At 71.1% G+C, this 349,308-nt stretch carries 259 protein-coding genes, 16 pseudogenes and 1 riboswitch (1 of these 276 only partly in view); of the genes and pseudogenes, 130 read left to right on the top strand and 145 right to left on the bottom strand.

The features are described 5' to 3' along the window. Positions 1-1,053: 1,053 nt before the first annotated feature. Entirely contained in the window at positions 1,054-1,359 is a 306-nt protein-coding gene (locus OCT49_RS33980) for a transposase (protein WP_283855625.1), read from the top strand. Between the two features lie 11 nt (positions 1,360-1,370). After that, positions 1,371-2,273: pseudogene (locus OCT49_RS33975) on the top strand (IS3 family transposase); the annotation flags it as partial. A 171-nt stretch (positions 2,274-2,444) separates the two neighbouring features. Here OCT49_RS33975 and OCT49_RS33970 read toward each other — a convergent pair. The 3 genes from OCT49_RS33970 to OCT49_RS33960 form a co-directional block, all read right to left on the bottom strand. Beyond that, complete coding sequence (locus tag OCT49_RS33970; RefSeq protein WP_502963443.1) at positions 2,445-4,088, bottom strand: acyl-CoA carboxylase subunit beta; 1,644 nt, start codon at positions 4,086-4,088, stop codon at positions 2,445-2,447. Positions 4,089-4,157: 69 nt separating this feature from the next. Next, a complete protein-coding gene (locus tag OCT49_RS33965; protein WP_283855623.1) occupies positions 4,158-4,394 on the bottom strand; it encodes an acyl-CoA carboxylase subunit epsilon in 237 nt (78 codons plus the stop codon). Between the two features lie 622 nt (positions 4,395-5,016). Beyond that, on the bottom strand, positions 5,017-5,442 hold the full coding sequence (locus OCT49_RS33960) for a contact-dependent growth inhibition system immunity protein (RefSeq protein ID WP_283855622.1): 426 nt from the start codon (positions 5,440-5,442) through the stop codon (positions 5,017-5,019). 200 nt (positions 5,443-5,642) lie between these two features. Here OCT49_RS33960 and OCT49_RS33955 point away from each other — a divergent pair, with 200 nt between their 5' ends. Then, a complete protein-coding gene (locus OCT49_RS33955; protein WP_283855621.1) occupies positions 5,643-6,146 on the top strand; it encodes an NUDIX hydrolase in 504 nt (167 codons plus the stop codon). A 72-nt stretch (positions 6,147-6,218) separates the two neighbouring features. On the opposite strand, the gene OCT49_RS33950 is transcribed toward OCT49_RS33955, so the two are convergent. The 4 genes from OCT49_RS33950 to OCT49_RS33935 all read right to left on the bottom strand — a co-directional run bounded on the left by OCT49_RS33950 (position 6,219) and on the right by OCT49_RS33935 (position 8,483). Continuing rightward, positions 6,219-6,404: a hypothetical protein gene (locus tag OCT49_RS33950; protein ID WP_283855620.1), complete on the bottom strand. Its 186-nt coding sequence runs from the start codon at positions 6,402-6,404 to the stop codon at positions 6,219-6,221. 39 nt (positions 6,405-6,443) lie between these two features. Next, the gene (locus OCT49_RS33945; RefSeq protein WP_283855619.1) at positions 6,444-6,698 is read right to left on the bottom strand and encodes a hypothetical protein; all 255 of its coding nucleotides are present in this window, start codon (positions 6,696-6,698) and stop codon (positions 6,444-6,446) included. A gap of 335 nt (positions 6,699-7,033) precedes the next feature. Then, positions 7,034-7,729: a formylglycine-generating enzyme family protein gene (locus OCT49_RS33940; RefSeq protein WP_502963442.1), complete on the bottom strand. Its 696-nt coding sequence runs from the start codon at positions 7,727-7,729 to the stop codon at positions 7,034-7,036. Positions 7,730-8,036: 307 nt separating this feature from the next. After that, positions 8,037-8,483, bottom strand: coding sequence for an NUDIX domain-containing protein (locus OCT49_RS33935; protein WP_349632819.1), 447 nt, complete (start codon positions 8,481-8,483; stop codon positions 8,037-8,039). Positions 8,484-8,638: 155 nt separating this feature from the next. Here OCT49_RS33935 and OCT49_RS33930 point away from each other — a divergent pair, with 155 nt between their 5' ends. Then, the gene (locus tag OCT49_RS33930; protein WP_283855618.1) at positions 8,639-9,400 is read left to right on the top strand and encodes an SMI1/KNR4 family protein; all 762 of its coding nucleotides are present in this window, start codon (positions 8,639-8,641) and stop codon (positions 9,398-9,400) included. A gap of 201 nt (positions 9,401-9,601) precedes the next feature. On the opposite strand, the gene OCT49_RS33925 is transcribed toward OCT49_RS33930, so the two are convergent. Both OCT49_RS33925 and OCT49_RS33920 read right to left on the bottom strand, forming a co-directional pair. Beyond that, positions 9,602-10,789 (bottom strand): S1 family peptidase, encoded by a 1,188-nt coding sequence (locus OCT49_RS33925; RefSeq protein ID WP_283855617.1) that lies wholly within the window; start codon positions 10,787-10,789, stop codon positions 9,602-9,604. 279 nt (positions 10,790-11,068) lie between these two features. After that, complete coding sequence (locus tag OCT49_RS33920) at positions 11,069-11,506, bottom strand: MarR family winged helix-turn-helix transcriptional regulator (RefSeq protein WP_283855616.1); 438 nt, start codon at positions 11,504-11,506, stop codon at positions 11,069-11,071. A 257-nt stretch (positions 11,507-11,763) separates the two neighbouring features. Here OCT49_RS33920 and OCT49_RS33915 point away from each other — a divergent pair, with 257 nt between their 5' ends. Together OCT49_RS33915 and OCT49_RS33910 are read left to right on the top strand one after the other, a co-directional pair. Next, the gene (locus OCT49_RS33915; protein WP_283856027.1) at positions 11,764-12,624 is read left to right on the top strand and encodes a phosphotransferase; all 861 of its coding nucleotides are present in this window, start codon (positions 11,764-11,766) and stop codon (positions 12,622-12,624) included. Positions 12,625-12,995: 371 nt separating this feature from the next. Then, entirely contained in the window at positions 12,996-14,729 is a 1,734-nt protein-coding gene (locus tag OCT49_RS33910; RefSeq protein WP_283855615.1) for a transposase, read from the top strand. Here the strand turns inward: OCT49_RS33910 and OCT49_RS33905 are convergent. Next, the gene (locus OCT49_RS33905) at positions 14,726-15,886 is read right to left on the bottom strand and encodes a pyridoxal phosphate-dependent aminotransferase (protein ID WP_283855614.1); all 1,161 of its coding nucleotides are present in this window, start codon (positions 15,884-15,886) and stop codon (positions 14,726-14,728) included. The two genes, OCT49_RS33910 and OCT49_RS33905, sit on opposite strands and share 4 nt — an antisense overlap. 97 nt (positions 15,887-15,983) lie before the next feature. Here OCT49_RS33905 and OCT49_RS33900 point away from each other — a divergent pair, with 97 nt between their 5' ends. Further along, positions 15,984-16,505, top strand: a complete 522-nt coding sequence (locus tag OCT49_RS33900) for a helix-turn-helix domain-containing protein (RefSeq protein WP_283855613.1) — start codon at positions 15,984-15,986, stop codon at positions 16,503-16,505. A gap of 865 nt (positions 16,506-17,370) precedes the next feature. On the opposite strand, the gene OCT49_RS33895 is transcribed toward OCT49_RS33900, so the two are convergent. From OCT49_RS33895 to OCT49_RS33885, 3 genes are all read right to left on the bottom strand, one after another. After that, a complete protein-coding gene (locus tag OCT49_RS33895) occupies positions 17,371-17,922 on the bottom strand; it encodes a glycoside hydrolase family 25 protein (protein WP_283855612.1) in 552 nt (183 codons plus the stop codon). A 146-nt stretch (positions 17,923-18,068) separates the two neighbouring features. Beyond that, positions 18,069-19,433, bottom strand: a complete 1,365-nt coding sequence (locus OCT49_RS33890) for a radical SAM protein (protein ID WP_283855611.1) — start codon at positions 19,431-19,433, stop codon at positions 18,069-18,071. Positions 19,434-19,613: 180 nt separating this feature from the next. Continuing rightward, positions 19,614-20,459, bottom strand: coding sequence for a pentapeptide repeat-containing protein (locus OCT49_RS33885; RefSeq protein ID WP_283855610.1), 846 nt, complete (start codon positions 20,457-20,459; stop codon positions 19,614-19,616). 263 nt (positions 20,460-20,722) lie between these two features. Here OCT49_RS33885 and OCT49_RS33880 point away from each other — a divergent pair. The 6 genes and pseudogenes from OCT49_RS33880 to OCT49_RS33855 all read left to right on the top strand — a co-directional run. Then, a pseudogene (locus OCT49_RS33880) lies at positions 20,723-21,193 on the top strand (hypothetical protein); the annotation flags it as partial. Between the two features lie 115 nt (positions 21,194-21,308). Further along, positions 21,309-21,533, top strand: a complete 225-nt coding sequence (locus OCT49_RS33875; RefSeq protein ID WP_283855608.1) for a hypothetical protein — start codon at positions 21,309-21,311, stop codon at positions 21,531-21,533. Positions 21,534-22,081: 548 nt separating this feature from the next. Further along, positions 22,082-23,248 carry an L-rhamnose isomerase gene (gene rhaI / locus OCT49_RS33870; RefSeq protein WP_283855607.1) on the top strand — a complete coding sequence of 389 codons (1,167 nt, stop codon included), beginning with the start codon at positions 22,082-22,084 and terminating at the stop codon, positions 23,246-23,248. 99 nt (positions 23,249-23,347) lie between these two features. Further along, positions 23,348-25,393, top strand: a complete 2,046-nt coding sequence (locus OCT49_RS33865) for a bifunctional aldolase/short-chain dehydrogenase (protein ID WP_283855606.1) — start codon at positions 23,348-23,350, stop codon at positions 25,391-25,393. 43 nt (positions 25,394-25,436) lie between these two features. Next, positions 25,437-26,999 (top strand): rhamnulokinase, encoded by a 1,563-nt coding sequence (locus tag OCT49_RS33860; RefSeq protein WP_283856026.1) that lies wholly within the window; start codon positions 25,437-25,439, stop codon positions 26,997-26,999. Then, positions 26,992-28,455, top strand: a complete 1,464-nt coding sequence (locus OCT49_RS33855; RefSeq protein WP_283855605.1) for an L-fucose/L-arabinose isomerase family protein — start codon at positions 26,992-26,994, stop codon at positions 28,453-28,455. Before OCT49_RS33860 ends, OCT49_RS33855 begins: the two co-directional genes overlap by 8 nt. Before the next feature lie 73 nt (positions 28,456-28,528). On the opposite strand, the gene OCT49_RS33850 is transcribed toward OCT49_RS33855, so the two are convergent. Then, entirely contained in the window at positions 28,529-29,626 is a 1,098-nt protein-coding gene (locus tag OCT49_RS33850; RefSeq protein WP_283855604.1) for an enoyl-CoA hydratase/isomerase family protein, read from the bottom strand. A gap of 243 nt (positions 29,627-29,869) precedes the next feature. On the opposite strand from OCT49_RS33850, the gene OCT49_RS33845 reads away from it, so the two are divergent. Next, positions 29,870-32,002 carry a SpoIIE family protein phosphatase gene (locus OCT49_RS33845; protein ID WP_283855603.1) on the top strand — a complete coding sequence of 711 codons (2,133 nt, stop codon included), beginning with the start codon at positions 29,870-29,872 and terminating at the stop codon, positions 32,000-32,002. A 74-nt stretch (positions 32,003-32,076) separates the two neighbouring features. On the opposite strand, the gene OCT49_RS33840 is transcribed toward OCT49_RS33845, so the two are convergent. From OCT49_RS33840 to OCT49_RS33830, 3 genes are all read right to left on the bottom strand, one after another. After that, positions 32,077-32,565: a GNAT family N-acetyltransferase gene (locus OCT49_RS33840; protein ID WP_283855602.1), complete on the bottom strand. Its 489-nt coding sequence runs from the start codon at positions 32,563-32,565 to the stop codon at positions 32,077-32,079. Positions 32,566-32,667: 102 nt separating this feature from the next. After that, entirely contained in the window at positions 32,668-34,050 is a 1,383-nt protein-coding gene (locus OCT49_RS39925; protein ID WP_349632818.1) for a DUF6397 family protein, read from the bottom strand. A gap of 95 nt (positions 34,051-34,145) precedes the next feature. Further along, positions 34,146-34,559: a roadblock/LC7 domain-containing protein gene (locus OCT49_RS33830; RefSeq protein ID WP_283855601.1), complete on the bottom strand. Its 414-nt coding sequence runs from the start codon at positions 34,557-34,559 to the stop codon at positions 34,146-34,148. 395 nt (positions 34,560-34,954) lie between these two features. Between OCT49_RS33830 and OCT49_RS33825 the strand changes: the two genes are divergently transcribed. Next, positions 34,955-35,320 (top strand): ArsR/SmtB family transcription factor, encoded by a 366-nt coding sequence (locus OCT49_RS33825; RefSeq protein WP_283855600.1) that lies wholly within the window; start codon positions 34,955-34,957, stop codon positions 35,318-35,320. A gap of 148 nt (positions 35,321-35,468) precedes the next feature. Here the strand turns inward: OCT49_RS33825 and OCT49_RS33820 are convergent, their stop codons facing one another. After that, on the bottom strand, positions 35,469-36,980 hold the full coding sequence (locus OCT49_RS33820) for an LCP family protein (protein ID WP_502963496.1): 1,512 nt from the start codon (positions 36,978-36,980) through the stop codon (positions 35,469-35,471). 165 nt (positions 36,981-37,145) lie between these two features. On the opposite strand from OCT49_RS33820, the gene tatA reads away from it, so the two are divergent. The 3 genes from tatA to OCT49_RS33805 all read left to right on the top strand — a co-directional run bounded on the left by tatA (position 37,146) and on the right by OCT49_RS33805 (position 38,690). Then, complete coding sequence (gene tatA / locus OCT49_RS33815) at positions 37,146-37,346, top strand: Sec-independent protein translocase subunit TatA (protein WP_148832937.1); 201 nt, start codon at positions 37,146-37,148, stop codon at positions 37,344-37,346. Between the two features lie 156 nt (positions 37,347-37,502). Further along, the gene (locus OCT49_RS33810) at positions 37,503-38,078 is read left to right on the top strand and encodes a TerD family protein (RefSeq protein WP_283855598.1); all 576 of its coding nucleotides are present in this window, start codon (positions 37,503-37,505) and stop codon (positions 38,076-38,078) included. A gap of 165 nt (positions 38,079-38,243) precedes the next feature. After that, complete coding sequence (locus OCT49_RS33805) at positions 38,244-38,690, top strand: methyltransferase domain-containing protein (RefSeq protein WP_283855597.1); 447 nt, start codon at positions 38,244-38,246, stop codon at positions 38,688-38,690. 30 nt (positions 38,691-38,720) lie between these two features. Here the strand turns inward: OCT49_RS33805 and OCT49_RS33800 are convergent, their stop codons facing one another. Beyond that, entirely contained in the window at positions 38,721-39,623 is a 903-nt protein-coding gene (locus OCT49_RS33800) for an oxygenase MpaB family protein (RefSeq protein ID WP_283855596.1), read from the bottom strand. Positions 39,624-39,844: 221 nt separating this feature from the next. Between OCT49_RS33800 and OCT49_RS33795 the strand changes: the two genes are divergently transcribed. Then, a complete protein-coding gene (locus OCT49_RS33795) occupies positions 39,845-40,834 on the top strand; it encodes a hypothetical protein (RefSeq protein ID WP_283855595.1) in 990 nt (329 codons plus the stop codon). Between the two features lie 72 nt (positions 40,835-40,906). Here the strand turns inward: OCT49_RS33795 and OCT49_RS33790 are convergent, their stop codons facing one another. The 3 genes from OCT49_RS33790 to OCT49_RS33780 form a co-directional block, all read right to left on the bottom strand. Then, positions 40,907-41,437: an MOSC domain-containing protein gene (locus OCT49_RS33790; RefSeq protein WP_283856025.1), complete on the bottom strand. Its 531-nt coding sequence runs from the start codon at positions 41,435-41,437 to the stop codon at positions 40,907-40,909. 28 nt (positions 41,438-41,465) lie between these two features. Continuing rightward, positions 41,466-41,648 carry a tail-anchor membrane protein gene (locus OCT49_RS33785; protein ID WP_283855594.1) on the bottom strand — a complete coding sequence of 61 codons (183 nt, stop codon included), beginning with the start codon at positions 41,646-41,648 and terminating at the stop codon, positions 41,466-41,468. Positions 41,649-41,755: 107 nt separating this feature from the next. Next, entirely contained in the window at positions 41,756-42,835 is a 1,080-nt protein-coding gene (locus OCT49_RS33780) for a fatty acid desaturase family protein (RefSeq protein WP_283855593.1), read from the bottom strand. A 314-nt stretch (positions 42,836-43,149) separates the two neighbouring features. Here OCT49_RS33780 and OCT49_RS33775 point away from each other — a divergent pair, with 314 nt between their 5' ends. The 8 genes from OCT49_RS33775 to exaC all read left to right on the top strand — a co-directional run bounded on the left by OCT49_RS33775 (position 43,150) and on the right by exaC (position 55,390). After that, positions 43,150-46,047, top strand: coding sequence for an SCO1167/SCO6262 family helicase (locus OCT49_RS33775; RefSeq protein ID WP_283855592.1), 2,898 nt, complete (start codon positions 43,150-43,152; stop codon positions 46,045-46,047). Further along, entirely contained in the window at positions 46,044-47,384 is a 1,341-nt protein-coding gene (locus OCT49_RS33770; protein WP_283855591.1) for an SWIM zinc finger family protein, read from the top strand. Before OCT49_RS33775 ends, OCT49_RS33770 begins: the two co-directional genes overlap by 4 nt. Positions 47,385-47,554: 170 nt before the next feature. Continuing rightward, the gene (locus tag OCT49_RS33765) at positions 47,555-48,904 is read left to right on the top strand and encodes an esterase-like activity of phytase family protein (RefSeq protein WP_283855590.1); all 1,350 of its coding nucleotides are present in this window, start codon (positions 47,555-47,557) and stop codon (positions 48,902-48,904) included. Between the two features lie 377 nt (positions 48,905-49,281). Further along, positions 49,282-50,748, top strand: a complete 1,467-nt coding sequence (locus OCT49_RS33760) for an APC family permease (protein ID WP_283855589.1) — start codon at positions 49,282-49,284, stop codon at positions 50,746-50,748. 16 nt (positions 50,749-50,764) lie between these two features. After that, positions 50,765-51,781, top strand: a complete 1,017-nt coding sequence (locus tag OCT49_RS33755; RefSeq protein ID WP_283855588.1) for an acetamidase/formamidase family protein — start codon at positions 50,765-50,767, stop codon at positions 51,779-51,781. A gap of 33 nt (positions 51,782-51,814) precedes the next feature. Next, complete coding sequence (locus tag OCT49_RS33750) at positions 51,815-52,408, top strand: N-acetylmuramoyl-L-alanine amidase (RefSeq protein ID WP_283855587.1); 594 nt, start codon at positions 51,815-51,817, stop codon at positions 52,406-52,408. Positions 52,409-52,512: 104 nt separating this feature from the next. After that, the gene (locus OCT49_RS33745) at positions 52,513-53,763 is read left to right on the top strand and encodes a GAF domain-containing protein (protein ID WP_283855586.1); all 1,251 of its coding nucleotides are present in this window, start codon (positions 52,513-52,515) and stop codon (positions 53,761-53,763) included. Positions 53,764-53,866: 103 nt separating this feature from the next. After that, entirely contained in the window at positions 53,867-55,390 is a 1,524-nt protein-coding gene (gene exaC, locus OCT49_RS33740) for an acetaldehyde dehydrogenase ExaC (protein WP_283855585.1), read from the top strand. A 172-nt stretch (positions 55,391-55,562) separates the two neighbouring features. Here exaC and OCT49_RS33735 read toward each other — a convergent pair whose 3' ends face one another. The 6 genes from OCT49_RS33735 to OCT49_RS33715 form a co-directional block, all read right to left on the bottom strand. Continuing rightward, entirely contained in the window at positions 55,563-56,615 is a 1,053-nt protein-coding gene (locus tag OCT49_RS33735) for a site-specific integrase (RefSeq protein WP_349632817.1), read from the bottom strand. A 69-nt stretch (positions 56,616-56,684) separates the two neighbouring features. After that, complete coding sequence (locus OCT49_RS39920) at positions 56,685-56,957, bottom strand: hypothetical protein (RefSeq protein ID WP_349632816.1); 273 nt, start codon at positions 56,955-56,957, stop codon at positions 56,685-56,687. Further along, a complete protein-coding gene (locus OCT49_RS33730) occupies positions 56,948-57,145 on the bottom strand; it encodes a helix-turn-helix transcriptional regulator (RefSeq protein WP_283855584.1) in 198 nt (65 codons plus the stop codon). The genes OCT49_RS39920 and OCT49_RS33730 overlap by 10 nt, the downstream gene beginning before the upstream one ends. A gap of 277 nt (positions 57,146-57,422) precedes the next feature. After that, positions 57,423-57,761, bottom strand: coding sequence for a transposase (locus OCT49_RS33725; RefSeq protein WP_283855583.1), 339 nt, complete (start codon positions 57,759-57,761; stop codon positions 57,423-57,425). Positions 57,762-57,773: 12 nt separating this feature from the next. After that, positions 57,774-59,003: an IS110 family RNA-guided transposase gene (locus OCT49_RS33720; RefSeq protein ID WP_283856024.1), complete on the bottom strand. Its 1,230-nt coding sequence runs from the start codon at positions 59,001-59,003 to the stop codon at positions 57,774-57,776. 380 nt (positions 59,004-59,383) lie between these two features. Further along, entirely contained in the window at positions 59,384-59,743 is a 360-nt protein-coding gene (locus OCT49_RS33715; protein ID WP_283855582.1) for a transposase, read from the bottom strand. 492 nt (positions 59,744-60,235) lie between these two features. Here OCT49_RS33715 and OCT49_RS33710 point away from each other — a divergent pair, with 492 nt between their 5' ends. The 6 genes and pseudogenes from OCT49_RS33710 (at position 60,236) to OCT49_RS33685 (ending at position 64,799) form a co-directional block, all read left to right on the top strand. Further along, complete coding sequence (locus OCT49_RS33710) at positions 60,236-60,541, top strand: hypothetical protein (RefSeq protein ID WP_283855581.1); 306 nt, start codon at positions 60,236-60,238, stop codon at positions 60,539-60,541. Positions 60,542-60,605: 64 nt separating this feature from the next. Next, positions 60,606-61,016 (top strand): transposase, encoded by a 411-nt coding sequence (locus OCT49_RS33705; protein WP_283855580.1) that lies wholly within the window; start codon positions 60,606-60,608, stop codon positions 61,014-61,016. Then, positions 60,935-62,095, top strand: a pseudogene (locus OCT49_RS33700) (IS30 family transposase). The gene OCT49_RS33705 and the pseudogene OCT49_RS33700 overlap by 82 nt, the downstream one beginning before the upstream one ends. 36 nt (positions 62,096-62,131) lie before the next feature. Then, complete coding sequence (locus OCT49_RS33695) at positions 62,132-62,908, top strand: IS3 family transposase (RefSeq protein WP_283855579.1); 777 nt, start codon at positions 62,132-62,134, stop codon at positions 62,906-62,908. A 147-nt stretch (positions 62,909-63,055) separates the two neighbouring features. Next, positions 63,056-64,612: an IS1182 family transposase gene (locus tag OCT49_RS33690; RefSeq protein WP_283855578.1), complete on the top strand. Its 1,557-nt coding sequence runs from the start codon at positions 63,056-63,058 to the stop codon at positions 64,610-64,612. After that, positions 64,602-64,799, top strand: a complete 198-nt coding sequence (locus OCT49_RS33685; protein WP_283855577.1) for a hypothetical protein — start codon at positions 64,602-64,604, stop codon at positions 64,797-64,799. The genes OCT49_RS33690 and OCT49_RS33685 overlap by 11 nt, the downstream gene beginning before the upstream one ends. Positions 64,800-64,879: 80 nt before the next feature. Here OCT49_RS33685 and OCT49_RS33680 read toward each other — a convergent pair. Further along, a pseudogene (locus OCT49_RS33680) lies at positions 64,880-65,359 on the bottom strand (transposase); the annotation flags it as partial. A 20-nt stretch (positions 65,360-65,379) separates the two neighbouring features. After that, the gene (locus tag OCT49_RS33675; protein ID WP_283855576.1) at positions 65,380-65,787 is read right to left on the bottom strand and encodes a hypothetical protein; all 408 of its coding nucleotides are present in this window, start codon (positions 65,785-65,787) and stop codon (positions 65,380-65,382) included. On the opposite strand from OCT49_RS33675, the gene OCT49_RS33670 reads away from it, so the two are divergent. Then, positions 65,752-66,324 carry a hypothetical protein gene (locus OCT49_RS33670; protein WP_283855575.1) on the top strand — a complete coding sequence of 191 codons (573 nt, stop codon included), beginning with the start codon at positions 65,752-65,754 and terminating at the stop codon, positions 66,322-66,324. The two genes, OCT49_RS33675 and OCT49_RS33670, sit on opposite strands and share 36 nt — an antisense overlap. 102 nt (positions 66,325-66,426) lie before the next feature. On the opposite strand, the gene OCT49_RS33665 is transcribed toward OCT49_RS33670, so the two are convergent. The 3 genes and pseudogenes from OCT49_RS33665 to OCT49_RS33655 form a co-directional block, all read right to left on the bottom strand. Further along, a complete protein-coding gene (locus OCT49_RS33665; RefSeq protein ID WP_283855574.1) occupies positions 66,427-67,566 on the bottom strand; it encodes an IS701 family transposase in 1,140 nt (379 codons plus the stop codon). A 1-nt stretch (position 67,567) separates the two neighbouring features. Further along, on the bottom strand, positions 67,568-69,067 hold the full coding sequence (locus OCT49_RS33660) for a putative dsRNA-binding protein (RefSeq protein ID WP_283855573.1): 1,500 nt from the start codon (positions 69,065-69,067) through the stop codon (positions 67,568-67,570). 911 nt (positions 69,068-69,978) lie between these two features. Continuing rightward, positions 69,979-70,184: pseudogene (locus OCT49_RS33655) on the bottom strand (flavoprotein); the annotation flags it as partial. A 98-nt stretch (positions 70,185-70,282) separates the two neighbouring features. On the opposite strand from OCT49_RS33655, the gene OCT49_RS33650 reads away from it, so the two are divergent. The 3 genes from OCT49_RS33650 (at position 70,283) to OCT49_RS33640 (ending at position 73,424) form a co-directional block, all read left to right on the top strand. Then, complete coding sequence (locus OCT49_RS33650; RefSeq protein WP_283856023.1) at positions 70,283-70,885, top strand: ester cyclase; 603 nt, start codon at positions 70,283-70,285, stop codon at positions 70,883-70,885. A 915-nt stretch (positions 70,886-71,800) separates the two neighbouring features. Further along, entirely contained in the window at positions 71,801-72,529 is a 729-nt protein-coding gene (locus OCT49_RS33645; protein WP_283855572.1) for an SDR family oxidoreductase, read from the top strand. A 229-nt stretch (positions 72,530-72,758) separates the two neighbouring features. Beyond that, positions 72,759-73,424: a nitroreductase gene (locus tag OCT49_RS33640; protein WP_283855571.1), complete on the top strand. Its 666-nt coding sequence runs from the start codon at positions 72,759-72,761 to the stop codon at positions 73,422-73,424. A 120-nt stretch (positions 73,425-73,544) separates the two neighbouring features. Here OCT49_RS33640 and OCT49_RS33635 read toward each other — a convergent pair. From OCT49_RS33635 to OCT49_RS33600, 8 genes and pseudogenes are all read right to left on the bottom strand, one after another. Next, positions 73,545-74,277, bottom strand: a pseudogene (locus tag OCT49_RS33635) (transposase family protein). Between the two features lie 529 nt (positions 74,278-74,806). Beyond that, on the bottom strand, positions 74,807-74,944 hold the full coding sequence (locus OCT49_RS33630; protein ID WP_283855570.1) for a hypothetical protein: 138 nt from the start codon (positions 74,942-74,944) through the stop codon (positions 74,807-74,809). A 636-nt stretch (positions 74,945-75,580) separates the two neighbouring features. Further along, positions 75,581-76,477 (bottom strand): ACP S-malonyltransferase, encoded by an 897-nt coding sequence (fabD, locus tag OCT49_RS33625; protein WP_283855569.1) that lies wholly within the window; start codon positions 76,475-76,477, stop codon positions 75,581-75,583. Positions 76,478-76,698: 221 nt separating this feature from the next. Then, entirely contained in the window at positions 76,699-77,088 is a 390-nt protein-coding gene (locus OCT49_RS33620; protein WP_283855568.1) for a CdaR family protein, read from the bottom strand. 477 nt (positions 77,089-77,565) lie between these two features. Next, a complete protein-coding gene (locus OCT49_RS33615) occupies positions 77,566-78,531 on the bottom strand; it encodes a LysR family transcriptional regulator (protein ID WP_283855567.1) in 966 nt (321 codons plus the stop codon). Positions 78,532-79,296: 765 nt separating this feature from the next. Beyond that, positions 79,297-82,740, bottom strand: coding sequence for a carboxylic acid reductase (gene car / locus OCT49_RS33610; RefSeq protein ID WP_283855566.1), 3,444 nt, complete (start codon positions 82,738-82,740; stop codon positions 79,297-79,299). A 137-nt stretch (positions 82,741-82,877) separates the two neighbouring features. Next, positions 82,878-84,074 carry a cytochrome P450 gene (locus OCT49_RS33605; protein WP_283855565.1) on the bottom strand — a complete coding sequence of 399 codons (1,197 nt, stop codon included), beginning with the start codon at positions 84,072-84,074 and terminating at the stop codon, positions 82,878-82,880. A gap of 159 nt (positions 84,075-84,233) precedes the next feature. Beyond that, entirely contained in the window at positions 84,234-85,040 is an 807-nt protein-coding gene (locus OCT49_RS33600) for an oxidoreductase (protein WP_283855564.1), read from the bottom strand. 336 nt (positions 85,041-85,376) lie between these two features. Here OCT49_RS33600 and OCT49_RS33595 point away from each other — a divergent pair, with 336 nt between their 5' ends. Then, positions 85,377-86,465 (top strand): NADH:flavin oxidoreductase, encoded by a 1,089-nt coding sequence (locus tag OCT49_RS33595; protein WP_283855563.1) that lies wholly within the window; start codon positions 85,377-85,379, stop codon positions 86,463-86,465. Between the two features lie 254 nt (positions 86,466-86,719). Here OCT49_RS33595 and OCT49_RS33590 read toward each other — a convergent pair whose 3' ends face one another. After that, positions 86,720-87,091, bottom strand: coding sequence for a nuclear transport factor 2 family protein (locus OCT49_RS33590; protein ID WP_283855562.1), 372 nt, complete (start codon positions 87,089-87,091; stop codon positions 86,720-86,722). Positions 87,092-87,383: 292 nt separating this feature from the next. Here OCT49_RS33590 and OCT49_RS33585 point away from each other — a divergent pair, with 292 nt between their 5' ends. Next, positions 87,384-88,208: a cytochrome P450 gene (locus OCT49_RS33585; protein WP_283855561.1), complete on the top strand. Its 825-nt coding sequence runs from the start codon at positions 87,384-87,386 to the stop codon at positions 88,206-88,208. 68 nt (positions 88,209-88,276) lie between these two features. Here the strand turns inward: OCT49_RS33585 and OCT49_RS33580 are convergent, their stop codons facing one another. Beyond that, on the bottom strand, positions 88,277-88,939 hold the full coding sequence (locus tag OCT49_RS33580; protein ID WP_283855560.1) for an NADPH-dependent F420 reductase: 663 nt from the start codon (positions 88,937-88,939) through the stop codon (positions 88,277-88,279). A gap of 416 nt (positions 88,940-89,355) precedes the next feature. Here OCT49_RS33580 and OCT49_RS33575 point away from each other — a divergent pair, with 416 nt between their 5' ends. From OCT49_RS33575 to OCT49_RS33555, 5 genes and pseudogenes are all read left to right on the top strand, one after another. Beyond that, positions 89,356-89,604: an acyl carrier protein gene (locus OCT49_RS33575; RefSeq protein WP_283855559.1), complete on the top strand. Its 249-nt coding sequence runs from the start codon at positions 89,356-89,358 to the stop codon at positions 89,602-89,604. After that, a complete protein-coding gene (gene asnB, locus OCT49_RS33570) occupies positions 89,592-91,583 on the top strand; it encodes an asparagine synthase (glutamine-hydrolyzing) (protein WP_283855558.1) in 1,992 nt (663 codons plus the stop codon). Before OCT49_RS33575 ends, asnB begins: the two co-directional genes overlap by 13 nt. Continuing rightward, positions 91,580-109,900: pseudogene (locus OCT49_RS33565) on the top strand (SDR family NAD(P)-dependent oxidoreductase); the annotation flags it as partial. The gene asnB and the pseudogene OCT49_RS33565, both read left to right, overlap by 4 nt. Positions 109,901-109,983: 83 nt before the next feature. Beyond that, entirely contained in the window at positions 109,984-111,414 is a 1,431-nt protein-coding gene (locus OCT49_RS33560) for an alpha/beta fold hydrolase (RefSeq protein ID WP_349632815.1), read from the top strand. A gap of 240 nt (positions 111,415-111,654) precedes the next feature. Further along, positions 111,655-112,582, top strand: a pseudogene (locus tag OCT49_RS33555) (IS3 family transposase); the annotation flags it as partial. Positions 112,583-112,613: 31 nt separating this feature from the next. Here the strand turns inward: OCT49_RS33555 and OCT49_RS33550 are convergent. Further along, complete coding sequence (locus tag OCT49_RS33550; protein WP_283856022.1) at positions 112,614-113,963, bottom strand: IS30 family transposase; 1,350 nt, start codon at positions 113,961-113,963, stop codon at positions 112,614-112,616. A 348-nt stretch (positions 113,964-114,311) separates the two neighbouring features. Between OCT49_RS33550 and OCT49_RS33545 the strand changes: the two genes are divergently transcribed. Together OCT49_RS33545 and OCT49_RS33540 are read left to right on the top strand one after the other, a co-directional pair. After that, on the top strand, positions 114,312-115,016 hold the full coding sequence (locus OCT49_RS33545) for a hypothetical protein (protein WP_283855556.1): 705 nt from the start codon (positions 114,312-114,314) through the stop codon (positions 115,014-115,016). Continuing rightward, the gene (locus OCT49_RS33540; protein WP_283855555.1) at positions 115,013-115,402 is read left to right on the top strand and encodes a GntR family transcriptional regulator; all 390 of its coding nucleotides are present in this window, start codon (positions 115,013-115,015) and stop codon (positions 115,400-115,402) included. Before OCT49_RS33545 ends, OCT49_RS33540 begins: the two co-directional genes overlap by 4 nt. A 59-nt stretch (positions 115,403-115,461) precedes the next feature. On the opposite strand, the pseudogene OCT49_RS33535 reads toward OCT49_RS33540, so the two are convergent. Then, positions 115,462-115,600, bottom strand: a pseudogene (locus tag OCT49_RS33535) (alpha/beta fold hydrolase); the annotation flags it as partial. Positions 115,601-115,985: 385 nt separating this feature from the next. On the opposite strand from OCT49_RS33535, the gene OCT49_RS33530 reads away from it, so the two are divergent. Both OCT49_RS33530 and OCT49_RS33525 read left to right on the top strand, forming a co-directional pair. Then, the gene (locus OCT49_RS33530) at positions 115,986-116,648 is read left to right on the top strand and encodes a hypothetical protein (protein WP_283855554.1); all 663 of its coding nucleotides are present in this window, start codon (positions 115,986-115,988) and stop codon (positions 116,646-116,648) included. A 354-nt stretch (positions 116,649-117,002) separates the two neighbouring features. Beyond that, positions 117,003-117,263, top strand: a complete 261-nt coding sequence (locus OCT49_RS33525; protein WP_283855553.1) for a hypothetical protein — start codon at positions 117,003-117,005, stop codon at positions 117,261-117,263. A gap of 503 nt (positions 117,264-117,766) precedes the next feature. On the opposite strand, the gene OCT49_RS33520 is transcribed toward OCT49_RS33525, so the two are convergent. The 3 genes from OCT49_RS33520 to OCT49_RS33510 all read right to left on the bottom strand — a co-directional run bounded on the left by OCT49_RS33520 (position 117,767) and on the right by OCT49_RS33510 (position 122,063). Beyond that, positions 117,767-118,258: an EF-hand domain-containing protein gene (locus OCT49_RS33520; RefSeq protein WP_283855552.1), complete on the bottom strand. Its 492-nt coding sequence runs from the start codon at positions 118,256-118,258 to the stop codon at positions 117,767-117,769. 521 nt (positions 118,259-118,779) lie between these two features. Next, a complete protein-coding gene (locus tag OCT49_RS33515) occupies positions 118,780-118,953 on the bottom strand; it encodes a transposase (protein ID WP_283855551.1) in 174 nt (57 codons plus the stop codon). Positions 118,954-119,051: 98 nt separating this feature from the next. After that, complete coding sequence (locus tag OCT49_RS33510; protein ID WP_283855550.1) at positions 119,052-122,063, bottom strand: AfsR/SARP family transcriptional regulator; 3,012 nt, start codon at positions 122,061-122,063, stop codon at positions 119,052-119,054. Between the two features lie 149 nt (positions 122,064-122,212). On the opposite strand from OCT49_RS33510, the gene OCT49_RS33505 reads away from it, so the two are divergent. From OCT49_RS33505 to OCT49_RS33495, 3 genes are all read left to right on the top strand, one after another. Then, the gene (locus tag OCT49_RS33505; RefSeq protein ID WP_283855549.1) at positions 122,213-122,419 is read left to right on the top strand and encodes a hypothetical protein; all 207 of its coding nucleotides are present in this window, start codon (positions 122,213-122,215) and stop codon (positions 122,417-122,419) included. Between the two features lie 692 nt (positions 122,420-123,111). Next, a complete protein-coding gene (locus tag OCT49_RS33500; RefSeq protein WP_283855548.1) occupies positions 123,112-123,675 on the top strand; it encodes a DUF2243 domain-containing protein in 564 nt (187 codons plus the stop codon). 11 nt (positions 123,676-123,686) lie between these two features. Then, complete coding sequence (locus tag OCT49_RS33495) at positions 123,687-124,511, top strand: cytochrome c oxidase assembly protein (protein ID WP_283855547.1); 825 nt, start codon at positions 123,687-123,689, stop codon at positions 124,509-124,511. An 83-nt stretch (positions 124,512-124,594) separates the two neighbouring features. On the opposite strand, the gene OCT49_RS33490 is transcribed toward OCT49_RS33495, so the two are convergent. The 4 genes from OCT49_RS33490 to OCT49_RS33475 all read right to left on the bottom strand — a co-directional run bounded on the left by OCT49_RS33490 (position 124,595) and on the right by OCT49_RS33475 (position 129,700). Further along, complete coding sequence (locus tag OCT49_RS33490) at positions 124,595-125,200, bottom strand: hemerythrin domain-containing protein (RefSeq protein ID WP_283855546.1); 606 nt, start codon at positions 125,198-125,200, stop codon at positions 124,595-124,597. Positions 125,201-125,511: 311 nt separating this feature from the next. Beyond that, the gene (locus tag OCT49_RS33485; protein WP_283855545.1) at positions 125,512-126,003 is read right to left on the bottom strand and encodes a hypothetical protein; all 492 of its coding nucleotides are present in this window, start codon (positions 126,001-126,003) and stop codon (positions 125,512-125,514) included. Beyond that, positions 126,000-128,486: a molybdopterin oxidoreductase family protein gene (locus OCT49_RS33480; RefSeq protein ID WP_283855544.1), complete on the bottom strand. Its 2,487-nt coding sequence runs from the start codon at positions 128,484-128,486 to the stop codon at positions 126,000-126,002. The genes OCT49_RS33485 and OCT49_RS33480 overlap by 4 nt, the downstream gene beginning before the upstream one ends. A 557-nt stretch (positions 128,487-129,043) precedes the next feature. Beyond that, entirely contained in the window at positions 129,044-129,700 is a 657-nt protein-coding gene (locus OCT49_RS33475; RefSeq protein ID WP_283855543.1) for a TetR/AcrR family transcriptional regulator, read from the bottom strand. Between the two features lie 216 nt (positions 129,701-129,916). Between OCT49_RS33475 and OCT49_RS33470 the strand changes: the two genes are divergently transcribed. Genes OCT49_RS33470 through OCT49_RS33460 form a run of 3 tightly spaced genes read left to right on the top strand, consistent with a single transcriptional unit; the run spans position 129,917 to position 133,276 of the window. After that, positions 129,917-131,461, top strand: a complete 1,545-nt coding sequence (locus tag OCT49_RS33470) for an FAD-dependent monooxygenase (protein ID WP_283855542.1) — start codon at positions 129,917-129,919, stop codon at positions 131,459-131,461. Positions 131,462-131,507: 46 nt separating this feature from the next. Next, positions 131,508-132,431, top strand: coding sequence for a VOC family protein (locus OCT49_RS33465; RefSeq protein WP_283856021.1), 924 nt, complete (start codon positions 131,508-131,510; stop codon positions 132,429-132,431). Next, positions 132,431-133,276, top strand: coding sequence for an alpha/beta fold hydrolase (locus OCT49_RS33460; RefSeq protein ID WP_283855541.1), 846 nt, complete (start codon positions 132,431-132,433; stop codon positions 133,274-133,276). The genes OCT49_RS33465 and OCT49_RS33460 overlap by 1 nt, the downstream gene beginning before the upstream one ends. A gap of 67 nt (positions 133,277-133,343) precedes the next feature. Here the strand turns inward: OCT49_RS33460 and OCT49_RS33455 are convergent, their stop codons facing one another. Further along, the gene (locus OCT49_RS33455) at positions 133,344-134,123 is read right to left on the bottom strand and encodes an IclR family transcriptional regulator (RefSeq protein ID WP_283855540.1); all 780 of its coding nucleotides are present in this window, start codon (positions 134,121-134,123) and stop codon (positions 133,344-133,346) included. Positions 134,124-134,198: 75 nt separating this feature from the next. Between OCT49_RS33455 and OCT49_RS33450 the strand changes: the two genes are divergently transcribed. The 4 genes from OCT49_RS33450 to OCT49_RS33435 are packed head-to-tail and all read left to right on the top strand — an operon-like array spanning position 134,199 to position 138,235. Next, on the top strand, positions 134,199-135,371 hold the full coding sequence (locus OCT49_RS33450; protein ID WP_283855539.1) for a cupin domain-containing protein: 1,173 nt from the start codon (positions 134,199-134,201) through the stop codon (positions 135,369-135,371). A 2-nt stretch (positions 135,372-135,373) separates the two neighbouring features. After that, the gene (locus OCT49_RS33445; RefSeq protein WP_283855538.1) at positions 135,374-136,201 is read left to right on the top strand and encodes a fumarylacetoacetate hydrolase family protein; all 828 of its coding nucleotides are present in this window, start codon (positions 135,374-135,376) and stop codon (positions 136,199-136,201) included. Beyond that, entirely contained in the window at positions 136,198-136,929 is a 732-nt protein-coding gene (locus tag OCT49_RS33440; RefSeq protein WP_283855537.1) for a maleylpyruvate isomerase family mycothiol-dependent enzyme, read from the top strand. Before OCT49_RS33445 ends, OCT49_RS33440 begins: the two co-directional genes overlap by 4 nt. 34 nt (positions 136,930-136,963) lie before the next feature. Next, positions 136,964-138,235: an FAD-dependent oxidoreductase gene (locus OCT49_RS33435; protein WP_283855536.1), complete on the top strand. Its 1,272-nt coding sequence runs from the start codon at positions 136,964-136,966 to the stop codon at positions 138,233-138,235. 10 nt (positions 138,236-138,245) lie between these two features. On the opposite strand, the gene OCT49_RS33430 is transcribed toward OCT49_RS33435, so the two are convergent. Beyond that, entirely contained in the window at positions 138,246-138,995 is a 750-nt protein-coding gene (locus OCT49_RS33430; RefSeq protein WP_283855535.1) for an IclR family transcriptional regulator, read from the bottom strand. Between the two features lie 69 nt (positions 138,996-139,064). Between OCT49_RS33430 and OCT49_RS33425 the strand changes: the two genes are divergently transcribed. Genes OCT49_RS33425 through dmpG form a run of 3 tightly spaced genes read left to right on the top strand, consistent with a single transcriptional unit; the run spans position 139,065 to position 141,862 of the window. Continuing rightward, complete coding sequence (locus OCT49_RS33425; RefSeq protein WP_283855534.1) at positions 139,065-139,883, top strand: 2-keto-4-pentenoate hydratase; 819 nt, start codon at positions 139,065-139,067, stop codon at positions 139,881-139,883. Between the two features lie 9 nt (positions 139,884-139,892). Further along, positions 139,893-140,855 (top strand): acetaldehyde dehydrogenase (acetylating), encoded by a 963-nt coding sequence (locus OCT49_RS33420; protein ID WP_283855533.1) that lies wholly within the window; start codon positions 139,893-139,895, stop codon positions 140,853-140,855. Then, positions 140,852-141,862 carry a 4-hydroxy-2-oxovalerate aldolase gene (dmpG, locus tag OCT49_RS33415; protein WP_283855532.1) on the top strand — a complete coding sequence of 337 codons (1,011 nt, stop codon included), beginning with the start codon at positions 140,852-140,854 and terminating at the stop codon, positions 141,860-141,862. The genes OCT49_RS33420 and dmpG overlap by 4 nt, the downstream gene beginning before the upstream one ends. Positions 141,863-142,084: 222 nt before the next feature. Here dmpG and OCT49_RS33410 read toward each other — a convergent pair whose 3' ends face one another. From OCT49_RS33410 to OCT49_RS33400, 3 genes are all read right to left on the bottom strand, one after another. After that, positions 142,085-142,621: a cysteine hydrolase family protein gene (locus tag OCT49_RS33410; RefSeq protein WP_283855531.1), complete on the bottom strand. Its 537-nt coding sequence runs from the start codon at positions 142,619-142,621 to the stop codon at positions 142,085-142,087. Positions 142,622-142,913: 292 nt separating this feature from the next. Beyond that, positions 142,914-143,330, bottom strand: a complete 417-nt coding sequence (locus OCT49_RS33405) for a CBS domain-containing protein (protein WP_283855530.1) — start codon at positions 143,328-143,330, stop codon at positions 142,914-142,916. An 87-nt stretch (positions 143,331-143,417) separates the two neighbouring features. Continuing rightward, positions 143,418-143,978: a hemerythrin domain-containing protein gene (locus OCT49_RS33400; protein WP_283855529.1), complete on the bottom strand. Its 561-nt coding sequence runs from the start codon at positions 143,976-143,978 to the stop codon at positions 143,418-143,420. 595 nt (positions 143,979-144,573) lie between these two features. Here OCT49_RS33400 and OCT49_RS33395 point away from each other — a divergent pair. The 5 genes from OCT49_RS33395 (at position 144,574) to ctaF (ending at position 154,174) form a co-directional block, all read left to right on the top strand. Further along, positions 144,574-147,693 (top strand): FAD-binding and (Fe-S)-binding domain-containing protein, encoded by a 3,120-nt coding sequence (locus OCT49_RS33395; RefSeq protein WP_283855528.1) that lies wholly within the window; start codon positions 144,574-144,576, stop codon positions 147,691-147,693. A gap of 90 nt (positions 147,694-147,783) precedes the next feature. Continuing rightward, a complete protein-coding gene (locus tag OCT49_RS33390) occupies positions 147,784-149,595 on the top strand; it encodes a thiamine pyrophosphate-requiring protein (RefSeq protein WP_283855527.1) in 1,812 nt (603 codons plus the stop codon). Further along, positions 149,596-151,794: a glycoside hydrolase family 15 protein gene (locus OCT49_RS33385; RefSeq protein WP_283855526.1), complete on the top strand. Its 2,199-nt coding sequence runs from the start codon at positions 149,596-149,598 to the stop codon at positions 151,792-151,794. 272 nt (positions 151,795-152,066) lie between these two features. Next, positions 152,067-153,785, top strand: coding sequence for an aa3-type cytochrome oxidase subunit I (ctaD, locus tag OCT49_RS33380; RefSeq protein ID WP_283855525.1), 1,719 nt, complete (start codon positions 152,067-152,069; stop codon positions 153,783-153,785). After that, positions 153,782-154,174, top strand: coding sequence for an aa3-type cytochrome oxidase subunit IV (gene ctaF / locus OCT49_RS33375; protein ID WP_283855524.1), 393 nt, complete (start codon positions 153,782-153,784; stop codon positions 154,172-154,174). The genes ctaD and ctaF overlap by 4 nt, the downstream gene beginning before the upstream one ends. A gap of 48 nt (positions 154,175-154,222) precedes the next feature. Here ctaF and qcrB read toward each other — a convergent pair whose 3' ends face one another. Both qcrB and OCT49_RS33365 read right to left on the bottom strand, forming a co-directional pair. After that, on the bottom strand, positions 154,223-155,857 hold the full coding sequence (gene qcrB / locus OCT49_RS33370; RefSeq protein WP_502963495.1) for a cytochrome bc1 complex cytochrome b subunit: 1,635 nt from the start codon (positions 155,855-155,857) through the stop codon (positions 154,223-154,225). A 253-nt stretch (positions 155,858-156,110) separates the two neighbouring features. Further along, positions 156,111-156,668: a hemerythrin domain-containing protein gene (locus OCT49_RS33365; protein WP_283855523.1), complete on the bottom strand. Its 558-nt coding sequence runs from the start codon at positions 156,666-156,668 to the stop codon at positions 156,111-156,113. 820 nt (positions 156,669-157,488) lie between these two features. Between OCT49_RS33365 and OCT49_RS33355 the strand changes: the two genes are divergently transcribed. Continuing rightward, entirely contained in the window at positions 157,489-157,665 is a 177-nt protein-coding gene (locus OCT49_RS33355; protein WP_283856041.1) for a hypothetical protein, read from the top strand. A gap of 125 nt (positions 157,666-157,790) precedes the next feature. Continuing rightward, positions 157,791-158,465, top strand: a complete 675-nt coding sequence (locus OCT49_RS33350; RefSeq protein WP_283855522.1) for a DUF6766 family protein — start codon at positions 157,791-157,793, stop codon at positions 158,463-158,465. Positions 158,466-159,339: 874 nt separating this feature from the next. On the opposite strand, the pseudogene OCT49_RS33345 reads toward OCT49_RS33350, so the two are convergent. The 5 genes and pseudogenes from OCT49_RS33345 to OCT49_RS33325 all read right to left on the bottom strand — a co-directional run. Next, positions 159,340-160,002: pseudogene (locus OCT49_RS33345) on the bottom strand (alpha/beta fold hydrolase); the annotation flags it as partial. 192 nt (positions 160,003-160,194) lie between these two features. Continuing rightward, positions 160,195-160,416: a hypothetical protein gene (locus tag OCT49_RS33340; RefSeq protein ID WP_283855520.1), complete on the bottom strand. Its 222-nt coding sequence runs from the start codon at positions 160,414-160,416 to the stop codon at positions 160,195-160,197. Then, positions 160,413-161,444: an SDR family oxidoreductase gene (locus tag OCT49_RS33335; protein WP_283855519.1), complete on the bottom strand. Its 1,032-nt coding sequence runs from the start codon at positions 161,442-161,444 to the stop codon at positions 160,413-160,415. The genes OCT49_RS33340 and OCT49_RS33335 overlap by 4 nt, the downstream gene beginning before the upstream one ends. A 186-nt stretch (positions 161,445-161,630) precedes the next feature. Further along, positions 161,631-162,305 carry an HAD family hydrolase gene (locus OCT49_RS33330; RefSeq protein WP_283855518.1) on the bottom strand — a complete coding sequence of 225 codons (675 nt, stop codon included), beginning with the start codon at positions 162,303-162,305 and terminating at the stop codon, positions 161,631-161,633. A gap of 60 nt (positions 162,306-162,365) precedes the next feature. After that, positions 162,366-163,331 (bottom strand): LLM class F420-dependent oxidoreductase, encoded by a 966-nt coding sequence (locus tag OCT49_RS33325; RefSeq protein WP_283855517.1) that lies wholly within the window; start codon positions 163,329-163,331, stop codon positions 162,366-162,368. A gap of 159 nt (positions 163,332-163,490) precedes the next feature. Between OCT49_RS33325 and OCT49_RS33320 the strand changes: the two genes are divergently transcribed. Further along, positions 163,491-163,628: a CsbD family protein gene (locus OCT49_RS33320; protein ID WP_391729310.1), complete on the top strand. Its 138-nt coding sequence runs from the start codon at positions 163,491-163,493 to the stop codon at positions 163,626-163,628. A 286-nt stretch (positions 163,629-163,914) separates the two neighbouring features. On the opposite strand, the pseudogene OCT49_RS33315 reads toward OCT49_RS33320, so the two are convergent. The 3 genes and pseudogenes from OCT49_RS33315 to OCT49_RS33305 form a co-directional block, all read right to left on the bottom strand. Then, positions 163,915-164,126, bottom strand: a pseudogene (locus OCT49_RS33315) (IS110 family transposase); the annotation flags it as partial. An 80-nt stretch (positions 164,127-164,206) separates the two neighbouring features. After that, a complete protein-coding gene (locus OCT49_RS33310) occupies positions 164,207-164,515 on the bottom strand; it encodes a hypothetical protein (RefSeq protein WP_283855516.1) in 309 nt (102 codons plus the stop codon). Between the two features lie 23 nt (positions 164,516-164,538). Then, positions 164,539-164,679, bottom strand: coding sequence for a hypothetical protein (locus OCT49_RS33305; protein WP_283855515.1), 141 nt, complete (start codon positions 164,677-164,679; stop codon positions 164,539-164,541). Positions 164,680-164,842: 163 nt separating this feature from the next. On the opposite strand from OCT49_RS33305, the gene OCT49_RS33300 reads away from it, so the two are divergent. Then, the gene (locus OCT49_RS33300; RefSeq protein ID WP_283855514.1) at positions 164,843-165,436 is read left to right on the top strand and encodes a TetR/AcrR family transcriptional regulator; all 594 of its coding nucleotides are present in this window, start codon (positions 164,843-164,845) and stop codon (positions 165,434-165,436) included. 152 nt (positions 165,437-165,588) lie between these two features. Here OCT49_RS33300 and OCT49_RS33295 read toward each other — a convergent pair whose 3' ends face one another. Further along, the gene (locus OCT49_RS33295; protein ID WP_283855513.1) at positions 165,589-166,050 is read right to left on the bottom strand and encodes a nucleotidyltransferase domain-containing protein; all 462 of its coding nucleotides are present in this window, start codon (positions 166,048-166,050) and stop codon (positions 165,589-165,591) included. A gap of 911 nt (positions 166,051-166,961) precedes the next feature. Between OCT49_RS33295 and OCT49_RS33290 the strand changes: the two genes are divergently transcribed. The 4 genes from OCT49_RS33290 to OCT49_RS33275 all read left to right on the top strand — a co-directional run bounded on the left by OCT49_RS33290 (position 166,962) and on the right by OCT49_RS33275 (position 169,715). After that, a complete protein-coding gene (locus OCT49_RS33290) occupies positions 166,962-167,456 on the top strand; it encodes a hypothetical protein (RefSeq protein ID WP_283855512.1) in 495 nt (164 codons plus the stop codon). Between the two features lie 81 nt (positions 167,457-167,537). After that, positions 167,538-167,954 carry an SsgA family sporulation/cell division regulator gene (locus OCT49_RS33285; protein ID WP_283855511.1) on the top strand — a complete coding sequence of 139 codons (417 nt, stop codon included), beginning with the start codon at positions 167,538-167,540 and terminating at the stop codon, positions 167,952-167,954. 484 nt (positions 167,955-168,438) lie between these two features. Further along, positions 168,439-169,083 (top strand): hydrolase, encoded by a 645-nt coding sequence (locus OCT49_RS33280; RefSeq protein WP_283855510.1) that lies wholly within the window; start codon positions 168,439-168,441, stop codon positions 169,081-169,083. A gap of 131 nt (positions 169,084-169,214) precedes the next feature. After that, the gene (locus tag OCT49_RS33275; RefSeq protein WP_283855509.1) at positions 169,215-169,715 is read left to right on the top strand and encodes a MarR family winged helix-turn-helix transcriptional regulator; all 501 of its coding nucleotides are present in this window, start codon (positions 169,215-169,217) and stop codon (positions 169,713-169,715) included. Between the two features lie 192 nt (positions 169,716-169,907). Here the strand turns inward: OCT49_RS33275 and OCT49_RS33270 are convergent, their stop codons facing one another. Then, the gene (locus OCT49_RS33270; protein ID WP_283855508.1) at positions 169,908-170,258 is read right to left on the bottom strand and encodes a DoxX family protein; all 351 of its coding nucleotides are present in this window, start codon (positions 170,256-170,258) and stop codon (positions 169,908-169,910) included. 304 nt (positions 170,259-170,562) lie between these two features. On the opposite strand from OCT49_RS33270, the gene OCT49_RS33265 reads away from it, so the two are divergent. Further along, entirely contained in the window at positions 170,563-171,642 is a 1,080-nt protein-coding gene (locus tag OCT49_RS33265; RefSeq protein WP_283855507.1) for an alkene reductase, read from the top strand. Between the two features lie 107 nt (positions 171,643-171,749). Continuing rightward, positions 171,750-173,264, top strand: a complete 1,515-nt coding sequence (locus OCT49_RS33260; protein WP_283855506.1) for an MFS transporter — start codon at positions 171,750-171,752, stop codon at positions 173,262-173,264. Positions 173,265-173,453: 189 nt separating this feature from the next. On the opposite strand, the gene OCT49_RS33255 is transcribed toward OCT49_RS33260, so the two are convergent. The 4 genes from OCT49_RS33255 to OCT49_RS33240 form a co-directional block, all read right to left on the bottom strand. Then, entirely contained in the window at positions 173,454-174,575 is a 1,122-nt protein-coding gene (locus OCT49_RS33255; protein ID WP_283855505.1) for a PP2C family protein-serine/threonine phosphatase, read from the bottom strand. Positions 174,576-174,607: 32 nt separating this feature from the next. Continuing rightward, complete coding sequence (locus OCT49_RS33250) at positions 174,608-175,801, bottom strand: aromatic acid exporter family protein (RefSeq protein WP_283855504.1); 1,194 nt, start codon at positions 175,799-175,801, stop codon at positions 174,608-174,610. A gap of 415 nt (positions 175,802-176,216) precedes the next feature. Next, positions 176,217-176,588 (bottom strand): hypothetical protein, encoded by a 372-nt coding sequence (locus tag OCT49_RS33245; RefSeq protein ID WP_283855503.1) that lies wholly within the window; start codon positions 176,586-176,588, stop codon positions 176,217-176,219. A 331-nt stretch (positions 176,589-176,919) separates the two neighbouring features. After that, the gene (locus OCT49_RS33240; RefSeq protein WP_283855502.1) at positions 176,920-178,626 is read right to left on the bottom strand and encodes a hypothetical protein; all 1,707 of its coding nucleotides are present in this window, start codon (positions 178,624-178,626) and stop codon (positions 176,920-176,922) included. Positions 178,627-178,826: 200 nt separating this feature from the next. Here OCT49_RS33240 and OCT49_RS33235 point away from each other — a divergent pair, with 200 nt between their 5' ends. Further along, entirely contained in the window at positions 178,827-180,170 is a 1,344-nt protein-coding gene (locus tag OCT49_RS33235; RefSeq protein WP_283855501.1) for an endonuclease domain-containing protein, read from the top strand. Positions 180,171-180,351: 181 nt separating this feature from the next. On the opposite strand, the gene OCT49_RS33230 is transcribed toward OCT49_RS33235, so the two are convergent. Both OCT49_RS33230 and OCT49_RS33225 read right to left on the bottom strand, forming a co-directional pair. After that, a complete protein-coding gene (locus tag OCT49_RS33230; protein WP_283855500.1) occupies positions 180,352-180,849 on the bottom strand; it encodes a transposase family protein in 498 nt (165 codons plus the stop codon). A 169-nt stretch (positions 180,850-181,018) separates the two neighbouring features. Next, positions 181,019-182,305: an MFS transporter gene (locus tag OCT49_RS33225; protein WP_283855499.1), complete on the bottom strand. Its 1,287-nt coding sequence runs from the start codon at positions 182,303-182,305 to the stop codon at positions 181,019-181,021. Positions 182,306-182,471: 166 nt separating this feature from the next. Here OCT49_RS33225 and OCT49_RS33220 point away from each other — a divergent pair, with 166 nt between their 5' ends. Together OCT49_RS33220 and OCT49_RS33215 are read left to right on the top strand one after the other, a co-directional pair. Next, positions 182,472-182,663, top strand: coding sequence for a hypothetical protein (locus OCT49_RS33220; RefSeq protein ID WP_283855498.1), 192 nt, complete (start codon positions 182,472-182,474; stop codon positions 182,661-182,663). Between the two features lie 593 nt (positions 182,664-183,256). Beyond that, a complete protein-coding gene (locus OCT49_RS33215; RefSeq protein WP_283855497.1) occupies positions 183,257-184,252 on the top strand; it encodes a helix-turn-helix transcriptional regulator in 996 nt (331 codons plus the stop codon). Between the two features lie 86 nt (positions 184,253-184,338). Here OCT49_RS33215 and OCT49_RS33210 read toward each other — a convergent pair whose 3' ends face one another. Beyond that, a complete protein-coding gene (locus OCT49_RS33210) occupies positions 184,339-193,209 on the bottom strand; it encodes a non-ribosomal peptide synthetase (protein ID WP_283855496.1) in 8,871 nt (2,956 codons plus the stop codon). Positions 193,210-193,582: 373 nt separating this feature from the next. Between OCT49_RS33210 and OCT49_RS33205 the strand changes: the two genes are divergently transcribed. The 6 genes from OCT49_RS33205 (at position 193,583) to sbnB (ending at position 199,616) form a co-directional block, all read left to right on the top strand. Further along, complete coding sequence (locus OCT49_RS33205; protein ID WP_283855495.1) at positions 193,583-194,053, top strand: cobalamin B12-binding domain-containing protein; 471 nt, start codon at positions 193,583-193,585, stop codon at positions 194,051-194,053. Beyond that, the gene (locus OCT49_RS33200; RefSeq protein WP_283855494.1) at positions 194,040-195,323 is read left to right on the top strand and encodes a methylaspartate mutase; all 1,284 of its coding nucleotides are present in this window, start codon (positions 194,040-194,042) and stop codon (positions 195,321-195,323) included. Before OCT49_RS33205 ends, OCT49_RS33200 begins: the two co-directional genes overlap by 14 nt. A 79-nt stretch (positions 195,324-195,402) precedes the next feature. Beyond that, a complete protein-coding gene (locus OCT49_RS33195; protein WP_283855493.1) occupies positions 195,403-196,416 on the top strand; it encodes an asparagine synthetase A in 1,014 nt (337 codons plus the stop codon). Further along, positions 196,413-197,639 carry a glutamate synthase-related protein gene (locus tag OCT49_RS33190; RefSeq protein ID WP_283855492.1) on the top strand — a complete coding sequence of 409 codons (1,227 nt, stop codon included), beginning with the start codon at positions 196,413-196,415 and terminating at the stop codon, positions 197,637-197,639. Before OCT49_RS33195 ends, OCT49_RS33190 begins: the two co-directional genes overlap by 4 nt. Continuing rightward, entirely contained in the window at positions 197,636-198,583 is a 948-nt protein-coding gene (sbnA, locus tag OCT49_RS33185) for a 2,3-diaminopropionate biosynthesis protein SbnA (protein WP_283855491.1), read from the top strand. The genes OCT49_RS33190 and sbnA overlap by 4 nt, the downstream gene beginning before the upstream one ends. 25 nt (positions 198,584-198,608) lie before the next feature. Further along, complete coding sequence (sbnB, locus tag OCT49_RS33180; RefSeq protein ID WP_283855490.1) at positions 198,609-199,616, top strand: 2,3-diaminopropionate biosynthesis protein SbnB; 1,008 nt, start codon at positions 198,609-198,611, stop codon at positions 199,614-199,616. A gap of 563 nt (positions 199,617-200,179) precedes the next feature. Here sbnB and OCT49_RS33175 read toward each other — a convergent pair. The 8 genes and pseudogenes from OCT49_RS33175 to OCT49_RS33140 all read right to left on the bottom strand — a co-directional run bounded on the left by OCT49_RS33175 (position 200,180) and on the right by OCT49_RS33140 (position 222,766). Then, entirely contained in the window at positions 200,180-204,169 is a 3,990-nt protein-coding gene (locus OCT49_RS33175; RefSeq protein WP_283855489.1) for a non-ribosomal peptide synthetase, read from the bottom strand. After that, complete coding sequence (locus tag OCT49_RS33170; RefSeq protein WP_283855488.1) at positions 204,166-206,343, bottom strand: condensation domain-containing protein; 2,178 nt, start codon at positions 206,341-206,343, stop codon at positions 204,166-204,168. The genes OCT49_RS33175 and OCT49_RS33170 overlap by 4 nt, the downstream gene beginning before the upstream one ends. Positions 206,344-206,350: 7 nt before the next feature. Next, positions 206,351-209,377 (bottom strand): annotated as a pseudogene (locus tag OCT49_RS33165) (condensation domain-containing protein); the annotation flags it as partial. Beyond that, entirely contained in the window at positions 209,296-212,043 is a 2,748-nt protein-coding gene (locus OCT49_RS33160; RefSeq protein WP_283855487.1) for a non-ribosomal peptide synthetase, read from the bottom strand. The gene OCT49_RS33160 and the pseudogene OCT49_RS33165, both read right to left, overlap by 82 nt. Positions 212,044-212,090: 47 nt before the next feature. Beyond that, positions 212,091-218,834 carry a non-ribosomal peptide synthetase gene (locus OCT49_RS33155; protein WP_283855486.1) on the bottom strand — a complete coding sequence of 2,248 codons (6,744 nt, stop codon included), beginning with the start codon at positions 218,832-218,834 and terminating at the stop codon, positions 212,091-212,093. 394 nt (positions 218,835-219,228) lie between these two features. Continuing rightward, positions 219,229-220,731: an MFS transporter gene (locus tag OCT49_RS33150; protein ID WP_283855485.1), complete on the bottom strand. Its 1,503-nt coding sequence runs from the start codon at positions 220,729-220,731 to the stop codon at positions 219,229-219,231. A gap of 5 nt (positions 220,732-220,736) precedes the next feature. Further along, complete coding sequence (locus OCT49_RS33145; RefSeq protein WP_283855484.1) at positions 220,737-221,354, bottom strand: winged helix-turn-helix domain-containing protein; 618 nt, start codon at positions 221,352-221,354, stop codon at positions 220,737-220,739. Between the two features lie 578 nt (positions 221,355-221,932). After that, positions 221,933-222,766, bottom strand: a complete 834-nt coding sequence (locus OCT49_RS33140) for a PIG-L family deacetylase (RefSeq protein WP_283856019.1) — start codon at positions 222,764-222,766, stop codon at positions 221,933-221,935. Between the two features lie 441 nt (positions 222,767-223,207). Between OCT49_RS33140 and OCT49_RS33135 the strand changes: the two genes are divergently transcribed. From OCT49_RS33135 to OCT49_RS33120, 4 genes are all read left to right on the top strand, one after another. Further along, positions 223,208-223,642 (top strand): hypothetical protein, encoded by a 435-nt coding sequence (locus OCT49_RS33135; RefSeq protein WP_283855483.1) that lies wholly within the window; start codon positions 223,208-223,210, stop codon positions 223,640-223,642. Positions 223,643-223,734: 92 nt separating this feature from the next. After that, on the top strand, positions 223,735-224,418 hold the full coding sequence (locus tag OCT49_RS33130; protein WP_283855482.1) for a response regulator: 684 nt from the start codon (positions 223,735-223,737) through the stop codon (positions 224,416-224,418). 2 nt (positions 224,419-224,420) lie between these two features. Further along, positions 224,421-225,941, top strand: a complete 1,521-nt coding sequence (locus tag OCT49_RS33125; protein ID WP_283855481.1) for an ATP-binding protein — start codon at positions 224,421-224,423, stop codon at positions 225,939-225,941. Positions 225,942-225,952: 11 nt separating this feature from the next. Continuing rightward, on the top strand, positions 225,953-226,600 hold the full coding sequence (locus OCT49_RS33120) for a hypothetical protein (RefSeq protein WP_502963441.1): 648 nt from the start codon (positions 225,953-225,955) through the stop codon (positions 226,598-226,600). Between the two features lie 163 nt (positions 226,601-226,763). On the opposite strand, the gene OCT49_RS33115 is transcribed toward OCT49_RS33120, so the two are convergent. Next, entirely contained in the window at positions 226,764-230,096 is a 3,333-nt protein-coding gene (locus OCT49_RS33115) for a S8 family peptidase (protein WP_283855479.1), read from the bottom strand. A gap of 267 nt (positions 230,097-230,363) precedes the next feature. Next, positions 230,364-230,981, bottom strand: a complete 618-nt coding sequence (locus OCT49_RS33110) for an ABATE domain-containing protein (RefSeq protein WP_283855478.1) — start codon at positions 230,979-230,981, stop codon at positions 230,364-230,366. Positions 230,982-231,153: 172 nt separating this feature from the next. Here OCT49_RS33110 and OCT49_RS33105 point away from each other — a divergent pair, with 172 nt between their 5' ends. Together OCT49_RS33105 and OCT49_RS33100 are read left to right on the top strand one after the other, a co-directional pair. Next, positions 231,154-231,897 carry a metallophosphoesterase gene (locus tag OCT49_RS33105; protein ID WP_283855477.1) on the top strand — a complete coding sequence of 248 codons (744 nt, stop codon included), beginning with the start codon at positions 231,154-231,156 and terminating at the stop codon, positions 231,895-231,897. A 26-nt stretch (positions 231,898-231,923) separates the two neighbouring features. After that, positions 231,924-232,544, top strand: coding sequence for a LysE family translocator (locus tag OCT49_RS33100; protein WP_283855476.1), 621 nt, complete (start codon positions 231,924-231,926; stop codon positions 232,542-232,544). Positions 232,545-232,597: 53 nt separating this feature from the next. Here the strand turns inward: OCT49_RS33100 and OCT49_RS33095 are convergent, their stop codons facing one another. The 9 genes from OCT49_RS33095 to OCT49_RS33055 all read right to left on the bottom strand — a co-directional run bounded on the left by OCT49_RS33095 (position 232,598) and on the right by OCT49_RS33055 (position 243,307). Further along, positions 232,598-233,125 carry a DinB family protein gene (locus OCT49_RS33095; RefSeq protein ID WP_283855475.1) on the bottom strand — a complete coding sequence of 176 codons (528 nt, stop codon included), beginning with the start codon at positions 233,123-233,125 and terminating at the stop codon, positions 232,598-232,600. Between the two features lie 146 nt (positions 233,126-233,271). Further along, on the bottom strand, positions 233,272-234,021 hold the full coding sequence (locus OCT49_RS33090) for a type 1 glutamine amidotransferase (RefSeq protein ID WP_283855474.1): 750 nt from the start codon (positions 234,019-234,021) through the stop codon (positions 233,272-233,274). A gap of 190 nt (positions 234,022-234,211) precedes the next feature. Further along, entirely contained in the window at positions 234,212-235,114 is a 903-nt protein-coding gene (locus tag OCT49_RS33085) for a MauE/DoxX family redox-associated membrane protein (RefSeq protein ID WP_283855473.1), read from the bottom strand. A gap of 31 nt (positions 235,115-235,145) precedes the next feature. Beyond that, positions 235,146-235,760, bottom strand: a complete 615-nt coding sequence (locus tag OCT49_RS33080; RefSeq protein WP_283855472.1) for a cell wall protein — start codon at positions 235,758-235,760, stop codon at positions 235,146-235,148. A gap of 11 nt (positions 235,761-235,771) precedes the next feature. Further along, complete coding sequence (locus tag OCT49_RS33075) at positions 235,772-236,194, bottom strand: RlpA-like double-psi beta-barrel domain-containing protein (RefSeq protein WP_283855471.1); 423 nt, start codon at positions 236,192-236,194, stop codon at positions 235,772-235,774. A 188-nt stretch (positions 236,195-236,382) separates the two neighbouring features. Then, the gene (locus OCT49_RS33070) at positions 236,383-238,521 is read right to left on the bottom strand and encodes an ATP-binding protein (protein WP_283855470.1); all 2,139 of its coding nucleotides are present in this window, start codon (positions 238,519-238,521) and stop codon (positions 236,383-236,385) included. Continuing rightward, positions 238,518-239,222 carry a Pvc16 family protein gene (locus tag OCT49_RS33065; protein ID WP_283855469.1) on the bottom strand — a complete coding sequence of 235 codons (705 nt, stop codon included), beginning with the start codon at positions 239,220-239,222 and terminating at the stop codon, positions 238,518-238,520. Before OCT49_RS33065 ends, OCT49_RS33070 begins: the two co-directional genes overlap by 4 nt. Further along, positions 239,219-242,380 carry a hypothetical protein gene (locus OCT49_RS33060; protein WP_283855468.1) on the bottom strand — a complete coding sequence of 1,054 codons (3,162 nt, stop codon included), beginning with the start codon at positions 242,378-242,380 and terminating at the stop codon, positions 239,219-239,221. Before OCT49_RS33060 ends, OCT49_RS33065 begins: the two co-directional genes overlap by 4 nt. Positions 242,381-242,581: 201 nt before the next feature. Continuing rightward, positions 242,582-243,307, bottom strand: coding sequence for a helix-turn-helix transcriptional regulator (locus OCT49_RS33055; protein WP_283855467.1), 726 nt, complete (start codon positions 243,305-243,307; stop codon positions 242,582-242,584). A 227-nt stretch (positions 243,308-243,534) separates the two neighbouring features. Between OCT49_RS33055 and OCT49_RS33050 the strand changes: the two genes are divergently transcribed. The 5 genes from OCT49_RS33050 (at position 243,535) to OCT49_RS33030 (ending at position 248,298) form a co-directional block, all read left to right on the top strand. Next, positions 243,535-244,827, top strand: coding sequence for a COG1470 family protein (locus OCT49_RS33050; protein WP_283856018.1), 1,293 nt, complete (start codon positions 243,535-243,537; stop codon positions 244,825-244,827). Between the two features lie 823 nt (positions 244,828-245,650). Beyond that, the gene (locus OCT49_RS33045) at positions 245,651-247,171 is read left to right on the top strand and encodes a phage tail sheath family protein (RefSeq protein ID WP_283855466.1); all 1,521 of its coding nucleotides are present in this window, start codon (positions 245,651-245,653) and stop codon (positions 247,169-247,171) included. A 40-nt stretch (positions 247,172-247,211) separates the two neighbouring features. Next, positions 247,212-247,652, top strand: coding sequence for a phage tail protein (locus OCT49_RS33040; RefSeq protein WP_148833111.1), 441 nt, complete (start codon positions 247,212-247,214; stop codon positions 247,650-247,652). Beyond that, on the top strand, positions 247,649-248,143 hold the full coding sequence (locus tag OCT49_RS33035; protein WP_283855465.1) for a hypothetical protein: 495 nt from the start codon (positions 247,649-247,651) through the stop codon (positions 248,141-248,143). Before OCT49_RS33040 ends, OCT49_RS33035 begins: the two co-directional genes overlap by 4 nt. Next, positions 248,140-248,298, top strand: coding sequence for a DUF6760 family protein (locus OCT49_RS33030; RefSeq protein WP_003966147.1), 159 nt, complete (start codon positions 248,140-248,142; stop codon positions 248,296-248,298). Before OCT49_RS33035 ends, OCT49_RS33030 begins: the two co-directional genes overlap by 4 nt. 1,224 nt (positions 248,299-249,522) lie before the next feature. On the opposite strand, the gene OCT49_RS33025 is transcribed toward OCT49_RS33030, so the two are convergent. Both OCT49_RS33025 and OCT49_RS33020 read right to left on the bottom strand, forming a co-directional pair. Continuing rightward, positions 249,523-250,350: a hypothetical protein gene (locus OCT49_RS33025; RefSeq protein WP_283855464.1), complete on the bottom strand. Its 828-nt coding sequence runs from the start codon at positions 250,348-250,350 to the stop codon at positions 249,523-249,525. 39 nt (positions 250,351-250,389) lie between these two features. Further along, positions 250,390-250,920 (bottom strand): hypothetical protein, encoded by a 531-nt coding sequence (locus OCT49_RS33020; protein WP_283855463.1) that lies wholly within the window; start codon positions 250,918-250,920, stop codon positions 250,390-250,392. 154 nt (positions 250,921-251,074) lie between these two features. On the opposite strand from OCT49_RS33020, the gene OCT49_RS33015 reads away from it, so the two are divergent. The 11 genes from OCT49_RS33015 to OCT49_RS32965 all read left to right on the top strand — a co-directional run bounded on the left by OCT49_RS33015 (position 251,075) and on the right by OCT49_RS32965 (position 261,710). After that, on the top strand, positions 251,075-251,341 hold the full coding sequence (locus tag OCT49_RS33015) for a hypothetical protein (protein WP_283855462.1): 267 nt from the start codon (positions 251,075-251,077) through the stop codon (positions 251,339-251,341). A gap of 49 nt (positions 251,342-251,390) precedes the next feature. Next, the gene (locus OCT49_RS33010; protein WP_283855461.1) at positions 251,391-251,816 is read left to right on the top strand and encodes a phage tail protein; all 426 of its coding nucleotides are present in this window, start codon (positions 251,391-251,393) and stop codon (positions 251,814-251,816) included. A 139-nt stretch (positions 251,817-251,955) separates the two neighbouring features. After that, positions 251,956-252,678 (top strand): CIS tube protein, encoded by a 723-nt coding sequence (locus tag OCT49_RS33005; protein WP_283855460.1) that lies wholly within the window; start codon positions 251,956-251,958, stop codon positions 252,676-252,678. After that, complete coding sequence (locus OCT49_RS33000; RefSeq protein WP_283855459.1) at positions 252,675-254,441, top strand: VgrG-related protein; 1,767 nt, start codon at positions 252,675-252,677, stop codon at positions 254,439-254,441. Before OCT49_RS33005 ends, OCT49_RS33000 begins: the two co-directional genes overlap by 4 nt. 60 nt (positions 254,442-254,501) lie before the next feature. After that, positions 254,502-254,819: a PAAR domain-containing protein gene (locus tag OCT49_RS32995; RefSeq protein ID WP_283855458.1), complete on the top strand. Its 318-nt coding sequence runs from the start codon at positions 254,502-254,504 to the stop codon at positions 254,817-254,819. Beyond that, complete coding sequence (locus OCT49_RS32990; RefSeq protein WP_148833133.1) at positions 254,816-255,235, top strand: GPW/gp25 family protein; 420 nt, start codon at positions 254,816-254,818, stop codon at positions 255,233-255,235. Before OCT49_RS32995 ends, OCT49_RS32990 begins: the two co-directional genes overlap by 4 nt. Further along, the gene (locus OCT49_RS32985; protein WP_283855457.1) at positions 255,235-257,196 is read left to right on the top strand and encodes a putative baseplate assembly protein; all 1,962 of its coding nucleotides are present in this window, start codon (positions 255,235-255,237) and stop codon (positions 257,194-257,196) included. Before OCT49_RS32990 ends, OCT49_RS32985 begins: the two co-directional genes overlap by 1 nt. Further along, the gene (locus tag OCT49_RS32980) at positions 257,193-257,756 is read left to right on the top strand and encodes a phage tail protein (protein WP_283855456.1); all 564 of its coding nucleotides are present in this window, start codon (positions 257,193-257,195) and stop codon (positions 257,754-257,756) included. The genes OCT49_RS32985 and OCT49_RS32980 overlap by 4 nt, the downstream gene beginning before the upstream one ends. A 4-nt stretch (positions 257,757-257,760) precedes the next feature. After that, a complete protein-coding gene (locus tag OCT49_RS32975) occupies positions 257,761-258,939 on the top strand; it encodes a zinc ribbon domain-containing protein (RefSeq protein WP_283855455.1) in 1,179 nt (392 codons plus the stop codon). Between the two features lie 352 nt (positions 258,940-259,291). Continuing rightward, positions 259,292-260,638 (top strand): MFS transporter, encoded by a 1,347-nt coding sequence (locus OCT49_RS32970; protein ID WP_283856017.1) that lies wholly within the window; start codon positions 259,292-259,294, stop codon positions 260,636-260,638. A gap of 304 nt (positions 260,639-260,942) precedes the next feature. Next, entirely contained in the window at positions 260,943-261,710 is a 768-nt protein-coding gene (locus OCT49_RS32965; protein WP_283855454.1) for an N-acetyltransferase, read from the top strand. Between the two features lie 12 nt (positions 261,711-261,722). Here the strand turns inward: OCT49_RS32965 and bla are convergent, their stop codons facing one another. Further along, positions 261,723-262,673: a class A beta-lactamase gene (gene bla / locus OCT49_RS32960; RefSeq protein WP_283855453.1), complete on the bottom strand. Its 951-nt coding sequence runs from the start codon at positions 262,671-262,673 to the stop codon at positions 261,723-261,725. A 133-nt stretch (positions 262,674-262,806) separates the two neighbouring features. On the opposite strand from bla, the gene OCT49_RS32955 reads away from it, so the two are divergent. Beyond that, complete coding sequence (locus OCT49_RS32955) at positions 262,807-263,748, top strand: LysR family transcriptional regulator (protein WP_283855452.1); 942 nt, start codon at positions 262,807-262,809, stop codon at positions 263,746-263,748. Beyond that, entirely contained in the window at positions 263,745-264,647 is a 903-nt protein-coding gene (locus tag OCT49_RS32950) for a serine hydrolase (protein WP_283855451.1), read from the top strand. The genes OCT49_RS32955 and OCT49_RS32950 overlap by 4 nt, the downstream gene beginning before the upstream one ends. Positions 264,648-264,721: 74 nt before the next feature. On the opposite strand, the gene OCT49_RS32945 is transcribed toward OCT49_RS32950, so the two are convergent. Then, positions 264,722-265,216, bottom strand: coding sequence for a transglycosylase SLT domain-containing protein (locus OCT49_RS32945; RefSeq protein WP_283850438.1), 495 nt, complete (start codon positions 265,214-265,216; stop codon positions 264,722-264,724). 527 nt (positions 265,217-265,743) lie between these two features. On the opposite strand from OCT49_RS32945, the gene OCT49_RS32940 reads away from it, so the two are divergent. After that, complete coding sequence (locus tag OCT49_RS32940; RefSeq protein WP_283855450.1) at positions 265,744-267,189, top strand: glyceraldehyde-3-phosphate dehydrogenase; 1,446 nt, start codon at positions 265,744-265,746, stop codon at positions 267,187-267,189. 287 nt (positions 267,190-267,476) lie between these two features. Here OCT49_RS32940 and OCT49_RS32935 read toward each other — a convergent pair whose 3' ends face one another. Continuing rightward, on the bottom strand, positions 267,477-268,103 hold the full coding sequence (locus OCT49_RS32935) for a TetR/AcrR family transcriptional regulator (protein ID WP_283855449.1): 627 nt from the start codon (positions 268,101-268,103) through the stop codon (positions 267,477-267,479). A gap of 140 nt (positions 268,104-268,243) precedes the next feature. On the opposite strand from OCT49_RS32935, the gene OCT49_RS32930 reads away from it, so the two are divergent. Continuing rightward, on the top strand, positions 268,244-269,722 hold the full coding sequence (locus tag OCT49_RS32930; RefSeq protein WP_283855448.1) for an amidase: 1,479 nt from the start codon (positions 268,244-268,246) through the stop codon (positions 269,720-269,722). An 82-nt stretch (positions 269,723-269,804) separates the two neighbouring features. Here the strand turns inward: OCT49_RS32930 and OCT49_RS32925 are convergent, their stop codons facing one another. Continuing rightward, the gene (locus OCT49_RS32925; RefSeq protein WP_283855447.1) at positions 269,805-271,448 is read right to left on the bottom strand and encodes an amidohydrolase; all 1,644 of its coding nucleotides are present in this window, start codon (positions 271,446-271,448) and stop codon (positions 269,805-269,807) included. Between the two features lie 128 nt (positions 271,449-271,576). After that, complete coding sequence (locus OCT49_RS32920; protein ID WP_283855446.1) at positions 271,577-273,001, bottom strand: purine-cytosine permease family protein; 1,425 nt, start codon at positions 272,999-273,001, stop codon at positions 271,577-271,579. A 166-nt stretch (positions 273,002-273,167) separates the two neighbouring features. On the opposite strand from OCT49_RS32920, the gene OCT49_RS32915 reads away from it, so the two are divergent. Both OCT49_RS32915 and OCT49_RS32910 read left to right on the top strand, forming a co-directional pair. Beyond that, positions 273,168-273,773 (top strand): TetR/AcrR family transcriptional regulator, encoded by a 606-nt coding sequence (locus OCT49_RS32915; RefSeq protein WP_283855445.1) that lies wholly within the window; start codon positions 273,168-273,170, stop codon positions 273,771-273,773. Positions 273,774-274,075: 302 nt separating this feature from the next. Continuing rightward, complete coding sequence (locus OCT49_RS32910) at positions 274,076-274,531, top strand: hypothetical protein (RefSeq protein WP_283855444.1); 456 nt, start codon at positions 274,076-274,078, stop codon at positions 274,529-274,531. A 301-nt stretch (positions 274,532-274,832) separates the two neighbouring features. Here the strand turns inward: OCT49_RS32910 and OCT49_RS32905 are convergent, their stop codons facing one another. The 7 genes from OCT49_RS32905 to cynR form a co-directional block, all read right to left on the bottom strand. Beyond that, complete coding sequence (locus OCT49_RS32905) at positions 274,833-276,035, bottom strand: cytochrome P450 (protein ID WP_283855443.1); 1,203 nt, start codon at positions 276,033-276,035, stop codon at positions 274,833-274,835. A 68-nt stretch (positions 276,036-276,103) separates the two neighbouring features. Next, the gene (locus OCT49_RS32900) at positions 276,104-277,159 is read right to left on the bottom strand and encodes an MDR family NADP-dependent oxidoreductase (RefSeq protein WP_283855442.1); all 1,056 of its coding nucleotides are present in this window, start codon (positions 277,157-277,159) and stop codon (positions 276,104-276,106) included. Next, on the bottom strand, positions 277,156-278,880 hold the full coding sequence (locus OCT49_RS32895; RefSeq protein WP_502963440.1) for a phytoene desaturase family protein: 1,725 nt from the start codon (positions 278,878-278,880) through the stop codon (positions 277,156-277,158). The genes OCT49_RS32900 and OCT49_RS32895 overlap by 4 nt, the downstream gene beginning before the upstream one ends. 46 nt (positions 278,881-278,926) lie before the next feature. Next, a complete protein-coding gene (locus OCT49_RS32890) occupies positions 278,927-280,609 on the bottom strand; it encodes a phytoene desaturase family protein (RefSeq protein ID WP_283855440.1) in 1,683 nt (560 codons plus the stop codon). After that, positions 280,599-290,027: a non-ribosomal peptide synthetase/type I polyketide synthase gene (locus tag OCT49_RS32885; RefSeq protein WP_283855439.1), complete on the bottom strand. Its 9,429-nt coding sequence runs from the start codon at positions 290,025-290,027 to the stop codon at positions 280,599-280,601. Before OCT49_RS32885 ends, OCT49_RS32890 begins: the two co-directional genes overlap by 11 nt. 178 nt (positions 290,028-290,205) lie before the next feature. Next, the gene (locus tag OCT49_RS32880; protein ID WP_283856016.1) at positions 290,206-291,072 is read right to left on the bottom strand and encodes a sterol desaturase family protein; all 867 of its coding nucleotides are present in this window, start codon (positions 291,070-291,072) and stop codon (positions 290,206-290,208) included. Between the two features lie 622 nt (positions 291,073-291,694). Next, complete coding sequence (gene cynR, locus OCT49_RS32875; protein ID WP_283855438.1) at positions 291,695-292,597, bottom strand: transcriptional regulator CynR; 903 nt, start codon at positions 292,595-292,597, stop codon at positions 291,695-291,697. A gap of 122 nt (positions 292,598-292,719) precedes the next feature. Between cynR and OCT49_RS32870 the strand changes: the two genes are divergently transcribed. Next, positions 292,720-293,325, top strand: a complete 606-nt coding sequence (locus OCT49_RS32870) for a carbonic anhydrase (protein WP_283855437.1) — start codon at positions 292,720-292,722, stop codon at positions 293,323-293,325. A 94-nt stretch (positions 293,326-293,419) separates the two neighbouring features. Beyond that, complete coding sequence (gene cynS, locus OCT49_RS32865; RefSeq protein WP_283855436.1) at positions 293,420-293,890, top strand: cyanase; 471 nt, start codon at positions 293,420-293,422, stop codon at positions 293,888-293,890. A 74-nt stretch (positions 293,891-293,964) separates the two neighbouring features. Here cynS and OCT49_RS32860 read toward each other — a convergent pair whose 3' ends face one another. Then, the gene (locus tag OCT49_RS32860) at positions 293,965-295,461 is read right to left on the bottom strand and encodes a glutamate synthase subunit beta (protein ID WP_283855435.1); all 1,497 of its coding nucleotides are present in this window, start codon (positions 295,459-295,461) and stop codon (positions 293,965-293,967) included. 248 nt (positions 295,462-295,709) lie between these two features. On the opposite strand from OCT49_RS32860, the gene OCT49_RS32855 reads away from it, so the two are divergent. Next, entirely contained in the window at positions 295,710-296,300 is a 591-nt protein-coding gene (locus tag OCT49_RS32855; RefSeq protein WP_283855434.1) for a lytic polysaccharide monooxygenase auxiliary activity family 9 protein, read from the top strand. A 186-nt stretch (positions 296,301-296,486) separates the two neighbouring features. Here the strand turns inward: OCT49_RS32855 and OCT49_RS32850 are convergent, their stop codons facing one another. From OCT49_RS32850 to OCT49_RS32835, 4 genes are all read right to left on the bottom strand, one after another. Beyond that, positions 296,487-297,359, bottom strand: a complete 873-nt coding sequence (locus tag OCT49_RS32850) for an EamA family transporter (protein ID WP_283855433.1) — start codon at positions 297,357-297,359, stop codon at positions 296,487-296,489. A 173-nt stretch (positions 297,360-297,532) separates the two neighbouring features. Then, positions 297,533-298,186, bottom strand: coding sequence for an HD domain-containing protein (locus tag OCT49_RS32845; protein ID WP_283855432.1), 654 nt, complete (start codon positions 298,184-298,186; stop codon positions 297,533-297,535). Positions 298,187-298,283: 97 nt separating this feature from the next. Then, positions 298,284-299,348, bottom strand: a complete 1,065-nt coding sequence (locus OCT49_RS32840; protein WP_283855431.1) for an NAD(+)/NADH kinase — start codon at positions 299,346-299,348, stop codon at positions 298,284-298,286. A gap of 126 nt (positions 299,349-299,474) precedes the next feature. Further along, entirely contained in the window at positions 299,475-300,872 is a 1,398-nt protein-coding gene (locus OCT49_RS32835) for an APC family permease (RefSeq protein ID WP_283855430.1), read from the bottom strand. A 360-nt stretch (positions 300,873-301,232) separates the two neighbouring features. On the opposite strand from OCT49_RS32835, the gene OCT49_RS32830 reads away from it, so the two are divergent. Further along, positions 301,233-301,535 (top strand): hypothetical protein, encoded by a 303-nt coding sequence (locus tag OCT49_RS32830; RefSeq protein WP_283855429.1) that lies wholly within the window; start codon positions 301,233-301,235, stop codon positions 301,533-301,535. Positions 301,536-301,714: 179 nt separating this feature from the next. On the opposite strand, the gene OCT49_RS32825 is transcribed toward OCT49_RS32830, so the two are convergent. Further along, positions 301,715-302,305 (bottom strand): TetR/AcrR family transcriptional regulator, encoded by a 591-nt coding sequence (locus tag OCT49_RS32825; RefSeq protein ID WP_283855428.1) that lies wholly within the window; start codon positions 302,303-302,305, stop codon positions 301,715-301,717. Positions 302,306-302,402: 97 nt separating this feature from the next. Here OCT49_RS32825 and OCT49_RS32820 point away from each other — a divergent pair, with 97 nt between their 5' ends. Then, the gene (locus OCT49_RS32820) at positions 302,403-303,560 is read left to right on the top strand and encodes an FAD-dependent monooxygenase (RefSeq protein ID WP_283855427.1); all 1,158 of its coding nucleotides are present in this window, start codon (positions 302,403-302,405) and stop codon (positions 303,558-303,560) included. A gap of 12 nt (positions 303,561-303,572) precedes the next feature. Here OCT49_RS32820 and OCT49_RS32815 read toward each other — a convergent pair whose 3' ends face one another. From OCT49_RS32815 to OCT49_RS32805, 3 genes are all read right to left on the bottom strand, one after another. Then, the gene (locus tag OCT49_RS32815; RefSeq protein ID WP_283855426.1) at positions 303,573-304,064 is read right to left on the bottom strand and encodes a transglycosylase SLT domain-containing protein; all 492 of its coding nucleotides are present in this window, start codon (positions 304,062-304,064) and stop codon (positions 303,573-303,575) included. A gap of 2 nt (positions 304,065-304,066) precedes the next feature. After that, positions 304,067-304,255, bottom strand: a riboswitch (cyclic di-AMP (ydaO/yuaA leader). A 380-nt stretch (positions 304,256-304,635) separates the two neighbouring features. Beyond that, positions 304,636-305,307 (bottom strand): DUF305 domain-containing protein, encoded by a 672-nt coding sequence (locus OCT49_RS32810; protein ID WP_283855425.1) that lies wholly within the window; start codon positions 305,305-305,307, stop codon positions 304,636-304,638. 100 nt (positions 305,308-305,407) lie between these two features. Next, positions 305,408-305,839: a hypothetical protein gene (locus OCT49_RS32805; protein WP_283855424.1), complete on the bottom strand. Its 432-nt coding sequence runs from the start codon at positions 305,837-305,839 to the stop codon at positions 305,408-305,410. 182 nt (positions 305,840-306,021) lie between these two features. Between OCT49_RS32805 and OCT49_RS32800 the strand changes: the two genes are divergently transcribed. Continuing rightward, entirely contained in the window at positions 306,022-307,284 is a 1,263-nt protein-coding gene (locus tag OCT49_RS32800; RefSeq protein ID WP_283855423.1) for an APC family permease, read from the top strand. A 71-nt stretch (positions 307,285-307,355) separates the two neighbouring features. On the opposite strand, the gene OCT49_RS32795 is transcribed toward OCT49_RS32800, so the two are convergent. Together OCT49_RS32795 and OCT49_RS32790 are read right to left on the bottom strand one after the other, a co-directional pair. Next, positions 307,356-307,907, bottom strand: a complete 552-nt coding sequence (locus OCT49_RS32795) for a DinB family protein (protein WP_283855422.1) — start codon at positions 307,905-307,907, stop codon at positions 307,356-307,358. 91 nt (positions 307,908-307,998) lie between these two features. After that, positions 307,999-309,996 carry a heavy metal translocating P-type ATPase gene (locus OCT49_RS32790; protein ID WP_283855421.1) on the bottom strand — a complete coding sequence of 666 codons (1,998 nt, stop codon included), beginning with the start codon at positions 309,994-309,996 and terminating at the stop codon, positions 307,999-308,001. Between the two features lie 102 nt (positions 309,997-310,098). On the opposite strand from OCT49_RS32790, the gene OCT49_RS32785 reads away from it, so the two are divergent. Beyond that, a complete protein-coding gene (locus OCT49_RS32785; RefSeq protein WP_283855420.1) occupies positions 310,099-310,503 on the top strand; it encodes an ArsR/SmtB family transcription factor in 405 nt (134 codons plus the stop codon). 23 nt (positions 310,504-310,526) lie between these two features. Here OCT49_RS32785 and OCT49_RS32780 read toward each other — a convergent pair whose 3' ends face one another. Next, entirely contained in the window at positions 310,527-311,351 is an 825-nt protein-coding gene (locus OCT49_RS32780; protein ID WP_283855419.1) for an alpha/beta fold hydrolase, read from the bottom strand. Positions 311,352-311,408: 57 nt separating this feature from the next. On the opposite strand from OCT49_RS32780, the gene OCT49_RS32775 reads away from it, so the two are divergent. The 3 genes from OCT49_RS32775 to glpK all read left to right on the top strand — a co-directional run bounded on the left by OCT49_RS32775 (position 311,409) and on the right by glpK (position 314,470). Continuing rightward, the gene (locus OCT49_RS32775) at positions 311,409-311,888 is read left to right on the top strand and encodes a MarR family winged helix-turn-helix transcriptional regulator (protein WP_283855418.1); all 480 of its coding nucleotides are present in this window, start codon (positions 311,409-311,411) and stop codon (positions 311,886-311,888) included. Positions 311,889-312,062: 174 nt separating this feature from the next. Continuing rightward, a complete protein-coding gene (locus OCT49_RS32770) occupies positions 312,063-312,908 on the top strand; it encodes an MIP/aquaporin family protein (RefSeq protein WP_283855417.1) in 846 nt (281 codons plus the stop codon). Positions 312,909-312,952: 44 nt separating this feature from the next. Then, a complete protein-coding gene (glpK, locus tag OCT49_RS32765) occupies positions 312,953-314,470 on the top strand; it encodes a glycerol kinase GlpK (RefSeq protein WP_283855416.1) in 1,518 nt (505 codons plus the stop codon). A gap of 62 nt (positions 314,471-314,532) precedes the next feature. On the opposite strand, the gene OCT49_RS32760 is transcribed toward glpK, so the two are convergent. The 7 genes from OCT49_RS32760 to OCT49_RS32730 are packed head-to-tail and all read right to left on the bottom strand — an operon-like array spanning position 314,533 to position 326,057. Further along, the gene (locus OCT49_RS32760) at positions 314,533-316,806 is read right to left on the bottom strand and encodes a M20/M25/M40 family metallo-hydrolase (protein WP_283855415.1); all 2,274 of its coding nucleotides are present in this window, start codon (positions 316,804-316,806) and stop codon (positions 314,533-314,535) included. After that, complete coding sequence (locus OCT49_RS32755; protein ID WP_283855414.1) at positions 316,803-318,557, bottom strand: non-ribosomal peptide synthetase; 1,755 nt, start codon at positions 318,555-318,557, stop codon at positions 316,803-316,805. The genes OCT49_RS32760 and OCT49_RS32755 overlap by 4 nt, the downstream gene beginning before the upstream one ends. After that, the gene (locus OCT49_RS32750) at positions 318,554-321,850 is read right to left on the bottom strand and encodes a non-ribosomal peptide synthetase (protein WP_283855413.1); all 3,297 of its coding nucleotides are present in this window, start codon (positions 321,848-321,850) and stop codon (positions 318,554-318,556) included. Before OCT49_RS32750 ends, OCT49_RS32755 begins: the two co-directional genes overlap by 4 nt. Next, positions 321,847-322,662 (bottom strand): class I SAM-dependent methyltransferase, encoded by an 816-nt coding sequence (locus OCT49_RS32745; protein ID WP_283855412.1) that lies wholly within the window; start codon positions 322,660-322,662, stop codon positions 321,847-321,849. Before OCT49_RS32745 ends, OCT49_RS32750 begins: the two co-directional genes overlap by 4 nt. A gap of 9 nt (positions 322,663-322,671) precedes the next feature. Next, positions 322,672-323,745 (bottom strand): ornithine cyclodeaminase family protein, encoded by a 1,074-nt coding sequence (locus tag OCT49_RS32740; protein ID WP_283855411.1) that lies wholly within the window; start codon positions 323,743-323,745, stop codon positions 322,672-322,674. 51 nt (positions 323,746-323,796) lie between these two features. Further along, complete coding sequence (locus OCT49_RS32735) at positions 323,797-325,020, bottom strand: MFS transporter (RefSeq protein WP_283855410.1); 1,224 nt, start codon at positions 325,018-325,020, stop codon at positions 323,797-323,799. 2 nt (positions 325,021-325,022) lie between these two features. After that, on the bottom strand, positions 325,023-326,057 hold the full coding sequence (locus OCT49_RS32730) for a pyridoxal-phosphate dependent enzyme (protein WP_283855409.1): 1,035 nt from the start codon (positions 326,055-326,057) through the stop codon (positions 325,023-325,025). Between the two features lie 472 nt (positions 326,058-326,529). Here OCT49_RS32730 and OCT49_RS32725 point away from each other — a divergent pair, with 472 nt between their 5' ends. From OCT49_RS32725 to OCT49_RS39915, 3 genes are all read left to right on the top strand, one after another. After that, positions 326,530-328,599 (top strand): transglycosylase domain-containing protein, encoded by a 2,070-nt coding sequence (locus OCT49_RS32725; RefSeq protein ID WP_283855408.1) that lies wholly within the window; start codon positions 326,530-326,532, stop codon positions 328,597-328,599. Beyond that, complete coding sequence (locus OCT49_RS32720; protein ID WP_283855407.1) at positions 328,596-329,897, top strand: polysaccharide deacetylase family protein; 1,302 nt, start codon at positions 328,596-328,598, stop codon at positions 329,895-329,897. The genes OCT49_RS32725 and OCT49_RS32720 overlap by 4 nt, the downstream gene beginning before the upstream one ends. Positions 329,898-330,110: 213 nt before the next feature. Further along, complete coding sequence (locus OCT49_RS39915) at positions 330,111-330,356, top strand: hypothetical protein (RefSeq protein WP_349632814.1); 246 nt, start codon at positions 330,111-330,113, stop codon at positions 330,354-330,356. 187 nt (positions 330,357-330,543) lie between these two features. Here the strand turns inward: OCT49_RS39915 and OCT49_RS32710 are convergent, their stop codons facing one another. The 9 genes from OCT49_RS32710 to OCT49_RS32670 all read right to left on the bottom strand — a co-directional run bounded on the left by OCT49_RS32710 (position 330,544) and on the right by OCT49_RS32670 (position 339,816). Continuing rightward, positions 330,544-330,738 (bottom strand): hypothetical protein, encoded by a 195-nt coding sequence (locus OCT49_RS32710; RefSeq protein WP_283855406.1) that lies wholly within the window; start codon positions 330,736-330,738, stop codon positions 330,544-330,546. A 514-nt stretch (positions 330,739-331,252) separates the two neighbouring features. After that, complete coding sequence (locus OCT49_RS32705; RefSeq protein ID WP_283855405.1) at positions 331,253-331,945, bottom strand: ABC transporter ATP-binding protein; 693 nt, start codon at positions 331,943-331,945, stop codon at positions 331,253-331,255. Next, on the bottom strand, positions 331,938-332,855 hold the full coding sequence (locus tag OCT49_RS32700) for an ABC transporter ATP-binding protein (protein ID WP_283856015.1): 918 nt from the start codon (positions 332,853-332,855) through the stop codon (positions 331,938-331,940). The genes OCT49_RS32705 and OCT49_RS32700 overlap by 8 nt, the downstream gene beginning before the upstream one ends. Positions 332,856-332,917: 62 nt before the next feature. Beyond that, on the bottom strand, positions 332,918-333,775 hold the full coding sequence (locus tag OCT49_RS32695; protein ID WP_283855404.1) for an ABC transporter permease: 858 nt from the start codon (positions 333,773-333,775) through the stop codon (positions 332,918-332,920). Continuing rightward, entirely contained in the window at positions 333,768-334,733 is a 966-nt protein-coding gene (locus tag OCT49_RS32690; RefSeq protein ID WP_283856014.1) for an ABC transporter permease, read from the bottom strand. Before OCT49_RS32690 ends, OCT49_RS32695 begins: the two co-directional genes overlap by 8 nt. Before the next feature lie 23 nt (positions 334,734-334,756). Further along, positions 334,757-336,361 (bottom strand): ABC transporter substrate-binding protein, encoded by a 1,605-nt coding sequence (locus OCT49_RS32685; RefSeq protein WP_283855403.1) that lies wholly within the window; start codon positions 336,359-336,361, stop codon positions 334,757-334,759. Positions 336,362-336,533: 172 nt separating this feature from the next. Beyond that, positions 336,534-337,667, bottom strand: a complete 1,134-nt coding sequence (locus tag OCT49_RS32680; protein ID WP_283855402.1) for an acyl-CoA dehydrogenase family protein — start codon at positions 337,665-337,667, stop codon at positions 336,534-336,536. Further along, a complete protein-coding gene (locus OCT49_RS32675; RefSeq protein ID WP_283855401.1) occupies positions 337,664-338,851 on the bottom strand; it encodes an acyl-CoA dehydrogenase family protein in 1,188 nt (395 codons plus the stop codon). Before OCT49_RS32675 ends, OCT49_RS32680 begins: the two co-directional genes overlap by 4 nt. Further along, positions 338,848-339,816: an NADPH:quinone oxidoreductase family protein gene (locus tag OCT49_RS32670; protein WP_283855400.1), complete on the bottom strand. Its 969-nt coding sequence runs from the start codon at positions 339,814-339,816 to the stop codon at positions 338,848-338,850. The genes OCT49_RS32675 and OCT49_RS32670 overlap by 4 nt, the downstream gene beginning before the upstream one ends. Before the next feature lie 258 nt (positions 339,817-340,074). On the opposite strand from OCT49_RS32670, the gene OCT49_RS32665 reads away from it, so the two are divergent. Both OCT49_RS32665 and OCT49_RS32660 read left to right on the top strand, forming a co-directional pair. Next, positions 340,075-340,263: a hypothetical protein gene (locus OCT49_RS32665; protein ID WP_283855399.1), complete on the top strand. Its 189-nt coding sequence runs from the start codon at positions 340,075-340,077 to the stop codon at positions 340,261-340,263. Further along, entirely contained in the window at positions 340,260-341,018 is a 759-nt protein-coding gene (locus OCT49_RS32660) for a sulfite exporter TauE/SafE family protein (protein ID WP_283855398.1), read from the top strand. The genes OCT49_RS32665 and OCT49_RS32660 overlap by 4 nt, the downstream gene beginning before the upstream one ends. Before the next feature lie 142 nt (positions 341,019-341,160). Here the strand turns inward: OCT49_RS32660 and OCT49_RS32655 are convergent, their stop codons facing one another. Continuing rightward, positions 341,161-341,439 (bottom strand): metal-sensitive transcriptional regulator, encoded by a 279-nt coding sequence (locus tag OCT49_RS32655; protein ID WP_148840581.1) that lies wholly within the window; start codon positions 341,437-341,439, stop codon positions 341,161-341,163. Positions 341,440-341,536: 97 nt separating this feature from the next. Between OCT49_RS32655 and OCT49_RS32650 the strand changes: the two genes are divergently transcribed. After that, positions 341,537-342,109 carry a rhodanese-like domain-containing protein gene (locus tag OCT49_RS32650; RefSeq protein ID WP_283855397.1) on the top strand — a complete coding sequence of 191 codons (573 nt, stop codon included), beginning with the start codon at positions 341,537-341,539 and terminating at the stop codon, positions 342,107-342,109. 200 nt (positions 342,110-342,309) lie between these two features. Here the strand turns inward: OCT49_RS32650 and OCT49_RS32645 are convergent, their stop codons facing one another. Then, on the bottom strand, positions 342,310-343,605 hold the full coding sequence (locus tag OCT49_RS32645) for an alpha/beta fold hydrolase (RefSeq protein WP_283855396.1): 1,296 nt from the start codon (positions 343,603-343,605) through the stop codon (positions 342,310-342,312). Positions 343,606-343,724: 119 nt separating this feature from the next. On the opposite strand from OCT49_RS32645, the gene OCT49_RS32640 reads away from it, so the two are divergent. Next, positions 343,725-344,888 carry an ATP-binding cassette domain-containing protein gene (locus OCT49_RS32640; protein ID WP_283855395.1) on the top strand — a complete coding sequence of 388 codons (1,164 nt, stop codon included), beginning with the start codon at positions 343,725-343,727 and terminating at the stop codon, positions 344,886-344,888. Between the two features lie 28 nt (positions 344,889-344,916). On the opposite strand, the pseudogene OCT49_RS39910 reads toward OCT49_RS32640, so the two are convergent. From OCT49_RS39910 to OCT49_RS32615, 6 genes and pseudogenes are all read right to left on the bottom strand, one after another. After that, positions 344,917-345,050: pseudogene (locus tag OCT49_RS39910) on the bottom strand (DUF2087 domain-containing protein); the annotation flags it as partial. After that, positions 345,028-345,902: pseudogene (locus OCT49_RS32635) on the bottom strand (hypothetical protein); the annotation flags it as partial. The pseudogenes OCT49_RS32635 and OCT49_RS39910, both read right to left, overlap by 23 nt. Beyond that, a pseudogene (locus OCT49_RS32630) lies at positions 345,808-346,353 on the bottom strand (hypothetical protein); the annotation flags it as partial. The pseudogenes OCT49_RS32635 and OCT49_RS32630, both read right to left, overlap by 95 nt. Further along, positions 346,327-347,302 (bottom strand): annotated as a pseudogene (locus OCT49_RS32625) (hydantoinase/oxoprolinase family protein); the annotation flags it as partial. The pseudogenes OCT49_RS32630 and OCT49_RS32625, both read right to left, overlap by 27 nt. Positions 347,303-347,402: 100 nt before the next feature. Next, the gene (locus OCT49_RS32620) at positions 347,403-349,013 is read right to left on the bottom strand and encodes an FAD-dependent oxidoreductase (protein WP_283855394.1); all 1,611 of its coding nucleotides are present in this window, start codon (positions 349,011-349,013) and stop codon (positions 347,403-347,405) included. 38 nt (positions 349,014-349,051) lie between these two features. Next, a protein-coding gene (locus OCT49_RS32615; protein ID WP_283855393.1) for a LacI family DNA-binding transcriptional regulator crosses the window boundary here: on the bottom strand, positions 349,052-349,308 show its end. The gene runs 850 nt beyond the window's last position; the window shows 257 of its 1,107 coding nt (coding positions 851-1,107); its start codon lies off the right edge, out of view; it ends in the stop codon at positions 349,052-349,054.

The raw sequence follows: 349,308 nt of genomic DNA, 5'->3' as shown, positions 1-349,308 counted from the left end.
CCCACATACGCCCACACCCCACCAACTCCTCCAGAGAAGAGGAAGACACGGGGGCAGGAAGGCGAGGAAGCGGGAAAGCAAGAAAGAAGAAAGACGGGCAGGAGGTAAAGAAGCAGGGTGACAGGGAGAGGGGGAGATTCTTCGTCCTGCCGGTCCCCAATCCCTCTGGCCGGAAAGCACCGGACCCGGCCGCCCGGCCCGATCTCCCGCAACCGCACCGTCACCGGTTTACGGGAAAACCGCCGCCGACGCCCGACCTTGACGATTCCTCCGACCCGGGCCCGACACAGCCTCCCGGCGCCCGCCCCGGCAATCGCACAGGGCGCAGTGGCAGAGCGACCACTCCTGCCGCCCGGGGCTGCCGCGTTGCCGATATCGCGTTGTGGAAAGCACTGATGGACCGGACCGTGTTGTCGAGAGCTTCTCCGAGCACCATGACGGCGAGAGACGCCAAAGACGCTGCGGTGGCTTCCTGCGATGTATAGGGCCGCCGCAATGCGGCTGGAGAAACTGGAGCAGGAAGCGAAACAGAAATATCCGGGGATCTTCGAGCGCCTGAACGCACAGCGGGCGGCGGCCGGAGCCGCTGTCCCTCCGTGATGCTGGCTGCCAGTGGCCTCGGTCCAAGAGGTACTGGCCCGTCACTACACCAGTCACGAGGCAGACGCCGAAGGTGCCTTCCCGGCAGCGCAAAGGTCCGCTGATGCCACACAGTTGGCCTTGGTCGGAGCATGGCGAGCCGCAGGGCGGTACATGGTCCAACCCGGATAACGGCCTCGTTCCCTGGCCGCAGGAGGAGACGTGCGAAGCCGGCGATGAACTGCCGGCCTGCCTGGCCGATGGCCGCTGTGCGGCCTGTACCTGCTCTTCCTGCCCCCGAACCCGGCCGTCCGGGCCGAGGAAGGCTTTTACACCTGGAGTGGGACGAACGGGAACATCACACCGCACCTCGTATCGCACCCGACACACATCCGGCTGCCGGCTGAGGTTCCCCCTGTTGGCCGGACAGCTTGATACTGGGATGGATGGCCCCGGAGGAAGCAGTCACAGGTAGTGAGCAAGAAGAGCAATACGAGTAAGAGGTACACGGCCGAGTTCAAGCCGGACGCGGTCGCCTCGGCGTTGTCCTCGGAGAAGACGGTCACCGAGGTCGCGAGGGATCTGGGCGTGAGTCCGGAAGGGCTGCGCGGGTGGGTGAAGCAGGCGAAGATCGACCGCGGTGAGGGGTCCGCCGGGGCTTTGACCACTGCGGAGCGCGAGGAGCTGGTCCGGCTGCGGCGGAAGGTCCGCGAGCAGGAGGCCACGATTGAGGTTCTGGGAAAAGCGACCGCCTTCTTCACTCAGGACAAGATGAGGTAGGCACCGCGGCACGGTGTCGTTTCATCGATGCGGAGAAGGCATCGGAGGGTAATCCTGCAGGTCACAGCGTTGCGTTTCTGTGCCGTGCGCTGGGAGTGCCGCGTTCCGCCTACTACGCGCACAGGGCGTCACAGCCGGCCCGGACGGTGCGGGAGCGGGCAGAGGAGGTGCTGGTGGGCGGGATCCGGGTGTTCCACGCCGGCTCACGCGGCGCTTATGGAGCTCCGCGGATCCACGCGGCCCTGCGGCGTGCCGGCCGGATCGTCAACAAGAAGAGGGTCGAGCGGCTGATGCGCCTCCATCACATCGCCGGAATCACCCGGCGGCGGCGCCGTGGCCTGACCCGGCAGGCAAAGCGGGCGGTGTTCGCCGCCGATCTTGTCGGCCGGGACTTCACCGCGCCCCGGCCCGCCATGCGACTGGTCGGTGACATGACCGAACTGGTGACCCTTGAGGGCAAGTTGTATCTGGCGACCTGCATCGATCTTGCGACGCGAGAGGTGGTCGGCTGGGTGATGGCCAACCATCACCGCGCCGAGCTGCCGGTCGCTGCCCTGCGCATGGCGGCCGGACGCGGCGGCCTGGAACGTGGCTGCATCATGCACACGGATCGCGGCAGCGAGTACACGAGTGACGAATTCCGTACTGGAATAGGCAAGTTGCGCATGAGGCAGCCGATGGGGCGTGTCGGCTCTTGTTACGAGAATGCCGCTGCGGAAAGCTGGTTCGCCCTCCTGAAAGCGGAGATCGGGGCGACCGTGTGGGAGACCCGAGAGGCTGCCCGGGCCGACGTTTTCCGCTACGTCGAGGTCGAGTACAACCGCCGTCGGCTCCGTCGCCACCTCGACTACGGGTACGTCACCCCGCTCGAAACGAGATCTCTGCTCAGGCAGGACCTCGCCCCGGCAGCGTAAACACCCGCTGTCCAGCTCGCGGGGGGAACTTCAAAAACCTCCTCCCCCTTTTCCGGCCACGGGTGCAGCGGCAGGGCAGGGGCCGCGGTTCCTCCGGACGGGAACGGGGCCAGGGGCTCCCGGCCCTGCCCCTGCCGACCGGCAGGGGCAGGAGGTCCGCAGCACCCGCGCCTACTGCGGACCGTTGCCGTGTTTGCGGGAGGGCAGGTCGGCGTGCTTGTTGCGGAGCATGGCGAGCGAGGCGATCAGGACCTCGCGGGTCTCGGCGGGGTCGATGACGTCGTCGACCAGGCCGCGTTCGGCCGCGTAGTAGGGGTGCATCAGCTCGGCCCTGTACTCCTTGACCATGCGCCGGCGCATGGCCTCGGGGTCCTCGGCGTCGGCGATCTGCCGACGGAAGATGACGTTCGCCGCACCCTCCGCGCCCATCACCGCGATCTCGTTGGTCGGCCAGGCGTACGTCAGGTCCGCACCGATGGACTGGCTGTCCATCACGATGTACGCACCGCCGTACGCCTTGCGCAGGATCAGCGAGATCCTCGGCACGGTGGCGTTGCAGTACGCGTACAGCAGCTTCGCCCCGTGCCGGATGATTCCACCGTGCTCCTGGTCCACGCCGGGCAGGAAGCCGGGTACGTCCAAAAGAGTGATGATGGGGATGTTGAACGCGTCGCACATCTGGACGAAGCGGGCGGCCTTCTCGGACGCCTCGATGTCCAGGACACCGGCCAGGGACTGCGGCTGGTTGGCCACGATCCCCACGACCTGGCCGTCCATCCGGGCCAGGGCGCACACGATGTTGCGGGCCCAGCGTTCGTGGACCTCGAGGTGGTCGCCGTCGTCGACGATCTCCTCGATGACCTTGTGCATGTCGTAGGGGCGGTTGCCGTCGGCCGGGACCAGGTCCAGGAGGGTGTCGCCGCGCCGGCCGGCCGGGTCGCCGCTGGGGACGGCGGGCGGGTTCTCGCGGTTGTTGGAGGGGAGCAGGCCCAGGAGGTAGCGGACCTCGGCGATGCAGGTCTCCTCGTCGTCGTAGGCGAAATGCGCCACCCCCGACGTCTCGGCGTGGACGTCGGCGCCGCCCAGGCCGTTCTGGGTGATCTCCTCGCCGGTGACGGCCTTGACGACGTCCGGGCCGGTGATGAACATCTGCGAGGTCTCGCGGACCATGAACACGAAGTCCGTCAGCGCGGGGCTGTAGGCGGCGCCGCCGGCACACGGGCCGAGCATCACGCTGATCTGCGGGATCACGCCCGAGGCCCTCGTGTTGCGCTGGAAGATCCCGCCGTAGCCGGCCAGCGCCGAGACACCCTCCTGGATCCGGGCCCCGGCCCCGTCGTTCAGCGACACCAGCGGCGCACCCGCCGCGATCGCCATGTCCATGATCTTATGGATCTTCGTCGCGTGCGCCTCCCCCAGCGCACCCCCGAAGATCCGGAAATCATGCGCGTACACGAAGACCGTCCGGCCCTCCACCGTCCCCCACCCGGTGACCACCCCGTCGGTGTACGGCTTCTTCTCCTCCAGACCGAACCCCGACGCCCGGTGCCGCCGCAACTGCTCGACCTCACGGAACGAACCCTCATCCAGCAGCAGACCGATCCGCTCACGCGCCGTCAGCTTCCCCTTCGCATGCTGCGCCTCGGTCGCCCGGTCACTCGGTCCACGACGGGCCTGCTCACGCAGCGCCAGCAGCCCGCCCACACCAGGCCCGGGGCCCCCGGCCTCCGCACCACTCACAACACTCTCGGAACCCACAGCCTCCACACCAACACCGGCATCCACACCGCCCCAACCCCCTACCTCCCCCACCATATCCGCATCCACCGCACCCGTCCCGCCCATGGCCGGACCTGCCGTCACCCTCACCACAGTCCCCACCACTCACTGCCAGCCCAGCGGAGCACGATAACGCCCCGCATATCGCCACCACCGCGACCCGGCACATCCCGCACCCGCCCTCCCCACGCCCACCCGCCCCGTACCCTCCACCGACTCCACCCGCCCCGCACCCAGCGCACACAACACCACAGCCAACGCAGCCAACTCTTCATCCGTCACCCGCCCCCGCTCAACACACCACACACCACCCGGGCCAACCGAACCGCCGGAACCACTCATCACGCCCTCCTCCGCACATCACACGAAGCCCGCAAAACCACGGGCAGGAACCCACCCAGACAACAACCCCCGCCTTGCACACCCCTACACCCACCCAACACCCAGCAACACCACAGAGTGACCGACCCATTTCGGGAGCCGGCATCCGCCCCTTCGACGAGTACGTTGCCGAATTCACAACGGCCCGACTCCCCATCCCCTCCACGAACGATGCCCTGCCGTACAGGTTCTGCCCAGGCTCGATGGCCAAAAGCGGCGCGGCAATTGTCGTGGACGGTGCGGGTTCAACAACGTCAAGGTGATGCGGGCCCGTCGGCAGGGCCCCAGGCGACTGGCGAACTCCCTCGGGAAGTTGGAACCAGTCGAGATCCAGGACGTAGTGATTCAGATCAGAAATGACCAAGCACGCCCCCTGGTGTTCAAGGACCGTCTACTTCCACCGGCCCGAGAACAAAAGCAGGAACGAGAGCAAGAACGGATTTCTGCCCCTCACGAACGGAACCGGATGACGAGACTTTCGGCCCGCTGCCCCGGCATAACGATCAAAGGCACCCCACAGCAGCAACCCTCCGCACTCAGACCGTGCTCGGTCATGAACCCGCCCTCCCGCGCCTTCGTCAGATCAGCAAAGTGACTCGAACCGCGCGGCGAAGCGGGCGATCTCCTCGGTGGCGCCGCGGGGCAGGTCGGCGACCGCTGTCTCCGGCAGTGCCTCGAGCACGTCGCGCAGCCGGACGCCGAGGTCCGGCAGCAGAGCCCAGGCCGCAACAGGGGCGCTGACGGTGGCGAGCAGTAGATCGCCCTCGTAGAAGCATGCATCGAGCAGCGGTTCCTCGATCAGCAGGCGCACTGCGAGCGGAAGGACATACGGCAGCGCGACCTGCTGAGAGATGAGAGTACGCAGATCTGCGGGGTCGAGTGCGCGCAGCGGGACGCGTCGCAGCTCATGCACCTTGCGGACCAAGTGGGTTGAGTCGGCGGCGGGAGGCGCCCAGCGGGGCGGGTCCAGCTCATCGAGCGTGCGATCGAGGTGCAACCGATGATCCATGGGATTCATTCTCAACCTTTGATCGTCATGCGTCTGCCGCCGCCAGCCACCGCCCGAGTCCGCACATGTCCGGAGTGTTCGAAGAATCGCTCCCGTCCCTCCGTGGTCAACGATCCGAGCCAACGCCAAGGGCATGGGCAAGGGCAGAGATACGAGAGAGCGGCAGGGGCAATGACCGGGCACGCCCCTACAGTGAGGGCATGTCAGACAGCCAACGCCACGTGGTCGTGGAAGCCGACGTCGAGATTCCCGTGCCCGCCGCCGGCGAGGTCTGGGCGGTCGGAGGAGTCGTCCTCGACCAGCACGGCAGGTCCTTCGCCCAGAAACGCAGTCCCGACAGGCGTCTCTTCCCCGACTGCTGGGACATTGTCGGCGGCCACGTCGAGCCCGGTGAATCCCTGCTGGACGCCCTTGCCCGTGAGGTCGAGGAGGAAACCGGCTGGCACCTGCGCCGCGTCCGGCGCCTGCTCGGGATCACCACTTGGACCGGGGACGACGGTGCCGGAAAGCGGCACGAAGCCGATTACCTCGTCGAGGTCGACGGCGACCTGGACCGTCCCTCCCTGGAGTGGTCCAAGCACACCGCCTACGACTGGTTCGGCCCTGGCGACCTTCACCGCCTCAAGGAGAACCGAGCGCCCGGCGACCACCTCATCCACGACCTGATCGCAAAGGTCCTCCGAGTTCACCCGAACGCAACGTAGCCCTACAAGCACGGGCCACCGGTCGATGCCACAGAAACAGAAAGGAGCCCGACAAGTTTCAGGAGTGGTAGATCAGTAGAGCACCCGGACGACCATGGTGTCGGCCAGCAGGGTCTCCAGGTACTCGTTGAGCATCCGGAGGCACTCGGGGCCGCCGCTCTCGATCCGGCGCCCGTCCAGGGTGAGCAACGTGGGCGTGGGCAGCACCTCGGCCACCCGTTCGGCGGCGAACGTCTCAAGCTTCTCGCCGAAATACACGACCGGGTCGCCGGTGAACCGGTCCCCGAGGTCCGGGCCTCAGCAAGGGTCGGACGAACAGCTGAGCGGCTGAGCGGGGAACTCCTCGTCGGCCTGCTCGCGCGGATGTGTGGCCGGCTCGGCGTGGGCCCTGGTCGCGAAGAATCCGTACGGCAAGGCCGATGGGTAGCCAGCCTCGAACTCCTGGTACTCCCGCCACAGCACTCGGGCCCGCGCGACGGCCTCGTCGCGGTCCCCCGCGAGGTCGAGCAGCCCGCGCGGCCCGCCGTGGCACCGGGAGGACGGCAAAGGCAACCGGCGGCTCCATCCACTCCTCCCAGCGGGCCAGTCCCGGGTCCTGTTCGTGCCCGGGGAGCCCGGCGAACAGACACCCGGCACCGGACACGAACCGGTAGTCCCACTCCCCCACCCAGTCCGGGTCGAGATGTGGTCCGCACGGTTGTAATCGAACGGGGCCCTGGCCCGTCCGATGGTCCGGTGGAGGTCCTCGGGCGCAGAACGGGACGAGGTCCTCGGGGGCGCAGGACGGGACGCATGCGGGGACGCACTGTTTGGCCGTGCCTCTGGTCTTTCGTTCGGTGCGGGCCGCCCGGGCGAACCGCTCGGCCCGGATGTCCCGCGTCCCGGGCTCAGCCGCCTGTCCGGGCGAGGCGGAATCCCAGGTCGTCGATGCGGAAGGTGGGATGGCTCTTGCGTCGGCACGATGCCCGGCAGCCACGGGGCGGGTCGTACGCGCCACCGCCGCGGAAAACTCGATACGGACCGTAGACCCGGGGGTCGTAGAGGTCCCAGCACCACTCCCACACGTTGCCGATCATGTCGTGCAGGCCCCATGCGTTGGGCGCCCGGGTCCCGACGTCACGCACCTCGCCGCCGGAGTTCCCACGGTGCCAGGCGATCTCGTGCAGTTCCCCGTAACGGACACCGGAGGTTCCGGCTCTGCACGCGTACTCCCACTCCGCCTCGGACGGGAGCCGGTAGCCGTCGGTCTGCCAGTCGCAGATCACATCCAGCCCGTCACGGTCCTCACCCGTGGTGTAGCAGGGCCGGAGCCCCGCCTTCCGCGAGAGGACGTTGCAGAACTCGATGGCTTCCTTCCAGGAGATGTCGGTCATCGGCGTACGAGGCCCTGCCGAATCGTCGGGCTTCCTGCCCCGAACGGCGTGATACAGCTCGCGGGTCACGGGGTACGCCGCCAGCCGGAAGGGACCGATCTCGACATTCCATTCCGTTCTCGTGCCCTCGTCACGCAGGAGGATCTCTCCGGCGGGGATGCTCCTCATGCTCTCGGCATCCGTCTGGTGGAGTACCGACTCCGGGCTCATCACCGCTCCTCATGTACTCCGGCCCATCGGTCCGGTACGTCATCGAACTGCCGGTCGCGCGAAGGCATTCGGGCTCGTGGGACGCCCGCGCGTCTTCTTCTCGAAGAGCCGACGATACAGGCAGGTCTGCCATCGCTCGCCCGGCGCCAACGTGATTGCTCAGCATGGGGGTTGGAGGGGGCTCCGAACAGCTGTTGGAGTTCCGGGGCCTTTCCCATGGCCGACGGGCTGGGCAAGGCCGACGGGTCAACGGTCCGGCGGGCGGTGAGCCTGGTACGGCTACGGCCAAGGGGCGTCCGGCAACTGCTCACGCACCACCGTTGGCCGGGCGGCCCAGCAGGGGTCGATACGGCCCAGCCAGGCATCCTGCTCGTCGGCAGGCGGGCACTCCGGAGGAAGCGGCAGGCGAAGGGGAGGCCCGCGTCCGCTCCGTCTCCCTCGACATGGTGGTCCCATGCGTCGGCGGTCTTTGCCGGTGTCCAAGGAGGAAGAACGTGGTCCTTCGCGATTGCCCGGTCTCGGGGTGCGGTTTGTCCTCCACGGCAATCCGCCGGATCACCTCGGTGGTCGACAGTCCGGTTTCCTCGGTGACTTCTCTGGGAACGATTTGTTCCGGTTCTCCGCCGGGGCCGGCCTCTCCGGCGGGAATCCGGGTTCCGGCCGCCAGGGTCCCGACGTGGTCGAACACCAGCACTTCGGGAACCGTACGTTCCCTGATCACGTACGCGGCGACACGGATCCTCGGGTCGGTCATGGCCGCATTCTTCCTCCCCGCCGCTGCAGGACACCGTCGGCCCCCGGCATCGAACCCGGCCGTGGTTGGTGGGGGGTGCTGATGGCATGCCACCCACCACGGCCGGGTTCGATGCCCGGCGGGACGCCCTGATCAGGTCGCTATACAGTCACCGCATGGCATACCAGTTCGACATGGTTCAGTCGCTCACTTCCGTTGTTCACGGCGACGGGGCGGGCAGCATCCGGGAGTTCGTCCGCGGTTTCGCGGCGCATTGGGCAAAGCCGCTCGGTGACGAGGACGGCCTGGCCGAGGCAGATCTCGTGGCGGCGGAGGAGCGGCTGGGCCTCCGGCTGCCTCCGGCATTGCGGGAGGCCTATCTGCTGTTCGGCCGCCGCACGGATCTCACCAGGAACCACGACACCCTGCTCGGTCCGTCCGAACTGTACGTGGACAGTGGCCGGGAGGCCCTGGTCTTCCGGCACGAGAATCAGGGTGCCGTTTCCTGGGGCGTCCTCCTCGAAGGGCTGGGCGAACAGGACCCTGCCGTGTTCGTCCGGACGGATCTGGCCGACAAAAGCGCCGAACGGTGGGAACCCTGGCTGGACCGGCTCTCCCTGGCGCTCGTCGAGACCGTTCTCTCGGAGTCCGTGCAGGCGGATGACGAACTCTGCGACTTCCTGATGGACTTCGACGAACACGGCGTCGAGCTGCTGGAACAGAAGTGTGTCCGGCTTCCCTTCCCCGCCTACCCGGCCTGCGAGGAAGAGCCCGGCATCCGCTGGTTCCTCGGCCCCGACGTCCTCCTCCGTGACGACGACGGAGCGGCCCTTTATGCCCGGGGCCGGACCGAGGAAGCCCTCGACGGCATCCGTGACCTGATCCCGGGCGACTGGCTGAACGACTTCCGCGATGTCACGCCGGACGACAAGGTGTAGGACGGCACTCGCCCGTTCCCGTCCGGTGACCGGAGCCCTTGTACGACCTCGCAGGCGTCGTACCGTCCGCCCGTGGAAGGGGCTTGTCGTGCGGGCGGTGAAACCCGTGTTGCGGCACGGCCCCAGGCCCACGCAGAGGCGGCCCGGCCGGGCGTCTCCCCGTGGGGGTGGCCCGGCCGGGCGTCTCCCTGCCCACCGCCATCAGGCCGTGTGCAGTGTCAGCCCGTACCGGTTCAGGATCTCGTTGATCGGCTGGTGCCACGTCTCCCCGCCGCCGGAGCAGTTGCCCCAGCCGCCCGAGGTGACCCCCTGGGCCTGGTCCCCGCTGATGAAGGAGCCGCCAGAGTCGCCCGGTTCGGCGCAGACGCTCGTCCTGGTCATCTGGTGGACGGCGCCCTGGCTGTAGTTCACGGTTTCGTTCTTGGCCAGCACGTTGCCGCAGTGCCAGTGGGTCGTGGAACCGGAACGGCATATCGAGGCGCCGACGGGTGCCTCCGCGGAGCCCCGTACCAGCTGGTCCGGGACGGTGCCCCAGCCCAGCACGACAGGAACGGTCCACCAGCCGTTGCCCACGCCGGCCCAGGCGTAGTCGTTGTCGGGGAAGGACGATCCCTGGAAGTTGCCGATGGCCGACCGGTCCCATCCGCTGACCGCCGCGCCCGCCTGGCCGCAGTATCCCGCCGTGACGAATCCGCCGTGCACGGAGAAGCCGATGGAGCACCGGACGTTGCCCGTGTAGTAGGGGTCGCCGCCCACCGTCCCGGCGGAGAAGGTCCTGGGCGCCTCGGGTGTCTGCTTCATCAGGACGGGACCGGCCTCGCGGGCCTTGGCGACGAACGCCCAGACATCGTTGTCACCCTGCGCCGAGGCGACGACGTCGATGACGACCCGGTTGGCTTTCGGGTCGACGTGCCAGCTGCTGACACCGGCCGGGGCGGGCATCGTGTCGATCCGGGCCTTGGCCGCGTCGAGTTGTCGAGCGCTGTGGCGCACCACCCGGGCGGACGCGCCCGCCGCTTCCACAGCTCCGGCTCTCCGGCCGTCGGTGACGGCCACGTTGAGCTTGCCCGTGGCCGGATCGAACCAGGAGCCGGCATACGACGATCCTGCGGCCCGTTGCGCTCTGCCCTGTACGGCGGCCGCGGTCTTCTCCGCGGCCAGTCGCGCCCTGGCCCGACTTTCTGTCAGGCCGAGGTCCCTCCGCATGGCGGAGAGCAGGCCGGTGGACGCCGGTTCGTCCGCGGCCTCGGCACGGGAGGTGCTGGAGGAACGGGAGGTGCTGGAGGGCTGGTCCACGGCGACGGGCGAGGCCGATGCCGTGGCGAGTCCCACGGTCGCCCAGGCTCCGACGACGAATGTGGCGGCCGGACTCGCGCGCAGCGCAGTCATGTGTCTCAAGGAAGTGGCCCTTCGGTTGTTCCAGCACGGTGGGGGAGGAACAGGGCATGCGAGAGGCCTCGACTGAGAGCGCTCTCAGCGGATGCCGCAACGGACCGTAATGCAGCAGCCCACCTACCAGGTCCATGCCAATGGAGAGGTTCCGGAACCACCGTCCGGCGCCTCGGCCGCGACGATACGGGCCCCGGCCCGACGCGACCACTCCGAGGAATTTCCCCCACCTCGCCGGGCACGGGCCGTCGACCGGCACGCCGACCACGACCCCTCGGGTCACGTGCAGGCGTGGGCGTGAACCCGCCTCAACAGCGCGGCCAACTGGTCCCGTTCCCGCCGATTCAAAGGAGCAAGCAGTTCCTTCTGCACGGCCAGCGCCTCGGCCTGGAGCTCGGAGAGCACCTCGCGACCGGCCGGGGCGAGGGTGACGGTCACCCGGCGACGGTCATCGACATCCCGGGCCCGGTCGACGAATCCGGCCACCGCGAGGTCATCCACGATCTTGACGATGTCACTCCGGTCGATCCCGAGCCGGGACGCCAACTCCCGCTGCACATGGGGGCCGAAATCGGCCAGCGCGGACAGGACGGCCATGTGCCAGAGCCGCAGTCCGCGCTCTGCCAGCCGCGCCGCCAGCAGGCCGCGCGCCGTCTTTCCCGTCTTGGACATCAGATAGGTCGTAAATCCCAGGAGGCTGGGCGGGGTCTCACTCATTGACATCATCCTAGGCGCACACCAATGATGGGTTTGCACCTACTATTTTGGGGGTGGTCCATGGCTGCCCTGCACCCTCGTCCACTGGTGAGCTGATCTCTCGCAGCGAAGGCTGAACGTGGTCACCGAAGATTGGGGGCCGCCAGGTCTCCTCGGCGAAGGTCGAGTGATCGTTTGTCCGGAGCCGTGACAGTTGGCACCCGGCCACGCCGGTTGGCATCGCCCTCGCTCATCTGTGCCAAGATTCGAGGGTGGACATGACCGACGTCACGCGTGCGATCGCGGCTGCGACTTCGGTCGCCGCAGCGCTCGGCTTGCCGACCAACGATGCAATCGTTCTCCACAACTCGAACAAGCTGGCGCTACGGCTGACGCCATGCGACGTCTTTGCCCGGGTCGCCCCTGTGGGACAAGAGGTTGCACAGTTCGAAGTCGGTCTCGCTCAGCGGCTCACCGAGGTCGGATGCCCGGTGTGTCCCCTGGCGCCTCGGACAGACCCGCGTGTGCACACGCGCGACGGCTTCGCGGTGACGCTGTGGACCTACTACGAGCCCGTGACGCCTCACACCTCACCAGTCGACTACGCCAAGGCACTGGAACAGCTGCACGCCGGCATGCGCAAGGTCGATGCGCCGAGCCCGAGGTTCACGGACCGGATCACGGAGGCGGAAGAAGTTGCCGCCGACCCGGATCGCTCGCCGGAACTCACCGACGCGGACCGCGTGTTCCTCTGCGGCAGGCTGACAAGCCTGCGACGAGCGATCGAGGACCGCGGCGCCGTGGAGCAGCTGCTCCACGGCGAGCCGCATCCAGGCAATGTGCTCAGCACGAAGAACGGCCCGTTGTTCATCGACCTCGAGACGTGCTGCCGTGGCCCCGTCGAGTTCGATCTCGCCCATGTTCCCGAGGCGGTCTGCGAGCACTACCCAAGCATTGACCATGGGCTGCTGGACGAGTGTCGGCAGCTCGTCATCGCGATGGTCGCCGCGTGGCGTTGGGAGCTTGGCGACCAGTTCCCGAATGGGAGGCGATTCGGAGAGGAATTCCTGCGCTTGCTGCGCGAGGGGCCTCCTTGGCCGACACTCGACACAGTGACCAGGCGACTGGATGGCCTGTAGAAAACGCCGAAGGTCACGTGAAAGCGGCAAGGAACCGAGCGACGGGACTGTTGCCGTTGCAACCCCTGTCGGCGTACGGCCTTAGCCGGCTCTGGCAAGAGTTTCGTAGCCGGAGATCATCTCGGTGACACGGTCGGCCGGTCCGCATAGCGGGCATCCTGTGGTTGTGCTCTGTTGAACCGGCGAACTCACCACCGCAGTTGACTGATGTGCTGGTTGTCTCGGTTGATGTCTCTGATACTGGTGTGGCGGTTCACGCCCGTACGAGGTCCGGTGTTCCCGCAGGATGCACGGGATGCGGCCGACTCGGCGAGTGGTGCCATAGCCGTTACGTACGGCGCCTCGCCGATGCCTCTCTGGGGGACAGGCCGATGCGTATCGACTTGTCCGTACGCCACCTGTACTGCGAAAACGTGATGTGGTCGAAGGTGACCTTCGCAGAGCAGGTGGCGGGGCTGACCCTGCGCTACCAGCGTCGGACGCCACAGTTGCAGCGTCTGGTGGAGGACATCGGCGTGGTACTGGCGGGCCGGGGCGGCACCCGGATGCTGCGGATCTTGAGCATCAGGCTCTCGCGGTGCACCGTCCTGTCCCAGTTGATGCGAATGCCGCTCCCGCCGCTGGAGACACCCCGGGTGCTGGGGGTGGACGACTTCGCGCTCCACGGCGACACCTACGGCACCCTCCTGGTCGACGCCACCACCCGCCTCCCGCTCACCCTCTGGGAGGGGCGTGACGCCGAACAGCTCAGCCGATGGCTCCGCGAGCACCCGGGTGTCGAGTTCGCCTGCCGCGACGGATCCCTCACCTACCGGCAGGGCATCGCGGGAGGCGCCCCCGACGCGGTGCAGGTCAGCGACCGCTTTCACCTCTGGCAGGGCCTCTCCCGCCGCGTCCAGGACATCGCCTCCGCCCACCGCGGCTGTCTGTCGGCCGCATTGCCCCCGGCCGGCGAGAGCGGTCCCGCACCGGCCGAGGAGACCGCTGGGAACACCGCGGAGGACAGTCGGGCCGCACGCCACGCCCGCAGACTCTTCGAAGCCGTTCAGGCCCTGACCAGCACCGGCCAAAGCCACAGCTCCGTGGCCCGCGAGCTCGGCCCGGACCGCCGCACGGTGAGCAAATACGCCCGGGCCCGCACCTGGCAGGAGGTGATGCGCCGCCCGCCCCGGAAGCCCTCCACCCTGGACCCCTACCTCGACTACCTGCAACAACGCTGGGACGAGGGGCAGCACAACGCGAAGATCCTGCACGAGGAACTCCAGACCAAGGGCTACCTCGGCCACTACCAGCGCGTGAAGATGGCCGTCGCACCCCTCAGGCGGGGGCTTCCCCCAGACGAGCCGCGCGAGCGCCCGCCCTCCCCACACGAAGCCGCCCGCTGGATCACCACCCACCCGCACCGACGCAACCTCCACATCAACAACCGCCTGCCCCGGCTTCTCGCGCCGAACAGGCGAGGGACGCACGACGTTCATCGAGCGTCTGGCCACCGCGAACTTCCTCAAGCCCAGCTACCTGCGCTCCTACCTGCGCAACCCCGACTCCCCGAAGGCAGCCCCGTCCTGGGAGCGCCTGGCCTCGGTCACCGGTCGCGACCCATTCCTCTTGCGGGAGACCCTCGAACGGAAGCAGTGCGTCGAGTGCGGCAGGCCCCTGCCGATCGGGGACCGCCTCACGTCCCGTCGGCGATGTTCCCAAGCTTGCCGCCAGGCTGCCTACCGCACGCGGATGAACGCAGCGTTCCCCCGAAGATCCGGGCCAAGAGCTGCCAGGTATGCGAGGCCCCCTCGTCTCCGGCCCCACCAACAAGATCTACTGCTCGAAGCGCTGCAGCCGATGGGCCTACATCAACCGACGCCTCGATCGTGGCCTTCCCCCCTGCCCCAGCCAGCCGTGGACATACCTCCGGGCCTCCAACCGGACGGCTGCGTCGTCTGCGGGACGCCACTCACCCGGGGTGCTTACGAACAGGTCCGGCTGGCCTGCTCAGACGCCTGCCGTTCAAAGCCCTCCTACTGGCGCAAGAAGGAAAAGCTCATGGGCGTGGCTCCTCTGGAGGAAGGGGGCTGAGCTGGGTGCCTGCCCGTCCGGGCCGGATCTAGCCGAAGGCGGCTACGAAGCGGTCCCGCAGCCCGTCGAGGCGTTCGACGGGCTCGTTGGCGAAGACCAGCCGCAGGTGGTGGCCGCCGTTTGGGCCCCAGCCGGTCATCGGGGTCGCTGCCACCTTCCCGTGCCGGAAGAGCCGTTCGGACGCCTCGGCCGGGGTGAGGCCCAGCGCGGTGGTGTCGATGAGCAACGACCAGCCGCCGTGCGGCCGTATGCACGGATAGTCCGCCAGCTCCGACAGGACCAGGGCGCAGCGTTGCCGCCAGGTGCGGACGGCCGCGGCCACGTCGGCGTCCGCATCCGGGGCGTCGAGAGCAGCAGCCACCGCCTGCTGGGCGATGCCGACGGGAGTCACCACGTTGGCCATGCCAACAAGGGCGACGTCGGCCATGATGCGCGGCGGACCGACGACCCAGCCGACCCGCCAGCCGATGAGCCGCAGCTCCTTGGATGCGGAGCCCACCGTGATGGTGCGCTCGGCCAGTTGGGGATGGGCAGCGGGGTGCTCCGGGGTCTGTCCGTCGAACCGGATGCGCTCCATGGCCGCGTCGTAGATCACCCAGCAGCCGTGCTCTGCCACCGCCGGGGCCAAGGCGTCCCAGTGTGCGTATCCGAGCAGATCGCCGGTGGGCATCGCGGGGGACATCACCAGGACTGCCGCCGTCTCCGGCCCTACCGCGGCAGCCAGTTCGGCCGGGTCGGTGCGCCAGCCGTTGGGCATCGGGCGGCATGGTACATGTCTCGGGACGCCGCCGGCGAGGCGGATTCTGTTGACGAGGCCGGCATAGACCGGGTCACCGATCACCACCTCCTGCCCCGGCTCGACGGTGGCCAGCAGCGCGTTGAGGACGCCGTTGAGGCCTCCGGCGACGATCGCGCAGGCTGTCGCCGGATCGTAGTCGCGGCCGGCGATCCGGCCGACATGGGCGGTGGCAGCCTCACGCAGGCCGCGCTGGCCGTGGAAGGGGAGGTAGCTGTTCGCGGCGTCGTCATCGATCGCCCGTCGCGTCACGTCGAGGGCGATCCGAGGCGGCCGCAGATCGGTGTCGAGATTCTCGAGCCGCAGCATGTCGGGGTCGTGGGCTGCGTCGGCGGCATCTCCCACGATGTCGACTCCGATACCGGGGATGTGCTGCAGGCGCGACACGGTCATGGGGGCTCCCATTTCGTTCCATAAACAGAACGTTCTGTTTATGGAATGCTAAGCATGCGGCCCGAAACGGTCAATGGCCTCGTGGAGAGCGGGAGATATGGAGCTGACTCAGCAGGTGGGCAGCCGACTGCGTGAGCTGCGCGTGGAACGCAACCTCTCACTGTCCGCGCTGGCGCGCCGGTCCGGTGTCGGCAAGGGCACGCTCTCCGAGCTGGAAGCCGGGCGCCGCAACGCCACACTGGAGACCCTCTACGCGCTCACGACCGCGTTGGGTATCCCCCTCACTGCCGTACTCGGGCCCGAACCGGCGCGAGCACCGCTGTCAGGCCGGGCCGTGGACGCGGTTCTCGTCGAACGGTACGAGGATTCAGCCGCCATCACCGAGATCTACCGCATCCGCATCCGGACCGGCGTCGTCCAGGAGTCGGATGGTCACCCCTCGGGCACCGAGGAGCACCTCATCGTCCTGTCCGGCACCGCCCGCGTTGGCGCGGCCTCGGCCCCGGTCGAGGCAGGCCCGGGCGAACACGCCCACTGGCCTGCCGACATCCCACATGTGTACGCCGCAGTGTCCGGTAACGTCGAAGCCATCCTCACCGTGCGCTACCCGGCACGCTGAGGTCTGCACACGGCACGGAATCTGGCTCAGCGATCTCGGAGAACCCCACCTCGACCTCTCCATATGCCCCGAGATCACCACGGCCCAACACCGGGCGAACCGCCCCCCTCCGCCGCTTCACACCCCAACAACTCACCCTCGCCCACCCAACGCGGTCGAAGCCGTCCCGTCCTGGCCGGCCTCCCCAGCCGCCATCTCGTACCACTGGAGATACCGGCTCCTCGCACTGCAGACCCACAATCACCAACGCGGCGTCCCGACCGACCTCGACACCTACGCGCACGCAGCGATCTGCCCCGACGCCATCAGACTCGCCGCATCAGTGCTCGCCAAGCATCCTCATGAACCAGCAAGATCCACTGGCGAGAACTCTCCCCGTCTCCGAACGACGGCACCCGCGCTTCACGGCCACTTCGCCACTCAAGATTCCTCGTCGTAGGTCAGAGCGACCGCGTCAGGGACGACTCGGTGACACAGGACATCTGCTGCCGGACCTGATCGGGGCGGACCGGACCAGCAGCGGCGAGTCCGCCCCGTACGCGCACAGGGGCCTCGACGGCCAGGGGTACTGGCCGCTCTTCGACCGCAGCGTGAGGGCCGCCATCACCGGCACCGCCGGGCTGCCGACCACGGCGCCGCCCGCCCAGGACCGGTCGGTGTTCGTCTGCCGGGTCTCCGATGGCGACGCCGGACCGGCCCTGCGCATGAAGCACGGGCCCCACCGGTTGCCGGGGCGTGCGACCACCGGTCGGACTGGGATCCGGGGCTCCGCACCGCGCATGTACGCGACCTCGAGGGTCATCTCATCGAGTTGCAGTTCTCCTGAACGATCTCCGACCATGCGCCCGCGCGTCCCGTTCGACGGTTACCCCCGGGCCCAGTCGCGCATGGCGCTCCGCGAGGCAAAGGCCGCGACGTCCTTGTCGAGCGGCTGGTCGGTGTACTGGTGGATGCGCCAGGACGCCTTGATCCTGGGCTTCCCGGCGGTCACGTAGTCGGCGATCCAGAGACCGTCCCCCGCGTACGAGGTGGTGTCGTGGTTCAGCCAGAAGTGGCGGTTGCAGTACAGCAGGACCTTGTGATGGGGCCTCAGGCGCTTGACCTCACGAATGAAGCGGTCCTTCTCCGCGTTGCTCGCCCTCGTGCCCTCCCCGTTCTCCTCCCAGTCCACCGCGAGCAGATCACCCGCCTTCTCCGGAGCCTTGCTCACGAAGTACTCCGCCTGGGCCTTGATGTTCCCCGGCCAGAGAAAGTGGTAGAAGCCGACCACGCATTCCGCGTCCCGGGCACGCTTCACCTGTTCCGTGAGGCGTGGATTGATGTACGAACGGCCCTCGGTGGCCTTGATGAGGACGAAGTCCAGCCCGTCCGTGTCGAAGGACGGCTGATGGGAACTGACGTCGACGCCATGCAGCATGGGCACCGCCTTCCACTGACCCTGGTGGTTCCGGTTCTCTCCCTGTAGGTGCCCGCCACCACTCGTTCCCATCCGCCGGGTGAACGGGCGAATCGTTTTGCCACTGCCGCCCACCGCCACCCGTCTCCGTCCATCGCCGTCCGGCTTTACCGCTCGTCGTCCGGAGCGGCCGGGAGGCTGTCCATGAAGGAGCTGACGGAGAAAACCGCGCGCCCGGGCCCGGGCGGACCGTAGCCGGGGGGCGAGCTGAGCCCGTACTCCTCCATCGTCGCGCGGTAGGCGTCCAGCAGGCGGATGTGGTACTCCAGCGGCGCTCCGTCCGGGTTGGTCTTCCCGAGCGGGGTGGTGGGTTCCGGGCACCAGGTGGTGAACCGCGGGGTGATGCCGTGCGACATGAAGAAGCGCAGGCCCTCGGTGGTCGAGGCGATGGCCTCGTCCACGGTGGCGAAGCCGAAGGGAGCGGCCATCTCGACACCGGCGACGAAGTTGGGAATGACGTTCCGGGCGCCGAAGACCTCGGCGGAGTCCAGGATGCGGCGGTGCCACTCGTCGCGGCCCACGTAGCGCTCCTTGCCCGGGCAGTAGAGCTCGAACAGCCTGCGGTCCCACACCTCGTAGTTGGGGTGGTAGATCTGCACGCCGTAGTCGTGGAAGCGCTGCACATCCGCCTTGGGCAGGGCCTGGGCCACGACCTTGCCGATCCAGCGGCCGGGGAAGCGTTCCTCGATGGCCTTGGCGTACTGCCCGTAGAAGTCGGCCTCGTCACGGCCGCCGATGTGGGAGGTGATGGCGCCGCCGGTGAGGGTGTAGGCCGTGGAGGTCTTCGCGGTGTCGTACTTGTCGATGATGGCCAGCGCCTCCAGGACCTCCTCGACCGGCTTCACCCCGGTGTACGGACGGCCCGCGGCCTTGTGCTGGCGCCAGTTGTGATTGATGTCGCAGTACTGGCACTCCTCCTTCGCACCGAAGTACTGGCAGACCCGGAAGACCGTCAGGTACACCAGGTAGCCCCACTGGATGGTGGGCGCCACCTCCATCACGGACTTGCCGTTCTCCAGGGTGTGGCGGTAGTAGTCCGGCATGGGCGGCAGGCCCACGTCGGAGATCCGCCGGCCGTCGAGATACAGCCCGAGCACGCCGTCCTCGTCGGCCGCGACCCGGTAGGGGGAAGCGGGGTTGACCCGTACCGACACCACGGTCCTGCGCAGGTCGTACGGGCCGCCGGTGAGCACGATCTCCTCCGGCGGACGGCGGAGCGCGGCCGCACCGAGCTCCGGGAGCGTGCCGTGGTCGAACGAGAAGATGAAGTACGACTTCGGCTTGACGTCACCGTCCTCGTTGTCGCTGAGCGCGGACTCGTCGAACGCCACGCCGCCGCGCAGGAGGTCCTCCTTGATGACGGCTTCCCGGGGGACGTGGGGGAACTGCTCCATGAGCCGCTCGACCAGGCGGGTGCGGCTCCCGTCCCGGTGACTCGTGTCGGTGCGGCTGCGGTCGGTACTGCTGGGCATGTGCGGGACTCCTCGGTCCGGTCGGCGACGGCGCTCCGGGTACGCCACACAGTGCAACGAATCAGGCACGTCGGCAGTGCCCCGCCGTGCCGGTCGATTCGTGCCGGTTTCGCGGGCTCGGTGCCCGGTCACCGGCTCGCGGTCCGGATCGCCCGCCGCCGACGGTACTCGCCTCGGAACTCACCCGGTCCAGTGGGCCGGGCGGTCGAGGGACCGCGGGAGCTTCGTCGCCGCGTCACCCTTGGCCGCGTTGAGCTGGGCCTGGGTGAGGAAGAGGCTCCCGGTGAGGTCCGCTCCGGACAGGTCGGCGTCCCGGAAGTCGGCGCCGATCAGGTCGGCCAGGCGAAGATCGGCACCGGTGAGGTCCGCCGCGATCAGGTACGCGCCCCGCAGATCGGCGCCCCTCAGGTCGGCGCCGCGCAGCCTGGCACCGATCAGGTCGGCGCCGCGGCGGTGGCGCTTCTTCCCGCGCGGCGCCGTGGCCCGTACGAGTTCGCTGGTGCGGAGCAGGAGCCGGGCCACCTCGTCGCGGTGACCGGACACGTCGAGGCCCGCGAGCTCGTCCGCCGGAAGGCGGGTGAGGCGTTCCGTGGCGTCGAGGGTGTGCCGGAGGTCACCCCTCAGGGGCCGTGCCGGCTCCAGGGACAGTGCCTCCGTGAGGTACCAGAGGAGTTCGTGGAGCTGCCGCATCACCGGGAACACCTGGAACATCTGTCGGGCGGTCTGCGGCGCGGAACGCCAGTCCTGTCCGCCGAATGTCTCTCCGGAGACCTTCTGGCCGGCCCCGAAGCAGTCGTACACGGTGCAGCCGGGGAAGCCCTGCGTCCGCAGCCGGGTGTGGATGCCGCAGCGGAAGTCCTCCTGGAGGTTGCGGCAGGGCTCCCCCGCGTCCTTGTCGATCGCGAAGTCCGCGGACCGGGTCAGGGTCAGCGCGACGCAGCACAGCCCGAAACAGTTCGCGCAGTCGGCACGCAGTCCGGCTCGGTCGATGGGGTCGGTGCCGGGGCCTGGAACGTTGTCGGGCACAGGGCGTGAATCCTCTGGGGTACGGGGTTCTCGGGCGTTCGAGCCTATCGGGCCGGGTCACCCGCGCACACCGATTTCATGATCGGCTGCAGGCGTCGGACCGTCACGGGCGGTTCCGGGACGGTGCGTCGCACATGGCGTGCATGGTCCCCCGTCCCGATCCGGGCGAGCCACGGCCGCGGCGGCCGGGAGGCGACACCCGGGTCGTTGTCAGTGGGGCGGCGCACACTGTCGGCAGTACCGCACGGGCGAAGGGGGCACTGATGGGCACCGAGCACGAGACCGGGTTCGAACCGGCCACCGGGGACGGTCCGGCGACTCCCGTGCCGGATCCGGGGCGCGCGGCTTCGGTGCGGACGGCGTTCGAGGGGATGCTGCAGATCCGTCGGCTGACGAACACCGACCATGCCGACCCGGCGGGGGTGCCCGCGCCCTGGGAGACGCACCGGCCGGTGCGGGCCGTGGCCATCGCCCTGGAGGCATCGGGCCTGACCGCCTCGGCCGTCGACGAATCGGGGAGCCGTACCGCGACCGGGTACCGCCTGGAGCGGGGTGAGGCACCGGGCGGTGTCCGTGTCGAATGGCTCGGCCCGCCCGGCAGCGGGGCGGCCCACTCGGAGGCGGACGGGTTGAACCGGTGTGCGGAGGTGCTGCGGGAGTTGGGCTGGACGGTGTTGCTGTACCGGGGAGCCCGCCGCCGAAGATTCCTGGAGGTGGAGCCGCCGCCCGGCGTCCGGCGTCCGGCGTCCGAACGGCCGCTAGCGGAGGTCCACGCGCCGCCACGGCGGGCGTTGTCGTACCCATGGGGGATGCTGGTACGTCCGACACCTCTGACCGGGAGACGCTGAGATGCGCGATGCCGAACTCGCCGCGGCCCAGGCCTACGTCCGACTGCTGGAGGCCACCCGGGCCGCGCTCGCGGAGCCGGACGACGGCCCCCTGTACGTGCCGTTGCTCGCCTCGCCGATCGCGGAGGCCGACGGCGCGCTGCGGCGGGCGGGACTGTGCGGCAACGAATCCCGGTTCTTCGACCTGGTGCGTTCGCTCCGCCCGAGCATGCCCGGCGGTCACTGACCGGGTCCGTCGGCCATCCCCTCCGACGCCTCTGTACCAGGCGCCCGGCGGGCAGCCCTTCCGACAGCGACCCCGCGCCCGCACCATCCGGTGCGCCGCTCCCGGCAGTCGTCCGGGCCCGTCGCCGCGTCCGACGGCCGGTGGTTCCTGTCGCCATGCCCGGCGGCCAGTGGTTCCTGCCGCCGTCCTGACGCGGGTACCGCCTCCGGCGGTCGGCGGACGCCGTCGTCCTCGGCGCCGTGAGGCCCTCTTCACCCGGCCGCCCCGATGCGTCACCATGCTGAGGGCGAGTCGGCGGACCGATCTCTGCTCCAACGGACGTTCACGGCCTGCCGTCCCGCCCAGGTCCCAGCCGCCGGGACAATCAACCCCTCCCCCGATGCGTACGCTTCCGCACACACGATGAATTGATTCAAGACAACAGAAAACCCGACCGGCCGATTGACCACCAAACCGGGAAAATTTACCGTACGACCGAACTGAAACGATTCACACACTCTTCGATCCGACCGGTTCCCGGTCGGCCGGATACCCCTTGCGAGGTGCGCATGTCCGATGTGTCGACCGTCAAGGAAGCCCTGAAGTCCCAAGTGATCGAGACGCCCTCATGGGGCTACGGGAACTCCGGGACGCGTTTCAAGGTGTTCGCGCAACCGGGGGTTCCGCGCGACCCGTTCGAGAAGCTGGAGGACGCGGCGCAGGTGCACGCGTTCACGGGCGTGGCACCGAAGGTGTCCCTGCACATCCCGTGGGACAAGGTCGAGGACTACGCCGCGCTGAACCGGCACGCCGAGAGCCTCGGTGTGCGGATCGGCGCGATCAACTCCAACGTCTTCCAGGATGACGACTTCAAGCTCGGTTCGGTCACCCATCCCGACCCCGCAGTGCGCCGCAAGGCCACCGACCACCTGCTGGAGTGCGTCGGCATCATGGACGAGACCGGGTCCGCCGATCTCAAGCTCTGGTTCTCCGACGGCACCAACTACCCGGGGCAGGACGACATCGTGGCCCGGCAGGACCGGCTCGCCGAGGCGCTGACCGAGGTCTACGAGCGCCTCGGCGACGACCAGCGGATGCTGCTGGAGTACAAGCTCTTCGAGCCCGCGTTCTACACGATGGACGTGCCGGACTGGGGCACGGCGTACGCGCACTGCCTGAACCTCGGGCCGAAGGCCCAGGTGGTCGTGGACACCGGGCATCACGCGCCGGGCACCAACATCGAGTTCATCGTGGCGTTCCTGCTGCGTGCCGGGAAGCTCGGCGCGTTCGACTTCAACTCCCGGTTCTACGCCGACGACGACTTGATGGTCGGGGCCGCCGATCCGTTCCAGTTGTTCCGGATCATGCACGAGGTGGTCAGGAACGGCGGCCTGAGGCCCGAGACGAACGTCAACTTCATGCTCGACCAGTGCCACAACATCGAGGCGAAGATCCCGGCCGTGATCCGGTCGGTCGCCAATGTGCAGGAGGCGACCGCCAAGGCATTGCTGGTCGACACGGCGGCCCTGGAGGCGGCGCAGCGGTCCGGTGACGTGCTGGCGGCGAACGGCGTCCTGATGGACGCCTACAACACCGATGTCCGTCCGCTGCTCGCCGAGGTGCGCGAGGAACTCGGTCTGGCCGGAGATCCGTTCACCGCGTATCTGGCCTCCGGCAACCAGGAGCGGATCGCCGCCGCCCGGGTCGGCGGGGAGCAGGCTGGCTGGGGCGCCTGACCTCCGTCCCTCCCCCGTGCGTCCGGCCTGTTCCCGACCTCCTCCCCGTACGTCCGACCCGTTCCGATCTTCTCCTCCTCCGGACCACGAAGGAATTCCATGACCTCCGCGACGCATCCCGAAGTCGCCGCGCTGCTGGAGCGCGCCCACCGCATCGGCTCCGATCCCCGCAACACCAACTACGCCGGCGGCAACGCCTCGGCCAAGGCCACCGCGATCGATCCGGTCACCGGCCGCGAGACCGAACTGTTGTGGGTCAAGGGGTCCGGGGGCGATCTCGGCACCCTGACCGAGGCAGGTCTCGCCGTGCTGCGTCTGGACCGGGTGCGTGCGCTCGAGGACGTGTATCCGGGGGTGGAGCGCGAGGACGAGATGGTGGCGGCGTTCGACTACTGCCTGCACGGCAGGGGCGGCGCCGCTCCGTCCATCGACACGGCGATGCACGCCCTGGTCGGGGCCGCCCATGTCGACCACCTGCATCCGGACTCGGGCATCGCGCTGGCGTGCGCCGCCGACGGCGAGAAGCTCACGGCGGAGTGCTTCGGCGAGAAGGTGGCCTGGGTGGGCTGGCGCAGGCCCGGCTTCCAGCTCGGCCTGGACATCGCCGCGGTCAAGGAGGCGAACCCGCGCGCCGTCGGCGTGATCCTGGGCGGGCACGGCATCACGGCCTGGGGCGAGACGTCCCAGGAGTGCGAGCGCAACGCCCTCTGGATGATCCGCACCGCCGAGGCGTTCCTGGAAGAGCGCGGCAGGGCCGAGCCGTTCGGTCCCGTGTGGGCGGGTCGGGAGCCGCTGGCCGAGGAGCGGCGCCGGGAGCGTGCGGCGGCGCTCGCCCCGTTGATCCGCGGGCTGGTCTCCACCGACCGTCCGCAGGTGGGTCACTTCACGGACGCGGAACCGGTGCTGGACTTCCTCGCCCGCACCGGGCATCCGCGGCTCGCCGCGCTCGGCACCTCGTGCCCGGACCATTTTCTCCGTACCAAGGTCCGGCCGCTGGTTCTCGACCTGCCCGCGGACGCCCCGCAGGCCGAGGCCGAGGCGCGGCTGCGGGAACTGCACGCGGAGTACCGGGAGGCGTATCGCGCCTACTACGAGCGGCATGCCTCGCCCGGCTCCCCGGCGATGCGCGGTGCGGACCCGGCGATCGTGCTGGTGCCCGGGGTCGGCATGTTCTCCTTCGGAAAGGACAAGCAGACGGCCCGGGTGGCCGGGGAGTTCTACCTCAACGCCATCCAGGTCATGCGTGGTGCCGAGGCCGTCTCCTCGTACGCCCCGATCGAGGAATCCGAGAAGTTCCGGATCGAGTACTGGGAGCTGGAGGAGGCCAAGCTGCGCCGGATGCCGAGGCCCCGGCCCCTGGCCACCCGGGTGGCGCTGGTCACGGGTGCGGGGTCCGGCATCGGCAGGGCCATCGCGCACCGGCTGGTCGCGGAGGGGGCGTGTGTCGTCGTCGTGGACCGCGACGCCGGGAACGCCGCCTCGGTGGCACAGGAGCTCGGCGGGCCCGACGCGGCCGTCGCGGTGACGGCCGACGTGACCGACGAGCAGCAGATCGTCGCCGCGTTCGGGGCCGCCGCGCTCGCGTTCGGCGGTGTGGACCTCGTCGTGAACAACGCCGGGATCTCCGTCTCGAAGCCGCTGCTGGACACCACCGCGCAGGACTGGGACCTCCAGCACGACATCATGGCGCGCGGCTCGTTCCTGGTGTCGCGGGAGGCCGCCCGGATGATGCGGGTCCAGAACCTCGGTGGTGACATCGTCTACGTCACGTCGAAGAACGCGGTGTTCGCGGGCCCGAACAACATCGCCTATTCGGCCACCAAGGCCGACCAGGCCCATCAGGTGCGACTGCTGGCGGCCGAATTGGGTGAGCACGGGATCCGGGTCAACGGCGTCAACCCCGACGGTGTGGTGCGCGGTTCGGGAATCTTCGCATCGGGCTGGGGTGCCCAGCGTGCGGCCACGTACGGCGTCGAGGAGGAGAAGCTCGGGGAGTTCTACGCCCAGCGCACGCTCCTCAAGCGCGAGGTGCTCCCGGAACACGTGGCCAACGCGGTCTTCGCGCTGACGGGCGGCGACCTCACGCACACGACGGGGCTGCACATTCCCGTCGATGCCGGTGTGGCCGCGGCCTTCCTGCGATGAGCCGCACCCCCGCCCCGGCCGGAAGGAGGCCGTCGTGTCCGTGATGTCAGGGAGCGAAGCGGTCTTCGCGGCCGTGGACCTCGGTGCGACCAGCGGCCGGGTGATCACCGGCCGGGTGGGGCGCGGAGAGCTCGTCCCGGCCGAGGCGCACCGCTTCCCCAATACGCCGGTCCGGCTGCCGGACGGGCTGCGGTGGGACGTGCTCGCCCTGTACCAGGGGATGCTGGACGGACTGCGGGCCGCCGCCCGCACGGGTCCGGTCGCCTCGGTCGGCATCGACACCTGGGCGGTCGACTACGGCCTCCTCGATGCCGACGGGGCGCTGCTGGGGCTGCCGTTCCACTACCGCGACGGCCGTAACGCCGAGGCCGCCCGCCGGGTGCTGGCCGAGTGCGACGGGCGGGAGCTGTACACCGTCAGCGGGTTGCAGCAGTTGCCGTTCAACACGGTGTTCCAGCTGGCCGCCCACCGTACGAGTGCCCAGTGGGAGGCGGCGCGGACGGTGTTGCTGATCCCGGATCTGCTGACGCACTGGCTGACGGGCTCGGTGGGTGCGGAGATCACCAACGCGTCGACGACCGGCCTGCTCGACGCGTCCGCCGGGACCTGGTCCGATGCGCTGATCGGACGGCTGGGGCTGGATCGTTCGTGGTTCCCGCCGCTGCGCGAGCCCGGTGATCCTGCGGGAACGCTGCTGCCGCACGTCGCCGAGTACACCGGTCTGCCCGCCAGGACGCCGGTGACGACGGTCGCCTCGCACGACACCGCGTCGGCGGTCGCCGCGGTGCCCGCGACGGAGCCGGGGTTCGCGTACCTCTCCTGCGGCACGTGGTCGTTGGCGGGGCTCGAACTGACGGCCCCGGTCCTGACGGAGGAGTCCCGGGCGGCGAGCTTCACCAATGAGCGCGGGGTGGACGGCACCATCCGCTATCTCCGCAACGTCATGGGGCTGTGGCTGCTGGAGGAGTGCCGTCGGACGTGGGACCGGCAGGGGGTCTCCCCGGGGCTGGACCGGCTGCTCTCGGAGGCGGCCGGGGCCCGGCCGTTCGCCGCGGTGATCGATCCGGACGACGAGGCGTTCCTCGCGCCGGGCGACATGCCGGCGCGCATCGACGCCCACCTCGCGCGGACCGGGCAGGCGCCGCCGGACGGTCCCGGCGGGTACGTGCGCTGCGTGCTGGAGAGTCTGGCACTGGCCCATCGCAGGACGTTGCGCCTGGCCGCCGCCCTCGCGGGGCGGGATCCGGTCCGGATCCATCTCGTCGGCGGGGGGTCGCGCAACGCGCTGCTGTGCCAGTGGACCTCGGACGCCACCGGACTCCCCGTCACGGCCGGTCCCGCCGAGGCGACTGCACTTGGCAACATCCTGGTGCAGGCCCGTGCCCACGGGCTGGTGGGGGACCTCGACGACATGAGGCGGCTCGTGGCACGGACCCAGGAATTGCGTCACTACACCCCGCGGGGCGACCCACGGGCGTGGGACCGGGCCGCCGCCCGGCTGGAAGCCGACCGCGCGCCCGGTGTCCCGCCCTCGACAGCGGTCCGGGCGCCCACGGGGGCGGACCGGACCCGGTACGGAAGACGGAGGAAGGAAACCCATGGCTGATGTCCCGCCCGCTGTGCCGGGCTCCGCACTCACCCGCGTCACACGCCGTCGTACCCGTGTGGGTCTGGTCTCCGGCGGACTCGGCGCGTATTGGCCGCAGTTCCCCGGTCTCCTCGAACGGCTGCGGGAATCCGCGCGCTTCGTGACCGGGCGGTTCGAGGAAATGGACTGCGAGGTCGTCGACGCCGGCTTCGTCTCCGATCCGCAGGAGGCCGCCGGGGCGGCCGGGAAGCTGCGCGCGGCCGACTGCGACATCGTCGTGACGTTCCTGACGACGTACCTCACGGCCTCGATGGTCCTGCCCATCGCCCAGCGCGCCCATGCTCCGGTGCTGGTCATCGACCTCCAGCCGACCGAGGCGATGGATCATGCGAACACGGACACGGGGGCGTGGCTGGCCTACTGCGGTCAGTGCCCGCTGCCGGAGATCGCCAATGTGTTCCGGCGCGGGGGAATCCCCTTCCGTTCCGTGTCGGGCCATCTGCGCGACGAGAACGCCTGGACCAGGATCCGCCGCTGGATCCGTGCCGCCCGGGTGCGCGGGGTGCTGCGTCACGGTCGGCACGGGCTGATGGGCCACCTCTACCCCGGCATGCTCGACGTGTCCACCGACATGACGCTGGTCTCCACCCGGTTCGGCGGGCATGTCGAGGTTCTCGAGTTCGACGATCTGCGGGTCCGGGTCGCCGCCGTGACGGACGCGGCCGCCGCCGAACGCGTCGCGCTGGCGCGTACGGTCTTCACGCTCGACAGTTCCGTCGACGAGGGCGATCTCGCGTGGGCGGCCCGGGTCTCGGTGGGGCTGGACCGGCTGGTGGAGGACTTCGGGCTGGACAGCCTCGCCTACTACCACCGCGGTCTGGAGGGCGAGATCCACGAGCGGCTCGGCGCCGGGATGATCCTGGGCGCTTCGCTGCTGACCGCGCGCGGCGTCCCGATGGCCGGGGAGTACGAGCTGCGCACCAGTCTGGCCATGCTGGTCGCCGACACCCTGGGGGCGGGTGGTTCCTTCACCGAGTTCCAGGCCCTCAATTTCCGGGACCGGGTCGTCGAGATGGGCCATGACGGTCCCGCCCATCTCGCGATCAGTTCCGGGGACCCGCTGCTGCGCGGGCTCGGCGTCTACCACGGCAAGCGCGGCTGGGGCGTCAGCGTGGAATTCGATGTCGAGCACGGCCCGGTCACCACGTTCGGCATCGGCCAGGAGGCCGATGGCACCTTCACCTTCATCGCGTCCGAGGGGGAGGTGGTGCCGGGGCCGTTGCTGGAGATCGGCAACACCACGTCCCGGGTCGACTTCGGTTTCGATCCCGGCGAGTGGACGGACGCCTGGTCCGCGACGGGGGTCGGCCATCACTGGACGCTGTGCACCGGTCACCGTGCCAAGGACCTCAGGGCCGCGGCCGGGCTCCTCGGTGTGCCCTTCCAGGTGGTGGACGGTCCGGGGGAACTCTGAATCCGTGCGTGCTCCGGGGCGGTTCCGTCGGGTCGTGACGGCCCCTCCCCGGGTGCGGGCGGTCCGTGCCGGCTCAGTGCTCCGTCGGGGAACCGGCGGCCGGGCCCACCTGCCGGCCGGGGGCCAGGCCGAGTTCCCGGTCGCCCAGCGGGGCGAAGAAGGACGCCACGTCGGCGTCGGTGACGTCGGCGAGGGCCGCCGGGCTCCATCGCGGGGAACGGTCCTTGTCGATGATCTGGGCCCGCACGCCTTCCACCAGGTCGGGCCTGGTGAAAGCGGTGCACGAAGTGCGGTATTCCTGGTCCAGCACCGCTTCCAGGCTGTCCAGCCCGCGGGCCCTGCGCAGCGCGGCGAGGGTCACCTTGAGCGCGGTGGGCGACTTGGCCAGGACAGTCTCGGCGGCCCGTTCGGCGGCGGGGACGCCGCTGCTGCCGAGCCGGTCGACGATCTCCTCGACCGAGTCGGCCCGGTAGCAGGAATCGATCCACTCGCGGTGTTCTGCCAGCTCACCGGCGGGTGCGGGCGAGGCGTACCGCAGCACCGTCTTCTCGATCTCCGTGGCCGTGCCGCAGCCGGCGAGGTCCGTGACGAGTGCGGTGAGGTGGTGCGACGGGACGAAGTGGTCGGCGAGCCCGCACAGCAGCGCGTCGCCCGGACCGGCCGCCTCCGCGGTGAGGGCCAGGTGGGTGCCCAGTTCACCGGGTGCCGCGGCGAGGAGGTGCGTTCCGCCCACGTCGGGGACGAATCCGATTCCGGTCTCGGGCATGGCGACGCGTGAGCGTTCGGTGACGACCCGGACGTCCCCGTGGGCCGAGATGCCGACGCCGCCGCCCATCACGATGCCGTCCATGATCGCGACGTACGGCTTGGGGAAGCGGGCGATGCGGGCGTTGAGCCGGTACTCGTCGCGCCAGAAGTCCGTCGACGCGTTGTTCCCGGCGCGGGCGTCCTCGTAGATGGAGCGGATGTCGCCGCCCGCGCAGAGCCCGCGTTCGCCCGCTCCGGTGAGCAGGACGGCGGTGACGGAGTCGTCGTGTTCGGCCTCGGCGAGCGCTTCGTCGAGGCGGGCCACCATGACGTGGTTCAGCGCGTTGAGGGCGCGTGGACGGTTGAGCGTGATGTGCCGGACGCGTCCCTCGGTGTGCAGCAGAACGGGATCCTCGTGGTTCATGAATGCCCTCCGGTCAGCCCCTGTGCCGTATCGACCGCAGGTCGCGGACGATCTTCCGCTGCCATTCTGCGGGGGCGGACCACGGCCCGGGACGGCAGGGGTGCCGGAGGCGCCGGGCGTGGTGCCCGGGCCGGATTCCGCCGGGCAGCCGCTGTGGCAGCCTGCCGGAACCGGTTCGACAATTGAGACACCCGGCACGGGCCGCGCCGCCCGGCAGCCCAGCCCGGCGACCTCGGAGCAGGAATGACCGATCACGACCAGCAATCGAGCAGATCGGTTCCGCCCCGCCTGCTGATCGACCGGACGCGCAACAGCGAGACCGCAACGGCCCAGCGGCTTGCCATGAACCGGACGGGCAGTTTCGAGTGGAACGTGGAGGCCGACACGCTCGACATCGACGATGCCGGGCTGCTGGTGTTCGGTCTGGACCCCCATGCCTTCGACCGTCGGCCGGAGACCGTGATGGAGCGGCTCGAACAGTCGGAGCGGACCCGCCTCGAAGTGGCGATCGACGAGGCGATCAAGAGCGGGCGCAGTTCGTACAGCGTGCACTTCCGGGTGCCGCTGGACAACGGCAAGGAGCAGTGGACCCATATCCAGGCCCGGATCCTGCGCACCGAGGACGGTCAGGTGCAGCGGATCATCGGGGTGGTGCAGGACACCACCGCCGAGGTCACCCATTCGGCCTTCGTGCTGGATCTGGAAAAGCGTCGGCAACGCCAGACCAGCATCGTTGAACGCACAACGAGCGCCTTGTCGCGAGCGGTGACCGTGGACGACGTGACCGCGTCGCTCACCGGGCCGGGCGGGCTCGCCCGGCTCGGTGCGGACGGACTCTCGCTCGGGCTGGTCGAGAACACCTCGATGAACGTCATCGCGCTGAGCGGCGATTCGGTGGAGGCGATCGACGAGCTCCGGTACACGGGCCTGGACCGTGATTTCCCGCTGGCCGACACGACCCTGAGCGGCCGGCCCAGATTCCTGACGTCGGTCTCCGCACTCGTCCACCGCTATCCGGCGCTGGCCCCTCATGCCGACCGGATGGAGTTCCGTGCCGCCGCCTATCTGCCGCTCGTGGCCCAGGCGCGCTCCCTCGGCACCCTGGCGCTCTTCTACCGCGAAAGAACGGTGTTCAACGCGGACGAACGCAATCTGTGCCTGGGACTGGCCGCCATCGTCGCCCAGTCCCTGCAACGCGCGAAGCTCTTCGACGAGGAACGCGAGTTCGCCACCGGTCTCCAGTCCGCGATGCTGCCGAGGCGGATCCAGGAGATCGAGGGCGGCGAGATCGCCGTGCGTTACCACTCGGCCTGGAGCGGCCGGCAGGTCGGCGGCGACTGGTACGACGTGATCGCACTGCCCAAGAACCGGTTCGGGATCGTGGTCGGCGACGTGCAGGGCCACGACACTCATGCCGCCGCCACGATGGGGCAGCTGCGCATCGCCCTGCGCGCGTACGCCGCCGAGGGGCACTCGCCGTCGACGGTGCTGGCGCGGGCCTCGCGCTTCCTCTCCGAGCTGGACACTGACCGCTTCGCGACCTGCACGTACGCCCAGGTCGATCTGGCGTCGGGGACCGTACGGGTGGTCCGCGCCGGGCATTTCGGGCCACTGATCCGGCACACGGACGGCCGGGTCGGCAGCCCCCAGGTACGGGGCGGTCTGCCACTGGGCATCTCGACCGACTTCGGGGACGAGGAGTTCCCCGAGACCCGGCTCGACCTGGTGCCGGGCGAGACCCTCGTCCTGTACACCGATGGTCTGGTGGAGGAGCCGGGGGCCGACATCGACTCGGGCGTCCGTACGTTGATCAACGAGGTGAACGCGGGGCCGGCGGGCGCCCAGGCACTGGCCGACCATCTGTCGGAGCGGCTCTGGGAACGCTGGGGTTCGGGGGACGACGTGGCCCTCCTGGTGCTCCGGCGCAGCCCGGATCCTGGTTCGCCGCGGGCGCCGCGGCTGCACCAGTACATCCACCAGGCCGACCCGGAAGGGCTCTCCGACGCCCGTACCATCGTGCGCCAGGCCCTGACCGACTGGGACATGGCCGAGCTCGCCGACGACGCGGAGCTGGTCACCGATGAATTGCTGGTGAACGTCCTGCTGCACACGGAGGGCGGGGCGGTGCTCACTCTGGAAGTGTTGCCGGAGCCCGTCCGCCGGGTCCGGCTGTCCGTGCAGGACCGCTCCAGTGCCTGGCCGAGGCGGCGCAGCCCCGGCGAGACCGCGACGTCGGGGCGGGGGTTGCTGCTCCTGGACGCCGTCGCCACCCGCTGGGGGGTCGAGCCCCGCGGGGAGGGCAAGGCGGTCTGGTGCGAGATCGGCCCCCCGGTGCCGCCCGTGTCCACCGCCCGGTCCGCAACGGAACCTGTGTGAGGAACCGCCCATCCCGGGCCGGTCCGGGCGAGCCCGAGGACGGGGCTGCGGTTCCGCCGGCGACGCCGGCGCGTTCAGAGCCGTCGGTGCATGATGTGCAGTCCGACCAGCCCGCGCTCCGGGTGCTTGAACCCCTCCGGCAGGGTTCCCAGGATCTCGAAGCCCAGCGACCGGTAGAGCCGGACGGCGTGGGTGTTCGTCTCCACGACCGCGTTGAACTGCATGGCCCGGAACCCCGCCTCGCGGGCCCACTCCAGGGTGTACTCGCACAGGGCCCGGCCCACCCCCTGCCCCGAGTGTTCGGGATCGACCATGTAGCTGGCGCTGCCGATGTGCGAGCCGTTGCCCATGTGGTTGTTGTTCATCTTGGCCGTGCCGAGGATCGTCCCGTCGTCGTCGACCGCGACAACCGTACGGTTGGGGGACTTGAGGAGCCACCAGGATTCGGCCTCCTCCTCGCCGAGGTCGAGAGGGTAGGTGAAGGTCTCGCCTGCGGCGACGATTTCGTGGAAGAACGGCCAGATGGCGGGCCAGTCCTCGGTGGTGGCTTCCCTGATCAGCATGGCAGCCAGGATGCCCGTACCGATCTTCGTCCGCGACCTGTTTTCCCACCCGTCGCGGATCTCCTGCCTGCGTGAGCAACGTTTTCATCCTTCTTCGCTCCCTCACGCGCCGTGCGGCGCACGGCCCGGTGCGGGGCGCCGACCGCGCCCGGGCCCGGACACGCGCCTGCGCAGACGGAACCGGGCGAGCAGGCCGGGCGCGGTCCCCACCGCCCCCGCCGGAGCCGCCCCCGAAGCGGGCGTCGTCGCCCACCCTGACGCCGGGTCCGGGCCGGGAGCCGAGTCATGCGCCGTGGACCGACCGGCCACCGCGACCGGGCCAAGGGCCGCAACCGGGTCAGACGCCGGAACCGGAACCGACGCCGGGAGCGGGTCGGGTACCACGGTCGGATCAGGCAGCGCAGTCAGGTCCGGGACCGGTGGTCGATCCGGGACCTGCTCCGGGGCCGGTACCGGGCCAGGGGTTCGAAAGGGGTCCGGCATCGGGGCCGGAGTGGGCACGACCACCGCGGGCACTGCCTCGGCTTTGGCCTCGGGGCCCCGTTCGGGGCCCGGACCGGTCTCCGTGCCGAAGTCGATTCCGGCTCCTGAATCCGCTTCGGCTTCGGGTCGGTGCTCCTGCCTCGGGGCGGGGAAGGGACGGGGGCGAGAACTCCATCCGGCGTCCGGGCGCGGAGCCGGGCGGACTTCCCGGGCGTTGTCCAGCTCCATGATCAGGCCGACCCGCCGCCACAACATCTCGTCCGGTTCGTCGGCCCGCATCAGCTGCGCCACGGTTTCCCGGGCCGACGGCGAGGACATCGGCGCGAAGGACGGTTCCGGCCGGATCCTGGCGAGGTAGGCGCGTTCGTACGGGTCGTCGACCACCTCCGCCAACTGCACCGGGTCCAGCGTCTCGGCGACCACTGCCGCCCGCGTCCAGGGGTCCTCCGTGAGGTGCAACAATCGCTCGACCCGGCGCGAACGCCAGTTCCGTGCCCGGTGGTCGGCGCCCTCCGCCAACCGGTCTCGTACCCAGGCGGGGCTCCTGCCCGTCAAAAGTTCGGGTTGCCCGGCGGCGAACCCGGCGAGCTCCTCCGCGAGGTAGAGCCAGACAACCGCCCGGTACCGGTTGACGTAGAGCGCGATCGGGGTGAGGCATCCGGCGCGGGCGAGCCGGGTGAAGCGGTCGGGGCTGATGCCCAGCAGGTGGGCCCCTTCCGCGGTCCCCACCGCGCACACCTTCTCCCGCAGTGCTTCCGGGAACCCGTCCTGGGACCGGAGCCGTTGGACCTCCGCACGGTCGACCCTGGGCCTTCCGCCGCCCTGTCGCACCGTCAGCCGGATCAGTCCCAGATGCACTGCGATGGCGAACTCACCGCGTTTCAGCAGGAGTTCCCGCGCGGCCGTGCCCATGGCGATCGTGTCCGCGGTGCCGGTGCCGACGTCCGCGCCCATGTCCCGCGCGCCCTCGGCCCCCGTGTGGCCGCCTTCGGTAACAGTCATGACGCTCTCCCCCGTGAGGATCGATCACTCTCTGTGATCACCGTAACGCGGAAGAGGAATCGCCCGCCCAGCCTGTGGATAACCTCGTGGCCGGGTCAGATCTCGTCGCCCTCCTCGCTCCCGGTCTGCCTCGCGGCAACACCGAGATGCTCCCCGACCCTGTTCACGAGCAGTGTCATCTCGTACGCGACCTGGCCGACATCGGCCTCCGCCTCGCTCAGCACGCACAGACAGCTGCCGTCCCCGGCCGCCGTCACGAACAGCATCGCCTCGTCGAACTCGACCATCGTCTGCCGGGGCTTCCCGGCCCGGAAGTGGCGTCCCGATCCGCGGGCGAGGCTCTGGAGCCCCGATGCGACCGCGGCGAGGTGTTCCGCGTCCTCGCGCGCCAGGTCCGTGCTCGCGCCCGTCACCAGACCGTCGTTCGACAGCACCAGCGCATGCCGTATGTACTCGACCCGGCTCGTGAGGTCGTCAAGGAGCCAGTCGAGTCCCCTGTCAAGCGCCATTTCCCCGCTCCTCCCCGCTCATGCGTTCCCCATGCCCCGTGCGCGTAAGCCTTGCGCACCGGTCACGCGGGGGCAAGCACTCCTTCGCCATGTGGCCGGGTCCGGGTCCCCTTGGGGGAGTTCGTCCCACGGGAGCCGGAAACGATTCCGCCCGGGGGCTCCGAAGGGGCGGGACGAGGGCCCGAATCGCCCGGGGAAGCGCACAGAACCCCTGGTCGCAGCAATCATGGCCGTCCGACCGGTTCGTCCGTGCGGTCGGCCGGATCCCCCGCCTCGACAAGGAGTTCCTCCGTTCACTGTGGCCGGATCTCGTCGACGGCACTCAGCAGATGTCCGGCACCTACACTGAACCCTTCGGGTGCGAGGAGCCGGCCACACGGACAGGGAGAGCAAGAGTGTCGACAGCTGCCGACGGCGGGTTCGAGGATCCGCCCGCCGAGGTGCTGACGGAGGCCGCGGCGGCCTTCGGCCTGCTGGCGACGCCCGCACGGCTGCACATCGTGTGGGCCCTGTCCCAGGGCGAGAGCGATGTGACGGGCCTCGCCGACCGGGTTGGCGGCACACTCCCCTCGGTGAGCCAGCATCTGACGAAACTGAAACTGGCGGGACTGGTCCGCTCGCGGCGTGAGGGCCGCCGCCAGGTGTATCTGGTCGACGATCCCGATGTGGTGACCGTCGTCCGGCTGATGGTGGGTCAGCTCACCGAACGTGCCGGTCGCAGACCGGCGCGGTCCGTGCGCCTGCGCGAGCGGGGCGCCTGAGAACGGCGCCGGGCCGGGGCGCGGCACGGCTGTTGTCGCACCATGCCCCGGCCCCGGCCTCTTCCTCACCGCCGCTTCCGCCTCGCCCGGCACCGCCGCCCGACGCCGTACGCCCGCGCCCGCTCCCGCTCCCGCGTCCGGCATAAGGTCAGCCGTACGAGAGGTTCGCGCACGGGTCGTCGTCGGCCGACCGCGCCTCGTCGGCGACGGCGGACGGGACGCCGGAGGATGCCGGTTTCTCCGGTGCGGCCGAGGGGTTGGCCGCGTAGGAACTGCCGAGGATCACCCGGATCCCGGGGAGGTCGGATGCTGTTGCCCTGGCTCCGGCGAAGAGCCTCGCCGTGGTCTCCGCCTCGTCCCGCAGTCCCGGGCCGTACTCGACGACGGTCGTGGCATGGTCCTGTCTGCTCGCCGTGGCCGTGTTGGTGACGGTGAAGTCCCGGGAGCGCAGGAGTTCGGCGGCGCGGGCCGCAAGCCCGGTGACCGTGGTGCCGTTGTAGACGGCGACGTCGATGCCCTTGCCGGAAACCGGGGCCGTGGGTGGGGCCGATTCCTTGTCCTTCTTTTCGTCCTTGCCCGCCCCCTTGCCGCTGGCGTCCTTGCCGTCGACTGTCCGGTCGGCCTTCAGCGCGGCCCACAGCGCGTCGGCGTCCGGTTCGACGATCGCGACGCGCGCGCCCTCGTAGCGCCAGGGAACCGTGACGAACTTGGTGTTGTGCAGGTCGACGTTCTTCATCGACATGGCGAACGCCAGGAGCCGGTCGGCCGAACCGAGCCCGGGATCGACGGTCATCGCGTCGGTCGCCGACTTGGCCAGGGGCAGCAGGGTCGTGGGGTTCAGCCCCTGGGACTTGATCTTCTTGACGAGGGAGGCGACGAACGCCTGCTGACGCTTGATACGCCCTATGTCCGAGCCGTCGCCGATGCCGTGCCGCAGCCGGACATAGTCGAGCGCCCGCTGCCCGGAGACGGACTGCGGTCCCTTCGTGAAGATCAGGTCGCCCCGGGTGGGCCGCTTCGGGCTGAGGTCGCGCTGGTAGATGTCCTTGGGCAGGCACACCGGTACTCCGCCCACGGCGGAGGTCAGTGCCGAGAATCCCGCGAAGTCGATGACCACGGTGTGGTCGACGCGCAGGCCGGTGAGCTGTTCGACCGTGTTCTGCGTGCAGGCGGGGTTCCCCTCGGGCGTCTCCCCCACCGAGAACGCCCCGTTGAACATCACGTCGTGCTGCGGCGCCGTCCAATCGCCCCCCGGCTTCTTGCAGGCCGGGATGTCCACGAGGGCGTCACGCGGAATGGACACGGCGACCGCGTGCTCGCGGTCGCCGTACACATGGAGCAGGAAGGCGGTGTCGGAGCGCCCCACCGTCCCCGTACCGCCGCCCAGTTTGACGTTGTCGCCCGAGCGCGAGTCCGAGCCGATGACCAGGACGTTCTGTCCGTTCGACGAGTCGGGCGGCCGGTTGTCGGAGATCCCGTCCGCACTGAAGGTGGCGATGCTTCCGCCGAGCTTGAGGTAGCCCCACCCGACACCCGCGACGAGCAGCACGAGGAACGACAGCCCGAACATGGCTGTCCGCCGCAGGCGACTGCCCCTTCCCCTGCGCGTTCCCGCTGTGCGACTTCCCGTCATCGACCATCCCATCCATCCGGCTTCCATGGGGTAGGACGTGCTCCGCCACCTCATGGTTGTACAGTTGCGCAATGTAGCAAGCATTGATGTTCGGGCGGGTCCCCGGACCTGCCCGCAGTCACCCTGAAGCACTGTCCGCGGACGCCGGGCGGAAACACCGGCCAGAGCACCGAAAGGAAGGGCGGCACGCACATGTTGCGCAACGGCCTCGAACCCTGGCACCTGTTGATCGTGGCGATTGTGATGATCGCGCTGTTCGGCTCGAAGAAGTTGCCGGATGCGGCCCGGGCCCTGGGCAAATCCATGCGGATCCTGAAGAGTGAGGCGAAGGCCATGAAGGAGACCGATGCGCAGGAGCCCCGCACCGACTCACGTGTCCAGGGCGCCGGTTGACCAACGTACGTCACCTCGCCCCGCCGTTCACTTCAGGGCTTGCGCAATTGAGGGAACCATGGCTGTCACGCCGTCGTTCCCTCCGGTGACGGCCGAAGGAAGCGCTGTTCACCACATCACCGAATCGCTGGACCAATTGATCGTTGGAGGATGTTCATGGGTGTGACCCTGGCCAAGGGCGGCAACGTCTCCTTGTCGAAGGAGGCACCCGGCCTGACCGCAGTGACGGTCGGCCTGGGCTGGGACGTGCGGACGACGACGGGCGCCGACCACGACCTGGACGCGAGCGCGCTGTTGTGCTCGAACACGGGCAAGGTCCTCTCCGACCTGCACTTCGTCTTCTACAACAACCTCACCAGTCCGGACGGTTCGGTCCAGCACACCGGTGACAACCTGACCGGTGAGGGCGAGGGCGACGACGAGTCCATCAATGTGGACCTGGCGACGGTCCCAGCGGATGTGGCCAAGATCGTCTTCCCGGTCTCGATCCATGACGCGCAGAGCCGCGGGCAGAGCTTCGGCCAGGTCCGCAACGCGTTCATCCGTGTGGTGAACCGGGCGAACGGCATCGAGCTGGCCCGTTACGACCTCAGCGAGGACGCCTCGACCGAGACCGCCATGGTCTTCGGCGAGCTGTACCGGCACGGCACGGAGTGGAAGTTCCGGGCCGTCGGCCAGGGGTACGCCTCGGGCCTGGCCGGTATCGCGTCCGACTACGGCGTCAACGTCTGATCCGGAGGCGGTACGGACGACGGACGCGGGCCCTCCCGGCTTCCCGGTGCCGGGAAGCCGGGAGGGCCCGCCCACCGTCATCGGCCGTACGGTGCGACTCGGTACAGCCTGGTACGGGCCCAGCCCGGCACGGACACGCCCCGGCAACCGCGCGATCATGTCCTCATGGCCGACGACCACACGCATGTCCAGGAATTCTTCACGGCCCGCGCGGTGGACTGGGATGCCCGGTTCGCCGATGACGGACCCGCCTTCGACGAGGCCGTCCGCTCCCTGGGGCTGGGGCCCGGGGACGCCGTGCTCGATGCCGGGTGCGGTACGGGGCGAGCCCTTCCCGCCCTCCGTGCGGCCGTCGGACCCCACGGCACGGTCGTGGGCGTGGATCTGACGGCGGCCATGCTGGAGTCGGCGGTACGGCCCGGCGGGCGGCTGGCGCTCTTCCACCCCGTCGGGCGGGCCGCCCTCGCGGCCCGGCACGGCCGCCGGCTCACGGGCGACGACCTGCGCGCGGAGCACAATCTCCGCCCCTTGCCGGCGCGTTCGGGCTGGCGGCTCGATGTCTACGCCGACGAGGACGAACGCTTTCTCGCCCTCGCGGTGCGGCTGCCCTGACTGGCGCGCCCCGGTCCCGTCCCGCCGTGCTCACTCCGCCGGGGCGGCGGGATGCCGGTCGTGCGGGACCGGGCAGCCGCCGACTCCCGGGCGCGGGAACGTACCGAGCGCGGAGAGCTCGTAGCCGTTCGGGTACCCCTTGATCTCCGGGTTCTGCCGGGCGTAGTGCGGGGCGGTGCGCGGCGGCAGGAGGCGCACCGCCCGGGCCCGCAGGCGCAGGGCGCCGTGGACGAGGCCGCAGGTCATGAGCCCCGGACGCTCGTACCGGAAGGCCCTCAGCAGCGAATCGTCGAGGAGCGCCAGGGCGGCCTTCCGGGCGGCGGGGGCGAAGGGGCGGGGGTACCAGGAGGCCATCAGGTCGAGCGTGGCGTCGGAGACCCGGCGTCCTCCCTCGTCCCAGCCGAAGTGCTCGGCCTCGTAGGTGTCGAGGGTCTCCTCGAAATCCTGGTACGACCGCGGCAGGTCCTTGATGCCCATGTGGGCGCCCAGGGTCCGGTAGTAGGCGGCGCACGCCCGCAGTTCGTGATCGGACAGCCGGCGCCAGCCGTAGTCGTCGATCCACCGCTTCGGGGTGACGACGAAGGTGCACAGGACGTACCGCATGTCGTCGTTGCTGATGTCGTAGCTGCGGTGCATCTGGTTGATCCGGCGCAGGGCCGTGCGTCCCGGGTCGCTGTCGAAGCCGTGCTCCACGACGGCGTCGAGGAGCAGCGCGGTGTCGTCGTAGCGCTTCTGCGTGCGGTCCGTCATCTCGGCGGTCCGGGCGAGGAGCCGGCCGATGCTGGGCACGGCGTACGTGCGGTACAGGGCGAGTTCGAGGGCCCGGGCGATGTCCCAGGGGAACTCGTACGTTGCCGTGATCCGGTAGATCCGGAGGAAGTCCCGTTCCGGATCGAGGTGCTGGATCTCCTTCAGCCGGTCGTACCGCTTCACTGGGCTGCCCCCTCGCCTCGGTCCGGAGGCTCAACTTATCGCTGATGGGGAGCACCACGAATACGTTCCGGCCAGTCATGCGCACTCGCGGTTCCATCGGGGTGGGCCGCTCCGGAGGAACCCCTCATGGCCCGTTTCCTCCTTTGTCAGGGCCTCGACGAGTGGGTTACCGACTGGTTAGGGTGCGCCGACGGACAGGGATGAGGGACGAGGAGGGTGCCGTGGCCGGGACGAACGACACAGTCGCCGATGACGACGCGCTGTATGTGCTGACCGCGGCGCTGCTGACACCGGCGCAGTTCCCGAGCCTGCTCGGCGACGACTACCCGGCCGCGTGTGCCGCGTTCGCCCTCGAACCGTACGCCGAGGGCTACGGTCTCGTCCTCGGCCAGGACGGCGGCGGTGCGCGGTGGACCGTCGTCGTCGAGGACGTGTCCCTGGTGGCCGTGGCCATCGCGGCCTGGGACTGCGGCATGGAGTACGACCTCTCCCCCGACGACCGTTCGGTGGTCTGCGCGCTGCCCGGCTGGCCCCTTCCGGTGGCGGTCGCCGCCCCGGGCGTGGCGGCCCCGCACGACCCGTTGCCCGATCCGGAGGCCGAGGGCACCGACCCCACGCCGTTGGCGCCACCCGACACGGATGCGTGGGGGCCCGCCCAGCGGCGCATGGGAGCGGACGAGATAGCTCACCAGTGGGCAGCCTGGCGCGAACAGCTCGACGGCGACCCGGCCTTCGGCACCCCGGCCGGGGCGGAAGCGGATTCCGTTTCCCCGTCCGACCCCCATACTGGTCTCGACACCGACACCGGTGCCGGAGCCGTTCCGGAGGCCGGATCCGAGTCCCGGGCCGATCCCGGGCCCGCCGGTCCCGGTGCCGGTGCCGGTGCGGACGTACGGGTCGGCGCCACCTCCGAGGAACCGGCCGGTGCAACTCCCCCGGGGGCGCACCCCGGGGTGCGCCGGGCGCTCGCGGAGGCCCGTGGTTACCTCGACACCCCGCCGCCGCCCGGCCGCGTCCGGTCCTCCTTCGCCCCGGGCGATGCCCGGATGCTGCGTGCCGACGGCCCCGGCTGGTCCCTGGTCGCCCGGACCGACGACATCGCGTTCATCCTGCTGGACGAGGAGCCGGGCGAGGTGCTGCCGGTGGGACGCGGCACGGAGCTGCCCGGCCTGCTGAAGGCCCTCGACGCGCTCGCGGTGCGTCCGGCCTGAGCACGAGGGCGGGCGCCCGGACGGAGGGCCGGGCCGGAGGCAGCACCGGTCCGTCGCACCCTCGTCTCGTCCCTACACGCGCTCCAGTGCCTGATGCGGCCCTGCGGGCAGTTCGACCTCGATCGGGTCGCCCGGCCGGACCACCCCCCCGGCCGTGACGACGCCCATGATCCCCGCCTTGCGCACGATCCGGCCCGATTCGTCGCGGCCCACGACGTGCTTGAGGAGGCCGTCACGGAAGTTGTCGATCTGCAGGCAGGGGTTGCGCAGTCCGGTGACCTCGACGACCGCCTCGTCGCCGAGGCGCAGCAGGGCCCCGACTGGGAGGGCGAGAAGGTCGATCCCCGTGGTGGTGACGTTCTCCCCGAGATCGCCCGGGGAGACGTCGAATCCGGCTTCCCTCAATTCGCCGAACAGTTCCTCATGGATGAAGTGGACCTGGCGCAGATTCGGTTGGGTGGGGTCCTGCGCGACCCGGGAGCGGTGCTTGACCGTGACCCCCGCGTGCACGTCCCCCTCCACGCCGAGGCCGGCAAGAAGCCGGATGCTCTCCCGGTTCGGTTTGGTGAACGAGTACGTCTCGTTCCTGCTCACCGTCGTCACCCTCCCGCTCAATGCGGATTCCCTCCTGTCAGCGCCCTATTTCCTTGCGGGTGATCCTACGGAGCCTGCGTCGCTGGGAGGGATCCAGGAGCAGGTACGCAATGGCCGGAACGCCGATCAGGACCAGCAACGACAACCAGAAACCGATGAACGGCATCAGGATCACCGCTACGACGACTCCCCCGATGGCGATCTTCGCGCTGTTCGACATCGTCCACACCTCCTCCTTCGCGGCCCGGAGCCGCTCCTGCTGTGAGAACGCCTCCGCACACCGATCGGTTCCGGCCCGCCCGAGGCGCTCCGTTCCGGGCCGGTGTCTCACCGCAGGGGCTCACCGACCTCGTGCATGTGGCGCAGGGCCTGCTGGTAGGACTCGATCAGCCCGGTCTCCGCGTACGGCATGCCGAGCGCCTCGCAGTGGGCACGCACCATGGGCTGCGCCAGGCGCAGGTGCGGACGGGGCATGCTCGGGAAGAGGTGGTGCTCGATCTGGTAGTTGAGCCCGCCGAGGAACCAGTCGGTGAGGAGGCCGCCACGTACGTTGCGCGAGGTGAGGACCTGGCGCTGGAGGTGGCCCCAGCGTTCGCCGTCGGGGTCGGGCATCTCCATGCCCTTGTGGTTCGGGGCGAAGGCCATGCCCAGGTGGAGGCCGAACAGCGCGTGGTGCACGAGTGCGAAGACGACGGCCTTCCCCGGGGACAGGACGGTGAGCAGCAGCGCCGCGTAGAGGCCGAGGTGGGCGACCAAGAGCAGCGCCGAGAGCGCGCGTTCCCGGGCGGGCTGCCGGCGCAGGTACTGGAAGCCGGAGACCTTCAGCGCGATGCCTTCGAGGAGCAGCATCGGGAAGAAGAGGCGGGCCTGGTTGCGGGTGAGCCAGCGGGCGAAGCCCTCGCGCTGGGCCGCCTGTTTCCGGGTCCAGACCAGGGCGCCGACGCCGACGTCCGGGTCCTTGTCGATGTGGTTGGGGTTGGCGTGGTGGCGTACGTGTTTGTCGTTCCACCACGCCTCGTTCATGCCGAGCAGCAGGTTGGCGTGGAAGAGGCCGATGGCCCGGCCCGCCCTGCGGGAACCGGTTATCTGGGCGTGTCCGGCGTCGTGTCCGACGAACGCGACGCGCGACCAGAAGAGGGCCAGTGGCAGCGCGAGCGGCAGGGTCCACCAGGTGTCGCCGAGAAGGAACATCCCGGTGACGACGGCGCCCAGCGCGGTCAGATCGGTGGCGATGCGCACCGCGTACCACCCGGTGCGCCGTTCCATGAGTCCTTGCCCCTTCACCGCCCGCAGCAGGGGCGCGAAGTCGCTTCCCTGGGGCGAAGCGGCTCCATCGCCGTCGGGGTCCGCGGTGCTTCCTCTGCTGTCACGGGTGCCCTCCACGGCGGCGGTTACGGCCTGGGACATGAGGTCTCCGGTCTCTGAAAAGCTGGGCTGATCTGTAGAAACGTAGGGCTGCCGCGGTGTGGCGACCATGGCGCCAGCACCCGGACCGTCCGGGGACAACCCCCGGCGTCGCAGGGGGGCCTGCCCCACCCCCGAAAGGTGGTTGGGCCCCTGAACCGTGCGTGTCCGGGCGGCCGGGCCTCGCGGGAAGGAACAGCCGGACATCTCGGAAGTGATGTGGATCACGATGATTCGTCGCGCGGGGACGGACGTGGGTGGAGTACCCTCGGCGACCCGACTGCCCACTAGTCAAATTTGAGGAACTCGGCGTCACTGTGCACAGACTTCCTGCGGCAACACTTTCCGAGATCTCTGCTCTCTCCTCCTGCTCCGTGGTCTTCCTGCCCGGCGATCCCGCCCGTGCCGGCCGTTTCGCCTTCTGGTATGCGGACGGCAGCGCTCCGCCGGACGCCCCCGGTGCCGTGGAGGAGCTGGACGTCGTCGGTGCCGACGTCCGGGTGCACTCCGTACTCGCGCGCATGGTCCCGGTCCACGACGCGCTGCCCGTGCTGACGCGGGCACGGATCGCGGCGCACGCCTCCGACGCTGCGGCGTTCTGGGGCGCGGCGGCGCTCCTCGCACTCCACATCGCGGCCCGGGGGCTGCTGTTGCCGGGGCTCAGCGCCACGGACCACGACGCCTGGCGGGTCGGACCGCTGACCGCCGACGACCAGTCACGGATCCGTACCCTCGCGGCCTCGATGCCCCCCACCGCCCACGCGGTGCCGCTCGACGGGGACGCCGAGCCCGTTCTCCTGCCCGAACCCGAAGTGCTGCTGCGGGCGTTCCTCGACGCCGTGGCGGACGGTCTGCCGCGTTCCCCGGCCGCGGCGTTCGCGGGCGGCGGCCCGGCGTTCACCGCCGACGAGCCGCAACGTCTTCCCGATCAGCGGGCCTGGGTCGCCGATGTCGCGGCCGGGCACGACGCGGGCGTCCGGCTGTCGCTCCGGGTCGAGGTGTCCGGGCTGACGGCGCCGGAGGAGGACGAGGAGGGGGCCGCCGGGCCCGCCTTCCGGGCCGTCCTGCAGGTCCACAGCGTCAGCGACCCGGCGCTGGTCGCCGATGCCGCAGAGGTCTGGTCGGGCGGTGCGGGCACCGCCGCGCTCGGCCCCCGGGCCCGGATGGACACCCTGTTGGCGCTGCGCCGGGCCGCCCGCGCCTGGCCTCCACTGTCCCCGCTGCTGTCCGCCGCCGTGCCCGATTCCGTCGAACCCGCGGACGACGAACTCGCCGACCTCCTCGGCCCCGCCGGGCGGGCGCTCGCGGCGACCGGGGTCCAGGTGCACTGGCCCAGGGAGCTGGCCCGCAAGCTCACCGCACGCGCGGTGATCGGCCCGGCCGACGGCGGGGACGGGGACGACGAGGAGCGCAAGGGGTTCGTGCCCACCGGTTCCGACGCGCCGTCGCTCATGTCGGCCGACGCGCTGCTGGCGTTCGACTGGTGGTTCGCCCTGGGCGATCAGAAACTCAGCCGGGCCGAGCTGGACCGCCTGGCCGAGGCCAACAGACCGGTGGTGCGGCTGCGGGACCAGTGGGTGCTGATCGATCCCGAGGAGGCGCGGCGCGCCCGCGAGAACCAGGACCGCAAGATCGCTCCGATCGATGCGCTCGGGGCCGTGCTGACCGGTTCCACCGAGGTCGACGGCCGCCGGGTGGAGGTGCGGGCCACCGGGTGGCTGGAGCGGCTGCGCCGGTTGGTCGCCGACCCGGAGGCCGCCGGGGAACAGGGCGGGGCTCGGCCGGTCGGCCAGCCCGCCGCACTCGCCGCGACGTTGCGCGACTACCAGCTGCGCGGGCTGAACTGGCTGCACACCATGACCTCGCTCGGTCTGGGCGGCTGCCTCGCCGACGACATGGGGCTCGGCAAGACCATCACGCTGATCTCCCTGCACCTGCACCGCCAGGGCATCGAGGAGGCAGCCGGGCCGACCCTGGTGGTCTGCCCGACGTCCCTCATGGGGAACTGGCAGCGGGAGATCGAGAAGTTCGCGCCGGGCACACCGGTGCGGCGCTTCCACGGCGGGGCGCGCAGCCTCGCCGGCCTGGAGGGCGACGGGTTCGTCCTCACCACGTACGGCACGATGCGGCTCGACGCGGCACGGCTCGCGGAGGTCCGGTGGGGCATGGTGGTCGCCGACGAGGCCCAGCACGTGAAGAACCCGTACTCGGCGACGGCCAAGCAGTTGCGGACGATCGGCGCGCGGGCCCGGGTGGCGCTCACCGGCACCCCGGTGGAGAACAACCTCTCCGAACTGTGGGCGATCCTCGACTGGACGACGCCCGGTCTGCTGGGACAGCTCGGGACCTTCCGCACCCGCTACGCGCACACCGCGGAGGGCGGTGACCCGGCGGCCGCGGAGCGGCTCGCCGCGCTGGTGCGGCCGTTCCTGCTGCGGCGGCGCAAGTCCGATCCGGGAATCGCTCCGGAACTGCCGCCGAAGACCGAGACGGACCGCACGGTGTCGCTGACGGCGGAACAAACGGGGCTGTACGAAGCGGTCGTGCGCGAGACGCTGGAGGCGATCTCCGGTGCCGACGGTTTCGCCCGGCGCGGTCTCGTCGTCAAGCTGCTGACGGCCCTGAAGCAGATCTGCAACCACCCTGCGCAGTACCTGAAGGAGGAGGAGCCCCGGATCACGGACCGTTCGGGAAAGGTGGAGCTGCTCGACGAACTGCTCGACACCATCCTGGCGGAGGGGGCGAGCGTGCTGGTGTTCACCCAGTACGTGCAGATGGCCCGGCTGCTCGAACGGCATCTGGCCGGGCGCGGGGTGCGAACGCAGTTCCTGCACGGCGGCACCCCGGTCGCGGAGCGCGAGGCGATGGTGAACCGTTTCCAGGCGGGCGAGGCCCCGGTCTTCCTGCTGTCGCTGAAGGCGGCCGGCACCGGCCTCAACCTCACCCGGGCGGGCCATGTCGTGCACTTCGACCGCTGGTGGAACCCGGCGGTCGAGGCACAGGCCACCGACCGTGCGTACCGGATCGGCCAGACCCAGCCGGTGCAGGTGCACCGGCTGATCGCCGAGGGCACGATCGAGGACCGGATCGCCGACATGCTGGCCCGCAAGCAGGGGCTGGCGGACGCGGTGCTCGGCTCCGGCGAGGCCGCGCTGACCGAACTGACCGATGCGGAACTGGCCGATCTGGTGAAACTGCGAGGGGGCGCGCGATGAGCGACGGTTATGACGGGGACCGGTACGACGACGGCATGTACGGGGACGACGAGGGTGGTGCGCCGGGGCAGGAACGCACCTTCGCCGCGCTGCCGCCCACACACGGCCGGGGCTTCGCCGGTTCCTGGTGGGGCCAGGCGTGGCTGAAGGCGCTGGAGGACACCGCGCTCGACAACGAACAGCTCAAGAAGGGCCGCAGGTTCGCCCGCGAGGGCCGGGTGGGCGCGGTCACCGTGCGGCCCGGCCGGATCACGGCGGTGGTCCGGGACCGGGACTCGTCCACGTACCGCAGCGACGTGCTGCTCCAGGAGCTCGACGAGGCGGACTGGGAACGGTTCCTGGCGATGGCCGTCGAACGGTCCGGGCACATCGCGGCGCTCCTGGACCGGGAGATGCCGCCGCACCTGGTGGAGGACGCGGCGGCGGCCGGGGTCGAGCTGCTGCCGGGTATCGGCGACCTGGATCCGGAGTGCACGTGCGAGGCGTGGGACCACTGCCCGCACACCGCGGCCCTGTGCTATCAGGTGGCGCGGCTGCTGGACCAGGACCCGTTCGTGCTGCTGCTCGTGCGGGGGCGCGGTGAGCGGCGGATCCTGGACGAGCTCCAGATCCGCATCGCGGCCCTCGCGGAGGAGCACGGGCAGCCCGGTCCGGACGCAGTCGGCGGAGGCGCTGTCCGGGGCGTGCGGGCGGACGAAGCGTTCGCGGCGCGGGACATCCTGCCCCCGTTGCCCGCTCCCCCGCCGCTGCCCGCGGAGCCCGGCGCCGCGCCGTCACTGGATACGGAGACCGAGCCGCGTCCCGGCGTCGATCCGGCGGCCCTGGAGGTGCTGGCGACGGACGGCGCGGCCCGCGCCCACCGGATGCTGACCGAAGCGCTCCGGCCCGGGCACGGGGAACAACCGCCGGCCGCGGGGCTGACGCCGGAGCAGGACGCCGTGCGGCTGGCCGCGGAGGCCCGGCCGGAGTCCCGGATCATGACGCGGCTGGCCACCGGGTCGGGGCGGCGACGGGCCGAGCTCGACGCGGCGGTGCGTGCCTGGCACCACGGCGGGGCCGCCGCGCTCGCCGTGCTCGACGAGGAGTGGACCCCCGATCCGGAGTCCCTGGCGCGGGCGCGGTCCCGGCTCGCCGGGGCGTGGGAGGAGGGCGAGCAACCCCGGCTGCGGTCGGCGGGCAACCGTTGGACCGCGGTGGACGAGGGCGTACAGCTCCGTTACGGGCGGGACGGGCGCTGGTGGCCGTACCGTAAGGAGGGCGGGCGCTGGATGCCGGCGGGGCCGGCGGACGACGATCCGGCGGCCGCGCTGGGCGGCTCGGCCGTCTCGGACGGCTGACCTGCCCGTTCGCCCGGCCGGTTCGGCGCCCGGCGGTGGGTGGGGCCGTGTGCTCCCGCCCCCCGCCCGTCGTCGCGTTCTGCCCTCCCGTTCAGCTGGACGTCACCGTGCGTTGACGAGGAGGGCGGAGCCTGGCGGCCGTCGAGCAGTTCCGCGTCACAGGAGGCCCCATGTCCGCTGGTGTTGTCCGTCGTTCCCTCGCCGTCGGGCTGCCGCTCGCCCTGCTCGGCACGGTGTGCGTTGCCGGGACGGCCACCGGGGCGCAGGACCGGCACGGGCGTACGGAGCGCACCGCGCGGGTCACCGGGAGCGCGGTGCTCGGGGACATTCCGCTGGCCGGGTTCAGCAACCGGCTGCTGCCCGGGACGGTCGCCGACGACCGCGGGGTGAAGCTCGGCGGCATCGGCAGCGACATCTACCCCGCGGGCCGCAAGGGCGAGTTCTGGACGGTGACCGACCGCGGCCCCAACGGGCAGATCAAGATCGACGGGAAGAAGCGGCGCACCTTCCCCGTGCCCGGATTCGACCCGGCGATCGTCAAGGTGCGCGTCAGCGGGAAGCACCTCCGGGTGGTGCGGGCCATCCCCCTCACCACCCGCTCCGGCAAGCCGGTCACCGGTCTGCCGAACCAGAGCTCCCGCGACGAGGCGCCGTACACCTACGACGCGGGAACGACCCTCCCGTACGACCCGAACGGCCTGGACACCGAGGGCATCGTCCGCGCGGCCGACGGCACCTTCTGGCTCGTGGACGAGTACGGGCCCTCCCTGGTGCACGTCTCGGCCCGGGGCCGGGTGCTGGCCCGGTACGTCCCGCAGGGGCTCGGGCTGACGGGCGCCGACTACCCGGTGGTGGAGGCGCTGCCGGGAGTGCTGCTGCACCGCAAGATCAACCGTGGTTTCGAGGGGCTGGCGCTGCTGCCGGGCGGTGATCTGGTGCTCGCGGTGCAGAGCCCGCTGTCGCTGCCCGACCAGGACGCAGGCGAGTCCTCGCGCAATGTGCGACTGCTCCGCTTCTCGACGAAGAAGCACGCGGTCACCGCCGAGTACGCCTACCGGTTCGACCCGGTGGACGTCGTGGACCCGGGCGAGGACGACACCTCCGAACTGAAGATCTCCTCGGTCGTGGCGATCGGCCGCGCCGACCTGCTGGTGGAGGAGCGCACGGACAAGGCGGCCAGGCTGCACCGGGTGTCGCTGCCGCACGGCTCCGGCATCCTGGGCTCCGCCTGGGACGACCCGAAGACGTCCCCGTCGTACGAGGAGCTCACCGACCCGTCGGCCTCGGGCGTACCGGTGCTCCGCAAGCGTCTGGTGGTCGACCTGGGCAAGGTCGCGGGCGTGCCCGGGAAGATCGAGGGCGTGGGGGTGACGGGCCGGGACACCCTCGCGCTCATCAACGACAACGACTTCGGGATGACCGACGGCGCCGAGGCGTTCGACGAGAACGGCCGACTGGTCGACAGCGGCATCAGGACATCGGTGACGCTGCTGAAGCTGCCGCACCCGCTGCGCGACTGACCATCGGCTCCCCCGCGCACGACGGCAGTTCGGCACACCCGGCCCGAAAAGGATGCTTTTCGCCGTAACTCCCTTATGCGCGAGGGGAGTTCAACCGGTCCGGCCCGCCCCTCGGTACGCACTCGTCCCCGAGGGCCGGGCCGAACCGCGTCGCCGTTGCTGTCACTGTCGCCGCCGTCGCCGCTGCCGCTGCCGTGGCCGTGGCCGTGGCCGTGGCGACATCGCCGTACATTCCGGTGTTCTCCCCGTCCACGGAACCGATTTCGTTCCCTGGCGTCTTCCCCCGGCCCTCGCCGCGCCCGTACGGTAGGGCGCGCAGGACGCTCGGCCGTACTTCGGACAACGCATTCCGGTCAGCGGGCAGAGGGAGCCACAGAGTGTCGGGGGATTCGGGCAGCGGGCTGTTGCGCGACGCCATCGGGCTGCGCGAGGTCCTTTTCCAGAGCATCACGGCGATGGCACCCGCCGCCGCCATCGCCGCGTCGATTCCGGCCGGTGCCGCGTTCGCGGGCGGCAGTCTGCCGCTGTCCGTGGTGGTGGCCCTGGTCGCGTGCCTGTTCACCGCGTCGTGCGTCGCGGAGCTGGCCCGCCACCTGCCGGCCGCCGGATCCGTCGCCACCTACTCCGCCCAGGGGCTGCACCCGGCCGTCGGCTTCCTCGTCGGCTGGGGCTATGTCTTCGTCGAGGCCCTGGTGCCCGCGCTGCTGCTGATCCAGCTCGGCTTCACGACGGCGGGCACCCTGCACCAGGAGTGGTCCTCCTACCCGGCGGACCTGTGGTGGCCGTGGTCGCTGCTGGGCGCCGTGGTCATCGCGCTCGCCGGGTACTTCGGCGTGCGGGCCTCCGCCCGGTTCGGCACCGTGCTCGGCGTCTTCGAGGTGCTCGTCTTCGTCGTCTTCGCCGTACTGCTGATCGGGCAGGCCGGTTCGGACAACACCCTTTCGGTGTTCGGCACCTCGCACACGGCGGACGGTTTCGACGGCATCAGCGGCATCTTCGCCGGGTCGGTCTACACGGTGCTGGCCTTCGCCGGCTTCGAGGCCGCGGCCCCACTCGCCGAGGAGACGAAGAACCCCCGGCGCACCATGCGGCGCGCGGTGCTCGGCGCGGCGGTCTCCATCGGCCTGGTGTACGTCCTCACCACGTATGCGATGTCCGTGTACTTCGGGCCCGACAGGTTCGCCGGCTTCGGCGGTTCGGGGGCGGCCTCCTGGGAGGGGGTGGCCCGTGCCTCGTTCGGTCTGTTCTGGGTGCTGCTCTTCCTCGCCGTGGTCAACTCGACGGTGGCCAACGCCAACGCGTCCGCCAACGTGTCGACCAGGACGGCATTCGCCCTCGGTCGCGTCGGGGTGTTCCCCCGGGCCTTCACGAGGCTCCATCCGCGCCGCCGCTCCCCCGTCGCCGGAGTGGCCGTGCAGTTCGTGATCGCGGTCGGCGCGGCGCTCGGGCTGGGCTTCGGCTACGACCCGGTGACGGCGTTCGTGCTGCTGGCCACCGTGATCGTCACGGTGATCATCGGTGTGTACATCGTCGTGAACCTGGCCTGCGCCGGGTACTTCCTGCGCAGGCGGCGCGACGCGTTCAACCCCGTGCTCCATCTCGTGTTCCCGGTGCTGGGCATCGCGGCGTTCGTGCCCGCGCTGCTGACGGCCGCGGGCATCCCGGCCTTCGACTTCGTCTCCGAACTCAGCGCGCCGGTCTCCTACGCCGGTCCGGTCGTCGGCGGCTGGATGCTGCTCGGGATCGTCGTGCTGGCGGTGCTGCTGCGCAGGCATCCGGAGCGGGTGGCACAGACCGGACGGATCCATCTCGACGACGACCCGGCGCCCGCCGGGCCACCCTGACAGGAGCAGTGCAACGATGAGTGACCCCCGTGTCCTGACCGTCCGCCCCGAGGACGGCGAGTACGCCTGGACCTTCGGCGGGGCGGCGCCGATCGCCCGCATCGAACCGGGGACCTTCCTCGACCTGTACACGGAGGACTGCTTCGCCGGCCGGGTACGCTCCGAGAAGGATCTGGTCTCCGAGGTCTGCGAGTTCCCCTTCCTCAACCCGCAGACCGGCCCGTTCCACGTGGTCGGCGCAGAGCCCGGCGACACCGTCGCGGTGCACTTCGTGTCCATCGAACCGGCCCGGGACTGGGCCGCGTCGACAACCGTCCCCCTCTTCGGGGCGCTCACCTCCACCCACACCACCGCCTCGCTCCAGCCCCCGCTGCCCGAGGTGGTGTGGATGTGGCAGCTGGACCGGGCGCGTCGCACCTGTCTGTTCAGCGCCCGGGACAGCGACATCCAGGTGGAGCTGCCGATGGACCCGATGCACGGCACCGTCGGGGTGGCCCCGGCCAACCTGGAGGTGCGATCCGCGCTGGTGCCCGACGCGCACGGCGGGAACATGGACACGCCGGAGATGAGGGCGGGCGTCACCTGCTACCTGGGGGTCAACGTCGAGGGGGCGCTGCTGAGCCTGGGGGACGGTCATGCCCGCCAGGGCGAGGGCGAGACCTGTGGCGTCGCCGTGGAGTGCGCCATGAACACGGTGGTGCTGGTCGAGCTGCTGAAGGGCGTCACCACGCCGTGGCCGCGCATCGAGTCCGACACCCATCTGATGTCGACCGGTTCGGCGCGCCCGCTCGAGGACGCCTTCCGCATCTCGCAACTGGATCTCGTGCAGTGGCTGGCGCGGGACTACGGGCTGTCCGAGCTCGACGCCTACCAACTGGTCAGTCAGGCCGGTGAAGCGCCGCTGGCCAATGTGTGCGACACCAACTACACCTGTGTGGCGAAGATCCGCAAGGAATGGCTGCCCGCGGGTGATCCCCATCGCGGGCTCCACCGCCATCTGCGGGAGACCGCGGCACCGCTGTCCCGTCCCTGACCGCCTTCCCCGTCCCCCCACACAGGAGTGTTCATGCAGCGCAGAAGGATTCTCCAGGGCGCCGCCGCGACGGCCGCCGCCGCCCTGCTCCCGGCCTCCGCCCGTGCCACGGCCGCCACGGCGGCGGGCGACACGGACTACCCGCTCGCCCACTGGAACCCGGCCTCCACCTCCAACTACACGGTGTCGAGCCGCCCTTCGTCCTATCCGGTCCAGTACGTGATCATCCACGTCACCCAGGAGATGTACTCGAACACGATCAGGATCTTCCAGAACCCGGCGAAGAAGGTCTCCGCGCACTACGTGGTGCGCTCGTCGGACGGCTATGTCGCCCAGTGTGTCCGGGAGAAGAACGTTGCCTGGCACGCGGGCAACTGGGACTACAACACGCGCAGCATCGGCATCGAGCACGAGGGCTGGGTGGACCAGCCGTCGTACTTCACCCACGCGATGTACGAGAAGTCGGCCCTGCTGACCGCGTCGGTGTGCGACCGCTACGGGATCCCGAAGGACCGGGCCCACATCCTCGCCCACTCCCAGGTCCCCGGCAGCGACCACACCGACCCCGGCCCGAACTGGGACTGGGTGCGCTACATCCGCCTCGTCAATCTGTACTCGGCGGGCTGAGGCACCCGCGCCGCCCGGGCCGGTCCTCCCGTGCGCCGGAGTTGTCGCGGCGGCCGACTGCGACGACGATGGGGTGTTCACGACGCTCCTGACGGGAGGGTGAGTTGACAGACCCCTGGGTGGCGCTGGCAGCCGATACGGACCCCGGTGAGCGGATCGGCCAACTACGGCGCGCACACGAGGTGTTCACCACTGCGGGCCGGCTGGAGCAGCCGGTGAGACCGGTCGTCGGGGAGTCGTGGCGGCGCTCGGCGCGGGCCAGGGTCAGCCCGGACGGTGCGGCCCTGGTCGAGCTGGGCCCGGACGACCTCGGACCGTACCGGGACGGGCACCCCCTGGCCTCCGCCATGCCGGTGATCCGCGAGCTGATGGGCGCCTACGCGACGGACGGGGAACATCTGCTCGCGGTGTGCGACGCGCACGGCAGGCTGCTGTGGGTGGAGGGGGCCGCGGTGACCCGGCGGGCCGCCGACCGGATGAACTTCGTGGAGGGCGCCCGCTGGGCCGAGGCGGCGGCCGGGACCAACGCGCCGGGGACCGCCATCGCCGTGGACCGCCCGGTGCAGGTCTTCGCCGCCGAGCACTTCCTGCGGCCGGTCCAGCAGTGGACCTGCGCGGCCGCGCCGTTGCACGACCCGCACACGGGCCGGGTCCTGGGAGCCGTGGACATCACCGGCGGGGACCGCCTCGCGCATCCGCACAGCCTGGCGTTCGTGCAGGCGGTGGCGCGCGCCGCCGAGTCGCACCTCGCGCTGCTCGCCCCCGCACCGACCTGCGGGAACATGCGGCTCAGCGCGCTCGGCCGGGACGAGGCACTGCTGGTGACGGAAGACCGCAGGATCCGGCTCGGCAGACGGCACAGCGAGATCCTGGTGGCACTGGCCCGCCGCCCCGAAGGCATCGGCGGCGACGAACTCCTCGTCGAGCTGTACGAGGACGAGTCGGTGACCCCGGTGACGTTGCGCGCCGAACTCTCCAGGCTACGACGGCTGCTCGGCCCGGAGCTCCTGCTCTCCCGCCCCTACCGGCTCTCCGCCCCGGTCGACGCGGACTTCGACACGGTGGCGCGCAGGCTGGCGTCGGGCGCGGTGGCGGCGGCGCTCGGCGCCTACCCGGGGCCGTTGCTGCCGGCCTCGCGGGCCCCGTCCGTCGTCCGGCTGCGGCACCGGCTCGAGGAACAACTGCGGGCAGCACTCATCGCGCGCGGCGACCCGGGGCTGCTGGCCGACTGGGTGTACAGCCCCTGGGGCGAGGACGACCTCCCGGCCTGGCGGGCACTCGCGGCAGCCGCTCCAGCCGCCCGGCGCCCGGCACTGCTCGCCAGGGTCCGGACGCTGGACGCCGAGCAGCGTTGAGCACTCGCCGACGCGTGCAACGGGGTTGCAACGTGCCGCTGCCTACCCTCGGCGCCGAGGGCCGTCCAACGGCGGACGGCACCGGAGCCGGGAGGCCACAGAGATGACCCGTTACGCCGCGCCGGGTGCCGAGGGCGCCATCGTCTCGTACGAGTCCCGCTACGACCACTGGATCGGCGGCGCGTACGTGCCGCCCGCCCGCGGTCAGTACTTCGAGAACCCAAGCCCCGTCAACGGCCACCCCTTCACCGAGATCGCCCGCGGTACGGCCGAGGACGTCGAACTCGCCCTGGACGCGGCGCACGCCGCCGCACCCGCGTGGGGAGCCGTGTCGGCAAGCGACCGCGCGATCGTCCTCAACCGGATCGCCGACCGGATGGAGGCCCATCTGGCGGAGCTCGCGGTCGCCGAGAGCTGGGACAACGGCAAGCCGGTCCGGGAGACCCTGGCGGCCGACATCCCGCTGGCCATCGACCACTTCCGTTACTTCGCCGGTGCGTTGCGCGCCCAGGAGGGTTCGCTCGGCGAGATCGACGACGACACGGTCGCGTACCACTTCCACGAGCCGCTCGGCGTCGTCGCGCAGATCATCCCGTGGAACTTCCCGATCCTGATGGCGACGTGGAAACTGGCCCCGGCGCTCGCGGCGGGCAACGCGGTGGTCCTCAAGCCGGCCGAGCAGACCCCCGCCTCCATCCACGTATGGCTGAAGCTGGTCGCCGACCTGCTGCCGCCGGGCGTCGTCAACATCGTGAACGGTTTCGGGACGGAGGCCGGCAAGCCCCTCGCCTCCAGTCCGCGCGTCGCGAAGATCGCCTTCACCGGCGAGACGACGACAGGTCGGCTGATCATGCAGTACGCCTCCGAGAACCTCAGGCCGGTGACCCTGGAACTCGGCGGCAAGTCGCCCAACATCTTCTTCGACGACGTGTGGAACGAGGACGACGACTTCCGCGACAAGGCCCTGGAGGGCTTCACCATGTTCGCCCTCAACCAGGGCGAGGTATGCACCTGCCCATCACGCGCGCTGATCCAGCGCGGGCTGTACGACGAGTTCCTGGAGGCGGGCATCGCCCGCACCGAGCGGATCGTGGCCGGGCATCCGCTGGACACGGAAACGATGATCGGCGCGCAGGCCTCCCACGACCAGTTGCAGAAGATCCTCTCGTACCTGGAGATCGGCAGGCAGGAGGGCGCGAAGGTCCTCACGGGCGGCCGGCGCATCGAGTACGACGGGGAGCTGGCGGGCGGCTACTACGTCCAGCCCACCGTCTTCGAGGGCAACAACCGGATGCGGGTCTTCCAGGAGGAGATCTTCGGCCCGGTCGTGGCCGTCACGCCCTTCTCCGACTTCGACGACGCGATCGGGACCGCGAACGACACCCTGTACGGCCTCGGGGCCGGCGTGTGGACGCGCGACATCAACACCGCGTACCGGGCGGGCCGCGCCATCCAGGCGGGCCGGGTCTGGACGAACTGCTACCACGCGTACCCGGCGCACGCGGCCTTCGGCGGATACAAGCAGTCCGGAATCGGCCGGGAGAACCACAAGATGATGCTGGAGCACTACCAGCAGACGAAGAATCTGCTGGTCAGCTACTCGCCCAAGAAGCTCGGATTCTTCTAGCGGTACGAAAGAAGGCGCCTGACCTGGGGCTTTCCCCGGGTCAGGCGCCTTCTTGGAGCGCTAGGCCCTTCCCATGAGGGAGGAACCGAAATGACCCTCTTCTTCCAGTTCATCCCACCCGTATCCCAGTCCTGACCAGCAGTTCCGGGCCATACACGGGCCAGATTGCGGCTCAGCCCCTGGGGCTGCCGTCCTCGCTGCGCCGGCTCCACTCCTGCATCGACTCCTCGATGAGCCGGTTGGAATGCTCCTGAAGACCGTCCAGGAACTTGGCGTAGTACTGGAAGAGCACTTGGATGCTCTGGCCGGCCCGGCGCGCGCATTCGGCAGGATCCACGCCGGAGTGCAGCCAGAATGAGATCCCGGCGTGCCGGAGGTCATAGGGCCTCTTGGCGAGGAGCGTCGGCTGCTCATGGGGAGCCAGGACCTTCTTACGGGCCCGCTCCCACGTCTTGCCGTAGGCGGCTGCATCAACGTAGCCGCCGGCAACATTGCGGAACACTCGCCCGTCGGGCGCCACGCCGAAGCGATCGACGTGATTTCGCAGTGTGCGCACGAACGGCGGCGGTATCGGCACAGGACGTGTGGCCTTGACGGCTCGCCGCTTCAAGGAGTGCACTTCGTGGACCGAACCATCGTCCGTCCACTCCTTGCCGGCCGTGACGACCCCTCCGCTCAGGTTGAGCATGCCCCAGCCCCTCTTCGGCAGGTGGCACTGTGAGATCTGCAGGTGGATGACCTCTGCCGGACGCATGGCCGCGTGGTACATGCAGCCGAAGAACGCCTCAAGGTGCGGGCCGCGGCCCTGTTGTTCGCCGACAGCGGTCAGCAGGCGAGCAACCTGGGTCGGGTTCGGCACGCAGGCCGGGTCTACTTCCTCGCTCACTCCAGGAGCCTGCCACTTGACCCTTGCGAGCGGATTCTCCGCGAAGTATCCCCTATCGACGGCAGTTCCGAGGACCTCGCTGAAGGCCGATCGCTTCCGCAGGGCGGTCTTCGCCGCAGCGGACTCTCCGTCGATCTTCCGGCCGAGCGCGTCCAACGCCCTGCGCACGACGTCTGGTTCCATCAGCTCACTGACGGGCAGGGAGTGCCGCTGCATCCAGTCGAGGGCATGCTGCCATTCGGTGGACGGCTCACTCTCCCAGGCTCGCTTGTTGAACGCCCATGAATACAGCGCGCGCCGCAGGACCCTCGGCTCCGAGTAGCGCGCTTCGCGCCTCACCAGCGCGGGCGTGATGGTGGCGAGTGCATCAGCGAGGGTACGACGGGTGTTGCCAGGCGTTCGGTCCCATCACTCATCGATGTAGGCATGAGCCAGGTCGTACCAGGTGGTCCGCTGCCGAATGGCACGGATCTCGGAGGCCGGCAGACCAGTCTGCTCGTCGAACGCCTCACCGTCACGCGCGGCCGTCATGAGCTTCGCTCGTCGACTCTCGGCCAGTCCCTTGGTGATGAAGGACTCCGACCGCTCGCGGCCGTTGACCGTCCATCGGACCTCGAACGGCTTGCGACGCTTCGGCCGCTCCCGGATGTCCCAGAAGCGGACCTTGTAACTCATCGCCATTCAGGCGTATCCCTTTCGCACGCCCGCCACCAGGCGTCAAGGTCTGCACGACGGCAGCGAAGTTCGCCGTTCGGGAGCTTGATCATTCGAGGAGCCTGGTTGCGGGCACGCAGACGGTAGAACGCCGAGGGACTCATGCGGATCTCCGCCAGGACCTCGGCGAGTTTGAGCGCAGGGGGACGAGCCATTTTTTCCTTTCAGTCGGGAACAGGAAAGGCTACGCAGGTGCAAATCACAAGGAAGCACCGCATAGTCCCGGGACAGTGCGTCCGCCGGCTCCACTACCAAGCACGCCGATGCGGACGAAAATCAATGGTCGCGAGGATCGCCGGTTTGGCCAACCGGCGATCATGGGCTATGTTGCGCGCCCCGCGCCGATGAGATCGCAACACCTTGGATCACCAAATAGGCCAGCCACGCAGGCGCAGACGCGCAGTCGACAGTGAACGATTCTTAGAGGATGTCTCACGTGGCGAGTTTTGCCAGCTTCTTGTAGCAGGTCAGCGCGGCGGCGAGACCGAGGAAGGCGAGGAAGTGGGAGCCCTTTCGTTCGTATCGGACGGTGAGACGGCGGTAGCCGAAGAGCCAGGCGATGGACCGCTCGATCTTCCAGCGGTGCCGGCCGAGTCGTTCGCCGGACTCGATGCCCGGCCGGGCGATGCGCGGGACAACCTTCCGTTCCCGCAGCCAGGCGAGGTGCTCGGCGGAGAAGTACGCTTTGTCGGCGCGGAGTTTGACCGGTCGGCGCCGCCGCGGCCCGCGACGGGAACGGACAGCGGGTATGCCGCAGCTCAGACATCCCATGCCACAGCGGTGTCAAGCTGCGGCTGGGAGGGTTGCGTGGTGTGACCATGCGGTGGCTTCGTCGTAGAGGGTGCGGGTCTTGAGGCATCCGTGGAGGATGCCGACGAGGCGGTTGCCGAGCTGGCGCGGGGCGGGGTTGTAGCCGGCGTCGCGTGCGCGCTGTTTGTCGTAGTAGCGGCGGGCGCCGGGTGAGGTGTTGATCGCGGAGAATGCCTGTTTGGGGAGGGCGTCGGCGAGGCGGTCGTTGCGTGCGTGGCGGGCGTGGACGGCGTGGGTCCTGCCGGAGGCGCGGGTGATCGGGCTGGTGCCGGCGTAGTTCTTGCGGGCCTTGGCGGAGGTGTAGCGGGTGGGGTCGTCGCCGGACTCGGCCGGCACCCGGGCGCCGGTGATCTCGCCGGTGCCGGGCATCGACAGGTGGATCTCAGCGTCCGGGTGCGCGAGAAAATGCGCGCTCACCTGCTCTTCCAGCGCGGCTGTCTGTTCGTTCAGCGCGATCAGCAGGTTGGCGTGCGCGGTTGCCGCCGCGGCGTGGGCGGCGGCAGCCGGGGCGGCAATGGCGGGCTGGGGCTCGCGCAGGCCGGCCTGGATCGCGGCGGCCCGCTGGTCCCGGTTGCGGCGGCGGTGCCGGGCCAGGACCGCGGTGATCTGCGGTTTCGTCAGCTTCGCCGCAGTCTCGGGCGTCGGAGCCCTGACCAGCAGTTCCAGCGCGTCGGTGCTGGTCAGTGCCAGACCCGCGTAGGCGTTCAGCGCGCCGGGGAAGTACTCGCGCAGCGTGTTGCGAAGCCGCTGGAAGGCGCGGGTGCGTTCCCAGATCAGAGTCTGGTGCGCACGGGCGACGACCTTGATCGCCTGGGCCTGGCCGCTGTCCCCGGCCACCGGCCGCAGCTGGTCGCCGTCGATGCGGACCATGTCCGCGAGCGCGTGGGCGTCGCCCTTGTCGCTCTTGGCCCCTGAGGTTCCGTACCGTTCTTTGAACCGTGCCGCCTGACGGGGGTTGACCGCGCAGATGCGGTAACCGGCCGCGATCAGCGCTTGCACCCACGGGCCGCGGTCGGTCTCGATCCCGACCGCCGCCTGCCCGGGCTCCAGGTCCTCGCCGCCGTGGCGGGCGACGAGGGCGTGCAGCTTCGCGATGCCCTCCACGCCCTCCGGTAGCCGCGCGGTACCAAGCCTGCGGCCCGTCGCGTCCCGGACCTCGATGTCGTGATGGTCTTCGGCCCAGCCATCGCCGGTGAACAGCACCAGCACCCGCCCCTTCGCTCTCGTCCCATCATGATGCGCAGCCTGCGGAAGGCACGGCTCGCTCTCCAACGGATCAAGTGCTCACGCCCAACTGCCCGGCAGGCACGCCATCCCATCAGCAGTCAGGCCTCCCGGCCGACCAGCGGGGGCACGGTCCGACCTCAGAACTCGCAATGGCTCGGAGGCTACGAGTGCTCACCTACTGGCGGCTACGGACCGTAGTCTTCCCCACGGCCCGACGAGCCCCATTAGAGGCTTGAGGGCGAGGCTGTCGTGGGTGTTCGCGCCGGACACGGCGACGGTGAGCGGGATGCCCTGGGCCTCGGACAGGACGTGCAGCTTGCTGCCCTTCTTGCCGCGATCGACCGGGTTCGGCCCGGTCAGCGAACCCCCCTTTTCGCCCGCACCGACGCGGCGTCGACGATCGCCGAGGTCCAGTCGAGCTCGCCCCTGGCGCCGAGTTCGTCCAGGACCGCCCGATGCAGCCAGCGCCACAAGCCCGCCTCGGTCCACGCGGTGAACCGACGGTGCGCCGTCGCCGGCGACACCCCGAACGTCTCCGGCAGATGCCGCCAGGCGCACCCGCTGGTCAGCACGTACACCACCGCTGTGAACGCCGCCCGCTCATCCAGCGGAGCGGTCCCGCCGCCCTGCGGACGGGAGTTGAACGACGGCAGCAACGGCGCGACCAGTTCCCACAGCCCGTCAGGAACCAGCCGCTGCGACAGATCAGCACTCACGAAGAGACATCATGCCGCAGCTCACACCATCGCCACGTGAGACAACCTCTTAGCCACCAGACATTTTCGAATGGCGGGATCAGACACACGAACCCCCTAAACAGGAACTGCTCCAGACCGCCAATCTCACAAGGCTGGGATTATCATCTCTCCGTTCCTGCCCGTCGAGCAGCTCCTCGTCCGACCTTGCATTTTCGGGACGTTGTACATTGGCATGGTCTCAGCCGAGGTTCCAGTCTTTTGCCGCCAACTCTCGTCTGCCGTGAGCGAATGCCCACTATCAATCCGCCGGAAAGTCGACAACTTTAGGCGCGATAAGAACTTCCCTGCAAATAGGCACGCGAGGGCACCGTCGTGCGATCCGCGGTGGCTGTCCGCTATTGCTGTGGTGTGGACCGGACGGGGGACTCGTCCAGGGCGGGCTGGGAGGAAGCGCCGGACGTTCGGGAAAACCCCCGCATCCTGGCCTGCGGATGCGTCATGATCACGGGCATGCACCCTCGTGACAAAAAGATATGGCGGGCGATCGATCAGGGCCTCAGGGCGATCGACTGGGAGGCGTGGTTCGGTTGTCCGGAGGGCGCTGACTATCTCTCCCCCGTAGGTCACGAGGTGACCGCACGCGCCGTGGCTGGCCTCACCGCGTTCTTCAACAGCCGCTGGCTGCCCAAGGCCGTGGTCCCCTCCCCCGCCCGGGGTCAGGCCAGCGACACCTTCGTCGGTCTGGGCCGACACGCCCCGGTACTCCAGTTCATGAACGGAGCCGCGCCGGGAGCATGGGTGGAGGCGGTGCGGTGAACCTCCCCCTTGATCGTGGACACCTGGAGACTGGGACCTGAGGTTCCAGAGGAAGTAGCACCAGGTGGGAAGCAAGTACACGAAGCGGTACACCGCGGAGTTCAAGAGGGATGCCATCGCGCTTGTCGGCTCCACGGGCAAGACGGTCACCGCCGTCGCCCGGGAGCTCGGCATCAGCTCGAAGTCCCTGCGCGGCTGGTACCGGCAGGCCAGGGCCGACCGTGGCGAGGGCGCCCCGGGAGAGCTCACGACCGCCGAGCGCGAGGAGCTCAAGCGGCTGCGACGGCAGAACGCCGAACAGGCCAGGACGATAGAGGTCCTGCGAAAAGCCGCGGTGAGGTCAATGGGTCGGTGCAACATCCCAGGTAGAACGGTTACTGGAGGTGTTGCTGGGTGGCGAGGATCGGGCGTCCGGGGTTGTCGGACGAGCAGAAGCGTGAAGTGTGGCGGCGATGGCGGGACGGGCAGTCGCTGAGCGAGATCGGGCGTGCGCTGGGCAAGGTGCCCGGGTCAATCCACGGGGTGGTCGCGGCGAACGGCGGTTTTGTCCCGGCGGCCAGGACCTGATCGGCCGGGGTGCTTTCGCTGGCGGAGCGGGAGGAGATCTCCCGGGGCTTGGCCGCTGCTGACTCCTTCCGGGCGATCGCGGGCCGGCCGGGGCGGGCGCCGTCCACGGTCAGCCGTGAGGTGGGGCGTCACGGCGGGCGTGAGAAGTACCGGGCCGCTCGCGCGGACGAGGGCGCCTGGGGCAATGCCCGGCGCCCGAAGTCCTGTCTGCTGCAACAGAGTCCAGCCTTGCGGGACACGGTCGCGGGCAAGCTGAAGGAGGACTGGTCGCCGCGTCAGATCACAGGCCGGCTCGCCCGCGCCTTCGCGCCCGAGGACGGTATGTACGTGTCTCACGAGACGATCTACAAGAGCCTGTTCATCCAGGCCCGAGGCGTACTGGAGAAGGAGCTTGTCTCCCATCTGCGCCGCCGACGCACGATGCGCCGCTCAAAGAACGCCTCCACCGCAGGTCAGCAGCGCGGCTGCATCCGTGACGCGGTCTCCATCCGCGAGCGTCCGGCCGAGGCCGAGGACCGGGCTGTTCCCGGCCACTGGGAAGGCGACCTGATCACCGGTGCGAAGAACAGCCACATTGCCACATTGGTCGAACGGCACTCCCGCTACGTCATGCTCGTCCGGGTCGCAGGCAAGGACACCGCCAGTGTGATCTCCGCGCTGAGCCATCAAGTCCGTTACCTGTCCGACGGGTTGATGACTTCACTGACCTGGGACCGGGGTACTGAGCTGGCCGACCACAAGCGGTTCACGATGGCCACCGACGTCAAGGTCTACTTCGCCGATCCGAAAAGCCCCTGGCAGCGGGGATCGAATGAGAACACTAACGGCCTGCTCCGCCAGTACTTTCCCAAGGGCACCGACCTGTCCGGATATACCCAGGCCGACCTGGATACCGTCGCGCTCAAGCTGAACACCCGCCCCCGGCAGACCCTCGGGTTCGAAACTCCCGCTGATAGGCTCGCGGCAGCTGTTGCATCAACCGGTTGACTCCGCCGCGGTCTTCTTCGCGAAGGAGAGCGATCGGTGAACGAGACGTACGTGTTCATCGAGGCGGAGAAGACCACCCACGGTGTCGCTTTCCTCTGCCGCCTGCTCAAGGTGGCCCGTTCCTCGTTCTATGCCTGGCTCGCCACGGCGAAGAACCGGGCCGCACGCCGGGCCGCCGACCAGACCCTGGTTCACGAGATCACCGTGATCCACGTCGGCTCGCGCCAGACCTATGGCGTCCCGCGCGTCCATGCCGAACTGCGGCGGCCGGGACGGCAGGTGAACCGCAAACGGGTCGCCCGCCGCAAGCGCCGTTCGCTGACCAGGCCGGACAGGAAGGCCAGGCCGGCCCCGGACCTGATCGGCCGCGACTTCCACGCCGAGGTGCCCGGCACGAAGCTGGTCGGCGACATCACCGCGCTGCCGACTGGCGAGGGCCGGCTCTACCTCGCCTGCTGGCTGGACCTGGCCACCCGCGAGGTCGTCGGCTACTCGATGGCCGACCACCACCGCGCCGAGCTCGTCGTCGATGCACTCGACATGGCCCACGGCCGCGGTGGGCTGCAACCCGGCTGCGTGATCCACAGCGACCGCGGCAGCGAGTACACCTCGACCCGATTCCGTGACCGAATAACCGAGTTGAGCCTTCGCCAGAGCTGCGGACGTACCGGATCTTGCTTCGACAGCGCCGCCGCGGAGAGCTTCTGGGTCCTGCTCAAAGAAGAGATCGGCACCCGCATCTGGCCCGACCGGGCCACCGCCCGTGCCGACATCTTCGACTTCATCGAGAGACCCCGTTGCCCAATTGGGTGAATGCCTGTGATCTCGGACTTGGTGGGTGGTTTTGGGGTGGAGTCTGAGATCGGGGGCTTGGGTGGCAGGCCTGCGGTTCGATCTTGGGGTGGAGGCTGGGTGTCGATGCGGGCGGACTCGGGTCGGGAGGTACCTGAGGAGACGCGGATGGTGGCTCGGGCTGCGTTTCCGAAGGGCTGTCTGGCGATGCGGGTGCGGGACGAGCTTGGTCCGCTGTTCGACGACGAGATCTTCCGGTCCGCATTCGGCGTCCGTGGCCGTCCTGGTGTTGCGCCGGGGCAACTGGCCTTGGTCAGTGTGCTGCAATTCGCGGAGAACCTGACGGATCGCCAGGCCGCCCACGCGGTACGCGCGAGAATCGACTGGAAGTACTTGCTCGGCCTCGGCCTGGCCGATCCCGGCTTCGACTTCACCGTGCTGACCGGCTTCCGTGACCGTCTCCTGGCTCACGGGCTGGAGGAGAAGATCCTGGACTTGCGGTTGGAACGGCTCAACGAACTGGGGCTGGTGTCCGGGCGGGGCCGGCAGCGCACCGACTCCACTCACGTGCTCGCCGCGGTGAGGGATCTCAACCGTTTGGAGTTCGTCGGCGAGACGCTGCGGGCCGCCTTGGAAGCGGTTGCCGTCGTGGCGCCCGAGTGGCTCACCTCCTGGATGCCCCGGGCCTGGCAGGAACAGTACGGGAGCCGGATGGACTCCTACCGACTGCCGAGTGATGAAAGCGAGCGGACACAGCTCACCTGGCGCATCGCGGCCGACGGCTACCAGTTCCTCGAAGCGGCCTTCGAGGCCAGTGCTCCCGCCTGGCTGCGACAGGTACCGGCCGTCGGCATCCTGCGGACAGTGTGGCTCCAGCAGTTCCAGCGGACAATCACGGACGGTGCGCAGGATGTCTCCTGGCGGGGGAAGAACGATCTCCCGCCCAGCAGAACCCGGATCACCTCGCCCTACGACTCTGACTCCCGCAACGCGGTGAAGCGCGGCTCGGCCTGGGACGGCTACAAAGTTCACTTCAACGAGACCTGCGACGCCCGGGAGACCGGCCGACCACACCTGATCACCCACGTGGTGACCACAGACGCCACCGTCGGCGACCCCGTGGTCGTCGACGAGATCCATGACCGGCTCGACGCCAAGGGCCTGCTGCCGGCCGAACACCTGATGGACGCTGGCTACATCTCCGCAGAGCTCCTGCTGACGGCGCCCAGCCGGCGAGGCGTCCGCGTTATCGGCCCGGTCCGGCCCATGACCCGCCGCACCGTGCAGGCAACCGGCTACGACAAGGCGTCCTTCACTATCGACTGGGACGCTCATCGGGCGATCTGCCCCGATGGTGCCCACAGCCGTTACTGGACCGAGGGGCTCGACAACAACCAGCGACCCGCGATCCGCATCCGCTTCGCCACCGAGACCTGTGCGCCTTGCCCCTCCCGGGGGCAGTGCACCAACTCGACACGCTACGGTCGGCAGCTCACCGTCCGTCCACAAGATCAAGATGCCGTCCTCGAACGTGTCCGCGCTGAGCAGACCACCGAGGAATGGAAGGCGGCCTACGCGATCCGCTCCGGCGTGGAAGGCACGATCCACCAGGCGGTCGTGGCCGCCGGCGCCCGCAGAAGCCGCTACACAGGACTACGGAAGACCGCCCTCGCACACGTCCTCACAGCCACCGCCGTCAACCTACTCCGACTCGATGCCTGGTGAACCGGGCAACCACTCGCCCCCACCCGGACATCACACCTCGCCGCCCTCGACCTCGCCGCATAGGCAATTGGGCAACGGGGTCATCGAGACGTTCCACAACCGCCGCCGCCTGCGCAGACACAAGGTCTTCGGCTACCTCACCCCGACCGAAACCCGGCAACGGCACCGACACACCCTCGCGGCATAACCATCGAGTGTCCAAGATCACGGGGAAGCTTCATCTACAAGGCGTCTCGGGCATGGTTGGCCGCAGTGTGACCCGCTGATCTATCCGGCGAGGGCGAGGTTGTGCATCCACGCGATGCCGAGCATGGCGGGGTGGACGCCAGCGCCCTTCAAGCGGCAGTCGCGGAGGATCTTCCAAGTCTTCATGCGGGCGAAGACGTGCTCGACGCGGGCGCGGACCTGCTTGTGGGACTTGCTATGGTCCTCCTCCCAGTCCGGGAGTTCGCCCTGGCCGCGCTTGCGGCGGTGCGGGATGACCAGGCCGGTGCCCGGGTAGCCGCCGTCGGCGATCGTGAGGGTTTTGCCGACGGCGGCCTTGGCGCCGGATTCCTCCCACACCTTGCAGTCGTTGCGGTTCCCGGCGAGCGGCCGACCACGACGACCAGGCGGGTGTCGGTGTCCATGACGACCTGGTGGTTGGTGGAGTACCGATAGTTCTTCGACCGCTGGGCGATGGCGTGGTCGCGGGGGGACCATCGTGCCGTCCACGATGAGCACGGCATCCCTGGCGAACCGTTTGCGGCCCGGCTCGCAGAGCGGGCTCACGAGTACGGTTGCTCGTCCTGTGCTCCCCTGGGCCCGTCGGTGACTTCCCCAGAGGGCCGCCGCCGGTCCAGCGGCCCAGAGACGTATGCGTCCATGCCCGCCGTGGCCAAGGGAAAGAGGGGAGCCGTCTCGAGATCGCCGTGCAGGCGCAGCAGTACATGGTCGTCACCGACCAGGCAGTCGGTGTAGGGAAGGGTGCGGGACAGCAGGCGGGCGAAATCGTCGCAGGACGTCCGGACGTCGACCTTGTCGAGGCCGAGCCAGACGTGCAGCGTGCCGTCCTGGACCGTCAGCTCGACGTCGATCCGGGTGTCGGCCGCCTCGGCGGCTTCGCCGCACCACCTCAGGGTCTCGTCCAGCGCGCCGAGGTGGACGGGGAGCGGGCGGAAGGCGTCCTGACGCATGTCGTCGCGAACCGTGATGCCGGTGGCTGGGGCCAGCTCTCGCCACCAGTCCTGCACGACGTCGCGGACCGATGCGGCCTGCGGTCCGCGGCTCAACGCTCGCCGTACAGCGTCCGCCGCGTTTCGCCGAACGACGCTCGCGGCGTCGGGTCCGGTGTCGGCGGCCATGCGGCGCAGGAGCGAGCCGGGCCCGATACGTGTGTCGTCGAGGGCCTTCCGCTACAGCTCGCGCAGCGTTTCCGGTACGGCCGTATCGTCCGGCCCGAGCAGGGGGCGGATGCGTTCTGCCCAAGCAAGAAACGCCTCGGTGTCGCCGGTGGTGAGGAGGTCGGTGCCGAGGTCGCCGCGGGCGAGAATGCGGGCGCGCTGCCGTTCCGTCGGCCGGCCGAGGCCATCGAGCTGGGCGCGCAGGAGGAAGGCGAGCAGGTCCCGTTCCGAGGCGGCAAGATCATCGACGACACCGTTAATACTGCAATCACAGTTATGGGGTCTGGCCTCGGCGTTTGTAGTGGCTGTGGCGAGCGCGGGTCTGACTGAGTCGTCTCCACCATGACCGGTGCAGATGGTGCGTCGGCGTGAGGTGTTGTGGCCGCAGGATGAGTCCGATCAGGCGGCGTATCTCTGCGACGGACAACGGGATCAGGTGGGTTTGTCCGAGATGGTTGCCCCCTTTGACAGTTCCTGGGCGCGGATGGCCGTCAGTGCGGCGAGTGCGGCCATGGACAGGGTGATGTGCCGGTACCAGGCGTCGTAGCGGCGGACCTGGTAGTGGTCCAGGCCGCACTCGTTCTTCGCGGCCTGGAAACATTCCTCGACCTGCCAGCGGGCTCCCGCCACCCGGGCCAGGTCCCTCAGCCGGGTGCCGACCGGGCCGTAGCAGACGTAGTAGGCGATCTCGGTGGGATCGGTGGGACTGCGGCGGGCCAGCACCCAGTGCCCGAAGCCGTTCTCCCACCAGATCCGGACCGGCACCCGGGCCCAGTCATGGAACCGCTGCCCGTGGGCGCCGGCCCCTGCCGACAGGCGCTTCCACGCCTGCCTCGGCAGGCCGGCCATCAGGGCGTCGACCCGGATGTCGGCGCCCCGGGTGGTGATGACGGTGTCGTTGACCTTGGTCGCCAGCACGTGCGCGACCCCGCGCTGCTCCAGCCAGTACCGCAGTCGCTTGGCCTGCCCGTATGCCTCGTCGGCGGTCACCCACGCGAACGGCACCTTCGCGTCCAGGGCGCGCTGGAGCATGGCCTGGAAGTGCTCGATCTTCGTGGCGAACGGCACGTCGTCCGGGATGCCGGCCGCCCGGCACCGCTCCCGGTCGTCCGTCCAGGACTTCGGCAGATACAACTCCCGGTCGATCAACGCCCGCCCCCGCCGGGAGGCGTAGGCGAGGAAGGTGCCAATCTGGGAGTTCTCCGTCCGCCCCGCGGTGCCGGAGTACTGCCTCTGCACGCCGGCCGACCTGGTGCCCTTCTTCAGGAACCCGGTGTCGTCACCGATCAGCACCGCGTCCTTGTCGCCGATGCTCTCCACGACGAAGTCCCGGACGTCATCGCGGACCCCATCAGCGTCCCAGTCAGCCTCGCCCAGCAGCCGCTGCATCCCGATCGGATGCGCCTCACCGGCACGCTCCGCCAGCGACCAGCCGTTCTTCCGTTCCAACGGCGCAACCAGCCCGGACATGTACTCCAGCGCCCGACCCCGCGGCTCCGAGCGGGCAAACCGCGCAGCGAACCGCGCGTGCAACCCCACCAACACCTCACGCCAGGAATCAACTTGACGCACACTAAGATCCACAGACACGACGACACTCAATCACACCAGACCCCATAACTGTGATTGCAGTATTAACGGGGGTAGCGAGGATGTCGAGGAGGGCCTCGGCGGTCGCCTTCTTGGCCTCCGGCTTACCGGGGGTTCCGGGCAGATGCTCGGTCCACCGGTGGACCCGTCCCTGAGCGTCGCGCAGGCTGATGGTGGTGGTGTAGCTCTTCAGGTGGTCTGGCCCCGAGACGTCGTACGTGTACTCGTGGTCGATGCCGTACGTGCTGGCCATGGCGGTGAGGACGGTCACCGGATCGTGCTGGTGTTCGAGGCCGGAGAGCCAGTCATCAAGGATGGCAGGTCGGCGCCCAAGTAGCCGAGGGCCATGGACGCGCCAGGCCGCGGCAACGACCGCCTGCGCGGCGTCCGACACCGCGGTGCGGCCCTGTCCGCTCTCACCGCGGCTCGTCAGCAGCCCTTCCGTGAGCTGGAGGGTCGCACCGAGCCTGGCGGTGTCGTCGTCAGAGGCGGTGAGGATCCGCGCCTCGTCTTCATCGGGGGTTAGGCCGTGCGCGAGGGCTCGGTGAACGCGGACGTGGGCTGCGAGGTAGTCCACTACGTGCGAGCCGTGGTGGGCGAGGAGGTGATTGTCGCGCTGACGGGCGGCGGTCGCCGCTTCCTGGTTCTCGTGCGCCCAGGAGACATGGGTGAGGGCCTGGGCGAGGAGTCCGTGCGTGCGGTGGCCAAGGTCGAACATGGCCGCCAGGTCACTCACGGCGTCCCGGTGCCGGTTGCCCGGCTGCGGGTACGGCCGTGGCGACGCGGCTGGCAGGTTCGCGGGGGTCGCCTTGAGTCCCGGGCTCGCTGCTGCGGTCACTTGCGGGTAGGCGTCAAGAAGTGCTTGTGCCGCCGCCGCTCGCGCGGCCTTCTTGGACTGGCCGATACCTTCCGCCGTTCGGCCGGTTCCGGTACGGACGGCGGCCCGGAACAACTTGCGGTGGTCCGGGCCCTCCTCGATGTAGTCGTAGGTCAACCCTTCCTTCTGGAAGGCCGTTTGCGCCAGGGTGACCGGATCGGTACCCGCCCCCGAGGCCGGGCGGTCGAGGTCGTGCCACACGGACGCGACCAGCCTCCGGGCGACCTCGTGCTCGCCGCAGAGGCTAAGCACGCCAAGGATCTGCCGGGCCACTCCTTCGAAGACGGACCTGGCGGGCTGCTGTGCCTCCCCCGCGCTCATGCGCACCAGCCCATGCTTGGTAGCCCATGCGCCGAGCGCCAGGTTGGCGGCGGCGCGCCGCCGGGCGTGTTCGCTCGACTGTTCGCTGGCCTTCCGAGGGGTCGCCCATCGCGTGTAGGCGTCGAGCAGGATCACGTCGAGTGCGGTGGCGCCGAGCCGGTCGAGTAGGCCGAGTACGTGCGGTGTGACCTGGTCAGCATGGTGGCTCTCGTTGAGGTGACTGCGGTGTTCGGCGGCAAGGCCGAGCCAGGCGGTGACCTCGGGGCCAGCGTCCCATCCACGCACGGTATCCCCTACGATCTCGCGGACCGCTTGCCCGTACGCGTCCACAAGCGACGCAGGCGGCTCACACAGCGCCGGGTACGTGACGTCGTGGATGTCGAGTCGCCGTTCGGCGCGGGAGTAGGGCCGGACCGGACCGGTCGACGGACGCTGTCCGGTCGAGGGCCGCGCCGACCGCGCGGGCCGGACAGGGCGCGAGACTTCGGGGGGCGTGGTCAGCCCGCGGCGGGTAGACACCGGGCGCGGGTGGGCAGGACGGGAGGCAGTTCGGAGAGGGGCTGCCTGCGCCCTCCGCCCGCCTGTCGGCCGTGCACCAGACCTACCGTCCAGGATGTTCTGGAGTTCGTTCGTGAGCCACGAGGGCAGTCCCGTCGGGGGAAGGCCGCCGTCGAAGAAGTCGCTCGCCAGGTCGACGCAGTACTCGTACCGGCCCCAATCGCGGTGGCGCGCGTGCTCCTGACTGATCATGCGCAGCGCCGACCGCATCCGCGCGTACGGCACCGTCCGGTCGGCCAGCTGGTACGACGTCCGGTTCCGCGGCCTCGATCGCGAGCGCGATGCGGTGCACTGGTGTTGGTGGCGCTGTCTCGCGCAGCGACACGATGCCGACCCAGCGGTTCACGGCCCTCCCCTACCGGATCGCCTGGCCTTGTCCAGCACGTGCTCCTGGTGGCATCGATGCGCTGCCCAGTGCTTGCATACGTGCGGTGGCCTGCCCCCGGTCCTGCTGTCCCCTCCTGCCGCCGCACCTCACAACTCATGGTGATCACGGCGGCACTGATCAGTAAGCGTATGCCGCCAGGCGCGAGTTCGGGAAGGGGTCGCTCAACGCAGATCGTTCCGCCTGCCGGGTGCTGCGGGTTGCCAGAGCGGGCGGCGGACCGCGCGATCACCGGGGGCAGGCGTACGCCCATGGAGAGAGTGTTGAACGTGGCCAGCGCGACGGCGATCGCGTCGGCCCGCGGCAGTGGGCGGGGGTCACCCGTGCTGCGCCAGGCCGAGCGGATCGGGTTGCCGGTTGGTCCTCAATCGCCTCGGTGTCAAGGAACCCGAGCCCCTGGGGGTTGCGATAACGCCGACGCCCAGGCCCAGCGACGACAGCGGCACAGACGACGTACAGGAAGGGCTTCCTCGCCTGGGGCGGCCCAGACGTCGGCTTCCGACAGCGGGTTCGAACTTGAGCCTGCCCAGGCAGAGTCAAACTCACGCCTTGCGCTCATCCGCTCGGCGCCAGGCTTCTGCCCTACCCTCGCACGCAGTCACTCAGCGTGCCCCTGGCAGCGCCTCCGGCGGCATAACGTCCCGTGCCACCAGGCCCGCCGCAACGTCACTTCCTGGGGAGGATCTGGGGAGTATCGACGGTCCTGGGGAGCGCGTGGGGAGAATCGACCGCGTAACGCAGCACGATCCCGAAAGACGCTGAAAGACGTATCCGCGCAGGTCAGGGGTGGACGCAGTCGCATCGATGCAGGTCAGCGCCACCAGGTAGACAACTTCATCGCCAACATCCCCGGCAGCGAAGAGCCCCGGCACGGTCGGGAGGTCTGGTTCCAGGGCACAGAAGAGATGCTCGGCGCCTTCCCCGACCTGAAGATCGATGTTCAGGACATCTTCGGCATCGACGACAAGGTCACGGTGCTGCTCCGCTTCCGGGGAACCCACCTGGGCGCGTTCCAGCAGTTCGAGGCGACCGGCCGCCAGGTCAGCTTCCGAAGCATCGAGGTCTACCGCATCGAGGGCGACAGGATCGCCGAGGAATGGGTTTCCCCGGACATGATCAGCCTCATGCAGCAGATCTCGCCGGCCCTCACCGACCACTGAGGACCAATGCTGTCCTCTCACATCTTCGTCTGGCATCGCTTCACCTGTTTCACCGATGACCAGGCCCTCGGAAACCATCCCACTCCACCACCCGCTCCTGAGCCGCCGATACCAAGGACATCACCTACGCCGACAGCCACGGCGACTTCCGCAACGGTGCCGCCGACCAGCACCAGCCGTCATGGTCAGAGCTCATCATCAGCCAGCCAACGACATGCACCGCCGCGACACCAATCGACCGCATGGTCACCATGACGACGAGCAGCAGACCGCGGACTCGCGGGGTGCGAACTCGAAGGCGGTGGTACCGCCGATCACGATGCTCACCGCGAACCACAGCTGAGCCAGCATCGTGGCACGCACTGCTCAGTGGTTCAACAAGATCGCCCTCGAGATCGGCCGGGCAGGCGACGAGAGCGCCGGGCCGCCTGGCGAATGCCCGGCGGGCTGATGACGCGGGCGCCTTGGGCGGACTCGGTCGGTGAGCAGCGCTACGGCGCACTCGGTATTCCGCGCAAGGACTGGAAAGCTCGTCAGAGGACCGCTTCCGTGAACTGGGACTGTTTCCCCGCGCCCGCCGCCCTGCTCTGCTACATCGACCACGACATGGGCTCACCCCAATGGACCAATGTCGGCATGCATCTGCAGCAGACGGCGTGAGCGAAACACCACAGGACCGTCACGGAAGTCCTACCGCTCCGGACGAGCTCATCCTCTTCTGCGGCATGTCGATTGGTTCGAAGACGTCACAGCAGGTGACGCCTGCACAAGCCAGTCACCCCTCGGCGAAATGGTCACCCTCGTGAACAGTCTGCGCACCCCCGTTCCTCAGCCGATCAGGGCGCCGCTTCTTGCCACGCCCACACAGCGATCCATATGCCATATTACGTACACAATCTCAACGAAAGGAGTGTCATGAAGTTCGCAGTCATCGGTGGCACCGGGCTGATCGGGTCGCAGGTCGTCAAGAAGCTGAACGCCGCCGGGCACGAGGCGGTACCTCACTCGCAGTCCACCGGAGTCGACGTCATCAGCGGCCAGGGGCTGGACGAGGCTGTGGCGGGAGCCGACGTCGTCGTCAATCTGACGAACTCCCCGACCTTCGACGAAGCGTCCCCGGCCTTCTTCCAGACCTCGATGGACAACCTTCTGGCCGCAGCCCAAAAGGGCGGCGTCGGCCACTTCGTCATCCTCTCGATCGTCGGAACGGACCAGGTCCCGGAGCTGGATTACTACCGGGCCAAGACCCTCCAGGAAGACATCCTCACGGCCGAGCCGATCCCCTACTCGATCGTCCGGGCCACGCAGTTCATGGAGTTCATGGACGCCGTCCTGTCCTGGACCACCGACGGCGACACCGTCCGGCTGCCCGCCACGCCGATCCAGCCGATCGCGGCCAAGGACGTGGCCGACGCGGTGGCAGAGGTCGCCGCGGGCACCCCGCTGAACGGCAGGCGCAACATCGCAGGCCCCGAGATCTTCAACCTGGACGAGCTGGGCCGGATCACCCTCTCCCACAAGGGCGACAACCGCACCGTCGTCACCGACCCCACCGCCGGCATGTTCGCCGCCGTCAAAGGGGACGTCCTCACCGACAAGGACGCTCACCTCGCCCCCACCCGCTACGCCGACTGGCTCTCCTGACCCACTCGCGCTCCCTCCGGCACGCAGACCGCAGAGAACCCGGCCCCAGCCCGTCGTAAGTGACGCCACGTACTCCGTACAGGGGCCGGGCGCGACCCATACAGCCTCACGCAGCCAGGGCATCCACCGCACTGGTCACCCGATTCGCCCGGTGCTGCGGCGAGTCGCATTTCAAGGTTCCCGACTGTCCGTGGACAAACACGTGGAGCGGGTGAGGAGGTAGACGGCCTTGGACGTCTACGAGGCGGTCACGAGCCGACGGGCAGTGCGCGGGTTCACCGACCGGCACGTGCCGAGGGAGGTGCTGGAACGCGTGCTGTCCGCCGCGGCTTGGGCACCATCCGGGTCAAATCTCCAGCCGTGGCGCGCCTACGTACTGACCGGCCGGCCGCTGGCCGAGCTCAAGAGACGTGCCGGTGAACGCGTGGCCTCATGCGACCCTTGGGACGAGCGGGAGTACGAAATGTACCCGTCCGCGCTGAAGTCTCCGTACCGCGAGCGCCGATCTGCCTTCGGCCGTGAGCGCTACAGCGCACTCGGTATCGGGCACGAGGACTGGGAGGCGCGCCAGCGGGCGGCTTCCGCGAACTGGGACTGCTTCGGCGCGCCTGCCGCCCTGTTCTGCTACATCGACCGTGGCCTGGGGCTGCCCCAATGGTCCGACGTCGGCATGTACCTGCAGACCGTCATGCTGCTGCTGCGCGCCGAAGGGCTGCACAGTTGCCCGCAGATGGCGTGGTCGGTGTACCGCAAGACCGTCGCGGAGATCCTCTCGCCCCCGGACGAGCTCATCCTCTTCTGCGGCATGTCGATCGGGTTCGAGGACGCCGCGGTGGATTACGCCCGTACGGGCCGGGCGCCACTCGAGGAGATGGTCACGTTCATCGAGGACTAACTTGGCGCTTACAGTCCGCGGTCGAACGTAACATCGAACTTGGTGTCGCTTTCGGCTGAGTGCCTGACGCGAGAGCGGCCTTCGCCTGACCCTGCGCTCCGTCACAGAGCCTTTCCAACCTCACGCTGAGGCGTGATGAAGGACGAAGAGGGTCTGGACGATCGCTGTGATCCGGTTGGTGCTGCGGCGGAGTTTCCGTAGAGACGCCGGCTCTTCAGGGTGGCCATGCCTGCTCGCCGAGGCAGCGGATCTTGGCGTGTGTGCTGTTGTGCCGGTGCTGCCACCGCTTGGGGCGACGGTCACGGAAGGGCATCGGGATGGAGCCATCGGCGCCCTGGTATGTCTTGTCGGCCCAGCGCTTGAGGCCGGCGTCGGTGAGTGCGTCGACGATGCCGTGGGTGCGGGCGGCGGTCAGGTCGTGGGTGGAGCCGGGAAGTGCGGGCGAGGCCCGCAGCAGGCGGCCGAACGGGTGGGTGAGGACTTGGACGTTCATGTCGTGGCGCTTGTGTTTGCCTGAGTGGTACGGGGTGTCTGCGGCGATCCGGTCGATCGGCAGCAGGGTGCCGTCCAGGATCACGAGCGCCTTGGTCCGCGCAATACGCATCGCCTCGGCCAGGGTGGGCGCGAGCGCGGCCAGCATGTCGACGGCTTCGCATATGTAGCGGTACGCGGTCGCGATGCCGATCCCGAACCCAGCGGCAAGCTGGGCGCAGGTGTCACCACACCGCAGATGGACCAGGGCGAGGAGAGCCTGGCGGCCGGCGGTCAGACGCCGCCACCGGGTCCCAATCTCCCCTCGCCGGGCAACGAGTCGTCCGGCCAGGTACCGCAACGCGCGGCTGGACAGGCCGATCGAATGGGGTCTCCCCCGCTCGAGCGGAGCCGAGAGCTTGAAGAAGGGTAGACAAGCACACGAAGCTCCTGGCAGACGGTAGATCTTGGTCGTGAACCCGTCTACCAGGAGCTTCGTCGTTCCGTAGATCCGCCCAACACGCAACCAACACCGTCAGGTTGGAAACGATTCAGTGCTCCAGGCCGCTCAGATCTCTGGGGTGAACCTTCTTCTCGTCCAGGATGAAATCATCCACCTCGGACCGGGAGGGCCCGCAGTCAAACGGGATGAAACCGATGGGGCTTCCGGTCGCGGCGGCCTCGATCTCCCGCCGGCGGCCAGGGTGGCAGGAGAATCACAGATCGGGAACACCGCGGCGGGACAGCTCGGCAGCGACGGATATCACCGCGTTCAGTTGGCCGGAGTGAGGAATGCAAGCGAAGAGAGTGGGGCCCTTCGGCGGATTCATCAACGGAGCCTCCCTTGTTCTGACTTGATGTGATCGAACTGTGCGAGGTGCTGAGTGATCGCGCCGCACGCCTGGTCGCCGTCAGCGCCGGGCATGGACCCGGATCGCGGACACGGACGGGGTCATGAGGATCTCGCAGGCGTATCCGAGGCCGCTGATCGCCGCGGCCAGCCACGCGGAGTCGGTGGCGAAGTCGACGCCTTCCCCCCATCTCGACACCGGCGAACTGCTTGTCGAGCCCGGCGGTCGAGACGAAATATGCCCTCCGCGCGGCCCGGGTCGTCTCTGCGAGGGTCTCCGAGACGTGATGCCAGTGGCAGGACTTGCCAGACATCAACATTGACGGCGCTCCGGGCGGAGGCGTCGGCGACCGGCAACTGTGTTCCGCAGAAGCTCGACATCAAGGTGTCCCCCCCCAGTCGCGCAGCGAGGACCGGGTGCCGGGTGCCACCGTGCGCCACCCGGGCAGCGGGCCGGTGCCGAGCAGCCAGGTCGTCCCGTCCGCCGTATCAACGCACCACTGTTCGATCTCGATGAGTTCGCCCTCACCGGTGCCGGTGTCCGAGGCGACCGCCTCGGCCGCGCGTTCGTGGACGCGGCGTCCCGCCAGGCGCGCACCGCCCTCGCCGCCCTCAGCATCATGTGGCGGGTGTTGAGGAGTTGGCGCTCTACGGCCTCGACCAGCGACGCCGGATCCTGGTCGTCGCGCTTCGGCGGTGACCGCCGGACGGGGGTGTTCTTCTCGGTGTGCCGCAGATCCAGCACCGCGCTCACCAGGCCCACATAACTCGCAGCGAAGGCGGCGTGCTCGGGGTCGCCGGCCGCGCGGCGGTCCCGGCACCGCGCCCGGGGTCGTCATCGAATTCCCCGTTCCCCTCGCCCGGCCGTCGGGTCCGTCTCGCGATCCCGCGCGTCACTGATCTGACACACCATTTTCAGCAGGGACCGCCCGCCTATTTCCTCGCATTCCAGCGGGGAACCGCCGTCCAGCAGAAAGCGCACGCTGTCGGACCAACGGACCGGCTGCACAAGCTGATCGCAGAGCGTCCGGACGATTTCGCTCTCCCGGTACGGGAGTCCGGTGGCGTTGGCGATCACCGGTGTGTGGAGTTCCCCGAACGCGAAGGTCTTCAGATACTTCTCGAATTCGATACGGGCCGGGTCCATGTACCGCGAGTGGAACGGCCCGCCGACCCGCAGCGGGACGAAGCGCACCCCTCGGCGTGCCAGCGCCGCGTGTGCGGTGCGCAGTGCCTCGGCGGGGCCCGCGATGACGGTCTGGGTGTCGGTGTTGAGGCCTGCCAGGTCCACCGCCTCGACCCCGTCCTGCCGGAAGACGTCGAGAAGCTTCTCCACGGGTAGGTCCAGTACGGCCGTCATACCGCCGCCGGAGGCCGCCGCCATGAGTTCACCGCGCTTTTTGACCAGTCGCAGACCGGTCTCGAAGTCGAAGGCTCCGGCGGCCAGCAGGGCGTTGTACTCGCCGAGGCTATGCCCGAGGTAGCAGTCGGCCCGGCGCTCCTCCCGGCGCTCCCTCTCGAAAAAGTGCAGGGCGTTGACGACGAAGAGCGCGGGCTGGGTGTACTCCGTCCGCGAAAGGACGTTGTCCGGGTCGTCCCGGCAGAGCGCGATGAGGTCGTATCCCAGGAGGTCGCGGGCGAACTCCGTGAGTCCGGGATAGCGGTCGAATAAATCCGCGCCCATTCCCCGGGACTGCGCTCCCTGCCCGGGGAAGAGAACTGCAAATGGCATGGCGTCTCCCAGAACAGAATCCGCCGAAAAACCCGATCGGTTTTTCGGAAACATCGTTTCCTGGTGGCGACAAGGGTGGTCTCCACCGGATCTCCGAGGCGTCCTCGGTCTCACGTCCCCGATGCCGGTGCGGCGACGGCGTACGGCCGTGCCCGGGACCCGCTGTCCGCGGTGGTGGCGAGGGCGACGGGGCCGAGTACGTCGAACAGCAGTAGCGCGCTCTACAACCGCAGACAGTTGCCCTTGACCGGCCGGCCCAGGAGGTGTTCCGCCTTCCGTATCCGGTAGGCGACGCGACTCTTGGCGATGTGCAGCCGGCCGACGGCGGACATACTGCGTTCCGTGTCCAGGTAGCACTTGACGGTGGCCCTCAGTTCGGACATCCCGTCGTCGGCCAGCGGTCCGAGTTCACGGTGGCCGAACGCGGCGCTGCGATCCCGCCGCGATCTCAGCAGAATGACCAGCTCCAGATCGGCGTAGTTGTACGGCGACGACCGGACGACGGCGCCGGGACCGGCCGCGCGGATCAGCTCGGCCGTCTCGCCGGCCTGGCGGTGACTGGTCCGGAATCCCTCGGTCCCTTCCCCCGGCAGGCCCGCCGCGATGTGCACCCCCGCGTGCCCAGGACGTCCGGGGCGCCGCGGCGCGGCGCGACCGCCGGAGCAGCAGGGGGTCTCCGCTGACCTTCGACCCCCGGGCCCACAGGGTCGAGAGACCCACGGGCAGGTTCTGCCGGATGCACTCGCGGACGGACTGGCCGATGACGTCCGGAAGGTCGTCGGTCGGAAATCCCGCCAGGGATCGGAGGAAGGGGAGCGCGAGCGCCTCAGCGCAGCGGGCGGTCAGATCGTCGGGGATCCTGGACGGTCCCGCGGACCGGCCCGGGGCGGTCGCGTCCGTCGGCCGGGCGGTCTCCATCACCCGGCCGACGGCGCCGACGCCGATCTGGAGCCGGGCCTCGCGGAGGGTGGCCTCGTCGCTGACCGCGGCGACGAGCACGGACGTGTCGCGGGACCGTAAGCGCCGGACCCACGGATGTTCCACCATGAGCCTGTGGCTCGCCGGGACGCCGCTCATTGGTCCACCGCTCACCGTGTCCACAGGGATGCGGGTGTGTCGTCCGGGCCCGGCTGCGGGGTCACGTCGTAACCGACCGAGATCACCGAGCGCAGCACGCTGAGGAATGCCTTGGCGCGACCGCTCATGGCGGATCCGGGCATGATGCCCACACCGAGGGACGACGAGGCCAGGTCGTCGACGATGTCGACCGCGCGGACCCTTCGGCCGTCGAACGTGGTGACTGGCGAGGCGCGTTGGTACATCAGTGCGAATCCGAAGCCGGCGGCCACGAGCCCACGCATGGTCTCCTGCGTCGTCGTCCTGATCACCGGGGGCATCGCGACGCCCGCGTCGACGCACAGCTTCTCGAAGTGGCGGAGGAGCGGTGGGGAGTCCAGGGTGACAAGGGGCCGGGCGACCAGTTCGCCCAGTGAGACCCGACCGTCATCGGCCCCGGGACCGTCCTCGGCCACGAGGGCGTGGACCGGTAGCTCGACGAGCGGGTGGAAAACGGATTCCTCCGCCAGGAAGTCGTAGGTCACGATCATCTCGCATCGGCCAGCCCGCAGGAATTTCAGGATTTCCTCGGCGGATTCCTCGTGCACGTTCAACTGGAGCACCCCATGGCGTTTTTCGATCAGCCGGCAGACCAGCGGCCGGAGGAACGGGGCGATCGGATAGAAGAAGCCGACATCGAGGGGACCCGTGATATCGCTCGCCAGGGAGTCGCTCTGTGCCTTGAGGCTTCTGGCCTGCCTCAGCAGTAAATGGGCTTCGTGCAAGAGGTGGCGCCCGCTGGGGGTGAGGCTCACCCCCCGGGCATGGTGGCGAAGCAGCAACTGGACGCCGAGATGGCGTTCGAGGCGGCGTACGGCCGACGACACCGTCGACTGCGAGGTACAGAGTCTCTCCGCAGCCTCGGATATGTTGCCGAGTTCGGCGGAGACCACGAAGTACTGGAGTTGGGTGAGACTGAATCCCAACTGATCGGTCATAGCACGCATCCGGCGAAAACCTCCTGGAGGGTAACACTCGAACTTGGGTGCAGATCTTCTGAGAGGGCTGTCGATCAGTCGGTGGGTATGGGCTGGTCGCGTTAACGCGTCTGGTGGTTGCGGATGAACTCCTGCTGCTGGTACAGGCACCTCTTCCACCGTCTCCCGCGCGATCTGCAGCCGCGTCAGCTGCTTCTCCGCGCGCGACAACTCCTCCGACAGACCAGCGATCTGCTCACGCAGCCGCTCGGCCTCGCCTGCGCCTCAGCCCGCCTGGCCTCCAACGCCTCCATCGACGACGGCACACCGCACCCCTCTGGCTCAGCATCGGCACGTCTCACGGCTGGCTCGGCCCCGGCGACGGCAAAAGTCGGCACGACCGGCCACATCCCGAATCTCTGCGAATCACCCTAACGAGGCACCCTCAAAAGATGTGTGCACCTTTTCGGACTTTACGTCCAGTCATTTTCTTCCTGCGAGGGACTCAAGGGAAATCGGCTCCCGGGGCTTTCGACCGCCTGGAAGTTCCCGGGCCTGTCAGCTGTCTCCTCGCCGCCGCCAGAACCGCCCTGTGCCTCTCGCTGCTGGGGACGGCCGCCGCGCTCGGCGTCTTGTCCGGGGCGGGCCACCCGCTCGCCCATCCGGCGCAGACGGTCATCGTGGCCGCAGGTGACACCACCGCCACGGACCACGAGACCGAGTGGCTCCGAGCAGCGGACACCGCTTCCGTGCGGCCCGGACCCCCGCCGGGCCGCACGGAAGTTCTCAGAGCAGGCCGTGCAGCCGTAGATCCGTGACGTACTTCCGGATCAGGTCGGCCGACAGATGGGGGATGTCCCCGTCGGATCCGACCTTTTCGGCGCGTACGGCGGCGCGGAACCGCTCGGCGGGGAGTGCTGAACCGCCGGGCGGCGTCTCCGGCTCGGCGAAGGCGTGCAGCAACGGGAGCAGCGAGTGCCGGCGCTGACGTTCCGGCAGGGCCCGGAGCGCGACCGTGCAGCGGGTGAGCCACTGGGCGTGGTCGTCGATCCGCTGGACCGAATGGCCGGCCTCGATCAGCCATTCGACACAGGTGTCCAGCGAGACACCGTCGTCGTGCGGGTTGACCACGTTGAAGATCCGGTAGCCGTAAGTGGCCAGCGCACCCAGCACGGTGACGGCCTCCGCGGTGAAGTCGACGGGCAGTCCGCCGTAGTGCGCGCGTGCGCCGCCGCCGTCGCCGTAGAACGAGCCCGGCGCGACACCGGTGGCAAGCAGGCTCAGCAGCAGACGGGTGAAGGTGTCGGACACATTGAGCTGCCCGGGGTGTGTGCTGTGCGCGAGGATGTTGTCGGACCGGAAGACGGCGACCGGCAGACCGCACCGGTCGTACGCCTCCCGGAGCAGGACCTCACCGGCCCACTTGCTGGTGGCGTAGCCGCCCGCGTAGCTCTCGTCGAGGTGCCGTACCGGCCTGATGTCTCGGATGTCGGCGTCCTCGTCCAGGGAACCGCCTGCGGTCCCGAGGCCCACGGCGACGGTCGACACATAGGAGACGGGCTTCAGCCGTGCGGTGAGGGCGAACCGGATCACCTCGGCCGTGCCGGCCACATTCGGGCCGAACAACTGGCTGTAGGGCAGCAGATGGTTCACCAGGGCGGCCGAATGGACGACCAGGTCCACGGTCTCGGCCAGGGTGCGCCAGGTGTTCTCCTCCAGTCCCAGCAGCGGCTCGCCGACATCCCCCGCGAGGACGTCCAGGGTTCCCTCGGCCAGGTCGCGGAAGCGCCGGGACAGTTCGGTGTCACCGCTGCCGAAGCTCTCCTCCAGCCTGCGTCGGGCGGCGGCCGGGTCGCCGCCGCGCACGATACAGACGAGCCTGCCGCCCGCGGGCGCCAGCCGGCCCAGCCACTCCAGGCACAGGAACCGGCCGAGGTAGCCGGTGGCTCCGGTCAGCATGACGGTCCTCGGGGGGCCGTCGGAACGCGGCAGTTCCGCCGCCCCGGCCAGTGTGGCGGCGTCGATGAACTTCTCCAGAGTGAGGTCGGCGGCGCGGACCTCGGTGCTGTGCTCGCCGTGCACGGTGGCGAACGTGGGGCACCCAGCGCGGGCGCGGCGCCGCGCCTCGATGTATCCGGCGACCCGTCTCAGATCGTGGGCTGGGCTGATGATCACCCCGACTGGAACCTCCACCTGGAAGATCTCCTCCAGCAACCGGGAGAAGGAGAGCGCGGACAGCGAGTCTCCGCCCAGGTCGGTGAAGTGGGTGTCGGCGCTCGGCTCGGCGTCCGCGCAGCCCAGCAGCGCCTGGGCGGCCCGGCTGACGGTCTCCGCCACCGGCCGGTCCGGCCCGCACCGCCGTACCTCGCGCAACTGCTCGGCGTGCCCCTCGGCCAGCTCGTCATACAGGCGTTCGAGAGTGGCACCGTAGCGTTCCTTGAGCCGGACGCGCGGCAGTTTGTGACTCTCAGTGTAAAGACCGTTCTCGATGCTGAAGGGCTCGGCCTCGATCAGGAAGTCCCTGGGGATCTCGTACGAGTCGAGGCCGGCCTCCTTGGCGGTCCGCCGGAGCGATTCCGCGAGCAGCGACTTGAGGGACGCGAGGTCGCCTCCGCACCCGGCCAGCGCGTCCGCGGTGGGTACCACCACCGCGAGCAGATAGGCACGCTCACTGTTGCCGTACACATAGATCTGCCGGATCAGCGGGCCGCCCACGAAGACCGCCTCCAGGCGGGAGACGGCCACGAACTCCCCCTGGGACAGCTTCAGGGTGTCCTTGGTGCGATCGACGTAGATCAGCCGGTCGGGCCCGGTCTCGGCGAAGACGTCGCCGGTCCGGTAGTAGCCGTCCTCGTCGAAGATCGAGGCGGTCAGCTCGGGGCGCTTGTAGTAACCAGTAATGAGTGTCTTGGACTTGAGCAGCAGTTCGCCTCGCGGATACGGCAGGTCGGTGCTGTAGTAGCCGAGTTCGGGAACGTCCGCGAGCTTGTAGTCGATGACGGGCGGGCGCTGCACCACCGTGTCCAGGAGGACCCCGCCGGCCTCCGTGGAGCCGTAGCCGGTGTACAGGTGGAAGCCGAGACAGGACTCGACGAAGGACGCGATCTCGCCCGAGACGGGGGCAGTCCCGACGAACGCCTTGGCGACCCGGCCGCCGAGGAAATTCTCCCGGAGGTCCTTTCTGACCGCCGCCTCGACATCGCCGGGCTCCCCGGCCCGCCGGTCCAGTTCGGCGCGGTACCGCTCGAACAGCATGTCGCAGATCCGGGGGACCGCGGTCAACTCGGTGGGACGCACCAGCGTGATGTCCTCGAACAGCGTGGACAGGTCGCTGCGCGCGGTGAAGTAGCCGACACCGCCCTTGACCAGGGAGCCCATCAGCGCGTAGCGGCCGGCCAGATGGCTGTGCGGCATATAGAGCACGCTGACCGGAGGCGTGTCCGCCGCCCCGTAGCTGAACCCGTACCAGGCGGTGCCGACCAGCCGTTGGGTGTACATGGCGCCCTTGGGGGCGCCAGTGCTGCCGGAGGTGTAGATGAGCAGGGACAGCGGGTCCTCGCCGGGGGCGGCGGTGAACAGGGGCGCGGGCGGCAGTCGGCGTCCGCGGTCGATCACCTCGGCCAGGGTGTCCACAGCCACCGGCCGGCCGGCCTCGGCGAGGCGCCGCCGGGCGGCCTCCAGCGCGTCCCGCCCCTCGGGTCCGGGGCGCTGATCGAACACGGTCAGCCGCTGGACGGAGGGCGCCGCCAGGACGGCCGGGACCGCGACCTCCAGATATTCGGCGCTGACGGCGAGGACACGCGGTTCGGTCTCCGCAATGATCGGCCCGAGCTGCGACAGCGGCGCGCTGGACTGGAGGGGGACGGGTACCACACCGGCATGGATACAGGCCAGGTCGAGGGTCGCGTAGTCGACACTGGTGAAACCCAGGGTGCAGATACGGTCGCCCGGCCGCAGCGGGTACTCCGGGTCGTGGTGCCACCGGCTCGCGACGGCGCGGACCCGCGCCCACAGTTCGCGGTAGGTGAGGGTGTCGAAGCGCGGCAGCAGCTGTCCGGTCGCCGGGTCCACGGCGCGTTCGCCGAGGGCCGGGAGGTCCCCGTGGTTCTCGAAGATGGCCGCCATGACCTCAGCGAGCGCCTCGCCCAGGTCCACGGACGCCAGAACCTCGGCGAGTCCCCGGCCCGGCTCGGATGCGGCCGCGGTGCTCGCGTCCTGTGGTTCTGCCATGAACAGCTCTCCCTTGGCGTTGCGGCGAGGTCGCCGGGTCATATGCGAGCGGGTGGGCACCGGGACGGCCCGGCGGTGCGCCCCTGCCGAAGCCGGCTCCGGCACATGTCACGGTGCCGGGCGCACGGCGGGGTGTCTCACCAGCCGACCGGAAGTGCGGCCACGCCCCGAACGAGGCGCTCGGTCCGCCAGGCCAACTGGTCGGGCTCGACCGCGAGATGGAGTCCGGGCAGCCGCCGGACCAGGACTTCGAGCACCACGTTCAGCTCCATCCGGGCCAGTTGGGCACCGAGGCAGTGGTGGATGCCGAATCCGAAGGTGACATGGGGGACCCGCTCGCGCCCGAAGTCGATCTCCTCGGGGCGTTCGAACACCTCGGGGTCGCGGTTGGCCATGCCCAATTCGGCGACCACCGCGTCACCGGCCCGGATGATCTGCCCGCCCAGTTCCACGTCCTCGGTGGCGATCCGGGTGAAGCCGGCGGTGGCGCTGATCGGGATGAACCGGGAGAGTTCCTCGACCGCACCGGGGATGAGCACGGGATCGTCGACGAGCCGCCGCCAGAGGCCGGGCCGGGTCAGCAGGGTGTAGACGAAGTTGCCGATCTGGTTGGCGGTGGCCTCCTGACCGGCGGAGAGCAGGCTTACTCCGAGGCCGACGAGTTCACCCTCGCCGAGCGGTTCTTCCTCCTCCCCCGCGACCAGCTCGCCGAGCAGGTCCTCGGTGCAGGCCGTACGGCGCCGCGCGATCAGATCGGCGAGGTATCCACAAAGCTGCTCCCGGGCCGCGGCGGACTGCTCCGGGTCGGAGAGCATCAGCAGGCCGTCCACCCACTCGGTGAACCGGTCGTGGTCGGCCTTGGGCACGCCCAGCATCTCGCAGATCACGGTGATCGGCAGCGGCCAGGTGAGGGCCTGGGTAAGATCCGCATGGCCGCCGGCGGCCACCATGGTGTCGAGCAAGCCGTTCACGATCTCCTCGACGCGCGGGCGCAGTGTCTTCAGCCGGCGGGTGGCGAACGCGTTCGCCACCCGGCGGCGCAGCCGGGTGTGATCCGGCGGGTCCATGCTGAGCATCGAGGTGGCGGGCAGTCCGACCGCGACCGTGCGGGGCACATGGTCGCCCACGGCGGCGGCCCGGCTGAAGCGCGGGTCGGCCAGCACGGTCCGGACATCCGCGTGCCGGGTGACCAGCCAGCCGTCGCCGCCGAAGGGCAGACGCACCCGCAGCACAGGCTGCTCACTGCATATCTCGACCAGATTCGGGTCGATGTCGAGTCGGGTTATCGGTCCGAACGGATACGCCCGGAGGCCGCCCGCAGCTGTCTCGGTCATGGTGTCGGTCCTTCCAGGACTACGTGTGCTGAGGTCGGGTTTCTCCGGCGCACGGACGGGCCGGTTCCCCGCCTCTAAAAAAGCTGGTCGGATTCCTTCATCGAGGAAAGGAAGGGGCGGATTCCTTTATTCGCGAATGACGGGGCAAGATCCCGGCGTTCAGGAAAGTCCGGCCGTCTTTCCGCCGTCAATGACGATATTGCTGCCGGTGATCCATGAAGCTCGCGGGGAGACCAGGAAACCGACCGCTTCGGCGATGTCCTCGGCTGCACCGAGCCGCCCCAGCGGAATTTCCGCAGCCCAGTTCCCGGCGAGGGCTTCGAGGCCGGCCGGGTCGGCCACGCCGCCGAAATACTCGACTGCCTGTCCGCGCGCGATCTTCGAGGCGGGTGTCTCCACATTGCCCAGGCACACGGAGAGGACCCGGATGCCGTCCGTCGCCAGCTCGGCGGCCAGACCCTTGCTGTACGTCTCCAGCGCGGCCTTGGCGGCGGCGTAGTGGTAAAGGATCGGGTAGGCCGCGATGGTGGCGATGGAGGAGACATGCAGGACGACCCCGCCGCCGCTCTCGCGCAGCGAGGGCACCAGGGCCGCGTTGAGCCGGACCGCGGCCAGGAAGTTGATGTCCATCGTGTACTGCCAGTCCTTCTCCAGGTCCAGCACACTGTGGAAGGAACGGCAGCCACCCGCGTTGTTGACCACGATGTCCACGCCGCCGAGCGTCTCCAGCGCGGCGTCGGCGAACTCGCGCACCCCGTCGGAGGTACTGAGGTCGGCCTTGACGAAGGTGACGCCGGACGGCGTCCCCTCGTCCGGGTTGCGAGCGGAGGTGACCACGGTGGCACCGGCATCGAGGAGGTTGCGCACGATCGCGGCGCCGATCCCGCGGCTGCCGCCGGTGACCACGGCCCGCTTGCCTTCCAGCTCCCCAACGGACGGCGCGAGAGAACGGCCATGGCTCGTCATGTGGGTTCCGCTCTTTCTTTCTCGGGCAGCCCTGGGAACAGCACGCATCGTGCCGGAATTCCCTGGCTGCGATAACGAAATAAGTAGCGCACCAACTGCCCCTGTGATGCAAAGCCACGGGATCAACTGTCGTCGCCCTCGTGCACCGGGTCAACCCAATAATTTCGTTGCAGTGCATCGCATCATGCAATGCAGGAGTCCGCTCGTGCAGATCTGTTATTTTCCATCAGGGCGGTGTGGCCAAAGACGCCGTCGATCGGGCACTATCCAAGCGTGACCGAAGTACTTCCCCACCGGAAATCCTTCGTCGGTCCGCATTCGACTCGGAAGGAAACGATGGCCAGTCTCGATGAACCGTTCACCGTGGGCAGCCTCACGGTCCCCAACCGGATCGTCATGGCCCCGATGACCAGAACCGCGTCCCCCGGCGGGGTGCCGGGTCCCGATGTGGCGGAGTACTACGCCCGGCGGGCTACCCACCAGGCCGGACTGATCATCACCGAGGGCACCTACATCGACCGCCCCGCTGCCGGGGCCTACGACAACGTGCCCGACTTCCACGGGGAACGGGCGCTGACCGGCTGGGCCCATGTGGTGCGCCGGGTGCACGAGTCAGGCGGAAGGATCATTCCGCAGCTCTGGCACACGGGGCTCACACGTACCGCCACCGAGCCGCCCGCCGAGGGCCCGTCCGGCATAGGGCTGGACGGCGGGCCGGCCGGTGTGGCCATGACCCGGCGGGACATCGACGACACCGTCGCCGCCTACGCGGAGGCCGCGCGGACCGCCGAGCGGCTCGGGTTCGACGGCGTCGAGGTACACGGCGCCCACGGCTATCTGATCGACAGCTTCCTGTGGAGCGAGACCAACCGGCGTACGGACGGCTACGGCGGCAGCCCCGCCGCCCGCGTTCGGTTCGGCGCCGAGGTGGTACGGGCCGTCCGCGCGGCCGTCAGCCCGGGTTTCCCGGTCTTCTTCCGCTTCTCCCAGTGGAAGCTGGGCCGTTACGACGCCCGTAACGCGCGGAACCCCGGCGAGCTGGAGCAGTTGCTGGTGCCGCTGGCCGAGGCCGGGGTCGATGTGTTCCACGGCTCCAGTCGCCGCTACTGGCTCCCCGAGTTCGAGGGCAGCTCCCTCAACCTCGCGGGCTGGGCCCGCAAGCTCACCGGGAAGCCCGCCGTCACGGTCGGCTCGGTCGGCATGGTCCGGCAGTACGGCGATGGCGACTTCACCTCGGGCTTCACCACGCCGTCCGACACGACCGGCATCGACGAACTGCTGGCCCGGCTGGAGCGCGACGAGTTCGACCTGGTGGCGGTCGGCCGGTCGCTGCTGGCCAACCCCGACTGGGCGGCGCGGGCCCTCCGCGGCGAGTTGGAGTGGACGGTCGCGTACGACCCTGCCGTGCTCCAGAGCCTGGTCTGACGGCCGTCCGGCACCGCGTCGACGCGGCCGAAGACGCCGACCGGTCGTCAGCGGGCGCCGGTGACATCGGTCCCGCGTCGGCCCGGGGCAGCGCGGGACCGGGGAGTGGTACCTCACTCGTCCGGGGAGAACCGGATCGTCCCGGCGGGGACGGACGCCCCGCACCGGATGCGTTGCACCGAGTCCTGCCTCCCGGCGGGCGGAAGGTCACGCGACGCTTCCGCAGACCGTGTGAGTGTCCGCCGTGGGCGGCGTCACCGCGCGTTCTTCTCCGGCGCGGTGTAGACGTACTCCTCGATCCGGTCGATGTGATCGTCCTCGAACCGGAAATACACCACGGCGTGGACCTCATCGGAGGAACCGCCGGCCAGATTCAGGCGCAGCACATGCTGCTGGAAAAGCTCGCTTCCGTTGTGAACCTGTCGGGTCACCTCGTACCGGAGGGAGTCGACGTTGGTGACAAAGGACTTGAAATGGTCGAGGCGGTCACTCATCGCCACCTCCCCCTCACCGTCGTTCTGCCATACGACGGCCTTTTCGGTGCACAGCGCCAGGGCACCGGAAAAGTCGTACGCCTCCAGCCGCCGCAGAAACTCATTGACGAGCACACGCAGGCCCTGTGTCATGCCGGACCACCTTTTCACGTCGAATGATTGCTCTCACACTATCGAGGAGTCACATTCTCACGGTCAAGATGATTATGTCGATGCATTGGATCGCCTAGGTCCATGAAGCGTTGCGGTCGGACTGGATCACAGAGTGCGATGTGCTAGATCGACAGAATGAGTTTGACTTGTGTCGGCTGACTCATTAGCAGTAGCCAGGACGCCTCCGCAGGAATATCGTAATTCGCTCAGGATTCATACCGCCACGGACGCCGGAAATCCCAGTGACCCCGCCGTTCTGGAGCTTTTCACCATGACGAACATTCACCGTGCCGCCGGTGCCGATCTGGTGCGGGACTTCGCCCTGCCGATCCCCTCGAAGGTGATCTGCGAGATGCTCGGGGTGCCGTACAAGGACCACGAGATGTTCCAGCTCGACAGCCAGGTGCTGATGAGCTTCGAGGCGGACGAGGTCAGCCGGGGCGCGGCCAGCCAGCGGCTGGAGGCGTATCTCGGCGAGCTGATCAGGCAGCGGATCGCCGAACCACAGGGCGATCTGCTCAGCCGGCTGATCGCCCGGAGCAACGATACCGACCGGCCGCTGGAAGTGGGCGAGCCGGCCACGCTCAGCGTGCTGCTGCTGGTCACCGGGCACGAGACCACCGCCAACATGATCACGCCGGGCATGCTGATGCTGCTGGAGAACCCCGGGAAGCTGGCCGAGTTGCGGGCCGATCCGGACCTGATCGGTACCGCCGTGGAGGAGCTGCTGTGCTATCTGTCGGTGATCCAGTTCGGTCTGCTCCGCCATGCGACCCAGGACGTCACCATCGGCGGTATCGAGGTGAAGGCAGGCGAGTGGCTGGTCGCGGCCGTCCCCTCCGGCAACCGGGACGAGAGCGTGTTCCCGTCCTCGGACACCCTGGACCTCGGGCGACAGGTCCGCACCAACCTGGCATTCGGCTTCGGCGCACATGTGCGCATCGGCCAGCACCTGGCCCGGATCGAGCTCCAGGTCGCGCTGTCCACGCTGCTGCGCCGCATACCGGAGCTCCGGCTGGCCGAACCGCTGGCGCAGTCCGAGTTCAAGCGCAACGACATCGTCTACGGCCTGCAGAGCATGCGCGTCAGGTGGTGACGACCGGGCCGATGAGGCCGTCCGGCCACGCGGCGAAGACCTAGGCGTTCTCCACCCCGAAGGCGGGTTCAGCCGCGAAACTCCGCCGGGCGCTCGGGGGACGCCTCGGACAGCGCTCGGGCGACCGCGTCGGCGCCGGCCTGCAGCCCGTACACCGGGGTGCCCGGCTGCTGGCGCCAGGAGTCGTCGAGGGAGCCCGCGTCGACGGTGTCGAAGCCCAGTTCGTCGATGAGGGCCCGGACGGTCTTCTTCGCGGCCGGGTCGTCGGCGGCGACCGGCAGGGCGAGCCGCTCGGGCGAGCCCGCCGGGCGGAACGCGTTCAACAGGTCCTCCGCGTAGGTGCCGTTGAACGCCTTGACGACCGGGCGGCCGAGCTGGCGCTCGGTCCAGCGGCTCTCGGTCAGCTCCTCGTCCTCGATGCCGGCGATACGGCCGTCGCGGGGCCGGGGGTAGTAGTTGCCGGTGTCGATGACGACCAGGTCGCCGGACGCGCCGTCGAAGAGCCCCGAGGGCAGGTCGGGCACGCTCTTCAGGGGTAGAGCGACCACCACGACCTCGGCGTCGCGGACGGCGTCGGTGACGGTGGCGGGGGTCGCGCCCGTCTCCTCTGCCAGGGCGGTCAGCGTCCCGGGGCCGCGCGAGTTGGCCACGGACACCTCATGACCGAGCGCGCTGAGCCGCCGGGTGAGGTTGCCGCCGATATTCCCGGCGCCGATGACACCGATCTTCATGAAAACCTCCCGCAGGACATACGAACTTCGCTGCCGCATGACTTTACCCAGGCAACGTGAATCTATGTAGCCGTTTCCATTGAATCGTACGAAGCGATCCAGTCCATCAATAAGTTCCGCTTGACCGGCATCAGCGGAACCATTGATAGTGAAATTTAGTGTGACCGCGACCGGTCAATGGGAAGGGACACCGGATGAGGGGCGGCCAAGTAATTCCGGACCGCCGACCGATCTCGTCGGCGGTATTCGCCACGATCGATACGGGTGGGTGATGGCGCAGTCGCACTCTCCCAGCGACCACCACGCGGCCCGGCGGAGTTCTCGCACGCCCCCGCACGCCCCCGCGGGCGCCGCGCGACGTCCCCGTGATGACAAGGAATGGGTCAGTGACCAGGACGGACAAAATCATTCGGTTCGTGGAAGAACAGTTCTTGATCGACTTCGGTGACGACGTGACACCGCAGAGCGATCTCTTCAAGGAAGGGATCATCGATTCCTTCGGATACGTCCAACTGATGTCCTTCCTGGAGAAGGAATTCTCGCTGGAGATCGAGAGCGCGGAGTTCCTGCTGGAGGTCCCGGCCACGCTGGAGGCGATCGACAGGTTCGTGGCCGACCGGATGGACCGCAGCGGTACGCCGGGAGGCGCCCCGTGTGCGGAGTAGCGGGGTACGTCCCCTCCTCGCCCGGTGCGGAGCCCCGCCCCGAGGTCGTCGCCGGCATGCTGTCGGAGATCCGCCACCGCGGACCCGACGAGGTGGGCTACTACCTGGACGACGGTCTCGCCATGGGGACCGTGCGGCTGGCGATCGTCGATCTGGCGACGGGTGCGCAGCCCATGTCGGATGCCACGGAGCGCTACTGGATCTGCTTCAACGGCGAGTTGTACAACCACATCGAGCTGCGTGAGGAACTGCGCGGGCTCGGCCGGCCGTTCCGTACCCGGTCGGACACGGAGGTCGTCCTCCAGGCATGGATCCAGTGGGGGCCGGACTGCCTGACCCGGTTCAACGGGGCGTTCGCCTTCGCCGTCCGGGACGCCGTCGCCGACGAACTCTTCCTCGCCCGCGACCGGTACGGCAAGCGCCCGCTGTTCCACACGAGCGGCCCCGGCGGGTTCCTCTTCGCCTCGGAGATGAAGGCGTTCCGCGCCGTCCCGGGTTTCCGTTTCGCACTCGACCCCCATGAGCTGAAGACGGTCTTCGGGATCTGGACCCCGCTGCCGGACCGGTCCCCGTTCAAGGGGGTGAGCCAGCTTCCCCCCGGCAGCTTCCTCACCCTCCGCGGGGGCCGGCCCGCGGTGCACACGTATGAGGAACTCTCCGTCACCGCCGAGCCGTTCACCGGTACGGCGGCCCAGGCGGCCGAGCTGGTGCGCGACACCCTGCGCACCAGCGTCGAGGTACGGCTGCGCAGCGATGTCGAGGTCGGGGTCTATCTGAGCGGCGGCCTCGACTCGTCCGTCGTCACCAGGCTCGCCACCGACCTCTCCTCCCACGAGGTCCGCACCTTCTCCGTTGAGTTCGAGGACCGGGCCCTCGACGAGTCGGGCAGCCAGCACTCCGTCGCGGACTACCTGGGCACCCGCCATTCCGCCATCACGATCTCCACGGCCGACATCACGGAGAACTTCCCCGCCGCCGTCCACCACGCCGAGTTCCCCGTCTTCCGTACGGCCCTCGTCCCGATGTACCTGCTGTCGCGGCACGTACGCGACGCCGGAATCAAGACGATCCTGAGCGGAGAAGGCGCGGACGAGGCCTTCCTCGGCTACTCGCTGTTCCGCGAGACCATGCTGCGCGCCTCCTGGAACGGCCTCTCCCCCGAGGAGCGGCAGCGCCGGATCGCGGTGCTGCATCCGGAACTCGGCCACTTCGGACCCGAGCACCGGGTCCATGTGGCGGGGCTGCTCAGTCAGTTCTCCGAGGAGCGGCTGCCGGGGCTGTTCTCGCATGAACTGCGCTACCAGAACGGTCGGTTCGCCCAGCGGCTGCTCCAGGACCGCACCGAGCCGTTCGCCGATCTGCTCGCGCTGGTCGGGAACACGCCCGGCTATGCCGGCCTGTCCCCGACCCAGAAGGCGCAGTGGCTGGAGTTCCGGACCCTGCTGGCCGGCTATCTGCTGTCCAGCCAGGGGGAGCGGATGGGGCTCGCCCACGGGGTGGAGAACCGCTGCCCGTTCCTCGACCCGGCCGTGGTGCGCGCCGCCGCCTCGGCCAATCTGCGCTTCGACGACGGATGGGAGGAGAAGGCCGTGCTCAAGGAGGCGTTCCGCGGACTCCTCCCGGCGGATCCGCTCTCCCGGCGCAAGCAGCCCTACCGCGCCCCGGGCGGCGTCGCCTTCCAGGAGCACCGGCCGGACTATCTGGAGCTGGTTCTCTCGGAGCGGGAACTCAAGAAGATCGACGGTATCGACCCGGTCTTCGCCGAGCGGCTGGTCCGCAAGGTCCTGGCCACTCCCCCGGACGGGATCAGCACCAAGGAGGACCAGGCGTTCGTCCTGCTTCTCTCGACCGCCCTGCTCAACCAGCAGTTCGTGACGGACGGGAACGGCCCCATGCGTATTCCATCGGACGCCCAGATGAACCTGACCACGGTGATCGACCGCCGCGGGTCCTTACTCCTTCCCGGAGGGCGGCGATGACCACGCGCGCGTACGTTCCGGCCGAGGACGGCGTCGCAGTGATCGGGCTGGCACTGCGGATGCCCGGCTCCGAGACCCTGCCGGAGTTCTTCGGGCATCTGGTCGCGGGCCGGTCGCTGATCTCCGAGGTGCCGCCCGAACGATGGTCCAAGGAGCGTTGGTTCGGCAGCCCCAGGCGAGGCGCCGAGAAGACGAATAGCGTCTGGGGCGGCTTCATCGAGGAGGCGGACCGTTTCGACGCCGCCTTCTTCAGCATCTCCCCGCGCGAGGCGGCAAGCATGGACCCCCAGCAGCGCTTCGCCCTGGAACTGGCCTGGCACGCCATCGAGGACGCGGGCTACCGCGCGGGCGAGCTGGCGGGCACCCGGACCGGCGTCTTCATGGGGGTCTGCCACGCCGACTACGCGGAACTGATGGAACGCGACGGGGCCAGGACCGACGCCTATTTCCCCACCGGCACCGCGTACTCGATCATCTCCAACCGGATCTCGTACCACCTGGACTTCCAGGGCCCCAGCATCACCAATGACACCGCGTGCTCCAGTTCGCTGGTCTCGGTCTACGAGGCGGTGTCCGCGCTGCGCAACGGCGACTGCGCGCTGGCCCTGGCCGGCGGGGTGAATCTGTGCTGGTCGCCCAAACACTTCGTCGCCTTCAGCCAGGCGAGCATGCTGTCGCCCACCGGCCGCTGCCGGGCCTTCGACCAGGGGGCCGACGGGTATGTGCGCGGCGAGGGCGGCGCAGTGCTGCTGCTGAAGCCACTGGCACAGGCGGTCGCCGACGACGATCCGGTGTACGCGGTGATCAGGGGTGTCGCCACCAACCACGGCGGCCGGACCAATTCGCTCACCGTCACCAATCCGGTCGCGCAGGCGAGCCTGATCGAGGGGCTCTACACCCGGGCGGGCATCCGTCCGGAGACCGTGTCCTATATCGAGGCCCATGGTCCAGGTACGCCGGTCGGCGACCCCATCGAGGTGCTCGCGCTCAAGCGCGCCTTCCGCGAGCTGCACCGGGCGCAGGGCACGGAACCCGTGCCGGGGACCATCGGCATCGGCTCGGTCAAGACCAACATCGGGCATCTGGAGGGCGCGGCGGGCGTCGCCGGGATGGTCAAGGTGATCGCCGCCCTCCGGGAACGGGTGCTCCCCGCGACCGCCGGTTTCACCGAACCGAACAAGCTGATCGAGCTGGATGGCAGTCCATTCCGGATCGTGAGCGAGACCGAGCCGTGGGCCGAGCCGCCCGCGGGTCCGGACGCCGCCCCGGTGCCCCGGCGTGCCGGGGTCAGCTCCTTCGGCTTCGGCGGGACCAACGCTCATGTCGTCCTGGAGGAGTACCTGCCCGGCGACCGGCCGGACTGCGGGGCCGAGGAGCCGGGCGCCTGTGTCGTACCCCTCTCGGCACGTACCCCGGAGCGCCTGCGCCGGGTGGCGAAGGACCTGCACACGTTTCTGACCGCGTCCTCCACCGCCGATACTCCGGCCGGTGCGTCGCCGCGCCTCGCCGATATCGCGTACACCCTCCGGACCGGCCGTGAGCCGATGCCCGCGCGGGTCGCCTTCGTGGTGACGGACCGACGGCAACTCCTGCTCGCTCTGCGCGAGTTCGCGGATGGAATGCTGAGCGACACCGCCGCGCACGACCGTACCGGGGCACCGGACACGGACGGTCTCGCCGAGCTGTCGGAGACCGCCCGGCGGTGGGCCGAGGGCGGCGAGACGGGCTGGTCCCCGCTGCCGGGCCACCCGCACGGGCGCCGAGTGCGGCTGCCCGGCTACCCCTTCGCCCGGGAACGCCACTGGTTCCGGACCCGCCCCGAGAACGCCACGACCACCGGCACGCTCCACCCCCTCGTGCACCGCAACACCTCCCGCCTCGGCGAACAGCGCTACACCTCGGTCTTCACCGGCGACGAGCCGTTCCTCGACGACCACCGCGTGGACGGGGCGCGGGTGCTGCCGGCCGCCGCCCAGCTGGAGATGGTCCGCGCCGCGGTGTCGTACGCCACCGGTCACGAGGACCCGGCCGCCACGGCACTCCGGCTGACCGACACGGCCTGGCTGCGCCCGCTGGTGGCGGACGGGCAGCCGCTCCAGGTTCGGGTGGTGCTCACCCCCGGGGACGACGGCGCCCTCGGGTACGAGATCCGTACCGGGGACGAGGAGGCCGGCGCCGCCGTGGTGCACAGCCGGGGCATCGCCTCGGTCGGCCCGGCGGAGGAGCGCGAGACGCTCGACCTCGACGCGCTGCGCGCGTCCTGCGCCGCTCGCCGCGACCCCGCCGAGGTGTACGCGGGCTTCCGCGAGGCGGGTCTGCGGTACGGGCCTGCCCTGCGCGGACTCACCGGGATCCACCTCGGGTCGGGGGAACTGCTCGCGCGGATCGAGCGGCCCGCAACGGACATCGCGGTGGCGCTGCCGCCGAGCGTGCTGGACGCGGCGCTCCAGGCGTCGCTGGTCCTCCGGTCCGCCCTGAACCCCGGGGCGGAGCAGGCGCTGACGCTGCCGCTCGCCCTTGACCGCCTCGACGTCCACGGCACGTGCGGGGACGCCGTCTGGGCCTGGGTCCGCCACCGGCGCGGCGGCAAGGAGCTCGCCGTCTTCGACATCGACCTGTGCGACGACAACGGCACGGTCCTGGCCCGGCTGCGCGGTCTCGCGCAGCGGACCGTCACCGAACCGGCGGAACCCGCCGAGCCGTCCGCCCCCATCGGGCCGGGCGTGGTGGCAGCCACCTCGCGCTGGGTGGAGGCTGCGCCCGCCGGCACGGCCGAGCCCGGCACGGTGCACGGCTTCGTCGCCGGGATGCCCGAGCCGTTCGTCTCCGGGCTGTCCGGTGCGACCGGCCTCCCCTTCACCGCCCTGCCCGGCGTCCCCCTCGACGCCGTGGCGGACGGTGTCACCGTCGTACTGGACCGTGTCCTCGGGCGGATCCAGGAACTGCTGCGCTCGAAACCGAGGGGAACGCACCGCTTCCTCGTGCTGGTCGACGACCGGGTGCCGCGCTTCTGCCACGCGCCGCTCGTCGGCCTCTTCCGGACCCTGCACCTGGAGAACCCGTCCGTGTCCGGGCGGGTGGTCCGGGTCGCCGGCCTCGACACCGCGCCGTCCGGGCGGATCGCGGAGATCGTGCGCCAGGAGGCCGCCGATCCCGTCGTCGCCGACGCCGAGATCCGTCGCAGCGCCGACGGCGTCCGCCGCACCTGGCGTCCGGTCGCCGTCGAACCCGCCGCCGGTCCGGAGGTCCCGCCGCTGAAGAAGGGCGGGGTCTACTGGCTGACCGGGGGCCTCGGCGGCCTCGGCCGGAACGTCGCCCGCTACTTCGCCCGGCAGGACGGTGTCACCGTGGTGCTCAGCGGCCGGACCCCGGCCGGGGCGGCGACCGACGAGGCACTGGCCGGGCTGCGCGCGGCCGGGGTCGACGCGCACTACCTCGCCGCCGACGCGGGCAGCGCGCAGGACGTGGAGCGCGCCGTCCGCACCATCGTGCGCGAGCACGGGTCGCTGGACGGAATCGTGCACGCGGCGGGGACGCTGCGGGACGCCTATCTCCTCACCAAGGACCCCCGCGAGGTGGCGGAGGTACTGGCGCCGAAGGTGGCCGGTGTCCTCCACCTCGACGCGGCCACCCGCGGCCTCGCCCTCGACTTCCTGGTGCTCTTCTCCTCCGTCGCCGGGGTGTACGGCAGCGCGGGCCAGGGCGACTACGCGGCGGCCAACGCCTTCCTGGACGCCTTCGCCCGACACCGGCAGACGCTGGTGGACGCCGGGGAGCGGACCGGCCGGACCGTGGCGGTGAGCTGGCCGCTGTGGGCGGACGGCGGGATGACGATGGACGAGGTGACCCTCGCGTCGATGCGCCGGCAGCGCGGCTGGGAGCCGCTGCCCACGGAGGACGGTCTGCGGGTCCTGGGGCGCGCGCTGCTCGACTCGCCGGAGCACCTCGTCCTCGCGTACGGCGCCGACGCCTCCCTCACCGCCGAGCCGCAGGCCGCGCCCGCCGCGGTGCCCGCCCCGCCCGTCCGGGCCCCGGGCGGGCTCTCCGGGGACGACCTGGTGGCGCGTACGACGGAGGTGCTGAAGCAGGTGCTGGGCGAGGTGCTGCACCACGACCCGGCGGCCCTCGACACCACCGTCGGCCTGGTCGACTACGGGATCGACTCGCTCGCCATCCTGGAGGCCACCGAGCGGCTCGGCAAGGTCACCGGGCCGCTGCCCAAGACGCTCTTCTTCGAGTACCTCGACATCGAAGGCGTCGTCGGCTATCTCGTCGAGGAGCACCGGACGGCGCTTGAATCCCATTTCGGCGCGGCACCGGAGCGGACGCCCGAGCCGGTGGCGAAGACCGAGCCGTCCGCCGTACCTGAACCGTCCGCCGTGTCCGGAGCGTCAGCCGCGCCCAAACCGTCGGCCGTCCCCGGGCCGGATGAGGCGTCCGCACGCCGGGACCTGGCACCGGTGGAGGTCCGGGCCGCCGCGGCCGGGGCCCCGGCCGCCGCCACGTCCGACGACCGCCACGACATCGCGATCATCGGTATCTCCGGCGCCTACCCCGGCGCCGAGACCCTGGACGAGCTGTGGTCGGTCCTCGAAGAAGGGCGCCACCTCTTCCGGGAGGTGCCCCGCGAGCGCTGGGACCACGACACGATCTACAGCAGCGAGCGCAGTGTCCCCGGCAAGAGCGCCATCCGTACCGGGACGTTCCTCGGGGAGATCGACACCTTCGACCCCCGATACTTCCGGGTCTCCAAGCGCGAGGCAGAACGGATGTCACCGGAGGTCCGCCTCTTCCTGCGGGCCGGTGTCGAGGCGCTGGAGGACGCGGGGTACTCCCGCGAGACGATCCAGCGCCAATACCAGGGCGACGTCGGCGTGCTCGTCGGCTCCATGAGCAACCACTACGGTCTCTACGGCTTCCAGAACAGCCTGACCCGCGGGGCCCCGGCGACCGGCAGCTACACCGGCACGCTGCCCAACATGCTGTCGTACTTCTACGGGTTCACCGGGCCGTCGATCTTCCTCGACACCATGTGCTCGGGTTCGTCGACGTGTGTGCACCAGGCCGTGCAGATGCTGCGGGCCGGCGAGTGCCGGATGGTAGTCGCCGGAGGGGTGAACCTCCTGCTGCACCCGTACAACCTCATCACCTCCTCACACGAGCACTTCACCACCGCGACCTCCGATGTCATCCGGAGTTTCGGGCTCGGCGCGGACGGGACCATCCTCGGCGAGGGCGTCGGCGCCGTGGTGCTCAAGCCGCTGATCGACGCCGAGCGGGACGGTGACCGGATCCACGCCGTCATCAAGGGCACCGCGATCACCAACGCCGGTGTGCGCAACGGGTTCACCGTGCCCAACCCGCGGATGCAGGCCCGTGCCATCGAGAAGGCGATCGACGACGCCGGCGTCGACCCGCGCACCATCAGCTATGTGGAGGGCCACGGTTCCGGCACCTCGCTCGGCGATCCGATCGAGGTCAGGGCCCTCACCACGGCGTTCGGCAAGTACACTCGGGACACGCAGTTCTGCGCCCTGGGGTCGGTCAAGTCCAACATGGGACACCTGCTGCACGCGGCCGGCATGGTCGGCCTGGCGAAGGTGGTCCTCCAGCTCAAGAAGCGCACCCTCGTCCCCTCGCTCCACAGCGAGCAGCTGAATCCCGACATCTCCTTCGCCGACACACCCTTCCGGGTGCAGCGGGAACGCACCGAGTGGGAACCGGCAGTCACGGTGGAGAACGGATCCACGACCGTCCATCCACGGCGGGCCGGTATCACCTCCATCGGTGCGGGCGGTATGAACTCGCACATCGTCGTGGAGGAGTACATCGACCGAACCGGCCCCCGGGCACCGCGGCCGGACGGGCCCGAGTTGTTCGTCTTCTCCGCGATGACCGACACCGTGCTGGAGACCTCGCTCCGGCGGTTCAGGGACTTCCTGGCGGCGGCGGACGAGGCGGACCTGCCCTCGATCGCCCATACGCTCCGGGTCGGCAAGAACGAACTGCCGTGCCGCTGGGCCTTCCTGGCCCAGAACCTCGCCGATGCCGTCGCGGCCGTCGACCGTTGTCTGGCCGGTGACCGTGACCAGGCCGCCGCGCTCACCGCTACCGGCCCGCGCGCCTCGGCCGCCCGTGAACTGGCCCTCGCCTGGACCGGTGGCGGTGGCGTCGACTGGGCCCCGCTCACCGGCGCCCGCCCGCCCCGGCGGATCTCGCTGCCGGCCTACCCGTTCGAGCGGGTGCGGTGCTGGGTGGACCCGGAGCCGGGCGCACCCGACGTCACCGCGCCGCTGGCCCTGAGTGGGAAACCGCATCCGTTCCTCGGGGCCAACCACTCCGACATCGACGGGCTGCGCTACGGTCTGGACGTCCACCTCGACGACCTCGCCGACTACGGCTGCCCGCAGGACAAGGTGCGGGGCATCGTCCCGACCTTCGCCGTCGATCTGGCGCTCGCCGTCGGGAAGGTCTCCGGACTCACCGGCACCCCGCGCGTCAAGGGCCTGCGCCTGTACGGCCCGGTCCCCTGGGACGCCACCGCCCGTCTGGTCACCACGGTCACCGTCCGGGGCCGGGAGGAAGCCGTCGGGGCCGTGTTCCGCGAGGACGGGACGGGAGCGCGTACCCCGGTCGCCGACTTCGCGGTGTACCCGGACAACCGGCGGGCCGCGCCGGACACCGTGCGGCTCGGCGGCGACGGTACGCGCGCCCTGGACCGGGAGGAGGTGCTGGCCGAACTGGCCGAGGGCGGCATCACCCCCGACCCCTTGCTGTGCGGGGTGCACGGCGCGCACTGGCTGCCGGACGGACAGCTCGTCCTCGATGTGTCCGTCCCGGAGCTTCGCCGGGATCACACCCGGAGAAACGTCAGTATCGCCCCGCATGTCCTCGCGGCGATCGCCCATGGTGTCCAGCTCTTCGCCAGGCGGGCCGGTGAACCCGCCTGGGCACGGCAAGTCCCGTACCGGATCGACGACATACGTCTCTTCGGTGACGCACGGGACGGCGACGACGTGGCCCAGGTGTTCCTCGACCTGCCGACGCGGCCCGATACCCCCGGCGGCCGGGTCCGGCTGGCGGACCGCGACGGCCGGGTCCTGGCCGAACTGGTGGGCGTGCGGTGGGGCGAGGGCGGTACGGAGTCCGCGGCCACAGAGGCGGAGCGCAGCGGTACGCCGGTGCCTGCCATCGCTGAGCAGCGGGCGCTCGCGTCCGGCCCTCCGGAACCGCCCGAGGACGAGAGCGGGGCGCTGGTCGCCTTCACGGTCGGTGAACTCCGCCGTATCGCGGCGGACATCCTGAAGTTCGATGCCGAGGAACTGGATGTCCACACCGGTTTCGACGCCTTCGGCTTCGACTCCATCTCGCTCGTCGCGTTCAGCACGCTCATCAAGGAGTCGCTCGGTGCCGAGCTGACCCCCGCGGTCTTCTTCGATCTGACCACGCTGGACCGGCTGGGCCGCCATCTGGTCACCGAGTTCGGGCACCAGCTCGACACCGCGCGGGAAGGCTCGAAACCGCCGGTCCCGTCGATGCCTTCGGTACCGCGGACGGCTGTGACCGAGCCGGCTCCATCCGCCGCGACCGGCCGGGAGAGCCGTGCCCCGGAACGCCGCGACGGGCCGGTGCCCATCGCCGTCATCGGTGCCGCCGGGCGCTTCCCCGGCTCACCCGACCTGGACACCTACTGGTCGCGGCTCGTCGAAGGCCGGGACTGCGTCTCGGAGTTCCCCGTCCACCGCTACAACGACGCCTACCGGCGGATCGTGGAGAAGGCCGATTTCCCGCGCCACGCGGGTGTCGTCGACGATGTCGACGCGTTCGACGCCGGCTTCTTCCAGATCTACCCGCGGGAAGCCGAGCTGATGGACCCCCAGCACCGGCTCGCCCTGGAGACGGTCTGGAGCGCGATCGAGGACAGCGGGTACACCCGGGCCGGACTACCGAGGAACACCGGGCTCTACTTCGGTGTCTCGGGCACCGACTACGCCACTCTGCTCACCACCCACGGCGTCGAACCGGACGCGTTCACCTCCACCGGCAACGCCCATTCCATGCTGGTCAACCGGATCTCGTACATCCTCGACATCCGGGGCCCGAGCCAGCCCGTGGACACGGCCTGCTCCAGTTCCCTGGTCGCCGTGCACCGCGCGCTGGAGGCCATCCGCTCCGGCGTGTGCGATCTGGCGATCGCCGGCGGGGTCAATCTCCTGCTCAGTGTGGACACCTTCGTCAGCGCCCATCGCGCCGGGATGCTGAGCCCGACCGGCCGGTGCCGGACCTTCGCGCGGGACGCGGACGGCTATGTGCGCGGGGAGGGCGTCGGCGCGCTGGTGCTCAAGCCGCTCGACGCCGCCGAGCGGGACGGTGACCCGATCCTCGGCGTGCTCGTCGGCAGCGCCGAGAACCACGGCGGCCGCGCCAACTCCCTGACGGCGCCCAACGCAGACGCCCAGGCCGAGCTGGTCCAGGCGGCGATGGCGGGCATCGAGCCGGACACCGTCGACTACATCGAGACCCACGGCACCGGAACCGTGCTCGGCGACCCCGTCGAGGTACGCGCGCTGCGCACCGCCTACAAACGGCTCGGCAGCACCCCCCTGGCGGACGTCGTGCTGGGCTCGGTGAAGACCAACATCGGCCATCTGGAGGCGGCGGCAGGTGTCGCCGGGCTGCTGAAGGTGCTGCTCGCCCTGGAGCACGGTGTCATCCCGGCGACCCGTAACTGCGCGGACCTCAACCCCTATCTCGAACTCGAAGGAGGCCCTTTCCGCGTCGGGCGCGAGAACGAGCCCTGGCGACGCCGCTCGGTCCCGCGGCGGGCCGGGATCAGCAGCTTCGGCTTCGGCGGCGCCAACTGCCATGTGGTCGTCGAGGAGTACACCCCGGGCGCCCTGCCCGACCCGGACGCCGAGGACACCCCTGTGATCGTCCCGCTGTCGGCTCGTACCCCAGGACAACTGAGCCAGGTCGCGCACAGGCTGCTCGCCCATCTGGAACGGACGCCCGAGCCGCCGTCGTTGCGCGCGCTGGCCTGGACTCTCCAGTCCGGACGGGAGGCGATGGCCGAGCGCGTCGGCTGGGTCGTCGGATCGCTGCGTGAACTCACCGACCGCCTGCGGAACTTCACAAAGGACGGCGAGAACATCGGGAACGGGGTCAGGGGCAGTGCCGTCCGGCCGGTCACCGATTCCGTGCCCCTGGTGCCGAACGGCGACCCGGTCCGTCTGCTGGCCCGCTGGACCGCGGGGGCGGCCGTGGACTGGCGGCCGCTGTACGGGGCGTCGGCGCCCCGGCGGGTGCGGCTGCCCGGCTATCCCTTCGCCCGTGAGCGCTACTGGATCCCGGGTGCCGCGCCGGAGCGGCCGGACGACCCGGGCCGGGCCTGGAGCGGCACCGCGCTGCTGGTCCCCCGCTGGAAGCCGAAGCCCGCGCCCACGAGCGGCCCGCAGCGGCCGGAGCGCCATGTGGTGATCCTGTGCGGGGCGCTCGCCGCCGCGCGGGAATCCGCCGAGCGCCAGGTGACGGGCGTGCGATGGGCGACGGCCGAAACCGGCGCACAACGCCTCGACAGCTGTTTCGGCGCTGTCTCCCGGCAGGTCTTCGAGACCGTGCGCGAGCTGGCCACCGACACCTCGGCCGGCCGCACGCTGGTCCAGGTGGTGGCGCCCATCGGTGGCGACGACATCGTTCATCTGGCCCTCGCCGGTCTGCTGCGTACCGCGGCGGCGGAGGACCCCACCCTCACCGGGCAGCTCATCGGCCTCGACCTCACTGGTCGCGACGGGCCGGACGGCCCGGCGCTCGCCGCCCTGGTGGCGGAGAACGCGCGGGCCACCGGGGACGAGGTCGTCCTCCAGCGGGACGCGGTGCGCTCCGTCCTCACCTGGGAGCGGGCCGAGCCCGCGCCCGGGGACGACGCCTCCGGACCGTGGCGCGACGGCGGCGTCTATCTGATCACCGGCGGCGCGGGCGGCATCGGTGCGGTGATCGCCCGTGCCATCGCCCGGGACGTCGCCGGTGCAACGCTGGTCCTGGCCGGCCGCTCGCCCCGGGACGCGCGGATCGACGCGCTCCTCGCGGAGCTGCGTGCAGCGGGGGCCGCCGCCCGGTACGCGCGGGCGGATGTCTCACGCTGGGAGGAGGTGCGCCACCTCGTCGAGGACGTCCGGGAGCGGGACGGGGGCCCGCACGGGATCGTGCACTGCGCGGGGGTGGTGCGCGACGGCGCCCTGGTACGCAAGACGGAGCGGGAGTGGGCGGACGTCCTCTCGCCGAAGGCGGACGCCGTCGTCCACCTCGACCGCGCGGTGGGCGAAGCGCCCCTGGACTTCCTGCTGCTGTGCTCCTCCGGCTCGGCGGTCACCGGCAATCCCGGTCAGGCGGACTACGCCACCGCCAACGCCTTCCTCGACGCCTTCGCCGTACGACGCAACGCGCGTGCCGCCGCCGGGGAACGCTTCGGACGCGCCCTGTCGCTGGCCTGGCCGCTGTGGCGCGAGGGCGGAATGACCGTCGACGACGCCGCCCTGAAGCGTCTGTGGCAGAGCCGGGGCCTGGCCCCGATGGATTCCGCGGACGGCATCGACGCACTGGTCCGTGCCTGGCGGCTGGACGGCGAGGGGCAGGTCTGGATCCACCACGGAGACCTCGACCGGATCCCGGTCACCCCCTCACCGGCAACCGCCGTGCGGGACGTAACAGAAGCACCGGCAACCGCCGTACGGGACGTAACAGAAGCACCGGCGACATCCGTGCGCACCGCCGCGGAGGCGCTGCGCGGCCTCACCGGTCTCTTCGCCGAGGTCACCAAGGTCCCACCGGGCGACATCGACCCGGACGCGCCGCTGCACACCCTGGGGCTGGACTCGATCATGGTGGTGCAGCTCAACAAGGAGCTGGCTCTCAGACACGGAGAGGTGTCGAAGACCCTCTTCTACGAGCTTCCGACGCTCCGGGCGATCGCCGGGCACCTCACCCCTGCGCAGGACGGGCCGCGTGATACCGACGGCAGGTCCGGCGAGCCCACCCGGGACTCGGGGCCGGCGCCGTCCGAGCCCCGGCCGCTGCCCGCCACGCCCGCCGGGCGGCGGGAGCCCATCGCCGTCATCGGGATGAGCGGACGCTACCCGGGCGCCCCGGACCTCACCGCGTTCTGGGAGAACCTCAAGGCGGGGCGCGACCGCATCGGTGAGATCCCGGCCGACCGCTGGCCGAGGGAAGGCTTCTACGAGCCGGACCGTGCCAAGGCGATCGCCACCGGGCGCAGTTACAGCAAATGGGGCGGGTTCCTCGACGGCTTCGCGGACTTCGACCCGATGTTCTTCCGGATCGCCCCCCGGGACGCCTACGCCATGGACCCGCAGGAGCGGCTGTTCCTCCAGGCGGCCTGGGAGGTCGTGGAGGACGCCGGTTACACCCCCGGGGAACTCGGCGGCCGTCATGGCGGCCGGGTCGGGGTCTTCGCCGGTGTCACCAAGTCCGGCCACGCCCGCTACGGCGCGCGCAGACTGCCCTCGGGCGAGACGGTGGTCCCGGCACTGTCGTTCGCGTCGCTGAGTTCCCGGACCTCGCACGTCCTTGATCTGCACGGGCCGAGTCTGACCATCGACACGATGTGCTCGGCGTCCCTCACCGCGATCCACGAGGCGTGCGAGCATCTGTACCAGGGCTCCTGCGAGGCGGCCATCGCCGGCGGGGTGAATCTGTATCTCCACCCGCTGGACTACATCGAGCTGTGCCGTTCCAACATGCTGTCGACCGGTCCCGAGCTGCGCAGCTTCGGCAGCGGCTGTGACGGCTTCGTACCGGGCGAGGGTGTGGGCGCGGTGCTGCTCAAGCCGCTCTCCCGGGCGCTGGCCGACGGCGACCGGGTGCTGGCGGTGATCCGGGGCACGAGCGTCAACCACGGTGGCCGCACCCACGGTTACACGGTGCCCAGTCCCACGGCCCAGGCCGAGGTGATCCGTGACGCGCTCGACCGCGCGGGTGTCTCGGCCCGGGACATCGGCTACGCCGAGGCGCACGGCACCGGCACCGAACTCGGTGACCCGATCGAGGTGGCCGGTCTGACCCTGGCCTTCGCGGCGGACACGGACGACCGGGGCTTCTGCGCCCTCGGCTCCGTCAAGTCGTCCATCGGGCACCTGGAAGCCGCCGCCGGCATCGCCGGACTGACCAAGGCCGTCCTGCAACTGCGGCACAGGCAGTTTGCCCCGAGCCTGCACGCCGAGGAACTCAACCCCAACCTCGCCCTCGAACAGACCCCGTTCTTCGTCCAGCGTGACCTCGCCCACTGGCCGGGCGACCGCCCGCGTCTGGCGTCGGTCTCGTCGTTCGGTGCCGGAGGCTCGAACGCACATGTCATCTTGGAGGAACACGTGTCAGAGCCCGTAGCCGACCGGGCCACCGCCGAACACCTGGTCGTCCTGTCCGCGCGCACCCCGGACCAGCTGCGTGCTCAGGCCGCCCGTCTGGCGGAGCATCTGGACGGCGCGGGCGCGCGGGAGCGTCTCGCCGACATCGCCTTCACCCTCCAGATCGGGCGGGAGGACCGGGAAGAGCGCCTCGCCGTGGTCGCCACCTCGGTGTCCGGACTGCGCGCCGCGCTGCGCGCGCACCTGAACGGGGAAACGGACACCCCCGGCGTCCACCGGGGCACCGTCGGTAAACCCCGGAGCACCATCGCCGACCTCGCGGCGGACGAAGAGCTCGGGCATCTGCTGGTGGCCCGCTTGGCCAGGCAGGGCAAGCTCGCGGGACTCGCGGAGCTGTGGACCCAGGGGGTGGCGCCGGACTGGTACGCCCTGCACGGTCCGGACACGCCCCGTCGGATCTCGCTGCCCAGCTATCCGTTCGCCCACGACCGCTACTGGGCCGGCGACCTCGAGCCTCTCGGCACACCCGACGCGCCCGCCGCTTCCCCGGTGTTCCGCGTCGAAGAGGCCGCGCCCTTCGTGTCCGACGTCCACCACCAAGCCGCTCCCGGGGTGCCCGACGTCCGGGAAGCCGCCCCCTTCGTGCCCGGAGCCGTACCCGCAGCACGGCCCGGCCGCCCGGCACCGGCGCCCGCGGTGGCGGACGCGCGGCCCGCGCCGCCGCTCGACGAACGGGTCCGGCAGGTCGTGCTGGAGAAGCTGGCCGACGCTCTGGCCATGGAGGCCGGGGCGGTCGCGAGCGGCCACGCGTTCGCCGACTACGGGCTGGACTCCATCCTCGGCGTCCGCTTCGTCCACGAACTGAACGAGACCCTGGGCCTCGATCTCACTACCGGCGTCATCTACGACCACAGCACGGCCGACCGCCTGATCGCCCATCTGCTGCACGAGCACCGCACGGCCATCACGCTGCCCGTCCCGGATGCCCCGCCGGCCGCCGGGCCCGCTCCGGCGGCCGAGGTCGAGGCCGAGGGCCCGGCTCCGGAGGCGGGCGGCCGTGAGCCAATCGCGGTCGTCGGCATGAGCGGACGGTTCGCCGGCTCCGACTCCCTGGAGGAGCTCTGGAAGCATCTGGCGGCCGGTGACGACCTGATCGGCGAGGCGACCCGCTGGCCCCTCCCGGCGGCCGACGACACCGGCAGGCCGCGCTGCACCCGCGGTGGATTCCTCGACCGTATCGACGAGTTCGACCCGCTGTTCTTCAACATCTCCGGGGTCGAGGCCGCCGTCATGGACCCGCAGCAGCGGCTGCTGCTCGAAGAGTCCTGGAAGGCCCTGGAGGACGCGGGCTACGCTGGACGCGCGGTCGCCGAGCGCACCTGCGGTGTGTATGTCGGCTGCTGGGACGGCGACTACCAGCAGCTCGTCGGCGAGGACGCGCCCGCGCAGGCGTTCTGGGGGAACATGGCGTCCTTCGTCCCGGCCCGTGCCTCGTACTTCCTCGATCTGAAGGGGCCGGCCATCTCGGTCGAGACCTCCTGTTCCAGTTCCCTGGTCGCGATCGACCTGGCCTGCAAGGACCTCTGGTCGGACGAGACGGACATGGCCCTCGCCGGCGGTGTCTACGTCCAGACCTCCCCGCGTCTGTACGACCTCGCCGGACGCGCCGGGATGCTCTCGCCGACCGGGCGCTGCCATGCCTTCGACCACCGCGCCGACGGCTTCGTACCGGGTGAGGGTGTCGGTGTCCTGGTCCTCAAGCGACTGGCGGACGCACTCGCCGACGGCGACCACATCCACGGTGTGATCCGGGGCTCCGGCACCAACCACGACGGCGCGACCAACGGCATCACCGCCCCCAGCTCGCTCTCGCAGGAACGGCTGCTGAGCGAGGTGTACGACCGGTTCGGCGTCGATGTCGAGACGATCCAGGTCGCCGAGGCCCACGGGACCGGCACGAGGCTCGGTGACCCGATCGAGTTCCAGGCGCTGACCCGCGCCTTCCGCAAGGGCACCGACAAATCCGGTTTCTGCGCCCTCGGTTCGGTCAAAACGAACCTCGGGCACACCCAGTCCGCCGCCGGTGTCGCCGCCGTCTTCAAGGTCCTCCTCGGCATGAGGCACGGGCAGATCCCGGCCTCGCTCCACTTCGAACGGCCCAACAACGCCGTGCAGTTCGACGGCAGCCCCTTCTATCCCAGCACCCGCACCCACCCGTGGCCGAAGCCCTCGGGCACCCCGCGACGCGGTGTGGTCAGCTCCTTCGGGGCCAGCGGCACCAACGCGCATCTCGTCCTGGAGGAGCCGCCGACGGTGTCCCGGCCGCGTCCGCAGAGCCCGGCCCATCTGGTCGTGCTGTCGGCGCGTTCACGTGAGCAGCTCCAAGAGCAGGTGACGCGTCTGGCCGCGCATCTGCGCCGGGAGACCGCCCTGGACTGCGGTGACATCGCCTGGACGCTCGCCGCCGGACGCGAGCACTTCGCCCACCGCTTCGCCTGCGTGGTACGGGACCGCAACGAACTGCTGGACGTCCTGGACCAGGGGATCGACGGGCCGCAGGCGCACACCGGGGAGGCCGCCGGAGCAGGGCTGCCGGACGCCGAGGAGGCGCTGCGCCGCTGCGCCACCGGGACGGCCCTCACCCGCGCCGCGGACCTCACCGTGCTCGCCGAGCTGTTCGTCGGGGGCTCGGTGCTCGACCCCGCCCGGATCTTCCCGAGTAAGGGGCCGCGCCGGGTCCCCCTGCCCACCTACCCGTTCGCCCGCGAGCGCCACTGGGTCGGCGGAAGCCCTCTGCCGGGGCCGGCCGTCACCGAGGCCGCGTCCGACCGGCTCGTGCCCCTGGAGCCCCGCCATCCGATCCTGGCCGGTACGGCCCCGGTGCCGGGCGAACCCGGCGCCGTACGGGGCACAGCGAAGCTGACCGGCGAGGAAAGCTTCCTGCGCGACCATCTGGTGCGCGGCGAGCGGGTCCTGCCCGGGGTGGTCCATCTGGAGCTGGCCCGTGAGGTCGCCGCCCGTGCCCTCGGCACGGACACCGCGACCCCGGTCACCCTGCGGAACGTCACCTGGGTCCGCCCGCTGGTCGTGGAGGGCGCTCCGCTGGCGGTGGATGTCACGGTGCGGCCGGAGGGCGACGGCGTCGCCTTCCGGGTGGCCTCCGCGACGGACGACACGGACCCGTTCTGCGAGGGACGTGTGCTGCCCTCCGTCTCCCCGCGTCCGGCCCCGCTGGACCTGGAAGCACTGCGCGCGGGCTGCCCGGTCCGGGTGCCGGGCGCGCGGATCGGCGAGGCGATCGCCGCCAAGGACATCATCCATGGGCCGAGCCTGCGCGCGATCGAGGAGGCCCAGGTGGGGCCGGACCTGGTCGTCGCCCGTCTCTCGGCGGCACCGGGTGAGCCATATCCGTACGGTCTGCATCCCACGCTGCTCGACTCGGCGATCCAGGCGTCGGCGGCGCTGGACCTCGACGGTGCGCAGACCCCGCCCGGTGCGGTGATGGTGCCGTTCGCCCTGGACACGCTGGAGCTGTACGGCCCCTGCGTGGACGCGATGTGGGCCGTGGTCCGTACCGCGCCGGGTCGGGAGGGGCCGGACGCGCTCAGCAGGCTCGACATCGACCTGGTCGACCCAACGGGGGCGGTCCTGGTACGGATGACCGGTTACACCTCGCGGGCCGTGCCCGAGCCCGTGCCCTCGCTGTTCGCCCCGGTGTGGGAGCCGGTGCCGGAAGAGGACCTCGGGGTGTCCCCCGCGCCGCTGCCGGAGCGGACCCTGGTCGTCGGCGCCTCTGACCGGCAGTTCGCCGAGATCGCCCGGCGCTGCCCCGGGGCGCGAGCATGGCGGCTTGCGCCGAGCGCGTCGGCCGAGGAGAACGCCGCCGCGCTGCGGCCCGGCGGCCCGGTCGGACATCTGCTGTGGGTCGCCCCGGACACTGCGCCGCACCCGACGGACACCGCCGCCTTCGCCGCCGCCCAGGAACAGGGCGTCCTCGCCGCCTTCCGGATGGTCAAGGCACTGCTGCTCACCGGTCAGGGCGCCCGTCCCCTCGGCGTCACCCTGGTCACCCGCGGCGCCCAAGCCACCCATCCGGCCGAGGAGATCCGGCCGGCCCAGGCGGCCCTGCACGGCCTGTTCGGCTCGCTCGCGCAGGAATACCGCCACTGGGAGGTCCGCCGCTTCGACCTCGGCACCACCGACGGTCCGAACGCCTTCACGGACCTTCCCGCGCGGTCCACCGGCGGCACCTGGGCGCGGCGCTCGGGCCAGTGGCTGCGCCGACGGCTTGTGCCGTGCGCGACCGAGCGGCCGACGGTGGCCCCGTACCGGGAGCGCGGTGTCTACGTCGTCATCGGCGGCGCGGGCGGCCTCGGCGAGGCGTGGACCCGGCACGTGGTGGAGCGCCATGGCGCCCGAGTGGTGTGGATCGGCCGCCGCCCGCAGGACGCATCGATCGAGGCGCGGACGCGGGCGGCCGGACCCGGCGGAGAGGTCAGCTACCTTTCGGCCGACGCCACGGACCCCGAGGCGCTGCGCGCGGCCTGTGCGGAGATCAAGGCCCGGTACGGGCGAATCCACGGTGTCGTCCACGCGGCCCTGGTACTGCGCGACCGCGGCCTCGCCACCATGGAGGAGGCCGACTTCCGGGCGGGCTTGGCGGCGAAGACCGACACCAGCGTCGCCATGGCACGGGTCTTCGCCGGGGAGCCGCTCGACTTCGTCGTCTTCTTCTCCTCGCTCCAGTCGTTCGTCACGGCGGCGGGGCAGAGCAACTACGCGGCCGGTTGCGCCTTCTCCGACGCTTACGCGCATCTGCTGGCCACTCATCTGGACTGCCCGGTGAAGGTGATGAACTGGGGCTGGTGGGGATCGACCGGCAGCGTCGTCTCCGCGTTCCACCGGCAGAGCATGGCACGGTGGGGACTGCTGTCGATCGAACCGCCGGAGGCGATGGCCTCGCTCGCCACCCTGCTCGGCGGTCCCCAGCCGCAGGTGAGTTTCGTCAAGATGACTGATCCGGAGGCGATCGAGCCAATCGACATGACGCTGCGCACGACCGTGTACGGGCGTTCGCCCATGGGTGTGCCGTCCGGGGCGGCGCTGGCCCCGGCGGACCTCGCCGACGGGGACGAGCGTTTCCTACGGAGAGTGGCCGACTGGCGCCGCACCGAGCGTGATCCGCTGCTCGCCGAGCTGATGCGGGCCCATCTGGAGGCGCTGGGTGTGCTGCGGCCAGGGGAACCGGCCCCCGCCGATCCGGCGGCGGCGCGTGAGCGCGGCGGGATCGACGAGCGGTACACGATGTGGCTCGCCCATGCCCTGCGGGTCGTACCGGACCGGGCGCGGCCTCTCGACGTTCTCGGACAGCGGTGGGCCGAGCAGTGCACACGGTGGTCCGCCGATCCCGACAAGAGGGCGGAACTCGCCCTGGTCGACGCCACGTTGAAGGAGCTGCCGCATATTCTCATCGGGCGTGTCCCGGCGACGGACAGCATTTTCCCGCGCGGCTCGGTGGAGCTGGTGGAAGGCTGCTACCGGAACAACCGGGTGGCCGACACCTTCAACCGCACCATGGCGTCGGCCGCCTCGGGGATCGTCTCGGAGCTGCTGCGGAGGAACCCGGGTCACCGCATCCGGATACTGGAGATCGGGGCGGGCACCGGGGGCACCAGCGTCGGCATGTTCGCCGCGCTGCGCCCGTACTGGCACAGTGTCGAGACCTACACGTACACGGACCTGTCGAAGGCGTTCCTGAACCGCGCCCAGGCCCGGTTCGGTCCGAATGTCCCCTACCTCGACTGCCGGCGCTTCGACGTGGAGCAACCGCTCGCGGGGCAGGGCATCCCGGAGGGCGGCTACGACCTGGTCATCGCCGCCAATGTCCTGCACGCCACCCGGAACATGCGCAACACGCTGCGCAACGCCAAGTCGGCGCTGCGGGACAAGGGCTGGCTGCTGCTCAATGAGCTGACCGCCTTCGATGTGTTCAGCCATCTCACGTTCGGGCTGCTCGAAGGGTGGTGGCTGTCCGAGGATGTGCCGCTGCGTGTGCCGGGCTCGCCCGCGCTGGCGCCGGAGACCTGGCGGGAGGTGCTGCACGGCGAGGGGTTTTCCTCGGTGGTCTCCCTGCTGCCGCACGCCCGCGACCTGGGCCAGCAGATCCTGGCGGCCGAGGGCGACGGTGTCGCGCACCGGCGGGTGGCCGCGCGGGCCCGCGCGGCCACCGTGCCACCGCGACCCACCGCGGCCGTCCCCGCGCCCCCACCCCGGCCCCGGCCGTCGTACCCCCCGCCCCCGCCGCGACCCGGGCTTCGCTCCTGGCCGCCTATCTCACGGACAAGGCGGCGGAGACACTGCGGATACCGGCGAAGAAGATCGACCCGGGGACGTCCTTCGCCTCGTACGGGATGGACTCGATCCTGGTCCTCCAGTTCGCCAACGCGCTCCGGGAGGATCTGGGCGAGCTGTCCTCGGCTCTGCTCTTCGAGGAGGACTCGGTGGACCGGCTCAGCGCCTACCTGCTGGAGCACCAGCGCGCTGAGGTGGACGCGCTGACCGGGGCCCGGCTGCCGGACAGCGGCAAGGACGCAAACCCCGATGCCGTACGGGGGCCGTCGGCCGCGTCCATCGGCTCGCTGTTCACAACGCTGGCGGGGTCGGGTGACCCGGCCCTGAGCAGCTCCCTGCTGACGGCCGCCGCGCGGCTGCGGCCCGCCTTCGCCTCCGGCGCGGACGGCCGGGAGCCGGAGACCCTGCATCTGGCCGACGGCGCGGACGGAATCGGGCTGGTCTGCCTGCCGTCGCTTGTCGCTCCCACCGGGGCGCACCAGTACCTCCGGTTCGCCCTCGCGCTGCGTGGTCTGCGGTCCGTCTGGACAGCCGGTGTGCCGGGCTACGGCGCGGGCGAACCGCTGCCGGGGACCCTGGACGCGGCGATGGACCTCCAGGCCGATTTCCTGCAACGCCGGTTCGCCGGCCGCCTGTTCGCGCTGGTGGCGTACTCATCGGGCGGGTGGGCTGCCCATGAGGTGCTGCGGCGGCTGGAGGCCGCCGGAGCCGCCCCGGTCGCGCTGGTGCTGCTCGACTCCCCCGGGCGGCCCGACGACGATGTCGCCGGGGGCATGGCCACCATCGCCCACTGGCTGACCAGTCGGTTCCCGCAGTTGCCCGTCGAGGACGAGCAGCTCACCGCGATGGCCCGGTACGCGGAGCTGTTCGACGGCTGGCGGCCCCGCCCGGTGTCGACCCCGACGCTGTTCGTGGGCGCGGCTTCGGAGGGACCCCTCTTCGAGGTGCTCGGTGACCGGTCGGGACCGCTATGGCGGCCGGAGTGGCCGCTGGAGCACACCCGGCTCGAAGTTCCCGGCAGCCACTTCACGATACTGGACGAACACGCAAAGTCCACGGCGCTCGCCGTCCACCAGTGGCTGGTCCAGCGGTCCGGCTGATCGGAGGTTCCGCGACACGAGGGACGCGAAGGCGGCTTTCGTCCGGTTCCGCTCCTGCCCGGAGCGGAACCGGACGAAAGCCGTCTTCGTCGTGGGCCCGGCCCGGTCGCCGAGCCTGCGTCGAGGACGGCCCGTGGTGGTTCATCGTTGTCCTGCCTGAGGACAGCGGCCACCTGAGGCGCCCCCGGCTGTGTGGACACTCTGACAATGGATCTTGCAGATCTGAGGAAGGGTGTCCTGGTGGGACGGAAGTCTCCGTATCCGGCGGAGTTCAGGAACGACGCGGTGGCGTTGTACCGCGCGGCGGGCGGGAAGCGCACGTACGCGGCGGTGGCGGCCGATGTCGGGGTGACTGGCGAGACGTTGCGCAGTTGGGTGCGTCAGGCCGAGAGCTGGCGGGCCGCGGCAACCGCGACGAGCAGGCCACGGCCGAGGGCCTGGATGAGGAACTGGCCCGGCTGCGGGCGGATAACGGCCGGCTGCGCAGGGCCGAAAAGGAGTGGGAACTCGAGCGGGAGATCCTGCGCCGGGCGGCCCAGTATTTCGCCAAGGAGATGAGGGCATGACCCGCCGCTGGGACTTCATCTCCGAGAACCGCGCCGACTTCGGCGTGCAGCGGATATGCCGGGTGCTTCAGGTCTCGCGTTCCGGCTTCTACCGGTTCCTCGCCGGTGCGAAGGCCCGCGCCGAGCGCCAGGCCGCCGAGGCGGCGCTGGTCGCGGAGATCCGCGAGATCCACACGGGGCACAAGGGCACCTACGGGGTACGGCGCGTCCATGCCGAGCTGCGGGGCTTCGGACACGCCGTGAACCGCAAGCGCGTCGAGCGCCAGATGCGCATCAACGGGATCGAGGGCCGTCACCTGCGGCGCCGCAAGCGCACCACCATCCCGGACCGGATCGCGCCACCCGCCCCCGACCTCGTCCAACGTGACTTCCGCGCCGGGCAGCTGGACGAGAAGTGGTGCGGCGACATCACATACGTGCAGGTCGGCGATACGTGGCTGTATCTTGTCTGCGTCCTGGACATCTGCTCACGCCGGGTGCTCGGGTACTCGATGGCCACCCATATGCGCACCGAGCTGGTCACCGATGCGCTGAAGATGGCGGTGGCCACCTGCGGTGGCAGCGTGGACGGCGTGATCTTTCATGCGGACCGCGGATCGCAGACCAGGTTCAACCAGTGGATGCAACACCGGCTTATTTCATCGATAGTAGATGGTCGTTGAGGGCTTCGGCGGGTGTCTTCCAACCGAGGCTCTTCCGGGGCCGACTGTTGAGCGTGGCAGCGACCGCCTCGACATCCTCAGCCGCCCATCGAGAAAGGTCGGTTCCCTTCGGGAAGTACTGGCGCAGCAGGCCGTTCGTGTTCTCGTTGGTGCCGCGCTGCCAGGGGCTGTGCGGGTCGGCGAAGTAGACCGGGATGCCGGTCTCGATCGTGAACTGGGCGTGTGCCGACAGTTCCTTGCCGCGGTCCCAGGTCAGCGATCTCCATAGTTGCTCGGGCAGGGTGCCGACCGTCGCCGTCAGCGCGTTCTTCATCGTCACCGCCCCGTAGCCGGCCAGCGGCGGCCCGTTCTTGGTCCGGGGAACCGTGCCGTAGCCGTCCTCGCGGGGCAGGTGGACGAGCGCCGTGAAGAGGGTGGTGCGCTCGACCAGCGTGCCGATCGCCGATCTTTCCAGTCCGATCAGAAGATCGCCCTCCCAGTGCCCCGGGACGGCCCGGTCGTCGGCCTCGGCCGGCCGTTCGCTGATCAGCACCTCGGGTGTGACGTGAGCCCACGCCTTCTGTTTGGACCGGGCTCGGGGCACCCGAAGGGCCCTGCCGGTGCGCAGGCAGGCGACGAGCTCGCGCTTGAGCGCTCCACGGCCCTCGATGAACAGGGCCTGGTAAATCGCCTCATGGCTGATCCGCATGGACTCATCATCGGGGAAGTCGACCTTCAGCCGGTTCGCGATCTGCTCCGGACTCCACGCCATGACCCACCGGCGGTCGCCACGGTGCGGCTTGTTCCTGCCCTTCCACTGCGGGCCCTGCGGCCCCGGCATCGTCCCGTCGGGGCGGCTGATCTGGCCGGAAAGCCTTTCCTGCACGTACTCCCGCAACCGGTCGTTCGCGGCCGGTTGCGCTGTCTTCGGGCGCCGGGCCACCAGGTCGGCCTTCCACTGGGCGACAGAAGCCCGGTAGTCGAGCCGGCCGCCACGCGTTGCGGCATTGCGCCGCAGTTCCCGGGACACCGTCGACGGATCGCGACCGAGACGTCGCGCGGTCTCCCGGACACCGATGCCCTGCGCTTTGAGGATCGCGATCTCTTCACGCTCGTGGAAGGACAGGTGCCGGCCGGACTGCGGGGCAAGATCCATTGGTGGCATGCCGCCACCGTGGCGGAACCATCTTCCCCCCGCCGCCTGGGATACGCCGACCGCAGCTGCCGCCTCCTCCGGGAGCAGTCCCTTCGCGATCTCCCGCCAGAACTGACGTTCCACTTCCCGCCGAAGCGCCGGCGCACCCGGTGACTTCATCGGCGACCGCCCGGTCAACGCCGCCATCCACCCTGCTGGCCTGCCCATCAACACCTCCGAGGACGAGGTGTTGCAACGACCGGTTGAATCCGCCGGCCTCTCCGAGTTCCACCAGCGCCACTCAGCACACCACCGGATCCCACAAGGGCCCGAACCCTCAAACAGCTCCCGGGCCTGCGGCACCCTCAACGAGTGGTGCGCGAGAGCGGAAGGCGGGAGGCCGATACCGAACGGGGAAGTGTGTCACCCCCTTGACACACTTCGATGCGCCGGGCAGTGTGTCACAGAGTTGATACACATCGCGAGAGAACGGGGTCAGTCATGTCTGCTGCCGCTGAAACGGAAAGAACATGGCGGGCAAGGCTGGATACTCCTGTGCGATGGGTCGGTGCGGCATCCGGTCTGACCGTCAACGCCCTGGTCTCCTTCAGCCCCGAGCCCGATGTGGATCTGCTGTACGGGTTCCCCGTATTCGGTCTGTGTGTCATGGGCGGCGTGTTCGCAGCGGACGTGGTCGCGCGCCCGAGTCCTGGCCGGCTACGAGTGGCCGAAGTGGCACCGCGCAGGATCCGGGACCACCTGCCCCGATTCCTGACTGCCGCACTGATAACACAGGCCGTTGTCCTGACGGTACTCCTGATCGTCGCCGCCGCAATGGGCTCGGAGGACGCCGACGGCCGCGCAGGACGCGCCCTGTCCGTCGCGTGCCCGAAGGGCACCCAGCTGCTCTCGCCCTGGCCCGGCCCCTACTACGCCTGGCCGACCCTCGGCGGTCTCGCCCTCGGCACCGTCGCCTGCGCATTGCTTCTGCGCCACGTCACCGCGCGGCGCGGGAGCGACGACCAACGCCGCACGAGCGTCCGGGCAGCGGTCGGCGCCTGGGGAGTGGTGGTGACCGCCCCTCTTTTCGCCGTCTCCTTGACGATGGGCGCTGCGGTGCTGAGCATGTCCTGCGCGGGCGGGATGAAGAGCGTGGCCCTGTGGGGGCTGGCCGTCACCGCTCTCACCTCCGCACTGACCGCGTCTCACTGTCTGGGAGTCCTGCTGCTGCCGCAGGCATACATCAAGGCTCGACCATGACGACAAACGGCATCAGCGTCAACGTCAACCAGGCTTCGCCTGTCCCGCCGTACGAGCAACTCCGCGCACAACTAGCAGATTTGATCTCCGTCGGTCGCCTGAATCACGGGGACAGACTGCCGTCCGTGCGCCAGCTCGCCTCCGACCTCGGGCTGGCCAACAACACCGTGGTGCGGGCATACCGCGAGCTGGAGACCGCCGGCCTGGTCAAGAGCCGCCGCGGCTCCGGCACTCAGGTCGTCGCTCCTGCGGCCACTACCGACATCAAGGTGAAACTCGCGGAACACGCGCGCAGTTACGCGGCCGCGGCCAGACAGCTCAACGCCACTGACGAGGAAGCCCTCGCGGCGATCCGACAGGCTCTCGCACACCACGATATGCCGTGAACCCCAGGGAGGGCTGGGCCATGTTTCAAAAGTCCCGTCCGCCCGGCGGACCACGTGTCGAGGAACTCCAGCAGGCCGGCGCTGAACCTCTCCTTGTCGCCCGGGGACCATCGCGATGCCGTGCGAGCCGTCCTCGTAGACCTTCAGGACGGCGTCGGGGACGCTCTCCGCCGACCTGCGTCCGGTCGCCTCGATCGGTCGGCGGGTCCTGGCCCGGCTCCTCCCCTCCCGTCGGCACCGCGTCCTCGCCCTGTTCCGGGACAACCCGGACCGCCTGTGGAGAGTTGCAGAGATCGTCGTCCGCTTCGGCGACATCCGGCTGGACACCATGTACCGGCAACTCTCCCGATGGGCGGACAGTGGCCTCCTCCACAAGATCGGCCCCGGTCTCTGCACAACCACGACCTGGACACCAACTGCCTTGCGAGCAATGGCAGATCGCTAACCACCCGGCCTTGGGTCAAGCCCCACGCGGTCTCGGCTGGAATCACCACCTGACTGTGAGACCGCCTGCGCTCGTATGACCGTCGTCGCCCTGTTCACGCGTCTCACTCCCCCATTCAGATTTGTCTACTGTGGTGGCATGCGAGCGTCGGATGGTTCGGTCGAGTGGCTTGAGGACTTCATCACTGCGTGGCACGGGCCACGTCAACCGAGCCATGGCCTGGCCGAGACGGAACTGCCCGAGTTCCTCCCAGTGCCGCTCCGACGCCTGTATCGCCATGCCGGACGCTGGCCCGGCACGGATCCGGATGAGCACCTGCCGGAGTCGCCCGGGATCTTCCAGCAACAAGACGTGCTCGTACGCGCCGAGGCTCTGAGCCTTCATGACGGAACGGTCGAGTTCCTCAGCGAGAACCAGGACAGCTGGACATGCCGTGTTACAGCCGCCGGTCCAGCGGCACCCGTCGTGCTGAGCAACGCCCACTGGATGTGGGACGACGGCCCGGAAGACGAGTACACCCCGCTGACACCATCTCTCGAACAGTTCCTCACGAGCTTCGTGCTCCAAGAAACGGTCTTCGGATGCCGCAACCTCGCCACCACCAGCGAGCCGACGGCCCTGCCCGATCGGTCGGTCCCGCTCTGGCTGGACGGCTGGTACGTCTTCGAAGAACCCAGCCACAGCTTCTGGAGCGTTGGCTCCGCGCTCGTCGCCGACATCAGCGGAACCCGCTGGGTCGGCTGGAACGGTCCGGACACGCCCTCAGCCGAGCTCGGCAAGCTGCAAATGATCCGAAGCTAGCGTTCTGCGCGAATCGGCACCCTCCCAAGATCCGGACCATACGCGGGCCAACACCGCTTCCCGAGCCTTGGAACCCTTCGTTTCCGCTGGTCAACAACGTATCGATTCCGCACCACCAGCAGACGAAGAACCTCCTCGTGTCGTACTCGCCGAAGAAGCTGGGCTTCTTCTAGACGCACGGAAAAGGCGCCTGGCCTGGGTTTTCACCCGTCAGGCGCCTTTCGCTGCATCCGCTCTCGGCCGAGCCCGGCTTGCCTGCCGACTCCCCATTCATCCCACAGCCACCCCCTCCTGACCAGTGCTTCCGGACCAGTCACGGACCAAATCCCCTCTTCAGCCCTCATGTGCTTCACCTTGACCAACGCGCCGCCACCCGTTCATGGGCTGCTCGATGAGGCGGTTCGCCTGCTCTCGCAGGCCGTCGAAGAACTTGGCGCAGTGGCGGAAGAGAACCTCGATGCTCCGGCCTGCACGGCGGGCACATTCGGCCGGGTCCGCTCCAGGGCTTCGGCGTTGTCACATGATGCCCAGTTCATGACGGCCCATCAGCTCAATGGTGTCCCGGAACGTGACAGGCACGGCTTCCAAGATCATGGAGTTCTCCACGCCCCGTGATCCAAGTGGAAGACCGTGCCTGCCGACGCATCATCGCTGCCCCCCGCCTGCCCTTGACCAACTGCGCGAATCCGCCGGTCGGCCCCATGGATCGCCGACGCCCCGGAGTACGTACTCGAACAGGTCGGCGCCCGCCCCGATCCGCTTCTGTCCCGGCGGGCCCTGCCCGCCGGGACCACGGTCCGTCGGCTCCTGGCCCGTATCGACGGCGACGCGCCGGGCCGGGCCGTGGGGAGCCGGCTCGCGGACCGCCGGCCGAAGACAACCGGTGCCGCCGGGCTGCGCGGCCTGACCGTGGACGGCAACAGCCTGCGGAGTGCGTCCCGAGCGATGGGCCGGAAGATCCATCTGCTCGCCGCGCTGGAGCACAGCACCGGCCTGGTCCTGGCCCAGCTGGACGTCGGCGAGGGCTTTCCGCGAACACTTCGTGTTTCCCGCCCTCGCGCCGATGCGCATCGGCCGTGCCGCGCAGTACGCCGGCACGGCCGATGGTCCTGGCTGCTCTACTGGGCTGCGTAGGACTGCTTGACGTGCTGGGCGCACTCCTCGCGGGTGAGGAAGCCGTCCCCGTCGGCGTCGACCTGCTGGAACTCGTTGAGGGATTCCATCTGGGACAGCCCCTTGGCCTGCTGCCAGGTCAGCCATTCCCCCAGTGAGATCCTGCCATCGTTGTCGCTGTCGGCTGTCTCCAGAAGGGCCAGTTCGAAGGGGATGGCAACCTGGTCGCGGAAGTCCGGACGGCGGTACGAGGCGACGAACTCCCGCGCGGTGACCCGGCCGTCCCCGTCCGTGTCCGCGTCCTTCTGCAGCATGTGCCACAGCTTGTTGCCCAGGTCAGTCACCCGCCGCCATTCCGGGGAACCGGGATGGGCCGTGGTCCCTGCCAGCGCGCCCTGGACCAGCTGGTCGATGTCGACCTGGTCGATCACACCGTCGCCGTCGACGTCGATCTTCCTGAACATCGCCTGGAAACGGTTGCGTTCCGTCTGAGTCACCACAGGACCCACCTGTTCCTCTCCTATATCAGCGGAATACCGTGCGCAAACGTCCCATACCCTCTCGCCCACTACAGGGACATCACGCTGTTGATCACCCGAAAGGGGCCACCATGCACCGGCCTCTCTGACGACTCGGAGCGCTGCTGCGCACTCTGCGCCTGCCGCCGGGCCCTGATGCAAGGCGGCTCCTCGGGCATGCTCCCCGGCTGCGCGCCCCCGCCCGACTCGGCATGGCCCCGCTCGATCAGCGGCATGAGGTGCTCGTCCCGCAGCCGGCGGGCCGGCTGCGGCCGCTTCTTACGGGCGAAGTACGTCGACGGCGACAGGTCCGGCACCCGGCAGACGTGATCGCCCCCGAGGCCTCTGTCCCGCAGGTGGTCCATCACCTGCTCGGCCCCGTCCGGGGACGGTCGATCTCCTGGGCCAAAACACCGCAGCTGCTTTGAGGATCTCGTTCGCCCGTCTCAACTCCGCCACTTCCTTGCGGAGTTGTCTGAGCTCGTCCTGCTCGGCGATGGTCAGCCGGTCGTCGCACTCGCCGCGGTCGGCCTCGGCCTGGCGGACCAGCCGCACAGGGCCTCCTGGTGGATGCCGAGGTCCTTGGCGACGTGGGCGATCGGGCGGCCGGTGGTGCGGACCTCGCGGACCGCACGCTCGCGGAGCTCGTCCGGGTATTCACGGGGGGCTGCCATGGTGCTGACGGCTCTCCTTCGCCAGGACCATGCCCCTGGCACAAGGGACTCCACAAATCTCAGTACAGCTCGCCCTTTGAGGCCGCCGGGCCATCGCCTCAAGCCTTCCGCACCTCGTCCGCCTCCTTGCGGGCGCAGGCCGCGGCCGAATGGTCACCGGCCATGGTGTGTGCCGCGCCCAGAGTGTCGAGGCCGACGGCCAGCCACCTGCTGGAGCCGATCTGCCGCCAGAGCCCGACGGCGGCCTCGGCGCGTCTGCGGGCGGAGGCCGGACGGCCCACCGCGAGGTGGGCCTCGGCGAGGGCGTACAGCGTCGCGGCCTCGCCCCAGAGGTTGCCGAACTCCCGGTAGGTCCACAGGCTCCGGGCCAGCAGGCGGCGTCCTTCCCGGTGCTCGCCCTGCCGGACCATGACGTCCCCGAGCCAGCAGGTGGCGTGTGTGGCGCTGAGCCGGTCGCCGAGGTCCTCACTGATCGCGGCGGCCCGCCGGTAGGCGTCGGCGGCGGCCGAGTGGGCGCCGAGTGCCCGATGGCTCTGACCCAGACATCGCAGGGCCTGGGCCTCCCCCGGCCGGTAGCCCGCGCCCCGGCTGACCCGCAGGCACTTCGTGAACCGTTCGACGGCGGCCTCGACCCGGCCCTGCTCCAGGTCGATAACGCCGAGGCCGTTCGTCGCGTAGACGAGGCAGTTGACGTTGCCGGTCGATTCGGCGAGCCGGGCGGCCTCCTCGAAATGGTGCACGGCGGAGGAGTACTGCCCGAGGAGCCGGTGCACATAGGCGAGTCCCGCCGTGGCACCGGCCCGGTACGTGGGTGCCTGTCCCTCGGCATGCTGCAGGGCCTGCTCGAAGTGGTCCAGTGCTTCCGGGTAGCGGTCGAGGATGGTGGTGAGTTCGCCGAGGCAGCGGTGGACCTTCGCGGCGCTGTGGTGGTCGCCGCTGCTCAGGGCCGCTTCGAGGGCCCGGTTCTGGAGCCTCTCCCAGTCGTCGAAGTGGCTGCCGACCTGGAAGAGGGTCGTGAGGGCGGTGGCCAGTCCGGCAGCGGGTGCGACATTCCGCGCTCCGTCGAGCGCCTGCTCCGCCACGTCGATGAGGAACCGGCGTTCGTCGGTGAACCAGGCCAGCGGGTCGGCGAGCAACTGGGCGGATTCGGCCGCGGGCGGCTGCCAGGTAGCCAGGTCCAGCTGTGAAATGCCCTGGAAGTCGACACTGAGGGCGTCCGCGGCCCGGTCGGCGAGGTGCAGGCTTGCACTGAGCAGCCGGGTGAGCGCGGCCTCGCGATCCCGTTCGGGGACATCCTGCTCGGCCCGCTCCCTGCCGAACAGCCTTATCAAGTCGTGCAGTTGATAGCGAATGCCGGAGGTGTCCGTCGGCCCGATCTGTACGAGATGCACTTCGACCAGGTCGTCGAGGACGGCCTCCGCCTCGGCCAGCCCCGCGTCCAGCAGCGCGGCAAGCGCCCAGGCGGCGAAGCTCGGTCCGGGCAGCAGGGCGATCATCCGCAGGGCGTGCTGCGTCGCCGCGGTCATCTGCTGATAGGTGAGTTCGAGACTGGCCCGTACGGCGATATGGCCGACGGCCAGCTCGTCGAGCTTGCGCTGCTCGTCGGCGAGAGCGCGCGCCACCTTGGCCAGGGGCCAGCCCGGCCGGGCAGCCAGACGCGCACCCGCGACCCATACCGCCAGCGGAAGTCCGCCGCAGGTGTCCACGATGGCGCGGGCCGGTCCGGACTCCGCGTCGGTCCGGTCCCGGCCGAGCATCTCCCGCAGCAGGTCAAGTCCCGTCCCGGAGTCCAGCACGCCCAGGGGGAGCCTGCGGCAGCACAGTTCCGCCATGGTCGTCCGGCTGGTGATGATGGCGGCACAGCCCACCCCGCTGGGCAGGAGGTCGCTCACCTGCTGGACACCTGCGGCGTTGTCCAGGACGACCAGCGTCCGCTGCCCGGCCAGCAGGGTGCGGTAGAGATGGACCCGGTCCGTCAGCTCCGCAGGCACAGCACCGCCGGAGATGCCGAGCGCGCGGAGGAAGGTGCCGAGCACCGTGTACGGCTCGGCCGGTTCGTCGCCGAAGCCCCGCAGATCCGCGTGGAGCTGGCCGTCCGGGAAGCGCGCGGCGAGCAGATGCCCGGTCCGTACGGCGAAGGCGGTCTTGCCCACTCCGGCGGCGCCCGTGACCAGGAGCATCGACGGACCGGGCTGCTCCGCGCCGAGCAGCCGCCGGGCCTCGTCCACCTCGCCCTCCCGGCCGACGAAGAGTGACGGGCCCGCCGGGAGAAGCCGGGGTACCAGTTGGCGCACCATGGGCGGGCCGACCGCCGGGCCGTTCTTGCCGGCCGGTTGTGTGATGGCGGTGGGTGTGGCGGAGCGGGGCTCGGCCGGTTCGGGATCGCCGGCAAGGATCCGTTTGTGCAATCGCCGCAACGCCGCGCCGGGGTCGACACCCAGTTCGTGGGCGAGCCGCCGCCGAGCGCGCTCGTACACCTCCAGCGCCTCGGCCTGGCGCCCGCACCGGTAGAGGGCCAGGATCAGTTGCCCGGTCACCCGCTCGTCGAGTGGATACGACCGCACCCGGTCGGCCAGTTCGCTCACCATCCCGTCGTGCTGTCCCAGGCGCAGCCGCACATCGGCCAGCTCCAGCTGGGCGGCCAGCCGCTCGCCGTCGAGGAGATGCCTCTGCGCGTTGAACCACGGGGTGTCCACCCCGGCGAAAGCGCTGTCCCGCCACAGCGCCAGCGCCTCCCGCCACAACGCCTCCGACTGCCCGTCATCACCTGCCCTCCGCGCCCGGTCCGACAGTTCGCGGAAGCGGTGGGCGTCCACCGCCGAGGGCTCGACCACGAGCCGGTAGCCGCCGCCCCGCTCCCGGGTGATGGCCGTGCCGTCGGCCGCCAGCGCGTGCCGCAGTCGGGAAAGGTATCCGTACAGCGTCCGGCGGCCGTACCCCGGCTCGGTGTCCCCCCATACCCGTTCCACCAGCGTGTCGGCGGACAGCCCTTGATCCGCGTCGACGAGCAGCGCCCCCAGCACCCGCCGCTGCATCGCGTGCCCCACGTCGACGGGGCTCCCGTGCCGCCGTACCTCGATGGTCCCGAGGATCCCGAAGCGCGTGACCATCACACCCCCTGTGTCACCCGACAACCCCTACCGCACACTCTGGGCGCCACCGACCTGCGGATCCAGACGGATTCAAGCTTTTCCAAAAATTTACCGACGCCTGCCCGGCCCCTGTGCGCAGCACATACCCGGACCTCAGGAGAGTGGACATGCACCGAAAACTGGAAGCGCTGGGCACGGCGCTGCTCGGGGTCCTCGTTCCCCGGATCAAGGCCGCAGCAGGCTGTGGCTCCTGGCCCAGCTGCTGGCAGTGCTCCTCGGTGTGTGGCGGTTTCTGGGCTCCCTGTGAGGGGTGCACCGAGGGCATGCCGGACGAATCCGGCGAGTGGTTGTACTGCCGCTGCGCCGAGTGCTGACCGGAACACCCCGGTGCCGCGTCCGTGGTGAGAGCACCTGACCACGGCGTACGGCGGAGGTGCCCGAGTCCCGGAATCCGGCCTCCGTACCACCACCGGCTTCCGGGACTCGAGCCCACGGTGTCCGGCCGGCGACCGCCGAACACCGGTCGCAGGATCCTGGGGAGGCCCCTGATGCAGTACTTCGAGATCGGTGTCCGCCACCTGCTGGGGACGGTGTTCCTGACGTCGTTCCAACGGCAAACCGACCGGATCGGCGGCTGAGTCGCGCGTTCGTGAGCCGGATGGGCCTCACGAACGCGCTCCCGTCACCGAGCCGGGGGCCGGGCGATCACTGGCCCAGGGTCGTTGTCACGCCCCCGGCCTCCAGCTCGGTCCACGCGCCGGGATCCGTCTCTGGCATCACGGGGACACGAAGAAGGCGCCTGACCTGGGTTTTCACCCGTCAGGCGCCTTTTGCCGCGCCCGCTCTCGACCGAACCCGGCTTGCGCGCCAACTCCTCATCCCTCCCGCAGCTCCCCCTCCTGCCAAGGCGGTTCGCCTGCTCTCACAGGCCGTCGAGGAACTCAGTACTGCAACGGTGTTTGCTGGGCCGGGTGGAGCACATGCGCGTGCCTGAGTGCCGGGGAGAGGGAAACCTGTGACTGAAGCATCTTCCCACAGGGCCCAGAACCAGGAGTGGAGACGAACGATGGCCACCACGACAGGCGAGGCCCGGGCCGACATGGCACAACCGGCAAGCCTCCAGTTGCCGGGCATCGTGCTCGGGGTGGGAATGGGCGGCTTCCTCGATGGCATCCTGCTCCACCAGCTCCTGCGATGGCACCACATGCTCTCCAGTACCAACGAGGACCGCATCGGGGTGAAGTACTACAACCCCCATACTGTCCCCGGCCTGGAAATGAACACCCTCTGGGACGGCATCTTCCACACCGTGTGCTGGCTCGCGGTCCTTCTCGGACTCGCCATCCTGTACTCGCGGGTGACCCACAACCGGCTGCTGGTGTGGAAGTCCCGGGTGCTGTGGGGATGGATGCTCGTCGGCTGGGGCCTGTTCAACCTCGTCGAGGGCGTCCTGGACCACCACATCCTGGGCATCCACCACGTCTACGCCGGAGACGGCCAGGTCTGGTGGGACATCGGCTTCCTCGTCCTGGGCGCCCTGCTGGTGACCGGTGGCTACCTGCTCCAGCGCAGCGGCCGGCCCTTCGACCCGGACGCCACCGCCGAGCGGTACGAGGGCCGGCCCACCTGATGGATCACGGCATGGCCGCACACGGGCACACCGCGGGCAGCAGCCTCCTCGGGTGGCTGCTGCCCGTCCTCGTCCTGCTGGCCGCCGCCGGCATCTACCTGCTGCTTGCCCGCCGGGCTCGCCGCCGCAACCCGGTCCAGGGCTGGAGCCGGTGGCGGACCACCGGCTTCCTGACCGGCGCCGCCCTGCTCGGAGTGGCCCTGCTGCCGCCCGTGGCCCCGTTCGCGCACGAGGACTTCCGCGGCCACATGGTCCAACACATGCTCATCGGCATGTACGCGCCCCTCACGCTCGTCCTCGCGGCCCCCGTCACCCTCCTGCTGCGCACCCTGCCCCCGGCCCGGGGGCGGCAGCTGACTGCTGTACTGCACAGCCCGCCAGCCCGGGCGATCGCCCATCCGGTGGTCGCGCTTGCCCTCTCCACGGGCAGCCTCGCGGTGCTCTACTTCACCCCCCTCTACAACGCGACCGCAGGCAGCCCGGCCGCGCACTGGATGCTGCACGCGCACTTCCTGCTGTCCGGCTGCCTCTTCGCCCACGTCATCGCCGGTCCCGACCCGGCGCCCGCCCGTCCCGGGGTGCGTGCCCGGCTGCTCTGCCTCGGTATCGCCATCGCGGCGCACGCGGTGATCTCCCAGCTGATGTACGGCGGCTTCTGGGTCGACATCCACGCCCCCGTCCACCAGGTCCAGGGAGGCGCGGAGATCATGTACTACGGCGGTGACATCGCCGAACTGCTGCTGGCCGCTGCCCTGGTCGCCACCTGGCGCCCCGAACGCCGGCGCGCGGCACACCGTGAAGCTGTCGCACCCCGCGAGGCCACGGCACACCCCTGACGCCAGGCGGCAGGCAGTAGCAACGCCCCACTCGCCACCTCCTGCACCCCTGAGCCTCCCGGGGCAGGTGGGCCTCGGGAGGCTCAGGGCTTCTTGGCCCAGCTGTTGCCCATGGCCTTGCGGACGGCGTCCTTGGTGCGGTCCATGAGGGCTGCGACAGGGCCGAGGGCCAGGTTCTTCGCCCCGGACTCGACGCCCGGGTGGGGGCGGGCGGGCGCCATCGCCTCGGCGGCCTTGATGGCCTTGGCCATGACAGCCAGGTTGATGGCATCGGTACTGCGGTAGATGTGGGCGAACTCGTAGCGCTCCTCCGCCCGAGCGTGCTCCTGCACGTCCGTGCGCAGCGCCTTCAGCCGGGACAGGAAGTCCGGGTGGTCGGTGTCCGTCTCGTCCAGGGCCACGAGGGTCTCCTTGGCGGCCCTCTCCTCGGCGAGGCGGTCCTCGACGACCTGCTCGCCGCCCGGCAACGCACGCCGGGCGAAGGGGTGGACCACTTCTTCCTCGGCCGTCTCGTGCACGGCCAGCAACCGCACCAGGCGGCGGAACGCGTCCCGGCGCTCCTCGCCCGTGCTCTGTTCGACCTCGTCGAAGAGGTTGCGGACATCGCCGTGCCGGCGTTTGAGCAGGGCGACGACGTCGTTGTCCTTTGCCTGGTCGTCCCCGGCCTGTGGGGTGTGCAGCTCGGACATGTCGGCCCCTCCCCTACTTCTCGCCCTGTGCGGTGTCTGGGTGCTCGCCCTCGGTCTGGAGGCGGTACTCCTGGACCAGTAGGCGTGACAACCGGCTGAACCTCCCCGGGTTTTCGTATTCGACGGGGGAGGTCGCCTGTCCCCTCGTGAAGTCGTCGGTGGTTGTACCGGTCGGTTTACTCGGCCGTGGCGAGTTCAACGTCGGACAGTGTCTTCCCCGGCCGGCGGGGCTTGGTCAGCTCGGTTCCGAACAGGCCCCTCGTGCTCTCCATCAGGGCGTTGTCGTAGGCGTCACCCCTGTGCCCAGGCTGTTACAGGCTGGTGAGCAACTGTGGCGAGAGGTTCTTGATCATGGTGTTGGTCCAGCGCATCTGACGCAGCGTCCGGGGATGGCAGGAGGAGGCGAGGGCCAGGAGCCGGGTGTCCTTCGAAGCCTGTGCGGCCTGGGCGAGCATCTCCCAGTGCAGTGAGTTGTACGTCGCGGCCAGATGGGTTTCCCGCAGGTCGCGGAGGAGCAGCAGGCCGGGTTCGGGACGGTTTCCCGTCACTTCCGATGCCTTTTTCCGGAGCGCGGCGAACAGGCCGGGGGAGGAATTGCCGGGCGGGCCGTCGAGGTCCAGGTCGTAGTGGGTGGCGGTGTCTGCCAGGCGCTGGACGTGCTCCCGGGACCAGATGGCCACATCGGTGGCGACGTGGTGGATCTCGTGCTCGGTGCGGTGGCGCTCCGACAGCTTCATGAGGTCGTCGACGAGGTCTCGTTCGCCGTGGTGGAGGGTGCGCAGGGCGAGTTTGATGCCGTTCACCGGTCGCCTTCCTCGGTGTCGCGGGAGATGGCGGATTCCTGGGTGGCGTGCGCGGCGGGTCCGCCGGTGGTGGCCGGCACGCCGTGCGGGGCCGTCGGGGCGGAGGCTGTGGTGGTGGGCGCCGGTGCCGGGGTCCCGTCGCCGCGTGCGACGAGGGTGAGCGCGGCTGCGGCGGTCTTGAACACCGGTTGCTTGGAGGCGGGGTCCCAGTCGGTGATCGTGGTCTCGTTGGCCGCGCGGCCCGGCACGGTGGGCTCCGGGCCCACGCCGGTGGGGGTGTCCCAGTAGCCGTAGTGGAAGGGCACGAAGAGCACTCCCGGCCGCAGGCCGGTGACGCGCAGCCGGCCCTGGAGGGTGCCGCGCGGGGTGCTGACCTCGACCAGGTCCCCTTCACCGAGGCCGGCCCGTGCCGCGTCATCCGCGGATGCTTCGACCCACACGTCGGGGGCCGCCGCGTTCAGCTGGGGCGCGCGCCCGGTCTTGGTGCGGGTGTGGAAGTGGTAGAGGGTGCGTCCGGTGGTCAGCTGGAAGGGGTGGTCGCGGGTCGGGGCCTCGTGGGGTGGCAGGTAGGCGGCGGCTTTGATCATGGCTTTGCCGTCGGGGTTGAGGGAGCGGTATTCCACCGCGCTGTCCGCCGCTCCGGTCACCAGGTCCTTGCCGTAGTTCTCGCACACGTCGGGGTGGGCCCAGGTGATGCCGTGGGTGTAGAGGCGTTCGGTGCCGCCGGGAGCCTGTCCGTTGACGGGCCACTGGATGCCGCTGCCGCCCCGGAGCATGCCGTAGGACAGGCCGGTGTAGTCGCACGGACGGTCGGCGCTGCACCGCTTCCACGCCTCGAACGCCGACTCGGGGTCGTGCCAGGTGATCAGCGGGCCGCCGTCCTTGTCGCGGAAGTCCATCCGTCGGGCGTAGTCGAGGAAGATGTCGAGGTCGGGCCTGGCCTCACCGGGCGGCTCGACGGCCTTGTCCGAGAGGTGCACCGTGCGGTCGGCATTGGTGAACGTGCCGGTCTTCTCCCCCCAGGTCGCCGCGGGCAGCACGACGTCGGCGTACCATGCCGTCTCGGTGAGGAAGAGGTCCTGGACGACGACGAACAGGCGCTCCTGGGCGAGGATCGAGCGGATGCGGGACAGTTCGGGCAGGGACACGGCGGGGTTGGTGCCGCTGATCCACAACATGCGGATCGACCCCTGTTCGGCGTAGCGGAACATCTGCAGGGCGTGGGTGGGCGGCGCGTAGTGGGGAATCGTCGACGGTTCGACGTTCCAGACCCTTGCCAGATCCTCGACGTGGGCGTCGTTCTGCCAGTTGCGGAAGCCGGGGAGGTCCCCGTCGGCCCCGCATTCGCGGGTGTTCTGGGCGGTGGGCTGTCCGTTCATCTGGAACACCCCGGCGCCCGGCCTGCCCAGCATGCCCCGGATCAGATGGAGGTTGTTGACCTGCACGGCCGCCGCCGTGGCCTGGTGGGACTGGTAGACGCCCTGCAGCACCGTGGACAGCAGTCGGTCGGCGGTGCCCAGGAGTTCGGCGGCCTCGACGATCCGGGAGGCCGGGACGTCGCAGATGCCGGCCGCCCATTCCGGGGTGCAGTCCTCGACCCGGGCCGCGAGCTCGTCGAAGCCGACCGTGTGCGTCCGGACGTACTCGTGGTCGATGCGGTCGGTGCGGATGACCTCGTGCAGGAGGGCGTTGAGCAATGCTACGTTCGTGCCGATGCGGGGGGCCAGGTGCACGGCGGCCCTGCGGGCCACCGGAGTGGGCCGGGGGTCGACGCAGAGCAGACGGGGAGGGTCGGCGCCCTCCAGCCGGTCGAGGACGCGCATCCACTGCACGGGCTGCGTCTCGGCGATGTTGTGGCCGAAGAGCGCGATGACGTCGGCGTGGTCGATGTCGTCATAACTTCCCGGCTGCCCGTCACAGCCGAAGGACTCCTTCAGCGCCTCGGCCGCCGTCGAGGTGCACAGGCGCGTGTTGCCGTCCAGGTGGTTCGTCCCGATGCCGGCCCGGGCCAGGACCGCGAGGGTGTAGTACTCCTCCAGGAACAGCTGCCCACTGGTGTAGAAGCCGATCGAGCCCGGACCTTGCTCGCCGAGCAGTTCGCGGGAGCGGGACACGACCCGGCCCATCGCGGTCTCCCAGTCGGCCTCCACCAGTCGCCCGCCCTCACGGACCAGTGGGCGGGTCAGCCGGTCGGGCGAGGCGTTGGCCTGCCAGCCGAAGAGATCCTTGGGGCCGAGCCTGCCGCGGTTGACCCGGTCGACCGCCCGCCCCCGCACCCCGACCATCCGGCCGTCGACCACCGCGATATCCATGGCATCCCCGTCGGAGTGCAGGATCGAGGCTGCCTGCACCCAGCGTTGCACCATCCCGGCCTCCACCCCTTCGGCGAGATGGGTGTCCACCCGGGCCGGCCACGGCTCGTGACGCCCATGCGGCACACGGCCGCCCCACGGATCCCCGATCCGGTCCACCGAAGGCTTCACCGCTGTCCCCTTGCCCACTTGTCGACGGCTTCCCCTTGTACGCCTGAACCGCAGACCTGGACATGAACCACGGCCAGGGGTACTGCCCTGTCACCCGGATACAGGCAGGCGACGGGGCCGTCTGCGGAGGCGCTTCCGGGGGGTGGTTCCGGCCCGCCGGCCAGGAGCCGGAGGCGCCGCCCTCCGGACGGGCTGCTCGCCCCGGCCCGCCGGTTCGAGACCGTCCCCGATCGCGCCACGTCCTTCTTCGGTCAAAGGGCGAGTTCTCCCCGGCTTCCGGGCCGGTGGTCCCGTGCGGTGGCCGGTCCGCCCGCCGCCAGGGCACGGGCGGGGGCGGGCTGTTCGCCGGGACGACTCCGGTGCACGGGGCTCGGGACGTCACGTCGTCGCATGGGCCGCTCCTCGGGAGAGTGGTCGCATCGATCGTCGGCCTGAAGTATCGCCACGGCCATGGTCCGGGGCCGCCGCAATTCTGCTCCGCAGAAAGGCGGAAGGATCCGCAGGGCGGTGTGGCATGTACGAGCGACGCGGCTCACCCGCGCGGCCCGTACGGTCTGTCAGTCTCCGGCGGCGATCGCCTCGCCGAGCGCGGCGAGGGAGTCGGCCAGCTGGTCCATCCACACCGACACCGGCTGCCCGGCGTCGGACTGGAGGGCCACGAAGGCGCCGTCGTAGCCGGCCATGCCGAAGGGCGCCAGGGTCCGCGCGATCGTGTCGGCGGTCTCCTCGCCCAGCCCCGCGAAGGACGAGCGGATCATGTGCGCCATGTAGGCGCGCCCCTCGTCGCGGACCGCGTTCACGGTCTGCAGCGCCTCCGGCGCCTCCGCCGCCTCACGGCTCATCACCAGGACGAACAGCAGGCGGAGGAACTCCTCGCCGTTCTCCATGACGTCGCCCGTCCGGCGCAGGTACCACCGGAGCAGATCACGCGGGCTGCCCTCGGCGGGCGGGTTGCGGTGTGCTTCGCGCATGGCGGCGAAGAAGGCTTGCGCGCCCTGCTCCATGACCGCGGAGAGCAGCCCGGCCTTGGATGCGAAGTGGTGGTAGAAGGCGCTCTTCGGCAGGCCGGTCTCCTTGACGAGCACCGACATCGGCGTTCCGGCGTAGCCGCGCACGGACATCACGCGGGCGGCCGCGTCGAGAATCTCCTGCCGTGACCGGCGGCCGCGGCGGTTGGTTCGTGCCTCCGGCGTGGGCGGCTCGCTCTTTTCCACCCACCGGAGTGTAGGCGAGGCCGGTTCCCGCGTCTCCGCCACAACCCGGCCGTACGGCGTTCACCGCGGCGCTCCGGTGCCGCCCGCACAGGAAATTTACTGCCAGGAATCTCTTGACGTGGCGCGGAGGTGCGCTGATACGTTCAAAAACGTACCGACCGATCGGTCCAAAACTTCCCCCTCTCTGCGTTCGAGCCTGACCCACGGAGCCCGCGCATGACCAAGAACTACGACGCGGATATCGCGATTGTCGGGTATGGCCCGACCGGTGTGATCGCCGCACTCACCCTCGCCCGGCACGGCATCTCCGCCGTCGCTCTCGAACGGGATCGGGACATCTACCCCCGGGCCCGTGCCGTGACGGTCAACGACTGGACGATGCGGATCTTCCAGGATCTCGGCATCGACGAGCGGATCGAGAGGGTGATCGATCCACAGCGGGCCCTGCGCTGGATGACCTACGACCGCACCGAGATCATGCGGATCGAGCATCCGCCGTCCACTCTCGGCCGCACCCCGCGCTTCTACAACATCTACCAGCCGACGATGGAGGCCGAACTGCGCGCGGCCGTCCAGGACCGGTACGCGGACCTGGTCACCGTGCACTACGGGGACGAGGTCACCGGCATCGAGCAGGACGCCGACGGCGTCACGGTCACCTCGACCGCCGACGGTGTCACCCGCACGACCCGCGCCCGGTACGCGATCGGCGCCGACGGCGGCAGCAGCGCCACCCGCGGCCGCATCGGCTGCAAGCTGCTCGGCGACACCGACGACGTCACCTGGGTGGTCATCGACTGTCACGTCAAACGCTGGTGGCCCGACCGCGACTTCCTGACCTTCTGGTCCGACAAGGAGCGCCCGGTCGTCGACATCGCCCTGTCCGCGGGCAACCATCGCTGGGAGATCCCGCTCAAGCCCGACGAGACCCCGGCGGACTATCCGACGAGCGCCGAACTCTGGCCGCTCCTCAAGGCGCTCGGCGTCTCCGAGGACGACGTCGACATCCACCAGCACGCCTTCTACCAGCACCACGTCCGCATGGCCGACACCTTCCGCCAGGGGCGGGTGTTCCTGGCCGGCGACGCAGCGCACCTGATGCCGCCGTGGGCCGGCGCCGGCATGCAGACCGGCATGCGCGACGCCCACGACCTGGGCTGGAAGCTCGCCCGCGTGCTCAAGGGCGAGCTGCCCGAGGGCTGGCTCGACACGTACGAGGCGGAGCGGCGCCCCAACGCCGCCTTCTACACCGGCCTCGCGGTCGGTCTGGGCCGGGTGATCAAGCAGGAGGTCTCCGCGGAGGAGCAGGCCGCGATGAACGCGGTGCCCGAGAACACGGTCACCCCGTTCGAGCCGCCGCTGACCGCCCCGCCGGTCCTCGCGGGCGGCTGGATCCGCGGCGAGACCGGCGATGCCAGCGTCATCGGCCGCATGATCCCGCAACCCGTCATCGGAGACACCGCGGGCCGGATGGCCCGCCTCGACGAACACCTCGGCCACCACTTCGTGCTGCTCGGCGACGACGTCGACCCGGCGACCCTGCTGTCGGCCGAGGAGAAGGCCGGCTGGGACACGCTCGGCGCCCACTACCGAGCGGTGCGTCCGAAGACCGCGCACACCCGGGGCCCGCACGAACTCGTCGACCTGGACGAGGTCGTCCTGCCCTGGATGCGCCGGTACGGCGCCCGGGTGATCGCGGTCCGCCCGGACCGTTTCGTCGCCGCCGCCGACACCCACGGCCTCGCCGTGCCCGCCCTCTGACCAAGCCCTGCGAAGCCTGCGAACAAGGAGAAGTGTCTTGTCCGGTGTGAAAGAACTCGGGTACGTCGTCTACGAGGTGAGCAGCCTCGCCGACTGGGAGCGCTTCGGCGTCGACCTGCTCGGCATGCAGCTCGGCGAGCGGACCGACAATGGCTTCACGCTGCGTACCGACGAGAAGGCCCACCGCTGGGTGATCACCGAGGGCCCCGCCGACGACCTGGTGGCGACCGGTTACGAGGTCGAGGGCGCGGCTGCGCTCGACGCGCTGGTCGCGCGACTGCGCGCGGCCGGTGCCGAGGTCGCGGAGGGCGACACGGCGCTCGCCGCCGCCCGCAAGGTGGACCGGATCTTCGTCACCACCGACCCGATGGGCAACCGGATCGAGCTGGTCAACGGCCTGGCCGACGCCGCCACCCCGTTCGCGTCCGCGTCGCTGCTCGGCGGCTTCGTGACCGGCGCCGGCGGCGCGGGCCACCAGGTCCTGCTCGCCCACGGGGTCTCCCGCGAGACCTATCTGGGCTTCTACGTCGACCTGCTCGGCTTCAAGATCAGCGACATCATCGTCGAGGAACTCGCCCCGGGCATCGTGGCCGACCTGATCTTCCTGCACTGCAACGGCCGTCATCACACCGTGGCCTTCGGCGACATGCCGCACCCGAAGAAGACCCACCACTTCATGGTCGAGGTCGACGACATCCGCGACGTCGGCCTGGCCTACGACCGGTGCATGGATGCCAAGCAGCCGTTCGAGATGACGCTCGGCATGCATCCGAACGACCACATGTTCAGCTTCTACGTCCTCACGCCGTCCGGATTCAGCGTCGAGTACGGCTGGGGCGGGCTGATCATCGACGACGAGACCTGGGAGGTGCGGACGCTCGACCGGCTGCACAGCTGGGGCCACCGTCCGCCGGGCGTGGTCGCCGACCTGCTCGCCGCCGCCCCGAACCCCATGGAAGAGAACCACTGATGAGCATCGACCCCCGGGACATCGCCCGCACCGTCCAGACACCCGACTGGAAGCTCCGCTACTACGAGGCGGGCTCCGGCCACCCGGTCGTCCTGCTGCACGGCAGCGGCCCCGGCGCCACCGGCTGGAGCAACTTCGCCGGCAACATCGAGGCCCTGGCCGAGCACTTCCACGTGTACGCGGTCGACATGCCGGGCTGGGGCGAATCGGACGCCGCCACCGTCGACCGGCTCGACCACGTCGAGGCCGCCATCCAGTTCCTGGACGCCCTCGGCATCGACAAGGCGGCCTTCGTCGGGAACTCGATGGGCGGCCAGACCTCGCTCCGCCTCGCCACCCAGCACCCCGAGCGGATCTCCCACCTGATCACCATGGGCCCGCCGGTCGGCAAGCTGCCCACCCTCTTCGGCCCGGGCGGCGGCCCGTCCGAGGGCCTCAAGGTCCTGATCGAGGCGTACCGGGACGCCGGCCCGGAGAACATGCGCAGGCTCGTCGAGATCATGGTCTACGACAAGGACCGGTTCGCCACCCCCGAGCTGTGCAAGGCCCGTTCGGACGCGGCCCTGGCCCGCCCCGAACACCTGCGCAACTACGTGGACGGCCTGCCCCAGGGCGCCCCGCTGCCCAAGTGGGTCAAGCCGGAACTGCTGCCGACGATTCAGGTGCCGACCCTGCTGATCCACGGCCGCGACGACCGCGTCGTCTCCTACGAGACCTCGCTGTTCCTGCTCGCGAACATCCCGAACAGCCGCCTGGTGGTGCTCAACCACTGCGGGCACTGGGCGATGATCGAGCACGCCGACGAGTTCAACCGGCTGGTCGTCGACTTCGTCGCCAACAACTGACGTCCGACCCCCAAGGGCCTGTACGACACCGCCGCGCCGGCGGGGTCGTACAGGCCCTTGTCCGTGGTCAGGAGCCCTCCTCGGCCAGATCCTTCTCCAGTGCGCGCGCCGCCGCCTCCAGCGTGGAGACCAGGGACCTCAGGCGGTGGGGGTCGTAACGCACGCTGGGCAGGGAGACCGACAGGCCGGCCAGCGCGGCACCGTCCCGGTCGCGCACCGGTACGCCGACGGCGGCCAGACCGCGCTCGGACCGGCCCCGGTTGACGGCGAATCCGCTGCGCCGCAGCCGCTCCAGCTCCGCCCGCAGCCGGTCGAGGTCCGGGCGGTCGGCCCGGCGGTCCCCGTACCGCTCGGCGGCGTACACCTCCTCCAGCTCCGTGTCGGAGAGTTCGGCGAGCAGCAGCAGGCCCGCCGTGGTGCGGTGGGCCGGGAAGACCATGCCCTCCCGGGAGCCGACCCGCAGGGCCTGCCCGCACTCGACGCTGGCGATGAACCGCACGGTGTCCCCGGTCCGCACCGTCAGGTTCGCGGTCTCGTCGAGGAGGTCGACGACCCGGTGCAGATGCGGGAGGGCAACGGCGCGCAGTCGCGAGACCTCGGACTGGGAGTACGAGGCGAGTTCGAGGACCGGGCCCGCGCGGTAGTCGCGGTCCTCGCCCTGCACGGCGAAGTCCCGGTAGACCAGCATCGCCAGGATGCGGTGGGCCGTGGACCGCGCGACGCCCAGACGCTCGGCGATCTGCGACACGCTCGCGCTGCCCTCCAGCTGGAGGATGGTCGCCGCCCGCAGTGCGTGGTCGACGCTGGCGATGGGGTAGGGCGGCGGGGTCTTGAGCGGCTTGTCCATGACGTACTCCCGGTCAGCTGTTCTGCTCTCCAGAATCTACCTGTTCCTCATGGAAGAACCGAGCAGGCTGAATCCGTGACGCACTCCTCTCTGGCCCATGACCTCGCCCCTGACCTCGGCTCGGGCTCCCCGGTGCGGCTGCAGGCCGTCGCCGCGGAGGGACAGCCCGAGGTCACCCCGGCGCTCGAAGAGCTCTACCGGGGCTTCGAACACGAACTGCTCGTCCCGCTGTGGACCGAGATCGGCGACCTGATGCCGGCCCACCCGCGCTCGCACGCCGTCCCGCACCTGTGGCGATGGGACCGGCTCCGGGAACTCGCGGCGCAGGCCGGTGACCTCGTCCCGGTCGGCCGCGGCGGCGAGCGCCGCGCCATCGCCCTGGCCAACCCCGCCCTCGGCGGGCGCCCGTTCGCCACCCCGACGCTGTGGGCGGCCATCCAGTACCTGATGCCGGGCGAGGACGCCCCCGAGCACCGCCACACCCAGCACGCCTTCCGCTTCGTCGTCGAGGGCTCGGGCGTGTGGACGGTCGTCGGCGGCGATCCCGTACCGATGCGGCGCGGCGACTTTCTCCCGCAGGCCGGCTGGAACTGGCACGCCCACCACAACGCCACCTCCGCGCCGATGGCCTGGATCGACGGCCTGGACATCCCCTTCCAGTACGCCACCGAGGCCCAGTTCTTCGAGTTCGGCCGCGACGAGATCAGTGACGCCGAGCGGACCACGCCCGAGCGGTCGCGCTCCGAGCGGTTGTGGGCCCATCCGGGTCTGCGCCCGCTCTCGGCCACCCCCACGACTCCGGGCAGCCCGCTGCTCTCGTACAAGTGGGAGTACACCGACGCCGCGTTGCGCGACCAACTGCTCCTGGAGAAGGAGGGGTTCGAAGGCACCGTCGAGCCCGGCCATGCCGCGGTCCGCTACACCAACCCGCACGACGGCACCGACGTCCTGCCGACCCTCCGCGCCGAGTTCCACCGAGTCGCCCGCGGCGCCGGGACCGCTCCCGTCCGCGAGACCGGATCCTCCGTCTACCAGGTCTTCGACGGCTCCGGCGTGGTGACCGTCGGGGAGCGGTCCTGGACGGTCAGCCGCGGCGACCTGTTCGTCGTCCCGTCCTGGGAACCCTTCTCCGCCTGCTCCGAGGCCGGCCGGTCGGACTCCGACTCGGGCGCCCTGGACCTCTTCCGCTTCTCCGACGCGCCCGTCTTCGAGGCGCTCCGACTCCACCGCACCCAGAAGGACGCCTGACCATGAAGCTCGCCACCCTCCGCACCGCGACCGGCACCCGGGCGGTCCGCCTCGACGGCGAGGTCCACGTCGATCTCGGGTACACCGACCTGGGCGAGCTGTTCGCCCGGGACGGCTGGCGGGCCGAGGCCGCCGCCGCGACCGGCCCCACGTACCCCGTCTCCGGGGCGGACTTCGCCCCGGTCGTCCCGAACCCCTCCAAGGTCGTCTGCGTCGGCCACAACTACACCAACCACATCAAGGAGATGGGCCGGGACCTCCCCGCCCACCCGACGCTCTTCCCGAAGTTCGCCGACACCCTCATCGGCGCGCACGACGACATCGTCAAGCCGGCCGAGACCGACGCCCTCGACTGGGAGGTCGAACTGGCCCTCGTGATCGGCAAGCAGGTGCGCCGCGCCGACGAGCAGCGGGCCGCCGACGCCATCGCCGGATTCACCGTCATGAACGACATCTCGGCGCGCGACTGGCAGTTCCGCACCATCGAGTGGACCCAGGGCAAGATCTGGGAGGCGACCACCCCGGTCGGTCCGTACGTCGTCACCCCCGACGAGGTCGGCGGCGTCCGCCCCGCCCTCGAGGTCAGGACGGTCGTCGACGGACAGGTCATGCAGCAGGACGACACCGGCACGCTGCTGTTCGACCCGGTCTTCCTCGTCCAGTACATCTCCACCGTGATCACTCTGCGGCCGGGCGACATCATCGCCACCGGTACCCCGGCGGGCGTCGGCAACGCCCGCGACCCCAAGGTCTTCCTGGTGCCCGGCCGGCGCGTGGTCACCGAGATCACCGGTCTCGGCTCCTGCACCAACGAGGTGGTCGCACCATGACGAACAGCACCCGCACCGGCGCGCGCACCTTCGACGACGCCCGCCGCTGGGCCCTGATCGGCGCCGAGCTGATCTCCGACGCCGTCGCCGGTCTCGAGGACGGCGGGTACGCGGCGCCCACCGCCCTGCCCGGCTGGACCCGCGCCCACGTCGCCGCCCATGTGGCCGCGAACGCCGAGGCGCTGTCCAACCTGGTCCACTGGGCCGCCACCGGCGAACCCACGCCGATGTACGCCTCGCCCGAGGAGCGCGCCGCCGGGATCGAACGCGGCCGCGCCCTGCCGGCCGCCGAGCTGTCCGCCTGGCTGCGCCGTTCGGCGGACGCGCTGGAGGCGCGGATGGACCGGCTGACCGACGAGCAGTGGCGGCACGAGGTCGTCACGGCCCAGGGCCGGACCGTTCCCGCCACCGAACTGCCCTGGATGCGCTCGCGCGAGGTGTGCGTCCACGCCGTCGACCTGGCGACCGGCGTCTCCTTCGCCGATCTGCCGGCCGGCTTCCTCGCCGCACTGTGCGACGACGTCACCGCCAGGCGTGCCGCCTCCCCCGGCCCGGCCGTCACCCTGCGCGCCCCGGCCGCCGGGGCCGTCTGGGAGCTGCCGGGCGACGGCGAGAGCATCGGGATCACCGGTGAACTGCACGACATCGCGGCCTACTTGACCGGACGGGGCACCGCACTGCGCGCCGCGGACGGCTCCCCCGCCCCGGCCCTTGCCGCCTGGCTCTGATCCGGGCCCGCCCCGCACACGCAAGGAACAGCACATGAACCCTGAACCCACGCCCGACGTCCTGGTGGTCGGCGGCGGCATCGGCGGACTCAGCACCGCCTACGCCCTGTCCCGCCGGGGGCTGCGGGTCCGCGTCCTCGAACAGGCCCCCGAGTACGGCGAGGTCGGCGCCGGCCTGCAGATCGCCCCCAACTGCACCCGCATCCTCGCGGAGTACGGTCTCCTCGACGAGGCGAAGGCGCTGGGCGTCGTCCCGGAGCACATGGTGATGCGGGACGCGCTCGACGCCCGGGAGCTGACCCGGCTCGACCTGGGCGACCTCGAACGACGCTACGGCTTCCCGTACATGGTCATCCACCGCAGCGACCTGCACGGCATCTTCCTGCGGGCCTGCCGACGCGCCGGGGTGGAGCTGCTCAACGACCAGGTCGTCGTCGGCTACGAGAACATCGAGGGCGGCGCCCGGGTTCTCCTCCAGGACGGGCGGACCGAGTCCGCCCCGCTGGTCGTCGCGGCCGACGGACTGCATTCCGTGGCCCGCCGCGACCTGATCGGCGACGATGTCGTCAACTCCTCCTACGTCGCCTACCGCGCGGCCGTCCCCATCGAACAGGTCCGGCACAACGACATCGCCGAGAACGACGTCACCGTGTACGTCGGCCCCGGCTGCCACTTCGTCCAGTACGCGCTGCGCGGCGGCGAGATGTTCAACCAGGTCGCCGTGTTCGAGTCGCCGAAGGCCCTGGCCGGCCGGGAGGACTGGGGCACGCCCGACGAGCTGGACGCCGCCTTCGCGGACACCTGCGACACCGTTCGCAAGGGAATTCCGCTGATGTGGCGGGACCGCTGGTGGCGCATGTTCGACCGCGACCCCGTCGAGACCTGGGTGCACGGCCGGATCGTGCTCCTCGGCGACGCCGCGCACCCGCCGCTCCAGTACATGGCACAGGGCGCGATCATGGCGATCGAGGACGGCTGGGTGCTCGCCCAGCACTACGCGCGCCTGGCCGGGGCCGCCCCCGCCGGGACGGAGCCGGACTGGGACGGTGCGCTGGCCGCGTACGAAGCGGTCCGGGTCGAGCACTGCCGGCGGGTGCAGACCACCGCCCGGTCGTGGGGCGAGCTGTGGCATCTCGACGGGGAGGCGCGGCTGCGGCGCAACGCGATCATGCGGGCGCGGGACATCCACGACTACTCCTTCACCGACTGGGTGTACGGTCCGACCGCGCTGACGCCGGACGAGGAGCCCGAGATGTTCACGCCGATCCCGCTGTCCTCGGCGGTCGTCGAGGAGCCGGCGGTCTGACCGGCGGTGATCAGTGGCGGCGGCGGGCCAGGGTCGAACCCAGGCCCGTCGCCGCCGCGCGGACCGCGTTCGCGTGCGACTCGGGGCGGAAGCGTCCGACCGGTCCGGCCACGCTGATGCCCGCGAGGGCGGTCGCACCGTCGGCGGCCAGGACCGGTGCGGCGACGCAGAGCAGGCCCGGGGTCGACTCCTCGCGTTCGTGGGCGAGCCCGGTCTCCATGACGTCGAGGAGCTGCCGGTGCAGCAGGCCCGGCGCGATCACGGTGTGCGCCGTGCGGCGTTCGAGCGGGCCGGTGAGGACCGCGGTCCGCTCGTCCTCCCCGGCGTACGCGAGCAGCACCTTGCCGATCGCCGTGCAGTGCAACGGCATGCGCCCACCCGTGCGGGAGGGCGCATGCGCCTGCCGGTGTCCGCCGATCTTGGCGACGTAGACGACCTCGTGCCCCTCGCGCACGCCCAGGTGCACGGTCTCGTGCGTGCGCTCGTACACGTCCTGGAGGAACGGCATCGCCAGTTCGAGGAGGGTGCGCTCGGCGGCCGCTCGCAGGCCGAGCTCGAAGAGGCCGCCGGACAGCCGGTAGCCGTGCTCGGTCTTGTCGAGGAGCCGGTGGTGCACCAGGTCGCTGGCGATCCGGTGCACGGTGCCCTTGGCCAGTCCGGTACGCCGGACGAGCTCGGCGAGCGGCAGTACGGAATCGGCCGGGCCGAACGCGCGCAGGATCCCCAGCGCCTTGCCCAGGACCGTGTCGCTGTCCTCCATGAAAAGAGCGTACCGCTGAGTGGAACGCCTTCGTGGATCCCCTCCGCCCCTTACCGCAGATTGGACGTCATGCCCCAGAATCACCTCCCTGTCGGTGACGACAGCATCGCCGCCGCCGCGGCCCGGCTCCTCGAGGCCACCGCCGGCGGCACCCCCGTCCCACCTGTCCGCGACCTCATCGGCCGTGACGACGTCAAGGCCGCCTACGCCGTGCAGCAGCGGATCACCGCCGAGCGGATCACGGCCGGCGCCGTGGTGACCGGCCGGAAGATCGGACTGACCTCCACCGCCGTGCAGCGGCAGCTCGGCGTCGACCAGCCCGACTTCGGTGTCCTCTTCGACGACATGGCGTACGCCGACGGCTCGGTGGTGCCGGTCGACGCGGTCCTGCAGCCGCGGGTCGAGGCCGAGATCGCGTTCGTACTCGGGGCCGACCTCGCCGAGGGGCCGCTGGACGCCGCCCAGGTGCGCGCGGCCATCACCCATGCCGTCGCCGCGATCGAGATCTGCGGCAGCCGGGTGGCCGACTGGGACATCAGCTTCGGTGACACGGTCGCCGACAACGCGTCGGCCGGCGCCTACGTCCTGGGCAGCCGGCGCGTCCCGCTGACCGGGTTCGATCCCGTCGCCGCCGAGATGACCATGGCTGTCGACGGCGAGACCGTCTCCACCGGCACCGGCGCCGCCTGCCTCGGCGACCCGGTCGACGCCGTCGTCTGGCTGGCCCGCCAGGCACGCGAACTCGGCGATCCGCTCCGCGCGGGCCAGGTCGTCCTCTCCGGCGCCCTCGGCCCGATGCGTCCCGTGACGCCGGGCACCACCGTCCACGCCACCGTCACCGGCCTCGGCACGGTGTCGGTCTCCTTCTCCGCCAGCACCCCCGCGTAAGGAACGACGATGAGCAAGACGAAGGTCGCCGTCATCGGGTCGGGCAACATCGGCACCGACCTGATGATCAAGATCATGCGCACGGCGCAGCATCTCGAGATGGGCGTCATGGTCGGCATCGACCCGGCGTCCGACGGCTTGGCGCGCGCCGCCCGGCTCGGGTTCGAGACGACCGCCGAGGGCGTGGACGGACTGCTGAAGTCGCCGCAGATCGACGAGATCGGCATCGTCTTCGACGCCACCTCCGCCGGCGCGCACCGGGCCAACGACGCGAAGCTGCGGCCGCGCGGCATCCGCGTGATCGACCTGACGCCGGCCGCGATCGGCCCGTACGTCGTGCCGGCGGTCAATCCGGAGGAGCACCTCGACGCGCCGAACGTCAACATGGTCACCTGCGGCGGCCAGGCCACGATCCCGGTCGTGGCCGCGATCAGCCGGGTCACCCCGGTGGCCTACGCGGAGATCGTCGCCTCGATCGCCTCGAAGTCGGCCGGTCCGGGAACCCGGGCGAACATCGACGAGTTCACCGAGACCACCTCCTCGGCGATCGTGGAGGTCGGTGGCGCCGCGCGGGGCAAGGCGGTCATCATCCTCAACCCGGCCGAGCCGCCACTGATGATGCGGGACACGGTCTTCGCCCTGGTCACCCTGGACGAGGGCGAGGACGGCGAGACCGCGAAGGCACAGATCACCGAGTCGGTCCGCAAGATGGTCACCGAGGTCTCGGCGTACGTACCGGGCTACCGGATGGTCCGGGACGTCCAGATCACCGGGATCCCGGCCGACCAGCCCGTCGAGACGCTGCTCGCCGACGGCGTCACCCGGCGGCCGACCCACCAGGTGTCGGTCTTCCTCGAGGTGGAGGGCGCGGGCATGTACCTCCCGGCGTACGCCGGGAACCTCGACATCATGACCTCGGCCGCCGTGCAGATGGCCGAGAAGATCGCCGCCGCGAAGGAGGCCATGCAGTGAGCACCCCGATCTTCGTCCAGGACGTCACTCTCCGCGACGGCATGCACGCCGTGCGGCACCGCATCACGCCCGAGGACGTCCGGCGCATCGTCGTCGCCCTGGAGGAGGCCGGCGTCGACGCGATCGAGGTCGCCCACGGCGACGGCCTCGCCGGCAGCTCCCTCAACTACGGCCCGGGCTCGCACACCGACTGGGAGTGGATCGAGGCCGCCGCCTCCGTGCTGAAGCGCGCCCGCCTCACCACCCTGCTGCTGCCGGGCGTCGGCACCGTCCACGAGCTGAAGCGCGCCCACGACCTCGGCGTCCGCTCGGTGCGGGTGGCCACCCACTGCACCGAGGCCGACGTCTCCGCACAGCACATCGCCGCCGCGCGCGAGCTGGGCATGGACGTCTCCGGCTTCCTGATGCTCTCCCACATGGCCGAGCCCGAACAGCTCGCGCAGCAGGCCAAGTTGATGGAGTCGTACGGCGCCCACTGCGTCTACGTCACCGACTCCGGCGGCCGGCTGACGATGAACGACGTCGCGGCCCGGGTGCGCGCCTACCGGGACGTCCTCGACCCGGCGACCGAGATCGGCATCCACGCCCACGAGAACCTCTCGCTCTCGGTGGCGAACTCCGTGGTCGCGGTCGAGAACGGCGTGTACCGGGTCGACGCCTCCCTCGCGGGACACGGCGCGGGCGCGGGCAACTGTCCCCTCGAGGCGTTCGTGGCCGTCGCGAACCTGTCGGGCTTCGAGCACGGCTGTGACCTGTTCAAGCTCCAGGACGCGGCCGACGACATCATCCGTCCCCTCCAGGACCGTCCGGTCCGGGTCGACCGCGAGACCCTGACCCTGGGCTACGCGGGGGTCTACTCGAGCTTCCTGCGGCACGCGGAGACGGCCGCGCAGCGGTATGAGGTCGACGTCCGCGACATCCTGATGGAATGCGGCCGACGCGCTCTGGTCGGCGGCCAGGAAGACATGATCGTCGACATCGCCCTCGGTCTGGCGGCCGGCCGCTGAGCCCCGCTCCGTCGGTCCGGTTCACGGTCGGCTCCACCCCTCGAACCGGACCGACGGAGAACATGGGGGTGCTGAGGGCCGTCCATCGTGAGGTGGACGAACCATGACCGGATCGGAGCCGTTCCGGCCCGGTCCCAGAACGCAGACGGCTGCTCGGCCGACTCACCGGCGAGCTCGTACGGCACGCGGTCGCAGAGGAGCGGCCTCGGGCCGGACCCGGCCTCACCACACGACCTCGGCGGCCCGGGTGATGTCCGCGCCCATGTTCCGCCGCATCATGGTCAGCGCAGCCTCCGCGAGGTCCGGGTGGATGGCGGCCACTGCATCCACGGGCACGATCACGCCGAGACGCCGGATGTGCGCGTCGAGCGCCGAGTACAGCACGCACTGTTCGGTCACCTGACCGGTCAGAACCACCCGGTCCACGTCGAGTTCCGCCAGCAGATACGTCAGCGGCGTCTCGTAGAAGATGGAGTGTCTGGCCTTGAGGATGAACAGGGACTCCGCGTCCGGCCGCAGCGGCTCCACAAGAGCGGCGTGCGGCGTCGCCAGGGCCTCGTCGAGCAGCTCGCCGTGGTGGGAGCGCCACTGCCCCCAGTTGTCGTTGGCGTAGATCACCGGGGTCCCGGCCGCGCGGGCGCGGCCGATCAACGACACGATCCCGGGCAGCGCCGCCGTGGCGGCGGGCAGCAGCAGCTCCGCGTCCCTGTGCTCATAGGTGTTGATCATGTCGATGACGATGAGTGCCGAGCGGCCCATGCCACCACCCTCTCCCCTGTCCGAACTCTCCTGGCCTCGCCCGGCAGCCACGCTGTCCGTGGAGCGTCGTCGGCTGCCTTTCGCTCCGGGGACGGCGGCGTCGGGGTGGGCGTGGCGCGTCTCCCCCACCCGCGGCGCGCCATCGGCCGGCCAGGGACGCCCCCGCCGCCGAACTCGCCCCGAAGCGCCGGCATGCCCCCCTGGGACCTGGACCTGTGCGTGAGTGCCCCTCGCGGAACCTGACGGGAGCGACCCCCGGCAGTGGCAGATGCCCCCTGGAAGCGCGTTCCGTTCAGTCGGTGGAGAGCGCTTCCAGCAGGTCGCCCACCTGGGGGTCGGGCAGGGCGCGGGCCACGTCGGCCTGGGCGACCATGCCGACCAGGCGGTGGCCGTCGATGACCGGCAGCCGACGGACCTTGTGTGTGCTCATGGTGCGCATGATCTCGCCGGCATCGTCGTCGGCGCCGATCGTCACGGCTTCGCCCTGGGCGAGCTCGCCGGCAGTGGTCGACGCGGGGTCCTTGCCGGCCCCCAGGACCTTGATCACGATGTCCCGGTCGGTGAGCACACCCTTGAGCCTGTCGTCCGTGCCGCAGATCGGGAGCGCGCCGACACCCATTTCGGTCATCTTCCGGGCCGCGAGCAGGACCGGCTCGTCGGCACCGATGCATTCGGCGCCCTCGGTCATGATCTCTCGTGCAGTGGTCATTGTCCGCTCTCTTCTGTCGCTGTTCCTGATCCGGCCGATCGGCCGGGGGTGTCCCTGTCCGTCCGGTGGGGGTCCGTCCGGTGGGGTTCAGTCCTTGCCGCGGCCTGACAGCAGGTCGCGGAGCCGGTCCACCAGCCCGGCACCGGGCCCCAGCAGCTTGTTGCCGGGCGGGGTGTCCGGGGCGGAGGGGTGCGGACGGGTCGGGGCCGTCTTCTTCGCTGTACGCACCTTGTCGCCCAGGTCGTCCAGAGCTGCGGGGGTACAGGCCGCGGCGAGCAGGGGGAACAGCCGGCCTTCCTCATCTCGCACGTGCTCGCTCACCTCGACCTTCAGCCGCGCCACCAGAGAATCGAACTGCGGGTCGTCCGCAGCCATGCTCTCCAGCTCCTTGAGGTGCTGCTCCACCTGGGCGTGATCGGAAAGCTCCTTGTCCGCGATCACGTCCCCGTCCTCGACGTGCTTGCGCACGGCCGGGTACAGGTACATCTCCTCCGCGACGGAGTGGCGTACCAGTTCGATGGTGAGCTCATCGGCCAGCTTCCGGCGCTGCTCATCACCGACCGGCAGGTCCTCGATCTTCGCGAACAGTTCATCGACCTCCCGGTGGTCGGTGGTGAGTTCCGCGATCACATTGCCGCCATGTCCCATAAGGATGATTCCTTCCGCTCTTGTCGCGTGACCCGAAGACAGCTCACCGTTCCACAGCGGGCACCCGAAGGCTCTTCAACACGCATGCGGTGTGACCGTCCAGGTGACGGGCCGTCGACTGCATGGGGCACCGGGGCGGCCGGAGAGTTTTCCGTGGGACAGCCCAGCCGTTTTTGGAAGGCCCGCCCGAACCGGGCACCTTCCGTCCGGTGGATCGATCATCACAACGGCCTCGGGCGGGGCTGTCCCACGGCGTGCGTGCGGGAGCAGAGCGGGGCGGCTGCCTCCACGAACGCCTCGGGCGGGCCGTCACCGCTCCCCGGCCCGGCGCGAAGCCCCGGCCCGGCTCCGCCGCCCTGCGGGGCTCCGCGCCCCGGGAGGCGGGGTGGCCCGGTCACTGGTTGTCTGGAGAGGGCGGCCCTTACCGGCGAAGCACGCGGTCGGGCGTGGGAGCACGATCGTGCGGGCGGCAGTGCAGGTGATGCCGACGGTACCGGCGACCGGGCGCTCCCACCGGCGGGGCGGGCCGGAGAGCGACCTGCCGGGAGCACCCGGCCCGCGATCCAGAGCCACCGCACCGGAAAGAGGAACAGCCATGAAGCGCCAGTCTTCTTCGCACTCCCCCGGTCCGGGACCCGGCTCCCCCGCCGCGGCACCCGTCGATGTGGTCAGCCTGGAACGGGCGCTGCGCGAGGGGGTGCGGGGAGAGGTGCGTTTCGACGCGGGCAGCCGGGGCGCCTACTCCACGGACGGGTCGAACTACCGGCAGGTCCCGATCGCCGTGGTCGTGCCCCGCGATGTCGAGGCGGGCGCGGACGCGGTGCGGATCTGTGCCCGGTTCGGCGCGCCGGTGCTGTCCAGGGGCGGCGGGACGAGCCTGGCCGGCCAGTGCACGAATGCCGCGGTGGTCATCGACTGGACGAAGTACTGCCACAAGCTGGTGTCCGTGGCGCCCGACCGCCGGACCTGCGTGGTCGAGCCCGGAATCGTGCTGGACGAACTGAACCGTCAACTGTCGCGGGATCGGCTGAAGTTCGGCCCGAAGCCCTCCACCCACAGCCACTGTTCGCTGGGCGGGATGATCGGGAACAACTCCTGCGGGGCGTCGGCGCAGGCGTACGGCAAGACGGTGGACAACGTGCGGCGCCTGGAGATCCTGACCTACGACGGGACGCGTTGCTGGGTCGGCCCCACCTCCGGCGAGGAGTACGAAGCCGTGCTCCGCGCCGGGGGCCGTCGCGCCGAGCTCTACGCCGGGCTGCGCCACGTGGTGGACGGGCATCTGGCGGACATCCGCCACGGCTTTCCGCGCCTTCCGCGACGGGTGTCCGGCTACAACCTCGACTCGCTGCTGCCGGAGAACGGCTTCGACGTGGCACGCGCGCTCGTCGGGAGCGAGGGCACCCTGGTCGTCGTCCTGCGGGCCGAGCTGGATCTGGTGCCCGTGCCCCGTCGCGAGGCGATGGTCGTACTCGGCTACGACGACATCTGCACGGCCGCCGACGACGTGCCCCGGCTGCTGGCGCACGGCGAACCGGAGCTGCTGGAGGCCCTGGACGGACGCATGGCCCAGCTCATGCGCGAGGAGGGCTCCCACCTCGAGTCGTTGGAGACCTTCCCCGAGGGGGAGAGCTGGCTCCTCGTCCAGTTCGCCGGAGAGAGCCAGGACGACGTGGACGCGCAGGCCCGGGACCTGCTCGACGCGCTCGGCCGCGGCCCGGAGGACCCGCGGGTCTCCTTCTCGGACGACCCCGGCCGCGAACAGAAGATGCTCCGGGCCCGTGAGGCGGGCCTGGGGGTGACCGCGCGCCCGCCCGACGACCGCGAGACCTGGGAGGGCTGGGAGGACTCCGCCGTACCGCCGGAACGGCTCGGTGACTACCTGCGCGGCCTGAAGGAACTGTTCGCGGAGTTCGGCTACGGCCACCCCTCGCTCTACGGGCACTTCGGCCAGGGCTGCGTGCACACGCGTATCCCGTTCGAGCTCACACACGCCGAGGGGGTCGCCGCGTTCCGCGCGTTCCTGTTCCGCGCCGCCGATCTCGTCGTCTCCCACGGCGGTTCGCTCTCGGGGGAGCACGGCGACGGGCAGGCCCGGGGCGAGTTGCTGGACCGGATGTTCGGCCGCCCGCTCGTCGATGCCTTCGGCGAGGTGAAACGGCTCTTCGACCCGGGCAACAGGATGAATCCCGGGAAGGTCGTCGCCCCGCACCGCGTCGACGAGGACCTCCGGCTGGGAGCACGGTGGCATCCGGCCGGCCGCACCACGCACTTCGGCTACCCGCACGACGACGGATCCTTCAGGGAGACAATGAAGCGTTGCGTCGGGATCGGGAACTGCCGCAGCCGCACCGGCGGGGTGATGTGCCCGTCGTACCGGGCGACGGGTGAGGAGGAACACTCCACGCGCGGCCGGGCACGCCTGCTGTTCGAGATGCTGGGCGGGCACGACGACTCTCCCGTGACCGGCGGCTGGCGCTCGCCCGAGGTGCGCGACGCGCTCGATCTCTGCCTCTCCTGCAAGGGCTGCCGGTCCGACTGCCCCGTCGGTGTCGACATGGCCACCTACAAGGCCGAGTTCCTCTCCCACCACTACGCCCGCAGGCTGCGCCCCGCGGCCCACTACTCGCTGGGCTGGCTGCCGGTCTGGGCGTGCGTGGCGCGCCTCGCACCACGCACGGTGAACGCTCTTCTCCATGCCCCCGGTCTCGCAGCCGCCGGGAAACGTCTCGCGGGAGTGGCCGCCGAACGGACGGCGCCGGTCTTCGCGTCGGAGTCCTTCCGCCGGTGGTGGGCCGGGCGGAACGTTCCCCGGCCGGAACCGGGGGATGAACGGGCGGTCGTGCTGTGGCCGGACACGTTCAGCAACTCCTTCCACCCGGCCGTCGCGCGAGCCGCGGTGCGGGTCCTGGAGGACGCCGGATTCCGGGTGGCCGTGCCGGAGCGGCCCGTCTGCTGCGGCCTCACCTGGATCTCCACCGGGCAACTGGACACGGCGAAAAGAGCGCTGCGGCGGACGGTGGAACAGCTGCGTCCGTGGATCGAGGCCGGCACGCCGGTCGTCGGGCTGGAGCCGTCGTGCGTCGCCGTCTTCCGCACCGACGCCCCGGAGCTGATGCCGCAGGACCTGGACGTCCAACGGCTGTCGCGGCAGATGCGCACCTTCGCGGAACTCCTCGTCGGCGAGGTGCCGCGGAAGGACTGGCGCCCACCGCGCCTCGCCCGGTCCGCCGTCGTCCAGACCCACTGCCACCAGCACGCCGTGCTCAAGGACGACGCGGACCGCGAACTGATGCGGCGCGCGGGCATCGAGGCGGTCGTGCTGGACGAGGGCTGCTGCGGACTGGCCGGGAACTTCGGTTTCGAGCGGGGGCATCACGAACTCTCGGTCGCCATCGCCGAACAGGGCGTCCTGCCCGCCGTGCGGAACGCCCCGCCGGGGGCGCTCGTCCTGGCGGACGGCTTCAGCTGCCGTACTCAGATCGAGGAGGGCGGCGCCGGCCGTCGGGCGATGCATCTGGCCGAGGCGCTGGCTCTCGGCCTGGACGGCGGTCTTCCGGCGGGCCGGCCGGAAAAGCTCGCCGGGCGTCCGGAGGTTCCCGCGCAGGACGGCCGCCGGGTGACGACGGCTGCCGTCCTTGCCGCCGGGGCGGTGGGAGCGGGCGCGTACGGCTTGCTCCGACGGTTCCGTGTCCGGTGGATGTTCCGGAGCTGAAAGGCGGTCGGCGCCGCCGGGCAGCACGGCCCCGACGACGGTGCGGCCCTTCGCGAGAGACGCGCACGACACGAGAGGAGACCGAGGCCGATGAAGGTGTCCGACTACATTCTCCAGCGCCTGCGCGAGTGGGAGGTCGAGCATGTCTTCGCCTACGCGGGCGACGGCATCAACGGCCTCCTCGCCGCCTGGGGACGCGCCGGCAACGAACCCGAGTTCATCCAGGCCCGCCACGAGGAGATGGCCGCCTTCGAAGCCGTGGGCTACGCCAAGTTCTCCGGCCGGGCGGGGGTCTGCGCGGCGACCTCGGGACCCGGCGCCATCCACCTCCTCAACGGGCTGTACGACGCGAAGCTCGACCACGTTCCCGTGGTGGCCCTGGTGGGGCAGACAAACCGCAGCGCCATGGGCGGCTCCTACCAGCAGGAGGTCGACCTGCTGAGTCTGTACAAGGACGTCGCCTCGGACTTCTGCGAGATGGTGACCGTCCCCGAACAGCTCCCCAACGTCATCGACCGGGCCTTTCGCACCTCGTACGCCCGACGGACCGTGACGGCGGTCATCATCCCGGCGGACGTGCAGGAACTCGACTACTCGCCGCCCACGCACGCCTTCAAGATGGTGCCCTCCAGCCTGGGCCTGGGCTCCTCGGCCCCGGTTCCTTCCGACGAGGACGTCGCGCGGGCGGCGGAGGTGCTGAACGCGGGTGAGAAGGTCGCCGTCCTGATCGGGCAGGGCGCCCGGAACGCGCGGGTGGAGGTCGAGGAACTCGCGGACGTGCTCGGCGCCGGGGTGGCCAAGGCCCTGCTGGGCAAGGACGTGCTCTCCGACGAGCTGCCCTATGTGACCGGGGCGGTCGGTCTGCTGGGCACCCGGCCTTCGTACGAGCTCATGCGGGACTGCGACACGCTTCTGGTGATCGGTTCCAGCTTCCCCTACACGCAGTTCCTGCCCGAACTGGACCAGGCCCGCGCGGTGCAGATCGACATCGACCCGCACATGATCGGGCTGCGCTACCCGTTCGAGGTGAACCTGGTCGGGGACGCGAGGAGAACGATCAGGGAGCTGCTGCCGAGACTGAAGCGGAAGGAGCACGGGGCCTGGCGCAAGAAGATCGAGAAGGACACCGCCCGCTGGTGGGAGGTCATGCGCGACCGTGCCGCGGTGGAGGCCGATCCAATCAACCCGGAGTACGTCGTGCACTGCCTCGACCCGCTGTTGCCGGACGACCTCATGCTGGCCGCCGACTCCGGTTCCGGCGCCAACTGGTACGCGCGTCATCTGCGGCTGCGCGGCCGGATGCGCGGCTCGCTCTCGGGCACCCTCGCCACGATGGGACCGGGCGTGCCGTACGTGATCGGGGCGAAATTCGCCCATCCCGACCGGCCCGCACTGGCGCTCGTCGGCGACGGTGCCATGCAGATGAACGGCATGGCGGAACTCATCACCGTCGCGAAGTACTGGTCGCGGTGGCAGGACCCGCGGCTGGTCGTCGCGGTGCTCAACAACCAGGACCTGAACCAGGTCACCTGGGAGATGCGCGCCATGTCCGGGGCCCCGCAGTTCCTTCCCTCCCAGTCCCTGCCCGACGTGCCCTACGCCGGCTTCGCGCGCTCGATCGGCCTCGGTGGCACAAGGGTGGAGGAACCCGATGGTGTCGAGGACGCCTGGCGGCGGGCGCTGGCTGCGGACCGCCCCTTCGTCATCGACTTCGTCACCGATCCGGCCGTTCCTCCGATCCCTCCGCACGCCACCCGGGAACAGGCCGAAGCGGTGGTCTCCGCCGTCGTCAAGGGGGACAGCGACCGCGGCGGCATGATCAGGCAGGGGCTCAAGGCGAAGATGCAGGAGCTGCTGCCCGGCCACCACCGTGACGGCTCCCCGAACGGGCGGGAGAGCTGAGTGAATGCCGTTCCGGCCGTCGGCGAGCCGCTGGTCCGCACGGTCGAAGCCGTCGCGTACACCGTCCCGACGGACGCCCCGGAGGCGGACGGCACCCTGGCGTGGGACTCGACCACCCTGGTGCTCGTGCGGGCGGGTTCCGACGGGGCGACGGGGCTCGGCTACACCTATGGCGCGGCCGCCACCGCCCGGGTGGTCGACGAGCTGCTGGCCGGGGTGGTGACCGGACTGCGCGCCTGGGATCCGCCGGGTGCGAACGAGGCGATGAGACGTGCGGTGCGCAACGCGGGTTTCCCCGGGCTGGTCGCCCGCGCCGTCTCGGCCGTCGACATCGCCCTGTGGGACCTCAAGGCACGCCTGCTGGGGCTCCCGCTCGTGGATCTGCTCGGGGCGGGCATCCGGGAGGTGCCCGTGAAGGAGGGAGCCACGAACCGCGTCAAAGCGCCCCGGGACTGCCCACCCCGGCCACACGCGCTGCGCGACTACGCACTGATCGCGGACGGCGAGCGCGGGGCTCTCGTCGGGCCGTGCGGGGACATCCCCTGGCTGTGCGTGCCGCGTTGGGATTCCGAAGCGGTGTTCGCGGCCCTCGTCGGAGGCGCCGGCCACTACACGGTCACCCCGCGCGGGCGCTTCGTGCGGGGCGGCTACTACGAGGACGGCAGCCTCGTCTGGCGCAACCGGTGGATCACCGAAAGAGGCATCGTCGAACGCCGGGACGCTCTCGTGCTTCCCGGCGATCCGCACCGGGCCGTCCTGCTGCGCCGGATCATGGCCGTGGACGCGACCGCCGAGGTCCTGGTGTGCCTGGAGCCCTTCGCGGGTTTCGGAACGGAGTCGGTCCGAAGCCTCCACCGGGACGGCGAGGAAGTCTGGACCGGGCGGTGCGGCCCCCTGCGGTGGCGGTGGAGCGGGGCGCAGGAGGCGCGGCCCGTACGTCGGAACCGGCGGACCACCGGCCTGGCCGCAGAACTCGTTCTGGGCCCGGGCACCTCCTGTGACCTGGTGCTGGAGATCGGTGACCGGCCGCTCGGCGATCCGGTGATCGCCTCGCGGGCGTGGGCGGCGACCGGGAACGCCTGGGCCGCAGCGGTGCCCGGACTGGCATCGGCGCTCGCGCCCCGGGACGCACGCCAGGCGTGCGCCGTACTGCGAGGTCTGACCGGTGCCACGGGCGGGATGGTCGCCGCCGCCACGACGAGCCTGCCCGAACGCGCCGAGGAGGGCCGCAACTACGACTACCGCTACGTGTGGATCCGTGACCAGTGCTATGCGGGGCAGGCCGCGGCGGCCTGCGGTGATCACGCGCTGCTGGACAGTGCGGTGCGGTTCGTGACCGCCCGCCTGCACGAGGACGGTTCACGGCTTGCCCCCGCCTACACGGTGACGGGCGGCCCGGTCCCGGACCAGCGCACCCTGGGGCTGCCGGGCTACCCGGGCGGGTACGACCGGGTCGGCAACCGGGTGAACCGGCAGTTCCAGCTCGACACCTTCGGCGAAGCGCTGCTGCTCCTCGCCGCTGCCCACCGGCTGGGCCGGCTCGACGCCGACGGCCGGCAGGCCGCCCGCGTCGCCACCGATGCGATCGCCCGCCGCTGGCACGAGCCCGACGCCGGTATCTGGGAGTTGGAGAACCGCCGGTGGACCCACAGCCGGCTGATCTGCGCGGCCGGGCTGCGCTCGTCGGCCGCCATCGCTTCCGCCGGGCGTGCCGCCTCCTCGGCTGCTCTCGCCGACCGGATCGTCGCCGTGACCTCGGAGACCTGCCTCCATCCCTCGGGCCGCTGGCAACGTTCCCCGGGCGATCCCCGCGCCGACGCCGCGCTGCTGCTGCCACCACTGCGCGGCGCGCTGCCGTCCGAGGACCCGCGAACTCTGGCGACTCTGCGGGCGTACCGGCAGGAACTGACCGCCGATCACCACGCCTACCGGTTCCGGCACGACGAACGGCCGCTGGAGGAGGCGGAGGGCGCCTTCCTGCTCTGCGGCCACGTCATGGCCCTCGCCGAGCACCAGCAGCACCATCGGGAGGAAGCGCTCCGGTGGTTCGAACGCAATCGCGCCGCCTGCGGGCCGGCGGGGCTCTTCGCCGAGGAGTACGACATCCGCCAACGGCAGCTCCGCGGGAACCTCCCCCAGGCCTTCGTCCACGCCCTGTTCCTGGAGAGCGCCGCCCGGCTCGCGCGGCCTCCGCGTTGAACGGTTCGCTCGCTCGCGGAAGGTCACACGACGGGACGGGGCGCCCGTGCGCCAGAGATCCGTCACCCGTTCGGCAGCGAATCCCCCGACGTCCCCGCTTCGTTCATATCGGTGGAGAGCCTGTGCACCGAGTCTGCCGCCGGTCGCCCTCACTGTCGGCAAGCCCGGCCAGATCCCTGCACAGGCGGGTTTCCGGCGGTCGCGAGGGGCTGCCCAGCGTGCGCGGCAGTGGGTCCGGCCACTGCCGCCGATCGGAACGGCGGAGGCGCCCCATGTCACGGCTGGAACATCCACTCCGGCCCCTCCCTGAGGAGACTGTGGGCGACAGCCCCCGGGTGCGCGTGGGCTGCCGGATCCGGGAAATCGTGACCACGACCGATCACAAGACGATCGGCAACATGTACCTCGTCACCTCGTTCGCCTTCTTCCTGTTCGCCGGCGTGCTGGCGATGATCATGCGGGCCGAGCTGGCGCGGCCGGGCCTGCAGATCCTGGATTTGGCCCAGTACAACCAGTTGTTCACCGTGCACGGCACGGTGATGATGCTGCTGTTCGCGACGCCCACCTTCGCCGGTTTCGCGAACGCCGTCATGCCGCTGCAGATCGGCTCGCCCGACGTGGCGTTCCCCCGGCTCAACGCGCTGACCTACTGGCTGTTCCTCTTCGGGGGCCTGATCGTGGTGGGCGGGCTCGTCGTCCCCGACGGGGCCGCCTCCTTCGGCTGGTTCGCCTATGCCCCGCTGAACAGCGCCGTCCGCTCGCCCGGTGCCGGTGGCGACCTGTGGGCGATGGGGCTGGTCCTGAGCGGCGTCAGCACCACCCTGGGCGCCGTGAACTTCATCGCCACGATCGTCTGCCTGCGCGCCCCGGGGATGACGATGTTCCGCATGCCGATCTTCACCTGGAACGTCCTGTTCACCTCGCTCCTGGTGCTGCTGGCGTTCCCGGTGCTGACGGCGGCCCTGCTGGCGCTGCTTGCGGACCGCAAGTTCGGCGCGCACGTCTACGATCCCGCCAACGGCGGGGCGCTGCTCTGGCAGCACCTGTTCTGGTTCTTCGGGCACCCGGAGGTGTACATCGTCGCGTTGCCCTTCTTCGGCGTGGTGACCGAGATCCTTCCGGTGTTCAGCCGAAAACCCGTCTTCGGCTATGTCGGGATGGTGGGCGCCACCATCGCCATCACCATGCTCTCGGCCGCCGTCTGGGCCCATCACATGTTCGCCACGGGGGCCGTCCTGCTGCCCTTCTTCTCGCTCATGTCGTTCCTGATCGCGGTGCCGACCGGGGTGAAGTTCTTCAACTGGATCGGCACGATGTGGAACGGAAGCCTCTCGTTCGAGACCCCGATGCTCTGGGCCCTGGGTTTTCTCGTCACCTTCCTGCTCGGCGGGCTCAGCGGCGTCCTCGTCGCCTCTCCGCCCCTGGACTTCCATCTCACCGACGGGTACTTCGTCGTCGCCCATCTGCACTATGTGCTGTTCGGCACGATCGTCTTCGCCATGTTCGGCGGCTTCTACTTCTGGTGGCCCAAGCTGACCGGGAAAATGCTCGACGAACGGCTCGGCAGGATCCACTTCTGGACCCTGTTCGCCGGTTTCCAGATCACCTTCCTCGTCCAGCACTGGCTCGGCGAGGCGGGAATGCCCCGCCGGTACGCGGACTACCTGGCGGCCGACGGCTTCACCGTGCTCAACACCGTTTCCTCGATGGGCTCGTTCCTTCTCGGGATCTCCACCCTGCCCTTTCTCCACAACGTCTGGAAGACCGCCAGGTACGCCCCCGAGGTGAAGGTGAACGACCCCTGGGGGTTCGGCCGTTCGCTCGAATGGGCCACCTCGTGTCCCCCGCCCCGGCACAACTTCGAAGCACTGCCACGGATTCGTTCCGACTCGCCCACCTTCGACCTGAACCACCCGGAGGCGTACGGTCCCGAGGCGGCGGGGAGCGGCGGCTCCCCGACCCCGGACCCGCTCGGGGGTCGGGGAGCATGAAACCGGAGGCCCAGCTCTTCGCAGGGGTGGCCCTGTTCTTCCTGGTCACCGGTGTCGTCTACGCCTGCTTCGCGCGCGAACCCGCCGGGATCGCAGCCCTGACCGTCTCCTTCCTCATGTCGGCACTCATCGCCTTCTTCTGCGGGGCGAACCATCGGAGGAAGGGGGCGAGGCCCGAGGACCGTCCGGAGTCGGAGATCCGGGAACGTTCCGGCCCGGTGGACTTCTTCCCCCCGTACAGCGTCTGCCCGGTGATCATCGCCGTGGGCGCGGCGCTGATCGGCCTGGGCGTGGTCTATGCGCTCTTCCTGTTCCTCATCGGCCTCGGGATCGCCCTCGCCGGGGTGGTCGGCATGACGTTCCAGTTCGCGGGGCGGGAGGACGACTGAGCAAGGCCCGGGGAGTCTTCGCGGGCCGGGCCCGAGGGTGCGGCGCTCCTACCGTTCCTCCGGTCCGCCCACCGGGTCCCTGAGCCTCTCCGAGATCCGGGCGCGTTGTTCCGCGGTCATCGGCATGTCGACCCGATCGCGGTAGTACCAACGGCTCAGCAGGGAGCGGAGGCGGGCCCGGAGCGGCGCCCCGGCGCCCGGCGCGGTGAGCGGCAGGGGGACGTCCCGCACCAGTGCCCGGTAGCGCCGGGCGGCGTCGAGCGGTCGGTGGCCTTCGCTGATCGCCCCGTAGACGTTCTGCTCGACCTGCCCCGTCTCCCGCCCTTCCCGCATGAGTTGGCGCTCACGCGCCTGCAGGGCGAGGCACACGCGTTTGGTGACGAGGTAGCCGATCACCGGTCCGGCGACCAGTGCCACCCGGAGAGTCCACGTCAGCACTTCCACCGAGAGGCCGAAGACGAGGGCCGTGACGTCGTTGCCGCCCGCCAGCAGCAGCACCGCGTAGAAGACGAGGGCCCCCACGCCCAGGCCGGTGCGGGTGGGACGGTCCCGCGGCCGGTCGCACAAGTGGTGTTCCATGTCGTCGCCCGTGACCCACTTCTCGAAGGCGGGGTAGAGGTAGAGCACCAGGAAGAGCAGGCCGGGCAGCAGCACCGCAGGAACGAGCACGTTCCACATGAGCGTGTGCCCCGCCACCTCGTTCTGCCAGGGGGGCATGAGGCGCAGCGCGCCTTCCAGGAACCCGACGTACCAGTCGGGCTGTGAGCCGATGGAGACCTGATCCGCCCGGTAGGGGCCGTAGCTCCAGACCGGGTTGATCTGGGCGGTGGCGCCGAGCAGGGCGGTGACACCGGCGACCATCAGGCTCAGCCCCGCGGACTTCGCGACGAAGTGCGGAACCATCGGCTGCCCCACCGCGTTGCGGTTGGTCCTGCCGGGAGCCGACCACTGGGTGTGTTTCAGGTAGACGACCATCACCAGATGGAACAGCACCAGGCCGATGAGGAGGGCGGGGACGAAGAGCACGTGGATGATGTAGAGGCGTGGGAGGACGGCGTGGCCGGGGAACGAGCCGCCCCACAGGAAATGGCTCAGGTACGTGCCCACGACGGGGAGGGAGGTCACGATGGTGTTCGCGGTGCGCATGCCCGTTCCGGACAGCAGGTCGTCGGGCAGGGAGTAGCCGCAGAAGCCCTCCAGGAGGGCGAGGAGGAACAACGTCACGCCCACCATCCAGTTGACCTCCCGGGGCCGGCGGAACGCACCGGTGAAGAACACCCGGAGCATGTGCACGCCCAGGGCCGCGACGAAGAGCAGGGCCGCCCAGTGGTGCATCTGCCGGATCAGCAGTCCGCCGCGCACGTCGAAGCTGATGTACAGGGTCGAGGCGTACGCCTGGGAGACCGTCAGACCGCGCAGGGGGACGTAGGAACCGAGGTAGGGGCCCGTTTTCATGCCGGGATCGAAGAACAACGTCAGAAAGCTGCCGGTCAGTACCAGGACGACCAGGCTGTACAACGCCAGTTCGCCCAGGAGGAACGACCAGTGGTCCGGAAACGCCTTGCGCATCATCCCCCCGGCCGCCTCCGAGAGGGGGGTGCGGCGGTCGGCCGCGACATACCCCGCGCGGGCGATCCGGCGTGCCCTCTCCTTGATCATGCGTCTGCGTCTGGGGAACAGCAGCACCGGTCGACTCCTTCTCCGGCTTGCAGATGACACCTCGGGCGGCGCGACCACGACCTGCACCACGCCCCTGCGCACTATGGAGGGGTGGCCGGTACGTACTGCCGCATTACGCGGATCAGGGGCACGGCGCCGGTACGAGGAGCGGGGTTCCCGCGGCCGAAGGGCGGGCGCTCAGGAACGCCGGTTCCGTCAGGGGCGCAGGGCGATCCCTCCGGCTGCGGGTGCGGAGAGGCACCAGCTGGGCCGGGCCTCAACCGCTGGCGGTGCGGAGCAGGTTGCGTACCCGGTCGACCAGCCCGGCTCCGGGAATGAGGAGTTTGTTGACGGGCGAGGTGTTCGGGAGGGAGGAGTGGGAGCGGGTGGGGGCGGTTTCCCTGGCCCTGTGCACCAGCCGGCCGAGTTCCTCCAGCTTCTCGGGCGGAAGGTTGGCTGCGAGTTTCGGGAACAGTTCGTGTTCTTCCTCGCGCACGTGGGAGGCGACCTCGAACTTCAGCTTCGCGAGCGTGTCGTTGAACCGCGGGTCGTCGACGCCCAGGTCTTCGAGGTCCCTGAGCATGCGCTCGGCTCTGGCGTGGTCGGCGAGTTCCTTGTCCGCCAGGGCCATCCCGTGGGGTACATGCTTGCGGACCGCGGGGTAGAGGTGCAGTTCCTCGGCGACCGTGTGCCGTACCAATTCCGCGGTCAGCCGGGCCGCGAGCTCCCGCCGCCGGGGATCGTCGACCGGCTGCAGCTCGATTTTCAAAAACAGAGCCTCCAGCTCACGGTGATCGGCCGAGAGCTCCGCGATCACATCGCCACCAGGTTCCATCGCGACACCACACCTCTCCTCGGGTTGATCACCCCTCGGGGGGCAAGCACACAGACAACACACCCTGGGTGCAAAACCCGCGCCACGCGCGCGACAACCACGCCGTACTCACCCCTCCGGCCCACGGCTCCGTGATGCGATCACCGCCGTCCCGCCCCAGGATCGGAATACGGGCAAGGGGCAAGCCCTGCACCTTGCTCCGCAAGGTGCGGGAGAGGTCCGGCAAGATCGCCGTCGCGAAGTTCGGGTGGCACAGCCGCGAAAGGCTCTGGCTGCTCCGGTACGTGGCGACGCGATCGTGCTGCACGCGATGCGGTGGCCCGAGGACACCACGGAGCGGCACAACCAGGCCTGCGGTCCGGGGAGCGAACTGCGTGCCATTGGAGTGGGCTCTTCCGGCTTGCTCTCGAGCCGCAGCCCACACCGGGCAGGTAGCCAACATCATGGTTGTTCGGCCGCAGGCAGAGAGAGAACAGACAATGGCTGGCGTGGAAGAGACAGTCGTAGGAGCCGGGCGCACGGGCGGGGACGCGTCGACGCCCCGCACACCATGACGGAGCACCGGAACCGGGGGTGGCACTTACCGGGCGCCGTCGCCCGGCGTGCGGGTCTGCTGATCGTGCTCCTTCTCGGTCCGGGACTCGTGGGGTGCGGCAGCTCCGGCGGGCGTGCTTCGGACGCATCCGCCGCCGCGAGGGAATTCGAGCGGGCCGTCGGCGCCGGTGATGCGGCAGCCGTGTGCGCGGCCCTGGCGCCAGAGACCCGCAACGAGGTGACGGAGTCCGAAAAGGCGGCGTGTGCCGACGCGATCCTGAAAACAATGCCCCCTGCAGGGGGGCCGGCCCGTACGGTCGATGTCTACGGTCGGCAGGCGCGGGTCGTCCTCACGTCGGACACCCTGTTCCTCTCGCAGTTCGCCGACGGCTGGAAGGTCGTCGCCGCCGGGTGCCGGCCCCTGACCGGTCGCCCGTACCAGTGTTCCGTCAAGGGTGGGTGAGGCGGGTGCGGGTCATGTTCACCCTGCTGCTGGGCGCGGTAGTGGCGGGCCTTGCGTATTTCATCGCAATCGGGCTGATGCACCGGTGAGGCCATGCGAAGTCGCAGGTCGGGATGGGAGGATGCATGCGTCGTTTCCTGCGTGACAACGGGCTGAGCCTGGGCTTCGGCACCGCCTTCGTGCTGGCTCTCGCGGGGCAGGCCCTCGCCGGGCACGCGGAGTTCAACAACCAGCTCGTGACCGACGGCCTCGCGCGCATCGGGTTCGGCGCCTATCTGATGTCCTCGGACTTCGCCGTCGATGTGACGGAGAACTGGCAGTCGGAATACCTGCAGTTCTTCCTCTACATCTTCGCGACGGTCTGGCTGCTGCAGCGTGGTTCGCCCGAGTCGAAGAAGCTGGACAAGGCCGGTACCGAATCGGACCGGGAACAGTGGATGGGCGCATACGCCCGCGAGGATTCTCCCCGCTGGGCCGGCATCGGCGGAGCCCGCCAAGCGTTGTTCAGCCGCTCCCTCGGCCTGGTCATGGCCGGACTGTTCCTGTTCTCCTGGCTGGCCCAGTCCATCGCGGGCGTCGCCGCCTACAACGAGCAGCAGTTGCGCTCGCTCCAGGCCCCCATCGGCTGGGGCGGCTACCTCGTTTCCGCCGACTTCTGGAGCCGCAGCCTGCAGAACTGGCAGTCCGAACTCCTGGCGGTGGCTTGCATGGCCACCTTCTCCGTATATCTGCGCCAGCGCGGATCCCCCGAGTCCAAACCGGTCGGAACACCTCACGGGACCTCCGGAGTCGAGGGATGACGCGTCGGTGGCCGGGGGTTCCAGCTCCGTACCGGCGAGTCGTAGCGGGCCAGGAATTCCGCGACCCGGGGGCCGCCGTGGTGGTACTCCTCGGGGGTGGCGTCGCCGGGGGCGCCGAACTGGAAGAGGTACCGGTCGTCGACGGTCGTGGTGGGCCGGCTCAGGATGCAGTCGACGGCGACGAACAGCCCCAGGGGCCAGGCGCTCCCGGACGAACCGGCGGTACGCGCCGGGCAGGAGGCGCCATTTGACGCGGAAGTACGTCATGTCCGCGATCATGAGCCGGTCCTGGTTGGGGTCGTGCATGTGGTGCAGGACCAGGTCCGGGTTGGCGGCGAGGAGTTCCCGCCCGGCTCCGGCGACGGCGGCGAGGTCGCCTCGGGGGTCGTCCACGGCGACGCCCCGGCGCCGCATCGGAAGGAGCAGTGTCTGGGGAAGCCACGCGGCGTCCAGTGCTGCCGCCAGATGGGTCAGTGCGCCGTTGCTGGACCCGATGAAGATCACCGGGTAGCGGCGTCGGGGGTAGTGCCCGGTGACCCAGGTGGCGAGTTCTTCGGAGCGGACGGCGCCGGCCGAGGAGAGCGGCACCGCGCCCGCCCAGCCGCTGAGCGCGTAGGCCTTCTCCCTCGCCGGGACCGGCAGCCGGTTGAGGGCACCGAGGAGGCCGGACAGCGGAAGTTCCAGGGCGGCGGGGGCCTGACCGGGGCCCGGATTCTCCCGGCCTCCCAGGAATCGGGAGAGCGCACGCAGCATGCCGGTCGAGGAGTCGAACGCGGCGACCGCCCCGGACGCCTTCATCTCCCGCTCCCCCGGTCGCCGTCGACCGCGACCGGCCCGCACCGGTCAGCGAGGAACTCCCGTACGGTCCGGGTCAGTTCGACGGGGCGCCGGTGGGGGACCATGTGTCCGGCCTCCGGGACCACGGCCAGCCGGCCGGACGGCAGCAGTGCGGTCGCTTCCTCCGCCCACTCCTGGGGGACCAGCCGGTCCCTGGCTCCGCGCACCACGAGCGTGGGTACGTGGACGTGCGGCAGCTTGTCCTCGACGCGGTCGCGCAGGGCCTCGGAGAACGCCCACCGTACGCGCGCAGACCGGCGTCACGGTAGTCGGCGATGTTCAGGCGGGCCAACGAGGCCCGTTCGTGGGGCGCGTTGCGCAGCCAACGGCCCAGTTGCCGTACGACCGTGCGGGCCCCGAGGCCGACCGTGGGCCCCACCAGGACGAGCCCCGCGACGCGGTCGGGGTGCCGGACCGCGACGTCGACGGCGACCTGGCAGCCGAAGGAACCGCCCAGCAGCACCACCGGCTCCGGTCCTGTGGCGGGCAGCCACCGGGCGAGCGCGTCCGACAGCGCACGCAGCGGCATGCGGCCGGTCGGCCCTTCGCTCGCGCCGAAGCCGGGCAGGTCGACGGCCCAGACGTCGTGGTACCTGCCGAGGGCCGCCAGAAACGGGCGGAAGGACCTGCTGGAGATACCGGCGCCGTGCACGCACACCACCGACGGTCTTCCCGGCCCGGGCACGCGCCGGCCGACCATCGGGGAGCCGTTCACCGGCACGCTGACGCGTCGCATGAGCGTCGGCACCTCGTTCCTCGCCCGGGTCGTACGGGCGCTCGGGTCCGTCACAACCTCTCGGCCGTCGTCCGTGGAGACGTGTATCACCGCGGCACGCACGGCAAACAGCGCTCATCCCATCGGGCCTGCGGCCGAGCCGGACCGCCTCCGCCCTCAGCGGGTGCCCGGGGCCGGCCACGCGAGGACATCGAACAGGGTCGTACCGACCAGCATCCAGGCCGCGTAGTCACCGACGTGTCCCGAGTGCAAGCGGCGCAACGGCGCGATCCACGGGTGTCCCTCGCCGGCCGCCGGTCTTCGCAGGGCTCCGGCGGCGACCACTGTGAACCCGGTGAGGACCGGCAGCGCCGATGCGACAAGCGGCCGGGGGTTCATCGTCGCGCCACGGCCCGCCCGGCAGCTCGCCCTCGGATGCCCGCGGCCACGGCCACGGCGCCGAGGGCGAGCGCCGGGCAGGCCGTGCGGGCGTGCCGGGACCACCATGCCTGGACGGAGCTCTTACGGGCGCTGTCGTCGAAGACGCCGTGGGCGCCGTGGTCACGCGCGTCCTCGCCGTCGCCGTCGAGCGGCTCCCAGAGGTTGTGGGGCCGGTGTGCGGGGGCGGACCTGTCGGTCTGCTGCGCGTCGTACCCGGTGCGGGCGAGATAACGGTCCAGCAGTCCGGCTGCCGTCTTCTCACCAAGAATGGTGAGCAGGGTCGAGGCGCCCACGTAGTACTGCTTGCGTCGCGGGTGGTCCGCGGCGTGCACGACGGCGCGGGCGGCCACCTCCGGTTGGTAGACGGGCGGGACGGGCTGCGGATGCCGGGGCAGGCGCGACAAGGTCCAGGAGAACTGGGGTGTGTTCACGGCGGGCAGTTGCACCACGGTGATCCGCACCCGGCTCTTCTCGTGGAGGAGTTCGGTGCGGACCGACGAGGTGAACCCGTTCACCGCGTGCTTGGCACCGCAGTACGCGGACTGGAGCGGGATGGAGCGTGTCCCCAGCGCCGAACCCACCTGCACGATCGTGCCCGTCCCCCGGGGCTTCATCCGCGCCAGCGCCTCGCGGGTGCCGTTGACGTATCCGAGGTAGCTGACCTCGGTGACACGGCGGAACTCCTCCGGTCCGATCTCGGTGAACGGTGCGAAGACCGAGGTGAAGGCGACGTTGACCCATACGTCGATCGGGCCGAGAACGCTTTCGATGTGATCGGCCGCGGCTCGTACGGCCGCGCCGTCCGCCATGTCCGCGGGTGCCACGACCGCCTCGGCCCCCATCTCGTGAAGCTCGGCCGCGGCGGCCCGCAGCCCGGTACGGCCGCGCGCGACGAGCCCGACCCTGTCCCCCCTGCGCCCGAACTCGCGGGCCACGGCCCGCCCCACACCGGCGCTCGCACCGGTGACCACAACCGTTCGGGGCATTGCGCGGCCTCTCCTGACGACGGGGCGACGGGGAGGCCGACGCGCGACATCCGCACGCGACCGCGCCACCCCCACGCGCCGCACCTCCCACGGCACGGCACGGCTGGACTACCCGCTCCCCCACCGTCGCCCGCACGGACACCGGCAGAACACACCGCAATGGCCGATCGCGGTACCTCCCGGGCCTCAGCTGGCCTGCTCCAGCCGGGCGAAGACGCTGGTGTCCAGGTGCGCGAGGAGATCGGACGGGTTCCGGTACGTCTCGCACGCACCGGCATCCTCGAGTGCGGAGCGGCAGATGCCGCCGCTGAGCAGGGCGACAGCCGCGACATCGGCCTTCACGGCGGCGCGCATGTCCCACACCGAGTCCCCGGTGAAGACGGTCTCCTCGGCCGCTCCGCCGGCGATGTCCATCGCCCGGCGTACGGGTTCCGGTGCGGGTTTCCCCTCCTGGATGTCGTCGGCGCTCGTGGCCCCCGCGATGGCGTCGTCCGCGTCGACCGCCCGGCGCAGCGCTTCCAGCTCGTGCCCCGAAGCCGACGTGGCGAGGACCACCGTCCACCCTCGGTCCGTCAGCGCACGCAACAGCTCGCCCGCTCCGGCGAGCGCGGGCAGTCGCTCGAAGCAGGTGGCATAGAGGGCACTGTGGGCGTTGTCGAGGTGCGTGTCCTGTTCGCGGTCCCGGTCCTCGCCGAGGAGCCTGTCGAGCAGGTCGTCGGAGCCGAGTCCTATCGCACCGTGCACCTCCCTCATCGGAACGGTGTGCCCGCCTTGTCTCAGCGCTTCCCACCACGCCGTCACGTGCAGGTAGTTGGTGTCGGTGAGTGTGCCGTCGACGTCGAACAGTGCGGCTCGTGTCATGGCTGCGCCTTTCGTCGTGGCGTTGGTGCGGTGGCTCCGGCCGGTCCGCGGGCGGATCCCTCAGATCTCGCGCAGGGCCGGCAGCAGTTCCCTCTCGGCCCATCGGAGGAAGGGCAGTTGGTGCGCACCGCCGATCTGTACGAGGGCGAGCTCGGTGAATCCGGCGTCGGTGAAGCGGCGTACGGCCCGGACGAACTCACCGATGTCGTTTCCGCACGGCACGGCCTCCGCCATGTCGTCAGGGCGTACGTACGTGGTGGCCTGCGCGAAGGCGGTGGGGTCCGGCAGCTCGGAGTTGACCTTCCATCCCCCGACCGACCAGCGGAACTGCTGATGGGCCCGTTCGACCGCGGCGTCCCGGTCGTCGTCGTAGCAGACGGGCAGCTGTCCCATGCGCGGCTTCCCCGCGCCGCCGAGCCGGTCGAAGGAGTCGAGCAGTTCGCGCTCGGGTTCGGTGGCGATGACGAGGTCGGCCAACCGGCCGGCGAGGTCGCAGGACCGCGGGCCCGAGACCGCGACCCCGATCGGCACCCGGGTGGCGGGCAGGTCCCAGAGCCTGGCGCGATCGACGGAGAAGTGCCGGCCGTGGCGGTTGACGTATCCGCCGTCGAAGAGCGCCGCGATGATCTCCACCGCTTCTTCGAGCATGTCCAGCCGTACGGAAGCCGCGGGCCATCCCGCGCCCACCACATGCTCGTTGAGGTTCTCGCCGGAGCCCAGCCCGAGCCGGAACCGCCCTTCGGAGAGCTCCTGGAGCGTCACGGCCATCTGGGCCACCACCGCGGGGTGATAGCGGCAGGTCGGGCAGGTCACGTACGTCATCAGCGGGATCGACGACGTGGCCTGGGCCGCCGCACCCAGCACGCTCCACGCCTGAGGCGCATGCCCCTGGGAATCCAGCCAGGGGAAGTAGTGGTCGGAGGTGACGGAGAAGTCGAAGCCGGCCCGCTCGGCCGCCACCACGTGTTCGACGAGCGAACGCGGTCCGGCTTGTTCGGTCATCATCGTGTATCCGAATTGGGCCATACAGGACCCTTTGCCTGCATTGTCGAGTTGAAACCTCCCCTGCGGTCCGCCCGGCCCCGGCTTCTCGGCCCGCGTGCTCCGGCCGTCTCCACCGCGCCCGCGCACCTGAGAAGAACTACGTTGGAAGAGGGCGGGGCGTCACGCATCGGAGGGTTCGGCATGGCCCGGGGAAGCGGCAAGGACAAGATCAAGGGCAAGGTGAAGGAGACCATGGGGAAGTTGACCGGCGACCGTCGGCAGGAGGTCGAGGGGAAGATCCTGCAGGTCAAGGGCAAGATCAAGAAGAAGATGCGATGAGTGGGGCCACGACCGGCCCGCGCCGCCCCCGTCGGCCGCGCGAGGGGCCGCGCGGCTGACGGAGGAGGCCTGGCAGCCGATGTCTGGCAGAGGCCCGCGCAGGGTCGGGGTGAGCGGCTGGACGTTTCGGTACGCCGAGACTCCCAGGGCGCGACGGTGCTGCCTGTGCTCCGGGTGGCGGCTGGGCAAGTCGGTGCTGATGGATGCCGAGGGCGGCGACCACAGTCATCCGGTGCTCGGGTCGATGTCGAGACCGGTCAGGTGGTGCTGGGGACGGAGTCCCTGGTCATGTGAGCGCCACTGCCGGCCGTGGTTCGTGGAAAGTGCCGTCGCGGAGCATCGCGAGGAGAACGACGGCCGGCGTTCGTCGAGACAGAGGATGGCTTGGGTGCGGTGGGTGCCCTGAACGATCTTCTTGCTGCGGAAGGCCCTGGACGCAGGGTCGGCCAGGGCGGCGAACACGGACAGGAAGAAGGCCCTTTCGAGTTGTTTGTCGCCCCGGCTGGACGGTTGCACGTCCGATCGGAACCGCGGGGTGGGTGGTCTCCTCGATCATGTCGAGATTGTGCGCGATGCGGTCACGCGCTCCGATGCTGGGGACGATGGTCGACGATCCGTCCGCCCGGATAGCGCATCGGCCAGTCGATGCGCGGAGGGTTGACGCGCAGCCAGGGGTCCTGCCGTGCGATGTCCCGCCCCGTGCGTGTCATCTCCGACCGGATCTCGGTAACGCCTGTGGCAGGCGAGGAGAGGATCGCGTATTCGAGGGGCCTCCTGTCGGGGTTGAAGGCCACGTTGCGGCTGCCGTGCGCGGCGCCGTCGACCACGTTCAGGCCGATGGTGAACCGGCCCTTTCGAACGGCGGGTCCGCCCAGCTCTCGGCCCATTCGGTCCCGATCCGGCGCAGCCGTCACGGCCCCAGAGCGGCGTCGATCGCGCCGGCGGCGACGGGGTCGGCGGCGTTTTCGTCGGCCATCGCCCGGGCGCGCACGCGCGAGCGCATCGAGGCGTGCGCCCTGCGCCCTGTCACCGCGATATGCATGATCAGCACGCCGGGAGCGGATCGAGTGTGCGCATCCGCCCGCCCGTGAGGATCGTGCTGGTCACAGCTTCCCTCCGCGACTGACGGCGGTGTCCGATGCGCACACCGCACCGCAGCTCTCCTCCATAGGGAGAAAAAAACTTCCTCCACCTGTCCCGGTACGATGAACTCCGTGACAACGCCCATGCGCGAGCCGCGGATGGCCCGAGGGGCCGCCCGCCGCGAGGCTCTCCTGGACGCCGCGACCCGATTGCTGGCGCGGGAGGGCGCACGCGCCCTGACCCACCGGGCCATCGCGGCGGAGGCCGGCACCACCCACGGCATCGCTCGCTACTACTTCGGCACCCTCGACCAATTGCTCGACGAAGCCCTACGACGATTGGCCACCCAGCAGATCGAAGAGGTGCGCGTACTGTTCCACCAGTTGCCCGAGGTCGACATCCCGCAGCGGATCACCCGCATCGTGCAGTACGTGACCGGATCCCTGGCCCGTGACCGGGACTCCGGCATCGCCCGGTACGAGTTCTTCCTGGAAGTCGCTCGCCGCCGCCAACTGCAGGACAGCCTCAACGAATGGGGAGCCACCCAGCGGGCGGCCTTCGCCGCCGAACTGCGCGGAGCCGGATCCGCGGACCCCGAGGCCGGCGCCGCGGATCTGCTGACCCTCATCAATGGGCTGCTTTTGGAGCAACTCGCGTTGCCCATCGACGACTTCGAAGAGGTCAGGCTGCGACCGGCCGTTGAGCGGTTCTTTCCGAAGGGCTGATCGGAGCGGCCCGGCGTCCGGGCGCGTGCGTGAATCGGCACCGCCGTTCCGACGGGCTCGCGGTGTTGTCAAAACTGCCCGGCCACACCGATGACGTCGGGTATCGGAGCCGTTCGGATGTCCCTTGAGTCAGCCGTCCGGTGCCGAGGCCGTCACGATCGGCAGGCCTGGATCAGGGCAGCAAGGACGGCATCCGGGTCGTGCAAGGGGCGGGCGCCGTCGGTGACGACTCGGCGTGTGCCGGGATCGACCGGGTTCGTCAATGCCCAGTCGGGGGATCCGATGTTGAGCTCGACTTCCAAGCCGGATGCCGCGGCAAAGCGCCGTTCGCCGAGCGGCCCCCAGGACCGGGTTCTCACGAGTTTGCCGAGGGCGAGTTCGTCGGCCCATGCGTGGTCGGAGTACCGGGATTCGTCCGTGGTGAGGAGGACGAGGTCGATGTCGGAGTCGGGCCGTGCAGCATTGCGAGCGCACGATCCGACAAGGAGGAGGCCGACGACATCGTGGCGGCCTGCGGCCCATTGTGTGATGCGGTCGATGATCTTTTCTGTTTCGGCAACCCGTTCCGGCGAGATCCCGGCCGGCCTACTCGCTGTCCGGTCGTCACGGTGCATTGTGTTGCCTTCCGGGTGCGTAGCGGTGGCTGACTTCGGCAGCGTAGTCGGCCCGGTCCCCGACGGAGACCCGTTGCCAAGGTGACTGCGGCGTCGATGTGGATGGCCGGGGTGCGGGCGGAGGCCCGGGGGCGGGCAAGGGGCACGGCCGGGGTCCCGGTGGGGAGTGGGAAGAGTGCGGTGCTGCGTGCCTGGCGGGGCCGGACGCCGAACCGGTCGAGGCATTGTGTCAGCTGCGGGGCACTGACCGGGCGTTCGGGTTGCCCGCCAGGGAAAAGCCGTGGAGAGGGCGCCGATGACCATGTGGCCCTTGCGGTTCCCGGCGACGGCGCGGGCCGGGGCGGCGAGGGGCTCGGGCAGCCGGACCGGGCATCACCGAGGTGGAGACGTACTGCCCGGACCTCACCGCCCGTCAGTTCGCCGCGGCGCACGAATTCATGCACGCCGGACCACCGGATCTCCTGCGGTGGAAGGGCCTGATCGACGGGGCGGGGCTGGACGTCAACCGGTTCACCCGTGCCTTCAAAGGCCCTGCCCGGCCAAAGCCCATACCGGGCAGCTCCCATACCACTGCCTGAGCGACTACGGGCGAGCCCAGCCGTCCGACCGCCGTGCGCCGGAAACCTCTCCATCGCCGCGACCACCGCCGGAGGCGGCTTCCCACGCCGAGAACCCCTCACTCGGAAGCGGTACGCGGCCGGTACCGCTCCCCCGCGCGACGCCTGGCTCCCCCTGCATTTCACCCCCACTTTTGTTCCCCGCACCCCCTTGTTGATCAAATGAAATACTTCACAGAACAGACATTCAACGTTCAACCAAATCTTGCGTAGAGTTCCGATATATCCGGACAACCCGGTACGCGTTCCGTGGTCGCCCACCCGGCAGTCACGGGAGGAAGAAGGAGAAAAGCAATGTTGAACCGTCTGATGGGACGGCGGATGGCCGCCGCAGCCGTTACCGCCGCCATTGCCGGTGGAGCGCTGCTGGCGGGTACGGGCGCAGCCTCCGCGGCCCCGCGCCCCGAGGCCGAGCGCACGGCGAACGTCTCTCACTCGGTGAGCGCGAGCGACCACGGACAGTGGGGCGACCGTCGCGATGACCGGGGCGAACGTCGCGATGACCGTGGCGACCGCTGGGGCCACGACAGCCGCAGGGACCACAAGGACCGCTGGGGCCACGACGACCGCAGGGACCGCAATGACCACCGTGGTCACGACCACCGCGGAGACCGTGATCACCGCTGGGACGGCTACCGGACCTGGTACCGCACCGGCAGCAGCTGGTACAGCGACGACCACGGCCGTCACTACCGTTACGACGGCCACCGCCTGTACTACTCGATCCACGGCACGTGGATCGTGGTGACCAGCCTCCCTCAGGGCTTCGGCCACCACCTCTTCCGCTGATCCCGGGACGCGCCGCACCGCCGTGTCTCCGCACGGCCGGCGGTGCGGCCGCCCGCCCGGTGCCCAGGAGTTGATCAGGCCATGGCCTACCACTTGGACAAGTCACTCGACATGCAGCTCGTGCTCGCCCTTCACGAGCACGTCACGGTGCCCGCCCACCTGCGCTACGGATCGGACGACCCGTACGCCGTGACCTTCGCCTTCCATACCGGTACGGAGTCACCGGTGACGTGGACCTTCGCCCGTGACCTCCTGGCCGACGGTCTCCTCCGGCTGTCCGGGGACGGGGACATACTTCTCTGGCCCAGCGGCACCGGACCCCACGCGGTGCTCAATATCGCCCTCTCCTCCCCCACGGGCAACGCCCGGCTCGCCGCCCCGCTCCCTGCGGTGACGGACTGGCTGACCCGCACCTACCGGCTGGTTCCGGCCGGGCACGAGACGGACGACCTCGACGTGGAGGCCGAACTGTGCCGCCTGCTGCACGGCACGAGCTGATGCGCGGCCTCGCGGGCGGGGATCGGCGCTCCGGGGCTCACCTCCCCTGCATGCTGTGATCCGTACGGTTTCACAGCTGTTTCGCTCCTTGACCGCCGTGGCCGTCGGAAGTGTGCGTGCCGTCGGCCCGAAAAGCCGGCCACAGCCGTACAACGGCCTTTCGCGCCGCCCCGTCCGCATTGCGCAGTGGGGTGGAGGATGGTCGAATTGTTGAGCGGCGAGGACGGCGAAAGCGTCCGGTCAGGACGTGGGCAGGAGCCGGATCCGCTTCCTCTTCTTCTGTGAGCCGTGCGCCGTGCGAGACGCAGGAGTGCGACGGTGGCTCGCGTTCCCGGCGCATTCCGCCGCCCGGGCAAACCGACGGAAGCACGAGGCATTGAAGGCCTTGAGGGCTGTTCCGTGAGTCGGTATCCCAGCGGTCGGGGTCACGGAAGCGTTCGCTGAACGCCGATGCCCCGCACCCGGCGCACCAAGGAGCCGAAGGATGACCAGCAAACCGATCCGTGACCAGGAAACCGACGGGCTGTTGACACCGAAGAACGCGGCGCTCGTCATCATCGACTACCAGCCGGTTCAAGTGAACTCGATCGACTCCATGGACCGGCAGCTGTTGGTCAACAACATTGTCGGGCTGGCGAAGATCGGCCGGGCCTACGGACTGCCGATCGTCCACTCGACGGTCAACGTCGCGACCGGGCTCAACAAGCCGCCCATCCCGCAACTGCGCAAAGCCCTCGAAGGTCTGCCGACCTACGATCGCACGTCGATCAATGCCTGGGAGGACCAGGAGTTCGTCGACGCGGTCGAGGCCACGGGCCGCCGGAAACTGATCATGGCAGCGCTCTGGACGGAGGCGTGCCTGACATTCCCCACCTACGACGCCCTGCACGAGGGCTACGAGGTGTACCCCGTGGTGGACGCGGTCGGCGGCACATCGCTCACGGCACACGAAACCGCCCTGCGCCGCATGGAACAGGCGGGCGCGCAGCCGATCACATGGACCCAGCTCCTGTGCGAGCTCCAGCGTGACTGGAATCGCAAGGAGACCGCCGACGAGTTCATGAAGCTCTTCATCGAGACCGGCGGCACGGCCGGACTGCAGTTCGCCAGCGACCGCGACCAGGCCTGAACGGCTGGGCGACGGCCGGATGCCGGGCGCGCGAAGGGCGGGCCTCGGCACCGGTTGACGCCCTCGTGGCACGATGATCATGCGCATGACCGAACTGTTGACCGCCGGTACACGCACAGTAAGGTGAGCGCATGGCCACGAACGCGCTCACACCTTCGGAGAAGGGCGCCGCCGCTCCCGGGGATCTCGTCCGGAATCTGGGAATCATCCTCCGGGGGTTCCAGACCCGTTTCGAGACGGCGATGGACGGGATGCCCGCGGGCGTGCGGGGGTATCACATCCTGTCGACCGTTGTGCACGGGGATCCGCCCAACCAGCAGGCGATCGGCGCTCACCTGGGGATCGACCGCACGGTCCTGACCTATCTGATCGACACCCTCGTCGACGCCGGACTGGTCGAACGCGTCCCCGACCCGGTGGACCGCCGGGCCCGGAAGATCGTGGTTACCGCCTCAGGCGCCGAGACGCTGGCCAGGTACGGGGAGCGCGTGGCCGCGGCGGAGGCCGATCTGCTGTCGGCCCTGTCCCCGCAGGAGGCCACGACGCTGACGGCGCTGACGGGGCGCCTGTCCATGCACATCCACCGCGCCCACCCGGGGGTCAACCCCTGCGAGGCGATGGACCACCTCTGACACCGTCCTCAGGGCGGGTGGCACCGCCCTCAGGGACAAAAGCACGGGTAATCACAGGTAATACGGAGCGGGTTGATACGGAGCGGGTCGCCGGCACGGCGGCCCGCTCCGGTGCTTCACAGCGGTGTCGTTCCGAGCGGTGGTCCGCTCCGGTGCTTCACAGCGGTGTCGTTCCGAGCGGTGGTCCGCCGCTCACATGCTGACGAGGGCGAGCGTGAGCACGACCGCCGAGGCGATGAGGAGAACGCCGGCACCGGGCGTTCCCTTGAAGTCCTTGACCCGCAGGTGGGCGATCACGGCACCCAGGAAGTACAGGACCACGCCCACGGCCGCCGCGACGCCGAGCGGACGGTAGCCGATCCCGACGAGCAGACCGGCCGCACCGGCGAACTCCAGAACGGCCAGCACCGGCACCATGCCGGGCGAGACCCCCACGGCGGCCATGACCGGCATGATCTTCGGGTCCTTGACGAGCTTGCCCCGGCCCGAGACGACCAGCATCAGCGACAGCAGGACAGCGAGAACGACATAGGCGACAGACATGGATTCTCCGGTGTGACGGGCGGGCCAGGCAGGCCCGGGGATTGAAGTGTGGTCGACCAATCATCGGTCTGGCAACTCATCTGCCGGACAGACTATATTCTGGGTGCAGGCGTTCACCACCGCCCTCACAGGAGGGCGCGGCCGGAATGCCCTCATACCTCCACGCGTTCCGCCTGCATCCACACTTGGCCGACCAAGTATGAACCTGCCGGGCCTCCCGGCGACTGTCGCGCCTGGTCAGGCCTCGATGCGTGCGCCGCTCACCTACCGAGTTCACCGCTCCCCCACCGAGGAGAAGTTCCGCATGTCTCTGTTCGAACCCGTACGCCATGGCCGTCTGACGCTGCCCAACCGCATGGTGATGGCCCCGATGACCCGCAGCCGGGCCCGGGTGGACGGCGTTCCCACGCCGAGCATGGCCACCTACTACGCCCAGCGCGCTTCGGCGGGCCTGATCCTGACCGAGGGCACCCAGCCGTCGTTGCAGGGGCAGGGCTACCCGATGACCCCCGGCATCCACACCGATGAGCAGGTGGCCGGGTGGCGCGGAGTGACCGACGCCGTGCACGCGGCCGGCGGGCGCATCCTCCTCCAGCTCCAGCACTCGGGGCGGGTTGGCCACCCCGGCGTCCACGGCCTCACCCCGGTCGCTCCGTCCGCCGTCCGCGCCGACGGGCAGATCTTCACCCCGGAGGGCCCCAAGGACTACGTCGAACCGCGGGCCCTGACCACCACCGAGGTCGGGGACGTCGTGACGGAGTTCAGGCGTGCCGCCGAGCGGGCGGTCGAGGCCGGTTTCGACGGTGTCGAACTGCACGGCGCCATGGGGTACCTGCTCCACCAGTTCCTCTCGGACAACGCCAACCTGCGCACGGACGTCTACGGCGGCTCGCTCCAGAACCGCATCCGCTTCGTCGTCGAAGTGGTCGAGGCCGTGGCGGGCACGGTCGGCGCCGACCGGGTGGGGTTGCGGATCTCACCCGCCAAGGCGCTCAACGACATCACCGAGGGCGACAGCGCGGCGCTGTACACCGCGCTGCTCGGTGAGCTGGCGCCGCTGGGCCTGGCTCACCTGCACCTGGTCGCCGCGGAGGACCAGGACGTCAACGACAAGATCCGTGCCGCCTGGCCGGGTCTCCTCATGGTCAACCCGCTCAACTCCTTCCCGCAGCCCCCCGAGGACGGCGGACGCGAGAACGCGGAACAGTGGCTGCGCCGGGGGGCGGACCTGATCTCGTTCGGCCGGGGATTCCTCGCCAACCCGGATCTGGTCGCACGCTTCCGGGCCGACGCACCGCTCAACGCCCTTGTTCCCGAGGGCCTGTACGGCGGCGGTGACGGCGGTTACATCGACTACCCGGTGCTGGGCGAATCCACGGCCTGACGCCCCGAGGCCCGCAGGGGCCGCGGTCCACGGTGTACTGCGTCGACACCCGGTCGCGGCCCGCTCGTCCTTTCTCCCCGTTCGCATCCCGTGAGGTGAGCTCTGTCATGTCTTTGCCCGTTTCTCAACCTGCACCCGGGCGGTGGAAGGCGCTGCTGTTCATCGGCATCGCCCAGTTGATGGTGGTGCTGGACGGCACGATCGTCAACATCGCCCTGCCCGCGGCTCAGCGTGACCTGGGCTTCTCCGACGGCAACCGGCAGTGGGTGGTGACCGCCTACGCGCTGGCGTTCGGCGGTCTGCTGCTCTTCGGCGGCCGGATAGCGGACTTGTGGGGCCGCAAGCGCGCCTTCACCATCGGCGTCATCGGCTTCGCGGTGGCCTCCGCGCTCGGCGGGGTGGCCGTCGACACCAGCATGCTGCTGGGGGCACGTGCCCTGCAGGGTGCCTTCGGCGCGATGCTGGCACCGGCCGCGCTGTCGCTGATCACGGTGATGTTCACCGAGCCGAAGGAGCGGGCGAAGGCACTCGGCATCTACGGGGCGATCGCCGGCGCCGGCGGCGCGGTCGGCCTGCTCCTGGGCGGCGTGCTGACCGAGTACGCCAACTGGCGCTGGACGCTGCTCGTCAACATTTTCTTCGCCGTCATCGCCGCTGCCGGTGCCGTCCTGGTGATCCACGATCCGGCGGGCAACCGCAAGGACGGCAGGCGCCTCGACATTCCCGGAGTGCTGCTCGCCTGCGCCGGGCTGGTGTCGCTCGTCTACGGGTTCACCCGGGTCGAGACCGACGGCTGGCGGGCCCCGGTCACCATCGGCCTGCTTGTCGCGGCGGTCGTGCTGCTGGCCGCGTTCGTCGCGACGGAGAGCCGGGTCAGGGCCCCGCTGCTGCCGCTGCGGGTGGTCGGCCACCGCAGCCGGGGCGGCGCCTACGCGGCAGTCGCCATCTCGACGATCGGCATGTTCGGCCTGTTCCTGTTCCTGACCTTCTACCTGCAGGTGGTGCTCGGCTACAGCCCCGTCATCACCGGTGTGGCATTCCTGCCCATGGTGGCCGGCATGATGATCGGCTCCACCCAGATCGGCGCGCGGCTGACTCCCCGGGTGGCTCCCCGGCTCCTGATGGCACCGGGCTATCTCCTGGCCGCAGGCGGTCTCGCCATCCTCGCGCAGATCAAGGTCGACAGCTCCTACACATCCGTGGTTCTTCCCGGCATGGTGCTGATGGGCCTGGGTCTGGGCACGGCGATGATGCCTGCGATGAACCTGGCCACCCACGGGGTCCGGCCGCAGGACGCAGGGGTCGCCTCCGCCCTGGTCAACACCTCTCAGCAGGTCGGCGGCGCGATCGGGGTCGCCCTGCTCAGCACCATCGCCACCAGCAGCACCGATGCCTACACCAGGGACCACCTCCACGCCTTCTCCTCCCAGAAGGCGGCCGGCGTGCTGAAACTGCAGGCCATGGTTCACGGATACGCCACCGCCATCTGGTGGTCCGCGGGCTTCCTGGTCCTCGCCGCGCTGTTGGCCTTCGTCCTCATCGACCACCGCCATCCCAGAGCCACCGGCGACTCGGCGGCGGTACGGCCCTCGGTGGAGGAGGAGCCGGTGACTGCCCCCTGAGGGCCGCTGGGCAGAACCTGTCCTGCTGCCGGGCGCGGGTGTACGGACAAGGGGCCGCGTTCGTCACCGCAGTGGCGGGACAGGGGGAACTGCCGGTCAGCGCTCGGTGGGTCGCAGCCGTCGAGGGGAACGGGTCACCGCGGCGACCGGCAGCCGAAGGGGCTGGTGCCCCTGGCGGAGGAGGGCCGCCTACAGCGGCACGATGACGAGGGCGGTGTCATCCCTGATGATGCCCGCCGACGGCGCCGGCTCCGTCAGCAGGGCATCGGCAAGATCCTCGGCCTCGGCTCCGCAGTGGCGGGTCAGGGAGTCGGCGAGCCGGGCGAGGCCGGTGTCGATGTCCTCGGCCCGGCGTTCGACCAGACCATCGGTGTACAGCACGAGAAGTGCGCCCTCGGCGAAGGGTGTTGTGGCCTGCGACCGGGAGCCGTGCTCGATGCAGGCGCCGAGTGGCGGGTCGGTGGCCCGGTCCAGGAATTCGACGGTGCCGTCGCTCCGCAACAGGGCCGGCGGCAGGTGGCCGGCGCTGCTGCAGGTGATGCAGTGGGTGTTCCAGTCGATGAATGCGTGGGCCACCGTCGTGTTCTCGGCCCCTGTGACGGAGCGGGCGTACAGCTCCAGGATCTCCAGGGCGCGGGCCGGATCGCCGCAGGAGCGCGAGACGGCGCTGAGAGCGCTGCGCAGTTGCCCCATGACGCTGGCCGCGTCCAGGCCGTGGCCGACCACATCGCCCACGGCGACGCCGAAGCGGTCGCCCGGCACATCCACCAGGTCGTACCAGTCGCCTCCCACGTCCAGCGCGTCGATGGCGGGCCGGTACCGCACGGCCACCGGATGGCGTCCGACCGTGCGCGGCGCGGGCAGCATCGCCTCCTGCAGGCTCAACGCGACGGCGCGGGCCCGGATCAGTTCGGTGACCTCCTCCACCCGGTGCAGCAGAAGCGCGACCCGTCCGTCCGGGCCCGGGACAGGGATGTTGGTCATGCTCCAGAAGCGTGCCTCTGCCGCCCGGGGCCGGAGGGTGGCATCCGTCGGGTCGAACCGCTGCAATTCCATGGTCTCGGGCCTGCCGGTCCTGGTGACCCGGCGCAGGGACTCCTCGATGTTGCGCGCCACGGCCGCGTTGGGATGGTTCGGCTGGTCGGCGTAGTCGTCGGGCATGTACTGGCCGATCACGTGCTCGCGGCTGCGGTTGATCACCCGCAGCCATTCCTCGTTGACGTCGGCGAAGAACAACTGCGGGGTCAGGAGAGCCACCGCCCCCGGAAGGGCCTGGAACACCGCCGTGTAGTCGATCTCTGGTTCCTTCATGACTGTCCCGCCCGGACGCAGTGGGGCCCCTCTTACACCATGTCGGATCCATGCGGCATGCGCCTCTGGCGGGCCGCGCGGTCGAGGTCGGCGAGCAGGCGTTCGGCGTCCGTCATCAGTGATCCGTACACGTGCCACGCACCCGGCTCGTGCAGGGTGCCCTGCTCGATCTCGCCGGTCATCCTGGTGTGCCACGCGGCGGCGTCGTCGATGGCCCGGTGCAGTCGCCGACGGGCGCCGTCCTCGGTGGAGTCGTCGGCCGGTCCGGGGGCTGCGAAGTACTTCATCGCCCCGGCCGCCGCCTCCAGGGTTGCCGCGTACCGGTCGAGGAACATCTGGGCCGGGCGGGAGCCGGTGTCCTGGCCGTCGGCGGTGTCGGCCAGGGTCCGGGCGATGCCACGGACCTGAAAGGTGATCCGGTGCAGGGCGTGCAGTGCCCTGCCGTGGCCCGGCAGCTCGTGTCGCCCGCGGACGACGGCGCACCGGGTGTTCCAGCGCAGGCTCTCCTGGCTCTCGCGGACGTCCTCGTGCGCCCGCATCGCCAGGTCCTCCAGGCGCCTGCCCCTTTCCAGCCAGGTCTGCGCACGGTCCGCGTGCTGTCGTTCCCGCAGCCCGTGGCCCATGTCGAGGAGCAGTTCCCCCGTGGCCGCGGCGAGACCCCGCACCGCGGAGTCGGAGGCGCTCAAGTGCACGGGAGGCAGGATGAGGGCGTTCACCACGATCCCCACCACCGCACCCGTCAGCGTCGCCGTGGTCAGTGCGACCACGTGGCCCACCGGTACGGCTGTTGCCGCGGCCAGGGCGAGGACCGCCGTGGAGGCGACCTGCAGACGGCTGTCGGAACCCCTTCGGCCCGCGACGACCAGCGCGATCGCCGGAATGGCGGCGGCGCTCCCCGCAGCCGGGCCGAGCAGCCACACGACTGCCACGGCCACCGACAGCCCGGCCGCCCGGGTCGCCACGCTGCGCAGCGCCTGGGTCACGGAGCGGTAGACGTTGGGGGCGCTGACCATGGCCAGTGCGGTGGCCACGGCGAGATACCGCTGCTCGTCCGGAAGCCACCACGAGGCGGTCTGCCAGGCCAGAAGGGCCGCGATCAGGACCTTGGCGGTCCGTACCGCTGCGGGCCGCGCCGACCGGAAGGCTCTCGGCGGCCACCAGGCCCGGTCCGTGTTCCGCCTGCGCACCACGACGGCCTGGCCCCGTGCGAGGACGTGTGCGGTCATGCTCCCGGCCCCCGCTCCATCCACAACGGTGACATGCCCTTCGTGGGACGGGCAGCCGCCCACGCGTCCCCCGTCGCGAAGCGCCCGGCGGCCCCGGGGCCTGAAGCGGTGGTGCCCTCGCCGCGACGGGTGGCCGGAACCGTCACGAAGGCCGTGACGTCTGCCGGAGGCCGCCCGTCCCGCTTCGCGGAAGGCGTGATGGCCGCCCGGTGAGCGGAGGCCCGGTCCATGGTCCTTCTCCTTGGTCGGCATGCGGTCGTGCGACCGCGGATCGGCGCTCACCCGTCCGCGGTGGGACATGCGGGACACCGGCGGTCATCCGGGCCGGTGGGCCCTGCACCGGGTTGTCGGACCGGTGCAGGGGCCGATTCCCCGGGGGCGGGGGGGGTGAACGAGGAGGGTGTGGGTGTGTCCGTCAGTGACGGGTGTTGTGGTCCTGGGCCCAGCGGATCTGGTCGAGGACCCACTGGCGGCGGAGGTCGTCATCGCTCATCCGGTGCTGGTTGCCGTGGTGGTCCCGGTCCCCGTGGTGGTGGGCGCCGTGCTGGTGGGTGCGGTGGGCGTGGCGGTCGCTGTCGTGCCCGCCCCGTCCTTCGTTGCGGTGGCCGGGGCCGTCCTGGTGGTGGGCGCCGGCGGCGGGTGAGGACACGTGGGAGACGGTGGCAGGCCGGTCGCCGGTGGTGATGGGGGTTGCGGCCGAGGCGGAGCCTCCGGTGGCCAGGAGTCCGGCCGCGACTGCCACGGAGGCCATCGCGACGGCAGCGCGGCGCGCATACGTGAATGCCATGGGTTGTTCCTCTCGCCTGCCCCGTGACCTGCATGGGCAGAGTCGCGAGCTGACTGGAATCGGACACTTGCGACACTACTGCGAGATAGTTGAGCATAAAACTAATTTGGCTGTGAGGAGGGCCACGCCCCGCAACCTCCAGGACGGCTGTGCGACGGGCAGCCCCGGCTCGGCGTCGGCACGCACGAAGTCCGCCCTCACCTTCGCTTCGGACGCCCCGGACAGCGTCTGCACGAGGGCGGCCACGACATCGGTCCGGCCCTTCCCCGGCGCCCAGGCGATGGCCGTGTCAAGTTTCTTCGCAGGACCGGGAGATGATGGCTCCGTCTGCTCATGCCCGATCCTCCTGCGCCGCGGCCATGCTCGCCTCGATGGCCTCCTCGTCCGACATCCCGCTCCGCGTCAGGTCGCGCGAGCGCCACGGATCGTCACTGCTCGTCCAGGTGCGGTTGATCGCCTCCTGCAGTCGGGACAAATAGGCCTCGCCGTCGCGTTCGTACTGCCGCATCTCGGCGGCGTCCAGGCGGATCAGCCTCGTGCCCTCCACGGCGCTGTACCAGCAGCGCGCGTTCATGAAGAGATGCTCACCCATGGCGAACAGGACCCAGCTGTTGCCGTCGGTCGCGATCCGTTCCGGGCGCTGCGCTTCCCGCGCGATCCGGGCGGCATCGCCCCACTGCTCCACCGGCGGGACCCGCTCCGGAGGCCGGCGACGGGCGTCGTCGAGCGAGAGGTGCTCGAAGGTCGGGTCCGCGTCGCGGTGCAGCGCGAAGAAGATGTGCCGGTGGCAGACCGTGCATCCCAGCTGTGCCTCGACGTGTTCCATCAGTCCGGAGTCGTGCAGGCGGAGCATGTCGCCCAGCGCCACCCGGTTGTGCGTCCGGCGGAGACGGCCGGCGGCGACCCCGGCACGCAACGCCGCGATCGTTGCGTCCACGTCGACGCCACCGGCCGCCGGTGCCGTCCTGATCAACATGGCCGCGCAGCCGGTGCAACGCTCGTCGGCGGGATCGGTCCTGGCGTACGTGTCCTCCGCCGTCACCTGGAGGAGCTTCAGGCGGCCCGGCTCGTCCTTCTTGGCCCATCCGTCGTAGAAGACCTTCACGAACCCGTCCCCGACGGAGTAGGTCGGGTTCGGGCCCGTGCGTCCGGTGATCGGCTTGCCGAGTGCCTCCTCGACCTGGCTCTTCGAGGCGTCCCGGCTCAGCCCGGGGATCAGGGTGCCGAGCCCCGTGAAGCCGCTCGGTGCGGCCTCGGTGGGCTGGACGTGGAAGAGGATCGCCGCCACCGCCCCGTCCCGGAGCATGATCTCGCCGCCGGAGCGGAACGTCAGATACCGGTCGTGGTGTGCGGGCGCGCCGACCTCGAACTCGCTGATCACCGGGTTCGAGCCGAGCAGGTCGATGACACGCCGCACGGCGTCGTCGCCCTCGGCCATCAGAAGGGCCTCGTTGTACGGCTCGAAGGCCTGCCGCACCGCGGTTGCCCGGGCCGCTGCCCTGCGTTCCGCCTCCTGCACACGCCGGGCGCGTTCCGCATCGCTGACGATCAACGACTCGACGCCGAACCACAGCCTCTTCTCGAACGCCTCGCGGTCCCGGAAACGTGTCAGGTCGGCCTCGCACAACAACGCCAGTGAATCCCGGAGACCGCCCCGAAAGCGCTTGTTCATCATGGTCAAGTACTGCTCGACCTCGGAATCGGTGCCCCCGAGGACCATGTCGATGATCCGTTGGCATTTTCCCGGCGGGCGCGCCGGCGCGGCGTCGGGGTGGAAAACAGCGAGTTCACCGTAGAGCACGACGAAGACGGCCCAACGCCGAAGTGCGCTGCGCTCCGCAACGGCGATGTGCTGCGCGGTCACCGCGAAACAGAAACAATCATGCCGACCGTTCCGGGCGACCTGCACGTTCAGCATGCCGTGACCGTCCTGGTGGACGTCGATGAACGGCTCGTCCCCCACCTGGTCGGGCAGCAGCCACAGCCGCCGTACGCCCCTGCCGGGCGCCCGGCCCCGCGGGCTTCGCTTCCTGCTCATGGCTCCTCCTCGTGCGTCTCACGCTCGCGCCGGCCCCTCTTCCTCGCGAGGGCCCGCTGCGTCTCCGGTGTCTCGACCATCCGTGCCGGCGTCCAGAAGATCGCCGCCGCGCTCGCCATCGTGCCAGCGCGGCCCTGCACGGCTCGGCGGGGCCCTCGGTGTCGTTCTCGCCGATGACCACAGGCCGTTAGCCTGTCGGTATGTCAGAGCGTGTCATGCCCGGTCGCCCGGACGGCCTGATCACCCTGGTTGACGCGGACGCTCTGTGGGTCGATTTGACGGCCGACAGTGCTGTGCCGACGGCTTCCGCGGCGTTCACCTGCTCCCCTGCCCGTGCCGAGGTGGGGTACGTGCTGCTCGGCAGCCGTGTGGTGGCGACGGTGAGGACGAACGACGGTCGGTGGAGCGTTCCGGAGGCCGAGGTGCGCCGGGCCGCCGCGGAACTGAACGCGGTGGGGATGGACCGGCAGGACCTGGTTCGCATCGGCCCGTTCCGTGGGGTGCCGAGACAGGAGCACCACGAGGAAACACCGCTGCGTTGGCGCCGGCGCATCCAGGGGGAACTGCAGGAACTGAGCAGTCACGAGCGGGCAGCACGGCGTGAAGTCGGCCGGCCGTACCATCTGGCGGGCATCGACTGGCGACAAATACTGGTGGAGCAGACCCGCGACGGGGCACAGCGCACGTGGTGGCTGCCGCGCGCTCCGGTCAGGCTGCTGGACGCGGCCGAGCACGCCGAGAAGCAGTGGACGCAAGCCGCACGCACCCGCCGGGTGAGTACAGCCGTCACCGAGCCGCCCTCCCGCCCCCGGCAGGCCCGAGAGGCCGGCGGCCGGCAGGCGACGGGCCCCGAGGGCCCCGCCGCCCCACTGCGCCCGTACGGCAAAGAGCTGGAAGGCCAGTTGTACTCGGTGCTCAGCAGGAAGCCCGGTACTTCCCGCAAGGTGGCCGGGTGGGCGTGCGCGGTCTGCCGCACCGCGCCCGCCACCGTGCTCGACCACTGCCACGAACACGGCTACGTCCGCGCCCCCGTCTGCCAGTCCTGCAACACCCAGGAACGCCCCGATCACCTGTACAGCAACGACATCCGCGTGGGGAGCCGCTACACACGCCTCTTCCACACCGACACCGATGACTGGCTCCGTCACTGGCACCGCTGCCCCGGCTGCCGCGCACGCACCACCCTGCCCCTGCCGCACCTCGCCGCATGGACCGCCCACGTGGCCTGCCGATCGCTGCGCCCGACCCACCCCGCGCCCCGCGGGCGCAAGCCCTGCGGTGGTCTGCGCGTGTCCTGGACGGGCAGTCAGAACGCGCCGCGTTCCTGCCTGCTCACCGTGGCCGTCGACTTCTGCCCCTCCGGCGAGCACCGTGTCCTGGCGCAAGTCCCCTACCGCGAAGCCGTCGAGCGGTTTCGTGCCTGGTTGGCCGAGACGGCCCCTGCCGTGGCCGCCGCGGCCGGCCCTGACCGCCTGGACGACCTCCCTACCCGGTTCCGGCCGGTCATCGCGGACACCAGCGGCAAGGACCTGGAACTGTTCTGAGCGGGCACGGGGATATCCGAGGAGTACCGACAGACCTGCCCGAGATGCCCCACGAGCGCCGTGCCCGGTGGTTTTCGCTGGAGACCTTCATGAGGCACAGCCCCACGGGACCATCTGCTCAATCGAGCGCCGCGACAAGGTTCTCCTTCTGTTGGATCCGACGAGTGAGCGTTTTCCACCCTCACGTTGATGCGAGGGGAAGGACGAAGACGGCCTTCACGAAGTCGGTGATGCGGTTGGTGCTGCAGCGGAGCTTCCGCAGGAGGCGCCACCCCTCGAGAGTGGCCATGGCCTGCTCGCCGAGGCAGCGGATCTTGGCGTGGGTGGTGTTGTGGCGGCGCTTCCACTGCTTGAGGCGCCGGCCCCGAAACGGTACGCGGACGGGTCCGCCGACGCCTTGATACGCCTTGTCCGCCCAACATCCGAGTCCGGCTTCGGTGAGGGTCTCGATGATCCCGTGCTGCCGCGCGGAAGTCAGGTCGTGAGTCGAGGCGGGCAGAGTCGGCGAGGCCCAGATCCTCTGGGCAAGGAGCTCGGAGGTCAGACCGCGCGCGCCCGGACAAAGTCTTCCACTGTGGCCGGGACGCTCTCCTCGGGCGTTACGTCGAGTTCTTCCATGAGGTGCACTTCCGGCATTTTCCTGCCGTCGCCACTCTTCACCCGGGGAAGAAAATTCCACACACCCAAGCCGAGCACTCCGAGGAGTCCCTTTCTGAGCGTAGGGCGGGTTTCCGTTCCGGCTGCCGCCCGGATGCCCACCGGCAAGGCAGGGAACTGGCCGGCGTACCGGTGACGGAACCCCGTCGCAGACAGAGAAATTTGATCGCACGCCGAAACCGAGGACCTTCTTATTCCTTCACCGGCTCGGGCCCCGCTCCGAGCAGATCGCCGAGGCTTGTCGGCTCCTCAGGAAGAGAGCGCTCTTTCCGCCACGGCGACAGGAAAGTGGGGAGGAAGGACAGGAGACCTGCCGCTGCCGCCGCACAGAGCGCTTGTCGCGTGCCCAGGACATCCGCCAGCGTGCCCCCGAGCAGCGATCCGAGCGGCATCACGCCCCACGTGAGGAAACGCAGGGTGGCATTGACACGGCCCAGCGCCATGTCGGGAACCACTGCCTGACACGAGCTCATAAAACCAATATTGAAGATGACGGTGGTAAATGCGACGACCGAACTGGCGGCTGCGGCCAGCCATACGGTCCAGCCCGGATGAGCCATGGGAAGAAGGAGGCCGAAAGGAGCACCGACAAACAGGGGGAGCCACAGCAGGGGGCCATGGCCGACCTTGCCCGCCAGGAACTTGAAGGAAAACGCGGCGGCGACACCCCCTATTCCCGAGATGCTGAAGAAGATGCCGACCGAAAGGACCGACAGGCCGATATCCCGCGCCAGGAACACCACGGTGATGGAGTATGCCGCATAGGAGGTCAGGTTCAACCAGGCAGAGGACTCCGCCAGCGCCCGGAGCCGGCGGTCTGTGCGGACGAGCAGAACCCCCTCCCGGATCTCGCCCAGCAGGTCTCTTTTCCCGCTGCTCTCTCTCCGCTCCTCGACCTGACGAATGCGAAGGATGAAGAGTGACGACAGGGACAGGACGACACTTGTCACGACAAGGGAAACCGGCGCCGTGAGGAGAGCTGCGAGCTGCCCTCCAAGAGCCGGCCCGCCCAACGTGAAAACCTGCTGGACACTGGTTGTCCTCGTATGTGCCTGAACAAGGTTCTCCCGCCCGACCAGGCCGGGGAGGTAACTCTGGTAGGCCACGTCGTAGAAGACGTTGCAGATACCGAACAACAGAACTGCGGCACTCAACCACCAAATGGTCAGGAAATCGATCCACCACAGCACCGGAATCGACATCAGAATCAGAGATCGCGCCCCTTGGCAGAATATCAGCACCTGTCGACGCCGCATTCGGTCCACCCAGGCACCGGCCGGAAGTCCGACCAGCAGGAAAGGCAGCGTCAAGAATACCGAGACAAGCCCGACTTCGAACTCATCGGCACCCAAGGCCACAACCGCGGTGAGCGGAATCGCAATCCTGGCCACGCTTGCTCCTGCGGCACTTGCCATTGTGGCCGCGAACAGGTTTCGAAAGCCTTGGTCTCTGAACAATCGGGTCGATTCATCAGGCACCACAGGACCGTAACACCGGTTTCAACAACCCCACAAGCCTCGGCCCGAATGAAGTCAATGCTTTATCAAAGCCAACCTTGGAAGATCCAGTACGCCTCGCGATTTGTCTTGATCACACGTGCAGGTTTCAGCCATCGGGGCAGTGCCGGGCGTCGAAGGTTCCTAAATGCAAGTGATCAGCGGGATCGACGAGGCGGACTGGCCGCTGCTGAAGAACATCGTCGTGGAAGTCGCCGATGAGGACGGCAGACTTGCGGCCACGGAAGGAGTCTTCCGCAGGCACGGGATGGAAGTCGACGTCAAGCAGATGCCCGGCTGCCACGGAACCGACCTGCACCTTGTTTTTGCAGGTCGATGAGCGGAAGGTGCCCGACCGGAGGCAGCCGCTCCTGAGGACGGCTGCTGCGAAATCGGCCTGCGGTGCTGCCTCTGCCCCGCACCGCAGGCGCTCCGCATCGGTGCCTGCCGGTTCCCGGCGTTCAGGAACGCCGGGAACCGGTACAGGACAGTCCGCGGTCGGCGCCGAGGGACACGGTCGGTGGGGTGGCGTGTACGGCCGGGTCGGCCACGGGGCAAAGATCGCAGATGTGCCGGGAATCCCGCATGGGGGACTGTCCCCCATATCCTCGGCCCCCTGACCGGTGAAGCAGAGGGACGTACGGAGGGCCGCGGCGTCGGAGGACGGCCGGTGGAGACCGGCCCGTCGAGGCGCGGGAGCCGCCCGCGGGGTGCCTTCGCCTGTCTCACGAGTGGTTGTTCCGAATGAACTCGACTGAGATCAAAGGAACTTGGGGGAACTTCCCGCATCCGCCCCCACTACGGCACCCGTTCTACTGATGTCCGGTCGGCGGTTCCCGGGGTGGCGTCCCGAGGGAGCACCGCCGGTCCGGAATCGACTCGTGTCCCACAGCCAACAGGTGCCGTACGACAAAACATACGGGAGCGCACGACATGCGGACCTCTTTGGATATCGACTCCATTGCACGGAGCGTGTACATATCGATGGTCGACCGGCCCGGCGCGGAAGTGGCCGAGCTCGCCGAGCAACTGCAGGAGACCGAGGAAACGGTCCGGGACGGGCTGGAGCGGCTGTCCGCCCTGCTGCTCGTCGTCCCGGGGGACTCCGCCAGCGGCTGGCGACCGGTCGACCCGGAGGTCGGACTGGCGGCGATGCTCACCCGGCAACAGGAGGAATTAGCCCGCCACCGGCTCCAGGTGGAGGGCAGCCGGCTGGAGGTGACACGGCTGCTGTCGGAGCGCGGGCGCGGCGGCCGGGAAAGCGTCACGGACGTCAAATGGCTGGCCGGCGCGGACGCCGTGTGGCGGCACATCAACTTTCTCGCCGATGAGTGCGCCAACGAGTGGCTGACCGTCGGACCGGCCGAGCGGCCGGACGCGGCGGCCTTCGAGGCCGGCCACTCGCTGGACGAGATCCTGCGGCGACGCGGTACGCCGGCTCGCGCCATCGTGCTGGAGAGCGTCCGCAACGACCCCGAGGCGACGGAGCGCCTGCGCCGGAACGAGGAGTGCGGCGGCGCCGTCCGCACCCTGCCGTCGCTGCCGGTGTGGATGATCGTCTCCGACCGCAGGCACGCCGTCGTGCCGGTCACGAGCGGCCCCAGCGTGGTCGGTGCGATGGCGTGCGGCATCGAGTCGGTCACGGAGGCCTTCGCGACCCTGTTCGCCCGGTTGTGGAAGGAGGCCCTGCCGCTCGCGGAGGCGCGCCCCCGCACCCGCGGCAACCTCTCCCTCCAGGAGCAGCACGTGCTCCGGCTGTGGGCGCAGGGGCTCACGGACGCGGCGGCGGCCCGCCGGATGGACGTCTCGCTGCGCACGGTGCGCCGGCTCTCGGAGAAGCTGACCGACCGGTTCGGCGCCCGGAGCCGGTTCCAGCTCGGCGCCCTCGCGCTCGCCAGTGGCGGCATCCGCGCCGAGGACATGGTCTGACCCCTCCCCCTGGGCGTGACCGGTCGTGAAGGGGCCGGACCTCGTCGTCGAGGTCCGGCCCCTTCACGGTGTGGCACCGGGTGCGGTCACCCGGCCGGTGCGAACTGTGCCGTGATCTCCGCCATCATCAGGTCGGCGATGGCCTGGGCGAGCTGCGCCGGGGTGGGAGAGTCGAAGACGGATCGCACCGGCACATCGATCCGCAGCGCCTTCCGCAGCCGTGAGGCCACCTGCGTGGCGAGCAGCGAATGCCCGCCGAGTTGGAAGAAGTCGTCGTGCACGCCGACGCGGTCGATGCCCAGCAGTTCCTGCCACACGGTGGTGACGGTCCGCTCGACGGCGTTGCGCGGCGCCGTGTACTCCTTCCCCAGATCCGGCCGCTGGTGGTCCGGCGCAGGCAGGGCCGCCCGGTCCACCTTGCCGTTCGCGGTCAGCGGGAGGCGCTCCAGCGTGACGAACGCCGTCGGGATCATGTAGTCGGGCAGGAATCGTCCCAGATGGGCGTGGAGCTCCGCGGTGCTCGGCGCGTCCGCGCCGGTGACCACGAGGTACGCCACGATCCGTTTGTCGTCGGGCGTGTCCTCACGGACGATCACGCAGACCTCGCCGATCCCGGGGTGAGTCAGCAAGGTGGACTCGACCTCGCCGAGCTCGATGCGGTTGCCGCGGATCTTCACCTGGTTGTCGATCCGTCGCAGGAACTCGATCTGTCCGTCCGCCCGCCACCGCACCAGGTCACCGGTGCGGTAGACCCGGGTGCTCACCCCTTCGGCCTCGTACCCGACGAACTTCTCCTCGGTCAGATCCGGCCTGCCCCGGTAGCCGCGGGCCACCGGCGTGCCTCCGATGAGGAGTTCCCCGGGCACCCCGACCGGCACCGGCCGGCCGTGCTGGTCGACCACGAACACCAGGGTGTTGGAGATGGGCCGGCCGATCGGCGGGACCGCGTCGCCGGGTTCGACCACCGTCGAGGTGACGATGACCGTGGCCTCGGTGGGTCCGTAGTTGTTGATCACGCGGAACGGCAGCCGTGCCCGCGGCGGCATCCGCAGCCGGTCGCCGCCGGTCAGCACGTACTCCAGGGTGCTGTCCGCCGCCCAGGGCAGCGCCGCCAGGGCCTCGAGCATCGGCGTGGACAGGAACGTGGTGTGGACGCGCTGCTCGCACAGCCAGTCCCGCAGCAGATGCGGGGTGAGCCGGACGGTCTCGGTGGTGACGCAGCAGGTCGCGCCGCGGATCAGGCCGAGCCACAGCTCCCATGCCGCCGGGTCGAAACCGATCCCGGCCAGCAGCGCGATCCGCTGTCCGGGTTCCAGTCCGTACTCGCGTGCCGTCCAGTGCACCAGGTTGACCAGGCTGCGGTGTTCGACCTGGACGCCCTTGGGGCGGCCGGTGGAACCGCTGGTGTAGATCAGGTAGGCGAGGTTGTGTGCTGCGGCGGCCGGCCGGGGGTCGGTGTCCGGCTCGTCGGCCAGCGTCGTGGTGTCCTCGTCGAGCAGCAGCAGCGGTACGTTCGAGGGCAGCCGGCCGGTGTGCGCGGAGCCGGTGAGGACGACCGGAGTCCCGGTGTCCCGCACCATGTACGCCAGCCGCTCCGCGGGATACTCCGGATCCAGCGGCACGTACGGCGCTCCCGCCTTCAGGACGCCCAGCACGGCCGTCACCAGATCGGGGCCGCGTTCCAGGCACACCGCGACCGGCATGTCCGGCCGCACTCCGTACCGGGTGCGCAGGTGGTGGGCGATCCGGTTGGCGCGCGCGTTCAGTTGGCCGTAGGTCAGCGTGCCCTGGGGCCCCTCGACGGCCATCGTGTCCGGCTGCCGTGCCGCCCGCTCCTCGAACAGGCCGTGCAGGGTGGCGGTGTCCGGGAAGGGGGCCGCGGTGTCGTTCCACTCGACCACCGTCCGCCGTCCTTCCTCGGCGGTGAGCAGGCACAGCCGGGACAGCCTGGCCGCGGGTTCACGGGCCACCGTTTCCAGCAGGGTGCCCAGGTGGCCGGCCATCCGGGCGACCGTGTCCCGTTCGAAGAGGTCCGTCCGGTACTCCAGGGTGCCGCGCAGTCCGCCTTCCGCCTCCTCGGACATCATCAGGGTGAGGTCGAACTTGGCGTCCGGCAGGGTGACCGCGAAGGGCTCCACTTCCAGTCCCGGGAGGCTCCAGCCGTGTTCGTCCGGTGTGTTCTGGAACACGAACATGGTCTGGAACAGGGGGTTGCGGGAGGGGTCGCGGTCGGGGGCGAGTTCCTCCACGAGGCGTTCGAAGGGCAGGTCCTGGTGGTCGTAGGCACCGAGCGCGGTGTCCTTGACCCGGTCCAGGAGTTCGGTGAACGCCGGGTCGCCGGACAGGTCGGTGCGCATGACCAGGGTGTTCACGAAGAAGCCGATCAGCTCCTCCGTCTCGGCCCGGTTGCGGCCGGCGACCGGGCTGCCGACGGTCACGTCGTCCTGGCGGGCGTACTTGACCAGCAGCACCTGGAAGGCGGCCAGCAGCACCATGTACAGGCTCGCGGTGCCGCTCCTGGCCGCCTTTCTCAGCCCGGCGGCCACTGCCGCGCCCACCTCGAACGTCACGGTGTCGCCGCCTCCGGACCGTCGCTCCGGACGGCGGTGGTCGGTGGGCAGTTCCAGAGGTTCGATCCCGGCGAGCCGCTCCCGCCAGTACGCCAACTGCCCCTCCAGCACCTCACCGGTGAGCTGCTGTCGCTGCCACACGGAGAAGTCCGCGTACTGCACGGGCAGTTCCGGGTCCTCGGGCGGGGTGCCGGTCGTCGCCGCCCGGTAGCCCTCCCGCAGTTCGCGTGCCATGACCGGCTCCGACCAGCCGTCGCAGGCGATGTGATGCACCGTCAGCAAAAGGTGCGCCTCCTCGTCGGCCAGTCGCACCAGGTGGGCGCGCAGCAGCGGTCCCGCCGCCAGGTCGAACGGGCGGGCGGCCTCCGCACGGACCAGGTGCCGGGCCGCCTCCTGGCGTTCCCCTGGGTCGGTGATGTGCCGCAGGTCGTGGACGGCCGTGTGCACCGGCCGGGGCGGATCGACGATCTGCGTCGGCTCACCGTCGGCTGCGGCGACGAACCTCGTCCGCAGGATCTCGTGCCGCGCCAGCATGCGGGTCAGCGCCGCGTCGAGGGCCTCGGGGTCCAGCGCACCGCTGACGCGCAGGGCGAAGGGCACGACGTACTCGGCGCTTCCGGGCTCCATTTGGTCGAGGAACCACAGTCGCTGCTGGGCGAAGCTCAGCGGCAGCGGCCCGCCGGTCCGGTCGGCCGGCTCGATGCGTTCCGCACCGGCCGTCCCGTCGGTGGCGAGTTCCGCCACGGCCGCGGCCAGTTCGGCGACGGTGGGTGAGGCGAACAGTTCCCGCACCGGTATCTCCACGCCCAGCACGTCCCGCAACCGTGACGTCACCTGGGTGGCGAGCAGGGAGTGGCCGCCGAGCTCGAAGAAGTTGTCGTCCACACCGGTGACCTCGGTGCCCAGCACCTGGGACCAGGCCGCGGCGATCGCGCGCTCGGCCGGGGTGCGGGGGGCCGCTCCGCCGGCCCCGGAGGCGCGGGGCTCGGGCGCGGGCAGCTCCCGCCGGTCCACCTTGCCGTTCGGGGTCAGGGGCAGCCGCTCCAGCGCCACGAAGGCGGACGGCACCATGTAGTCGGGCAGTTCGCGGCGCAGCCGCCCGCGCAGCTCCTCGCCGCGCACCGTGGCGCCCGCCGCCGGGACGACGTAAGCGACCAGCCGCTTGTCGCCCGGAGCGTCCTCGCGGACGACGACGGTGGCCGCGGCGACCTCGGGGCCGGCCAGCAGGACCGCCTCGATCTCGCCGGGTTCGATGCGGTGCCCGCGCAGCTTCACCTGGTCGTCCAGCCGTCCCAGGAACTCCAGTTGCCCGTCGGCCAGCCAGCGCACCCGGTCACCGGTGCGGTAGACCCGGCGCGGTGTGCCGTCGAGGTCGGCGGTCACGAACCGCTCCGCCGTCCGGTCGGGCAGGCCTCGGTATCCGCGCGCCAGTCCGGCGCCACCGACGAGGAGTTCGCCCGCTACCCCGGCCGGCACCGGTCGGCCGTACCGGTCCACCACGTACACGAAGGTGCCGGGCACCGGGCGGCCGATCGGCGGCACGGGCGTGCCGGGGACGACTTCGGCCGAGGTCGTCACCACCGTCGACTCGGTCGGCCCGTAGTTGTTGACGATGCGGAAGGGCAGGCGCAGCCCGGCCGGCAGGCGCAGCGCGTCACCACCGGTCAGCACGTACTCCAGGGAGGTCGGCTCCGACCAGTCGAGGGCCGCCAGCGACTCCAGCACCGGTGTCGAGACGAAGGTGCCCGTGATCCGCCGTTCGTTCAGCCAGCGCTGGAGCAGCGCGGGCGTCAGTCGCACCGTGTCGTCGGGTACGCACACGGTGGCGCCGGTCGCCAGGGCGGGCCACAGCTCCCACGCCGCCGCGTCGAACCCGACCCCGGCCAGCAGCGCGACCCGCCGTCCCGGGGCCGCGCCGAAGGTGTCGGCCGTCCAGCGGACCAGGCCGGCCAGGCTGTGGTGCTCGATCTCGACGCCCTTGGGCCGGCCGGTGGATCCGCTGGTGCAGATCACGTACGCCAGGTCGTCGGCGGACGCCGCGGGTTCCGGGTCGTGGGCCGGCAGGTCCGCGAGGGACGGCCGGTCCAGGTCGGTGAGGAACCGGCCGGGCCCGTCGGGCAGCCGGGCGGCCCGGGTGCTGTCGGTGACCACGAGCACGGCCCGCGCGTCCGCGATCATGTGGGCGAGCCGGTCGGCGGGGTGGTCCGGGTCCAGTGGCAGGTAGGCGGCGCCGGACTTGAGTACCGCGAGCAGTGCGGTGATCTGTTCGGGGCCGCGTTCCAGGCACACGGCGACCACGTTTCCGGGTCCGGCCCCGCGAAGGCGCAGGTGGTGGGCGAGCCGGTTGGCCCGCGCGTTCAGTTCCCGGTAGGTCAGTTCTCCGTCGGCCGAGAGCACCGCCGTCGTGTCCGGCCGCAGGGCGGCGCACTCCTCGACGAGCCGGTGCACCGTCGTCCCGTCCCCGGTTGCGGTCCCGGGGGCCGTGGCGGACGCCGTGCCGCTCCACTCGGCCAGTACCCGGTGCCGCTCCGCGCCGGTCAGGATCTCCAGTTCGGACAGGCGGCGTTCCGGGCCGGTGACCGCCGCGCGCAGCAGCGTGGTGAAGTGCTCCGCCAGCCGCTCCACGGTGTCCGGTGCGAACAGGTCGAGGGCGAAGACCAGATCGCCGTCGAGCGAGCCGTCGGGCCGCTCGGTGAGGATGAGGGTCAGGTCGAACTTGGCCTCCTCCTCGCGGACGGCGAACGGCTCCACCGTTGTTCCGGGCAGCTGCCAGGTGTGGCCGTCGGGGGTGTTCTGCAGCGCGAACATGGTCTGGAACAGGGGGTTGCGGGACAGGTCGCGGTCGGGGGCGAGTTCCTCCACGAGGCGTTCGAAGGGCAGGTCCTGGTGGTCGTAGGCACCGAGCGCGGTGTCCTTGACCCGGTCCAGGAGTTCGGTGAACGCCGGGTCGCCGGACAGGTCGGTGCGCATGACCAGGGTGTTCACGAAGAAACCGATCAGCTCCTCCGTCTCGGCCCGGTTGCGGCCGGCGACCGGGCTGCCGACCGCGATGTCGTCCTGGTCGCTGTACTTCGCCATCAGCAGTTGGAACACCGCCAGCAGGGACATGAACAGGCTCGTGCCCTGTCCCGCCGCCAGCCGCCGGGCCGCGCCGGTCAGGTCGGCGGGCACCGAGAAGGACACCGTGCCGCCCCGGCCCGATCGCTCGGCCGGCCGCCGGTGGTCGGTCGGCAGTTCCAGCGGTCGTACTCCGGTGAGCCGCTCCCGCCAGTACGCCGACTGCCCTGCCAGCGCCGGGCCGTCCAGCACCTCGCGCTGCCAGCTCGCGAAGTCCGCGTACTGGAGGGCGAGGGGGGCCGGGGCGCACGGCCGGCCGGCCACCGCCTCGCCGTACAGTTCGCCCAGTTCCCGGGCCAGGATGCCCTCCGACCAGCCGTCGGAGACGATGTGGTGCACCGTCAGCAGCAGCAGCCACTCCGTGTCGGCCACCCGCACCGCCATCGCGCGCAGCAGCGGCCCGGTGGCCAGGTCGAACGGTCGTCCCGCCGCCTCGCGCAGCATCTCGCGCGCGGCGTCGGCACCGAGGTGCCGGGCGTCGTGGACGTCCACCGCCACCTCTCGCACGGCGTCGACGACCTGGCAGGGGCGTCCCCCGGCGTCCGTGACGAACCGGGTCCGCAGGATCTCGTGCGAGGTGGTCAGGGCCGTCAGCGCGGCGCCGAACGCGTCCGGTGCGAAGTCTCCCTCGACCCGCAGCCCCACCGGGATCGCGTACTCGGCCCGGTCCGGCGCCAACCGATCCAGGAACCACAGGCGTTGTTGTGCGAAGGACAGGGGCAGGGCGCCCGTCGACCGGTCCGCGCGCGGGATCGTGGCGCAGGTGCCCGGGTCCAGCGCGTCCACGGCCGTTGCCAGCAGGGCCGGTGTCGGCGCGTCGAACAGGGTCCGGTACGGCACGTCCACCCCGAGGTCCCGACGCAGCCGGGCGGCGACCCGGGCGGCCAGCAGGGAGTGGCCGCCCAGCTCGAAGAAGTCGTCGTCCGCGCCGACCTCGTCGACGCCCAGGAGTTCGGCCCAGATGCCGGCGACGGTTCGCTGGGTGGGTGTACGGGGCGCGGCGAATGCAGCGGAGACGTCCGGGCGGTGGCCCTCGGGCGCGGGCAGCGCCCGCCGGTCCACCTTGCCGTTCGGGGTGAGCGGCAGCCGTTCCAGTACGACGTACCGGGCGGGCAGCATGTGCTCGGGCAGCTCCCGCGCCAGGGCCGCGCGCAGCCCGGCCACGGCCACGGCCGTGCCGCCGGCCGGGACCAGGTACGCCACCAGGCGCTTGTCGCCCGGAACGTCCTCGCGGACCACGACCGTGGCCGCCGCGACGGCCGGCCGGGACAGCAGGGCGTTCTCGATCTCTCCGATTTCCACCCGGTGCCCGCGCAGCTTGATCTGGTCGTCCATGCGGCCCAGGTAGACCAGGCGCCCGTCCGGCAGCCACTTCACCAGGTCGCCGGTGCGGTACACGCGTGCCTCGGGGTCGGCCGAGAACGGGTGGGGTACGAACCGCCGCGCCGTCAGGTCGGGCCGGTCCAGATAGCCGAGGGCCACGTTGACGCCGCCGATCAGCAGTTCGCCGGGGACTCCGACCGGCTGGACCTCGCCGTGCGCCCCGACCACGTACACCTCGGTGTTGTCGATCGCCCGGCCCATCGGCACGTGGTCCGCCGCCGGGTCCACCGTCGTCGTCCGGCTGACCACGTTGCCGACGGTTCCCTCGGTCGGGCCGTACTCGTTGACGATCGCGGTGTTCCCGGTGCCCAGGGTCAGGGCCCGGTGCGCCAGCGCCGGTGCCAGGTCCTCGCCGCCCACGACCATCGTGGCGATGCCGTGCCGTACGCCGTCCTGCTCCAGCCGGGCGGTCAGCAGTTCCAGGTGCGCGGGCGTCGCCTTCAGGAAGCTGATCGGGACACCGGTCGCGACGATGTCCACGGCCGCGTCGAACACCGTCCGTCCCGGCTCCGGCTCCGGCACCACCAGGCACAGTCCCTGCACCAGCGGCAGGAACAGCGCGGTCACCGTCAGGTCGAAGGCCGCCGACGAGCACAGCAGCGAACCGATCCGCGCACCGGGTGCCGGAGGGTAGTTCCGGTCGCACCAGTGCAGGTAATTGACCACACCCCGGTGCCCGACCCGCACGCCCTTGGGGCGGCCCGTCGAACCCGAGGTGTAGATGACGTACGCCACGTCGTCCGGGCCCGCGGCGGTGGCCGGGGCGGTGCCGGTGGCGGCCGGCCACTCCCGGTCGGCCAGCAGCAGCGCGGTGCCCGGTGCGAAGAGGTCCGCGTGCACGGACTGCGTCACCACCACCGGCGCGGCACTGTCCTCGACCATGTACCGCAGCCGCTCGGCCGGGTAGGCGGGGTCCAACGGCACGTAGGCGGCACCCGACTTGAGTACGCCGAGCAGCGCGCACACCAGGTCCGGGCCCTGGTCCAGGCACACCGCGACCAGCGTGCCGGGGCCGACGCCGCGCTCCGCCAGGTACCGTGCCAGCCCCTCGGCCCGCTCGTCCAGCTCCCGGTAGGTCAGCCGCTGTTCGCCGTGCTCCAGGGCCACCGCGTCGGGCCGGTGCGCGACCTGCTGCTCCACCAGCCGGTGCACGGTCGTGGTGTCCGGGAAAACGGAACGCGGCCCGTTCCACTCGGTCAGGATCCGGTGCCGCTCCGGCTCCGTCAGCATCTCCAGCGCGCTGAGCGGCTCCCCGGGAGTGTGGGCGGCGGAATGCGCGAGCGTCGCGAGGTGCCCCGCCATCCGCTCCGCCGTGGCCCGTTCGAACAGGTCGGTGCGGTAGCCGAGGACGCCGCTCAGCCGCGCGCCGTCCGCGAGGACCTCCAGCGTGACGTGCGCGTCCGGCGGGAACGCGGTGGCCTCCCGGTCGGCTGTGCGCCATGCGAACCACGCCGCCGCGGCCTCCGCGCCGCCGGCCGCTTCGGTCAGCGCCGCGAGGGGCACCGGACCGCGGGCGACGGCGTCCGCCATGCCCCGCGCGACGTGTGCCACGGCCTCGGTGAGCGCCGGGTCGCCGGCCGGGCCCCGCACCACGGTCGCCGTGTCCGTGTCCCGTGTGCCGTCCGCCGGCACCGCCACCGGGACGTCGCCCCGGCCGGCGTGCCGCGCCAGCAGCGTGTGGAACACCGTCAGCAGGACCGCGGGCAGCTCCACGCCCCGGTCGCGGGCCAGCGCGGCCAGCGCGTCGGCGGTGCGGGCGGGCACGTCGAACGGGACCCGGTCCGCAGGGCCCGGCCCGTCGTCCGACGGACGGCGGTCCGAGGGCAGTTCCAACGGCTCGAGGCCCGCCAGTGCGTGCCGCCACTCCCCCAGCTGGTGATCAGCCACCGTTCTCTCCCCATCGTCAGGACATCGTCAGCGGTACAAGCGGTTCACGGGCGGCACGTCGTACGGCGCGCGGCGAGGGGCGGGGCGGGGCCTCCGGGCGGGCCGGGACCGTGCCGCCGACGGAACCGCGACCGCCGGCGCCGAACGTCCGCGACGAGCAGGCTAGGACGCACGGACACATGACCCCAGTGGACACAAATGACTCCCCCGGGGATGGTCACAACTGCCCAGTGCCGCCCGCGATCACCGCTGGCCACCATGGACCGGGTTACCAACGCCCAGCCCGGACGCCCCCACGGAGGGCGATTTCACGGGTACCCGGCCCGATCACAGCGGTCGCGGCCCATCACGGTGTCGAGAGGAAAAGCCGGTCGTGTACCCGCATCGCCAGCCCCCGGACAGCCCGCGCCACGCAGTCCTGACCACCATCGCCTCGGACTCGCACACCTGGAACCTGCTCTTCCTGCAACTGTTGCTGGAGGAACAGGGCTGGGAAGTCACCAATCTCGGTGCGTGCGTCCCGGTCGACGTCCTGATCGAGGAGGCCACGGCCCGCACGCCCGACCTCGTCGTCGTCAGCACGGTCAACGGACACGGCGCCGAGGAGGCCACGGGCCTGGCCCGCGCGGTGCGTGCGGTGCCGGCGCTGGCCGAGATACCGCTCGTCGTCGGAGGGAAGCTGGACACCTCGGGCACCGTCGCCCCGGAGGTCCACGACTCGCTCACCGACGCCGGCTTCGACGCCGTCCTGACCGGCCCGAACGCCGTCCCCGGGCTGCTCGCCCTGCTCGACGCCCTGCCCGAGCACCGGCACGGAAGGCCCCACGCCGATGCCGTCCGCTGAACCCGCCCCCGCCGGCGGCGCCTTCCACCGCTTCGTCGCCGACGCCGCCCGCGCCGGCAGCCTCGTCGTGCAGCCCCGCATGGGCTTCGCCGACCCCGCCCTGATGCGCACCGGCCTGATCGCCACCCGGGCCGCCGACGCCACCACCGTCGGCACCCTCACCCTGGACAGCTTCACCCGCGTCGGTGATTACGCCGCCGCCGCCCGGGCCGTCGCCCAGGACCACCACCTCAACGGCTATCCGCTGGTCAGCATGCCCGTCGAGACCACCACCGGTCTTCTCGACGGCGTCCACGGCCCCGGTTTCCCCGTCCAGGTGCGGCACGGCTCCGCACAACCCGGCCGGATCGTCGAGGCCCTCATCGCCGCCGGTCTCGACGCCACCGAGGGCGGCCCCGTCTCCTACTGCCTGCCCTACGGCCGCACCCCGCTGGCCACTTCGGTCCATGCCTGGGCCGAAGCGTCCCGCAGGCTCGCCGCCCTGCGCGAGACCGGTGCCGAACCGCACCTGGAGACCTTCGGCGGCTGCATGCTGGGCCAGCTCTGCCCGCCCTCCCTGCTCGTCGCCCTCTCCGTCCTGGAAGCCATGTTCTTCCGTCGGCACGGTCTGCGCAGCGTCTCCCTCAGCTACGCCCAGCAGACCAGTCGCGAGCAGGACGAGGAGGCCGTCCACGCGCTGCGCGCCATCGCCGCCGACCAACTCCCGGACGTCTCCTGGCACGTGGTCGTCTACGCGTACATGGGCGTCTACCCGGAGACCTGGGACGGGGCGCTGCGACTCGGGGCGGACGCCGCCCGGCTCGCCGTGCGCACCGGTGCCGCCCGGCTCATCGTCAAGACACCGGCGGAGTCGGCCCGCATCCCCTCCGTCGAGGAGAACGTCATCGCGCTGGAGACCGCCGCCGCTGCCGCCCGCACCACGCGGCCGGCCGCTCCGCCGCCGTCCACCGGCATCGAGGCGGAGGCCCGCTCCCTCGTCGAGGCCGTCCTGAACCTGCACGACGACCTGGGCCAGGCCCTGATCCGCGCCTTCGCCCACGGCTACCTCGACGTCCCCTTCTGCCTGCACCCCGACAACGCGGGGCGCACCCGCAGCTTCATCTCCGACCGCGGGCGGCTGGAGTGGTCCCGCACCGGGTCGCTCCCGCTCGGCCGGCCCACCGCCGCGCAGCCGTCCCGGCGGCTGACCTCGTCCGGGCTGCTGCAGGCGCTCAACCACGTCAAGAACCGTTACGACGATCCCGCTGCCCGTCTCGAGAGGGCGAGCTGATCCGAGCGGCCCCCGCCCCGGCGCCTCTCCGCCATCGGTGGCGGGTGCCCCGACCCGGCAACGACAGGACAGGACAGACATGACACTTCAGACAGATCTCCCGGCGACACCCGAGGCCGCCGCGCTGCCCTCACCGCTGGAGCACCTGCGCGACCCGCGCACCCGAGCGGCCCTGCGCGTCCAGCAGGCGCTGGTGGCCGGTGCCCGTTCCTTCCTGCGCTCCGACGGCGCCGTGGAGATGGCCCATCCGATCATCGGCCCCGTCACCGACCCGGGCTCGCGCGGCGCCAAGCAGGTCGACGTCGACTACTACGGCCACCGCTACAAGCTGATGACCAGCGCCATCCTCTACAAGCAGGCATCGCTGCTGGCCTTCGACCGCATCTTCCTCGTCGCGCCCAACGTCCGCCTCGAACCCGTCGAGACCAGCAGCACCCACCGTCATCTCACCGAGTTCCGGCAGATCGACGTCGAGTACGCGGGCGCCACCCAGGACGACGCCATGGGCGTCGCCGAGCGGCTGGTCCGCCACGCCGTGACCACCGTCGTCGACGAGTGCGTCGACGACCTCGCCGTCCTCGGCCGCGACCCCGACGTCCTGCGCCGCCTGGTGGCCCGGCCGTTCGCCCGCGTCCCGCACGGCGAGGTCGTCGATGGCCTGCGCCGCGACGGGTACCCGCAGGCCGCCGGCACCGAGATCGAGTGGGAGGCCGAGGAGCGCATCTCCCGCCAGGCCGACGCCCCGTTCTTCATCGTCGGCTACCCCAAGGGCTCCCGCGGCTTCTACGACAAGGAGAGCCCGGCCGAGCCCGGCACCCTGCTCAACTTCGACCTCATCGCCCCCGAGGGCTGCGGCGAACTGTGCAGCGGCAGCGAACGCGAGTACGACTACACGGCCCTGGTCACCCGGATGCGGGAAACCGGCGAGAACCCCGCCAAGTACGCCTGGTACCTCGACGTCGCCCGGCACGGCATCCCCAGCAGCGCCGGATTCGGCATCGGCCTGGAGCGCCTGACCCGCTGGGTCACCGGCCTGGACTCCGTCTGGCGGACCACGGCCTTCCCCAAGATCGCGGGGGTCGTGTCGCCGTGACCCAGCTGGCTGCACCCGGCCTGCCCGAGGACGCCGTCCGCGCCCGGGCCCGCGACGGCGCCGCCGCCGTCTTCCCGCCCCTGGACAGCTACGGCACCGCCGTCTTCGGCGCCGTCCCCGAATCCGCCGGCGACGAGATCGACGGACTGCGCCTGGCCCCGCCCGTCTTCATGCCGGGCCGCCTGGCCAAGCTCATCGACCTCGGCCGCGAACCCCTCTACTCCGACGTCCGCCTCGGCACCGCCCTCGGCGGCTTCACCGCCCCGCTGCCGGTCTACCTGTCGGCGCTCGGTTCCACCCGCGTCACCAGTACCAGTCTCGCCCTCAGCCGCCAGGCCGGACGGCTCGGCATCCCCATGGTCATCGGCGAGAACGTCGCCCCCATGAACGGCTTCCGCTCCAGCGGCGACGACCACCGCAAGGGCCTGCTGGAACGCGTCCAGGCATACTGCGAGGAACTCCCCGACGGCGTGGGCGGCATCTGCGTCCAGCAGAGCACCGAGGACGCCGACTCCGAGGTCTGGAACCACGTCTACAGCGACCCCGCCGTCACCGGGCTCCTGACCACCGGCCGCCTCGGCTTCGAACTCAAGGTCGGCCAGGGTGCCAAGCCCGGCCTCGGCGGCCTCACCATGATCAGCGAAGCGGTCGCGGCCGACCTCGCCGGACAGTACGCCGTCGAACGGCTGGGCGCCGGCGCCTCTTCGGTCCTGCGCTGCGCGAGCCCGGGCACCTTCACCGACGAGATCTTCCGCCGGCAGATCCAGCTCATGCGCAACAACTACCCGCGCGCCCGCTGCTGGGTGAAGCTCTTCCCCGGCCGTGACGTCGGCCGGGCCGCCACCATCGCCTGGGACGCCGGAGCCGACGCCGTCGCCGTCGACGGTGCCGAGGGCGGCACCGGCTGGGCCCCGACCGGCTTCCTCGGCCACGTCGGGCTGCCTCTCGCCGAATGCCTGCGCCGCGTCGACCCCGCCGGCCGCACCCTCCTCGCCAGCGGACGCGTCTGGGACGGCATCCGCGCCGTGAAGCTGCTCGCCCTCGGCGCCCGCGCCGTCGGCCTCGGCCGCGCCGCGCTGATCGCCGCCGACGAGGACCCCGAGCACGGCCTCGAACGCCTGCTGGAGGCCATGGCACTGGAATTGCGCATGGCCGTCAGCGCGCTGGGCCGCTACGCGGCGGAGGAGACCGGCCCCGACGACCTCTGGGAGCCCCGGTCATGATCTACGAGCACGCCTACGAACTGGTCACCGACGACCTCTTCGTCCTGCTGCCTCGGCTGGTGCCCGGCTCGGACCTCTTCCTGAAGATCGAGGGCCTCAACCCGGCCGGCTCCGTCAAGCTGAAGACCGCGCTGAGCCTCATCGAGGACGCCGAGCACCGCGGCGTCCTCGCGCCGGGCGCCCGCGTCATCGAGTCCTCGTCCGGAAACCTCGGCATCGCCCTCAGCTCCATCTGCGCGACCAAGGGCTACCGCTTCACCTGCGTCGTCGACCCGAACACCAACGCCGCCAGCATCGATCACATGCGGGCCCTGGGCGCCGAGGTGGTCGTCGTCGACACCGTCGACGCCAACGGCGGCTTCCTCCAGTCCCGCATCGCCCACATCCGGCGCCACATCGAGGCGGATCCGGCCGTGGTCTGGCTCAACCAGTACGCCAACCCGGCCAACCCGCGCGCCCATTACGAACAGACCGCCCGCACCCTCCTCAAGACGGTCCAGCATCTCGACTACCTGTTCATCGGCGTCGGCTCCACCGGTACGTTCGTCGGCTGCGCGCACTACCTGCGCGAGTTCTCGCCGCACACCCGGATCATCGCCGTCGACGCCCTCGGCTCCGTCCTCTTCGGCGCCCCGCCCGGCCCGCGCCGCATCCCCGGACTGGGCGCCAGCCGCATCCCCGAACTGTTCGAACCCGGCCTCGCCGACGACGTGGTAATGGTCGCCGAGGAGGACGCCGTACGCGAGTGCCGGCTGCTCGCCCGCACCCACGGCCTGCTCACCGGCGGCTCCACCGGTTCGGTCCTGGCCGCCGTCCGTCGCCGCGCCGACACCATCCCGGCCGGCTCCCGCATCGCCGCGATCTCTCCCGACCTCGGCGAGCGCTACCTCGGCACGGTCTACAACAACGACTGGGTCGAGCGGAACTTCGGCGTCCTCACCTGATCCCGCCCGCGAAAGGCAACCACCGATGTCAACCTTCCACGTGATCGACGGCTCCGTTGCCCAGGATGTCATCGGCTCCGAGCCGTCGGCCGTCCTGGATCTCGTACGGGAGACCTACCTCCAGCACAGCCGCGGGGCCACCGTGAACCCCAACAGCCACTTCCTGCGCTTCCCGCACGATCCCGGCGCCCGGATCATCGCTCTGCCCGCCCACCTCGGCGGCGACACACCGGTCTCCGGCCTCAAGTGGATCGCCAGCTATCCGCAGAACGTGAACCACAACCTGCCGCGCGCCTCCGCCGTCCTCCTGCTGAACGACGCCGAGACCGGCTACCCGTTCGCCTGTCTGGAGGCGTCCGGCATCAGCGCCGCCCGCACCGCGGCGTCCGCCGCGCTCGCCGTGGAGACCCTCGCCGCCGACGACAGCCCGAAGACGGTGCTCTTCGTCGGCGCCGGCGTCATCGGCCGGACGGTCTCCGACTTCCTCGCGGCGCGCGGCACCGGCATCCGCGAATGCCTGGTCCACGACCACGTCGACACGTACGCCAAGACCTTCGCCTCCTACGCCGCCGAGGCCCATGGCTGGCAGACCCGCACCGTGCCGCAGGTCGACGCGGCCCTGGCCACCGCCGACCTGGTCGTCCTCGCCACCACCGCCCCGGCGCCCTGGCTGACGGACCAGCAGACCGTCCTGCCGGGCCAGCTCATCCTGAACCTGTCCCTGCGCGACATCCACCCCACCGTCATGATCAAGTGCAACAACGTCCTGGACGACATCGACCACTGCCTCACCGCGCAGACCTCGCCCCATCTGACGGAGATGGAGTACGGCACGCGCGACTTCATCAACGGCACGCTGGCCGACGTGCTGCGCGGCGACGTGACCCTGTCCCACGACCGCCCCACCATCTTCTCCCCGTTCGGCCTCGGCGTCCTCGACCTGGCCGTCGGTCACCACATCTACCGAACCGCCTTGGCCACCGGTCGCGCCACCGGGATACCGGGCTTCTTCCCCGAGCTGAAGCGCTGGTGAGCCGGGCGGCACCGGCCGCTCCCTCCGACACCCCGGTCTCGCGTTCCCACCGAACACATGGTGGGACGACGAGACCGGGGCGTCGGCATGTGCGCCGAAAGAGGAGAGGGGAAGGAGGGGAAGGGGAAGCGAGGAGGGGATGCGGGAGAGCCGGGGTCGAGACGTCAGCGGCAGCCCGGCAGCGGGTGCCGGGGCAGCGCCGGGCGGGGATCCCCCGAGGCTCAGAGGTCCCGACGCTCCGAGGTCCCGAAAGCCCGCGCCGTCCCGGGCCCCAGCGCGGCCCGGGCTCCCGCAGCGGGCTTCCGGCCCCAGGGCTCCACGCGGTCCGGGCCTGGCCGGGCGGGGCCTGGGGGACACCGGGCCTGGCCGGGCGGGGCTGAGGGAGCCCCGGCGGGACCGGGCAGGGCGGCGCGGGCTCCCGGGGCACGGCCATCGCCGTTCACGGACGGCGAAGAGCCCCGGACGGCGAAGAGCCGACGAACATGACGAGGGGTCCACCACGTTTCCGTGGTGGACCCCTCGTCGATCCTGCCGGCTCCCGTTGCTCCGGCGACGATCCGCGGTCAGACCTGCAGCAGCTCCTGTTCCCGGTCGGTGCCGTCGACCGGCACCGTCTCCTGCAACGCGGAGACCACGGCGTCCAGTTGCTCGTCGCCCCTGACCATCTCCATGTGCCGCCCCGGCATCGTCCGCTGGGCCAGACCTTCTGGGTAGAGCCCACGCCAGTGGGCGAGGTACTGGGCCTCCGGCACCTCCTCACCACTGCCGTCGCGCACCGTGTCGCTGACGAACAGCGTTGCCCTGGCCACCGAGCGGCCGGGCCGGTAGGCGGCGAGCGAGCGCACCTCGGCCTCCAGCACCTCGAAGGGAAGCCACTCGTCGAGCGTGACCAGATCCTCGGCTAGGTTCATCTCCGGAGCCAGGCGCTTCAACTCCCGCTCCGTAGCCGCTCGTCGGTCACCGCGCTCGTCCTGACCGCGGTGCCACAACTCGTTCACCCGGCGGTACACCTCGGCGTACTGCCGGAAGCGGTCCCGCTGGTCGTCGCCGGTCACCGCCGGCTCCAGCAGGTACAGACCGGCCACCTCCTCGGGGGCCCGCACACCCATCGCGTGTGCGATCACCGCGCCGGTCGACCAGCCGAGGATGGTGCAGGGGCCCGTGGGCCGCACGCGGCGGATCTCCTGCCAGTACCGGTCCGCGATCGACTCGAACCCGACGAGCGGCGCCTCGTCCGCGTTCAGCCCCGGCGCCTGTATGCCGTACACGGTGAACCTGCCCGTCAGGCAGCGGGCGAGAGCCCGGTACGGGTGGGTGCTGCCGCCGCCCGGGTGCACACAGAAAAGAACGGGCAGCTCCGGATCCACCACGGACGACAGAAGCACCACCAGCCCGGCCGACGTCGCCTGCGGGACGTCCAGCGCGGCTGCCAGTCGGGCCACCGTCGGGTGCCGCACGAACTGCTGGAGGGTGACGCCCAGACCGGCTTCCCGCAGCCGGGAAACCACCCGCACCGAGCTGATCGATTGTCCGCCCAGTTCGAAGAAGTTGTCGTGGATGCCGATGGTGTCGATGCCGAGGACGTCGGACCAGACGGCGGTGATGGTCTCTTCCGTGGAGTTGCGGGGTGGGGTGTAGGTGGTGGCGAGTTCGGGGCGGTGGGGGCCGGGGGCGGGCAGGGCCTTGGTGTCGACCTTCCCGTTGGGGGTGAGGGGGAGGTGGTCCAGGGGGACGTAGAGGACAGGGACCATGTAGTCGGGCAGCTGCTGCTGGAGGTGGGTGCGGAGCTGGTGCGGGGTGGGGGTGTGTCCGGGGACGGGCACGATGTAGGCGACGAGTTGTTTGTTGCCGGGGGTGTCTTCGCGGGTGGTGACGGTGGTGGTGTGGATGTGGGGGTGGGTGTTCAGGGCGGCCTCGATCTCGCCGAGTTCGATGCGGTAGCCGCGCAGTTTGACCTGGTTGTCGATCCGGCCGATGAACTCCATCGTGCCGTCGGGCCGCCATTTGACCAGGTCGCCGGTGTGGTAGACACGCGGGTCGGGCCGGGGCGGGGCGAGGGGGTTGGGGGTGAAGCGCTGCGCGGTGAGGTCGGGGCGGTCGTGGTAGTGGCGGGCCAGGCAGATCCCGCCGAGCAGGGCGTGGCCGGGGACACCTATGGGGGCGGGCTGGTTGTGGTGGTCGACGATGTAGGCGGTGGTGTTCGTGATCGCCCGGCCCAGGGTGGTGGTGCCCCCGTGCGGGTCGGGTGCGGTGGTCAGGCTCATCACGTTGGCCACCGAGCCCTCGGTCGCGCCGTACTCGTTGCTGATCGTCGTCTTCGTGCTGCTGGCGGCCAGCAGCCGGGCCACCAGCTGCGGGGCCAGGTTCTCCCCGCCGGCCACGATCGTGGTGATGTGATGCCGCGCCCCGCGGGTCTCCAGATGCGCGGCCAGCACCTCCAGATGCGAGGGGGTGGCCTTGAGGAAACTGATCGGGGTGTTGGTGCAGACCAGGTCGATCGCCGCGTCGAACGCCGTCCGATCCCCGTCCGTCACCGGGATCACCAGCTGCCGGCCCTGGATCAGGGGCAGGAACAGGGCCGTGATCGTCAGGTCGAACGTCACCGACGAATACAGCACCGACCCCACCCCGCCCGGAGCACCGGCCGGGTAGTTCCGGTCGCACCAGTGCAGATAGTTCACCACCCCCCGGTGCTCCAGGGCCACCCCCTTCGGCCGGCCCGTCGAACCCGACGTGTAGATCACATACGCCAGATCGTCCGGCGACCCCACCGGCCCCGGATCCGTCACCGCACCCCCCGGCCACCCCCCGTCCACCAGCAGCCGCTCCACCCCCTCCGGGATACGATCGGCCAGACCCGCACTGGTGATCACCAGCGGGGCCCCCGCGTCCCGCACCATGTAGGTGATCCGGTCGGCCGGGTACTCCGGGTCCAGCGGAACGAACGCCGCCCCCGCCTTCAGGATGCCCAGCAGCGTGGCGATCAGCTCCGGCGAACGCTCCAGACACACCCCCACCAACGTATCCGCCGTGACACCCCGGTCCCGCAGATGATGGGCCAGCCGGTTCGCCCGCGCGTTGAGCTCACCAAAACTCCAGCACCGCTCCCCCTGCACCACCGCCACCGCACCCGGCCCCGCCGCCACCCGCTCCTCCACCAGCCGGTGAACCGTCGCCGTCTCCGGATACCCACCGGCCACACCATTCCACTCCACCAACACCTCCCGCAGCTCCCCCACCGTCAACATGTTCAGATCGCCGATGCGTGCGTCGGGCGAGTCCACCACGGAGGTCAGCAGGGTCTCGAGGTGGCCGGCCATGCGCTCGATCGTCTCCGCGTCGAACATGCTCCGGTCGTAGACGAAACGGAACTCCAGGGCCCGGCCCGCCGATGCGACGAGGGTCAGCGGGTACCCGGTACGCTCCACGCAGTTGACCAGGCGCCGGGTCAGCCCCTCGGGGAAGTCCGACGGCTTCTGCACCACCGGGTAGTTCTCGAAGACGAGGATCGACCGGAACAGCGGCTCGCCGCGCGGGATCCTGCTGTGCTTCTGCACGTCGACGAGGTGGCAGTACTCCCACTGCCGCATCTCCAGCTGTTCGTCCTGGAGATCCCTCAGCCACTCGGGGACGACCAGGTCGCCCGTGAGCCGGCCGCGGACCGGCAGCGTGTTGATGAACAGGCCCATCATCGAATCCACGCCGGGCAGATCGATCGACCGGCCCGAGATGGTGGAGCCGAACAGCACCTCGTCCTGGCGGCTGTACCGTGAGAGCAGGATCGACCACAGGCCCTGCACCAGGGTGTTCATCGTGATGCGCTGGGACTTGGCGTAGTCCCGGGCCCGCGCGAACAGCTCTGCGGAGGCGACCACCTCGAATTCGCCGACTCCCGTGTCACCGGTGTCCCGGTCGACGTTCAGGGCGGTGGGCTCGGTGACGCCCGCCAGGTAGTCGGCCCAGAACGCCGCGGAGCCGTCGTCCTGCCGGGAGTTGAGCCACTCGATGTAGCGGCGGTAGGGGACGGTCATCGGCAGTTCGGCGGAAGTACCGTCGAGCAACGCGCGGTAGAGGGCGAACAGCTCCTTCTGGAGGATCTGCACACTCCAGCCGTCGAGGAGGATGTGGTGGAACGACCAGACGACGATCCGGCGCTCCTCCTCCATCCGCAGCACGGTGACCCGGACCAGCGGGGCCCGTGAGAGATCGAACCCCCGGTCCCAGTCCTCGGCCAGGAAGGCGCTCAGCCGCTCCTCCTGATCGGACAGGCCGCGCAGATCCCGCACTTCGAAGGGGAGGGGGGCCTGGCGCTGCACCACCTGCACCGGCTCCGAGACCCCCTCCCACACGAACGCGCTGCGCAGGATCGAATGCCGGTCGACGAGCTGCTGCCAGGCGGCTCCGAACAGCGCGTCGTCGAAGGGTCCTTCGGCCTCCTCCGTCATCTGCACCATGTACGGGCGCGTGTCGGAAGTGTCCTCCAGCGAGTGGTAGAGCATGCCGAACTGCAGGGGCGAGAGTCCGTAGACGTCTTCCACGTTGTGCGCACTCATATCGAGAACCTCTTCAGGATCGCGGCCATGTCGGCATCGCCGACATCGGTGAGGGGAACACCGGGGGACTCCCGGCGGGCGTCGGCGGCTCCGTCGGCACTGCCGGCGATCAGCTCGCGCAGGTGACCGACGACGCCTTCGGCCAGGCGCTCGACGGTGCGCCGCTCGTGCAGCTCGGTCGAGTAGTTGATGTACAGGCCGAACGTGTCGCCTTCGACGGCGGCAGTCACGTCCAGCACGTTCCAGCGCATGCCGTCCGGGCTGATCGAGTGGCCCTTGGACTCGCCGGGGTCCGCGTACCGCCCGATGCCCGGCAGGTCCCTGGTGAACTGCCCCAGGTAGTTGAAGTTCACTTCCGGGGTGGGCTGCCGTCCCAGCACGGCGGTCACGTCCGGGGCGCCGAGATGGCGCAGGATGCCGTAGCCGACGCCCTTGTTGGGGATCCGCGCCACCTGCTCGCGGACGGAGTCGAGCGAGGCCACCGGGTCGGTGGTTCCCGGCGCCAGCCGCAGTGCGACGGGGAAGACGGACGTGAACCATCCGACCGTCCGCGACAGGTCCACGTCCGGGAACAGGTCCTCACGGCCGTGGCCCTCCAGACCGATCAGGATCTCGTCGTCCCCCGTCCAGTCCCGCAGGGCGTGTGCGAGTGCGGTGAGCAACGCGTCGTTGATCTGGGTGCTGAAGGCCCGTGGTACGTCCCGCAGCAAGGCACGGGTCTCCTCGGGGCTGAGCGCCGCCATGACACTGGCGGCGGATCCCAGGTCGTTGCGGCCGTTCCGGTCACGCGGCACCCTGCCGGAGGGCTTGGGCTCGGCCCAGTAGGCGTACTCGGCCCGTGCCTGGGCGGAGTCGGCGAAGCCGTTCAGCCGCTGGGCCCACGACCGGAACGACGTCGTCTTCGCCGGCAGCAGGGGCGTGAGGCCGGCAGCCCGTCGCTCGTAGCAACTTCCCAGGTCCTCGAGGAGGATCCGCCAGGACACACCGTCGACCGCCAGGTGGTGCACGACGGTGAGCAGCCGCTGCCCGCGCTTCGGCCCCAGCTCCAGCAGGGCGGCCCGCAGCAACGGGCCCTTGGCCAGGCCGAGGCTCTGCTGGGTCTCTTCCGCGATGTCCAGCGCCACCGACGCCAGGGACTCGTCCGGGACGCCGGACAGGTCGTGCACGTCGAGGATGTCGGTGTCCACGGTCTCGTCCAGGTACTGCCGCCAGCCGTCGGGTCCGTCCACACAGCGCAGGCGCAGCGCGTCGTGGTGCTCGATCAGGTCGGCCAGCGCGAGCCGCAGCACGTCGGGGGCGAGCCCGTCGGTGACGAGGAGCTCGGCCTGGTTGAAGTGGTCGAACGTCGGCAGGTCCTTCTCGAAGAACCAGTGCTGGATCGGTGTCAGCGGGACCTCGCCCGCCACCCGGCCCTGCTCCGCGTCGACCGGTGCGGCCGCAGCCGCGTGGACCGCGATCTCGGCGATCGTCTGGTTCTTGAAGATCAGCCGCGGCGTGAGGTGCACGCCGAACTTCTTGGCCCGGGCGATCATCTGGATGCTGACGATCGAATCCCCGCCCAGTTCGAAGAAGTTGTCGTGGATGCCGATGGTGTCGATGCCGAGGATCTCGGACCAGATCGCGGCAAGGGTGCGTTCGGTGTCCGTCCGGGGTGGGGTGTAGGTGGTGGCGAGGTCGGGGCGGTGGGGGCCGGGGGCGGGCAGGGCCTTGGTGTCGACCTTTCCGTTGGGGGTGAGGGGGAGGTGGTCCAGGGGGACGTAGAGGGCGGGGACCATGTAGTCGGGCAGCTGCCGGCGGAGGTGGGCGCGCAGTGCGGAGGTGTCGGGGGTGTGTCCGGGGACGGGCACGATGTAGGCGACGAGTTGTTTGTTGCCGGGGGTGTCTTCGCGGGTGGTGACGGTGGTGGTGTGGATGTGGGGGTGGGTGTTCAGGGCGGCCTCGATCTCGCCGAGCTCGATGCGGTAGCCGCGGAGTTTGACCTGGTTGTCGATCCGGCCGATGAACTCCATCGTGCCGTCGGGCCGCCATTTGACCAGGTCGCCGGTGTGGTAGACACGCGGGTCGGGCCGGGGCGGGGCGAGGGGTTGGGGTGAAGCGCTGCGCGGTGAGGTCGGGGCGGTCGTGGTAGTGGCGGGCCAGGCAGATCCCGCCGAGCAGGGCGTGGCCGGGGACACCTATGGGGGCGGGCTGGTTGTGGTGGTCGACGATGTAGGCGGTGGTGTTCGTGATCGCCCGGCCCAGGGTGGTGGTGCCTCCGTGGGGGTCGGGTGCGGTGGTCAGGCTCATCACGTTGGCCACCGAGCCCTCGGTCGCGCCGTACTCGTTGCTGATCGTCGTCTTCGTGCTGCTGGCGGCCAGCAGCCGGGCCACCAGCTGCGGGGCCAGGTTCTCCCCGCCGGCCACGATCGTGGTGATGTGATGCCGCGCCCCGCGGGTCTCCAGATGCGCGGCCAGCACCTCCAGATGCGAGGGAGTGGCCTTGAGGAAACCGATCGGGGTGTTGGTGCAGACCAGGTCGATCGCCGCGTCGAACGCCGTCCGCTCCCCGTCCGTCACCGGGATCACCAGCCGCCGGCCCTGGATCAGGGGCAGGAACAGGGCCGTGATCGTCAGGTCGAACGTCACCGACGAATACAGCACCGACCCCACCCCGCCCGGAGCACCGGCCGGGTAGTTCCGGTCGCACCAGTGCAGATAGTTCACCACCCCCCGGTGCTCCAGGGCCACCCCCTTCGGCCGGCCCGTCGAACCCGACGTGTAGATCACATACGCCAGATCGTCCGGCGACCCCACCGGCCCCGGATCCGTCACCGGACCCTCCGGCCACTGCCCGTCGACCAGCAGCCGCTCCACCCCCTCCGGAATACGATCGGCCAGACCCGCACTGGTGATGACCAGCGGGGCCCCCGCGTCCCGCACCATGTAGGTGATCCGGTCGGCCGGGTACTCCGGATCCAGCGGAACGAACGCCGCCCCCGCCTTCAGGATGCCCAGCAGCACCGCGATCAGCTCCGGCGAACGCTCCAGACACACCCCCACCAACGTATCCGCCGTGACACCCCGGTCCCGCAGATGATGGGCCAGCCGGTTCGCCCGCGCATTGAGCTCACCAAAACTCCAGCACCGCTCCCCCTGCACCACCGCCACCGCACCCGGCCCCGCCGCCACCCGCTCCTCCACCAGCCGGTGAACCGTCGCCGTCTCCGGATACCCACCGGCCACACCATTCCACTCCACCAACACCTCCCGCAGCTCCCCCACCGTCAACATGTTCAGCTCCGACAACCGCGCTCCCGGCGCAGCCGCAACCGACGCCGCCAGCGTCACGAAATGCCCCGCCAACCGCTCCACCGACGCCCGCTCGAACAAATCCGTCCGATACTCCAGGGCTGCCAGCAGCTCACCATCCGTCTCCGCCGCGGTCAGCTGGAGGTCGAACTTGGCGTCCTGACCGCCCACGCCGACCTGCTCGACCGTCAGGCCGGGCAGAGTCCACGACTCCCCGTCCGGGGTGTTCTGGAAGACGAACATGGTCTGGAACAGGGGGTTGCGGGACAGGTCGCGGTCGGGGGCCAACTCGTCGACGAGGCGTTCGAAGGGCAGGTCCTGGTGGTCGTAGGCACCGAGGGCGGTGTCCTTGACCCGGTCGAGGAGTTCGGTGAACGCCGGGTCGCCGGACAGGTCGGTGCGCAGGACCAGGGTGTTCACGAAGAAGCCGATCAGGCCCTCCGTCTCGGCGCGGTTGCGGCCGGCGATCGGGGTGCCGACCGCGATGTCGTCCTGGCGGCAGTAACGGGCCAGAACGATCTGGAACAGGGACAGCAACGCCATGAACAGGCTCGCGCCCTGCCCTCGCGCCGTCGCCCGCAGCGCCTCCGTCACCTCCGACGGCACCGAGAAGTACACGGTGTCGCCCTCGGCGCCCTCCCGCTCGGCCGGCCGGCTGTGGTCGGTCGGCAGCTCCAGGGCCGGAACCCCCGTGAGACGTTCGCGCCAGTACGCCAGCTGCCGCTCCAGGAACTCCCCGTCCAGCTGCTCCCGCTGCCAGGCGGCGAAATCCGCGTACTGGATGGACAGTTCGGGAAGCGACGCCGCACGCCCGGCCACCGCAGCCGCATACAACTCACGCAACTCACGGGCCAGAATCCCGGAGGACCAACCGTCCGAGACGATGTGGTGCAGCGTGATCAGCACGTACTGGTCGTCGTCGGCGACGCGCACCACGTCGACCCGCAGAAGCTGCCCGCCGTCCAGCTCGAACGGCCGTCGTGCCTCGGCCGCCATGATCTCCAGTGCGGCCTCCTCCCGCTCGGCCGTCGGGCGGGTCCGGATGTCGTGCACCACCGGAGTGACCGACCACGGTGCGTCCACGATCTGCGAGGGGCGGCCCGAGTCGTCCGTGACGAACCGGGTCCGCAGCACCTCGTGCCGGGTCACCAGACCGGTGAACGCCGCGCCCAGTGCACCGGCGTCGAGCGTGCCGCGCACCCGCAGGCCGAACGGCACGAGGTATTCGGCACTGCCCGGCGTCAACTGGTCCAGGAACCAGAGCCGCTGCTGTGCGAACGAAAGGGGCAGTGAATCCCTGCTGCGGTCGAGCGGTACCAGCGGCGCCTCGTCGGCCGTCTCCAGCTCTCGCACGACCTCGGCCAGTGCGGCCGGGGTGGGCGAGGTGAAGAGGGCACGCACCGGGACGTCCAGTCCGAGCCGTTGCCGCAGACGCGACGTCACCTGGGTCGCGAGCAGTGAATGCCCGCCCAGTTCGAAGAAGTTGTCGTGGATGCCGATGGTGTCGATGCCGAGGACGTCGGACCAGACGGCGGTGATGGTCTCTTCCGTGGAGTTGCGGGGTGGGGTGTAGGTGGTGGCGAGTTCGGGGCGGTGGGGGCCGGGGGCGGGCAGGGCCTTGGTGTCGACCTTCCCGTTGGGGGTGAGGGGGAGGTGGTCCAGGGGGACGTAGAGGACGGGGACCATGTAGTCGGGCAGCTGCCGGCGGAGGTGGGCGCGCAGTGCGGAGGTGTCGGGGGTGTGTCCGGGGACGGGCACGATGTAGGCGACGAGTTGTTTGTTGCCGGGGGTGTCTTCGCGGGTGGTGACGGTGGTGGTGTGGATGTGGGGGTGGGTGTTCAGGGCGGCCTCGATCTCGCCGAGCTCGATGCGGTAGCCGCGGAGTTTGACCTGGTTGTCGATCCGGCCGATGAACTCCATCGTGCCGTCGGGCCGCCATTTGACCAGGTCGCCGGTGTGGTAGACACGCGGGTCGGGCCGGGGCGGGGCGAGGGGTTGGGGGTGAAGCGCTGCGCGGTGAGGTCGGGGCGGTCGTGGTAGTGGCGGGCCAGGCAGATCCCGCCGAGCAGGGCGTGGCCGGGGACACCTATGGGGGCGGGCTGGTTGTGGTGGTCGACGATGTAGGCGGTGGTGTTCGTGATCGCCCGGCCCAGGGTGGTGGTGCCCCCGTGCGGGTCGGGTGCGGTGGTCAGGCTCATCACGTTGGCCACCGAGCCCTCGGTCGCGCCGTACTCGTTGCTGATCGTCGTCTTCGTGCTGCTGGCGGCCAGCAGCCGGGCCACCAGCTGCGGGGCCAGGTTCTCCCCGCCGGCCACGATCGTGGTGATGTGATGCCGCGCCCCGCGGGTCTCCAGATGCGCGGCCAGCACCTCCAGATGCGAGGGAGTGGCCTTGAGGAAACCGATCGGGGTGTTGGTGCAGACCAGGTCGATCGCCGCGTCGAACGCCGTCCGCTCCCCGTCCGTCACCGGGATCACCAGCCGCCGGCCCTGGATCAGGGGCAGGAACAGGGCCGTGATCGTCAGGTCGAACGTCACCGACGAATACAGCACCGACCCCACCCCGCCCGGAGCACCGGCCGGGTAGTTCCGGTCGCACCAGTGCAGATAGTTCACCACCCCCCGGTGCTCCAGGGCCACCCCCTTCGGCCGGCCCGTCGAACCCGACGTGTAGATCACATACGCCAGATCGTCCGGCGACCCCACCGGCCCCGGATCCGTCACCGGACCCTCCGGCCACTGCCCGTCGACCAGGATGCGCTCGATCCCGTCGGGCAGCCGGCCCGCCAGCCCCGTGCTCGTGATGACCAGCGGGGCCTTCGCGTCCCGCACCATGTAGGTGATCCGGTCGGCCGGGTACTCCGGGTCCAGCGGAACGAACGCCGCCCCCGCCTTCAGGATGCCCAGCAGCGTGGCGATCAGCTCCGGCGAACGCTCCAGACACACCCCCACCAACATGTCCGGGGAAATGCCCCTCCCGCGCAGATGATGGGCCAGCCGGTTCGCCCGCGCGTTGAGCTCACCAAAACTCCAGCACCGCTCCCCCTGCACCACCGCCACCGCACCCGGCCCCGCCGCCACCCGCTCCTCCACCAGCCGGTGAACCGTCGCCGTCTCCGGATACCCACCGGCCACACCATTCCACTCCACCAACACCTCCCGCAGCTCCCCCACCGTCAACATGTTCAGCTCCGACAACCGCGCCCCCGGCGCAGCCGCAACCGACCCCGCCAACGTCACGAAATGCCCCGCCAACCGCTCCACCGACGCCCGCTCGAACAAATCCGTCCGATACTCCAGGACAGCGCGCAGTCCTTCCGCCGACTCGACCGCCGTGAGCGTCAGGTCGAACTTGGCGACTCCCCGTTCGATCTCGACCGGCTCGGTCCGTGTGCCCGCCAGCTCCCATGCCTGGTCCTCGGCGCTGCCGGGCGCCTGGAGGACGAACATGGTCTGGAACAGGGGGTTGCGGGAGAGGTCGCGGTCAGGGGCGAGTTCCTCCACGAGGCGTTCGAAGGGCAGGTCCTGGTGGTCGTAGGCACCGAGCGCGGTTTCCTTGACCCGGTCCAGCAACTCGGTGAACGCCGGGTCGCCGGACAGGTCGGTGCGCAGGACCAGGGTGTTCACGAAGAAGCCGATCAGGCCCTCCGTCTCGGCGCGGTTGCGGCCGGCGATCGGGGTGCCGACCGCGATGTCGTCCTGGCGGCAGTAACGGGCCAGAACGATCTGGAACAGGGACAGCAACGCCATGAACAGGCTCGCGCCCTGCCCTCGCGCCGTCGCCCGCAGCGCCTCCGTCACCTCCGACGGCACCGAGAAGTACACGGTGTCGCCCTCGGCGCCCTCCCGCTCGGCCGGCCGGCTGTGGTCGGTCGGCAGCTCCAGGGCCGGAACCCCCGTGAGACGTTCGCGCCAGTACGCCAGCTGCCGCTCCAGGAACTCCCCGTCCAGCTGCTCCCGCTGCCAGGCGGCGAAATCCGCGTACTGGATGGACAGTTCGGGAAGCGACGCCGCACGCCCGGCCACCGCAGCCGCATACAACTCACGCAACTCACGGGCCAGAATCCCGGAGGACCAACCGTCCGAAGCGATGTGGTGCACCGTCAGCAGCAGGAAGTGGTCGTCGTCCGCGATCCTCACCGCGTCGGCCCGCAGAAGCTGCCCGGCCTCCAGGTCGAACGGCCGTATCGCCTCGGTGCGCAGCACCTCGCCCGCGCGGGTCTCCGCGTCCGTCTCGGTCCGCAGGTCGTGGACCGTGACTTCCACCGGCCGGGGTGGGCCGATGACCTGCCACGGTGTGCCGTTGTCGTCCGCCCGGAATGCCGTCCGCAGCACCTCGTGCCGGGCCACCAGGCCTGACAGTGCCGTGCCGAGCGCGGGGACGTCCAGCGCGCCGTGCACTCGCAGCACCGTCGGCACCAGGTATTCCGCGCTGTCCGGCGTCAGCCGGTCCAGGAACCAGAGCCGCTGCTGTGCGAACGACAGCGGCAGTGGTCCGGCCTCCCGGTCGGTCCGTACGATCCGAGCCGCTTCCGCACGCCGCCGCATGCGGGACAGCAGCCGTGCCTCCACCGAGTTCTCGCCCATGATGTTCCGTCCTCTTCGTCTTCTCGTGTGGGCAATGGGCCGCTGTTTCAGGAAAGCTGTTCCTGCGCGTCGAACAATTCGACGAGCTGTTGCTTGATGCCGATGACGGTCGGCGACTGGAAAAGGCGTCGCAGGCCGATGCGTACTCCGGTCACCGACTCGACCTGGTTGACGAGTTGGAGGGCGAGCAGGGAGTGCCCGCCGGCTTCGAAGAACCCCTCGTGGATTCCTACGCGTTCGACGCCGAGCACGGCGGCCATGATCCCGGCGATCTCCGCCTCGATCTCGTCCCGTGGTGCGGTGTATCCGGCCGTGCTGTCGCCGTCGTTGCCGGGGGCCGGCAGTGCCGCGTGGTCGACCTTGCCGTTCCGGTTGAGGGGCAGTTCCGGCAGGATCGCGAACGTGGACGGCATCATGGCGCGCGGCAGGCGTTCGGCTGCCCATTCGCGCAACGCGCCGATGTCCGCCGTGGTGCCGGGGGCGGGCACGCAGTAGGCGACCAGCCGCTTGTCGCCGGGGGTGTCCTCCCGGACCACCACCGCGCAGACCCCGACCGTGTCGTGGGTGAGCAGCGTCGCCTCGATCTCGCCGAGTTCGACCCGGACGCCGCGCAGTTTGACCTGGCGGTCGATCCGTCCCAGCAGGTCCAGTTCACCGTCGGCGGTGAACCGGCCGAGATCGCCCGTGCGGTACATCCGGCCGCCGCGGAACGGGTCGGTGACGAACCGCTCGGCGGTGAGGTCGGGCCGCTGGTGGTAACCGCGCCCGACGCTGTCGCCGCCGAGGTACACCTCGCCCAGCACCCCCGCGGGTACGGGGCGGCGGTCGGGGTCCAGGACGTACACGGTCTGGTTGACCATGGGGCGGCCCGCGAGGACCGGTCCGGTGGGGTCGGTGCGCGAGGCCCGCCAGTACGTCGTGTCGACCGAGACCTCGGTGGCGCCGTACAGGTTGATGAGGTCGCCGGGGAGTTTCTCGGTGAACCGGCTCACCAGCGTCGGCTGGAGCGGCTCGCCGCTGGCGAAGGCGTACCGCAGGTGCGCGCAGTCCTCGGGGCGGGCCCCGGAGACGAACATGTCCAGCAAGCTCGGCACGAAGTGCAGGCCGACCACGCGGTGGGCGCGCATCAGGCGGGACACCTCGGTCATGTCGAGCCGGTCCGAGCCCGGCACCAGTACGACCGTTGCACCCTGCCACAGGGGCCAGAAGATCTCGTACGCCGATACGTCGAAGGACAGGGGTGTGGCCTGGAGGAAGCCCTCGCCCGGGGCGATCGGGAACGCGTGCTGCATGCCGGCCAGGTAGTTGACCACTCCGCGGTGTTCGATGCGGACGCCCTTCGGGCGGCCCGTGGAGCCGCTGGTGTAGATCAGGTAGCACAGGTCGCCGGGGTCCGCGACGGGTTCCGGGGCGTCCGTGGGCAGGGTGTCCGGCAGGTCGGTGGGGCGGTCCACGGTCAGGAGTTCCGGGCCGGCCGGCAGCAGGGCGGCGTGCGCGAGGTCGGTGACGATCAGCGGGGCGCCGGAGTCCGTCACCAGGTACGCCAGCCGTTCCTCCGGGTGTTCCGGGTCGAGCGGGACGTACGCGGCACCGGCCTTCAGGATGCCGAGCAGCGTCCACACCATGGCGGGTGAGCGTTCCAGGCAGACGCCCACGGGTACGTCGGGGCCGATGCCCGGCACGGCGCGCAGTCGGTGGGCCAGCCGGTTGGCCCGCTCATCGAGCTGTCGGTACGTCAGGCTTTCCGTGCCGCAGACGACCGCGACCGCGTCCGGGTCCTGTGCCGCCCGCTGCTCGAACAACTGGTGCAGGGTGGTTGCCGGAACGGGCGAGGCGGTGTCGTTCCACTCGGTGAGGACACGGTGCCGCTCCCCCGCGTCCAGCATCTCCAGCTCGGACAGTGCGCTGTGCGGGCGGATCGTGGCCGCGGCCAGCAGGTTGGTGAAGTGGCCGGCCAGGCGGCGCGCGGTGTCCTCGGTGAAGAGGTCGTCCGCGTAGACCACGGCGCCTTCCAGGGTGCCGTCCGCCGCCTCCGCGAGGTACATCGACAGGTCGAACTTGGCGTCCCGGACCGGGGACTCGACGGGTTCCGCGGTCAGGCCCGGCAGGTTCCAGGCGTCCGCGCCCGGGGTGTTCTGCAGCGCGAACATGGTCTGGAACAGGGGGTTGCGGGACAGGTCGCGGTCGGGGGCGAGTTCCTCCACGAGGCGTTCGAAGGGCAGGTCCTGGTGGTCGTAGGCACCGAGCGCGGTGTCCTTGACCCGGTCCAGCAACTCGGTGAACGCCGGGTCGCCGGACAGGTCGGTGCGCAGGACCAGGGTGTTCACGAAGAAGCCGATCAGCTCCTCCGTCTCGGCCCGGTTGCGGCCGGCGACCGGGCTGCCGACCCCGATGTCCCGCTGCCCGCTGTAGCGGGCCAGCAGCAGTTGGAAGGTGGCCAGCAGGGTCATGAACAGGCTCGCGCCGCTCTCGGCGGACACGGCGCGGGCACGGGCGGCGACCTCGGCGGGCACCGAGAACCGGACCACCTCGCCCCGACCGCCGCGCTCCGTCGGCCGGGCGTGGTCGGTCGGCAGTTCCAGCGGCTCCAGTCCGTCCAACTGATCGCGCCAGTAGCTCAGTTGCCGTTCCAGCGGTGCGCCGGACAGCCAGCCGCGCTGCCACACCGCGTAGTCGGCGTACTGCACGGGCAGCGGATCCGGTCCGGGCGTTCCGGCGTGGCCCGAGAGGGCTTCCGCGTACCGTGCGGACAGCTCGCGCACCAGCACGCCCACCGACCAGCCGTCGAAGGCGATGTGGTGCACGGTGACCGCCAGGACGTGCTCCTCGTCGGCCAGCCGCACCAGCAGCGCGCGCAGCATCGGTCCGGTGCCGAGGTCGACCGGGCGCAGTCCGTCCTCGCGCAGCACCTCCGCCAGGGCGTCCTCGCGGGCGGCCGGGTCACCCGTCCGGCGCAGGTCCCGTACCAGCATCCGCACCGGCCGTGCCGGGTCGATCAGCTGCTCCGGGGAGCCCGTCGGGTCCGTGCCGAACCGGGTGCGCAGGATCTCGTGGCGCGCCACCACCGCGGTGAACGCGGCGTTCAGGGCGTCGGTGTCCAGGGGGCCGTGGATGCGGAAGGCGAAGGGCAGCAGGTATTCGGCCCGGCCCGGCTCCAACTGGTCCAGGAACCAGAGCCGTTGCTGCGCGAAGCTGAGTGGTGGCGGGGTGCCGTGGCGCGGTGCCGCCGGGATGCGGTCGGCCTCGGTGCCGTCCAGCTCCGTCACGGCCGCGGCCAGCAGCGCCGGGGTCGGCGCGCCGAACAGCATGCGCACCGGCACATCGGCACCCAGCCGTCGGCGCAGCCGCGAGACGACCTGGGTGGCCAGCAGGGAATGCCCGCCCAGTGCGAAGAAGTCGTCGTGCACGCCGATCCGGTCGACGCCCAGCACCTCGGACCACACCTCGGTCACCGTGCGTTCGGTGTCCGTGCGCGGCTCGGTGTACGCGGCGTCCAGTCCGGACCGGTCGGAGGCGGGCGCGGGAAGTGCCCGGCGGTCGGTCTTGCCGTTCGGGGTGAGCGGGATGCGTTCCAGCGGCACGAACGCCGTGGGCACCATGTAGTCCGGCAGGTCGCGCTGGAGGTGGGTGCGCAGCGCGCTCGCGTCGAGGGGGCCCACGGGCACCACGTACGCCACCAGTCTCTGCACCCCGGGGACGTCCTCGCGCAGCACGACGGTGGCGCCGGTGATCGTGGGGTGGGTGAGCAGTGCCGTCTCGATCTCGCCCGGTTCGATGCGGTAGCCGCGCAGCTTGACCTGGTTGTCGGAGCGGCCCACGAACTCCAGCCGCCCGTCCGGCAGCCACCGGGCGAGGTCACCGGTGCGGTAGACGCGCCGCGGTGTGCCGTCCACGTCCACGACGGTGAACTTCTCGTCGGTCAGCTCGGGCCGGTTCAGATAGCCACGGGCCAGTCCGGGGCAGCCGATCCACATCTCGCCCGGCACGCCCACCGGCACCGGCCGGCCGTGGCGGTCGACCACGAACACCTTCGCGTTGGCGACCGGCCGGCCGATCGGCACCCGGTCGACGGGGCCGTCGATCCTGGCGGTCGTCGCCTCCTGGGCGGCCTCCGTGGGACCGTAGCCGTTGACCAGGGGCACCGAGCAGTGCCGGAACCACTGCCGGACCTGTTCCCGCTGGAGCGCCTCGCCGCCGAGCCGGACCAGTCGCAGCTGCGGGCCCAGCGCGTCCGGCCCGTCCAGGTCGGCGGCCAGCGCCCCGAACGCCGACGGGGTGAGCCATGCCACCGTGACGCGGTGCTCGCGCAGCGCCGCCGCCAGCCGACCCGGGTCCCAGGTGTCGTCGCGCAGCACCAGAGCGGCTCCGGAGACGAGCGGGGCGAACATCTGGCCGACCGACGAGTCGAACGCGATCGAGGCGAACTGCAGGACCCGGTCCTCGGACGTGAGTCCCAGCTCACGGCGGGTCTCCCGCATCCGCGCGCGCAGCGCGCCGTGGGTGATCTGCACGCCCTTGGGGCGGCCGGTGGAACCGCTGGTGTAGATCACGTAGGCCACGTCGTCCGGGCCGGCCTGCGCCACCGGAGCGGCGGAGGCGGTGTGCGCCCGCTCCGTCCGGTGCCCGTCCAGCAGCAGCGTCGGTGTGCGGTCGGGCAGGCGGCCGGTGTGCGCGGACTGGGTGACGATCAGTGGGGTGCCGCTGTCCTCGACCATGTGGGCGAGCCGGTCCGTGGGGTACGCCGGATCCAGCGGCACGTATGCCGCCCCCGACTTGTGGATGCCGAGCAGGGTGCACACCATGTCCGTACCGCGGTCCAGGCAGACCGCGACCAGAGTGCCCGGTCCGGCGCCGCGCTCGCGCAGCCGGTCGGCGATCCACTCGGCCCGCTCATCGAGTTGACGGTAGGTCAGTCGGTCGGGGCCGCAGGTCACGGCCGGCGCGTCGGGGCGGCGAGCGGCCTGTTCCTCGATCAGCCGGGTCACGGTCACCGTGTCCGGCGCGTCGGTGTCGGCCCCGTTCCACTCGCCGAGGATCGTCCGGCGCTCGGCGGCGGTCAGCATCGGAAGTTCGGACAGCCGGGCGTCCGGGGCGGCGCAGGCGGCGGCCAGCAGCGTCTCGAAGTGCCCGGCGAGCCGCACCATCGTGGCTTCGTCGAACAGGTCGGTGGAGTACACGATGGTGCCGTCCAGGGCGCCGTCGGCGGCCTCGGTGGCGTAGAAGGTGAAGTCGAACTTGGAGTCCTGGGCGGACACGCCGAGCTGCCGCACGGTCAGGCCCGGCAGTTCCCAGCACTGGCTGTCGGGGGTGTTCTGGAGGACGAACATCGCCTGGAACAGTGGATTGCGCGACAGGTCCCGCTGCGGGGCCAGTTCCTCCACGAGGCGTTCGAAGGGCAGGTCCTGGTGGTCGTAGGCACCGAGCGCGGTGTCCTTGACCCGGTCCAACAGCTCGGTGAACACCGGGTCGCCCGACAGGTCGGTGCGCATGACCAGGGTGTTCACGAAGAAGCCGACCATGTTCTCGATCTCGGCCCGGTTGCGGCCGGCGATCGGCGTGCCCACCGCGATGTCCTCCTGGCCGCTGTAGCGCGCCAGCACCGTCTGAAAGACCGCCAGCAGGGTCATGAACAGGCTCGCGCCGGCCTCCTTGGAGAGCCTGCGGGCGCCGTCCGCGGTCTTGGCCGGCACGCGGAAGGTGAGCATGGCACCGTTGCCGCTGCGCCGTGCCGGGCGTCGGCGGTCGGTGGGCAGTTCCAGCGGTTCGGTGCCGGCCAGTCGGGCGCGCCAGTAGTCCAGTTGCTCCGTCAGTACCTCGCCGGTGAACCACTGGCGCTGCCAGGACGCGAAGTCGGCGTACTGGAGGGGAGGTTCGGACAGTCCGGCGGCCGTTTCCGCGACCCGCGCACCGTACAGCGCGGTCAGTTCCCGGGACAGCACCCCCACCGACCATCCGTCGAAAGCAATGTGATGCACCGTCAGAGAGAGCAGGTGCTCCTCGTCGGCCAGCCGGATCAGCAACGCACGCACCATCGGTCCGGTGCCGAGGTCCATCGGCCGGAAGCCCTCGGTGTCCACGAGGGCGGCGGCCGCCTCCTCGCGGGCGTCCCGCCCGGCGACGGACCGCAGGTCATGAACGGCGAGCGGCAGCGGTCGGGGCGGGTCGACGACCTGGCCGGGGTTCCCGTCCACATCGACGACGAAGCGGGTGCGCAGCACCTCGTGCCGGCCCACCAGGTCCGACAGCGACGCGCGCAGTGCCGGGACGTCCAGCGGGCCGCTGATGCGCAGTCCCATGGGGATCAGGTATTCGGCCCGGCCGGGCTCCAACTGGTCCAGGAACCACAGTCGGTGCTGCGCGAACGACAGCGGCAGCGGGTGTCCGTGCCGGGGCGCACGGGGTATGGCCGGGGCGTCGTCCGGGGCCCCGGCCGCCACCAGGGCGTCCACGACGTCCGTCGCGTCCCCGGCATCGAAGTCGGCCGACTCGAAAAGCCGGCGGGCCCGCAACAGGGCTTCCTCCGCGAGGAACGAGGCCACCGCCCGCACCGTCAACGGCTCCGGCAGTGTTTCCGCACTGAATTCCGAACCGAATTCCTCCCCGATCCGGCGCGCCATTTCCGCCGCCTGCGGAAGGGTGCCGCCGAGCCGGAAGAATTCGTCCTCCGCCCCGGTCACCTCGGCACCGAGCACCGCATTCCACACTGCCGCGATGCGGGCTTCCGCGGGAGAGAAACCGCCCTGCTCGACCCGCTGGCCGGAGGCCGCGGCCATCATCGGGTTCGTCGTCATGTGTCCACCAGTTCCTCGTCATCGACCGTTTGCGAAAACCCTCGGAAACTCAGCCGAATCCGATGCTCGCAGAGCGGTCCGGAGGAGATAACTGGTCACTTCTGCCCGCCGGACGTGGTCACTTCTGCCCGCCGTGCGCGGACACTCACGTCGGTGGGGCGTGGGCACCCACACCGGTCATGCGCAGACACTCACGCCACTCGGGCGTGGGCACTCACACCGTCGTACGTGGGCACCCACACTGGTTGAGCGCGGATGCTTCCGCCGGTCCGGGTGGGAACACAACGCCCGGTCGGCGGAGTTCCACCGACCGGGCAGAGGCAGGGGCGTGGATACGGGACCGGCGGTCGACGGGCGGTCCACCGCCCGGCCGGTGCCGGTACCGTACCCACGCTCACACGGCTTCCTTGGCCACCGCTTCCCCGGGAACCGGAGCCGTACCGGTCACGCTCTCCTTCCCGTCCTCGGTGCCGGCGGGGCCCGGGTCGGGCACCGTCCGCTTGCTCATGCCCGACCACTCCCGGTTCAGGGCCGGCACACCGATGGCGACGAGGTAGATCCCGCCCACGATCCACAGCGCGCCCGAGGTGCCCGCCACCGTCACCAGTCCCGCGCCCAGCAGCCCGCCGAAGGGGATGCCCGCCCAGGTGACGGCCTGGGCCATCGTCTTGACCCGTCCCAGCAGCGGAGTGGGGATCAGTTCGTACGTCACTGCCCCCACGATCGGATTGACGAAGCCCGAGCCCAGACCACCCACGGCCAGCACCGCCAGCACCACCCACAGGGGCGCCCCCGTGGCCATGGCCACGAAGCGCGGGACGCCGCCCAGGGTCAGGCCGATCAGATAGACGGTACGCCGGGGCAGCCGGTCGGCCACCCCTGCGGCCACGAGCGCGGCGATGATCGACGTCGCGGCGAAGACGCTGACCACCAGGCCGATGGCTCCCGCACCGTGGCCCGTCTCCTTCGCCCAGACCGGCAGCAGCACGGACATGAACGCCTGGTCGAGCAGGTTGGTCACGGCGAGCATGCAGACGATGGACCGCAGCAGTTTGGCGTCGCGCAGGAACACGGCGCCCTGACGCAGCCGCGAGAAATAGCCCTCGGCGTCCTCGACCGGCATCTCGTGCGGCTCGGGCACCGGATCACTGAGGGTGGTGGAGATGATCAGCGCCGACACACCGAACAGGAAGGCCGTGATCCACAGGGCGTAGAGGCTGCCGAAGGAGGCGACGACCACCCCGGCGATGGCCGGGCCGACGGTCGTCGCGGTCCGTTCGACCGCCGTCGACAGACCGGTCCCCCGTTCCAGCGGGACCCGGGCCGCACGGGTGGCCGCGGGCACGAAGAGCCCCTTGGCCCCGTTGGCCGGGCCGTCCGCCGCACCGACCACGGCCAACAACCCCAGCAGCAGGCCGAAGGACAGGTTGCCCGTTAAATAGAGCAACGGGGCGGCGGCCGTGGCGACGGTGGAGGCCAGGTCACCGGCCACGCTGATGCGCTTGGGGCCGACCCGGTCGATGATCGGCCCCGCCAGCGCCTGGGCCACCACGTAGGGGACTATCTGGCAGAAAGCGACCAGGCCCGTCTTGCCGACGCTGCCGGTCGTCGTCAGGACGAACCAGGGCAGGGCGATCGAGAGCACCCGGTTGGCCGACAGGGACGCCGCGTTGGCCGACAGCATGCCGACCAGTCCGCGCAGGACCCGGGGTTCGTCGGCCGAAGCACCCGAGGCGTCCGGAACACCCTGGGCGTCCGGGGTGTCCGGAGCGTCCGGGGTGTCCGGGGTGTCCGGGGTGTCCGGGGCGGCGTCCGGGGCGTCCGGGGCGGCGCCCGGGGAGGGTGTGCGTGTGCCACTGTCCGCCGCCTGCTGGGCGGCCGCGTGCCGAGAAGTCATCTTTCTCACTCCGGGTGGGTGGGGCGGGAGACGTGCCGGTCTGCGCTGGTGGGGAACAACTGGAACTGGAAGGTGACTCGTGCCGCCCCCTCGGGCAGCGGCGAACCTGCCGGTTCGGGCGAGGAGTTGCGTCGGCGGATCAGTCGGTGGATCTCCGCCGACAGCTCTTCGGCCTCGGCCGGGGTGAGCGTGAGCGCGTAGTCGCTGAAGTCCTGGGCGTCGCGCCACTCGGACGGCAGCGAGGGGGTCGCGTCGATCGCGGCCGTCATCGCGTCGGACCAGACCCGGCCGAGCGACTGCAGATAGGCGATCCCGAGACCGCCGCCGTCCGCCAGCACCGAATCGTCCGGCAGGACCGTGTTGACGTGCGCCGCCTGCCACCAGCGCTCACGCCGGCCGCCGCCCTGGGACGGCGCCTCCACGATGAAGCCGTACTCGGCGAGCTGGCGCAGGTGATAACTGGTGGCGCCGGTGTTCTGGTTCAGCCGCCGGGCGAGCGTGGTGGCCGTGGCCGGCCCCTCCGTCCGCAGGACCGTCAGCATCTGCACCCGCAACGGATGCGCGATGCCCCGCAGGTTACGGACGTTCAGTTGCACTTGGGAGGGCTGCTCAGGATGTTCCATGAGCCCCAAGATAAACGACAAAGACTTCTGTGCACAGATTCCTGTGCACAGAAGTCTGTGCAATCGCAGAGGTGGCTGAATTCCGTTGGCGCGCGGACTGATGACAACACCGCTTCACGGCTGTGCTCCGTCGCGGAACCCGGTGGCGAGTCGGGCGCGGGCATCGCCGCACCGCAGGTGAAACAAGGCGGGCAGGTCCTGCCGACATTCGGGCGAACGCCGTCGACGCGCCCGATCTCCCGCAGCCGGGAACGTAGTTGAGCGCTCGGGAAACGTAGGTTCCGGCCATGCAGGTCGGTCGACGAGGGGTGGACAAGCACGTGAAGCTCCTGGCGGGGCACGGTGTGGATCTCGACCGTGACTCCTCCCACCAGGAGCTTCATCGCGTTGTGGAGCCGGCCCGGTCGACGCACACCGTCAACGGGGCGGAATCAGCTCATGGATCCCACGCCACGACATTCAGGCATCGCGGGAAACCCGATTGCGGGCAGAAACCCAGTGTTGTGTCGGCCGCCACCCGACTGACGGCCCGTCCGGTCCGCGCCGGTGTCGACGCGGTGATGACGGCCCTCGGCGGATCAGCGCAGTCCTGCAAAGAGATCGTTCTCGGGCACGGCCGCGCCGGTGGTGTCCTTGACGCGTACGAAGGTCTCCGTGCCCATGAACTCGCCGAATCGCTCCTTGCCCATCTTGAGGAAGAAGATGTTCTCGCCCTGACTGGCATGCGCGGCCAGCGCATCGAACTTCTGACCGCTGAAGGCGGTGGTGTCCACCCACGTGGTGACCTCGTCGTCGGGCAGACCGATCTTGGCCATCGCGGCGGCCTCGGCAGGATCCGGCTCGGAAATGTCCTCACTGAACTCGCGCATGGTCTCCTCGAACCGCTGCATCATCGAGCGGGGCATCGTCGTCCAGTACACCTTCGGTGTCAGCTCGATCATCTCCAGCGCCGCCATCGTGATGCGGTTGGCCTGGATGTGGTCGGGATGACCATAGAAGCCGTTCTCGTCATAAGTGACGACCACATCGGGTCGGTAGTGACGCATGAGTTCCGCGAGTCGGGCGGCGCCTTCCTCCACGGGGGTCCGCCAGAAGGACCCGGGGGCGTCATTGCTCGGCCAGCCGATCATCCCGGAGTCGGCGTAGTCCAGCATCTCCAGATCGCTGATCTTCAGGACCTCACAACTCGCCTCGAGTTCCTGGCGGCGCATCAGGGCGACGGCCGCCGGATCGTGCCCGGGGTCGCCCGGCTTGGCACCCCCCGGTCCGTCACCGCAGCCTCCGTCGGTACACGTCACGAGAACCGTGCGGATGCCTTCCGCCGCGTACCGCGCGAGGACCCCTCCGGTTCCGGTCGCCTCGTCGTCGGGGTGGGCGTGCACGGCCATGAGCGTCAAGGGCCGGTCAGTCATGGAAAAGTCCTCCTGCAGAAATAAGGGGTGGTCCGAGTGCGCGGCGGGCATACCGCGACCCTGGGGCCCGGTTCCTGGCGGGGCGGGGACGACCTTGCGGTCCCCGTGTCTCCCCGCCCGTACGGCGCCGGTCCCTCGATCGGTGCAACCTCGCCGACCGGACCTGCTGTTCCCGGTGCGGCCGAACTGCCGCCCGAGTGGGCATGCCTGGTCAAGGGAATCGGCTGGTGGCCGCCGTGGTCCGGAGAGGTCGTCGCTCGGCACGATCGTTTCGCGTGATCGGTGTTCGTCGGTCAGTGATCGAGGGTCAGTGGTCGGTGATCGGCGGTCAGTGGTGGGTGATCGGCGGGCGGACTGACGGGCTGCGTTCGATGGGCTCCGGACGCATCGCTAATCTCTTGGGAATCAAGGAACTTGACCGTCCTAAAACCTGTGGGGGCCATGGTGATCATCGGTGACGGCGCGCAGGCGGCCGAGGCGGTGCGGGTGGTCGCCAGCCGACTGCGCGGTGGCGGCGCCGGCCTCCGGCGGGATGCCGTGGCCGAGTTGGCCCGGCTCGGCGACGAGCATCCGGAGCTGCGACAGGACGTGGCGGAGGCGGTCTGCGCGTTCGTCCGCGAGCGCCCGGCCCGGGACGAACACCCGACGGACGGCGGCAGCGATCCGGCCGGGCCGGAGGTCCGGCGGGCGGACCTCGCCATGCTCGCCGACCGGCTGCGCCCCGCACCGGACACGGCCGGGCCGGAGACCGCCCGCCCGACCCGGTGTCGGGCGCCGATCCGTCGCAGTGCGGTGTCGCGGGCAACGTCTGCGTCCGGGAAGGCGCCTTCACGGACCGGTGGGCCCTGTACGAGGGCATCGACACCGTCTGCGTGACCGCCCCGTTCGGCATGCTCGCCACCTCCGGCGTTCGGTCGCCGGGTCCCTGACGAGCTGTCCGTTTTCCACACGATCCCGGAGACACTGCCATGCCACGCGTCCTCCTCGTCGAAGACGACCCCTCCGTGCGCGAGGGCATCGAACTTGGACTGCGCCGACGGGGGCACGAGGTCCTCGCCGTCGCGACCGGTGAGGCCGGTCTGGAGGCGATGGGCTCCTTCCGCCCCGACCTCCTGCTGCTCGACCTGATGCTCCCCGCCATGAGCGGCGTCCAGTTGTGCTGCCGGGTGCGCGGGACCAGCCAGTTGCCGATCGTCATGCTGACCGCGCGCGGCGACGACGTCGACATCGTCGTCGGCCTGGACGCGGGTGCGGACGACTACATCGTCAAGCCCGCCCGTGCCGAGGTCATCGAGGCCCGCATACGTGCCGTGCTGCGCCGCGCCGAGGGCCCGGTCGGCGCGGGGCCCGCCGTCGAGCGCCACGGTGAACTCGTCATCGACCGCGCCGGTCACACCGTCCTCAAGTCGGGTGCCCCGGTCTCTCTCGCGCCCTCCGAGCTGAAGCTGTTGCTGCACCTGTCCGCGGCACCGGCACAGGTCTTCAGCCGGCAGCGGCTCCTGGAGGAGATCTGGGAGCACAGCTACCACAGCGACGTCCGTCTGGTGGACGCCTGTGTGCGCCGGCTGCGCGCCAAGATCGAGGATCCGTCCGGCGACCCCCGGTACGTCCAGACCCTGCGGGGCTTCGGCTACCGCTTCGGCCCGCTGTGAGGATGCCCGGAGCGACCGTCGCGTTCGGGCTGCGCACCCGGCTGGTGATCGCGTTTCTGCTGGTGGCGGCCGTCAGTGCCGTCACGACCGCCGCGTTGACCTACCGGGAGGCGCGCAGTGCGGTCCTCGTGCGGGCGCAGGACACGGCCGTCACCTCCTTCCGCGAGGAGGTCGAGCGGTTCGTCCCCCGTCTTCCCCTGGAGCCGGATTCACTGCGGTGGGACCTCTACGACATCGCGGCGCGCGCCAAACCACATCCGTGGATCGTCTTCGCCGAGTACGGCTCGGTGCGCGCCTCCTCGGGTGACCGGCCCGTCTCCGACGTGCTGACCGCGAGGCTGCGCCGCGCCGCGCTCGCTTCGCCGCGCGGTGTCTTCGAGCGGGTCGTCAAGGAGGGGAAGGCGTATCTGACGATCGGGATGCCGGTGATGACCCGGATCGTCGCCGGCGGCGACGCGGTGCCGAGCGGGCTGGTGCTCTTCGCCGTGATGCCCATGACGGACGAGGAGGTGGACATCGACGCCCTGGTGACCGCGGCCCGCGACGGCGCGCTGCCGGGGCTGGCCGTGGCCCTGGTGCCCGCGCTGCTCGCGGCGCGCAGTGTGCTGCGTCCCGTCCGTGAGCTGCGGCGGGCCGCACACTCCATGGGCGGTGGGCGGTTCGACACGCGTATTCCCGTGCACGGCCGGGACGAGATGGCCGACCTGGCCAGGACGTTCAACGAGTCGGCGGCCCGCCTGGAGCACTCCGTGCAGGAGTTGCGGGATGCCGGGGCGCGGGCCCGGCGTTTCGCCTCGGACGTCTCGCACGAGTTGCGCACCCCGCTCGCCGGCATGCTCGCCGTCACGGACGTGGTGGACGAGGACGCCGCGGAGCTCTCCCCGGACACCGCCCGGGCAGTGCGTCTGATCAGCGCCGAGACCGGCAAACTGGCCGTGCTGGTGGAGGATCTGATGGAGATCTCCCGCTTCGACGCCCGTGCGGCGGAGCTCAACACCGACGAGGTGGACGCGGCGGAGGCCGTGCGCCGCACCCTGGCCGACAGGAAGTGGCTCGACCGGGTCCACGCGGAACTGCCCGAGGGCTTCCGCATCCGTCTCGACCTGCGCCGCTTCGACGTCATCGTGGCCAACCTGGTCGGCAACGCCCTGCACCACGGTGCCGAGCCGGTCACCGTGCGGCTGTCGGCGCGCGGGGGTGTGCTGGTCATCGAGGTGCGCGACAGCGGCCCCGGGATCGCGCCGGAGGCGCTGCCGCACGTCTTCGACCGTTTCTACAAGGCGGACGCCGCGCGTTCCCGCTCGTCGGGCAGCGGCCTCGGGCTCGCGATCACCGAGGAGAACGTACAGCTGCACGGCGGCACGATCCGGGCGGGGAACGCGCCCGGCGGTGGTGCGCTGTTCACCGTGGAGCTGCCCTTCGACGGGCCCGTGTCCGGGAGCGGTGCGCCGGACGGCCCGTCGTCCGTGCAGGGTGGCCCGGGGCCCGCGGACCGCTGTGACCGGACGGGGGCCGCCACGTGAAGGGACCGGTGTTGTGTGGGCGTCGAGCGGTGCGGTTCGCCGCGTTGCTGGTCCTCGTCGGGGGCCCGCTCGTGGGTTGCGGCATCCAGGAGACGGCCGTGGTCGAGGCCGGTGGACCGGCCGTCGCCGATCTGCTTCCCCCGCGCGAGGAGCGCGTGCTGTTGTTCTTCCGTTCCCCGGACGGCGAGTTGCTGCCCGTGCCCCGGTTCGTCGAGTCACCGTGGCCGGACGGTGTCGTGGGTTCCGCCGCACCGGACGGCCCGTCGGGCGGACCGGACCCGTCGCGCGGACAGGTCGATCTCGACGCTCCGTCCCCGGGGGCGGGGGTGACGAACGAGGGCCCCTCACCGCTCGCGGCCGTCACCGCCCTGCTTGCCGGGCCGGACAAGGCGGAACGGCGGGCGGGGCTCCGCAACGCACCCTCGCTGTCGCGTGCGGCGTCCGCCGTGGAGCGGGTCGTGACGTCGGGGTCCGCCGTCGAGGTCGCGCTGCGCCTGCGGGTGACTCGGCTGACCGCTTCCGCCCGTGAGCAGATCGTCTGCACGGCCGCGTACGCGGCGCATGCGCGGGGGGCCGTGTCCGTGACCCTGATCGGGCGGGGGGACCGTCTCGCCCCGGCCGAGTGCCCCGTGCGGCCGGTCCCGGTGCCGGCCCGCTGAGCCGTGGCGGGACCGGGGCTTCCCGACGCACCCGTGCAGAAGGAGCGGTTGGCCGGAACATCCGTTCCGGCCAACCGCTCCTTCCGGTTCACCCGGGACCGTGCCCGCCCGCCGGGGTCTCATCCGGTCGTGCGCCGCTCGTGGGCTCCGGTCCCGGGTCGCCTCACTTGCCGAACAAGGCGTTGTGGATCGTGACCATCGACCGGTTGCCGTCCTTGTCGGTGACGACGGCCTTCAGCGAGATCGCCTTGTCCTTCTTCGGGGCGTTCACCGTGACCTTGCCCGCCGTGACCGGGACGGGCAGCCACGTCGTGTCGTCGTACGACACCAGCACTCGCAGGGACTTCAGGCCGGCGCCGGCCGCCGCGCCCTGCACCTGGACGGGGAAGGTCTGCCTGCTGCCTGCCGGGACAGTGGAGTCCAACGCGAGCCGCGGCAGGAAACGGACCATGGAGACCGGGAGCTGGGTGGAGCTCTCGGTGCGGGCCGAGTCGAAGGTCCACGAGGCGTCGATCCGGGTTGCGGTGCGGTTGATCGCGGTGTTGCGGTGGATCGTGGTCGACACCTTGTACGCGGCGGGTTCCGACGGCAGTGTGAAGGCCCCCTGGTCGATGGCGACGTCCTCCTGCGCGTACAGTTCGCCGTTGCGGTGGATGGTGGTGCCGGCGTCCACGTAGTGGACGAACCCGGAGTGGCCCGCCCCGTCGCTGACCAGCGGCAGCGAGCCGTAGATGTGGTCACCGTCGCGCACGAGTCCCTCGTCCGCGTTCATCCGCGGTCCCAGCACACCGGTGTTGACGTTCACGGTGTACGTCTTCCCCGCCTCGAACCGTCGCTCGCCGAGGTCGTACACCGAATCCAGTTTCCGGGAACCGTCCGGGGCCGTCTCGCCCAGGACACCCGCGGCGATGTTCCAGGCGGCCCCGTCGTCCGCGGACAGGTACACCTTGCGTGTCCCCGGTGCCGGCTGCAGGGAATAGGGCGCGATGACGCCGTTGCCGTTGGCCAGGGTGCCGTGCGCCGCGAGGGCACTTTCCAGGCCGGGTACGGACGACCCGATCCCCACCTTCACCAGGGCCAGGTCCTTGGCCGCGTAGGTCTTGTCGTAACCGGTGGCCAGCTCCCGGACCGGTCCGCCGGTGAGGAAGTTGTACTCGGCGGTGCCCCGCGCCCAGTGGGCGGACCACTGCTGGGTGAGGAAGCCGTCGGGCATCCTGGGCCCCTGGTGCGCGGTGCGGACGTTGTCGAAGCCGCTGAGTTCGCGCCACTGGATGACGCCCGTCTCGGGGCTCAGGCTGTACATCATCCCCGCGCGCGTGTAACGGGCGGCCGGGTCCGGCACCTTGACCGTCACCGGCCGGGTGGTCCGGGCGTCGAGGGTGACGGTGGTGGGGCCGGTCACGGTGAACTGCGGATTGTCGATCATGTCGAAGCCCTTCTTCGGGTCCGCAGGATCGACCAGCATGTCGGCCGAGAGGTTGTACGTACCGCGCGGCAGCCGGACCGTGGCGGAGCCCGACGACAGATCCGGGAGGAACCACCGGTCGTCGGCGAAACCGCGGTAGCCCTTCAGGTCTGCCTGCCAGCCGGTGCTGGGCGCGCCGTCCCGTCCCAGGGTCTTGAAGGTGACGTCGTACGACTCGACCTCGCGCTCCACCGATGCCGGGGTGCGCACGCTCCGGCCGTCCCCGGACGCGACGACCGTGACCGCGTACGCGCCGTGGACCGTACCGCCGAGCCGGGTGTCGGCCGTCAGGTCCACGGCGGCGGTGCCGCCCGCCGGAACCGTGATCCGCTGTGCCCCGAGGGTGAAGAACCCGGCCGGGGCGGGCTTTCCGTCCCCGCCGGCGGGCGCCTCCAGGGACAGGTCCAGGGTCACGTCGGAGGTGCCGTTGTTCCGGTACGTCACCTGCTTGGTGACGGGGGTGTCGTCGGTGTGGGGCCACTGCTGGATGCCCAGGTGGACCGAGCCCGGTTCGGAGACGAGCGTCTGGTCGATCGCCCGGTCGAGGGCGAGCCGGCCCGCGCCCTGCTGGAAGACCGGGTGGGAGCCGTCCTTGGCCGAGCCCGTCAGGGCGGCCTTGATCTGGGCGCCCGTCCAGGTGGGATTCTTCTGCTTGAGGATCGCCGCGGCGCCCGCGACGTGCGGGGTCGCCATCGACGTGCCGCTCATGCCGACGTACCCGGCAGGGTTCTGGTCCGGGGTGCCGGTCGCCGCGGCCGCCGTGATGTCCACGCCCGGGGCGGTGATGTCGGGTTTGACGGCGCCGTCCCCGATGCGGGGTCCGGCGCTGGAGAAGTCGGCCATCCGGTCGTTGTCGTCGACGGCGCCGACGGTCAGGGCCGCGTCGGCGCTGCCCGGTGATCCGAGCGTGCCCCCGTCCGGCCCGCTGTTGCCCGCGGCGACCGCGAACAGCACGCCCTTCTCCGCCGAAATCTTGTTGATCTGGGCTTCCAGCGGGTCGATCCCGACGGTGTCGGGGCTGCCCAGGCTCATGTTGATGATGTCGGCACCCTGGGCGACGGCCCAGTCGACGCCGGCGAGGATGCTGGAGTCGTCGCCGCTGCCCTGGTCGTTCAGCACCTTGGCGTTGATCAGCTGGGCCCCGGGCGCCACGCCCTTGAACCGGGAGTCCTTCGCCCCCGTACCGGCCGCGGTGGAGGCCACGTGCGTGCCGTGCCCGACCCGGTCCCCGGCGTCCGGGGAGTTGCTGAAGTTGCGCTCCGCCACCACCCGGCCCGCCAGGTCCGGGTGGGTGTCGTCGATCCCGGTGTCCACGACGGCGATCTTCACACCGGTGCCGTCGTACGAGCGGGACCAGGCCGCCGGGGCGCCGATCTGGCCGGTGCTGTGGTCGAGCGAGGCCTTGCGCACGCCGTCCAGCCAGATCCGTGCGATGCCGGAGGTCATGGCCGTCGAACCGTCACCCTTCCGACGGGTCAGGGCGTCCCACAGCGCGCCCTCGCTGTCGGTGGCGCCCGTGACGGCATCGGCGTCGAGGGCCGGCAGGGTCCGGCGTACGGTGGTGCCGTCGGAGGATCGCACCTCGGCGCGGGCGGACCCTGCCGCCGATCCCCGGTAGCCGACGATCACCTTGAGCCCGGCCCGGTTGGCCTTGCGGCTCTCCGGCGCGGCGAGTCCGGTGATGTCGAACAACCGCTGGTCCAGTGTGCCGTCGGCGATCAGCTGCCGGGCGTCACGCGGCACCACGTAGGTACGGCCGTTGTGGGTCTCGGTGAAGAAGGGTATGCCCTCCCGGCCCTTGGCCCGCTGGATGCCGCCGACCCGGCCACGGGCGTCCACGAGGACCCGGTCGCCGGTGATCAGCGTGACGGTGTGGACGGCCTGGCCGGATTCCTTCAAATCCTTTGTGGTTAACGGGAGTTCATTGTTCGGTCCACTGTTCTTCGCCGATGCCGGTCCGGTCATGCCCGCGGTCAGGACGACGGCGGCCGCAGCGACGACGGCGTACGCCTGTTTCGATCGTTTACGCAAGATTGCCCCTGCTCAGGAGTGGATCGGGCGGGCGGGGGCCCGGCCCGTACGGGGCTCGGTCGAATGCGTTCACGGCCCCGGGCTCCGACTGTTCCAGGGGCGTTCGAAGGCACTCAATGATCGTTGTGTAACAGCCGTCCGGCCCGATCGGGCCGGACGACCGGGCGGGACGGAGCGGGGGGTCGTTGTGTGTCCCGTAGCAGGTCCGGGGGTGTTCGGAGCAGTGGTGCCGGTCCCCATCTCCCCCGGCATCACGCCGGGTGGCGGTCAGGACGAAGCGGGATCGCGATCGGTCGTCACGTGCTGACGGCGGTAGTGCCGCGCCGCTCGGGCCCGGTTTCCGCACGAGGGCTTGCACCACTCCTGCCGGCCGTGGCTCTTGACGAAGTAGCGCACGCAACGGGGGGCGGTGCAGGCGCGCAACTGCTCGCGCTGCGGGCCGCTCAGGAAGTCGATGGCCGCGCGCGCCAGGGCCGCCAGGAGGCGTGTCTCCGGATCGTCCAGCGCCGACGGCAGACGGACCCTCGGTGCGTCCCCCCGCGGCCAGTCCAGCTGCGGGACGACCGGTTCACGGGCGGCGACCGAGTTGAGGTGGGCCAGCGCCTGATCGTCCGACATCAGCCGCCGGGCGTCCGCCGGGCTGGGAGGAGCGGGGCTGACCGCCCGGGCGAACAGTGTCCGGACCGCCCGCCGCAGCTCGGTGATCTCGGCCCTGAGGCCCCCGTCCGCGGTGATCCCCCCGGCCGGAGGACAGTCGGTCAGCAGGTCGGCCCGGTCCCGGATCCAGCGGGTCGCGCCGTGTGCCGTGGCGAGGTCGTCGGCGACACCGCCCTCCCCGTCGTGGCGGATCGTGCTCGCCAGTTCCAGCGCCGGCCAGCGTTCCATCGGTGTCTCCCTTCCTGCCCCTGCCGGGTCGTCGACCACTTGATCACACTCCCGCGCGCACTCTAGAGTTCCTAACGGTAAAAAAATAATTTCCGTTAGACAGTGGGGCGGGGCGACGTGCCTTGCCGCGCGGTGAACCGGTGGCCACGGCCGCCACGGGAGGGGACGGACCATGGCGGTGCTGCTGGCCCAGATCAGCGACCTGCACCTGGACGGCAGTGAGCGGGCCACCGAACGCGCGGTCCGCGTCATGGACCACTTGCGCGCCCTGCCCCGCCCGGTCGACGCGGTGCTGGTCACGGGGGACATCGCCGATCACGGCGAGGAGGCCGAATACGAGGAGGCGGCCCGCATCCTGACGGCCCCTTTCCCCGTGCTCACCTGCCCCGGCAACCACGACGCACGTCCGGCCTACCGCAAGGGCCTGCTCGACGAGGCACCCGGCCACGGGCCCGTCAACCGGATCCACCACATCGCCGGGACCGCCGTCCTGATGTGCGACTCCACCGTCCCCGGCCGCGACGAGGGGCGTCTCGACCCCGAAACGCTCGACTGGATCGACAGCCGGCTCGCCGCACTTCCGCGGGACACCCCGGCGCTGATCGCCTTCCACCAGCCACCGGTCGAGCTCCATCACCCGCTGCCCGACTCCAGCCTGCTCGAACAGCCCGGGAACCTGGCCGCGTTGCTGGACGCGCATCCGCAGGTCGTCGCCGTCCTGACCGGACACGCCCACACCGCGGCCGCCTCGACCTTCGCCGGCCGCCCCCTGATCGTCGGCCCGGCCGTCACCTGGACCCTGCGCATGCCCTGGGAGGGCGACCGCCCCGCGGACCGCGACCAGCCGCCCGGTCTCGCCTTCCACGTCCTGGATGACGACCGGCGCCTGACCACCCATTACCGCGTCGTGCTCTGACCCCGTCCGCCCACCACGGAGGCATCATGGTCCACCCCTGTGCCGTCCTCGGGTTCCTGGCAGCGGTCCTTCCCCTGGTCGCCACCCCCGGAGCCAGCCTGGCCCTTCTGGTCCAGCACGTCACCGACCACGGCCGCCGCCGGGCCCTTCCCGTCATCCTCGGCACGACCACCGGCCTGTACGTCCACGCCGCCCTCGCCGTGGCCGGGCTGTCGGCCCTGGTCATGCACTCCGGCCGGGCCTTCACGACCGTCAAGGTCGTCGGCGCGCTCTATCTCATCGGCCTGGGCCTGTGGACCTGGCGATCCGCCTCGGCCCCGGCCCGCGCTCCCGCCCGCCGGCAGCCGCCGGTACGGGCGGACTCCGTCTACGTCCAGGCCCTGCTCGCCAACGTCCTCAACCCGAAGGCCGCCTCCATCTACCTGACCCTCGTCCCCCCGTTCATCGACGCCGACGCCTCCTTCGGCGGCCAGGTCCTCGCCCTGGCCACCGCCCACGCGCTGCTGATGACGCTCTGGCTCCTCGCCTGGACCGGCCTCGTCCGGCGCGCCTCGCACATCCTGCGAGGACCCCGCTTCAAGCGCACGGCCGCCAGGGCCACGGCCATGATGTTCCTCGCCCTCGGGGTCCGGACCGCCGCGACATAGGCCGGCGGCCGGCTCCCCCACACCGGCGGACCCGGCCGGTCCGGGAGAAGACCTCAGTCCCCGGTCGCCCCGTCGGTCCGCTCCCGGAGGAGGTCGGCATGGCCGTTGTGTCTGGCGTACTCCTGGATCATCAGCAGGTAGACCCAACGCAGGCTGAGGGCGACCCCTCGGGAGGACATGAAGGTCTCATCGAGGTCATGCCCGGCCGCTGCCGCGTCACAGGCGCGGACCTCGTTGCGGAACAGTGCGAAGTCCCTCTCCGCATCGGCCGCGCGCACCCCGGCGAACCCCTCGTCGCCGTCCGCCGGGCCGGTGAAGACATCGCCGATGTCCTCGCCCGCGAAGGAGCGCCGGAACCACCACCGCTCCACCTCCGCCATGTGCCGGACCAGACCCAGGAGGGTGAGGTTCGACGGCTCCACGGTCGTCCGCACCAACTGGGCCGGCTCCAGCCCGGCGCATTTGGCCAGCAGCGTCTCCCGGTGCCGGCGCAGCCAGCCCTCCAGCATCCGACGCTCGGTCACGGTCCCCAGATCGCCCAGCTGTTCGGTGTACTCGGCCGGTGGCGCTGTCCATGTCATGAGCCCACCCTGCCCTGTCGTCCGGGAGGGCTCAAGCGTGCGTCTCGACGCCCTCGCGCGGCTCGCGGGGCCGATCTGCCCCGACGCGGCCGGGCGGGGTCCGGGCAGTCGGCCGGGGGTGAAATCGCCGGTGGTCTCCGGGCCTGTCAACGGGCCTGCGGCTCCGGCTGCCGGGCTCTCGCGGTCACGGTGTCCGCGAAGCGGTGGGCGACGGTGCGCCAGGTCTCGGCGGCTTCCGGCTCGTCCCGCAGCGCCAGGGCGTGCAGGGTCTCCGGGGGCGGAGCACCGTTCCGGTCCAGTCGCTCGCGGTTCCAGCCGCGGATCCGCTCGGCCGTGGTCTCCGGATGGAACTGCACGCCCCATGCCGCGGAACCGATGCGGAATGCCTGGTAGGGGCAGCGCTCGCTGCGGACCAGCCAGTGGGCGTCGGCGGGGAGCGCGGTGACGGCGTCGACGTGGTTCTCGATGGCCGGAGGATGTGCGGGCAGCCCGTGGAACAGCGGGTCCCCGGCCGCCTCGGGGCGCAGGCTGAGCCGGGTGCTGCCGAACTCGGGCGGTCCGTGCTGCCCGCGTACTTCGCCACCGGCGACGTGGGCGAGCAGCTGGCCCCCGAGGCAGATGCCGAACATCGGTGTCCCCTCGTCGATCGCCTGACGCACGAGGGCCCTGGTCGCGGGCAGCCAGGGTGCGCGGGCGTCGTCGTCGGGAAGGCGGGCGCCGCCGAGAACGATGAGCCCGGGGTGCTCCAGCCGGTCCGGAAGCGGGGTGCCCTCGTACGCCCGGACCACGTGCATCGTCACACCCCGCTCCTCCAGCCAGGCCGCCCAACGGCCCGGTCCCCCGCCGGGCTCGTGCTGGACCACCAGTGCCGTGGCCGTCACGTCGTCGGTGTTCATCCCTTTGCCCCTTGTCGTCGTCCGTGCTTCCTGCCGGGCGGTTCCCGCCCGGTCTCCGCGGGACCACACTGCCCCGGGGCGGCACCGGCGACACCGGCAGGGAACGCTCCGCCGCGCCGGTGGGAACACCGGGGGGCGGCCCGGGCCGGCCGCTTCGTCCCGGCCGCCGCGAGGTGGCCGGGACGTGGTGTCAGCCCGCCATCGGCAGGCTCCTGCGCGACGGCACCGCGTGGAGTTCGTCCACGGCCACCGGCTCCCCGCTCTCCGCATCGACGTAGCCGACACGGACGACCGGGTCCTTCCCGGTGTCGCGCACGGCCGTGGCGTCGAGCGCGAACAGCACCGCCACCGGGCGGGCCTCCGCCCGGTCCCCGTACACCCCCGAGTACTGGAGGATGCGCCAGCCGCCGTCCTCCCAGTGGTCCAGCAGGGCGGATCTGACCACGGGTGCGGCGGCCTGCCAGGCCAGGGAGTTCTCCAGGAGTTCGACGCTCGCCGCCACCGGCACCCGGCCCCTCCCCGCGGTGCCGAGGAGCGGGTGGCCGAAGACCCGCAGTCTCGTCCGGCGCAGCGGCAGCAGCCACCACCGGTCGAGGTCGGCCGAGAGGGCGATCAGCACGACCGCCGCCCCGGCCAGGAGGGCGAGGGCGGCGGCGGGCCGGTCCCGGAGCGTCGGCCACCAGGTGCCCCGGGCCACCGTGACGGTCGCACCGCCGGCCAGCACCACGGCCGCCCGTGCGAACGCCCGCCAACCGATGGGGGTGTCGTCACCGGCCGAGCAGCCGCAGGAGGACTCCGGTGCCACGGCCCGGCCGTAGCCGAGATAGCCGAGGAAGCCCGCCCCGAGGACCGCGGTCGCAACCCCCGGAACCGGGTTCGTGGGAATCGCCAACAGGCCTGCGGCGATCAGGAGTTCGGCCGTTCCGGTCAGGCGCAGCATCGTCGTGGCCCGTTCGCTGCTGCGCAGCATGCGGGCCAGCGCCGTCTTCGGCGCCTGGCGGGCGGTGTCCCGGCCGAACGCCTTGACCGCCCCGGTCCACCCGAGCAGGCCCGCGAGGACCAAGGGGGCGAGGCTCGTTGTCAGTGACAGCATCTCTTCCTCTCTCCGTTCCCTCGGGACCGTGTCAGTGGCCGACGGAGATGCGGACGACGTCCACGGAGTCGTCGGACGGCCGCCAGGCGCCGAGCACTTGGGCGCTCTGTCCGATGCGCAGCCGGGACAGGTCGGACGTCAGGGCGCGGCCGGCGTAGGAGGCGCTGGTGTCCGGGGCGACGTGGCCGACCAGTTCGTGCTGTCCGTGGGCGAGGTGCAGCCGGTTCTTCGCGATGCCCCGGATCCGCGTGTCCAGGTTCACGATGTTCACCCAGACCGCGTCGGCGGCCACGGTGCCGTCGGGCATCTCGACGCCGCGCGCGTAGAGCCCGTCGCCGATGTCGATGGCCTCGGCCGTGGTGGCGCGCACCTTCCACACGCTGGTCACGTTGGTCATCTGCACCCGGGAGTGGCCGCCGTTGGATCCGGCCACCTCCAGGATACTGCCGGTGATGCCCGTGATGCGGCCCTCCACGAAGGCGGACTCGGCTATCGCGGGGTCGAGCGAGGGTTCCGCGGCGAACGCGGCGTCCGCGTCGAAGCCGCCGAGCGCGGAGGCGCCGATGATGGTCGCGCCGCCGAGGGCGGCGTTGGTGAGGAAGCGGCGACGGCGCATCCCGTCGGTCCGGTCGTGTCGTGCGGTCATGCCGATGCTCCTCACTCGTAGATGTAGACCGGCAGCTTGCCCGAGCTCAGGTTGCCGATCGCCGAGAAGGCGGCCGGGGTCAGGTCGAGGACGCGGTTGGTACGGCAGGCTCCGTTGCAGCACGTCGCCTCGCCGCACCACTCCTTGGTGCGCGGGCCGCAGTCGGTGATCGTGATGCACACCGTCGCGCCCGAGCACTGGTGCCTGACGTTCATCACCGCGCCGCAGCCGCGTCTGGGGATGTTCTCGCCGCAGAGGTCGGGCCGGGTGATGTTCCAGCAGGCCTGTGAGGCGTTGGGCCACGCGCCGTGGCGCGCGCCGGACTGGCAGTTGCCGCAGGCGCCGCCGCCGGCACTGGAGCACGGTCCCCAGGAGTTGCCGCAGCAGAACCAGCTGGTCTCGCCGGCCCACAGGCTGGTCGATCCGCAAGCCATCGTGTTCCCTTTCTCAGGATTGACGCATGCATGACAATTCTGGAACCGGGTGTCACCTCGGGACAGAGAGGGACGCCCGCGTTCCGGCCGAGGGTGGTTCGTTCGTGCGAAACACCTCAATGATGCGCGTAGACAAGACCGTTGTACAGACGGCCGCCTTCCGCCCGGCACGATCCGAACGAGAGGCCCTACCCCCTGCCGCGCCCCTGCGCGCGGCCCAGCCACGGGCCGAACTCGCTCTCCATGACCAGTCGGCCGAGCTTGCGGTACTCCTGGAGCACGGCCGAGACGATCTGTCCCATGCCGAGCGGTCCCCCCGCTTCCGCCGCCCGGTAGGCGGCGGTCACCGCGCAGGAGCGGATCGATCCTCCCGCCAGTTCGAAACGCTGCGCGCAGAATTCCAGGTCGAGGTCCGCGGCGCGCGGGATCTCCGCCCCCAGGCAGCGGTCCCACAGGGCCAGTCGCTGCCGGGCGTCCGGCATGGGGAACTCCGCGATCACGTCGAGGCGGCGGGTGAACGCCTCGTCGAGGTTGGCCCGCAGGTTGGTGGTGAGCACCGCGATCCCGTCGAAGGACTCGATGCGTTGCAGCAGATAGGCCGACTCCACGTTGGCGTGGCGATCGTGCGCGTCCTTGACCTGGGAACGCTTCCCGAAGATGGCGTCCGCCTCGTCGAACAGCAGGATGCCGTTGACGTCGGACGCCTCGACGAAGATCCTTTCGAGGTTCTTCTCGGTCTCGCCGATGTACTTGTCCACCACGATGGACAGGTCCACGACGTAGAGCTCCATGCCGAGCTCCGACGCCACCACCTCGGCGGACATGGTCTTCCCGGTGCCGGACTCACCGGCGAACAACGCGACGACCCCTCTCCCCCGGCCGCCCCCCGGCCGCATCCGCCACTCGCCGAGCACCTGCCCGCGGTGGCGTGCGCGCAGGGCGAGTTCGGACAGTTGGCGGTGGGTCCCGGGAGGCAGTACGAGGTCGTCCCAGCCGACCGCGGGCTCGATGCGGCGGGCGAGCCGTTCGAGCCCCGCGCCGTTCTGCGCCCGGACGGCCGTGCGCAGGTCCCGCACGCCCACCGGGCGCTCCTCCAGGGCGGCCAGCCGGGAGGCGACGGCGGCGGCCTTGCGCATCTGCTCGGCGTCGAGCCGGTAGGCGGTGGTGGCCTCCACCACCCCCGCCTCGACCCGGGCCCTCCCGGCGGGCAGGCCGACGTCCGTACCGGCCCGGTCGAGCGCCCGACGCCATTGCCGCGCCACGTCCTCGGGGCCGGAGGGCAGAACGTGCACCGGGACCGGGCTGTCCCCGGCCCACAGGGGGTCCCAGTTCTTCGTCCCGTACACGACCAGAGGGGCGCCGCGGAGCGCCGCGCACAGCTCACCGAGCAGCCTGGCTCCCTCGGGTCGTTCGGGGGCCAGCGCTTCGAGCGGCCCGAGGACGACACCGCCACGGCTCAGCCGGACCTCGGCCGCCAGGGTCCGTACGAGGTCCGCCGGGCCGGGAGCGGTGGCGAACGCCGTGACGTCGACCACCAGCGGACGGCGCCCCGCGGCGAGGAGGGCCTGGACCGCCAGTCCGCCCGGGTCGCCGCCCCGGTCGAGCAGATGCACCAGGCCGCTGCCCGTGCCCAGGGCCGCCGCGACCCGCGGTGTCCCGGGCACCGGGTCGGGCTGCTCGTCCCCGGGCCCGGCCACCCGGACCAGGCCGCGCAGCCTTCCGTCGGGTTCGTCGTCGCCGAGCAGATGGGCGGTGACCCGGTCCGGTGCCCGCAGCACCCGTGAGAGCAGCGGGCGGTCGGCCTCCAGGACGGTCAGCAGTCCGCCCCCGACCAGGGGGGCGGACGGCGAGAACCGGAAGCGGCCGGCGCTCGCGGCGGGCAGCCCGCAGAGTTCGAGGGCCAGGCCGATGGTCGGCCTGCGCCGGTTGAGGTCGTCGTTGAGGTAGCCGTAGAGCCGCTCGAACCGGGCGTCGATGTCCGGCGCCATCGCCACCATCAGCAGGTCGACGTCGAGCGGGGTCAGGCCGAAGTCCTCGACGAGCCGGCCGAGCCGGCTCCCGGGACGTGGCCGCGCCGGGGGCTCGGACGCGTACTGCGGTACGGGCCCGAACGCGTCGCGGGCCGCCAGGATCCGCTCGGCCCCCTCGGGGGTGAGGTACTGCCCCCGGTAGGGGTCGTCGGGTTGCGGGTCGACGGCCCGCCGGGCCGCGACGGCGTTCCTGACCCGTTGCTCGACATGGCCCAGCCGCTCCCACAGCTCCTCGACGGCCGTCGGGGCGCCGGGCGGTTCCGCGGTGGTCCGGGGGGTGTCCTGCGCGGTGGTCACCGGGCCGCGCCCCCGCGCCTGCGCCGGCCGGGCGGCAGTTGCCGGTCGCGTTCCGCGGCGAAGCCCTGCCCGCCGGGGTCAAAGGCCCCGGCATAACGCAGCCGGCGCCCGGGGCCCGCCCCGTCGCCGTCGCGGGCGGGCGCGGTCCGCACCACCAGTCCTTCGGTGACCGGCGGGCCGGCGGGCTCCTGTTCGCCGGCCAGGGGTGCCCACACCCGCAGGTCGATCGCGGCCTTGAGCTCGCCGCCGAGCGCGGACCACACGTCGGCGGTGGACTGCCGGTCGGTGTTCGGGCCCGCCGCCTCGATGTCCACGGTCAGCCCCAGTTCGGCGAGGCTGCCGGTGAGCATCCGGGCGGGCAGCACGTCCGCCCGTACGAGGCAGCGCAACACCTCGGAGAGCAGCCGGTGTTCGTCCTGCGGGCGGTTGGTCCAGGCGGTCACCAGGTAGGTCAGCTCGAACCAGCGCGGCGGGGTCCGCCGCCCGACCACCAGGCCCTGCTCGTCGTGCTCCTCGGCGGTGCCGGTGCGGCGCCGGGTCGCGTCCTCGCGGATGCCGTGCAGGAAGACGCTGACCGTGGGTGCGTTGCGCCGGGCGGACCACTCCTTCGTCGGCGCGTCGAAGACCAGGTCGACACCGCTCTCCTGGAGGCCCGCCTCGACCAGCAGCAGCCGCAGCCCCTCGTCGACTTCGTGGATCACCGGCGCCCCACCTCGTCCGGCGGGACCATGGTGCCGTCGACCACCAGGAAGCGGGTGGTGACCGGACTGAACCCGGGCCCCGTGGCGGTGATGGTGCGCGGCCCCGTCCGGTCCTTCACCAGGACCAGCAACTGCGCGATGAACGTACGGTCCGTACGCGGGACGGCGGGCGGCGCGGCCGCCGTGATCCCCGGTTTCCAGGTGAGCCGGACCGGGGCCCCCGGCGGGAAGTCCTTGCCCCGTACGGAGGTGACGAACCCCGGTTTGCCGACGGCCGGCACCGCGACGATGCGGGGCTGGAGGATGCGCAGCGCGGTCCTGGCGACGTTGTCGCGGGGGTCGGCGTCGGTACCGGTCGTGGTCAGTCTGCCGGTGATGGTCGTGCTCAGTGCCCGGTCGGGTTCGAGCACGACCCGGACCACCGTGGAGGCCCCGGGAGCCAGGTCGGGCAGGGTGCACACCCCGGCCGCGCAGCCCGCCGGAAGCGGGGCCGTCGGGACGCGCGCGGGCAGGCCGAGCCGCAGCCGCAGCCCGGTGGCGAGGGCGTTGCGTCCGTTGCGCACGGTGTACGTCACCACCACCCGGCCGCCGACGAAACCGGGACCGGGCTGGGCCCGTACGACGACGCCGGGGCCCGCCTCGGGCTCGGGCGGCGTGGGGGCCGGGGTGGGCGGCGTCGGGGGCGGAGTGGGAGTGGGTGCCGGTGCGTCCCGGACCGGGACGACGGTTCCGGTGGCGTTGTCCGTGGGGTTCGGGTCCACCACGGCCCCGGTGACCGACCAGCCGATCCGCTGGTCCCCCGTGCTCACCCCGGTGAGCCGGGCGGTGACCGTCACGCTCCGGCCCGGCCGGAGCACCCCCAGGTCGCACTGGGGCGAGGCGGCGGCGCAGGACCCGGCCGGGGTGGTGAGCTCCTCCAGGCGCACCCCGGGCGGGGCGTCGATGGTGAACACGGTGCCGGGCGAGGGGGCGGGGCCCCGGTTGGTGACCGTGACCGTCACCTTCCCGGTGTCGCCGACCTCGATCGAGGGGGCGGTGGGCGGCGCGGTCAGGGACAGGTCGACGGACTGCTGGAAGGCGGGCTCCTTCTGCCGTCCGCCGAGCCGCCCGCCGAACGGTGTCAGGGTGCCGGAGGAGAGGTCCAGCACGGACAGCTGCTCCGGGGAGTTCGGCGCGGCCTCCCGGCGCGAACTCATCACGAGCCGTCCGCCGTCCGGCGACCAGGCCACGTCACGGGGCTGGAAGGGGCCGTTCGGCGGGGTGTCCGGAAGGTCCTGGCGGCAGGCTTCGGGGTCGTCCCGCCGGGTGGCGGGGAGCACCACCCGGCACTCGTCGCCGTTCGGCGAGGTGATCAGGATGCCGCCGCGACCGCTGTTCTGGTCGTTGCCGCCGTCCTTGCGGTTGAAGGCGATGCGGGTGCCGTCCGGGGAGAAGGCGGGGCTGTCGTCGATCTTCTTGCACTCGCCGGAGCAGATCGTGGCGCTGAGGTCGCGCTGCTGGTCGAGCGCGTTCACCGGTGCGGTCCAGATGTGCTTGATGCCGCCGAGGCCCCGGATCACGTGGTTGCGGGTGAAGGCGAGGGTGGTGCCGTCGGGCGACCAGGCGGGCTGGGCGTCCTGTCCCGTCAACTGCCCGGCCGGCGGCACGACCTTGCCGATGATCGCCCCCGTCGCGACGTCCGCGACGAGGACGCTGCTCGGCCCCGCCCCGTCTCCGGCGCCGCCGGGCGAGGTCCTGGTGAACGCCAGTTTGGTGCCGTCCGGGGAGAACGCGGGGTCGGTGTCCCGGTCACCGGGGCTGCGCCCGGCGAGCGGCATCACGGCCGCGTTGCCGCCGTCGGCGTCGGCCAGCCAGATCCGCTCGAAGCGTGCGTCCTCCGGGCCCTCGAAGCGGGTCACGACGATGCGCCGGCCGTCCGGGGTGTAGCTCTGTCGCTCGGTCCACGGGTCGTATTCCTTCCCCGGGTTGAACAGCAGGTCCGCGTTGTCGACGGCGCCCGGGTCCTCGCGCAGGACGGGAATTCCGAGGTCCCGCGGGTCGGAGCCGTCCTGCCGGACGTCCTGGAGCGTCACGGCGACCGGATCTTGGGGCCCCGCCTCGTTGTTCTCCTTCTTCGGCCTGTGCGGCGTCTGCCGGGAGACGATGACGGTCCCGGTGGCCGGCGGGCCGGTCCAGGTGGGCGAATCGAGCTTGCGGTTCTCGTCCAGTACGGTCGTCGGCGCGGCCCTGTCGAAGGCGGTTGCCCGGTAGACACGTTCGTACTCGCACGTGCAGTCGCGGCCGAGGAAGACCAGACCCGTTCCGTCCGCCAGCCAGGCGGCCGAGCGGGTGCGCCAGGTCGCCTGCCCGCCGGCGAGCAGTGCGCGGTCGGTGCCGGGGCGGCCCTCGGTCACCCACAGCCTCGGATCGTCCTCCTCCACGCCGGGGGTGAGGGTGTACGCGATCTGGTCGCGGTGGGCGTCGTCGTCCACCGGGTTCCACGCCGGTTCGGTCGCGTTGCCGGTCACATGGCTGACGGGCCTCGCCGGTCCGCCGGACACGGCCTGCTCGTAGATGATCCCGGCGCCCTCGTCGCCGGAGTCGCAGGAGAACGCGATGCGGGTGCCGTCCGGGGAGAAGGTCGGGGAGGTCTCGTTGTTGGGGGTGTCCATCAGCCGCCGCAGACCGGTGCCGTCGACGTCGACGATCCACACGTCGCGCTGGACCTTGCCGTCCTCGCCCCGCTCCTCGGAGTCGAACACCACGGTCCGTCCGTCCGGGGAGAGTTCGGGGTGCGCGGCGTCCCGGTCGCTGGTGAGCCTGCGGACGGCTCCGTTCGCCTCGCGCACGTACACCTGCGGGCGCACGCTGTCGCGCAGGCTGGTGAAGACCATCGTGTCGCCGCGTACGAACGGGTCCTGGTCGTAGTGGGCCGGCCCGGGCCCGAACAGCGGGTCGGAGCTTTTCTCGCCGACGGCCCTGCCGATGCTGCGGTGCTCGGTCCCGGCGTAGGTGATGCGTCCGGCGTCGACCGGGGTCTCGTCCGCCGCCGCGGCCAACCGTGGTGCTTCCCGCGGTTCGGACGCGGACCCCGCCACCAGCAGCGGCGCCAACAGCACCACCACGCCCGCCAGTCGGTGCAGCCGGTTTCGCCCCACCGGGCCAGCAGTGCCGGTCACGGCCCACCTCACAGTCTGGTTGATGACGCTCCCCTCCGCCAGCATCCCGCCCGGCCCGGGCCGGGAACAGGCCCCGAGGGCCCGTACCGGGGGAAGGAACCGCTGCCCTTTGCGTCCGCCCCTCGACCCCTTCCCCGGGGCCCGGCGCGCTCCCGTGCGGCGGCGTCGGCACACCGCCCGCACGGGAGCCCGGGGCGGGACTCAGATGAGCCCGTGGCGCATGGCGTAGCCGACGGCGTGGGCCCGGTTGCGCAGTTCGAGCCGGGTCGCCATCTCGTGCAGCACGTTCTTGACGGTGCGTTCGGAGTACGAGGTCTTCTGCGCGATCTCCGCCGTGCCGAAGCCCTCCGACACCAGTCGGATCATCTCCGCCTCCCGTGCCGTGAGGGTGGAGAGCGAGAGCCCCCGGGGGTCGAGGACCGTGCGCTGGAGGCTGCTGACGTGGTCGAGGAGCTTTCCGAGCAGGTCGCCCGGGAGTACGCCCTCGCCGTTGGCTATCGCCGTCACCAGATGGACGAGGCGGTCCTGGTCGGCCTCCCCGCGCCTGAGCACGGCGGCCACACCGCACTCGATCAGGGTCTGGAGCGCGCCCGATTCGAAGAAGCCGACGACGAGTCCGGTGCGGGTGGCGGTGTTGCGCTGGAGTCTGGAGAGGAGCCGGACGGTGGGTTCGTCCACCATGTCCACCACCACTAAGGAGACCTGGGCCCGGTCGGCCTCGGCCTCCGTCGTCAGTTCTATCTCGGGGCGCGGGCGCAACTGGTGTATCACGCCTGTCTGGAGGATCAGGTCCTCCGCGTACACCGCCACGGAGACCCTGCCCGCGGGAGTCTTCCGCGCGCGGCGCTGGGCGGAGCGTTCCGAAGCGGTGGGCCTGCGGAACTGTCCGCGCGCCGCCGCCTCGCTCTTCACGTCTGTCGTCGTCATCGTTCCGTGCTCGTCTTCCTCAGGTGCTCTTGCCTCGGTGTGCCGGTCGCCTTGCCCGTGCGTGCCCGGCCCCGTCAGGGGGACCTGGCGCGGGAGAGGGGCTCGGGGAGACCGTGCTGTGGGGCTCCGGGGGCACAAGCCCTGCCCGTGCGTTGCCCTCCCGTCTCTGCTGCGCCCCCGTGTCCTCGGCCTAACGTCGCACCGTGACCACATCTGCCGAATTCGAAATGTCCACGGTGACGGTGTCGCCCGGCGCCGAGGCGACGACGACCCTGACCGTGCGCAACGACGGCGACATCGTCGAGGCCTACACGCTCGAAGTGGTCGGCGACTGCGCCGCGTGGAGCACCGTGGAGCCGGCGCGCGTCTCGCTCTATCCGGGCACCTCCGAGGTGGTGGCCGTACGGCTCGCGCCGCCCCGTTCCCACGAGGTCCGGGCCGGGGAGACGCCCCTGGGGGTACGCGTCCTGCCTGCGGAGCGCCCCGAGTCGGTGGCGGTCCCCGAGACCACCGTGGTCGTCGAGCCCTTCCACGAGCTCCGGGGGCAGCTCGAGCCCCGTCGGCGCCGCGGCTGGCGGGGGGCCCGGTTCCGGACCGCGGTGCAGAACCGGGGGAACACCCCGGTCGGCGTCGTGTTCACCGGCACGCAGGAGGGGGAGGAGCTCCGGCTGGCCCTCTCCCCCGGCCAACGGCGCCTGGAGCCGGGCGAGTCCGCCGAGGTGGGACTGCGGGTGCGGGCCCAGAAGCTGATCTGGTTCGGCACGCCGGCCACCTGGCCGTTCGAGGTCGAGGCCGCCGAGAGGACCGAGGGGGAGGCCGAGGACGGGCAGCCCCGCCGGCCGGAGACGCTGCCCGGCGAGTTCGCCCAGATCCCGGTACTGCCCAGGTGGCTGCTGATCGTGCTGGCCGCGTTGCTCGCCCTGCTGCTCGCGTGGTTCGCGCTGGTCAGGCCCGCGGTGAAAAGTACCGCGAAACAAGCGGTGACCGACGCCGCGGAGAAGGAGCGGCGGGGCGGCGGGCAGCAGGGCGGGGCCTCGTCCGGCGGCTCGGGCGACGCCTCCGGCGGTCAGGGGCAGGACGGGAGCCAGAAGCCCCGGCCCGGCCGGTCCCCCGGCGGCTCGGGCGGCTCCGGCTCGACGTCGGGCGCGGGCGGCGACGGCCACCAGCAGATGTCGGAGACGATCGACGTGCAGGTCGGCTCGGGGGGCACGAGGAAGAAGCCGTACCGGGTACCCGAGGGGAAGGTGTTCGGCGTCACGGACCTCGTGGTGGCGAACTTCCAGGGCGACGAAGGGGTACTGACCATCACGTTCGGGAACCGGAAGATCACCACCATCGCCCTGGAGACCTTCCGCAACCAGGACTATCACTGGGTCACCCCCATCGAGATTCCGGAGAACGAAACGGTCACCGCTTCCGTGACGTGCAACAAACCGGGTACTCCGGCCACCGGAACGCAGGCAGCCGGATGCCACCAAGTGGTCAACGTCAGCGGCATCCTGCGCGACCTCGAACCGTAGAACAAAGCACCGACCCCACTTCCCCGGGCGGGAAGAGAACAGCAGAAATTCCGCTCCGGGGAAACCCGGCTTGCCGGGCGTTGGCGAAACTCTTTCCCCGTACATCCTGATGAAACGGAGCCGTGGCGGCCCGTGAAACGACGGCGGGCGAAGAACGTCCGCGGCCCCTCCGTCGCCGTCCGGGCGGGGGTCGCACGGGCGCCCGCCCGGCCCTCCGGGTCCCTCCGACCGTGCGGGGCCGACCGGTCGACCGATCCCGTGGCGCATTCTGGCCGATAGTGGCTGCCCCTCGATCGGGCTTTGACCATGGATTGTCCTGTCCCGGCAGAAATGGGCGGGCCTCGCCGGAGGGTGCGCGGCGCGGCTACCGGAGGGCTGCGGCGGGAGCGTACGGGGCCCGTCGACGGACGCCGCGACGCGCGGCCTCGCGCACCCGCCGGGGACAGAACCGGACGGGCGTCGGCACGCATGTGTTCGCGAGTGGTTCCGCGGCCCCGTCGGGGCCGGTTCCTCTGCCTTCATTCACCGTCATTCCCGGGGTCCGGGCATCCGTATTCCGGGCACTCGGACACCCGGCGAACCGACACGCGCCTTCCTCCGCACCGGAGTTCATCCCGCGTCCATCGAATGGGACAAAAGAATTGCTGCGGGCCGGGCCCGGGAAGCCCGCCGAGAATGTCCGCGCGGGGAAGAATTCCCTGCCCCCCGGGGCGCCCGGAAAGGCAGTGACCTTGCCCCGTGCCCAGGACTCCGGGGCCTACTGCCCGCCGGGGCGGCCCGACAAGACTGGACGGCGACCGGACGACCACCCGAAGGAGCGAGTATGCCGTCGTACCTCACCCCCGGCGTATACGTGGAGGAGGTGCAGTCCGGAGCACGGCCCATCGAAGGAGTCGGCACGGCGATCGCAGCCTTCGTAGGTTTCTCGGAGACCGGCCCCTTCCACCAGCCGACCCTGGTGACCAACTGGGACCAGTACGTCCAGGTCTTCGGCACCCACGCACCCGGCACGTATCTGACGCGCGCGGTCCACGGCTACTTCGCCAACGGCGGCGGCGCGGCCTACGTCGTGCGGGTGGGCGGCGCCGCGCAGGACCCGGCCGCCGGCGGGGCTGCCCCGTCCGTCGCGCTCGGGGGCTTCCAGGTGTCCGCCCGGCCCGGCGCGGGCGGCGACCTCTCGGTGGAGGTCGCCGACGCGGAGGGGGAGAACCCCCCGGAGGACCGGTTCCGGCTGCTGGTGCGGCAGGCCGGCAAGGTGGTGGAGACCTTCGACGTCTCCCTCCGCAAGAGCGTCAAGGGCTACCTGGTCACCCAGGTCCGCCAGTCCAAGCTGATCGAGGTCGTCGAGCAGCCCGGCGCGGCCCAGAGCCGTCCCGCGAACCAGGTCCTCCCGCTCTCGCCCGCCGCCGCGGGCCCGGGGGCCGGCGCCGCGCCCGTGGACCTGGCCGAGTTCGTCGGGGACTCGTCGCAGCGCACCGGGATCGCGGGGCTCGAGGCGATCGACGAGATCACCATGGTCGCCGTTCCGGACCTGATGAGCGCCCACCAGCGCGGGGCCGTCGACGCCGAGGGCGTCAAGACCGTCCAGCTCGCGCTGATCTCGCACTGTGAGCAGATGGGCGACCGGGTCGCCGTACTGGACACCCCGCCGGGCATGAACGCGCAGCGGGTCCGTGCCTGGCGCAACGACGACGCCGGATTCGACTCCCGCTACGCGACCGTGTACTACCCGTGGATCAGCGTCTTCGACCCGGAGGCCGGCCGCAACTCCCTGATGCCGCCGAGCGGTCACGTCTCCGGCGTGTGGGCGCGCAGCGACGGCGAGCGCGGTGTGCACAAGGCCCCCGCCAACGAGGTCATCCGCGGGGCGCTGGACCTGGAGATCCGGCTCAGCAAGGGCGAGCAGGACCTGCTGAACCCGATCGGCGTCAACTGCGTGCGCGCCTTCCCCGGCCGCGGCATCCGGATCTGGGGCGCCCGCACGCTCTCGTCCGACCCGGCCTGGCGCTACCTCAACGTGCGCCGTCTCTTCAACTACCTGGAGGAGTCGATCCTCCTGGGCACCCAGTGGGTGGTGTTCGAGCCGAACGACGACCGCCTGTGGTCGAGCATCCGGCGCAACGTGACCGCCTTCCTCACCGAGGAATGGCGCCGGGGCGCACTCTTCGGCCGCACGGCCGAGGAGGCGTTCTACGTCAAGTGCGACCGCGACAACAATCCGCAGGAGTCGATCGACCTCGGCCAGGTCGTGTGCGAGATCGGCGTGGCACCGGTGAAGCCCGCGGAGTTCGTGGTCTTCCGCCTCTCGCAGTTCTCCGACAGCACCAGCCTCGTCAACGAGTGACCCGGCAGGGTCCGCGAAACGGAACAGGTGACACAGAGTCATGGCAGAGGGCGACGCTCTTTCCACCCACGTCTTCGGCGTGCAGCTCGGCGGCTATCTCGTCGAGTCGATCCAGGAGGTCAGCGGTCTGACCGTCGAGGAAGAAGTCGTCGAGGTCCGTCAGGTGACCGCCGAGGGCAAGCAGATCATCCGCAAGCAGCCCGGCGCGCGCCAGGCGGGCGAGGTGACGATCACCCGCGGGCTCGACAAGAGCAGCGAGTTCACCAAGTGGATCAAGGAGACGCTCAACAACGGGGCCGTCGACACCGCGCGCCAGAACCTGACCATCGAGATCAAGGACTCGAAGGGTGACACGGTCCGGCGCATCCAGTTGATGCAGGGCTGGGCCAGCAAGTGGGAGGGCCCGTCCCTGAAGGCCGGCGAGTCCAGCCCGGCCACGGAGACGGTCACCATCACCTTCGAGGAGATCGTGGTCGAATGAGGCGCAGGACCGTTACGTCGGGCGGACTCGACGAAGTCCTCGACACCCTGGCGTCCGCCCGGCCCGCCGCCCGCGAGGAAGTTCCCGCCCCGCCCGCGGCACGTCAGCGGGAACGCCCGGACCTGCGGACGGAGTTCGAGTTCGAGCTGCCGCGCGGTTACGTCGACGACGAGGGCCAGGTGCACCGGCAGGGCTCGATGCGGCTCGCGACGGCGCGGGACGAGCTGCGCCCGCAGATCGACCTGCGGGTGAAGGAGAACCCGGCGTACCTGAGCGTGGTGCTGCTGAGCCAGGTGATCACCCGGCTCGGCACCATCACCGATGTGCACGCCGGGGTGGTGGAGCGGATGTACGCCACCGACGTGGCGTTCCTCCAGGACTTCTACCGGCGGATCAACAGCGAGGGCCATACGCACGCCGCGGTGACGTGTCCGTTGTGCCATGGCTCGTTCGAGGTGGACCTCTCGGGTGGGCGCCTGGGGGAATCGTGACGTACGCGCTTCCCCGTCTGCGGGAGGAGATCGCGTACGTCGCCTACCACTTCCATTGGCAGCGTGAGGACATTCTCGACCTCACCCACGGCGAGCGTCAGCAGTGGGTCCGGGAGATAGCGCGGATCAACACCCGCGTCAACGAAGGCGGGTGATCGTATGGGGTTCGGCGACTGGTTCCGCCGGGCGGACCGGACACCGTCCGACGCCCCCTCGGGGGGCAGGGACGAGGCCGGTACCGGGCCGGTGTCCGGTGCCGCCCCGGACACCGGCCGGGCCGATCGGCAGGGCGGTGACTGGGACGGCGGCTGGCGGCAGGTCGCGCCGCCCGCGGTGACCGTCGCCCGGTCCTCGATCGGGGTGAGCGACGGGCTGCGGTTCAGGTCCGGCCTCGCCTCGTGGCAGAACGTCGCGTTCGGCGGCGAACTCGGCCATGCCGTGATGCCGTCCGCGCCGGTGGGCCTCATCCGGGGGGTCACCCGCCCCGCGGGCGCGCGCGAGGTCTCCGCCGGTGGACCGCTGCTGTTGCGCGCCGCCCGGTCCGACGCGGAGGGTGGCACCGAGCCCGTCGCCGGCCCGCCGTCCGGGGCGGAGGGCGGGGGGCGGGGGCCTGCGGTCGTCCAGCGGTCGAGCGCGGGGCCGTCCGGGTCCTCCGGCCGGGTGGCGCCGCGCGGCGCCGCCCACGGCAGGGGTACGCCCGCGCCCGGAACCGCACCGCCCCCGTCGAGCGCGTCCAGCGCGTCTCCGGCCGGGAACACGGCAGCGGTGGCGCCGTCCGGCGGGGGCGACATGCCGGTACCGGCCGAGCCCCGGCTCGCCCGTCCCGCCCCGGTACGCCCCCGGCGGACCGCGCCGCCGCTGATCGTCGCCCGGCGCCCGGCGATGCCGCTGCGGCACATCACCGGGGTCGTACCGACCGTGGCAGCCACACCGACCGCATCCGCGCCCGGCACCGACGGCGGGGACGCCCGGCGAATCGTGTCCGGCCGGACGGACGCCCCCGCGTCAGCCCCGACGCCCGGAACCGCGCCCGGGCCGACCGGCCCCACCGGCCCTTCCGGGGTCACGGCGCTGCGGCCCGCCCTGGGCAAACCGCTGCGGCAACTGCCCTCCGGGGCCGTGCCCGCCGGCCCGGCGGGACAACACGGGGCGGTCGTACCGTCCGACCCCACGAGGCAGCCCGAACCCGGCATGCCCGTACTCCAACGACAGGAAGCGGAGGCACCGGCCCCGGTGACCGCGCGCCTGCCGGAGGCGACGACACCGCCTGCGCGCCCGCAGCCGTCCCCACCTTCGCACTCACCCGCACGCCCGCAGCCGTCCGCGCGTACCGGCGCCGCGGAGCCGTCCCGGCCGTCCCCGTCGGCTCCAAAACGGGATCAGGAGCCCACCGGGCACGGGCCGTCGAAACCCTCGGGCCCCGGTGGGGCATCGGCACCGCCACCGGCCGACCGGGCGAGGCCCACCCGTGGGGGGATCGGTGCCCCGCTGCCCTCGCTCCCCCCGACCGCCAGGCGCCAGGACGGCGCTCCCCTGCTCGGTGACCGTCGTCGGCCGCGTCCGGGAGCCATGGGCTCCGGGCAGGGCACGACGCCGGGACGTGAGGCCCCGTCCTCCCCCTCGTCCGAGCCGTCCGGGCCTGTACGGAAACCGGCGCGCCCGGACGGGCCCTCCGCGATGCCGGTGCTCTCGTCCCCCGCGTCCGGTTCTTCCGCCCCGACCACCCCGGCCTCGCCGGGCCCCGCGACCGTCCAGCGCGCGGCGGCCCCCCGTCCGACCGCGAGCACGCCCTCCACCGGCCCCTCCTCCCCCGCCGCTTCCTCGGCGCCCCCGGCTCCCACCGCTCCGGTACGTGTCCGGCGGATCGCCCCGGAGCGGGCCCCGGCAGCCCCGTACGGACCCGCCGGAGGGCAGGCGCCCGTCGTCCAGCGGTCGCGTGCCCTGCTCCCGAGCAGGGCGCTGGAGATCAGCACCGGCACGGCCGAGGGTTTCTCGGCCCCGGTCGCGGCGACGGGCGGCGGTCCGGCCCGCCCGGTCGTGACGGCCACCTGGCGTCGTGACGTACCGCAGCCGGAGGCCGCCGTACCGGCGCCGGGGCACGGCAACACGTCACCCGGGCCGCCCCGGCCGTCCTCCGGTGCGTCGCCCCGGTCGACCACCGCTCCTCCGCCCACCGGTCCCGCCTCGCCCGAGCGGCCGGTGCGCACGGGACGGGCTCCCGAAGGACCGGGCCCCGGGGGGACCGTTCAGCACTCGGTGTCCGGGGGTGCTCCGGGCGGGGCACCGTCGGGCCGGACGCCGTCCGGGGGTTCCGCCCGTCCCGCGCCTCCCGCCCGTTCCGCACCGGACGGCGGCGGGGCGCGGGCCGAGGCCGGTACCGGCCGGGCGGGGCGCGGACCGTCGACCGGCAACTCCCTCCTGCGGCGGCTCGTGCAGCGTTCGGCGCGTGGTGGGCCGGTCGTGCCGTCCCGGCCCGACGCCCACCCGTCGGCGCGGGACCGCGGGGAGTCCCGTCCGGCCCGTGTGCCCGCTCCGCCGTCCCCGACGCCGCACCCCGCAGCGGCGCTCCCGTACGCGTCACCGCCCTCCCCGGAGGCGTCCGCACCGTACGCGTCGGCGTCCCCCTCCGGAGGGTCCGCGCCGTCCGCCGCCCGGCCGGTCCCGGTGGTGCGCCCGCATCCGCCCGGGGCGACCGGGCCGGTGCCGGCCGCACCGGCCGTGCAGCGGATGGCGATGCCGGTGGTGCCCGAATCCACCGGGCCCCTGTTCACCGGCACGGCGTCAGGGGACGGCGTCGTGCCGGGCGGAGCACCGCCCCTCTCGGTGCGGGTGCCGCCCCGTCCCTCCCCGAGCCCGGGAGCCGGTCCAAGAACCGGTCCGGGCACCGGTTCGGGGACCGTCCCAGGCACCGGGACGAGCGGTCCGGGAGCCGTGGCCCCGGCCGTGCAGCGCGCGGCGGCCGAGGCCGGGATCACCGGCGTGCCGGTCAGGGCGGCCCCGGTGAAGCCCGCCGGTCCGCCGGCGGGGAACGGACCGGCCGCCCCGCCCGAGGCAGCAACTCCGGCCGCGCACCGGGTGACCGGCGCGGAGATCGAGGAACTGGCCCGCCGCCTGATCGATCCGGTGAGCCGGCTGATCCGCGCGGACCTGCGCCGGGGCCGGGAACGCACCGGCCGGTTGTACGACAACCGCCGCTGACGACGACTCCGCCCGGCGGGGCACTGGGAAACGGCAGAGAAGAAGAGCAATGACGGACAACATCTTCGCGACGAGCGTGTTCTTCAAGCTGGTGATCGGGGGCAACGACCTGGGTGCCTTCCACACCTGCTCGGGCCTGGGCGCCGAGGTGGAGCTGGAGCAGTACGCCGAGGGCGGGAACAACGGCTTCACCTGGCAGTTGCCGGGCCGGATCGCCTGGACCAACATCACGCTGACCCGCCCGGTGACCGCGGACACGCTCAAGATCACGCGGTGGCTGAACAACACGATCCAGCGGGTCGAGCGCAAGGACGGCGAGATCGTCGCGCTCCGGCCCGACCTCAGCCGCATCATCGGCTGGCAGGTGCAGGGCATCGTGCCGGTGCGCTGGCAGGGCCCTTCCTTCGATCCCGCCAGCTCCCAGCCGGCGATCGAGACGCTGGAGATCGCGCACGAGGGTCTGGAGCCCTCCTGAGCGCTCGTCGAACCGCGCCGGAAAACCCGGCAGCCCAGCAGGCCGGCGGCCCGGTGACCCGGTGACCCGGCAAGGCCGATGGCCCGGTGACCCGGCGGCCCGTCACCCGTGAAGTCCCCGTACCGGAAGGAGGAACGCGATGTCACCCGTTGCCCGCACGAGCCGTGCTCGCGCCCAGCTGACCATCATGGAACCGCCCGCGGAGGTCGGCGCCAAGCCGGGCGGGAGGATCGCCCAGCTCACGCTGCAGTTCAATCCGTCGCAGCTGTCGTTGAACAAGAGCACCGAGTGGCGGCGCACCCCGTCCCGGATGGCCGAGCAGTCCGCGCTGCCCGAGTTCGTGGGCAGCGGGCCCCGGACCCTGTCCATGGAGGTCTTCCTCGACGCCACGGCCACCCATGACAACTCGGTGGAGAAGGCGGTGGAGCAGCTGATGCTGGCGTGTGCGCCCACTCCGAGGAGCCTGGCCCGCAAGACCCCGGCCAGTCCCTGGGTGCGCTTCGACTGGGGCACGGCCCGGACGACCTCGTTCGACGGTGTGATGTCCGGCCTGTCCATCTCGTACACCCTCTTCGACGTCGACGGGAAACCGCTGCGCGCCACCTGTTCCCTCTCGATCGAGGAGGCGAGCGGCGAGCGGCTCGGACAGAACCCGACGTCGGGTTCGCGGGAGGCGCGGCGCACCCATCGGGTCGTCGTCGGCGACAGCCTGCCGCTGCTCGCGTGGCGGGAGTACGGCGACGCCACCGCCTGGCGCACCATCGCCCACGCCAACGACATCGACGACCCGATGCAGTTGGTCCCCGGCAGGGAGCTGGTCGTGCCCGGTCTGGAGGCCCCCGCGGCGGAGGGCGGCCGATGACCGCCCCGGGCCGTTCCTTCGCCGCCGATCCGATCGTCGAGGCCCCCGGTGAGCTGCCCCCCGTCTGGGCGACCCAGTTGGTGAGCTGTGTGGTCGACGAGAACGTCGGCCTGCCGGACACCGCCGTGCTGACGTACCGGGATCCCGACCACAAGCTGCTCACCGCCACCGGTCTCACCATCGGCACCCCGCTGAAAATATCCGTGGTCACCGTGCAGGAACGGGCGCGCGAGCGGCTGTTCACCGGTGAGGTCACGGCGCTCGAACTGGACAGCGACACCACCGGTTCGTTCACCGTCGTCCGGGCCTTCTCCAGGGCCCACCGGCTGCAGCGCGGCCGGAAGGTGGTGGCCTACCGCAACATGCGGGCCGCGGACATCGTCCGCAAGGTCGCCGCGGGCGCCGGCATCGCCTGCGGGCGGATCGAGGCCGCGCCCGTCACGTACAAGCAGCTGACCCAGCCCAACGTCTCCGACTGGGAGTTCCTCCAGTACCTCGCGGGCGAGAGCGGCGCGCACGTGCGGGTGGACGACAAGGGCCGGTTGCAGTTCGTGAAGCCGAAGCCCGCCGCGTCGGCACCCTCGCCCGACACCTCCGCCGCCCGGAACCCGATGGTGCTCGAGTACGGGCGCAACCTGCTGGCCCTGCGGGCCGTGCTGACCGGTGCGGACGGGGCGAACGAGGTGGAGGTGCGCGGCTGGGACGTCGAGACCAAGCGGCGGCTGGTGGCCCGTGAGCAGTCCGTGCGCAGCGACACGGTGTCCCCGGGGATGAGTCCGTCGCGGGCGGCCGGGGCGTTCGGGTCGCGTGCCCGGCTGACGGTTGCCGACACCCCGTACCGGACCCAGGCCGAGGCCACGGCCGTCGCCGGTTCCCTGGCCGCGTCGGTGAGTTCGGGTTTCGGGGAGATCGAGGCGGTCGCCGAGGGCAATCCCCGGTTGCGGGCCGGTGAGCCGGTGGCGCTCGGCAACGTCGGGCCCGCGTTCTCCGGCCGCTACACGGCGACCGCGGCGCACCACGTCCTGGAGCCGGACGGCGGCTACCGCACGACGGTGCTGGTGAGCGCCGCGCCCGACCGTTCCCTGGCGGGGCTGGCCGGTGGTGCGAACGCGCCCGCGCGCGGTCCCCGTGTGCCGGGCCTCGCGATCGGTGTGGTGACCGACATCCGTGAGGGCAAGGACGAACGGGGCTGGGTGCGGCTGAAGTTCCCCTGGCTCGACGACACCTACGTGTCCGACTGGGTCCGTACGGTGCAGTGGGGCGGCCGGGGCGGCGGCGGTGTGTTCAGTCCCGAGGTCAACGACGAGGTACTGGTCGGGTTCGAGCAGGGCCTGCTGGACAGCCCCTATGTGCTGGGCGGTCTCTACAACGGGGTCGACAAGCCCTCGCCCCACGACGTGCCGCTGGTGGACCCGACCAGCGGCAAGGTCAACCGCCGTTCGCTAGTGTCCCGTTCGGGGCACCGGCTGGAACTGCTGGACAGTCCGCGCGGGCCGTCCGGCGTCCGGCTGGCCAGTGGTGACAAGCGGCTCGACGTCACGCTGGACGAGCGGCGGAACGAGATCGCGCTGAAGGTGTTCGCGCCCGGCGGCGGCCGGGTGCTGAGCTCCGTGGTCCTCTCCGCGTCCGGCATCACGCTCGACGCCGGTACGGGCGCGGTCGACGTGAAGGGACGTTCGGTGACCATCAACGGCAGAACGGGGGTCACCGTCGACGGCGGACTGCTCGCCGTCCTCAAGGCCAAGCTCATCCGGATCAACTGACGCCCCGACACGGCCCGTACGGCGGCCGAAGTCCCTTTCCCAGCAAGGAGAACAGCAATCATGCCCCCTGCAGCCCGGACGGGCGACTCCACCGTTCACGGCGGCCTCATCGGGACCCCGCCACCGGGTGCCGTGGCCGTGGCCACCGTGCTGATCGGCGGCAGGCCGGCGGCCGTCGCCGGCAGCCTGCACGTGTGCGTGGTCCCTCCGCACGCCGCGCTCGGGCCCGGGAACGTCGTCCTGCCCGGTCCCGCCGCCGCGGTCGGCGGCCAGGTGCTGATCGGCGGGCTGCCCGCCGCCCGGATGCGGGACACCACCAGCTGCGGCGCGCAGATCATCACCGGCGCGATGAACGTCCTGATCGGGGGTCCGGTGTGAGCGGCTTCATCGGGCGCGGCTGGGGCTTCCCGCTGCGGGTCGGTCCCACGGGCGGCATCGGCATGGTCGAGCGGGACCAGGAGATCGAGGAGGCGATCGGGCTGATCCTCGGCACGGCGCCGGGCGAGCGGCCGATGCGGCCGGAGTTCGGCTGCGGCATCCACGAGCACGTTTTCGCCCCCGGCGACGGGGCGACCGCGGGCCGCATCGCGCACGAGGTCCGCACGTCGCTGGAGCGCTGGGAACCGCGCATCGAGGTCACCGACGTGGTGATCGCGTTCGACGCCGTCGAGGAGGGCACCTTGTACATCGACGTGCACTACACCGTGCGCGCCACGAACGACCTGCGCAACCTCGTCTTCCCCTTCTACACCATCCCCTCCTCCGAGGGCTCCGCCGAAGCGGGGGTGCGCTGATGGCCCTGCCCTCCCCCAACCTGGACGACCGGCGCTTCCAGCAACTCGTCGACGAGGCCAAGCGGTACGTCCAGCAGCGCACCCCGGAGTGGACCGACCACAACGTGTCGGACCCCGGCGTCACGCTCATCGAGACGTTCGCGTACATGGTCGACCAGTTGCTGTACCGGCTGAACCGGGTGCCGGACAAGAACTACTCGGCCTTCCTCGACCTGCTGGGCGTCACGTTGTTCCCGCCGACGGCGGCGCGGGCGGAGGTCGACTTCTGGCTGTCGGCCCCGCAGCCGGAGGCCGTGCTGCTCCCGGCGGGGACGGAGGTCGCCACCTCGCGCGGCGAGGCCGAGGAGGAGGTGGTGTTCTCCACCTCCGACGACCTCTCGATCGTGCCGAGTTCGCTGGTCCGGCTGGTCACCGCGCCGGTGTCGGGCGAGCAGACCGACCGGACCGCGCCGCTCGGCGCGGGCCAGGACGTCCCGTGCTTCCAGGCCCGGCCGGAGCCGGGCGACGCGGTGCTGTTCGGGCTGCCGACCGCCGTCCCCCGGTGCATCGTCGCCGTGCGTCTGGACAGCCGGGTGGAGGGGGTGGGCGTCGACCCGCGGCAGCCGCCGCTGGTGTGGGAGGCGTGGGACGGTGCCCGCTGGGTGACGTGCCGGACCGGCACCGACAGCACCGGCGGGCTGAACAGGCCGGGCGAGATCACCGTGTTCGTCCCCGCCGGGCACACCACGTCGGTGGCGGCGGGGACCCGGGCGGGGTGGCTGCGCTGCCGGGTCACCGCGCCGGAGCCGGGCCAGCCGTTCTACTCCGAGTCGCCGACGATCCGGGAGGCCGAGGTGTTCACCGTCGGCGGCACCGCGGACGTGGAGCACGCGGAGACCGTCCTGGACGTGCCGCTCGGCGTCTCGGAGGGGGTCGCCGGGCAGCGGTTCCTGGTGGACAGGGCGCCGCTGCTGCTGGACGGGGAGCCGCCGGTGGTGCAGGTGTCGTCCGCGGAGGGCTGGCAGGTGTGGACCGCCGTGGAGCACTTCGGCGCCTCCCTGCCGGACGACCGTCATGTGCGGATCGACGCCGTCACCGGCGAGTTCGCGTTCCCGCCGGAGGTGCGCGAGGCCGACGGGACGATGCGTTCCTGCGGCGCCGTGCCCGAGAAGGGCGCGCAGTTGCGGATCCCCCGCTGCCGGACGGGTGGTGGCGCGGCCGGGAACGTCGCCCGGGGCGCCATCAACGTGCTGCGCAGCTCGGTGCCGTACGTGGCGAGCGTGCACAACCGTGAGGCGGCCCGGGGCGGGGTCGACGGCGAGACGGTGGAGAACGCGAAGGTCCGGGCGCCCAACATCCTGCGGGTCCAGGAGCGGGCCGTCACGGCCGCGGACCACGAGGTCATCGCCCGTGAGGCGGCGCCCTCCCTGCGCAGGGTCCGGTGCCTGCCCGCCGTCGCGGGCGAGGGCGGTGCGGTGCGGGTCCTGGTGGTGCCCGACGCGGTCCCGGACGAGGGCGGGAACCTGCGGTTCGAGCAGCTGATCCCGTCGGAGTCGGTGCTCTCGGCGGTCGCGGCGCGGCTCGACGAGCGGCGGCTGGTCGGGACCCGGCTGGTGGTGGAACCGCCCGCGTACCAGGGGGTCACCGTGGTCGCCAGGCTGGTGGCGTCCGGTGGGGACGTGGACCGGGTCCGTACGGAGGCGCTCGCGGCGCTGTTCCGTCACATCGACCCCCTGCGGGGCGGGGCGGAGGGGACGGGCTGGCCGTTCGGCCGGCCGGTGCAGTACGGCGAGGTCTTCGCGGTGCTCCAGAACGTGCCGGGGGTGGGTCTGGTGGAGGAGGTGCGGTTGTTCCCTGCGGACCCGATCACCGGCCGGCGCGGGGCGGCGCAGGAGCGGATCGACGTCACCGCGGGCGCCCTGGTCTTCTCGCACCAGCACCAGGTCGTGGTCACCGCGGGCGGGCGGGGTGAGGGCTCATGACCAGGGCCGCGGTGCCGGGGCTCCCCAGCCGCTACCCGATCGGCGGGCTGCTGCCCGCGCTGTACGCCGACGACGACCTGGCCCAGCGGTTCACTGCGGGGCTGGACACCGTGCTGGCCCCCGTCCTGTCCACCCTGGACAACCTTCCGGCCTACTTCGATCCGGCGCTCGCCCCGGCCGACTTCCTGCCCTGGCTGGCGTCCTGGGTGGGTGCCGATCCCGATCCCGGGCTGTCGCCGGAGCTGCGCCGGGCCGTCGTCGCCCGTGCCGTCGAGCTGCACCGGTGGCGAGGTACCCGCCGGGGTCTGGTCGAGCAGCTGCGGCTCTGTTTCGGTGTCCACGCCGACATCCGTGACGGCGGGGGCGTCGTGTGGTCGCCGGAGCCGGGAACCGCGCTGCCCCCGGCTCCGACCGGCGAACTGCTGGTGCGGGTCTGGGCTCCGCACGGGGGTCCGGTGGACGCGGACCGCGTCCTGGAGGTCGTCGCGGCGTCGTGCCCCGTACACCTCACGTGCCGGGTGGAGATCCTGCCGGGTCCGCCGGCGGAGACAGGAGGCTGACGCGATGCGCCCATGTCCGGCGTGCGGTGCGGGCAACCGCGAGGACGACGAATTCTGTGGGAACTGCGGTTCCTACCTGGGCTGGTCCTCCCGGCCGCCGCAGCCCCCTCCCGCCGCCGCGGAGCCCGCCGGCCCGGAGGAGCCCGCCGTCCCGGCGGAACCGGCCGCCGGGCCCACGGGCCGGGCTCCGGACGCGCCCGGGGCCGGTGCCGCCCGCGGGCCGCGGAGCCCCGGCCGGGCCCCCGCCCGCCCCGCGCCCCGAGCCACCGGCGGCATCCGCGCGCTCGCGCGGGCCGGAGCCCGCCGGGCCGCCCCCGCGGCACCGCCCGCTGCGGCCCCGGAACCGCCCCCGCAGCCGGTGCGGCCCGCACCCGCCCGGCCGGAACCACCGGCGGAGGAGGACCCGCCCGTGGTCGCGGTGCAGCCGGCCGAGCCGATCGCCCGGCGTCCCGTCGTCCGGCCCGTGGCTGCGGAGGAGACCCCGGACGGGCCGCCGTGTCCGGCGTGCGGCACCCCGAACCTTCCGGAACGCCGGTTCTGCCGGCGCTGCGCCGCTCCGCTGCAAACCCGGGAGCAGCCGAAGCCGTTGCCGTGGTGGCGCACTGTGTGGCCGCTGCGCCGCCGTGCGCGGGGCGGACCGGGCCGGATGCTGCGGCGGATCCTGTTGGTACTGGTGGTCGTCGGGCTGCTGTTCACGGGCTTCCTGCTCCTGCCCGTCGGGCGCTACCTCTTCGAGGACGTGCGGGACAAGCGCGGCGGAACGGCGCCGATCGGCCCGTCGAGGACCACCGCGAGCGCCCAGGCCCCCGGCCATCCGGCCTCCGCCGCCGTCGACGGGGTGACCAACACCTACTGGGGGGCGCCCGCGCTCGACTCGTCCTTGACCTGTGCCTTCGACAAGCCGTTCCGGCTGGTCGGGGTCACGGTGCACACCGGGGTGTCGAAGGATCCCCGGGAGTTCCGGCGGGGGGCCCGGCCCACGCGGGCCGACCTGTTCATCACCACGGCGGACGGCGAGGTCCGCAGGAAGGCGATGCCGCTCGCCGACAAACCGGGCCCGCAGACGCTGCGGACCGGCATCAGTGACGTCGTCTCCGTCCGGCTCGTGCTGCGGGACGCGTCGGGGCAGGGCGGGGGACGTCCCGTCGCGCTCGGGGAGGTCGAGTTCTACAAGCGCACATGAACCGGCGGGGAGGCCCCCGGGCTGCGGGTCCGCCCCCTTCCCCGGGCGACGGGAGCGGGCGCCCGGAAGGACGGCCTTCCGGGCGTCCCTCCCTGCTAACCTCCTTGGCATGTCTGCTGCTTCGTGCGCGGCCGCTTGTGCCGCGGTGACCAGGACGCCCCGCTAGCGGCGGGGCGTTCGACGCACACTTCCCCGGACGTCCGGCCGCTTCGTGATCAGACCGGAGCGGCACGTTCGTGCTGCTCGGAACCTCTTCCGAGCAACGGAGCACCTGATGTTTCCCCGTATTACCTCCTCACCCGGGCACGGCCCGTCCCCCGTACGCGCGTGGCTGGTGCTGGGCGCGGTTTCCATGCTGCAGTTCTTCATCGCGGTCGACGTGACCGTGGTCAACATCGCCCTGCCCTCGATCGGCGCCGCCTTCGGTGTCGGCGGGCACTCCCTGACCTGGGTCGTGGTCAGTTACACGGTCACCGGCGGCGGGTTGCTGATGCTCGGTGGCCGGCTGGGCGACCTGTTCGGGCGGCGGCGCGTACTGCTGCTCGGCATCGGCCTGTTCGGCGCCGCGTCGCTGCTGGCAGGCCTGGCCCCCACTTTTTCCCTGCTGGTGGTCGCGCGGCTGTTGCAGGGCGCCGGGGAGGCCGTGGCGCTGCCCGCGGCGATGGCCTCCGTCGTCCTGATGTTCCCCGAGGGTCCGCGCCGGTCGCGGGCCCTGGGCGTGTGGGCGGCGGTGGCCAGTTGTGGTCTCGTCCTCGGGTTCGTCCTGTCCGGAGTCATCACCGCCCACCTGGGGTGGCGGTGGGTCTTCCTGGTCCCGGTCCCGTTCATCGTGGTCGTGCTGCTGGCGGCCGTCCTCCTGGTCGAGGGCGATCGGACCGTGGCGGGGGGCACCACGCCGCCGGACCTTCCCGGCGCACTGCTGCTGACCGCCTGCCCGCTGCTGTTCACCTTCGGTGTGGTCGGGGCCGGTGAACCCGGAACGCCCGCGTGGGTGGTCCTGGGGGCACTGGCCGGGGCGGTGGCCGCCGGGGTCGGGTTCGTGCGCGTGGAGGCACGCTCGCACCATCCGTTGCTGCCGCCGCGTTTCTTCGCCGACCGCACGCGGGTGGCGGCCAATCTGACCACAGTGCTGCTGAGCGGGGCGTTGTCGACCTCGTTCCTGCTGTTCACCTTCTACCTGCAGGACCGGCTGGGCATCGGCCCGTTGGGCGCGGGCCTGGCGATGCTGCCCCTGGCAATCTCGCTGATCGTGTTCTCCGTGCTCGTGCCGCGTCTGCTGGGCCGTTGGGGAGCGCGCGCGTGCGTGCTCGCCGGCATCGGGTTCACCGCGGCGGCGATGGCCGCGATCGCGGCCGTCTCCGTTCTGCGGGCGGGCGGGGCGGCGATGGTCCCGGCCATGCTCCTGATCGCGGCCGGAATGGGATTCGGCATCGTGGGACTGCAGTACGTCGCGGTCGGCGGTGTCACCGAGGACGACGCCGGGATCGCCTCGGGCGTCCAGCGCGCGGCCGACCAGCTGGGCGGGGCGACCGGGGTGGCGGTCTTCGTCGGGATCGGGTTCGCTCCGGGCCTGCACTCCTTCGACCCGTTCCCGGTCACCGCCCTGTCGGCCGCCGTGGGGCTCGTGATCGGCGCGGTCGTGGCCTGGCGCATGCCCGTGCCCGCTGAGGCCACGACCCCGCAGGAACGGGCCGGATAGTCCCCGTCCCGCCGGGGTGCGCCGCCCGGCGGCCGGACGGCGCACCCGGTGGGGCCCCGGGCGCGGGTCGCGTGCCCGCGCCCACCCGCCACGCCCCGTGGCGGAACTCCTCGGGACCTGGTGACAGGTCGAAGAACCGGGGTTTCACCTGCGGTGACAACGACGACGGGGCGGAAGGGAAGTGACCTCCAGCGAGCGGCGAGGAGGTCCCGGGTCCGGCGTCCCCGACGGCTTCGGAGGGGCGGGGGCTCCCTCGGGACAATTGACTTGGTTCCGGCATGGGCCTGTGGCAGGGTGCTCCGTCGTGACAGAGAAAGACAGCATCCGGATCGTCCCGCTCCACGAGAATCCGTCGTTGATCGCCCGTGTCTACGAGATCGACGACGTGTGGCCCGCCTTCATGTCGCACGAGCCGGTCGCGAACGCCTTGTTGAACCGGGTTCCCGAGGAGTTCCCGCAGTACTGCGTGGTGGCGACGGACGGCGACCGCATCGTCGCGCGAGGGTTCGCCGTGCCGTTCGACGCCGAGCTCGAAGGGCGCGAGGAGATGCCCGACCAGGGCTGGGACCAGGTGCTGGTGTGGGCGTTCCTCGACCGGCAGTACGGGAACACCCCGACGGCGGCCAGCGCGCTCGAGATCTCGGTGGACGTCGAATACCTGGGCCGCGGTCTGTCCCACCGCATGCTGACGGCGATGCGGGAGGCGGCCGGCCGTCAGGGGCACGACGCCCTGCTGGCACCGGTCCGCCCGACGGCCAAGCACCTGGAGCCGCGCGTCCCCATGGCCGAATACCTGCGCCGGCTGCGGCACGACGGGCTGCCCGCCGACCCGTGGGTGCGGGTGCACGTCAGGGCCGGCGGAACCGTCGAGAAGGTCGCCCCCGCCTCGATGACGATCGGCGCCTCGCTGGCCCAGTGGCGGGAGTGGACCGGTCTGCCCTTCGACCGGGACGGCGACGTCGAGGTGCCCGGCGCCCTGGCACCGGTGCACTGCGCCACCGCGCGCGACCACGCCGTCTACGTCGAGCCCAACGTCTGGATCCGGCACGGCATCCGGCCCCCTGCGGCCTGAGGGCGGTACCCGCTACGACAGTGTGCCGGCGACCACTGAGGCCGCCCGCGCGATGAGTTCGTTGTCGTACTCGGCGTCCACCTCGCCCCGGTTCGACAGGATCGCCATGACGATCGGGGCGGCGCCGGGACGCCACACCACGGCGATGTCGTTGCGGGTGCCGTAGAAGCCACCGGCTCCGGTCTTGTCGCCGACCACCCAGTTCCCGGGCACCCCGGCCCTGATGAGCTCGCCCCCGGTGGTGTTGGTCCGCAACCACTGCGTCAACTGCGCGCGTTCGTCCTTGCCGAGGACGTCTCCGAGGACGAACGCGCGCAGGTCCTTCGCGAGCGCCCGCGGCGTGCTCGTGTCGGCCGTGGCGCCGGGGGACCACTCGTTGAGTTCCGGTTCGTAGCGTTCCATCCGGGTGACGTGGTCGCCGAGCCCGGCGAGCACGGCCTGCAGTCCCCGGGGACCGCCCAGTCGGTCGAGGAGCAGGTTGCCCGCGGTGTTGTCGCTGAAGCGGACGGTGGCGTCGCACAGGGCCTTCAGGGTCATCCCGGTGTCGACGTGCTTCTCGGTCACGGGGGAGTTGCTGACCAGGTCGTCCCGGGAGTACGTGACCACCTCGTCCAGCCCGTCCAGGGAGTACTTGCGCAGCACGGCAGCGGCCGCCAGTGCCTTGAACGTGGAGGCGTGGGCGAAACGCTCGTCGGCGTTGTGGGTGACTTCGCGGCCGGTGCCGGTGTCGATGGCGTACACGCCCAACCGGGCGTCGAACTCGCGCTCCAGCTGTTTGAATTGGCGGGTGAACGGCTTCGCCTTCCCGCCCGGCTGCACCATCCCGACGGGCGAGGAGTACGCCGCCGGGGAGACGGGGGACGAGGCGCGGGGCTCCTCGCCGCCGCATGCCGTCAGCGGTACGAGGGCGAGGGCGGTCAGCGCGCCGAGAAGGGCGCGCCGGACACGGCTGTGCTGCTGCATGGGTCCGAACCTCCACAGGGCGCCCTTCGAGCAGGGCGCATGGGGGACGGGGCGGCACGGCCCCGTCCCGGAACGTGGTCATGAGTGCCGGTACCACCCTCACCGTGCGGCGGTCATGCGGTCCAATACGCTCATGTCCAGTTCCATGCGGATCTGGCATAGGGTGCGGGGCGTGGATCTGGTCGGAGCGTGTCGGGCATTCGTCAGCGTCAGTGAGCACAGCAGTTTCACCGTCGGAGCCGCGGCGGCCCGGATGTCCCAGCCGGTGGCCAGCCGTCGTGTCGCCGCCCTGGAGGAGCTCTTCGGGGAGCAGTTGTTCGAGCGCATGTCGCGGCGGGCGGTTCTCACGTCCTTCGGCCGGGACATGCTGCCGGCGGCCAGGCAGCTCGTGCAGACGGCCGACGTGCTGCTGCACGAGGCCGATGCCGCCAAGTCCAAGCCCTGGCGGCTCGCGATGCCCGGCCTCTGCTCGACGGCCGGTCTGGCCCGGCTGGTCGCGGAGGCCCGGGAGCACGGCATCGTGCTCGACCTCCGCATCGCCGCGCCCGCGCAGCGCGTCGAGCTCATCCACTCGCAGCTGGTGCGTGCCGCCCTGCTCGCGGTGCCCGCCGACGAGGCGACGTGGTCCGTGCCGCTCGGGCTGGCCGGGGTCCGGGATCCCGGCGTGCGGCGCGTCTACATCGAGACGTTGCGGGTGGGGCGGGTGTCGCCGGGCCCGGCCCGCCGTATCTGGATCCAGCCGGAGGACGACGTGCCGCACATCCGTGACCCGCTGACCCGGCTGCGGGACGCGGTCGGCCTGCGGCCCGCCCAGCTCGTCGCGGCGGCCGATCTGACGACTGCCGCGGCGGAGGTGTTCCGCACGCACGACCTGCTGCTGTGCTCCCCCGCGCAGGCGGAGGAGCTCTCCCTGGTCTGGCGGCCCATCGGTGAGGTCGCGCTCGGCCGGGGGTTCGCCCTCGCGGCATCGGCGGGCGGCAATCCACAGCACGTGGAGGCGCGGCTGGGCGGGGCCATAGGCCGCTGTCTGGGCGTGGACGCGACGGCGGGCGGTACGGGAGGGTCGGCGAAATGAGCACCGAGGCGCTGCTGGGCGACCTGCGTCGGCAACTGCTCGACGGCGGGCTGAACGGCTGTCTGCTCGTGCGGGATCTCCACACGGGCGAGGAGGTGGGGATCGACCCGGACACCCCGTTGCCCGCCGCGTCCCTGACCAAGGTCCCGCTCGCGCTGGCGACGGTGGAACGCATCCGGCTGGGCGAGCTCGACGGGGCCACGATGCTCGACGTGCCGCCCGGCCGCATCACGACGCCCGGCCCCACCGGGCTGAGCCGGTTCCGGCACCCCGCCCGGATAGCGATCGACGATCTGCTCTACCTGAGTACCTGTGTGAGCGACGGTGTGGCCGCCGGCGCGCTGTTCGACCTCACTCCGCCCGCCCGGGTCACCGGCATGCTGCGCGAGTTCGGTCTTCTCGGCATCACCGTCCGGGACGGCCTGGAGGAACTCACCGACACCCCGCTGGAGCGCCTCGGCGCCTCTCAGGCCCATCTGGCGCTCTCGCTCGCCATCGGCGCCGGCACCGACGGTCGCGGGCACCGGATGCCCCAGCTCGACACCACTCGCGCCAGCACCGGCAGCGCACGCGCCTACGTCGAACTGCTGCAGGCCCTGTGGAGGCCGTCGAGGATCCATCCCGAGGTGGCCGCGCACGTGCGGGACCTGATGTCCCACAACCTCCTGCGGCACCGGCTCGCGCCCGACTTCAGCTCCGACGCCACCACGTGGTCGTCCAAGACCGGCACGTTCCTCAACCTCCGGCACGAGATCGGTGTGGTCGAGCACTCCGACGGCCAGGCCTTCGCCATCGCCGTCCTGACCGAGTCGCTCGTCCCGGCCAGTGTCCAGCCCGGGGCCGACGCCCTCATGGCGCAGGTGGCCCGCACGTTGCGTGATCACCTGCGGCAGCTCTGAGGGCCGTCCCGCAGTGGTTCCGTATGGGGTCGCGGGTGTTCGTCGCCCGGTCGGAGCGACCCGTGACCGGGGTGTCAGTAGGCGGAGTTGACGTTGTCGATGGAGCCGTAGCGGTCGGCGGCGTAGTTGGCGGCGGCGGTGATGTTGGCGACGGGGTCGGTGAGGCTGTGGGCGGTGCCGGGGACGTGGTAGGCGTCGAAGGTGGGCTGGATGACCTGGAGCAGGCCCTTGGAGGGGGTGCCCTTCTGGGCGTTGATGTCCCAGCCGTTCTGTGCGTTGGGGTTGCCGCTGGACTCGCGCATGATGTTGCGGTGCAGTCCTTCGTAGGTGCCGGGGATGCCCTTGGCCTTCATGACGGCCAGGGCTTCCTTGATCCAGCCGTCGAGGTTGTTGGCGTGGCCCTTGTCGCCCTGGGTGCCGGTGGCGGTGGTGGTCTTGGCGGCGGGGGCGGCCTGGGGGGTCTCGGCGGCCTGGGCGGAGGTGGAGGTGAGAGTGAGGGCGGCGGCCGCGGCGGCGGTGGTGGCGACGGTGGCGGTCAGGGCGCGCAGACGGGTGCGGGTGATCATCATGCGGGTGGGTGCTCCTGGTGTGGGGGGTGCCCGGTCCCGGGCACGGGGGTGCCGGGGGGTGGGGCGGGGGCGGGTCCTGCGGTGCGGGGGTGCGGCGGCCTGGTGGGTGTCCGGCCGGTCCGGCGGTTTCCGCGATGACAGCCATGGTTAGCGGCGGCCGCGGCGGGGGTCAACGATGTGACGTACTACCCGGACCAGGAGAGATGTCCGAAATGAGAGTTTTGATGGCTATTTGGAGCCATTGAAGAGGGTTCGCTGCTACTAAGCGGCTTGGTATGTGACCCAGCTCCTATGGGTGGCATCACATCCGGGAGGCCGATTCAGGGCCGTTCGAGCCCCTTTCGCAGCGCCTCTTCCACGCCCCCTCCGCACCCCTTCTGCCCTCCTGGCGCCCGCCGACCTTCGCACCCCCGCCCGGCGACGACACCCGGACCACGGCCCCGACACGACCCGGTACAGGGCCGTTTGAATGATCAAAGCGCCGTGTGGTTACCATATGAGCGCCGCCTAGCTCGAAAGATAAACCTGTGACTGTCAATGACGACTCGTTCACCAGCTGGAAAAACCGCGAGGAGATCGCGGAGTCGATGATCCCGATCATCGGGAAGCTTCACCGGGAGCGGGACGTGACAGTCCTGCTGCACAGCCGCTCCCTGGTGAACAAGTCGGTGGTCAGCATCCTCAAGACCCACCGATTCGCCCGGCAGATCGCCGGTGAGGAGCTCTCGGTCACCGACACCCTGCCGTTCCTGCAGGCCCTCACCACCCTCGACCTCGGCCCCTCCCAGATCGACATCGGCATGCTCGCCGCGACCTACGGCGCCGACGACCGCGGGCTGTCGGTGGCGGAGTTCACCGCCGAGGCGGTCTCCGGGGCCACCGGCGCCAACAAGATCGAGCGCCGCGAGGGCCGCGACGTCGTCCTGTACGGCTTCGGCCGCATCGGCCGTCTCGTGGCCCGTCTGCTGATCGAGAAGGCCGGTTCCGGCAACGGCCTGCGGCTGCGCGCCATCGTCGTCCGCGGTGGCGGCGACCAGGACCTCGTCAAGCGCGCCTCGCTGCTGCGCCGCGACTCGATCCACGGCCAGTTCAACGGCACGATCACCGTCGACGAGGCGAGCAGCACGATCGTCGCCAACGGCAACGTGATCAAGGTGATCTACGCCAACGACCCGTCGGAGGTCGACTACACGGCGTACGGCATCAAGAACGCCATCCTCATCGACAACACCGGCAAGTGGCGCGACCGTGAGGGTCTCTCCAAGCACCTGCGCCCCGGTATCGACAAGGTCGTCCTGACGGCTCCGGGCAAGGGCGACGTCCCGAACATCGTGCACGGTGTCAACCACCACACGATCAAGCCGGACGAGCAGGTCCTGTCCTGCGCCTCCTGCACCACCAACGCGATCGTCCCGCCGCTGAAGGCCATGGACGACGAGTTCGGCGTCCTGCGCGGTCACGTGGAGACGGTCCACTCGTTCACGAACGACCAGAACCTGCTGGACAACTACCACAAGGCCGACCGTCGCGGCCGCTCCGCGCCGCTCAACATGGTCATCACCGAGACCGGTGCCGCCTCCGCCGTCGCCAAGGCGCTGCCCGAGCTGAAGGCGCCGATCACCGGCAGCTCGATCCGCGTCCCGGTCCCGGACGTCTCGATCGCGATCCTCAGCCTGCGCCTGGGCCGCGAGACCACCCGCGAGGAGGTCCTGGAGTACCTCCGCGACGTCTCGCTGAACTCGCCGCTGAAGCGCCAGATCGACTTCACCACCGCCCCCGACGCCGTGTCCATGGACTTCGTCGGCTCGCGCCACGCGTCGATCGTCGACGCCGGCGCCACCAAGGTGGACGCCGACAACGCGATCCTCTACCTGTGGTACGACAACGAGTTCGGCTACTCGTGCCAGGTCATCCGCGTCGTCCAGCACGTCTCCGGGGTGGAGTACCCGACCTACCCGGCCCCGGCGGTCTGATCCCGTCGTCCGGGGGCGCGATCCGATGCGCGACGCCCCCGGGAAGAGCACCGACGAGTGCCCCGTACCCGTCCCACACATGACGGGTACGGGGCACTCGTCGGTATCCGCTGCCGGTCGTCCGGGGGATCATGCGAACGCGGAGGAGCTCGAACGGAGGAGCCGACCGCCGGTGGGCGGCGCGGCATTGCGCGAGCAGCCGGAGACTGTCTTCCGCAGCGCCGCGGAGGTGCGGGAGGTTCTTCCGGCGGTGCCCGGGGAAACCGCGGGCGGAGCGCCGGCGCCGTTCATGAGGGCCCGGCCGCCCGGAGGTCTTCGAGGGTGTCCCGCATTCCCCGTATCAGCGCGGCCAGGCCGGTCTCGAAGGCCAGTTCACGGTAGTCGGGGGGAGCGTCCAGCAGGGGTTCCAGCCCTGGGAGGGGTCCTCCCCCGGGCGGCAGCCCGGCCCGGGGCGAGGTGTCGAGGTCGAGGGCCGAACCGATGACGAAGTACTCGACGGAGCGCACCACCGGCAGCAGGCGCCCCTCCGGCCAGCCGGCTGCGCGCAGGACGGCGAACGCCCGCGCATAGCCTTCGAGCACCGGCAGGGCGTGGACCGGTCTGGAGGCGATCAGCGGCACCACGCGCGGATGGGCGGCGAAGGCGGCGCGGCAGGAGCGGGCCCACCGGTCCATCACGTCCGGCCAGGGCCGGTCGTCGGCGACGAGTTCCATCTCCCCGACGATGAGTTCGTGGATCCCGTCGACGATCTCGTCGCGCCCCGAGACGTAGTTGTACAGCGACGGTCCCTTGACGCCGAGCCGCGCGGCGACGCGCGTGGTCGTGAGCGCCTCGGGGCCCTCCTCGTCGACCAGTGCGAGCGCGGTCCGCATGATGCCCTCGCGGGTCACCAGCCGGCGCGGCGGCCTGCCCATCCCCTGCTTCTCCCCTCTCCGGTGGTCGTCCGCCCGGGTGCGGCGGGTCTGTCGTCGGCCGCCGGGGCTTGGCAGCGGACACCGGCCAGTGTACGTTTCGGTCCCGTAAAACTACGATGCATAGTTTTATGGAGGCTGTGATGGACTACACCGAGTACCGGGCCCAGGACGCGGTGGGCCTTGCGGAGCTGGTCGCCCGGCGGGAGGTCTCGCCGACGGAACTGCTCGACGCGGCCGTCGCCCGCGCCGAGGCGGTCGACGGCAGGCTCAACGCGATCGTCCGGCCGATGCACGACCTCGCCCGGGCACGGGCGAAGGAGTCCCTGACCGGACCGTTCGCCGGGGTTCCCTTCCTGATCAAGGACTTGTCGCAGGACTACGCCGAACTGCCGACCGGCAGCGGGAACCGGGCCCTGCGCCGCCTTCCCGTCGAGCGGCACAGCGAGGTGGTCGGCCGGTGGCTGGACGCCGGGCTGGTGATCTTCGGCAAGACCAACACCCCCGAGTTCGGCGCGAAGGGCATCACCGAGCCGGAGGCGAACGGCCCCACCCGCAATCCCTGGGACCTCACCCGCACCCCGGGCGGCTCCTCCGGAGGGACGGCGGCGGCCGTGGCGGCGGGCATCGTGCCCGTGGCCGGCGCCAACGACGGCGGCGGGTCCATCCGCATCCCGGCCGCGTGCTGCGGTCTGTTCGGTCTGAAACCGGGACGCGGCCTGGTACCGGCCGGGCCCGCCGTCGCCGAGCACCTGCACGGCGCCGCGACCGACGGCGTCATCTCGCGCAGCGTCCGCGACAGCGCGGCGATGCTCGACGTGCTGACCGCGCGCCCCGACCCGGCCGGGCCGTACCTGCACGCCCGCCCCGAGCTGCCCTACGCCGAACTCGCCCGCCGGCCGCGGAAGCTGAGGATCGGCTTCACCACCCGCTCCCCCATCGACACCGAGGTCGACCCGCAGGCGGTCGCCGCGGTCGAGGACGCCACCGCCCTGCTCCGCGGCATGGGTCACGACGTCGAGCCCGTCGAGCCACGGATCGACCAGCGGCAGCTCGCCCTCGACTTCCTGGCCATGTGGACCACCCAACTCGCCCACACCGTCGACGGGATACGCGGCACCACCGGCGCCGGGCCGGAGGACTTCGAGCTCGACACCCACCTCCTGGCCGCCGCCGGCCGTCGGCTGAAGGCCCCGGCCTACTACGCCGCCCACGAGCGCTGGAACCTCTACAGCGGGCAGCTCGCCGCCTTCCACGCCGACCACGACCTGCTCCTCACCCCGACCCTGGCCCGGCCGCCCGTCCGGATCGGGGAGCTGGACACCCCGCGCCCGGTGCGCGCCGCGGCCCGGTTCCTGATGCGTCTCGGGCTGCTGGGCGCCCTGGCCGGGACCGGGGCGTGGGAGCGGGCGGTGATCGCCAACCTCTCGGCGACCCCGTACACGCAGCTGGCGAACATCACCGGCCGTCCGGCGATGAGCGTCCCCACCCACCGCACCCCCGAGGGGCTGCCCCTCGGCGTCCAGTTCGTCGGCCCGCTGGGCGGCGAGGGGATGCTCCTCGCCCTCGCCGCCCAGATCGAGGCCGAGCGCCCCTGGGCACACCTGGAACCGCCGCTCTGAGCGCCCGGGTCACGGAGGGGCGTGCCGAGCCGTGCGGCCGGTCCCGTTCCGCATCGCGGGCGGAGGAGACGGGGCCGGCCGGTCAGGCCTCGTGCTCGACGACGCCCGCGACCACGACGGTCAGGGCGACGGTGCCGGGGATGTCCTCGGGATCGGCGCGCAGGATGTCGCGGGAGAGGACCACGAAGTCGGCGGCCTTGCCCACGGTGAGCGAACCGCGGTCGTCCTCCAGGAAGTTGGCGTACGCCGAGCCCATCGTGTAGCCGTGGACGGCGGCCTCCACACTGATCGTCTCCTGCGGCATCCAGGGCTCGCCCCCGCCCAGCGGGCGCCGGGTGACGGCGGTGTGGATGCCGATCATCGGGTCCATCTCGGCCACGTTCCAGTCGCTGGAGAGGGCGAGGACGGCCCCGGCCGCGTGCAGGCTGCGCAGGGGCCATGCCTTGTGCCAGCGGTCGGCCCCGACGTTCTGCGCCCAGTCCTTGCCGGGGCCGGCGACCTCCGGGGCGCTGTGCCGGGGCTGCATGCACGCGACCACGCCCAGTTCGGCGAAGCGCGGGGTGTCCTCGGGGTCGAGGCATTCGACGTGGACGATCTGGTGGCGGGCGTCCCTGGGCCCGTTGACGGCACGGGCGTGTTCGACGGCGTCGAGCACGGTGCGGATGCCGCGGTCGCCGGTCGCGTGGACGAAGCACTGGAAGCCACGGGCGTCCAGCTTCGCCAGCAGACCCGCGAACTCCTCGGGCGGGTAGAAGGTCTCGCCCCGGTGGTGGCGGCAGCCCGCGTAGGGTTCGAGGAGGGCCGCGGTGCGTGGCTCGACGACGTCGTCGATGTAGAGCTTGAGCGGTCCGACCCGGATGCGGTCGTCGTCGTGGCGACGGGCGGCGGCGGCGAAGTCGTCGAGGTCGGCGTCCGTGGTGCCGCGCGGGTGGAAGAGCGCGGCGACGATCCGGGACCTGAGCCGGCCCTCGGCGCGCGCCCGGTCGAAGAGGGCGAGGTCGTCGAGCGAGTTCTGGGGTTCGACGACCGTGGTGATGCCGAAGCCGATGGCATCGTCCAGGGACTTGACGAGGCGTCCGTACTGCCGGTCGGGCGAGGCCCACGGCAGGCCCAGTTCCCGCAGGGCGCGGTGGCCGTCGCGGGAGAGCCCCTTGACCGCGAAGTCCTTGATGAAGCCGGTGGGTTCGCCGGTGGCCGGGTCGGTGACGGCCTGGCCGAAGGGCAGGTGGGTGTGGTCGCGGTCGATGCCGAGCCGGCGCAGGCCCGCGGTGTTGACCCAGGCCGTGTGCACGTCGTAACTCAGGACGAAGGCGGCCACGTCGCCGGTGGCCGGGTCGAGGTCGGCGGCGGCCGGCATCCGGCCGTCCGGGATCGCCGAGTAGTCGAAGGCCTCGGCCTCGATCCATTCGGCGTCGGGGTGGGCGGTGTGCCAGGCACGGATGCGGGCGTGGACCTCGTCCAGGGTGTGGGCGCCGGACAGCTGGACGCAGGCGTCGTCGGAGCCGAGTCGGACGTGGTTGTGGGCGTCGATGAAGCCGGGGAGGACCAGTTTCCCTCCCGCGTCGATCACCCGGGTGTCCGGGCCGCTCCACTCCCCGGCGTCCGTGTCGGGTCCGAGCCAGGCGATGCGGCCGTCCACCACCGCCAGGGCCTGTGCCTCGGGAAGTGCCGGGTCGACGGTGTGGATGCGGGCGTTGCGCAGGACGAGGTGGGCGGGGACGGCCATGTGAGGTGGCTCCTCCTGGTGCGGTGGTGCTGTCGGATCGGTGGTGCTGTCGGAATCGGTGGTGCGTGGGGAGGCGGACGGATTCCGCCGCCCGGTTCGTGCGGGTCTTCGGGGAGGTACGCGGCCGTTCAGGTCGCGTCGGGGCGGCCGGTGTGCGGTGCGACGGTCCGGCGGGCGAGCAGCCAGTAGACGAGCCCCGAGACGACGGAGCCGAGCAGGGTCAGGTCGGCACCGCCCAGCGGGGCGACCAGCGGGCCGGTCCACAGTTCGGAATCGCAGGTGAGGGCGGCGAAGAGCAGGCCGGCGAGCAGCGCGGCCAGGCCGGCGGGGTGGTAGCCGGACCGGTACCAGTAGGCGCCGTCCGGTCCGGCGTGCAGCGACGGCGCGTCGTAGCGGCAGCGGCGCATCAGCATGTCCGCGAGGAACACGCCGCCCCAGGGCGCGAACACGATGATCAGCAGGGAGAGGAAGGACAGCAGCGAGCTGGTGAAGTCGGTGAGGAAGAGCGCGCAGAGCGAGCCCGCCGCGGTGACGGCCGCGCTGATGACGATGGCCCTGGAACGGCTCCAGGGGACGCCGAGGACCTGGAGGTTCAGGCTCGACGAGTAGAGGGTGACGATCGAGTTGGTGACCGAGCCGCCGAGGACGAGGGCGAGGAAGAGCGTCTGGAACCATCCCGGCAGCAGTCGCTCGGTGCCCGCCACCGCGTCGGTCATGTCCGTCCGGGTCGCGGCGGCCACCCCGGCCACCCCCAGAGCGACCGACGAGATGAAGCCGCCGAGGGCTCCGTACCAGGTCAGCGCCTTCGTCGAGGTCGTCCTGGGGAGGTAGCGCGTGTAGTCGGCGGGCATCGGGAGGTACGAGAACGGGCCGGCCAGCATCACGACGAAGGCCAGGCTCCATCCGGACGCCCCGGGCTGTGCAACGCCCCCGCCCGTGTCGGCGCCCGGCAGCAGGAACACCAGGAGCACGGCGAACCCGACGGCGAGGACGTACGCGATCCAGCGTTCGGCGAACTGAACGGTGGCGTGGCCCCACAGGGCGACGGCGAAGGTCAGCGTGAGTGTGATCAGCAGGGCGAGGGCCCGTCCGGTGCGGCCGGACTCCCAGCCCAGGTCTGCGAAGAACGCTTCGAGGGCGAGGGTGCCGACGACGGTGTTGAGGATGGTGTAGCCGATGCCGACCACCCAGTTGAGCATCCCGGCGGGCCAGTTTCCCCGTACGCCGAAGGGAGCCCGGGAGATCACCAGGGTTGCGGTGCCGGTACGGACTCCGCTCAGTCCCGCGGCGCTGATGGCGAAGAACGCCAGTCCGCCGATGACGACGACGGCGGTGGCCTGCCAGAAGGACAGGCCGAAGGAGACGGCCAGGGCCCCGTTGATGACGTAGGTGAAGGTGAGGTTGGAGCCGAACCAGAGCCAGAACAGATCCTTCGCGCTGCCGTGGCGGTCCTCGTCGGGGATCGGGTCGATCCCGTGCGTCTCGACCTGGAAGACCTGGTCGGCGGGGTCCGGCGCGTCGGCCGCTCTCGCGGCCGTGTCCTGTTGCGTCATGCGCTCTGCCCCTCGTCCATGCGTGCTCCGGGGGAATCGGAACAGTACTTTGAATGGCGTTCTAATTTAGAACGGCATTCAAGGTGTGATCCGGGGAGCCCGTCAAGACCTGCGCCGAAATCGACCGCTAAGGTCGTCACCTGGCCGAGCGGAGAGGAGACGCGGCGTGGCGGCGACGGCGCGACGGCGTGACGGGCACCTGGCCCGGGAGCGCATGCTGGAGGAGGCGATGGCTGCCATCGCCGAGGACGGCCTCGCCGCGCTCACCATGTCGGCGCTGGCCAAGCGCCTCGGCACCAGCGGCGGCCACATCCTCTACTACTTCGGCAGCAAGGACCGGCTGCTCCTGGAGGTGTTGCGCTGGAGCGAGGACGCACTCGCCGAGGAGCGCCGGGAACTGCTGTCCGGCCCGGCCGACCCGGAGCGCGCGCTGGAGCTCTTCCTGGCGCTGTACCTTCCCCGCGGGCCGCGCGACCCCCGCTGGACGCTGTGGATCGAACTGTGGGCGCGCACCGCGTCGAACGAACCGCTGCGGCAGGCCCAGGCCGAGATCGACCGCGGCTGGCAGGAGGACCTGGAGGCGCTCCTCGCCGAGGGGGTGCGCCAAGGTCGCTTCGCCGCGGACCTGGACACGGCGGCGCGCGCCTCCGAACTCCTCGCCCTGCTCGACGGGTTGAGCACCCGGGTCGTCCTGGGCCAGCACGGCGCGGACCGCGGGAGCGCGCTCCGTACGGCCCTGTCGGCGACCACGCGGCTGGTGGAGCGCGGCTGAACCCGGCCCCGGCGCCGCGAAGGGGCACACAGGCCCCGCGAAGGGGCACGGCGGCGCCGTCACTCCGTCACGTACGGCCCCGTCTCCACCGACCGGGCACCATTCACCCCCGTTTTGCTCTTTTACCGCCCATACAGGTGGTGCATCCCCGGGTGGGGCCCTATGGTCGATTCAGGAACGACGGCTGGAAGAAGGGGGCCGCGACCGACGGCTGCTCCTGCCGGACGGTCCCAAGGCACACGGGGCCCTCGGGCATGCACGACGACGGCGCGGGCCCGAAGCGAGGCGGCCGAGGAGCCGACATGCAAAGACGCAAGCTCAGGACAGGTCTCATGCTGTGTGCCGCCACAGCTCTCGCGGCGGCCGTACCGGTACCGGCGTCCGCGGCGACCTCCCCCGCCGCGGCCTCCCGCCCGTCTGCGCGCGTGGTGGCCGTCGACTGCACCTGGAACCCGCAGGTGCGCCCCGGCGACTTCCTGCTCGCCTGCGGTGACGGCAACAACCGGCTCGTCGACATCCACTGGTACTCCTGGGGTCCGACGTCCGCCGTGGGCCGCGCGCTCGACGTGGTGAACGACTGTCAGCCCTACTGCGCCGCGGGCAAGTTCCACTCCTATCCGGTCGTCGTGCGACTGGAGCAGCCCAGAACCTGGCAGAAGCAGCCGGAGCTGATGCAGTTCACCCAGCTCGAGCTGGTCTACACCGACGGCACTCCGGCCCGGACCGGCCGGGTCGTGACGCACCAGCTCTGGGACTGACCCCTCCCGGGCCTCTCCCGCTCCTTCGAGGGGCGCCCACCACGCCGGAACACGCTTCGACGGCCCGTCGCCATCGAAGTGATCCATCCCGAAGTCGGGGAGGACGCCGAGTTCCGCCGCCGGTTCGCCCAGGGGATGCGGTCCGCGCAGCGTGTGCCGGGCCTGTTCACGGCGCCGGTCATCGACGCCGTCCCCGGCTCGGGCGGCCGGGCACGGGCCGCGCACGGAGCGTCCTCACGTCCGGGGCGTGCCCCCGGACGTGAGGACGCCGCTCCCCCGTTCCCTCACCCGGTGACCGCGTTCACCAGGTGACCTCGATCCGCCGGGGGCTGCGGGAGGTGGTGCCCCGGTTCCACTCGACCGCGTCGACGGACCCGGCCAGGCTCAGCCGGGGGAAACGGGCGGCCAGCCGGTGCAGGGCCAGCTGGAGCTCCATCCGGGCCAGCCAGGCCCCCAGGCAGTAGTGGGCCCCGGCGCCGAACGACAGGGTGGGCGCCGCCAGCGGGGCGAAGAGGTCGTCGAACGGCCGGGGCGGGAACACGGCGGGATCGCGGTTGGCCATGCCGCAGTCGGCGAGCACCACCGAACCCGCCGGGATCGTCACACCGCCGACCCTCGTGTCGACGGCGGCGTACCGTGCGGTCCCCCGGTCGTCGCCGAGCGGCACCAGGTGCAGCAGCCGGTCCGCCAGCGCCTCGGCGGCCCGCTCGTCGGCGCCGAGCCGGGACCAGGTTTCCGGCCGTTCGCCGAGCAGATAGAGCAGCGAGTTGCCGAGCATCGTCATCGTGCTGTCGTGGCCGCCGACGACCAGCCCGCACACCAGGTCCACGAGCTGGCCCTCCGGGATGCCGCCCTCCTCGTCGGCGGCCAGGACCAGCACACTGGTGAGGTCGTCGCCCGGCTCCTTCCTGCGCTCGGCCAGCAGCGCCGCGCCGAAGGCGGCGAAATCGGCGAGCGCCTCCCGCATCTCCTCCTCGGGGTGGGAGCCGTCCGAGAAGGCGTACAGGGTCCAGTGGCGCAGCCGGTCCCGCGCCCCGTCGTCCAGGCCCATCAGCCTGCTGATCACCGCGACCGGCAGCGGCAGGGTGAAGCCGTCCACCAGGTCCACCGGGCTTGCCCGGTCCGTGAGTTCGTCCAGGCATTTCTCCACGATCTCCGCGATCCAGGGCCGCCAGCGGGCCACGGCCCTCGGGGTGAACGCGCGCCGCAGGGTGCGGCGCAGGCGCAGATGGTCCTCGCCGTCCTGGTTGAACATCAGGTCGAGGCTGCCGACCAGGCCGGTCTCGCCGGACAGGGACGGGGCGTCCGGCGAGTGCAGTGCCGCGCGTCCGAACCTGCTGTCGGTCAGCACCTTCCGTACGTCGGCGTACCGGCTCACCAGCCAGGCCGAGCCCCCGTCGGGCAGTTCGACGGGGCGGGGCGGGCCGGGCGGATCGAACGCGAGCCGGTGCAGAGGGAGCGTGGGCGGGCCGCTGCACGTACGGGAGTCGGCGGGGCAGGACACGAAACCTCCTGGCTTGCACGGGAACGACGGTCTGCGGGAAGTGGACGGAAGGGTGTTCCGGGCCCGGTTCAGAGCTCGACGAGCACCTTGCCCCGGCTGGCCCCGGTGTTCTGGTAGAGGCTGCGGTAGGCGTCCGGGATGTTGTCGAAGCCGCGGTGGAGGGTGTGGCCGCAGCGCACCTCGCCCCGTCGCACCAGGCCGCCGAGTTCGTCGTGGAGCGCCCGCCAGTTCTGTTCGGTGAACCATTCCAGCGAGAAGATCCCGCGTACGTGGGTGCGCGGGAACATGATGTGCGGGAGCAGCCGCGGCCCCGTGAAGTCCCGGCCCACCTGGGTGGCCCACTGCCAGCAGACGGCCACCTGGCTGTCGACGTTGAGCATGGAGAACACGGCGTCGGTGACGGTGCCGCCCAGGTTGTCGAAGTACTTGTCGACCCCGTCCGGCGCCGCCCACAGGAGTGCGTCGCACACCGCGTCGTAGCTGTCCCCGTGGCGGTAGACGACGACCGCGTCGAATCCCAGCTCCTCCAGGTAGTCCGCCTTCTCCGTGGTCGAGGTGGTGCCGACCACCCTGGCGCCGGCCAGTTTGGCCATCTGGCCGACCAGCGAGCCGACGGAGCCGGAGGCGCCGCTGACCACGAGGGTGTCCCCCGGGCGGATCGACATGAACTTGGTGAGGGTGCCCCAGGCCGTCATGCCGGGGCCGCCCATGACACTCAGCGCGGTGGGCAGCGGCAGCTCGTCGTCGAACCAGTCGGGGTCCAGTCGGCGGTAGGCCGGGAAGACCATGGGGAACGTCCCGGTCTGCCAGGGCGTGGCGGCGCCGTTGCTGACGAGATGGGTGCGCCAGCCGCCGAAGCCCTGCACCAGGTCACCGGGCCGGTGCGCGGCCAGCGGCCCCGCCTCCAGCACCTCCATGATCGAATCGGCCCCCATGTGTGCCCCGAGCGGGGTGTCCAGCGCGATGCCCTGGAGGTAGGGGTCGACCGATACGTAGCGGGTCCTCAACAGCATTTCGTCGGGGGCGAGTCGGGTGTCGATCTCCTCCTCCACCTGCCCGTAGACCCGCCCGATGTCGGGGACTCCCTCGATGTGCTCGCGCACCACCCATTTCCTGGCCCTCATCCCGTTGCCTTCCTTTCCGCGAGAACCGGACGGTCCTCGGTGACGGCCCGTGCGGCCTGCCGGGGACCCACCGGAACGACCAGGTGGGTGGGGGGCGGCCCGCTCTCGTCGATGGAGGCGGTGAACGCCCGGCCGTCGTCCCGGCAGATGAACTGCATGACGTGCCGGCCGGCCGCCGCCGCGCGGATCAGGCCGCCCGTGGTCGCCCATACGCCGGACTGGTAGAAGTTCCGCAGTCCCGGCAGGCCCGGGCCGTGTTTCTTGATGAGTTTCTCCAGCGTCTCCCCGCTCTCCACGAAGGGCTGCCAGCCGAGCACCGTGCCGTCGTAGTTGCCCGTGTAGCGGACCTGGGTGAGCGGGCTGGACACGTCGCGCACGGCGATCGCGTCCGTGATGCCGGGGTGCTGCCGTTCCAGGAAAGCGACGAGTGCCTCGCGGGCGCGGCGCTTGGCCGCGTAGTAGCCGCGGCCGTGGCGCACCGGCAGGGTGTGCAGTTCCTGGCCGCCGCGGCTCCGGGTCACCTGCTCCGGGCCCTCGTCCAGGGCGCGCCAGGGGGCGATGTCGCAGAAGTAGGTGACGTAGGCGATGCTCGTTCCGCCCGGGGAGAGTTCCGGGTAGTGCCTGCTGCGGAACTGGACGTTGACGCTGGGGTGTCTGATGCCGGTCAGTTCGGCGGCTTCCGCCTCGTCGAGCAGATAGGTGGTGCAGGGGTCGGCGTCGGGGAAGTCGCGGCGCAGGCCGAGGAAGAGGGTGAAGTAGCCGGGGAACACCATGCCGGGCTGTTTGATGGTCCGGGTGTAGAGGCGGCGGTACGCCTCGTTGAGGTAGCGGCCCTTGAGCAGGTCCATCATCGTGGTGCGTCCGTCGCAGGCCGAGACGACGATGTCGGCGCGCAGTTCGCGCCCGTCGCTGAGCCGTACCCCCACGGCCCGGTCGTCCTCGACGAGCACCTCCTCGACCTTGGCGTTGTACGTCACTTCGCCGCCGAGCCCGAGGTAGCGCCGCTCGATCGACCGGGCCAGTCCGAGCGATCCGCCCTCGGGAACGCCCGCGGAGAGGTTGGCGTGCGAGGCGAGCTGGAAGTGGAACGGCAGGACGGGGAAGGCCGGGTGCTTCTCGTACAGGATGAAGTTGAACGCCTCGCGCAGCAGGGGGTCCTTGAACCTGGCCGAGTAGTCGGTCATCAGGGTGCTGATGGTCTTGCGCACGACGTTGAAGTACGGGATGAACGAGGCCAGCATGCGCCAGCGTTCCAGCGGCGGCATCAGTCCGACGGGTTTGAGGAACGGGTAGACGGCGAGGCATTTACGGAAGGCGCGCAGCTGTTTGCAGAAGTCGCGGACGAGGCCGGCGTCGGCGGGCGAGATCTCCGTGAGGTGGGCCTGGAGCCGGTCGGGGTCGGAGTAGAAGTACACGGACCGGCCGCACCGGCCGCGTACGACGTTGAACACGTCGAAGTGCCGCACTTCCTTGCCCTGCAGCGCGCCGAGTTCCAGCCAGATCTGGTGCATCTCGTTGCCGGGTCCGCTGCCCAGGAGCCAGCTGACGCAGGGATCCAGGGTGAAGTCGCCGCGGTCCCAGGCCGTGCAGCAGCCGCCGGGCAGTTCGTGCATCTCCAGGACGTGGGTCCGGTAGCCGTTCATCCGGGCGTAGCAGCCGGTGGACAGGCCACCGAGCCCCGCGCCGATGATGATCATCGACTCGCGTTCGGATCGCGGCATGGATGTGTTCTCCTCGGTGGTCATGGGCGAAGGTCCCCCGTGCGGCTCATGTGCGGATGTCCCCGCGCGCGGACCATTTGTCGAGCTGGGGCAGTCGGCCCAGCTTTCCGGGGTGCCAGGGTCCGGTTCCCGGGCTCTCGGACGCCGTGAATCCGCGCCCCAGCTCGTCGCAGAGGTACTGGACGACGAAGCGGCCGGTGGACGCGGCGCGGATCAGGCCGCCCATGCCGACCCACTGGCCCGCCATGGAGAATCCGCGCAGGCCGGGCAGGCGCATGCGGTCCTTGCCGACCAGCTTGGCCGCGATGTCGTCGGCGTCGGAGAACGCCTTCCAGGCCAGGATGGAGCCGTCGTGGTTGCCGGTGTAGCGCCGGGTGGTCGCCGGGGTGGCGATGTCGACCAGTTCGATGCGCTCGCCGGTGCCCGGCATCCGGCGTTCCAGGAACTCCCTGACGAATTCGGCGACTTGGCGCTTCCTGGCCCGGTAGTCCTTGCGGTCGGCGGCGCGCAGGTCCTTCCAGTACTCGAAGTCGCTGAAGTAGGTGCAGTGGATGACCGACCTTCCGGGCGGGGCGAAGCCGTCCGAGTAGTCGGAGCGCAGCTGGACCACCACGCTGCCCTGCAGGGCGCCGGGCAGTCGCGCGGCGTCCTCGGGCGGGAGCAGGTAGGTGGTGCTGTGGGCGCGGTCGGGGCCCAGGTCGCCCTCGATGCCGACGAAGGCCGAGACCACGGCGGGGAACAGGGTGCCGGGGCGGTGCAGCAGTTCGTTGTACAGCTTGTCGATCCGCGGTCCGGTGTAGCGGCCCTGGAGCAGGCCGTGGATCGTGGTGTGGCCGTCGCAGGCCGAGACGACGTGGTCGGCGTAGTACCTTCTGCCGTTGCGCAGTTCGATCCCGACGGCACGCCCGTCCTCGACCAGGATCCGTTCGACCCGTGCCCGGTAGCTGATCTCCCCGCCGAGCCCGGTGTAGCGTTCCTCGATCGACCGGGCCAGGCCGAGTGAACCCCCCTGTGGGAAACCGGCGTTGTTGTGGTGGGCGCCGGCCATGTTGAACAGGTACGGCAGGAGGGGGAAGCCCTCGGGGTCCTGGAAGAAGATGTTGCGGAACGCCCGGCGCAGCAGCGGGTCCTGGAAGCGGTCGGCGAATTCGTGCATCGGTGTCGCGGCGGTGCGCCAGAACAGGCGGAAGGCGGGCAGGACGGTGCGCAGCATCGACGCCCGCTCGCGCACGGTGCGCAGTGCGGGGGCGGTCAGGAACGGGTACAGCTCGATGTCGAGGAACCGGCGCAGGTCGCGGCAGAACGAGCGGATCGGCCGGGCGTCGTCGGGCGAGAGTTCGAGCAGGTGCCGTTCCAGGCGGTCCGGGTCGTTGTAGAAGACCACCTCCCGTCCGGTCTCGTCGACGACCCGGTTGAACATCTCGAAGTTGGTGATGCTCTTGCCGTCGAGCGCCCCCAGTTCGCGCCACACCTGGTTGGCCTCGTTGCCGGCGGCGGTGCCGATCAGCCATTCGATGCAGTAGTCGAAGATGTATCCGTCGCGCGACCAGGCCGTGCAGCAGCCGCCGGGCAGTACGTGTTTCTCGAAGATGCGGGACCGCATCCCGTTCATCTGCGCGTAGCACCCGGTGGACATTCCGGCGACGCCCGCGCCGATCACGATGACGCGGGGGCTGCCGTCCTTCCCCCCTTCCCGGGTGCTCCACGGGTCGGCCGTGTCAGTGGACATCGCTCGCGCCCTCCCGGATGATGCCGCGCACCAGCTCGGCGTTGCGGGTCACGTGCTTGGAGTCGAGCATGTCGGCGTGGCTGCCCGAACCACGCAGGACGGCCGTCGCCGTGGTCGAGCTGCCGTGCCAGGTGCCGCGCGCCCCGGCGGCGTAGAGTTCCGTCTTCTCCTCGTCCGTGACGACGCTGACGGTCGCGGCCACTTCGCCGAGGTTCGGTGTGCGGCCGCAGAAGGCCAGGTATTCCGCGGCGTGGTCGAGGGTCTCGCGGGCGACGGCGTCCGACCCGGTGTGTTTGCGCAGGTGTTCGGCGAGTTCGGCCTCGAAGATCTCGATGTGTTCGTGTCCGGGTTCGTAGGGTTCGAGGATGCGGTACGAGTCCAGCACGATCACGTGGGCGACCTCGCGTCCGCGGCCCTCGAGTTCCTTGGCCACTTCGAAGGCGAGGTTCCCGCCGAGCGAGTAGCCGAGCAGCAGGCACTTCCCCTCGGGCCGGTGGGACTCGACGAGGTCGGCGTAGCGGACCACCTTGTCCGAGCCGGGGACGTAGTTGAAGGCGATGAGCCGGTACTCGGGGAGGCGGTGGGCGAACTCCCGGTAGACGAGGCCGTGGCCGCCCGCGGGCGGGAAGCAGAACACGGTGGGTTCCCGTTCGCTGTTGAAGCTCAGGCAGGGCAGGTCGTCGAAGTCGCCTCCGGTGGCGAGGCGTTCCACGGTCGCGGCCATGCCGTGCAGGGTGGTGACCCGGTACAGCAGGCTGACGGGGATGCCGACGCCGAACTCCTTGCGCAGCCGGTGGATGAGTTCGATCAGTTTGATCGAGCTGCCCCCGACCTCGAAGAACTCGTGTGCCAGGCCGACCCGTTCCAGGCCGAGCAGTTCCTTCCAGTGCCGGGCCATGCTCACTTCGAACGGGGTGCGGAGCGTCTCCTCGGGTTCGTCGTCGGCCTCGGGCCGGGGCTCGGGCAGGGCGGCGAGGTCGACCTTTCCGTTGGCGGTCAGTGGCAGCCCCGGCAGGGCGGTGAAGTGCGCGGGAACCATGTGGGCGGGCAGCAGGTCGGCGAGGTGCCGGCGCAGGGCGCGCCGGTCCAGTTCCGTGCCCGGTGCCGGTACGCAGTAGGCGCAGAGCATTTCCTCGCCCCGGGCGTCGGGGCGCACCGTGACGACTGCGCCGGCCAGTGCGGGCCATTGGGCGAGGTGTGCCTCGACCTCGCCGATCTCGATCCGGTGGCCGCGGAGCTTCACCTGGCCGTCGATGCGTCCGAGCAGGTGGATCCGGCCCTCGGCGTCCCAGCGGGCCGCGTCGCCGCTGCGGTAGAGGCGTTCGGGGCCGGCGCCGGGTTCCCGGCTCAGGGTGCGGGTGACGAAGCGGCGGGCGGTCAGTTCCGGGTCGCCGGCGTAGCCGAGGGCGACGCCGTCGCCGCCGATCCACAGTTCGCCGGGCACCCCGGGCGGTACGGGTTCGCCGTGGCGGTCGAGCACGTGCAGCGTGCTGTTGCCCAGGGGCCGTCCGACGGGCACCGTACGTCCGGGTTCCAGGTCGTCGAGGGGGCCTTCGAAGAAGGCGCTGTCGATGGTGGCCTCGGTGACCCCGTAGGAGTTGAGCAGTCGGGTGTCCGGTCCGCACAGTCCGCGCAGCCGCCGGTACTCCCCCGCCTTCCACACGTCGGAGCCGACGATCAGCAGGCGCATGAAGTCCAGCCGTCGTCCCTCGCGTTCGCAGTGGTCCATGAGGCCGCGTACGACGGCGGGCACGAATTCGGCGCAGTCGACGTGTTCCTCGCGCATGGTGGTGTACAGGCGCTCGGTGTCGAAGAGCAGGTCGCGGTCGACCAGGACCAGGCTGCCGCCCGAACACAGCGCGCGCACCACGTCGCCGGTGAAGACGTCGAAGGACGGGGCGGCCATCTGGAGGTGCACCCGCACGTCGTGGTCCAGCCGGTATTCCTGGTGCCAGGCCCAGTAGGCCGAGGCGAGGCTCCGGTGGCTCACCTGCACGGCCTTGGGGAGGCCGGTCGAGCCGGAGGTGTTGATGATGTACGCGGGGGTGTCGAGGCAGGTCTCGTCGTCGGCGGACTGCGTGGTTCTCGGCCCGTCCTCCCCGAGGGGCGCGTCGTGCAGTTCCCGCAGGGTCAGGGTCCGGGCCGGGAGCCCCGCCATCCGGTCCCGGCAGGTGTCGTCCTCGACGACGACGAGGGTGACGGCCGCGCTGCGTACCGTGTGGGCGAGGCGGTCGGCGGGGTGGTCGGGCGGGACCGGGAGGTACGCGGCACCGGCCTTGAGCACCGCGAGCAGGGCGACGACGAGTTCCGGCGACTTCTCCAGGCAGAGCGCCACCACCGAGCCGGTGCCCGCGCCGAGTCCTCGCAGCCGCTGGGCCAGTTCCTCGGACCTGCGGTCCAGTTCCGCGTACCGCATCCGGTGGGGTGTGCCGTGGCGGGTTGGAACGGTGAGGGCGACGGCGTCCGGGCGGCGGGCGGCGACCTCGCCGAACAGCCGGTGCACCGGGCGCGGGCGGTCCGTCCCGGGCTTTTGTGCCGCGGCGTTCCGGGCGCCGCTCCATTCGCCGACCAGCAGCTCGCGTTCCTGGGCCCCGATCATCTCCAGCCGGCTGGTGGGACGGTCGGCCGGTGCCGTGGTCATGCTGTCGAGCAGGGTGGTGTAGTGCGCCGCCATCCGCCGCATGGTCTCGGGCAGGAACAGGTCGGTGTTGTACTTCAGCACGCAGTGGAAGCGGTGTTCCGCCTCGTCCTCGTAGACGGAGAGTGTGACGTCGAACTGTCCTTCTTCCTCGGGGAGTTCGATGTACTGGAGCCGGTAGCCGTACTTCTCGGTGGCGACCTTGTGGGTGAGCAGGATGAACATCGCCTGGAAGACCGCGGAGCGGCTCGGGTCGTGCTGGAGTCCGAGCTTGTCCACCAGCAGGACGAACGGGTACTCCTGGTTGTCCAGCCCGCCCAGGACGGTGGTCCGCACCTGTTGCAGCAACTGGGCGGTCGTCGGGTCGCCGGACAGGTCCGCGTGCAGCGGGAGCGGGTTGACGAAGTAGCCGTAGACGGAGGCGAAGTCCTGCTCGGTCCGGCCGGTCACCGGGCTGCCCACGATGACCTGGTCCTGGCCCGAGTAGCGTTGCAGCAGCAGGTAGTAGGCGCTCAGCAGCACCATGAACGGGGTCACGTCGTGCTCGCGGGCCAGCTCGTGCACCCGGGCGCTGAGGCCGGTGTCCAGGACGAAGAACTCCGACGCGCCGTTGTGCGTCTGCACGGCGGGCCGGGGCTTGTCCACGGGCAGTTCCAGGGTCGGTACCTGGGCCGGCAGGTGGGAGCGCCAGTAGTCGAGCATGCGCGGTGCCGCGGGTCCGGCCAGGAAGCGGTTCTGGGCGTTGAGGAAGTCGAGGTAGCGCGCGGTGACCGGCGGCAGCGAGGGTGCCTGGCCCTGGCGCAGTCCTTCGTACACCGCGAGGAGTTCCTCGATGAAGGTGAACGTCGAGATCGCGTCGGAGACGATGTGGTGGACCGCTTTCATGATCACCCAGCGGTCGGGACCGCGCTTGAAGAGGCGGAAGCGGAACAGCCGGTCGTGCTCCAGGTCGTAGGGCCTGCGGTATTCGGCGACGATCGTGCTGTGGATGTCCTCCCACTCCTGGTCCTGCACGTCGAACAGGGCGACGTCCGGTTCGGTGTCCGACGAGACCTGTTGCAGCGGGACGCCGTCCACCGTGAGGAAGTTGGTCCGCAGGGCGGGATGGCGGACGACCATGCAGCGGACGGCCTCGAACATCAGGTCGGGGTCGAGCTCGACCCGGACCTCGACGGCGCCGCCGATGTTGTACGCGTAGCCGTCGGGGTTGAGCTGCCGGAGGAACCACAGGGCCTTCTGGTTCTGCGTCAGCGGGTGGCGGAGTTCGTCCTCGAACACCTCCACCTCGCCCGCACCGTCCCCGCCCGACTCGTGGGCCACCGCCTCGGCGAGGCCGTCGTGGAGCTGCTGGATCAGTTCGCCGACCGGGGTGCCGCTGAGCAGTGCCACCACGGGCGGGGCGACGCCGAGTTCGGAGCCGAGCCGGGCGCGCAGCTCCATCGCCAGGAGGGAATCGAGGCCCAGCGCGTTGAGTCCGGCCTGCGGGTCGATCCGTTCCGGGCCGGTCCGCAGCACCGAGGCGGTCAGGGCGGTGAACCGTCCGGCCACCAGGGCCAGGCGTTCGTCCGCGTCCGCCGCGCGGAAGAGGTCGAGGATGCCCTCGCCCGTCCCGTCGGCCTTCCCGGCCGGGGCCGTTCGCGCCAGCTCGGCCACCAGGGCGGGCGGCGTCGCGTACCAGGCCAGGAACACCGGCCAGTCCACGACCGTCGCGACGAGCAGCTGGGGCCGGTCCTGGCCGATGACGCGTTCCAGGACCGCCATGCCGACGTCGGGGGCGAGCGAGCTCATCCCCCGGCTGTGGAGGTAGTGCCCGACCAGTCCCAGTTCCTCGATCATGCCGGTGGCCCACGGCCCCCAGTCCAGGCTCAGTCCCGGCAGGCCGAGCGCCCGGCGGTGCTGGGCCAGCGCGTCCAGGAACGCGTTCCCCGCGGCGTAGTTGGTCTGGCCCGCCGTGGTCAGCAGCGAGGCGATCGAGGCGAACAGGACGAAGTGGTCCAGCGGTTCGTCACGCAGATGGCGGTGCAGCAGGTACGCGCCGACGGCCTTGGGGTCGTGTGCGTCGGCGAAGGTCTGCCGGTCCATGTCCGGGACGAGGGTGTCGCGGACCTGGCCCGCGAGGTGGAACACCCCGCGCACCGGCAGCGGGTCGGTGCTGCGGTGGGTCTCCAGCCAGGAGGTGAAGGCGGTCTCGTCGGTGATGTCGAGCGGTGCCAGGACGACCCGTGCCCCGAGCGCCTCCAGTTCTCTGACGAAGGCGGCGGCGCGGCCCGGGGCGCCGGCGGGGTCCAGGTCGCGCCAGGCGGAGCGCTCCGGCAGCGCGGTGCGTCCGATCAGGATCAGGCTGCGTGCCCCGCGTCGCACGAGCGTCCGGCAGAGCAGCCGGCCGAGCGCTCCGAAGGCGCCGGTGACGAGGTAGTTGGCATCGGTGCGCAACCGCAGCGGGAGGGGATGGGTGAGCCCTTCGGCCTGCCGGATCCTGCTGGTGAGGCGGTTCGCGCCGCGCAGCGCGATCTCCTCCTCGTCGTCGTTCAGCAGTTCCCGCAGCAGGGCCCGGGCCTCGGCGCGGTGTCCCTCCTCGCCCCGCGTACCGGGGTCCAGGTCGATCAGCTTGCCGCGGTGGGAGGTCAGTTCCTGGTGCCTGAGCACCCGGCCGACGCCCCAGGCGGGCGCTCCCAGGGGTTCGACCGTCTCACCGGGTTCCACGAGCTGCGCGCCGCGGGTCACGATGTGCAGCCGGCCCGTCGCACCGCGGCGGAGCAGGGCCCGGGCGAGCGCGATCAGTGAGTAGGCCCCGGTCCCGCTGTGCCGTACGAGGTCCTGCGGGGTGGCTTCGTCGAGGTGCGGCAGGTCGAGGTTCCACAGGTGGACGACGGTGCCCACGGACGTTGTGCCCTCCTCGCCGCCGTCCAGGTCGGTGAGGAGCCGTTCCAGGTCGGCTGCGGAGTCCGGGGTGACGGTGAACTCCCGTCCGTCGTCGCCCTTCCGGTACGTGTCTCCCGGCCGGACCAGGCGGCAGCGTTCGCCGCGCTCCGTGAGCAGGGCGCTCAGGGCGTCGCCGACGCCCCGGCCGTCGGCGAACACCAGCCAGTCGCCGACGGTGGACACCTCTTCGGCACCGGTCGCGGCCGGGTCCGTGTTCTCATCCGGGGCGAAGGGCCGGTCGATCCAGACGGTTTCGGCGAGCCAGGAGTCGATCGTGCCGAGGCCGACCGCGGTGGACGCCTTCTCCACGTCGGCGGCGCGGAAGCCGTGGATGGCGCCGAGGGGTTCGCCGTCGTCCGCGTGGAGGGTCATGTCACCGACGAGTTCGTCCGCGTCCTCGCGGGTCACCGTCGCGTGCACCCAGATCGGCCGGTCCCCCACCGGGGCCAGGCACATCTCCTCGATCGACAACGGCAGACGGATGCCGGAGGGTGACCCGTCCGGTGTCTCCCCGGCCCCGTCGTCGGCGAGCCGTGTCGCCAGCAGCGACTGGAAGCAGGCGTCGAGCAGCACGGGGTGGATGTGATGTCCGGCCGCGTCGTCGCCGATCGCGGCCGGCGGGCGGAGCCGGGCGAGCACTTCGCCGGAGCCGATCCACACCTCCTCGATGGCCCGGAACGCGGGTCCGTAGTGGTAGCCCAGGGCGGCCAGTGCCGTGTAGCAGTCCTCGCCGGTCAGCCTGTGCCGGGCGCGGGCCCGCAGTGCTTCGGTGTCGGCCGGGGGTCCGGCGGGGCGCGGTTGTCCGGAGCGCACGACGCCGCCGGCGTGCACCGCCCGGTCGTTCTCGTCCTGCCCGGCCGATGCGATCGTGAACGCCGCGTTCTGCGACGAGAGGGTCAGCCGCACCTCCCGGTCCTCGCCCTCGGGCAGGAACAGGGCCTTGCGGAACTCGATGTCCGTCAGCACGGCGTGGGTGCCGCCGGTCAGGGAGCGAACGGCCTGGGTGGCCATTTCCAGATAACCGGCCGCCGGGAAGACCACCGTGGACTGGATGCGGTGGTCGTCGAGGTAGGGCAGTCGTTCGGTGTCCAGGGTCGCGTGCCAGGTGGGTTCGGTGTCCGTCGTGCGGCGGCCCAGCAGGGGGTGGTCCACCCGGCCGAGGCGGACCTGGGCGACCGGGGCGGGCTCCGTCCAGTAGCGGTCGCGCCGCCAGGGGTACCGGGGCAGGGTCACCGGCCTTCCTGCCGGGTGGAGGGTGTCCCAGGCAATGGGGACGCCGAGGTTGTGGAGTTCGGCCAGTGAGGTGGCGAACCGTTCCGGTTCGTTCTCCTGGCGGCGGATCGACGGCAGGGTCCGGACGGTCGCTCCCCGGTTCTCCAGGCACTCGCGGATGGAGTGGGCGAGCACCGGGTGCGGGCCGATCTCCAGGAACAGCCCGTATCCGTCGTCGGCGAGCCGGTCGATGGCGGCGCGGAAGCGGACCCGGTCGCGGACGTTCTTCCACCAGTAGTCCGCGTCCAGTTCGGTGCCGTGCGCCGTGCCCTCCTGTCCGGTCAGGTAGACCGGTACCGTCGCCGCCCGGGGGGTGATGCCGTCCAGCGAGGCCAGCAGCTCGTCCTTGATCGATTTCATGCCCGCGCTGTGGTAGGGCACCTGCACCATGAGGAACTTGGCGAAAATCTGCTCCGCGTCCAGTTCCCGGGCCAGTTCGGCCAGGGCGTCCCGGTCCCCGGCCAGGGTGACCGCCGACGGGCTGTTGACCGCCGCCACGGACACCCGGTCCCCGTACGCGGCCACCCGGCGCTGGGCCTCCGCCTCGGGCAGGCTCACGGCGAGCATGGTGCCCGTTCCCGTCAGTTTCTGCTGGAGCCGGCTGCGGTGCAGCACGATCCTGACCGCGTCCTCCAGGGTGTAGACCCCGGCTTCGTAGAAGGCGGCGGCCTCACCGGTGCTGTGGCCGACCACCGCGTCGGGTTGCACGCCGTAGTGGCGCCACATGGCCGCCAGTCCCACCTGCACGGCGAAGTTGGCGGGCTGCGCGAGCCAGGTCTCGCCCATGCGCGACTCGGACTCCTCGGCGTTCATCTCCTCGATCAGGGACCAGCCCGCGATCGAGCGGATGAGCCGGTCGCAGCGGGTGACCGCCTCCCGGAACACCTCGTCGCCCTCGAACAGCTGGCGGCCCATCCCCCACCACTGCGGTCCCATTCCGGTGAAGACCCAGACCAGGCCGCGCTGTTCGGCGTCGAGCCGTCTGCCGTGGGTGAGGCCGGGGCGCGGTTCCCCGTCGAGGAAGGCGGCGAGCCTCTCGTCCAGTTCGGCCCGCGAGGAGTACACGACGGAGAGCCGCGACTCCAGGTGCTGGCGGCGCCGGGCCAGGGTGTGGCCGAGGTCGGGCAGCGACACCTCGGTGCCGTTCTCCCCCGCCAGTTCGCGACGGATCCCGGCCGCCACCTCGGGCAGTGCCTCCGGGGTGCGGGCGGTCAGCGGAAGGATGTTCCAGGCCCGCTCCTCGGGTGCGCCCGGCCGTACGTCCCGTACGGGTGCCTCCTCCAGCACGATGTGCGCGTTGGTGCCGCCGAAGCCGAACGAGTTCACCCCGGCCCGTGCGGGGCCCTCGTGCTCGGGCCACCGGGTCGGCTCGACCGGGATGCGGTACGGGGACGTGGCCTGGTCGATGGCGGGGTTGACCCGGTCCAGGTTGATGTGGGGCGGGATGAGGCGGTGCTTGAGGCAGAGCACGGTCTTGATCAGCCCGGCGATGCCCGCCGCCGATTCGGTGTGCCCGATGTTCGCCTTGACGGAGCCCACGTAGCAGGCGTTCTCCGGGCTGCGGCCCTCGGCCAGTGCCCGGCTCAGGGCATTCGCCTCGATGGGGTCGCCGACGGGGGTGGAGGTGCCGTGCGCCTCCACGTATTGGAGGTCGCCGGGCGTGATGCCGGCCTCGCCGCAGACGCGCCGGATGAGGGAAACCTGGGCGTCCGCGTTGGGCACGGTGATGCCGTTGGTGCGGCCGTCCTGGTTGACCCCCGCGCCGAGGATCACCGCGTGGATCGGGTCGCCGTCGCGCAGGGCGTCGTCCAGGCGCTTGAGGGCGACGATTCCGACGCCCTCGGCCCGTACGTAGCCGTTGGCCGAGGCGTCGAACGCTCGCGAGCGGCCGTCGGGGGACAGGAATCCGCCCTTCGTCTCGGCGATGGTGTACTGCGGCGCCATGTGCAGCAACACCCCGCCGGCCAGGGCGAGGTCGGTCTCCCGCTTGTGGAGGCTCTGGCAGGCGAGGTGCACCGCCACCAGGGAGGAACTGCACGCGGTGTCGATGGAGAGGCTGGGGCCGCGGAAGTCGAAGCAGTACGAGAGACGGTTCGAGACCATCGTCATCATGGTGCCGGTGGCGGTGTGGGAGGCCAGCGAGGAGAAACCCAGGTCGGAGAACTGGAGGATCTTGTAGTCCAGGGTGAAGGCCCCGACGAACACAGCGGTGTTGCTGCCGGCGAGCTCCGCCGGGCGCTGGCCGCCGTCCTCCAGTGCCTCCCAGGCGACCTCCAGCAGTTTGCGCTGCTGGGGGTCCATGTGGTCCGCCTCGCGCGGGCTGATGCCGAAGAAGGCGGGGTCGAACTCGTCGAAACCGTCGATGTATCCGCCCCGGCCGCCGATCAGCCGGCCGGGTTTCTCCTTGTGCCGACTGCCGAGTGTGCCGACGTCATAACGATCCGCCGGTGTCGGTGTGATGCAGTCCTTGCCCTCCATGAGATTCTGCCAGTACGTACGGGGGTCCGACGCACCGCCGGGCAGGCGGCAACCCATGCCGATGATCGCCACTTTGTCGCTCACAGAGGCACTGTTCACGTCGGGCAAGGTCGTACTCCTCAAGTCATGGCGCCGCGGCACGGCACGGATACGAGAAGAAGGGCCACGAGAAACGGTGCGGATTTCCGGGCGCTGCGGATGCGCGGCCGTGCGGTCTCTTCGGAGCCGTGTGGCCGTGCACCGGTGCGGTCCCGGATCCGTGCGGTTTCCCGTGGGAAGGGGTGGTTCAGGAGGAACCGGCCCCGCCCCTCTTCGCACGGCGCAGGGGATGGAGAAGGCTGGCGGCGATCTCCCCGGTGCGGGGGAAGGTCGCGGGGTCGCCGAGTCCGACGGCGACCGGTTCACGGCCGGGCCGCCAGGTGTAGCTGTCGAAGGCGTGGTCCCAGATCGACAGATCGGAACCGTAATGGCCCGCCTCGGACAGATCGGTGCTGTGGTGCAACCGATGCTGTTCGGGGCTGGCGAACACATGGTTGAGCCGACCGATGCGTACGTCGATATTGGCGTGGACAAAATACCCCTGGGCAGCCACGAAAAGACCGACGACGAATACGGATTCACGAGAGAAACCGACCAGCGCCAGGGCCAGTTGAACAAACCCCTGGGCAAGGACGATGTCAAGGACATGGTTGACGCCATTATTGGCGACATTGACTTTTTCCGGCACGTGATGCACGCCGTGGAATCGCCAGAGTATCGCATTGGTGTGACCGAGTCGGTGCACCAGGTAACTGGCGAGTGAACCGGTCAACAACGCTCCGGGAATTTCCACCCAGAGATTGAACATCGGCTCTTCCGGGGATATCAGGGAAACCATCGTGGAGACCAGGTATTGCGCGAAGGCGCTGGCCACCATCGTCAGCACGAAGTAGATGCCGTACCAACGCCATTCCCTGGCGCTCGGATGCCAGGCGCGCCGGTACGGAATCAGGCGTTCGAGAACGGTGAGATACCCGAGGACACCGAGCAGGAAGAACGGGCTCACCCGATCGGGGTCCCAGTCGAAACACAGTGCCGTGGCGGCCACCGAGACCGTGGCCACCAACAGGAGCGGGTACCCCCACACGCGCAGGGCCGCGCGCGCCGACAGCAAGGATCCCCCCGCCCCGCGGGCGGGACCGGAATCCGATTCCGGTTCACCGCCGGGCAGCGGCTCACGATTTTCCACTCACAGCACCTCTATGAAAGGAACCAGTACAGAAGGGCGTGGACCGGGGAGGAGGAAGCCTTTCGCCGCCCCGGGACATGCCGGAACAGCGCGTGGGCCACCGCCTGTCACGCACGGATGCATGCTGCTCTGCTCGGATGACGCGATTCGCCTCACGGGCCCCATGGACCCGAGATGCGACCGCCGGGCGAACCCGCCCTACTAACTTTTCCCCGATCGCCGGCCTCAACCGTCGAATTCAAGCCTCGCACCGATAGCCGGAGCACCCGTGGCGAGAGTTGCCACTCCGTTCGATTTCCCTTGAACGGAGCGGATACGACTGGTGAATCTTAGACCGCCGGACCGCTGAACTCATAGTTAATATGATCGCTAATAATACTGATCTGATTTTCTTTTTTGGCGTTCTACTTTCCTCGACCGCATCGGGACGGTGACCACGTCGGGCCGGGGCATGCACGGCACCGCATCGAACCGGGGCACGCATGGCATCGCCTCGGGCCGGGAGGCGCATGACACCGCGCCGGGCCGGGACACGCGTGGCGCCGCGTCAGGCCGAGGCGTAGCCGCGGGCGCGTACGAGGTCGCGTGCGAGGCGGGTGAAGGCCCGGGCGGCGGCGCTCCGGTAGGCGCCTTCGCGCCGCAGGAGAGTGACCGTGCGGGCGGGCAGGGCCGGGTCGAGCGGCACGGGGACGAGGCGGGGGTTGTCGTGGGTGATGGCGTCGGGCAGGACGGTGACCAGCGGGGTGCGTTCGACGATCTCGGTCAGGGCCTGGACGGAGTTGGCCTCCACCACGATCCGCGGTTCGATCCCGTGGGCCGAGAAGTAGGCGTCGATGTGACCGCGGGTGGCGAAGTCGCCGCTGAGGAGCGCGAGTCGGTGTTCCGCGAGGTCCCGGACGGGCAGCGGCCGGCCGCGGTCACCGGCGTGGGGTAGCCCGGTGACGAGGCCGAGGGTCTCGGTGAACAGCTCCGCCGCGCCGATGCCGGGCAGATGGGGCCCGTGGAAGGCGATCCCGAGATCCGTCTCGTCGGCCAGCAGCCCGGCTTCGATGTGGTCCTGGGTCATCTCCCGGAGGGTCAGGGTGATGCCGGGGTGCCGGGCGTGGAGTTCCGCGGTGAGCGGGCCGACGAGGTAGGCGGTGAAGGTGGGGGTCACCGCCAGCCGCAGATGCCCCCGGGACAGGTCGGCCACGTCCATCACGGCGCGCTCGGCGGCTGCCAGGTCGCGCAGCGCGTGGCGGGCGTAGTGCACATAGGTCTCGCCCGCGTCGGTGAGCCGTACGGTGCGGCCCGTGCGGTCGAGCAGTTGCACGCCGACGGCACGTTCCAGTTGCTTGATCTGCTGGGAGAGGGTCGGCTGGGAGATGCGCAGGTCCTCCGCGGCACGGGTGAAGTTGGCGTGCTCGGCGACGGCGAGCAGATAGCGCAGGTGACGGATTTCCGGGGCCATGGGTGAACTATAGATGCCATCGATAGCAGCCATGACTATTGCGTCTTGGACGCTATAGATGCAGGTCGTACATGGTGGATCTCGTCAGCCTCACCGGCCGGCAGATTCCGAAGGGAGTGACCATGCACGATCTGAACGAGGGCATCGCGCGTTTTCAGCAGGATGTCTTCCCGGCCAAGGCGGAGCTCTTCGCCCGCCTGGCCGGCACCCATCGGCCCACGACGCTGTTCATCGGCTGCTCCGATGCCCGTGTGGTGCCGGAACTGATCACCCAGAGCGAGCCGGGCGAGCTGTTCGTCATCCGTACGGCGGGCAACCTCGTCCCCGCCCGCGCTCCCGGACCGGACGGTGTGGCGGCCAGCATCGAGTACGCGGTCGCCGTCCTCGGCGTCACGGACATCGTGGTGTGCGGGCACTCCGCCTGCGGCGCGATGACCGCCCTGGCCGAGCGTCATGACCTCAGCGACGCACCCGCGATCGCCGACTGGCTGCGCCACGCGGACGCCTCCGTGGCCCGTACCACCGCCGGCGGGTCCGGGGCCGCGAAGGTGGCGGCGCTGGTGCGCGAGAACGTGCTCAGCCAGCTGACGAACCTGTCCACCCACCCCTCGGTGGCACGTGCCACGGCCTCCGGGGCGCTCACCCTGCACGGCTGGGTCTACGACATCGCCACCGGCACCGTCGACCGGCTCGGCACCGTCGGCCGGCCGACGGCCCTCACGGCCTGACCCCTCCCCCGTACGGCTCCCACCCGGAGCCGCCCCTGAACCCGCCGTTCCGCCCTCTTCCGACGAACGGCACGCCCGAAAGGAAAACCCTCCCATGGTGCACGCACAGTTCGACGCCACCGCCCGCCAGGACCTCGCCGCCAAGGCCGTCGCGGCCAAGACTCGCAAGGACGTGTCGTGGCAGCAGATCGCCGACGCCGCGGGCCTGTCGGTCGCCTTCGCCACCGCCGCCGTGCTCGGCCAGCACGCACTGCCCGAGGCCTCGGCCGTGGCCGTCGCCGAGCTCCTGGGCCTGGACGAGGACGACGCGGCGCTGCTGCAGACCATCCCGACCCGCGGTTCCATCCCCGGCGGCATCCCCACCGACCCGACGATCTACCGCTTCCACGAGATGCTCCAGGTCTACGGCACCACGCTGAAGGCCCTGGTCCACGAGCAGTTCGGGGACGGCATCATCAGCGCGATCAACTTCAGGCTGGACGTCAAGAAGGTCGCCGACCCCGAGGGCGGCGAGCGCGCGGTGATCACCCTGGACGGCAAGTACCTGCCGACCAAGCCCTTCTGATCCGGCGCCTTTCTGATCCGACCCGCCGGACACGCCCGGCTGTTCAGTGGACAGACAGTCAGACGGTGAAGCGGTCAGGCAGTCAGGGGCCGGTCCCCAGGGGCGATGGGCGCCGGCAGCACCGTGGAGCCGCTCAGATAACGGTCCGCGGCGGCAGCGGCGGACCGTCCCTCCGCGATGGCCCACACCACGAGGGACTGGCCGCGCCCCGCGTCCCCGGCGATGAAGACGCCGTCCGCCCGGGCGCCGGACGTCGTCGCCGGCCCGGCCGCGAAGTCCGCGTCCCGGGCGAAGTTCCCCCGGTCGTCCAGGGTGAGGCCGAGCTGCCGCATCAGTCCCGTGCCGCGTTCGGGGCCGTGGAAGCCGAGGGCGAGCAGGACCAGGTCCGCCGGGATGTCGCGTTCGGTACCCGGAAGCGGCCTCCTGGTTCCGGGCTCCACCTCCGCGAGGTGCAGGGCGCGCACCCGGCCGGTCCGGTCCCCCTCGAAGCTGAGGGTGGCCGAGGAGAAGACCCGGGGGTCCGTGCCCGACCGCGCCCGGGCCTCCTCGTGGGCATGGGACACCCGGTAGACCTTCGGGTGCACGGGCCAGGGCTCGGTGTCCCGCCGGTTCTCCCCCGGCTCCGGGTTGATGTCCAACTGCACCACGGACGCGGCCCCTTGGCGCAGGGCGGTGCCCATGTAGTCCGATCCGGTGTCCCCGCCGCCGATGATGACCACGTGTCTGCCCTCGGCGGTGACGCCCGGCGAGGGGCGGTCGCCCTCGGCGACCCGGTTGGCCAGGGTCAGATAGTCCATCGCCTGGTGGACGCCGCCCAGTTCGCGCCCGGGGACGGGCAGTTCCCGCCGCTCCCCCGCGCCGACGGCGACGACGAGCACGTCGTGCCGTGCGGCGAGGGCTGCGGCGTCGAGGTCGACGCCGACGTCCACCCCCGTGCGGAATTCGGTGCCCTCGGCCCGCAGCTGCCCGAGGCGCCGGTCCAGGTGGTGCTTTTCCAGCTTGAAGGCGGGGATGCCGTAGCGCAGCAGCCCGCCGACGCGGTCGGCACGCTCGTAGACGGTGACGGTGTGGCCGGTGCGGGTGAGCTGTTGTGCCGCGGCCAGGCCGGCGGGGCCGGAGCCGATGACGGCGACGGTCCTTCCGCTGGGCCGGGCCGGCGGGCACGGCGCGGCGTACCCGCGTTCCCAGATCTGATCGGCTATCGCCTGCTCGACGTTCTTGATGGTCACCGGGGCCGCGTCGAGGGTGAGCACACAGGTGTCCTCGCACGGTGCGGGGCAGAGCCGTCCGGTGAACTCCGGGAAGTTGTTCGTGGCGTGCAGCCGCTCGGCAGCCGCCCGCCAGTCCTCCCGCCTCGTGTACGCGTTCCACTCGGGGATGAGGTTTCCCAGGGGGCAGCCGTGATGGCAGAACGGTATGCCGCAGTCCATGCAGCGTCCGGCCTGTTCACGGACGAGAGGGAGGAGCACCTGGCCGGCGTGGACCTCATTCCAGTCGCCCAGCCGTTCCCGGACCGGCCGGGCCGGGACGGGCCGGCGGGGGAATCTGAGGAAGCCGTGCGGGTCGGTCATGGCCGCCTCCATCACTCACTCACGGCCACGGGCTTTTTGTCAGCGTACGCCCGCTTCGTCGACCGACACACCGCCCGGCGACACCCCTGTGGCACGGCCCGGACGGTTACCGGCGGGTCGCACGATGACGCATGAATGGTATGGACATGACCAAACGCCCTGGCTAGTCTCGAAGTTGGTCTAGACCTAGTGGAGTGGAAGTGTGTCCCCCACTCGCCTCTCAGCGCCACACCTCCCAGGAGCGAAGCATGCGCAGAAGGATCACCTCGTTAGTACTCGGCCTCGGGATCACCGGGGCCGCCCTCCTCGCCACCACCGGCAGCGCGCAGAGCCACGGCTACACCGACGCCCCCGTCAGCCGTCAACAGCTGTGCGGCAACGGCACCGTGCGCAACTGCGGCCAGATCCAGTGGGAGCCGCCGAGCGTCGAGGGTCCGAAGGGCTTCCCCGCCCGCGGCCCGGTCGACGGCACCATCTGCGCCGGCGGCATCGGCCGGTTCTCCGAGCTGGACGACCCGCGCGGCGGCAACTGGCCCGCGACCCAGGTCACCGCCGGGCAGAGCTACACCTTCCGCTGGCGGATCACCGCCCGGCACGCCACGACCGACTTCCGGTACTACATCACCAAGGACGGCTACGACCCCACCAAGCCCCTCACCCGGGCCGACCTGGACCCCCAGCCGTTCCTGACCGTGCCCTTCGGCGGCCGGCTGCCGGCGTCCACCGTGACCCATGCCGGGGTCCTGCCGCAGAAATCGGGCAAGCACCTGATTCTCGGCGTCTGGACGATCGCCGACACCGGCAACGCGTTCTACGCCTGCTCGGACGTCACCTTCTGAGTCCGGTCCGCTGTCCGGGGTGGGCCCGCCCCGGACAGCGGATCACCCGACGGCCTTCCGGGACGTGTTCCGAAAGTCCCGCCCGGCCGGGAAAGTTCTCAGCCGGGGAGCGGCCCGGGGCCTGAGCCGGGCCCGGGCCGCTCCCCGCAGGTGGACTGCGGCGTGTGCCGGGCCCGGCGCCTGCCGTCATTCGGCGGTGGCGAGCCGGGGCTGCGGCCGGAGAGTGACCAGCGCGATCCCGCCGCAGCACACCGTCAGAAGCAGCAGCTCGGCGGGCGAGGGGGCGGGCGCGGTGCCCAGCGCCCAGTCGCCCAGCCGCACGATGAAGGGAACGGCCAGCTGCACGGCGGCCGTGAAGACCGGACCGCGGAGCAGGATGAGCCGGTGCTGCACGAGGTAGGCGGGCGCGTAGACGGCTGCGCCCAGCACGACGATGCCGCCGGTCGCGGCAGGTGTCGGGGGGTGGGCGATCAGCGCGGGCAGAGCCATCGGGAGCAGCAGGCAGGTGGCGGCCGCGAGCAGCACGGGCAGCACGGCGAGCGGCGGCAGCCCCGACAGCCGCTCCTTGTACAGGAATCCGTACACGGCGAAGGCCGCGGTCGCCGCCGCCACGAGCAGTAGTCCCGCCCCGTCCGCGTCCCCCGCGTCCGCGCCGAGCGCCGCGTATCCGGCGGCCGCCGCGCAGGCCAGCACCGCCCCCGCCACCTTGCGCGGCCCGGACCGTTCGGCGAAGAACAGCGCGCCGACCGCCACCGAGGCGCAGGGCATCAGCGCGACGACGAGGTTGGTGAGCGAGGTGCCGATGCGCGGGATGGCGAGGAGGGTTCCGGCCGCGTATCCGGCGAATCCGAGCAGGCCCAGCAGCCAGACGGTGCCCGGCCGGGCGGCGGCCCGGCGCAGGTCGGCCCGGCCGTCCGCGGTGGCGGCGGCGACGGCGGTGAGCACCGCGCAGCACACGGCGGTCCGGCCCACGGCGACGATCAGCGGATCGGTCCCGGTGACCAGGGCGCCGGAGAGCAGCCAGGTGCCGGAGAGCAGCAGGACGAGGACGGCCGGCATCGCGTGACCCTTCCGTGGACGGCGGAGGAACGGCAGGGGAACGCGGCGTGGCCGGGGCCGAACTCACCGTTCCCGCACGGTCGTTCCTCCGCACCGTCCGTCGCTTTCCTGTAGGCGCCAACTATAACGACGGGTGCCGTCCTCGTCCGGGGCGCCCGGTCCGCCCGTACCGGTCACTCCGGCCAGGCGGAGTTCAGGATGGTGTCCACGAAGTTGCCGCGCTCGAATCCGGGTACGTAACGCTCCAGCACATCGGCCTTCACATTGCCGAACGTGGTCTCCGGCTTGGCTTCGATTCCTTTGGTGAAGGCCCTGAGGATGCGCCGTTTGAAGTCGGGCCGGGGGTGGAGGGCGACGATCGCGGCCCGGTCCGCCTCGTCGATGTCGTCGTACCCGATGCCCAGCACGTCGTACTCCACGCCGACCGTCACCAGCGCGACCTCGGGTTCCATGAACGACGGGATTCCCGGGGTCGTGTGGAGCGCGATGGCCGTCCAGACGCGCCGGATGCTGTCCTCGGGCACCCCGTGCCCCTGCAGGAACCGCCGTGCCTCGTCGGCGCCGTCCACCTCGAACCGGCGCCCGCTGTGGCGGAACTCCTCGCCGAGGCCGAGGTCGTGGAACATGGCCGCGACGTAGAGCAGCTCCGGGTCGAAGCTCAGACCGCCCCGGCGTCCCCGGAGCCCGCCGAAGAAGTAGACGCGGCGGGAGTGGTGGTAGATCAGGTCGTCGGTCGTGTCGCGCACCAGTTGGGTCGCCGCCGAGGCCAGGGCGGTGTCGGGAACCGGCACGGCGGTGAAGGCGGGGAGATCGGTGCTGTCGGGCATGGGAACTCCTTGTCGTGCGGCTCGGATGGACGGCTCGGGGGTACGGCTCGGGGGTACGTGGGTTTCGGCCTCGCGGTCCCGGTTCGCCGGGCGGTCCTCAGTCCCTGTCCGCCGGGGAGAGATGGAGGTGGGCCAGGTCGTGCGGGACCGGTCCGTCGGGGCGGAAGAGCGGGGCGCTCTCGCCGTCGGCGGCCGTGGCCGGGGCGTCCGTGAGGCGCAGACGGGTGCGCAGTCGTCCGTAGAAGTCGTTCGGGCCGAGCCTGACGACCCGCAGGCGGCGCGGTGCCGCGTACACGCCGAGCCAGTCCCCGGCGCCCAGTACGCCGCGCAGCTGGCCGTCGATGGTCACCGCGGCCTGTCCCGAGTGGGGCAGGATCCTTACGGCGACCGGCTCGTCGGCCGCGGCGACCACCGTGCGGTCGAAGGTCATGTGTGCCGCCACGGGAGTGAAGAGGACGGCGTCCATGCGCGGTGAGACCACCGGGCCGCCCGCGGCGAAGCTGTACGCGGTCGAGCCGGTGGGGGTGGCCATGATGACCGCGTCGGCGGAGTACGAGGCGAGGAGCCGGCCGCCGATGTAGACGCCGAGGCTCACCTGCCGGTCGCGCGCGAGCTTCTCCACGACGACGTCGTTGAGCGCGGTGACGTCCAGTGCCACGCCCCAGCCCTCCGCCGTGGCCTCCTCGCCGGGGGCGATCTGCGGGGGCGGCAGCACGGGGCGCTGCCCGTAGGCCATCAGGGCGTCGATGTCCGGGGGCACCTCGAGGGCCCGGGAGGCCCGCATGGTCAGGGTCATGCGCTGTTCGACCTCCGCCCGGTCGCGGTGGACGGCGTCGAGCGCCCGGACGACCTCCCCGGCGGGCACCTCGGTGAGGAAGCCGACACGGCCCAGGTCGACCCCGAGGACGGCGCCGCCGTTCTTGGCGGCGATCCTGGCGCCGCGCAGGAACGTCCCGTCGCCGCCGAGCGTCACGACGAGGTCGGGGTTGCCCGCGACATCGGCCTCCTCGCGTCCGCCGCGTCTGCGCGCGTCGTCGCGCCACACGTCGATGTCCGTGCACGGGATGCCCTCGCGGGCGCACCAGTCGCGTACGACTTCCGAGGCGACGACCGCTTCAGGATGGCCCTGGTGAACGACGACTCCGACCCGCTCGACACCCATCCCGCCACGACTCCCGTGTTCCGACGACGTCCTCATCCCACTGTGCGGGCACCAGGGGGATGCCCGCCCGTCGACGGGGCTCCTCGCCGACGGGCCGGACACCGTGCGAAACGCGTCCGGGGAGGGTCAGGCCCACGCGTCCTCCGGGATGCTGACCGTCCAGTGGGTCTCCTTGCGGGGCCGCAGGTAGAACGCCCAGTACAGCATGGCGACCGCGGTGATCCCGCCGGTCCACAGCAGGTACTCGGTCTCCTGCTGGGTCAGGATGTACCCGAGCACGACGATCAGCAGTACGGGGACCGCGGGCCACAGCGGCATGCGCCAGGCCGGTGCCTCGCGGTGCGCGCCCCGGCGGCAGAGCAGGGCCGCGACGGCGACCAGCAGGTACATGGCGGTGACGGAGACGCCGGTGACGCCGTACAGGGTGTCCAGGTTGACGAAGCACAGGGCCGCGCCGGGCACGCCGACGATCAGGGTCGCGACCCAGGGGGAGCCGAACCGGCCGAGCCGGGACAGGGCGTGGTTGACCGGCGCGGGCCAGGCCTTGTCGCGGGCGGAGGCGAACAGCACCCGCGAGTTCTGGATGACCATCACGATGCCCGCGTTGATGATGGCAAGGGCGACGCAGAGGCTGACGAAGGTGCCGACGGCCGAGTTGGACCAGGCGGCGACCATGGCGTTGAGGTCGCCGGAGGTCAGCGCCTCCAGGTCCGGTGCGCCCAGGGTGATGGCGATGACGGGGACGAGGATGACGGCCGTGGAGATGGCGAGGGTGGCGAGCACGGTGCGGGCGACGTTGCGCCGCGGGTTCTCCAGTTCCTCGGAGAGGTAGACGGCCGTGGAGAAGCCCTGGGTGATGAAGAGGGCGATCGCGAGCCCGGAGATCACCATCATGGCCGTGACGTTCGACGTGCCGCCGTCCGGCTGGGCGACCGACCCGTGCACCAGCGCGGAGGCGCCGCGCTCGGAGTGCGCGAAGCCGAGCACGGCGACGACGGCCGCCGCGATCACTTCGAGGACGAGGAAGATCCCGGTGATCCACGCGTTGGCACGCAGGTCCAGGAGGCCGGCGAGGGTGGCGAGGAGCATGACTCCGGCGCCCGCCACAGGGGCGGGGATGTGCACGACGGGCGCGAGGTAGTCGGCGGTCCCCATCGCGATGACCGGGGGCACGATCATCACGACCAGCAGTGAGAGCACGAAGACCAGCCACCCGGCCAGCCGTCCCGCCATCGTCGACACCATGGCGTACTCGCCGCCGGCGCTCGGGATGAGGGTGCCGAGTTCCGAGTAGCAGAAGGCGACCGCGATGCAGAGCAGCGAGCCGATGGCGATGGTGAGGGCGGTGTACGTGCCGAGGCTGGAGAACAGGTCCGGCACGACCACGAAGAGGGTCGAGGCGGGCGTCACGCAGGAGAGCGTGAGCAGTGTTCCGCCCACGACGCCGATGGAACGCTTGAGCTTCTGGGGGGTGGGGCCGGTCGCTGGGGCGAGCGCCTGGGGAGCGCTGAGCGTGTCGGTCATCGTGCGGTTCCGATCAACAGTGATGGTGTTCGAGCGCGGGAGCGGTATCGCCTCCAGACGAGGACGTGGTGAGTGGTTTCGGCGCTCCCAGCGCGACATGCAATACCGACGAGTTCCGTTGGTCAAGAGCTGTTCAACTTCGGAATTCGTTGCTCGATGGTGCTGATCCGACGCTTTTGTGCTGACAGCGCTTTTTTCTGCGGGGGATCGGCGGGTACGGGAACCGCAGCCGTCCCGGAGGAATGTTTTGCCCGTATCCGCATGCCGGAAGGCTCGGCGGAGCCGGCGGGGTCGGCCGGGGAACGCGGGGCGCGACGGCCGCGGGTCGCGCATCGGCCGTCCTGGTGCCAGCCTGGAGTCATGGCTTGGGCGTCATGGACGACTCGCGGTGTGTTCTCCGGGCGCGGTGGTGTGCTCACGGACGAGGTCGGCGTCCTGTCCGGGGACCTCACCGTTCATACGACCTGGGCGGACGACACGGCCCAGATCACCGTGCAGTACACCGATGCGATCGACTGGTTCACCATGTCGGGCAGCCCCGTGCCGTGCCATTCGGAGGAGGAGAGCCGGCAGCTCCACGAGATGGCGGTGCGGGCGGTCCGGGCGGGCGGGGCGGCGACCGTCCCGGCGTCACCGGGCAGGGAACCGGGGCCGGCCGCGTAGCACCTTCGAGACCGTCCGCGCAGCACCTTCGGGACCGGCCGCGCAGCACCTTCGGGGCCGCCCGTGGGCACACCGCTCCCGGCCGGGCACGCCGGCCCGGCCACCGTACGCCGCGCAGAGTCAGGGGTTTCACAGGCTCGGAGATTTCACGGGGCCGGGGTTTCACAACCCCGGAGGTCTCACCGGCCCGGGCTTTCACCGCCCGCCCGGGGCTCCCGCAGCGCCGCGGCGACCAGTCCCTCGATCTCGCCCCCCGGCACGTCGCCGCCGCTCACCAGCCGGTCGAAGACCAGCCCGTCCACACAGGCCAGCAGGGTGAGGGTGCGCCCCTCGGCGTCCGCCACGCCCCGGGCGTCCAGGAACTCCCGCACGATCTCCCGTGCCGCGTTCCGGCGCGGTACGAGGATTTCGCGCAGTTCCGGATGGCGCACGCTCTCGACCGCGCACGCGTAGCGGGCGAGCGACCGCCGCCGCCCCTCCCCGGTGAGCCGTCCCTCGACGAACGCGGCGAGCCCGTCCGCGAGTTCGCCGGGGGTCCGTGGCATCGGGGTCCGCTCCCCCGCCGCCCGCAGCTCCGCCTGGTCCCGTTCGACGAGCCGCCGGACGAGCCCGGTGAGCAGGGCCCGGCGGGTGCGGAAGTAGGCCGAGGTGGTACCCGGGGGCAGGCCCGCCTCCCGGTCCACGGCCCGGTGGGTCAGTCCGCGCATCCCCTCGTCGGCCAGCACCTCGATGGCCGCGTCGGCGAGAACGGTGCGTCGATCAGTACTCATCCCCTCTTTCTACACCTGTAGAGGCCGCGTAGTACTCTCCTTCTACAGCCATAGAAGCCCGAGGGCGTGACGGTACGGGACGGAAGAGGGGGCCGGCATGGGCGGTACTGCGGTGGTGGTCGGCGGGGGCATCGGCGGGCTGGCCGCCGCGATCGGGCTGCGCCGTACCGGCTGGGAGACGACCGTCGTCGAGCGCGGCAGCGGACCGGACGACGCGGGCGCGGGCATCTCCCTGCACGCGAACGGCATCCGCGCGCTGGACGCCCTCGGCGTCGGGGCCGCGGTGCGTGCGGCCGCCCGGCCCCAGTACACCGGCGGCACCCGCACCCCGGGCGGACGCCTGCTGACGCGCATGGACGGGGCGGCGCTGGAACGCGAGTCGGGCACCCCGATCGTGGGCATTCCCCGGGCCGTGCTGCACCGGCTGCTGCGCACGGCGCTGCCCGCCGGAGCCCTGGTCGGTGGGGCCGAGGTGACCTCCGTCGACCGCTCCGACGCCTCCCGGGTGCGGCTCACCGCGGGCGACACCGTTCTCGACGCGGATCTGGTCGTGGCCGCCGACGGTGTGAACAGCCGGTTGCGCGCCCAGCTCTTCCCGGGGCACCCCGGCCCGGTCCACAGCGGTTCGACGGTGCTGCGCGCCATCACGGAGTCGCCGGTGGAGCTGCGCACCGACTTCGAGCTGACCTGGGGCCGGGGGGCCGAGTTCGGCCACATCGTGTTCGCGGACGGCCGGGCCGAGTGGCACGCGGTGTTCAACTCGCCCGCCGGGGTGCGTCATCCGGACCCGCTCGCCGAGGTCCGCCGCCGGTTCGGGGACTGGCACGACCCCATTCCGGCCCTGCTGGCGGCGACCAGGCCCGGCGCCGTGCTGCACCACGACGTCAACGAGCTGGTCACCCCGCTGCCCTCCTACGCGGTCGGGCGGGTCGCCCTTCTCGGCGACGCCGCCCACGCGATGACCCCGAACCTCGGCCAGGGCGCCTGCCAGGCGCTGGAGGACGCGGTGTCGCTGGCCGCCGCGCTCCGCGCCGGGCCCTCCGTCGAGTCGGCGCTCCGCCGCTACGACGCCGAGCGCCGCCCCCGCAGCCAGTCGGTCGCGAGGGCGGCTCGTCGGGCGGGCCGGATGGGGCAGCAGCTGTCGCATCCGGTGGCGATCGCACTGCGCAACGGGGCGCTGCGGCTGGCGCCGTCGCGGGTCACCGTCCGCGCCATCCTGCGGCACGCCGACTGGACGCCCCCGCGACCGGACTGACCGTGCGGTGCCTCAGTAGGCCCCGTTGACGTTGTCGATGGACCCGTACCTGGCGGCGGCGTAGTTGCACGCCGCCGTGATGTTGGCGACGGGGTCGTAGCTGTCCATCGACGTACCGGGCACGTGGTAGGCACGGAACGTGGGGTCGATGATCTGGAGGAGTCCCTTGGAGGGCGTGCCGGCGGCGGCGTTGGAGTCCCAGTTGTTGATGGCCCGGGGGTTGCCGGAGGACTCGCGCATGATGTTGCGGTGGATGCCCTCGTAGCTGCCGGGGATGCCGTGCCGGGCCATGACGGCCAGCGACTCCTTGATCCAGCCGTCCAGATCGTTCGTGTACGTCGCGGGCTGCGCGGCGACGACGCCGGTGGACGGCGCCGGGGTCGCCGACGCAGTTCCGGCGACGGCCAGCGGGAGCACGAGGGCGGCCACGCCCGTGCCCACGGCGATGAGACCCCGGACCGGCGGGACGGGCCTGCGACGACGGTACGCGCCCTTTGCGAGCATGGTGAGTTCCTCTCCGTCGCCTACGAGGTGAGCTGTCGGGTTCGGGCGGGAGGTGCCCGGCCGCACACGGATGCGGCTTCACCCCGAGCCGTTCCGGGGACCGGATCGGCGGCTTGCCTGGGTCCCCCGTTCCTGCCGTGCACGGGTGAGTCGGATGGCCGGACAGCGGCAGGATTCGGCGTTCCGTCCGGATTGACGGTGACCGTAGGCGAGAAACACCGAAAGGAACAAGACCAGAATTCCGCACGCAATTCATTCACAAGATCGAATGACCGGGAATTCGGTAACGCACTTCACAACGAACGGCCGAATTCCCTTGCACGGAAAGGGAACCGGCCCATCCGGGGCACCCTCACGGACATCGGACGTGACACGCGCCACTTAATCGCAAAAGGCACATTTTGAATGACATCAAAACCGCACAAAAGGGATATACAACCCTTATCACTCGGTGAGTAAAACGGGGTAGAACCCCCGCGAGTTCGTACGCCCCCTCGTCCGGATTTCTCGCCCGGACGAGGAATACGGGAAGTGCGGGCCCCGCTCTTCGGGGCCCGCACTCCTGTCGGGATCAGAGCCTTTCGAGGATCTTGTTCATCTGCTCGATCTCGGCGGTCTGGGCCGTCACCACGGCCTCGGCGAGCTTCTTCGCCTCGGCGTTGTCGCCCTTCTTCTGTTCGTCCTGGGCCATGGTGACCGCGCCCTGGTGGTGGGCGATCATGAGTTGGGCGAACTTCCTGTCGAAGTCCTTGCCCTTGGCGGCCTTCAGGTCGTCCATGTCCTTGTCGGACATCATTCCGGGCATTCCCGCCCCGTCCGAGCCGTGATCCATTCCGGGCATGTCACCCATCGGGGCTTCCGGCAGCGGCTTGCCCCACGACTTCAGCCAGCCCTTCATCGTGTTGATCTCGGGGTCCTGGGCCTCCTCGATCGCGGTGGCCAGCTTCTTGATCTCGGCGTCGGCGGCCCGGCCGTCGGCCAGCTCCGCCATCTCGATGGCCTGCTGGTGGTGCGGGATCATCTCCTGCGCGAACTTCACGTCCGCGTCGTTGAACGCACCGCCCGCGGCGGCCGGTGCGGATGCGCTGCCGGAGCCGTGGCTCATGCCGGGCATGGACGAGCCGTCGGACTTCGGGTCGTCGGAGGAGCCGCACGCCGTGAGCGCCAGGGCGAGGGCGGCGACGGTACCGGCGGTCGCGAGGGCGCGACGGCGACGGACAGCGGTGGGCAGGGAAACGCGCATGCTGGGTTCTTTCCAGGTGGACGCGCCACGTCGGTGGCACGCGGAACGGGTGGGGTCGTCCGACCGGTCCGGCCTCGGCCGACCGGAACCGGCGGCCCCGTCACGTCCGCGCGACGCACACCTGGATCAGCAGATCCCTGCCGCCGAACGGCGGCCCCCGTCGTTCCGGCCCGCGCACGGCCGCCCGGCGCCCGGCGACGCCCCGGGCCGCCAGGACCACCAGGCCCAGCGCGAGGAGCAGCGGCAGCACCCGGTCGCGGGCCTGGGTGAACACGCACGACTCGCCACTCGCCGAGGACCGGTCCTCGGCCGCCCGGACGGGGCCGTCCCCGTGCTGCGCGGCGGCGTGGCCGGCCATCTCCATGGGCACGGCGGGCCGGGGCCCGGACGGCTCCGGGGCCGTGGTCATCGCGTCGTGGCAGCCGCCGGCCGCGCCGACCGGGGCGCCGTGCATGAGGAACAGTCCGCACAGGACGGCGCACAGCACGAGCAGCCGGGACACTCCCGGTGCACGCGTCGGTCCGCGATCCACGGCTGCCTCGAACTCCTCGGTCGTACGGGTCCTGCGGTACGGGCCCCGACGATACCCCCACCGGGTTTGTCCGGCCCACCGCGCCCCCTGTCGGACACCTCGCTCGGCTACCGTGCCCCCGGATCGGGCGCCCCGGCCGTCCGCGGACCTCCCGCACGGGGCGGCCGGCAGGGAGTGGAGCGATGAACACATCGGCGGGAACGGGCGGGTTGAGGCGCCGGCTGGGCGTGTTCGACGCCGTGGTGATCGGCCTGGGATCGATGATCGGGGCGGGTGTCTTCGTCGCACCGGCGCCCGCCGCGGGCGCGGCCGGGTCGGGTCTGCTGATCGGTCTGGGCCTGGCGGCGGCGGTGGCCTACTGCAACGCGACGTCCTCCGCGCGGCTGGCCGCCCGCCACCCGGAGTCCGGCGGCACCTACGTGTACGGGAGGGAACGCCTCGGCGACTTCTGGGGCCACCTCGCCGGTTGGGGCTTCGTCGTCGGCAAGACGGCTTCCTGCGCGGCGATGTCACTGGTCGTCGGCTCCTACGTGTGGCCCGGCCGGGAGCATGTGGTGGCCGTCGCCGCGGTGGTGGCGCTGACCGCCCTCAACTGTGTCGGCGTGCACAGGTCCGCCCGGCTGACCCGGGTGGTCGTCGCCTTCGTCCTCGCCGTTCTCGCGGCGGTGGTCGCCGCCGGGCTCTGCGGCGGTACCGCGGACGCCGGGCGCCTGGCCGTCGGGGCGGACACCACGGTCGGGGGTGTGCTCCAGGCGGCCGGTCTGCTGTTCTTCGCGTTCGCGGGCTACGCGCGGATCGCCACGCTCGGGGAGGAGGTCCGCGACCCGCGGCGCACCATCCCCCGGGCGATCCCCCTCGCGCTGGGCATCGCCCTGTTCGTCTACGCCGCCGTCGCCGTCACCCTGCTCGCCGTCCTGGGCCCCGAACGGCTCGCCCATTCCCCGGCACCGCTGGCCGAGGCCGCGCGGGCGGCGGGGGTGCCCGGTCTCGTGCCCGTGGTCCGGGCCGGTGCGGCCGTCGCCGCGCTCGGCTCGCTGCTCGCACTCGTCCTGGGTGTCTCACGCACCGTCCTGGCCATGGCCCGTGACCGTCATCTGCCGCACGCCCTGGCCGCGGTGCACCCGCGTTTCGGGGTTCCCCACCGGGCGGAGCTCGTCGTGGGTGCCGTGGTCGCCGTCGTCGCCGCCACCGCGGACGTCCGGGAAGCGATCGGCTTCTCGTCCTTCGGCGTCCTCGTGTACTACGCCGTCGCCAATGCCGCCGCCTGGACGCTCGGGCCCGACGAGGGCCGGCCGCCCCGCGCCGTGCCCGTCGTCGGTCTGGCGGGCTGTCTGCTGCTCGCCTTCACGCTGCCGTCGGCGTCGGTCGTCTCCGGGGCCGCGGTGCCGGCGGCCGGGGCCGTGGCGTACGGCGTGCGCGGGGCCCTCGGGCACGCCCGCCGGTGACGGAGCCCGGCGGACGGGTCGCCGCCCGCCGTGCCGTTCGCGACGGCCGGACCGACGGGCGGGCGCGGTCGTCAGCGCGGCGGGTCCTCCCCGACCAGCCCGTCCACCGACTCCCGGATGAGGTCGGCGTGGCCGACGTGGCGGGCGTACTCCTCGATCATGTCGATCAGGACCCGCCGCACGCTGGGCGATTCACCACCGGGCGTGGTGTACCGGCCCGGGCTCCCCGGGCCGCCGTCGGCCAGGGCCTCGGCGACCAGGGCGCGGGAGCGGGCCACGGCGTCCTGCCAGAGCGTCAGCAGTTCCTCGGGGGTGTCCTCGGCGGCCGACGTCCAGTCCCAGTCCGGCTGGTTCTCCCAGTCCACGGTGTCCCAGGGGGCTCCCGGTTTCCGTGCGAGCAGCAGCCGGGAGAAGTGCGTGTCCTCGACGTGGGCCATGTGCTTGAGCAGTCCGCCCAGGGTGACCCTGGACGGGCCGAGGGTGGTACGCAGACCGGTCGCGTCCAGTCCTCCGCACTTCCATGCCAGGGTGGTCCGTTGACGTTCCAGCGAACCGACGAGGGTGGCGGCCTCGTCGCCCGCGAGCGGTGGTTCTGGGAAGACCGGCTCGTTGTGATCACTCATGGCGGGCAGGGTACGGCCCCGCACCGACAGGCCGGGTTGCCGGCTTTTTCCGGGCCGGTGCGCCCGGCGGTGCAGGGGAGTTGACGGCGGGTCAGGTAGCGGTGTCGCCGCTTCCGCGAAGGCGGTCCGCCTCCCGGGTCCAGGCGGCGTCGCGCAGCAGGCGCAGGCCGTTGAGGCCGACGAGGACCGTGGAGCCCTCGTGTCCGGCGACGCCCAGCGGGAGCGGCAGCGTGCCCGCCAGGTCCCAGACGACGAGTCCGGTGATGAACACGCCCGCGATCGCGAGGTTCTGCACCACGAGGCGGCGGCAGCGGCGCGAGAGCGCCACGGCGGTGGGCACGGCGGCGAGTTCGTCGCGGACGACGACGGCGTCGGCGGTCTCCAGGGCGAGGTCGGAACCCGCCCGGCCCATGGCGATGCCCGTGTGGGCCGCGGCCAGTGCCGGGGCGTCGTTGACCCCGTCGCCGACCACGAGCACCTTCCGGCCGGCGCCCTCCAGTTCCTTGACGGCGTGGACCTTGTCCTGCGGCAGCAGGCCGGCCCGGACGTCGTCGATCCCGGCTTCGGCGCCCAGGCGGGCGGCGGCGCGCGGGTTGTCGCCGGTGAGCAGGACCGGCGCGCCGCCGGTGAGGCCGGTGAGGCGTTCGACGGTGGCGCGGGCGTCGGCGCGCAGGCGGTCGGCGATGCCGAGGACGCCGACGGGCGTGCCGTCGAGGACGACGAGCACGGCGGTGCGACCCTCCTCCTCCAGGCGTGCGGCGAGTGCGGCCGCCTCCTCCTCGTGGCCGGTGGCGGTGGCCGGCAGCCGGGCGGGGGCGCCGACGGCGACCGTGCGGCCGTCCACGGTGGCGGTGACGCCGGTTCCGGGTGCCGAGGCGAACTCCTCGGCGGCGGGCAGGACGAGCCCGCGGGTCCGGGCGGCTTCGGTGACGGCGCGGGCGAGGGGGTGTTCGCTGGGGTGCTCGGCCGCCGCCGCCAGGGTGAGCAGGGCGTCCTCGGTCAGGCCCGGACCGGTGAGGGGGCGGATGTCGGTGAGGCGGGGAGTGCCCTCGGTCAGGGTGCCGGTCTTGTCGAGGGCCACGGCGTCGACCTGGCCGAGGCGCTCCATCACCACGGCCGACTTGATCAGCACCCCGTGCCGTCCGGCGTTCGCGATCGCGGAGAGCAGCGGCGGCATGGTGGCCAGGACCACGGCGCACGGCGAGGCGACGATCATGAAGGTCATCGCCCGCAGCAGCGTCGGCTGCAGGGCCGCGCCGAAGGCCAGGGGCAGGGCGAACAGGGCCACGGTGGCCGCCACCATGCCGATCGAGTAGCGCTGCTCGACCTTCTCGATGAACAGCTGGGTGGGCGCCTTCGTGCCGGACGCCTCCTCGACCATGGCGACGATCCGGGCGATCACCGAATCGGCCGGGTCGCGCTCCACGGCCACCCGCAGCGCCCCGGTGCCGTTCAGGGTTCCCGCGAAGACCTCGGTGCCCGGTTCCTTGGGCGCCGGCAGCGGTTCGCCCGTGATGGTCGCCTGGTCCACCTCGCTCGTTCCGTCGAGCACCCGGCCGTCGGCCCCGACGCGCTCGCCGGGGCGGACCAGGATCACGTCCCCGACCCGTAGTTCCCGCGCGGGTACGGTCTCCTCGGTGCCGTCGTCGAGGATGCGGGTGGCCGTGTCGGGCGCGAGGTCGAGCAGTCCGCGCACCGAGTCCGCCGTCCGTGCGGTGGCGAAGGCCTCCAGGGCGCCCGAGGTGGCGAAGATGACGATCAGCAGGGCCCCGTCCAGCACCTGTCCGATCGCGGCCGCGCCGAGGGCGGCGACCACCATCAGCAGGTCCACGTCCAGCGCCTTCTCCCGGAGCGCCTTCAGGCCTTCCCGGCCCGGCTCCCAGCCGCCCGCGGCGTAGGTGAGCGCGTACAGCGGGCCCCAGGTCCACTCCGGCGCGCCGAGCAGGTGCAGGGGCAGGGCCGTCAGGAACAGGGCCAGGGCGGCAACCGCCCAGCGGACCTCGGCCAGGGCCAGGAGGCGGGTGCGCCGGGCGGCCGCGTCCCGGGCGGGACCGGCGGGCGGGGCCGGACGGGTGAGGGTGAAAGACATGGGCGGTGGTCCTCCACGCGAGAGGGCGGAGCGGTTCGACCTCCGCACCATACAGGATCACATGAACACTCATTCATGCATACACCTCCGTAGGATGAGCGCATGGGCCACGGAGCTGACGCGAACACTGCCGCCACCGCGCGCGAGCGCCTCGACGCGGTGGGGGCCACGGATGTGGCGGCCACCCTCCAGGCCCTCGCCACCCCGTCCCGGCTGCGCATCCTCGCCCGTCTGCAGGAGGGCCCCTGCCCCGCCACGGAACTCGCGGACGCGGTCGGCATGGAGCAGTCCGCCTGTTCCCACCAGTTGCGGCTGCTGCGCAACCTCGGCCTGGTCACGGGCGAGCGCCGGGGCCGCTCGGTGATCTACGCCCTGCACGACAACCATGTGGCCGAACTGCTCGACCAGGCCCTCTTCCACGTCGAGCACCTGCGCCTGGGCCTGCGCGACGTCCCGGCGCGGGCCGTCGCGGGGGCCGATGACCCGGCGCCCTCCCCCGCCGGCTGAGTCCGCGGGCCCCGCCGCCCGCGTCATCCGGCGGGAACGGCCGCCAGGAAGTTCCGGAGAATCTCGCCGAAGGCGTCCGGCCGCTCCATGTTGGGGTAGTGGGCGGTGCCCTCGACACTCGCCTCGCGCCCGTCGGCGACCGTTTCCACCAGGCGCCGGGCCATGGCCAGGTGGTCGGCCGAGTCGATGGAGCCGTGCACGGCCAGCACCGGGACCCCGATCCCCGCCGCCCGCGCCCAGGTGTCGGGAACGGGAACGCGCAGGTCCGGCTCGCCGGCGCGGTGCTTGGCCAGCGTCCGGAAGGTCATGTCGCGCAGCCGCCGCACGACGGTGCGGTCGACGTCGTCGAGCGTGCGGTGCGGGCCCGCGGCGAAGAGCATGAAGGCGTCGACCCAGCCCTCCACGTCGCCCTCGCCCAGCGCGCGGGCCTGTGCGGCCAGAACCTTCCTGGACCAGGGGTCGTTGAATTCGGGCTCGCTCGTGGCCGCGCCGCCGACGACCAACGCGCGGACCAGGTCCGGGTGTTCGAGCGCGGTGTCGACCGCGGTGGCCGCACCCATCGACACCCCGGCCAGGACGGCGGGCCCGGCGTCGAGGTGGCGCAGCAGCGCGGCCAGGTCGTCCGTGGGGCGGAACGGCCGGCTCGCGTTGGACGATCCGCCGTGCCCACGGGCGTCCGGCACGATCACCCGGTGGGTCCGGGCGAGGTCCGGCACCTGGTCGTCCCACATCCCGTGGTCCAGGAAGCCGCCGTGCAGCAGCACCAGCAGCGGGCCGTCCCCGGCGTCGCGGTACACGAGGGGGCCGTCCCCGGTGTCGAAGGAACTCGGGTCGGAAGCAGCAGTCATGACAACCAAGGTGCCATTCGATCGCCAACTTGGCAACCAAGGTGTCATCATGGTCGGGTGACCGAATCCGAACGCCCCCTGCCTCCCGAGGAGCTCGCCCACCAGCTCACGGAGGTCTTCGCCCTGGTGGGCCCGCTCTACCGGCGCGTGCAGCGCAAGGTGGAACAGAACGCCCCGATCGAGGGCCTGTCCGTCGGTGTGCGCGCCGTGCTGGACCTGCTGCGCGAGAACGGCCCCATGACGGTCCCGCAGATGGGGCGCGCGCAGGCGCTGAGCCGGCAGTTCGTGCAGCGCATGGTCAACGACGCCGCGGCGGCACGGCTCGTCGAGGTCGTCCCCAACCCGGCCCACCAGCGCTCGTCGCTGATCCGCCTGACCGCGGCCGGCCGGGAGGCGATCACCGCCGCGCTCGCCCGCGAGCAGTCCCTGCTGCGCCAGGTGGGCGGGGATCTCACCGATGCCGAGGTGACGGCCTGCGTGCGGGTGCTCGGCCACATGGTGGAGCTCTTCGACCACGTCGACGTGGACCACCCCTAGGGTCTTCCGTCCGCATCGCGCCGGGGCCGGTCCGGACGAAAGGCCCTGGCCGCACCGCGATCCGGCGCGCGCCCGGGGGCTCCATCACCGAGTGCGGATCCAATTGCCCCCGTCTACGCTCATATGTGGATCTATGCCGCAGAGGCCGTGAATCAACAGGAAGCGAGATCCTCCATGGAGCGGCTCAAGCGGTCGGGACTCGCCGGGGAACTCTCCGCGGAGTTCCTCGGCACGATGATCCTCATCCTCTTCGGCTGCGGCGTCGTCGCCCAGGTCGTCGCGGGCGGTGCGCTCACCGACCCGCCGGGCGGTCTGGGGAACCACGACAGCATCGCCTGGGCCTGGGGCCTCGGAGTCACCCTGGGCGTCTACGTGGCGGGCCGGCTGAGCGGGGCTCACCTCAATCCCGCCGTGACCCTCGCGCTCGCCGCCTTCAAGGACTTCCCCTGGAGAAAAGTGGCGCCCTACTCCATCGCCCAGTTCGCGGGCGCGTTCGTCGCGGCGCTGCTGGTGCGCTGGAACTACACGGAGGCCCTGGCGAAGGCCGATCCCGGACACACCATCAAGACGCAAATAGTGTTCTCCACCCTGCCCTCCAACGGGAACACCGCGCTCCCGGTGCACGAGTGGGGGGCCTTCCGGGACCAGATCATCGGCACCGCGATCCTCGTCCTGCTGATCTTCGCGGTCACCGACCTCCTCAACACCCCGCCGGGCGCCAATCTCGGCCCGTTCGTGGTGGGCCTCATCGTGGTGGCCATCGGCATGGCGTTCGGCACCAACGCCGGATACGCCATCAACCCGGCCCGTGACCTCGGGCCCCGGCTCGCGAGCTTCCTCACCGGCTACGGAGGGGCGTGGCGGGACCAGTACGGAAACCTCTACTTCTGGGTGCCGATCGCGGGCCCGCTCATCGGCGGCCTGGTGGGGGCGTTCTTCTACCAGGCCTTCATCACCCGGTTCCTGCCCTCGGCGGAGCCGGAGCCGGAGGGAAGTCTCCCCCTGCCGCCGGAGAAGTGACCTCCGGTTCCCTCACCGGCCCGACCCAGGAGAGGAAGCACGCCATGGCGGACTTCATCGGCGCGGTGGACCAAGGCACCACCAGCAGCCGCTTCATGATCTTCGATCACGACGGAAACGAAGTGGCCAAGCACCAGTTGGAGCACGAACAGATCCTGCCCCGCCCCGGCTGGGTGGAGCACGACCCGGTGGAGATCTGGGAACGCACCAACTCGGTGATGCAGAACGCCCTGCGCACCGGGGGACTGAGCGCCACGGACCTCGACGCCATCGGGATCACCAACCAGCGCGAGACGACCGTCGTGTGGGACCCGCGCACCGGCCGCCCGTACTACAACGCCATCGTGTGGCAGGACACCCGTACCGACGCGATCGCCCAGGCCCTGGAGAACGAGGGCCACGGCGAGGTCATCCGGCGCAAGGCGGGGCTCCCCCCGGCCACGTACTTCTCCGGCGGGAAGATCAAGTGGATCCTCGACAACGTCGAGGGCGTCCGCGAGGCGGCGGAGCAGGGGCACGCGGTGTTCGGGAACACCGACTGCTGGGTGCTGTGGAACCTCACCGGCGGTCCCGACGGCGGCATCCACGCCACCGACGTGACCAACGCCAGCCGGACGATGCTGATGAACCTGGAGACGCTCGACTGGGACGACGAGCTGCTGGACGTCTTCGGCATCCCCCGCGCGATGCTCCCGGCCATCAACTCCTCCTCCGACCGGGAGGCGTACGGCTGCACCCGCACCTCCCGCCCCCTGCGGGCCGCGATCCCGATCACCGGGGTGCTCGGCGACCAGCAGGCGGCCACCGTGGGGCAGGTGTGCTTCGAGCCGGGCGAGGCGAAGAACACCTACGGCACCGGCAACTTCCTCGTGCTCAACACCGGCACCAAGCTCATCCGGTCGCGGCACGGGCTCCTCACCACGGTCGCCTACCGGTTCGGGAAGAGCCCGGCGGTCTACGCCCTGGAGGGCTCCATCGCGGTCACCGGCTCCGCGGTGCAGTGGCTGCGGGACCAGATGAAGATCATATCGAACGCGAGCGAGAGCGAGCACCTCGCCCGGACGGTCGAGGACAACGGCGGGATGTACTTCGTACCGGCCTTCTCCGGCCTCTTCGCCCCGTACTGGCGCTCCGACGCGCGGGGCGCCATCGTCGGCCTGGCCCGGTACAACACCAACGGCCATCTGGCGCGGGCCACCCTGGAGGCCATCTGCTACCAGAGCCGGGACGTGGTGGAGGCGATGGAGCAGGACTCCGGGGTCCACCTCGACGTGCTCAAGGTCGACGGCGGGGTCACGGCCAACGACCTGTGCATGCAGATCCAGGCCGATGTCCTCGGCGTCCCCGTCAGCCGTCCGGTCGTCGCCGAGACGACCGCGCTCGGTGCCGCCTACGCGGCCGGGCTGGCCACCGGGTTCTGGGAGGACGAGGGCGAGTTGCGCGAGCACTGGCAGGAGTCGAAGCGCTGGGAACCGCAGTGGAGCGAGGAGCGGCGGGCGGAGGGCTACGCGAACTGGAAGCGGGCGGTGCAGCGGACCCTCGACTGGGTCAGCGTGGGGTGACAGGTCCGAGGGGCCGTGCGGGCGGGCCCGGCCGGGTACGCCCGCACGGCACGCACCGGGGCTCAGCTCCCCGTACGCAGTCCGGCCAGGAGCTGGTAGACGGTCTCGGTGCCCTGCCGCAGCGCCTCGACCCCGATGTGCTCGTCGGTGCCGTGCATGCGCTTGAGCATGTCCCGGTTCACCGTGAACGGGTACATGCCGTACACCGGCACCCCCTGTTCCCGGAACGGCACGGCGCTGGTGACGGCCTCGAACTGGCAGGGGGTGGCCCGTACTCCGGGATGGGTCCGGCCCACGGCGTCCTGCCAGGCGCGGAAGACGTCCGTGTCGTGGTCGGAGTCGGGCGTGGCCAGATAGCCGCGCAGCCGGTCCAGGGCCTGCTGCTCGCTCTCGCCCGGATTCCCGACGACGGTCAGCTTCGCCCGGTTGCCGATCAGCGAACGCAGTTCGGCGACGGTGCGTCCGGGGTCCTCGGCCCCCGGCAGGAAGGCGGCCCGGAAGTCCGCGGTCGCGGTGCCCGGCACGATGCTCGGGTAGTAACCGGACTGCGCCGCCGTGAAGGCGAGCGTGGTCCGCAGCATGGCGTTGTGCAGTTCCGGGGTCTCGCTGAGCCGCACCACCGCCTCGCCCGCCCGGTCCCGCTGCTGTTCCGTGCGGGCGTCGAGCATCTCCCTCAGCGCCTCGGCGAAGGGCCGGTCGGTGGTGGCCTCGGCCAGTTCCGCGAAGTACCGCCGGGACAGCGCGTTGGGGCGGATGTGGGCGCGCCACTCCCCCAGCAGGTCGAGCACCTCGCCCAGTCGGACCACCGCCTGGCCGGTGAACGGCTTGGAGGTGTGGGTGGCGTAGGAGGAGGTTTCCAGGCGCAGCAGCAGGGAGCGTTTGTCGTTGCAGGTGAGCGAGGCGATCATGGGCGTCGTGCCGTCGCGCTGGTTGAGCACCCAGCCGCCCTCGGTGAGGACCGTGCCCGCCGTCACCCGGCCGGGGTGTTCGGTGAGGAACCAGCGCACGCCGTAGGGGCCCTGTTCCTCGTCGCAGTCGGACCAGAGGACGATGTCGCGGTCGAAGGCCGTGCCCTCGCGGACGTGGCGCAGCAGGGCGGCGACGAAGGCGGCGTTGACGCCCTTCATGTCGAGCGAGCCGCGGCCGTACAGCTTGCCGTCCTCGATCTCCCCGGCGAAGGGGTCGGTCCGCCAGGTGTCGCCGATGGCGGGCACCACGTCGGAGTGGCCGAGCAGGACCAGCGGGTCCTTGCGGGCCGGGCCGCTGCCGGGCACGCGGGCGAAGAAGTGGACGTTGCCCTCCTTCGGGGTGGGCACGATCTCGGTGTCGACGCCGGCGGCCCGGAAGACGTCCTGGAGCATCCGGGCGAGCGGCAGGGTGACCGCGCCGTCACCGGGGTTGCTGGTGTTCTGCCGGATCATGGCCACGGCCAGGTCCACGGGGTCGGTGGGGTCGCCGTCGAAGAATGCGCCGCCCGTCGGGGTGGCGGTGGCGGCCCGTGCCCCGGACGGCGTCGAGGCCACCGCGCCGATTCCCAGCACGGTGCCCGCCACGGCGGTCGCCCCGGCGCCGAGCACGGAGCGCCGGGACGGTCCGCTTCCCGGCAGGCCCTCCAGGCAGGCGGACACGACCGCCGCCGGGTTCTCCCGGTGGGTGTAGTGGCCGCCCTCGACGGACGCCATGGTGCAGGTGCCGCGGGTCCACTCGGCCCAGCGGCGCACGGTGACCTCGGGCACGTGCGGGTCCTCGGTGGCCCACACCGCGCGCAGGTCGACCTGCGGCAGGGGGCCCCGGCGGCCGTCGTACCCGGCGGCCAGCCGGAGGTCGGCGATCACGGGCGGCAGCAGCACCTCCTCGAACTCGGGGTCCGCCAGCAGTTCCGGGTCGGTCAGTCCGGTCCCGACGACGAAGGCGCGGGCGTCCTCGACGGTGACGTCGCTGCCGTGGCCGTCGAAGTCGCCGGGACACTGTCCGGCCACCGCGCACAGCCGTGCGACCGGCACCCCGGCGTCGAGGAGCCGGCGGCACGTCTCGTACGCCAGCAGGGCCCCGAGGCTGACGCCGATCAGTACCAGCCGCCGCCCGTCGCGCAGTTCGCGGATCCCGGCCGCCACGGCGTCCGCGTAGACCGTCATGTCGGTGACGGGTTCCTCGTCGACGCGGCTGCCGCGGCCCGGTGGTGTGACGAGCACGAGGGCGGTGTCCTCGGGGAGGCGGCCGTGCCATGGCGCGAACGAGGAACCGTGGGCGCCGGTGGGTGCGAAGCAGACGGCGAGGGTGGTGGCCGGGGTGGACCTCGACCGCTCGTCCGGCATGCTCAGCCAGGGGCCGTTCATATCTGCTCCTCCTGTCGGATCTCGCGGCACAGGGCGGCGATGGCGGTGACGGTGGGCGCGCCGAGGATGCGGCGCAGCGGCACCCGGCGGCCCGCCGTGTCCGCGAGCCGGTTGGCGAGCCGCACGGCGAGCAGGGAGTGGCCCCCGGCGTCGAAGAAGTTCTGGTCCGCCGAGGCGGGCGGTGCGCCGAGCAGTTCCTGCCAGAGGGCGGCGACGGCGGCCTCGGTGTCGTCGGCCGGGGTGAATTCGCCGGTCCGTTCCTGACCGATGCCCGCCACGAGCGTGCGCAGGGCGGCGCGGTCCAGTTTGCCGTTGGTGTTCAGCGGGAGGTGCGGGAGCTGCTGGACGCGGGCGGGCAGCATGTAGTCGGGCAGCCGGTCGCGCAGGTAGGCGCGCAGGGCGGCGGGGTCGGTCTCCTCGTCGGAGGTGAGGCAGGCGATGATGCTCGTCCCGTCGTCCTCGCTCTGCGCGTATGCGCCCGCGTCGGTGACGCCGGGCGCCTTGCGCAGGGTGGCCTCGATCTCCTCCAGTTCGACGCGGTAGCCGCGGATCTTGATCTGGTTGTCGGTGCGGCCGGTGATCTCCAGTGCGGAGTCCGGGAGCAGGCGGCCCCGGTCGCCGGTCCGGTAGTGCGTCGCCCCGGTGTCGTCCGTGACGAACCGGCCGTCGCCGTCGCCGCCGACGTAGCCGAGGGCCAGGGGCGGTCCGGAGACCCACACCTCGCCGGTCACGCCGGGCGGCAGCCGTCGGCCGAGCCGGTCGCGAACCGAGAGCGAGGCGCCCGCGACGGGGCTGCCGACGGGGACTCGTTCGGCGTCGGCCGGCAGTACGGCGGTGTCGTAGGCGGCGACGTTGGAGGCGGTCTCCGTCATGCCGTAGAGGTTGAGCAGGGTGGTGTCGGGCCAGACCTCGCGGAAGCGCAGGACGGTGGCCACGGGCAGGGTGTCGGCGCCGCTGGTGACCAGGGCGGGTTGGTGTCCGCCGGGGCGTTTCGCGCTCTCCTCCAGGAGGCCGGCGATCAGTTGCGGGGTCAGGAAGAGGTGGGTGATCCGTTCCTGTTCGACGGCGGCGGCGAACAGCACCGGGTCGAGGAGTTCGTCGGTGCCGAGCACCACGGACGGGACGCCCTTCAGCAGTCCGCCCAGCAGTTCCCAGGGCGAGGCGACCAGGGCGAGGGATTTCTGGACGGCGAGCACCGCGTCCGCGGGGAAGGGGTGGTCCCGCCACATCCACTCCAGCCGGCCGCGGACCGAACGGTGGCTGATGCGCACGCCCTTGGGGTTTCCGGTGGTCCCCGAGGTGTAGACGATGTGGAACAGCGCGTCGTCGTCGGGCTCCTGCTCGGGGGCCCGGTGCAGCGGCCCCTCGGTGAGGGGGGCGAGGGTGACGCGGGGGGCGTCCAGGGTGGGGAACCGGTCGAGTCCGGGTTCGGCCAGCACGCAGTGCGGTCCGGTCTCCTCCACCATCCGGCGCTGTCGTCGCACGGGGGTGGCGGGGTCCAGCCCGAGGTAGGCGGCGCCGGTCCTCAGCACGGCGAGGACTCCGGCGACGGCGGCGGGACCGCGCTGGGCGGCGAGGGCCACCAGCGAGCCGGGACCGGTGCCCCTGGCGGCGAGCCGGGCGGCCAGTCGGCCGCTCCACTCGTCGAGTTCGCGGTAGGTGACCTCGGTTCCGGCGTGGCGCAGGGCCACGGCGCCGGGGTGGGCCTCGACCTGTTCGGCGAAGAGTTCCAGCAGGGTCGGCGGGGTCATCGGTGATCGTCTCCGGGCAGCAGATCGAGGGAACGGACGGTGGTGTGCCCCGCGTGCTCCGGGTCGGTGAGGGCCCGCAGCGCAGTCAGGGTGGATTGCAGTACGTTGCGGGCGGCCGGGGCGTCGAGCAGTTCCTGCTGGTAGGCGTACTGCAACAGCAGCCGGTCCGGGCCGTGCGGCTGGACGTAGAGGGCGCAGTCGTACTTGGTGTGGCCGGTGTCGAGTTCGACGAAGCGGAAGGTGACGCCCGCCGCGGTGGTGGCGCGTGCCGGGTACGGCAGCATGTTGAGCATGGTCTGGAAGACCGGGGTCGCCGACGAGCTGCGCGTCGCGGCGGGGAGCCGTCGCAGGGTCCAGCCGAAGGGGTGGTCGGCCGCGGCGTACGCCTCGTACACCGTCTCCCTCACCTGTGCGGTGAACCCCGCCAGGGTCGCGGCCGGGTCGATGCGCAGCCGCAGCGGCAGCATGGCGAGCACGAAGGCCGGCACCTCGGCGGTCTCCGGCCGTTCCCGGCCCGCCATCGGGGCGCCGACGATCACCTCGTCGGTGTCGCCGTAGTAGCTCAGGGCGAGCGCGTAGGCGGCCAGCAGCGGTACGAACGCGGTGGCGGACGCGGCCAGCGCGGTGGCGTGCAGCCGCCGGGACAGGTGCTCGTCGAGGACCGCCTCGGTGATCTCGCCCCGGTAGGTGGGTGCGACGGGCCGCTGCTTCTGCGCGATCCCCAGCACCGGGAGGTCCCCGGAGAGCCGGTCGAGCCAGTACTCCCCCGCCCGGGTCACCTCCTCGGTGGCCAGCAGCTCCGTCAGGTGGTCCAGGTAACGGTCGTACCGGGTGGCGCGTTCGGGGTCGGGGCCGGCGGGAGGCCGTTCGTACAGCTCGGCGAGGCGTTGGAAGAGCACGGTGGCGCCCCAGCCGTCGAGGAGCAGTTCGTGCATGGTGACCAGGAGCCGGTGCTGTCCGTCGGGCAGGCGGAACAGTTCGGTCCGCAGGGCCGGTCCGGTGAGGAGGTCGAAGGGTCTGGCCGCCTCCCGGGCGGCCTCGGCGCGGAACTCGTCCGCGGTGACATCCCGGGCGCGGTCGGGCAGCGGCACCTCCCAGTGCGGGTAGTGGTGCACCACTTCCTGCCCGTCCGTCCCGTCGGTCTCGTGGAACCGGGCGAGCAGCAGCGGGTTCTCGCCGAGCAGCAGGTGCCAGGCCCGGGCCAGCCGTGCCGTGTCGAGGGGGCCGTCGAGTTCCAGGGATCCCTGGTAGCTGTAGTAGGGGCTGAGCGGGTCGAGCCGCCAGTGGAAGTAGACCCCGGCCTGCTGGGGGGTGAGCGGGCGGGTCCGCGGCCGGTCCCGGGGCGGTTCGGCGGGGGCGGGGGCCGGTCGCCGCTCCTCGTGGCCGAGGGCGGCGAGCGCGGCGGGGCTGCCGTCGCGCAGCACGTCGCGCAGGCTCGCGGCCGACCCCGTCCGGCGCAGCGCCGCGACCAGGCGCATGGCCAGCAGCGAGTCGCCGCCCAGTTCCAGGAACCTGTCGTCCCGGCCGACCCGTCCGGTGCCCAGGAGTTCGGCGACGAGGTCCGCGACGGCGCTCTCCGCCGCGTCGCGCGGCGGGGTGTACGGCCGGGTCCCGGGGCGGTCGCGGCGCGGCGGCGCGGGCAGGGCCCGGTAGTCCGTCTTGCCGTTGCGGGTGAGCGGGATGCGGGGCAGGACGACGAAGGTGCGGGGCACCATCGGTGCGGGGAGCCGCTCGGCGAGGTGGGCGCGGAGCGTCTCCTGCGGCACCTCCTCGTCGGCGGGGGTGACGTAGGCGACCAGCCTCGGCGGTCGTGCGGCCGCCGGGGTGTGGGCGCTCTCCCGGGCGACCAGGGCACCGGCGTCGTCGGGGGTGTGGACGGTGACGGCGCAGGCGGCGACGGCGGGGTGGGTGCCGAGCACCGCCTCGATCTCGGCGAGTTCCATGCGTACGCCGCCGAGCTTGACCTGCCGGTCGACCCGGCCCAGGTACTCCAGCTGGCCGTCCGGCAGCACGCGTACGGCGTCGCCGGTGCGGTAGAGGCGTCCGACGCCGTCGCCGAAGGGGTCGGTGAAGAAGGCCCGGGCGGTGCGGGCCGGGTCGCCCAGGTAGCCGCGGCCCACGACGATCCCCCCGACGAACAGTTCGCCCGCCTCCCCGTGCTCGCAGGCGTGCCACCGCCCGTCCTCCTCGCGCAGCACGTGGAGTTCGGCGTTCCCTACGGGTGATCCGATCGGCAGGTGGCGCACTCCGTCGGCGGGCGGGCCGAGCACGGCGTGGGTGACGTCGTCCGAGCACTCGGTGGGGCCGTACGCGTTGAGCAGCCGGATGTCCGGCAGGGTGTCGTGCCAGCGCCGGGCCAGGGCGGGCGGCAGTTCCTCGCCGGTGGCGATCATCCAGCGCAGTGCGCCGGGTCCGGGGCCCGTGCTCTCCCGCGCGTCGAGGAGGAAGCGGATCAGGGTGGGCACGGTCTCCAGCACCGTGGTGCCGCGGTCGCGCAGTTCCGCCAGCAACAGGGCGCCGTCCTGGGCCCGTTCGTCGTCGAAGATCTGCACCCGGCCGCCGACGAGCAGCGGGGCGAGCATCTGCCAGACGGAGATGTCGAAGCCCAGCGGTGCGGTCTGGGCCAGTCGGTCGTCCGCGGTCAGCCCGAGGTCGTCGACCTTGGCCCACAGGTGGTTGAGCATGCCCCGGTGCTCGATGACCGCGGCCTTGGGGCGGCCGGTCGAGCCCGAGGTGTAGAGGACGTAGCGGATCTCGTCGGGGGCCATGGGGGTCGTGCGGGTGTACGGGAGGTCCGCCGGTTCCGGTGCCGTGACGGGTACTCCGGCCGCGCGGGCGCCCTTGACGAGTTCCCCGGTGTCCGCCGGCCCGCCGGTGACCAGGGCGAGGACCGCGCCGCTGTCGGTGAGCAGGGACTCGACGCGGGCGGCGGGCCAGCCCGCGTCGACCGGCAGATAGACGGCGCCGAGCAGTTCCAGCGCGAGGAAGGCCGTGACGACGTCGATGCCGCGCCGTCCGCCGACGGCGACGATCCGCCCCGGCGAGACGCCCTCGGCCGCCAGCCGCGTGGCGGTGCGGCGCGCGCGGTCCGCCAGCTCGGCGTATCCGACGGCCGTCCGTCCGTCGTCGATCGCGGTCCTGGCCGGGTGCTCGGCGGCGTGCCGTTCGACGTGGAAGTGGACTCCTTCGCCCAGTTCGTACGGTTCGCTGCGGGTCAGTGCCGTGGCGCGGGCGCGTTCGCGGGCGCCTTCCGCCAGGGGGAGCACCGGGTACCGCTCGGGCACTCCGGTCACCGGTCCTCCTTCTTCTCCGCGACGACGAGCAGGTACTCGACGGGCACGCCGGTGCCCCGTTCGTCGGTGGTGTGGAAGTCCTCGGTCATCTCGGTCATCTCCGCCCGCAGTTCCTTCCATCGCGAGGGCGGCGAGATGGTGTTGCGTGCCGCGATGCAGGGGCCGAAGCAGTTCTCGAAGAAGGTGACCAGGTCGTCGGCCGTGCCGAACGGGTAGAAGAGTTCGCGGCGTTCGGCCGTGACGGTGAAGCCGGGGCCGAGGAGTTCTCCGAGGTAGTCCGGCGACCCCCACAGCATGGGCTGTCCCTGGTGTCCGTTGGGCGAGGCGAAGTAGGCGGAGAGGATCGCCTGGAAGTGCGCGGTCCAGCTGCGGGCCGTCCAGTTGCACATGCCGATCCGGCCGCCGGGCCGCAGCACCCGGGCCATCTCGCCGGCCGCCGCGGTGTGGTCGGGGGCGAACTGGATGCCGTAGGTGGAGGTCACCAGGTCGAACGAGGCGTCGGCGAAGGGGAGTTCCTGGGCGTCGCCGCGGTGCAGGTCCACCTGGACGCCGGCCTGCGCGAACCGTTCGCGGGCGTCGGGGAAGAACTCGTCGGTGAGGTCCAGCCCGGTGACCACGGAGCCGCACAGGGCGGACAGCAGCGCGACGTTGCCGTTTCCGGTGGCGACGTCGAGGTGGGCGGTGCCCGGGGCGGGGGCGAGCCGCTCGACCAGTTCGACGGCGCCGGGCCGCAGCAGGTCGGCGACGTGCCGGTACTCGCCGTACGACCACATGGTGCGGTTGATCTCCTGGATGTTCGGATCGATCGTCACGGTTCCCCCTCAGAGCGTGAGCCGGGCGCCGAGACCGGCGGCCTCGGCGTGGGCGTGGATGCGGTCGGCCACGGCGACGTCCAGGATCGACATCCCGAACGGGTTGCTGATCACGATCTCGTCCGGGTCGCGGCGGCCCGGGTGCCCTCCGGTGAGCACGTCGCCGAGCGTTCCGTCGACGCGGCGGGCCCCGGGGCGGGCGGTGACTCCTTCCCTGGGGGTGCCGTCGGGGCCGAGCAGGGTGCCCGCCCGGTGCATCCGGCCGAGCAGCCGGCGCGGGTCGTCCCGGACCAGGCTCCAGTCGTCGACGAGCACCGTGCCGGCGGCGAGCACCGCCGCCTCGGTGAGGTCGTCCAGCGAGACGTGGCAGACGAGCGTGCCGGGGCGCAGCCAGTCCGGTTCGATGTAGCCCCGGGTCACGGTGGTGACGGGTACGACGACCTCGGCGTCCCGTACCGCCTCCCGCGGGCCGTCGGCGACCACCGTCTCGACGTCCGCCGCGCCGGGCAGCGAGGCGATGCGGTGGGCGGCGGACTTCGCGCGGTCGGGCGCCACGTCGTACAGCGTGATGCGGCCCAGGGTGGGCACGGTGCGCAGCAGCAGCGCCGCGTGGGCCTGGGCGAGCGCGCCGCAGCCGAGGAGCGCCAGTCGCCGCGGGTTTTCCACCGCGAGGTGGCGCACGGCGAGCGCGGTGACCGCGGCGGTGCGCATCGCGCTGATGTAGGCGGCCTCCATCAGGGCGAGGGGGCGGGCGGTCTCGGGGTCGAGGAGCAGGGTGAAGCCCTGGGAGCGGGGCATTCCGCGTTCCGGGTTGCCGATCGAGGCGTTGATCGTCTTCATCCCGATGACCGGGGGCCGCCCGTCCCTGGTCAGGGCGCCGGGCATGGCCAGCAGTCTGGCCGAGTCGCCCTGCGGGGTGGTCCAGCCGAGGTACGCCTCCTCGGGGAGGACCGACTGTCCGGCGGCGTGCAGCCGGAGCGCCTGGGCCACCGCCTCCACGATGTCCACGTCGCGGGCGGCCTCGATGACGTCCGCGCGGGTCAGGTAGCGGAAGTGGCTGTCGGGGTAGTGCTCGAAGTCCATGGCGGGCGGAACTCCTTGGCGAGAGGGGCGGTCGGGGTGGTGCGGGGGTGGTCAGTGGCCGGTGCCGTGCGGCTCCCGGATCATCACGAAGGGGACGAGCGCGCCGAGCAGCAGCACCAGGGCGAGCGCGATCCAGCCGGCCGTGCCCAGGGCGAGGACGACCCCGGTCATCAGCACCGGTCCCGCGACCCGGTTGGCCACGGTGCGGCTGGTGTTGAACAGCACCAGGTACGCGCTGCGCGCCCCTTCCGGCGCCAGGTCGAAGGAGAGGGTCCACGAGGCGCCGACCTGGAGCAGTTCGGCGAACGTCAGCAGGACGACGGCGGCGGCGAGCACCAGCAGCGCCTCCCGGGTCGCGAGGCCGGGCGCGGCGGCGAAGGCCAGGGCGCCGCCGGCGAGCAGCAGTGCCGCGGTCGCATAGGAGAGCCAGGCCCGGCGCGGGGTGCCGTAGCAGCGGTTGAGCGGGTACTGGAGGGCGATGCACAGCACGGTGTTGACGGCGTAGAGGATGCCGACGTAGCGCTCCGGCACGTCCGTCCTGGTGACGAGCCACAGCGGGAAGGCCACGTTGAGCACCGGCATCCAGAGCGACACCAGCGCGTTGTACGCGGTGAAGCCCAGCAGGCGGCGGTCCTTCAGCAGCGCCGCCACGCCGGTGCTGCGGGTGACCTCCCCGACCTCCTCGCGCCGTGCGGTGGCGTACACCGCGGCCACCAGTACGTAGGCGAGGGCGCCGCCGATCAGCAGCGGCCGGAAGGCTCCCGGAGCGCCGGAGCCCAGGGCGACCCCGGCGATGAGTCCGCCCAGGCTGATGCCCAGGTTGACGACGGTGCGCTGGACGGCCATCACCTTCGCGCGCAGGCTCTGCGGGGTGCGAGCGCCGACGTACGCCTGGACCAGCGGGGGCGAGGACTGTTCGGTGACGGCGACGAGGGCGACCACGAGGAGGAAGCTCCACCAGCCGTCGACCCACAGGTAGCCGGCGGTGGCCAGGGCGCGCAGCAGCATCACGCCGATCAGCACCGGCTTCGGTCCGAAACGGCCGGCCAGCCGGGCGACGGGCACGGCGGTGGCGACGGCCACGGCGCCGCCGATGGTGAGGCCGGTGCCGACGGCCGAGGTGCTGAGGTGGGCGACCTTGACGAAGTAGATGGTCGAGACGGCGAGGAACAGTCCCGTTCCGGTCCACTCGATCAGCGTGGCGCCCTGCACCAGCGGCAGGTACTGCCGGTGGCCGCGGTCCGTCCGCCGTGGGTCGAGGGTGGTGGTGCCCATGTTCAGTGCTCCTGGTGCTTTCGGTCGAAGAAGAGACCTTCACTGCGCAGGTGTTCCACAGCGGCGGTGATCTCCTTGGCCACGCCCTGTTCTGTCGCCCAGTCGTCGGAGTAGAGGGTGTCGCGGTACTTGCCGCCGCCGTCGGCGGCCAGGCACACCGAGAGCCGGTCGTCGGGGCCGTCGTCCTCCCGGTCGGCCAGCATGGCGCGCACGGCGCAGCCGCTGGAGCCGCCGAGGGCGAGTCCCACGTCCTCGACGAGGATCCGGCAGACGGCGATGGCCTCGATGTCGTCGACGTGCACGGCGCGGTCGTAGCTGTGCGGCGCCGTCAGGAAGGTGGACGGCCGGCTGGCCCCGATGCCCGGTATGAGGCGGCGTCCCGCGCTGCCCGCGACGGCCAGTGAGCCGCGTACGTCCACGGCGACCGCGGCGACGTCGGGCCGGTGCTCGCGCAGGTGCGCGCCGATGCCGGCGAGGGTGCCGCCGGTGGAGACCGGTACGTAGACGGCGTGGAGGTCCGCTCCGGCCTGTCCGGTGAGCTCGGGGCCCGTGACGCGGCGGTGGATCTCGGGGGCGGCCCAGTTCTCGTACTGGTCGGGCCAGCGGTATCCGGGGTGTTCCGCGCACAGTTCGCGCACCCGGCGCAGCCGGCTGAGCAGGTAGCCGCCCCGGCCGTCGGGTTCGTCGACGACGAGGACCCGGGCGCCCCGGTCGGTGAGCATGCGGCGGGTGGCGTGCGGGGTCTTCGGGTCGACCACCGCGAGGAAGTCGCAGCCGAGGGCGGGCAGCATCCGGGCCAGGGCCAGGCCGAGGTTGCCGGAGGTGGATTCCACCACCACCGTGCCCGGGGTGAGCGGTCGTTCGTCGTGCAGCGCCCGCAGCAGTCCGACGGCGCTGCGGTCCTTCACCGATCCGGTGGGGCCGCGCGATTCGAGTTTCAGTCCCAGACGTCGCACACGGCCCCGGTGGGCGACGTCCAGGCGGAGTAAGGGGGTCCGGAAAAGGGCCCGCGCCAGGACGGGTTCGACACGTGACACTGCTTCTCCCTGTACGGGGCGTCGTTGACCATTCCGAGGGACCGGCCGGCCGGGCTCACTGCGCGTTCCAGACCTTATGCGCGAGGTTCCCGATGTCACCACGGCACCGTCCGTACTCATCAATACTCTTGGCGAAAAGCTGACTTGACGCTCCATCAACAAGAATTACCGGAGTGTTACAGCCCCCGGAGCGGACGTCGGCGCCGGGCGGTTGCCCCCCGGCCGGAGCCGGGGCGGGGCCAGCGAATTGGCCGGTTCGAGCGCCTTGGCGTCCCGTGGATCCGCCTGCGCGCGGCGGCCGTGCGGCACCCCTCGCCGGCGGAGGAGACGCGGAGCCGTACGCCCCCTCTCCCGAGGGCCTGTTATCTTTGCGTGACTTCGCGCCGCAACTCTCGGTCATGCTTTGGCCTTTGCTGCGGCGGAGTCACGGGGTGAAACACCCGACCACTGCACGTGCACAGGCGCCGTCGCGATGCGCGACGGACCTGGACTGCCATGGCTGGACGGAATGACGCAGCAGAACATGCGGGGCAGGACGAGACGGGCCGCCCGGGCGGCACTGACCCAGGGAACGGGGCGCCGCAAGCAGGCGAGACGTGCGCGCGGCCGCCGGCTGCGCAGGCCGGACTACCCACGTGCGGGCCGTCAGGGCTGGCGGCGCTGGGTGCCCTCGTGGCGGCTGGTCCTGGGTTCGTTCCTGACGTTCGCCGCGACGCTGGCGGCCGTGGTGGGCATCGCCTACGCGCGTACGGAGATCCCCGAGGACCTCAACGCGTTCGCCACCCAGCAGGACACCGTCTACTACTGGGCCGACGGCACCCCCATGGCCCGCACCGGCTGGGTGAGCCGCCAGGAGATGCCCCTGTCGAAGATCCCCGACCACGTGCGGTGGGCCGTGCTCGCGGCGGAGAACGCGGACTTCTACTCCGACCACGGCATATCGGCCCAAGGACTCACCCGCGCGCTGTGGCGCACGCTCAGTGACGGGGACACCCAGGGCGGCTCCACCATCACCCAGCAGTACGTCAAGAACGTCTATCTGACGCAGGACCGCTCCTTCTCGCGGAAGTTCACCGAGATGCTGCTGGCGGTCAAGCTGGACCGCAACATGACCAAGGACAAGATCCTCCAGGAGTACCTGAACACCAGCTGGTTCGGCCGCGGCACCTACGGTCTCCAGCGGGCCGCGCAGGCGTACTACGGCAAGGAGGTCACCGAACTCGACGCCAGCGAGGGCGCATTCCTCGCCTCCCTGCTCAAGGGGGCCTCGCTCTACGATCCGGCGGTCAACCCCCGCAACCGGGCGCGGGCCGTCGAGCGGTGGGAATGGACCCTGGACCGCATGGTGCAGATCGGCAGGCTGAGCCGGGCCGAACGTGCGAAGTACACCACCTTCCCCGACCCGAAGCCGCCGCACGGACTCAGCGGCACGAGCGGGCAGAACGGTTATCTCGTCCAGCTCGCCGAGTCCTACGCCAAACGGGCCGGGCACATCTCCGACGCGCGCTTCGACCTCGGCGGCTACCAGATCTACACGACGTTCGAGAAGCCCCGGACGACCGCGCTGGCCCGGGCGGTGCGCGAGGCGCGCGACGCGCTCGACCCGAAGCGGCGCAAGGAGGACCGGCACGTACGGTTCGGGGCCGCGTCCGTCGCCCCGGACGGCCGCATCCTCGCCGTGTACGGCGGCCCCGACTTCGAGCGCCAGGCCTTCAACGAGTCCAACGCGAGCACCGTCCCGGCCGGTTCGGCGTTCACCCCGTTCGTCTACGCCGCCGGTCTCCAGCACGGAATCACGCGCGAACGCAACGGTCCGCGCGTCCCCATCACCCCGTCGACGGTGTACGACGGCGACGACGGCATCCCGGTCATGACCCCCGAGGGCCCCTACTGGGACCGCAGCGGGAAGACGGTCAAGGGCGAAAACGACGGCGACCGCTCCTACGGCCGCATCAGCCTGCACGACGCCATGGTCAAGTCCGTCAACTCCCCCTTCCTCCAGCTCGGCATGGACACGGGCCTGAAGCAGGTCCGCAGCACCGCGGAGGCGTCGGGGCTGCTCCCGTCGAGCTTCGGCCCGCCCGTTCCGGCGTTCGCGATGGGCAACTCGAGGCCCAGCGCCATCCGCATGGCCGACGCGTACGGCACGTTCGCGGCCCACGGCCTGCACACGGACCCGTACTCGGTCAGCAGGGTCACCCGCAACGGCACCCGGGTCCGGCTCGACCTGCCCCGGCCCAGGCGCGCCGTCCGGTCCGACGTCGCCGACGAGGTGACCGCGGCACTCACCCGGGCCGGGAACGGGAAGAACGGTGTCGTCACCGCACCGGTCGCGGTCAAGAACGGCACCACCGCGGACGACACCGCGCGCTGGCGCGTCGGGTACACCCCTGCCGTGTCCACCGCCGTCGTCGTGTACCGCATGGACCTGAACCGGAGCCTCGCGCCCCTGCCGCTCAAGGGGCTGGGCGGTGCCTCGGCGGGCGACCGGGACTTCCCGGCCCGGATCTGGAAAACCTACACGGAAGCCGTGACGAAGTGACAAGAGCCAGAGCGAAATCCGCGTCCCGCCGCAAACGGGACCGCCTCACCCCCCGGGTCGCCCTGGGAATCGCCGCGTGCCTCGTGGTGGCGGGTTCCGCGGCCGCCGTCCCGCTGCTGTCCGACGACGACGGGGACGACCGGAACCCGGAACGGCCCACCCGCACCGTCGCCGCGCCGACCCCCACCAGCCAGGACGTCCGCGACGCCAAGAAGGAGGAGCAGGAGGAGAAGTGGGACGGCAAGGTCAGGATCCTGGGGGACGGCTCCACGTCCTACACCGGACCGCAGCCGGGCCGGCCGAAGGCGAAGCGCCTGAAGCCGGGTGAACGGCCGCCCCAGTTCGTGGTGTTCTCCTGGGACGGCGCGCTGGAGGGCGACGACCGGATGTTCTCGCGCTTCCGCCGCGTGGCGAAGGAGAGCAACGCGCACATGACGTTCTTCCTCACCGGCATCTACCTGCTCCCGAAGGAGAAGCGGAACCTCTACCGGCCGCCCCGGCACGAGACCGGGGCCGCCGCGATCTCCTACCCGACGCGCGAGCACATCCGCACGACACTGGAGCAGCTCGGCGGCGCCTGGCGGGAGGGACACGAGATCGGGTCCCATTTCAACGGCCACTTCTGCGAGAAGAAGGGCGGCGGGGAATGGAACAAGAACGAATGGACCAGCGAGATCAGCCAGTTCTACTCCTTCGTCCAGAACTGGAAGACGAACACCGGCTTCACCGACCTCGATCCGCTGCCGTTCGACCCCACCCGTGAGGTCGTCGGCGGCCGGGCCCCCTGCCTGGAGGGCCAGAAGACCCTGTTGTCCGCCCTCAAGCCCTTCGGCTGGCGCTACGACGCGAGCTCCCCGGGGGACTTCCAGATCTGGCCCTCGAAGAAGAACGGCATCTGGGACCTGCCGCTGCAGATGCTGCCGTTCCCCGGCAAGGACTTCCAGGTGCTGTCCATGGACTTCAACTTCCTCTACAACCAGTCGAAGGGCAGCACCGAGGGCGATCCGGCGAAGTACCAGCAATGGCGCAAGGAGGCCCGTGACTCGTACCTCGCGGGCTTCGAGCGGGTGTTCCACGGGAGCCGCGCGCCGATGTTCATCGGGAACCACTTCGAGGACTGGAACGGGGGGATCTACATGGACGCCGTCGAGGACACGATGCGCGAGATCTGCCCCCGCAAGGAAGTCCGCTGCGTCTCCTTCCGCGAGCTGACCGACTGGCTCGACGCCCAGGACCCCGAGGTCCTCGCCCACTGGCGGACGCTCGACCCCGGCCAGCCCGCGAGCTGGAAGCAGTGACCGAGGGGTGCGGCCGGGCGTGCTCGCGCCCGGCCGCACCCGCCCCGTCCACCCTGCGAGCGTCCTCTCCGCGAGTGTGCGCAGGGCCGACTTGATCTCCTCCACGCCCCGGCCCCGCTGGTACGCGAAGAGCTCGGGCGCCAGGGGAGCCAGCAGGATGTCGACGAGCGCGTCGGGGCCCGGCACCCCCGCCTCCTTGACGAGCATGCGGACATGCGCGTGCCAGAAGCCGTACGCCCCGGTGGCGAACCGGGCGGAACCGGACTCGGCGCCCAGGGTGAGATGGACGTGCTGCTCCAGCAGGTCGGTCATCGCCGCGTAGAAAGCGGCCAGCCGCTGCGGGGGTGGGGCCCCGGTCCCAGGGGCGGCCGACCGCCCAGCAACTTCTCCTGGAGCGATCGCTCGTGCTCGTCGAGGAGCGCCGTGGCGATGGACGGGATGTCGGGGTACCGCCGGTAGAGCGTGCCCCGCCCCGCACCGGCCTCCCGGGCGATGGCATCCGTCTCACCCTGCGCGGATCCCCCTCGGCGAAGAGCCGGGCGGCCGCGCGCGGTACGCCGGAGGCGGTGAGGGGGCCGGCTCGTGTGGTGCCCCGCGGCCGTACCGGCCGGGCCCCGGTCACCGCACGGCCCGGAGCCGGCGTCGCTCAGGGTTTGAGACTGCCGACGACGTCGGCCGTGGCCGCCAGGCTGTCCTGGATGGCCGGCGCCATGCTCGTGCTCGCGAGGAAGAACCCGAGCAGGGCGCAGACCAGCGCATGCGAGATCTTCAATCCGCCGTTGCGGAGAAAGATCACCGCGAGGATCAGCAGTAGCAGCACCAGTGAGATCGAAATGGCCATGGCCAACCTCCTCCGCCGCGCCGGAATGCGGCATTCGGCCGCCAGTGTGGCGCAGCGGAGGAGCCCTCCGGACCACCGGCGTGTCCGCCATCCGGGTGTTGACTGACCGTCACGTCCGGGGCGGTGCGTCCGGTGTGCCGCCAAAGCAGGCAGCCCTGGTCCGACCGTTCCGGTCGCGGGTGCGCAGGAAACGCTCCGGGCCGGTCGGATCATCGGTGTTGAGGCGGTCGACCCCGGCGGCCGGCGGCTCCGTCCGGGCCGCCTCCCGCGCCGCTCCCGGCGTGTCGGGAACGGCCCGGAGGCGGACGCGTCGGCCGTCGCGGCAGGTCGTGGCGACGGGTGGGGGCGGTTTGTTCCGTGCGGCCGCGGGGAAAGGGCCCGCCCGACGACCGCAGCCCGTCTTGGCGCGGCCCGCCCGGCGCGGCCTGTCTGGCGCCGCTCCTCTGGCGCCGCCCCTCTGCCGTCGCCGATCGACGCGGTCTCCGGGCCCGGCCCCCCGGTGCGGGGCGCGGAGTCACCCGGTGGGGCCCACGGACTCCTGCGGTGCGCCCGGCCCGAAGCACTCCCGCCAGCCGACCGTACGGTCGCACCAGCGTTCCAGCAGCATCCGGTCGTGGCCGACGGCCAGCAGTCCGGCCCCGGACTCCTTCCGGTAGGACTCGACGACCGACACCAGCGCGGCGGTCGTCGACGCGTCGAGCATCGCGGTCATCTCGTCGCAGATCAGCCAGCGCGGCCGCAGCACCAGCGCCCTCGCCAGGCAGGCGCGCTGCAACTGCCCGTCGCTCACCTCGTGCGGGCGGCGGCCGAGCAGTTCGGCCGTGAGACCGACGGCGGGTGCCAGTTCGGCCACCCGGTCCGGCACCTGCGCGCGACGGCCGGTGGCCCGCAGCGGCTGGGCGATGATCTCGCGCAGGGTGAGCCGGGGGTCGGCGGCGAGCCGGGGCTGCTGGAAGACGACGCCGACGGCGGTGCGCTGCGCACGCGGGGCGGCGTGCCGCCAGCCGCGTACCGGTTCGCCGTCGAGCACGACCGTGCCCGCGTAGGGGCGGTGCAGCAGTGCGGCGACCCTCGCCAGGGTGGACTTGCCGCAGCCGCTCGGGCCCAGCAGTCCGACCGACTCCCCCGCCGCGATGCTCAGCGACGCCTCGCGGACGACGGGGTCGCGGGGGGCGTATCCGGCGGTGACACGGGTGAGTTCAAGCACGGTCCGGCTCCTTCTCGTCCGCCCGCACACCGTGGTGGCAGGCCAGAGCGCCGTCGAACGGGGGCAGTACGGCACACCGGTCGTCGGCACGCCCGCAGCGGGCCGCGAACGCGCACCCCTCGGGAAGCGCCCCGAGCTCCGGCGGCATGCCGGGGATCGGTTCGAAGGCACGCTCCGGCAGGGCGTCCAGGAGGCCGCGCGCGTACGGGTGGCGCGGTCCCGGCCCGCCGAAGAACCGGGCGGCGTCGGCGAGTTCGACGATGCGGCCCGCGTACATCACGGCGACCCGGTCGGCGATCCGCTCGGCCGCGGCGAGGTCGTGGGTGATGAGCAGAAGCGCCCGGCCGCCGTCGATGTGTCGGCGCAGTTCGTCGACGGTCCGCTCGACGAGGTCGCGGTCGAGGCCGGTGGTGGGTTCGTCGGCGAGGAGCAGGGGCGCGTCGCCGATCAGGGCGAGCGCGGTCGCGGCCCGCTGGGCGAGGCCGCCGGAGAGTTCGTGCGGATACCGGTCGAGGTGCCCGGCCGGGAACGAGGCACGGGCGGCGGCCCGTTCGGCGGCCGGGCGCAGGCCGGGCCCGCGGGTGCCGGTCAGTTCGCGCAGGGTCTCCTCGATCTGGGCGCGCACGGTGCGGACCGGGGTGAGGTGGGCGGCGGGGCTCTGCGGTACGAGGCCGATGCGGCGGCCCCGTACCGTGCGGGCGAGGGTCCGTTCGTCGGCGGCGATGAGGTCGGTGCCGTCGCCGAGCAGCGCCGATCCCGAGGTCCGGGCGTTGCCGGGGAGCAGTCCCAGCAGTGCGGAGGCCAGCACGGACTTGCCGCAGCCGCTCTCGCCGACCAGGGCCAGGCACTCCCCCGCCGCGAGGTCGAAGCGCGCGTCGTCGACGGCGGCGATGTGCCGACCGCCGCGCATCCGGAAGCGCACGGAGAGGCCGCGGACGGAGAGCACCGGTGTCTTCGGTCCCGAGGGGGTCGTCACAGCATCAGCTCCGATCGGCGACGCGGGTTGATCCGCTCCCGCCAGGCCCCGGCGAGGCCCGCCAGCGCGAGGGTCGGAACGATCAGGAACAGGCCGGGGAAGAGCGTCGGCCACCAGTCCCCCGCGAGCAGCGAACCGCGGGCCGTCTGCACGAGGTTGCCCAGGCTCGCCTGGTGGGTGGGCAGTCCGAGTCCCAGGAAGGACAGGGCCGACTCGTGCCACATGGCGTGCGGCACCATGAGCACCGCGGCGAGGCCGGCCTGCGGGAGCACGGCGGGCAGCAGATGGCGGACGACGACCCGGCCGCGCGAGGCGCCGCCGGAGATCGCCGCGTCGATGAACGGGCGGGAGCGCAGCGACAGCACCTCGGCGCGGACGATCCTGGCGGTCGAGAGCCAGTGGGTGAGGGCGACGGACACGATCACCGGGCCGACGCCGGGCCGGAACATCGCGACGATGAAGATGCCCAGCAGCAGGTGCGGCACGGACGAGAAGGTGTCCACGAGCCGCATGACGACGCGGTCGGTCCAGCCGCCGAACGCCGCTGCCAGCGCGCCGACCGCGGTCCCGATGACGGTGGCGGTGAGTCCCGCGACGACCCCGACGAGCAGCGAGACCCGGAGCCCGTAGACGCAGCGCAGCAGCAGGTCGCGCCCGACGTCGTCGGTGCCGAACGGGTGCTCCCAGGACGGTGGCCGGAGCTTGGCGGTGAGGTCCACGGCCTGCTGGTCGAGCTGGACCAGGGGCGGCACCAGGAGGACCGCGAGCAGTACCGCGCCGACGATCCCGGCGGAGGCGGCCACTCGGACGCGGCGGGTGGTCCGGCGTGCGGAGGCCGGGGCGGTGTCAGCCATCGAAGCCCACCCTCGGGTCGGCGATCGCGTACAGCAGATCGGAGAGGAGGTTGCCGAGCACGACGGCCGCGGTGGCGAGCACCGTGAGCGCGGCGAGCAGCGGGAAGTCGACGGAGGTGGCGGCCTGCACGGTGGCGGCGGCGATGCCCGGCCAGCTGAAGACCGTCTCGACGAGCAGGGCGCCGGTGATGAGTTCGGGGACGCGGGAGCCGATGAGGGTGAGCATCGGCAGCATTCCGGACCGCAGGGCGTGGCCGAGCAGTACGGTGCGTTCGCGCAGTCCGCGGGCGCGGGCGCCGCGCACCGGATCCTCGTCGAGCGCGTCCGCGACGCCCTGCCGCACGTAGAGGAAGAACCACGGCAGCTGGGAGATGCCGAGCACGGCCGCGGGGAGCACCAGATGAGTGGCGACCTGCCCGGCGGTGACGGTGTCGCTGGCCGCGTCGGTGAGGCCGCCGGCCGGAAGCACGTCGAGTTCCAGGGCGAAGAGCCAGATGGCGAGCAGTCCGAGCCAGAAGGCCGGGGCGGCCTCGAGAGTGTACGCGGCGGAGCTGACGCACCGGTCGAGCAGGCGGCCGGGCCTGCGTGCGGCCAGCACGCCGAGGGCCGTGCCGAGGACCACGGCGATGGTGAAGGCGGTCGCGGCGAGCAGTACGGACCAGCCCAGGCGTTCACCGATGACGTCGGCGACCGGCTGGCGCATCACGGCGGATTCGCCGAGGTCGCCGCCGAGCGCGGAGGTCAGCCAGTTCCACCAGCGGCTCACGAGCGGCTGGTCGACGCCGAGGTTGGCCCGCAGCTGGTCGAGGTTCTCCTGCGAGGCGGTGAGGCCGGCCGTGCCGGCGTATGCCTTGACCGGGTCGAAGGGGGAGGCGGCGGCGACGGCGAAGACGCCGAACGTCACGGCGACCAGGACGGGGACGGCGAGCAGGGCCCGCCGTCCCGCCATCCTGCCCATCGGCCCCCAGGGGAGGCGGTGGTTCACTTCTTCGGCGTCCAGTCCTCGACGTTCCACCACGGGCCGGATGCCAGTCCGTGGTCGTGCGGTTCGACCTGGGTGGTGAGGGGGCCGAAGCGGTCCTTCACGACGTAGAGGTGGTCGATGTGGGTGAGGAAGGTGTAGCCGGGGTTCTTCACCAGTTCGCGCTGAACGGTGTCGTAGGCGGCCTTGCGTTCGGCTTCGTCACCGCTTCTGCGGCCCGCTTCGAGGGCCCGGTCCACGGTCTTGTTGTCGTACCACGCCATGTTGTTGAAGCCGTCGCCCGCGAGCGAGGACTTCAGCAGCGTGTACTGGTCGAAGTCGGGGTCGGCGGGCGATCCGCCGCCCGCGAGGACGGCGTCCTGCTTCATCCGGGGCTCGATGACCTCCCAGGTCCCGGCCTGGGTGGTGATGTCGATGCCGGCCTTCTTGGCGTCGGAGGCGTAGGCGAGCGCGTGGTCCTGGCGCAGCTTGTCACCGGTGAGGTACCAGAGCGGGAAGGCGGCGCGTACGCCGTTCCTGGTGCGGATGCCGTCCTTGCCGGGCTTCCATCCGGCCTCGTCGAGGATCTTCTTCGCGGCGGCGAGGTCGTGGGGGCGTTCGGTGCCCTTGGTGAACCATGCGCTGTCGGTGGGCACGGGTCCGTAGGCGGGCCTGCCCTCGCCGTTGAGGAGGGAGTCGACCATGGCCTTCCGGTCGACGGCGATGTCGAGGGCGCGCCGGACGGCGATGTCGCCGGTGACCTCGTTGTGGGTGGGCAGGGTCACGGTGCGGTAGTCGTACGTCGTGGCGGCGTACGTCCGGGTGCCGCTGTCGCGGGCGAAGCCCTTGGCCAGGTTGGGCGGCAGGATCGCGCCGTCGAGTTCGCCGGAGCGCAGCCGGGTGGCGCGTACGTCGTCGTCCTTGATGATCGCCATGGTGAACTTCTTCACCTTCGGCGCGCCGCCCCAGTAGTGGGGGTTGGCCCTGAAGGCGATCTTCTCGCCCTTGGACCACTTGGTGAGCAGGTACGGTCCGGTGCCTATGGGGTGGGTGGTGAAGGGGCCGGTGTTGACGTCCTGCTTGCCCGCGACGTGTTCGGGTGCGATGGGCAGGACGGTGCGCTGGGCGAAGGGCGCGTAGGGGTATTTGAGGGTGAAGACGACGGTGTCGTCGCCGGTCGCCTCGACGCTCTTCACCGCGTCGAGTTCGGTGCGGGAGGCGTTGTTGGTCTTCTCGTCGAGGATGGTCCGGTAGGTGAAGACCACGTCCTTCGCGCCGAACGGCTTGCCGTCGCTGAACTTCACGCCCTTGCGGAGGCGGTACGTGTACGTCAGTCCGTCGTCGCTCACCTCGGGCAGGGCGGTGGCGAGCGCGGGCCGCAGCTTCATGTCGGCGTCGAGGGTGAGCAGCCCGTCGAAGATCTTGGAGTTGCCGTCCTTGCCGTAGCCGAGCAGCGGGCTGAGGCTGTCGGGTTCGTAGGCGATGCCGACCACCGCCGAGTCCCCCGCGCCCGATCCGGAGCCGCCGCCGTCCGGGCCTCCCGGTTGCGAGCAGGCCGTCGCGGTCGCCAGCAGTACCGTCGCCAGTGCCGCGGCGGCCGCTCCCCGTATCGATCGGGCCGTCATACCCTGCACTCCTTATTGAAGATCGAATATTATTGCGAACCTTTCGCAATTAAACAGCAGGTAAGGGGTGCTCGGTACCCCCGCGGGGCGGCGGAACAAGGAAGCGGAGGCGCGTCTTCACGCGCCTCCGCTCCAAGTCCCTTGCCCCGGTGAGCCGTTCCTTCCTCCTCCGTTACGGCGCGGGCAGTTCCATGAGTTCGGCAACAGTTTCCCGGTGGTGTCCGGCGCTGCCGTACGCGATCGAGTCGGCCTTGGCGCGCTTGAGGTAGAGGTGCGCCGGGTGTTCCCAGGTCATGCCGATGCCGCCGTGCAGCTGGACGCACTCCTCCGCGGCGTGCACGGCGACCTTCGAGCAGTACGCCTGCGCGACGGCCACCGCCAGCGGCGTGTCGGGGCTCGCGGTCGCGAGGGCGTCCGCGGCGTTGCGCGCGGCGGCGCGGGCCGACACGATCTCCAGCCAGAGCTGCGCCATGCGGTGCTTGAGGGCCTGGAACGAGCCGACGGGCCGGTTGAACTGGTGCCGTTCACGGGTGTGCCGAACCGTCTCGGTCAGGCACCACTCGGCGAGTCCGAGCTGTTCGGAGGCGAGCAGTCCGGCACCCGCCAGCAGCCCCCGCTCCACGGCCCGTACCGCGGACGCGCCGTCGGCCAGGCGGGTCCCGGCCGCCGGAGCGAGGGTCACGGTGGCGAGCGGGCGGGTGAGGTCGAGCGGTACGAGCGGCTCGACCGCGACTCCCTCGGCGCCGGTCTCCACCGCGTACAGGCCGTCGGTGGCGGGCACCAGCAGCACGTCGGCGGCGGGCGCGTCGGCGACGCCGGTCACCGTGCCCTCCAGCGTGTCGCCCGTCACGCCGACCGGTCGCACGGCGCCGGGTCGCGCGGCGGAGAACGGCACGACGAGGACCGCGGCCCTGCGGCCCGCGGCGAGGTCGCCCAGGAGCTCGACGACGGGCCCGCCCTGGGCGTCCAGCGCGAGGAGGGTCTCGGTGGCCACGACCGCGCTGGTCAGGTACGGCACGGGGGCGACGCTGCGGCCCAGTTCCTCCAGCACCACCGCGGCCTCGCGATGCGTCGCGCCCTGGCCGCCCAGCCGTTCCGGCACCAGCAGCCCGGCGGTGCCGATGTCGGCGGCGAGGCCCTGCCAGAGCCGTGGATCGTACGGTGTGTCGGACTCGATGCGGCCGAGGACCGTCGGCGCGTCGCACCGGTCGGCGAGCAGTGCGCGCACCGCCGCCCGCAGGTCGTCCTCGGTCTCGGAGTACAGCAGGTCGGGTACGGGGGTCTCTTCGGTCGGTGCCGCGGTCATCGGGCCAGGTCCTTCCAGGCGACGTCCTTGTCGTTGCGCGGCTCGGCGGGCAGGCCGAGGACGCGCTCGGCGACGATGTTGAGCAGCACCTCGCTGGTGCCTCCCTCGATGGAGTTGCCCTTGGAACGGAGGTAGCGGTAACCGGCGTCGCGTCCGGTGAAGTCGACCAGTTCCGGGCGGCGCATGGTCCAGTCCTCGTACAGCAGCCCCTCGTCGCCCAGGAGTTCGACCTCCAGCCCGCTGATCTCCTGGTTGAGCCGGGCGAAGGAGAGCTTCATGCCGGAGCCCTCGGGGCCGGGCTGTCCGGCGACGAGCTGCTGGCGCAGCCGGAGACCGGTGAACCTGGCCACCTCGGCCTCGACCCAGAGGGTCAGCAGCCGCTGGTGGAGGTCGTGGGTGCGCAGTTCGGGGCGTTCGCGCCAGGTGCGGGCGACCGTGCCGATCATGCCGCCCTCGCGCGGGACGGCGGCGCCGCCGATGGAGACCCGCTCGTTCATCAGCGTGGTCTGCGCGACCTTCCAGCCCTCTCCGACGGGGCCCAGGCGCCTGCTGTCCGGGATGCGCACGCCGGTCAGGAAGACCTCGTTGAACTCGGCCTCGCCGGTGATCTGGCGCAGCGGCCTGACCTCGACGCCGGGGTCGGTCATGTCGCAGATGAAGTAACTGATGCCGCGGTGCTTGGGCAGGTCCGGGTCGGTGCGGGCGATGAGGATCGCCCAGCGGGCCAGGTGGGCGCTGGACGTCCAGACCTTCTGTCCGTCGACCACCCAGTCATCGCCGTCGCGGACGGCGCGGGTGGCCAGTGCCGCGAGGTCGGAGCCCGCGCCCGGTTCGCTGAAGAGCTGGCACCAGACCTCCTCGCCGACCCACAGCGGGCGCAGGAAGCGCCGCTTCTGCTCCTCGGTGCCGTAGCGGAGGAGGGTGGGGGCGGCCATGCCGAGGCCGATGCCGATCCGGCGCGGGTCGTTGTCGGGGGCGCCCGCGGCGGCGAGTTCGGCGTCCACGACGGACTGCAGGGAGCGTGGCGCGTCGAGGCCGCCGAGGCCCACCGGGTAGTGCACCCAGGCGAGTCCGGCGTCGAAGCGGGCCCTGAGGAAGTCGGTGCGGTCGGTGGTGGCCGGGGGGTGTGCGGCGAGCAGGTCCCGGGTGCGGCGGCGCAGTCCGGCCGCGTCGGGGGCGGTCATCGGGCGGCTCCCGCCGGGAGGACGACGATCCGGCCGGTGCTGGTGCCGTCGGCGACGCGCTGGACGGCCTTCGCGGCCCCGGCGAGCGTGACCCGCTCGCTGACCAGCGGTTTGACGGTGCCCTGTGCCGCGAGCCGGGTCAGCTCGTCGTGGCAGGCGCGGACCGCGGCCGGGTCCTCGGTGTTGTACAGGCCCCAGTGGAGGCCGAGGATCGAGTAGTTCTTGACCAGGGCGTGGTTCAGCGCCGGGGTGGGGATGACGCCGCTCGCGAAGCCGACGACGACCACCCGGCCCTCGAAGGCGACGCACTTGACGGACTTGGCGTAGGCGTCGCCGCCGACCGGGTCGTACACCACGTCGGCGCCGCGTCCGCCGGTGGCCTCCTTGACGGCGGCGACGATGTCCTGGGTGTGCCGGTCGACGACCAGGTCGCAGCCGAGGTCCGCGGCGGTCCTCGCCTTTTCGGCGCCGCCGACGACGCCGATGACGGTGGCGCCCGCGGCCTTGCCGAGCTGGACGGCCGCGCTGCCGACGCCGCCGGCCGCCGCGTGGACGAGGAGGGTCTCGCCGGCCCGGAGGTTCGCCCTGCGGTGCAGGCCGAACCAGCCGGTCTGGTAGCCGATGTGCAGGGCGGCGGCCTCGGCGTCGTCCAGGGCCTCGGGCACGGGCAGCAGGGCCGCCTCGTCCGCGACGACGTACTCGGCGAACCCGCCGTTCGGCAGGGCGGGGGTGGCGAGCACCCGGCGCCCGTCCGGCGTCCTGCCGCAGACCTCCACGCCGGGGGTGAAGGGCAGCGGCGGACGCACCTGGTACTGGCCGCGGCAGAGCAGCGCGTCGGGGAAGTTGACGTTCGCCGCGAGCACCTCGAGGAGCACCTGGCCGTCGCCGGGCGTGGGCCGGTCGGCCTCCTCCAGTCTCATCACCTCGCTCGGCTCGCCGTTCCGGTGCACTCGCCATGCCTGCATGAGGGGCCTCCACAACACTGTCGGCATTACCACTGCTCCGGCGCATACTAAGCGGTCGCTTGCCTCCGTGGGAACAACCTGCCGGATCCGCTCCCGACCACTCCGACCCCACGTGCCCCCCGGCGCCGCGCCGCGTTCCCTCGACGCCCCTCGGCGTAGCGCACGTCTCACCGGGGACCTGAATACCCCCCGGGGTATTGATGCTAATCTGGACCGGAGATACCCCCCGGGGTAAAGCACCACAGAAGGAGCCGTGTCGTGTTCTTCGTCGACCCCGTCGAGACAGCGGGCCCCGCTGCCCGCCATCCGGCCGGCGGGCAGCGGGCCGAGGGGGCCCGGCAGGTCTTCCGCGCACCCGCCGGCCGGGGCGTCGGCGCCGCCGGCTCCCGCTCCGGCGGGAACCCGTCCGCGCGCGACCGGTGCGGGGCTGCGGGCCGCGTCTCATGACCGCGCTGATAGTGGCCCTGGTCGCCGGTACGGTGGTCGGTCTGGCGCTCGGCGGGCTGGGCGGCGGCGGGAGCGTGCTCGCCGTTCCCGCGTTGATCTACCTGCTCGGCTTCACCCCGGCCGAGGCCACCACCGCCGGACTGCTCATCGTTATCGTGACCTCCCTCACCGCACTGGTCGCCCACGCCCGGGAGGGCCGGGTCCGCTGGCGCACGGGAGGGCTCTTCGCGGCGGCCGGGATCGTTCCGGCCGCGGTCACCGGAGCCCTGTCGATGCGGATCCCGTCCGGGGTGCTGACGGCAGGGTTCGCCGTGCTCGCGGTGGTCGCCGCGACGCGGATGCTCCGCCCCCGCGCCGAACCGGCAAAGGCCGGGGAGGGCGCGGCCCCCGCGCCGGCCGGCCGGGTCGCGCGGACGGGGGCCGGGCTCGGCGCGGTGACCGGCTTCCTCGGTGTGGGCGGCGGGTTCCTCGTGGTGCCCGCACTGGTCGCCGTGGTCGCCGTCCCGATGACCTCGGCAGTCGGCACCAGCCTGCTGGTCATCACGGTGAACTCCGTGGCCGCGCTGGCCACCCGCCTCGCCACGCCCACCGCGCTGGACTGGGCGACGATCGCCCCCTTCACGGCGGCGGCGGTGCTCGGCGCCTGGGACGGGAAGCGGCTCGCCGCGAAGGTGTCCACGGCCGCCCTGCAACGGATCTTCGGCGCGGTGCTGCTGGCCGTGGCCGTGTTCATGCTCATCGACTCCGTGGCATGACCCGCGCCCCCGGTCGGCCCGGCCGCACCGCGACCGGCCCGGTCGGTCCCGGGGCCGGCCGGGCCGGCTCAGGACCAATCGGCCCGAACACTCGGTCCCGGGCGGGCTCGGCCCGGGACCGCTCGGGGCTGCCCGAGCCCGCTCAGGCCAGCGAGAGGAAGAGCTTCTCCAGCCGGGCCCGCATCTGCTCACGGTCCTCGGGGCCGTGACCCCCGTCGGCCATGCAGTGCTGCAGCCCCGTCGCGATGATCGCGAAACCGGCCCGGTCGAGCGCCCGGGACACGGCCGCCATCTGCGTGATCACGTCCTCGCAGTCCCGGCCCTCCTCGATCATCTTGATGATCCCGGCGAGCTGGCCCTGCGCACGGCGAAGGCGGTTGAGGACCGACTTCAGTTCGTCGGCCGCCATGTCAAGTTCCACATCATCCTCCTGATACCCCAAGGGGTATTCTAGCCCGACCGGGGAAGGAAGGACCGCCTCCCTCCCGAGCCCCGGTGGACGAAAGGAAACCCTGCTCGTGACCAGCCCCGCTTCCCTCTCCCCCGCCCAGACCGCGGCCCGCCTCGCGGAGTTCACCGTCATCGACGTGCGGGCTCCGGGCGAGTACGCCTCCGGGCACGTCCCCGGCGCGCTGAACATCCCGCTGGACCGCCTCCCGGAGGCCGTGCCCGCGCTGAAGTCCGCCGCGGCCCGCGGCCCGCTGCTCATGGTGTGCGCCTCCGGCGTGCGCTCCACCCGGGCCTGCGACATCCTCGCCGCGGCCGACATCGATGCCCTGACCCTGTCCGGCGGCACCTCCGCCTGGGAGGGCGAGGGCCGGGTGCTCGACCGCCCCGCCGGGGCCCGCACGACCTGGCCGATGGAGCGTCAGGTGCGGCTCGCCGCCGGGTCGCTCGTGGTGGCCGGACTGCTCGCCGGAGCGCGCTTCCCGGCCGCGAGGTGGATCTCCGCCGGCGTCGGCTCCGGTCTGGTGTTCTCCGCCGTGACCAACACCTGCGGCATGGCGGCGGCCCTGTCGCGGCTGCCGTACAACCGTGCGCCGCGCGCGGCCACCGATCTGGACACGACGCTGGCCGCCCTCCAGCGCTGAACCCCGGCGCGCCGGGGACTGCGGCGACACGCCCGGAACGGTGGAGGGGCCGGTCACGCGCACCGCGTGACCGGCCCCACCGTTCTCCGCCGCCCTGACCGGGCACCGCCCGGGGCGCTGTCCCCCGAGCCACCCGTGCGTCGCCCCGACCCGTGCGTCGCCCCGGCCCGTTCCCGCCGTCGGCTCTTTCCCGTTGCCGGTCAGGCCTCGCCCCGGACCATGGCGAGCAGCCGGTCCAGCACCCGCGGGCCGCCCGCGCGCAGCCCGTCGTGCTCGTACTCGTTGGTCACCCAGGTGCGCAGCCCGCGGATCGACGCCGCCGTGCGCAGCGAGTGCCCGGTGTCGACGTACATGTCGTCGTGGTAGACGGCGGCGACGACCGGCACCTGGTTGGCCGCCAGGCGCTCGGCGTCGTACAGCGGCGCCCAGTCGGTGCGGGCGGCCAGCAGTTCGGCGGTCTCGCGCAGCGGGCGCAGCGCCGGGTCCACCTCGAAGTGCCAGGGGTGGATGGTCTCGCCGGTGAAGAGCACCGGCCCCTCGCCCTTGAGCGCCCCGGCCGCGTCGAACTGCGGGAACTCGGCGCGGACCCGCTCGGCGGACCAGGCGGTGGGCCGGTCGTCCTGGCCGTAGATCGCCTCGTGCATCAGCGCGTACAGCGGGTGTCCGGCGAACGAGTTGGCCGTGCGCACGGCTTCCTGGAAGGTGTCGGAGAGCTCGGTGCCGTGCGGGGTGCGGACGAACGCGTTCTCCAGCAGGTAGTGCAGCTGGTGGCTGCCGCTGCCGCCGCCCAGCATGATGCCCAGGGACTGGAATCCCTCGGGCGTCAGCAGGTGCCCGGCGCTGTCGGTGGGGTGTTCCAGCAGGTGGGCGGTGATCTGCCGGGCGCGTTCGACGTCCTGCGGATAGCGGGCGTAGTGCGCGGCGACCTTGCGCTCGACGCGCGGGTAGGCGGCCCGGTAGACGTCGTCGGCGTGTGCGTCGAGCGAGGGCAGTCCGCCGGTGATCAGGACGGCCCTGAGTCCCTCGGGAGCGGCCGACAGGTAGCGGACGGCGCAGAAGCCGCCGAAGGACTGGCCGAGGACCGTCCACGGCTCGCCGCCGGTCAGCTGCGGGCGGATCAGCTCGCAGTCGCGCACGATGTTGTCGGAGCGGAAGCGGGCCAGGTAGTCGGCCTGCTCGCGCGGACCGCCGCGCAGCGGCAGGGTCTGCCGGTTGGCCGGGGTGGAGAGGCCGGTGCCGCGCTGGTCGAGCAGCAGCACCCGGAACTCCCGCACGGCCCGCCCCAGCCATGCCTCCGTACCCACGAAGCGCCGGGCGCCGAAGCCGGGACCGCCCTCCAGATAGAGCAGCCACGGCAGCTCCTCATCGGCCCGGCCGCTCGCCACGGCCTCCCTGCCGAAGACCTCGATCTGCTCGCCGTCCGGGTCGTCGTGGTCGAGCGGGACCGTGAAGCAGCGGTCGGTGAAGACGATGCCGGGGTGCCGGTAGCTGCTCACAAAATGCTCCTGAATCGTCAGATGTGCTTCGGACAGTTCAGGACAGTTCAGCACACGGCCGTGACACGGACGGTCGCGGCCCGTGTGCGCGGCGCCCGGGCGGCTCCTACCGTGCAGGCATGATCCGGTTCGAGCAGGTCGGCAAGGTGTATCCGGACGGCACGACCGCGGTGGACGGCCTGTCCTTCGAGGTCGCCGAGGGGGAGCTGGTCACCCTGGTCGGACCGTCCGGCTGCGGCAAGACCACCACGATGATGATGGTGAACCGGCTGATCGAGCCGTCGTCGGGCCGGATCCTGGTGGACGGCGAGGACATCTCCGGGGTCGACCCGGTGAGGCTCCGCCGCCGGATCGGCTACGTCATCCAGCAGGTGGGGCTCTTCCCGCACCGCACGGTCCTCGACAACACCGCGACCGTGCCCGCGCTGATCGGCTGGAAACGGGCCAGGGCCCGGGAGCGGGCGGCCGAGCTGCTGGATCTGGTGGGGCTCGACCCGAAGACGTACGGCTCGCGCTACCCCGCGCAGCTCTCCGGCGGGCAGCGGCAGCGGGTGGGCGTGGCCCGGGCGTTGGCCGCCGATCCGCCGGTGCTGCTGATGGACGAGCCGTTCGGCGCGGTCGATCCGGTGGTGCGCGAGCGGCTGCAGAACGAGTTCCTCGGGTTGCAGGCCGCGGTCAGGAAGACGGTCCTGATGGTCACCCACGACATCGAGGAGGCGGTCCGGATGGGTGACCGGATCGCGGTGTACGGGGCGGGGCGCATCGAGCAGTTCGACAGCCCGGGGGCCGTGCTGGGGACTCCCGCGACCCCGTACGTGGCCCGGTTCGTGGGCGCCGACCGGGGCCTGAAGCGGCTCTCGGTCACGGCGGTCGAGCCGGACGACCTGGAGGAGCCGCCGGTGGCCCGGTTCGACGAGCCGGCCGGTTCGGCGGCGGCCCGGCTGGACGGGGCGGGGGCCCGCTGGGCGGTGGTGCTGAACGGCGGGGGCGAGCTGCACGGCTGGGTGTCGGCGGACTCGTTGCGGGCCGCGGGCGGGCACGACACCGTCGGCGCCCTGGCCCGCCGGATGGATGCCTGGGTACCGGTCGGCGCCCCGCTGAAACAGGCGTTCAGCGAGATGCTCCAGCACGACGCCGGGTGGGTCGCGGTGCTGGACGGGCCGCGGTTCCTCGGTGTGCTGACCCCGGCCCGGCTCCACGAGGCGCTGCGCCGCTCGGTGGACGCGGACGTGCGGGGCGTGGGCCGGGACGAGGTGCGGTTCGACTCGATCACGGACGCGTAGGGCGCGCCGCGTACCGGCCCGGTTCGCGCTACCGCCCGCGCCGGTAGCTGCCGCCGTCCCTGGAACGGGCCAGCAGACCGGCGACGACCAGGTAGCGGCGCAGTCCTCGTGCACCGTGAGCAGTGCCTCGTTGACCTCGCGCTCGGTGCAGGTCCGGTCCCGCCTCGTAGACCATGTACGCCGCCCCGTCCTGCGTACCGAAACTGGGCGCCGCGCTGCGGCCGTTGTCCGGGGCCCCGGGGAGCGAGTCGTGGAGGAGACCCGGGTGGACGCGGCGGCCGAAGCGTTGCCGACCTCGGTGATCAGGAGGTTTCCGCCGCTCCCCCGGTCGGTGTTGTAGACGACGTACGCGCTGCCGTTCCGGGTGAGCAGGTGCGGGCCTCCAATGTTCACGGCACCGACGTCGGCATGGCTGATCAGGGGCTTCGGGTCGAAGGTCCACTTGCGGCCGTCGGCGGACCAGCCCCAGCCGATGTCCCGGTGGTCGGTGGTGTCGTTCCGCATGAACAGCATCACGTAGCGGGCGCCGCGCGAGGGCAGGTCGTGCCGGAAGACCCGGGCTTAGGACGTCTCCGTCGTCCCGGCCGGAAGCATCGCCGTGGTCAGTACCACCTTGTCGTACGTGAAGTGGATGCCGTCCTTCGAGCGGGCGAGGCGGGTCGTGGTGTTCTCGCCGTGGAAGTAGAGCCACATCTCGTGCGCGTCCTCGTTCCACAGGACGTGCGGGGACGAGACGTGGCTGACCTCGTAGTGCGGCTGCCGGTCGTCGGACACGATCGGGTTGGCGGGGCACTCGGTGAAGGGGCCCTCGATGCTGTCGCCGTGGGCGAGGCAGATGCCGCCGGGGGCGTAGTAGAGGTAGTAGCGGCCCAGCGGCTTCGGCACCCGGCCCGCCGCTCTCCTGATGCAGGGGAAGATGATCTCGCCGGTGGGGTTGTACTTCAGCCGCGAGGGTTCGAGCAGCGTCCTGACGTACCGGTAGTCGGGGAAGCCGGCGGGCGCGGCGGCCGCGGTGCCGGGCGTGGGCGTGGGCGGCGATCTCCTCGGCCCCGGCGACATGGCCGTACAGGCGCAGGCGTCCGGCGCGCAGCACGACATGACCGAGCGCCTGTTTCAGCGCGGCTTTGACCGGGCCGTGATGGAGCAGTTCGTGGACGGCCTCGTGCGCGAGGGCCGCGGCACGCACGGAGCCCGTCGGGTACCAGTGGCGCCGGCCGAGCTCGTCCACCAGGGCCTCCGCGCGGGCGAGGGTGTCGGTGTACAGCTCGACGGTCACGGGGCGCGAGGTGGAGCGGGCGAGGAGGCCGTGTTCCAGCCCGCCGTCGCGTTCGACGACGCGGGCCCGGGACGGGGCGGGGGCGAGTCCGGCGCCGAACGCCGTTGCCACGGTGGCCCAGTGGAGCAGCAACCCGCGGTCGCGTCCTTCGTGCGTGGGCGTGGCCGCCAGGGGCCCGACGCCGACGATCCCGCCGCCGCCGACCGTCCGCACGTCGAGCGCGGAGAGGTACGAGGCCCTGCCGAGGATGGTGGCGTGCCGGACGGCGGCCTTGCCCCGGCACACGACGCTGATGTCGGTGGAGGTGCCGCCGGTCTCCAGGAAGAGGCCCTCGCTGATCCGTTCCCGCATCAACGCGCCCGCGACCCCGCGGCGGGGCCGGAGAGCACGGTCAGCAGCGGGCGTCTGCGCATCTCGTCGAGTGACATCACACCGCCGTCGCACCGCATCACCATCAGGGCCGCGTTCACCCCGGCCCTGGTGATGGAGGCGTCGACGAGGTCGGCGGTGGCCGGCATGCGCGGCAGGATCGCGGCGTTGACTACGGCGGTGCGGGTCCGCTTGGCGAGCCCGTACAGGAAGGTGATCTCGTGCGCGGCGGTCATCGGCAGGCCGTGCGGGCGGGCCGTTTCGAGGACCGCCCGCTCGCCCTCCGGCCGGTCGACGCCGAACGGCTCGCTGGCGACGAGGACTTGGGCGCCTTCCCGGGTGACGGCGTCGACGGCGGCGCGCACCTCGTCCGCGTCCTCGGGGTCGGCCACATGGACGTAGGAGAGCGGGAGCCGCTTGCCCGGGGCGAGTTCGAGTCTGCCGAGCGAGGCGAGCCGGCGGGTGAGCAGGGCACCGGGCCCGTTCCGATGCCGATCGGCCCGACGGTGGCGACATCGCCCTCCAGCAGGGCGTTGGGAGCCTGTGTCGTGCCGTGTGCCAGGAAAGCGACGTCCTCGGCGGCGCGGCCGGTCTGTTCCGGCAGCCGGTCGAGTGCCTCGACGATGCCGTGGGCGACGCCGTCCTCGTGGTGGTGGCTGGTGGGAACCTTCACCTGACCCAGCAGTTCGAGGGTCGTGGCGTCGACGGCCACGGCGTCGATGAAGGTTCCGCCCACGTCGATGCCGACGCGGATGCGGTGGGTGGTCATGGCTGGGCACCTCCTTGTGCGGGTGGGTTGATGCGCGGGCGGGCCGGGTGGGACAGGTGGAGCTGTCCCACCCGGCGTCTCACGGTTCCGGCGTCCGTGGTCAGTAGCCGCGTACGTCGGGCCAGTGGCGCTGGACCCCGTCGCGGTCGAGCAGTCGCGCGAAGGCCTCGTACCGCTCGTCCCTCGACTGGACCTGTGCCGGTTCGACGCCTTCGGCCAGACAGTGGGCGGCCAGGGCACCGGCGACCTCGCCGATGTTCCATTCCACCGGGTGGAGCCGGTAGCAGCCGTTGGTGATGTGGGTGGTGCCGATGTTCTTGCCGGCGGGCAGCAGGTTGCGGACGCGGCGCGGCACGAGGGCGCCGAGCGGGATCTCGAACGGCACCGAGCCGACGTCGATGTAGTTGTCGCCCCCGGTGGAGGGGTGCAGGTCGATGCGGTAACTGCCGACACCGACCGCGTCCCGGTGGCGCGTTCCGCCGTGCGGGCCGACGAGGTCGATCGACACGTCGTGCTCGGTGACGGTGGTGACGGCCTTGATCCGGCGGGACTCCCGTACGTACGGGGCCTTGGCGAGTCCGTCGTCGGTGCCGGTGACGTCGGGGCGGATCCGCAGTCCGGGGAAGCCGGTGCCGCCGTCCTGGCGGGGGGCCTCGGTCTGCAGCCAGTACAGCAGCGAGAGCGACAGCTGCCGGGCCTCGGCGACCGCTTGAGCGGTCACCTCGTCGCCGGCTCCGATCAGGGGCTTGAGCCAGTAGTCGTTGAGCGGCCAGTTGACGAGCGTGATGTCGGAGTCGAAGGCGCCGGGGCGGTGCATGCCGCGGGCGAGGATGCGGCGGAAGCCCCACAGTTCCTTGTCGCCCGCGTCGGCGCTCTGGTCGGCACCGACGGCGAGCGGGTCGACGTCCGGGTTGGGGACGAAGGTGCGCGGTACGGGTTCCAGGGAGCGCGGGTCGGGCGCCTGGAACCCGAGGAGCGGACCGGGCCAGAAGTCGGGGCGGTGGGAGCGCCAGAAGTCGTAGTCGGCGGGCCGGTCGACGGTGTGGTCCTCGCCCTCGTGGTGGGAGAGCGCGAAGCACACCGTGATGCCCTGCTGGTTGAGCGGCTGGGCCTCCTCGGGGGCGTGCGGTTCGTCGAACTCGTCGCGCGCCTCGGCGCCGACGGCGTGCTCGACGCCGCCGAGTTCGAGGAGTTCGCCGGTCTCGGTGGCGTCGATGACGTAGCGGGCGGTGCGGGTGGTGCGGTCGCCGGTCCGGAGGTCCTCCAGGGCGACTGCCTGGATGACATCGTTGTCCGATTCGACGGCCACGGCCCGGTGCCGGGTGAGCAGGGTGAGGCGGCCCGCCGCCCGGTGCGGCGCGAGCATCGCCTCCAGCACGGCGAGCGCGACGCGCGGTTCGTGGCAGAGCTTGCTGACGCGTCCGGCGCCCGGGTTGAGGTCGGTGCGGGCGAGGGCCTCGGAGCGCATCGGGTACCACTGGCGGTAGTACGCCCGGATGCCCTCGCGCAGTGTGCGGTACGAGGCGGTGGTGCCGAACTGCTCCACCCACGGGTGCTCGTCCGGGGGGACGGCCTGGGAGGTGAGCTGGCCGCCGATCCAGTCGGTCTCCTCGGTGAGGACGACGGTGCGTCCGGCGCGGCAGGCGGCGAGCGCGGCGGCGATGCCGCCGAGTCCGGCGCCCACGACGAGGATGTCCGGTTCGGGTGTCACGGGTCTCCTTCTGCTGTGCGTGCGGGTGGTGCGGTCGGTCAGTGATCCTCGGCGGCGGGCGGTGGGCCCGACGTGGCACCGGGCCGGAAGGTGCAGGCGACCAGGGGTTCGGTGGCTTCCTCCCCCGCGACCAGTGCGGCGAGCATCCGGACGGCGGCCGCGCCGAGCCGGGTGCGGGGGATGTCGAAGCCGGTGGGTTCGGGGCCGTCCGCGAGGTCGGCGGGCGGGCTGCCGAGCAGCGCCAGCGAGGCGTCGCGCGGGCAGTCGATCCCGGCCTCGCCGACGGCCCGGCGCA

Source organism: Streptomyces sp. ML-6 (assembly GCF_030116705.1).
Classification (GTDB): Bacteria; Actinomycetota; Actinomycetes; order Streptomycetales; family Streptomycetaceae; genus Streptomyces.
The sequence above is the reverse complement of the archived record's forward strand: the minus strand, read 5'-3'. Positions and strand labels throughout refer to the sequence as shown.

Coding starts and splice junctions, on each gene's coding strand:
- OCT49_RS33970 (WP_502963443.1), bottom strand. CDS start 4,088: ATGGTGGGGGAGGTAGGGGGTTGGGGCGGTGTGGATGCCGGTGTTGGT.
- OCT49_RS33965 (WP_283855623.1), bottom strand. CDS start 4,394: ATGAGTGGTTCCGGCGGTTCGGTTGGCCCGGGTGGTGTGTGGTGTGTT.
- OCT49_RS33960 (WP_283855622.1), bottom strand. CDS start 5,442: ATGGATCATCGGTTGCACCTCGATCGCACGCTCGATGAGCTGGACCCG.
- OCT49_RS33955 (WP_283855621.1), top strand. CDS start 5,643: ATGTCAGACAGCCAACGCCACGTGGTCGTGGAAGCCGACGTCGAGATT.
- OCT49_RS33940 (WP_502963442.1), bottom strand. CDS start 7,729: ATGAGCCCGGAGTCGGTACTCCACCAGACGGATGCCGAGAGCATGAGG.
- OCT49_RS33935 (WP_349632819.1), bottom strand. CDS start 8,483: ATGACCGACCCGAGGATCCGTGTCGCCGCGTACGTGATCAGGGAACGT.
- OCT49_RS33930 (WP_283855618.1), top strand. CDS start 8,639: ATGGCATACCAGTTCGACATGGTTCAGTCGCTCACTTCCGTTGTTCAC.
- OCT49_RS33925 (WP_283855617.1), bottom strand. CDS start 10,789: ATGACTGCGCTGCGCGCGAGTCCGGCCGCCACATTCGTCGTCGGAGCC.
- OCT49_RS33920 (WP_283855616.1), bottom strand. CDS start 11,506: ATGAGTGAGACCCCGCCCAGCCTCCTGGGATTTACGACCTATCTGATG.
- OCT49_RS33915 (WP_283856027.1), top strand. CDS start 11,764: ATGACCGACGTCACGCGTGCGATCGCGGCTGCGACTTCGGTCGCCGCA.
- OCT49_RS33910 (WP_283855615.1), top strand. CDS start 12,996: ATGCGTATCGACTTGTCCGTACGCCACCTGTACTGCGAAAACGTGATG.
- OCT49_RS33905 (WP_283855614.1), bottom strand. CDS start 15,886: ATGACCGTGTCGCGCCTGCAGCACATCCCCGGTATCGGAGTCGACATC.
- OCT49_RS33900 (WP_283855613.1), top strand. CDS start 15,984: ATGGAGCTGACTCAGCAGGTGGGCAGCCGACTGCGTGAGCTGCGCGTG.
- OCT49_RS33895 (WP_283855612.1), bottom strand. CDS start 17,922: ATGCTGCATGGCGTCGACGTCAGTTCCCATCAGCCGTCCTTCGACACG.
- OCT49_RS33890 (WP_283855611.1), bottom strand. CDS start 19,433: ATGCCCAGCAGTACCGACCGCAGCCGCACCGACACGAGTCACCGGGAC.
- OCT49_RS33875 (WP_283855608.1), top strand. CDS start 21,309: ATGCGCGATGCCGAACTCGCCGCGGCCCAGGCCTACGTCCGACTGCTG.
- rhaI (WP_283855607.1), top strand. CDS start 22,082: ATGTCCGATGTGTCGACCGTCAAGGAAGCCCTGAAGTCCCAAGTGATC.
- OCT49_RS33865 (WP_283855606.1), top strand. CDS start 23,348: ATGACCTCCGCGACGCATCCCGAAGTCGCCGCGCTGCTGGAGCGCGCC.
- OCT49_RS33860 (WP_283856026.1), top strand. CDS start 25,437: ATGTCAGGGAGCGAAGCGGTCTTCGCGGCCGTGGACCTCGGTGCGACC.
- OCT49_RS33855 (WP_283855605.1), top strand. CDS start 26,992: ATGGCTGATGTCCCGCCCGCTGTGCCGGGCTCCGCACTCACCCGCGTC.
- OCT49_RS33850 (WP_283855604.1), bottom strand. CDS start 29,626: ATGAACCACGAGGATCCCGTTCTGCTGCACACCGAGGGACGCGTCCGG.
- OCT49_RS33845 (WP_283855603.1), top strand. CDS start 29,870: ATGACCGATCACGACCAGCAATCGAGCAGATCGGTTCCGCCCCGCCTG.
- OCT49_RS33840 (WP_283855602.1), bottom strand. CDS start 32,565: ATGCTGATCAGGGAAGCCACCACCGAGGACTGGCCCGCCATCTGGCCG.
- OCT49_RS39925 (WP_349632818.1), bottom strand. CDS start 34,050: ATGACTGTTACCGAAGGCGGCCACACGGGGGCCGAGGGCGCGCGGGAC.
- OCT49_RS33830 (WP_283855601.1), bottom strand. CDS start 34,559: ATGGCGCTTGACAGGGGACTCGACTGGCTCCTTGACGACCTCACGAGC.
- OCT49_RS33820 (WP_502963496.1), bottom strand. CDS start 36,980: ATGGAAGCCGGATGGATGGGATGGTCGATGACGGGAAGTCGCACAGCG.
- tatA (WP_148832937.1), top strand. CDS start 37,146: ATGTTGCGCAACGGCCTCGAACCCTGGCACCTGTTGATCGTGGCGATT.
- OCT49_RS33810 (WP_283855598.1), top strand. CDS start 37,503: ATGGGTGTGACCCTGGCCAAGGGCGGCAACGTCTCCTTGTCGAAGGAG.
- OCT49_RS33805 (WP_283855597.1), top strand. CDS start 38,244: ATGGCCGACGACCACACGCATGTCCAGGAATTCTTCACGGCCCGCGCG.
- OCT49_RS33785 (WP_283855594.1), bottom strand. CDS start 41,648: ATGTCGAACAGCGCGAAGATCGCCATCGGGGGAGTCGTCGTAGCGGTG.
- OCT49_RS33780 (WP_283855593.1), bottom strand. CDS start 42,835: ATGTCCCAGGCCGTAACCGCCGCCGTGGAGGGCACCCGTGACAGCAGA.
- OCT49_RS33770 (WP_283855591.1), top strand. CDS start 46,044: ATGAGCGACGGTTATGACGGGGACCGGTACGACGACGGCATGTACGGG.
- OCT49_RS33765 (WP_283855590.1), top strand. CDS start 47,555: ATGTCCGCTGGTGTTGTCCGTCGTTCCCTCGCCGTCGGGCTGCCGCTC.
- OCT49_RS33755 (WP_283855588.1), top strand. CDS start 50,765: ATGAGTGACCCCCGTGTCCTGACCGTCCGCCCCGAGGACGGCGAGTAC.
- OCT49_RS33750 (WP_283855587.1), top strand. CDS start 51,815: ATGCAGCGCAGAAGGATTCTCCAGGGCGCCGCCGCGACGGCCGCCGCC.
- exaC (WP_283855585.1), top strand. CDS start 53,867: ATGACCCGTTACGCCGCGCCGGGTGCCGAGGGCGCCATCGTCTCGTAC.
- OCT49_RS39920 (WP_349632816.1), bottom strand. CDS start 56,957: ATGGCGATGAGTTACAAGGTCCGCTTCTGGGACATCCGGGAGCGGCCG.
- OCT49_RS33730 (WP_283855584.1), bottom strand. CDS start 57,145: ATGGCTCGTCCCCCTGCGCTCAAACTCGCCGAGGTCCTGGCGGAGATC.
- OCT49_RS33725 (WP_283855583.1), bottom strand. CDS start 57,761: ATGGGATGTCTGAGCTGCGGCATACCCGCTGTCCGTTCCCGTCGCGGG.
- OCT49_RS33710 (WP_283855581.1), top strand. CDS start 60,236: ATGCACCCTCGTGACAAAAAGATATGGCGGGCGATCGATCAGGGCCTC.
- OCT49_RS33690 (WP_283855578.1), top strand. CDS start 63,056: ATGGTGGCTCGGGCTGCGTTTCCGAAGGGCTGTCTGGCGATGCGGGTG.
- OCT49_RS33685 (WP_283855577.1), top strand. CDS start 64,602: ATGCCTGGTGAACCGGGCAACCACTCGCCCCCACCCGGACATCACACC.
- OCT49_RS33675 (WP_283855576.1), bottom strand. CDS start 65,787: ATGCGTCAGGACGCCTTCCGCCCGCTCCCCGTCCACCTCGGCGCGCTG.
- OCT49_RS33645 (WP_283855572.1), top strand. CDS start 71,801: ATGAAGTTCGCAGTCATCGGTGGCACCGGGCTGATCGGGTCGCAGGTC.
- fabD (WP_283855569.1), bottom strand. CDS start 76,477: ATGCCATTTGCAGTTCTCTTCCCCGGGCAGGGAGCGCAGTCCCGGGGA.
- OCT49_RS33615 (WP_283855567.1), bottom strand. CDS start 78,531: ATGACCGATCAGTTGGGATTCAGTCTCACCCAACTCCAGTACTTCGTG.
- car (WP_283855566.1), bottom strand. CDS start 82,740: ATGGCAGAACCACAGGACGCGAGCACCGCGGCCGCATCCGAGCCGGGC.
- OCT49_RS33605 (WP_283855565.1), bottom strand. CDS start 84,074: ATGACCGAGACAGCTGCGGGCGGCCTCCGGGCGTATCCGTTCGGACCG.
- OCT49_RS33600 (WP_283855564.1), bottom strand. CDS start 85,040: ATGACGAGCCATGGCCGTTCTCTCGCGCCGTCCGTTGGGGAGCTGGAA.
- OCT49_RS33595 (WP_283855563.1), top strand. CDS start 85,377: ATGGCCAGTCTCGATGAACCGTTCACCGTGGGCAGCCTCACGGTCCCC.
- OCT49_RS33590 (WP_283855562.1), bottom strand. CDS start 87,091: ATGACACAGGGCCTGCGTGTGCTCGTCAATGAGTTTCTGCGGCGGCTG.
- OCT49_RS33585 (WP_283855561.1), top strand. CDS start 87,384: ATGACGAACATTCACCGTGCCGCCGGTGCCGATCTGGTGCGGGACTTC.
- OCT49_RS33580 (WP_283855560.1), bottom strand. CDS start 88,939: ATGAAGATCGGTGTCATCGGCGCCGGGAATATCGGCGGCAACCTCACC.
- OCT49_RS33550 (WP_283856022.1), bottom strand. CDS start 113,963: ATGGCGGCGTTGACCGGGCGGTCGCCGATGAAGTCACCGGGTGCGCCG.
- OCT49_RS33540 (WP_283855555.1), top strand. CDS start 115,013: ATGACGACAAACGGCATCAGCGTCAACGTCAACCAGGCTTCGCCTGTC.
- OCT49_RS33530 (WP_283855554.1), top strand. CDS start 115,986: ATGCGAGCGTCGGATGGTTCGGTCGAGTGGCTTGAGGACTTCATCACT.
- OCT49_RS33515 (WP_283855551.1), bottom strand. CDS start 118,953: ATGGCAGCCCCCCGTGAATACCCGGACGAGCTCCGCGAGCGTGCGGTC.
- OCT49_RS33510 (WP_283855550.1), bottom strand. CDS start 122,063: ATGGTCACGCGCTTCGGGATCCTCGGGACCATCGAGGTACGGCGGCAC.
- OCT49_RS33505 (WP_283855549.1), top strand. CDS start 122,213: ATGCACCGAAAACTGGAAGCGCTGGGCACGGCGCTGCTCGGGGTCCTC.
- OCT49_RS33500 (WP_283855548.1), top strand. CDS start 123,112: ATGGCCACCACGACAGGCGAGGCCCGGGCCGACATGGCACAACCGGCA.
- OCT49_RS33495 (WP_283855547.1), top strand. CDS start 123,687: ATGGCCGCACACGGGCACACCGCGGGCAGCAGCCTCCTCGGGTGGCTG.
- OCT49_RS33490 (WP_283855546.1), bottom strand. CDS start 125,200: ATGTCCGAGCTGCACACCCCACAGGCCGGGGACGACCAGGCAAAGGAC.
- OCT49_RS33470 (WP_283855542.1), top strand. CDS start 129,917: ATGACCAAGAACTACGACGCGGATATCGCGATTGTCGGGTATGGCCCG.
- OCT49_RS33460 (WP_283855541.1), top strand. CDS start 132,431: ATGAGCATCGACCCCCGGGACATCGCCCGCACCGTCCAGACACCCGAC.
- OCT49_RS33455 (WP_283855540.1), bottom strand. CDS start 134,123: ATGGACAAGCCGCTCAAGACCCCGCCGCCCTACCCCATCGCCAGCGTC.
- OCT49_RS33445 (WP_283855538.1), top strand. CDS start 135,374: ATGAAGCTCGCCACCCTCCGCACCGCGACCGGCACCCGGGCGGTCCGC.
- OCT49_RS33440 (WP_283855537.1), top strand. CDS start 136,198: ATGACGAACAGCACCCGCACCGGCGCGCGCACCTTCGACGACGCCCGC.
- OCT49_RS33435 (WP_283855536.1), top strand. CDS start 136,964: ATGAACCCTGAACCCACGCCCGACGTCCTGGTGGTCGGCGGCGGCATC.
- OCT49_RS33430 (WP_283855535.1), bottom strand. CDS start 138,995: ATGGAGGACAGCGACACGGTCCTGGGCAAGGCGCTGGGGATCCTGCGC.
- OCT49_RS33425 (WP_283855534.1), top strand. CDS start 139,065: ATGCCCCAGAATCACCTCCCTGTCGGTGACGACAGCATCGCCGCCGCC.
- OCT49_RS33420 (WP_283855533.1), top strand. CDS start 139,893: ATGAGCAAGACGAAGGTCGCCGTCATCGGGTCGGGCAACATCGGCACC.
- OCT49_RS33410 (WP_283855531.1), bottom strand. CDS start 142,621: ATGGGCCGCTCGGCACTCATCGTCATCGACATGATCAACACCTATGAG.
- OCT49_RS33405 (WP_283855530.1), bottom strand. CDS start 143,330: ATGACCACTGCACGAGAGATCATGACCGAGGGCGCCGAATGCATCGGT.
- OCT49_RS33400 (WP_283855529.1), bottom strand. CDS start 143,978: ATGGGACATGGCGGCAATGTGATCGCGGAACTCACCACCGACCACCGG.
- OCT49_RS33395 (WP_283855528.1), top strand. CDS start 144,574: ATGAAGCGCCAGTCTTCTTCGCACTCCCCCGGTCCGGGACCCGGCTCC.
- OCT49_RS33390 (WP_283855527.1), top strand. CDS start 147,784: ATGAAGGTGTCCGACTACATTCTCCAGCGCCTGCGCGAGTGGGAGGTC.
- ctaD (WP_283855525.1), top strand. CDS start 152,067: ATGTCACGGCTGGAACATCCACTCCGGCCCCTCCCTGAGGAGACTGTG.
- ctaF (WP_283855524.1), top strand. CDS start 153,782: ATGAAACCGGAGGCCCAGCTCTTCGCAGGGGTGGCCCTGTTCTTCCTG.
- OCT49_RS33365 (WP_283855523.1), bottom strand. CDS start 156,668: ATGGAACCTGGTGGCGATGTGATCGCGGAGCTCTCGGCCGATCACCGT.
- OCT49_RS33355 (WP_283856041.1), top strand. CDS start 157,489: ATGCCCCCTGCAGGGGGGCCGGCCCGTACGGTCGATGTCTACGGTCGG.
- OCT49_RS33350 (WP_283855522.1), top strand. CDS start 157,791: ATGCGTCGTTTCCTGCGTGACAACGGGCTGAGCCTGGGCTTCGGCACC.
- OCT49_RS33340 (WP_283855520.1), bottom strand. CDS start 160,416: ATGAACCCCCGGCCGCTTGTCGCATCGGCGCTGCCGGTCCTCACCGGG.
- OCT49_RS33335 (WP_283855519.1), bottom strand. CDS start 161,444: ATGCCCCGAACGGTTGTGGTCACCGGTGCGAGCGCCGGTGTGGGGCGG.
- OCT49_RS33330 (WP_283855518.1), bottom strand. CDS start 162,305: ATGACACGAGCCGCACTGTTCGACGTCGACGGCACACTCACCGACACC.
- OCT49_RS33325 (WP_283855517.1), bottom strand. CDS start 163,331: ATGGCCCAATTCGGATACACGATGATGACCGAACAAGCCGGACCGCGT.
- OCT49_RS33320 (WP_391729310.1), top strand. CDS start 163,491: ATGGCCCGGGGAAGCGGCAAGGACAAGATCAAGGGCAAGGTGAAGGAG.
- OCT49_RS33310 (WP_283855516.1), bottom strand. CDS start 164,515: ATGGGCCGAGAGCTGGGCGGACCCGCCGTTCGAAAGGGCCGGTTCACC.
- OCT49_RS33295 (WP_283855513.1), bottom strand. CDS start 166,050: ATGCACCGTGACGACCGGACAGCGAGTAGGCCGGCCGGGATCTCGCCG.
- OCT49_RS33290 (WP_283855512.1), top strand. CDS start 166,962: ATGTTGAACCGTCTGATGGGACGGCGGATGGCCGCCGCAGCCGTTACC.
- OCT49_RS33285 (WP_283855511.1), top strand. CDS start 167,538: ATGGCCTACCACTTGGACAAGTCACTCGACATGCAGCTCGTGCTCGCC.
- OCT49_RS33280 (WP_283855510.1), top strand. CDS start 168,439: ATGACCAGCAAACCGATCCGTGACCAGGAAACCGACGGGCTGTTGACA.
- OCT49_RS33275 (WP_283855509.1), top strand. CDS start 169,215: ATGGCCACGAACGCGCTCACACCTTCGGAGAAGGGCGCCGCCGCTCCC.
- OCT49_RS33270 (WP_283855508.1), bottom strand. CDS start 170,258: ATGTCTGTCGCCTATGTCGTTCTCGCTGTCCTGCTGTCGCTGATGCTG.
- OCT49_RS33265 (WP_283855507.1), top strand. CDS start 170,563: ATGTCTCTGTTCGAACCCGTACGCCATGGCCGTCTGACGCTGCCCAAC.
- OCT49_RS33260 (WP_283855506.1), top strand. CDS start 171,750: ATGTCTTTGCCCGTTTCTCAACCTGCACCCGGGCGGTGGAAGGCGCTG.
- OCT49_RS33255 (WP_283855505.1), bottom strand. CDS start 174,575: ATGAAGGAACCAGAGATCGACTACACGGCGGTGTTCCAGGCCCTTCCG.
- OCT49_RS33250 (WP_283855504.1), bottom strand. CDS start 175,801: ATGACCGCACACGTCCTCGCACGGGGCCAGGCCGTCGTGGTGCGCAGG.
- OCT49_RS33245 (WP_283855503.1), bottom strand. CDS start 176,588: ATGGCATTCACGTATGCGCGCCGCGCTGCCGTCGCGATGGCCTCCGTG.
- OCT49_RS33240 (WP_283855502.1), bottom strand. CDS start 178,626: ATGAGCAGGAAGCGAAGCCCGCGGGGCCGGGCGCCCGGCAGGGGCGTA.
- OCT49_RS33235 (WP_283855501.1), top strand. CDS start 178,827: ATGTCAGAGCGTGTCATGCCCGGTCGCCCGGACGGCCTGATCACCCTG.
- OCT49_RS33220 (WP_283855498.1), top strand. CDS start 182,472: ATGCAAGTGATCAGCGGGATCGACGAGGCGGACTGGCCGCTGCTGAAG.
- OCT49_RS33215 (WP_283855497.1), top strand. CDS start 183,257: ATGCGGACCTCTTTGGATATCGACTCCATTGCACGGAGCGTGTACATA.
- OCT49_RS33200 (WP_283855494.1), top strand. CDS start 194,040: ATGCCGTCCGCTGAACCCGCCCCCGCCGGCGGCGCCTTCCACCGCTTC.
- OCT49_RS33195 (WP_283855493.1), top strand. CDS start 195,403: ATGACACTTCAGACAGATCTCCCGGCGACACCCGAGGCCGCCGCGCTG.
- sbnA (WP_283855491.1), top strand. CDS start 197,636: ATGATCTACGAGCACGCCTACGAACTGGTCACCGACGACCTCTTCGTC.
- sbnB (WP_283855490.1), top strand. CDS start 198,609: ATGTCAACCTTCCACGTGATCGACGGCTCCGTTGCCCAGGATGTCATC.
- OCT49_RS33175 (WP_283855489.1), bottom strand. CDS start 204,169: ATGAGTGCGCACAACGTGGAAGACGTCTACGGACTCTCGCCCCTGCAG.
- OCT49_RS33160 (WP_283855487.1), bottom strand. CDS start 212,043: ATGGGCGAGAACTCGGTGGAGGCACGGCTGCTGTCCCGCATGCGGCGG.
- OCT49_RS33155 (WP_283855486.1), bottom strand. CDS start 218,834: ATGACGACGAACCCGATGATGGCCGCGGCCTCCGGCCAGCGGGTCGAG.
- OCT49_RS33150 (WP_283855485.1), bottom strand. CDS start 220,731: ATGACTTCTCGGCACGCGGCCGCCCAGCAGGCGGCGGACAGTGGCACA.
- OCT49_RS33145 (WP_283855484.1), bottom strand. CDS start 221,354: ATGGAACATCCTGAGCAGCCCTCCCAAGTGCAACTGAACGTCCGTAAC.
- OCT49_RS33140 (WP_283856019.1), bottom strand. CDS start 222,766: ATGACTGACCGGCCCTTGACGCTCATGGCCGTGCACGCCCACCCCGAC.
- OCT49_RS33135 (WP_283855483.1), top strand. CDS start 223,208: ATGGTGATCATCGGTGACGGCGCGCAGGCGGCCGAGGCGGTGCGGGTG.
- OCT49_RS33130 (WP_283855482.1), top strand. CDS start 223,735: ATGCCACGCGTCCTCCTCGTCGAAGACGACCCCTCCGTGCGCGAGGGC.
- OCT49_RS33125 (WP_283855481.1), top strand. CDS start 224,421: ATGCCCGGAGCGACCGTCGCGTTCGGGCTGCGCACCCGGCTGGTGATC.
- OCT49_RS33110 (WP_283855478.1), bottom strand. CDS start 230,981: ATGGAACGCTGGCCGGCGCTGGAACTGGCGAGCACGATCCGCCACGAC.
- OCT49_RS33105 (WP_283855477.1), top strand. CDS start 231,154: ATGGCGGTGCTGCTGGCCCAGATCAGCGACCTGCACCTGGACGGCAGT.
- OCT49_RS33100 (WP_283855476.1), top strand. CDS start 231,924: ATGGTCCACCCCTGTGCCGTCCTCGGGTTCCTGGCAGCGGTCCTTCCC.
- OCT49_RS33095 (WP_283855475.1), bottom strand. CDS start 233,125: ATGACATGGACAGCGCCACCGGCCGAGTACACCGAACAGCTGGGCGAT.
- OCT49_RS33090 (WP_283855474.1), bottom strand. CDS start 234,021: ATGAACACCGACGACGTGACGGCCACGGCACTGGTGGTCCAGCACGAG.
- OCT49_RS33085 (WP_283855473.1), bottom strand. CDS start 235,114: ATGCTGTCACTGACAACGAGCCTCGCCCCCTTGGTCCTCGCGGGCCTG.
- OCT49_RS33080 (WP_283855472.1), bottom strand. CDS start 235,760: ATGACCGCACGACACGACCGGACCGACGGGATGCGCCGTCGCCGCTTC.
- OCT49_RS33075 (WP_283855471.1), bottom strand. CDS start 236,194: ATGGCTTGCGGATCGACCAGCCTGTGGGCCGGCGAGACCAGCTGGTTC.
- OCT49_RS33055 (WP_283855467.1), bottom strand. CDS start 243,307: ATGACGACGACAGACGTGAAGAGCGAGGCGGCGGCGCGCGGACAGTTC.
- OCT49_RS33050 (WP_283856018.1), top strand. CDS start 243,535: ATGTCCACGGTGACGGTGTCGCCCGGCGCCGAGGCGACGACGACCCTG.
- OCT49_RS33045 (WP_283855466.1), top strand. CDS start 245,651: ATGCCGTCGTACCTCACCCCCGGCGTATACGTGGAGGAGGTGCAGTCC.
- OCT49_RS33040 (WP_148833111.1), top strand. CDS start 247,212: ATGGCAGAGGGCGACGCTCTTTCCACCCACGTCTTCGGCGTGCAGCTC.
- OCT49_RS33035 (WP_283855465.1), top strand. CDS start 247,649: ATGAGGCGCAGGACCGTTACGTCGGGCGGACTCGACGAAGTCCTCGAC.
- OCT49_RS33010 (WP_283855461.1), top strand. CDS start 251,391: ATGACGGACAACATCTTCGCGACGAGCGTGTTCTTCAAGCTGGTGATC.
- OCT49_RS33005 (WP_283855460.1), top strand. CDS start 251,956: ATGTCACCCGTTGCCCGCACGAGCCGTGCTCGCGCCCAGCTGACCATC.
- OCT49_RS33000 (WP_283855459.1), top strand. CDS start 252,675: ATGACCGCCCCGGGCCGTTCCTTCGCCGCCGATCCGATCGTCGAGGCC.
- OCT49_RS32995 (WP_283855458.1), top strand. CDS start 254,502: ATGCCCCCTGCAGCCCGGACGGGCGACTCCACCGTTCACGGCGGCCTC.
- OCT49_RS32985 (WP_283855457.1), top strand. CDS start 255,235: ATGGCCCTGCCCTCCCCCAACCTGGACGACCGGCGCTTCCAGCAACTC.
- OCT49_RS32980 (WP_283855456.1), top strand. CDS start 257,193: ATGACCAGGGCCGCGGTGCCGGGGCTCCCCAGCCGCTACCCGATCGGC.
- OCT49_RS32975 (WP_283855455.1), top strand. CDS start 257,761: ATGCGCCCATGTCCGGCGTGCGGTGCGGGCAACCGCGAGGACGACGAA.
- OCT49_RS32970 (WP_283856017.1), top strand. CDS start 259,292: ATGCTGCAGTTCTTCATCGCGGTCGACGTGACCGTGGTCAACATCGCC.
- bla (WP_283855453.1), bottom strand. CDS start 262,673: ATGCAGCAGCACAGCCGTGTCCGGCGCGCCCTTCTCGGCGCGCTGACC.
- OCT49_RS32955 (WP_283855452.1), top strand. CDS start 262,807: ATGTCCAGTTCCATGCGGATCTGGCATAGGGTGCGGGGCGTGGATCTG.
- OCT49_RS32950 (WP_283855451.1), top strand. CDS start 263,745: ATGAGCACCGAGGCGCTGCTGGGCGACCTGCGTCGGCAACTGCTCGAC.
- OCT49_RS32945 (WP_283850438.1), bottom strand. CDS start 265,216: ATGATGATCACCCGCACCCGTCTGCGCGCCCTGACCGCCACCGTCGCC.
- OCT49_RS32935 (WP_283855449.1), bottom strand. CDS start 268,103: ATGGGCAGGCCGCCGCGCCGGCTGGTGACCCGCGAGGGCATCATGCGG.
- OCT49_RS32930 (WP_283855448.1), top strand. CDS start 268,244: ATGGACTACACCGAGTACCGGGCCCAGGACGCGGTGGGCCTTGCGGAG.
- OCT49_RS32925 (WP_283855447.1), bottom strand. CDS start 271,448: ATGGCCGTCCCCGCCCACCTCGTCCTGCGCAACGCCCGCATCCACACC.
- OCT49_RS32920 (WP_283855446.1), bottom strand. CDS start 273,001: ATGACGCAACAGGACACGGCCGCGAGAGCGGCCGACGCGCCGGACCCC.
- OCT49_RS32910 (WP_283855444.1), top strand. CDS start 274,076: ATGCAAAGACGCAAGCTCAGGACAGGTCTCATGCTGTGTGCCGCCACA.
- OCT49_RS32900 (WP_283855442.1), bottom strand. CDS start 277,159: ATGAGGGCCAGGAAATGGGTGGTGCGCGAGCACATCGAGGGAGTCCCC.
- OCT49_RS32895 (WP_502963440.1), bottom strand. CDS start 278,880: ATGCCGCGATCCGAACGCGAGTCGATGATCATCATCGGCGCGGGGCTC.
- OCT49_RS32890 (WP_283855440.1), bottom strand. CDS start 280,609: ATGTCCACTGACACGGCCGACCCGTGGAGCACCCGGGAAGGGGGGAAG.
- cynR (WP_283855438.1), bottom strand. CDS start 292,597: ATGGCCCCGGAAATCCGTCACCTGCGCTATCTGCTCGCCGTCGCCGAG.
- OCT49_RS32870 (WP_283855437.1), top strand. CDS start 292,720: ATGCACGATCTGAACGAGGGCATCGCGCGTTTTCAGCAGGATGTCTTC.
- cynS (WP_283855436.1), top strand. CDS start 293,420: ATGGTGCACGCACAGTTCGACGCCACCGCCCGCCAGGACCTCGCCGCC.
- OCT49_RS32860 (WP_283855435.1), bottom strand. CDS start 295,461: ATGACCGACCCGCACGGCTTCCTCAGATTCCCCCGCCGGCCCGTCCCG.
- OCT49_RS32855 (WP_283855434.1), top strand. CDS start 295,710: ATGCGCAGAAGGATCACCTCGTTAGTACTCGGCCTCGGGATCACCGGG.
- OCT49_RS32850 (WP_283855433.1), bottom strand. CDS start 297,359: ATGCCGGCCGTCCTCGTCCTGCTGCTCTCCGGCACCTGGCTGCTCTCC.
- OCT49_RS32845 (WP_283855432.1), bottom strand. CDS start 298,186: ATGCCCGACAGCACCGATCTCCCCGCCTTCACCGCCGTGCCGGTTCCC.
- OCT49_RS32840 (WP_283855431.1), bottom strand. CDS start 299,348: ATGGGTGTCGAGCGGGTCGGAGTCGTCGTTCACCAGGGCCATCCTGAA.
- OCT49_RS32835 (WP_283855430.1), bottom strand. CDS start 300,872: ATGACCGACACGCTCAGCGCTCCCCAGGCGCTCGCCCCAGCGACCGGC.
- OCT49_RS32830 (WP_283855429.1), top strand. CDS start 301,233: ATGGCTTGGGCGTCATGGACGACTCGCGGTGTGTTCTCCGGGCGCGGT.
- OCT49_RS32825 (WP_283855428.1), bottom strand. CDS start 302,305: ATGAGTACTGATCGACGCACCGTTCTCGCCGACGCGGCCATCGAGGTG.
- OCT49_RS32820 (WP_283855427.1), top strand. CDS start 302,403: ATGGGCGGTACTGCGGTGGTGGTCGGCGGGGGCATCGGCGGGCTGGCC.
- OCT49_RS32815 (WP_283855426.1), bottom strand. CDS start 304,064: ATGCTCGCAAAGGGCGCGTACCGTCGTCGCAGGCCCGTCCCGCCGGTC.
- OCT49_RS32810 (WP_283855425.1), bottom strand. CDS start 305,307: ATGCGCGTTTCCCTGCCCACCGCTGTCCGTCGCCGTCGCGCCCTCGCG.
- OCT49_RS32800 (WP_283855423.1), top strand. CDS start 306,022: ATGAACACATCGGCGGGAACGGGCGGGTTGAGGCGCCGGCTGGGCGTG.
- OCT49_RS32795 (WP_283855422.1), bottom strand. CDS start 307,907: ATGAGTGATCACAACGAGCCGGTCTTCCCAGAACCACCGCTCGCGGGC.
- OCT49_RS32790 (WP_283855421.1), bottom strand. CDS start 309,996: ATGTCTTTCACCCTCACCCGTCCGGCCCCGCCCGCCGGTCCCGCCCGG.
- OCT49_RS32785 (WP_283855420.1), top strand. CDS start 310,099: ATGGGCCACGGAGCTGACGCGAACACTGCCGCCACCGCGCGCGAGCGC.
- OCT49_RS32780 (WP_283855419.1), bottom strand. CDS start 311,351: ATGACTGCTGCTTCCGACCCGAGTTCCTTCGACACCGGGGACGGCCCC.
- OCT49_RS32770 (WP_283855417.1), top strand. CDS start 312,063: ATGGAGCGGCTCAAGCGGTCGGGACTCGCCGGGGAACTCTCCGCGGAG.
- glpK (WP_283855416.1), top strand. CDS start 312,953: ATGGCGGACTTCATCGGCGCGGTGGACCAAGGCACCACCAGCAGCCGC.
- OCT49_RS32760 (WP_283855415.1), bottom strand. CDS start 316,806: ATGAACGGCCCCTGGCTGAGCATGCCGGACGAGCGGTCGAGGTCCACC.
- OCT49_RS32755 (WP_283855414.1), bottom strand. CDS start 318,557: ATGACCCCGCCGACCCTGCTGGAACTCTTCGCCGAACAGGTCGAGGCC.
- OCT49_RS32740 (WP_283855411.1), bottom strand. CDS start 323,745: ATGGACTTCGAGCACTACCCCGACAGCCACTTCCGCTACCTGACCCGC.
- OCT49_RS32735 (WP_283855410.1), bottom strand. CDS start 325,020: ATGGGCACCACCACCCTCGACCCACGGCGGACGGACCGCGGCCACCGG.
- OCT49_RS32725 (WP_283855408.1), top strand. CDS start 326,530: ATGCGCGACGGACCTGGACTGCCATGGCTGGACGGAATGACGCAGCAG.
- OCT49_RS39915 (WP_349632814.1), top strand. CDS start 330,111: ATGCGCGTGCCAGAAGCCGTACGCCCCGGTGGCGAACCGGGCGGAACC.
- OCT49_RS32710 (WP_283855406.1), bottom strand. CDS start 330,738: ATGGCCATTTCGATCTCACTGGTGCTGCTACTGCTGATCCTCGCGGTG.
- OCT49_RS32700 (WP_283856015.1), bottom strand. CDS start 332,855: ATGCGCGGCGGTCGGCACATCGCCGCCGTCGACGACGCGCGCTTCGAC.
- OCT49_RS32695 (WP_283855404.1), bottom strand. CDS start 333,775: ATGGCTGACACCGCCCCGGCCTCCGCACGCCGGACCACCCGCCGCGTC.
- OCT49_RS32690 (WP_283856014.1), bottom strand. CDS start 334,733: ATGGGCAGGATGGCGGGACGGCGGGCCCTGCTCGCCGTCCCCGTCCTG.
- OCT49_RS32685 (WP_283855403.1), bottom strand. CDS start 336,361: ATGACGGCCCGATCGATACGGGGAGCGGCCGCCGCGGCACTGGCGACG.
- OCT49_RS32680 (WP_283855402.1), bottom strand. CDS start 337,667: ATGACCGCGGCACCGACCGAAGAGACCCCCGTACCCGACCTGCTGTAC.
- OCT49_RS32675 (WP_283855401.1), bottom strand. CDS start 338,851: ATGACCGCCCCCGACGCGGCCGGACTGCGCCGCCGCACCCGGGACCTG.
- OCT49_RS32670 (WP_283855400.1), bottom strand. CDS start 339,816: ATGCAGGCATGGCGAGTGCACCGGAACGGCGAGCCGAGCGAGGTGATG.
- OCT49_RS32660 (WP_283855398.1), top strand. CDS start 340,260: ATGACCGCGCTGATAGTGGCCCTGGTCGCCGGTACGGTGGTCGGTCTG.
- OCT49_RS32640 (WP_283855395.1), top strand. CDS start 343,725: ATGATCCGGTTCGAGCAGGTCGGCAAGGTGTATCCGGACGGCACGACC.